The sequence below is a fragment of the Microvirga sp. VF16 genome (genome assembly GCF_016864375.1).
GTDB lineage: Bacteria > Pseudomonadota > Alphaproteobacteria > Rhizobiales > Beijerinckiaceae > Microvirga.
This window is the reverse complement of the sequence record NZ_CP069357.1, coordinates 57,672-512,675: the sequence shown is the minus strand read 5'-3', so window position 1 is coordinate 512,675 and position 455,004 is coordinate 57,672. Positions and strand designations below refer to the sequence as shown.

431 protein-coding genes, 37 pseudogenes and 1 riboswitch (2 of these 469 running past the window's edge) are annotated in these 455,004 nt (G+C 60.9%); of the genes and pseudogenes, 187 read left to right on the top strand and 281 right to left on the bottom strand.

Annotation, left to right across the window (positions count from 1 at the left end):
* The 9 genes from JO965_RS41605 to JO965_RS41565 form a co-directional block, all read right to left on the bottom strand.
* Positions 1–567: the 5' portion of a phosphatase PAP2 family protein gene (locus JO965_RS41605; RefSeq protein ID WP_203446891.1), read on the bottom strand. Its footprint begins 453 nt before the window's first position; only the first 567 of its 1,020 coding nucleotides appear in the window; it begins with the start codon at positions 565–567; its stop codon lies off the left edge, out of view.
* A 109-nt stretch (positions 568–676) separates the two neighbouring features.
* A complete protein-coding gene (locus JO965_RS41600; protein WP_203446890.1) occupies positions 677–937 on the bottom strand; it encodes a DUF2312 domain-containing protein in 261 nt (86 codons plus the stop codon).
* A gap of 105 nt (positions 938–1,042) precedes the next feature.
* On the bottom strand, positions 1,043–1,315 hold the full coding sequence (locus tag JO965_RS41595; protein WP_203446889.1) for a hypothetical protein: 273 nt from the start codon (positions 1,313–1,315) through the stop codon (positions 1,043–1,045).
* A gap of 163 nt (positions 1,316–1,478) precedes the next feature.
* The gene (locus JO965_RS41590) at positions 1,479–1,784 is read right to left on the bottom strand and encodes a helix-turn-helix transcriptional regulator (protein WP_203446888.1); all 306 of its coding nucleotides are present in this window, start codon (positions 1,782–1,784) and stop codon (positions 1,479–1,481) included.
* Between the two features lie 85 nt (positions 1,785–1,869).
* A complete protein-coding gene (gene repC, locus JO965_RS41585) occupies positions 1,870–3,024 on the bottom strand; it encodes a plasmid replication protein RepC (protein WP_203446887.1) in 1,155 nt (384 codons plus the stop codon).
* A 174-nt stretch (positions 3,025–3,198) separates the two neighbouring features.
* A complete protein-coding gene (locus JO965_RS41580; RefSeq protein WP_203447477.1) occupies positions 3,199–3,411 on the bottom strand; it encodes a hypothetical protein in 213 nt (70 codons plus the stop codon).
* Between the two features lie 329 nt (positions 3,412–3,740).
* Positions 3,741–4,616 (bottom strand): hypothetical protein, encoded by an 876-nt coding sequence (locus tag JO965_RS41575; protein WP_203446886.1) that lies wholly within the window; start codon positions 4,614–4,616, stop codon positions 3,741–3,743.
* Positions 4,617–4,798: 182 nt separating this feature from the next.
* A complete protein-coding gene (locus JO965_RS41570) occupies positions 4,799–5,284 on the bottom strand; it encodes a hypothetical protein (RefSeq protein ID WP_203446885.1) in 486 nt (161 codons plus the stop codon).
* A gap of 8 nt (positions 5,285–5,292) precedes the next feature.
* Positions 5,293–6,480 (bottom strand): site-specific DNA-methyltransferase, encoded by a 1,188-nt coding sequence (locus JO965_RS41565; protein ID WP_203446884.1) that lies wholly within the window; start codon positions 6,478–6,480, stop codon positions 5,293–5,295.
* A 253-nt stretch (positions 6,481–6,733) separates the two neighbouring features.
* Here JO965_RS41565 and JO965_RS41560 point away from each other — a divergent pair, with 253 nt between their 5' ends.
* Positions 6,734–7,315: a hypothetical protein gene (locus JO965_RS41560; protein ID WP_203446883.1), complete on the top strand. Its 582-nt coding sequence runs from the start codon at positions 6,734–6,736 to the stop codon at positions 7,313–7,315.
* 260 nt (positions 7,316–7,575) lie between these two features.
* Here JO965_RS41560 and JO965_RS41555 read toward each other — a convergent pair whose 3' ends face one another.
* The 4 genes from JO965_RS41555 to JO965_RS41540 all read right to left on the bottom strand — a co-directional run bounded on the left by JO965_RS41555 (position 7,576) and on the right by JO965_RS41540 (position 10,804).
* On the bottom strand, positions 7,576–8,472 hold the full coding sequence (locus JO965_RS41555; RefSeq protein WP_203446882.1) for an aminoglycoside phosphotransferase family protein: 897 nt from the start codon (positions 8,470–8,472) through the stop codon (positions 7,576–7,578).
* A gap of 1,017 nt (positions 8,473–9,489) precedes the next feature.
* Positions 9,490–9,978, bottom strand: a complete 489-nt coding sequence (locus tag JO965_RS41550; RefSeq protein ID WP_203446881.1) for an NUDIX hydrolase — start codon at positions 9,976–9,978, stop codon at positions 9,490–9,492.
* A gap of 166 nt (positions 9,979–10,144) precedes the next feature.
* Positions 10,145–10,411: a hypothetical protein gene (locus JO965_RS41545; protein WP_203446880.1), complete on the bottom strand. Its 267-nt coding sequence runs from the start codon at positions 10,409–10,411 to the stop codon at positions 10,145–10,147.
* 51 nt (positions 10,412–10,462) lie between these two features.
* Positions 10,463–10,804 carry a hypothetical protein gene (locus JO965_RS41540; protein WP_203446879.1) on the bottom strand — a complete coding sequence of 114 codons (342 nt, stop codon included), beginning with the start codon at positions 10,802–10,804 and terminating at the stop codon, positions 10,463–10,465.
* 110 nt (positions 10,805–10,914) lie between these two features.
* Between JO965_RS41540 and JO965_RS41535 the strand changes: the two genes are divergently transcribed.
* On the top strand, positions 10,915–11,184 hold the full coding sequence (locus JO965_RS41535) for a hypothetical protein (protein ID WP_203446878.1): 270 nt from the start codon (positions 10,915–10,917) through the stop codon (positions 11,182–11,184).
* A 141-nt stretch (positions 11,185–11,325) separates the two neighbouring features.
* The gene (locus JO965_RS41530; RefSeq protein WP_203446877.1) at positions 11,326–11,598 is read left to right on the top strand and encodes an SWIB/MDM2 domain-containing protein; all 273 of its coding nucleotides are present in this window, start codon (positions 11,326–11,328) and stop codon (positions 11,596–11,598) included.
* Between the two features lie 203 nt (positions 11,599–11,801).
* Here the strand turns inward: JO965_RS41530 and JO965_RS41525 are convergent, their stop codons facing one another.
* From JO965_RS41525 to JO965_RS41515, 3 genes are read right to left on the bottom strand one after another with little or no spacing between them, the layout of a single operon-like run.
* Entirely contained in the window at positions 11,802–12,191 is a 390-nt protein-coding gene (locus JO965_RS41525; RefSeq protein ID WP_203446876.1) for a hypothetical protein, read from the bottom strand.
* A 36-nt stretch (positions 12,192–12,227) separates the two neighbouring features.
* Positions 12,228–12,911 (bottom strand): hypothetical protein, encoded by a 684-nt coding sequence (locus tag JO965_RS41520; RefSeq protein WP_203446875.1) that lies wholly within the window; start codon positions 12,909–12,911, stop codon positions 12,228–12,230.
* Positions 12,912–12,946: 35 nt separating this feature from the next.
* On the bottom strand, positions 12,947–15,829 hold the full coding sequence (locus JO965_RS41515; protein ID WP_203446874.1) for a DEAD/DEAH box helicase: 2,883 nt from the start codon (positions 15,827–15,829) through the stop codon (positions 12,947–12,949).
* A 203-nt stretch (positions 15,830–16,032) separates the two neighbouring features.
* On the opposite strand from JO965_RS41515, the gene JO965_RS41510 reads away from it, so the two are divergent.
* A complete protein-coding gene (locus JO965_RS41510; RefSeq protein WP_203447468.1) occupies positions 16,033–16,719 on the top strand; it encodes an SOS response-associated peptidase in 687 nt (228 codons plus the stop codon).
* Positions 16,720–17,382: 663 nt separating this feature from the next.
* Here JO965_RS41510 and JO965_RS41505 read toward each other — a convergent pair.
* Entirely contained in the window at positions 17,383–18,678 is a 1,296-nt protein-coding gene (locus JO965_RS41505; RefSeq protein WP_203446873.1) for an ISNCY family transposase, read from the bottom strand.
* A gap of 683 nt (positions 18,679–19,361) precedes the next feature.
* On the opposite strand from JO965_RS41505, the gene JO965_RS41500 reads away from it, so the two are divergent.
* On the top strand, positions 19,362–19,856 hold the full coding sequence (locus JO965_RS41500) for a cytochrome c (RefSeq protein ID WP_203446872.1): 495 nt from the start codon (positions 19,362–19,364) through the stop codon (positions 19,854–19,856).
* Between the two features lie 377 nt (positions 19,857–20,233).
* On the opposite strand, the gene JO965_RS41495 is transcribed toward JO965_RS41500, so the two are convergent.
* Both JO965_RS41495 and JO965_RS41490 read right to left on the bottom strand, forming a co-directional pair.
* Positions 20,234–20,452, bottom strand: a complete 219-nt coding sequence (locus JO965_RS41495) for a dodecin (RefSeq protein WP_203446871.1) — start codon at positions 20,450–20,452, stop codon at positions 20,234–20,236.
* Between the two features lie 92 nt (positions 20,453–20,544).
* Positions 20,545–21,330, bottom strand: coding sequence for a Crp/Fnr family transcriptional regulator (locus tag JO965_RS41490; RefSeq protein ID WP_203446870.1), 786 nt, complete (start codon positions 21,328–21,330; stop codon positions 20,545–20,547).
* 764 nt (positions 21,331–22,094) lie between these two features.
* Between JO965_RS41490 and JO965_RS49885 the strand changes: the two genes are divergently transcribed.
* Positions 22,095–22,397 (top strand): LuxR C-terminal-related transcriptional regulator, encoded by a 303-nt coding sequence (locus tag JO965_RS49885; RefSeq protein WP_371827005.1) that lies wholly within the window; start codon positions 22,095–22,097, stop codon positions 22,395–22,397.
* A gap of 92 nt (positions 22,398–22,489) precedes the next feature.
* On the opposite strand, the gene JO965_RS41480 is transcribed toward JO965_RS49885, so the two are convergent.
* The gene (locus JO965_RS41480; protein WP_203446868.1) at positions 22,490–22,804 is read right to left on the bottom strand and encodes a DUF3574 domain-containing protein; all 315 of its coding nucleotides are present in this window, start codon (positions 22,802–22,804) and stop codon (positions 22,490–22,492) included.
* Positions 22,805–22,944: 140 nt separating this feature from the next.
* Complete coding sequence (locus tag JO965_RS41475; RefSeq protein WP_203447467.1) at positions 22,945–23,181, bottom strand: BrnA antitoxin family protein; 237 nt, start codon at positions 23,179–23,181, stop codon at positions 22,945–22,947.
* A 200-nt stretch (positions 23,182–23,381) separates the two neighbouring features.
* Between JO965_RS41475 and JO965_RS41470 the strand changes: the two genes are divergently transcribed.
* Together JO965_RS41470 and JO965_RS49880 are read left to right on the top strand one after the other, a co-directional pair.
* A complete protein-coding gene (locus JO965_RS41470; RefSeq protein WP_203446867.1) occupies positions 23,382–23,588 on the top strand; it encodes a cold-shock protein in 207 nt (68 codons plus the stop codon).
* Between the two features lie 411 nt (positions 23,589–23,999).
* Positions 24,000–24,104 (top strand): annotated as a pseudogene (locus tag JO965_RS49880) (adenylate/guanylate cyclase domain-containing protein); the annotation flags it as partial.
* 109 nt (positions 24,105–24,213) lie between these two features.
* Here the strand turns inward: JO965_RS49880 and JO965_RS41465 are convergent.
* Entirely contained in the window at positions 24,214–24,831 is a 618-nt protein-coding gene (locus JO965_RS41465; RefSeq protein WP_246777225.1) for a TlpA disulfide reductase family protein, read from the bottom strand.
* Positions 24,832–25,533: 702 nt separating this feature from the next.
* Here JO965_RS41465 and JO965_RS41460 point away from each other — a divergent pair.
* The 6 genes and pseudogenes from JO965_RS41460 (at position 25,534) to JO965_RS41435 (ending at position 31,413) form a co-directional block, all read left to right on the top strand.
* Positions 25,534–25,938, top strand: coding sequence for a transposase (locus JO965_RS41460; RefSeq protein ID WP_203446865.1), 405 nt, complete (start codon positions 25,534–25,536; stop codon positions 25,936–25,938).
* Between the two features lie 210 nt (positions 25,939–26,148).
* Entirely contained in the window at positions 26,149–27,393 is a 1,245-nt protein-coding gene (locus tag JO965_RS41455) for a tyrosine-type recombinase/integrase (protein WP_246777224.1), read from the top strand.
* Positions 27,387–28,301: a tyrosine-type recombinase/integrase gene (locus JO965_RS41450; RefSeq protein ID WP_203446864.1), complete on the top strand. Its 915-nt coding sequence runs from the start codon at positions 27,387–27,389 to the stop codon at positions 28,299–28,301. The genes JO965_RS41455 and JO965_RS41450 overlap by 7 nt, the downstream gene beginning before the upstream one ends.
* On the top strand, positions 28,298–29,290 hold the full coding sequence (locus JO965_RS41445; protein WP_203446863.1) for a tyrosine-type recombinase/integrase: 993 nt from the start codon (positions 28,298–28,300) through the stop codon (positions 29,288–29,290). The genes JO965_RS41450 and JO965_RS41445 overlap by 4 nt, the downstream gene beginning before the upstream one ends.
* A 101-nt stretch (positions 29,291–29,391) precedes the next feature.
* A pseudogene (tnpB, locus tag JO965_RS41440) lies at positions 29,392–29,700 on the top strand (IS66 family insertion sequence element accessory protein TnpB); the annotation flags it as partial.
* Between the two features lie 96 nt (positions 29,701–29,796).
* Positions 29,797–31,413, top strand: a complete 1,617-nt coding sequence (locus tag JO965_RS41435; RefSeq protein ID WP_203447466.1) for an IS66 family transposase — start codon at positions 29,797–29,799, stop codon at positions 31,411–31,413.
* A 3-nt stretch (positions 31,414–31,416) separates the two neighbouring features.
* On the opposite strand, the gene JO965_RS41430 is transcribed toward JO965_RS41435, so the two are convergent.
* The 3 genes from JO965_RS41430 to JO965_RS41420 all read right to left on the bottom strand — a co-directional run bounded on the left by JO965_RS41430 (position 31,417) and on the right by JO965_RS41420 (position 33,575).
* Positions 31,417–31,647, bottom strand: coding sequence for a DUF6429 family protein (locus tag JO965_RS41430; RefSeq protein WP_203446862.1), 231 nt, complete (start codon positions 31,645–31,647; stop codon positions 31,417–31,419).
* 173 nt (positions 31,648–31,820) lie between these two features.
* Complete coding sequence (locus JO965_RS41425; RefSeq protein WP_246777222.1) at positions 31,821–32,813, bottom strand: YeiH family protein; 993 nt, start codon at positions 32,811–32,813, stop codon at positions 31,821–31,823.
* Positions 32,814–33,047: 234 nt separating this feature from the next.
* Positions 33,048–33,575, bottom strand: a complete 528-nt coding sequence (locus JO965_RS41420) for a cysteine dioxygenase family protein (RefSeq protein ID WP_246777221.1) — start codon at positions 33,573–33,575, stop codon at positions 33,048–33,050.
* Positions 33,576–33,813: 238 nt separating this feature from the next.
* Between JO965_RS41420 and JO965_RS41415 the strand changes: the two genes are divergently transcribed.
* Positions 33,814–34,302, top strand: coding sequence for an Lrp/AsnC family transcriptional regulator (locus JO965_RS41415; RefSeq protein WP_203446860.1), 489 nt, complete (start codon positions 33,814–33,816; stop codon positions 34,300–34,302).
* Between the two features lie 233 nt (positions 34,303–34,535).
* Here the strand turns inward: JO965_RS41415 and JO965_RS49875 are convergent.
* The 3 genes and pseudogenes from JO965_RS49875 to JO965_RS49865 form a co-directional block, all read right to left on the bottom strand.
* Positions 34,536–34,616: pseudogene (locus JO965_RS49875) on the bottom strand (phosphoribosyl-AMP cyclohydrolase); the annotation flags it as partial.
* Between the two features lie 12 nt (positions 34,617–34,628).
* Positions 34,629–34,805, bottom strand: coding sequence for a hypothetical protein (locus tag JO965_RS49870; RefSeq protein ID WP_371827004.1), 177 nt, complete (start codon positions 34,803–34,805; stop codon positions 34,629–34,631).
* Between the two features lie 518 nt (positions 34,806–35,323).
* Positions 35,324–35,425: a transposase gene (locus JO965_RS49865; protein ID WP_371827014.1), complete on the bottom strand. Its 102-nt coding sequence runs from the start codon at positions 35,423–35,425 to the stop codon at positions 35,324–35,326.
* Here JO965_RS49865 and JO965_RS48705 point away from each other — a divergent pair.
* Positions 35,391–35,817, top strand: a pseudogene (locus tag JO965_RS48705) (transposase); the annotation flags it as partial. The gene JO965_RS49865 and the pseudogene JO965_RS48705 overlap by 35 nt on opposite strands.
* A gap of 1 nt (position 35,818) precedes the next feature.
* On the opposite strand, the gene JO965_RS41390 reads toward JO965_RS48705, so the two are convergent.
* Positions 35,819–36,715, bottom strand: a complete 897-nt coding sequence (locus JO965_RS41390; RefSeq protein WP_203446857.1) for a GH25 family lysozyme — start codon at positions 36,713–36,715, stop codon at positions 35,819–35,821.
* A gap of 875 nt (positions 36,716–37,590) precedes the next feature.
* On the opposite strand from JO965_RS41390, the pseudogene JO965_RS41385 reads away from it, so the two are divergent.
* Positions 37,591–37,910: pseudogene (locus JO965_RS41385) on the top strand (YnfA family protein).
* 21 nt (positions 37,911–37,931) lie between these two features.
* On the opposite strand, the gene JO965_RS41380 reads toward JO965_RS41385, so the two are convergent.
* The 6 genes from JO965_RS41380 to JO965_RS41355 form a co-directional block, all read right to left on the bottom strand.
* Complete coding sequence (locus JO965_RS41380; RefSeq protein ID WP_203446856.1) at positions 37,932–38,348, bottom strand: class I SAM-dependent methyltransferase; 417 nt, start codon at positions 38,346–38,348, stop codon at positions 37,932–37,934.
* Positions 38,349–38,624: 276 nt separating this feature from the next.
* Positions 38,625–40,136 carry an alkaline phosphatase gene (locus tag JO965_RS41375; protein ID WP_203446855.1) on the bottom strand — a complete coding sequence of 504 codons (1,512 nt, stop codon included), beginning with the start codon at positions 40,134–40,136 and terminating at the stop codon, positions 38,625–38,627.
* Positions 40,137–40,682: 546 nt separating this feature from the next.
* Complete coding sequence (locus tag JO965_RS41370) at positions 40,683–42,239, bottom strand: ISL3 family transposase (protein WP_203446854.1); 1,557 nt, start codon at positions 42,237–42,239, stop codon at positions 40,683–40,685.
* Between the two features lie 275 nt (positions 42,240–42,514).
* Entirely contained in the window at positions 42,515–42,772 is a 258-nt protein-coding gene (locus tag JO965_RS41365; RefSeq protein ID WP_246777220.1) for a DUF2934 domain-containing protein, read from the bottom strand.
* 218 nt (positions 42,773–42,990) lie between these two features.
* Positions 42,991–43,302: an integration host factor subunit alpha gene (locus JO965_RS41360; RefSeq protein ID WP_203446853.1), complete on the bottom strand. Its 312-nt coding sequence runs from the start codon at positions 43,300–43,302 to the stop codon at positions 42,991–42,993.
* 287 nt (positions 43,303–43,589) lie between these two features.
* Complete coding sequence (locus JO965_RS41355; RefSeq protein ID WP_203446852.1) at positions 43,590–44,654, bottom strand: PHB depolymerase family esterase; 1,065 nt, start codon at positions 44,652–44,654, stop codon at positions 43,590–43,592.
* Between the two features lie 1,294 nt (positions 44,655–45,948).
* Positions 45,949–46,147: riboswitch (cobalamin riboswitch) on the top strand.
* A gap of 33 nt (positions 46,148–46,180) precedes the next feature.
* On the opposite strand from JO965_RS41355, the gene JO965_RS41345 reads away from it, so the two are divergent.
* Together JO965_RS41345 and JO965_RS41340 are read left to right on the top strand one after the other, a co-directional pair.
* Entirely contained in the window at positions 46,181–46,366 is a 186-nt protein-coding gene (locus tag JO965_RS41345; protein WP_203446850.1) for a CbtB-domain containing protein, read from the top strand.
* 12 nt (positions 46,367–46,378) lie between these two features.
* Positions 46,379–47,077: a CbtA family protein gene (locus JO965_RS41340; RefSeq protein ID WP_203446849.1), complete on the top strand. Its 699-nt coding sequence runs from the start codon at positions 46,379–46,381 to the stop codon at positions 47,075–47,077.
* Between the two features lie 1,677 nt (positions 47,078–48,754).
* On the opposite strand, the gene JO965_RS41335 is transcribed toward JO965_RS41340, so the two are convergent.
* The 4 genes from JO965_RS41335 to JO965_RS41320 form a co-directional block, all read right to left on the bottom strand.
* Complete coding sequence (locus JO965_RS41335; RefSeq protein WP_203446848.1) at positions 48,755–49,516, bottom strand: alkylmercury lyase family protein; 762 nt, start codon at positions 49,514–49,516, stop codon at positions 48,755–48,757.
* Between the two features lie 41 nt (positions 49,517–49,557).
* A complete protein-coding gene (merA, locus tag JO965_RS41330; protein WP_203446847.1) occupies positions 49,558–50,991 on the bottom strand; it encodes a mercury(II) reductase in 1,434 nt (477 codons plus the stop codon).
* Positions 50,992–51,072: 81 nt separating this feature from the next.
* Positions 51,073–51,378, bottom strand: a complete 306-nt coding sequence (gene merP / locus JO965_RS41325; protein WP_203446846.1) for a mercury resistance system periplasmic binding protein MerP — start codon at positions 51,376–51,378, stop codon at positions 51,073–51,075.
* Positions 51,379–51,389: 11 nt separating this feature from the next.
* Complete coding sequence (locus JO965_RS41320) at positions 51,390–51,806, bottom strand: mercuric transporter MerT family protein (RefSeq protein ID WP_203446845.1); 417 nt, start codon at positions 51,804–51,806, stop codon at positions 51,390–51,392.
* A 73-nt stretch (positions 51,807–51,879) separates the two neighbouring features.
* On the opposite strand from JO965_RS41320, the gene JO965_RS41315 reads away from it, so the two are divergent.
* Together JO965_RS41315 and JO965_RS41310 are read left to right on the top strand one after the other, a co-directional pair.
* Complete coding sequence (locus tag JO965_RS41315; RefSeq protein WP_203446844.1) at positions 51,880–52,317, top strand: helix-turn-helix domain-containing protein; 438 nt, start codon at positions 51,880–51,882, stop codon at positions 52,315–52,317.
* A 124-nt stretch (positions 52,318–52,441) separates the two neighbouring features.
* Positions 52,442–52,764: pseudogene (locus tag JO965_RS41310) on the top strand (YnfA family protein).
* Between the two features lie 65 nt (positions 52,765–52,829).
* Here JO965_RS41310 and JO965_RS41305 read toward each other — a convergent pair.
* The 6 genes and pseudogenes from JO965_RS41305 to JO965_RS41280 all read right to left on the bottom strand — a co-directional run.
* Entirely contained in the window at positions 52,830–53,216 is a 387-nt protein-coding gene (locus JO965_RS41305; RefSeq protein ID WP_203446843.1) for an MATE family efflux transporter, read from the bottom strand.
* 19 nt (positions 53,217–53,235) lie between these two features.
* Positions 53,236–53,487, bottom strand: a complete 252-nt coding sequence (locus tag JO965_RS49095) for an MATE family efflux transporter (RefSeq protein ID WP_203446842.1) — start codon at positions 53,485–53,487, stop codon at positions 53,236–53,238.
* 260 nt (positions 53,488–53,747) lie between these two features.
* Positions 53,748–54,845: pseudogene (locus JO965_RS41295) on the bottom strand (TRAP transporter substrate-binding protein).
* Between the two features lie 88 nt (positions 54,846–54,933).
* Positions 54,934–55,242: a hypothetical protein gene (locus tag JO965_RS41290; RefSeq protein WP_203446841.1), complete on the bottom strand. Its 309-nt coding sequence runs from the start codon at positions 55,240–55,242 to the stop codon at positions 54,934–54,936.
* A 350-nt stretch (positions 55,243–55,592) separates the two neighbouring features.
* Positions 55,593–55,980 (bottom strand): annotated as a pseudogene (locus JO965_RS41285) (rhodanese-like domain-containing protein).
* Positions 55,981–56,012: 32 nt separating this feature from the next.
* A pseudogene (locus JO965_RS41280) lies at positions 56,013–56,342 on the bottom strand (MBL fold metallo-hydrolase); the annotation flags it as partial.
* 107 nt (positions 56,343–56,449) lie between these two features.
* On the opposite strand from JO965_RS41280, the gene JO965_RS41275 reads away from it, so the two are divergent.
* Positions 56,450–57,187, top strand: coding sequence for a thioredoxin family protein (locus tag JO965_RS41275; RefSeq protein ID WP_203446840.1), 738 nt, complete (start codon positions 56,450–56,452; stop codon positions 57,185–57,187).
* A 27-nt stretch (positions 57,188–57,214) separates the two neighbouring features.
* Here JO965_RS41275 and JO965_RS41270 read toward each other — a convergent pair whose 3' ends face one another.
* From JO965_RS41270 to JO965_RS41210, 14 genes are all read right to left on the bottom strand, one after another.
* Positions 57,215–57,745: a copper chaperone PCu(A)C gene (locus JO965_RS41270; RefSeq protein ID WP_203446839.1), complete on the bottom strand. Its 531-nt coding sequence runs from the start codon at positions 57,743–57,745 to the stop codon at positions 57,215–57,217.
* A 52-nt stretch (positions 57,746–57,797) separates the two neighbouring features.
* On the bottom strand, positions 57,798–58,274 hold the full coding sequence (locus JO965_RS41265; RefSeq protein ID WP_203446838.1) for a cytochrome c: 477 nt from the start codon (positions 58,272–58,274) through the stop codon (positions 57,798–57,800).
* Positions 58,271–58,798 carry a hypothetical protein gene (locus JO965_RS41260; protein ID WP_203446837.1) on the bottom strand — a complete coding sequence of 176 codons (528 nt, stop codon included), beginning with the start codon at positions 58,796–58,798 and terminating at the stop codon, positions 58,271–58,273. The genes JO965_RS41265 and JO965_RS41260 overlap by 4 nt, the downstream gene beginning before the upstream one ends.
* A 118-nt stretch (positions 58,799–58,916) precedes the next feature.
* Positions 58,917–59,807, bottom strand: coding sequence for a F510_1955 family glycosylhydrolase (locus JO965_RS41255; RefSeq protein WP_203446836.1), 891 nt, complete (start codon positions 59,805–59,807; stop codon positions 58,917–58,919).
* Positions 59,808–59,975: 168 nt separating this feature from the next.
* Positions 59,976–60,194, bottom strand: a complete 219-nt coding sequence (locus JO965_RS41250) for a hypothetical protein (RefSeq protein WP_203446835.1) — start codon at positions 60,192–60,194, stop codon at positions 59,976–59,978.
* A 135-nt stretch (positions 60,195–60,329) separates the two neighbouring features.
* Positions 60,330–60,620, bottom strand: coding sequence for a hypothetical protein (locus tag JO965_RS41245; protein WP_203446798.1), 291 nt, complete (start codon positions 60,618–60,620; stop codon positions 60,330–60,332).
* Positions 60,621–60,686: 66 nt separating this feature from the next.
* A complete protein-coding gene (locus JO965_RS41240; RefSeq protein ID WP_246777215.1) occupies positions 60,687–61,064 on the bottom strand; it encodes a hypothetical protein in 378 nt (125 codons plus the stop codon).
* A 637-nt stretch (positions 61,065–61,701) separates the two neighbouring features.
* Positions 61,702–62,040: a ferredoxin FdxA gene (gene fdxA, locus JO965_RS41235; protein WP_203446834.1), complete on the bottom strand. Its 339-nt coding sequence runs from the start codon at positions 62,038–62,040 to the stop codon at positions 61,702–61,704.
* A 537-nt stretch (positions 62,041–62,577) separates the two neighbouring features.
* On the bottom strand, positions 62,578–63,222 hold the full coding sequence (locus tag JO965_RS41230) for an NrsF family protein (protein ID WP_203446833.1): 645 nt from the start codon (positions 63,220–63,222) through the stop codon (positions 62,578–62,580).
* A complete protein-coding gene (locus JO965_RS41225) occupies positions 63,219–63,776 on the bottom strand; it encodes a sigma-70 family RNA polymerase sigma factor (RefSeq protein WP_203446832.1) in 558 nt (185 codons plus the stop codon). Before JO965_RS41225 ends, JO965_RS41230 begins: the two co-directional genes overlap by 4 nt.
* 166 nt (positions 63,777–63,942) lie before the next feature.
* Positions 63,943–64,077 carry a hypothetical protein gene (locus JO965_RS49090; RefSeq protein WP_256451950.1) on the bottom strand — a complete coding sequence of 45 codons (135 nt, stop codon included), beginning with the start codon at positions 64,075–64,077 and terminating at the stop codon, positions 63,943–63,945.
* A gap of 18 nt (positions 64,078–64,095) precedes the next feature.
* Complete coding sequence (locus JO965_RS41220) at positions 64,096–64,536, bottom strand: DUF411 domain-containing protein (protein WP_203446831.1); 441 nt, start codon at positions 64,534–64,536, stop codon at positions 64,096–64,098.
* Positions 64,537–64,557: 21 nt separating this feature from the next.
* The gene (locus JO965_RS41215) at positions 64,558–65,997 is read right to left on the bottom strand and encodes a multicopper oxidase family protein (RefSeq protein WP_203446830.1); all 1,440 of its coding nucleotides are present in this window, start codon (positions 65,995–65,997) and stop codon (positions 64,558–64,560) included.
* Positions 65,998–66,116: 119 nt separating this feature from the next.
* On the bottom strand, positions 66,117–66,422 hold the full coding sequence (locus JO965_RS41210; RefSeq protein WP_203446829.1) for a hypothetical protein: 306 nt from the start codon (positions 66,420–66,422) through the stop codon (positions 66,117–66,119).
* Between the two features lie 1,145 nt (positions 66,423–67,567).
* Between JO965_RS41210 and JO965_RS41205 the strand changes: the two genes are divergently transcribed.
* A complete protein-coding gene (locus JO965_RS41205; RefSeq protein ID WP_203446828.1) occupies positions 67,568–69,973 on the top strand; it encodes a heavy metal translocating P-type ATPase in 2,406 nt (801 codons plus the stop codon).
* 1,056 nt (positions 69,974–71,029) lie between these two features.
* Positions 71,030–71,680 (top strand): isoprenylcysteine carboxylmethyltransferase family protein, encoded by a 651-nt coding sequence (locus JO965_RS41200; protein WP_203446827.1) that lies wholly within the window; start codon positions 71,030–71,032, stop codon positions 71,678–71,680.
* Between the two features lie 1,070 nt (positions 71,681–72,750).
* On the opposite strand, the gene JO965_RS41195 is transcribed toward JO965_RS41200, so the two are convergent.
* The 11 genes and pseudogenes from JO965_RS41195 to JO965_RS41150 form a co-directional block, all read right to left on the bottom strand.
* Complete coding sequence (locus JO965_RS41195) at positions 72,751–73,026, bottom strand: hypothetical protein (protein ID WP_203446826.1); 276 nt, start codon at positions 73,024–73,026, stop codon at positions 72,751–72,753.
* A gap of 410 nt (positions 73,027–73,436) precedes the next feature.
* On the bottom strand, positions 73,437–74,078 hold the full coding sequence (locus JO965_RS41190; protein ID WP_203446825.1) for an NrsF family protein: 642 nt from the start codon (positions 74,076–74,078) through the stop codon (positions 73,437–73,439).
* Between the two features lie 566 nt (positions 74,079–74,644).
* Complete coding sequence (locus JO965_RS41185; protein WP_203446824.1) at positions 74,645–74,809, bottom strand: hypothetical protein; 165 nt, start codon at positions 74,807–74,809, stop codon at positions 74,645–74,647.
* A gap of 1,034 nt (positions 74,810–75,843) precedes the next feature.
* A pseudogene (locus tag JO965_RS41180) lies at positions 75,844–77,624 on the bottom strand (glycoside hydrolase family 15 protein).
* 33 nt (positions 77,625–77,657) lie between these two features.
* Positions 77,658–78,473 carry a glucose 1-dehydrogenase gene (locus JO965_RS41175; RefSeq protein ID WP_203446823.1) on the bottom strand — a complete coding sequence of 272 codons (816 nt, stop codon included), beginning with the start codon at positions 78,471–78,473 and terminating at the stop codon, positions 77,658–77,660.
* A 300-nt stretch (positions 78,474–78,773) separates the two neighbouring features.
* On the bottom strand, positions 78,774–78,905 hold the full coding sequence (locus JO965_RS49085) for a hypothetical protein (protein WP_256451949.1): 132 nt from the start codon (positions 78,903–78,905) through the stop codon (positions 78,774–78,776).
* A gap of 220 nt (positions 78,906–79,125) precedes the next feature.
* Positions 79,126–79,545: a hypothetical protein gene (locus JO965_RS41170; RefSeq protein WP_203446822.1), complete on the bottom strand. Its 420-nt coding sequence runs from the start codon at positions 79,543–79,545 to the stop codon at positions 79,126–79,128.
* Between the two features lie 260 nt (positions 79,546–79,805).
* Positions 79,806–80,375 carry a hypothetical protein gene (locus JO965_RS41165; RefSeq protein ID WP_203446821.1) on the bottom strand — a complete coding sequence of 190 codons (570 nt, stop codon included), beginning with the start codon at positions 80,373–80,375 and terminating at the stop codon, positions 79,806–79,808.
* Between the two features lie 166 nt (positions 80,376–80,541).
* Positions 80,542–80,967, bottom strand: coding sequence for a CBS domain-containing protein (locus JO965_RS41160; RefSeq protein WP_371827029.1), 426 nt, complete (start codon positions 80,965–80,967; stop codon positions 80,542–80,544).
* A 162-nt stretch (positions 80,968–81,129) separates the two neighbouring features.
* A complete protein-coding gene (locus JO965_RS41155) occupies positions 81,130–81,288 on the bottom strand; it encodes a hypothetical protein (RefSeq protein WP_203446819.1) in 159 nt (52 codons plus the stop codon).
* A gap of 239 nt (positions 81,289–81,527) precedes the next feature.
* Complete coding sequence (locus JO965_RS41150; protein WP_246777219.1) at positions 81,528–84,209, bottom strand: NAD-dependent epimerase/dehydratase family protein; 2,682 nt, start codon at positions 84,207–84,209, stop codon at positions 81,528–81,530.
* A 689-nt stretch (positions 84,210–84,898) separates the two neighbouring features.
* Here JO965_RS41150 and JO965_RS41145 point away from each other — a divergent pair.
* From JO965_RS41145 to JO965_RS41110, 8 genes are all read left to right on the top strand, one after another.
* A complete protein-coding gene (locus JO965_RS41145; protein ID WP_203446818.1) occupies positions 84,899–85,546 on the top strand; it encodes a TlpA disulfide reductase family protein in 648 nt (215 codons plus the stop codon).
* 114 nt (positions 85,547–85,660) lie between these two features.
* The gene (locus tag JO965_RS41140) at positions 85,661–86,047 is read left to right on the top strand and encodes a hypothetical protein (RefSeq protein WP_203446817.1); all 387 of its coding nucleotides are present in this window, start codon (positions 85,661–85,663) and stop codon (positions 86,045–86,047) included.
* Positions 86,048–86,139: 92 nt separating this feature from the next.
* The gene (locus tag JO965_RS41135; RefSeq protein WP_203446816.1) at positions 86,140–86,826 is read left to right on the top strand and encodes an SCO family protein; all 687 of its coding nucleotides are present in this window, start codon (positions 86,140–86,142) and stop codon (positions 86,824–86,826) included.
* A gap of 206 nt (positions 86,827–87,032) precedes the next feature.
* Positions 87,033–87,665 (top strand): cytochrome c oxidase assembly protein, encoded by a 633-nt coding sequence (locus JO965_RS41130; protein WP_203446815.1) that lies wholly within the window; start codon positions 87,033–87,035, stop codon positions 87,663–87,665.
* Positions 87,666–87,767: 102 nt separating this feature from the next.
* Positions 87,768–88,514 carry a DsbA family protein gene (locus JO965_RS41125; RefSeq protein WP_203446814.1) on the top strand — a complete coding sequence of 249 codons (747 nt, stop codon included), beginning with the start codon at positions 87,768–87,770 and terminating at the stop codon, positions 88,512–88,514.
* Positions 88,514–89,248, top strand: coding sequence for a cytochrome c biogenesis CcdA family protein (locus tag JO965_RS41120; RefSeq protein WP_203447462.1), 735 nt, complete (start codon positions 88,514–88,516; stop codon positions 89,246–89,248). The genes JO965_RS41125 and JO965_RS41120 overlap by 1 nt, the downstream gene beginning before the upstream one ends.
* Before the next feature lie 731 nt (positions 89,249–89,979).
* Positions 89,980–90,921, top strand: coding sequence for an NAD(P)/FAD-dependent oxidoreductase (locus tag JO965_RS41115; RefSeq protein ID WP_203446813.1), 942 nt, complete (start codon positions 89,980–89,982; stop codon positions 90,919–90,921).
* 887 nt (positions 90,922–91,808) lie between these two features.
* Positions 91,809–92,267, top strand: coding sequence for an AraC family transcriptional regulator (locus tag JO965_RS41110; protein ID WP_203446812.1), 459 nt, complete (start codon positions 91,809–91,811; stop codon positions 92,265–92,267).
* Here the strand turns inward: JO965_RS41110 and JO965_RS41105 are convergent.
* Positions 92,257–92,631 carry an AraC family transcriptional regulator gene (locus JO965_RS41105; RefSeq protein WP_203446811.1) on the bottom strand — a complete coding sequence of 125 codons (375 nt, stop codon included), beginning with the start codon at positions 92,629–92,631 and terminating at the stop codon, positions 92,257–92,259. The genes JO965_RS41110 and JO965_RS41105 overlap by 11 nt on opposite strands.
* Before the next feature lie 147 nt (positions 92,632–92,778).
* Between JO965_RS41105 and JO965_RS41100 the strand changes: the two genes are divergently transcribed.
* Both JO965_RS41100 and JO965_RS41095 read left to right on the top strand, forming a co-directional pair.
* Positions 92,779–93,588, top strand: coding sequence for a radical SAM protein (locus JO965_RS41100; RefSeq protein WP_203447461.1), 810 nt, complete (start codon positions 92,779–92,781; stop codon positions 93,586–93,588).
* A 360-nt stretch (positions 93,589–93,948) separates the two neighbouring features.
* Positions 93,949–94,200 carry a transposase gene (locus JO965_RS41095; RefSeq protein WP_203446810.1) on the top strand — a complete coding sequence of 84 codons (252 nt, stop codon included), beginning with the start codon at positions 93,949–93,951 and terminating at the stop codon, positions 94,198–94,200.
* A gap of 490 nt (positions 94,201–94,690) precedes the next feature.
* Here the strand turns inward: JO965_RS41095 and JO965_RS41090 are convergent, their stop codons facing one another.
* The 8 genes from JO965_RS41090 to cueR (JO965_RS41055) form a co-directional block, all read right to left on the bottom strand.
* Entirely contained in the window at positions 94,691–95,140 is a 450-nt protein-coding gene (locus JO965_RS41090; protein ID WP_246777217.1) for a copper-binding protein, read from the bottom strand.
* 159 nt (positions 95,141–95,299) lie between these two features.
* Positions 95,300–96,676, bottom strand: a complete 1,377-nt coding sequence (locus JO965_RS41085; RefSeq protein WP_203446809.1) for an adenylate/guanylate cyclase domain-containing protein — start codon at positions 96,674–96,676, stop codon at positions 95,300–95,302.
* A 109-nt stretch (positions 96,677–96,785) separates the two neighbouring features.
* Complete coding sequence (locus tag JO965_RS41080; RefSeq protein ID WP_203446808.1) at positions 96,786–99,977, bottom strand: efflux RND transporter permease subunit; 3,192 nt, start codon at positions 99,975–99,977, stop codon at positions 96,786–96,788.
* Positions 99,974–101,479: an efflux RND transporter periplasmic adaptor subunit gene (locus JO965_RS41075; RefSeq protein WP_203446807.1), complete on the bottom strand. Its 1,506-nt coding sequence runs from the start codon at positions 101,477–101,479 to the stop codon at positions 99,974–99,976. Before JO965_RS41075 ends, JO965_RS41080 begins: the two co-directional genes overlap by 4 nt.
* The gene (locus JO965_RS41070; RefSeq protein ID WP_203446806.1) at positions 101,479–101,982 is read right to left on the bottom strand and encodes a FixH family protein; all 504 of its coding nucleotides are present in this window, start codon (positions 101,980–101,982) and stop codon (positions 101,479–101,481) included. Before JO965_RS41070 ends, JO965_RS41075 begins: the two co-directional genes overlap by 1 nt.
* A gap of 61 nt (positions 101,983–102,043) precedes the next feature.
* On the bottom strand, positions 102,044–102,586 hold the full coding sequence (locus tag JO965_RS41065; protein WP_246777216.1) for a FixH family protein: 543 nt from the start codon (positions 102,584–102,586) through the stop codon (positions 102,044–102,046).
* A 245-nt stretch (positions 102,587–102,831) separates the two neighbouring features.
* Positions 102,832–103,386 (bottom strand): ubiquinol-cytochrome c reductase iron-sulfur subunit, encoded by a 555-nt coding sequence (petA, locus tag JO965_RS41060; protein WP_203446805.1) that lies wholly within the window; start codon positions 103,384–103,386, stop codon positions 102,832–102,834.
* A gap of 846 nt (positions 103,387–104,232) precedes the next feature.
* Complete coding sequence (cueR, locus tag JO965_RS41055; protein ID WP_203446804.1) at positions 104,233–104,643, bottom strand: Cu(I)-responsive transcriptional regulator; 411 nt, start codon at positions 104,641–104,643, stop codon at positions 104,233–104,235.
* Between the two features lie 339 nt (positions 104,644–104,982).
* Between cueR (JO965_RS41055) and JO965_RS41050 the strand changes: the two genes are divergently transcribed.
* Complete coding sequence (locus JO965_RS41050) at positions 104,983–105,396, top strand: SPW repeat protein (RefSeq protein ID WP_371827003.1); 414 nt, start codon at positions 104,983–104,985, stop codon at positions 105,394–105,396.
* A 212-nt stretch (positions 105,397–105,608) separates the two neighbouring features.
* Here the strand turns inward: JO965_RS41050 and JO965_RS41045 are convergent, their stop codons facing one another.
* Positions 105,609–106,070, bottom strand: a complete 462-nt coding sequence (locus tag JO965_RS41045; RefSeq protein ID WP_203446803.1) for a MerR family transcriptional regulator — start codon at positions 106,068–106,070, stop codon at positions 105,609–105,611.
* A gap of 527 nt (positions 106,071–106,597) precedes the next feature.
* Complete coding sequence (locus tag JO965_RS41040; RefSeq protein ID WP_203446802.1) at positions 106,598–107,260, bottom strand: peroxiredoxin; 663 nt, start codon at positions 107,258–107,260, stop codon at positions 106,598–106,600.
* Between the two features lie 779 nt (positions 107,261–108,039).
* Here JO965_RS41040 and JO965_RS41035 point away from each other — a divergent pair.
* Complete coding sequence (locus JO965_RS41035) at positions 108,040–108,822, top strand: Bax inhibitor-1/YccA family protein (RefSeq protein ID WP_203446801.1); 783 nt, start codon at positions 108,040–108,042, stop codon at positions 108,820–108,822.
* Positions 108,823–109,238: 416 nt separating this feature from the next.
* Complete coding sequence (locus tag JO965_RS41030; RefSeq protein ID WP_246777273.1) at positions 109,239–110,441, top strand: family 1 glycosylhydrolase; 1,203 nt, start codon at positions 109,239–109,241, stop codon at positions 110,439–110,441.
* A gap of 194 nt (positions 110,442–110,635) precedes the next feature.
* On the opposite strand, the gene JO965_RS49860 is transcribed toward JO965_RS41030, so the two are convergent.
* Positions 110,636–110,794, bottom strand: coding sequence for a hypothetical protein (locus JO965_RS49860; protein WP_371827002.1), 159 nt, complete (start codon positions 110,792–110,794; stop codon positions 110,636–110,638).
* 76 nt (positions 110,795–110,870) lie between these two features.
* Between JO965_RS49860 and JO965_RS41025 the strand changes: the two are divergent.
* Positions 110,871–111,638, top strand: a pseudogene (locus tag JO965_RS41025) (DDE-type integrase/transposase/recombinase); the annotation flags it as partial.
* A gap of 95 nt (positions 111,639–111,733) precedes the next feature.
* Here JO965_RS41025 and JO965_RS41020 read toward each other — a convergent pair.
* A complete protein-coding gene (locus JO965_RS41020) occupies positions 111,734–112,954 on the bottom strand; it encodes an IS110 family transposase (RefSeq protein WP_203447457.1) in 1,221 nt (406 codons plus the stop codon).
* 276 nt (positions 112,955–113,230) lie between these two features.
* Between JO965_RS41020 and JO965_RS41015 the strand changes: the two are divergent.
* Positions 113,231–113,473: pseudogene (locus JO965_RS41015) on the top strand (integrase core domain-containing protein); the annotation flags it as partial.
* A gap of 383 nt (positions 113,474–113,856) precedes the next feature.
* On the opposite strand, the gene JO965_RS41010 reads toward JO965_RS41015, so the two are convergent.
* The 4 genes from JO965_RS41010 to JO965_RS40995 all read right to left on the bottom strand — a co-directional run bounded on the left by JO965_RS41010 (position 113,857) and on the right by JO965_RS40995 (position 115,331).
* Entirely contained in the window at positions 113,857–114,057 is a 201-nt protein-coding gene (locus JO965_RS41010; RefSeq protein ID WP_203446799.1) for a hypothetical protein, read from the bottom strand.
* Between the two features lie 175 nt (positions 114,058–114,232).
* Entirely contained in the window at positions 114,233–114,523 is a 291-nt protein-coding gene (locus tag JO965_RS41005) for a hypothetical protein (RefSeq protein WP_203446798.1), read from the bottom strand.
* Positions 114,524–114,589: 66 nt separating this feature from the next.
* Positions 114,590–114,967 carry a hypothetical protein gene (locus JO965_RS41000; RefSeq protein WP_246777215.1) on the bottom strand — a complete coding sequence of 126 codons (378 nt, stop codon included), beginning with the start codon at positions 114,965–114,967 and terminating at the stop codon, positions 114,590–114,592.
* 88 nt (positions 114,968–115,055) lie between these two features.
* Entirely contained in the window at positions 115,056–115,331 is a 276-nt protein-coding gene (locus JO965_RS40995; RefSeq protein ID WP_203446797.1) for a hypothetical protein, read from the bottom strand.
* A gap of 2,112 nt (positions 115,332–117,443) precedes the next feature.
* Here JO965_RS40995 and JO965_RS40990 point away from each other — a divergent pair.
* Positions 117,444–118,112: a spondin domain-containing protein gene (locus tag JO965_RS40990; RefSeq protein ID WP_203446796.1), complete on the top strand. Its 669-nt coding sequence runs from the start codon at positions 117,444–117,446 to the stop codon at positions 118,110–118,112.
* Between the two features lie 139 nt (positions 118,113–118,251).
* Here JO965_RS40990 and JO965_RS40985 read toward each other — a convergent pair whose 3' ends face one another.
* The 4 genes from JO965_RS40985 to JO965_RS40970 all read right to left on the bottom strand — a co-directional run bounded on the left by JO965_RS40985 (position 118,252) and on the right by JO965_RS40970 (position 120,596).
* Positions 118,252–118,584: a four-helix bundle copper-binding protein gene (locus JO965_RS40985; protein ID WP_203446795.1), complete on the bottom strand. Its 333-nt coding sequence runs from the start codon at positions 118,582–118,584 to the stop codon at positions 118,252–118,254.
* A 574-nt stretch (positions 118,585–119,158) separates the two neighbouring features.
* Positions 119,159–119,767 carry a class I SAM-dependent methyltransferase gene (locus tag JO965_RS40980; protein ID WP_203446794.1) on the bottom strand — a complete coding sequence of 203 codons (609 nt, stop codon included), beginning with the start codon at positions 119,765–119,767 and terminating at the stop codon, positions 119,159–119,161.
* 174 nt (positions 119,768–119,941) lie between these two features.
* Positions 119,942–120,181 carry a hypothetical protein gene (locus JO965_RS40975; RefSeq protein ID WP_203446793.1) on the bottom strand — a complete coding sequence of 80 codons (240 nt, stop codon included), beginning with the start codon at positions 120,179–120,181 and terminating at the stop codon, positions 119,942–119,944.
* 73 nt (positions 120,182–120,254) lie between these two features.
* Complete coding sequence (locus tag JO965_RS40970) at positions 120,255–120,596, bottom strand: hypothetical protein (RefSeq protein WP_203446792.1); 342 nt, start codon at positions 120,594–120,596, stop codon at positions 120,255–120,257.
* Positions 120,597–121,234: 638 nt separating this feature from the next.
* Between JO965_RS40970 and JO965_RS40965 the strand changes: the two genes are divergently transcribed.
* Complete coding sequence (locus tag JO965_RS40965; protein ID WP_203446791.1) at positions 121,235–121,507, top strand: hypothetical protein; 273 nt, start codon at positions 121,235–121,237, stop codon at positions 121,505–121,507.
* 307 nt (positions 121,508–121,814) lie between these two features.
* On the opposite strand, the gene JO965_RS40960 is transcribed toward JO965_RS40965, so the two are convergent.
* Complete coding sequence (locus tag JO965_RS40960) at positions 121,815–122,603, bottom strand: DsbA family protein (RefSeq protein WP_203446790.1); 789 nt, start codon at positions 122,601–122,603, stop codon at positions 121,815–121,817.
* A 501-nt stretch (positions 122,604–123,104) separates the two neighbouring features.
* Here JO965_RS40960 and JO965_RS40955 point away from each other — a divergent pair.
* On the top strand, positions 123,105–123,626 hold the full coding sequence (locus tag JO965_RS40955) for a hypothetical protein (RefSeq protein WP_203446789.1): 522 nt from the start codon (positions 123,105–123,107) through the stop codon (positions 123,624–123,626).
* Between the two features lie 134 nt (positions 123,627–123,760).
* On the opposite strand, the gene JO965_RS40950 is transcribed toward JO965_RS40955, so the two are convergent.
* The 3 genes from JO965_RS40950 to JO965_RS40940 form a co-directional block, all read right to left on the bottom strand.
* Positions 123,761–124,159: a Fur family transcriptional regulator gene (locus JO965_RS40950; RefSeq protein WP_246777214.1), complete on the bottom strand. Its 399-nt coding sequence runs from the start codon at positions 124,157–124,159 to the stop codon at positions 123,761–123,763.
* 171 nt (positions 124,160–124,330) lie between these two features.
* Positions 124,331–125,551 (bottom strand): ZIP family metal transporter, encoded by a 1,221-nt coding sequence (locus tag JO965_RS40945; RefSeq protein ID WP_246777213.1) that lies wholly within the window; start codon positions 125,549–125,551, stop codon positions 124,331–124,333.
* A complete protein-coding gene (locus JO965_RS40940; RefSeq protein ID WP_203447454.1) occupies positions 125,548–126,669 on the bottom strand; it encodes a multicopper oxidase domain-containing protein in 1,122 nt (373 codons plus the stop codon). Before JO965_RS40940 ends, JO965_RS40945 begins: the two co-directional genes overlap by 4 nt.
* A gap of 410 nt (positions 126,670–127,079) precedes the next feature.
* On the opposite strand from JO965_RS40940, the gene JO965_RS40935 reads away from it, so the two are divergent.
* The 14 genes and pseudogenes from JO965_RS40935 (at position 127,080) to JO965_RS49855 (ending at position 136,903) form a co-directional block, all read left to right on the top strand.
* The gene (locus JO965_RS40935) at positions 127,080–127,481 is read left to right on the top strand and encodes a hypothetical protein (protein WP_203446787.1); all 402 of its coding nucleotides are present in this window, start codon (positions 127,080–127,082) and stop codon (positions 127,479–127,481) included.
* Between the two features lie 202 nt (positions 127,482–127,683).
* A complete protein-coding gene (locus tag JO965_RS40930; protein ID WP_203446786.1) occupies positions 127,684–127,941 on the top strand; it encodes a hypothetical protein in 258 nt (85 codons plus the stop codon).
* A 96-nt stretch (positions 127,942–128,037) separates the two neighbouring features.
* Entirely contained in the window at positions 128,038–129,507 is a 1,470-nt protein-coding gene (locus JO965_RS40925) for a TolC family protein (RefSeq protein WP_246777212.1), read from the top strand.
* A gap of 19 nt (positions 129,508–129,526) precedes the next feature.
* Positions 129,527–130,948, top strand: a complete 1,422-nt coding sequence (locus JO965_RS40920; RefSeq protein ID WP_203446785.1) for a multicopper oxidase family protein — start codon at positions 129,527–129,529, stop codon at positions 130,946–130,948.
* A 30-nt stretch (positions 130,949–130,978) separates the two neighbouring features.
* On the top strand, positions 130,979–131,461 hold the full coding sequence (locus tag JO965_RS40915) for a plastocyanin/azurin family copper-binding protein (RefSeq protein ID WP_203446784.1): 483 nt from the start codon (positions 130,979–130,981) through the stop codon (positions 131,459–131,461).
* A 46-nt stretch (positions 131,462–131,507) separates the two neighbouring features.
* Positions 131,508–131,807: a copper-binding protein gene (locus tag JO965_RS40910; protein WP_203446783.1), complete on the top strand. Its 300-nt coding sequence runs from the start codon at positions 131,508–131,510 to the stop codon at positions 131,805–131,807.
* 80 nt (positions 131,808–131,887) lie between these two features.
* Positions 131,888–132,607, top strand: coding sequence for a copper-binding protein (locus JO965_RS40905; protein ID WP_203446782.1), 720 nt, complete (start codon positions 131,888–131,890; stop codon positions 132,605–132,607).
* Between the two features lie 108 nt (positions 132,608–132,715).
* Positions 132,716–133,258 carry a hypothetical protein gene (locus JO965_RS40900; protein WP_203446781.1) on the top strand — a complete coding sequence of 181 codons (543 nt, stop codon included), beginning with the start codon at positions 132,716–132,718 and terminating at the stop codon, positions 133,256–133,258.
* Between the two features lie 76 nt (positions 133,259–133,334).
* The gene (locus JO965_RS40895; protein ID WP_203446780.1) at positions 133,335–134,600 is read left to right on the top strand and encodes an adenylate/guanylate cyclase domain-containing protein; all 1,266 of its coding nucleotides are present in this window, start codon (positions 133,335–133,337) and stop codon (positions 134,598–134,600) included.
* Positions 134,597–135,034 (top strand): YqaA family protein, encoded by a 438-nt coding sequence (locus JO965_RS40890; protein ID WP_203446779.1) that lies wholly within the window; start codon positions 134,597–134,599, stop codon positions 135,032–135,034. The genes JO965_RS40895 and JO965_RS40890 overlap by 4 nt, the downstream gene beginning before the upstream one ends.
* A 233-nt stretch (positions 135,035–135,267) precedes the next feature.
* Positions 135,268–135,657, top strand: coding sequence for a cytochrome c family protein (locus tag JO965_RS40885; RefSeq protein WP_203446778.1), 390 nt, complete (start codon positions 135,268–135,270; stop codon positions 135,655–135,657).
* Positions 135,658–135,790: 133 nt separating this feature from the next.
* Positions 135,791–136,003, top strand: a complete 213-nt coding sequence (locus JO965_RS40880; protein WP_203446777.1) for a hypothetical protein — start codon at positions 135,791–135,793, stop codon at positions 136,001–136,003.
* A 56-nt stretch (positions 136,004–136,059) separates the two neighbouring features.
* On the top strand, positions 136,060–136,350 hold the full coding sequence (locus tag JO965_RS40875) for a hypothetical protein (protein ID WP_203446776.1): 291 nt from the start codon (positions 136,060–136,062) through the stop codon (positions 136,348–136,350).
* Between the two features lie 278 nt (positions 136,351–136,628).
* Positions 136,629–136,903, top strand: a pseudogene (locus JO965_RS49855) (multicopper oxidase domain-containing protein).
* Between the two features lie 129 nt (positions 136,904–137,032).
* Here the strand turns inward: JO965_RS49855 and JO965_RS40865 are convergent.
* The gene (locus JO965_RS40865) at positions 137,033–138,058 is read right to left on the bottom strand and encodes a class I fructose-bisphosphate aldolase (RefSeq protein WP_203447452.1); all 1,026 of its coding nucleotides are present in this window, start codon (positions 138,056–138,058) and stop codon (positions 137,033–137,035) included.
* Positions 138,059–138,334: 276 nt separating this feature from the next.
* Here JO965_RS40865 and JO965_RS40860 point away from each other — a divergent pair, with 276 nt between their 5' ends.
* Positions 138,335–138,898: a Spy/CpxP family protein refolding chaperone gene (locus tag JO965_RS40860; protein WP_203446774.1), complete on the top strand. Its 564-nt coding sequence runs from the start codon at positions 138,335–138,337 to the stop codon at positions 138,896–138,898.
* 510 nt (positions 138,899–139,408) lie between these two features.
* Here JO965_RS40860 and JO965_RS40855 read toward each other — a convergent pair.
* The 3 genes and pseudogenes from JO965_RS40855 to JO965_RS40845 form a co-directional block, all read right to left on the bottom strand.
* Positions 139,409–140,725, bottom strand: a pseudogene (locus JO965_RS40855) (type II restriction endonuclease).
* A gap of 196 nt (positions 140,726–140,921) precedes the next feature.
* Positions 140,922–141,437: a Cu(I)-responsive transcriptional regulator gene (cueR, locus tag JO965_RS40850; protein WP_203446773.1), complete on the bottom strand. Its 516-nt coding sequence runs from the start codon at positions 141,435–141,437 to the stop codon at positions 140,922–140,924.
* Between the two features lie 12 nt (positions 141,438–141,449).
* Positions 141,450–143,930, bottom strand: a complete 2,481-nt coding sequence (locus JO965_RS40845; protein ID WP_246777272.1) for a heavy metal translocating P-type ATPase — start codon at positions 143,928–143,930, stop codon at positions 141,450–141,452.
* Positions 143,931–144,203: 273 nt separating this feature from the next.
* On the opposite strand from JO965_RS40845, the gene JO965_RS40840 reads away from it, so the two are divergent.
* Positions 144,204–144,476, top strand: coding sequence for a heavy-metal-associated domain-containing protein (locus JO965_RS40840; RefSeq protein WP_203446772.1), 273 nt, complete (start codon positions 144,204–144,206; stop codon positions 144,474–144,476).
* Positions 144,477–144,516: 40 nt separating this feature from the next.
* Here JO965_RS40840 and JO965_RS40835 read toward each other — a convergent pair whose 3' ends face one another.
* From JO965_RS40835 to JO965_RS48690, 6 genes and pseudogenes are all read right to left on the bottom strand, one after another.
* On the bottom strand, positions 144,517–145,017 hold the full coding sequence (locus JO965_RS40835) for a DUF305 domain-containing protein (RefSeq protein ID WP_203446771.1): 501 nt from the start codon (positions 145,015–145,017) through the stop codon (positions 144,517–144,519).
* Positions 145,018–145,199: 182 nt separating this feature from the next.
* The gene (locus JO965_RS40830; protein WP_203446770.1) at positions 145,200–146,675 is read right to left on the bottom strand and encodes a calcium-binding protein; all 1,476 of its coding nucleotides are present in this window, start codon (positions 146,673–146,675) and stop codon (positions 145,200–145,202) included.
* A gap of 94 nt (positions 146,676–146,769) precedes the next feature.
* Entirely contained in the window at positions 146,770–147,102 is a 333-nt protein-coding gene (locus JO965_RS40825) for a four-helix bundle copper-binding protein (RefSeq protein ID WP_203446769.1), read from the bottom strand.
* A gap of 176 nt (positions 147,103–147,278) precedes the next feature.
* A complete protein-coding gene (locus JO965_RS40820; RefSeq protein WP_203447422.1) occupies positions 147,279–147,632 on the bottom strand; it encodes a hypothetical protein in 354 nt (117 codons plus the stop codon).
* A gap of 817 nt (positions 147,633–148,449) precedes the next feature.
* Positions 148,450–148,728, bottom strand: coding sequence for a hypothetical protein (locus JO965_RS40815; protein WP_203447421.1), 279 nt, complete (start codon positions 148,726–148,728; stop codon positions 148,450–148,452).
* Between the two features lie 757 nt (positions 148,729–149,485).
* A pseudogene (locus tag JO965_RS48690) lies at positions 149,486–149,626 on the bottom strand (cytochrome c oxidase subunit II); the annotation flags it as partial.
* A 424-nt stretch (positions 149,627–150,050) separates the two neighbouring features.
* On the opposite strand from JO965_RS48690, the gene JO965_RS40805 reads away from it, so the two are divergent.
* The 14 genes from JO965_RS40805 to JO965_RS40745 all read left to right on the top strand — a co-directional run bounded on the left by JO965_RS40805 (position 150,051) and on the right by JO965_RS40745 (position 159,541).
* Positions 150,051–150,368 carry a hypothetical protein gene (locus tag JO965_RS40805; protein ID WP_203447419.1) on the top strand — a complete coding sequence of 106 codons (318 nt, stop codon included), beginning with the start codon at positions 150,051–150,053 and terminating at the stop codon, positions 150,366–150,368.
* A gap of 10 nt (positions 150,369–150,378) precedes the next feature.
* Positions 150,379–151,335, top strand: a complete 957-nt coding sequence (locus JO965_RS40800) for a cytochrome c biogenesis CcdA family protein (RefSeq protein WP_203447418.1) — start codon at positions 150,379–150,381, stop codon at positions 151,333–151,335.
* The gene (locus JO965_RS40795) at positions 151,295–151,957 is read left to right on the top strand and encodes a peroxiredoxin (protein ID WP_203447417.1); all 663 of its coding nucleotides are present in this window, start codon (positions 151,295–151,297) and stop codon (positions 151,955–151,957) included. Before JO965_RS40800 ends, JO965_RS40795 begins: the two co-directional genes overlap by 41 nt.
* 4 nt (positions 151,958–151,961) lie before the next feature.
* Positions 151,962–152,231, top strand: a complete 270-nt coding sequence (locus tag JO965_RS40790; protein WP_203447416.1) for a glutaredoxin domain-containing protein — start codon at positions 151,962–151,964, stop codon at positions 152,229–152,231.
* A 39-nt stretch (positions 152,232–152,270) separates the two neighbouring features.
* Positions 152,271–152,906 carry a helix-turn-helix domain-containing protein gene (locus JO965_RS40785; protein WP_246777262.1) on the top strand — a complete coding sequence of 212 codons (636 nt, stop codon included), beginning with the start codon at positions 152,271–152,273 and terminating at the stop codon, positions 152,904–152,906.
* A complete protein-coding gene (locus JO965_RS40780) occupies positions 152,839–153,990 on the top strand; it encodes an IS110 family transposase (RefSeq protein ID WP_203445034.1) in 1,152 nt (383 codons plus the stop codon). The genes JO965_RS40785 and JO965_RS40780 overlap by 68 nt, the downstream gene beginning before the upstream one ends.
* Positions 153,991–154,516: 526 nt before the next feature.
* Positions 154,517–155,107, top strand: a complete 591-nt coding sequence (locus JO965_RS40775; RefSeq protein WP_371827028.1) for a transposase — start codon at positions 154,517–154,519, stop codon at positions 155,105–155,107.
* A gap of 12 nt (positions 155,108–155,119) precedes the next feature.
* Positions 155,120–155,755, top strand: coding sequence for an SCO family protein (locus JO965_RS49850; protein ID WP_203447449.1), 636 nt, complete (start codon positions 155,120–155,122; stop codon positions 155,753–155,755).
* 601 nt (positions 155,756–156,356) lie between these two features.
* On the top strand, positions 156,357–157,034 hold the full coding sequence (locus JO965_RS40765; RefSeq protein ID WP_203447415.1) for a cytochrome c oxidase assembly protein: 678 nt from the start codon (positions 156,357–156,359) through the stop codon (positions 157,032–157,034).
* Positions 157,035–157,135: 101 nt separating this feature from the next.
* Complete coding sequence (locus tag JO965_RS49845) at positions 157,136–157,315, top strand: ubiquinol-cytochrome c reductase iron-sulfur subunit N-terminal domain-containing protein (RefSeq protein ID WP_371827027.1); 180 nt, start codon at positions 157,136–157,138, stop codon at positions 157,313–157,315.
* Complete coding sequence (locus JO965_RS49840; RefSeq protein ID WP_371827013.1) at positions 157,294–157,527, top strand: hypothetical protein; 234 nt, start codon at positions 157,294–157,296, stop codon at positions 157,525–157,527. The genes JO965_RS49845 and JO965_RS49840 overlap by 22 nt, the downstream gene beginning before the upstream one ends.
* 15 nt (positions 157,528–157,542) lie before the next feature.
* Positions 157,543–158,208 (top strand): L,D-transpeptidase, encoded by a 666-nt coding sequence (locus JO965_RS40755; RefSeq protein WP_203447414.1) that lies wholly within the window; start codon positions 157,543–157,545, stop codon positions 158,206–158,208.
* Between the two features lie 29 nt (positions 158,209–158,237).
* On the top strand, positions 158,238–158,729 hold the full coding sequence (locus JO965_RS49835; RefSeq protein WP_203447413.1) for a sigma factor-like helix-turn-helix DNA-binding protein: 492 nt from the start codon (positions 158,238–158,240) through the stop codon (positions 158,727–158,729).
* Complete coding sequence (locus tag JO965_RS40745) at positions 158,726–159,541, top strand: anti-sigma factor (RefSeq protein WP_203447412.1); 816 nt, start codon at positions 158,726–158,728, stop codon at positions 159,539–159,541. Before JO965_RS49835 ends, JO965_RS40745 begins: the two co-directional genes overlap by 4 nt.
* A gap of 503 nt (positions 159,542–160,044) precedes the next feature.
* Here JO965_RS40745 and JO965_RS40740 read toward each other — a convergent pair.
* The 4 genes and pseudogenes from JO965_RS40740 to JO965_RS48665 form a co-directional block, all read right to left on the bottom strand.
* Positions 160,045–161,109, bottom strand: a pseudogene (locus JO965_RS40740) (IS5 family transposase); the annotation flags it as partial.
* A 58-nt stretch (positions 161,110–161,167) separates the two neighbouring features.
* On the bottom strand, positions 161,168–162,661 hold the full coding sequence (gene ltrA / locus JO965_RS40735) for a group II intron reverse transcriptase/maturase (protein WP_203444482.1): 1,494 nt from the start codon (positions 162,659–162,661) through the stop codon (positions 161,168–161,170).
* Positions 162,658–163,287 (bottom strand): transposase, encoded by a 630-nt coding sequence (locus JO965_RS49830; protein ID WP_203447410.1) that lies wholly within the window; start codon positions 163,285–163,287, stop codon positions 162,658–162,660. Before JO965_RS49830 ends, ltrA begins: the two co-directional genes overlap by 4 nt.
* A gap of 111 nt (positions 163,288–163,398) precedes the next feature.
* Complete coding sequence (locus JO965_RS48665) at positions 163,399–163,773, bottom strand: hypothetical protein (protein WP_246777260.1); 375 nt, start codon at positions 163,771–163,773, stop codon at positions 163,399–163,401.
* A 201-nt stretch (positions 163,774–163,974) separates the two neighbouring features.
* On the opposite strand from JO965_RS48665, the gene JO965_RS40720 reads away from it, so the two are divergent.
* Together JO965_RS40720 and JO965_RS40715 are read left to right on the top strand one after the other, a co-directional pair.
* Positions 163,975–165,324, top strand: a complete 1,350-nt coding sequence (locus tag JO965_RS40720) for an Nramp family divalent metal transporter (protein WP_203447409.1) — start codon at positions 163,975–163,977, stop codon at positions 165,322–165,324.
* 38 nt (positions 165,325–165,362) lie between these two features.
* Positions 165,363–165,771 (top strand): annotated as a pseudogene (locus JO965_RS40715) (Fur family transcriptional regulator).
* A gap of 321 nt (positions 165,772–166,092) precedes the next feature.
* On the opposite strand, the gene JO965_RS40710 reads toward JO965_RS40715, so the two are convergent.
* The 9 genes and pseudogenes from JO965_RS40710 to metC all read right to left on the bottom strand — a co-directional run bounded on the left by JO965_RS40710 (position 166,093) and on the right by metC (position 174,729).
* Positions 166,093–166,638 (bottom strand): transposase, encoded by a 546-nt coding sequence (locus JO965_RS40710; RefSeq protein WP_203447448.1) that lies wholly within the window; start codon positions 166,636–166,638, stop codon positions 166,093–166,095.
* Between the two features lie 571 nt (positions 166,639–167,209).
* Positions 167,210–168,361, bottom strand: a complete 1,152-nt coding sequence (locus JO965_RS40705) for an IS110 family transposase (RefSeq protein ID WP_203445034.1) — start codon at positions 168,359–168,361, stop codon at positions 167,210–167,212.
* Positions 168,294–168,929 (bottom strand): helix-turn-helix domain-containing protein, encoded by a 636-nt coding sequence (locus JO965_RS40700; RefSeq protein ID WP_246777232.1) that lies wholly within the window; start codon positions 168,927–168,929, stop codon positions 168,294–168,296. The genes JO965_RS40705 and JO965_RS40700 overlap by 68 nt, the downstream gene beginning before the upstream one ends.
* Before the next feature lie 58 nt (positions 168,930–168,987).
* Positions 168,988–169,173: pseudogene (locus JO965_RS40695) on the bottom strand (metal transporter); the annotation flags it as partial.
* A gap of 126 nt (positions 169,174–169,299) precedes the next feature.
* Entirely contained in the window at positions 169,300–170,016 is a 717-nt protein-coding gene (locus JO965_RS40690) for an amino acid ABC transporter ATP-binding protein (RefSeq protein WP_203447446.1), read from the bottom strand.
* Positions 170,017–170,128: 112 nt separating this feature from the next.
* Entirely contained in the window at positions 170,129–171,253 is a 1,125-nt protein-coding gene (locus tag JO965_RS40685) for an amino acid ABC transporter permease (RefSeq protein WP_203447408.1), read from the bottom strand.
* Positions 171,250–172,401, bottom strand: coding sequence for an amino acid ABC transporter permease (locus JO965_RS40680; RefSeq protein ID WP_203447407.1), 1,152 nt, complete (start codon positions 172,399–172,401; stop codon positions 171,250–171,252). Before JO965_RS40680 ends, JO965_RS40685 begins: the two co-directional genes overlap by 4 nt.
* 66 nt (positions 172,402–172,467) lie before the next feature.
* Entirely contained in the window at positions 172,468–173,493 is a 1,026-nt protein-coding gene (locus tag JO965_RS40675; RefSeq protein ID WP_203447406.1) for an amino acid ABC transporter substrate-binding protein, read from the bottom strand.
* Positions 173,494–173,511: 18 nt separating this feature from the next.
* Positions 173,512–174,729 (bottom strand): cystathionine beta-lyase, encoded by a 1,218-nt coding sequence (gene metC, locus JO965_RS40670; RefSeq protein WP_203447405.1) that lies wholly within the window; start codon positions 174,727–174,729, stop codon positions 173,512–173,514.
* Between the two features lie 97 nt (positions 174,730–174,826).
* On the opposite strand from metC, the gene JO965_RS40665 reads away from it, so the two are divergent.
* Positions 174,827–175,720 (top strand): LysR substrate-binding domain-containing protein, encoded by an 894-nt coding sequence (locus tag JO965_RS40665; protein ID WP_203447404.1) that lies wholly within the window; start codon positions 174,827–174,829, stop codon positions 175,718–175,720.
* A 223-nt stretch (positions 175,721–175,943) separates the two neighbouring features.
* Here JO965_RS40665 and JO965_RS49825 read toward each other — a convergent pair whose 3' ends face one another.
* Both JO965_RS49825 and JO965_RS49080 read right to left on the bottom strand, forming a co-directional pair.
* Positions 175,944–176,081 carry a twin-arginine translocation signal domain-containing protein gene (locus JO965_RS49825; protein WP_203447403.1) on the bottom strand — a complete coding sequence of 46 codons (138 nt, stop codon included), beginning with the start codon at positions 176,079–176,081 and terminating at the stop codon, positions 175,944–175,946.
* A 261-nt stretch (positions 176,082–176,342) separates the two neighbouring features.
* A complete protein-coding gene (locus tag JO965_RS49080; RefSeq protein WP_256451955.1) occupies positions 176,343–176,468 on the bottom strand; it encodes a hypothetical protein in 126 nt (41 codons plus the stop codon).
* Position 176,469: 1 nt separating this feature from the next.
* On the opposite strand from JO965_RS49080, the gene JO965_RS40655 reads away from it, so the two are divergent.
* Positions 176,470–176,904 carry a copper chaperone PCu(A)C gene (locus tag JO965_RS40655; RefSeq protein ID WP_203447402.1) on the top strand — a complete coding sequence of 145 codons (435 nt, stop codon included), beginning with the start codon at positions 176,470–176,472 and terminating at the stop codon, positions 176,902–176,904.
* A gap of 184 nt (positions 176,905–177,088) precedes the next feature.
* Here the strand turns inward: JO965_RS40655 and JO965_RS40650 are convergent, their stop codons facing one another.
* The 4 genes from JO965_RS40650 to JO965_RS40635 form a co-directional block, all read right to left on the bottom strand.
* Positions 177,089–177,748 (bottom strand): thioredoxin domain-containing protein, encoded by a 660-nt coding sequence (locus JO965_RS40650; RefSeq protein ID WP_203447401.1) that lies wholly within the window; start codon positions 177,746–177,748, stop codon positions 177,089–177,091.
* Positions 177,741–178,217: a disulfide bond formation protein B gene (locus JO965_RS40645; protein WP_203447400.1), complete on the bottom strand. Its 477-nt coding sequence runs from the start codon at positions 178,215–178,217 to the stop codon at positions 177,741–177,743. Before JO965_RS40645 ends, JO965_RS40650 begins: the two co-directional genes overlap by 8 nt.
* Before the next feature lie 89 nt (positions 178,218–178,306).
* Positions 178,307–178,933 (bottom strand): SCO family protein, encoded by a 627-nt coding sequence (locus tag JO965_RS40640; protein ID WP_203447399.1) that lies wholly within the window; start codon positions 178,931–178,933, stop codon positions 178,307–178,309.
* A 7-nt stretch (positions 178,934–178,940) separates the two neighbouring features.
* Positions 178,941–179,453, bottom strand: coding sequence for a copper chaperone PCu(A)C (locus JO965_RS40635; RefSeq protein ID WP_203447398.1), 513 nt, complete (start codon positions 179,451–179,453; stop codon positions 178,941–178,943).
* Positions 179,454–179,621: 168 nt separating this feature from the next.
* Here JO965_RS40635 and JO965_RS40630 point away from each other — a divergent pair, with 168 nt between their 5' ends.
* Positions 179,622–180,128, top strand: a complete 507-nt coding sequence (locus tag JO965_RS40630; RefSeq protein ID WP_203447397.1) for a hypothetical protein — start codon at positions 179,622–179,624, stop codon at positions 180,126–180,128.
* Positions 180,129–180,251: 123 nt separating this feature from the next.
* The gene (locus tag JO965_RS40625) at positions 180,252–180,914 is read left to right on the top strand and encodes a transglutaminase-like cysteine peptidase (RefSeq protein WP_203447396.1); all 663 of its coding nucleotides are present in this window, start codon (positions 180,252–180,254) and stop codon (positions 180,912–180,914) included.
* Between the two features lie 21 nt (positions 180,915–180,935).
* Here the strand turns inward: JO965_RS40625 and JO965_RS40620 are convergent, their stop codons facing one another.
* Positions 180,936–181,874: a cation diffusion facilitator family transporter gene (locus JO965_RS40620; RefSeq protein WP_203447395.1), complete on the bottom strand. Its 939-nt coding sequence runs from the start codon at positions 181,872–181,874 to the stop codon at positions 180,936–180,938.
* Between the two features lie 654 nt (positions 181,875–182,528).
* On the opposite strand from JO965_RS40620, the gene JO965_RS40615 reads away from it, so the two are divergent.
* Together JO965_RS40615 and JO965_RS40610 are read left to right on the top strand one after the other, a co-directional pair.
* Positions 182,529–183,500, top strand: a complete 972-nt coding sequence (locus JO965_RS40615) for a cytochrome c oxidase assembly protein (protein ID WP_203447394.1) — start codon at positions 182,529–182,531, stop codon at positions 183,498–183,500.
* A gap of 205 nt (positions 183,501–183,705) precedes the next feature.
* Positions 183,706–185,760 (top strand): NAD(+) synthase, encoded by a 2,055-nt coding sequence (locus JO965_RS40610; protein ID WP_203447393.1) that lies wholly within the window; start codon positions 183,706–183,708, stop codon positions 185,758–185,760.
* Positions 185,761–185,953: 193 nt separating this feature from the next.
* Here the strand turns inward: JO965_RS40610 and JO965_RS40605 are convergent, their stop codons facing one another.
* The 7 genes from JO965_RS40605 to JO965_RS40580 form a co-directional block, all read right to left on the bottom strand.
* On the bottom strand, positions 185,954–186,577 hold the full coding sequence (locus JO965_RS40605) for a diguanylate cyclase (protein ID WP_203447392.1): 624 nt from the start codon (positions 186,575–186,577) through the stop codon (positions 185,954–185,956).
* A complete protein-coding gene (locus JO965_RS49820) occupies positions 186,474–186,848 on the bottom strand; it encodes a hypothetical protein (RefSeq protein WP_371827026.1) in 375 nt (124 codons plus the stop codon). Before JO965_RS49820 ends, JO965_RS40605 begins: the two co-directional genes overlap by 104 nt.
* An 839-nt stretch (positions 186,849–187,687) precedes the next feature.
* Positions 187,688–188,863: a murein L,D-transpeptidase family protein gene (locus JO965_RS40600; RefSeq protein WP_203447391.1), complete on the bottom strand. Its 1,176-nt coding sequence runs from the start codon at positions 188,861–188,863 to the stop codon at positions 187,688–187,690.
* Between the two features lie 221 nt (positions 188,864–189,084).
* Positions 189,085–189,813, bottom strand: a complete 729-nt coding sequence (locus tag JO965_RS40595; RefSeq protein ID WP_203447390.1) for a cytochrome c biogenesis CcdA family protein — start codon at positions 189,811–189,813, stop codon at positions 189,085–189,087.
* A 68-nt stretch (positions 189,814–189,881) separates the two neighbouring features.
* Positions 189,882–190,511, bottom strand: a complete 630-nt coding sequence (locus tag JO965_RS40590; RefSeq protein ID WP_203447389.1) for a cation diffusion facilitator family transporter — start codon at positions 190,509–190,511, stop codon at positions 189,882–189,884.
* Positions 190,492–191,769, bottom strand: coding sequence for a cytochrome P450 (locus JO965_RS40585; protein WP_203447388.1), 1,278 nt, complete (start codon positions 191,767–191,769; stop codon positions 190,492–190,494). Before JO965_RS40585 ends, JO965_RS40590 begins: the two co-directional genes overlap by 20 nt.
* A gap of 379 nt (positions 191,770–192,148) precedes the next feature.
* The gene (locus JO965_RS40580) at positions 192,149–192,691 is read right to left on the bottom strand and encodes an MAPEG family protein (protein ID WP_203447387.1); all 543 of its coding nucleotides are present in this window, start codon (positions 192,689–192,691) and stop codon (positions 192,149–192,151) included.
* Between the two features lie 470 nt (positions 192,692–193,161).
* Between JO965_RS40580 and JO965_RS40575 the strand changes: the two genes are divergently transcribed.
* From JO965_RS40575 to JO965_RS40565, 3 genes are all read left to right on the top strand, one after another.
* A complete protein-coding gene (locus tag JO965_RS40575; protein ID WP_203447386.1) occupies positions 193,162–193,485 on the top strand; it encodes a helix-turn-helix transcriptional regulator in 324 nt (107 codons plus the stop codon).
* Between the two features lie 275 nt (positions 193,486–193,760).
* A complete protein-coding gene (locus JO965_RS40570) occupies positions 193,761–194,432 on the top strand; it encodes a class I SAM-dependent methyltransferase (protein WP_203447385.1) in 672 nt (223 codons plus the stop codon).
* Between the two features lie 383 nt (positions 194,433–194,815).
* Positions 194,816–195,541, top strand: coding sequence for a thioredoxin family protein (locus JO965_RS40565; protein ID WP_246777259.1), 726 nt, complete (start codon positions 194,816–194,818; stop codon positions 195,539–195,541).
* Positions 195,542–195,711: 170 nt separating this feature from the next.
* Here the strand turns inward: JO965_RS40565 and JO965_RS40560 are convergent, their stop codons facing one another.
* The 4 genes from JO965_RS40560 to JO965_RS40545 all read right to left on the bottom strand — a co-directional run bounded on the left by JO965_RS40560 (position 195,712) and on the right by JO965_RS40545 (position 198,788).
* A complete protein-coding gene (locus JO965_RS40560; RefSeq protein WP_203447383.1) occupies positions 195,712–196,443 on the bottom strand; it encodes a L,D-transpeptidase in 732 nt (243 codons plus the stop codon).
* A gap of 161 nt (positions 196,444–196,604) precedes the next feature.
* The gene (locus JO965_RS40555; protein ID WP_371827025.1) at positions 196,605–197,093 is read right to left on the bottom strand and encodes an SCO family protein; all 489 of its coding nucleotides are present in this window, start codon (positions 197,091–197,093) and stop codon (positions 196,605–196,607) included.
* Positions 197,094–197,230: 137 nt separating this feature from the next.
* Positions 197,231–197,758, bottom strand: coding sequence for a copper chaperone PCu(A)C (locus JO965_RS40550; protein WP_203447382.1), 528 nt, complete (start codon positions 197,756–197,758; stop codon positions 197,231–197,233).
* A gap of 610 nt (positions 197,759–198,368) precedes the next feature.
* Positions 198,369–198,788: a helix-turn-helix domain-containing protein gene (locus JO965_RS40545; RefSeq protein ID WP_203447381.1), complete on the bottom strand. Its 420-nt coding sequence runs from the start codon at positions 198,786–198,788 to the stop codon at positions 198,369–198,371.
* Positions 198,789–199,501: 713 nt separating this feature from the next.
* Between JO965_RS40545 and JO965_RS40540 the strand changes: the two genes are divergently transcribed.
* Positions 199,502–200,056, top strand: coding sequence for a TlpA disulfide reductase family protein (locus JO965_RS40540; RefSeq protein ID WP_203447380.1), 555 nt, complete (start codon positions 199,502–199,504; stop codon positions 200,054–200,056).
* 34 nt (positions 200,057–200,090) lie between these two features.
* Here JO965_RS40540 and JO965_RS40535 read toward each other — a convergent pair whose 3' ends face one another.
* Positions 200,091–200,750 (bottom strand): transglutaminase-like cysteine peptidase, encoded by a 660-nt coding sequence (locus tag JO965_RS40535; RefSeq protein WP_203447379.1) that lies wholly within the window; start codon positions 200,748–200,750, stop codon positions 200,091–200,093.
* Positions 200,751–201,674: 924 nt separating this feature from the next.
* On the opposite strand from JO965_RS40535, the gene JO965_RS40530 reads away from it, so the two are divergent.
* Together JO965_RS40530 and JO965_RS40525 are read left to right on the top strand one after the other, a co-directional pair.
* Positions 201,675–202,766, top strand: coding sequence for an IS5 family transposase (locus JO965_RS40530; RefSeq protein ID WP_203447378.1), 1,092 nt, complete (start codon positions 201,675–201,677; stop codon positions 202,764–202,766).
* Complete coding sequence (locus JO965_RS40525) at positions 202,766–203,110, top strand: hypothetical protein (RefSeq protein ID WP_203447377.1); 345 nt, start codon at positions 202,766–202,768, stop codon at positions 203,108–203,110. Before JO965_RS40530 ends, JO965_RS40525 begins: the two co-directional genes overlap by 1 nt.
* A 789-nt stretch (positions 203,111–203,899) precedes the next feature.
* Here JO965_RS40525 and JO965_RS40520 read toward each other — a convergent pair.
* From JO965_RS40520 to JO965_RS40510, 3 genes are all read right to left on the bottom strand, one after another.
* Positions 203,900–204,412 carry a YHS domain-containing (seleno)protein gene (locus JO965_RS40520; protein ID WP_203447376.1) on the bottom strand — a complete coding sequence of 171 codons (513 nt, stop codon included), beginning with the start codon at positions 204,410–204,412 and terminating at the stop codon, positions 203,900–203,902.
* A 10-nt stretch (positions 204,413–204,422) separates the two neighbouring features.
* A complete protein-coding gene (locus tag JO965_RS40515; protein ID WP_203447375.1) occupies positions 204,423–204,581 on the bottom strand; it encodes a hypothetical protein in 159 nt (52 codons plus the stop codon).
* Between the two features lie 228 nt (positions 204,582–204,809).
* Positions 204,810–206,639 (bottom strand): M23 family metallopeptidase, encoded by a 1,830-nt coding sequence (locus JO965_RS40510; RefSeq protein ID WP_246777258.1) that lies wholly within the window; start codon positions 206,637–206,639, stop codon positions 204,810–204,812.
* Positions 206,640–207,088: 449 nt separating this feature from the next.
* Here JO965_RS40510 and lnt point away from each other — a divergent pair, with 449 nt between their 5' ends.
* On the top strand, positions 207,089–208,642 hold the full coding sequence (gene lnt / locus JO965_RS40505; RefSeq protein WP_203447374.1) for an apolipoprotein N-acyltransferase: 1,554 nt from the start codon (positions 207,089–207,091) through the stop codon (positions 208,640–208,642).
* Positions 208,643–208,710: 68 nt separating this feature from the next.
* On the opposite strand, the gene JO965_RS40500 is transcribed toward lnt, so the two are convergent.
* The 5 genes from JO965_RS40500 to JO965_RS40480 all read right to left on the bottom strand — a co-directional run bounded on the left by JO965_RS40500 (position 208,711) and on the right by JO965_RS40480 (position 213,961).
* Positions 208,711–209,484, bottom strand: a complete 774-nt coding sequence (locus tag JO965_RS40500; protein ID WP_203447373.1) for a DsbA family protein — start codon at positions 209,482–209,484, stop codon at positions 208,711–208,713.
* 249 nt (positions 209,485–209,733) lie between these two features.
* Positions 209,734–210,237, bottom strand: coding sequence for a signal peptidase II (gene lspA, locus JO965_RS40495; RefSeq protein WP_203447372.1), 504 nt, complete (start codon positions 210,235–210,237; stop codon positions 209,734–209,736).
* A gap of 46 nt (positions 210,238–210,283) precedes the next feature.
* Complete coding sequence (locus JO965_RS40490; RefSeq protein WP_203447371.1) at positions 210,284–211,189, bottom strand: cation diffusion facilitator family transporter; 906 nt, start codon at positions 211,187–211,189, stop codon at positions 210,284–210,286.
* A 13-nt stretch (positions 211,190–211,202) separates the two neighbouring features.
* On the bottom strand, positions 211,203–213,806 hold the full coding sequence (locus JO965_RS40485) for a heavy metal translocating P-type ATPase (protein WP_203447370.1): 2,604 nt from the start codon (positions 213,804–213,806) through the stop codon (positions 211,203–211,205).
* Complete coding sequence (locus tag JO965_RS40480) at positions 213,803–213,961, bottom strand: hypothetical protein (protein ID WP_203447369.1); 159 nt, start codon at positions 213,959–213,961, stop codon at positions 213,803–213,805. The genes JO965_RS40485 and JO965_RS40480 overlap by 4 nt, the downstream gene beginning before the upstream one ends.
* 183 nt (positions 213,962–214,144) lie before the next feature.
* Here JO965_RS40480 and JO965_RS40475 point away from each other — a divergent pair, with 183 nt between their 5' ends.
* From JO965_RS40475 to JO965_RS40445, 7 genes and pseudogenes are all read left to right on the top strand, one after another.
* Entirely contained in the window at positions 214,145–214,780 is a 636-nt protein-coding gene (locus JO965_RS40475; RefSeq protein WP_246777256.1) for a DsbA family protein, read from the top strand.
* A gap of 218 nt (positions 214,781–214,998) precedes the next feature.
* Positions 214,999–215,625 (top strand): isoprenylcysteine carboxylmethyltransferase family protein, encoded by a 627-nt coding sequence (locus tag JO965_RS40470; protein WP_203447368.1) that lies wholly within the window; start codon positions 214,999–215,001, stop codon positions 215,623–215,625.
* A pseudogene (locus JO965_RS49815) lies at positions 215,561–216,411 on the top strand (L,D-transpeptidase). The gene JO965_RS40470 and the pseudogene JO965_RS49815 overlap by 65 nt, the downstream one beginning before the upstream one ends.
* Positions 216,412–216,563: 152 nt before the next feature.
* Positions 216,564–217,418 (top strand): cytochrome c oxidase subunit 3, encoded by an 855-nt coding sequence (locus JO965_RS40460; protein ID WP_203447367.1) that lies wholly within the window; start codon positions 216,564–216,566, stop codon positions 217,416–217,418.
* Positions 217,419–217,686: 268 nt separating this feature from the next.
* Complete coding sequence (locus tag JO965_RS40455) at positions 217,687–218,157, top strand: hypothetical protein (protein ID WP_203447366.1); 471 nt, start codon at positions 217,687–217,689, stop codon at positions 218,155–218,157.
* Positions 218,158–218,327: 170 nt separating this feature from the next.
* Positions 218,328–218,792 (top strand): copper chaperone PCu(A)C, encoded by a 465-nt coding sequence (locus JO965_RS40450; RefSeq protein ID WP_203447365.1) that lies wholly within the window; start codon positions 218,328–218,330, stop codon positions 218,790–218,792.
* A 484-nt stretch (positions 218,793–219,276) separates the two neighbouring features.
* The gene (locus JO965_RS40445) at positions 219,277–220,623 is read left to right on the top strand and encodes an IS5 family transposase (protein WP_203447364.1); all 1,347 of its coding nucleotides are present in this window, start codon (positions 219,277–219,279) and stop codon (positions 220,621–220,623) included.
* Between the two features lie 251 nt (positions 220,624–220,874).
* Here JO965_RS40445 and JO965_RS40440 read toward each other — a convergent pair whose 3' ends face one another.
* Positions 220,875–222,200, bottom strand: coding sequence for an HlyD family type I secretion periplasmic adaptor subunit (locus tag JO965_RS40440; protein WP_203447363.1), 1,326 nt, complete (start codon positions 222,198–222,200; stop codon positions 220,875–220,877).
* Complete coding sequence (locus JO965_RS40435) at positions 222,201–223,976, bottom strand: type I secretion system permease/ATPase (RefSeq protein WP_203447362.1); 1,776 nt, start codon at positions 223,974–223,976, stop codon at positions 222,201–222,203.
* A 741-nt stretch (positions 223,977–224,717) separates the two neighbouring features.
* On the opposite strand from JO965_RS40435, the gene JO965_RS40430 reads away from it, so the two are divergent.
* Positions 224,718–227,180 carry a YfhO family protein gene (locus JO965_RS40430; RefSeq protein WP_246777255.1) on the top strand — a complete coding sequence of 821 codons (2,463 nt, stop codon included), beginning with the start codon at positions 224,718–224,720 and terminating at the stop codon, positions 227,178–227,180.
* Between the two features lie 107 nt (positions 227,181–227,287).
* Here the strand turns inward: JO965_RS40430 and JO965_RS40425 are convergent, their stop codons facing one another.
* On the bottom strand, positions 227,288–227,863 hold the full coding sequence (locus JO965_RS40425) for an IS630 family transposase (RefSeq protein WP_371827024.1): 576 nt from the start codon (positions 227,861–227,863) through the stop codon (positions 227,288–227,290).
* 109 nt (positions 227,864–227,972) lie between these two features.
* Here JO965_RS40425 and JO965_RS40420 point away from each other — a divergent pair.
* The 3 genes and pseudogenes from JO965_RS40420 to JO965_RS40410 form a co-directional block, all read left to right on the top strand.
* Positions 227,973–228,254 (top strand): annotated as a pseudogene (locus tag JO965_RS40420) (IS110 family transposase); the annotation flags it as partial.
* 49 nt (positions 228,255–228,303) lie between these two features.
* A complete protein-coding gene (locus tag JO965_RS40415; RefSeq protein WP_203447360.1) occupies positions 228,304–229,473 on the top strand; it encodes an IS110 family transposase in 1,170 nt (389 codons plus the stop codon).
* Positions 229,474–229,743: 270 nt separating this feature from the next.
* A pseudogene (locus JO965_RS40410) lies at positions 229,744–230,517 on the top strand (IS110 family transposase); the annotation flags it as partial.
* A gap of 221 nt (positions 230,518–230,738) precedes the next feature.
* On the opposite strand, the gene JO965_RS40405 reads toward JO965_RS40410, so the two are convergent.
* A complete protein-coding gene (locus JO965_RS40405; RefSeq protein WP_203447359.1) occupies positions 230,739–231,137 on the bottom strand; it encodes a helix-turn-helix domain-containing protein in 399 nt (132 codons plus the stop codon).
* Between the two features lie 129 nt (positions 231,138–231,266).
* A pseudogene (locus JO965_RS48655) lies at positions 231,267–231,671 on the bottom strand (IS701 family transposase); the annotation flags it as partial.
* 67 nt (positions 231,672–231,738) lie between these two features.
* On the opposite strand from JO965_RS48655, the gene JO965_RS40395 reads away from it, so the two are divergent.
* On the top strand, positions 231,739–232,725 hold the full coding sequence (locus JO965_RS40395) for an IS481 family transposase (protein WP_203447358.1): 987 nt from the start codon (positions 231,739–231,741) through the stop codon (positions 232,723–232,725).
* A gap of 214 nt (positions 232,726–232,939) precedes the next feature.
* On the opposite strand, the gene tatC is transcribed toward JO965_RS40395, so the two are convergent.
* The 9 genes from tatC to JO965_RS40350 all read right to left on the bottom strand — a co-directional run bounded on the left by tatC (position 232,940) and on the right by JO965_RS40350 (position 241,841).
* Positions 232,940–233,737 (bottom strand): twin-arginine translocase subunit TatC, encoded by a 798-nt coding sequence (gene tatC, locus JO965_RS40390; RefSeq protein ID WP_203447357.1) that lies wholly within the window; start codon positions 233,735–233,737, stop codon positions 232,940–232,942.
* A 310-nt stretch (positions 233,738–234,047) separates the two neighbouring features.
* Positions 234,048–235,052, bottom strand: a complete 1,005-nt coding sequence (locus tag JO965_RS40385; protein ID WP_203447356.1) for a cytochrome d ubiquinol oxidase subunit II — start codon at positions 235,050–235,052, stop codon at positions 234,048–234,050.
* Between the two features lie 12 nt (positions 235,053–235,064).
* Positions 235,065–236,438: a cytochrome ubiquinol oxidase subunit I gene (locus tag JO965_RS40380; RefSeq protein WP_203447355.1), complete on the bottom strand. Its 1,374-nt coding sequence runs from the start codon at positions 236,436–236,438 to the stop codon at positions 235,065–235,067.
* Between the two features lie 5 nt (positions 236,439–236,443).
* Complete coding sequence (locus tag JO965_RS40375; protein ID WP_203447354.1) at positions 236,444–237,025, bottom strand: GbsR/MarR family transcriptional regulator; 582 nt, start codon at positions 237,023–237,025, stop codon at positions 236,444–236,446.
* A gap of 315 nt (positions 237,026–237,340) precedes the next feature.
* Positions 237,341–237,952: a DsbE family thiol:disulfide interchange protein gene (locus JO965_RS40370; protein WP_203447353.1), complete on the bottom strand. Its 612-nt coding sequence runs from the start codon at positions 237,950–237,952 to the stop codon at positions 237,341–237,343.
* A 73-nt stretch (positions 237,953–238,025) separates the two neighbouring features.
* The gene (locus JO965_RS40365) at positions 238,026–239,339 is read right to left on the bottom strand and encodes a murein L,D-transpeptidase (RefSeq protein WP_246777254.1); all 1,314 of its coding nucleotides are present in this window, start codon (positions 239,337–239,339) and stop codon (positions 238,026–238,028) included.
* A gap of 466 nt (positions 239,340–239,805) precedes the next feature.
* A complete protein-coding gene (locus tag JO965_RS40360) occupies positions 239,806–240,252 on the bottom strand; it encodes a hypothetical protein (protein ID WP_203447351.1) in 447 nt (148 codons plus the stop codon).
* Between the two features lie 219 nt (positions 240,253–240,471).
* The gene (gene lepB, locus JO965_RS40355) at positions 240,472–241,224 is read right to left on the bottom strand and encodes a signal peptidase I (protein WP_246777253.1); all 753 of its coding nucleotides are present in this window, start codon (positions 241,222–241,224) and stop codon (positions 240,472–240,474) included.
* Positions 241,225–241,427: 203 nt separating this feature from the next.
* Positions 241,428–241,841 carry a zf-TFIIB domain-containing protein gene (locus JO965_RS40350; protein WP_246777252.1) on the bottom strand — a complete coding sequence of 138 codons (414 nt, stop codon included), beginning with the start codon at positions 241,839–241,841 and terminating at the stop codon, positions 241,428–241,430.
* A 1,193-nt stretch (positions 241,842–243,034) separates the two neighbouring features.
* On the opposite strand from JO965_RS40350, the gene petA (JO965_RS40345) reads away from it, so the two are divergent.
* Complete coding sequence (gene petA / locus JO965_RS40345) at positions 243,035–243,583, top strand: ubiquinol-cytochrome c reductase iron-sulfur subunit (protein WP_203447349.1); 549 nt, start codon at positions 243,035–243,037, stop codon at positions 243,581–243,583.
* Positions 243,584–243,604: 21 nt separating this feature from the next.
* Here petA (JO965_RS40345) and JO965_RS40340 read toward each other — a convergent pair.
* Positions 243,605–243,838: pseudogene (locus tag JO965_RS40340) on the bottom strand (integrase core domain-containing protein); the annotation flags it as partial.
* A gap of 261 nt (positions 243,839–244,099) precedes the next feature.
* On the opposite strand from JO965_RS40340, the pseudogene JO965_RS40335 reads away from it, so the two are divergent.
* The 3 genes and pseudogenes from JO965_RS40335 to JO965_RS40325 all read left to right on the top strand — a co-directional run.
* Positions 244,100–244,510: pseudogene (locus tag JO965_RS40335) on the top strand (transposase); the annotation flags it as partial.
* A 431-nt stretch (positions 244,511–244,941) separates the two neighbouring features.
* Positions 244,942–245,487, top strand: a complete 546-nt coding sequence (locus JO965_RS40330) for a cyclopropane-fatty-acyl-phospholipid synthase family protein (RefSeq protein WP_203447348.1) — start codon at positions 244,942–244,944, stop codon at positions 245,485–245,487.
* Between the two features lie 134 nt (positions 245,488–245,621).
* Positions 245,622–245,780, top strand: coding sequence for a hypothetical protein (locus JO965_RS40325; RefSeq protein WP_203447347.1), 159 nt, complete (start codon positions 245,622–245,624; stop codon positions 245,778–245,780).
* Between the two features lie 201 nt (positions 245,781–245,981).
* On the opposite strand, the gene JO965_RS40320 is transcribed toward JO965_RS40325, so the two are convergent.
* The gene (locus JO965_RS40320) at positions 245,982–247,322 is read right to left on the bottom strand and encodes an IS1380 family transposase (RefSeq protein WP_203447346.1); all 1,341 of its coding nucleotides are present in this window, start codon (positions 247,320–247,322) and stop codon (positions 245,982–245,984) included.
* 513 nt (positions 247,323–247,835) lie between these two features.
* On the opposite strand from JO965_RS40320, the gene JO965_RS40315 reads away from it, so the two are divergent.
* Positions 247,836–249,092, top strand: a complete 1,257-nt coding sequence (locus JO965_RS40315) for a murein L,D-transpeptidase (protein ID WP_203447345.1) — start codon at positions 247,836–247,838, stop codon at positions 249,090–249,092.
* 140 nt (positions 249,093–249,232) lie between these two features.
* On the opposite strand, the gene JO965_RS49810 is transcribed toward JO965_RS40315, so the two are convergent.
* Positions 249,233–249,307: a M23 family metallopeptidase gene (locus JO965_RS49810; RefSeq protein WP_371827023.1), complete on the bottom strand. Its 75-nt coding sequence runs from the start codon at positions 249,305–249,307 to the stop codon at positions 249,233–249,235.
* Positions 249,308–250,589: 1,282 nt separating this feature from the next.
* Positions 250,590–252,563, bottom strand: a complete 1,974-nt coding sequence (locus tag JO965_RS40305; RefSeq protein WP_203447344.1) for a heme lyase CcmF/NrfE family subunit — start codon at positions 252,561–252,563, stop codon at positions 250,590–250,592.
* A gap of 1,117 nt (positions 252,564–253,680) precedes the next feature.
* On the opposite strand from JO965_RS40305, the gene JO965_RS40300 reads away from it, so the two are divergent.
* The 4 genes from JO965_RS40300 to JO965_RS40285 all read left to right on the top strand — a co-directional run bounded on the left by JO965_RS40300 (position 253,681) and on the right by JO965_RS40285 (position 258,836).
* A complete protein-coding gene (locus JO965_RS40300) occupies positions 253,681–255,072 on the top strand; it encodes a fused MFS/spermidine synthase (RefSeq protein ID WP_203447343.1) in 1,392 nt (463 codons plus the stop codon).
* A 288-nt stretch (positions 255,073–255,360) separates the two neighbouring features.
* Positions 255,361–255,606 (top strand): BrnA antitoxin family protein, encoded by a 246-nt coding sequence (locus tag JO965_RS40295; protein WP_203447342.1) that lies wholly within the window; start codon positions 255,361–255,363, stop codon positions 255,604–255,606.
* 2,011 nt (positions 255,607–257,617) lie between these two features.
* Positions 257,618–257,890: a hypothetical protein gene (locus JO965_RS40290; protein WP_203447341.1), complete on the top strand. Its 273-nt coding sequence runs from the start codon at positions 257,618–257,620 to the stop codon at positions 257,888–257,890.
* 313 nt (positions 257,891–258,203) lie between these two features.
* Positions 258,204–258,836, top strand: coding sequence for a helix-turn-helix transcriptional regulator (locus JO965_RS40285; RefSeq protein ID WP_203447340.1), 633 nt, complete (start codon positions 258,204–258,206; stop codon positions 258,834–258,836).
* Here the strand turns inward: JO965_RS40285 and JO965_RS40280 are convergent.
* The 3 genes and pseudogenes from JO965_RS40280 to JO965_RS49805 form a co-directional block, all read right to left on the bottom strand.
* Positions 258,776–259,261, bottom strand: coding sequence for a hypothetical protein (locus JO965_RS40280; protein ID WP_203447339.1), 486 nt, complete (start codon positions 259,259–259,261; stop codon positions 258,776–258,778). The two genes, JO965_RS40285 and JO965_RS40280, sit on opposite strands and share 61 nt — an antisense overlap.
* Positions 259,262–259,433: 172 nt before the next feature.
* Entirely contained in the window at positions 259,434–259,841 is a 408-nt protein-coding gene (locus JO965_RS40275) for a hypothetical protein (RefSeq protein ID WP_246777251.1), read from the bottom strand.
* Positions 259,838–261,160: pseudogene (locus JO965_RS49805) on the bottom strand (transposase). Before JO965_RS49805 ends, JO965_RS40275 begins: the two are co-directional and overlap by 4 nt.
* A gap of 121 nt (positions 261,161–261,281) precedes the next feature.
* Between JO965_RS49805 and JO965_RS40265 the strand changes: the two are divergent.
* Positions 261,282–261,872, top strand: a complete 591-nt coding sequence (locus JO965_RS40265; RefSeq protein ID WP_203447338.1) for a cysteine hydrolase family protein — start codon at positions 261,282–261,284, stop codon at positions 261,870–261,872.
* Between the two features lie 204 nt (positions 261,873–262,076).
* On the opposite strand, the gene JO965_RS40260 is transcribed toward JO965_RS40265, so the two are convergent.
* Together JO965_RS40260 and JO965_RS40255 are read right to left on the bottom strand one after the other, a co-directional pair.
* Positions 262,077–263,207 (bottom strand): histidine kinase, encoded by a 1,131-nt coding sequence (locus JO965_RS40260; protein ID WP_203447337.1) that lies wholly within the window; start codon positions 263,205–263,207, stop codon positions 262,077–262,079.
* 488 nt (positions 263,208–263,695) lie between these two features.
* A pseudogene (locus JO965_RS40255) lies at positions 263,696–263,866 on the bottom strand (DUF6766 family protein); the annotation flags it as partial.
* Between the two features lie 778 nt (positions 263,867–264,644).
* Between JO965_RS40255 and JO965_RS40250 the strand changes: the two are divergent.
* Positions 264,645–264,932, top strand: coding sequence for a hypothetical protein (locus tag JO965_RS40250; RefSeq protein ID WP_203447336.1), 288 nt, complete (start codon positions 264,645–264,647; stop codon positions 264,930–264,932).
* Positions 264,933–265,143: 211 nt separating this feature from the next.
* On the opposite strand, the pseudogene JO965_RS40245 reads toward JO965_RS40250, so the two are convergent.
* Together JO965_RS40245 and JO965_RS40240 are read right to left on the bottom strand one after the other, a co-directional pair.
* Positions 265,144–265,524 (bottom strand): annotated as a pseudogene (locus JO965_RS40245) (IS5/IS1182 family transposase); the annotation flags it as partial.
* A gap of 46 nt (positions 265,525–265,570) precedes the next feature.
* Positions 265,571–266,572 (bottom strand): DUF1624 domain-containing protein, encoded by a 1,002-nt coding sequence (locus JO965_RS40240; protein ID WP_203447334.1) that lies wholly within the window; start codon positions 266,570–266,572, stop codon positions 265,571–265,573.
* A 796-nt stretch (positions 266,573–267,368) separates the two neighbouring features.
* Between JO965_RS40240 and JO965_RS40235 the strand changes: the two genes are divergently transcribed.
* Together JO965_RS40235 and JO965_RS40230 are read left to right on the top strand one after the other, a co-directional pair.
* Positions 267,369–267,995 (top strand): DUF2243 domain-containing protein, encoded by a 627-nt coding sequence (locus tag JO965_RS40235; RefSeq protein ID WP_203447333.1) that lies wholly within the window; start codon positions 267,369–267,371, stop codon positions 267,993–267,995.
* 863 nt (positions 267,996–268,858) lie between these two features.
* On the top strand, positions 268,859–269,110 hold the full coding sequence (locus JO965_RS40230) for a hypothetical protein (protein ID WP_203447332.1): 252 nt from the start codon (positions 268,859–268,861) through the stop codon (positions 269,108–269,110).
* A gap of 1,038 nt (positions 269,111–270,148) precedes the next feature.
* Here the strand turns inward: JO965_RS40230 and JO965_RS40225 are convergent.
* Entirely contained in the window at positions 270,149–270,484 is a 336-nt protein-coding gene (locus tag JO965_RS40225) for a CBS domain-containing protein (protein ID WP_203447331.1), read from the bottom strand.
* A gap of 238 nt (positions 270,485–270,722) precedes the next feature.
* Positions 270,723–271,688, bottom strand: a complete 966-nt coding sequence (locus JO965_RS40220; RefSeq protein WP_246777250.1) for a DUF6454 family protein — start codon at positions 271,686–271,688, stop codon at positions 270,723–270,725.
* Positions 271,689–271,911: 223 nt separating this feature from the next.
* Between JO965_RS40220 and JO965_RS40215 the strand changes: the two genes are divergently transcribed.
* Both JO965_RS40215 and JO965_RS40210 read left to right on the top strand, forming a co-directional pair.
* Complete coding sequence (locus JO965_RS40215; RefSeq protein ID WP_203447330.1) at positions 271,912–272,094, top strand: hypothetical protein; 183 nt, start codon at positions 271,912–271,914, stop codon at positions 272,092–272,094.
* A 773-nt stretch (positions 272,095–272,867) separates the two neighbouring features.
* Complete coding sequence (locus tag JO965_RS40210) at positions 272,868–273,239, top strand: transposase (RefSeq protein ID WP_203447329.1); 372 nt, start codon at positions 272,868–272,870, stop codon at positions 273,237–273,239.
* A 150-nt stretch (positions 273,240–273,389) separates the two neighbouring features.
* On the opposite strand, the gene JO965_RS40205 is transcribed toward JO965_RS40210, so the two are convergent.
* Genes JO965_RS40205 through JO965_RS40195 form a run of 3 tightly spaced genes read right to left on the bottom strand, consistent with a single transcriptional unit; the run spans position 273,390 to position 276,531 of the window.
* Positions 273,390–274,382: a tyrosine-type recombinase/integrase gene (locus tag JO965_RS40205; protein ID WP_203446863.1), complete on the bottom strand. Its 993-nt coding sequence runs from the start codon at positions 274,380–274,382 to the stop codon at positions 273,390–273,392.
* Entirely contained in the window at positions 274,379–275,293 is a 915-nt protein-coding gene (locus tag JO965_RS40200) for a tyrosine-type recombinase/integrase (protein ID WP_203446864.1), read from the bottom strand. Before JO965_RS40200 ends, JO965_RS40205 begins: the two co-directional genes overlap by 4 nt.
* Entirely contained in the window at positions 275,287–276,531 is a 1,245-nt protein-coding gene (locus JO965_RS40195) for a tyrosine-type recombinase/integrase (RefSeq protein ID WP_246777224.1), read from the bottom strand. Before JO965_RS40195 ends, JO965_RS40200 begins: the two co-directional genes overlap by 7 nt.
* A 152-nt stretch (positions 276,532–276,683) precedes the next feature.
* On the opposite strand from JO965_RS40195, the gene tnpB (JO965_RS40190) reads away from it, so the two are divergent.
* Both tnpB (JO965_RS40190) and JO965_RS40185 read left to right on the top strand, forming a co-directional pair.
* Positions 276,684–277,001, top strand: coding sequence for an IS66 family insertion sequence element accessory protein TnpB (tnpB, locus tag JO965_RS40190; RefSeq protein WP_203447328.1), 318 nt, complete (start codon positions 276,684–276,686; stop codon positions 276,999–277,001).
* 96 nt (positions 277,002–277,097) lie between these two features.
* Complete coding sequence (locus tag JO965_RS40185) at positions 277,098–278,714, top strand: IS66 family transposase (protein WP_203447437.1); 1,617 nt, start codon at positions 277,098–277,100, stop codon at positions 278,712–278,714.
* A 2-nt stretch (positions 278,715–278,716) separates the two neighbouring features.
* Here the strand turns inward: JO965_RS40185 and JO965_RS40180 are convergent, their stop codons facing one another.
* Positions 278,717–278,947 (bottom strand): DUF6429 family protein, encoded by a 231-nt coding sequence (locus JO965_RS40180; RefSeq protein WP_203447327.1) that lies wholly within the window; start codon positions 278,945–278,947, stop codon positions 278,717–278,719.
* Between the two features lie 51 nt (positions 278,948–278,998).
* Positions 278,999–279,292, bottom strand: a complete 294-nt coding sequence (locus JO965_RS40175; RefSeq protein WP_203447326.1) for a hypothetical protein — start codon at positions 279,290–279,292, stop codon at positions 278,999–279,001.
* A 2,700-nt stretch (positions 279,293–281,992) separates the two neighbouring features.
* Between JO965_RS40175 and JO965_RS40170 the strand changes: the two genes are divergently transcribed.
* Positions 281,993–282,451 (top strand): hypothetical protein, encoded by a 459-nt coding sequence (locus JO965_RS40170; RefSeq protein ID WP_203447325.1) that lies wholly within the window; start codon positions 281,993–281,995, stop codon positions 282,449–282,451.
* Between the two features lie 203 nt (positions 282,452–282,654).
* Here the strand turns inward: JO965_RS40170 and JO965_RS40165 are convergent, their stop codons facing one another.
* Both JO965_RS40165 and JO965_RS40160 read right to left on the bottom strand, forming a co-directional pair.
* A complete protein-coding gene (locus JO965_RS40165; RefSeq protein WP_203447324.1) occupies positions 282,655–283,890 on the bottom strand; it encodes an HlyD family secretion protein in 1,236 nt (411 codons plus the stop codon).
* A 19-nt stretch (positions 283,891–283,909) separates the two neighbouring features.
* Complete coding sequence (locus JO965_RS40160; protein WP_203447323.1) at positions 283,910–284,416, bottom strand: hypothetical protein; 507 nt, start codon at positions 284,414–284,416, stop codon at positions 283,910–283,912.
* 1,015 nt (positions 284,417–285,431) lie between these two features.
* On the opposite strand from JO965_RS40160, the gene JO965_RS40155 reads away from it, so the two are divergent.
* Positions 285,432–286,319, top strand: a complete 888-nt coding sequence (locus JO965_RS40155; protein ID WP_203447322.1) for a hypothetical protein — start codon at positions 285,432–285,434, stop codon at positions 286,317–286,319.
* Positions 286,320–286,732: 413 nt separating this feature from the next.
* Here the strand turns inward: JO965_RS40155 and JO965_RS40150 are convergent, their stop codons facing one another.
* The 6 genes from JO965_RS40150 to JO965_RS40125 form a co-directional block, all read right to left on the bottom strand.
* Positions 286,733–287,143 carry a response regulator transcription factor gene (locus tag JO965_RS40150; protein WP_203447321.1) on the bottom strand — a complete coding sequence of 137 codons (411 nt, stop codon included), beginning with the start codon at positions 287,141–287,143 and terminating at the stop codon, positions 286,733–286,735.
* Positions 287,136–288,554: a sensor histidine kinase gene (locus JO965_RS40145; protein ID WP_203447320.1), complete on the bottom strand. Its 1,419-nt coding sequence runs from the start codon at positions 288,552–288,554 to the stop codon at positions 287,136–287,138. The genes JO965_RS40150 and JO965_RS40145 overlap by 8 nt, the downstream gene beginning before the upstream one ends.
* Positions 288,555–289,199: 645 nt before the next feature.
* Positions 289,200–289,550, bottom strand: a complete 351-nt coding sequence (locus JO965_RS40140; RefSeq protein WP_203447319.1) for a multicopper oxidase domain-containing protein — start codon at positions 289,548–289,550, stop codon at positions 289,200–289,202.
* A gap of 14 nt (positions 289,551–289,564) precedes the next feature.
* A complete protein-coding gene (locus tag JO965_RS40135; protein WP_203447318.1) occupies positions 289,565–290,083 on the bottom strand; it encodes a DUF2938 domain-containing protein in 519 nt (172 codons plus the stop codon).
* Between the two features lie 303 nt (positions 290,084–290,386).
* A complete protein-coding gene (locus JO965_RS40130) occupies positions 290,387–291,082 on the bottom strand; it encodes a Spy/CpxP family protein refolding chaperone (protein WP_203447317.1) in 696 nt (231 codons plus the stop codon).
* A gap of 110 nt (positions 291,083–291,192) precedes the next feature.
* Positions 291,193–291,450 (bottom strand): hypothetical protein, encoded by a 258-nt coding sequence (locus tag JO965_RS40125; RefSeq protein ID WP_203447316.1) that lies wholly within the window; start codon positions 291,448–291,450, stop codon positions 291,193–291,195.
* A 179-nt stretch (positions 291,451–291,629) separates the two neighbouring features.
* Between JO965_RS40125 and JO965_RS40120 the strand changes: the two genes are divergently transcribed.
* From JO965_RS40120 to JO965_RS40035, 17 genes and pseudogenes are all read left to right on the top strand, one after another.
* Positions 291,630–292,349 (top strand): response regulator, encoded by a 720-nt coding sequence (locus tag JO965_RS40120; RefSeq protein ID WP_203447315.1) that lies wholly within the window; start codon positions 291,630–291,632, stop codon positions 292,347–292,349.
* Complete coding sequence (locus tag JO965_RS40115; protein WP_203447314.1) at positions 292,346–293,758, top strand: ATP-binding protein; 1,413 nt, start codon at positions 292,346–292,348, stop codon at positions 293,756–293,758. The genes JO965_RS40120 and JO965_RS40115 overlap by 4 nt, the downstream gene beginning before the upstream one ends.
* 708 nt (positions 293,759–294,466) lie before the next feature.
* Positions 294,467–295,048 (top strand): GbsR/MarR family transcriptional regulator, encoded by a 582-nt coding sequence (locus tag JO965_RS40110; RefSeq protein ID WP_203447313.1) that lies wholly within the window; start codon positions 294,467–294,469, stop codon positions 295,046–295,048.
* A 1-nt stretch (position 295,049) separates the two neighbouring features.
* Positions 295,050–296,474, top strand: a complete 1,425-nt coding sequence (locus JO965_RS40105; RefSeq protein WP_203447312.1) for a cytochrome ubiquinol oxidase subunit I — start codon at positions 295,050–295,052, stop codon at positions 296,472–296,474.
* 3 nt (positions 296,475–296,477) lie between these two features.
* A complete protein-coding gene (gene cydB / locus JO965_RS40100) occupies positions 296,478–297,485 on the top strand; it encodes a cytochrome d ubiquinol oxidase subunit II (protein WP_203447311.1) in 1,008 nt (335 codons plus the stop codon).
* Positions 297,485–297,607, top strand: a complete 123-nt coding sequence (locus JO965_RS40095) for a DUF2474 domain-containing protein (protein ID WP_203447310.1) — start codon at positions 297,485–297,487, stop codon at positions 297,605–297,607. Before cydB ends, JO965_RS40095 begins: the two co-directional genes overlap by 1 nt.
* A 160-nt stretch (positions 297,608–297,767) precedes the next feature.
* Positions 297,768–298,793: pseudogene (locus tag JO965_RS48645) on the top strand (transposase); the annotation flags it as partial.
* A gap of 461 nt (positions 298,794–299,254) precedes the next feature.
* Positions 299,255–299,911 (top strand): TerC family protein, encoded by a 657-nt coding sequence (locus JO965_RS40080; protein WP_203447307.1) that lies wholly within the window; start codon positions 299,255–299,257, stop codon positions 299,909–299,911.
* A 253-nt stretch (positions 299,912–300,164) separates the two neighbouring features.
* Complete coding sequence (locus tag JO965_RS40075; protein WP_203447306.1) at positions 300,165–300,569, top strand: DUF4112 domain-containing protein; 405 nt, start codon at positions 300,165–300,167, stop codon at positions 300,567–300,569.
* 76 nt (positions 300,570–300,645) lie between these two features.
* Complete coding sequence (ftsH, locus tag JO965_RS40070) at positions 300,646–302,574, top strand: ATP-dependent zinc metalloprotease FtsH (protein ID WP_203447305.1); 1,929 nt, start codon at positions 300,646–300,648, stop codon at positions 302,572–302,574.
* A 124-nt stretch (positions 302,575–302,698) separates the two neighbouring features.
* Positions 302,699–303,247 (top strand): sigma-70 family RNA polymerase sigma factor, encoded by a 549-nt coding sequence (locus JO965_RS40065; RefSeq protein WP_203447304.1) that lies wholly within the window; start codon positions 302,699–302,701, stop codon positions 303,245–303,247.
* Positions 303,240–304,001, top strand: a complete 762-nt coding sequence (locus JO965_RS40060; RefSeq protein WP_203447303.1) for an anti-sigma factor — start codon at positions 303,240–303,242, stop codon at positions 303,999–304,001. The genes JO965_RS40065 and JO965_RS40060 overlap by 8 nt, the downstream gene beginning before the upstream one ends.
* Before the next feature lie 21 nt (positions 304,002–304,022).
* Complete coding sequence (locus JO965_RS40055; RefSeq protein ID WP_203447302.1) at positions 304,023–304,739, top strand: Bax inhibitor-1/YccA family protein; 717 nt, start codon at positions 304,023–304,025, stop codon at positions 304,737–304,739.
* Between the two features lie 31 nt (positions 304,740–304,770).
* Entirely contained in the window at positions 304,771–305,331 is a 561-nt protein-coding gene (locus JO965_RS40050) for a DUF2076 domain-containing protein (protein WP_203447301.1), read from the top strand.
* A 253-nt stretch (positions 305,332–305,584) separates the two neighbouring features.
* The gene (locus JO965_RS40045; protein ID WP_203447300.1) at positions 305,585–306,037 is read left to right on the top strand and encodes a 4-aminobutyrate aminotransferase; all 453 of its coding nucleotides are present in this window, start codon (positions 305,585–305,587) and stop codon (positions 306,035–306,037) included.
* A gap of 287 nt (positions 306,038–306,324) precedes the next feature.
* The gene (locus JO965_RS40040; protein WP_203447299.1) at positions 306,325–306,921 is read left to right on the top strand and encodes a plasmid pRiA4b ORF-3 family protein; all 597 of its coding nucleotides are present in this window, start codon (positions 306,325–306,327) and stop codon (positions 306,919–306,921) included.
* Between the two features lie 124 nt (positions 306,922–307,045).
* Positions 307,046–308,241 (top strand): annotated as a pseudogene (locus JO965_RS40035) (ISKra4 family transposase); the annotation flags it as partial.
* Positions 308,242–308,791: 550 nt separating this feature from the next.
* Here the strand turns inward: JO965_RS40035 and JO965_RS40025 are convergent.
* The 10 genes and pseudogenes from JO965_RS40025 to JO965_RS39985 all read right to left on the bottom strand — a co-directional run bounded on the left by JO965_RS40025 (position 308,792) and on the right by JO965_RS39985 (position 319,596).
* Complete coding sequence (locus JO965_RS40025) at positions 308,792–308,935, bottom strand: hypothetical protein (RefSeq protein ID WP_203447296.1); 144 nt, start codon at positions 308,933–308,935, stop codon at positions 308,792–308,794.
* Positions 308,936–308,937: 2 nt separating this feature from the next.
* On the bottom strand, positions 308,938–309,201 hold the full coding sequence (locus JO965_RS40020; protein ID WP_203447295.1) for a hypothetical protein: 264 nt from the start codon (positions 309,199–309,201) through the stop codon (positions 308,938–308,940).
* Between the two features lie 206 nt (positions 309,202–309,407).
* Positions 309,408–309,612 (bottom strand): annotated as a pseudogene (locus tag JO965_RS48640) (NAD(P)/FAD-dependent oxidoreductase); the annotation flags it as partial.
* 73 nt (positions 309,613–309,685) lie between these two features.
* Positions 309,686–312,955 (bottom strand): efflux RND transporter permease subunit, encoded by a 3,270-nt coding sequence (locus JO965_RS40015; protein ID WP_203447294.1) that lies wholly within the window; start codon positions 312,953–312,955, stop codon positions 309,686–309,688.
* Positions 312,956–312,964: 9 nt separating this feature from the next.
* Positions 312,965–314,305 carry an efflux RND transporter periplasmic adaptor subunit gene (locus JO965_RS40010; RefSeq protein WP_371827022.1) on the bottom strand — a complete coding sequence of 447 codons (1,341 nt, stop codon included), beginning with the start codon at positions 314,303–314,305 and terminating at the stop codon, positions 312,965–312,967.
* A 355-nt stretch (positions 314,306–314,660) separates the two neighbouring features.
* A complete protein-coding gene (locus tag JO965_RS40005) occupies positions 314,661–315,083 on the bottom strand; it encodes a cupin domain-containing protein (RefSeq protein ID WP_203447292.1) in 423 nt (140 codons plus the stop codon).
* A 1,061-nt stretch (positions 315,084–316,144) separates the two neighbouring features.
* A complete protein-coding gene (locus tag JO965_RS40000) occupies positions 316,145–316,978 on the bottom strand; it encodes an alpha/beta fold hydrolase (protein ID WP_203447291.1) in 834 nt (277 codons plus the stop codon).
* 378 nt (positions 316,979–317,356) lie between these two features.
* The gene (locus JO965_RS39995; protein ID WP_246777249.1) at positions 317,357–318,139 is read right to left on the bottom strand and encodes a DUF2182 domain-containing protein; all 783 of its coding nucleotides are present in this window, start codon (positions 318,137–318,139) and stop codon (positions 317,357–317,359) included.
* A gap of 25 nt (positions 318,140–318,164) precedes the next feature.
* Positions 318,165–318,797, bottom strand: coding sequence for a DUF1326 domain-containing protein (locus tag JO965_RS39990; RefSeq protein ID WP_203447290.1), 633 nt, complete (start codon positions 318,795–318,797; stop codon positions 318,165–318,167).
* Positions 318,798–319,119: 322 nt separating this feature from the next.
* Positions 319,120–319,596 (bottom strand): transposase, encoded by a 477-nt coding sequence (locus tag JO965_RS39985; protein WP_246777248.1) that lies wholly within the window; start codon positions 319,594–319,596, stop codon positions 319,120–319,122.
* Between the two features lie 24 nt (positions 319,597–319,620).
* On the opposite strand from JO965_RS39985, the gene JO965_RS48635 reads away from it, so the two are divergent.
* On the top strand, positions 319,621–320,214 hold the full coding sequence (locus JO965_RS48635) for a MerR family DNA-binding protein (RefSeq protein WP_246777247.1): 594 nt from the start codon (positions 319,621–319,623) through the stop codon (positions 320,212–320,214).
* Between the two features lie 83 nt (positions 320,215–320,297).
* Here JO965_RS48635 and JO965_RS39975 read toward each other — a convergent pair whose 3' ends face one another.
* The 7 genes from JO965_RS39975 to JO965_RS39945 all read right to left on the bottom strand — a co-directional run bounded on the left by JO965_RS39975 (position 320,298) and on the right by JO965_RS39945 (position 325,728).
* Complete coding sequence (locus JO965_RS39975; protein ID WP_371827012.1) at positions 320,298–320,684, bottom strand: rhodanese-like domain-containing protein; 387 nt, start codon at positions 320,682–320,684, stop codon at positions 320,298–320,300.
* A gap of 15 nt (positions 320,685–320,699) precedes the next feature.
* Positions 320,700–321,608 (bottom strand): MBL fold metallo-hydrolase, encoded by a 909-nt coding sequence (locus tag JO965_RS39970; protein ID WP_203447288.1) that lies wholly within the window; start codon positions 321,606–321,608, stop codon positions 320,700–320,702.
* Between the two features lie 26 nt (positions 321,609–321,634).
* A complete protein-coding gene (locus JO965_RS39965; protein WP_203447287.1) occupies positions 321,635–322,435 on the bottom strand; it encodes a sulfite exporter TauE/SafE family protein in 801 nt (266 codons plus the stop codon).
* Positions 322,425–322,889 (bottom strand): DUF6691 family protein, encoded by a 465-nt coding sequence (locus JO965_RS39960; RefSeq protein WP_203447286.1) that lies wholly within the window; start codon positions 322,887–322,889, stop codon positions 322,425–322,427. Before JO965_RS39960 ends, JO965_RS39965 begins: the two co-directional genes overlap by 11 nt.
* 3 nt (positions 322,890–322,892) lie before the next feature.
* Positions 322,893–323,318, bottom strand: coding sequence for a YeeE/YedE family protein (locus JO965_RS39955; RefSeq protein WP_203447285.1), 426 nt, complete (start codon positions 323,316–323,318; stop codon positions 322,893–322,895).
* Between the two features lie 11 nt (positions 323,319–323,329).
* Positions 323,330–323,650, bottom strand: coding sequence for a helix-turn-helix transcriptional regulator (locus tag JO965_RS39950; protein WP_246777246.1), 321 nt, complete (start codon positions 323,648–323,650; stop codon positions 323,330–323,332).
* 911 nt (positions 323,651–324,561) lie between these two features.
* Positions 324,562–325,728: an IS110 family transposase gene (locus JO965_RS39945; RefSeq protein WP_203447283.1), complete on the bottom strand. Its 1,167-nt coding sequence runs from the start codon at positions 325,726–325,728 to the stop codon at positions 324,562–324,564.
* A gap of 73 nt (positions 325,729–325,801) precedes the next feature.
* Here JO965_RS39945 and JO965_RS39940 point away from each other — a divergent pair.
* Positions 325,802–326,053, top strand: a pseudogene (locus JO965_RS39940) (methyltransferase); the annotation flags it as partial.
* Between the two features lie 123 nt (positions 326,054–326,176).
* A pseudogene (locus tag JO965_RS48630) lies at positions 326,177–326,290 on the top strand (MBL fold metallo-hydrolase); the annotation flags it as partial.
* A 73-nt stretch (positions 326,291–326,363) separates the two neighbouring features.
* On the opposite strand, the gene JO965_RS39935 reads toward JO965_RS48630, so the two are convergent.
* Both JO965_RS39935 and JO965_RS39930 read right to left on the bottom strand, forming a co-directional pair.
* The gene (locus JO965_RS39935; protein WP_203447282.1) at positions 326,364–327,392 is read right to left on the bottom strand and encodes a YeiH family protein; all 1,029 of its coding nucleotides are present in this window, start codon (positions 327,390–327,392) and stop codon (positions 326,364–326,366) included.
* A 196-nt stretch (positions 327,393–327,588) separates the two neighbouring features.
* Positions 327,589–328,116, bottom strand: a complete 528-nt coding sequence (locus JO965_RS39930; protein ID WP_203447281.1) for a cysteine dioxygenase family protein — start codon at positions 328,114–328,116, stop codon at positions 327,589–327,591.
* Between the two features lie 240 nt (positions 328,117–328,356).
* On the opposite strand from JO965_RS39930, the gene JO965_RS39925 reads away from it, so the two are divergent.
* Positions 328,357–328,845 (top strand): Lrp/AsnC family transcriptional regulator, encoded by a 489-nt coding sequence (locus tag JO965_RS39925; protein WP_203447280.1) that lies wholly within the window; start codon positions 328,357–328,359, stop codon positions 328,843–328,845.
* A 343-nt stretch (positions 328,846–329,188) separates the two neighbouring features.
* Here the strand turns inward: JO965_RS39925 and JO965_RS49800 are convergent, their stop codons facing one another.
* The 7 genes and pseudogenes from JO965_RS49800 to JO965_RS39890 all read right to left on the bottom strand — a co-directional run bounded on the left by JO965_RS49800 (position 329,189) and on the right by JO965_RS39890 (position 334,721).
* Positions 329,189–329,359, bottom strand: a complete 171-nt coding sequence (locus tag JO965_RS49800; RefSeq protein WP_371827011.1) for a hypothetical protein — start codon at positions 329,357–329,359, stop codon at positions 329,189–329,191.
* A 12-nt stretch (positions 329,360–329,371) separates the two neighbouring features.
* Entirely contained in the window at positions 329,372–330,175 is an 804-nt protein-coding gene (locus tag JO965_RS49225; RefSeq protein WP_371827021.1) for a pyridoxal-phosphate dependent enzyme, read from the bottom strand.
* 12 nt (positions 330,176–330,187) lie between these two features.
* Positions 330,188–330,560 (bottom strand): annotated as a pseudogene (locus JO965_RS39910) (Rid family detoxifying hydrolase).
* 63 nt (positions 330,561–330,623) lie between these two features.
* The gene (locus JO965_RS39905) at positions 330,624–332,129 is read right to left on the bottom strand and encodes a tripartite tricarboxylate transporter permease (RefSeq protein WP_203447279.1); all 1,506 of its coding nucleotides are present in this window, start codon (positions 332,127–332,129) and stop codon (positions 330,624–330,626) included.
* Positions 332,126–332,596, bottom strand: coding sequence for a tripartite tricarboxylate transporter TctB family protein (locus JO965_RS39900; protein WP_203447278.1), 471 nt, complete (start codon positions 332,594–332,596; stop codon positions 332,126–332,128). The genes JO965_RS39905 and JO965_RS39900 overlap by 4 nt, the downstream gene beginning before the upstream one ends.
* Positions 332,587–333,549, bottom strand: coding sequence for a tripartite tricarboxylate transporter substrate binding protein (locus tag JO965_RS39895; protein WP_246777245.1), 963 nt, complete (start codon positions 333,547–333,549; stop codon positions 332,587–332,589). Before JO965_RS39895 ends, JO965_RS39900 begins: the two co-directional genes overlap by 10 nt.
* 137 nt (positions 333,550–333,686) lie before the next feature.
* Positions 333,687–334,721 (bottom strand): uroporphyrinogen decarboxylase family protein, encoded by a 1,035-nt coding sequence (locus JO965_RS39890; protein WP_371827010.1) that lies wholly within the window; start codon positions 334,719–334,721, stop codon positions 333,687–333,689.
* A gap of 123 nt (positions 334,722–334,844) precedes the next feature.
* Here JO965_RS39890 and JO965_RS39885 point away from each other — a divergent pair, with 123 nt between their 5' ends.
* A complete protein-coding gene (locus JO965_RS39885) occupies positions 334,845–335,765 on the top strand; it encodes a LysR family transcriptional regulator (protein ID WP_203447276.1) in 921 nt (306 codons plus the stop codon).
* Positions 335,766–336,535: 770 nt separating this feature from the next.
* On the opposite strand, the gene JO965_RS39880 is transcribed toward JO965_RS39885, so the two are convergent.
* The 4 genes from JO965_RS39880 to JO965_RS39865 form a co-directional block, all read right to left on the bottom strand.
* On the bottom strand, positions 336,536–337,891 hold the full coding sequence (locus JO965_RS39880; RefSeq protein ID WP_203447220.1) for an IS1380 family transposase: 1,356 nt from the start codon (positions 337,889–337,891) through the stop codon (positions 336,536–336,538).
* Between the two features lie 76 nt (positions 337,892–337,967).
* Positions 337,968–338,912 carry an NAD/NADP octopine/nopaline dehydrogenase family protein gene (locus JO965_RS39875; RefSeq protein WP_203447275.1) on the bottom strand — a complete coding sequence of 315 codons (945 nt, stop codon included), beginning with the start codon at positions 338,910–338,912 and terminating at the stop codon, positions 337,968–337,970.
* A 2-nt stretch (positions 338,913–338,914) separates the two neighbouring features.
* Positions 338,915–340,579, bottom strand: coding sequence for a hydantoinase B/oxoprolinase family protein (locus JO965_RS39870; protein WP_246777244.1), 1,665 nt, complete (start codon positions 340,577–340,579; stop codon positions 338,915–338,917).
* The gene (locus JO965_RS39865) at positions 340,576–342,651 is read right to left on the bottom strand and encodes a hydantoinase/oxoprolinase family protein (protein ID WP_203447274.1); all 2,076 of its coding nucleotides are present in this window, start codon (positions 342,649–342,651) and stop codon (positions 340,576–340,578) included. Before JO965_RS39865 ends, JO965_RS39870 begins: the two co-directional genes overlap by 4 nt.
* A 91-nt stretch (positions 342,652–342,742) precedes the next feature.
* Between JO965_RS39865 and JO965_RS39860 the strand changes: the two genes are divergently transcribed.
* On the top strand, positions 342,743–343,417 hold the full coding sequence (locus tag JO965_RS39860) for a GntR family transcriptional regulator (protein WP_203447273.1): 675 nt from the start codon (positions 342,743–342,745) through the stop codon (positions 343,415–343,417).
* Positions 343,418–343,682: 265 nt separating this feature from the next.
* On the opposite strand, the pseudogene JO965_RS48620 reads toward JO965_RS39860, so the two are convergent.
* Positions 343,683–343,871: pseudogene (locus JO965_RS48620) on the bottom strand (IS110 family transposase); the annotation flags it as partial.
* Here JO965_RS48620 and JO965_RS39855 point away from each other — a divergent pair.
* From JO965_RS39855 to JO965_RS39815, 9 genes are all read left to right on the top strand, one after another.
* Positions 343,809–344,144, top strand: coding sequence for a hypothetical protein (locus JO965_RS39855; protein ID WP_203447272.1), 336 nt, complete (start codon positions 343,809–343,811; stop codon positions 344,142–344,144). The pseudogene JO965_RS48620 and the gene JO965_RS39855 overlap by 63 nt on opposite strands.
* Positions 344,145–344,348: 204 nt before the next feature.
* Complete coding sequence (locus tag JO965_RS39850; RefSeq protein ID WP_203447271.1) at positions 344,349–345,194, top strand: alpha/beta fold hydrolase; 846 nt, start codon at positions 344,349–344,351, stop codon at positions 345,192–345,194.
* A gap of 59 nt (positions 345,195–345,253) precedes the next feature.
* Positions 345,254–346,762, top strand: a complete 1,509-nt coding sequence (locus tag JO965_RS39845) for an ABC transporter substrate-binding protein (protein ID WP_203447270.1) — start codon at positions 345,254–345,256, stop codon at positions 346,760–346,762.
* Between the two features lie 276 nt (positions 346,763–347,038).
* On the top strand, positions 347,039–347,956 hold the full coding sequence (locus JO965_RS39840; RefSeq protein ID WP_203447269.1) for an ABC transporter permease: 918 nt from the start codon (positions 347,039–347,041) through the stop codon (positions 347,954–347,956).
* A gap of 10 nt (positions 347,957–347,966) precedes the next feature.
* Positions 347,967–348,824 (top strand): ABC transporter permease, encoded by an 858-nt coding sequence (locus JO965_RS39835; protein ID WP_203447268.1) that lies wholly within the window; start codon positions 347,967–347,969, stop codon positions 348,822–348,824.
* Positions 348,821–349,834, top strand: coding sequence for an ABC transporter ATP-binding protein (locus JO965_RS39830; protein WP_203447267.1), 1,014 nt, complete (start codon positions 348,821–348,823; stop codon positions 349,832–349,834). The genes JO965_RS39835 and JO965_RS39830 overlap by 4 nt, the downstream gene beginning before the upstream one ends.
* A complete protein-coding gene (locus JO965_RS39825; protein WP_246777243.1) occupies positions 349,827–350,759 on the top strand; it encodes an ABC transporter ATP-binding protein in 933 nt (310 codons plus the stop codon). Before JO965_RS39830 ends, JO965_RS39825 begins: the two co-directional genes overlap by 8 nt.
* A gap of 95 nt (positions 350,760–350,854) precedes the next feature.
* A complete protein-coding gene (locus JO965_RS39820) occupies positions 350,855–351,349 on the top strand; it encodes a CMD domain-containing protein (protein ID WP_203447266.1) in 495 nt (164 codons plus the stop codon).
* Entirely contained in the window at positions 351,346–351,924 is a 579-nt protein-coding gene (locus tag JO965_RS39815) for a peroxidase-related enzyme (protein WP_203447265.1), read from the top strand. Before JO965_RS39820 ends, JO965_RS39815 begins: the two co-directional genes overlap by 4 nt.
* 31 nt (positions 351,925–351,955) lie before the next feature.
* Here the strand turns inward: JO965_RS39815 and JO965_RS39810 are convergent, their stop codons facing one another.
* On the bottom strand, positions 351,956–352,114 hold the full coding sequence (locus JO965_RS39810; RefSeq protein WP_203447264.1) for a hypothetical protein: 159 nt from the start codon (positions 352,112–352,114) through the stop codon (positions 351,956–351,958).
* Positions 352,115–352,217: 103 nt separating this feature from the next.
* The gene (locus JO965_RS39805) at positions 352,218–353,927 is read right to left on the bottom strand and encodes an IS1182 family transposase (protein ID WP_203447263.1); all 1,710 of its coding nucleotides are present in this window, start codon (positions 353,925–353,927) and stop codon (positions 352,218–352,220) included.
* Between the two features lie 1,080 nt (positions 353,928–355,007).
* Between JO965_RS39805 and JO965_RS39800 the strand changes: the two genes are divergently transcribed.
* Entirely contained in the window at positions 355,008–355,496 is a 489-nt protein-coding gene (locus tag JO965_RS39800) for a hypothetical protein (RefSeq protein ID WP_203447262.1), read from the top strand.
* A 73-nt stretch (positions 355,497–355,569) separates the two neighbouring features.
* Here JO965_RS39800 and JO965_RS39795 read toward each other — a convergent pair whose 3' ends face one another.
* The 4 genes from JO965_RS39795 to JO965_RS39780 form a co-directional block, all read right to left on the bottom strand.
* Positions 355,570–356,379 carry a PP2C family serine/threonine-protein phosphatase gene (locus JO965_RS39795; protein ID WP_203447261.1) on the bottom strand — a complete coding sequence of 270 codons (810 nt, stop codon included), beginning with the start codon at positions 356,377–356,379 and terminating at the stop codon, positions 355,570–355,572.
* Complete coding sequence (locus JO965_RS39790; protein WP_203447260.1) at positions 356,372–357,889, bottom strand: hypothetical protein; 1,518 nt, start codon at positions 357,887–357,889, stop codon at positions 356,372–356,374. Before JO965_RS39790 ends, JO965_RS39795 begins: the two co-directional genes overlap by 8 nt.
* Positions 357,886–361,371, bottom strand: coding sequence for a serine/threonine-protein kinase (locus JO965_RS39785; RefSeq protein WP_203447259.1), 3,486 nt, complete (start codon positions 361,369–361,371; stop codon positions 357,886–357,888). The genes JO965_RS39790 and JO965_RS39785 overlap by 4 nt, the downstream gene beginning before the upstream one ends.
* Before the next feature lie 193 nt (positions 361,372–361,564).
* Complete coding sequence (locus JO965_RS39780) at positions 361,565–361,741, bottom strand: helix-turn-helix domain-containing protein (RefSeq protein ID WP_371827009.1); 177 nt, start codon at positions 361,739–361,741, stop codon at positions 361,565–361,567.
* Positions 361,742–361,841: 100 nt separating this feature from the next.
* Here JO965_RS39780 and JO965_RS39775 point away from each other — a divergent pair, with 100 nt between their 5' ends.
* From JO965_RS39775 to JO965_RS39750, 6 genes and pseudogenes are all read left to right on the top strand, one after another.
* Positions 361,842–361,994 (top strand): hypothetical protein, encoded by a 153-nt coding sequence (locus JO965_RS39775; RefSeq protein WP_203447258.1) that lies wholly within the window; start codon positions 361,842–361,844, stop codon positions 361,992–361,994.
* An 11-nt stretch (positions 361,995–362,005) separates the two neighbouring features.
* Positions 362,006–363,403: a recombinase family protein gene (locus JO965_RS39770; RefSeq protein WP_203447257.1), complete on the top strand. Its 1,398-nt coding sequence runs from the start codon at positions 362,006–362,008 to the stop codon at positions 363,401–363,403.
* A gap of 15 nt (positions 363,404–363,418) precedes the next feature.
* Positions 363,419–363,679, top strand: a pseudogene (locus JO965_RS39765) (transposase); the annotation flags it as partial.
* 58 nt (positions 363,680–363,737) lie between these two features.
* A complete protein-coding gene (locus tag JO965_RS39760) occupies positions 363,738–364,898 on the top strand; it encodes an IS30 family transposase (RefSeq protein WP_203447429.1) in 1,161 nt (386 codons plus the stop codon).
* Between the two features lie 87 nt (positions 364,899–364,985).
* A complete protein-coding gene (locus tag JO965_RS39755) occupies positions 364,986–366,041 on the top strand; it encodes an IS110 family transposase (RefSeq protein WP_203447256.1) in 1,056 nt (351 codons plus the stop codon).
* 270 nt (positions 366,042–366,311) lie between these two features.
* Positions 366,312–367,193 (top strand): annotated as a pseudogene (locus JO965_RS39750) (IS3 family transposase); the annotation flags it as partial.
* Positions 367,194–367,474: 281 nt separating this feature from the next.
* Here the strand turns inward: JO965_RS39750 and JO965_RS39745 are convergent.
* Both JO965_RS39745 and JO965_RS39740 read right to left on the bottom strand, forming a co-directional pair.
* Positions 367,475–368,536, bottom strand: coding sequence for an RHE_PE00001 family protein (locus JO965_RS39745; RefSeq protein ID WP_246777242.1), 1,062 nt, complete (start codon positions 368,534–368,536; stop codon positions 367,475–367,477).
* 23 nt (positions 368,537–368,559) lie between these two features.
* Positions 368,560–369,834 carry a hypothetical protein gene (locus JO965_RS39740; RefSeq protein WP_203447255.1) on the bottom strand — a complete coding sequence of 425 codons (1,275 nt, stop codon included), beginning with the start codon at positions 369,832–369,834 and terminating at the stop codon, positions 368,560–368,562.
* A gap of 396 nt (positions 369,835–370,230) precedes the next feature.
* Between JO965_RS39740 and JO965_RS39735 the strand changes: the two genes are divergently transcribed.
* Positions 370,231–370,617, top strand: a complete 387-nt coding sequence (locus JO965_RS39735) for a hypothetical protein (RefSeq protein ID WP_203447254.1) — start codon at positions 370,231–370,233, stop codon at positions 370,615–370,617.
* Between the two features lie 69 nt (positions 370,618–370,686).
* Here JO965_RS39735 and repB read toward each other — a convergent pair whose 3' ends face one another.
* From repB to JO965_RS39720, 3 genes are all read right to left on the bottom strand, one after another.
* The gene (gene repB, locus JO965_RS39730) at positions 370,687–371,820 is read right to left on the bottom strand and encodes a plasmid partitioning protein RepB (RefSeq protein ID WP_203447253.1); all 1,134 of its coding nucleotides are present in this window, start codon (positions 371,818–371,820) and stop codon (positions 370,687–370,689) included.
* The gene (gene repA / locus JO965_RS39725; protein WP_203447252.1) at positions 371,820–373,022 is read right to left on the bottom strand and encodes a plasmid partitioning protein RepA; all 1,203 of its coding nucleotides are present in this window, start codon (positions 373,020–373,022) and stop codon (positions 371,820–371,822) included. Before repA ends, repB begins: the two co-directional genes overlap by 1 nt.
* A 742-nt stretch (positions 373,023–373,764) precedes the next feature.
* A complete protein-coding gene (locus JO965_RS39720; protein ID WP_203447251.1) occupies positions 373,765–374,931 on the bottom strand; it encodes a site-specific integrase in 1,167 nt (388 codons plus the stop codon).
* 167 nt (positions 374,932–375,098) lie between these two features.
* Between JO965_RS39720 and accD the strand changes: the two are divergent.
* Both accD and JO965_RS39710 read left to right on the top strand, forming a co-directional pair.
* Positions 375,099–376,048: pseudogene (gene accD / locus JO965_RS39715) on the top strand (acetyl-CoA carboxylase, carboxyltransferase subunit beta).
* 113 nt (positions 376,049–376,161) lie between these two features.
* Positions 376,162–376,539 (top strand): hypothetical protein, encoded by a 378-nt coding sequence (locus JO965_RS39710; protein WP_203447250.1) that lies wholly within the window; start codon positions 376,162–376,164, stop codon positions 376,537–376,539.
* A gap of 13 nt (positions 376,540–376,552) precedes the next feature.
* Here JO965_RS39710 and JO965_RS39705 read toward each other — a convergent pair whose 3' ends face one another.
* Positions 376,553–377,359 (bottom strand): aminoglycoside phosphotransferase family protein, encoded by an 807-nt coding sequence (locus tag JO965_RS39705; RefSeq protein WP_203447249.1) that lies wholly within the window; start codon positions 377,357–377,359, stop codon positions 376,553–376,555.
* A 114-nt stretch (positions 377,360–377,473) separates the two neighbouring features.
* Between JO965_RS39705 and JO965_RS39700 the strand changes: the two genes are divergently transcribed.
* Entirely contained in the window at positions 377,474–377,857 is a 384-nt protein-coding gene (locus JO965_RS39700) for a hypothetical protein (RefSeq protein WP_203447248.1), read from the top strand.
* Here JO965_RS39700 and JO965_RS39695 read toward each other — a convergent pair.
* On the bottom strand, positions 377,844–378,953 hold the full coding sequence (locus JO965_RS39695; RefSeq protein WP_203447247.1) for a Fic family protein: 1,110 nt from the start codon (positions 378,951–378,953) through the stop codon (positions 377,844–377,846). The genes JO965_RS39700 and JO965_RS39695 overlap by 14 nt on opposite strands.
* A gap of 511 nt (positions 378,954–379,464) precedes the next feature.
* On the opposite strand from JO965_RS39695, the gene JO965_RS39690 reads away from it, so the two are divergent.
* The 6 genes from JO965_RS39690 (at position 379,465) to JO965_RS39665 (ending at position 383,858) form a co-directional block, all read left to right on the top strand.
* On the top strand, positions 379,465–380,607 hold the full coding sequence (locus JO965_RS39690; protein ID WP_246777241.1) for an RHE_PE00001 family protein: 1,143 nt from the start codon (positions 379,465–379,467) through the stop codon (positions 380,605–380,607).
* Positions 380,608–380,656: 49 nt separating this feature from the next.
* Entirely contained in the window at positions 380,657–381,178 is a 522-nt protein-coding gene (locus tag JO965_RS39685; RefSeq protein WP_203447246.1) for a hypothetical protein, read from the top strand.
* Positions 381,179–381,686: 508 nt separating this feature from the next.
* Positions 381,687–382,508: a GAF domain-containing protein gene (locus tag JO965_RS39680; RefSeq protein WP_203447245.1), complete on the top strand. Its 822-nt coding sequence runs from the start codon at positions 381,687–381,689 to the stop codon at positions 382,506–382,508.
* Positions 382,509–383,070: 562 nt separating this feature from the next.
* Positions 383,071–383,256: a hypothetical protein gene (locus JO965_RS39675; protein ID WP_203447244.1), complete on the top strand. Its 186-nt coding sequence runs from the start codon at positions 383,071–383,073 to the stop codon at positions 383,254–383,256.
* Positions 383,257–383,301: 45 nt separating this feature from the next.
* Positions 383,302–383,607 carry an integration host factor subunit alpha gene (locus JO965_RS39670; protein ID WP_203447243.1) on the top strand — a complete coding sequence of 102 codons (306 nt, stop codon included), beginning with the start codon at positions 383,302–383,304 and terminating at the stop codon, positions 383,605–383,607.
* 77 nt (positions 383,608–383,684) lie between these two features.
* A complete protein-coding gene (locus tag JO965_RS39665; protein WP_203447242.1) occupies positions 383,685–383,858 on the top strand; it encodes a hypothetical protein in 174 nt (57 codons plus the stop codon).
* A 1,554-nt stretch (positions 383,859–385,412) separates the two neighbouring features.
* On the opposite strand, the gene JO965_RS39660 is transcribed toward JO965_RS39665, so the two are convergent.
* Positions 385,413–386,438: a helix-turn-helix transcriptional regulator gene (locus JO965_RS39660; protein WP_203447241.1), complete on the bottom strand. Its 1,026-nt coding sequence runs from the start codon at positions 386,436–386,438 to the stop codon at positions 385,413–385,415.
* 751 nt (positions 386,439–387,189) lie between these two features.
* On the opposite strand from JO965_RS39660, the gene JO965_RS39655 reads away from it, so the two are divergent.
* Positions 387,190–387,663 (top strand): sigma factor-like helix-turn-helix DNA-binding protein, encoded by a 474-nt coding sequence (locus JO965_RS39655; RefSeq protein ID WP_203447240.1) that lies wholly within the window; start codon positions 387,190–387,192, stop codon positions 387,661–387,663.
* A gap of 13 nt (positions 387,664–387,676) precedes the next feature.
* Here the strand turns inward: JO965_RS39655 and JO965_RS39650 are convergent, their stop codons facing one another.
* The 4 genes from JO965_RS39650 to JO965_RS39635 all read right to left on the bottom strand — a co-directional run bounded on the left by JO965_RS39650 (position 387,677) and on the right by JO965_RS39635 (position 389,722).
* On the bottom strand, positions 387,677–388,129 hold the full coding sequence (locus JO965_RS39650; RefSeq protein WP_246777240.1) for a restriction endonuclease: 453 nt from the start codon (positions 388,127–388,129) through the stop codon (positions 387,677–387,679).
* 653 nt (positions 388,130–388,782) lie between these two features.
* Positions 388,783–388,953 (bottom strand): hypothetical protein, encoded by a 171-nt coding sequence (locus tag JO965_RS39645; protein ID WP_203447239.1) that lies wholly within the window; start codon positions 388,951–388,953, stop codon positions 388,783–388,785.
* A 160-nt stretch (positions 388,954–389,113) separates the two neighbouring features.
* Entirely contained in the window at positions 389,114–389,419 is a 306-nt protein-coding gene (locus JO965_RS39640; protein WP_203447238.1) for a hypothetical protein, read from the bottom strand.
* A 93-nt stretch (positions 389,420–389,512) separates the two neighbouring features.
* Positions 389,513–389,722 carry a cold-shock protein gene (locus JO965_RS39635; protein ID WP_114946528.1) on the bottom strand — a complete coding sequence of 70 codons (210 nt, stop codon included), beginning with the start codon at positions 389,720–389,722 and terminating at the stop codon, positions 389,513–389,515.
* A gap of 287 nt (positions 389,723–390,009) precedes the next feature.
* Here JO965_RS39635 and JO965_RS39630 point away from each other — a divergent pair, with 287 nt between their 5' ends.
* The gene (locus JO965_RS39630) at positions 390,010–390,810 is read left to right on the top strand and encodes a phosphatidylinositol-specific phospholipase C/glycerophosphodiester phosphodiesterase family protein (RefSeq protein ID WP_203447237.1); all 801 of its coding nucleotides are present in this window, start codon (positions 390,010–390,012) and stop codon (positions 390,808–390,810) included.
* Positions 390,811–391,120: 310 nt separating this feature from the next.
* Here the strand turns inward: JO965_RS39630 and JO965_RS39625 are convergent, their stop codons facing one another.
* Complete coding sequence (locus JO965_RS39625) at positions 391,121–391,612, bottom strand: hypothetical protein (RefSeq protein ID WP_203447236.1); 492 nt, start codon at positions 391,610–391,612, stop codon at positions 391,121–391,123.
* A 212-nt stretch (positions 391,613–391,824) separates the two neighbouring features.
* Here JO965_RS39625 and JO965_RS39620 point away from each other — a divergent pair, with 212 nt between their 5' ends.
* A complete protein-coding gene (locus tag JO965_RS39620; RefSeq protein WP_203447235.1) occupies positions 391,825–392,256 on the top strand; it encodes a response regulator in 432 nt (143 codons plus the stop codon).
* Between the two features lie 17 nt (positions 392,257–392,273).
* Here the strand turns inward: JO965_RS39620 and JO965_RS49795 are convergent, their stop codons facing one another.
* The 8 genes from JO965_RS49795 to JO965_RS39580 form a co-directional block, all read right to left on the bottom strand.
* A complete protein-coding gene (locus JO965_RS49795) occupies positions 392,274–392,444 on the bottom strand; it encodes a LuxR C-terminal-related transcriptional regulator (protein WP_203447234.1) in 171 nt (56 codons plus the stop codon).
* Between the two features lie 244 nt (positions 392,445–392,688).
* Complete coding sequence (locus tag JO965_RS39610; RefSeq protein WP_203447233.1) at positions 392,689–393,504, bottom strand: hypothetical protein; 816 nt, start codon at positions 393,502–393,504, stop codon at positions 392,689–392,691.
* A 14-nt stretch (positions 393,505–393,518) separates the two neighbouring features.
* Positions 393,519–394,322, bottom strand: coding sequence for a hypothetical protein (locus tag JO965_RS39605; RefSeq protein WP_203447232.1), 804 nt, complete (start codon positions 394,320–394,322; stop codon positions 393,519–393,521).
* Positions 394,323–394,356: 34 nt separating this feature from the next.
* Complete coding sequence (locus JO965_RS39600; RefSeq protein ID WP_203447231.1) at positions 394,357–395,451, bottom strand: hypothetical protein; 1,095 nt, start codon at positions 395,449–395,451, stop codon at positions 394,357–394,359.
* Between the two features lie 193 nt (positions 395,452–395,644).
* Positions 395,645–396,286: a hypothetical protein gene (locus JO965_RS39595; protein WP_203447230.1), complete on the bottom strand. Its 642-nt coding sequence runs from the start codon at positions 396,284–396,286 to the stop codon at positions 395,645–395,647.
* 27 nt (positions 396,287–396,313) lie between these two features.
* Positions 396,314–396,598, bottom strand: a complete 285-nt coding sequence (locus tag JO965_RS39590; RefSeq protein ID WP_203447229.1) for a hypothetical protein — start codon at positions 396,596–396,598, stop codon at positions 396,314–396,316.
* A gap of 165 nt (positions 396,599–396,763) precedes the next feature.
* Positions 396,764–396,949, bottom strand: a complete 186-nt coding sequence (locus JO965_RS39585) for a hypothetical protein (protein ID WP_203447228.1) — start codon at positions 396,947–396,949, stop codon at positions 396,764–396,766.
* A gap of 182 nt (positions 396,950–397,131) precedes the next feature.
* Complete coding sequence (locus tag JO965_RS39580) at positions 397,132–397,545, bottom strand: hypothetical protein (RefSeq protein WP_203447227.1); 414 nt, start codon at positions 397,543–397,545, stop codon at positions 397,132–397,134.
* On the opposite strand from JO965_RS39580, the gene JO965_RS39575 reads away from it, so the two are divergent.
* Both JO965_RS39575 and JO965_RS39570 read left to right on the top strand, forming a co-directional pair.
* The gene (locus tag JO965_RS39575) at positions 397,544–398,647 is read left to right on the top strand and encodes an outer membrane protein (RefSeq protein WP_203447226.1); all 1,104 of its coding nucleotides are present in this window, start codon (positions 397,544–397,546) and stop codon (positions 398,645–398,647) included. The genes JO965_RS39580 and JO965_RS39575 overlap by 2 nt on opposite strands.
* Positions 398,648–398,741: 94 nt before the next feature.
* Entirely contained in the window at positions 398,742–400,973 is a 2,232-nt protein-coding gene (locus JO965_RS39570; RefSeq protein WP_203447225.1) for a fused MFS/spermidine synthase, read from the top strand.
* A 98-nt stretch (positions 400,974–401,071) separates the two neighbouring features.
* On the opposite strand, the gene JO965_RS39565 is transcribed toward JO965_RS39570, so the two are convergent.
* Positions 401,072–401,776 carry a hypothetical protein gene (locus JO965_RS39565; protein ID WP_203447224.1) on the bottom strand — a complete coding sequence of 235 codons (705 nt, stop codon included), beginning with the start codon at positions 401,774–401,776 and terminating at the stop codon, positions 401,072–401,074.
* A 286-nt stretch (positions 401,777–402,062) separates the two neighbouring features.
* Between JO965_RS39565 and JO965_RS39560 the strand changes: the two genes are divergently transcribed.
* The 3 genes from JO965_RS39560 (at position 402,063) to JO965_RS39550 (ending at position 405,718) form a co-directional block, all read left to right on the top strand.
* On the top strand, positions 402,063–404,522 hold the full coding sequence (locus JO965_RS39560; protein WP_203447223.1) for a hypothetical protein: 2,460 nt from the start codon (positions 402,063–402,065) through the stop codon (positions 404,520–404,522).
* 70 nt (positions 404,523–404,592) lie between these two features.
* Positions 404,593–405,126, top strand: coding sequence for a hypothetical protein (locus tag JO965_RS39555; RefSeq protein ID WP_203447222.1), 534 nt, complete (start codon positions 404,593–404,595; stop codon positions 405,124–405,126).
* Between the two features lie 91 nt (positions 405,127–405,217).
* Complete coding sequence (locus JO965_RS39550; protein ID WP_203447221.1) at positions 405,218–405,718, top strand: hypothetical protein; 501 nt, start codon at positions 405,218–405,220, stop codon at positions 405,716–405,718.
* A gap of 323 nt (positions 405,719–406,041) precedes the next feature.
* On the opposite strand, the gene JO965_RS39545 is transcribed toward JO965_RS39550, so the two are convergent.
* From JO965_RS39545 to JO965_RS39505, 9 genes are all read right to left on the bottom strand, one after another.
* Positions 406,042–406,587, bottom strand: a complete 546-nt coding sequence (locus tag JO965_RS39545; RefSeq protein WP_203447425.1) for a transposase — start codon at positions 406,585–406,587, stop codon at positions 406,042–406,044.
* A gap of 571 nt (positions 406,588–407,158) precedes the next feature.
* Positions 407,159–408,310, bottom strand: a complete 1,152-nt coding sequence (locus JO965_RS39540; RefSeq protein ID WP_203445034.1) for an IS110 family transposase — start codon at positions 408,308–408,310, stop codon at positions 407,159–407,161.
* Entirely contained in the window at positions 408,243–408,878 is a 636-nt protein-coding gene (locus JO965_RS39535; protein ID WP_246777239.1) for a helix-turn-helix domain-containing protein, read from the bottom strand. Before JO965_RS39535 ends, JO965_RS39540 begins: the two co-directional genes overlap by 68 nt.
* Positions 408,879–409,292: 414 nt before the next feature.
* Positions 409,293–410,648, bottom strand: a complete 1,356-nt coding sequence (locus JO965_RS39530; RefSeq protein WP_203447220.1) for an IS1380 family transposase — start codon at positions 410,646–410,648, stop codon at positions 409,293–409,295.
* A gap of 120 nt (positions 410,649–410,768) precedes the next feature.
* Complete coding sequence (locus JO965_RS39525; RefSeq protein WP_203447219.1) at positions 410,769–411,668, bottom strand: hypothetical protein; 900 nt, start codon at positions 411,666–411,668, stop codon at positions 410,769–410,771.
* A gap of 39 nt (positions 411,669–411,707) precedes the next feature.
* Complete coding sequence (locus tag JO965_RS39520; protein ID WP_203447218.1) at positions 411,708–411,935, bottom strand: hypothetical protein; 228 nt, start codon at positions 411,933–411,935, stop codon at positions 411,708–411,710.
* Complete coding sequence (locus tag JO965_RS39515; protein WP_203447217.1) at positions 411,928–412,563, bottom strand: hypothetical protein; 636 nt, start codon at positions 412,561–412,563, stop codon at positions 411,928–411,930. The genes JO965_RS39520 and JO965_RS39515 overlap by 8 nt, the downstream gene beginning before the upstream one ends.
* 200 nt (positions 412,564–412,763) lie before the next feature.
* The gene (locus JO965_RS39510) at positions 412,764–413,183 is read right to left on the bottom strand and encodes a thermonuclease family protein (RefSeq protein ID WP_246777266.1); all 420 of its coding nucleotides are present in this window, start codon (positions 413,181–413,183) and stop codon (positions 412,764–412,766) included.
* A gap of 409 nt (positions 413,184–413,592) precedes the next feature.
* The gene (locus JO965_RS39505) at positions 413,593–413,823 is read right to left on the bottom strand and encodes a hypothetical protein (protein WP_203447216.1); all 231 of its coding nucleotides are present in this window, start codon (positions 413,821–413,823) and stop codon (positions 413,593–413,595) included.
* Between the two features lie 566 nt (positions 413,824–414,389).
* Here JO965_RS39505 and JO965_RS39500 point away from each other — a divergent pair.
* Positions 414,390–415,424, top strand: a complete 1,035-nt coding sequence (locus JO965_RS39500) for an IS630 family transposase (RefSeq protein WP_203447044.1) — start codon at positions 414,390–414,392, stop codon at positions 415,422–415,424.
* On the opposite strand, the gene JO965_RS49790 is transcribed toward JO965_RS39500, so the two are convergent.
* The 7 genes from JO965_RS49790 to JO965_RS39470 form a co-directional block, all read right to left on the bottom strand.
* Positions 415,412–415,738 (bottom strand): XF1762 family protein, encoded by a 327-nt coding sequence (locus JO965_RS49790; RefSeq protein ID WP_371827008.1) that lies wholly within the window; start codon positions 415,736–415,738, stop codon positions 415,412–415,414. The two genes, JO965_RS39500 and JO965_RS49790, sit on opposite strands and share 13 nt — an antisense overlap.
* Entirely contained in the window at positions 415,704–416,156 is a 453-nt protein-coding gene (locus JO965_RS39495; protein ID WP_203447215.1) for a hypothetical protein, read from the bottom strand. Before JO965_RS39495 ends, JO965_RS49790 begins: the two co-directional genes overlap by 35 nt.
* A 20-nt stretch (positions 416,157–416,176) precedes the next feature.
* Positions 416,177–416,827, bottom strand: coding sequence for a hypothetical protein (locus tag JO965_RS39490; protein WP_203447214.1), 651 nt, complete (start codon positions 416,825–416,827; stop codon positions 416,177–416,179).
* Between the two features lie 174 nt (positions 416,828–417,001).
* Entirely contained in the window at positions 417,002–417,766 is a 765-nt protein-coding gene (locus JO965_RS39485; protein WP_203447213.1) for a hypothetical protein, read from the bottom strand.
* A 222-nt stretch (positions 417,767–417,988) separates the two neighbouring features.
* Positions 417,989–418,180 (bottom strand): hypothetical protein, encoded by a 192-nt coding sequence (locus JO965_RS39480; RefSeq protein ID WP_203447212.1) that lies wholly within the window; start codon positions 418,178–418,180, stop codon positions 417,989–417,991.
* Between the two features lie 387 nt (positions 418,181–418,567).
* Positions 418,568–419,722 (bottom strand): RIP metalloprotease, encoded by a 1,155-nt coding sequence (locus JO965_RS39475; protein ID WP_203447211.1) that lies wholly within the window; start codon positions 419,720–419,722, stop codon positions 418,568–418,570.
* A 120-nt stretch (positions 419,723–419,842) separates the two neighbouring features.
* Complete coding sequence (locus JO965_RS39470; RefSeq protein WP_203447210.1) at positions 419,843–420,130, bottom strand: hypothetical protein; 288 nt, start codon at positions 420,128–420,130, stop codon at positions 419,843–419,845.
* A 123-nt stretch (positions 420,131–420,253) separates the two neighbouring features.
* Here JO965_RS39470 and JO965_RS39465 point away from each other — a divergent pair, with 123 nt between their 5' ends.
* The gene (locus JO965_RS39465) at positions 420,254–421,144 is read left to right on the top strand and encodes a M10 family metallopeptidase C-terminal domain-containing protein (protein WP_203447209.1); all 891 of its coding nucleotides are present in this window, start codon (positions 420,254–420,256) and stop codon (positions 421,142–421,144) included.
* A gap of 143 nt (positions 421,145–421,287) precedes the next feature.
* Here the strand turns inward: JO965_RS39465 and JO965_RS39460 are convergent, their stop codons facing one another.
* From JO965_RS39460 to repC (JO965_RS39395), 14 genes are all read right to left on the bottom strand, one after another.
* Positions 421,288–421,941 carry a hypothetical protein gene (locus JO965_RS39460; RefSeq protein WP_203447208.1) on the bottom strand — a complete coding sequence of 218 codons (654 nt, stop codon included), beginning with the start codon at positions 421,939–421,941 and terminating at the stop codon, positions 421,288–421,290.
* Between the two features lie 1,098 nt (positions 421,942–423,039).
* On the bottom strand, positions 423,040–423,426 hold the full coding sequence (locus tag JO965_RS39455) for a hypothetical protein (RefSeq protein ID WP_203447207.1): 387 nt from the start codon (positions 423,424–423,426) through the stop codon (positions 423,040–423,042).
* Between the two features lie 389 nt (positions 423,427–423,815).
* Entirely contained in the window at positions 423,816–424,229 is a 414-nt protein-coding gene (locus tag JO965_RS39450; RefSeq protein WP_203447206.1) for a hypothetical protein, read from the bottom strand.
* 20 nt (positions 424,230–424,249) lie between these two features.
* On the bottom strand, positions 424,250–424,786 hold the full coding sequence (locus JO965_RS39445; RefSeq protein WP_203447205.1) for a hypothetical protein: 537 nt from the start codon (positions 424,784–424,786) through the stop codon (positions 424,250–424,252).
* A 33-nt stretch (positions 424,787–424,819) separates the two neighbouring features.
* Positions 424,820–425,278, bottom strand: coding sequence for a hypothetical protein (locus JO965_RS39440; RefSeq protein ID WP_203447204.1), 459 nt, complete (start codon positions 425,276–425,278; stop codon positions 424,820–424,822).
* A 105-nt stretch (positions 425,279–425,383) separates the two neighbouring features.
* Positions 425,384–425,578 (bottom strand): hypothetical protein, encoded by a 195-nt coding sequence (locus JO965_RS39435; protein WP_203447203.1) that lies wholly within the window; start codon positions 425,576–425,578, stop codon positions 425,384–425,386.
* Positions 425,579–425,686: 108 nt separating this feature from the next.
* Positions 425,687–426,091 carry a hypothetical protein gene (locus tag JO965_RS39430; RefSeq protein ID WP_203447202.1) on the bottom strand — a complete coding sequence of 135 codons (405 nt, stop codon included), beginning with the start codon at positions 426,089–426,091 and terminating at the stop codon, positions 425,687–425,689.
* Between the two features lie 43 nt (positions 426,092–426,134).
* Positions 426,135–427,454 (bottom strand): site-specific DNA-methyltransferase, encoded by a 1,320-nt coding sequence (locus tag JO965_RS39425; RefSeq protein ID WP_203447201.1) that lies wholly within the window; start codon positions 427,452–427,454, stop codon positions 426,135–426,137.
* 98 nt (positions 427,455–427,552) lie between these two features.
* Positions 427,553–427,972 carry a single-stranded DNA-binding protein gene (gene ssb / locus JO965_RS39420; protein ID WP_203447200.1) on the bottom strand — a complete coding sequence of 140 codons (420 nt, stop codon included), beginning with the start codon at positions 427,970–427,972 and terminating at the stop codon, positions 427,553–427,555.
* 95 nt (positions 427,973–428,067) lie between these two features.
* Positions 428,068–429,009, bottom strand: a complete 942-nt coding sequence (locus tag JO965_RS39415) for a GcrA family cell cycle regulator (RefSeq protein WP_203447199.1) — start codon at positions 429,007–429,009, stop codon at positions 428,068–428,070.
* 411 nt (positions 429,010–429,420) lie between these two features.
* Positions 429,421–431,148 carry an AAA family ATPase gene (locus JO965_RS39410; protein WP_203447198.1) on the bottom strand — a complete coding sequence of 576 codons (1,728 nt, stop codon included), beginning with the start codon at positions 431,146–431,148 and terminating at the stop codon, positions 429,421–429,423.
* A 275-nt stretch (positions 431,149–431,423) separates the two neighbouring features.
* Positions 431,424–432,698, bottom strand: coding sequence for a DUF192 domain-containing protein (locus JO965_RS39405; protein ID WP_203447197.1), 1,275 nt, complete (start codon positions 432,696–432,698; stop codon positions 431,424–431,426).
* 94 nt (positions 432,699–432,792) lie between these two features.
* Positions 432,793–433,548, bottom strand: a complete 756-nt coding sequence (locus tag JO965_RS39400; RefSeq protein ID WP_203447196.1) for a tetratricopeptide repeat protein — start codon at positions 433,546–433,548, stop codon at positions 432,793–432,795.
* Positions 433,549–434,665: 1,117 nt separating this feature from the next.
* A complete protein-coding gene (gene repC / locus JO965_RS39395; protein WP_371827007.1) occupies positions 434,666–435,967 on the bottom strand; it encodes a plasmid replication protein RepC in 1,302 nt (433 codons plus the stop codon).
* 729 nt (positions 435,968–436,696) lie between these two features.
* On the opposite strand from repC (JO965_RS39395), the gene JO965_RS39390 reads away from it, so the two are divergent.
* Positions 436,697–437,617 (top strand): hypothetical protein, encoded by a 921-nt coding sequence (locus JO965_RS39390; protein WP_203447194.1) that lies wholly within the window; start codon positions 436,697–436,699, stop codon positions 437,615–437,617.
* Between the two features lie 68 nt (positions 437,618–437,685).
* On the opposite strand, the gene JO965_RS39385 is transcribed toward JO965_RS39390, so the two are convergent.
* A complete protein-coding gene (locus JO965_RS39385) occupies positions 437,686–437,928 on the bottom strand; it encodes a hypothetical protein (protein WP_203447193.1) in 243 nt (80 codons plus the stop codon).
* Between the two features lie 899 nt (positions 437,929–438,827).
* Here JO965_RS39385 and JO965_RS39380 point away from each other — a divergent pair.
* The 3 genes from JO965_RS39380 (at position 438,828) to JO965_RS39370 (ending at position 443,445) form a co-directional block, all read left to right on the top strand.
* On the top strand, positions 438,828–439,208 hold the full coding sequence (locus tag JO965_RS39380; RefSeq protein ID WP_203447192.1) for a hypothetical protein: 381 nt from the start codon (positions 438,828–438,830) through the stop codon (positions 439,206–439,208).
* Between the two features lie 232 nt (positions 439,209–439,440).
* Positions 439,441–442,338 (top strand): hypothetical protein, encoded by a 2,898-nt coding sequence (locus JO965_RS39375; protein WP_203447191.1) that lies wholly within the window; start codon positions 439,441–439,443, stop codon positions 442,336–442,338.
* A gap of 516 nt (positions 442,339–442,854) precedes the next feature.
* Positions 442,855–443,445, top strand: coding sequence for a hypothetical protein (locus JO965_RS39370; protein ID WP_203447190.1), 591 nt, complete (start codon positions 442,855–442,857; stop codon positions 443,443–443,445).
* A 72-nt stretch (positions 443,446–443,517) separates the two neighbouring features.
* Here the strand turns inward: JO965_RS39370 and JO965_RS39365 are convergent, their stop codons facing one another.
* A complete protein-coding gene (locus tag JO965_RS39365; RefSeq protein WP_203447189.1) occupies positions 443,518–443,820 on the bottom strand; it encodes a hypothetical protein in 303 nt (100 codons plus the stop codon).
* A 172-nt stretch (positions 443,821–443,992) separates the two neighbouring features.
* Between JO965_RS39365 and JO965_RS39360 the strand changes: the two genes are divergently transcribed.
* Genes JO965_RS39360 through JO965_RS39345 form a run of 4 tightly spaced genes read left to right on the top strand, consistent with a single transcriptional unit; the run spans position 443,993 to position 446,277 of the window.
* Entirely contained in the window at positions 443,993–444,409 is a 417-nt protein-coding gene (locus JO965_RS39360; protein ID WP_203447188.1) for a hypothetical protein, read from the top strand.
* Positions 444,406–444,807, top strand: a complete 402-nt coding sequence (locus JO965_RS39355; protein WP_203447187.1) for a hypothetical protein — start codon at positions 444,406–444,408, stop codon at positions 444,805–444,807. The genes JO965_RS39360 and JO965_RS39355 overlap by 4 nt, the downstream gene beginning before the upstream one ends.
* Positions 444,808–444,851: 44 nt before the next feature.
* Complete coding sequence (locus JO965_RS39350; RefSeq protein WP_203447186.1) at positions 444,852–445,727, top strand: hypothetical protein; 876 nt, start codon at positions 444,852–444,854, stop codon at positions 445,725–445,727.
* Entirely contained in the window at positions 445,720–446,277 is a 558-nt protein-coding gene (locus JO965_RS39345) for a hypothetical protein (RefSeq protein WP_203447185.1), read from the top strand. The genes JO965_RS39350 and JO965_RS39345 overlap by 8 nt, the downstream gene beginning before the upstream one ends.
* Positions 446,278–446,300: 23 nt before the next feature.
* On the opposite strand, the gene JO965_RS39340 is transcribed toward JO965_RS39345, so the two are convergent.
* Positions 446,301–447,464, bottom strand: a complete 1,164-nt coding sequence (locus JO965_RS39340; RefSeq protein ID WP_203447184.1) for an Rmf/CrpP family protein — start codon at positions 447,462–447,464, stop codon at positions 446,301–446,303.
* Between the two features lie 643 nt (positions 447,465–448,107).
* On the opposite strand from JO965_RS39340, the gene JO965_RS39335 reads away from it, so the two are divergent.
* On the top strand, positions 448,108–448,848 hold the full coding sequence (locus tag JO965_RS39335) for a hypothetical protein (protein ID WP_203447183.1): 741 nt from the start codon (positions 448,108–448,110) through the stop codon (positions 448,846–448,848).
* A gap of 35 nt (positions 448,849–448,883) precedes the next feature.
* Here JO965_RS39335 and JO965_RS39330 read toward each other — a convergent pair whose 3' ends face one another.
* Positions 448,884–449,651 carry a hypothetical protein gene (locus tag JO965_RS39330; RefSeq protein ID WP_203447182.1) on the bottom strand — a complete coding sequence of 256 codons (768 nt, stop codon included), beginning with the start codon at positions 449,649–449,651 and terminating at the stop codon, positions 448,884–448,886.
* A gap of 901 nt (positions 449,652–450,552) precedes the next feature.
* Complete coding sequence (locus tag JO965_RS39325) at positions 450,553–450,723, bottom strand: hypothetical protein (RefSeq protein WP_203447181.1); 171 nt, start codon at positions 450,721–450,723, stop codon at positions 450,553–450,555.
* A gap of 5 nt (positions 450,724–450,728) precedes the next feature.
* Between JO965_RS39325 and JO965_RS39320 the strand changes: the two genes are divergently transcribed.
* A complete protein-coding gene (locus JO965_RS39320) occupies positions 450,729–450,917 on the top strand; it encodes a hypothetical protein (protein ID WP_203447180.1) in 189 nt (62 codons plus the stop codon).
* Between the two features lie 221 nt (positions 450,918–451,138).
* Here the strand turns inward: JO965_RS39320 and JO965_RS39315 are convergent, their stop codons facing one another.
* Together JO965_RS39315 and JO965_RS39310 are read right to left on the bottom strand one after the other, a co-directional pair.
* Entirely contained in the window at positions 451,139–452,755 is a 1,617-nt protein-coding gene (locus JO965_RS39315) for an AAA family ATPase (protein ID WP_203447179.1), read from the bottom strand.
* Positions 452,755–455,004, bottom strand: partial view of an RNaseH domain-containing protein gene (locus tag JO965_RS39310; RefSeq protein ID WP_203447178.1) — the end only. The gene runs 7,935 nt beyond the window's last position; 2,250 of the gene's 10,185 nt are visible here — the last part of the coding sequence; its start codon lies off the right edge, out of view — the gene reads right to left on this strand; it ends in the stop codon at positions 452,755–452,757. Before JO965_RS39310 ends, JO965_RS39315 begins: the two co-directional genes overlap by 1 nt.

The window sequence follows — 455,004 nt, the reverse complement described above, 5'->3', positions numbered from 1 at the left end:
TAGGGTGAGCAGCACTGCCACCGTTGAGACTGACAACGCATGATACCGACCTAACGCGGCAAGCAGGATGGGGACAGTGACTGACTGGAAGCCCGCCGAGACATAGGCACCGTATCCAACGGCTGTGAGACTAGGATGGTTGTTAGCCCACTCAAGCATACTCATCCAGTCGAAGCCCAACGCGGCGTCTACGTATATATATAGACTGTCGGCAAAGGGTTGGTGCCGAGAGAGATAACTGACGACATGGCCGAGATCTGCGAATGCCAGAGCACTAAACGGCACCAAGGCAACCGTGAAATGCAAGGAAGCCATACGGGGCCGGTGCCGGACCGGGCGGCTGTAGATCATGGCGCCGATGGCAGGGACGAGACCAAGCCCGAGAAGAGCGATCTGAGGTCCGGCGTGGAGTTCCAGCGGAGTTGCGGCCACGACAGCTAGTTTGAAGGCGCCCACTGCGAGGCACAAAAACGCGCAAACCAACATTCCTGGAACGATCTCGTGGGGCTGTCCGCCCTCCCCTACCTTAGAGACAAGATGAGAGGGCGCAATCAATGCGGAAGTCATGGTTTCTCACGATTGCGGCGAGTATTGATGAGCCGAAACTGAAAAGGACGGAGTTGGAGATCACGCCGTCCTATATTCAGGTCCTGCAGCAAAGGACGGCTGACAGTATTTAGCTGCTCATTTCCAAGGCCTGGAGGTAGAGATCAAGGATCGCTTCCTCCTCCATACGCTCGGAATGATCCTTCTTCCTGATGGCGAGGCACTTTTTGATGATTTTTGGGTCCAGGCCATTACCTTTTGCCTCAGCTAGAATGTCTTTGGCACCAGCCTTGAGACCATCGATCTCTTCGTAAACACGCTCCAACCGCTCGATCACGGACTTGAGCATATCGGAGGCTACAGATTCTGTATTGAAAGCGGCGTCGTCCATTTCACGAATCGTCCAGGTTTGTCGTGTTCGATGGACGAATTATAATGCAGAATGTCGCCGAATTAAATCGAATGCCTTGCCGTGCCGGAAATGTGAGGAGCGTCCTTAATGCCGGATCGGTCCGACCATCGGGGTAGAGGGAGGGTGCGGCATCGGCTTTATCGAACCGTTTGCAAACTGCTGCGAAACCAAGATCTGGCTCCAGCGGGTCATCATCTGGACCTGGTCGCGGTTGACGAGATCTGCAAGGGCAAGCCCCTCCGCGAGGCCTCTCAGATAGGCCTCGTTGATCGGGTCCCCTTTCCCGTCAGCAGTTTTCCCGAGGTCACCTACGAGACGAATGATTTTTGCGATCTCATCGCTATTCTTGTCGTTCACGCAGGCACTCTTGGGGCAGGCTTCAAGGCTCGACAGCTTGGGGCAGATCGAGCCTTACCCATCGGCGAAATTCCTTACCGTTCCGTTCTTCTGGTTCCCAACTCCAGGGGTGTCGGAGAAAGCAATTGGATAAGGGTGAACGAAGGCTTGCAGCCGGGAGCGCCTAGGCGGCCGCTCGGCTTTGCTCCATTTCGTCCGACTGCTCCCGATCGCCAATCGGCGCATCGATCTGTTCAGGCAAAGAGTTCATGAGCGTGGCAAAGGCGAGCAGGTTCACCTCCGCGGCAGCGAGCAGCTTGGAGAGCGTTTCTGTCGACGGCCATCGCTCCCGTCGATCGGGGCTCATCCGCTTGGACTTGTTCAGCGAAGTGGAATCCAACCCTGCTTTTAGGGCGAGGCCGGACGTCGATAAGTTGCACCGCTCGGCAAGCAAATCGATGGTGTGCCAAAGGTCTCCATGAGCAAACATCAGTTCTATCCGTACGCAATTATCACCGAATCAACGATGGTTTGCGCGTATAGGGAACGAAACTGGCCTGAAGATTGCGCACGGCTCACATCATTCGCCGTCTCCTCATCGCCAGGAGCTCGACCGCGAGATCGATCTTGCCGGATTTCACCATGCGGACGAGTGCCCGGTAGTACCCTCCAGGGTTCTTGATCCGGCTTTCTCCCCCGTTCTTAGCTACGTCATCCTCGTAAAGCTGCAGGGTATAGATGACCGCTACTGCGGCCCTGATAATGCCAATCTCCGCGGCGGCTTCAGCCCAGGCGCTCTCATGGGCGCCCAAGGAGGCTCGAAGGTAGCGGCCGGCTGCGACGATGTCGGCCAGGTCCCGCACGGGCTGGCCGTAGTCGCCGAGGGTGGGGCAGGCCTCAAGGATCAATTCCGGTGATAGGTGCTGTGAGGTTTGTTCGGTTGAACGAACCGCCTCAGCTTTCTTCGGAAAGCCTTTGTTACAAGCTTCGGTAGGAGATCCGTTGTTGTTATAAGAGTGGCGGCAATCTTTGCCTCCATTGCCAGCATCAAAGAACGCTTTCTCGCAAAGTGCCCTCAGGCCTTTCCACTCGTCGAGAGCATCCAGCGGTATCGCCTTCGAACTGCGCAAAGGCGTCCTGGCTTTCAGGGCTTTGAGACGGTCCTCGAGGTCTGAGCGGTCCAGATCTGAGTAGTGCTCTGCAAGGGCACTCAGGGCCTCCTCGGCGGCACGGCGAGCGATGGTGATCTCGTCGAAGGCGCGCTTCCGGGCTTCGCGAGCCTGCTTCTGCTCGATCAGGCGTTCCGCCCACTCCCCTCGCTTGGCATAGACCGGCGTCAGATCGAAGCCGAACGCGTCGACGACTTCGCCAGCCAAGTCCTTGATGGCAAATCGCTTCCCGTTCGGCGACTCCTTCGGAACGATCAATTGTTGGTCGATCAGAACCCTAAAGGCATACCGGACGGACCGCTCGGACAGGCCGGTGCGGCTCATGAGGTAATCGTTCGACGGCCAGACGAGCAGCCGCTCCCATTCCTGTTCGCCCCAGCAGGCGACGAGCTCGGACAGAACCGACCGGGGTCCATTCCGCAGTTCCAGGGCCTTGGCAGCGTCCCGGGCTGCCGCAGACAGTTCTTTTCGCGTCACCGTACGCCCGGTTTCGAGCGCAAGTTCTCTCGCGGCCAGAGCGGCATGTCTCAGCCGCCGGCCTCCTGACGATGCGAGTTGCATCGTACCCTCCATGTTGAGGGCAAAGCGGGAGCGTCCACCGTAACCGATGCTCTTGACAGTCAGCTTGTCGGGATGGCATAAGGAAGTCGCCAAACATTCCATTACGCCGCCCCTCGCGGGTAGCTCCAAAGGCCCTCGAAGTTCCCGCTTCGTGGGCCTTTTGCTTTGCCTGGGTTACGTCACGACATTACGATCCTTTTGGGCAAACATGGCCTCGAGGGCATGGGTGATGACGGCCTCACGGGACTTGAAGCGACCGCTCTCGACAGCTTGGTCGATCGCAGTGTTCAGAAGCCCAGGAATCCAGACGTTCACTTCCTTGTCTCCCCGTTCCCGGCGAGACTTACGGAAGCGCTGAACTCTCTCGGCTCGTTTAGCGTCAGGCATGGCATCCACCAGTTACACTCGTGCCGTTTCGAGAGATGACCGATTCTGAGTTGGCTGTGGAGTCGCGCGTCAAGAATCCATTCACAATAGATCGATTCAGCGGTGGGAAACTTCTTTGGCTGGAATCATTTAGCCCAAAAGGCGGAGTCAATTCGCATGTAAAGGCCCGGTTCCGGGTGATTCCACGTTACACACTTGATTCGATGTTGCGCAGTATTCGCGCCGAAGTTGGACTCGCGGTCCGGCATTATGATTCGGGAAAGATGCGGGCGGAGTGGTTAAGAACTATTAACGGAACCACCAAGGCTGCCGGATATTTGCTCTAGATTCTAGGCTGCCGTTACCGGATCAGTCTTTGTCGGCCGAGGCAAGCCTTTATCCATCCTCCGACGAATTTCCTGGCGGTTTGAGTGGGACCCGCACGGGAAGACGTAGGCGTGATTGCCGTTGTGGCGCATCCTGCGAAACGGGCCTTCCTGCAGTGCGCGGCGGATGTAGTCAGCTTCCTTCTCACCGGGCGCGATAGCAGGGGCTCCATGGGACCGGAGAAAATCATAGGCATAGGCGGCCCCCCGCTCTCCGTTCCGGAGCTTGGATAGGGCTCGGGGTGACACGATTGAGCCGTCCTGGGTCAGCCAATGGGTTCGCGGCTTCCCACGCCCGAGATAGGCGCTGGAGCCCCCGTACGCCTGATAAATCCTTCCTACATGACCCACATGGATCAGCTCACCCGCAGCGTTCGTCCGGGGAACTGGATCACTGTAGGACAAGCAGAGATCGTAATATGGCCGGCGATCAGGGCGCTGTTTATCCTTTGCGAGCATTCCCAGGGCACGCCGGAGGAGCCAGGTTTCCCCATTCCCACCGACGTGATCCTTCAACACGAAGCGTCCGAGCTCGCAGAACTTAGCATCGCTGGGCGCGCCATAGGCCGCGGCTGCCTTTGGCTGCATTGGTACCGAAAACACGGCCACCCCGACGAGTTCGTCCTGAAAGGGAGCAACACGTTTGAACATGCCATAGGCGGCGACGGCGGCCGGGTAAGAGCCCGAGTAATGGTGCCTGATGACGAAGTCACGAGCGGCAGCATCTCCGATTGGGGCGACGGAGAACTGACTTGGATCGATAGGCTCCTGGGACGGCCGGTAAGATGCGCGGCGGCTATTCCACCGCATCGATATGTCGAAGAGCGAGAGCTGTGTCATTTCCGAAGATTGTTCGAGAGGGGAAGCTTCGAGAGCTGGTCAGAGGCGGCACACCGCGACGGCGGAGGCCGAAAACAGAAAACCCTGCGCAGCGGGGCAACAGCTGCGCAGGGTTCCCGGAGGAAAGGATCGGTTGGGTTGATCCTTGAGACCAGAGGTAGGCGCCGGCACTTAACAAAAGATTATCGCGACGAGGGATCCACAGGCAGGATCTTGAAAGGTGTGATGGCAATGTGAGGGATCGCTGCACTGTACCGGACCTGGCCAGTGATCTTGAGCAACGGGAACCAAGAGATCAGGCCAGCATCCCATTCGGCTTGCGTGTACCCCTGAGCCAGGATGTCGTCGGCCATAGTCTGGGCTTCTTGATCCATGTCCGGAAGGAGAAGCGCCCGGTCTATGATCGAGGAGTCGATTGCAAGGATGATCCAGTCAACGGGCCACTCTTCCCCGCGATTGCATTCGGCGTAGTTGGTGGCAAGCCCGAGCTCGTCAGTCAGGAAGACAATCGGGACGTCCTTGCTTGAGTGCATACAAGGCGATAGGCCGTAGCTTCTGATCTGACCGTGTATGGAAGAATCCCAGACCCCGTGATTGTCCGTGGCTTGGGGATCATACCGGTAGAGCGGCGTAGCGTGGTGCAGGGTGCGCGGGAGATGACCGGTCATAGGACGGTCTATGCCGCAGCGGCGGATGGGAAGCGCATCTGCCCGCCTTTGATGTATTCAAGCATGCACTCGGACGCGACCCATCGCCGATTCAGCGCTTCCGCGACGGCCGCCGTGGTCAACGAACCGCCGAAGGGCTCGAAGACGAGGTCGTTGGGCCGTGTGAGAAACTTGATGAACATCTCGGGGAGTGCTGCTGGGAACCGAGCAGGATGAACCGGCAGTCCGGCGGCCTTGACGCTCCTGATATAGTCGGAGTTGCTTTCCGTGTTTGCGGCGACGATGAGATTGCCCGGAATGGCTCCGCCGTTATCGTTACTGAACGCACCGGCTGCCATCGTGTAACCCGACGGACGATTTGCGGCTTCCTGCCCTCCCCTTTTCAGCATTGCTTTCATGCTGTCGGAATAGGGGACGAGGATCTGGCGGTTATCCGCATAGGGATTGTCTGACGCGGAGAGCCAGAAAACGTTCTCGAGCGATGGTTTTACCCGCACCCGACGTACAGTCACCCACTCCGCCGGCGCCGGGAGCTTCGAAGGAGACTGCCACGAGAATCGCTGGCACAGTTTCAGGCCGAGTTCGTCTTCAAATTTAATGAGCAAGCGTTCCTGGTATAAGGACAGAGTTGGCTCGCCCCGACGCCACGCGTCTCCCAAGTTCAAGACCACTGAGCCGTCTTTGGAGATCTTGGGCATGACGTGCTCCATAAGGCGAAGCATCCACGTGACATATTCCTTCTCGTCGAGGTTCCCGTATTCCTTCTTGCGAAGAAGCGGATAGGGAGGCGATGAAAACAAAAGGCTGATGCTCTCATCGTCGAGTAGACCCACTGCATCCTCACAGTGCCCCCAGAGCGCAGCACCTTTTTCGGTCATGAAGATCGTAACGACGAGCCCAGGAGTTGCCTTGGTGAGCGCCGAATGCCCTTTGTCGGTAAGCGCCCAAAGGCCTGCATTCGCCGGTCGCAAAAGACCTTGGAGTTTTGCTCTCTGTTGGGCCCAACGCACCTCGCGCTCGAACGCATTATACGAGTGTCCGGATATCGAAATTCGAGCCGTACGCTCGTCTGCCGATAGGTCGACCTTCTCGGCCACCAAGTCGTAGATATCGCGTGCCTTGGCTGCCCCTCCCCTTTCCTCGATCGCGTCGAGCAGCGGAAGGATAAGCTGCGATTGGCTGATCTTCTTTTTCATGGGGTTTGACCTCGTCTGATCCACTCCAGACAGGTCACTTCGATAGGTTGAGGCTTAGTCACTTAAACGCCGCGCTGGTTCAGGACAGGTTTGGACAAGCTTGGCGATCTAGATAAGAACTATGTTGGTTCCGTAAGAACTTTATTGTCTATGACCAAACTTTGTTGTCACAGGGCATGAAGAATGGATTTGGAACAACTTCGCAGCGACAGGCATATATTGTCGCAACCCTGAACTTAACCACAATTATTCCTTGCCTATGAAGCTCCGTCGATTCATTTCGGAATCGTTAATTCGGCGTTTGATTCCGAAGGCAAAAACAATAATGAACGCACCATGGTTGGGGCGCGACGATTGCCCAGTCGTTGCGGACGATATTGCGCGGGCTCGCTCAACTTTGCTCTCCGTGAGAGCGAAGATCGACTCAAAAGGGCACAACAAAGTTTATGCATACGGCCAGGCGCTCTGGCATGTGGGACGCCTGATTTCCTGTGCCCACGGGGTGACGGAAGCCGACGCACTCAAAGCGCGTGGCATGACTGCTGACCGGATGGATCTCATCTATCGCGATCTGTTTAGCAGTGCCCGTCGGTGCCGGACGTTCCTTCAAGAGGGAACGCAGGCCTTCGACATGGCGGATAACCTCGCAACCGCCTGTTCGATCCTGAAGAATCTTTATCGGATGCGCTTTCATGAGATGAAAGCGTCTGGATCGCAACAGGTCAAAGCAGGAGACTTGGCAGAGCGTTTCATGACCCTATCGCAGGCTCTCTGTGAACTTGGGATTGCTGTTCCGCCGGCCGATTGGGAAGAGAAGCAGCGCTTGGCCGCTTGATCTGTGGCCGGGCAAGTCCTCCGACTAACCTTCTCGAAAACGCACGATTGGTTCTCAGGCAGAGGTATGGATTCCTGCTCTATGGAGACCAGCATGAGCTTCGATGGCCACGACAGAGCCTTCCCGCGGTGGTTTCCATTTTTCTTTGCGGGATTGGCGATCGCAGGAGGTGTTGTTTACTACGCCCTTACCTGAAGCGTCGGGCGCATATTCTGCGGCTTTGAGGTAGTTCCGACACTCTGTGGCTGGGTAGGTTCCGTTCAGGCCTCAAGATCGTCGAGCAGGCGGGCGAGCGTGTTTCGACCAAGGGCACTCATCCTCGGATTGGTGCGCTCGTAGTACCAGACCAGTCCCATCGCCTGCTGGAACGCCCATGCTGCGCCGCGCTTCCACTCGACTTCGTCCGATCCGAGATGACGCCGTACAATCTCCCTTCGGTCGCGGTCAAGAAGATGCCAGGCCGCCACAAGATCCAACGCCGGATCGGCCGGCCCGAAGCCGCCCGCATCGAGCACACCCACGAGACGCCCGTCGTGCACGAGAAGGTTTGCTGGAATGAGATCCCGATGGCTCATGACGGCCGGCCCGGATGGCGGTAGCTCCCGCAGCCGAGCCCACATGCGGCGCAGGCGAGCAACGTCCAGGAGGCCGTCGCTGTTCCTGAAGCAGACTTCCATCCAGGCATCGTGATTGGGAAGGTTACCACCCCTCCCCTGTCCGGCGAAGCGGCGACCATGAGTGTCCGCTGCTCGCAACGTCGCGATCAGGTCGGCGATGTCGAGGGCAAATGCCGTGGACGTCGCAAGTCCGTTTGGCGTAGCAATCTCGCCTTCTATCCAACTCTGCACCGCCCAAGGCATCGGATAGAACGTGCTGGGTTGACCAAGTCCTAACGGTTGAGGAGTCGCAACCGGAGAATGCTTCGCGAACTCGGTCATAGCTGCCGCTTCCTTGCGAAGCATCTCAGCGCATTCGACCGGATTCATTGCGCGCAATGGGAACCTTGCCGCCACACTTGACCCAATCCTGAAGATAGCATTGACAGTGCCGATTGTGTTGAGCTGCTTAATTCGTTCATGGCGATACTCCGGGAATTGATCAATGATCATCCCGCGAACGGTATTCGCATTCATATGAACCTGATCGTCGTGCATCATGCTGCCCGCGTCTCTGACCAACCTCGCTCCTACAGGAAGGGTACAGGCACGGGATCTGCGCCTGCTTAATCGTCCAGTGTATAGTCTAGTCTCTAACAAAGGATGCCAAAGCCTTTCCACCAAGCAGCTGCAAAGATTGAGCTTATTTTTTGAGTCTGTCTCAACTTCCTGCAGGAATACGCCCTCAGTCCGCCTCAGCTCTGAAAGTACGCGGTTTTTTGCCGTAGAAGGCCATTTACGGAACCCGAGTGGCCTTGTTAGGTAGGACGGTACAATAATGGACCGTTGAACCGGCCACCTCATCTATGTTGCTTCTGAAAGCCGCCTGCTTTGCTGTTCTCGGCGCACTAATATGCTCCGGGATAGCTTTTGTTCTCAGCTTTCCTGGTCTCATCGTCATCGGCGGAATCCTGGAAGGCGTGTTCGGCGTCGACGAAGTGGCTTGGTACGGATTTGTTATAGGTCCCATATTCGCGATTATCGGTTTCCTGGCCGGCGCGTATTATGGGGCCGTGTTCGCGTTGCGGACGAGGGGATACTCCTTGCGCGAGTACGGTCGAACAATCTGGGCTTTCTTGAACAATGTGTAGCTTACACGGTGAAGCCGCAATTTCGCAGAATTCCCTTCATGGAATGAGCAGCTTAGGCCTGCTGGGCTAAGCGGACCGGATCATTAGCACGGTGAGAAACGTCACTGCCAGACATCCCACGAAGGCACTGAAGATCACCATCCTTAGGGTATAGGACCAACTGCCCGAGCTTCTTGCCACCACTCCGGCTGGAAGATCCGAGACTGCCAGTAGGGACTGAACAACCAAAGGGGGGAGTAGCTTTTACCTTCCCTTTGGCAGACGTTTCGAATGATAGCGTCGTCGAGGATGACCTGCACAAGCACCAAGGCTGTTCCGAGGACAAAAAGAATTATTGTTACGCCACTCATGGAAAAGAGTTCTGTGACAGGCCAACTAACCGCAGAGAGTCATATCAGAACATCAACGCAATTTCCGAGAAGACGCTTTACGGAACGCGATTGGATGAGACAGTCCGACCCGCAGGCGCAGGCACCTCAATCCTGCTCAGGATGTCAGGTAGATTGTCCGGCCAGATCGTTTCAGACGTTTGAGCCAATTCCGATATAGACCACCAGCGATGGTCTGCCATGACCTCATGCTCTTCGGATGTCCACCCGTTCCGAGACAGGTCTGTATGCTCAGTCTGAACCACAAAGAACCGTTCGTGCGCCATCACATGTTCGCCGTCTGGTAGCTGCAGGACGAACTCGCGGCTCTCCACTTCAGGCCCCATGGCGTCAACGTGGAGGCCGGTCTCTTCTCTGAGTTCCCGGATGGCCGCCTGCTCAAACGTTTCCCCTTCTTCGAGGCCGCCGCCTGGTGTGGCCCAGTAGGATTGACCTACCAAAGCCCCTCGCTGGTAGGAGAAGCGAAACAACAGCACTCTTCCAGTCGGGTCGAGCACGAGCAGTCGGGCTGAGGGACGGCGGCGCATAGGGTATTCCTCGAATCGAACAGGTCAATCAACCGATTGGCTAGAGTTCATAACACGAGGCTTGATCTCAGTGCGAAAAAGCCCGTCTTAACGGGTGACACAGGCTGATCTGACCTCTGAAGAAGCACTTTGCCGAAGTATGACTATCCTATGCGGATGTCGACATCTAGCGCCTGGATGCTCGGGCATCCATTAGCTGTTGCATGAGCGAGCTCAAATCTTCGGCAGCCATTTCTCCCCGAAGGAAAATGATTCCGCGCTCTATGGTTTTTCCGTTTTCATCTTTCGTGCCGTTGAAGAAGGCATCCCGCTCTGCCTTCGACATCTTCAGGACGGCGCGAGCTTCGCACTCGCGCTGCCATTCCTCAGACCATGTGTTGACCGATTGTCCGGTGATTTCAGCGATTGCGGTGGTTTCGCGGGAATAGGTCATTTGAATAGTCTCGTATGCACCATCGAAACGGGATTGTCTGTAGATGCTGGGTTAGACGTCAGTCGGGCTAACAGCTTTGTCGGGTTTTGGTCGCTTGGGAGGCGCTGAGAGTATCAGTTTCGTGAGGACCTCGTAGACGGATTGTGGGCCGCACTCGTTCTTCCGAGCGGCGCAGTCTTCGAAGAAGCTCACATACTGGTCGCACTGGATTGACCGCTGCTGCTTCGGAGCCTCGGCACACTGAGTGTAGGTTTGCCGCAGGATCGGCGGCGGATCGAACGATTCAAAGACCTCCTGGGCAGGCGTTCGAGTGAGCTTCTCATGGGCAAGAATGAGACCGGCCGGGCCCGCGAGGATGACGATCGCTATAAAGCCGTGATGGATCTTTCGCATCGGCTTACGTCGGACCTTTATGGTTAAGACGGAGTTAACCTATTCCTCGTGAAATGAAACACGTAACCCCATAGCATAGCTAGTGGCGTCGAGCCTAAGGAAGCGAGCAGATGGAAAAGCGCCCCAAGCAAGAGGATGAGCAACCTGAAACCAGTGCTAAACCCAGTACGCCGCAGCTGGATCGACTGGAGAAGCTGGCCAATGCTGCTGCGACCGCCGCCCAGGCGAAGCAATGGCGCTCACGCAAGAACGGCATTGATCAACAGGAGGAGTCATCGGAAGTCCGCAACCTCAGTAACAATGCTGAAGCCAGAGCGCGGGCAGAGGAAGCGATGCGGCAGATGATGGCAAAGCCACAAGGCAAACGACGTGGCTGGTGACGATCAGGCGTTCTAATTGAAACCTTCATTAGACATTTGAATCATCAGAGCGGGATTAAGGAAGTGTTCAGCCCTTGCTGGCCATGGTCCTGCCCCTTTGCCGCTGCAGATGCCTGCGAGGCACAGTTTAGGAGTTTTACAATGACCGTAGCCAAAGCAGCCAAGAAGCCCAATCCCGCCCTGGCGAAGCCGCTGCAGCCGTCGAACGAACTGGCGGCCGTTGTCGGCTCGGCCCCGCTCCCGCGCACCGAAGTGGTGAGCAAGGTCTGGGAGTACATCAAAGCCAACAACCTGCAGAACCCCGCGAACAAGCGGGAGATCTTGGCAGATCCAAAGCTTCAGGCCGTATTCGGCGGCAAGGACAAGGTCAGCATGTTCGAGATGAACAAGCACTTCGCTCAGCACCTCTCCTGAGAAGGCCAAGGCACGGGCCAAGCGTCTGGCCTGTGCACCAAATGTTAAGCTTGACCGTTCGAATATGCAGATACCGGGCGCGTTGCGTATCTGCCCGAACAATCTCCATAGCCCCCAATGCTTGGAGTTGGCCCTGGCTGAGAGCCCTTACCCTCTCGGCTGGGGCTTTTTCGGTCGCGGCGCTTACAGCGTGCCCGGACGGACTATGCGGGAGGTAAAGGGAGTCCGTTCGGTAGTGACACCCAGATGACCGTCTGCGCCTCTGGGGAATGGCGTGAGAGATGGCCCTTGCCGTGTGTGTCCTCCACTAACACGAAGCTCCCCGCCTGAACGTGGCGCACCTCTCCGTCGCTCGTCTCGTATTCCACCGAACCATCCAGCCTGATCGTCAGCACCGGCTCTGGTACCGTATGCCAAGCAACCTCGCGCATGCCCGCTGGGATGTGGGTGATGCGGACGCGGGACGCCGGATAGCTGCCCGTAACGTCGAACGGCACGGCATCGGAATGCACCTGCCTCTTTGTCGTCGGCAGTTCGACTTCGTCGAAATGCGACTCGCCATCCGGGGTGGCATAGATGCGCAGGCACTTCATCGCGGCTGGCTCCTTTTGGTTCACCATTCTTTGCCGTTAGCGAAAGAGATCCGGCCCCCAAACACATTGGCGATGATTGGGAACGCGGTAGCATGCATAACGATGCTTGCCGCCATCCAGGCGCTTATCGATCGAGATCTCAGTCCCAGCGGCAATTCTCTCGCAGGAGCCATTCTTGTAACTGCGCTCAAGGTAATCGACCAGGGCTGCTTTGTCGTTCGCCAGACCCAAGTAGGTCTGTAAGTCTTTCAAATCCTTGCAGACGATGAAGCTGTATTGGCTGGGGAGAGAGCGGTGCCTCCCCGGAGGTTCAGGTTCGTCAGCCGCCACAAGGGCCCAGAGGCCCTTACGTTTCTGTGGCCCATAGTCGTCCCAGGCAGCCGAACATGCACTTGGTCGGGCAGCCGCCACAAACTTGGACATCTCCTGCATTGTGATATCCGTCAGAAGCTTCTTCGTCTCCGGACTCACTACATCCCAGAGCGAGGAACCAGGGTAGACCGCCTTGATCGGATTGTACCGGAGGTTGTACCCGCAGCGCTCTACCGCGAGTCTCAAATAGATGCCAAGTCGAGCCGTTTCGAGCTCACTGGCAGAGAGAGTTCTTTTGGTTTGGGCAGATGCAGCCCCTGCCGTCATCGAAAAGCACAGTAGCGTCAGTGCGATCCGCCTGCGGAAGCGGGCTCCAATCTTGCCATGTGTGCATCTCGTTGCGGCCACTGGATTTTCCATCGCGATTTGAAGCATGTTGGCTGTTACGAAGCCAGGGAGGACAGCTTCTGGGAGCGCAAGTATGCATCCCGGTTCTTCTTGAACGTTGCCGCCTTCTCCAGATCCTTCAGAACTTTCTTCTGCGCCGGCACTTGCCGTTGGGCGTACCGGGCACAAAGCCGTGGCAATGAGAACGGGACCGCTATGTCGGTCCGGTTCTTGCCAATCGCATCCTGAATGAGCTCTACCTGCTCTCCTGCCAGCGGGACTCCACCTTCCTCCCCGAGGAGCAGCAACAGGTTCATCACCGCCGACGGCATCGCCCGGACGAGTTCCTTCCCGGGCTTTGCAGCGGCGATCTCGAGATACTCGGTCCTTGCAAGGGTGATCGTCAGTGTCTGGTCCTTCCCCATGGGACCGTCGGCGAGAGCGGTGAGGTATTCGCGGAAACCCTGTTCCCGTGCCCGGGCCGCATCGTCATGGCGGCCGAACCCTGCCTTCTGGCGGATCCACTGTTCGCTGGGCCCTTTCGGGCCCACTGCGACGATGGAGGACTTAATCAGGCCCTCGGCGAGGCTCGGGCGGAGCTGCTCTTCCTTCTCCGGATTATCAATGATGAAGAAACGGACGTTCGTGTTCGCCACGATCGCCTTGATTTCCGGCAACACGCTCGGGTCGAAAGTCGTGACGGAGAACGCCGTCGGTTTTCCTCCAAATGCATAGGGGAAGAGGTCGGCAAACCGCTGGCGCAGCCGGCAATAGGCGGCGAGGAGATCTCGCCTTTGTGGGGTGAGCTGGTTTGGGCGATCCAGAACAACCGAGCGAAGATCGGGCCGCAGGCTGTGAGTTCCGGTAGCCCGCTCGACCAACCGAACGGCAGCGACGTTGAGTAACCTGGCCAGGAGTCCCGCCTTGTCCTTCAGGAGATCGATGGCGGCTGACATCTGGGTCGCATTGGCTGGAGCCGCGAATTCAGTGAGCCACGGGAAGGCGAGAGGCCGCGCCTGTTGAAGGCTTATGAGGAACTTGCGCTGTTTGTCGGTAGGGCTAGCACTCTCGTAGTCGCCGTCGTGCCGGATGCCAACAAAGGCCACGTACTTTCGGGCGACATCCTGGGTCCTGCAGAGGAAGGCCTGCTGTGCCCCTGTCCGTTCGTCGTGCGTGGCAACCAGCCAGCGAGGGAGATCTGGGGCGGCCTCCTCGTCATAGAGGCCAAATTCCTTGAGATCGCAGAACAGTGCCACACGGCTGGAGAACTTCTTTGTCTCGGAATCGTACCTGCGCATTCCGGTCGCCATAAGACCGGCCGCAAAGGGCTTCGGCACCGGGAGGGTGTCCTCGTCGCCGATCTCCATGGTCGGGTCGAGCGGATCGTCGTACTGCTCACTGTCCCCTTCGCCCATCCGGAGGCGGATCTGACGCTGGCGCTCCTCGATCTGCTCGCGAAGGCTGGGATCCTTGTCGAACCATGCCTCGAACTGCTCCCGGATCGGGGCGGCCAGCCCGCGGACTTGGCGGCGGCAACGCTCCGGATCGTTCCGGCGCATGGCGTCGATATCGCTGAAAATCCGCAGGATCGAGTTGCCAACGTCAACAAAGACCTGATGCGTCTTGCCAGAAGCCTTGTGAGCTCGCTCCCCTCGCCCGCTGATCTGTTTCACCGGGCCGATGGAGCGCTCTTGGCAGGCCAGGATATTGAGGTCCGTCTGGGGAACGTCGGTCCCGACACCCAGAGCATTGACGTTGACCAGGATGTCGAAGCCGCCGGCACGGGCCGCATCCAGGAGATCGTCGCGCTTGATCTTGCGGCCGACCGGCTCGCCCTCCTTCAGCCCCTGCTCGGCGCCGTTGCGCCAGACCCGGATTTCGCCGGCCACGACAAAGGCCACGCGGGGTTTCTCACCTTCCCGTTCGTGACCGGGAGGGAGGATTTCTTGAGCCAGATACCCGGAGAGCTCTTTGGCAAACTCAACGCTGTCGCAGTGGATCATCGCCAGGGTGGCGCTGGCCGCACGCTTGGCCCAGATCCGGGCAACGGCCGCCACAATGAGAGCGGCAATGGCCTTGTCGCCTTCGCTCGCGCCTTCCTTGAAGAAACGGGAGAACGCCTGCTGGGAGGCTTGGTCAACCGATTTGTTCTCCGCCAGAAGCGCGAGGAAGGCGCTTTCAATGAGACGGACGGCGTCGGTACCCAGGTGGGCTTCAAACTCTCCCGTGGCGATGTCGAACCTGGTGGGAACCGTGCGGCCGGTCGCCAGGACCTCGTCATAGGTCGCAACATCGATCAGGTCGTGCTCGATGCTGGCGCCGAAAGCATCCAGCGGGTCTTTGCCGTCGGTCCGGAACGGTGTGGCAGTCAGAACAATGCCGGAGCCGCCGGCATGAGCGACACGGGAGAGGACCTTTGCGAGCTCGTCCGCCGCAGCCTTATGGCCCTCGTCGATGAGGACCACCCCTCCCCTTTTGCCGAAGCGGTCCAATGAGCGCAGGAATTCCTCGTCATCGAGCTTGTTGACGAGGGACATGTTCGTGGCGGGGATCACATCCGCGTCGAGTGAGTTCCGAACCATCGGCCCTTCACCGATGATCTCGTTCTTGGCGACATAGAACGCAGTCTGCGCCCCTCTCACTGCCGAAACGCTCTGGAACTGGGCATAGTTCTGGCGCAGCAGGCTAACGTCGGGATGGAGGACCAGGATGGGCTTGCCTACGTCGACGGCGTCTTCGGCCGCTCCAGCCGCCAGGAGGCTCTTGCCGCTGCCGGTTGGTGCAAGGACCGCGCCCGAGCGTCCACGCCGAATAGCCTCTCGGACCGACGCGGAGATCCTGGCCTGGTAGGGCTCGGCCTGCTTGTCACCAATCCGCCGGGAGAGGTTCATGGCGGTGGATTGGGGCAGAGTTTCAGGAGAATGCGAATGAGGCGGCATCGGTCAACGGATCGAGAAATGAGGGGAATTGCGAACGAGGAGACGGGCCAATCTTGCGCCATGATTCGCAAATCAAAGCGCTGCCTGCCGATTGCGAGGAATATACCCTGATAGGTTGCGCGAAGCATCCAACATTGTCAGGTTTGCGGGTGACACGCTCGTTTGGGATGAAACTCGGAATGCCGAGACGGAGGGTTCCACCCGTGTGCAATCTCTATAGCACCTATGCGACACAGGCCGCGATGCGAAAGGCGTTCGATGTCACGCGAGACAGCGCGGGCAACGTCCCGCCGCTGCCGGCGATCTTCCCGGACCAGATGGCGCCGGTCATCAGAAACCATGAAGGCGAGCGCGAGCTGATCCAGATGCGCTGGGGCTTTCCCCCTCCGCCGAGGGTCGGGAACCATCCGGTGACGAACGTGCGCAATGTGGGCTCGCCGTTCTGGCGTGCTTGGCTGAAGCCGCAGTACCGCGCCATCGTGCCATTGACTTCATTTCCAGAGTACGCCGACACCAAGCCGAGAAAGAAACCCATTTGGTTTGCCCTCAATGAAGAGCGCCCGCTTGCCGCGTTTGCTGGCATCTGGCGGCCATGGACCGGCGTGCGTGGAACGAAGGCTGATCCTGTTGAAGGTGAACACCTGCTCTATTCATTTCTAACATCGGAACCAAATGGCGTGGTGGGACCGATTCATCCAAAGGCCATGCCGGTTATCCTGACCACGCCTGAGGAATACGATATCTGGCTCAACGCACCGACAGAAGAGGCCCTGAAACTTCAGAGGCCGCTTCCCGATGAGATGCTTCAGATTGTTGCAGAGGGTGAAAGGTCAGACAAAGGCAATGGCGCAAGCGATCGCAGTCATAGCAGAGCTACACACTCGCCTTGAGCTATGTTGGAATTTCTGAACTGTTCATAAAATGTAGAGCCATTGCTCTTTCAATGCGCATCTGCGGACACATAGCTCTACCTCTGGGTAGTCGGGCGGTACTAAGTATTCTTCAACCTATCAGGAGTATAACTTCAAACGCTATCAACCCATTTTCCTGGTATAGCAGCAAACTTGGCGGCCGCTGTCAGCAGCGGTCGCTTCTTTTGATTCACAGACGACACGACACCAATGGGAACCGACAGGGGGGTATCCTAAACAGTGCTATGAGCTGGATGAGCTCCGCTAGTTGCTATAGCTCGGACGAAAAGTTAACCCAATTGAACAAATTTTTGGAAGATTCAGGCTTTCCTTACGAATTTAAGAGTGGCGGTGAGGCAAAGGTGCCGATCTCTTTAGGGAGCGTCACGCGCAATCTGATTTCTGCGTTCCACAGGCGGTAAGCCGGGGTCGCATGTCAGAACTCATTAGACAAGTCTCTGTTTGACCCCGTTAGAGACGTCACCAGTATAGTCATTGTTGTATGGCTCCGACGGCATGCTCAGAACCCTGCACAGCTGGTCAGGGTTGCAGGGAAGGGTTCTGAGAATATCCAGTTTAACTCGGGAATGGGACTAAATCTGCTGGGGTTTGTTGCTTCAAGCAGGAAGGCTGCAGCAGGCTTCAGCCGACCTTGAAGATGCTCTTGCCCTGCCCCTGCCGGCGCGGTGCTTTCTGGCTGCGCTTCATGTCGAGTTCCTTCTGCCGCTCGGCGACATAGGCCAGGATCGGCCCGAGCCGCTTGTTCTCGACAATCGCCGCCTGGTCGACCTGGCGCAGCTTGTCGTAAATCCGGTAGGGCAGGGAGATGCCCTTGTGCTTGATCTCAAACCGTCCGTCCGGATAGTCGTAGACCGTGACCCGCTGGCGGGCCAAAGCCCGGGTGATCGCGTTGGGCTCGAGGATGAACATTACCTTGTCGTACTGGAGCGTCAGATTGTAGGTCACCGTGCGCTCCTCCTTCCAGGCGAACACGTCGTCGAGATCGTCATGCTCGTTGAGGGGACGGTGCAGATCCCTGTCGCTGAACGGCGCCTTGGCAAAGCGGCGGTTGTAATCCTCCATGAAGGCCGGCAGGAAGGCATTGGCCGCCTCCATGGTCGAGATACCCTCCAGGCGCATCTCCTTCACCAGCCGGTCCTGCAGGGTGCCGTTGGCACGCTCGACGCGCCCTTTGGCCTGCGGAGCATTGGCGCAGATGATGTCGATGTTGAGCTGATGCAGGGCTCGCCCGAACTGGGTCATGCCATCGCCCTGGGTGGCGCCGACCTTGTTGACCCGGAACGTGGCGTGCTTGTCCGAGTAGAACGCCACCGGCTTGCCGTACTGCTCCAGATAGGTGCGGGTGGCATGGAAATAGTCGAAGGTCGACTCCGTCTCGACGAAGCGCAGGTACATCAGCCGGCTGGTCGCATCGTCGATGAAGACGATCAGGGTGCATTGCGGACCGCGGTCCTCGAACCACCAGTGCTCGGAGCCGTCGATCTGAACGAGCTCACCCACGCATTCCCGGCGATAGCGCGGCTGATGCACGGGCTTGAGCCGCTGGCGCCGATCCTTCCAGATGCCACCGGCGATCATCCAGCGCCGCACCGTCTCAACGCCCAGATGTAGGCCGTGCCGCTCGGAGAGCTTCTCGGCAGCCAGCGTCGGCCCGAAGTCGGCGTAGTTCGCCTTGATCAGCGCCAGAGCCTCGCTGCGCAGGACCGGCGGGTAGGAGCGGTTGCTCGGCTTGCCGCGCTTCTTCGAGATGAGAGCTGCCGGCCCTTGGTCACGATAGCGATTCAGGAGCCTAAAAACCTGCCGGCGTGTGATCCGGAGCAGTTGGGCGGCTTCGCGCACTGAAATCCGGTCTGCCACCACATCGCGTAAAACGTGAACCCGATCGATCTCCGGCCGGCTCATCGTGACCACCGTCATCACTCGACACTCCCCAGAACCAGCCACACAGGGCGAGTGACATTTGTATCGGGGAGAAGGGTGACCTTTCTAACGGTGTTCTACATCGCAACTTCGTCGAACATTTTTTATGGAACCAGCTGCAGGATGTTTCTTCATGTCAACGACGTCATTCACGTACCTCCTGAGGGCGTTTGCCGCCCATCGTGGACGCCGTTAGCTTCAGCCTGTCTACGACGGTTAGAGCGCGCTCATGCATCTCCAGCGCCTTGTTCTGCCCAGCGGCAAAGTCACCTGGACTGCCTATGACGGGAATGCCTTCATCCCTGAGATCCGCAACTTCGTCGTCCACCTCGAAGCGCGTCACTAGGCGCCTCGCACTATCAGCCACTACGCCAGGCACGTGGTCTGACTCGGCAACGATCTCGCGGCCCTCGGCAAGAGCTTCCGCGAGATCACGGCCACGAATCGCGACCGGTTCATCCCAGCCGTCGCCAAGTATGGAACCTGATGCCTCCAGCGGGTTGCGGCCAAAACGATCTTGAGCCCGTAGTTCCGGGCTAGCATTGTCTCCGTCGCTATTCGTTAGGAGTTTTGACAAGAAGTCGAAGGAACTGCTCAGGCCGGTTTACGCCTTCTGCGCACTTCACTCCCAATTGGCATCTGGCACTTTGGCTGGATTCAACCTCAGTCAGAGAAGCTCCATGAGATCATTCATCTCGGCCGCTTTGGCAGCCTGCAGCCTCCTCCTGTCAGTCCCGTCGGCCTTCGCACAGAGCCAAACGCAGCGTGGCGAGTATTTGGTGACCATCATGGATTGCACGGGCTGCCACACTCCCGGCACCTTCCTCGGCAAACCCGACATGCAGCGCTACTTGGGGGGATCGGAGGTCGGCTTCCAGATCCCAGGGCTCGGCATTTTCTACCCACCCAACTTGACACCTGATCCGGAGACGGGGCTCGGCAAGTGGAGCGAGACCGATATCATCAAGGCGGTGCGAATCGGCGTCAGGCCGGACGGTCGGCAGCTTATGCCGATCATGCCGTACCATTCCTACAGCAAGCTCACGGATGCGGACGCCAAGGCTCTTGCCGGCTATCTCAAGAGCCTGAAGCCAGTCAGGAACCAGGTGCCCGGTCCGGTTGGCGCAAACGAGAAGCCCTCAGCGCCTTACCTGGCTGTCATCATGCCCCAGTAGCGTCTGGGAACAGTGCACCCACAATCCGCAACTGGCAGTTCCCGCAAGGACACAGGAGACATCAGACATGCTGGAGGCGGAACTGCAGCGAGTGCGACGACACCACGGCGATCGCGGTTCTGCTAACCGAGTTGGAGAAGTACCTTGCGCGGCCGCTCCCGCCAGAGCCGCCCTTTCAGGTCATGGCGGATGTGACAGCCCTCCACGATCGGGTGTATGACATGGCCCGCAGGGTGGGTAGCATGAAGCGGATGATCCGCGACAGGATCCTGCAGCAGACACTCGCAGCCGACATTTCTCCGCAAGGAACTAAGATTGAAACCCTAAGGTAGCTCCGTATCGCCTTGGGGCGGAATGGGTTCGCTGGCTTCGCCTCGTTAGGGGTATTCGCCCTCCAGCGTGAAGCCTGCCTTGAGCACGACCTGATAATGCTGAACCTCGCCGTTCTCCACCTGCCCGCGGGTTTGCACCACCTCAAACCAGCGCAGGTTGCGCAAGGTCTGGTCGGACTGCTTGATCGCCGTTTGGATCGCATCCTCGATGCTGCTGGGCGATGAGCCCACCAGTTCAACGATCTTGTAGACGTGATCGGACATCACGCTCCCCTCTCCTATCCCAGATCCCAGGTAGCGCACACAACGTCGCCTGCGAGTCCTGCCAGCTCTCAATAGCCGGCATGGCACGACGATCAGGAACAACGACGCGGCCGGCGCAGATCAGTCGCCGGGTTGTTCCGGTAGGTGTAAGGCAGCAGCCGCTCGAAACTGCGGCGCACCGTGCCGTAGCACTCGCAAGAAGCTCTCTCCAGGCCGGTACGATCCATTACGGTGATCACACCCCGGCCTTGCCTGATGAAACCCGCCTCCTGCAGCGCTCGTGCGATGCTGCTGACGGTGGAGCGCTGTACGCCCAGCATGTCGGCCAGGAACTCGTGCGTGAGCGGTACGGTGTCCCGGTCGAGCCGGTCGTGCATGCTCAGGATCCAGCGGCAGCACCGCGCCTCGACACTGTGGACCGCGTTGCAGGCCACATTCTGCAGCACCCGGGCCATCATGGCTTCGGCAAAGTTCAGCACCAGCTGGCGCACCTTTGGGCGGGTGCTGATGATTTCGTGCAGACGCTCCAGCTCAATCTGCGAGGCGGTCCCGTCAGCTTGTACGATGTAGCGCCCAAAGGACTGGCGGGCTGTCATGGAGCTGACGAGGCCCAGCGCCCCTTCCCGGCCATAGACCGCCATCTCGGCCGAGCGGCCATCCTTCAACACGGCCACCAGCGACACCACCGTGTCATGGGGAAAGAAGGCATGGCGCAGGGGATCGCCGGCCTCGTACAGCACCTGATCCTGCCGCAGGCTGACCCCGTGCAGGTGCGGCTCCAGTGTCGCAAAGTCGTCGGAATCTAAAGCCGCCAGGAGCCGGTTGGCCCGGTGATCGACCTTTGGAGCTGGAGCAATGGCCAAGATATGGGGTTTCATGCCTCAAGCTAAGCAGCGGATGGTCCCGAAGAAAAGCTGGAAATCACACGGGAGTTAGCAAAGCTCTGGCTGACGGGCCGCTGCGACCTCTCGGACACGAAGGCCATTGCCACGGCCTGCCTTGCGATGATCGCGCGAAGGCGACATGCCGTCACCTGATGGCTGTGGCGGCTGGTGTGATCTGGCTCCCGAGCCATCTGGAGCCACCGGTCCCCTGATTGAAGGTTTGATCGTGCTGCCTTTAGCCGAGGCGCTCTATTCCAGCACACCGAATGTTTACTCTATCGGCTCAGGATGCTTCCCCCGGGCCTGATGCGAACCATCTCGATCCGGTGCGGCGCTTTACCCTCCGCTCAACGCCCTGGGTGAGGTTTCAGACAGCCCTCAACCAGGGCGTTTCCCTTTCAGGCCTTGAATGGTCAACGTGCGCCACGCTGCAGCGCCCCAATCGTGCCACTTGTCTCTTCCAGCAAATCACCTCACTCTGGCTCCAGCTGTCTATTAACGACAGCTCTTGACGAGCCCCGGGAGCCGGCACGGATGGACTGCCCTCCCGGGCTCCTCGTCGGACCTCCGCGCCCGCCGCAGGATCTGCACGGGGGCAAGTCAGGAACCACCCCTTCATTCCTCCCTGCTCTCCGCTCAGCGCCATTTGCGCTGTCTCGGAAGAGTGAGCCGAGCCGCTGCCTTACCTCCGAAGCACCATGGCCTTTCATCCTGCTCCACAGGCAAAGTGTTACCAAAGGGTTGATCCGTAAGGGGTGATGATGGCCAGGTGCCGTTCAACAATTCAGTATCCCGGCGCAGACGGGCTGCCGTCCGCGGTCAATCTCAACCACTCGCAGACCCGTTCCCTGACGGATCCAGAAACTCAGATCCTTCTTTTGTTGATGGCCGGTAAGGAAAAGGCCGAGATTGCGGCTGGCGTCGGCTCTGACGAAGCTGCTGTGAAAGAGCACGTCAAGGCGATCTTGCGAAAGGCCGTCGGGGCATTGAGCCAAAGCCGTGGTCCGAAGAGACTCATATGCCTCAAACCGGACGCATCCCGTCCCATTGCGGAGCGTTGAGTGCACAGCGAACGGTTGGCTTAGGCGCCTAAAACTTCTTTCTCGACACCCTTAGCAAGCGATATCCGCACAACGGGACCCCAATTTCGTTTCTAGAACCGTGCACAGGTGACGGTACGCTCGCGCAGGACGGCCTCTTGGTCAAAGCGCTGCCTGTATTCGGCAATGATCTCTGAGATCTTACTCCGTGCTGTGGGATCACCGGAGTGAAGCACGGTCACGACTTCCGAGGCCTCCCGCTCGATGTGGCCATTGGCATTCCGCCATTGCCCGGTTGCCCTCACCACCGTCAGGCCATCAGGAAAGCGTGGCGTGATGATCTCATTGAGGAACCGCCGCCACTCGGCCTCGCGAACTGCTTCTCCGCTGGGGCGGTTACGGCCAAAGTAGAGCGTGTCGCGAACCATCGACTGATCCCCTGCCTCGCACGCCCATCCACTTGGATGCCTGGCCATAGAAGACGAGGCGCAGCCTGCTAATCCCAGAGGGAGCAGCGCCAAGATCGTGTGCCACTGAAGACGGCGGGCCTGCTTCAGGAGACCGTCACTCACTTGCCAGCGGCCTTCCTCAGGGCTGCATTGATCCGGTCTTGCCAGCCTGGGCCGTCCTCCTGGAAGAACTCCACCACATCCTGGTCGACGCGCAGGGAGGCGGTCTCCTTCACGCCCGGAATGGAACGAGCCTTCGGCGGCCCTTCGATCGGCTTCGTTGTCGCCTTCCTGAACGCCGCCTCTGCAGCCTTCAGTGGATCGCCTGGGCGGCGCCCACCTAGTGATCTCGACATCATCGTCCTCCCAGTTCGGTCCGGTCCCTGTGATCTGAAATAGCGAGATTTCATAGTGGAGCAACTCAAGGACGGGCGTTCCATTGATGCTTGCCAACCCTTGGTCCCGCAACTAGCCTTCCTCCGCTGGGAACATGGCGGCACAGGCAGAGTGGTAGCAAGACACCATTCGGGCCGATGGAGAGGGAATACAGACGACTATGGCGACGGGTACTGTAAAATGGTTCAACGAGACCAAAGGCTACGGCTTCATTCAGCCGGACAGCGGTGGCAAGGATGTTTTCGTGCACATCAGTGCAGTTGAGCGCGCTGGCCTCAGAGGTCTGAGCGAAGGGCAGAAGGTCACCTACGAGGTCGAGTCCGACCGCAGGACCGGCAAAGAGTCGGCAGTCGATCTGAAGGTTTAGGACGCTTCAAGACACTGTGCGGGTTTCCCGTGGATACGAATGGCCGCTCCTGGTGGAGCGGCCATTTTGTTGTCCCCTGCCCTGTCGAACGCTCCCTCTCTCGCGACCTGATAATTGTCCTTCCGAGCCTAATCAGCGGATAGTTGGTGTCCACCGCCTACCTAGACGACCTGTTAGGTCAAGAGCAGTCCTTCCTGCAGACCTGCAAAACTGATCGCATTGTGCAACATCAGAAGCGGGGAGTGAGACACTCTTACTTTGCGAGATCAGGACATTCTAACTTTGCGGCTACAAGCGAATTTCGTTGAACATTTTTATGAAACCTAACTCAGTATAATGGGGCGCTCAGCAATCCACGGAGTTCCTAAGGATTTTTCCCATCCGTTCCTGTATGTCGTCCCTCTCTCGGCCGGTCGGTCGCATAGTGATCTGACTATGATCGAAACGGTGGTGAATACCGCTGCCCGCGCCCAAGCGGCTGCTGATACAGGTGGAATCCTGGTTACGATGGCTGTTGTATGATTGGCTGGAAGTGATGTGGTCAGAGGCGAAAGCTGAGACTATGACTTGACGGGCTTCGAGGCTTCGGCGCAGCTTTATACAGCGTGACCCCGACTCCTGCCATTCAATGACGGTTCAAGGCTGCCTTCACGAAGGTGACGGCGTCGGGCGAGGCCCATTCCGCTGGCCCCTTCAGCAGGGCGATCTCGCAGCCCGACGCATCGACCACGAAGGTGGTCGGCAGGCCCACCACATGACCGGACTTCTGCAGCACCTGCAGCAGCTTGCCCTCCGGATCCGCGTGATAAGCCAGATTCCTGATGCCGTTCTCCTGCAACCAAGCCTTGGGCTTGTCGCGGTTGCGAGTGTCGACATTGATGGCCACGACCTGGAAATCGGGCCCGCCCAGTTCCGCCTGCAGCCTGTCGAGGGCCGGCATTTCCTCGCGGCAGGGCACACACCAGGTCGCCCAGAGATTGACCAGGATCGTCTTGCCTTTGAAGTCAGACAGACTCATGGGCTGACCCTCGGGGCCGATGAAGGCAATGACCGGCGGCGGTTTCGGGGCGTTGCTCACGCCAACGGCCGCCATCTCGCCCTTGGCGAGCGGCTTCAGGCGCTCGGCCGTCGGCTTCGAGGCGCGGCATTCGGCAGCGCCGGCCGCCATGGGATCGCGCGGTGCAAGGCCGTACCAAGCGACGCCTGCCCCGACGAGAGCAAGAGCGATAAGACCCACGGCCATTGTCCAGGACTTCGATATGTTCGGCATGACCCGTGATTTGACGCTTTTTCAGCGAAGTCTCAACCCCGTATGTGGGAACGCGGCTGTCCGCCTCATCACAAAAGCGTTGAACAGGTAGCCTGTTGCCTTTCCCATCTTGCCTCTCGCGAGAGCATCGAGCCAAACGCGGCTTCCACTATTGGCATCAATCTGCTGCACTGCTTGTGTGATCTGCGTATCGGTTGGAGGAACCGAAGGTTCCCGTCAGAGAAAACCAGGTCCACATTTTTGCGCGATGGCCCTACGTCGGGCCATAGATTGCTGCTTTCCCCCACGTGAAGCCGCGATCGGTTATACCTTGAGCGGGACTCCTTGCCAGAACGATAAAGGTTCGTATCACAGATCCCAAGGGCGGGAAGAGGAGGAGCCGTATCTTAACAGCCTGTCAGCGCCCCGCTCTGTTCCATGTTTTCAATCGTCGCGGACCATGGATGGATCGGCCTCAAGCAAGGTTTACCTCCAACCGCGTTCGCTTTGAATGCCTCCTCCGTAACCTTTTGTAGCGGGTTTCGTTTCTGAACATGGCCACTTCACAGATGACCGCACTTTCTCTTTGCGAGCGAGGTTTGCTTGGTATGCATCCGGTGACTGCCCACTTGTGAGCAACGATCGTTTCAGGCGGGATTGCAGCTCCTGATTGGATCTAGCGATGTTGCAAGATCGATGACCTTCATTGCCGTTGATGTCGTGAACCGGTTGGAACGGCGGCGCCGGTTCACCACGGAGCAGAAGCTTTCTATTCTCTCTGAAGCCTGCCAGCCCGGTGCCAGTCTCTCGGCGGTCGCCCGCAAGCACGGTCTGGTTCCGAGCCAGGTGTTCAAGTGGCGCCGCCTTGCTCAGCTGGGCGTGATCGGCATCCCGGGAGCCTCGGAGCTGCCGTCCCTTGTCGCCTCTGAGATGGTCCAGATGGGCCCCGCGGCGACGGATCCGGCCTCGGCCCCTACTGTGGAGCAGCCGCAGGGCTTGATCGAGATCGTCATGGGCAGGCGCTGTGTCGTGCGCGTTGACCGCGATGTCGATGCCGAGGCGCTGCGGCGGGTCCTGCAGGTCGTGGAGAGCCTGGCATGATCCCGGTGCCCACCGGCGTGCGCGTGTGGCTGGCCACCGGCCACACTGATATGCGCAATTATGTGGAGTGCCAGATTATGCGGAGTCCGCAGCGGGCCGAGCGGCTTCGCCCTTTTTATCCAATAGCTTAGAGTGCTCAAGAGCCTTCCCCACTTGGCATAATTGTTGTCGTCTCTCGACGTTCTTTTTGAGCTCGAGAGGAGAGCACACGTGCCAAAATCGACGGAAGTTCTGCCGGACTGCACGCAACTGATGAACCCAGGTGCCTTGCGGCCGTTCGTGGTGGCGTTCACGGACCGATTGTCGAGTCTGGGGCACACCCGCCTCACAGTGTCAGGCTACGAAGCCTCGGCTCGTCATTTCGGACAATGGCTGCAGAACAGGAAGATCGCCGTCGCTGAGATTGACGACAGTGTCATTCACCGGTTTGCGCAGCATCGATGCCGTTGCCCCGGTATCCGGCAGGCCGCTCGACTGTCAGTCAAATACGTCAACCGCGCTCGCCGGTTCGTTGGCTTCCTGGCGGAATGCGGAGCGGTGACACTGTTGGAACAGGAGCCACCGCGTCCCAACGAAGATGTGATCCTTGCTTTCCAGGCCTGGCTGAGGCGGCATCGCGGAATCTCGGAGCGCACGGTCTGGCGCCACGGGCGTATGGTCATGCGCCTGCTTCCTGCTCTCGGCCCCGATTCCATGCAGTACGATGCTGCTCTTGTCCGACAGGTGATCCTGGACGAGGGAAAGCGAAGTTCGCACGCCTACCTCAAGACCATGACGATGGCACTGCGAGGCTATCTTCGATATCTGGCTGCCCACGGCCTGTGCCGTCCAGGACTTGATCAGGCCATCCCGACAATCCCGCAATGGCGGCTGTCAGCGTTGCCGCGCTACATCCCCAGCGCGGACGTCGAGCGGGTCATTGGGTCGTGCGACGTCACGACGTCGATGGGCATCCGTGACCGCGCGGTGCTTCTGCTGCTGGCCCGTCTCGGCCTGCGCGCCGGCGACATTGCAGGCATGCGCCTCGACGACATCGACTGGCAAGAAGGCACCCTGCGGGTCCGCGGCAAAGGCCGTCGTGAGATCCGGCTTCCACTCCCCCAGGACGCAGGCGACGCGATCATCGCCTATCTCCGAGATGCCCGGCCGCTCGCCGCCTGTGAGCAGATTTTCTTGCGGATAGTTGCACCGTATCGGCCATTGGCGAGCGCGAGCGTCTCGAGCATTGTGAGCCTTGCTCTTGAGAGGGCCGGCATCGATGACCCGCCGTCCCGAGGCACCAATCTGCTTCGGCACTCCGCAGCGACCGGCATGCTGCGCGCCGGCGCCACCCTGGACATGATCGGAACCGTGCTTCGCCACCGATCGATCGACACCACCGCCCATTACGCGAAGGTGGACGTCGATATGCTGCTTCAGATCGCTCAGCCCTGGCCGGGGAGTGTGTCATGCTGAGCCTGAACCTCGCACGCTATGCGGAATTGCAGCAGCATCTGGGCTTCAAGTTCCGCGTCCAGCACTCGTTGCTCAAGAGCTTTGTTGCCTTCGCGGAAGGCAACGGCGACCGGTATGTTCAAACGGCGCGCGTGCTCGAATGGGCGACGCTCGCCCCTTCACCGCAGCAGTGTCGCAATCGCTTGCTGACGGTCCGGCGCTTTGCCCTGGCGCTGTCGGCCGAGAATCGGTGTCATGAGATTCCGCCCGCCGATGCCCTGGGCCGTGGCCTGTTCGAGCGGCGGATCCCGCACATCTATACGGTCGATGAGATCACCGCGCTGATGCGAGCGGCGGCCCGCCTCAAGCCCTCAGGCTCGATCAGGCCGCTGCTGTACGAGACCCTGTTCGGCCTTCTTGCCGCCACCGGCATGCGCGTTTCCGAAGCCCTCGCTCTCCGCCTTGATGACCTGACGGCCGATGGGCTGGTGATCCGGCAAACCAAATTCCAAAAGAGCCGCTTGCTGCCACTCCACGCCACCACGTGGGAAGCCCTGGATCGGTATGTGGCAGCGCGCCAGCGGCTCGGGACCTGGGACGACGCCCTGTTCGTTTCCAATACAGGAACGACGCCGTCCTATCCTACGGTAATTGCCATTTTCCTCCGCCTGGCCCGATCAACCGGCCTGAGAGGGCAGCCCGGTCAGCCGGGACCTCGTATTCACGATCTGCGGCACACCTTCGCCGTCCGCTCTTTGGAGCAATGTCGGCCTGATCGCGACGCCGTTGGCCGCCATATCGTCGCGCTCAGCACCTACCTCGGTCACGCCCATGTCACCGACACCTACTGGTACCTGCAGGCAACGCCGACCCTCATGGGGCAGATTGCATCCGCCGGTGAGGCTTTGCACCAGGGAGCCGCTCCATGACCGCGCTGGCTCCCCATCTCGCCACCTTCCTACAAACCCATCTTCTCCATGAGCGGCGGGCAAGCCCGCACACGTGTGAGGCCTACGCCGACAGCTTTCGACTGCTGCTGTGCTTCGCGGCTGCCCGGTTGAGGACGACGCCGTCCCGCCTCGCGATCGAGCAGCTCGATCCGCCGCTCCTCCTGGCTTTCCTCGAGCACATCGAGGAGGCGCGGGGTAACTCGGCGCGCACCCGCAATGCCCGCCTTGCCGCCATCCACTCGTTCTTCCGTTTCCTCGAGTACCGGGTCCCGTCCTGTCTGGACCAGGCCCGCCGGGTCCGGGCGATCCCGATGAAGAAGGCCGATGAGGCGCTCGTCAGCCATCTCACACGCGCGGAGATGCAGGCTCTGCTTGATGCGCCGAACCCGCGTCAGGTCGCCGGTATCCGGGATCGGGCGATGCTCCACTTGGCCTTCGCCGCGGGCCTGCGCGTCTCCGAACTTGTCAGCCTGCGCCTCGATCAGATCGACCGCCAAATGGTCGCCAGCATCCATGTCATGGGCAAAGGACGCCGCGAGCGTATACTGCCCCTGTGGAAGGAGACAACGGCGGCGCTGAAGGCTTGGCTGGCAGTCCGCCCGGCGAGCGGCGATGCCGAGCTCTTCCTCAATGCCACAGGCCGGGCGATGACCCGATCCGGGTTCGAATATATTCTCGCCAAGCACGTAGCCACCGCGGCGCAGAAGTTGCCCTCCATCGCCGACAAGCGCGTCACTCCGCATGTTTTGCGCCATACCTGCGCCATGCACACCCTGCAAGCGACGCGCGATGTTCGCAAAGTGTCGCTCTGGCTTGGCCACGCCAGTCTGCAGAGCACGGAGATCTATCTGCGAGCCGATCCGACCGAAAAGCTCGAGGCGCTTGCCGCGATGGCGCCGCCGTCGCTCAGGCCGGGTCGCTTCCGCGCGCCCGACAAGCTACTGGCGATGCTGAAGTCGATCGGCTGATCGACGAATTATGTCGAGTGATTGCTACCTGAACACCGCAGCCGGCAAGGGATTGCCGCTGCGGACTCCGCATAATCTGGCACTCCACATAATTACGCTTATGCGGAGCTCCGCATAACCGCAAAGGCTTCGGCGGGTTGTCCCTGCTCGTGCAGGAGACGCTCAAGTGTGATCCGCATTCCGGCAGTCTGTTTGTCTTCCGTGGCCGGCGCGGCGATCTGATCAAGGTCCTCTGGTATGACGGCCAGGGCCTATGCCTGTTCTCAAAGCGCATCGATCGTGGCCGTTTCCTGTGGCCCTCACCGGCAGACGGCACGGTGTCGATTTCCACCGCGCAGTTGGGCTATCTGCTTGAGGGCATCGACTGGCGCAATCCCCAGCAGACCTGGCGTCCGTCTGCCGCCGGATGAGCAACAAAGCCTTGCTACGCAACAGGTTCGTGGCACACTCAAAGCGTGGCAAATCACCCTGATCCGCTTCCCGCCAGTCTGACCGAGGCTCACGCGATGATCCGCGCCGAGCGCGCCGCCCGTCTGGCAGCCGAAGCCCGCGCCGGTGATCTGGAGATCGCTCGGGCTGCGTTGGAGGTGGCCCGGCTCGAAGTCACCCAGGCCCACGCTGCCCGCTATGCCCTGGAGCTGGAGATCGAGCGGCTCAAGCTGCAGATTGCCAAGTTGCGCCGCCAGCACTTCGGCACCTCGTCGGAACGCAGTGCCCGTCTCGAACAATTGCTGCTCGCTCTGGAGGACCTGGAGGAAAGCGCCGCCCACATGGATGCCGACGCCGAGGCGAAGGATGCCGCCGCAGCGCCGGAGGCTCCGCAGTGGACACTCGAGGAGTTGAAGCGGGCCAAGCCTGCCCGCCGGCCCTTGCCCGGGCACCTGCCGCGCCGGCGCATGGTCCTTCCTGGCCCGACCGCCTGTGCCTGCTGTGGCGGCGGCTTGCGCAAGCTCGGGGAAGTCGTGACCGAGACCCTGGAGCGCATCCCGGCGCGCTGGGTCGTGGTGGAGACGGTCCGCGAGAAGTTCTGCTGTGCGGCGTGCGAGACGATCACCGAGACACCGGCGCCGTTCCATGCCATTCCCCGCGGCCGCGCCGGCCCGCATCTTTTGGCCGAGATCACGGTCGGCAAGTTCGGGCTGCATCTGCCGCTGACCCGCCAGAGCGCGGTGTTCGCCCAGGAAGGCGTCGATCTCGATGTCTCGACCCTGTGCGACTGGATGGGTGCCGTCGCGGTTGCAACCCAGCCTTTGAGCGCGCTGATCGCCGAGCATGTGATGAAGGCTGAGCGGCTGCATGCCGATGACACGCCGGTGCCGGTGCTGGCCAAGGGCAATACGAAGACCGGGCGGCTCTGGACGGTGGTGCGCGATGACCGCCCCTTTGCCGGGGCTGATCCGCCGGCGGCCGTGTATTTCTACTCGGCCGATCGCAAGGGTGAGCATCCACAGGGCTTTCTCAAGAGCTACAGCGGCCTTCTGCAGGCGGATGCCTATTCCGGCTTCGGGCAGCTGTATGAGCCAGGCCGCGTGATCGGGGCTGCGACTGAGGCGGCGTGTTGGGCGCATGCGCGGCGCAAGTTCTTCGAGTTGGCCGAGTTGAAGAAGGGGCCGATCGCGGTTGAGGCGGTCAAGCGCATGGATGCGCTGTTTGCAATCGAGCGTGAGATCAACGGCCGACCGCCTGACAAGCGACGCTCTGTCCGTGCGGCTCAGTCCAAGCCCCTCGTCGACGATTTGGAGAGCTGGTTGCGAGCTCAGCGTGGACGGCTGTCGCCCAAGAGCGAGACGGCCAAAGCCATCGACTACATGCTCCGGCGTTGGTCTGCGTTCGCGCTCTTCCTTGAGGATGGGCGGGTCTGCCTGTCGAACAATGCGGCCGAACGGGCAATCCGTGGCATTGCGGTCGGGCGCCGGAATTGGATGTTTGCCGGCTCGGATGTGGGTGGCCATCGGGCGGCAGCGCTGTACACGCTGGTCGAGACCTGCAAGCTCAATGAGGTCGACCCACGGGCCTGGCTGGCTGATGTTCTGGCACGGCTGCCGGAGCATCCGGCCAAACGCCTCGACGAACTCCTGCCCTGGAACTGGAAAGCCCCGCGCCACCAGCAGGCGGCCGCCTGAGGCTCAGGGCTTTCGCGTGAACAGCGCCTTGAAGAGCTCCTCGGCTTTCTGCAAGCCTTCATCGGTGAGCACGACGGACTTGGTCTTGTTGGCCGGATCGCAGATCAGGCCTTTCTGGTAGAGTCGGTTTGTTGCGCTCCAGTCAAAGCTCTTCCAGGCCCGACGCTCATCGTGCAGCGTCAGCCACATCAGGGCGAGAACCGCCTCGTCGATCTTGTCATGATCGATCTCCATGGCGCTACTCTACCACACCGCGGCCGAAGATTCCGTGGTCGTCGCCGGATGCGTACTTTGCTTGCGCGGGTCAGGTATTGAGGTTGTGTCATATTTCGCAGGTTACCCTCCCCAGCCCGTGCCGCTGCTGGCGCTCTCGAGCGAGACTGCAGCAATTTCGTGCTGGCAGGCATTCACGCGATGGCGAGCAGCCGGATCAAGCCTAGACTGAGGCTGAGAAGGATGAGAAGTGACAAACTCACCGCCAGCGTCACTCGTCCGCCGACGCGGCCGATTACGCGCAGGTCCACTCCGAGCCCAAGGGCTGCCATGGATACAACAGTGAGTCCTGTCGCCATAGGCAGCACACTACGCAGGATCACATCCGGAATCGCTCCCATCGAGCGCAAGGCTCCAAGAGCGATGAAGCCGATGATGAACCACGGGACAAGTCTTTTAAGCGACAGAGTGCCTAATCCGGAACGGGTGCCAGCGAAAAGCGAGAGTAGGATGACCACCGGCCCCAGCATGAGCACCCGTACGAGCTTCACCAGAGTACCGAGTTGCGTGCTGACGACACTGATCGGCACTGTGGCCGCAAGCACTTGGGGGACGGCATAGACTGTAAGACCTGCAAGCACACCATACTGTGACGCTGACAAGCCCATCAGAGGGACCAGCAGTGGCAGAGTGAGAACAACGATCACACCGAGGACTGCCGTAAAGGCGATCGACGAAGCGATGTCGTCGCTCTTGGCATTGATGATAGGTGCGACTGCCGCGATGGCAGAGTTTCCGCAGATGGAATTGCCACAGGCTATCAGGACAGCCATACGATTCGGCAACCCAAGGAAGCGACATAATCCGAAGCTCGCGCCGATGGCCAGGAAAACCACGAGAGCAATACCGAGGATGAGCCCGGTACCGGCTTGCATGACGGCTTCGAAGCTGATCGAGGCGCCGAGCAGCATCACCGCGAGTTCAAGCAGGAACTTGGCGGAAAATCCGATGCCGGGCAGCCAGTCGGAGCTGGGCGTCCACAGAGTCCTGAGAATCGTGCCGAGCAGGATCGCGATGACCAGCGCCTCAAGATAGGGGCGCCCGGTCCAGTGCTCTTCCAAGATCTGGAGAGCAATGGCGACGAGCGCGACCAATGTGCAGAGAAGCACTCCTGGTACTAGACGCATGCATCGAATGATCGTCGGAGTGGAAGGGCTCGACATCGCTTTCGTTTTTCTTGATCATCAGGGCTGGGACCCCTGGCCGTCTTGCCTGCCGGCTCATAGAATTCAGGTGGCTGCGCCGCACTGCTCTGGTGCGGTCCGCCCGAGATCTGGCGGCACCTGACTCACTCTGGTCCACAAATTGTAGGCACAGGGACCTTCGATATAAATGGCTCGGTCGTCCTCGTTCGCTCGCTGTCAGAGAGAAGCAAGCCTATATTCACGGAGAATAGACGAGGCGTGCATGTTGTGATCGAACCCATAAATATGGAGTGAGATCGCCTCTTCCCCATGGCTATTGATCATCTGATGAATGTTCGGGCCTGACGGCAACATACAAGCGACATAACCCGGGGATCTGACAGCCCGCTCAGAGACAACGACCCGACCTTCACCGACCGATCGAAACCAGACCTCCTCAAGAGAACCACTGAGCATTCCAAAGCAGCACGAACAATGATGATCATGGATCGTCGTTTGGGAAGATGGACTCCAAACTATCGCATAAACACTCATCTGATCATCATTGAATAACAGCGTCCGCGCGTAGCCTCCGTCTTTTCGCTCCAGCTGCCGGCCAACCAGAAGATCCGGAGTGCCGATGAGCTGTTGAAGAGCATGGCGGGCGGAAGCCAGATACTCGTTAGAAAGGCTGCGGTTCCGTTGCCCAAGTTCATTGAGGATCTCAGCCTCATTTGGACGTGAGGGGCATGGCATCAAACTCATTTCTCAAAGCTCCGCGGAAATTACGAGCAAAACCATAATCCCACAGACGCCTCGCAAAAATTTTTCCAATTTTGCTCCAATCCCTGCGAAGTTAGAAAACTTTTGCGCAGTTATATGGAATTTGCGAAATTCTCTTTCCGCGCATCGCCCGATGTGATTATCTCGGCAGCAGTTCATACTCCGTATGCTTGGAAATCAACGAGACCGTCAGCAATCACTCTCGAAGGCCCGGATAAGGATGGAAAACTCCAGATCAGTAAAACTCGACGCATTTGATCTGAAGATCCTCGAAAGGCTTCAGAAGGACGCTACCCTTCCGCTTGAAGAGTTAGCGGAACACGTCGGAATTTCGTCCTCGCCCTGCTGGAGGCGCATCCGCCGTCTCGAGCAAGCTGGGTTCATCAGCCGGCGGGTGACATTGCTTGATCGAAAAAAACTCAATGTCGGCGTGACTGTTTTTATAGCGGTTCGAACAAATCAACATAGTTCGGAGTGGCTTACAAGCTTCAAGGAGGCAGTAAAAGATATGCCCGAGATTGTTGACTTCTATCGCATGAGCGGAACGATAGATTACCTCCTGAAAGCGTACTTGCCGGACATCGAAAGTTATGATGCGCTCTATCAGAAATTGATATCACGCGTGCAGTTGAGTGATGTCACATCCATGTTTGCTATGGAAGAGATTAAATCAACGACCGAAATACCATTAACCTTCTACAAACCCTGAGAGTATCCTTTGGATTATGGTTCGGGTGTAATGCACACTGTTTCTAGGGATACTGGCAACGGAGACAGCATCCTAATGTCCCGCCATATCGCAGACGTTCACACCGGGGCTACTCCTTTTCGCAGTGCCGGACCCTTGGGACTATTCAGAACCAGCCGATAGAAACAGCTCATCCGGCCAGTGTGGCAACATCCGCGGTCACCGCCGACGTGAACATTCAGCCAAACCATGTCTTAATCACAATCGACAGGCAGTTCGTGCACATACTGGATCTGGCCGCTTATTGCACCGTTGTGCCACAGCTCTTGGCGTGAACGGCTCCGATACTAAGCCTCTCCAGTTACAATTGTTTTGTTCGGTGCATCCCGGTTCATCCAGGCAAGCATGAGCACGACACCAGTTTCAACGTCGGTCGCTATCGTCGGAAGCAGCCCATCTGAATTGAACACAGGCACAAAACTTGAGTCTCCCTCAATTTCCGTTTTACGTTTTGCATCGGACATAGCAGCTCTCACTCTACAACTCGGCTCTTATGATCGTCATTTCTGGATGCCAGCATAGGATCCTGTCGCCGATTGCGAGTCGGTGCAAGATCCAGCGACCTGACGGGTGTGCCGCGGCTCCTGATCGGACGACGATTGATCAAGCCTTTATCCGCGGACTGGTCACCGCATGTCCCAGTGTTCGTCGTGGGCCTTCCTTGCTCTAAGCACGAGGCATGAGCGCGAAAGCTTGCCCGCCTGAGCGTCGAGGGTTTCGCATCGCTCCAGGGTGTTACGGCACGCTGGTCAGGTGGTTATGGTTCCATTGGCTCAATCCCTCCTGTGCAGCTGTGCTGATGCTGGTGTGGGGCGGTTAGCCTGCGTGGTCCGTTGCAGCGGGAGCAACCGGAACCCAGCGCGCAATGTCCCACACGAAGCCGGCCAGCTCGCAGGCGATCGCTGTATTCACCTTCGGGCAAGAGCTCGCCGGCGGTCATGAGACGGCGGAAGCGCGCCGCCTCGCGGGCCGGCAAGCGATACTACCAGTCTGCCTCGATCAGCATGGTCCGGGCATGCCCGTTGCCGCTCTTGGCGATCCCCACCTGTCGCCTGCGGGTGCCGCTTGAGCGTTCGGACGGCACCAAGCCGAGCGAACTCTCGCAGTGGCTGCATGCCGGCCTTGTGCAGGCCGGGTTCGAAGTCGTGCTGCTGGAGACCCGGCACGTGAAGGCGGCGCTCTCGGCCATGATCGTCAAGACGGACCGGCGCGATGCGCAGCATCGCCCAGCTGCTGCGCATGGGCTGGTTCCACCCAGTCCACTGCAAGTCGCCGTCGGCGTAAGACGTGCGGGCACTCGTCATGGCTCGCAAACAGTTGCAGGACAAGATGCGCGATATCGAACTCAGCCTGCGTGGTCTGCTCCGTGGGTTCGACCTGAAGGTCGACGAGGCCAGCAAGAGTCAGTTCGCGGCGCGCGTACACATGCTCACGGCCGGTCATGCGATGCTGGAGAAGATCGCCGAGTCCATGATAGTCAGGTTCCGCCTGCCGAGGCGACCCTCGACCCGGTGTTGCAAGTTGCAGTACCTTGGCCGGTGCGCTGACGGCGCGGGTCGCAGCCGGTGGACAGGAATTGCGCCCAGTCCGCCGAGCTTCCGTAGAAGGCGTTGCGGTCGACATTGCCAGAAATCCCAGGCACACGTCCGGTCGCAGTGTATTGCCACAGGATCCACGGCCTACCCGCGTAGCGCTCTTCGGGCCCAGCGGCGACGCTGCGCAGCCAGTGAGGATAATCCGGCAGTTCGCCTTCCAGAACTTCCTTGTGAAACGTGATATCCGTGTAGATGATCGGTCGCTTGCCGGTGTAGGCCTCCATCTCCCGGAGCATGAGCCTGATCATGCTGAGAGCTTCTTCGCGCGGGACCTTCGTGGGGCAGGTGCGAGAGCTTCCATTCCACTCAACGTCCAGAACCGGCGGAAGGGCATCCGGATCAGCCGGCACGTTCTTCTTGAACCACTCGACCTGCTCGGTTGCGGATCGGCACCAATAGACGAAGTGATACGCCCCGCGCGGGACGCCGGCGGCCCGCGCTTTCTCCCAGTTCTCCATAAAGCGCTCATCGACATGGTCCCCGCCCTCCGTCGCCTTGATGAAGGCGAACTTGGTGCCTGCGGCACGGACTGAGCTCCAATCAATCTTACCCTGCCACTTGGAGACGTCGATGCCCTGAATGGGATGACTTTGCGCACGGGCGACGCCCGGGTGGGGCTTTGCGTCACTTTTGGCCGGGTAGTAGCTCGGCCGCTGGGCGCACGAGGCCACAAGAATTGAGACAATCAGGACAAGGGTGAGCTGCTTTGCACCCCCTACGAGCCTCCCAGGCCGCGACAAGGGGCGAACTTCGATTGCAGAGCGTACGGGCAATAGCATGCATCATGTGATACTCCCCGACTCGTTAAGGAACGTTTGCTTGGCTCTGCTAGGGCAACTTGGATAGCACATTGAGGCCAGTCAGAGGGCTTCATCATGTGGCAAGGTTGGGACCCATATTCATTGTCAGAGGTCGCGCAACCCATTGGGTCATAAGCTCTGCCATCTGGGCTGGTCCCGGAGGACGTCGCAAAGGTCGTTCGAGCTTGGGAGCCTGAGACGCTTAATTTCGTCCAGAATTCTCCTCTGGTCAGATTGGCGATTGATCCAGACACGACATCAGTGGCGAAGAACCGACCATACCTCCGAACGCCACGACTCAATACGCTCGTTGAGGTTGATTGTGCTCTTGTAGCGGTGTCCGAACGCGCCACGTGGCGTCAGAGCCATTGGGTCTTTGTTGATCCCCCTACCGGTTTAGGGTGGGTAACAAGTTCGTCCATGGCGCTGTCGGAGACGTATCGATTGGCAGTAAGCCCGTCTTCTCAAGCTGCTCTGCCTAGCCTCAAGCGAGGTGGTTTCAGCGCCCTTGAATTTGTGGAAGTCGGGATTTGACCTGTCGGACAGTGTTGAATCAAATCGCGTTCTGCACGAGAGAATTGAGTTCGGAATTCGCTATTCTGGCATGGTCGCTTTCAGCTTGGGCGAGGCGGGCGGTCAAGCCCCATAGCCGCTTTGCGGTGCGCCGCAGGCGTAAGGCTTGAGGGCGCGCCGGAGCACCACGCCACCATCCAGGCTGCCAGAGCGCAACTCGCTCTGACACTGTCCGTCAAATCAAGTTCAGGATTTTACATGCCCGCATGGTTGGCAGAATTCTCGACACGCTTTTGATGGGCGCTGTTGGTAATGGCGCCGATCCGCAGCAGGTTCGGAGCATGACGATTCTTGCTTATGCCGGCGCCGCAGTCGCCGAGATCGCAGGCTGTTTTTCGTTCTGGGCGTGGCTGCGCCTGGACAAATCCATCTGGTGGCTTATCCCGGGCGGGGCCTCGCTGGCTCTCTTCGCCTACCTGCTGACACTCGTTGACAGCGATGCGGCGGGACGGGCCTACGCGGCGTACGGCGGCGTGTACATCGCGGCCTCCCTACTCTGGCTCTGGGCTGTCGGGGGTGTCCGTCCTGACCGCTGGGACATCACGGGCGCCCTGGTTGCCTCCTTGGGGCCGCGATCATCCTGCTCGGCCCTCGGCATTGACGTGCAAGGACGGTCCCATCTCTAGCCGTGGCGTCGCTGAAACCGGGTGAACACAAACCGCTGCCGGCCACCAGACGGCGTCTGGTGGTCCTCCTCGAAGGCCTCCAGCAGGTCGAAGTCAGGCCCGAGAAGGGCCGCAATGGCATCCTGGCCAGCCCGCAGGACGGGCAGGCCGCTGCATCGCTCGGGTCCGCTTGGGACGAAGCCTGGGATCAGCACGAAGCCACCGGGCGTCACGGCACGACGGAGCGCTTGCGCATAGGCGGCACGATCCTGCGGCTCCGTCAGGAAGTGCAGGACCGCCCGGTCACGCCACAGATCGACAGCGAGGTCAGGCCGCCGGTCCGCGAGATCGGCCACAATGAAGCGGACCGCATGCCCCCTTGTCGCCGACGGAGCCTTCGTTTTCGCCAGAGCGGCGGCCGAAATGTCGAGCACGGCAATATTGATAAACCCTCCTCAAGAAGGGCACCAGGCAGGTGCGAGGCCCCTGCCCCGACGTCGAGGATGCTTGCGTCCTTCGTAAGATTGCAGGGGCGGATCAGGCGCATCGAGGCCTCGGGCGTCGCCTGAACCAACTGATCGCGTCCTCGGCCTTGGTGGTGAAGATCCTGTCCCAGTGTTCTTGGCATGTGTCGGATACCGCTGCTTCCTTCGGGGCGACCACGGACAGGCAGGGAATGCCGGGGCGGCCGCTCCGCCCCGGCACAGGCCCTACCGGGCGGCCGCGCGCAGACCGGAGCGCTCGCTCAGTTTCGTTGCGTGATCGATCACGTGGTAGATGTAGTTCTGCTCCACCACGCCGGCGAACAGGTGAGCCCAGGGGCCGCCGGCGAAGATCGCCACGTCCTCGCCGCCGTGGGTTTCGCTTTCGAGCGGAACCAGCGACTGCTGCTTGTAGTCGGGCGCCGTCGTGTTGGTCGGCACGGGCCGTGGTTCGCCCTCCTTCACGGCTCCGGGCCCGTTCGCATAGCCCAGGGTTGTGATGGGCTTGCCATCCTTGCCGAGCTTGGGCTTGCCGTCCGGCTCGACAATCGTCTCCAGGATCGGGTTGCCGCGCTTCGGATAGCCGCTGATCGTGAACGTATGGCTGTGGTCGGCGGTCACGACCACTAGGGTCTCGTCGAGGTTCACCTTGCCCAGAGCGGCCTTAATGGCGTTGTCGAACGCCACCATGTCCTCGAGCGAGCGATAGGCATTGCTTTCATGGTGGGCATGGTCGATGCGCCCGCCCTCGACCATCAGGAAGAAGCCGTTCGGGTTCTGGCTCACGATGTCGATGCTCTTCACCGTCATCTCGGCCAGCGACGGCTCACCGCCATTGTCCTTCAAGCGATCCGCTTCGTAGCGCATGTGCGAGCGCTCGAAGAGGCCCATGACATGCGGTGTCGACGTGTCGATCCTGTCGAACTGCTCCTTGTTCCACAGGAACACGCCGCTGTTGGAATAGCGGCCCTGCCATTCCTGCACGAGGTTGCGCCCGTCCTTGCGCGAGCCCTTGCGATCCGGATCCTCGGGATCATTCATGGTCTCCGGCAGGAATCGGTCACGTCCGCCCCCGAAGATCACCTCGAAGCCATCACCATGGGACCAGGCGGCAAGCTGCTGGGCGATGTCCTTGCATCCGGCCGCAATGGCCTCAGGCGTCATGTTGACGTCGCCTTCCCAATCGCGGTGGGGTGTGTGCGCATACATGGCGGCCGGCGTGGCATGGGTGATGCGGGCCGTGGTGACGACGCCGGTGGCCTGCCCGGCCCGCTCGGCCATGGCGGCCAGGCTCAGCACCTCCTTGCCTTTGGATCCGGCGCAGTCGCCGACCTCGACCTCGCTGTTGATCCCGATGATGTCATTGCGCGTCTTGACGCCGGTCACCATCGCCACGGCCGTCGGCGCGGAGTCGGCCACCTGCGCGTCATGGGTGTAGGTCTTGGACAGGGCCGCATAGGGTAGCTTTTCCATGGTCAGCGAGTTCGACTCGCCATCCACGCGACGCTTCTGTCCCTCATAGATGCGGCCGGCCGTGACCGTGGAGATGCCCATGCCGTCGCCGACGAACAGGATCACGTTCTTGGCGCGATTGGTGTTCGGCATCACGCGCAGGCGCTCCTGGAGCGCGGATTGGGCTGCGAGGAAGTAGGCGTCATTGAGTTGAGGCAGGGTATTCTGGGCGTACGCCGCGCTACCTGTGGCGGCCACGAGGGCCGCGACGCTGACAACTCGTCTCATGATGTTTCCTCCCGTGCTGTCCAGTTGCCCGAAAATCCGGGCCGGATGCACACGGGAGTAAGTAGCACTTGTGCCAGGGCCGCCCAGTATCCTGGCCAAGGGCGCCTGATCCTGCACTACGAGCCATCGGCGCCACGGTTTCCTCCCCCGCGCCGGCAGGCACGCTTCAGCCACAGTATTTGCTCATGCTCCCGAACGGCGAAGGATGCCGGGATGGAGAACCGATGGACAATTGTCACCGCAGCCCTCGTGGCCACCACCACCCTTGCTTGGCCGGCCGTTGCGGACCCATTCGACATGTCACCCCGCGATGTCGGCTACGCGGTCAACGACAGGCTCCGATTGGCCGGCCTCGACCTGCGCTTCGAACTCGAAGGGTGCGAGGAGCGCGGGCTGATGGAATGCCGGTTCTTGTCAGCGCGCGCTTTTCTCGTCGCCACGGGTCAGGCGAAGCCACCTTGGACTGCGGCAATCATGATCGCGGCTGTCAATCGGCTTCCAAGTTTGGCTCTGACGCAGTTTTGGTGCAGCAGTCGTCGCGACCTGTCATTCCGCTCCAACCAATCTGGCTTGCAGGAGGTCGAGATGGCCTCTGCCATACATCTGACGCTTCACGAGCTTGAGTTTCGTGATCTGCCCTTCGGTCTGACCGTTCGACCACGGCAGCGTGATCGCCGCACGAACGGCCGCCTCATCCTTGGCAATGCCATTGGCAAACGAGGCCACAAGGCTTTGGTGCGCTCGGGCAATCCATGACGTCAGGTCAGCCTCGCGGCCACGCCGGATCAGGATCTGGAAGTCCGCAACCGCGTCGCGGGCACTTGCGAGAGCTGGCACGCCGCTTTCGATGGCGGCGATGGTCACGGTCTCTGTCTTGGAGAGCATGTCTCGGCCCGTACTCATCAGCCGGGCGATGGTCCTGGCTGACGGCACGCGCTGAAGCTGCTCGCTTTCCAGCCGTTCAGCCCGACGGCGGCGCGTCGACCATCCCCCCACAACGCGCAGTGAACCGCGGAAACCGCTGGCCCGCAGACGCCGCCAGAGCTCGGCACCGTTGCGGCATCCGCCGGTCCAGAGGGCCTCAAGCAGCGGCCAGTATGCCTCGAGACTGCTCTCCCGTTGGCGGAAGACCTCGCTTCGGCAACCCCGCAGGATCTGTCGGACCGTGCCGCGGCTCAGACCCGTTTGTCGGACGATCTGCTTGATCGGGATCCCTTCCGCACTGAGAGCCATGACCGTTGCGTTGGTCTCATCACGGCGTAAATAGCCCTCGTACTGAAGGCGTTCGGCACAGGTGAGAAGGTCCGGGTTGATTGTTGCCGATCCGATGACTTGGCGGATCTGGCGCATCGACTTGCGCACCGCCTCCAGAAAGGCGCGGCTGGCGTTCTCCATCAGATGCCAGCGGTCGGCCACCTGCACCGCATCCGGCAGCGCCTTGGCCGCAGCCTCGCCATAGCCGCCGCCTCTGTCGCGGGCGACGACGGTAATCTCCAGGTGGCTGGCCAGCCATGCCTGTGCGGTGGCCTGCTCTCGGTCCGGAAGAAGTGATGCGATCCGCCGCCGTTCGAGATCGCAGACAAGGGTGCCGTAGCGGTGATTGCGGCGCCAGGCCCAATCATCGATCCCGATCACACTCAGCGGCTCTGACGGAAGGTGGGCATGGCAGCGCACGATCCGCAGAAGCGTATCCTTGCGCACAGGCAGCATCAGCCGCCGGGCGAGACGCGCTGCGGGCCGTCCGCCCAGAGCCAATCCGAGGTGGTGGGCAATGCCCTCGAGTTGGGTGGTGCGCCGGGCATGGCCGGCGATCACATCCGGGGCGAAGCGTTCGGTGAAGATCCGCCGCCCGCACCGGACGGCATCGCAGCGGAAGCGCCGCGCTCGGATGAGGAACTGGACCGGTCGCCCTGCCAGCGGCAGATCTGCCACGCGCCGGGGATAGTGGCTATGCACCCGTGAGGAGAGCGTGCCGCACGACGGGCAGACTCCAGATCGGTGACTGGAATGGACCGTGATGGTCACCTGCTGTGCATCGGCGTGGATCTGATCGACGATCAGGCCGGGCGGGATCAGGGCTGAGGGGCGCAGGCTTCGGTGCATGATGCAGTCTCCTTCCGGAAGACAGCATCAGTTCAGTCCTCAACTGCACCAAAAGTGCCTCAGAGCCAACATTGCGCGCCGAAACACAGACTGAGATCGCCATTGCCGTTCATGCCTTGAACCGCATGCTTGAGCTTGGACGCCCGAAGTCTGTCCGCATCGCCTAAGCTAAGGGCATGGGGTGGGGGCATGGGGTGGGCGGCGTCCATTCTCCAACCGATCCATGCAACACGGTCGGAGTGTTGCGCCATCCCGCGGGATCCTCGCTGCGCCGGCTAGTCGGCAAGCCGCTCATCAGGAATTTCGCCTGTGGCGGCCGAGGTCGCTTCTGTCACGGCAGCTGGCGGAGCATTCTCCACCGTCGCGGCAGAGCGCTCCTGTCCTTGATCCGCCAGTTCCCGCTCCGCCCTGAACCAATGGTCTTCAGGGTTCCCGGTGCGGCCCTCACGCTCCCAGATCTCGTAAGCCCGTTGCCGGATCCTCTCGTCCTGGCGGGTGGCGATGGCTGCAGCAGACAGAGTGTCGTACATCATTGTTTCCCCTTACCTGACGCGCTTCATCAATGATCGAGCTGGGGAGATGTTCATCCCAAAATCACGTCTGTTACAATGAAGCGCAATGTCGTCGAACAAACATTTTGACAAGAAGTCCGGAGCCGATGCCGTGCCGAGATTCTGAAACCGCATTGGCCGCTCGTCGGATCTCGTTCGGGCGAGGCTTAGTTTTGCAGTACCGAGAGGCTCCCGGAAGCTCACTTGTCAGTATCGACGGCTTTGCCGTTCACATGAGCCTTAAGAACGTCCGAGGGCCTGAACGTCACAACCCGGCGCGGTTCAACCGGCACCTCGACTCCTGTCCTGGGATTGCGGCCCATGCGCATGCCTTTGTCGCGAACATCGAAGAGGCCGAAGCTGGAGAGCTTCACGCTCTCACCCACCGCCAGGCAGTCGCGGATCTCTCTGATGACCTGTTCAACCAGCTCGGCCGCTTCTGCCCGCGAGAGGCCAACCTTCTGGTAAACGGCCTCGCTCAGATCCGCTCGCGTCACGTTCTTGCCCGCCATTCCTGCCCCCAGGCTCCGGCCCCCAAAGAAAAAGGCTGCCGGAGACAGCAGCCCGAAGTGAGAGCCCGAAGGCTCTGTTCAGAGAACCGGTCCGATGAAAAACCAGTCAGGCATGGGCGTTATACAAAAGACCAAGTTCACGCAAGAGAATTTCTCGTCGGCGGCCGTGACCTTTCTGAATATTGCGTCACTGTAGGGAGGCAGCTGTCAAAGGAGCGTCAGCATCATTCTGGCGGAGAGTGCCCCCAGCCAGCTCGAGCAAACCAGCAACCGTAAGACGCCGCGCATTACGGTTGCGAATCCAGACCCCAGGAGTGGGCGATGTGAGAGGCGGCGCACACGCCGACGTCTGCAAAGTGCTTGCCCGTTTTGCCGCATGGAGCCGAGGCCGATCCCGGATCAACGGGAACAGCGTGTCCCATGCCTGGGATCTCGAAGGACGCCACCTTCGTCTCGCCGCGAGCATCCTTGTACTCCCGGTGACGATATCGCCCTGATGCCGGCCCTTGCGCGTCGGGAACCTGATCGATGCCATGCGCTGCGGTCCATTGCTCAACCAGTTCGCCCAAGTTCGATGGATGCACCGTGCTGTCATTGCTTCCCTGCCAGACCGACACCCTGGGCCATGAAGCGCGTGCGGCCGGGCCGCCGGCCTCCGCGACCAGGTCCCGCCACTCCTCCGGGCGGCGGTCTGCGGGTGTCAGTGGCGGAAAGGAGGTCCGGTTAATCCCGCAGCGATACGCAGCCCAGACCGCCTCGCCGATTGGGTTATACCACAACAGAAACCAGGACCGCTGGACCATGAGGAACGGGTTCTCGCCCGTGCTGGCGCAGCCATAGGGGAGCCCGGCGAGGATCGCCCCGCCTTTGAAGACGTCCGGGTAGGCCGCCAACATCACCGCCGTCATGGCGCCGCCGGCGGACAGGCCGGTGATGAAGATGCGTTGCGGGTCGATGTTATGCTCGATCTGCATCGCCTCGACCATGGCCATGATTGAGCCCGCTTCGCCCTGACCACGGCGATTGTGCTCCGCCATGAAAAAGTTGAAGCAACGATCACGATTGTTGACCTCCTGCTGCTCCGGGAAGAGAAGCGCAAAGCGAAAGCGCTCTGCCAACCCGGTCCAGCCGCTCTCATCGTCAGAGTCGAGAGCCTTTTGCGTGCAGCCGTGGAGCGCCACCACGAGGGGTGCGCCCTGAGGCAGCCCATCAGGCACATACTTGAACATGACCAGGTTGCCCGGGTTCGGCGCGAAGGTCGTGTCGCGCAGTGTCTCTGCCGCCAAGAGGCGGGACGATGGCGAGCCCAGGCCCATGACCGCAATCGTGAGGAGGGAAGCCAACAAACGCATTGCTCATCTCCGGGGGAGTGGGCCCCACGGCACGGGGAATCAGCGAGCCGGTGGTCATCGGCCAGAACACGCAAAATAGACTGCAGCAGGATTTTCGGACTTTCTAAAGAGGATAACCTCGAACGAAATACCCGGCTTCTATCTGGCTGTGCGCAGGCAAGGGGGGATCGCAACTCGGGTGATGCACGTGCTGGGGCAGGAAAAAGCCCTGTTGGGATCTGCCTGAACGGGGCGAAGTCTGCGGAGGGCGGTTAAGGGACCTATGGGGCAGTGCCTCCGCATCAATACAATGCGCAACGGCTTTGGGCGGTGTCAACCAAGCACCATGACGCTCACGATCACCGCCTCTCGATCAATCTGAGAGATGTGCTAGCCGCAGTAGGGCAGCTAGCCCTTGAGGCGTACTGGATAGCTTTGCTGTGCGGATGGGCGATTTGGCGGCCAAAGCTGAATGGCATAGGAGGACTACGTCCTCTTGATCTTGGTTTTTGCCGTGCCGCTCAAGTCCAACGCCGCTCGCCGTCACCACATTCCGAAGCAACTGCACAGGATGTCGAATTGGGCAGACTACGATGCAGCCCTGCGCGAGCGCGGAAGCCTCACGATCTGGTTCTCTGACAGGGCGAGTGCGGCCTGGTGTGCCGAGCTCCGCACAACACGCGGCAGTCAACCCCACTATTCGTCTCTAGCGGTAAAGACAGCCCTAAGGTCAGCTTCAGATCTGCTCCGGCCATGAACTCCTACATGGACTGGGGCGCCTGACCTGGCATGCCGGATGAGGTGATTATCGCTGGCAGGATCGAAGAGGTCGCGGATCGAATCAAAGCCGTTCGCCAATCGCTTCGCGAGGAAAAGGGGCTGGATCTTGAACATAGACCTCTTGTACCTCTTGGAGCACGAGAGGACGGGCACATGATTGCGCACCTTCCATATTTCATGTCCGAACAGCGATTGCCCCAATGCCTACTGATGACCTGATATGGCGGCAAGATATCGATGCTCTCGTGTTCAGACTCGAAGGACACCAGGGCGGCTGCTTCGTCCATCGGCTGGCATTCCGCTCCTTGGCTAAGGTGGCTTCCCGGGACAGCTGCGAGGCCTATTTTCGGGCGCATGAGGATGCCTTCAAACGGGCGGCCCAAGCGAAGATCCAAAGGGCGGGCGTTCCAAGCCGGCAGAGTTTCCATCTGACAAGCCGTGACATCAGACGAGCTCTAGCGGAGACTGCCGGTCCATCATGAAGACTTGCGGCCATGTCCCTCGCCGTCTTTGCATTTGTGATTTCGTGGAATAGGGTTATAGCTAAGGTGTCGGAGCCCTTTGGGGACAAATAAGGGAATGCGGTGCGGGCTGTCTTTCGCCCAATGCCGCGGCTGCCCCCGCAACTGTAGACGGAGAGTGTTCCTCGCCGCGCCACTGGGATTTCCCGGGAAGGCAAGAGGAAACACGCGGATCCGTGAGCCAGGAGACCTGCCGGCGTCGGAAAACCTTCGAAAGGTCCTCGGGTGGAGGACACAGGATGAACCATGAATACTCAGCAGACTTCGCTCCCGATCCAAACATCGGTTACCGCAGCCTCCCGGCTGGCTCAGATCGGTCTTGCAGCTTTCCTCGGACTTGTCGTCCTCGGGGTCGCCGGCTTCGCGCCTATCGAGGCTATCCACAACGCGTCGCATGATGTGCGCCACTCGCTCGCATTTCCCTGTCACTGAGGGGCAAGCGCGATGGCTCTCTTTCGCAACATCGTCTTCATCGCCGCTCTCGCCGGGCTCGTTGCGGGCCTTGCGATGACCGCCATGCAATATGCCGGCACAGTCCCACTGATCTTGAAGGCCGAAGCCTTCGAAAACGCGGGGCTGGCTCACGAGCATGCCGCACTGCCGAATGCCGCTCATTCGCACGACGAGGGCGAGGGATGGGCTCCGGCGGATGGCTTCGAGCGCTCAGCCTATACCGCTCTCGCCAACGTGGTCACGGCTATCGGCGTCGCACTCTTGCTTGTCGCCGTCTCCGAGATCAAGGGTGGAATGACTGGTTGGCGCCAGGGAGTGTTCTGGGGATTGGCGGGGTTCGCTGTCTTCACCTTGGCGCCCGGCCTCGGCCTTCCGCCTGAATTGCCGGCCATGCCGGCTGCGGAACTGGACAAGCGGCAGATCTGGTGGATCGCGACCGTATCGGCGACAGGCCTCGGCCTTGTCTTGCTGGTGTTCAGGCAATCCTTACCGCTCGCCATTCTGGGCATCGCGCTCATCGTTGCACCACATCTGGTCGGTGCACCGAGGCCCGACAGCTTCGAGAGTCCAGTTCCCGAGGCGTTGGCCCATGACTTTGTTGTGCTGGTTTCCGTGATCAGCCTAGTGTTTTGGGTCGTTCTCGGAGGAACCGCAGGGTTCATCCGCTCACGAGTACAACAGATGATGTGACGAAAGGCGGGCCTACCCTGAAGCAACCGTGCGAGTCCATGATGCTTCGGGTAGGCCTGCCTGCGATGGCCGAGGGACGGCCAGTCCTGCGTTCCTACCAGCACCATTCCGCGCGTTGTTTCTGTGTCGAGCGGGCTCCGCCCCGGAAATGTCGCCGGATGACAATCCCACTCTGTGGAGGTTGAACTCGGCCCGCTGACTGGCAGGCACGAGATGTTCTCAACCTCGGACGAGACAGATGCTTGAATCCGTCAGCACCTCAAGGGCCGGGAGAAACGAAGATCAAAGCAGCCGTTTCAGAGTCGAGGCTGCACTCTCCGGCAGCACGTCAATCCGATGTTCCCCGACGTCTGAGTGGGCAGCCCGGGCAGGTTGGCGCAGCGCATTCGGTTGAGGGGCGGAATGGAAGATGGTCCGACGTTCGGCAGGATGGGGTAAACTGGCATTGAATTCGGCGGCGCGAGCCGCTTCGTGTCTCTCCGTCCCAAGGGCTGCGATGAAGCTCCCGTCGCCGGGCAAACCTGTGATCCTCAGAAGCCCGGCGATCGACCTGCCCGCCGTTGGCGCTTTCGTCGGAATCACCGTGACCGGAAAGACGCATGTGCTCGACCAGGCTGCCATAGGATCGCGCAGACGCCGAGAGCGATGCGGCAACCTTCAATGACTTTTCGCAAGAGAGGTCGATCGACAAGTCCAGACGAATGCACCCCTGTCGGAGGTCCCATGACGCGCGGGCGATGCCCACGGCGGATCGATCGATCCTGGCATCCCGCCCGGCTTTATCACATTGCTGTCGGGGATACGAAGCGCGTAAGGCGGCGGCCGCTGGTGAGAAGAACGGCATGGGCCTAGGGGATGCCGTTCGTCACTAGACGGCTCCGGTCGAGAGCCAACAGGGTGGCGTACTCGCCGCGCATCGCTCACTGGTAGATGCTGGGTTTGTGTCAACTGTGCCATCATGATGACGACGCCTGGCTACGCGATCGGTTGGGAAGGCTCGGCGATCGTGGTTCTCTTCTGATCGGTCTCGATCCGATCCACGGTCAGGCCCGGTGGATCAGAGCTGAGGGGCGCAGACTTCGGCGCCTGATGCTGTTTCCTTGGGGAAAGCAGCCTCAGTTGTAGAATCCTGAACTTGATTTGACGGACAGTGTCGGAGCGAGTTGCACTCTGGCAGCCTGGATGGTGGCGTGGTGCTCCGGCGCGCCCTCAAGCCTTACGCCTGCGGCGCACCGCGAAGCGGCTATGGGGCTGCCTACGCGGCCTTGATCCTCCTCCGGTCCCGCGAAGCGTCCCAGATCCGACGGCAAGCGCGGCCGTGTCCGTAGATTCGGTAAATGCCACAAGCTGGCCGCTCTCAACCCTGAAGCGGTACAGGAAGCGATTGTCGATGGACTGGCCTGTCGCGGCCGCGCGAGTCTTTGTGTGGCCGAAGCAGAATACCCAGCTACCGGCAGCATGAAAGCTGTCCGGCGAGAGGACCTCGAACGTATAGACGAAGCGCCGGGCGGCATTCTTGCCACTGGCTGCTCCGGCATGCGGCAGCCAAGCTGGGGTGGCACGGCAATCCCATGGCAATCGCCGGCAGCAGCCCGTCCGCGTTGAAGACGGGAGCGAAGACGAAGCCTTCCTTAATCCCTGCCCTGGTGGACGGGCCCTGCATGATGCCGCTCCCGGTCAGGCGACCGCCGGCGCGGGCTCGCGGAGGACGGGGCCGAAGATCGCGTGGCCGACTTCCAGTGCCTCGTCCAGGTTCAGACGGGCTCCCATAGGCCGGATCGCCTGGCTGTCGAGCCAGCGTTGCAGATGCGCGTCGGAACAGAAGAACGCGATAGCCGGGCAGCACGAGGAAGCCGCGCTGTCGGCGTAGGCAAAGTCGTACCAGACGCCCGCCCTGGGGTGGGACACGCTCTGCAGCGTGCGGCCCGCGTCCGCTGTCATGACGCGGATCGTCTCGCCGCAGGATCGGCATTGCGAGGTGACCATGACGTCGGTCCCGTACATCGCGGCGACCCCGAGGGCGTCGATGGCGCACAGGGCGTTCAGGGAATGGCCGTTGAGCTCGACCCGGTGCCCGGTCGCCCGCTCCGTGAACGGATAGGCCAGCCAGATGGCGTCCGATCCGGCTTCGAGACCAACGAGGTCCCGCAGTTGCAGTTCGCGCAGGAGCGCGGCGACACGGCTTGCACCCATTCCCGTCGTGGCGGCGATCCCGTTGATGGTGGGAGGCCGCCCCTTGGCTGCGTAGAGATGCAGGACCGTCCGCCAAACAATGTCCTCGCTGGCTTCGAGCGCGTGGGACCACTTGTCGAGCAGACCCGAACGCGCTGCCATACGCCCGCGTAGAGTCTCTCGGGCGGCCGATGTCGTCACGGCCGACCAGTCCGGACGCAATACGCCCGGCCTGATTTCTGCGGCACGCTCTGGTGTGAGGTTCACGGTGATGTTCATAGCTCAATCCTCAATAGAGTTGGCCGATGCTATCCCGCACAGCAGGAGAGCTTCTTGACGTCCTTGTCGAAGGTCTGGGCGGCGAGCTTGAGCCCTTCGACGGTGGTCAGGTAGGGGAAGATCGCCTCCGCAAGGTCATCAATCGTGAGCCCGCCGCGGATCGCCATGGCCGCTGTCTGGATGCTGTCCGCGCCCTCGGGGGCCAGGATGTGCGCCCCGAGCAGCTTACGGGTGCCCCGGTCCGCCACGAGCTTGATCAGGCCCCGCCTGTCGCGGGCGGCCAGCGCCCGCGGCACGTTGTCGAGCGAGAGCACAGAGGTCCGCACGTCATGGCCGGCCGCCCGGGCCTGCGCCTCGGTCAGCCCGACGCTCCCGACCTGCGGATCGGTGAAGACCACCGCCGGCATGGCCGAGTTGTCGTAGCGCAGGCTGTCGCCGTTAAGCGCGTTCTTGGCCGCGAGCTTTGCACCATAAGCCGCCATGTAGACGAACTGGTCCTTGCCCGTCACATCACCGGCCGCGTAGACGCCTGGCTTGGAGGTCCGCATGCGGTCGTCGACGATGATGGCGCCCGTGGCGGTCTGGGCCACGCCCGCCTCCGCCAGTCCGAGGCTCTCCGTGTTGGGCGTGCGGCCCGTCGCGACCAGGATGCGCTCGGCAGTGATCGTCTGCGGACGTCCGTCCCTGACGACGGTGAGCGCGACCCCATCCTCTGTCTTGTGGACGGCATCGTAAGTCAGGCCGCCCACAACCGTGATGCCCTCGTCGGCCAGATAGCCGGCAAGCGCCGCCCCGATCTCCGGCTCCGCCTCCGGCAAGAGGCGGCTGCGGAAGACCAGCGTCACCGCGACCCCGGCCCGGGCGAAGGTTTGGGCGAGTTCGGCCCCGATGTAGCCGCCGCCAACCACGACCATCGAGCGAGGCAGCTCGGTCAGCGCCAGCGCCGCCGTGCTGTCGAGCGGCAACATGTCCGCAAGGCCCGGAATGGCCGGCGGGGCCGGCCGCGTGCCGGTCGCGATGATGATGCGATCCGACAGGAACCGCTTGCCGCCGGCCTCGACGCCCCCGTCGACGAGGCGGGCTTGGCCTTCATGGTAGGCGATGTTGTTGTAGTCCGGCAGGAGGTCGGCGTACTTGGCTTGGCGCAGGCTCGCGACGAGGTCGTCCTTCTGGACCACCAGGGCCCGCCAGTCGGCGACCCGCGCGGTTCCGTCGATCCCGGCGAAGCGCGAGGCCGCGTTGGCGTGGTGCACCGCCTCCGTGGCCCGGATCAGGGTCTTCGAGGGCACGCAGCCGACGTTGACGCAGGTGCCGCCCATCGTGCCGTGGCCGACGAGGGCAATCTGCGCCCCCTGCTCGGCGGCCGTGATGGCAGCCGAGAACCCGGCCGACCCGGCACCGACGACCACCAAATCGTAGCGGTCGTTGCCGTTCTTGGCGCCAGTGGCGCAGCAGTCACTCATGATCTTAGCTTTCGTGTGTTCCCGGCCGGCTGACAGCAGTCGGCACCGGGAAGGTTGATTGATTGGCGACGGCGCGACGGGTCAGGAAGAACCCTTGGCGCCCTTCACCGTCGAGGGATAGCCCGCATTGGTCGTCGCCTGGGTCAGCGCCTCAGGCGTGACCTTTTCGTCGTCGAAGGTGACGGTCGCCGTCGCCATACCGCCATGGTCAATCACCGCGACTTGGCTGACGCCCGGGATGCGGGAGAGCGCCTTTTTCACAGTCGGGACGCAGGTGACGCAGCTCACGTTCTCGACCTCGAGCGTGACGGTCCGTGGCGCGGCCATAGCCCCGCCCGCGAGCAGCAGGCCCGAGGCGATCAGGGCGGTATGAAACAGGATCTTCATTGCAGGTCTCCTCAGAGGCTGATCAACAGTGGGGCGGTGTAGGGGAAGGTGACGGCCGCGAGGACGAGCACGGCGGCCGTCCAGAGGCCGATTTTTGTGATGCGGCTCGATCCCGGCTGGGCGCAGAAGCTTCCGTCCGCGCATGCCACCTTTGGCTGGCGGTAGACGCGCCAGAAGCCAAAGCCCAGGAAGGCCAGCGCCATGGCCACGAAGACCGGCTGGTAGGGCGCCAGCGCGGTCAGGGTGCCGATCCAGGCCCCGCTCACACCAAACCAGAAGAGCGTGAGGGGCAGGATGCAGCAGGACGAGGCCCCGAGCGCGGCCAGAAGGCCTCCAGCCGCCAGCAGACCTTGGCGGTCCCGGGGAGCGCTCTCGCTCTCCGACGGGCTTGCCGCGTCGCTTGGCCCCACGCGGGTCAATTCATGCATCGAACAATCTCCTTTACGCCGATGGGGTGACCGTGCATCCTGTAGTGGCTACAGGAGCAAGGGCTTTTTTTCGATGGACGCGATCACGCATGCGCGAGGTGAGACATTCCCCATCGGCGAGCTGTCACGGCTCACCGGGGTGAACATTGAGACCATCCGCTACTACGAGAGGATCGGGATGCTGCCCGCGCCACCGCGCACGGAAGGCGGCCGCAGGGTCTACGATCAGCACCATACGCGCGTGCTGGCCTTCCTCCGGCGCGGCCGCGAGCTCGGGTTCACGCTGGACGAGATCAAGGCGCTTCTGGCGCTGGGCGGGCCGGAGCGAGCCCCGTGCGGCGAGGTCCGCGAGATTGCCTCGAAGCACCTGGATGACATCCGGGCGAAGATCGCTGACCTCACGAAGCTCGAGCGGCTGCTCGGGCAGACCATCGACAAATGCGACGGCGGCACCGCACCCGAGTGTCCCGTGCTCGACATTCTCTCGCTCGAGCCGCGGCGGGGACCATAGTTCCAGGCATCGGGCGCCCAAGCTGGCCTGAAATCGGGAACGAAGGTCTCCGGCGACTTCATCGAAGTCATGCGGGCGAGAGGCATGACCATCGGCTGCTTGAATCCGTAAGGGCGTTGAGACCATGACCATTCTTGCCTATGTCGGCGCCCCGGTCGCCGAGATCGCGGGCTGTTTCTCCTTCTGGGCGTGGCTGCGCCTGGACAAGTCCATCTGGTGGCTCCTTCCGGGCGGTGCCTCGCTGGCCCTCTTCGCCTACCTGCTGACGCTCGTCGACAGCGACGCGGCGGGACGGGCCTACGCAGCCTATGGCAGCGTGTACATCGTCGTCTCCCTGCTCTGGCTCTGGGCCGTCGAGGGCGTCCGTCCGGATCGCTGGACGTCACGGGCGCCGTGGCCTGCCTGCTTGGAGCCGCCATTATCCTGCTGGGGCCTCGCACCGCGTGAGACTCATTCAATGTAATGGCGATCAATGCGCGCCGAGAGGGCCTGAGCCATCCCTCCACGGCGCTTCAACAGTGAGCCCGATTCTGGTCATGCCTTGGCCGCGGCGGGCGTCGGGCTTGGTCGTATCCTCCACGGGACGCGGCGGTCGCGAGCGCGTTGACGATCCCGAACATGATGGTTCCGGCCGCGACGGTGATGAACAGCGCCGCCAGGCCACCGCCGAAATGGGCAATCACGATCCAGCCAAGGCCGGCACTGATGAGAAGACGCGCGGTTCCGGCGAAGAACGGCACGGTCACGCGCTTGGCGCCCTGGGCCGCGAAGTACAGGATCATGCCAAGCCCTACGCAACCGTAGAACGGCCCGACGCTGCGAAGATAGAGGCTGCCGGCCTCGAGAACCGCGGGATCATTGCTGAAGAGACCGAGCCAGGCACGCGGGAATAGGGCCACGGCCAGCTGACTGCGATCGTCACCGCGCCCGCGAGAACCACACCACGCGCTTGGCGCTGTCTGTGTTCCCTGCGCCCACGTTCACGCCCACCATCGTGACCACGGCCGTGCCAAGCGCGAAGATAAACTGGATCAGGACGTGGTCGAGACGGGACGCGATCCCGTAGCCGGCCAAGGGCATCAACGCCGACCAGGCCGACGGCCCCGTCACGAGGATGACCATCAAGTTGGCTTGCAGGGTGTTCAGCGCCGAGAGGGCGCCGACGCCCATGATCTCCCGAATAAGCTGCTCCTGGAGCGGGACCCGCCTGAGCGTTCCCTGCCGCGCCCGGACGCCATGTAACGCAGGGGCACGATGCTCGCGCCGACGTAGTACAGGGCACGTCAGAGACATCGGATTTCGATTTAATCGTATAAAGAGGGATACGATATTCTTGGAAACTCCGTTACCAAAGCGGTCGTAAAGGATCTATCTGAGTACGCTGTTCTGGGCAAAGCCGCTGGCGTAAATGTGGCTCCTCTTTCAAGCATCTATTTGTCGCCTCGTGCGCGAGCGCGGATCATGAAGCTATCATAGGTATACTCACTCACTTGAAACCAGAGGTATTCTTCATTTCGGAAGGCACGAAGAGCCTCAAGCATTTTCTTGAAAGCGGCATTATTAGCTGAGGTCTCGTCAAAGACTTCATTTGTTGCCTTGTAGAAGGCCTCGAGAAGTTCCTGCGGGAACGGCCGTAATTGCGCGCCAGCACCAACCAGACGACGGAGCGCGGCCGGATTACGCGCGTCATATTTGGCCAGCATGTCGATGTTGGCAGTCATCGCAGCTGATTGCGCGACCGCCTTGTAGTATTTAGAGAGTTCGTTCCACTTCGCCTGATTGAAGAAGAAGTGGAGCATAGCGCCCCCTTCCCAGAAACCGGGATAGTAGCAACCTTTTGGAAGCCGAGCTTCTCGTCATCGTAAGGGCCAACCCACTCGGCCGCATCAATTGTGCCGCGCTCAAGCGCGGGATAAATATCGCCACCTCCAACCTGCTGCGGCACGACGCCAAGCTTTGCCATGATCTGGCCCGCGATGCCGGCAATCCGCATCTTTAGACCCTGCAGGTCTGCGGGCGTTTTGATTTTCCTACGAAACCAGCCGCCCATCTGTGTGCCGGTGTTGCTGCCAGGCAGCGCATAGACATTCTGCGGACAATTCTGCGTGGCAAAGAACTCATTGACGAGATCGATGCCGCTACCGTGATACACCCACGCATTTTGATGGCGTTGCGTTCATGCCAAACGGCGCAGCTGAAATGAGCGAGAAGGTCGGATTCTTTCCAACATAGTAGTAGGCAGCCGAGTGGGCCATTTCGACCGTGCCGGAGCTGACCGCATCAAAAGCCTGGAAGGTGCCGACGATTTCGCCGGCAGCAAAGGGTTGAATCTGGAACTTACCATCTGTTCCTTCAGACACATAACGGGTAAAAAGTTCAGCTGCGCCGAAGATTGTGTCGAGCGACTTCGGAAAACCAAAAGTCAGACGCCATCTGACGTCGGGCATCGACTGAGCGATCGCTGGCGCTGCGAGGGGTGTCGCGGCAAGACCGGTGGCTGCCAAGGAAATGAAATCGCGACGTTTCATGAGTATCCCTCCGTTCTAAGTAGGACAGCTCTGGCCACCTTGGCGCAAGTGTTCAGCGCGGGCGGCAACGATGTGGCAGACACGCTGGCTATTTTAGCCCAGTACTCTTTTCTCTCCAGGGGCGGACGGTAAAATCGCCCTCGGTGTAGGCGATGACGCGAAAGACCGTCGTTGCTCCCTGCGATGGATCTCCAGGAGGGCCGCATACTACTCTCAGAAGAGCGCCTCCGTTCTCAAAGCCGATCGGCTGAAAGTCCTTCACCTCTGGACAGTGATGGCCGTAATCGCGGATATAAATCGCGATCGTATTCCGCAAGCCGAACATGAGATGCATGTCGCTGGCTAAGGCTGGTGTAATGATGGTGAGTAACAAACAAAGCTGCGAGACGAGCCGCATAAGAGCCTCCTCATCGCCCCCTTTCCCTCATATGGCGCAGCAGTGTGGTCCAACTCGGTTGCCCGTTTTGGAGAGGTGAGATCCTGGACACGCAGCACACGAGTTCCGGCTTGCTTTATTCCCGCGAACTCATGAGGAAATGCGATTCACAGTCCCGTTTCCAGGACCAAAGCGCTCGCAGTCCGCCATTCTGACAGCGGTATCGCGTATTTTCCTCCTGATGTGCTTCCGGCCGCCATTGATCCATGATCGGACGATTTCCTTGACGATGAAAACCTCTCCAAGCGCGGTTCCATGTTCAACAACAGTGTCGTAACCAGTCGCGGTGGATTGGCCACCTTGGAGTATTGTTAGTCCATGTTTTGCGTCGGTGCACCTGCCTGCTGAAATGCTGCGAAGCCGCCGGCGACATGCGCTACGTTCTCGATTCCCATCCCCTAGAGACTTCGCGCCAAGCGCCGAGCGATTACCTGAGCCGCAGTAAAGCACGAGCTTCTTCCCGCTCCCTAACTCCGGCTTGTGCGAGGCATTGTTCGGATCGGCCTGGAACTCAAGCAAGCCACGCGGCACATGCACCGCACCCTTGAGCTTACCGGTCTTCTGCAGTTCCTCGCCCTCTCGCACGTCCATGAAGATTACATTGGGATCGCCCACGAGCTTCATGGCCTCGTCACCGGAGAGGGTTTCAAGGTCTCGGCTTGCCTCGGCGACAAGCTCTCTTGCGCTTTTCGTCGTCATAATACTCTCCTTCATTTGTCCCATCGTGCGCCTTAAAGCGCATCGAGCGGGATTCTCAGGTAGCGTTTGCCGTTGTTTCCAGGTTCCGGTAGTCGACCACTCCGGATGTTCACCTGCAGCGAGTGCAGGATCAGCTTGGATATCGGGAGTTCGCGGTCACGATTTTCCCGCAAGGCGATGAATTCCTCTTCCGTCTTTGCCCTTCTGAGGTGGATGTTCTCCGCCCGCTGCTGCGCGACGGTACTTTCCCAGTGGCGCCTACGTCCTCCAGGGCAGTAGTCATGGTCTGTGAATAGGCGCGTTTCGTTCGGCAGCGCCATAATCCGTTGAATGCTGTTCCAGAGCACCCGAGCGGAGCCGGGAGCGTAACTCATACCTGAACGCCCGATCGGGCTGGACTCCCTGGCCACCTGCTTTCATCGAGCGAAAGTGATTTTCCAAAATGACAAGCGGTCTGTTGACTATCTACATGCGACAACATCTGAAATCCTGGCTCGGGCTCCTCCCCGTTGCCTCGATCCTCGGGATCGGGCAGGTCAAGGCATCACCGGAGCCACGTGAGGTCCTCGAGCTCTTTACGAGCCAAGGCTGCTCGGCCTGCTGGCCCGCCAATCAGCTCCTGAGCGAGTTGAGCCAGGATCCCGGCCTCATCGTGTTGAGCCTGCCGGTGAACTATTGGGACTATCTTGGTTGGAAGGACACGCTCGCGGACCCAGCCTTTACCGCGAGGCAGAGGGGTTATGCGCTCGCCCGCCATGGCCGTCAGGTCTACACACCCGAGCTGATCATCAATGGCGTCCTGTCCCGCGTCGGTTCGGCACGCGAGCAAGTCACGAAGGCACTTGATCGGGAGACCACGGGCCTCATCCCGCTCCCCGTCGCCATTCAAGTGACCGAGGAGAATGGCCTGATTGTCGTTGAGGTCGGGCAAGACGCTGGGGAGGCCAGGGCCTGGCTGCTGCCCGTCCGTCGACATGTTCAGGTCGCAATCCATCGCGGCGAGAATGCCGGGCGCATGGAGACATACACGAACGTCGTGCGCGGGTTGTATCCGCTCGGGGCTTGGTCCGGTTCGTCCGTGCGTTTCTGGATGCCCCTGAACACCGTTCAGACGCATGATGCCGACTCGTATGTCGTCCTGCTTCAAGCCGCACAGGACGGAAAGCCGGGCCGCATCCTTGGCGCGACCAAAGGGCCAGGCTTGTAGCACGCGCTCATCAGCGACCCTCTGGCATCACCGCCCTGACGGCTTGTCCTCGATCCAGGCCTCGACAACGACAGCGCCAGCGTTCTTGAACGTCAGGGTCAATTCGAACTTCTCGCCAGCGACAAGAGGCTGACGAACACCGATCAGTTTGATGAAGCGACCGCCCGGGAGCATGTTGAGAACGACCTTTGGTTCCAATGTCGCCTCGTCGACGCGCTTCGCGCCCTCCTCCGCCAACCACAGTTCGGCTCTCTCTGCCACCGGGGTCTCGATCTTAACGAGCACATCCTGGTTCGGACCTTGGTTGAGCAGTGGCCCAAAGACCTTGCCGATTTCACCCACGCGGGCTGGCTGAGCGGAAAGGTGACCTATCATGAGAGTGCCCTTCCGGTAAGAATGAGCTGCCGCCGAAGTGACCGTGGCGACCAAGATCAGAAGGGCCGCAAGAGGTTTCTTCATCAGTGGGGTTCCTTTCACCCAAGAGGCAAAGACAGCGACGATCATCGCGAAGCCCGCGAGACTTGTCGCGTGACGGTGCAGCAGGATTTCGTGCCGCATGGGCGGGGCTCGGCCGGACGTGACGTGTCAATTGCCTTCTTCTCGATAATTCTCAGCGGTCTCGCGGATCGTCCTTGACCGAGCGTCTCACCTCTGCCCTGTTGCGATCGTCCTGATAGCGACGGGCCTCGGCAGGCCAAGTGCTCCTGATGAAGGCGAGCACCGCTTCGATGTCGGCGTCGGAGAGCACGTTCTCGAACGCAGGCATGTCGCTCTCATAACCAGGAACCACTGCAGACAAGCCCTTCTTGGTGATGAGGAACAGTTCGCGATCAGTGTGATGCCAGGTATGGCCGCGGGCATCGTGCGGAGGCGCCGGCATGCGACCGTTCGGTTTCGGCGTCTGCCACTCGGGCTCCCCTTCAAGCTTCGCTCCGTGACATGCGGCGCAGTGGATAGCGTAGACGTCGCGGCCGCGTGCGACTTGCGTCTGCGTTTTAAACCAAGTCAGACCAAGCCAGACGAGGGAGGCCAAAGCTGCGAGACCAAAAATCCCGAACGCGCGCGCTTTCCAGCTCCAAAATTTCATCCCAACAGGCCTGTCTTTGGGAACGCCTGCCGGCGGTTCGTCGGCACGCGCATCAACCCCGCCCAGGCGAATGCAACCAAGGGAATGACAACCCATTGCATGAGTGGCGATAGGCCCACGTGGAAACCTAAAATCGACAAAGTCGGCATGAGATCCGCATACGTCCATGCCGCGCGAACAACAATATTGAGCCAGTCGCTGAATGCCGTGGACACGATGCCGAGAACAATGGTGAGCGTGGCCACGGCGCGGAATCGTTCAAGTGGCCATGCCCCGCTTCCGACCGTCAGCAGCGCAATCATCAGCGGCGAGAGTGCAATCAGGATATCGCCGCCGGCGCAATGGACAGCAGCGACGACGATGATCTCGCGCCACGTCCCGGTCGCCCAAATCGTGTAAAGCGGCATATGGGCGAACTCCCAGGCGAGATTGCCCAGCGCAATTGCGATCAGATACCGGCGCAACGCAGTACGCCACAGGCCAGAGCCGCGCCCTCCTGACGTATTGCCTGGTTCAGTTCCCATCGCTCTCCCTGCCCGAGAGCTCGTGCCCGAGACGTCAATCCGTCTGCGGTCTATGCTATGCGCAGGTTGGGTCGACCCCGATGTTCGCCAGCCTCCCTCGCGAATGCCGGAAGTGAACTCACGAACCGGAAGCCCCAAATGTGGCCCACGTCCGTCCCTGGTCCGTGCTGGTCAGCACGCCGCCACGAGCCGTCGCGGCGAAGAGCCGGTTCGGATTGCCCGGATCGGCGGCGAGATGAAGCAGAACGCTGCCGCCGAAGTTCTCGCTGAGGGTCGTAAAGGCGAGAGCCTCATCCGCCGAGCGGACGAGCCCACGTCCGACGATGAAGGCGTAGACAGATCCGTCTGGCGTCACTTCCACGAGGCTGACAGGCGCACCGCTCAGCACGACCGCCCACGTCTTGCCGGCATCGCGGCTGCTGAGCAGGCCTGCCTCAGTCGCGGCATAGAGCACATCCGCGTTCTTGGCCGACGCCGCAAGGTCGATCAGTTTGTCGGGTGTCGGCCCCACAAGGGTCCACGTCTTGCCTGCGTCTCGGCTCACCTGGAGGCCGCCATAAGCGCCGTAGATTCGCGACGGGTCCGCCGCGCTGACCGTCAGCTGGTGGAAATCGACAGGCCCTTTCACGCCGGGCGAAACCTGCTCCCAGGTCCTTCCCTGATCCGTCGAGGCAATGAAACCCAGATTGCCGCCAGTCGCTGGATGCCCGCTGGCATAGAGGGTCTTCGGGTCACTTGGGTGCGGGTTGAAGCCCATGAAGTCCTGGACCACGGAAATCCGCTCCGCCTGGCCATCCGGCCCGGCGCGGAAGAGGCCGTGATGGGTCGCGATAAGAAGCTTCGCCGGATCCTGCCGATCAACCGCAAGACCATGGATATGCGTGTGACGTGGCAACTCGGAAACCCGCAATGTCTCCGTCGCACCTGGCTGAATCGCGAAGCCGACCGTCAGGGCAGCGAGAGCAGCGGCCCCAAGCCATGCGATTCTTCGTGATGCATTCTTCTTCATTCGTGTCGATCTCCATCAATGGCTCATGGTCTCTGCTATCCGGCCAAACTGCCCAAGCCCAGAATGGCTACCGCCGGATGATGCGGACGGGCCTCCCGATGGTGCGGAGGGACCGGTTGAAGGCGCTTCTACGACCGCTGTTCGTGTGCCGCCACAGACGCACAGGTCTCAATGTACGCGGGTCTCTTCGGTTTGAGCCAGCGGCGCCTCATCGGTCGCGTGCAGGATCGAACGGCAGGCGCGGCGCAGGGCCGCCCCCTCGAACTCAGGATCCAGAGCCTCCAAGGCATAGAAGAGGTGGTCAGCAACATCCAATCTGTTGTCTGCGAGCGCTTGCTCGAAGGCCCGCAGGATTTGTTCCTCCAGGTTACTGAAGCGATGCGGCATTTCAGATCTCCAGGGCCACAACGGCCCGATCGTCCTGTTCTGGCAAGCCTCGCAGATCCACTCGGCCCATGCCCCTGTCACGGGATCTCGCGGCCGCCGCGCTAGGGGAACCGCGGCGGCCGCGCGTCGCGCTCGCTAGCCTCTCTGCCCAGGAGTGGCCGGCGGGGTCTCACGCGACGGAGTGGCGGGCGTCTGGTCGGTCATGGCCTGCATCATGCGGTTGCAGTTTTCCATCATCTGCATCATGGCGCCCATGGTGCCCATCATGGTGCCGCCCATCATGCCCGGGCGGTCCATCGCGCCGGGTGATGGAGCTGTGCCGGGTGTCTGAGGCGCGGCGGCACCGGGCGCCTCCTGCGCCCGCAGGGCCGGCGCCAATGCCAGGCCGGCGCCCAGCGCCAGCAGGGCGAGAGTGGTTGTCTTCATGGTGCTCCTGTTCCTTTCTCCGGGGTGAACTCGGGTGCGGGCGGCTATGGCCAGCGGCTGCGGGGCTCAGGCCGGACCCGGCCCACCGCGCTCGCTCGTGTCCGGCTCGTGCGCCGGAGGTGCGGGGCTGTCCTTCTGGCATCCGGCATCGCCCGGCCGCGAGCAGAGGCTCAGGGCGCACATGGCGGCGCAGGGTGCGAGGGCGAGCAGCAGCGGGGCGATGCCGGCCGCGACCAGCCAGCTCCAGTTCAGGGCTGCGCCGCCGACCAGCGCCAGCGCCGCAAGGATCAGCCAGGTCCGGCGGCCGCCCCAGGCCACCCTGCCACGCGGACGCGGTGCGGCTCGGGCGGCGTCTGCGACGGAAGCGGTGCGTGCGTTCATCATGCGACCTCCATGGGCGTCGTCGATGCGCCCCTGCCAATCAGTTCGGATCCTCCGCCGCATCGGTTACAGCCTCACGCATCTGTGAAGCGATCGCCCGTAGCTCGGCAGGCCTGGACTCCCGCGAGGGGATTTCGCGAGCCTCTCGACAGAATGCCTCGCACTCGCTCGACAGTTCCGCTCTTGCCGCCGTTGATCGCTAAAGCACTGAGGGAGGCGATTTCGCCCATCCGGTCGCCCAATGGAACGACCGCACGGTCATGACTGCCGCAGTGAGTCATAGAAAGGCGCCATTGGCGACTTCCGGCCAGAGTTTGGCAGACTTCATGTGGGGCGTCCTGGACTTGTCCCTTTTCCCATACCTTTGCAGGAGGATGGACTTCTCGCGCTGGCTTCTCGCCCCCATGGCTGTCGCGCAAAGCGGCTCGATGGCAACCTTCGTCAAAGCGCCGCAACTGGATTTTGACAGTGATCGGGGTCCAAGGCAGGGTGGGATGATCAACAGGAGCCACCTTCCCAAGCGGCTCAGCTCGACATCTCGGACGCAAAGGTCACCTCGGTTGATCAGGTTTCGAGACGAAACCCGCCACAGCCACTGTCAACGCTTACCAGCGTCCTCGGCTCGATGCGACGAGGGTTAGACCATTCGCCTGTGTCGTAAGCGCCTTCTGCAACCGCGAAGGTTATCGAGAGTCATCCATCAGTCTCCCCCTCCCGGTGCGCAGGAGAAGTATCGCTCGAACTTCCCCGGGACGCCGTTCCATTCGTCCGCATTGGCGGGCGGATCCTTCTTGATCGTGATGTTGGGCCAGCTCTTGGCCATATCGGCATTGAGCTTCAGCCACTGCTCGAGACCCGGCTCCGCATCGGGCTTGATCGCCTCGGCGGGGCATTCCGGCTCACAGACGCCGCAATCGATGCACTCGTCGGGATGAATGACGAGCATGTTCTCGCCCTCGTAGAAACAGTCGACCGGGCATACCTCCACGCAGTCCATGTATTTGCACTTGATGCAGTTATCAGTGACAACATAGGTCATGGATCACTCCGGCGAGATCGGCCTCAATCGGCACTGGATCGAGGCGGAGGCACACTTGGCAGTCCTGCGGCGCATCGAGCTCGTCTCGCCCCCGAGATTAACGATTCCGTGTCGGAAGCGATGTCCATCCTGCATCCCCTCGGAGGCTTTCCGGCTTTCTGACGCCAGGACGTTGACACGTGCTCCCGGGCTTGCGGAGAGGTCCTCCTGTTTGGAGGCGGATGGAACGGCAGCGAGCCGCATGTCGTGAAACACCCGCAAAGCGCAGTTTGCGCCGAAGCAGTGTAGCTCCTCACCTCGTGTCCAGCGCGGCGGCCGGCCCGCGGCCAGATCGAGGGGAACGACGTCGGCACTGGTGCCATCCACCGTCTCCGAGGTTGGCAAATTGGGACGCCATCCGAGGATTGACCTCGATCATCGTCAGGCGCTCGCTTCGTTCGCCGTGCCCGCGGCAACCAGGGTCCGCTCGCGCGCCGGATTTGCGATATCAGCGGTGTGCCGGTCCGACGCGGGATGACGTGCCCATGCTAGACGGCGTCACCAGCGGAGGAGCCGCGGCCCAAGCATCGCCCCTGCAAGGGTGCACAGAGCGATCGTGCCGCCATACCAGAATGCGATGAACGGCAGCGAGTCGTCGGTGCAGTGGAGTGCGTAGCCCATGGCGCTCACGCCCCCCGCAACCAGACCTGCGAAAGCACCGGTGCGCGCGAGATCGGTCGGAGCCGCCACCCGGCGCACAACCCAGACGATCACGGTGAACGGGAGCACAGCGATAATGGGAATGGACAGGAGGCACTCCAGCCACATGTCGCCGACGATCATCGCCCGCCAATGCGCAGTCGGGGCAGAGGCAAGGCTGATCGCCCCGAGCAGCATGACCGCTGCGAATGGTACTGCCGCGAGTGCAAGCCGTGTCCGCCGCTCGCCGCCGGGGCGGACGAGCTTCGTCAGAAGGGCCAACGCCGTCAGGACGATGCCAACCGTAAAGGCGAGCTTCAGGATCAGGAAGGTCAACGCGCCAGCCTCCTCCAAATCGGGACGGACCCCAAGTATGAAGAGCGCCGTGCACAGAGCCACGGCTGCCCCGGCGGCGACCGCGAGGCCAAGATCGCGCGTGAGCTGCCGACGATCCACTGGCTCGATGTTTGTGCTGAGGAGATCGATCAATTCGTCTGTCTTCATGTGTCCTTCCCGTTGGCGATGGTCGCCGCCAGCGCTTTGAGACCGCGATGCACGTTGATTTTGACGGCGGATTCCGACATGCCGCAGCGGGCTGCCGCCTCGGCCACGCTCAAGCCTTCGAGCTTCACGCAAAGGATCGCCCGGCGCATCTTGTCAGGCAACTGTGACAGCAGCCGGTGCAGGTCGAAAGCACTCTCGGCGCCGACATGGTCGTCTTGCGCCATAACCTCCATTGCGTCGTCGATCGGCACGTCAGTCATCGACGGCCGGGTGTGCCGCAGATGATCGATGAGCTTGTAGCGCGCAATGGCATGGACCCAAGGGGTAAACGGCTCGGCCGGATCGTAGGTATGCCGACGGGTATGGATCGCCATTAGCGCATCCTGCACAAGATCCTCCGCTTCCTCGGCGCTCCGGTCGATGCGCGCCAGCCTGCCCTTGTAATAGGCCCGCAGATGGCGGCTCAGCCGCTGAAGAAGCGTCCGATGGGCGGCCGCATCGCCATTCAGCCCAGCTACCATCAGCGCCCGAAGCTCGGTTTCGTCCGTCATCATGGGACCGTCACCTCCAAGTTCGAGCCAACGGACGATCCGGTTACAGCCTCACGCATTCGTGATCGTAGAAGACGATCTTGGCGGAACGCTTCACCACGCTCCCAGGGAACGATCTCAGGCTCAGGCGGCGGTTCCACAAGGAGGATGAGGACCAGAAGATGGTGTCTCATCGCCCACTCCGGAACACGTATTTGGCGAGCGCCAGGATAGCCAGGACGAGGGTGACCAGAAGCAGGAGTCCAATCAGGCCCATGCCCCACATCATGCCGCCCATGAGATCAGGCATCATGTCATGCATCATGAATCAACTCCAGCGTGATCACTCGACCGCGTAAACCTTGGGCGTTGCGTCACCCGAGATCTCGTACATTGTGAACGGCTCCACCTTCCGGCCAGCCATTCCGGGCGATCCCATCGGCATTCCGGGCAGAGAGATGCCCTTGATTGCAGGGCGTTCGGTGAGAAGCCTGTTCAGCGTCGTGAGGGGCACGTGTCCCTCGACGACGTAGTTACCGACGAGGGTGGTGTGGCAGCCCTCGAGGTCTGCCGGGACGCCGTGCTCCTTCCGGATCAGGGGCAGGTCGTGGGTCATGACGACTTTCACGTCGAACCCGCTCTCACGCAGATACTTGGCATACTCCTCGCAGCAGCTGCACTGTGGGTTCTTGTAGAGCGTGGCTTGCTTGGCGGTCTCGGCTGCGAGTGCCGGACCGGCCAGGGTGAGCGTGAGGGCGGCGATCGCAGTGTTGAGGATGCGCATGTGATATTCTCCTATGCTGGGTTAGGCTGAAGCAACCCGGATGGTTCCCATCATCCCGCCCGCCTGGTGCTCCAGCACATGGCAGTGGAACATCCAGTCGCCAGGATTGTCGGCAGCAAAGCCAATCTCGACCCGCTCCCGAGGGGGAATGAGCACGGTGTCCTGCCATTCGCGGTAGCGCGTCGGTACGCCGTTTCGGCTCAGAACCCGGAAGGTGTGGCCGTGGAGATGCATGGGGTGCCACCAAGCCGTCTCGTTCGCAATCGCGAGGACGTGAGAACTGCCGTGGGCGAGGGTCGCCATCGGCTCATGGACATGGCCGGTGGCGGCGACCCCATTGATGGCCCAGACAAGCCCTTGGCGCAGCATCGAGCGGATGTCCATCAGATCGCCGTGAACCATCGCACCGGTCATCATGCCCATCATGCCGCCGCCGAGGGTCACCTCATGGCGCCGGGCAGACGACAGGTCCGGCTCTCGCACCGGGTTGGCGGGAAGTCTGGGGACTGGAGTCGCCCGGACCTCGCGCAGAGGCTCGCCGGTGTAACTGAGCTCGAGCAGCTGGTATTCGAGGCCTTTGTAGAAGCTGTCGACGACCTTGAATCGGCTGCCCGGCCTTCCCGTCATGTCGAGCACGAGATCGACCCGCATCGCCGGCCCAAGCACGACTTGGCCGCCCGCTGGCTCGTGCGGCTCGACGGGATGCCCGTCCAGCGCCACCACCATCGGCGAGTGGCCCTCAAAGGTCAGGCCGAAGATGCGGGCGTTGGCGGCATTGATAAGCCGCAGCCGGATCCGCTCGCCGGCGCGGACCTCGAAGGCTTCTCGGACGAGCCCGTTGACGGTCACCGTATTCCCGATGCGGCCGGCGTGGCTGACGTCGTGCAGGTTGCCGAAGTCGTCGCTGATCGAGCCATCCTTCAAGAGCCGCCAGTCGCCAAGCATCCAAGTGACATCGCGATCGACCGGGTAGGGCTCATTCTCCTCGACGATGAAGGGGCCATAGAGTCCCCGGCCGGCCTGGGCAAAGCTCCTCTGGTGGGGATGATACCAGAAGGTGCCGGCGTCCAGGCAATCGAACTCATAGGCGAAGGTCTCACCAACGCCGATCGGGGGCTGGGTCAGCTGCGGCACGCCGTCCATCGGGTTTGGCACCCGCACTCCGTGCCAGTGGACCGTGGTCTCCTCGGGGAGCCGGTTTTCAATGAGCACGCGCACGCGCTCGCCTTGCCGGACCCGGATCTCGGGGCCGGGCACCTGGCCATGATAGGCCCAGACCTGCGTCTCCGCACGCGAGGCGCCAACGAGCGGCACCTGCGCCGGAGCGGCGTTGAGGCGGTATTCCTTGAGGGCCGGGACAAGCGCCCGCGCACCGCGCGGCAAGGCCGTGGCAAGGGCCAGTCCGGCGCTGCCAGCCAGGATTGACCGGCGACTGAGCCCCGGCCTAGAATATTGTGACATTATATCGTCCTGAAGTTCGGCAAGATCGGACACAGTCGCGCCGCGACGGCGTCCAAGAGCGGTCGCACACCGGCCTTCGCCGAATGTGCGGCGTCAAGCGCAGCCGCGAACGGCACGCCTCAGTTCAGGATGGCGGGTCTCGGTGGAAAGGGATCTGGCGGGCCGCGAAGGCTTTCGCCGTCGATGGCGGCGTCGGTGTGTGCCAGCGCAACCTCGATGGCTTGAATGTCCAGCGGAACCGGCAGAACGGCGACGAAGCCCGTGCATACGGCGGCTGAGCAGGCGGGCACCGATTTGCCGCTCTCGTCGCAGCCGTTGCATCCGTCAGGCATCGGCGCGTCCAGCGCCGCCGCCGCCATGGTCGCGCTCATGTGTGCGGCCTGCACCCCATGCGCCGCAAACCCCGCCACAAGGGCGAGGGTCAACAGAATTGCGCTCCAGCGACGGATGACATCCGGAATCATGGATCCAAAGATAGCATTGAGCCCGCGCATCCGCAAAGGCGGTGTGGCCGAATGTCGTGCTTGCGGTGGTAGCGAACGCCTCTAGGTGGACGGCCGCCGCGATGTTTGTGGCCCTGCGGGATGGGCAAATCGTGCAGCCGGGCGATATGCTCACTCGGCCATCGTGCAACGGTTTTCATGCCTGCAGTGAAAGACGCGGTATTTTGATACCAGCCAGGATCTGAGAGGCGGTTCTCGGGTGGAGAACCCGACCCTGCATTGCCCCATCGCCCAGCAACCGAGTCAAGCCGTGTATTGAGTGAATCCGGGCTCACCGGCGGCTCACGGGAAAGCAATTCACGTTCCATCGAGAGGTTGTCGGTTGTTGCATCCGGCTGGGCCATCACCCCTAGTTGGTGGTTTTTGCCCCTCGACCGCGCTGGTATCCTGGCGACGAAGGATGAGATCCTGGTCATGCCACGCTCGCCTACGAGTGTCACGTCCGATGCGAAAGCGACTGCCGCCGCGCCGCCGTTAAAACCGTTGAGCGGCCTTTCGGGTCGATCACGTCGCCGTGATGCTTGTAACCGGACCCGTTTTGATCACGAACTCCTAACGAAAACCGCCAGTTACTCTGATGGAAGAGACTCATGCATCTGGTTTCCTCCACCACTTTGGCAGGCGCCAGTCAGCAAGGAGCAGAGACGTGAGCGCGAGCAAGTCGCATCCGACCAATGGCAAATCCAGTCCGTCCGGCCCGGTGGCTCCTCCCGGGCCGTCCACATCCGCCAGCGGCGGCCCCAAGTTGAAAATTGGGCCAGCAAGCCGCCCCGCCGCGTCCGGCTTCTCGTGGGGAATGGGGCTGTGTATGGGGGTCGGGCTGTTGATCCTGGCCCTGGCCGTTGTCCAACTGCTCCGGTGAGAGACGTGGGCCCGCCCACTACGGTCGGTTCGATGGCCGCTGGCTGACGGGTTGCGCGTTGCTGGGCGAGAGCACACGCCCCCGTCGCTCCCGCGAAGCGTTGGTGAGCGATCCGCGGAGCGGGGCGCACTTCGGAATATTCGTGCGGGAACGTTCGCGAGCCGCAACACTTCCCCTGAGGGCTGAAGAGTACGAGGGAATCCCGATGAGGCACGCTGAAAAGGCGGAAAAGAAGGACCACTCGTGCGGTCATGATGCGTCAGCTCATGGGTACGCGAGACCGCCCGGTATGCGCGCGGCCGGGCCTGAAGTGGAGCATCCGGTCAAGGATCCCGTTTGCGGGATGATGGTTGATCCGCACACGACTCCTCACCGTGCCGAGCACGGCGGACGGCCATACTACTTCTGCTCCGCCCGCTGTCGCGAGCAATTCGAGACCGATCCGGCCCGGTATCTCTCGCCCGAGGAAGCCAAGAAGACGGACGAGCCCGTGCCTGAGGGCACCATCTACACCTGCCCCATGCATCCGGAGATCCGGCAGGTCGGCCCGGGCTCCTGCCCAATCTGCGGCATGGGCCTCGAACCCGTTCTGGTGACCGCCGAAGCGGGGCCCAATCCCGAGCTCGTTGACATGAGGCGCCGGTTCTGGATCGGGACGGCGCTGACGGTTCCCGTCGTGATTCTGTCCATGGGCGGGGAACTCACGGGCCTCACCCATGTGATCGGCCAGCATGCGTCGAACTGGCTCCAGCTCCTGCTCGCGACCCCGGTCGTGCTCTGGGCTGGGTGGCCTTTCTTCGAACGCGGCTGGCACTCCCTCACTGCCCGCAGCCTCAACATGTTCACCCTGATCGCACTCGGCGTCGGGGCCGCATGGGCCTACAGCACGGTTGCGACCGTCGCACCAGGGCTCTTCCCCGCGACCTTGCGAGGCCCCGACGGGGCGATCCCGGCCTATTTCGAGGCGGCGGCGGTCATCACCGTCCTTGTTCTGCTCGGTCAGGTTCTTGAACTGCGCGCCCGCGAGCAGACCTCCGGCGCGATCCGGGCCCTGCTCGATCTCGCGCCCAAGACCGCACGACGCATCCGCAACGATGGCTCGGATGAGGAGATTGCACTCGAGACGGTCGCGGTCGACGACCGCCTGCGGGTCCGGCCGGGCGAGAAGGTGCCCGTCGATGGCGAAGTCATCGAGGGACGATGCTCCGTCGACGAGTCGATGGTCACAGGCGAGTCAATGCCAGTTACCAAGGAGCCTGGGGCGAAGGTGATTGCCGGCACCCTGAACCAGACCGGCAGCTTCATCATGCGTGCGGAGAAGGTCGGACGGGACACGATGCTCGCCCGTATCGTGCAGATGGTCGCGGAGGCGCAGCGCTCACGGGCGCCGATCCAGCGGCTCGTCGATCAGGTCTCCGCCTGGTTCGTCCCGGCCGTGATTGTCATCTCCATCCTGGCCTTCCTGAGCTGGTTCTTTGTCGGTCCCGAGCCGCGCCTGTCCTTTGCTCTCATCGCCAGCGTCGCTGTGCTCATCATCGCCTGCCCGTGTGCGCTGGGGCTTGCGACGCCGATGTCGATCATGGTTGGTGTTGGCCGCGGGGCCCAAGCGGGTGTGCTGATCAAGAACGCCGAAGCCCTGGAACGGCTGGAGAAGGTCGACACCCTTGTGGTCGACAAGACCGGCACGCTCACTGAGGGCAAGCCGAAAGTCACGTCCTTGCAGCCGGTTGAGGGGCTCGCCGAGGCGGAGCTCCTGCGCCTCGCTGCGAGCGTCGAACGCGCGAGCGAGCATCCTCTGGCGACGGCCATCGTCGCGGCGGCAACCGAGCGTGCGCTGTCCTTATCGAATCCGACCGAGTTCGATTCGCCGACCGGCAAGGGTGCGCTTGGAACAGTGGATAACCGGCGCGTAGTGCTGGGCACCGCCAAGTTTCTCGCCGCGCACGGTGTGGATGTCGCGTCTCTGTCGCAGACGGCGGACGATTTGAGGCGGGAGGGCGCGACGGTCATTTTCGTCGGGATCGATGGCCGACCGGCCGGTACGATTGCCATTGCCGACCCGATCAAGTCCTCGACGCCAGAGGCGCTCGCCGCTCTCAAAGCAGAAGGCATCCGGGTGGTCATGCTCACCGGCGACAACTGGACGACGGCCAAGGCGGTCGCGGCGAGGCTCGGCATCACCGATGTCGAGGCCGAGGTTCTGCCTGAGGAGAAGAGCGCCGTCGTCAGCCGACATAAGGCTGCCGGCCGCGTGGTCGCTATGGCCGGCGATGGCGTCAACGATGCCCCCGCGCTTGCCGCGGCCGACGTCGGCATTGCCATGGGCACCGGAACCGACGTGGCGATCGAGAGCGCCGGCGTGACGCTGCTCAAGGGCGACCTCAACGGCATCGCCCGAGCCCGACGCCTCTCGGAGGCCACCATGCAGAACATCCGCCAGAATCTGTTCTGGGCCTTTATCTACAATGCTCTTGGTGTTCCGGTCGCGGCGGGCGTGCTCTTCCCGTTCCTTGGGATCCTGCTCTCTCCCATTATCGCTGCCGCAGCAATGGCGCTCTCGTCTTTGAGCGTTGTCGCGAACTCCCTGAGGCTGCGCGTCGTCCGGTTCTGACGCGTTCGGGCAGAGGCGAAACGATGGGCTCCTCCGTGCATGGGTTCCGTCGGTCGCTGTGAGCAGAGACGTGAGGAGATGGCTCAGCATCTGGGGAACACCACTGGCGGCAGTCCATAGACGCAAACAGCCCCTGCCAGCATGGGAAGTCCCGCACCCGAGCGACGGCCCGCCAGCGATCAAGCTGGACGCCCTGAAGCCGTGCCGAATTCGATGCTCGCAGCGATCCTATCCGATCAGGGTGACGGGTACGCCAGATGCCACTGTCTGGACAGCGGACGCAAGCGAGTCGATCAAGGGCCACGCGAGAGCGATTGCGCCGACCGCAGTGGTGACGCCCATCGCAATGCAGGGAAATCGCGCCGCGTGGCTTCGACGATTAGAGCTGGAACCATATCTTCCATGACTTAGCGCCCATGCGTCTGACTCGATGTCATTCCATTCGGGCACTTGTGGCCCGAACCTGCCGGATAACAGCCAAACGTCGTTCCTCGGATCAAAGAACCGTTCGAAGAGAGCAGGAGCCTCCGGAGCCCGAACGGGCATGGCGCATTCGGCCTATATCAGACCGCGATCCACAGGAGGACCCGGACAAGCTACACACTCACGCCGTGACGGTGCCCTTGCGTGCAGCCACAGTCCCTATTGTGCCAACGGATGCTTGCCCCTTCGGGCATGTCTATCAAAAGCGCCAGCTTGGAGCGATCACGCCCGGCTCCGCAGTCCCGCACGCCCTCAAAATCTCCAGGTTGTCTGGGCTCCTGAGTTTCTCCCTCGAGAATGTTCCGCTCTCCCGCCAGAAACCTTCGCGGACGATCCGTGCGGTGAGCTTGGTTCGGAGGGGTGCGGTATCACAGGTCTGTGAGCCTGTAACCAGAGCCGGTCGGCGACCGAACAAGAGAATAGGCGGTCGGCACCAACAGAGATGGTTGGGTTGGCGGGTTGGCAACGGCAGGGACTGTGCCACGGCAGTGTGGCTTCTGCTCTTGCCGCTCCTCAGCACCCAACGACACCGGCCGCAGGATTGCCGGTCAACACCGATGAGGAGAGGCTGTGATGAACACCGTCGCCGAAAGCTGGCAAGGCTACTTTCCTTTGGCAATCATGATGATCGTCATTGCCTCGTGGGGCCTGTATTACTTCCTCGCTCCCGCCAGATGGCGTGAATGGGCTGGTGCAGGATTAGTACAGGCCTTCATTATCGCGCTCTATGCTGAGATGTATGGCTTCCCGCTCACCATCTACTTTCTGACGAGCATTCTCCCAATCGACATTCCGCTGGCCCATCCAAGTGGCCATCTCTGGGCCACCCTCCTCGGATACGGCCCTATCGGTCAAAGTGTCGAGATGGCTCTCGGCTTCATATTCATCATTGCCGGCCTGATCTTCATCGCCAGAGGATGGACGAGGATCTATTATTCCGGTGGCGATCTGCGTACGGATGGCATTTACAGCGTTGTCCGCCATCCCCAGTATACTGGAATTTTTCTGGTCATTTTCGGGCAGCTGATTCACTGGCCGACGATTCCGACGATTGCGCTCTCACCTTTTATCATCTGGGCGTACGTGCATTTGGCGCGCAAGGAAGAAGCGGAGATGGTTGGGCGGTTCGGCAGATCCTACGCGGAATATCAACGCAGGGTACCGATGTTTCTCCCCCATTGGTCCGACGTGCAGCGGGCCATCGCCGCCACAGATAAGCCATGAGGGCACCTCTGAGGGCACCTCTCGAAGCCCAATGTATTTGGCGAGTGCGATCGAGGCGGTGACTGCGACAATCTCCTCCACGTTGCGCATCGGGAAAATCTGAGTTCTGACACAGCGCTCCAAAGCGGTCGGCCGAGATCTGGATCGGTCTTGATAAACCGGCACAGATCACCCGGGTGACGGGTACCGATAAACCGTCTGCGATGCCGATCGAAGACTCTGTAGTGCAACCTATTAAATTGGTGACTGGTGCGTCTCGCCAACCCATTGCGGACCTCAAAGTCTGCGCGACCATCCACTGCCGGCATCGGGAGATGTGGTCCAGCTTTAGGCTGCTGGCCAATGACTACTGAACGAGCGGAGATGAATCCCGTGAGCAATTCCGCTACCCAGACCGAGCTGAGTCACGCCATCCTCCGCTATATCGGGCCCCCAGATACGAGGACGCCGTGGTCTGATCGCCGTTGTCATCTTGTTCGTCGTCTCGGTGCTTGGTTGGGACGGCCGTGAATCGGAGCCGTGGGAATCGCTCCTCTCCTAGCGCTCGCACCTTGTGCTGCAATGTGTGCGCCAGAGCCCGGCATGAACCGCTCATGCAAACCAGAAGGGACAGATGTCACATGATCGGCCGATCGAAGAGCCCATTCTTGCAAGAGGCCGCGATCACGAACAGCTCAGGACACGGCACTGACCAAGGGGCTCGCTGGCCGGTATCGGATCCGGATTCATCAGAAGTCGAGCTTCACGAATGCCGGGAAACCGCCGCGCACAGGCGCCTGAAGCGAGACTTGCCGTTGCGTCGAAGAGCTCAGGGCCGGGGCTCTCAAGCACATGCATGGGCAGGTTCTAACCGGCCACCCCGGAGCCAGCAAATGCAGCAAGGAAGATGCTGAACTTCCGGCGGCCGATTAATCTTGTGCGCGTGTCGCGAGGGGAACCAAGGTGGCGAGCACTGCGGGCCTCCGGCTCAAGAAGAGTTACTCTTGCCGCCGCGTTTATCTCGAGAGTTTTCCACTGGCCCCGAGCCGAAGCCGGGCCGATCCTAGGATCGGCCCGGCCAAGCTCTTCAACTAGGGTCTATTCTGGGGCTGAGCCGGCGGAGCGCTCGGCGTGCCTTGGCTCGGCGGAGTCTGCATCATCTTATTGCAGCTCTCCATCATCTGGCTCATCTGCTGCATCATGTTCATCATATTCATCGTGGGCATTGTGCCGCCTTGCATCATACCCTGCATGCCCTGACCTGAGGATCCGCTCGGGGGCGCAGGCTGCTGGGCCGCCACGCCGGCAACACCGAGCCATGCGGTCGCGGCAAGGCTCGCGGTGAGGATCGTAAAGAGCTTAGCCATGGAAATCTCCTTTCTGGCTTTGGTGGGGACGATCGGCGTCTGACAGAGCCCGTGTGCAATCCCTCATGGGCTGCTCACCAGGACCGTGCTGGGGCAGCGCCCGCAACATCGGCGAGCACCTCACGGATTCGTTCCTGCTGTTGCAGGGCGACTGCGGTCCGTCTCCGTTCGTCTCATAAAGGTGCTGCTCGCGCCAATAGGCATTGTCGCCCAAAACCTCGACAATCATCAGGCCCGGACCAGCGCGCCGGCCAACGATGACCGACGGCTGGCAATTCAATAAACGCAGCATTTATGCTCTCGACCTCCCATCTGTTGCTTTAGGCGGCAGGTTCTGCCGTGCATGGAACGGCCAACAGTCCTCGGCCGCAGAAGGGGCTTGCGTGGGAACAGATCAGAGACGCCACAGCTTACCAGCGCAGCAGGCGCGGCCCGAGCTTGGCTCCAGCGATGGCACATAGTGCGATCCCGCTCCCATACCAGATTGCGACGAACGGCAACAAACCCTCTGTGCTATGCAATGCATACGCTGTGGCACTCACACCTCCGGCGGCAATTCCAATGAGCGCGCCAGTGCGGCGCAGATCCGTTGGGGCAGCTTGGCGTACGGCCCAGATCATAGCTGCGAACGGCACAACTGCCGCCGCAGGGATGGCGAGGAGGCATTCAAGCCAACGTTCTCCCATCATCATTCCATCCCAATACGTGCTGGGTTGCAATAGAAGCCCGACCGTCGCGACGAGCACGAGGACGATGAACGGGACCGAGAGCAGGCTGAGGGGCGTTCCGTTCTCACCCCCCGGGCGAGCAAGCTTGGCCAGGAACGTGGTAGCCAAGGCAACAACAGCGACGGTGAACGTCAGTTTTGCAATTACAACAATGAGAACACTAGGCTCGCTCAGGTCCCAACGGACCCCTATCGCATAGAAGACGAGTGCAGTTGCCGTTACTGAACCAGTGATGACAGCCGCGGCGATGATACGCGGAACCTGCTGAGGGTGGACAGGTTCAAGGTTTGCGCTGAGCCGATTGATCAGGGTTTCCGTTTTCACGGCTTCCTCCTTCAGCCTGCCAACGTCGGCGGGCAGGCAATCGGCAGACCGTTCCTTGTAACGGTCAAGTAATACTGAGCCGAGCCTTGAACCACGCCGCGGCCGACGGGGCCTTCGAAGCGGCCTTGCCGGCGCAATGGCCGATACTGCTCTCTTGATCTCTTAAGTTCGCACGAATAATGCCCAACGTTACATGTTCACGCAATTGTGACAAAGCGAGGGACGGCCTGTTGCTGCCTGCGGCCATCACGGTTTCTCGGTTCCGCGCAGGCCCTATGCGCGTTTGACGTTCGTTTCCATCCAACGCCGGGCGCAGAGTCGATTGTGCTGACATGAGGGGAAGCTGGCGATGATGCCTCGGTATCCTTCCGCTGCTGACACCGATCAAACTCCCTATCCCACCAGGAATGTGATTACATACTCCACCGGCCCTCAATCGAGGTCGATTCGCACCAGGATCACTTGCGACGCCGGCGGCCAGCAGGCTGCGAAATCTGACATGATCGCCGGAGGCAGCTCCCGGCCCGAGTCTCCCTGTCGAAGCCAGACAGCTGTACTGTTCGGGCTCAGATGGTCTTCGTCTGACCTGGTCCACCGCCCTGCCAGCCGGCGGAGGCTGGCGCGGCCCGCTTACTGTCAAGCTTGTGGCAGTAGAAGAGGGTGCCGAGGAGAAGAAGGAAGACGATCACGATCTTCACGAAAAACCGATAGCTGCGGCTGGCTTTGCGCACGATCGACGGCCTAACGCGCCGCCGCCGCATGCCGCGCCGAGAACCCGGAATGACTGCGCTCTGCCGAAACTTCTTCTTACTTGACATGACAATGGAGGGCTACTGGCACAGATGCATGGACTCTCATCCAGGAAGCGAGCCGAAGCCGAACCGTTGGCCTTCGTTTCCACCCATGCTCAGAACAAGAAGGACTGCACTCAAGCACATTGACCGCCGAATTCAACGCATGATGCATTGTTCTCCTCCCCTGCAAACCGGCGGGTGTGCTTGAGGGTTAGTTCGCCAAATTACGCAAGCCAGTTACACCGCGTGCCCGAAATTCTCCTGGACGAGGGCAGCAAAACGAACCGGACTCCACAGACAGCCCATGGGGCATGGAACGGGATGGATGACACGGCCTCGATGGCCCTAAGCACCGAACCAGGATCCACTGGATGAGGACATTTCATCGGTTGTCCCGGGCTTTGGCGGTGCATCCGTTTCGCCAGTACGGGGACCACTACGGGATGGATCCGCCACGGCAGCGCCACTACGCCGGGATGGTCTGTCGGGCAGACAAGACCGCATCGTGTGCAGCCTGCCCGCTCGAGGTGCGCGCGACTGGCTCCCCGGACCCTCTCTCGGCTCTCGCTCTCAGCTCCTGCTTCGGTCTCAGGTCTTCCGCCATCTTCATCGGACACCGGGGTGGCGCGCGACTGTGTTCCCACGCTACCCGCTGTCGCATTGTCATGGATCCCCCGATATCGGCAGTGCGCTCACCATTCTGGCGGCGCTTTTTCGGGCTGGGTCGGTACCGCTTCCGATGCTTGGAAGGAATTTGCGTTCTCAGGAGAATGTGAGGACGGCCACATGTTCAGCGGGGCCATGATTGCCCGCCGTGGCAGGCGGCAGCGCTCAGGTCGGGTCTACCCGAGCGTGGATGCTTCTAGGTCCGGCCACAGGGTATCGGCAGCAACTGGAGGAGGGCTAGCAGTGAACCTAGCCAAACGATCCTCTGCTCAGGCGACAGCCGATGATTGTGCTCTGGAGGCCCGCTAAGCCGCTGGACTTCTGGCGGTAGAGAGGTTTCGTGCCGTGTCAGCAAGAGCCAGGTGACTGAACGCCTGCGGGAAGTTCCCGAGCTGTCGCCGCGCTCGTGCATCGTACTCTTCGGCGAGAAGGCCAACATCGTTGCGAAGGTCAAGCAGGCGTTCGAACATGCGACGCGCCTCGTCGTGCCTGCCTTGCAGGATCAGGTTGTCGACGAACCAGAAGCTGCAAGCCAGAAAAGCCCCTTCGCCAGGCGGTAGCCCGTCTTCGGTCTCTGACGTGTCGTAGCGGAGCACCAGCTGCTCTCGCATCAGACGGTGCTCGACTGCTGCCACGGTGCCGCGAACGCGAGGGTCCGCCGCTGGCAGGAATCCCACGAGCGGAATCATCAGCAGGCTTGCGTCAAGCTGCTTGGAACCATAGGACTGGACAAAGCTGCCAATCTCCGGATCAAACCCGTTCCGGCAAACGTCCTCGTGGATCATCTGTCGAAGCTGACGCCACTGGTCAACCCGCCCTTTCAGTCCGAATGCCTCGACGTTTTTCACGGCCCGGTCCAAGGCAACCCACGCCATGACCTTCGAATGCGTGAAATGGCGCCTGCCGCCCCGCACTTCCCAGATCCCCTCATCGGGCTTGTCCCAGACCATGGCAACATGCTCGATGAGAGATCGCTCCAGAGCCCAGTCCGCATCGCACGGGGCAAGTCCAGCACACCGGGCCTGATAGAGCGCGTCGGCAACCTCGCCATAAACATCGAGCTGGAACTGTCCATGTGCCGCATTGCCGATGCGCACCGGCTGCGATCTCTCAAAGCCGGGCAGCCAGGGCACCTCCCAATCGGTGAGGCGCCGCTCGCCTGCGACGCCATCCATGATCTGCATCTGGTGCGGACTGCCGGCCACGGAACGCAGCAGCCACTCGCGCCAGGCTCTCGCCTCGTCCTGGTATCCAGCATCCATGAGCGACAGAAGCGTGAAGGTGGCATCCCTTAACCAGCAGAACCTGTAGTCCCAGTTGCGTGGTCCCCCAACCTGTTCGGGCAGGGAGGTCGTCGCGGCCGCGACAATGCCGCCCGTGGGAGCGTACGTAAGCGCCTTGAGGGTAATGTGCGAGCGCAAAACTGCGTCACGCCACTCTCCTGTGTTCTGGCAGCGGCTCGACCACTCGCGCCAGAATGCTTCCGTGTCCGCGAGCGCTTTGACGGGATCAATTGGATCAAGCGGCTCCTGGTGAGAAGGTCCGTAAGAGAGAACAAAGCCGACCGTCTCCCCTGCGCCGACCGTGAACTCGCCGACAGTCTTTAGATCTTCGCCGTGGAGAGGAACCTGCGTTCGCAGCACCACCATATCCGGGCCAGCCACAGCACGTAAGCCGACTCCGCTTGGCAGGCGCGTCACCCACGGGACTGTGGTGCCGTAGTCAAATCGGATCACCAGTTCAGTCTGCATAGAGACAAGACCACGCCGACCAATGACAAGTCGGATAAGGTCTGACGCCGCTCCCCGGGGTGGCATGAAGTCGATCAGGGTGACGGCCCCGTCAGCGGTCTCGAAGTCGGTCTCCAGAATGAGGGTACCATCGCGGTAGCGCCGGTCTACACCCGAGGCCGGGTCGGCTGGCGCGACGGTCCAGCGCCCGTGCTCGGGCTCGCCGAGCAGCGCGGCGAAGCAGGCACCTGAGTCGAAGCGCGGCCAGCACAGCCAGTCGATTGAACCCGTACGTCCCACCAGGGCAGCGGTCTGACATCGCCAATCAGGGCATAGTCTTCGATTCGCGACGCCATGCAATGATCTCCAGAAATGTCAGAGTGGAGTTCTCAGCCGTTGTCCCGAAACCCTGGGTAGAGGGTCATCCCACCGTCGATAAAGAGGGTCGTGCCGACGACGTAATCTGCGTTATCTGAGGCCAGCCACACCGCCGCATTGGCGACGTCTTCAGGCTCACCACCCCGCCCGTAAGGGATCAGCTCGAGGAGCCTACGCTCAGCCTCCGGCATTTCCCAGGCCTCCTGGTTGATTGGCGTCCTGATAGCGCCTGGAGCAATCCCATTCACGCGGATGCCATGTTCCGCCGTTTCCTGGGCGAGGCTCTTCATCATCATCATGACCCCGCCCTTGGAGGCGGCGTAGTTCACGTGCCCGGCCCAGGGGATGACCTCGTGGACGGACGACATACAGATGATCTTACCCGCAGCCCGCGACACGGATGGGTCGATCCCCTGGGTAAGGAAGCGCCGCACCGCCTCACGAGCGCAGAGGAACTGGCCTGTGAGGTTGACATCAAGAACCCGGCGCCACTGATCCTGACTCATCTCGGGGAAAGAGGCGTCCTTCTGAATACCGGAGTTTGCTATCAGGATGTCGATCCGGCCGAAGGTCTCGAGAAGTACGGCAAACATCGCCTGGACCTCGACCTCATTCGCCACATCGGCCTTAAGCGCCAAGGCCTCGCCGCCTGAGCTGCGGATCTCGGTCACGATGCGCTCCGCGGCCTCGGGATGCGAGTGGTAGTTCACCCCGACTGCAGCTCCGGCAGCCGCGAAGGCACGAGCGATTCCTTCACCGATGCCAGAACTCCCGCCAGTCACAAGAGCTTTTTGTCCACGCAAGGGGCGGACTGGATCATAAGGCATCGATCTCTCCTCCGAGGGCGTTGGCCGTCGAGTAACGGCCCGGTCACGCCGCAAAAGGCCGAACCAGGGGGCCACGCGCCCTTATAGAGCGTTTGATAATCTGAACTCCTGGCCGGGTAATTTCACTAACGCGCATGGGCAAGCGTTGGGTCACACCCGGCCGAAAGATTCCAAGCCCATCCCGCAAGGAACCTCGATCCGACCGGCTGCGTGCCACTGGATCCAGTATGGCTTCCGCTGCAAGTCGACTTCCGCCTGGGCTCTTACGAGAAGCAACGCAGCACGATGCTGAGTGCAAGTTCACGGCTCGTCCGGTCCTCGCCCGGTCCCATCAGGCAGGTGCTCCCCGCCTGCCGGCTTGTGTTCGACATCGAACCCCGCCAGGAGAATAGCCCCGTTGATCGTGCTGGTATCAAGATGGCTACGCACCATGATCTCTCCACTTCCAAGATTAATGTCTATGGAGGCGGCAGGGTCGAGAGATCTGATCGACTGCTCCAGTGTCTCTGCGCAGCCTGCGCAAGAGCTTGGCGATATCAGGAAGCATCGCATTCTGAGAGACATGCAGCCTGTTCCACTTGCACTCAATGGTAAGTAAGATTGCCAACAGAGTCGACTCTTGGGTTACCCTCGGACCTGCAATGTGCCTCGCTCAAGGATTGTGCATGGCATCGCGCAGCGCAAACAAGTCGCGCTCGATCCGCCTCAAGGCATCCGCTTCAGGTGTCTTCGGGTCCGAGGGGTTCGCTTTTGAGTAACTGACGACCAAGCCGTCGCCGCGCCCATGCAGCCATATTCTCGAGCCGAAGAGATCCACCACTGCGAACTGCCCCCAAGAGATCTCGGAGGTGGCCGGCAAAATGCGGCGCAGCTGATCAGGCGTGATCTCGTGACGGTGTTCAACACCAACCTCAAGAGGAGCGAAGCGGCTTGGCCAGTCACGCGGCTCCCAGTCTCCAGGGAGCACATCAGGGTAGACGGAGAGCCCTGCAATCAGCTCGCCTTGCGAGAAGAGTGCAAAATCGGCTCTCCGAATCATGATAGAGAGTTCCCAGATCACGCGGTCGACCATTGCCTTTGTCTCCGCCATGGCCTTAATGACAAGCTTTACCCGTCGATTTCAGTTCGACCAAGGCATGTAGACACCCCAATGGCCGCTCGGTTTCCAGTTCGAGTATAAGCTTGGAGAGCCTAACCGAGGTCATTGGGACCGCACAGCCTTTCTCGCTCGAGAGCAGTGAATCTGGCCTTTCTGGCATCTGCGATCGTCCAGCATCGTGGTCACTGCCCATGCCGGTTCGGCTGCCACCGCGGAGGTTGGGCGGAACAGCGCTAGTGGTGATGGTCTGCGCCGCCGCCGCACCCATCGGACAGGTCCCAGATTGCGGCGACCTGCGGGCCAGTGAAATCGTGCTCGCGGATCAGGTACTTCGCGAGCCCGCCATAAACCTTCCAGCGCCAACATTGGCAGCAGCATGGCCCGCGCTCGTCCGAGTTCGCCATTGCATAGGCATATGCCTCCTGCTCCGTACCTGTGAGTTCAAGCGGGTAGTATGTCATCAATTTCGAGGCGAGACCGGCCGGGATATCATAGGGATCTGTCGGGATTGCGGATATCCCCCAGTACGCTTTGAGACCTCGGACTTGTTCGATGTAGCGATGCTTGTCCATGGGGCTGCAGCAGGAGCCCTGAAGCATCTGCATGGATGACATCGTGGCGATCGAGGCTTCGAACTCGCGGGAGCAGTTGCTGTTGCCGTTCGCACTGAGGTACGCGAAGCGGCTCGCAAGGACCTCATCTGCCGGTTCGTCCGCCATCGCCTCAGACGTCAGCGGGTTGCCCGACAACACGGCCACTGCGACAAGCAGGCTGAACAGAACTTTCGAGATTTGGGTCACCATTGCTAAAGTCCTCCTGCAGCCGATCCACGCTAGGCCGGTTGGACCACCAGCCCCATCGTATGCGGTGTCGTCATCGGTGATGTGACCATTTAAACCGCGTGTTAGATCACCGCTACGACAGGTGTACTGACGGGGCTAACAGGGCTGCGTGCATCACCTTTCGGCATTAGCAGCACCCCACGCGCGAGGCCTCCGCTGTGGGACGCGAAACGTCACGAACGACCCTGGCAGTCTCGTTCTCTGGCGCGTGCTGGGCGATGTCGGCCTGCGAGACCATCCCGCAGCATGAGCCATTCTCGTCCACCACCGGGACGCGGCGGATCTGGTTTTCCTCGAGTGTCTTGCAACAGTCCTCAAGGCTCGTACCCGGTGTGACGGTTACGACAGGACTCGACATCACCTCGCGCACTGGGGTTTCGGGGGACTTGCCTTCAGCGAGCCCTCGACAGCAAATGTCTCGGTCGGTCACGACCCCGATCGGACGTCCTTGCTCGTCAACCACCGGAAGTTCACCACAATCTTTGTCGGCCATAAGCTTGGCCGCATCCTTCATAGGAGTTTCCGATGCACAGCACGCCGGATTCGCCGTCATGATCTCTTGAGCCTGCATGTTCTGTCCTTTCCTTGTTGTGGACCGCATGCCCCCGTCTGTCGTCGCGTCCCAGCTAAACGCACTCCTGGAATCTTCGCTCTTGGGGATGGATATAACTTGCTAGGTATCAACCGGGTCGAACCCGATCTACAGGCCCTCCAGTCACTCATCGGTCTGCCTGACAAATTCGCGGCTTCGGAATGTTCCCTCGCGCCATGTCCCGTCTATAGTGCCGGAGTTGGCGATCCGCCTGAGGGCCATCATGGCGGCGCTGTTGATGAGGATGACGATCTGACCCCGGCGCTCGATTGTGGCGTTCACGCCATCCCGAACATCGTGGGCCGTGACGCGTCCGGTTTAGCCAACAGGGTATCGCCAACTCTCCGAACTGCCACTTGCTCCCTCGGGGCTGCAGTCGATGAGTGCAATCTTGGCACCGTCGGATCCGAACCGCTCGACAGCATCCCTGCTGATGCCGCAGGTGGACTCGATCACGATGGCTACCGCGTCGCATCGCGTTCTCCCGGAGGCTTCGTGTGTCGGCTGCTCGGCAAGTTCGTTCAAATAACATAGCGATCCCAACCAGCGTAGTGTTCGCGGCTTCGCCTGCCACGCGGGAGGCTTAGGCCAATGAGGGCCAACCCAATCGCGACGCTCGCCAAGGACGCCAGCGTCGAAGCTCCTTCGAGAATCCAGGGTGCCACAACAAGCCAGGCGCCGAACAAAAAGTTGATCAAGCGGAACGGGCGCGCGACCTCGGCAGTCGCAATGATGGCAACGGTGATGGTGAGTGCGCCAACCACATGATCGCTGTTCGCCATTGCACCCGACGTGCCGAAGATGAGCCGGGTCAGCATCAGAAATGCGCCGATCGCGATCGAGGCGCCGAGTGTCCACGGCAGGGTGATCCCGCGCAACGTGTCGGTCCAGAACGCAGCCGGGCTCGCGAGGGCGTCCGACGTGTCCTCCTGGCCGCGGTCAACGGCGCCGCCTTTGAAAAAGGTGCGGATGAGCGGCTTTCCGCGACAGTGCGACCAGTAGAGAAACTGCCCCATCGCGATTACCTCATCGACGGCAAACGGAATCATGATCAACATGGCGAGCGCGGCGATGAGCGCCGGCGTACTCCAGGTGCCAATGATGAGTGGCTGAATGATGATGAAGTAGATGCTGACCACCCCGAGCGGGATCACGAGGATCCCGAAGAAGGTCACCATCCAGGGCATCGTGCGCCAGCGGTCGCGGGTGCCCATGACCGCCATGAGAATTTCAAGCATGTAGCTCACGGCACCGAGTCCCGCATCGGGAATCGGCCAGGCCTTTGAGACGGATGACGTAATGATCTCCTCGGTACCATTCCTTGGGTCGGCGGGGCTGCCTGCGAAGAACGGCTCCCAGGCATAGTCCACATGTCCGAGCTGGTAGGCGGTGAGCATGCGCGCGATGAGCAGGCCGATGAGTCCCATCGCGGCGATCGGCAGCCGTTGCGCCGCGGTCGAGGGGCAGTAGGTCCATCCCGGTGGCACGACCTTTGGATCCATCATGCCTTCCATGCTCATGCCCGGCATCATCGGGACGAGCACCGAGAACGCGATCACCAGCGCGCCGACGAGAAGGTCGTTCTGGTACTGGGCGGCGCTCGGGCTCCACAACAGGAGCGGTGCAAACAGGAGCCAGATCCCGACAAACGTGTTCGCCCACTGCGCGAACCAGGCCGTGCGCTTAGACAGCGAGAGAAAGCCGAACAGGGCGATCAGCAGGCCGCTGACAACGTCGCTGGCCATCAGGATGCCCGCGCGCCACTCGACCGACGGCAGTCCGCGCTCGGCCGTGACCGCCCGCACGGTGGCGCTCACCGTCTCGCTCGTCATGGCGTCATACACGAGAGGACTGGCGGCCAGCCACAAGCCCAAGCTGATATTGGCGAAGTGGGCCCAGCGGGTGCGGCGGGCGTCCTCTTCCATCATGACCATATGATCGTGGCCGCCGGAAGCCGTCATTCCGCCGTGGCCGGCGTGATCGCCTTTTGCCATCGGCGCGTGCCCCATGGCGGCGTGCTCGTGCGGTGTGCGATCCGGCGGCGGACCTGAGCCGTGATCCTTCTCACCCAGCTTCACCCCTCCCGGCGCTGGCCGCTGGCCGTACCAGGCGACGAGCGCCGAGTTAAGTCTGTTGGCCTTGTACCATCCGGTGGGATTGCGCTTAAACGCCGCAACGATCTTCGGGAGTGTCTCCCGCAACGAGTGCGTCGGCTCCCAGCCGAGCAGGCGGCGGGCCCGCGTGATATCGAGCACATAGTGGTCGTTCGACTGCTCGACCATCCAGGGCTTGATGAAGTCGTCGGCACCAAGCACCTCATTCTGAACCCACGCGCCCGCCATGGCGAGAGCTTTTGGGACGCGGATTGTGGTCCAGTCCTCGCCATGCATGGCTTCACCGGTGATATTTTGTACCTCGGCGTAGCCGAGGACCTCCGGTTCGCCGACAAGCAGCGGCAGCTCGGAGGGCAGCTCACGACGGCGATCAATGAGGCGGGCGATCGCATCGGTGAGGTCGTCGAGGTGAACAAACGATTGCCCCGCACAGAGCATGCCGGGGTAGAAGTGGGCAACGAGCCGGTGCTCGTAGATCCGCGCCACCTGCTCGGCAATGAACGGCGAGTGGCCGAGGTCGTCGTAGACGCCGGCAATGCGCAGCATCACGACCGGGATGCGGCCGCGCCGCTCGCGCAGCAGGGCTTCCGTGCGCACCTTCGACTCCGGATAGGCCCAGGTCGGTTCGATGGGTGAGTCTTCGTTGATGGTCTCGTCCGGCCGATCGGTCGGCTTGTGCACCAACATCGTGCTGGCGAAGACGAACTGCTCGACCTCGAATGCCTGGAGCCCGTCGATCAGCCTTCGTGTACCCTCGACAGTGATCTTGTCGTAGAGCGGGTTGGCCTCGCCCGAGATGTCATAGTAGGCGGCCAGATGCACGACCGAGGCGATGCTTCTGCCAAAGCGGCGCCGCACCTCGTCAAGCGCAGCAGCCAGCTTTTCGCCGGAGCTCAAGTCAAGATCGACAGCGTGAGCTGGTGCCGGCGGGTCAGGGGGACCGGCGCGATCAAGACCGACAAGCGTAGAGCGGTCGGACAAGCGCTTGATGACGGCGCTGCCGATAAAGCCGCTGGCCCCCGTGATCAGCACGACCGGCTTGTCTTCAGTGGCCTTTGCTTCTGCAGCCATCAGGGGCTGGGGCGTCATGAGCGGGAACCTCATTTTCGCTCTGGCGGAGAAAGAACTCCTAGTGGCTGAGAAGGTTCGAACTGAGGAGGGACCGAGTCCAAAGCATGATTGAATCGAGGACTTGGTTCCATGGACGCTGGCGTCAAGTTGGGGCTTGAGCGTCCAACACGCGAGCACGGCAAGACCTGCGATCAAAATGCAATTTCTGCCTCTCCTTCCTGGAGCACCGACCATGCCCTTTCGGGTAGTTCGATAGGATGCGCAAACCGGTTACACGGCACGTGTAAAATTCTGGGGCGATGGCGATGGACAGCAGCGAACGTGTTGGACGGCGCTGGCTCTCGCCTCAGCTGCGACTGGCCGAACGCCAAGAGTGCCCGGCAGTTCGCCGGGGCAGCCTCAGTCCGCGTGGCCCAACGAAGATGCAAACAGGAGGTGGCGACGCCCCCGTAGGTGATAGCAGCCACCAGGGCCCTTGGATACAAACAGTCCCGTTGCACCAGCAATGGCCGTCGTCTGCGCGGCTGCCCGCTACCTAAGCACAGTACGATTTAGGCATCGGAGTTCACGATAAGCTTTGACGTATTGATGCCAACCCCACACCAGTCTCCGCCGGGCTCCCTGATCACATTAACGTGAAGATGTAACCAGTCTGCCTTTTTGTCCGAAATTTAGCCAGGAGACCATAAGGTTAGAGACTCTTTCACATGAACCAGCTTGGCTCGACCCGCCTGGATCCGGCGGATCACCACCCTGGCCGTGCCTCGTCAAATCGGCGGGCGCTGGCGGTCGTCACGGCGGCCGTGGCGCTCCTGGTGGCGACAAGCGGGACGGCCATAATCCTTCTCCGACAGGCGCGGCCGGAGCCAGCTGCAGCCATCTCCAGTGCCGACCCCATTCCCCTTAGCGGACCGAAGTCAATCCCGGCACTAACCTTCGTGGACGCTGAGGGAAAACAGCTTGATCTGGGCGCCTTCAGGGGCAAGGTGGTCCTGCTGAATGTCTGGGCAACCTGGTGCGTGCCCTGCCGAGAAGAGATGCCGACCCTCGATCGGCTCCAGGCGGCCCTGGGCGGTCCTGACTTTGAGGTCGTTGCCTTGTCCATCGACCGCAAGGGGCGACCAGCCGTCGAAGATTTCTTCTCCAAGATTGGAGTCAAGAATCTCCGCACCTATCTCGACCAGCCCGGTGCCGCGATGCGGGCGCTTGCGATCGTCGGGGTGCCGACGACCCTCCTGATCGACCGTGAAGGGCGTGAGATCGGGCGGCTGGCCGGGCCGGCGGCATGGGACAGTCCTGCAACAATCGCTCAAATCCGGCGCTACCTCGAGCCTGTATCGAATGCTAGGATCTGAAGAATGCTGGTCAGAACACGGAGGCCCGATGACGAGCATACAAGCGTCAAGGGAGGGCTTTGCGACTGGGATTGCTGGCCCAGTCGGGCTCTCCAACCAACAAAGAAAGAGCGAATGAATACGTCGACACACAGGTCGTCCGTGAGCCGGGACGTCGGCCTCTATCTGCGTCACCAGTTGCGCGGTCCCCGCGCTCGTGTTGCAGCTGCCATCACGTTGGCTGTCCCAGCGCTTTGGCTTGGTTGGCCATGGCTGGTGGCCGTTGGTGTTGCGCCACTGCTCGTCAGCTTCGCGCCTTGCGCGATCATGTGCGCCTTAGGGCTTTGCGTAAGCCATACGTGCAAGAAGGCGGACACCAGCGTGGCGTCTGGTGTGGGGGAAGGCTCATCCACCCGGACTGACATCATTGAGGGCGCTGCGGGCCAGAGCCTCGGCAAGGATCGCGACCAACCTCAGGACCTTCTCGTCGGCTCCGTGGTCTCGACAAGACACCATCATTGATCTCCCAACCGGTTGGCTAGACCGGAACGACCCAGTGCGGACCACCTGCAACCCTGCACCGTAGAACCTGCGAAACAAGAAGAATGTACGTCATGAGACTGCCATCGCTACTCGTCATCTCGGCCTCCCTCGCTCTGATAGCCGTGACACCCGTCCCCACTCTCGCCCACTCGCTCGACAGCCTGCAGAACGAACTTCACAAGAAAGAACTGTATTTCGAGGTGAAGGATCGTCCTGCACCGGACTTTGCCCTCCAGGATGCGAATGGAAAAGCCTATCGCTTGTCTGATCTCCGCGGAAAGGTGGTTGTTCTCCACTTTATTTACGTCGGCTGCACGGATGTATGCCCGCTCCACGCCGAGCTGATCGCCCAAATCCAGGAGATGATCAATTCGACGCCGATGCGCAACCAGGTGCAGTTCCTCAGCATCACCACCGACCCAGAGCGGGACACCCCCGACATTCTCCGGGCCTATGGCGAGTCCCGGGGCCTGAAGCTGGACAACTGGGCTTTCTTAACGACGACCCCGGGAATGGCCGAGGACGCGACGCGCAAGCTCGCAGAGCAGTTTGGGCACAAGTTCACCAAGACAGACGACGGGATGCAGATGCACGGAGTCGTCACGCACGTGATCGACCGGGAGGGGCGCTGGCGCGCGAATTTCCACGGCCTGCGGTTCGAGCGGACGAACCTCGTGACATACATCAACGCTCTCGTGAACGATCATGACAAGCACGATAAACGATCGCTCTGGGAACGCCTCCGCTCGCGGTTCTGACGATCTCCCATGTTTGCTGCCTCTTCCGTCCCCGGCTCCATTGCCGACGGGGCGGTGTCGGCGATGCATCGCACCGCGTCGGCGCAATGTGATCAAGGGCCATAGCTTTGCACGCACCATGAGTCTTGCCCGGAGGCATCTTTTCGTTGCACCAGCCTAATCCGTCATCATCCAGCCATGCCCGGATCGGAACACCAGGAGCAAGAATGTCAGACACGGCTCGAGGCTCTGTCGACCACAGGTCCTCATCGCGTCGCAAAGGGGTGACGGCGGCGTGGCTTGCGGCGGTGGCGGCCAGCATGGTCGGCGTCAGCTTCGCGGCGGTCCCGCTCTATGATCTCTTCTGCAAGGTAACAGGATACGGTGGCACCACGCAGGTGGCCGCTGCCGCGGCAGCCCGATCCGAGCGGAAATTTACGGTGCGATTCGATGCCAACGTTGCTGCCGGCATGGGATGGATCTTCGAGGCTCCGGCGCCGGTCGAAGTCTTCTTGGGCGAGACAGCTCTGGTCGCCTACAAGGCCCGGAACATCACCAATCGCCCGGTGCTCGGCACTGCCACCCACAATGTAGTGCCATTTCAGGCAGGCCCGTACTTCACCAAGGTCGCGTGCTTCTGCTTCACCGAGCAGTTGCTCATGCCGGGCGAGGAGAAGGAATTCCCCGTCTCGTTTTTCGTCGACCCTGCCATCGCGGAAGATCATGAGCAGCGCGGTATTTCATCGATAACGCTCTCTTATACGTTCTTCAACAAAGGGCCGGATGCGCTAAAGAAGTACTTGGCGAACACCACCACAGCGGCCGCACAAGCGGATAGAAATGCGGGTAATCCGCAATGATTGCGGAGGACAACCGAGCCGACATGGCTCCTGAATTCTACGTGTACATACATCATCCCAGCATTTGCTATGCTTAAGGTGAAACTTTGGACCGCCACCTCCGTGGCTCTTTCCGTCATCGCCATGCTCCTCTCCGGGATGGTGGTGCTTATCGCGTCCGGCGTCTTCGACGCGAATTTGCGGGTTCAGCATAACTTCGAGGCGCAGGCCCGCGAGCATCTCCTTCGCAGTCCCGAGGTGATCCTAGAAGCCGTCGAACGCCTTGAGGAGCACCAGAAAGCTAAGGAAGGCGATGAGCTGATAACAGCAATCGCCAAACACCGCGACGAAATTTTCAATGATCCGACCTCCCCTGTCGGAGGCAATCCGAACGGGAATGTCAGCGTGGTCGAGTTGTTTGACTACAACTGCCTCTACTGCCGAAGGGCGGCGTCCGCGCTTGAGCAGGCGCAGGACGCCGATGGAAGGTTACGGGCCGTGTACAAGGAGTTTCCAATCCTAGGACCCCGGTCGGCGTTTGCGGCTCGTGCGGCGTTGGTCTCTCACAAGCAAGGGAAGTATGGTCTCTTTCACAAGGCTATGATGGCTCACTCAAGCGCCGCCGCGGAGAGTACCACGTTTCAGGTCGCGCAAGATGTCGGCCTTGATCTCGATCGTCTTAAGCAGGACATGGATGACCCAAAGATTGCGCAGATGGGCAAGCGTAGTCTCACGCTGGCGGGCGAGTTGCGGATTACAGGAACACCAAGCTGGATCATTGGAGACTGGGTCGCCCCCGGACTGATGGATCTGCCGGCGCTGCGGAAGTTGATCCATGACGCGAGACAACCGCCGAACGGAGCCGAATGATGCTTGAAATCTCGAATATTGGAATCCTGACGGCACTCTTCGCCGGCGTCATGTCCTTTCTTTCCCCCTGCGTTTTGCCGCTCGTTCCAGGGTACATCTCGTATGTGGCCGGGAACACCGTCGCCGATGTCAGGCCGTCCCTGAGTACCCGCCTCTCCACCGTCCTGCTTAGCGCGTGCTTCGTTCTTGGCTTCTCAACGATATTTATCGCGCTGGGCGCCAGTGCGACGGCGATCAGCCGTCTCCTGCTGGCATACCGGTACGAGGCCAACATTGTTGGGGGTGTCATCATTGTCCTGTTCGGCGTGTTCATGACGGGCTTGCTGCGAATTCCGCTCATGGAAAGAGAATTCAGATTTCACGGAGGCCACAGCGGCGGCCGCCCGTTCGGAGCGTATCTTCTGGGCCTCGCCTTCGGATTTGGCTGGACCCCATGCATCGGACCTGTCTTGGGAGCCATCCTGACGGTGAGTGCACTGTCCGCGACAGCCACAAGTGGGATCGCGCTGCTCAGCATCTACTCCCTTGGTCTTGGACTGCCGTTCCTGCTCACGGCCGTGTTCATGGATCGTATGACAAAGCGATTGAAGGCGATGCGGCGGACAGGCCGTATCCTCCAGATCGGCGCCGGCGCGACAATGGCTCTCATGGGAGCCGCGATGATCACCGGGCACATGTCCGCGTTCTCGTTCTGGCTGCTTGAGCAATTTCCGGTCCTGGGGCGGATCGGGTGACCTCTCCGCTCAACATGGTTCGGAAATGCCAGGGCGTCGCGCTCGACTCACCGCCAACCTTCTCGCAATCCTTAAAGCCGATTTCACTTGGATGGAATCAGCTCTCTTCCTGGTTTGCCGCAATTTTGACGGCAAACCGGATCCACTTCGCCGAAAAATGCCTTAGATCAACGGAGATATCGGGCGACTGAGACGAGGCATATTGCCTGACCATGTCACCATCAGAGGCTGTGCCGCTGTAACCGGACCGACAACTTCCGCGAACTTATAAACGCTTTCGATTCAGCGACCGAAGCCGAACCAAGGATCCAGGCAGCGCCACCGACCACGTGAGGGAATCAAACATGCCCTCTGCTTGGCCTCACAGGACCAGCCGATTGCGGCGCTCCGGAATGGCACGCCTGCGCTTCGGTAAAGGACAATGAGGAGATAACCATGTGCCGGTCGCCGCCAAAACAACTCGTCCCGGAGATGCCACCTTAACGGAAAAGACTGCCCTATACTGGTCAAGAAGATATTTGCTCACCGCTGGAAATCAGACATTCGGGCGATGCAAAAATCGACGGAACAGATCGTTGGCAGTCCTATACCGATTGATTGTGACATCTCCGATCGAGGCCCAGCTGGCAGTGCTGAAACATTCGGTGTCAGGGGTGAGCGGTCGTGCTCATCATTGCAGCGTGACTCTGAGATCTTTGCGTCGCCGCGCGCGGCCGTGAAGGAGAAGTCTGGTGAGAGAATCAAAGAGGCCGGTGGAGTTATGGGACGCAATCGTGGTGGGCGGAGGCCCTGCGGGGCTGAACGCCGCCCTCGTGCTGGGGCGGTGCCGCAGGAAGGTCCTGCTCTTCGATGACGGAAAGCCCCGCAACCTCGTGTCGCATGCCTTGCACGGATTTCTCAGCCGCGACGGCATCGCGCCGGCACAGTTACTTGCTCTTGCGAGAGAGCAGCTCGCGCCGTACGAATCAGTCGTTGTCGACCACGCGCGTGTCATCGATGCCGCGCGCACCGACACTGGCTTTTCGGTGCGCACATGCGATGGCCGCAGCTTTAGCGCCCGCAAGCTGCCGCTGGCAGCGGGCGTGGTTGACGCGCTACCGGAACAGCCCGGCTTTCGCGAGCTCTATGGCGTCGGGGTCTTTCACTGTCCCTACTGCGATGGCTGGGAGATGCGCGACCAGCCGCTCGCGATCTACGGCCGGGGTGACGACAAGGGCGGCGGGCTGGCGCTCGAAATGACGCTGTGGAGCCGCGATATCGTCTTGTGCAGTGACGGCCCCTCGGGTCTCAGCGCCGACTATCGCCGGCGCCTTGATTGGCATGGCATCGCAGTGCGAGAGGAACCGATCGTGCGCTTGGAGGTCGGTAGCAACGTTCCCTACAAGGCCTCGTTCGAGATTGTGTTCCAGTCCGGCCCCCGCCTGAGCCGCGCTGCAATCTTTTTCAACACAGGCAGAAGCCAGTCCACCGACCTCGCCGCACGTCTCGGGTGCGACATGTACGACCCCAAAGGCTGCACAGTAGACAATGACCAGCGGGTGACCCATGTGCCGGGCTTGTATGTCGCTGGCGATGCGTCGCGCGACGTCCTGCAGGCCATCGTCGCCGCTGCCGAAGGCGTGGAAGCGGCCATCGGGATAAACAAAGCGCTGCTCCACGAGGACTTGGCCTAATGGCGCGCATTCGCTGCCCAACGGGTCAGATCTCGGCAACAACAGTGCATGAGTGGCCGATGAGATCTGAGGTCGTCCATGATCGCAGAGGCGCGATCAACCTCACTTGGCAGCCCATTCTCCACCCGTTCCAGAAGGCCGCACGGTGCACGCTGCCACGTCCAGGATAGGCCAAGCCCCGTCGCGCCTCCAGCGGCAGAGCTATGTTGTGCTTGGGTGTAACCGAAACGCTCGCTAGTACGAATTCATTGCCGAGGGAAGCCTTGGTTCTGGTGCCACGATGATGGTTGCCCCTCATGCAATCCTGCAGGCGGCCAATTCAGCACTGGCGTAAAGAAGTCGACTGCCATAACGAGAGAGCAAGATGTTAAACGAGAACGAGTGTGCTTCGACACAACGAGAGACCCTTGACCTTGCTTATAGACAGGCGCCTAGCCGGTGGAAGCTCAACCCGAAGCGGCTCACCGTCGCCGCCATTCGGTGGGGCGCGACTCGTATTCCCTTGGCCGTCTTCAAGCGCCTTCCCACTGAACTCGTCATCGACGTAACCAATTCATGTAACCTTCGATGCCCGGTCTGCCCAGTCACGTTCGCCATGACGAGGCCCCGTGGGCTCATGAGCCTAGTGGTTAAATTCTAACACTTGGTACCCGATCCGCGATGCCCTTCTCAAACCTAAAGCGGAAGTTGGGCAAAAAGCAGCTACTTGCCATGAGGCGACCTTCCGAAATTTCGGTTCAGTTTCGCGGAAGGCCGTTTACGGAAACGGCCTTGAGGCCGCATGGCTGACCTAAAGTGGTATTGATTGAGTGCATTGCCCTCTCTTGCAAGTACCGCAGTCTCGGCAGACCATCATCCGGCCAGGGAAACTCGTCCCAGGAGCGTTCATGACGACCCACTCGCTGCTATCCACGCCTACGCCGACGGCTGATCCAGAGCCTGAGGCTCACCCTCTGCTGCTGGCGATCCTGGAGGAGCGGGTCAAGCAAACAAAGGATGGTCCGGGATACGAATGGGCGGCCGACATCCGGCGGTTGCTCTCTCCGTGGTTGACGAGCCATCGCCGTTCGGTCGACGACATGGCTGATCTTCTGGCGATGAGCCGTCGCACCTTAGATCGCCGCCTGAGGAGCCGCGGCATCAAGTACAAGGCACTTGCGAGCGAGATCCGGTTCGAGGTTGCCTGTCGCCTGCTCAAGGACACCGAGCTGTCGCTCAGCCAAGTTGCGGCGGCTCTTGGCTATTCCGAGGCGAGCGCCTTCACCCGCGCCTTCCGGGGCTGGTGCGGCCAAGCGCCGAGCATGTGGCGAGCCGCGCATGCGGCCGACGTCCTGACTACCCTGTAAGCCCGCGATGACTGCTGCGCCAATCTGACGGGGTCTGCCCCGTCCAGCGCCGAAAGGCGCGGGTAAAGGCGCTGTGTTCGGCGTAATTCAGGACCTCAGCAATCTGGCTGAGCGACAAGTCCGACTTGGCGAGCACCATGCAGGCAATCTCGCAGCGAACCTCGTTGGTCACCTGCCGGAACGTGCGGCCCTCGGCTTTCAGGTGCCGGTACAGCGTCCGGCGGGACACCGCGTATAGACTGGCGGCCGTGGCAGCCGAACAGGTATCCTTGATGAGCTCGACGCGGAGCGTGCGCCGCAACTCGTCGGTGAGCGGTTGTTGGCCATGGCGTGGTCGGGGCAAGTCTGCCTTGTGAGACGACATTTCCATCGCATCAGTCTAGCGCGGCTGGAGTGCCGTGCTTGACCACTTGGGACAATCTCTCAACAGTTTGGGACACGGCTTTTCTGCTTTCCACTCAAAGCGCGGGCCCGATCCTAGGTACCAAGCGTTAGAATTTAACCACTAGAGCTGTTCCGCCGGATCATCGACGACTTCAGAACCGAGCTAAGAAAACCCACAATTTATTTTAACTTCTCGGGCGAGCCAACACTGAACAAGGCCCTTCCCGACATGATCGCTTATGCAACCGTGCATGGGCATGATACCTTCGTGAGCACGAACGCGACGAAGTTGAGTGAGGATATGGCGGAGCGCCTGATCCGGGCAGGCTTGGGCCGCATAGCCCTGTGCATGGATGGCTTCTCCAAGGAGGCTCAAGAAGCCTACCGGGTCGGTTCGCAGTTCGCGGCTGTGAAGGCTAACATTGAGCTGTTCTGTGCCGCGAAACAGCGGCTTAGGGCCAAGAACCCGATTACAGTGCTCCAGACGCTCCTAACCTCCTATTCCGAGACGCAGATTGATGAGATCAGGCACTGGGCGATCCAGCACGGTTTCGACCGGATCCGCTTCAAGACTTTTAGCCTCGGCTCACACACTAGCCCCGAAATGCGAGTTGCCCACTCGCACTTCCTGCCGAAAGACCAGTCCTTGCGGCGCCACGAGAACGCCCGCGAGAGCGTCCTCTGCACAAGCCCGCTGTCGCAAACCGTCGTCTTCTGGAGCGGGGATCTCGGGTTGTGTTGCATCGACTATGATCAAGTGGTCCGCCTGCCCAATGTGATGGAACACGGCTTCCTGACGGCGTACCGCTCGGACGAAGCGGCGCGAGCCCGCCGACGCGGATTCGCAAGGCAATTCAAGATCTGCCAGTCATGCTCCTACAGCAATGCCGATAAGCTCGGCTTCATCGTGAGGCTCGATCCTAGCGGAGCAGCCTGATCCCGGGTGCGAATCTTGTACGGCGTCCGGCGAAGCTGGACGCACAGTCCAACCTGAAGCCAGACACTTTCCTCTTCTCATCTCAGGTCATTGGGATGCCGGATTCGGGTGGCGCAGTGGTCAAGCCGACGGCGATGTCGTTACTGGGGAATGCTGCTTTCGCAGGATCTCGCTCGAGAGTTCGATCCGGTAAGCATTGGGGACGAAGCGAACCAAGATCGCGTCGGCCATGATGGGACCGCTGGCCTGCGCGACCATGGCTTGAGTGCGCCGTGGGTGATCGACGGCCCGATCAATTGTCCGACCCTTCACGCGTCCATTGAGGCCTGAGTCGCTCCAACGCTGTCGAAGAGAGACAGGATGATCCTCGACAACTTGCAGGTCCACAAGAGTGCGAAAGCAGTCCGACGTGAGAGGCCGAAAGATGCAGGGCATCTGTCCCTGTCCGCATATTCGCCCGACTTGAATTCGATCGAGCATTCCTTCTCAAAGCACAAGGCGCCCTTGCGCAAAATCGAGGTCAGATCCGGTGAGGCGCTCTCGCGAGCCATCGGCGACCTCTGTGCTCTCTTCGAGCCTCAGGAATATCGCAATTGCTTCAAAGTCGCTTGATATCCCTCAGTTTCATGGTCCGCTGCTCTAGCCTCTAGATCGCTGCGCTCATTCAGTCGGCTGTCCCTCGCTAAGATGCTCGGTGACACACGATGATGCATGGAATCACGAAGAGCGTCAGAGAGGCGAACATCAGGCTGTGCTACCGCGTGTTTTCGCATCATCGCTTGGAGCGTGAAAGCTGCTTCTCGAGCACATGCATGGTGTTGCGCTGTCTGTCCAAGAGAGCCCGTCACTCAATATATTTATGTAACCGATCATCACGTCGAAGGGTACCGTCTCCTCTGGGTTCGGCTAGCGGCCCGGCACAAGTTTGCACGCGAGAGGACGAAGAGACGGCTCAGAAGGCCTGCACCGATGACTGGACGGCCGCTCTGGTCGACCGCTGCAGTACAGGTCCTCTGATATCGGATGCTATGAGGATGCTGGCCTGGACGTGCCGTGGGTTGAAATTGACCGGAGGGGCGTCCGCGCCCCTCCGGTCCACAGCTCACTGCGCCGGGCTGAGTGACTCGACGGTGTAGGTGCCGTCCGCGCCCTTCTTCACGGTAAACCGCACCTTGCTGCCGGTCTTCACCTTTGACAGGTCAATGGACGGCGCGGCTGCCATCTCCATCGACATGGCCGGCCAGTTGAACGCTGGGATCGGCTCATGATCCAGCTTGATCTTGCGCTGGGACTGGGTGACAGAGGCAACCGTGCCGGTGGCCGTTGCGGTCATCGCCTCGGCCTTGCCCCCGCTCATACCCTGCATGTTACCCATGCCGGAGGGAGCGCTCTGGCCAACCTGGGCCTTGGTATTTCCCATTCCGGGCATGTTGCCCATGTTCGATTGGGCTTGGGCCTGTCCGGCGGCGATTACAGCCGGCGCCAGCCCGATCAGCACAGCGCTCATAACGAAAGGTTTGCGAAGAGACATCATTTTGAAGGATCGGAACACGGGTGTTCTCCTGTTGGTTCCAAGGATGGCTTCACGAGACGTGAAGGTGCACGGCACGGGCGAGGAAAGACTCGATGCCGGAACAGCCGGCGCTCGCCCGCGTGGGCGCCGGCCTCGACCAACTGGTCGAGACGAATCGAAGGGGATGGATGACATGCGTCAGAGGGCCTGCGTCCGCGTGCATTGGTTTTCCAGGAATGCCTCACCTTGGAGGTGGGGACCTTCCACGGTCTGCACAGGCGATGGCGCGTCGATCACAACATCGATCGCGACGCTGCCCACCTCGACCCGTCCCTCCCGCCAGCGCATGACTTGGATCGGTTGCCGGCGTCCTCGAAGCGCCTGCTCCGGCAGAAGTGCCCAAGCAGCATCGCCCGTTCGCCCGGCCGCAGCAAGAGCGGCGGCCGATACCAGAAGGCGCATGCCCCTGCCGCCCGCAAGTTCCTCGATCCGATTGGCGGCGTTTACTGTGTCGCCGATCACCGTGAACTCCAGGCTGTGGGACTCCCCGAGGATGCCCGCGCTCACATCGCCATAGTGAATGCCAATGCCGATGTGGACCGGAGCAAGACCGGCATTGGCCCGCTCTTCATTCCACCGATCCACAGCCGCCAGCAGCGCCACGCCGCAGTCGACCGCGTTGCGCGCGTCCCGTTCGTCCGGCTCGGGAACCCCGAATACCGCCATCACACCATCGCCAATGAACTTATCGATGACGCCGCCGTGCTCGGCCACAGGCAGCGAGACCCGGCGGCGATACTCGTTGAGGAAGGCCGCAAGCTCGCTATCCTGAAGGCTCTCCGCCATGGTGGTGAACCCGCGGATGTCGACGAACATCACTGCGGCTTTCTGAGCACGGAGCGGGCGGGCATCGTGGCCGGATTCCGCGAGTTTATCGGCGATCCTCGGACTGAAGAAGCGCGCGAGATTGGTGCGAAGGCGCGCCTCCGTGATCGCCGCGGTCAGCGCACGACGGGTCCGCTGGACCGCGACGAAGAGGATGGTGGCGGTCAGGCCGATGACGGCGAGGCGAGCCATCTCTGTCGCGATCGTCACTGAGTCAAGATGGACGTCCGCGGCCATGTGCGTTGTCCCGGTGGTCGCCCAGAGTACCGCCCAACCCGCGACGAACAGGACGCCGGTGTAAAGGACGAGAAAGGGGCGGTGGCGGACCGCGGCCGTGGCCAGGAACAGGAAGATCAGCAACGCTCCAGGTGCGCCGAGCGAGCCGAAAACCGGGAAACCCTCACTCATCGCGAGTGCGCGGATGCAATGAAGGAGCAGTCCGACGTCGAGGGTCGCAAACAGCCACGGCAGCCATGGGCGAAAGTAACCAGCCCAAGCGGTCGCCAGGCTGACTGCGGCAAGCGAGCCGAGGCCAGCAATCGCGAGCATTGCCATATGATCCTGGTCGAGCGCGCCCGTTGCCCAGAACACGATGGTGATCGCAATCGCCACAAGGACCCGAAGGTAGGCGAGGAGCCTGTCGGCCTCTCGTTCCGCCTGGGCCAGCGCCCTGTTCACGTACGATTTCATGGGCGGCCCGCAGTGATCCGCCGCAGCGTGGCATCACACCTCCTCCCCTCGCGCACGGGGGCGCGAGGGTTTAAGGCGGGCGTAGCGAGAATGAGTCTCATCTCAGCCATTACTCCGCCGCCTGCCAAAGTCCGGAGGCCTGCTCGTCAGCCCGCGAGCGGTCAAGCTCCTCCTCGTCCATGTCCCGGTCGCGCTGGAGCCGGAAGCCCTTGATCAGGGCGTAGATTGCCGGGATGACGATCAGCGTGAGCAGGGTCGACGAGATCATGCCTCCAATCATCGGCACGGCGATGCGCTGCATGATCTCGGAACCGGTGCCGGTGCTCCACAGGATCGGGACCAGGCCGGCCATGATCGCGATGACCGTCATCATCTTGGGCCGCACGCGTTCGACGGCGCCGATCATGATCGACTCGTAGAGATCCGCTCTCGTGAACGGCCGACCCTGCGCAGCCCTCTCGGCCTTCACCTCCTCCATCGCGTGATCGAGATAGATCAGCATGATCACGCCCGTTTCCGCGGCAACGCCTGCGAGCGCGATGAACCCGACCGCGACGGCGACCGACATGTTGAAGCCGAGCCACCACATCAGCCACAGACCGCCGATCAGCGCGAAGGGCAGCGAGAGCATGACGATCAAGGTCTCGGTCAGTCGCTTGAAGTTGAGGTACAGCAGCAGGAAGATGATCATGAGCGTGACCGGCACGACGATCTTCAGCCGTGCTTCGGCGCGCTCCAGATATTCGAACTGCCCGCTCCACTGGACGTAATAGCCGGGTGGGAATTGGACCTCGTTCGCCACCGCCTGTCTCGCCTCGGCGACGTAGCCGCCCAGGTCACGCCCGGTGATGTCGACGAAGATATAGACGGCAAGCTGACCATTCTCGGTGCGGATCGAAGTGGCGCCCCGGTTGAGCTTGACCTCGGCAACTTCGCCGAGCGGCACGGTGCCGCCGCTCGGGAGCGGAACCTGGACCTCGGTCGCGATGGCCTGCGGGTTCGAGCGCAGTTCACGGGGATAGCGGACATTGACGCTATAGCGCTCGCGGCCCTCGACGGTGTTCGTCACCGTTTCGCCTCCAAGCGCGGTCGCGATCACGTCCTGCACGTCGCCCACTGTCAGACCATAGCGCCCAAGCGCCGTCCGGTTGGGCGTGATGTCGAGGTAGTAGCCCCCGATCACCCGCTCGGCGTAGGCGCTCGATGTGCCGGGCACCGCCTTGACCACGGCCTCGACCTGACGCGAGATCTTTTCCATTTCAGCAAGATCCGTCCCGAACACCTTGATGCCGACCGGCGTACGGATGCCGGTCGAGAGCATGTCGATGCGTGCTCGGATCGGCATGGTCCAGGCATTCGAGACACCGGGGAACTGAAGCGCCTGGTCCATCTCCGCCTTGAGGCTGTCGATGGTGACACCAGGCCGCCACTCGGATTTCGGTTTCAGGTTGATGATCGTCTCGAACATCTCCGTCGGGGCAGGGTCGGTCGCTGTCATCGCACGACCGGCTTTACCGTAGACGGATGCAACCTCCGGGAACGTCTTGATGATCCGGTTCTGGGTCTGCACCAACTCGGCTGCCTTGGTGACCGACAGCCCTGGCAAGGTCGTCGGCATGTACATCAACGTGCCTTCATTGAGGCTCGGCATGAACTCGGAGCCGATCTGGCGCGCCGGCCACACGCTCACGCCGAGCGCTATCAATGCGAGAAGGATTGTCAGAACCTTCGCCTTGAGCACCCCCCGGATGATGGGCCGATAGATCCAGATCAGGAAGCGGTTGATCGGGTTCTTGTGCTCCGGGACGATCCGCCCGCGCACAAAGATCACCATCAGGGCCGGCACCAGCGTCACTGACAGCAGCGCCGCCGCGGCCATCGCGAAGGTCTTGGTGAAGGCGAGTGGCCCGAAGAGGCGGCCCTCCTGGCTCTCCAGCGTGAAGATCGGCAGGAAGGAGACCGTGATGATCAGGAGACTGAAGAACAGGGCCGGCCCGACCTCGCTCGCCGCCTTAATCAAAACCTCAACACGAGGCTTGTCGGGCGGTGCCCGCTCGAGATGCTTGTGGGCGTTCTCGATCATGACGATGGCGGCGTCGATCATCGCACCGATGGCAATCGCAATGCCGCCGAGACTCATGATGTTAGAGCCGAGCCCCATGAGCTTCATGGCGCCGAACGCCATCAGGATCCCGACCGGCAGCATCAGGATGGCCACCAGTGCGCTTCTGACATGGAGGAGAAACACGATGCACACCAGGGCGACGATGATGCTCTCCTCGACCAGCGTGCCCTTCAGCGTCTCGATGGCGGCCTCGATTAGTTGCGAGCGGTCATAAACCGGGATGATCTCAGTGCCTTTGGGAAGACTTGAGGCGACCTCGGCCAGCCGCGCCTTGACGTTCTCAATCACGTTGAGCGCGTTCGCCCCGAAGCGCTGCAGGATAATCCCGCTCGCAACCTCACCTTCGCCGTTGAGTTCCGTGATGCCGCGGCGCTCGTCCGGTCCAAGCTCAACCCGGGCGACGTCCCCGAGGCGCACCGGCGTGCCGGCGTCGCTCTTCAGCACGACGCTCTCGATATCCTGGATGTTCTTGAGATAGCCGCGGCCCCGGACCATGAACTCGAACTCGGAGAGTTCGACCGTGCGTCCACCGACATCCGCGTTGCTCATGCGGATTGCCTCACGCACCTTCTGCAACGAGATGCCCTGGGCACGGAGCCGCCGCGGGTCGATGACGACGTTATACTGCTTAACGAAGCCGCCCACACCGGCGACCTCCGCGACTCCTTCCGCCTTGGCGGCGGCGAAGCGGACCTTCCAGTCCTGGATCGAGCGTAACTCGGCCAGGGTCATGTCCTTGGCGATCACGGCGTACTGGTAAACCCAGCCGACGCCGGTCGCATCTGGCCCGAGGCTCGGAGTCACCCCGGTCGGCAGGCGCTGTGTCGCGGCATTGAGGTATTCGAGCACCCGCGAGCGCGCCCAGTACGGATCCGTGCCATCCTCGAAGATGATGTAGACGAACGACACGCCAAAGAACGAGAAGCCGCGCACCACCTTCGACTTCGGCACCGTCAGCATGGCCGTCGTCAAGGGATAGGTAACCTGATCCTCGACGACCTGAGGCGCCTGGCCGGGGTAGTCGGTGTAGACGATGACCTGGACGTCCGAGAGGTCCGGGATGGCATCCAGCGGCAGACTGCGCAACGCATAGAGACCGGCCGCAACAGCAAACACCGTCCCAATCAGGACGAGCATCAGGTTGCGGGCCGACCAGCCGATGATACGGGCGATCATTGGGCCTTCTCCTCGGTCGAGGCCGCCATGCTCTGCAGCGCGGCTTTGAGATTGCTCTCGGCATCAATGAGGAAGTTCGCCGATACGACCACCTGATCCCCCTGCACGACGCCGTCCCGGATTTCGACGAAGCCTGCGCCGCGGTCACCGACCTTGACCTCCCGCGGCTCGAAGCGGCCCTCGCCCTTGTCGATGATCACGACCTGGCGCGTCCCGGTATCGATCAGGGCGCTGTCTGGCACCGCCACAACCGGCTTGTCGGCGCCGGTTGCAACCTCGACATCGGCATACATGTCCGGGAGGAGGAGACCGCTGGGGTTTGCAATCTCAATCCGGACGCGGGCCGTACGGGTTTCCGGGTTTAGCTGCGGATAGATCAAGCCGATCTTGCCCTGGAAAACTTGTCCTGGCAGGCTGCGCAGCCGGATGGTGACGGTCTGGCCCGGCCGAACGGCGCCAAGATCGTGTTCCGGGACATCGGCGAGCACCCACAGCGTGGAGATGTCGGCGATGCGGAACAGGACATCTCCCGGCATGGCCCGCGCCCCCTCGATCGCGTTGCGCTCGAGCACGACGCCTTCCCGCGGTGCAGACCAGGTGATCGTGGTCGGCACCTTGCGGGTGCGCTCGATCTCGGAGATCACCTCGGGCGGCACGTTCAAGTTCTCCAGGCGCCGCCGCGCGCCTTCAAGAACCAGGGGGCGGATCCCAGTCGAGCCCCCCTCGTTGACGACGCTCAGGTACTGGGCGCTTGCGGCCGCGATCTCAGGTGAATAGAGGCGAAAGAGGGATTGGCCCATACGTACCCGGTCACCCGTCGTGACGTTCTCGACCTTCTCGACGAAGCCCTCAGATCGCAGTGAGATGACAGCAATACGCCGCTCGTCGAGCTTGATCGTGCCCGGTACGCGCACTGGACGCGTGACGACACGCCGCTCAACGATCTCCGACCGCACGCCAGTGCGCTGGAGCCGGCCAGGCGAGATTTTTACGGTGGATCCGTCTTCGGCCTCACCCTCGTAGACGGGCAGGTAGTCCATTCCCATCGAGTCCTTCTTCGGCACCGGTGAGGTGTCGGGCAAGCCCATGGGGTTCCGGTAGTAAAGGATGCGCTTGCCCCCTGCGCCGGCAGACCCTTCCGCTGCCGTGTCCTTCGGCTTCTCCTCAAAGCTCACATCCTCGCCGACCGGCACCGGACGATAGTCGCGGCCGTCTTCGGTCTTTTTCGGCGCTGCGGCGTAGAATGGTTTTCCGGTCGGATCGCGGTAGTAAGCGATCGGCCCGGTTGGGGTCGGAGCCGAACCGCCAATCACCGACGCAACTGGGGCCGGGACCCAAGCCGGTAACGGCCAGCCCTCCTGGCCCAGGCGAAAGCCTACCGCGAGGGCGGCGAGTGCCGCTGGCACGAGGATGATCGGGGCGATCCGCTTCACGGCGCTTTTCCTCCGCCGGCCCTGCTGGTCGGCACGATCGAACGCGCGAATAGGGGTGATCTGGTTCATTACGGCACCGCTTTCAGCACAAGCTGGTTCTGAACGGTGCCGGTCTGGCCCTGCACCTTGGCCGCGAGCGACAGCTGCCAACCGCCCTCCATCGCGAGGTTTGTCCTGAAACGGTAGACACCAGGCTCCGTTCCGGGCTGCGGCTCGAGCGGAGCCGTCATGGTCGGCATTCCCTCCGGCGCCATGTCGAGACGGCGCGCAAACACGACCGCATCGGGCACTGGCTTGCCGGTCGGCTTATGGACGAGTTGGACGGCGATGGTGGCGCCATCCCCCTGCTTCACTTGTTCAGAGGTGAGCTTGAACTCGTACTCGCCATTCAGGCTGTCCGAGACAGCGGAGGCGGGCGCAGGATGCGAAGGAAACAGCGTCGACCAGGCCGTGGCGACGGGCGCCGGCACCCAACTCGGCAGCACGGGATTTGCGCGGCCTGCGATATATCCGGTTGCCGCCGCGACACCGAGCACCGCTATCAGCGACACGATGAAAAGGAAGGATCTCATGATTTACCCCCGCTGTGCGCTGGTGTGAGCGCACGGATTGTGGTCTGGGACTGGCCGGCCTTCATTCACTCACCGCTTCCAGATGGAGCCGGTTCTGGATAAAGCCCTTATCGTCTGGCAGCTTGGCGGCAAGCGTGAGCGCCCACCCGCCGGCCATGAAAAGGTCGGTCTCGAACCGGTAGTAGCCCGGAAGCGTATCCGGCAGCAGGTGGACCGGCGCCGTCATGTCAGCCATGCCATCCGGCGCCATATCGAGGCGGTTCATGAAGACGACAGCGTCGGGCAAGGTCTTCCCGGTCCGTTTGTTGACGAGCCGCACTGTGACGGTCGCTCCGCCACCCTGTTTTACCTGCCGCTCGACCAGCTGGAACTCGTAATCATCGGTGTCGCCGACACGGGCTTGAGCCGTAAACCCGAAAAAGGCCGACCGGACCTGCTCGACGAGCTGAACCTCGTAGGCTCGGACGGTGGCATTCGCCTGTGCACCAGCCGCCACTAAACCGGCTGCTAAGAACGCCACCCACCCCCGCCTCAAATTGAACATGTGCAAATCCCCCACATTGCCGGCCACCCCGATGGCCTGCCCTTTCCTGGGAGTTCGCATGATCTCTGCATTCGGTTACATGCTCACGATTACGTGAGCGGAATAATTTTAAAAACCGGAGAAGCATCGCGATAGCGACCTTGTGTGACAGTGGGAGTTACGCCGATGGCTGCTGAGAACGCACCTGACGGCATGGCCGCGCCGCTCGTGACCGAAGCGGACCTCCATCAAGCGATTGAGATCAGCTCCCGTTGGGCTTTCGCGGGTGATCGCCCGGTGTTTTGCGGACCGGCCGGAAATGACCGTTATGCTGTTACGCCAATTCTAACCTTCGTGTCTGAAACGAACACATAGGGTGGAATCGGCAGGTTAAGCGGGGCCGGACCACGGCGCACGCGCCCGGACGTGTCGAACACCGATCCATGGCAGGGACAGAACCAGCCCTCGTAAGGACCTTGATGACCGAGCGGTACGCACCCGAGATGCGTGCAGTAGCCGGAGGTGATCAGCCATTGCGCGTGGCCCTCCTTCACCCGCTCTGAGTCAAGTTGCGGGTCTATGAGCCACGCCAAATTGACATCCTGCGCCAGCGCAATCTCCTTTGGGGAGCGGTGACGCACGAAGATCAGGCGTCCCCGCCAGAACACTTTAACGATCTGCCCCTCCGCTATTGGCGTCAGATCAAGATCGACGGGAGCACCGGATGCGATGGTCTGAGCGTCTGGTCCGAGTGCAAGGATAAAGGGCCACGCGGTCATCATGGCGCCAATGGATGTGGCGGCAACGGTGGACACAAACAAAAAATCTCGCCGCGTCGGTTCGTCGCTAACGGTTACAACATCAGGTCCGCTGCGTGTCATCGTCAGCCTCCACAACAGAGCCACTTGACGAGGAAACTGGAGATTGCACCGATATGAGCTCTTGGGCCTGAAGGGTGCCATCACAAAGCTTCGCAATTACCGTGCGCGACAGACAGCGTCCTGTCGCGAATTCATCCGATTCTTGCTGCTGCACACAAGTTCGGATGGACGTCGAAGCAGGTTACATCTTCACGCTGACGTGAATTGGAGCGGACGAGGTGTGCACCCGCGCCTTTCCAGGCACGCGAGTGCATTTCGATATTCGAGCGCATGGCGTCTTCCGAGATCCTCACAATTGCGGCTTTGCGGCACGTCCAGTCTGCGGGCCGCAGGCCTCCCGCTGGCTTCGTATTGATGTAGCTCTTGCTCGTTGGCCACCCGAAGATCCATGTCGAGATGTTAAGGAGTGTCGACCCGAAGACTTGATGAGCTGCTCGGAATGATTGCGGATTCGAAGATTGATCGGCGCGCGCGGCACGTCAGCGCCGATTTGGAGGCGCGATCAGCTCCATTTGGGTCCCACCGCTTCCATAGCAATCACATGAACCATGCCTCCTAGCCCAGGGCATTGCTGCGGACATACACCCGTAGCGCAGAGGACGCTGATGAGATGTTGGTGGGTTCGTGAGGTTCTCACCGATCTCGGTAGGGGTGAAGACCGGGCTCGCATGTCTGGCCCACACAGAAGCAAGATGCCACCCGGCACAGTCGGTCCGGCTGACAGGATCCTGCTGGGCTGTTTTGAGGTGGTCTTATGGCGGCCTCTGATCAGCGACATCGGTTGCCCGAGCCCCTGCCGGAGCGTCAACTGATCTGCACCTCACTATTGAGACGGGCAAGTTCTTCCTATGAGCCCGGAGATATCCCTGTGGCCTCAGCAATATCGCTCAGAATTGGACAGTCAGGTCGCCCATCAGCATGACAATGACTTGCCAAGTTCCTCAGCACGTCGCGCATGGCAACGAGCTCGTTGATCTTGAGGTCGAGCTCAGACACGTGCCCGAGTGCAATTTGCCTCACCTCAGTGTTGGATCGGTTGCGATCCTGCCAGAGAGCAAGGAGCTGCCTCACTTCCTCGAGAGAAAATTCCAAACTCCGCGCGCGGTTTATGAAGCGGAGGGTATGGACATCCGCCTCCGTGTAGATCCGGTATCCGGCATCGGTACGCTCTGCCCGCCCGATGAGCCCGATCTCCTCGTAATAACGAATGGTTTTTGCTGGTAGACCTGAGGCATGGGCAGCCTGCCCAATGCTCATCAGGTTCTCCTGCCGCCGAGTACGCATTGGAGTGGTGGTCGATTGCTCCGACCTCCGCACCTGAAGGTGAACTACCGTGTCCGACATGACATTCGTTGCCTTTGCCTGGGAGCGTCCTTCGATTTGAGATTGGTTAACTTCCTTGCGCTTGATCCTGCCCAGTTGGAGATCAGGGCTGATGCTTCCACTCGGTCAAACCAAAAAAAGACCACTTCACCAATAAGTTAACGCCGAGCGCAGGTTTTGATTGTGGCTGCGACGGGGTGCCGCACCCTCCCAAGATTACTCCTGGCGTGGAGTTCTTGACCTTCCTGTTGCTGGAAGCCGTAGAATTATCTGATGTGGGAGGCGACCTTCCTTACTTTGGAGGTTGCGATGTATCATTATCACTGGAGAAATGGCGCTGCGCTGGACGTGGCCACCCTAGGAATTGGGGTCATGCTCTTCATTTCTCCCTGGGCGCTGAGATATACCGCAAATACCGCAGCTTCTTGGAATGCCTGGGGTCTTGGCCTTACGATTACCCTCTTGGCTCTGGCGGCCATCATCGCCTTCGAGAGGTGGGAGGAATGGATCAACTTATCTCTCGGCATCTGGGTCGTTTTGGCGCCGTGGGTGCTTGGGTTTTCGGCGGTAACCGCAGCGATGTGGACGCATCTTGTTCTCGGGGCCTTGGTCGTGGCCCTCGCCGATGATGCCCAGCGCTGGTCTGACGATTCAGAGGGGCGGTTCGATCGTCCCCCGCAAGTCTAGCCAGAGCGACCATTATCCCGCCGGGCACCTTAGCAGCCTAGAATGGAGCGGCTGTGCGAGCCACCTTTTGGTGTGCGTGCACGGCTCCGAGAAAGTGCCGTCTGACAACTCCACCCTTGCCGCCTGAGGCCCTTGAGCAGGCAGTTGCGGCCCCCAGGGAAGCTGGACCGGTCCGAGGCTGCTTCGGGCCAGATTGAAGCCTCGCAAACCTCTCAAGCGTGATGCCAATCACGAGGGCCTCTTCTCTGCCCTTGTGCAGTGGCCGTGCCACTGTTGTCTGGGCTACTACCCACGGCCAGAAATGTCGCCGCGTTTTCTGAATCCTCGCTTTCTGCAACCTGCCGCAGAAGGAGGATCAGCGTCTGCAGCGCGGACATTTTTGCTTCGAGGTCCTGAGCATACTTCATCGCACGCGTTTCTCGATCGACTCTGCGCATCCTTCCGCTCAGGAGACGGAGAAGCTCCCTACATCCGACGATCGAAATGCCGACGCTGCGCGCCAGTCGGATCAGACGAAGGGCTCGGATATCAGCGTCGCAGTAGAGCCGGTAACCGTGCGTCGTCCTCGACACTGACCGTAGCAGGCCAATGCGCTCATAGTATCGGATCATCTTCGCCGGGACGCCGGACGCAGTAGCGGCCTCGCCGATTTTGAAATGGGCCTTCTTGAGCATGAGCGCCCTCCTCTGTCTCACTTGTTGAAGGGTTCCCTTGCGGTGACCTGCATGTCGTCGTAGCGGCTGTGTTCGTGGTTCCGGGAACGAAGTCCCGCGGCTGTAGATAGACCCGCTAAACGGCACCGCTTACATTACATCGAGCGCGGACTTGTCTGTCCCAAGTTGGCCTCCAGCCCTGCTCTCCCCTGTCCCTGTCCCGGAAAGGTGACCGTGCTGAACGGGCTTCTTGGGCCCACTCCACCGAACAGCCTAGAGTTCGGATGAGATTGAAAATCCCGCCAACTGACGTCTCGTCGAGTGGCCGCAATGCAGAACATATCAGGAGCCGGGTCGACGACAACGTAGGAGCCCCAGCGCCTCACGCACGGGAGATGGAAAGCAGCCTTGCTGCGTTCATCGTTGGCCGATCCGGGACGCCTGCTTGTCTTGGCTTGGTCCGGCATGTCCGGGAGCTCCCATGTCCATCCCTGGACGCTGCCGGACGCAGCGTCATTATGACGGTGCGTCCGCTGCGGCCTGCGGTTTTAATCCTTCGGCTGCGGCACGATGCGCATATAGGGTTTCGGCGCTGTCCAGCCTTGCGGATATGTCTGTCTGGCCTCATCGTCGGACACAGAGCCGGCGATGATGACGTCCTCGCCCGGCTCCCAGTTGACCGGTGTCGCAACCTTGTGCTTCGCCGTCAGCTGGAGCGAGTCGATGACGCGCAGGACCTCGTCGAAGTTGCGGCCGGTGGTCATCGGGTAGACGAGGATGAGCTTAATCTTCTTGTCTGGCCCGATGACGAACACGTTCCGCACCGTCTGATTGTCGGCCGGGGTGCGGCCCTCCGAGGTGCCGGTCGTGCCGGCTGGCAGCATGCCGTACATCTTTGAGATCTTCAGGTCGGAATCGCCGATCATCGGATAGTTCGGCGCAAAGCCCTGCGTGTCCCTGATGTCGTCGGCCCACCTGGCATGGTTATCGACGGGATCGACGGTGAGCCCGACGATCTTGACATTGCGCTTGTCGAACTCGGGTTTGATCTTGGCCATGTAACCGAGTTCGGTCGTGCACACCGGCGTAAAGTCCTTTGGGTGCGAGAACAGCACGCACCAGGAGTCGCCGATCCAGTCATGGAAGTGGATATGGCCTTCGGTCGTCTCGGCTTCGAAGTCCGGGGCCGCATTGCCGATTTGCAGTGTCATGTCATCCTCCTTGAAATGGATCTACCGATTCCTGCCGCTCGCCAGATCACGATGAACGCCGTGTATTCCGCCTCTGCCCCCAAGATGGCCAACCAAGGGGTAGGCCGGCCGCTGCAATGTTTCGCTCCGGGCGGCTCAAATAACGGCCGCTCTGCCAGCGGCAGCTTTATGCCTCCGGAACTGTGGTCGGCGCATTTTGGTCTGCGGCGCCGGCCGCATGCTTAGAGATGAGTTCGAATGAAGGTGGGAACAAGTTACAGCATAATTTGAGCCTGAGGGCCTTAATTAGGCTGAAACCGTTGGCTCCCGAGGAGCGACCCTGCGTCTGCTGGATGTCTGCTGGCGCATTGCACCACAAGGGGGCAGCTGACGACAGGATCGGCCTCTTGCAAAGCGCCGATCGCCTCCCACCCTGACGCCCAAGCGTATGGCGCGCAGACCAGACGCCGCGAGACGAGGTTCTGGCGGCAGGTGATCTGGCAAGCCTCTCCGCACCGCGAGGGAGCTTCAGGAGGGAGGCGGACGCGCCGGATGCTCCGCCCAACTTGTTCATCTGGAAACGGCTACGCCATCGGCGACGCGGAGGCGGTGGGGGCCAACGTGACGGTTCTGCCGCGAGAGCTGCCCTAGTCACAGGTTTGTGAGCGTGTAACCACATCGCGTATCTCAGCGAACTAAGTGAATATAGGCATCAGCGCCCGAGCTCGACACCCGGGGAGATCACGCCTCGTGGTCGTCGACGCGGGCTGCTGCTCCCAACCTTCGGAAAGAGGACTCCGATGCAACCGTATGAGCAAAACCAAACCGCCTATGGCACCGGCTTGACCCGGACGGAGGCCCAGGTCGACCAGGGCCTGCGCGCCTTCATGCTCGGCGTCTACAACAACATGGTCCTGGGCCTTGCCATCTCGGCCCTGGTCGCACTCGGCGTGAACATGCTGGCCACGACGAGCGATCCGGCTGCTGCCGTCGCCCGTATCGGCAGCATCGGACTGACTCAGTTCGGCGCGACCCTCTACACCACGCCGCTGATGTGGATTGTGGCGCTGCCGCCTCTGGCGTTCATCTTCTTCGTCTCGTTCCGCATGGACCGGATGTCGGCGGCGGCGGCCCGTGGCACCTTCTTCGCCTTCGCGGCGGTGATGGGTGCTTCGCTCTCGACGCTGCTCATCCGTTACACCGGCGCGAGCGTCGTGCAGGTGTTCTTCATCACGGCGGCGTCGTTCGGGGCGCTGTCGCTGTGGGGTTACACCACGAACCGCAGCCTGTCGGGCATGGGCTCGTTCCTGATCATGGGCCTCGTCGGCCTGATCCTGGCCTCGATCGTGAACATCTTCGTCGCGTCGAGCGCGCTGCAGTTCGGCATTTCCGTGATCGGCGTTCTGATCTTCGCCGGCCTCACCGCCTACGATACGCAGAAGCTGAAGGAGATGTACCTGTACGGTAATCTCGACACCGAGGCCGCCGCCAAGGTCTCGGTGTTCGGCGCCCTGACGCTCTACCTGGACTTCATCAACATGTTGCAGTTCCTCCTCGCGCTCGTGGGCACCCGCAACGAGTAAGCGACCGTTTCGCATCGCCCGTGAACAGGCAGCAGCGCAACTGCGGACTGGACAGCTTCATGGCCGCATCAGACCTGACGCCGGAGCGTGATAGTGTCATCATCGTGGCCTCCAGTGGGTTCCTGGGGGCGCTTTCCTCAGCAGCTTGGGCCCAGTCGCGTCCTGCGCGAGTGTAGTTGTTGGCCTGGCACTCATGACCTTGAGCCTGCCTCATGCTTAATGTCGATACAGGCGCTACCCGATCCACGACCTAAACGTCGCGTGAGGCTGCGCGCAGGCTCAAGACCCGATCGTGAGAGCGCATCCCTTTCGCATGCGACTAATCGCTGCCGTTTCGAGAGGTATACATGCTCAACGAGTTCGATCAATCGCTGCTTGCGTCCGTCAGTGGCCGGTCTGGAGGCCCTCACACATTTATGTTCGCGACGGGTATCGAAAACAGCTATCCGACGATTGCCGGACCCGATGCGGGTTCGGTTCGGGTGGACGAAATGGCGAAGACGGGCCATTACGAGCGATGGCGCGACGACTTCACACTGGTGCGTGCGCTTGGCATCGACTACCTGCGATGGGGGCCTCCGTACTACCGGGTTCACGAAGGGCCCGATCGGTATCATTGGTCCTACGCTGACGAGGCGCTCGCCGAGCTTCGGCGCCTCAACATTACTCCTATCGTCGACTTGTGCCACTTCGGCGTCCCGGATTGGATCGGGGATTTTCAGAATTCGGACTGGCCCGAACTGTTCGCGGGCTATGCCGGCGCCTTCGCTGCCCGCTACCCAGAGGTGCGGTTTTACACGCCTGTCAACGAAATTTTCATCACAGCGGTCTTCTCCGGCCAGCTCGGGTGGTGGAACGAGCGCCTGACCTCAGACGAAGGCTTCGTCACTGCGCTCAAACATCTGGCTCGCGCCAATCTGCTGGCCGAGGCGGCAATCCTGAAAGCGCGCGGTCCGCAGGGCACCTACTTTATTCAAAGTGAATCAACCGAGTACTTCCACCCGGAGAAGCCGGCAGCCGATGCACGCGCCGATTTCCATAATCAGAAGCGCTTTCTCTCGCTCGACCTTTGCTACGGCGTCGACGTCCGCGCTTGCATGTACGAGTACCTCCTCGACAATGGCCTAACGCGGGAGGATTATCATTGGTTTATGCGAGCGGGGCGTGCGGTCAAACCGTTCTGTATTATGGGGAATGACTACTATATCACGAACGAACACATGGTTCCGGCCGAGGACGGACCTATCATCGCTTCGGGCGAGCTCTTTGGCTACTACATCATCACCAAGCAGTACTACGACCGCTACCATCTTCCAGTGATGCATACTGAGACCAATCTCGCAGACACCGAGCGGGCACCTGATTGGCTCAGGAAAGAATGGGCTAATATGGTGCGGCTCAGGCAAGATGGCGTGCCAATTATAGGCTTCACCTGGTACAGCCTGATCGACCAGGTTGACTGGGACACCGCCTTGCGAGAAACCAACGGGCGTGTGAACCCGCTTGGACTTTTCGACCTTGATCGCAACATTCGGCCGGTCGGAGATGCCTATCGGCAGTTGGTATCTGAGTGGCGGCACATCCTGCCGGCGGAGAGCCTGTGCCTCGGTGTCGATTAGTCCCGAAAAGGAATCTGAAAGCTGCTACACGGCTGTTCCGAGCCTATTGAGCCTTTATCTGGGCCTGCAACTGATCGTACCGGGTAGGTTCATCGCCTCCCACCTCCTCCCGCCGACCGGCTTGAGCAGGACCCCGCACTCCCTCCGCGCGCAGCCGCTCTCCTCGTCTTTGCGTCAGCAAGGCGCCATGTCGTTCAAGCCAACGGTGCAAGGCGAACCGCCAGTGGCCCGGCGTAGGTTCGCCGCCAGCAAGCGGCATTCCGACAGATGTATCGACGGATCCTGAGTTTGACCTGGACGAACCGTCCGCCAAACGGGACATCATAGGGCCGCCGTCGATGATAGCTGTGCACGACTTCAGACCGCCGCTAGATGTTTGATCCCAGGGTTTGATGGTGCATTGTTGTCCCCTGAATGGAGGGATGCGCTATGGGCCAGGTTCTCCATGGGAGCGCCACAACGACAGAGGCAGTCCGTCGAGCAATACAAAATAGTCAAGCGAGCTTGAGGGCCCTTGCCGGGCGCCACGGCATCAACCCAAAGACCGTCGCCAAATGGAAGAAGCGGGATACCACCGCAGATCGCCCGACGGGACCGAGAGCACCGCATTCAACGGTGCTCTCGGTTGCGGAAGAGGCGATCGTCATCGCCTTCCGCAAGCACACCCTGCTGCCGTTGGACGATTGCCTTTATGCCCTCCAGCCCACCATCCCGCACCTGACGCGCTCCTCCCTGCATCGCTGTCTGCAACGCCATGGCATCAGCCGCTTGCCCGAGGTGACCGGTGACAAGCCTGCCAAGAAGAAGTTCAAGAGCTATCCGATCGGCTACTTCCATATCGACATCGCCGAGGTGCACACGGAAGAAGGCAGGCTCTACCTGTGTGTGGCCATAGATCGCACGTCTAAGTTCGCCTTTGCCCAACTGCATGAGAAAGCCACAAGGCGCGTGGCGGGCGACTTCCTACGGGCGCTGATCTCGGCCGTGCCTTACAAGATCCATACGGTTCTCACCGACAACGGCACCCACTTTACCACGCCTGGCAACACCAGTTCGGCCGCCCCTCTGATCAAAGAGGCGATGGCCCGCGGCGAGATCTTCCGGGCGCATTCGTTCGAGCTCGCCTGTGCGCAGAACGACATCGATCACCGCCTGACCAAACCGCGCCATCCCTGGACGACTGATGTGATCGACAAGAGCTTTTTTGCCGCAACTGGTGTATTCTCCTCTCGCGCACGGGTGACTCTGTGGCAAAGAGCAGGGCTTGAGGTGCAAACCCTGCCGCGCAGCCTTTATTGTCGCTCCTCCTTTAGAGCGCCCGTGCGCACCTTTCCGGATCTCGGGCCACGAGGATTCCAGCCCGCCACAAACCGCGCGTAAGCAGCCTCGGCCTGCTCGACCCAGCGGCGTTCCTGATCACGATGGCTCTTGAGATTGTAGGCGTGGGCTGCTCCTTTCTGGCCGCGGGCGGCCGGGTGTCCCGCCTTGAGTTCGAGCTCACGCATCTTCTTGGCATGCAGCGCCGGGCGCGCCCAGAGATAGCTCTCACCCTTGTGCAGCAAATGCCAGATCAGGACAGCCAGCTTGCGGGCGGTTGCCACCGCCGCCACATGCTGCCCGCGCCGGCTGCTCACCCGCAGGAAGAATGCCCGCAGGGGACCAGGGGCTCGTGCTGCGGCCCAGGCGGCCTCGACCAGCATGCCGCGGGCATGCCCACGTCCCTGCTTGGTGATCCGGCCATGATGGGCTGGCCCAGGACCAGACTGACGCACACTCGGGTTCAGCCCGAGGTAGCTGACCAGCTTCTCGGGGGCCTCGAAGCGCTGGATGTCGCCAATGGCTGCCGTCAGCGCGAGCGCCACCACCATGTCGATCCCGGGAATGGTCATCAGGTGCGCGACGCTCTCGTCAGCCAGAGCGGAGCGCGCGAGATCCCGCTCGATCACCCGGAGATCGTCCGCCAACCGGTCGAATTCCCGCAGATGCCGCTCAATGGCAAAGCGTTCATCGTCCGGCAGGACCTGTTCGGACAGCCAAGCCCGTCCTTTAGGGCCACACAGATCAGCCACGGGACACGCGGGGATCAGATGAGCATGCAGGATTGACTGGATGATGTTCTTGAGCCGGGAGCGCTGACGTACAACCTGGTTGCGCCGCGTGACCTGCCGGCGCAAGGCCTGGGTCGCCTCGTCGGCGATCCAGACCTCGGGCAGGAAGCCACTGGCATAGGGCTGGGCCAGGACACCGGCGTCGATGGTGTCGGTCTTGATCTTGGCATGGGCGATCACCCGCACCTGCATGGGATTGGCAATCACGACACGCTTCACATGCAGGCGGAGCACCGCCACTACGGCGGCCGCGTTGCCGGTTGCTTCGACCACGACCACGTCAGTGCCTGATAGCGAGGCCGCGAAGGCCGTCAGCTGGTCCCGGCGCATGTCGATGCGCCCGATCCGCTTGAGCTTGCCTTCTTGCCAGGCGACCGCCTCGGCGAAGGCGCGGTGGATATCCAGTCCGATGATGCGCATGCCGGCTCCCTCCGAGCTGTGCTCGTCCAAAACGGGAGCTGGCGGGCAACACGACACCTACTGATCCGCGCTCGCAGCGCATCCGGGCAAGTCGCAAGGGGGCGGCCATGTAACGAGCTCGGGCTCTCAGCCCAACGTCTATCGGCGGCCTGCCCGCACCTTCGTGCTCCCGGTGCCCCGCGTCCCAGATGGGCTCACCATAGCACCGCTTTTCGAAGAAAGCAGATGGACGCATAAGGCACCGCAAACATCATGCCGGATAACGGACAGGTTGAGCGCATGAACCGCACGATCAAGGACGCGACCGTCAGGCGCTACTACTACGACACTCACGACCAGCTTCGGCAGCATCTGGCTGACTTCGTGAGCGCCTACAACTTCGCCCGCCGGCTCAAGACTCTGCGCGGGCTCACTCCCTACGAGTACATCTGCAAAACTTGGACAACCGAGCCTCATCGCTTCAGGCTCGATCCGATCCATCAAATGCCGGGACTAAACATCTAGCAGGCCGGACAGCATGCGCTGTCACGCCGTCCTCGGGCGGATATGTTTAGGTCCGAGAATCCCTTACGGCTGATCGCATTGCAATGGCAGGCGGGCATGAGAATGAGCCCGAGCATCCTTCCCTCCGCCGCCTTATCTGCAGCGGCAAAAAGACCCGGAGCGCCTCGCGACCGTACAAAGTGCGCGAGAGCCCCTCAACTCGCAGTCTTGCTTTACGGGATTCTGGTATGAGCGAGGAACTCCTTTTCTCTCAACTCTGCCTCAGTTCTCAGGTTAAACTCGGGGTGGGTCCGCAGTTCGAGCAAACTTCGCCACACGCATCTTTACAACCGCCGCGCAGTAAGCCGGCAGGACTAACGCGGTCAGAGGCGCGACCGCCCTCCTCAGTGCCGGCCCTGAGGAACCGCTTTCGTTCTTTCTAGAATGGAACGGCCCGAGTCCGGTAAGGCTATGCTTTCAAATTCAGGGTCCATCGCTTCCAGAGCTTGGAAGAGATGATCAGCGACATCCAGTCGGTTCTCTGCAACCGCCCGTCGGAAGGCACGGATGATTTGGCGTTCTAGTCCATTGTAGATAAGTCGCATGTCAGATCTCCTGAAACGCGATGGCCCGACCACATTGCCTTCGTAACTCACGGATGCACTGCCTCTTCGAACAATCACTTTGCGTCGCACCGGAATACCGGTCTAGCGGATTGCCAATGGAAGCGGGGTGCGGCCGCCGCGCTAGGGGAACCGCGGCGGCCGCGCGTCGCGCTCGCTAGCCTCTCTGCCCAGGAGTGGCCGGCGGGGTCTCACGCGACGGAGTGGCGGGCGTCTGGTCGGTCATGGCCTGCATCATGCGGTTGCAGTTTTCCATCATCTGCATCATGGCGCCCATGGTGCCCATCATGGTGCCGCCCATCATGCCCGGGCGGTCCATCGCGCCGGGTGATGGAGCTGTGCCGGGTGTCTGAGGCGCGGCGGCACCGGGCGCCTCCTGCGCCCGCAGGGCCGGCGCCAATGCCAGGCCGGCGCCCAGCGCCAGCAGGGCGAGAGTGGTTGTCTTCATGGTGCTCCTGTTCCTTTCTCCGGGGTGAACTCGGGTGCGGGCGGCTATGGCCAGCGGCTGCGGGGCTCAGGCCGGACCCGGCCCACCGCGCTCGCTCGTGTCCGGCTCGTGCGCCGGAGGTGCGGGGCTGTCCTTCTGGCATCCGGCATCGCCCGGCCGCGAGCAGAGGCTCAGGGCGCACATGGCGGCGCAGGGTGCGAGGGCGAGCAGCAGCGGGGCGATGCCGGCCGCGACCAGCCAGCTCCAGTTCAGGGCTGCGCCGCCGACCAGCGCCAGCGCCGCAAGGATCAGCCAGGTCCGGCGGCCGCCCCAGGCCACCCTGCCACGCGGACGCGGTGCGGCTCGGGCGGCGTCTGCGACGGAAGCGGTGCGTGCGTTCATCATGCGACCTCCATGGGCGTCGTCGATGCGCCCCTGCCAATCAGTTCGGATCCTCCGCCGCATCGGTTACAGCCTCACGCATCTGTGAAGCGATCGCCCGAGTGACTGTCAGAGGGCGAGATCCCGTCCAAAAACCCCGCAACATCTTTGGTCATTTGCTATTGCGCTTGATTACAAGGTAGCGGGAGTTGTCAAACGCGGCGGCACCGTTCCTGGCGAGCATCTCCTGCAGGGGTGTCGGCCTGTAGCCTGGGGGAAAGCTGCCCTCCGGGAACCGGGAGGTCAGGTCACGCTCCAAGCCGCTTCGGAGGCCTGCCGGAAAACTAGGCTCGACCGTCGAAGGTCCGCGCGTCGCTCTTGCCGTCTCTGCATGCGCGGCGCCCGCAACTGAGATAGCAGCGATGGCAGCGAGGACCAGCAATTTCATTGTTCATTCTCCTTGTCGTGGGCGGCGCCTGAAACACGCTCCTGACCATGAGTTCGGATAGAATACGGTCCCGGTTACATCCGCATGCGAGGGAACGCGCGGTAGCGCGACGAGCAGAAGCGATAGGGTTGCCGCCATGGCAGGAGCGGTGCGGCATTGTGTGAATCAATCATCGCCCCGCATACAATGCCCTTGACCCAATACTTCGCATCAGGAGGCGCTGGGTGCATTTCGCGGTCATGGATCGCGCCGAGATGGGTGTGAGCGGAGCTGCTGTTATTTCAGCACGATATGATTGTCAGGATTTGGTTTGTCAGACGATGTCGGATCAAATCGCGTTTTGCGCAGCGGAGCCGAGTTCTGAATCTGCCATTCGGGCATCGTCGCTCTCCGCTTGGGCGAGGCAGGGGTCAAGCTCCGCAACCGCTTAGCGGTGCTCCGCAGGTGCAGGACCTGACGGCCTGTGGGAGCACCAAGCCATCCTTCAGGCTGCCAGAATACCACCCGCTCCGACGCTGCCCGTCAAATCGAGCTTGGTATCTTACAAGTTTCCCCGGGAGCCGCCGCGGACTCGGCCGGCGTGCCTGCATCGGGTTCGGTTGTCGTGCATCCCGTTGGAAGTGCGCTGTAACCTCGAAGCACTGCCATACGAACTTATGCTCAGAGGCGATGCGCCGCTCTTCGGGCACAGGCGTAGCCGCCTTATGAGCAGTGTGCTTTTTGGTGAGGGGCCATGGCACGTCGATCTGCGGTTCGGCCGCAGCGTTTTACTATGATTTGGCACAAGGGCAGGCGTCCAAGGTGCCAGATTACATTGGCCAACGCGCTGGCTGGCATACGCGCCTTGCATGCTCTCCCCGAGCCTATATCGGCATGTGTTGCCATGACGGTCACGCAGTCGCTCCCGCGCATGATCGGCGATAGCGCGCCTTCGGACCGCCCCAAGGGTGATCTCAAAGGCAGGATGCCACGGCCGCGCAACCCTGGGCGGCTGAATCAGGCGAATAGACCTTTGATCACTGGCGCCGCCCGCTGCCAACTGATCTATTGCTATCTTCCGGAGCACTGCATTGCCAGACAAGACCGTTAACCGCCGGAGGCGGAAACCAGCCGGCGCTAGCCCTCTGGATAACGAAGTGCCCCGCCCTCTTGCAAGCAAAAGAGAGGGTAACGGCTCGCATTCTGACTTTGCCTCCGGCCGTCACCCTGTTCAAGGTGAGGCACGGAAAGTGACTGCGGCACAATCCTATATCATTTTTGAATCACGGTTCGCTCGCGACCTGTTCTGCGCGGTCCCGAAGAGTAGCCCGATCCCGGACTTCCTCATCGGTGCAGGCTGGAAGTTCCGAGGCACGCTGGGCCGGCCCGGGAGCAGCCGACGTGGCTTCAAAGCAGAGGCGGCACAAGCGGCCGTGCAGCGTGACGGATTCTACTTTTTTGTGATTTCGCCGAGCAAGACTTGAGCGTCACTCAGAACCGACAAATGAGGCTGGTCATGCTGTAAGAACTTGCCAACGAACTGCGCGAACCGTCCGGTGTCAGCAATGCCACATTCATCTTGCTTCAGAGGTCTTGGGAACAGGATCAGACCTGAAGGTTCTCAAAAGCACCGTGTCCGCACTCGGCCGTTCTTTTGATCATTGGTGGCTGCAGTCAGGATAGAGTTCAATGGGCTTCAACGGAGAGTTGCCACCGTGTAGCGCATCAAACGTGGTCCAATCTTCTGCTTGCAGTTGAGCGTGAAGCAGTCCCGTTCCCCATGGCTCTCGCATCCCCTACTCCGACATGCTTCTCTACCCGTTCGATGCGTCCATGATAGGAAAGTGGGTGCACATGAGCGGCCGTCCAGTCAGCTTCGGCGAAGGCGCAGGTTTATGTCGCAATCTCCCGGTTCCACTGACGAGACGATCCCATATTGAGACTAGGCTGGTTCGCAGCGTACGTTGATCGGCAGGTGCTGGTCTCCTACTCGGGCTTAGAAACATTCGCGACGGAGACAAGCGGGTCGCTATGGAATCGCGAGCTATTCGGCATTGGTCCGTAATCCCCTTGACCTTCTAGGCTGTAGACGTCGCGCTGGAGTGTCCAGCGCGCTTGGGCAAGGAGAATGCAATGTTCCGTCATCCCCAGTTCACGCTCGCCATGACTCTTGTCGCGGGGGCCGCCATCACCAGTGCGGCGCATGCCGAAGGTCCGGTCACCTTCGCGGTGTCCATCGAGAGCATCACAAGCAACGAGACGCTCACACTGCCCGACGGCAGACGCACGAGAGCCCCGATCTCCCCCGGCCTCTATGTCGTCTCCAAAGACAAGTTTGTCTTCTTCACGCCGGGGCAGCCGGCAGGCACCGCCTTGGAGTCATTGGCCGAAGACGGCAATCCCACGCCATTGATCGCGGCGCTCAATCACGGCAGATCGTCGCCGATCGCACAGCCGTTCTTGCACAATGAGGACTTCACCATCACGGCGGAGCCTGGCGATCGGCTTCATTTCGCGGTTATGTTCGTGCAGTCCAACGATCTCGTCTATGCACCGCAGGAGGGTGGCATGGACCTGTTCACGGCGGATGGCCAACCGGTCAGCGGTGAACTGACCGCCAGCGTCGCCCTTTGGGATGCTGGGACCGAAGTCAACCAGCCGCCCGGTGTCGGCTCGGATCAAGCGCCGCGACAGGCGGCGCCAAACACTGGCGCCTCCGAGAATGGCGTGCTGCGCCGGATCGACGAGGCCTCCTACCCGCCCGCCGCGAGCGTGATTCGGGTCACCGTCGCACCTGAGTAGAACCGCCATTCATGCCGCGACGACTCCTCTGCAGGCCTGGGCCGGCAGCCTCTGATGGCGGCATCCCGGCGAACCCAGTACAGTTTAGCCGCCGGGATGGGTAACTGCTTCCTGAAGAGGTGCTCGAGGCCGAGGCCTTTCAGGCGGCCATTCGGCGGCAGCTTTCGGCGCAGCGGCGGCAGGCCTCGATACAGTCCTGCATGTCGCCGACCTGCTCGCAGGAGCGGGCGCATTCCTCGCAGATCTCGGCGCATTCGCGGCAGGCATGCTTGTGGTGCGGCGAGTTCATCAGCATGAAGCCGGCCGCGGTCTTGCAGATCTCGGCGCAGGCGATCATGAGCCGGAAGTGGCCGGGTTCGACGTGCTTGCCGCCCTGCTCGAGGCAGTGGGTCATCGCCGTGCCGAAACAGGTCTGGTAGCAGCGCAGGCACTCGTCGATGCAAGCCCGCATCTCAGGCGATAGCTGATGCATGGTGGTCTCCTGAATTCTTGGCGCGCTAGGGACTAGCCCGCACCGGCGCGGCGCCTGACGCGCCGACGGACTGACGCTCGAGGGGCGGAGGCCTTGCACCCATTGATGGCATGAAGGCTCCGCCAGAATCAGGCAGGTTTTGGGGGATGATCGATGCCTGACAGTGCTGCCGATACCGGCATCAGGTCTGGCGACATCGGAACAGGGGCCCTCGGAGCAGTAGGATGAATCCCGCCGGCAACAGACGGGGCCAGGGCCATAGTGCAAGCGGAATGACAACACGATTGCCCAGACACGTGGCCCTTCGACTGCGAGGCATGCTTGTGGTTGGCAGTTACGCACTCTGTTTTGGCCGCATTCGCGGCATAGAGGTCCTGGGTAGAGATTGACCCGCGAACACGGAGACTCGCGTGCAACGGCGCACTCGCGAAGCCAAGGGCCACCAGCGCGATGATCCCGCGGCTTAGCATGAGGCGAATGAAATCGGCCACAGCACCATCCATCAGGGGTCAAAGCCAAAACGGCGGCCTCCGGTACCCGGTTCCGTCGCATGCCTTGGAGTGGGGCTTCAGGTTTAGCGCGCTAGGCCCTCGTACATGAACGTGAAGGGGCGTGGCCCACGAGCATATCCGGTGCGCAGGCCAACAATCCCGAAACCTGCCCCTGTGATGAGATCGGCGATCGGCCGGTTGAGATGACAGCCACCGGCGAGCGGTCTCCAGGCGGGAGTGAGCCAGTCCTGGAAGCGGACCACCCAAGAATCGGGTGCCCGGCCGTGCTCGACAAACAGGAGATCCCCGCCAGGCTTGAGCACCCGTCGCATCTCGGCGAGGGCCGCTGCAGCATCGGGGATGGAGCACATGGTCCAAGTCGTCACGATGGTATCGACACTGCTTCGTTCGAGCGGGATCGCCTCAGCAGACCTTGGCAGGAAGGACACGGCCCTGCCACTCGGTCCGGCGCGGCGCGAGGCTAGAGCTATGAGGGCCCGCGAGGGCTCCAGGCCGATGATCTCCGTCACCCCGGGGCCGTAGAATGGCAGGTTTAGGCCCGATCCGATGCCGACCTCCAGCACCCGGCCGTGCGCCGCCCCGACGATTCGTTGGCGGTAGCCGACGAGATCCTCATTTTTCATCGCATGGTCGAGGAGGCGGGGCAGCACGACGTCGCTGTAGAAGCTCATCCCAGTCCTCCTGCATGCCCCGTTCTGGGCGGAGATTGAGTTTGTCAAACCTCCCGGGCCACCTGGCGGAGGCCCGATGACTGAAGCTCTGTGGGGAGGTTGGCTCTCTGTCCCACATAATCGGGTCCGCTAGGATCTTTGCCATATTCCACCGACGGGATCAGATGCCTCGCCTTACATCTTGCCGAGATATAGACCATACAGAGCTGCGGCGAGGAGCAGAACCCCTGCGAGGAGGCAGAGCGCTCCTCGTCGGGAGCGTAGGAAGGTGGTGAGCGGATCCTCGAGGATGCCGGCACGTCTGAGGCGACCAGCCGCAATCCGGCGCTTGCGCCGGTTGAGCTGTTGGGCTCCTTCGGCTTCGAAGGGAGCGCCCGTCAGCTTTACGGTCGGTCGGACTGGCCTGTTGATCATTGAGGAACCGTCTACAGTAGCACCTGGTTACGCGCGGTGGATCGTTGAGGAGATCCCTTTCGAGTGGAATGGCTCATGCGCATGAGACGGCGGTCTCCTCCATGTAAAGCACTCCTCCCCGCCTCGAAATGGCGAAGTCTCTTTCAAGACCACTGTCAAGCAGGACGGTGACCGCACCGTCATGGACCGAGTAGGTACCGTGGTCGGTCCACAACCCGTCGTAAGCGTAATGCCCATCGTTGGCGAACGCGAAGGTGGCGCCCACCCGCGACGTGCAGACTTTGCCACGGAGAGCGCGCGTAATCTCATCAGCCCGGATTAAGCCGCTTTCTGGCTCAGCCTGAGCCAGCGCAATAGCCGGGGCTAACATCAAGGCCACCGTGCCTATCAATCCAGCAAAACGGGCATATCTCATTGCTTCCTCCCGGAACCCGAGCCCCCGCCTGGACGGTTTGCCGTCTCCTTCCTTCAATGTCGGCTAGCATTCTTCCAAGGTGCCGAACCGCTTAATGACTGCTTGGCACATTATCACAGATTGACCAATCAAGCCTTCAATTCGCGGGAGTGATCAGACACGCCTAGCCTCCTGCGGCTTTGCTCAAGCAATGCTCTGTAGACGGCATGATCGGCCGCCCTGCAGTTCGCTAGGGCCAATGTAACGCCTTGGTAAGAACCAGACGGGGCCCGCAAGCCTAGCCAGGGCGATCATCATCGGCCGGGCACTTCAGCAGCCTGGAAGGAAGCGGCCGCGCCAGGCGTGTCTGCAAAGAACTATTGCTAGTGGTCAAAATCTGACACTTGGTTCCCAGGGCCAACGGGCTAGTGTTGACCCGTTGCGGTTATCCCCCGTCCCGAGCTGCTGCTCCCGATCTTGCTTGAGAAAGGGTCCTTCGGCCGTCGGCTGGTATTTCCCACATGACGACTCTGGCGACGACTCTGAACCGCCCGGCCCGCGTCTGACCGCGGTGGTTTACAGCGCAGCATGAACAGGGCATCGTAGCCTTGGAGCGCGGCTCTCGATCCGGCCGTCGGCATCGTCGCAGGGAGGATGCTATGCCAACGATTATTGGCCATCACAACATCACAAAGGGCACGGAGCACTGGCTCACCTCACCGAAGCGCAAAGAGTTTTTCGGTTCGCTCGGAGTGACCAACATCCGAACGTTCGTAGATCCACAAAATCCGGCTCGGGTGGCTGTGATGATGGACGTGCCGGATTTGGATGCCTTGAAAACGGCGATGCAAAGCAAGGCGGCCAGTGACGCGATGGCCTTCGATGGCGTGGTGCCGGAGTCCCTGGTGATCCTCGTCGAATCGACGGGGTAATCGCCTCGGAAGAGGAGGTTCCAACGACAGCGTTGGCGGGCGCGTTGTTTTGAGGGTCGCGGTGCTCGATTATGGCGCAGAGCCGGCCGATCATCGCGGGAACCAAGTACCAGATTTCGACCACTAGCGCATGACCGGCCTGATGATGATCATTGCGAGATAGTTGGCGGCGCTTCTCGTCGCGGCTGGCGATGGAGCGGACTTGTTTGAGACAGTCCGATCAGAAGTTCAAGGTTATTGCGATCCCGATAAGCCTGACGATCAGAGACCGGACGAACTAAGGTTCCGAGCCCTTTGACGGAGAAGCCTAACATGCGATTTTGCCGCACTGACGTGTGTTTGCAATTGCCTGCCGCAGCGGCTCAAGTCCTACTGCGCCCGCAATGATATCTTCGTTCAGGATGAAGGCGGGCGTTCCCGTAATGCCGAGCTTATCGCCAAGGCCGGTATTCTCCTGAAGCACGGCCGTGACCGCAGCGCTCTGCATGTCCTTCTGCAGCCTCGCCAGGTCAAGCCCGAATTCCTTCGCCACGGCCAGTGCGCGCTCCCCGTTCGCGCGGCCGCGTGTCTCCATGAGCTTATCATGGAATGCCAGGTACTTGTCCGGGGAGAGTTGCTGTTTCGCCGCGACCACCACACGACTCGCCTCGACGGAGTCCGGCCCGAGAATCGGGAACTCCTTGAGCACAACCCGCAGCTTCGGATCGCTTCTGATGAGAGCGTCGACATCGCCCTTTGCCTTCCGGCAGTACGGACAGTTGTAATCAAAGAACTCGACCAGGGTCACATCGCCGGAAGGATTGCCGACCACGTAATCATTTGGCGAGTTGATCAGCTTTTCCCGCTCGGCGCGCAATGCGGTCGTTTGAGCGTTCTTCTGCGCCTCCTGCTGGCGGCGCTCAAGCTCCCCGATCGCTTCCTGCAAGACCTCGGGGTTTTTCAGCAAGTACTCCCTGATGATCGCCTCGATAGCTTGGCGCTGCGGAGCATCGAATTGTACAGGTTGGCTATTTGCAACTGTTGAGCCTAAAGCCAAAACGATCGCGAGAGCAAAGCGAAGGGAGATTCTGGGCTGTTTGCCCCGAGTCTGATCCATGGAACTAGCCTTCCTTAGAAAGGCATAAGAGGCATTACGTCGATATCTCCGACCATAAGCATAGCGGCTTGCAAGGATAATAGGGCGCGGACGCTCTGCCGCCAAAGCACACCGCTTCTGTGGCGGCCCAAGGCAAGTAACTTGCGGTCGCCTTGCGACGTGTGAGGAAGTCGCCGCCTACTGCTTGACACGCGGCCCACTGGCTAAGGGCCGAGTGAAACCGCGTGCAAAAACACCAGTCTCATTCGCTCGATCGATGCATCCGAGCCCTCGTGGAAAATGAGCACGTGGATCAGGTCGCAGTTCGGGTTTCACAACCTTCCCGAGCCGCCCTCACCTGAGCGCCTGGAGCGTGATTGCGGCCGCTGCCAGAGCACCCAAGTCGAACTGGTTTGCACAGCGCAAACCTCGAAAGGACATTCGCCATCTGCTGCGGCGTGCTGGCAGGCACGCTTCAGCCACAGTATTGGCCCATGCTTCCGGACGGCGGAGGGCGCCCGGGTGGACAGCCGACGGAAAATCCTCACCACGGTCCTTATGGCCGCCCTTGCCGGGCCGGCCATCGCAGACCCGTTCTACAGATCGCCCCGCAATGTCGGCATCGTAGTGAACGACAGGCTCCGGTTGGCCGGCCTTGATCTGCGCTTTGAACTCGAATGGTGCGCGGGGCGCGAGCTGATCGAATGCCGTTTCTCGTCAGCGCGCGCGTTCCTCGTCGCCACTGGTCGGGCAATGCCGCCCCGGACAAGGGAAATCATGATCGCAGCGGATCTCTTGGCAGCCGATGCCGCAGGCGATGTTCATGACCGCATCGTCGACGCCACCGCAGCATTGGGGGCAACGATGGAAATCTTCGATGCCGAGCTGCAACCCAATCGGAGATCCAGGTTGCTCTCGGACTTGCCTGGGGCGGCCCTCCGCGATGGGCAGAGCGAGGGCGACGGGATCAAGGCCCACTATTCACTGGCATTCGACCAGGGGGCCGATGGCCTGCTCACGATCACGGTGGTCCCCAAAAGATGAGGCATCACGAGCCTCGAAGCCGCGGCAGGGCCCCACTTCAGTCGAGCGAACGCGACCTTCTCGAAAAGCAGCCATCGTGTCGAGGACCGGGATGCGGCATGGCCTTCGAAATCCCCTGCGGGACGGACGCCCGATCAGGACCGGTCCTCGTCCGAGCGAGGGATGACCGGAACCGGCAGGGCATAGAGTTCCAGGCGATGGCTGACGAGCCGGTAACCGAGCCGTCGCGCGATCTCCGCTTGCAACCTCTCGATCTCGGCATTGCGGAACTCGACCACGTTCCCCGTTTCGAGGTCGATCAGGTGATCATGATGCGTCTTCGACGCCGGCTCGTACCGGGCATGGCCGTCACGGAATTCATGCCGCTCGAGAATGCCCTCCGCTTCCAGGCGCCGGACCGTCCGGTAGACGGTGGCGAGCGCGACATGCGGGCATTGCGCTACCACGCGGCGGTGCAGTTCGAACACGTCGGGATGATCTTCAGCCTCCGAGAGCACGTGGGCGATCAGGCGGCGCTGATCCGTCAGTCTCATCCCCTTCGCCCGACACTGGGCCTCGATGCGGTTCGCCCCCGACAATGCAGCGGGTTCCCGCGAGCCCCCGGCCCTTGCATGTGTCCTCCGGTTGGTCTCGATCCTGTCGCCCGGAGTTCCCGGGCCTGAATGCTTCGTCCTGCGAGCCGTCATCGAACCAGTCCTTGCTTGCTAGACCTTCACCAGGACGGCGGTGGCATACATCAGCGCAACACCGGCCACGAGACCGCCGATGACGCTGACGGGGACCGACGCAGTCTTCCATCGATCGTCCAGGCGGAGGAGATAGACTCCGACTTCCACAATCACCTGAAGGATCGCCCCGGCGCCGACCGCCAGTGCGAGGGCCGCCCACTGCGGGCTGTAGGCCAGGCTGCCGAACCATATGCCCAGGATGGCTGGGGCGCCGGCCAGCAGGGCCAGCCAGACGAAGGCGGACAGCGGCGGCGGCTCCTTCACCAGGGGCGCGGCGATCCCGATGCCTTCGGTGATGTTGTGCAGCGTGAAGCCGAGCACAAGGAAGGTGCCGAGTCCTGCGGCTCCGGCCGTGAAGGCGGCGCCAATCGCGAGGCCCTCACCAAGATTGTGCAGGCCGATCCCGAGCGCGATGTAGGTCGCCAGCGCCAACCCGGTCGGGGCGCCCCGGCGGCGGCCGACGACCCACAGCAGGAGGAAACTGACCGTGGCCGCGAGCACCACCATCACAGGGCCCTGGAAGGCCGTGGCCGCCTCCCCGGCCAGCTCGAGCGCATCCTCGGTCGCATCGACGAGCAGGAACGCGAGCAGACCGATGGTGAGGGCGAGCAGGAAGCCCATGCCCTGGGACCCGACCCCGCGCAGCGCCGGGTAGAACATCAGCCCAAGGGAAACCGGCACGATGCCGACGAAGGCGCCCAGCACGGCCTGCGGCACGAGCTGGCTCGAGTCGGCCTCCGGGGTCCGCACGGCCACCGGAATCTCATGGTCGAAGGTGGTTCCGGTTTTCGTCACGACCCGGATCGCGTGCGCCTCGCCAAGGGTCCATGGAAAGGGAATGTGGATCCAGGCGGTGGCAAGCCTGGGAAGATCGCCCGACGGATCCTGGGTGAAGGTCCAGTAGGCATCATCCACCTGGACCTGCGCGATGGTCACCGGCTCGGACCCGCCGGCCCGCACCAGAAGGTGGATACCGCCGTTGTCAAGGATGCGGCGCTCGAACGTCAGCCGCTCGACCGGCGGCGCGCCGTTGTTGAAGGCGCGCAAGGGATCGGAGACCACGAGCCATGCGGCCGCCATCCCAAGGAGGAATAGGGGCAGAGCAACCCACAGTGCGATGGCGTATCTCGACCGAGCCGTCGCCGTTGTTCTCGCTGGTGGAGCAGCAACCGTGTCAGGACCCGCGATTTCGCTCATGCGGCAGCCTCCACTACATCGAACATGCCCATCCAGCCGAGCTCGGTGAACTCGGACTGGTGAGCGTGGAACATGTACAAGCCGGTCTCGTGCTCCCGGTAGGTGAACTCCAGGATGCCGCGCTGGGCCTGGCACTGCATGACCGTGTCGATGGTGCGCAGCGTCGGCGTCAGGGTTGTACCGTGGTCGTAATAGTCGAAGAAGTTGCCGTGCAGATGCAGCGAGTTGATCGGATCGAACTCGACCACGTTGATGAGGTAGATGCGCACCGGCCTGCCGCGGACCACTGTGATTGGGTGCTTGGCAAAGTGATGCGCCACCGTGTTGACGGCGTAGATCTCGTTCTCGCCGTCGAAGTTGGTGTCGAAGGCGTTCATCACCATGACGAATTCCTGCCAACCCTGGTTCTCGGGCGTGCCGAGGAGGCGTGAACGGGCAACCTCAGCCAGTTCGGGATGACGTGTCGGGTCGGGATCAATGACGAAGGCGCCGTACATGCCCTTGTGGATGTGCCGCTTCAACGGCAGCGAGTGGCAGTGATAGAGGTGGCACCCGAACGGGAAGGCATCGAACTCGTACGTGAACGCCTCGCCAGGACCGATCTCCCCTGCTCCAGGGATCCCGTCCATACGGGCCGAGTGGATGCCGTGGAAGTGCATCGAGTGGCGATGCGAGCCATCGTTTTGAAAGATGATCCGGATGCGGTCGCCCTCTGTGACCCGCATGGTCGGGCCCGGCACCCGGCCATTGTAGGTCCAGGCCGGAAAGAAGATGCCCGGTGCGATCTCGATTTCCTTGTCCTCGCCGGTGATCTCGAAGGTGCGCAGCGTGCGGCCGTCTGGCAGCAATGAGACGATCCCGGTGTCCCAGTCAGTCAGGAGCGCTGTCGGATCGAAGCCGTTGCGGGCGCTGCCGACGTCGCCGACCGTGATCATGTTGCCGTGCGCGCCGTGGGGATTGGTTGAGTTCGTTTCGTAAGGCCGAGCCGCCGCCCCATGGCCGGCATGCGGGCTTTGGCCGGTCGCTGCCACACCCCCGAGCAGGGAGCCGCTGGCCGTGGCGAGGCTGCCCCAGAGAAGGTGGCGGCGGTTGACGGTCTCTCGCAGCCAGTTGCGCATGGCAGCCACTCGCGTTGCTCTTGCAAGGCATTTGCAAGTTAGCGCGTTTCTGGGATTTACTCAAGAACTTAGTTCTGGCTCAGCGCGGATCTCCCGGACCTGAGACATTGATGGCGGGATGCCGGTCAAACGCAAATCCCCCGGGACTGGACCGGTTGTCACTTCCAACCTCCCTGACACAGGCGCCGTTTGTCGCAGGCTAAATTTGGGACAGCTAAACTGGGGGTGTTGACCTTGCCACGGTGGGGAGGGCTACAGGCTTCGTGAACAAAGCAGAGCTGAGGATTTCCATGCTCTCCTACCTCATTCCCTCCCGCTAGACAGGGGCCGACCCTCTGTCTGCCCTCGCCTTGTCGAATCCAGATTTTCGTGACACATATCCGGTTCTGACGAACAGGAGCGCCTTCCCCTTGCGGCTGATGGGCACAATCATCGTGGCACTGCTTGCGCTTACCATGGCGATCCTCCCGATCTCCATGTCGCAGGCGGCTGCGCCGGCCGGGCATGGGCCCGCCACGGCGGTTAACGCCGGGCACGAGCATGCAGCCGTCGATGGGGATCACGAGCACGCGGATGTGCTGGCATCCTGCGACGATACCGCGTTGAGCGGCTTCAGCGACCAAGATGGGGACACGCAGGATTGCACAGGCCTGATCTGCTGTAGCATGGGCGCATGCCATGCCTTTCAGGGCAGTGCACCTCCCAGCCTCTACTCCCCGGCGGCTTCCCAGGCTCCCATGGTGATGGCCGGCGACGAGCAGGTCGGGGGCATCACCGCAGGCGGCCTCGACAGGCCTCCACGAACCGTCTGAGTCAGGCGCGGGCGGCTGACGCCCGCACGAACCGGCGTGCCCGCTCCTGAGAGCCGGCTGCGACCGTCCTGAAGCTCAAACCGGTCATCCTTCGCAGATCGCAATCAGAACGCCGGGCCTGTGGTGAAGGACGGACGTGCCGTCCGCCATCGCATCGTCCCATTCTGACCACGCTGCGGAGGTCCGCCCGGAGACGGACCCCATGATAAAGCTGATTCCCTTGGCTATGCTTGGCCTCAGTCTGGGTGCCTGCGTGGCCACCCAGCCGCCCTCCTACCTTGCGGCTCCTGCCAACTCCACCATCGACACCCGCAGCCCTGGCTATACCGCCGTCACCGCTGGCGTGCGAAGCTACGATGTCGTCGACCCTCTCGATTGGCGCGAGCTCAACCGGCGCGTCGCGCCCGGCGCCAATCCGGAGCGCGACGACTCGAACGATGCTGCCCGGCGCGGGCGGTGATCCATGGGTGAAAACAAGGACATATCAGCCGCTTTGGGGGCGGCGCGGCAACGCACGCGCAAGGAAAGCAATATAATGACTCAAAAAGAGTGCAAGATGGTATCAATGCCACGCCTGGGGCTACTCGGCAGCGTCGCCCTGACCGTGCTCCTTGGCGGCTGCGTCTCCTTTTCGGCAGACGGTGGATTGTCGACAGCACAAACGGTCGCGTACGCTGAACTGAACAAAGACGTCGTCAAGGTCACCAACGAGGCTGAGGCCCTTGGCATTCAGCAGCGGGTTGAGGAGCTGCTGCGCCGCCCGCTCACCCCCGACAGCGCGGTCCAAATTGCGCTGCTGAAAAACCGTGGTCTGCAAGCGGACTTCAACGAGCTCGGGGTCTCGGAAGCCGAGTATATCCAGACGAGCTTGCCTCCGAGCCCCACCGTGTCCCTGTCACGGCTGGGCGGCAGCCTGGAACTTGAGATCGAGCGCCAGATCGTCATCGGCCTGTTCGAACTCGCCACCCTGCCGGCGCGGACGGCCATCGCCGAGCAGCGCTTCCGTGCCGCCCAGTTCCGCACCGCCGAGGCCGTGCTCCGGCTCGCCGCTGAGGCGCGTCGGGAATACTACCGGGCCATTGCCGCCAACCAGCAGGTCGCCTTTATGCAGCAGGCGCTCGGGACGGCGGAGACTGCCTCGGAACTCGCCAAGCAGCTCGGCGAGACCGGCTCGCTCAACAAGCTGGAGCAGGCGCGCGAGCATGCCTTCTACCAGGAACTTGGAGCTCAGCTCGCCCGTGCGCGGATTGAGCAGAAGGTTGCCCGCGAGCGCCTGATCCGGCAGCTCGGCCTGTGGGGTCGGGACATCGACTTCCGCCTGCCGAACTCGCTGCCGGCACTCCCGGCCCGCATCGCCTCGGCCCAGGACATCGAGCGTCGGGCGCTCGAACGGCGTGTCGACCTCCAGGCATTACGGCATGACCTGAATGCGGTCGCGGGGCAGTACGGCCTGACCAACGCCACGCGGTTTGTGACCGATATCGAACTCGCCGGGCTGTCCAGTTACGAACGCACGACATCCGTTTTCTCCGAAGGCGGCGAGACTGTGGTCGAGAGTGAACGGATCAAGCGGCGCGGGCTGGAGGTCGCTTTCACGATCCCGATCTTCGACTTCGGCGCGGTGGGCGTCCGCAACGCCCAGGAGACCTACATGGCCGCCGCCAATCGCCTGGCGGAGCGGGCCGTCAACGTGCGCTCCGAGGCCCGCGAGGCCTACCTGCGCTACCGCGGCAACCATGACCTCGCCCGCCATTACCAGGGCCGCGTCCTGCCGTTGCAGAAGACCATCCAGGATGAAGCACAGCTCCAGTACAGCGGCATGCTCGTCGACGTGAGCCAGCTCATCCTCGACGCCCGCACCCGCATCCTCAGCAACGTCGACGCCATCAACGCCCGCCGCGACTTCTGGATCGCAGCCACCGACCTCAAGGCCGCCCTGATCGGCGGCGGGGTTGGCGGCGGAGAGGGCGGCGGGGAAACCACCACAGCTGCGGCCGGCGGGGGAGCCGGCGGCGGCGGACACTGAAACCCTTGAGGAGAACCCAATGACCGACCTATCGCGCAGGAACTTCCTCGGCGCCGGAGGCCTGGCCCTTGCCGGCGCCTCGATGATCAGCGGACGTACCCAGGCCGCCAGCCTGCCCGAGGCGCCGACCATGACCGAGGCCACGATGCAGCCGCCGCTCTATCCCAAGAGCGGGCCAGACTACCAACCCGTGGTCACCCTCAACGGCTGGACCCTGCCCTGGCGCCAGAACGGCGACTGGAAGGAGTTCCACCTTGTCGCCGAGCCCGTCGTGCGCGAGCTCGCGCCCGGCATGAAGGCGCATTTGTGGGGCTACAACGGCCAGTCGCCGGGACCGACCATCGAGGCGGTCGAGGGCGACAAGGTGCGCATTTTCGTCACCAACAAGCTGCCGGAGAACACCGCAGTGCACTGGCACGGCCAGCTCCTGCCCAACGGCATGGACGGCGTGGGCGGCCTGACCCAGCCGCACATCCCGCCCGGCAAGACCTTCGTGTACGAGTTCATTCTGCGCAAGTCCGGCACCTTCATGTACCACCCGCATTCGGACGAGATGGTGCAGATGGCGATGGGCATGATGGGCTTCTTCGTCGTGCACCCGCGCGATCCGGCCGAGCGCCGCGTCGACCGCGACTTCGTGTTCCTGCTCAACGCCTTCGACATCGAGGCCGGAAGCTACGTGCCGAAGGTCAACACGATGCTCGACTTCAATCTGTGGTGCTGGAACTCGCGCGTGTTCCCGGGGATCGATCACCTCGTTGCACGGCAAGGCGACAAGGTCCGCGTCCGGTTCGGCAACCTGACCATGACGAACCACCCGATCCACATGCACGGCCACGACTTCAAGGTCACCGGCACCGATGGCGGCTGGGTGCCCGAATCCGCGCAATGGCCGGAGGTCTCGGTCGACGTGGCGGTTGGCCAGATGCGCGCGTTCGAGTTCGTCGCTGACGTTCCCGGCGACTGGGCGATCCACTGCCATAAGTCGCACCACACCATGAACGCCATGGGCCACGGCGTGCGCACCTATATCGGCGTCAACATGAAGAAGACCGCGCCCGCAATTCGCAAGGTCGCACCGGGCTACATGCCGATGGGCTCGGCCGGCATGGGCGAGATGGGCTCGATGGAGATGCCACTGCCCGACAACACGCTGCCGATGATGACAGGCTACGGCCAGTTCGGGCCCATCGAGATGGGCGGCATGTTCTCGGTCGTGAAGGTCCGTCCGGGCCTGGCGGCCGACGATTACAAGGATCCGGGTTGGTACAAGCACCCGGAGGGAACCGTCGCCTACGAGTGGACCGGCGAGCAGCTCGCCGAGCCCGCCCGGGCAACCTCGCCCGACAGCGGCGTGAAGGCGACGGAGTTCCGCGCCGTCGATCCCCGCAAGCGCCCCGCTCGCACCGCCCAAAGCGGGGGCGGGCATAACAACCACTGACCAATCGCAGCAACAAGGAGTTCTTAAGCGATGAAATCCACTCTAACTCTGTCCGGTCTTGCAGCCCTCCTTCTTACGACGGGCCTCGCCTTCGCTGGCCCCGGAGCGCCTGGCCACCACGACAAAGAGGCTGCTTACGGCCAGCCTGGCGACCCGAAAAAGGCAGCGCGCGTCGTCCCGATCACCATGAAGGAAACCGACGACGGCAAGATGGTCTACTTTCCCGATAAAGTGGAAGTGCGCCAGGGTGAGCAGATCAAGTTCGTTCTCAAGAACAACGGCAAGGTCGACCACGAGTTTGTCCTCGACACCGTCGAGAGCAACGCGAAGCACAAGATCGAGATGCAGAAAAACCCCGACATGGAGCATGACGACCCGAATGCCCGGCGCCTGGCTGTCAGCAAGGGCGGCGAGATGGTGTGGCAATTCACCAAGCCCGGCACGTTCGAGTTCGCCTGCCTGATTCCCGGCCACTACGAATCCGGCATGCACGGCACCGTCGTCGTCAAGTGACGACGCCCTTTCCAACCACTGACAACATCCGACGAGGAGTTTTCCGATGAGGCGTATCAACTTCACCACGATCGCCCTGACTGCCGCTTTCGCCCTGTCGAGCCAAGCGTTCGCCCAGAGCCTGCCGGTGGTCTCCGGCACGGTCGAGAAGGTCGACACCGCTCAAGGCAAGATCACGCTCGAGCATGGCGCGATCTCGAACCTCAATATGGATGCCATGACCATGGTGTTCCGTGCCCAGGATCCGGCCATGCTCAAGCAAGTCAAGGCCGGCGACAAGGTGCAGTTCACCGCCGACCGGGTGAATGGCCAGATCACCGTCACCTCGATCAAGAAGGGCAAGTAAGGCCCGTGCCGCCCCGCGATCCAACGAGTTCGACACCTCCACTCGCGGGGCGGCCTTTCGCTTTCAGGAGAGAGACCACCATGAAACGCATGACCGCCACCCTCACTGCCGCTGGGGCCCTGCTGGCCATCGTCGCCATCGGTCCCGACCGCCTCGCCCAGGCGCAGCCCGCCAAGGGGGCGCCGGCCGCCTATGAGCGCGTCCGCGAGGTCATGAACGACCGCTTCAAGGATATGAAGCTCGTCGGCGATCCCGACAAGGATTTTGCCTCGTTGCTCATTGCCCATCATGAAGATCTGATCTTCCTCGCCAAGACACAGCTTGAATTCGGGGGCGATCGGCAGCTGCGCCAGCTGGCCCAAAAGATTCTCGACGAGCAGCAGAAGCAGATTTCCGAGCTGAAGGAGTGGCAGGTTCGCAATCGCCAGCCTGACTACCGCGCCCAGCCTGACCAGCCGCCGCACGGCTCCGGGCCGCTGGATCAACGGGGGGCACCGACCGCCCAGGCCAGTCCGGCCCCCGCCGTGCCCGCTCCCGCCGCAGCGCCAGCCCAAGCAGCCCCGGCCGCCAGCCAAGCCCCCATGGTGTCCGGCACGGTCGAGAAGGTCGACACCGCCCAGGGCAAGATCACGCTCGACCATGGCGCGATCCCGAACCTCAACATGGATACGATGACGATGGTGTTCCGTGTCCAGGATCCGGCCCTCCTGAAAGGCGTCAAGGCGGGCGACAAGGTGCAGTTCCAGGCCGACCGCGTGAATGGCCAGCTTTCCGTCATCAGCCTTCGGAAGGCGCGATAGCGGCATCAATTCCGTCCGGCCCCAACCCCGGGTGGACCATCGCCGGCCGCCGCGCTTTCGGACTCACCGTGGCGGCCGGCGATACCCAAGAACAACAAGGAAACCATCATGCTCCCGATGAAGCGGCTCGTTGCCGTTGGAGTGGCTGTGGCCACGATTGCAGCCTATGCCATCCTGCAGCCCTGTCCGGCCAATGCCGAGGACGAAAGCGCCGTCCTGGGCGACTTGGCCATCTCGCAGATCGCCGCCACACCCGCCCGCGCCGGTGAAACGACCGTGATCACCTTTGCGGTCGAGAACGCCGGAACTGACCGCGTCCTCATCACGGGCTTGCAGATGCCGGGGGAGCAGCCGGCGCGGATCATGGGGTCCTTCGGCCAAGGCCACAGCGGCGAAATCGGCACGCTGCCGGTCAGGCCCGGCGCCACCGAGCGCCTGGACGGCAGGAGGATCTGGATCGAGGTGGGCCCTCTCGCGCGGGATCTGGAACCCGACAGCGCCATCCCGGCCGACCTTGTTCTCGGTCCCTACGAGAGCCCACTGACGCTCCACGTCGGACCGGTCGCCACAGGCTCAACAAGGAACACGAATGCAGACGCGAGAATCGCCAACCAGTCTTCGCCGACAACGCATCCCGGCGCCGGATGCTGAAACCGGCCATCCGCTCGGATCCGCCCGCATCAGGAAACGGCCCGCGCCAAGGACCGGCGGGGCTACTGCGGACCGGGTGCGTTCTGATGAACTGCCGGAGTATCTGGAGGCCGATTTCGACCGGCGCGCGCTGGTGCCACGGCTTCTGGTCCTGGCCATCCTCGGGGCTGCCGCGGTTCTCGAATACGGCTACGGCCATCGGGAGGGACACTGGATCGTCCTGGTGATCTACGGCCTGACGACGGTCGTCTTGGCGCTGTCATCGCGCTTCGCCGCCGGACGATCTTGGCTGCCATGGGCCGCAACGCTGACGGACGCCGGGTTGGCGGTCTATGTCATCGCCGATCATCTGCCCCGCGATTCCCATGATCTGTCTCTGGCGACGGATGCGGTCAGCCTGTTTCCGGCCTTTCTTCTTCTCATCCAGACCGGCCTGCGGCTGCGCCGCGATCTGGTGGCGGCGTTTGCCGCGATTGTCACCTTAGGCTGGATCCTGTCGTTCGTTCTGCTGATTGGACCCGCGACGCTGCCGGCTGAAGGACGCCCAAGCCCTCTGAGATCCCGGCAAGCGCTTGCGTTCATCTCGTTCGCCACTGCGGCCGGCTTCGTCTTCTACGCAGTCCATCGAACACGGCTTGCGTGGTCAACCATTTTGCGCGCCGAGTGGGACCGGATGCTGCTGTCACGGTTCCTGCCCGAAGGCGTCGCCGCGGAGGTGGTCAGGGGCGAAGAAGCCACCGAGGTTGCCGAGCGCCATGCGTGTCTGTTGCTGGTGGACATCCGGGGCTTCTCAGGCCTGGCCCGGAGCCGTCCCGGGCGTCAGGTCATCGGTGATCTCATGGCGTTCAGACGCTTCGTGCACGAAGCGGTTTCGCGCCACGGCGGCATCATCGACAAATATCTCGGCGACGGCGTGCTGGCTGTTTTCCTCGACGGGCCCCCGGAGCAGCAAGCCATCCAGGCTTTTGACGCGGCCTGCGAGGTCCTGCCCCCCCTGGATACGTGGAAGAATCATGCGGAGACGCCCTCCGGCATGCACGTCATCGCCACACTGCACTGCGGGTTCGTTCTGGCGGGTGTCTTCGATGATGGCCGGCGCGCCGAATTCACGGTGCTCGGATCCGCCATGAACGCCCTACCGCGCATGGAGCGGCGGTCAAAGGAGGCCAATCTCGGCGTGGTGATGTCGAAGCGATTCCTGCATCTCCTGCCGCCGGTGGTCCGGGCCAGGATTGACGCTCGGCCCGTGGAGCGGCGGCCCGGAGATGAGCAGCTCCCCGACATCCTGTCGGTTCGCTTTCCGGCCGCCGAAGCCGCCATCCCGACGGGAGCCGCCCGTTGAACCATGTCCTGGAGTATGGCGGCCTGTTCGTGGCGGCGTTCCTGTCCGCAACGGTCCTGCCGTTCCAGTCCGAGGTCGTGCTGTTCGGTCTGCTCGTCGCCGAACACTACCAATGGTGGCTTCTCATCCTGGTGGCGAGTGTCGGGAATACCCTGGGCTCGGCCGCGAACTGGCTTCTGGGGCGGCTTCTCGCCCGGTTCGAGGACCGGCCCTGGTTTCCGGTCCGGCGCGAGACGATCAAGCGGGCCGAGGCTTGGTATCACCGCTACGGGCGCTGGTCGCTGCTGCTGAGCTGGCTACCGTTCATCGGCGATCCGCTCACGATTGTCGCCGGCGTGCTGCGCGAGCCACTTCCGATCTTCATCGTCATCGTGGCGGTGGCGAAGACGGCCCGGTATTTCGCCGTGGCCGGGCTGACATTCGGATGGTTCTGAGATGGCCCGTCCCACGGAGCCAAACCGGGCAACCGGCAACTCCCGTGCCTGCGGCATGACCGGAAAGACGGTCAGGTCCTATGCGCAGAGCAAACTTGGGCGGACCGGGACTGGGCCGATGCGGGTGGAGGTCCAGCCACGATTCTCCGCTGCTCCAACCTGTTCTCGGCGGCCTCCGGCGTGCGGTCGTCAAGATGAGATGAGGCCACGCCGTTCACACAAAGGAGAAGTTCATGCGTTCGATTGCTGTCTCGGCCGCCCTGGTCCTCGCCGGGTTCGGCCACGCCCAAGCCCAGGATGCGGCGGCTGGCGAGAAGGTCTTTGCGCAATGCCGGGCCTGCCACCAGATCGGTGAAAACGCCAAGAATGCCGTCGGCCCGGTGCTGAACGGCCTGTTTGGCCGGCACTCGGGGTCGATTGAGGGCTATAACTACTCCGCGGCCAACAAGAATTCCGGCCTGACCTGGGACGAGGCGACCTTTCGGGACTACATCCAGAACCCGCGCGCCAAGATCCCGGGCACCAAGATGGTTTATGCCGGCCTCAAGGACGAGCAGAGGATCAACGACCTTATCGCCTATCTGAAACAGTTTGATGCGAGCGGAAAGAAAGTCACCCCGTAATCTCTGGCTATCAGGCCGACTGCAAGATTTGCATACCGGCCGTGCCCCGGAGCCGCCGAGGGAGCACGACCGGGCATGGTCGACGCACATGGTCTGAGATGCTCGGCCGACACGCCGTGTTTCTGGCGTGGCGGTGAATCACGCCCTTGGAGCACGGGGCCTTGTCCGCGGCGGCGTTGCTGTCGCAACGGTCCTGCCACTCCAGTCCGAGGTCGTGCTTCTCGGGCCCTTTCCGGGGCCTCTGGCCATTGTGGCCGCCGCAAAGGTGGCGCGGTCCTTCGCCGGGCTGGTGTTCAGCCTTGCGTGGTTCCAGGGGCGCGGCGCAACAGCGCTGCCCGAAGCATAGCAGGACCCGGAAGTGGCCGGCTTCCAGCGCGTTAAATCCATCATCGGGAGGCCCTCATGTCACATCGTGCAACCCTGAGGTTTGTTATGGCGGTGCTCGCCTCAAGCGCGTCCGGGGCGATGGCGCACGACTGGTACCCTGTCGCGTGCTGCAGCCAAAGGGACTGCAGGCATCTGGAGGAAGCAAAGGGCGAGACGGTGCTTGAAACGTCGAAGGGCTGGCAGCTGTGGGATGGCCGGATCGTGCCGCGAGGCATGGCAAAGCTGTCACCCGACCCCCTGTTTCATCTATGCGAGCTTTCCGACAAGCGCATCATCTGCTTCTTCGCTCCGCCCGGGGCCTCGTGATGCGCAGGGTCCTGTGGGCGCAAGTTGGCACTCAGGGATCTCCACGTGGCCGGGGATCGGGAAACCGGCATTATCCTCGCCACCGTAGGCTCACGCATCGAGAAGATCGCCGCGACAGGCGAGCGCAAGGGACCTGTCCTCGGATTGGATCTTGAGAAGCAGTTCCGCGCCGCGACACCATTGAGCATCCGTGCAGTTGATTGGATGATCACGGCCGAATTGCAGGGGATCCATAAGGTTATGCCGAGAGCCGATCTAGGTTTGAGGCTCCGGTTCGCGTGCGCGAGGGCGAGCGGGTCGCGACCGCCATGCGCAACGCGAGCCCGATGGCTTACCCGATGCACCTCCACGGTCATCGGTTTCAGGTCATCGGCATCGATGGGGTTCAGGTCGCGGGAGTGGTCCGCGACACAGCCCCCATTCCGCCTGGAAGCACGTTGATGGTTGGGTTCGATACCGATAGCCCAGGGCCTTCATGTTTCACTGCCATCATCTCTACCACATGGCAGCCGGCATGATGGGCTTCGTCACCTACGATGGTGTTTCCAGGTGATGGGCGCATAAGGGGCTTTCTCCAAGGCCCCTCGATCTCACGCGTCTCGCATCGTTCACGCGGTTGCCTTCGGCGAAGGCGGGAACTATCCGCATTGATCGCGCAATCGCCCCATCGATCCGGTCAGGATCAGGTCGCCCTTTCTTCCAGGTCGCTCCTCCACTCACCTTTGGAGGCCAGGCTGTTCATTCTGGCGCGGTGGGTAAAGGCGCGCTGGGCGTCGGCGACGTTGTCCGGCTTGCCGGACCATGCCTTCTGGGGCGCCGCCTGAAGAGCACGCCCGTAGGAGAACGTCAGCTTCCAGGGAACTCCACCGATCCTGTTCATGGCATCAAGATGAGCCGTGGCCTCCTGGTCCGACTGGCCGCCCGAGAGGAAGGCGAAGCCGGGCACCGCGGATGGTACGCAGCGCTTCAGCACCATGAGGGTCTTCTCGGCCACCTCGTCCACGGAAGCCTGCTGCGGCGACATCTTGCCGGCAATGACCATATTAGGCTTCAGCACTATGCCTTCGAGCACGACGCGCTGTTCGTAAAGCTCCTGGAAGACGGTTTTCAGCACGAATTCCGTGACGGTGGCGCAGCGGTCGATGTCGTGTGCGCCATCCATCAGGACCTCCGGCTCGACGATCGGTACCACGTTCTGCTCCTGGCAGAGCGCGGCGTAGCGCGCCAGGACATGAGCGTTGGCCTTCACCGCCGTCCCGCTCGGAATGCCGTCGCCAATGTCGATGACCGAGCGCCACTTCGCGAAGTGGGCGCCGAGGCTATGATACTCTGTGAGGCGCTCACGCAGGCCGTCGAGACCTTCCGTAATGGTCTCTCCGGGACAGAAGGGCAGCGGCTTCGCGCCGAGATCCACCTTGATGCCGGGGATGGCGCCGGCCTGCTCGATCAGCTTTACCAGCGGCGTCCCATCCGCGGCGAGCTGCCGGATCGTCTCGTCATAGAGAATGACGCCGGAGATGTAGTTCTTCATCGCCTCGCTCGAGCGGAAGAGAAGCTCGCGATAGTCGCGCCGGTTGTCTGGGGTCGATTCGACACCAATGGTGTCAAAGCGCTTCTTGATCGTCCCTGAGCTTTCGTCGGCAGCCAGAATGCCCTTGCCGGGCTTCACCATGGCCGCCGCGGTTGTTACCAGTTGGTCGAGATTCATCATCTTTCTCCACTGATGGTCCGTCTTGGGTTGAACCCGATCATAGCGAGAGCCGGATCTTACGCTCGTCCGCGAGGCGCAGCGCTGCCGTTGAGAACATGAGCCTGCGCCACGTCCCTCCACGCCGAAAGTAAGAATGGATTAGTATGCCCTTGAACCGAACAACAGGGGAACCGATCAACTATACTCTCGCCGAATTAAGCGGCCATTCGTACGGTCCACTTCGTGACTAGGATAGGTAATCTGTCGACGATCTTGTGAGCGAAAGGAGCCATCATGAGAAAGCAGATCCTTATTGGGGCTCTCGTGGGTAGCCTCCTTGCAGTTGGTGTATCAGCCACTGCGCAAAGCGGCAGCGGCGGGACGCGAGACGGCATGATGGGCGGCCCCGGCAGGGGCATGATGGGCCGTCTCTCGCCCGACGACATGAGCGCCTTCGTGGACGCCCACATTGCGGCACTCCGGGCCGGGCTGAAGCTGTCCGCTGAGCAGGAGAAGCTGTGGCCTCCCGTCGAGGAGGCGATGCGGAGCCTCGCCCGCCTGCACCTCACGCACATGCAGGGCTTGCGCCAGAGCCGGGGCACGATGGCCGACGACTCGGTCGGCCTGCTTCGCATCATGGCTGATCGGATGAGCCAAGGGGCCGAAGCCGTCCGGGAACTCGCGGATGCGGCGGCGCCGCTCTACGCGACACTCGACGATGCTCAAAAGCGGCGGCTCCAAATGCTCGTCCGCATGCGGCCTCGTGGCATGATGGGTTCTGGCATGATGGGGCTGAGCGGCCGAGGCATGATGCGCGGCTGGTTCGGCGATGATGACGAGGACCAGGACGACCACTGAGGCAACCGAACGCCTGTGTCGGTGGCCGAGTATGGGGGTGGCCTGCTCCGCTCGGTCGGTGCGGCCATCCCCTCACCCACGGTACAGCGCCTGAAAGGCAGTTATCGTGCGACGAAGGCAACGGTCGTGACGCCGTGACTACTGGGGAACACCAGCCGATTTTTCAGGCTCATGGCCTGCCCCTGGCGGGGCCTCAGCTCCGAAGATATTTAACAGCACAGCTGTTCCCAAGATGACCAGGAGCAAGAGCCAAACCAAGCTTATCAGCCCACCCAGCCCATTTCGGTCATGCCCTGCATCATTGAATGATCTCCCTCGCCCCTGGGTGATGCAGTCAGGTAATGTCCGCCGTCTGGTCTCCGACTCCATGCCGCCCCGTCACGGCCGCTGCGGGTCACCCCCTGTCACCCTGTAGGTCCTCACAGCGGCGTCATCCAGTCAGGATGGGCAAGATCCGGCCAGAGGACCTTCGCACGCTAACGAGAAGCGCAACCGATCTGATCTCATCCGTCAATCGGTTCCGGTTCTGGTTAGAACCGGAACTTGCCGCAACGGGCGCGCGATAGCGAGGACACCCTTGAGGCCGCTTCCGAAGCGGGCGATGGCTTCTCGGTGTTCGCGCAGTTCGCTGTAAGGCAGATAGCGTAGATCCAGCTCCCCAACCCGGGAGAAAGCTGGTCGGGCAAACTGCGCCCGGACGTCCGACTCCCGGTCGTCCGGTGCAACAAGAAAGAAGTTGCGCGCTGCGGCATCCTCGATGCCAAGGGCCAGGTCGAGCATACGCACGATGCCGGAATAGATGCTCGCTGTGTGCTCCACTTCGAAGGCCGCGACGATGGCGCCGGTGGACTGGTCGACCCAGAGCACATCGATCAGCCGGATGGCATCCGCTGCGGGGTTGCAGCTCAGGGCGTCAGGAAGCCGCTCAAGGCACCCGTCGGCGAGCCGCCCGGCGCCTACGGGCGGTTTCCGTCATTGGCAGCGACCCACACGCTGTAACCGAGCGCCAGGCCGAGATCCCGGAGCCAGCCCTGGATTTCTGCATGGGTATGGTCAGCCTCGCGGGCTGCCTGCGCCGCCCTGCTTGCGGCGGCGGACTCCGCCCTCACCTGCTCGAGATCCTGGTGCCAGTGCTCCAGCGAGCCGGCGCCGTCCCGGTCCGGAAGCGGATAGCGCCCAGAGCCGACGTCGAACAGGAAGGCCGAGACGGCCCCGAGGTCGTTCGACAACAACGAGCGATGGGCGGCATTCAGCTCCAGGATGCCCTTGTGCATGGCGAGGTACTCGTCCCAGCGCCCGAGCTTGACGGTCGCGCCCGCCAGCGCGTTGTAGTCCTTCACGATTGCCGTGTTGAACGGCGGCGCCATGGTCGGGTGGAGGAAGTACAGCAGGTTCGCCGCCGCTGGGCCGAGCCCCTGATCTTCTTCGCGTCCGGGGCGTGGATGGCGCTCACGATCTGGGCCTCGGCGTTGCAGCAGAGGCAGACATCAAGGAAGTGCCCGAAGGCGATCTGGTTATCGCGGTTCTCGTAGATGTCCGGAATGCGCAGCTTGGGCTTCCACATGAAGGCATGGGCGGCCCCCTTGAACACCTGACGCTGCTCCGCGATCGAGTCCAGCACGGTCTCCAAGGACGAGCCCCGGTAGGCATTGCCGAAGCGGTCGGTGCGGATCTCGTCAATCACCGCCTGAATGCCGCGCCGGATCGAGCGGAAGTTCTTGATCCGCTCCTCCAAAGAAACCACGTGCGGTAGGTTCCGCCGGGATCATCACGCCAATGCCGGATCAGATCGCCCGCCCAAGCCTGCCCTTGCTCCACCACCTGCATATTCTCAAACTCTGGCCCTGTGATATTACAGCGGCACCGAAGTATCGGAGCACCTCGGATCTCCGCACCTCCACCATTATGAACAAAGATCTCCTTGGTGAAGCCCTCAGTCAGTCACAGCAAGGAAGCGGCAGCTTTTACAGCGGAGGTGCTAGCTGAGGACGGGCCAGCGATGAAGCCCGAGGAGGCCCGTTGGTTAAGCCGTCGGTTGCCGCGGACTGGTCCGTCGGCGCTTGCTTGGCTCATGGCCATCCTGACCGACAGCTTGAGGTTTTCGGACACGTCCTGCCTCACCCTTGTTGTCCTTTTGCGCCTTGTCGGGCTCCAGGGTGGCCAAGTCATCAAGGATTGGGCAATTGGGACGCGCATCGCCGTGGCAGTGGCTCGCCAAGTGCCGCAGGGTGCGCGTCATCGCCTGGAGTTCCCCGATCTTGGCCTCAAGATTGTGCACGTGCTGAAGGGCGAACGCCTTTACGTCGGCGCTTGCCCGGCTTTTGTCGCGCCACAGCGCGAGCAGCCCAGCAGTTTCCTCAATGGAGAACCCCAGAGTTCGGGCCCTCTTGATGAAGCGAAGGGCATAGATATCGTGGGAGCCGTAGACCCGATATCCCGCCTCCGTGCGCGCAGGGGCCTCGATCAGCCCAATGCTTTCGTAATAGCGGATCATCTTGGCCGTGACGCCCGAGGCTTCGGCCGCCTGTCCGATGTTCATCACTCCCTCCTGTTATTCTGCTGGTGCGAGCTGGCCCGGCCCTGCTTGCAGCGCTGTCCCGCCCACTGAAAGCGGCGGGCCGAAGCGGCGCAGGCGTAGGGCGTTCATCAGCACGCTCACGCTGGAGAACGCCATGGCAAGGCCGGCGAATATCGGTGACATCAGGATGCCGAAGCTCGGGTAGAGCGCTCCCGCAGCCACCGGGATCAGCACCACGTTATAGCCGAAGGCCCAGAGTAGGTTCTGCTTGATGTTGCGGATGGTCGACTGCGACAGAGCAATCGCGTTTGGCACGTTGCGCAGATCTCCCGACATCAACACCACGTCCGCGCTTTCGATGGCGATGTCCGTGCCGGTGCCGATGGCAAGGCCGACATCCGCCTGCGCCAGCGCCGGTGCGTCGTTGATACCATCGCCGACAAAGGCAACTCGGGCCGATCCGCCGGCCTGGAGCCGCTTCACGACATCAGCCTTGTCGGTGGGCAACACTTCAGCCACAACCTCGTCGATGCCGAGTTGCCGGGCAATGGCCTTGGCCGTGCGGCGGTTGTCACCGGTAATCATGACAACCCGCGTGCCGACGCGATGCAGGGCGTCAATGGCCGCCGGTGTTGTCGCCTTGATCGGGTCGGCGACCGCGATTACCGCGGCGAGCTGGCCATCAATAGCGGCGTAGAGTGGTGTCTTCCCCTCATCCGCAAGGCGGGTGGCAACAGCGGCGAACGCGGCGACATCCAGGCCAATCTGGCGCATCAGGCGGTCGGCCCCGACATCGACCCGACGCCCCTCAACCTCGGCCCGCACGCCGAAGCCGGGCTCGGCCTCGAACGCGCTCGGGGCCGGCAGGTCGAGCCCGCGCCGCCGCGCCGCCGCGACAATGGCTTCGGCGACCGGGTGCTCCGAGCGCGTCTCGACGGCCGCGACCAGACGCAGGACGTCGGCCTCGGCGAAGCCGGGCGCGGCGGCGATGTCGGTGAGTTCGGGGCGGCCCTTGGTCAAGGTGCCGGTCTTGTCGAGGGCGACGATGGTCGCATCCTTGAGCGCCTGGAGCGCCTCGCCACGGCGAAACAACACGCCCATCTCGGCGGCCTTGCCGGTTCCAACCATGATCGACGTCGGAGTGGCCAGTCCCATGGCGCAGGGGCAGGCGATGATGAGCACCGCCACGGCACTAATAAGGGCGTAGGTCAGTGCCGGCGACGGCCCGAAAACGAGCCAGGCCAGAAAGGTCAGCCCTGCCACGCCGATCACTGCCGGCACGAACCAAGTCGTGACCCGGTCCACGAGGGCCTGAATCGGCAGCTTTGAGCCTTGCGCTTCCTCAACTGTGCGGACGATCTGCGCCAAGAGGGTGTCGGCGCCCACCTTGGTGGCGCGGAAACGGAATGCACCGGTCTTGTTGATCGTGCCGCCGACGACCGACGCCCCGAGCGCCTTCTGGGCCGGCACCGGTTCACCGGTGATCATCGACTCGTCCACGTAGGACGCGCCCTCGGTCACCTCGCCGTCGACCGGGACCTTGTCGCCCGGCCGCACGACAACGATGTCGCCCGGCCGCACCGCCTCAATACCGACGTCGACCTCCTGGCCGTCGCGCAGGATCCGGGCGGTCTTGGCCTGTAGGGTCATGAGCCGCCGGATGGCCTCGCTGGTGCTTCCCTTGGCGCGGGCCTCGAACCAGCGCCCCAGCAGGATCAACGTGATAATGACGGCACCGGCCTCGTAATAGCTATAGTCGGTGCCCTCCGGCAGGATCCCGGATGCAAACGTCGAAACCACCGAATAGCCATAGGCGGCAGTCGTTCCGAGCATCACGAGCGAGTTCATGTCAGGGGCACCGCGCAGGAGCGCCGGCCAACCCTTGATGTAGAACCGCAGGCCCGGCCCGAACTGGACGAGGGTCGCCAGGAGGAAGGACAGGATTCCAACCGTATCGTCGCCGATGTTGCCGGCCAGGAAGTGGTGAACGCCCTCAAACAGGTGCGATCCCATCTCGAAGACCAAAAGCGGCAGAGTCGCGATGGCGGCCAGGATCACCGACCGCCGCAGCGAGGAAAGCTCCGCCTCGCGGGCCGCGCGCTCCCGGTCGGCCTGCTCCGCGCCGCTGCGGGCGGGCTCCGCCTCGTAACCGGTTGTCTTGACCGCGGCGATGAGCGCCCCGCTCATGTTGGAGCCACCCAGGGTGCGAACCGAGGCCCGCTCGGTCGCGAGGTTCACAGTGGCGTCGAGCACGCCTGGCACAGTCCTCAGTGCCTTCTCGACTCGTCCGACACATGAGGCGCAGGTCATGCCGGAGATTTGCAGGTCAACGGTGTCCTCAATAGGCTCGTAGCCGACGTTGCGGATTGCCACTGCCAAGGACACGGCATTCGTAACGCCTGGCTTCAGGGCGACCTGGGCACGCTCGGTCGCCAGATTGACGCTGGCGGCATCCACGCCGTCGACGGCACGGATTGCCCTCTCAACCCGCCCCACGCATGAGGCGCAGCTCATGCCTTGGATGGGAATGTCGATGGTCGCTCCTGGGGCGGAGTGCTGCTTCGCAGGTGTTTGATGGGCCACGTTCGTCTCCTCGGAGAACTGTCTGGCAATCCGTATAAACCTTGCCATCATGGGAAGGTCAAGTCATTTATCGGCAACTTTCTGGCTCGCGGGCACCAGCTTCGAGCTCGGTTCCTGCAATGCCGAAGAAAGCCCCTTGACCTTGCCGCCGTGGGAAGGTGCAGACTTCCCAAACCGTCAACACGCAACTGGAGCGATGAGATCATGTGCGGATGTGCAACCCATCAGTCTCAGGGGGCAGCCCATGAGGCGAACCAGGAAGCCGGCACCCTAACGCTGCGGGTCGAGGACATGACCTGTAGCCATTGCGCGGGCACCCTTACGAAGGCCATCGAGGCCAGCCTGCCTGGAACGCAGGTGCAGGCTGACCCGGCAACCAAGCTTGTCTCCGTCCAGGGAGCCGGGGACTTGGCGGCTATCAAAGAGATCGTGGCAGCGGCAGGTTACACCCCGAGCGAAGTGCCGGCCCATATCTGACCTGAAAGGAGGCCCCACGGCTCGCAGGGCCTCCTTGACCTTACTGGTTGCCTTCCTTCTTGGCATTCTTCGACAGCCACTCCTTGAGTTCGGCGATCTCCTGCCCTTGGTCCTTGATCACCTTCTCCGCCATTCTCTTGGCTTCGGCATTGTCTCCCGTCTTGAGGACGACCTGGGCCATATCGATAGCGCTCTGGTGGTGGGGGATCATTCCGCAGATGAACGCAACATCGGCATCCTTCGCCATCATGGCCATCATCATCGGGCCGCGCATCTTCATCATGGCTTGCATGTAGCCCTTCTGGGCCTCGGTCATGTTGGCCATCATGCCCTGCATGGTCTGCGACATGCCTTGCATGTCCATGCCCTGCATCATCTGCCTCTGGCCACCGGCTTGCGCCGCGGTCCGGCACTCCTCGGGTAGGCTCTCCGCCGACATGTTCATCTGGCCAGCTGGTGCGCCGCTCTGGCTTTGCTGTGCGGATACGGGAGAAGCCAAGGCGAGAATGCTGGCGAAGGTGGTGGAAAGCAGATATTTCATCTCAAGTCTCCGATAATGTTTCAAGTTGCGGTGAGCCACCTTGGCCCTGCCGTAGATGTGACGCCGTCATCATGCGGCGTCTCGTGGTGAGGATTGGCCGAATTGCCGGCTTCAGCCACACTGACCAAAGGATACGCCGAGAGGCGCATCCCGCCTCCCCGCCAGTTTGAATAAGGCCTGGCTTAAAGCTCGAAGTAGCCGTCACGCCTCACTGTTGCGACAGTCTCTTCTTGGAAGATCAGTTGCGATCCATCATGGGTGATAGCAGGATCATCAATGACACCACCCACCCTCGCATCATCGGCATTGAACATAAAGTCGTCCTGAGCCATCTGGTTCTTCGACAAGCCGACCAGGAAAATCGACCCTTCCGCGGCAGGATCCCCGTCGGTATTCCAGCTGACCAGCACGCCCGTCTCTCCGTCCCGCGTGGCGTCTTCCACGCTGACCTGGTCAGGGGTGATGTCGCGCAACGCGATGTGATCGAACGCGCCCGGCCCGGCGTCGAAGCCACCGATCACGACATCGTTGCCACTGTCGGGAGAAACGATGAAGGCGTCGGCCCCGTCACCGCCATCGAGGACATCGTCACCCACGCCGCCGTCCAGCATGTCGTGACCAGCGCCGGCCGCGAGGCTGTCGTTGCCTGCATCACCCATGAGGTTGTCGGCCATCGCCCCACCGAAGAGCTGGTCGTTCCCGTCGTCGCCCTTCAGGTGATCCATGCCGTCGCCGGCAACGAGAACATCGTTGCCTCCCCCGCCATGCAGGTCGTCGTCACCGCCTTCGCCGGAGAGCTGGTCGTTGCCCTCTAGACCAGCGAAGTAGTCACGCTGGTCCGTGCCCAGGAACGTATCGTCGCCGCTGCCGCCGAACTTGATGTTGAAGTCATCAAAGCGGAACCATGCGGCCGCGTCACTGTCGGCCCCAAGAGCCGGGGGAGTGAGCGCATCGCCCTCATCCTTGATGAACACCACCGCAGTCACGTGGTCCGCATCGGCGCTGGTCGGCTGGATGACCTTGCGGTCGTCGGCGAACATGAAGTCGTCCTGAGCCAACTCCGTCTTTTGGACCCCTTCGAGCAGGACGGAGCCCTGGCCGTCACTCCAGCTGATCAGAACGCCGCGGTCGGTATCCTCAAAGCGGAGATTTTCGGGCTCAATGGCGCGGACGGCCACGTGATCGAGAATGCCGGGACCGGCATCAAAGTCCTTGATGATGTCATGCCCGCTGTCGGGGGAGATCATGAAGGCATCGCCGCCAGGTCCCCCAACAAGCGTATCGTTCCCGGTGCCGCCCTCCAGGCCACCATGGCCGATGCCCTCGTCGAGGTAGTCGCCGCCACTGCTGCCACGAAGGCCATCGGCGTCAAGACCGCCGATCAGAGCATCACGCCCGTCGCCGCCGTCCAGATGGTCTATTCCAGCTCCGCCCCGGAGATAATCGGCGCCCTTCCCGCCCAGCAGATCATCGTCCATGCCGCGGCCGAACAGGAAATCGCTTCCGCCCCTGCCGAAGGCGAGGTCCTGCCGCCCCGTCCCAGGGTAATAGTCAAGGTGTCCGCCTCCAATGTAGAGCTTGACGTCTCCGAACGTCTCCCGTGTCGTTGCGTGAGAATGCGAGTTCTCAAGAGCTTGATGATTGCGCTTATCCGTCATGGTTCTGATCCTGTTATGCCCGAGATGTAAGGCGATCCGGGCTTAGGAGAGGGTTCCGGCCGGCGGGCCGGGCTCAGGCTCTTCGGACCGCCCGTTACGCCGCCATCCTGCGGCAGCTTTCGGCGCAGCGGCGGCAGGCCTCGACGCAGTCCTGCATGTCGCCGACCTGCTCGCAGGAGCGGGCGCATTCCTCGCAGATCTCGGCGCATTCGCGGCAGGCATGCTTGTGGTGCGGCGAGTTCATCAGCATGAAGCCGGCCGCGGTCTTGCAGATCTCGGCGCAGGCGATCATGAGCCGGAAGTGGCCGGGTTCGACGTGCTTGCCGCCCTGCTCGAGGCAGTGGGTCATCGCCGTGCCGAAACAGGTCTGGTAGCAGCGCAGGCACTCGTCGATGCAAGCCCGCATCTCAGGCGATAGCTGATGCATGGTGGTCTCCATAAGTCAGATAGACGTCCACATGGATCATGGCAGGGCTGCGGGAACGCCGGATCGCTCGCCGAGTCGGTATGGGAAAGATCCTGGCGCACTGGCCTGCCCGACGGGGCGGCCGGTTGAGCGCAGGCCCGCGATCATGCTGCGGGCGCCGGTGGCAGGCGGAAATGTCAGGTGCGCTTGGGCGGGTGGTCGAGACTGGACGGAGTTATCGGCACCGGCATCAGGTCACGGGCGACCGGAAGGGAAGCCGAGAACAGAAAGGTCTGTGCGGGGATGGCGGGGGATGGAGCAGTCGCCATCGTACAGGCGGGATGGCAGTGCCTCTGTCCCGCCGCATGGGCCTTGGCCGAAGCGGAGTGCTGGTGGTCGGCTTGGCTGTGTCTGACCTGCGCGTCGCGAGCCTGCACAGCGGGACCATGGCTGGCCGCCTGGGCCACTCCATGCCACGTCGTGCTCGCGAGGCTGAAGGCAATCATCGCGATCAGGAGGCGGCTGAGCATGAAGCGGAGCAGGTGGGCCACAGCATTATCCGGTCTGGGGTCGAGTTAAAACGGCAGCACCTCCATGCTTGTTCCTATCAGGTTCGGCTTGGGTTGTCCGACAAGCGACACAGACCGGCCGCTTAATCCTGCTCTCGTGGGAAGGTACAGTGAACGTGCAAGCCAGTGCGAGCCGACGTTGAAGCGGCGTAAGTGCTGCAGCACTTACCTAGACCCGTTTTTGATTAGGCGCTCTGGGCCCTTGAGAGAGGTCATGTTGGCTCTGTCGAGCTTGCACTCGCGTCGCCCTTAACTTCAGGCACCCGGGCTCGCGATGAAGCTGGACTGTTGGCAGCCGCAAACATCGCCTGGACATCCTTCTTTGCCGACACATCGGCTTTGAGCGCAGTCGCCGCGCCGCCCGCCGGATTTCATCAGCAATGCGCTCGGCAGCTTCGGAAAGCTTCGGAATGAGAGTAGTAGGTCATCCTCACCGTCGCTCCAGCCTCGGTGAAAGCGCACAATGGTTGCGCCAATGCCGGAACTCCCTCCCGTCACGGGCGCCTTTTGGCTCTGAAGCGGGGGACGGAGAGCGATGTCCATCAGCGATCTCCTCACTCCAGGGATTTGGCGCGCTTCTATATTCAGACCACATACCGGTCCCAGCTGGACCCAAATTGATTGCTCCCGCTCATCCGCCGCTAACTTGCCCCTCATGGTCAACAAGAACAGCGGTGGACTGTCGATTCGTCTTCAGTCATTCAAACCCATTCAGCCGCTTTAGACTCGCGGCACCTCGTTCACCCAGCGCTAGTCAGCCTATGTATACTCATATGGGTCTCTGTCGCCGGGCGGTTCATCAACCGTCGGTTCGATCATCGCTGTTCTTCCGTTCCGACGTGCCGCTGTGGCGGCGGCCCATCAGAAACGGCATCAGCAGACAGGGCAGCAGGAAGAGGAGGAGGATCAACCCCGTTCCGCCGGTTGGCCAGGAACCGCCGCCGGTTTCCGGACCGGCGAACAGAAAGACCACCGCTACGGTCAGGAGCGCCAGAATCATACCCCAGCGTGCCAACATGGAGCGTGACAAGCGCCCACGAACAGGTCGAGAGTGTTTGGTCTGATCGGTGTTGTTCATCTTAGCGCTCCTTTGTTTATACCTGGGTTGAACAACGAGTTACAGCGCACGACACCCAAGCCCGACGCAAACAACAGGCTGGCCTTTGAGGGTCAGGCGCGCCCCGCGTTCGGGCTGGAAAGGCGCACGGCTGCGGGCCCGACCGTCTGAACCCGGCCGAAATGGCTCTCATCGCGGCCCAAACTGGGGCGTGCGACGCTGAGGGGACCCAATGCGTCTGGGAATGGCACTTGCAATGCTGATGATCTGAGACGCTCGACATCGCTCGCGACCGGTGACCTGGAACACATAAAACCCGTTGAAGCGCACGCCAATGCGCGCCGCTTCGATCCTGAACCCCGGCGGCCGCTGCTCTCCAGTGCTCACCTTGCATTCGAACGTCCACCGCTCGGCCGTGAGAAAGCGCGGCACAGAATAGTCCTCTGGGACCGCACAGAAGATGTCTTGCCATAGTTTGTTTCTGAACAGGTTGTAGGCGCACTCAAACCTGACCATCCGAGCGCCCAGCTCGGAAAATCGCGCGTTCATAGCAAGCCTCCCAAGCGCTGCAGTTACTGCTCCATCAAATCGCAGCTGCGGCATTGAGCCTATCCCCTCGCTCATCAATGATCAGGCAGACAGCTGGCTTATCGTGGCGAAGCCGCCGCGGCCCCGCCATCTCCCATTCCAGTTCGTTGCAGTTGGGCATTCGGTTACACGTGCACGGGCTTGTGATTGAGAGGCGCGTCGCTGTGCTGCCGCCTCGCCCGAGAGGCAAATGGTCGATCCCGCACAGCTCCGAGCGCTGGCCGTAAGAGGCACCTTCCCGATCGGCCTTGAACCACATCTGGTTGAGGCGGTCTGGGACGGAGCCGATCTTGAAGCCGAACGAGGGCACGGCCCGGGGATGAATCACGTCCACGTGAAGATGTAACCGGTGCGCCCATCCTACCGAACTGATCCTCAGATGGTGCACTGGGGGCTTTGGCATGGACCCGCAAGGCTCCCCCCAGCTGAATGGAGGTCAGACCGGATCACCGCCGGAGCCCGCTCGCGTCCGGGCGGCGCCGGCGGGTTGCCCCGAGTCTCCCACCTATCGTCAACTCGACACAAAGCGAGCCGCGTTATCAGGCGAAAATTTTACGGAGTCTAGCTTCCGTCGTGAACATAAGGGCCTGAAAGGAGAGAAGATCATGGGCGCTCTCTGCCAATTCGGTAAGACAAATGCGCCATGCTGCGGGAGTACCTCTGCGGCAAGTAAAGCCGTCCGAACGCCCACTGCAGCGTTCAGAGGACCGTATATTTCTTCCGGGACGGATATCGTACTCTGCCTGCGCTATCTGATGCGGGATCGGCGGGTCCTGATCGGCACCGCCGCGGCTATTATCGTCGGGGCCGCGGTGATGAACTGGAACTGGCTTGTGGCCATCGGGGCTGCGCCGCTCATCGTGGCTCTCGCCCTCTGCGCCGCCATGTGCGCGCTCGGCCTATGCACCAACGGCAATGCCACGGATTCCTGCCAGAAGAGTGCAGCGCCTGCGTCGCTGGACGATCATGGGCCGCCCGTGGCAGGCCAAGCAGCGCGGGGATCTGATCCCAACCCCATGGGACGAGCTCGATCGCGCTCCATCGGTAACGTGCCCCTATCATATCGAACTTAGGTGCAATAGCATGGATAGCAGCGTTTTCGTTGGCGGATCGGCGATCGCTGCCTTCGCGGCGGGGATGATCGCTCTGTTTGCACCTTGTTGCATCTCGGTGATGCTGCCTGCCTATTTCGCTAATTCGTTCCGCAATCGAGGTGTGCTGGTTGGCATGACCCTTGTGTTCGCCGCGGGGATTGCCACTATCATCCTGCCGCTCGCCATGGGGGCCTCAGCCCTCCGGCAGCTCTTCGTCACACAGCATAGCTTGGTTTATGTCACGGCCGGTCTGCTAATGCTGGCGATGGGCCTCTACACCCTCGCCGGCGGGCAGATGCACTTGCCGGTGCCGGGCCGGCGAGCGGGCAATCGGTCCGGAGCGCTTAGCGTTTACTCACTGGGCGTCTTCTCCGGCGTAGCGAGCTCCTGCTGCGCGCCAGTCTTGGCAGGCGTGGTCGCGCTCGCTAGCGTCGCTCAGTCCTTCATCGTCGCCCTTGGCCTCGGCGCACTTTACGTGTTCGGGATGGTAGCGCCGCTGTTTCTCATTTCGGTGCTTTGGGATCGTTTCGATTGGCGTTCCAGCTGGCTCTTCCGCCAAAGGCAGTTCACGTGGCGAATTGGATCCGTCCGTCGCACGATTTCAGGGTCCGCAGTGGCAAGCGGGCTCCTTCTGACAGCAATGGGCGCGGGGACCGTTTGGGTAGGCTTAGCCTACGAGGCGATGTCTGCAAGCAGCGGATGGCAGCTGCAAGCAACCATTTTGCTGCAGCAATATGGACGAGCCCTCGCTGACGCGTTCTCGTCGGTGCCAAACTGGGTCGCCGCCACGGTCCTCCTCGGCTCGGCGGTCCTCCTCGGCTGGCGAGCAATCATGCAACTGACGGCTCCACCCATCACCGGAGCATTACATGACAACCAGCAGCAAATCTCATCTCGAGACGACTATGGTGACAGCAAGCAAGTCCGCGAAGTCGAGCACAGCTAAGGCATCGCTGGCGAAGCGTCCGCCTTGGGGGCTGTCGAAGAGGGCATTCGCAATCTCTGCCGTGGCTGTGCTCGCTCTGGCGGCTCTTTACTGGACCAATGCCGGATCGGCTGCCGGGAAGTTCAACTTCCAAGTCGGCCGTCCCGGGCCGGGCGAATTGGCACCGCCAATCCGGCTGGGCTCGCCGACGTTTGGCACATTCAACCTAGCGGATTATCGGGGCAAGACAGTCCTGTTGTATTTCCAGGAGGGCTTGATGTGCCCACCTTGTTGGGAGCAGATCAAGGACATTGAAAGAAATATCAAGCAGTTCCAGGATCTCCACATCGAGCAGATCGTCAGCGTTACCACTGACCCAGCTGAACTCTTGCAAAAGCAGAAAGCCACTTACAAGATTGATACGCCGGTTCTGTCAGATCCGGATCTGGCAGTGTCACGGGCTTACAGCACGAACAAGTATGGCATGATGGGCGGTACGCACAACGGACACTCGTTCATCGTCGTGGGACCAGACGGACGCATTCAGTGGCGTGCCGATTATGGCGGCGCGCCGGACTACACAATGTTTGTTCCAGCCAAGAATCTCCTGGCTGACCTCCGCCGTGGGCTTGGGAAGGAGTGATGCCTTGCCGCCGATCGATGTTCTGATACTGACGCAAGATTATTGCGGATTCTGTGAGGAGGCCCGGGCTGTTTTCCAGCGGCTGACGCGGGAGTTCCCGCTTTCTATCGCGATTTTGGACATCAATTCGCCGGAGGGGCAGGAGCTGGCCGCACGTGGCGGTGTTCTATTCCCGCCCGGTGTCTTCATCGGCGGGGAGCCGTTCTGTTATGGGCGCCCCTCCGAACAAAAAATTCGCCGCGAGATGGAACGCCGGCTAAGTAGGTCGCCATAAGACTTGCAACGCGAGAGCTGCGGGTGTTCCCTGGGGAACATGCAACGACATGATCACTCTCCCGAGACGTGGCTCGACGAGGCGGATCGCAAGCGGCTTGCCGTAGCGCTTGCTGGCGCCCGTGAGGCCCGTGTTTATCGCCGTCTCGAGGCGCTGCTGTTGGTGGCCGAGGGGCATTCCGTCGCCGAGGCGGCCCGCCGCGGCCGCGTCAACCGCTCCAGCGTGCACCGATGGCTGGTGCAGTACCGGGCCGAGCATGAGACCACGGCCCTGATCGACCGGCCGCGCAGCGGGCGTCCGCGCCTGCATCACACCCTCACGCCGCGGCGGCTGGCGGCGGCCCTGGCGCGTGACCCGCGCCGCTGCGGCTACCAGGCCACGAGCTGGACGGTGCCGCTGCTGGCGCACGACCTGGCCGCGAAGGGCCTCGCCGTCAGCCCGCGGACCCTGCGGCGCCGGCTGCACGAGGCAGGCTATCGCTGGAAACGCCCGCGCTACGTCTATGTCGCGCGCGCGCCTCATCTGGCGCAGAAAAAGATCTCATGGGCCAGCGACCGCCGAACTGGTGAAGTAAGGCGGTCACCTCACCTCACCCTGGAGGCCGCTCATGTTCTCCTCTCCCTCAGCCGACGCTTCAGTCTCGGACAGCACCCACACGATCTTTCTGGCGCTTGAACTCAGCCGCCGCTCCTGGCTGGTGGCGCTGCACGCCCCCGATGCCGCGAAGATCGAGCTGCATCGGCTTCCCGCCGGTGATGGACAGGCGGTGCTCGACCTGCTTGCCCGCATCCGGACCCGCGTGGAACGACGCACCGGCGTGAGCCCACATGTATCGTGCTGCTACGAGGCCGGCCGCGACGGGTTCTGGCTGCACCGCCTTCTCGAGGCGCACGGCGTCAGCAGCCATGTCATGGACCCGAGTTCGCTGCAGGTCGACCGCCGGGCCCGGCGGGCCAAGACGGACCGCCTGGATGCCCAGGCTCTGCTGCGGGCGCTGATGGCCTGGTCTCGCGGCGAGCCGAAGGTCTGCTCCATGGTCCGCCCACCGTCACCGGACGAGGAGGATGCGCGTCGCCCGAGTCGCGAGCGCGCCACGCTGCTGCAGGAGCGCATTCGCCTGGTCAACCGGATCAAGGGGCTGTGTGCGACGCAAGGAATCGACGACTACGAGCCGCTGCGGCCGGATCGCCGCCTGCGCCTGGCGCAGCTGATCACGGGAGATGGCCGGCTCTTGCCGCCGCGGCTGTCGGCGGAGATCGCGCGTCAGCTCGATTGGCTTGAACTCGTGCTGCGGCACTTGGCCGAGGTCGAGACGAGGCGCGATGCCGAAGCGGCGGCGGCACGAGCCGCGTCCTCGTCCAAGCTTGGGACCTTGCTGCATCTGAGGGGGATCGGCTCTGAGATTGCAACTGTCCTCGACAAGGAGGTGTTCTACCGATGCTTTGCCAGCCGGCGCCACGTGGCTGCCTATGCCGGGCTGACGCCCAGCCCGTTTGCGAGCGGCCGCCGCTCGCGCGAGCAAGGCATCACCAAGGCGGGCAACGCCCGCGCCCGCAAGGCGCTGATCGAACTCGCCTGGCTGTGGTTGCGCAACCAGCCTGACAGTGCACTGGCGGCTTGGTTCCGCAGCCGTGTGGGGTCGGCCACTGGGCGGGTCAGACGCATTGCAATTGTGGCGCTCGCCCGCAAGCTGCTGATCCTGTTGTGGCGCTATGTCGAAACAGGCGCCCTGCCAGCCGATGTGGCCGTGAAGCCCTGAACCCGCTTGCGCGCTGGCGCGGGAGTGTCAGCGCGTGATGTCTGAGGGGAGTGCGACCGCGTTGTCCCCCCTGGCTGGAACAATGCCGCGAAAAAGAATGGTCGCGCTCACCCCGGAGCCCGTTCCCGACGCATGCGGGATTATGGTCAGGGCTTGGGCCCAACCGGATATAAGGTGATGCGGACGAGCGGTTCGCATGAGCGCCATCGGGCTCAGCCTCGGACGTCACCGCAAACTGTCGAATCCCGACCGTGATTTGACGGACAGTGTCGGAGCGAGTTGCCCTCGGGCAGTCTCCATGATGGCTTGGACCTTCGGCCGGCCCTCAAGCCCTGCGCCTGCGGCGCACCGCGAAGCGGCTGCGGGACTTGACCGCCCGCCTCGCCCAAGCTGAGAGCCGCCATGCCAGAATGGCAGGCTTTGAACTCGGCTTCCTTTGGTTCGACCCTCTCGGCCAGGTCAAATTCTGACTTCGATCCGGCACACCGCCTGCCAGCGCTTGACGTATTGGCCCATATAAGGGGGAATTACCCGACGTCTGAAGGCCGGCTGGCACAGGGGCGATCGGCTGCTGTGCCTCGACTGGACGCTGCTGCGGCTGTTCCCGCCCCTGCGCGCGACTTGGGCGCTCAAGGGTACCCAGGCGGTGGTGCCGATCACCGGCCGCAATGCCAAGCGGGTGCTGTTTGGGGCGATCGACCTGCGCACCGCTCGCCGCGTGGTGCTGATCCGCACCCGCGCCGGTCAGGCCGACGCGCAGGCGTTCCTGCGCACGTTGCGGCGCCGCTATCACGGCGCCGGCTGGCTCTGGCTGCTGAGCGACCGGGCCAGCGCCCATACCGCCCCGCAAACCCTGGCGCTGGCGACCCGGTTGCGCATTCGCTTCGTGTGGCTGCCCCGGCAGGCACCCGAACTAAGCCCGATGGATCAGCTCTGGCGCGAACTCAAGCGGCTGATTGCGGCCAACCGACAGGCCGCGTCCATCGATGCTCTCGCCGCTGATGCCGCGGCCTGGGTTCTGATGCTGACGCCGCAACAGGCGCGTCGCAAGGCTGGCCTGGCATCCAAACACTTCTGGCTCAGAAAGCTGTTGCAGAACTTTTGGCGACCTACTTAGCAGGTCGGGCGGCTGCGCCATGATCGCCTTCGTTTACCGTCGCAGGCGGCTCCGGCGGCGCTCGATCAAGGAGAGCCGGCTTCCGCTTGCAACGACACGTGCCCGCTTCAGAGCGACCTAATCGGAGGGATCCAGCGAGAAGCGAACGGTACGTCGCTCCGCGATGCTGCCCAGTTCGTTTCGATCACGGCCGATCCCAGAAGAGACACACCGGACGTGATGAAGGCGAAGGGGCCGCTACAGGGTTTGGATACGCTGAACTGCATTTTCCTGACAAGCGGGACGACCAAGGAGGTCAAGGCCCAGACGCGTGAACTGGGTGAGGATTGCGGTCTCACATTTACACCCGCGGGCGGTGGTGATTTCATTCATGCGGTCGTTACGTTTGGGATTGATCGGAGCGGCGTGATGCGGGCGCAATTCAATGCATTGAACTTCAATCCCTCCAATCTTTTCGCTTGTATCAAAAGCTTGGTGAGCGGCGATCACGAGGGTGCCGCGCGTCTGCTCCGACCGCGGTCTCTACGGTTCCGCTCATTCGGCACATCCGTCAGCACGGCACAGACATGGGTGGCAAGATCCATACCACCAACAGGCGCTGTCACTCGGGATTACCGAACCGCTTGCGTTGCTCGTCGTCTGAGATAGGCGGAGCGGCCAAGGATACGCTGCGCCTCGTCCACCCACTTATGGAGAAATTCGAATACCAAAAGAAAGCCCAGTGAGCAATTCGATCCAAAAGCTTCAATTAGGCATGTCATCAATATCTCTCTACGACATTAATCGTGGCCGCCATACTCCTGGGAGCACCAGCACATTGGTTTGGTTCGCCGGCTTTGGTCGCGGCCGGGATCGCGCCTCCTGCTGGGTTTGGTGCCATGCGCCATCATATGTGTCCTAGGTTGTGCATGATACTGCGTGCAAAAAACGTCGGACGCCAGCGCAGCGCGCCGCACCGGGGCTGCTGCCTCGCCCGAGATGCCGAGGGCGCAGATGACGTGAATATAGCCATGGCCGCAGGATGCACGCGCTGTGATGAAAGCCCAATCGAAGCCGATGCGCTGTTGGCATCGCGCTGATAGCGCCTGCCTGTTTCCGTCGGCAGGTCGGATCGATGGGCCATATTCACGCTCAGGTCACCCGGCGGGCGGGAGCGGTCGGCATTGCTCACGGCGCCGTGCCCCCATGACATGACCTGGCCGCCGGGCCAGACCGGAGCAGGCGGTATAGCAGCTGTCGAGAATAGACCATGCCGCAGAACACCTCAGCATCTGACCACACTAGCGCACTGTCCTGCCGAAATTGGTGGACGGTAGCTTGGTTTGCGGCCGTTCCCGCCGGCATGGGATGGAACTTCGAGGCGCCAGCGCTGATCGAAATAGCTTTGGGCGAGACCGCCCTGGTCGTCTACAAGGCTCGCCATCAGACCAATCGGCCGGTGCTAGGCACCGCAACCTACAACGTAGTGCCGTTTCAAGCCGGTCAGTACTTCGACAAGATCCAGTGTTTCTGCTTCACCGAGCAGCTGCTCATGCGAGGGGAGGAGAAGGCCTTTCCGGTCTCCTTCTACGTTGACCCTGCCTTGGCGGCGGATCGCGGCCTGAAGGATACCTCCTCGATTACGCTATCCTACTCGTTCTTCGACAAAGGGCCGAGAGCCCTGCAGAGGCGGTTGGCGAGCGGCTCTACGGCAGCAGCCCCAGCGAAGAGGAATGCCGATCGATTGGGGGTGATTACGGGCTGCACGCGCAGACGGTTCCGTTCGCAGTCCAGTCCGACAGGCCGGAAGGCGAATCTAGATTACCGCAAGACATTGTTTCGAGTGGCGGCGTTGAGTTGGCACACCGATCCCGCTTTATCTGAATCGGAGATAGCGAAAGCCCTTGACCTTCCACTTACTGGAAGGCGTAGGTTGATTGTACAGTAGGTGGCAACCTCCTCAGTCGATAGAGGTTGCAGCAAGTATCGCTCGCCTAGGAGGATCTGGGTCACGTGGCAGAAACGCTCGCCGGACCAGATGACGAACCAATGCGGCGCGATTTCCTATTCCTAGCGACGGGAACGATGGGTGCCGTCGGTGGCGCTTTGGCATTCATCTCCTCGCTCGCGCCGATGCCCTGGCCGGCGCGTCCGGCGCGCCGGTTGAACTTGATCTGGCACCGATTGCCGAAGGGCAGATTGTCAAGGTGTTCTGGCGCGGCAGGCTGATCTTCGTTCGTCCTCGCACTGAGAAGGAGATTGAGGATGCCCGGAAAGTCGATCTCAAGGCTCTGATTGATCCGCAACCTGACGACGCACGTGTCAAGGAGGGTAAGGAGCAATGGCTGGTCGTTTTCGGCAACTGCACTTATCTCGGCTGCGTGCCTCTCGGCCACCAAGGGCGCTACGGCGACGTGATCTCGAGCGGTATCTTCGACTGATGACCGAGGTGGGCCATGATTTCCAGACGCGCGTTTCTCGGCGTTGCGGCGGTGTTCTCTTCCGCTCATAGCGCTACGGCCTTTTCCCATCCGCTCCCACAGCACCTCGAGGCTCCGAGGGCAACTGTTGGCTGGTATGTTGGTTGGATGCCGGACGATCCGCACGATATCCCCATCGTGGATCTGAGACGCATCCACCCAGCCTACTGGCGTCAGCTCGTCCGGTACAACGGTTCGGAGCAGCCTGGGACTATCGTGATCAATACCGGCCCTCGCTTTCTCTATTTGACCAGGGAGGACAATACCGCGATTCGCTACGGCATCGGCGTCGGGCGCGAAGGCTTTGCCTGGTCCGGTGTGGCCAGGGTCCAGCGCAAGGCCAAGTGGCCGGGCTGGACGCCGCCCGAGGAGATGCGCAGACGTCAGCCAGAGCTTCCGGCCTTCATGGAAGGCGGACTCGACAATCCGCTCGGCGCCCGGGCTCTCTATCTTTACCAGAATGGGCGAGACACTCTCTACCGCATTCATGGCACGAACGAGCCCTGGAGCATAGGTCGTGCCGTCTCGTCTGGCTGCATCCGCTTGCTAAATGAGGACATCGTCGATCTCTACGATCGGGTTCCGCTTGGCACGATGGTCAAGGTTACGCATCGAGTCCAACCCGTGGGCCCGGCCTCATGAGAACCTCACGCGGTGAACTGGACCCCGCGATGAGCTATGTCGTCACCGCGAACTGCATCAAGTGCAACTACATCGGCTGTGTGGAGGTGTGCCCAGTCGACTGCTTCTATGAGAGCGAGAACGTGCTTGTCATTCATCCTGACGAGTGCATCGATTGCGGCGTCTGCGAGCCCGAATGCCCAGCCGAGGCGATCAGGTCGGATGCGGAGCCGAGCCTCGATCAATGGCCCAAAATCAATGCTCACCAGGGCACGGACGTGTTGAAGAACATCACCATACCCGAAGGACCGCAGGATGGCGCACTCGGCCCTCACGATGTGCACACGGGACTCGACCCGCTGCCCGAAGAGCAGCGTTCGGTTCATCTTCTCATCGGAATAGAGGACCTCTCCTACGACGAGGCTGCCCAGGTGCCCCAGGTTCCAATCAGCACAGTCAGGTTCCGGTTGAGCCGTGTCAGGGAGGAGATGAGACAGTATCTCGAAACGGACCGTGGCTTGGTTCTGAGGAGAGTGAAATGAAGGACAACCGGCGTATCGGTGAGGACGACCTCCATGCTTTGATTGATGGTAGGCTTCCGGTCGAGCGCCGAGCCGCCGTAGGGGTCTATCTGGCCGCGACCCCCCAAGCGGCGGCACGGGTACTCGCCTACCAGAAGCAGCGTGCAGCACTCAGGGATCGCCTGGCGCTCAAGGCTAACGAGCCTGTCCCATCTCGGCTGAGGATTGCTAACATTACGGCTGAACGCCGGCGCCGCAGACGGGAGCGCGTGACGTCCTTTGCGGCGGCACTCGCGCTAATTGCGTTGGGCGGGGTGCTTGGGTGGTTAGTTCATGAGTGGTCAGGCGACCCTACGACAGCTCCCATCGAGACGGTGCGTACGCCGGTGGCCGACGACGCCATCTCAGCGCATCGAACGTTTGCGGTTGAGGTCGCTCACCCGGTAGAAGTCTCAGCATCACAGGAACAGCAGCTCATTCAATGGCTCTCAAAGCGCTTGGGCCCGCCGTTGCAAATCCCGAACCTGAATGATCTGGGTTTTCGGCTGATGGGGGGACGCTTGCTCCCGGCTGGCACAGGGCCAGCCGCACAGTTCATGTTTGAGGACGCTGCAGGCACGCGCGTGACGCTGTATGTTCAGGTCCGGGAGAATGAGGAGACGGCGTTTCGTTCTGCCCGTGACGGCGAGGTCTCGACCTTCTACTGGATCAAGGACGGCTTAGGCTATGCAATCTCTGCTGCGCTGGAGCGAGACCGGCTACTCGCCATCGCTGAAGCTGCCTATCGTCAGCTTGAGAGCGACAATCCAAAGCAAAAGCGAACGACATTGTAACGGATTTGACGGGTCATCCAATCGCGGGCCGGTTTGGAAGCTTTTTCAACAGTTCACCCACTCGGAACCATGATCAGGGTTCGAGGGAACATTGAATAAATCCAGAATCGCTGGTGGCTGGTCCTCCTGCGAGATTTACTCGGCATCAGCGGACTTGCCGTCGTCTTCGTCCTATGGTGGGGCGGCACCAATCTGCTCGCAGAACCGAATGGGTTTCTCCGGCGGTTTTCTCCGACGAGCGCCTTGTTGAGCTGCTCGCAAATTCCGATCTGCCGACGCATCTCTTCGTTAGCCTCAAACGAATTCTCGTCAGCCTTGCGATTGCTTCGTCTATCGGCGTCCCTGTGGGACTCGCGATCGGCAACTCAAATGCACTGGAGGGCGCCACATCAAGGAGTTTTACTTACCTATACTGCCCCTCGCGCATATGCCCGATCGTGCGTTTTCAATAACTTAGGTAGTCGGCCCTGAATAATGCGGCTGCACGAGGCGGGCGCTGGATTTCACGCGACCTGAGAAGGATCCGATTGCGCGGATGAACTGATCAGGGCTGCCATGAGCCAGGCGACAAAAAGCCTGAGCCAGTTCAGGATCAGTCTGAGATTGTGCCCGGCCGCCACGAGGAGCGCATTCATCGCATCCCCGGCCGCTCCGAGCAGGTGACTGCGTCCCAGTCGCCCGTCCGCCTTCATGTGCCCGATCATCGGCTCGATCGCGGATCGGCGTCGCAGTTCCCGCTTGATCGTCGGGGTGAGCCCTCGCCGCTGCCGGGTGATGAACACCCGATCCGTCTTGGCATAATCATGCCCACGATAGCCGCTGTCGACGTAAACGCGTGCGGGCTCCACGTCAGTCATGGCCACGACCTGATCGATTGTCGTGGTGAGCGTATGGCCGTCATACGGATTGCCCTCCAATGCCTTGGAGGCGAGCACGAACCCTTCGCGGTTGGTCACCGCCAGTGCGACCTTGCTGCCGAACTCATACGGCCGATGCGCCTTGCCTTTGGCGATGCACACCACCTCGGGCGCATGCAGGCTGTAGAGTTTGTTCTTGCTCGTGCGCTCCTGCATCAGAAGACGCTCCGTCAGGCCAAGCAGAGGAGCAAACCGACGTGAGAGAACCTCATCCCCGGCGACTTTGCGGGCGATATCGCGGTAGACGCGCCCGAGATAGGTCTTCAGCCGCTTCAGTTCGCGGCGCATGCGCCGCATCTGACGGGCATGGGCATAGCGCCCGACCTGCACGGCCGCGCGTTTGGCCAAACGCGTGTGGGCCTGCCGCAGCTTGAGACCGCACTTCTTGGCCTGCCGCACCAGAGCCAGTACTGCCTTCAGGTACAGCTTCGCGTCGGTCGGATGGGTGATCGCCTTCGGCTGCACCGTGGTGTCGACGCTGATCCGTTCCAAACTGGAGGGCCGCACCGCGCCGCTCTCCAGCCCGGCCTGGATCGTTTCAGCCAGCAGCTTCTCCAGTCCGTCGGGTCCGAGCCGCTTGCGCCAGCGGGTGAGCGAGCTGGGATCACAGGGCAGCTCATGCTGGAAGTACTCGCAGCCACAGAACCATTGTTCGCGGTAGGGATGCCTGTTGCCAGGCACCCCCCGCACAGATCCGAACGTGCCCCATTCAGGCATTCGGCTCCCACCTCGGGTGTGTGCCGGCAAAGCGCTGGTCGGGCCAGGGATGAAGGATATGGGGCATCGGCAGCCATGCGTCGGCAATCTGCATCATCCGTTGCCAGTTCATCCCGTCTTTCTGGCTCCGTCGGCGCAGCGTTTGTCGCCACGCTACAGTCACCCGGTGACGGAACTTCTGTAACGATCGCATGTTGGTGGGCACCGCATGATAGGCGAAATAACCCGTCATCACGGACTTCAGCCACTTCCCTTGCTCGGGAATGGAAGCGTGCATGTGCTTCCGCAGCTGGTCCTTGATCGCGCGCAATCTGTCTCGCATCCGGTCCGCCCTGGTCCGGCGATGGAGCTGAAAGCGCCCCTGCCGTGACCGGCCGCAGATGAACACAAACCCGAGAAACTGGAACGTCTCCGGCTTGCCAAGGCCCCGTCGCTGCCGGCGCTCGCTCGCATAGCGACCGAACTCCAGCAGCCGGGTCTTGTCCCCATGAAGCTCGAGTCCAAACTGCTCGAGCCTTTCACGCATCGCGTCCCGGAATCGCCGCGCGTCGCCTTCGTGCTCGAAGCCGACGATCACATCATCGGCATAGCGCACGATGATGACCTTGCCGTTGGCCTGTCGCCGTCGCCACTGCTCGGCCCAGAGATCGAAGACGTAGTGCAGGTAGACATTGGCGAGCAGAGGCGAGGCCCCTGATCCCTGAGGTGTCCCCATGTCACTCACGCTCCATTCTCCCTCATCCAGAACGCCCGCCGTGAGCCACTTGAGCACCAGGCGGATGATGCGCTCGTCGCCGACCCGATGCCTCAGGAACCGGAGCAACCACATTCGGTCGATCCTGTCGAAGAAACTCCGGATATCGGCGTCGAGAATCCAGTTCACGCGCATGGCATTGATGCCAACCGACAGCGCATCGAGCGCATGGTGCTGACTGCGCCCTGGCCGGAACCCATACGAGAACCCGAGGAAATCCTCCTCGTAGATCGCGTTGAGCACTCTGACCACGGCGCGCTGGACGATCTTATCCTCCAGAGCGGTTACGCCTAGCGGTCGCTGTCGGCCATCCGGCTTCGGAATGAACCGCCGCCGAACCGGCTTCGCCCGGTAGCTGCCACGATGGACCCGGCGATGCAGATCCTGAAGATTGGCCTCCAGGTTTGCCTCGTAGTCCTGCCATGTCAGGCCATCCACCCCGGGCGCAGCCTGACGCTCAAGCGCCTGGAACGCCTCCCGGAGCAGATCAACGGTGACATGGTGCATCAACGCGGTGAACTTCTCCTTCTTCCGCAGCCTTGCGGCCTGCCGGACACGGTCCAGCCCCGGTGACACGCTGGCCCGGCTCTGTGTCCGGTGCGTGCGTGGATGGCCCGTGTTCCCCTCGGTCCTCGCCCTTGGCTCCGCCCCCTCCGCCGCCGGTGTCCCAGCTTTGTTCGGGGACCTCGTTGCTACTATAGCGAGGTCAGACTTCTCCGGTTCGTGCATCATCGGCTTCGGCTCCTCGCCTTCCCGATGCGGGCCGTCGGCTGATACGCACACCGACGGTCAAGCCGGAGATCTCCCGGTTCCCGCGCAAAGAGCGTGCGTGCATGCCAGGGTCTGCGACCACGCCGGATTCCCGCAGCCCTTGCGGTAACGGGCTGTGGGATGTTGCCTTCCACGTACTGGAGCGTGTCGGCATCCGGGATAAGAACCCTATCGTGGCTCAATGGCTGGCCTGCACGTGCCCCTGCCGACGCTTCGACGACAGCCTCGCGGCTGCCTTCGCACGGCTCGGGGTCGATGTGGGTCGCTACTCCTTCATCGCGGTGGACTTGCACCACCTGCTCTTTGCCGGTCTCCCGGCGCTCCCAGTAAGGGTTTTCGATCCAGCGCTGCACCACCGCCTCATCGGAGAGGTTGAAGGTGTGCTGGAGATACGACAGCCCGACCATCAGGCGCGTCGGCTTCGCGGGCCGTCCGAGCGGGCGATAGAAGCGGCCAAACTCGTGATCGAAGCGGTGCCAGTCGATCAGACCGGCGAGCCGGAACAACTCATGGCGGGGATCGAGGATCTGATCGAGACGGCTGCGGTAGAGATCGCCGGAGCTCGGCAGCGTCGGCTTGGGTCCCATGGCAAAACACCAAGTTTAAGCGGGTCAGTCCCCAGATGCTGGCATTCTACAATGCTTCGCGAAGACGAAGAATCCTTCAACCTCAATCAGTTGTGGGTTGTTCAGGGCCGACTAGGTAGGCGAGGTCCGCCGCCAAAATGACCTTTTACTTGCTTGATGTGACAACGCCATCTCGAAGGTGCGCAGCGTGCGGCCGTCTGGCAGCAATGAGACGATCCCGGTGTCCCAGTCAGTCAGGAGCGCTGTCGGATCGAAGCCGTTGCGGGCGCTGCCGACGTCGCCGACCGTGATCATGTTGCCGTGCGCGCCGTGGGGATTGGTTGAGTTCGTTTCGTAAGGCCGAGCCGCCGCCCCATGGCCGGCATGCGGGCTTTGGCCGGTCGCTGCCACACCCCCGAGCAGGGAGCCGCTGGCCGTGGCGAGGCTGCCCCAGAGAAGGTGGCGGCGGTTGACGGTCTCTCGCAGCCAGTTGCGCATGGCAGCCACTCGCGTTGCTCTTGCAAGGCATTTGCAAGTTAGCGCGTTTCTGGGTTCACTCAAGAACTTACCCTTGGTCAGCTCTCGTCTGAGCGATGTTCCGCTTCAGGTTCGATTTCACAACGTGCGGGGGGAGGGCTTCACAACTGTATCAGGCTGTGCCATGGTTCTTGCAAATGGTTTGCAACTGCAAAAATCTCTGAGGAGCCCATGGACGCCCGCACTCCTGATCTCGACCACGGCCTGACAGGCTGGCGCCAGCCTCGGCGCGAGGCCCCCCTCTCAGAAGTCTACCGCACGGTGGCGGTGCCCCGGATCGGCGGCAACCTGCGCAAGCTCGCCGCCTTCGTCGGCCCCGGCTACCTCGTATCAGTGGGCTACATGGACCCCGGCAATTGGGCGACCTCCATCGCCGGCGGCTCGAAGTTCGGCTACACGCTCCTCGTCGTCGCGCTCGTCTCCAACATCATGGCCATCGTGCTGCAGTCGCTCTGCGCGCGCCTTGCCGTCGCGTCAGGCCGCGACCTTGCCCAAGCCTGTCGCGATGCCTTTCCACGAGCCGTCGCCGTGCCGCTCTGGCTGCTCGCTGAGCTGGCCATCATTGCGACTGATCTTGCAGAGGTGATCGGCACCGCCATCGGCCTCAATCTTCTGTTTGGCATCCCGCTGGAGATCGGCGTCCTCATCACGGCGCTCGACGTGTTCCTCATCCTCTATCTCCAGCGGATCGGGTTCCGATACCTGGAGGCCTTCGTGATCGCGCTGCTCGGGGTGATCGCCGTCTGCTTCGGCGTCCAGATCGCGCTGGCGGACCCAGACTGGGGTGCGGTGATCCGCGGCTTCGCTCCTACGACCCAGATCGTGACGAATCCAGAGATGCTCTACCTGGCGCTTGGCATCCTCGGCGCGACCGTGATGCCGCATAACCTCTACCTGCACTCGGCCATCGTTCAAACGCGCTCCTACGGACACTCGTTGCCGGAAAAGCGAGAAGCTCTGAAGTTCGCCACCATCGACTCGACGGTGGCGCTGATGTTCGCGCTGCTGATCAACGCCTCGATCCTGATTCTTGCCGCGGCAGCATTCCACACGACAGGTCGCTCCGAGGTCGCAGAGCTCGGCGAGGCGCATAGTCTCCTCTCCCCGCTCCTGGGAGCGGCCATTGCGCCAACGCTGTTCGGACTCGCCCTCCTATGCTGTGGCCTCAATTCGACCGTCACAGCAACTCTTGCCGGCCAAGCGGTCATGGAAGGCTTTCTCAACATCCGCCTGCCGGCGTGGCTACGCCGACTCGTCACTCGCATAGTGGCCATCGTGCCAGCCGCCGTCGTCACTGTCTGGTACGGCGAGAGCGGCACGGCCCAGCTGCTGATCCTCAGCCAGGTCGTGCTCAGCCTGCAGCTCTCCTTCGCGGTGATTCCGCTCATCATGTTCACTGCCAGCCGGGCCAAGATGGGGGCTCTGGTTGCTCCGGCATGGCTCGTGGCCTTCGCCGCCATTATTGCCGCTGTCATCGTGACCTTGAATGTCAAGCTGCTAGCCGACTTCGTGATCGGCTAGCTGCGGACTTCTCGGGAGTACGCCTACATGCCAATAGAATCGAAACCCAAATCCGCGCCAAAGGCCTGCCGCTCACGGGCCAGCGCAAGCTCATCGCGCAGGTGATCGCGAATGCGCATGACCATCCAGATGTCTCCGAGTTGCACCACCGCGTCATACGGCAGGACGATCGTAACTCCCTCGCAACCGTCTCCCGGGCGATGAAGCGCTTCGAGGAGCTCGGTCTGATCAAGCGCCACGAATTTCGGGACGGGCGGGCACGATACGAGCCGACCGCGAAGCGACCACGACCGCTTGATTGACGTCGATACGGGAGAAGTGATCGAATTTCGCTCCGAGGAGATCGAGCAGCTTCAGGCTGCAATCGCGCAGGAGTTCGGTTACGAGCTCGTAGGGTATCGCCTGGAACTCTACGCTCGCAGAAGGTGCCCACGGAAGAGCTCCTGACCGTCAGGCATCGGCGCGGAACGTTTATTGCCGGACTTGGGCGGCAGCCGAGCGCTCGTGCCGATACCATGGTGTGACCCGCTGCCTGGTTTGCGGGCGCTGCCTTCTGACATGGCATTAAGGCTCAACAGTCAAATTTTCACCAGCACAGCCGTCGTGTACATCAGCGCGAGACCGACAATAATTCCGCTAATGGCGCTGACCGGGATCGAGGATGTCCGCCACCGCTCGTCCGATCGGACGAGATCTGAGCCGACCTCCACGACAACCTGGAGGACGGCGCCCGCTGCAATTGCAAGCGCCAGAGTCGACCATTGCGGGCTAAGTAGGTCGCCAAAAGTTCTGCAACAGCTTTCTGAGCCAGAAGTGTTTGGATGCCAGGCCAGCCTTGCGACGCGCCTGTTGCGGCGTCAGCATCAGAACCCAGGCCGCGGCATCAGCGGCGAGAGCATCGATGGACGCGGCCTGTCGGTTGGCCGCAATCAGCCGCTTGAGTTCGCGCCAGAGCTGATCCATCGGGCTTAGTTCGGGTGCCTGCCGGGGCAGCCACACGAAGCGAATGCGCAACCGGGTCGCCAGCGCCAGGGTTTGCGGGGCGGTATGGGCGCTGGCCCGGTCGCTCAGCAGCCAGAGCCAGCCGGCGCCGTGATAGCGGCGCCGCAACGTGCGCAGGAACGCCTGCGCGTCGGCCTGACCGGCGCGGGTGCGGATCAGCACCACGCGGCGAGCGGTGCGCAGGTCGATCGCCCCAAACAGCACCCGCTTGGCATTGCGGCCGGTGATCGGCACCACCGCCTGGGTACCCTTGAGCGCCCAAGTCGCGCGCAGGGGCGGGAACAGCCGCAGCAGCGTCCAGTCGAGGCACAGCAGCCGATCGCCCCTGTGCCAGCCCGCCTTCAGACGTCGGGTAATCCCCCCTTATATGGGCCAATACGTCAAGCGCTGGCAGGCGGTGTGCCGGATCGAAGTCAGAATTTGACCTGGCCGAGAGGGTCGAACCAAAGGAAGCCGAGTTCAAAGCCTGCCATTCTGGCATGGCGGCTCTCAGCTTGGGCGAGGCGGGCGGTCAAGTCCCGCAGCCGCTTCGCGGTGCGCCGCAGGCGCAGGGCTTGAGGGCCGGCCGAAGGTCCAAGCCATCATGGAGACTGCCCGAGGGCAACTCGCTCCGACACTGTCCGTCAAATCACGGTCGGGATTCGACAGTTTGCGGTGACGTCCGAGGCTGAGCCCGATGGCGCTCATGCGAACCGCTCGTCCGCATCACCTTATATCCGGTTGGGCCCAAGCCCTGACCATAATCCCGCATGCGTCGGGAACGGGCTCCGGGGTGAGCGCGACCATTCTTTTTCGCGGCATTGTTCCAGCCAGGGGGGACAACGCGGTCGCACTCCCCTCAGACATCACGCGCTGACACTCCCGCGCCAGCGCGCAAGCGGGTTCAGGGCTTCACGGCCACATCGGCTGGCAGGGCGCCTGTTTCGACATAGCGCCACAACAGGATCAGCAGCTTGCGGGCGAGCGCCACAATTGCAATGCGTCTGACCCGCCCAGTGGCCGACCCCACACGGCTGCGGAACCAAGCCGCCAGTGCACTGTCAGGCTGGTTGCGCAACCACAGCCAGGCGAGTTCGATCAGCGCCTTGCGGGCGCGGGCGTTGCCCGCCTTGGTGATGCCTTGCTCGCGCGAGCGGCGGCCGCTCGCAAACGGGCTGGGCGTCAGCCCGGCATAGGCAGCCACGTGGCGCCGGCTGGCAAAGCATCGGTAGAACACCTCCTTGTCGAGGACAGTTGCAATCTCAGAGCCGATCCCCCTCAGATGCAGCAAGGTCCCAAGCTTGGACGAGGACGCGGCTCGTGCCGCCGCCGCTTCGGCATCGCGCCTCGTCTCGACCTCGGCCAAGTGCCGCAGCACGAGTTCAAGCCAATCGAGCTGACGCGCGATCTCCGCCGACAGCCGCGGCGGCAAGAGCCGGCCATCTCCCGTGATCAGCTGCGCCAGGCGCAGGCGGCGATCCGGCCGCAGCGGCTCGTAGTCGTCGATTCCTTGCGTCGCACACAGCCCCTTGATCCGGTTGACCAGGCGAATGCGCTCCTGCAGCAGCGTGGCGCGCTCGCGACTCGGGCGACGCGCATCCTCCTCGTCCGGTGACGGTGGGCGGACCATGGAGCAGACCTTCGGCTCGCCGCGAGACCAGGCCATCAGCGCCCGCAGCAGAGCCTGGGCATCCAGGCGGTCCGTCTTGGCCCGCCGGGCCCGGCGGTCGACCTGCAGCGAACTCGGGTCCATGACATGGCTGCTGACGCCGTGCGCCTCGAGAAGGCGGTGCAGCCAGAACCCGTCGCGGCCGGCCTCGTAGCAGCACGATACATGTGGGCTCACGCCGGTGCGTCGTTCCACGCGGGTCCGGATGCGGGCAAGCAGGTCGAGCACCGCCTGTCCATCACCGGCGGGAAGCCGATGCAGCTCGATCTTCGCGGCATCGGGGGCGTGCAGCGCCACCAGCCAGGAGCGGCGGCTGAGTTCAAGCGCCAGAAAGATCGTGTGGGTGCTGTCCGAGACTGAAGCGTCGGCTGAGGGAGAGGAGAACATGAGCGGCCTCCAGGGTGAGGTGAGGTGACCGCCTTACTTCACCAGTTCGGCGGTCGCTGGCCCATGAGATCTTTTTCTGCGCCAGATGAGGCGCGCGCGCGACATAGACGTAGCGCGGGCGTTTCCAGCGATAGCCTGCCTCGTGCAGCCGGCGCCGCAGGGTCCGCGGGCTGACGGCGAGGCCCTTCGCGGCCAGGTCGTGCGCCAGCAGCGGCACCGTCCAGCTCGTGGCCTGGTAGCCGCAGCGGCGCGGGTCACGCGCCAGGGCCGCCGCCAGCCGCCGCGGCGTGAGGGTGTGATGCAGGCGCGGACGCCCGCTGCGCGGCCGGTCGATCAGGGCCGTGGTCTCATGCTCGGCCCGGTACTGCACCAGCCATCGGTGCACGCTGGAGCGGTTGACGCGGCAGCGCTGGGCCGCCTCGGCGACGGAATGCCCCTCGGCCACCAACAGCAGCGCCTCGAGACGGCGATAAACACGGGCCTCACGGGCGCCAGCAAGCGCTACGGCAAGCCGCTTGCGATCCGCCTCGTCGAGCCACGTCTCGGGAGAGTGATCATGTCGTTGCATGTTCCCCAGGGAACACCCGCAGCTCTCGCGTTGCAAGTCTTATGGCGACCTACTTAGAGGCGAGGCTTCCAAGCCACATTCCAACGATGGCCGGAAATCCCGCCAGCAGGGCCAGCCCGACGAAGACAAAGAGCGGCGGACGCTCCTTCACCAACGGGGCGGCGATCCCAACCCCTTCGGTGATATTGCGGAGTGTAAAGCCAAGCACGAGGAACGTGCCAAGTCCCGCCGCGCCAGCCGAGAAAGTGTCAGCTGGTGCGGCGATAACCGCAGCTACCATCATTGCCACGGTCAGCTTGACTTGTCGCTTGCTCTTTGCAATGCCCCTACGGTCGAACTTACTGGGCCGATAAAGCCGGTTGCCACGATGTCAATGCAGGATCTGGGACAGGAAGAGCTTGGTGCGCTCGTGCTGCGGGTTCTTGAAGAACTCGTCGGGCGTGTTCATCTCCACGATCTGCCCGTAATCCATGAAGATCACCCGGTCGGCGACCTGCCGGGCGAAGCCCATTTCGTGGGTGACGCAGAGCATCGTCATGCCCTCGTCTGCAAGACCCACCATGGTGTCGAGCACCTCCTTCACCATCTCGGGATCGAGCGCCGAGGTCGGCTCGTCGAACAGCATGATCTTCGGGCTCATGCAGAGCGAGCGGGCGATCGCCACGCGCTGCTGCTGGCCGCCGGAGAGCTGGCCCGGATACTTGTTCGCCTGCTCCGGGATCTTGACCCGCTTCAGGTAGTGCATGGCGATCTCTTCCGCCTCCTTCTTGGGCATCTTCTTCACCCAGATCGGAGCGAGCGTGCAGTTCTCGAGAATCGTCAGATGCGGAAAGAGGTTGAAATGCTGGAACACCATGCCGACCTCGCGCCGCACCTCGTCGATGCGCTTGAGGTCGTTGGTGAGTTCCGTGCCGTCGACGATGATGCGGCCCTTCTGGTGCTCTTCCAGACGATTGATGCAGCGGATCATCGTGGACTTGCCGGAGCCCGAGGGGCCGCAGATCACGATGCGCTCGCCGCGGCGCACGTTGAGATTGATGTCGCGCAGCACGTGGAACTCGCCGTACCACTTGTGCACGTCGATCATCTGAACGGCGGCTTCGGCCCTGGGGTCGATGGATCGACCCACTGAACCAGCGATCAGTTCAACTGAAACAGGCATTTTGACATCCGATCGTTGGGGTAAGAATCAAATCGCGTCACCGGACCTGTCCTGCCGCGGCACGCCTCTCAAGATAAAGGCTGTAGCGTGAGATGCCGAAGCAGATGACGAAGTAAATCATTGCGATGAAGAGATAGGTCTCTGCAAACGGACTCGGCCAGGATGGGTCAGCCAAGGCCGCCTTTCCTGAACTGAGGAGATCGAACAGGCCGACGACCAGAACCAGTGCCGTGTTCTTTACCATAACAATGACGGTGTTGGTCAGGGGCGGGATGACCTTCTGAATGGCTTGAGGCAGAATGACCTGACGGATCGTATCAACCCAGCTCAGCCCGAGCGCCCGTGCCGCTTCAGCTTGGCCCTCTGGGATCGCCTGCAAGCCGCCCCGTACAACCTCAGCGAGATAAGCGGCCGAGAAGATGGTCAATGCCACACCGGCACGGGCAAGCTTATCAATGGTCAGCCCCTCCGGGAGCATGATCGGCAACATGATTGACGACATGAACAGAAGGCTGACCAGAGGCAACCCACGGATGACCTCGATCAGTCCAACCGACAGGAGCCGTGGCACGGGCAGTGCCGAGCGACGCCCGAGCGCAAGGATGACTCCGAAAGGAAAGCCAATTCCCAGTGCCGAGACTGCGAGAATGAGCGTCACTGGCAGCCCGCCCCAGTATGCGGTCGGAACTAAGGTGAGACCAAGCACCCCGCCTTGCATCAAGACCATGAAGCAGGCCACAGCAATGCACCACAAAAAGACGAGGAAACGATTCCAGTTACGGGGTGGCAAACTGTAGAGAATGACACAAAACAGCATTGTGACCGCAAGGAGCGGGCGCCATTGCTGGTCTGGAGGATAGATGCCGAATATGATCTGCCGGAATTTGGCGCGCAGAAACGCCCAGCAAGCGCCGCTCGCTTCGCGGCAGGCCGATCCATCAGTTGCCGTCCAGACGCTGTCGAGAACACCCCATTGGATCAGGCGCGGCACTGCCGCCAAAAGAATAGCCGCTGTGGCAAGGGTCAGGAGGGTATTCCCGATAGTACCAAACAGAACCTGTGCAATCGGAGGCTTGCGCCGCGCTGGTGGCCTGAGGGCCGGGACCGCGTTGTCTCCCGCGTCTGCGATCGGCTCAAGTGGCAGATTCGAAGCTGTGGTCATCGTGTCACCAGCATCATGCGGCGATTGTACCAGTTCATGAAGGCCGAGACGGATAAGCTGATCGCCAGGTAGACACTCATGAGGATCAGAACGCCTTCAATCGCTTGGCCAGTCTGATTGATCGTTGTTGCCATCACGGAGGCAAAATCAGGGTAACCGACCGCCAAGGCCAGCGTTGTGTTCTTGACGACATTCAGAAACTGACTGGTCATGGGCGGTACTATGATGCGCAGCGCCTGCGGCACGACAACGAGCCAAAGAATGCGTGCCTCGCGCAATCCCAGGGCCCTGCCGCTCTCCCACTGGCCCTTCGGGACGGCGTCGATGCCGCCTCGGACAATCTCCGCAACAAATGCTGCCGTGTAGAGCACAAGTCCGACGACAAGGGCCATGAATTCAGGCGTCAGCGTGGCTCCGCCGGTAAAGTTGAACCCTCGCAAGACAGGCCGGTCCAGGGAGAGACGGATGTCGCTGGCCCAGACAGTCAAGCCAAACAGCAGAACGACCAGACCAAGCAGCCCAGCGCACAGGGCAGGGATTCGACGGGTTGGGCGACCAAGACGTGATTGCCAAGCCAATGCTCCAAGCGCCATGGCACTGCCAAGCAGCAGGACACTTCCGAAGAGCCCGTTGCCGCCCTCCACGATCGGCCATGGGAAGAATAGCCCGCGCAGCGACAGAAACAGGCCGGGCATCGGTTCAAGGGCGGCCCGCGGTGCGGGGAGTCCAATGGTCAATAACGCATACCAAAACAGGAGCTGGACCACGAGCGGGGTGTTTCGCATCGTTTCGACGAAACACGATGCAAGGCCGCGGACGAGCGGATTAAGGGAGCGACGCCCCAAGCCGATGCAGAAGCCGAAAGCCGTTGCGACGACAATCACGATCATCGAGATATAAAGGGTGTTCAGCAACCCGACAGCAAAAGCTTTCAGATAAGGATTTGTCGGATCATAAGCGAGAAAGCCTTCCGCAATGGGAAAGCGCGCCGGCCGACTTAGAAACCCGAAGCCGGTTTGGATACCGCGCCGGACGAGGTTGTCGAGCGTGTTGGCCGTGAGCCATGCCACTGTGGCAAGAAATGCCAGCAGAATGAGAGATTGCCAAAGGTAGGAGCGGAACCGCGCATCAAACCACAGTCGCGACATTGCTTTTATCTCACAGGACAGAGGCAGGAGGGACCGCACGAGGCCCCTCCTGGCGCACCAACAGTGTCAGTTGAAGACAAGAGGGAACATGAGCCCGCCGTCCTTGTGGAGTTTGTTCGGTCCTCGATCCAGCTTAATCGGACTGTTCTTGCCAATATGACGGTCGAAGATCTCGCCATAGTTTCCGAGTTGCTTGATGATGTTGTAAGCCCATTTCTCGTCAAGACCCAGCGCCTGACCATTCCCGGGCTCCATCCCGAGGAAGCGTTGGATCTGCGGGTCGCTCGACTTGAGCATCTCGTCTACGTTGGCTTGCGAAATTCCCATGTCCTCCGCAGCAATCAGGGCCTGAAACGACCATTTGACGATGTCATAGAAACGGTCGTCGCCATGCCGAACCGACGGTGCTAGGCCTTCGAAGTGGCCGCTCGCCGGGAAGATAACGTAATCATCGGGATTCGGGGCCTGGGTTGCCCGCGTGGTTGCCAACGCCGACGCATCGGAGATCAGCGCATCGCAACGCCCGCTAAAAAAAGCCTGCCGGGTGGCTGGAACGTTGTCGAACAGGATCGGCTTAAGATCGAGGTTGTACTTGCGTGACAGATCCGCAAGCGTCACCTCCGTTGTCGATCCGGTTTGCAGGCAGACGGAGGCGCCTTTCATCTGCTTCGTTTCGGTCACGCCCAGTTTCCGAGACAACAGGAAGCCGTCGTACTCATAGTAATTCGGGAAGGAAAAATTGAGACCATTAGCATCGCGGCGCAATGTCCAGGTGGTGGTGCGTGGCAGGACATCGATCTCGCCCGTTTGCAAAGCGGTGAGCCGCTGTGGGCCAGTGAGCGGAACGAATCTCGCTTTATCTTTGTCACCCAGGATGGCAACGGCAACGGCGCGACAGGTGTCCACGTCGAGCCCTTTCCAGACACCCTTCTCGTCGGGCGCGGAAAAGCCAACGTTGCCTTGGCTTGCACCGCAGATAATATAGCCTCGCTGCTTGATCTGCTCGACTGTTTGCTGGGCTTGTGCGGGCAAGCCTACTGTACTCGCCAAGCCGATTGTGAGGAGTGCCGCCATAAATCGTCTATTTGTCATCTTTTGCTTCCCTCTGGATTACTCAGCGCTTGAAACGCCGAGATTCGTGTGAAACCTGCGCTTATTCGTCGGCGTGGCGCCCAGAGCACCGAAGAACCGTTGCAGGTCCTCAATGAGATCCGCTACATTTTCCAGTCCAATTGATAGTCGGATCAGATGTCCTGCCGGTAACCAGGCTAGGTCGTCGCGGCCTGAGCGAGGATTGCTGGGCGCAACAAGGCTGTGCGCACCACCCCAGCTCGCCCCGATCTTAAATAGTCTGAGTTCCTGAAACGCCCGCTCAATGACGTCGGCCGAATGCGGCGCCATCACGATCGAAAACACGCCTGACGATCCCCGAAAGTCACGCGTCCAAACTGCGTGCCCGGGATGGTTGGGCTCAGCGGGATGGAGGATTTGCACAACGTCGTCTTGATCCCGAAGCCATTCGAGAATTTGCAACGACGACTGCTCCGATTGCCTCAACCGCAGTGGTAAAGTCACAAGGCCTCTCATGCATAGGAAGCATTCGTCGGCACCGACGCCGAGGCCGAGGAAGCGGGCGACATCCTTTAGCCGCCGGAACAGTGCCTCTTCCCTGACAGCAATGGAGCCCATGTTGAGATCGGAATGGCCGCTGGCATACTTCGACAGCGACTGCATGGACAAGTCGACGCCATGGGCGAGAGGATTGAACAGGATTGGCGTCGCCCATGTGTTATCGGCGGCGACAAGGATGCCGCGCGCATGGGCTGCGGCACTGATGGCGGGGATGTCCTGAACCTCGAAAGTTACCGATCCGGGGGACTCGACCCAGACAAGCTTGGTGCGGTCGTCGAGCAGGTCACCAACGGAACTGGCAATGGTTGGATCATAGAAGGCGGTGTCAATCCCAAGGGGTGCTAGAAGCCGTTGGGCCATTGTTCGCGCTGGCCCATACATCGAAGAGGGCATGAGGATTCGATCGTCCTTCTGCGCGAAGGCCATACAGACCAGACTGATTGCGGAGAGTCCGGAGGGGGTGATGAGCGCTCGCGTTCCGCCCTCGAGAGCAGCGATCTGTTGTTCCAGGGATCGGCTCGTGGGTGTGCCATAGAGCCCATACGAGTAGCCATCATAGAGGCGCTCATGACGGCTCTCAAAGGCGGCCATGGTCTCGAAGGTGACCGTCGACGCATGGTGCAGGGGGACGGTCAGCGTCTGGAATGGCTCGTCGGCCGTACGGGGTGGGTGAACTAGGGTTGTCTCGGTCCGCATCACAATCAGTCTCCTGGTCAAGCACAGCACCATAGAATGATGCGGTAAGCTATGTTCGGAAGCGACAGACTCTATTCATTTATGATATGACCTCGCCATGAACCTGCACGATATCGAAGTCTTTCACGCCGTCATGATTTCCGGGGGGGCAGGCCGCGCTGCGGAACTGCTCGGGACGTCCCAGCCGACCGTGAGCCGAACGATCGCCAATTTGGAACGAAGTATCGGGTTTTCCCTCTTCGACCGGGTGCGGGGACGCCTGATTCCGACCCGTGACGGCCGCCTGTTTCACGAGGAGGTGCAACGCAACCTGATTGGCCTTGATCGGCTCCAGGCCGCGGCAGCCAGAATCCGAGAGGTTGGCGAAGGATCGCTCAGGATCGCTTCGCTCGCGGCGCTAGGGCAAATCCTGATCCCGCGAGCCGTGACAAGATTCCTTCAACATTTTTCCGAAGCGCGCATTTCGCTGCAGATCAGAACCTCGTCAGTCGTCAAGGATCTCGTCGCATCTGGGCAGGTCGACCTGGGGCTGGCGGCTGACGAGATCGATGTGTCGGGGGTTCAGACCACCGTGTTCGCAACACCGCGGGCTGTTTGCGTCTTTCCTCGCGATCATCCGCTGGCCGGTCGTGACATGATCACGCCAGCCGATTTTGCCCGCTATCCCCTGCTGGCGCTGTCGCCGGAAGATACGGCCAGAAAGGCCATGGATCGAGCCTTGGCGGCCGCCAATGTTGAGCCAAAGATCGTTGTTGAAACGCCCTTTTCCTCAACCGTCGTCACCCTCGCCGGCGAGGGCGCAGGAATCGGCATTGCCAACCCTCTGGCGATCGATCATGCATCGTCCAGTCGAGTCTCAACGGCCCCGTTCGAGCCGGCCATCTATTTCCGGGCTCTTCTTCTCAGACCTCCGGATGCTCCACGATCGCGGCTTGCGGATGCCTTTCTGAGTGCATTGTATGAGACCCGGAATGCCAGCGCGCGTGGATGATGGCCTGCAGTACCATCATGTCTGGTGCAAGTTATGCGCGTCTCCTCGCGGTCGTTGGTGATGCTGATCTGGACCCGGCTGCCCTCCCTGACCCGGAGCACCGATCCGGGCACGCGGCCCTGCGCAACCGAGCCCTCCCCGCCCGCCAGGCTGAAGCCGAGCATGTTGAGGCGCGTGCCGTCAATCATTTCAGCCCGGATATCATTGATGCCCAGATTGAACTTCACGGCGCCTGCGGTACCGGCGTAGGACCCCCGCTGACTTGGCATACGCTTTGTGCCAGTGCGTCCATCGGCGGAAGACCTATGCTGGCCGATGCAATCCCAGCAGCCCCGAATTTGAGGAACTGACGCCGTTCCATAACGAATGCCCCATGGCTAATGTTGAAGCGGTGGGACAACCTAGTCCGGCTGGTTGATCGGGAAATCTGCCATTGGTCCAGGCGCGCTCGGACTTAGGTCCGAGTCAGCCCCCGGATTCGGAGAGAACAATGTCGACGCCGAGCAACCCCTCGCAAGACTTCATTAACCCTGTTGGTTTTTGATCGAGGTGCTTCGCCAACGCAGGTGAAGCCGAAAGGCCTTTAGGAAGTTCTCTCCATTCCTTTGGCGCTACCGGGCACTTAGGACTGTTCAACCGGGCGGTTCTTCGACGCTTTCACATCTCCTATCAGGCCCTTGATGCTGTTTCGGTTCCAGAAATCCCCCGGGCTTCCGGCGGCCGTGTTGATCGCGGCCTGCAGTTTCATTATGGCCGATCCCGCCGTGGCCCTGCAGGATCAGAGCCCGGCCCATTCGCTCGCATTCATCGATGCAGGTGTCGAAACAGTGGCATTCGGGGAGTCGATGGCGTCTGCCCGGTTCCAGATCGTCAATCTTGGAACAGGAGCCGACGATCTCGTCGAAGCGTCCTCCCCGGATTTCGAAACCGTCCGGCTCCATGTGCCACGTAGCGTGCCGTTTGTGCAGAAAAACCGGATCGCTGCTCCCATGATCCATGTATCGCCTTACGGTTTCATCGCGGTCGGCTCACACGGACTTAAAATGCTGTTGATCGATCCAGTCCGGCCTCTTCGTGCAGGGAGCCGGCTGACATTGACGCTCCGCTTCCGGAATGCCGGCGATATCACAGTTAACCTACCGGTTCTCGCCACAGGGCAACGGGTGCAGATCACCGGGGACTGAGCCCCCGGCTCGTGCGTTTCCGATCTGGGGCCAGAGATAGCTGTTGCTGCCGGCAAGAGCGGTTGGGTTGACCCGGCCGATGAGGTCCAGGGCATCGGTTCTCCCTGTGAGATCTGACCCTCCCGCCGGCAGCCCTGCCCGACTGAAATCAATCCCGTGCAGGTTCCCGCCAGTGCCTCGGAGATCAGGTCCCCTTCCGCACCTGCTCGACCTCACTGGCGACCAGATCATAAAGCTGTTGCGGACCGAAGTTGGTCAATGGCTTGCCATTGACAAAGAAGGTTGGCGTCTGCTGCACATTGTTGGCCTTCACATCGGCAACATCCTGCTCCAGCACGCGGTCGATCGCGGGCGAGGAAGCCTCGGCCTGGGCGTGCTGCACATCGAGACCGGCGGCTCCTGCGAAGCTCCAGGCCTTGTTCAGATCAGGAGCGCCATGAGGGGCCCATTCCGGTTGCCGTCCCAACAATGCTTCGAGAACGGGTTCGAACTTTTGTTGCGCACGAGCCGTCTCGAGGATTCGGACTGCAACGTCGGATCCTTCATGGAAGGGCGTGTATCGCAGAACGAGACGGACCTCATTCGGGAAGGCCGCGAGGATCTGCTTGACAATAGGATAGAAGGATCGACATGCCTCACAGGACGGATCGAAGAATTCAACGATTGTCACCTTGGCCTCTGGAGGCCCGATGACCGGCGAATGCGGCCGGACAAGAGTGCTGGCGACGGGAGATGCGGGAGTAGGCTCAGGTTCAGTGCCGAAGCGATCGTAAAGAAAAGCCCCACCGGCAAAGGCGACAACCATGATGAGGGCCGTCAGGGCAACAAGAACACGTTTAGACATTGGATACCTTTCGGCGGGCAGGGAGGAGAAGAACGGCGATAGCCGTAAAGGCCGCCAATGATAAATACGGAAGCGGCAGTCCCAGAATGGTCATGGCGGCACTTGAGCAGGACGGGCCTTGCCCACAGGGCTTGATTGCCTCGGGGATGACACCGGCATAGAGAAGCGAATGGAAGGCTGCCACGAGCCAGCCAATGGCAACAATCGGCAGAGCGTAGCGCCAGATGGCGAGATCTTCGCGGAAGGTTGCCACGGCCAGGATGACAGCGAGCGGGAACATGAAGGCGCGCTGATGCCAGCAGAGATGGCATGGCGTCTGCCCCATGACTTCCCCGATGAACAGAGCCCCGAAGGTTGCGGCGAGCGCAACGATCCAGGCGGCAAACAGGCACGCCCATGCATGACCGTCGGATACCGCGAGTGGAACACGCGCCACGGATATGTCTCGGCTGGTGGTTGTCCGGCTCATGCGACTCATCTCGTCCTTTCAAACCTGTTCAGCAAGGACTGTGCGACCCCGTTGACTGAGGTCTCCAGCTGTGAATTGCCATTCATTTCTTACTCGCGGACGACTCGTTGCAACTTGGCGAGCGCCATTGCTTTGTCCTCGTGATAGTCGATCAGGCTGACGAACTCACCCTTGGCATCCGTGACGATCACCGATGAGGTGTGGTCCATGGTGTAGTTGCCACCCTCGGTCGGCACCTTACGGTAGGAGATGCGGAAGGCCCTGGCCGCGGTTGCTAGCTCCTCTGCCGTCCCGGTCAGTGCGACGATGCGGGGATCGAAGCTTTCGAGATAGGTCTTCAGCAACTCGGGGGTATCCCGCTCCGGATCGACCGTCACGAACACGACATTGAGGCGGTTGGCGTCGGGTCCGAGGTCCTTGAGGTGCTGGCTCATCTCGAACAGCGTCGTCGGGCACACCTCAGGGCAGTGGGTGAAGCCGAAGAAGTAGGCTGTCGGTTTACCCTTGAAGGTGTCCTGGGTCACGCGCTCGCCACGGTGGTTCACCAGCGAGAATGGACCGCCGACAGCCGGCGTACCCGTGGTCGTCACCGCCACAGGCGGGCGCTGGCCGAGCCACTCCGTCCTGAGCCAGCCGACTGCGACCCCCGTCGCGACGAAGATTGCCACGGCCACCAGGGACCACAAGATCCAACGCACGAGCTTGAGAGCGGACATGGTTCCCTCAGTGGTTCTGATGAGCGCTCGCTGCGGCAGGGGCCGCCTGCGCGCCGATCCCACCGACCCGGTACTCGATCCCGACTGTGCCGGCCTTCTCAAACATCAGCGTGCCCTTCACCGTGTCGCCTGGTTTCAGCCCCTGGCGCAGGTTGACGAACATGGCATGCAGACTCCCGCCAGGCTTCAGTTCCTCCGTCCGCCCCGGCGCGATCTCCAGGCCTCCGGCAACGGGTTCCATGCGGGCGATGCCATCAGTCACGGTGGAGCGATGCACCTCAAAGCGTTCGGCGACGACCGTGGAGCCGCCGACCAGACGGTCGGGCTCTGAGCCTGTGTTCGTGATCCGCATGTAGCCTGCGGCCACCTTGGCGCCGCCGGGCGTCGCGCGAGACCAAGGGGCCTCGACGATGATGGTGCCGGTGCGATAGGTCTCAGAGCCCTGGCCCAGTGCGGGTGCCAGGTTGCTGCCGAGCAAGATCACAAGAAGGGCTTGGGTGCCCAAGAGAACTGATTTCATCACATTAACAGTTTGCTGTCGGACGGAAGCGATACTCCGGCCCGGGATATGAGGGACGTGCCTCCTGATGCGGGCGCAGTCAATGCGGTATGCAGTCAGGGTCGTACACTCTTTTGTCATTCGCCCACCGCAGCTCTCGTGTTGTCTGCTGCGGCTCCGGAGAACCCGATGAGAACTGCTGCCGCCCTCTTGATCCTGGTCCTCGCATCACCCGCCCTGGCGAATCCCTTCGACACTCCGCCTGAGCGTTATGATGAGACCGTCAACGTGGCCCTGCAACAGGTCGGCTCCGGCCTGCGCGTCCGGCAGACTGCGTGCGCCGCCGCCCGCTGCCGCTTCGTCGCGCGCCAGGTCGACGTGGAGGTGTCCAGTTCCGCGGCCCGTCCCGCGATGGAGCGGATCACTGTCGCGGCGACCTTCCGTCAGGGTGACGACGCGGCGGCGAAGGGCCTCCTCGAGGACACCCTGACGGTGATCGGGGCCACCATGGTGGCCTACGATCCAGAAATGGACGCGGGTCGGCGCGGTGAGATCCTTCTTGCACTGGGTGAGGCGGCCCTCAGCGTGGGCGAGGCGCACCGGGACAGCACCAACGTGCACTACGCCCTCGTGTTCGATGATGTCAGCGGTCGCCTGGAGATTACCGCTGCGACATTGCGCGCCGGACACGGCTGACGAAACTCCGGAACGAAAGGTGGGTGCGACCTGTTAACCTTTGTTTAACTTTTGCCTTGAGCCCTCCCGACCCCTTGTGTCAGGTTTGATGAACGAAACCTTAACGACACAGCGGTGGGGGCTATGCGGCAACCTCTCTTCGGGCTTCTGAACGTTCGGCCTTTTTCCAGGATCACGCGCGGTTTTGCTGCCCTTGCCTTAACCCTCGCTGCGATCGGAAGCGAAGCTCAGGCGCAAACCGTGGCCGGCCTGCCGGGTGTCACCCAGCCCACGGCTCAGGTTGGCATCGCCAAGCCGATCATGGGCTGGGTCCGCTTCTGCGAACAGAACCCAGCTGAGTGCGCCGTTGACGCTTCCGAACCCGCCACGGTCAATCTCACGCCGAAGGACTGGCAGACCCTCGTCCGGATCAACCAGCAGGTGAACGCCGACATCAAGGCCAAGACCGACAAGGACCACTGGGGCGTCGACGACCGCTGGGACTTCGCTGAGGACGGCTACGGCGACTGCGAGGACTACCAGCTCGTCAAGCGCAAGCGTCTCGTCGAGGCGGGCTTCCCGCGCCGGGCACTGCGGATGACAGTGGTCATCGACGAGGAAGGCGCGGGACACGCAGTCATGATGGTGCGCACCAACCGCGGCGATCTCATCCTCGACAACAAGCGCAATGCGATCCTGCCCTGGCACAAGACGGGCTATGTCTACATCAAGCGCGAGGGCGACGCGGGCGCGACCTGGGCCTCGCTCGGCGGCCAGACCTCGCCGACCATGACGGCAAACCAGTAAACTGTAGCTGGAATATAGACCTCATCGATCCTGGAGCAGTTCGCGGCCGTGATGGACTTGCGATGAGAGCTCGAATTCCAATGTGGCGTGGTCGATGCCGAACCGCTCCTTGAGCCGCGCCTTGATGCGCTCCTTGAGGTCCGTGACGGCGGCGAGATCCCGCTCCGACACGGCCACGTGCACTTCCAGCGCGGTCCTGCCCTCGTCGGGCTGCCACACGTGCAGGTGGTGGACGTCTTCGACGGAGGGGTTCGCCTTCAGCTCCGCCACAAGTCCATCGTAGTCGAAGTCTTTTGGGGCGCTGTCCATCAGGACAGCGATGGCTTCCTTGATCTCCTTATACGCGTGCCAGAAGATGTAGACGGCGATGAGCGCCGTGATCGCGGGATCGATCCAGGTGATGCCCCACACCATAATCGCAATGGCACCCACGATGACGCCGACCGTCGCCAGGGCATCGGCGATCATGTGGAGATAGGTGCTCTTCACGTTCAGGCTGCCCAGTTCCTTGCGCAGCACCCAGGCCGCCGCGAGGTCCTCGACAAGCGCGATCACCCCGACGACCAGCATCGTGGTGCCGGCTACTTCCACCGGATTGATGAGCCGGTTCGCCGCCTCATAGGCGAGATAGATCCCGATCACGAATAAGGTGGTAAGATTGATCAGGGCACCGACTGTTTCGGCGCGGGCATAGCCGAAGGTCCGCCGGCGGTCCGCCTCGCGCTGGGAGATCCGCCACGCGATGTAGGACACGAGCACGGAGGCTGCGTCGGAGAAGTTGTGCGCCGCGTCGGCAAGAAGCGCCAGCGAACCGGAGATCACGCTGCCACCAACCTCAGCGGCGGTGATGCCCAGATTGAGCGCGAGCGCGATCAGCAGGCGACGCCCGCGCTGGGGTGATCGGTCCTCTGAGCCAGTGCCGCCTCCATGAGAGTGGGCATGCCCGTGTGTGTGTCCCATGATGGTCCCTCCATTGTTTCGTGATCCAGGAACCGGGAGAGGCATCGGCCCTCGCCTTCCCGACCTTAAGCCGTGTCAGGAAGCCGCCAGCAAACGCCGGCCGCCGATCAGCCATTTAGGGTGAAAGGACGGCCAAGCACTGGGCGGCCTTATGGATGTCTTGGAGGACGAAAGATACCGCCCGCGGACTGACGGGTCCCGGGCTCATCGGTGAGGTGTGCCAAGTAATGTCCCTGGCCGCACGGCAGAGGCGAGATGAGTGGCTCACGTCCAATGGAGAAGGCACAATGGGCGAGACAGCATCCTTTCTGGGGAGCAGCTGTCGGCTGGCCCTTGTCATGGCCGATAGGCATGCCCATCGACCATCCCACATCCGCTGCATCGATGACCCCAGGAGAATAGCGATAGGCAGCAGCCTGCTGGCCCGCTGGAAGAGCGAAGGCAGCAACGACAATAAGGATGAGACACCGCAAGCGGCGCAGAGTCCATCGCATGACAAAAGCCGACTGAATTCCTTCAGCCGTCAACGGCGGCTAAGCCAGGCTGTTCCAACCCTCTCAGCCTCCCACAATTAGAACGAGTGGCGAGGATCACCGGCGTGAACAAAGCCTGTAGTCTTGCTGTTGTCACTTTGCTGCTTATGGAGAGGGCTTCATGTCCAGGTTCACGGTGAAGATGCACCCCTGCCTGTGTAGTGTCAGCATCTGGCTCCTGATCTCGGCGCGTTCCGGTATGGCAGCAGAAATCGACCTGCCGACGGACCTTCTCACCCTATGCTTGGCGACCCTTCCCGAAACCAAGCCGGAGCAACTTTGGACGTCGTGGAGCTTGTCGCCCGTGGTTGTCCTGCCACTGATCCTTGTCGCTTTCGTTTACCTCCGGGGGCTGTCGGCCATCGACAGCAACGCCCGGCCGACCGTTGTCCAGAGGGCCTTCTTTACGGCCGGCGTCGGGTGCCTGGCTGTGGCGCTGGTGTCCCCGCTGTGCCGGATGGCATCAACCCTCGCCTGGGCGCACATGGTCCAGCATGTCCTGCTTGTCGTAGGGGTGCCATTATTGCTCGTGCTGAGCCGCCCGGGCCGTGCCCTGCTCGCTGGCGTGCCGGCAAATCTTCGCATCAAACTGGAGAGATGGAGGCACGCTTCAGTGGCGGTGCAGCCGCATGTCTATCTCCTTGTCAGCTTTGTGCTCTACGGCTTGAACATCTGGATCTGGCATATTCCGGCGCTCTATCAGGGGGCGTTGCTGAATGTCGGCCTGCATGTGCTGATGTACGCGATGCTTCTCGTCGTGAGTTTAGTGTTCTGGCATTCGATCATCGACACGTACCGGGCTCCAAGTGCGGCGTCCGGATTGGCCACCATGCTTCTGTTTTTCACCTTCCTGCATACGGCATTGCTGGGCCTCCTGCTCGCTCTCTCCCCCCGGATCTGGTATCCTCTGATGGCTCTTCGAGGCGCGTCCTGGGGTCTTCCGCCGCTTGATGATCAGAGGCTTGCCGGGTTGATCATGTGGATCCCGATGGGGGGCATTTACTTCGTGGCGGCCCTCGCCATTATGGCACGCCTCATCGCAGGATCAGGACAGGCGTCCTCGAAGGACACGGCCCCTGCCCGGATACTCTGAGCTCTGCGATGCTTCAGTGAGGCTGAATGGCTGGCAGCAGCCAAACGGCTTCAGCGGCCAATCGGATCAGCTTGGCTGATGTATCGCTTTGCCTCGAGCGCGCTAGCTTGTTGGTATTTCGGGCAGAGTTCCGCAGTTTGCGTCGCGCCGTGAGTGGGGCTTTCTGCCGGCCAGAGCCAACTTTCAGAGGATCCTCAGACCCGAAATGATCTCCTTCTTCTCCCCGTACTGTCATGACTTCGTCCGGATTGCCGCCTGCGTTCCGCGGATGGACGTCGCGAACCCAGGGTTCAACGCCGAGCGGACGCTGGAGCTCTTGCGCCAAGGCCATCAGGAACGCATCGCGCTCATGGTGTTCCCTGAACTGGGGCTGTCGGCGTACTCGATCGACGACCTCTTCCACCAGGACGCTCTGCTCGAGGCGGTCGAGCATGCCATCAGCCGCCTCGTGGCCGACAGTGCCGAGCTGTTTCCAGCCTTCGTCGTCGGAGCCCCCCTTCGATCCAAAGGCCGCCTCTACAACGCTGCGATCGTCATCCATGCCGGACGCATCCTCGGCGTCGTGCCCAAGGCCTACCTGCCGAATTACCGGGAGTTTTATGAGCGACGCTACTTCGCGCCTGGGGCGGAGGTCCGAGGGCAGGAGATCACCGTCGCGGGAGTTCAGGCTCCCCTGGGAATCGACCTCCTGTTCCGGTCGGCGGGAACCTGCCCGTTCACCTTCCATGTCGAGATCTGCGAGGACATGTGGGTGCCCCATCCACCGAGCACGGCGGCGGCCCTCGCCGGGGCCGAGATCCTGCTCAACCTTTCGGCCAGCAACATCACCATCGGCAAGGCCGAGGACCGGCGCCTGCTGTGCGGCTCCCAGTCCATGCGCTGCATTGCGGCCTACGCCTACTCCGCAGCGGGACCTGGGGAATCGACAACGGATCTCGCGTGGGACGGCCATGGCGGCATCTTCGAGGACGGCCTGCGCCTAGCCGAGACCGAACGCTTTCCTGCCAATTCCACCATGGCGGTCGCTGACGTGGACCTCGGTCGCCTGCGCCAGGAACGGATGCGGCGTGTCTCTTTTCGGGATTGCGGCGACGTGTTGAAGGTCACCCCTAGTGACTTCCGGATCATTCCACTCTCCATCGACGCGCCGGAGGAGGAACTCCCGCTGAGGCGTCCGGTCGAGCGCTTTCCTTACGTGCCGGCGGACCCGAGCAAGCTCGCGGAGAACTGCTACGAGGCCTACAACATCCAGGTCCAGGGACTTGCGAAGCGCCTGCAAGCCACACGGACCGAGACGGTGGTCATCGGAGTGTCCGGCGGCCTCGACTCGACGCAGGCGCTGCTCGTGTGCTGTCGCGCCATGGACAAATTGGGCCTGCCGCGGACGAACATCCTGGCCTATACGCTGCCCGGCTTTGCGACCAGCGAGGGCACCAAGGGCAACGCCTGGGCGCTGATGCGGGCGCTCGGCGTCAGCGCATCCGAGATCGACATCCGCCCGGCCGCCCGGCAGATGCTCTCCGACATGGGGCATCCCTTTGCCGAAGGGCAGCCCGTCTACGACGTCACGTTCGAGAACGTGCAGGCGGGCTTGCGGACGGACTACCTGTTCCGGCTCGCCAACCACAACCGCGGCATCGTCGTCGGCACGGGCGACCTGTCCGAGCTGGGGCTGGGCTGGTGCACGTACGGCGTCGGGGACCAGATGTCCCACTACAATGTCAATGCGTCGGTTTCCAAGACGCTGATCCAGCACTTGATCCGGTTCGTCGCCGCGTCCGGTGACGTCGACCCATCCACCGCCGAGATCCTCCACGTGATCCTGGCGACCGAGATCTCACCGGAGCTGGTGCCGCAGGATGGGTCTGGGCAGATCCAGTCGACGGAGGCGATGATCGGTCCCTACGCATTACAGGACTTCAATCTGTACTACCTGACCCGCTATGGGTTCCGCCCCTCGAAGATCGCCTATCTTTCCTGGCATGCCTGGAAGGACGCGCAAGCCGGTACCTGGCCGCCAAACCTTCCGCCAGCGTCACACCGGGCTTACGACCTCGTCGAGATCAAGCGATGGCTGCGGGTCTTTCTGGGTCGGTTCTTCACCAGCCAGTTCAAGCGTACGGCGATGCCCAATGGCCCAAAGATCTCGTCCGGCGGCTCACTGTCGCCTCGAGGCGATTGGCGTGCGCCATCCGATGCAGAGCCGAGCGTTTGGCTGGATGAGCTTGACCGTAACGTCCCAGATATCGAGCCGACATAAGCGCAGAAAGCTTGGCCGAGCCTCAAGCGGTACGGCCTGGGGAGCGCCCCGGCGCGTCTTGGATGGTGAATACTATTGCAACGACTGAACAGCGAGAGCTCGCGCTCAAATCGAGCGCCCTTGAGCATTGATGGAGTTGAGCAGGACGCAACGAACTCACCGTTAACCTGTGCACCTCCCCGCCGATCGTTGCCTAGGCCGCACCCACTCGGGCAACTTTCGCCACGGCAATCCGGTTGCGGCCATCCTGCTTGGCCCGATAGAGGGCCGCATCGGCGAGCGTGATCAGGTCCTCCGGGCCATTGCGGGATCGGTCCAGGCTTGGCACGCGGGTCGCGCTGCCGATGCTGACGGTCAGGGTGCACGAGGGAATGTTGGCTTCGTGCCGCACGCAGAGCGCCTCGACTTTTGCGCGGATGTCCTCGGCCACGGCCGCCGCGCCGGCCTCGTCGAGATCCGGCAGAAGAACCACAAGTTCTTCGCCGCCATAACGTGCCACCAGGTCGCCCGGTCTGCGGGCTGCGCTCGCAAGCGCCTTGGCAATGATGCGCAGGCATTCGTCGCCGGCCTGATGGCCATAGATGTCGTTGTAGGCCTTGAACTGATCCACATCGACGAGAAGCAGGGACACCGGTGACTTCTCCCGCGAGGCCCGGAGCCACTCCGTCTCGAGCTGCTTGTCGAACAGGCGCCGGTTGGCAAGACCCGTCAGGCTATCGGTGACGGCGAGCACGGCGAGCTCCGCCTCCGCCTCCTCCCGTCGCCGCAGTTGCCGTACGAGGCTCAAGCCCAGGGTGACGATCGTGACAACGAGCAAAACCGATGAGGACAATCCGAAACACGAAGAGCCGGTTCCAAACTATCAGTGCCTCGTCTCGCCCGACGGAGGCGAGAACGCCAATGGGAAAGATATGATTGCGTTGAAAGCCGCCAATGCGCGTGACCCCGTCGATGGGCGAGGTGTATTCATGAACTCCAGCGGCCTTGTCAGTCTTAAACCAAGGCTCGTAGGCACCATTGATCCCAAGGGCGCGCTCGGAATACGGGTGGCGCGAGAGGAGTGTGCCGCTCGTGTGAAAGAGAGAGATGGAGCCCTATGATCCAAGGTTGATACGGCCGAAGAAGTTCGCAAAGTAGCGGGCGGAATGCTGATCTGGGCGACACCTCCGAAACTTCCGTCTGGCTTGTTGATCCGGCGCGACAGCGTAATAACCCAATTGCCTCCAAGCGGATCGTGAACGAGCGGACCGAGAAAGACGCCCCGGCGCGTGACGGCGCTATGATACTGAAAAAACGGCTCGTCGCTCACGCTCACCCTGCCGCGGTGGCCCGGCAGGGAACTGCTCCGCAGAACCGCATCCTCACCGTAGATTGTCAGCGACTTGATACGTTGCAGGGATTGGACCCGCTCACCGAGAAAACCATCCAACCGTCTGATGGCCTCCGGCGAAACGCCGCCGGTTTCGACACGGTCCACCACATCCACCAGAAGGGCGTCAGCCACCTCGAAGGAGTCTTGCACATGCTGGGTCAGCGACTTGGCAAGAATCAGCGTTTCACTGCCAATCCTGGCGAACTCCTGCTACCGCTCATGCCAATCGCGCCAGCCCTCCAAGCCAAGGATGATCAGAGCCACCGCGATCACAAAGACGGTGAGCCCCCGTGCCGAGGATCTCGGCCTCATGCGAGTGAATGCAGACATGATGTCTCAAGCCATAACCGCCGTGGCTGGCCCGTGGCTGGCTTGAACTCGCGGATTCCGGCCGGGAACTGGTGCTCGCCCAAGCAGGGGCTTCTGCACGGCAGAGATAAACAAGCGCCATGCTCGCCACGGGGCACAAGGTCGCGGATACTCACGGTCCCGTAGCGGGCCATTGCACGCGTGGCGCGACCCGCCCCAACTTGCGGTCTTAGCCTAGACTGGCGCTTAGCCCCCGAACAAGGAGAGCATGCGTCCAAGAACCGAACGTCCTTCGCCACTGGCCGCTTGGGCTGTTGGCTCAACCGCAGCACTCGCGGCAGGGGATGGAGCAGCCTGTAGCACCGGCCCGCGAGCGCCCACTTGACCATTTGACGGCTTCTGCGAGGCATAGGCGAGTGTGGACGATGTCTCCTGCTTAGGCTTCCCGTTTGCGGCGAGAACAATCTCCTGCGGCCCTGCGGCCAAGGCTTCGGGCCGACTCACGTCACCCAAACGGTTCCGCGCGCTGGCATCGACCGCAAGTGAGCCGCCGTCGCTGGGCGCGTTGTCCGCCAGCACCTGCCGAAACGACTGGTGCTGTCCGCCGTCATCGTACACCAGCTTGATAGGCTGCACGCCCTTGGCCACCAGTTCGGCAACTTCCTGCTCGTCTCTCTGGCGCTTCTGGGCCACCGCCGTGGCGACGGAGGCATCGCTGCCACCAAACGCATATTGCCGGTTGACGACTGAAATGCGCGGCTCTTCCTTGGCGATTTCGAAGTAGTCCGAGCCATCCTTGAGGTTCTTCCAGAAGGCGATGTTCGGATCGAGGCGGTGCTTGGCCAGGTTCTCGGCCGTCATCCGGAACGGATAGGATTGGAACTGGAAGCCGCGCTGGCCGGCGGCAAACGCTTCCCGCCCAAGCGCATACACCTCGGAGATCGCTTCGTCCGTCATGGCGAAGCAGCCGCGCGAGGAGCACGAGCCGTGCACCATCAGGTGCGATCCCGTCCGACCATGGGCGCGGTCAAACTCGTTCGGATATCCGAGGTTGAACGACAGATAGAGCTGCGAGTTCGGGTTCATGGCGGCTGGAGTGACGGTGTAGAAGCCCTCCGGCGCCTGACGATCGCCCTCGCGGACCTTCGGACCGAGCTGGCCCGACCAGCGGCACATGGGATAGGTCTTGAGGAGCGCGTACTTACCGTCGCGGCCGCGCTTCCAGACCTCGATCTCGGATTCCTTCTTGAACGACCGCATCAGGATCGGGTCGTTCTGCGACATCCCCTTGCTGGCCATCAGTGACATGGTCGCGGCCGGGATCGGAGCAAGGTGCTTCGTGGAGCTCGTGGAGACACCGTCAGCCTGGCAGGCGGCGAGCGCGAGCATCAGGCTCGCAGCCAAAGCGATACGCTTCATCATGGGGACCCCGCAATTCTTGATCCGCCCGGACATGGACGCCGGACACTTCCCCGAATTCCTTAAATGCTTAGCGTTAACTCTGTCTTACGGCAAGAACGATGTCTTGATCGCAGGGACGACTTCTGCGGGTGACTGCTACGCTTGAGGCATCCGCAGATGGATCTCATGCCTCGCCTGCCCATCATCCAATCAGCCACCTGGCTCCCGAGGAGCCGTGACGGTTACCCCAAGCGGGAGAGAGCCGGAAATGTCTCGATGAACCAGATCGCGATCAGAGACATTTGCCCGGTTACCATTAGCAGGCCCATGATGGCCATGGTGGATCCGGCGATGAGCCGGAGGGCAATTCCGGTTCGCTTCAGGGAGATGATCCGGCGACTGAAGTGCCCCATCAGAAATGCGGCCATGAGGAATGGGAGTCCCAGTCCGAACGAATACACAGCCAGCAGGAAGGCGCCCTGTCCTGGATTTGCAGCAGCAAGCGCAAGAATTGCAGCAAGGATCGGCCCGATACACGGGGTCCAGCCAAGCGCGAAAGCAATCCCGACAAGATAGGCCGTGCCCGGTCCACCCGCCCGCCTAGGACCGTGCCACCGCAACTCCCGTTCCAGGAACGGCAGACGCACCAGACCCGTCATCAGGATGCCAAGCACGATCAGCAGGGCGCCGGCACCCATGGTCGCTTCCCACTGGAAGCGCAAGAGCAGCCCGCCGAAGGCCGAAACTCCAACACCAAGCGCAACGAAAACCGTCGTGAAGCCCAACACGAAGAGACTGTGGGTTCCCAGATCCGACACCGAGAATTCTTTGCGGGCTTGGTTCACCCCATCGAGCTCACGACCTGCGACAAAGGATAGGTATCCGGGCACGAGAGGCAGGACGCATGGCGAGAGGAATGAGATCGCTCCTGCGGCAAAGGCCGTTGCGAGAGCGATCGGAGAGAGGTCCATCAATTCGGAGATCCTTTGTGGGTTCGTGCCACGAATGCATCTGCATTGCTCCAGGCAGATGGCGACAGTTAGGCCGATGATCGGACGCCAAGGTCGCGACGGGCATCCTTGATAATCTGCCAGGCCGATTGGAGGAACAATCCTGCGATCACGACTGCGACGACAAGGTCGGGCCAAGGGGTCGCGGTCCAGGCGACGAGGCCCGCGGCGACGATCACTGCCACGTTGCCGATGGCATCGTTCCGGCTGAACAGCCATACCGCTCGGACGTTGGCATCCCCTGACCGGTGCGGCAGCAGCACCCAAGCGGACGCGACGTTGACAACCAGCGCGATCACCCCGAACAGGCCCATGATGTCGGCCTCGGGTTGCTGGAGGACGAAGACCCGGTAGGCGGACGTGACAAGGACGCCGATGCCAAGAAGGCCAAGGAAAACACCCTGAAGAAGAGCCGATCTGGCCCGCCAGACCCGGCTCCACCTGATGGCAATTAAGCCGAGCAGCGTGATGGTGCCGTCGCCGAGGAAGTCGAGGGCATCCGCCTTCAGGGCCTGCGACCCGGAGACGAACCCGGCCACGATCTCGGCGAGCCCATAGCCGACATTGAGCACGACGACCGTCCACAGGGCGCGCCGGTATGCCGGGGTGACGTGGGAGTAATCCTGGATCTTGTCGTCGTCATCGTCCTCCCCGCTCATCGTCTGGATCTCCTCTCAGCCGGACGTTGCACATGATGAAGCGGCTTCGCGGCAGTGCCGGAAGCCTGGTGCGGTCGATCCGCAGGTCCTGCTCCGGCACGTCGTACGCCATGCCTCCCGCGAGAAAGCTCAACGCAACCTTCATCAGTTCGATGGTGATCCACTCGCCTGGGCAGCGGTGGGTCACGCGATGCTCGCCGCCGCCCTGGGGGATGAAGTTAAAAGGGCTCTTGTCCCATTGCCTAAATCGCTCTGGCCGGAAGGCCTCTGGCCTGTCCCATGTCCGCGGATCGTGATTGGTGCCGTACAGGTCAAGCATCACGCTCCTGCCGCGCGGAAACCGGTAGCCGTTCCAGTCGAAGTCCTCCCGCACCCGCGCCATCACGGCGGGGAAGAACGGATAGAACCGCCGCACCTCCTGCACGAAAAGGTCCGCAGAGCCGTCCTCGTCCTGTGCAAGCCTCTGCCGGCACTCGGAATGAAGGTGCAGGGCGTGGGCGGCGAACGTCATGAAGACGGAGACGGCCACCGTTGGCCGCAGGAGGTTCAGCACCTCCACGGCGGCCATCCGGGCGGGCAGCAGCGCACCGTTCACATCCCGATGCGTGGCGATGACATGCAGGGGGCTCTGCTTCGGCGGGCTGAGTTGTCCAGCCCGGACCTGTTCGACGATGCCTTCGATCCAACGTTCAGCCCGACGGCGGGCGAGGCGCGACCACAGGTGCCTCGCCCCAACCCCGCCGGCGGCATCGAACAGCGCGACCAGCTCCCTTGTTCGCCGGGCGACCTCCGTCTCCGCAAGCGGAACGCCGCCCCAGGTGCACACGGCACGGGTCAAGATCGGATGGAGTTCAGGGTACAGGACCACCCGACCCATCGAGGCCCACCTGTGGGCTTGGGCACGCCAGTGATCCGCTACGAGGTCGCCCAATCGGCCGATGCTTTCGGGCGTCATCAGCGAGACGAACATTTCTTTGCGGTGCCGATGCTCCTGGTCATCCAGCCCTTGCACCCCGCCCTGACCGAGCAGCGTCTTGCGGATCGGCTCCGGCATGGCCCCGTGGCGGATGAAGCGGCGTGGGTCGTAGAACAGCTTGGCCGCCTCCGGTCCGGTCATGCAGATGGTCTTACGGAGCAGGAGGCGGGCTTGGAACACATCGGACCCGAACCGCCGACGCCGCTCGGACACGAAATCGTAGGGTTCTCGGAGCAAAGCCAAGGTACTGTCAAAACTGTTGTCGCGCGGAATGCGGTGCATAGTCCGTTTCTCCTCTCGCCTCGGGCGATCCAGCAAGATGAGTTCACTGGACCCTCATTGGCCGTCCGAAAGCCTTCCGAGCCACCATCCTGTCTGCGCAGCAGGCTTCGGGCCTGCTGCTCGCGAGCGGTCGTGCCGTCCTGACCTAAAGTTGAACCTAGGATCTCAGCAACAGCGGAATCATGAACGTTTGAATAGCCGTTTGTGCGATCATTTCCAACGGCCGCAGCCCGTTCCGCGTTCCGGCGCTTTTGATCTGCTTCCCTGCGAGAGGTCCACTGGCCTCGTCAGAATCGAAGCGGAGCTTGTTTAGAGAAACGTCATCGCATTACATGGCTATGCCTTCCGCATTGGCCCAAGCAGTACGCAGCTTCGGTCGTCAGCGTCCTGCGAGCATCAAACTGGCCGCGAGGACATAACCCACACCCGTTGGGGCACCGGTCAGGACCATGCCAAATGCGCGGCTGGGCGCACCCTTCACATAATTGAAGGCAAACGCCAATCGACCGACCAAGTACAGGAACACCAGCACAGGAATAAGGATCAACTCGGATCCACGCAGGACGGTGGCAAGTATGAGGTGCGCACCAACGGCGAGCACCGTTTGCTCGAGCGAGTTTTGCAACACAGCTGTACGAACTGCGAGCGCCGGGCTCGGTGGACCGAACGCCGCCCCTCTTCGGTCGACAGGCGAGTTGAAACGTCCTGTGGCCACTGATCGGACGCACGCAGCCAGCCAGATGAATACCGGCAGATCGGCTTTGAGAGCGAAAGCAATCTGTTCGCCGACGGCCATGGTCCGGCCCAAGCCAAAGAGCTCAGGTGGCAACCAAGCAACGCCGCTGCCAACCGCGACGACGCCAACAAGCAGCGCAAGGACGGTCCCGCGAAGTATCCCCCGTTGCTCCTTGTCGAAGGCCATCTTCGTTTCCTCCGCAGATGCCAAATCGGATCAAAGCCAAGGGTGCGAGACCTGTGTCGAATGCCATTACTATCGCAGCATCCGAACCTGAGCTAATCGAGCCGATGATCCTCCCGTCCTATCAGCATGTAGCAGACGGCGGGATTCGGGTGTAAAAGGGCCGCTCTATTGTTACGCTCTTTATAGACCTCGGGAACAAAGACGCCGTCCCAATTGATGCCCTCACGGGCACGATATATGTCGAACCAGACAGCGCCAGTTCAATTCTTCGGGTGGCAATCTAACCACTGGGAACTAGAGATTTGGGAGAGTTAGCATCGGATCCCCATCGGCGAGCGGTCCCGCGGAACTGACGTGAAGCTGCCGACGATCTGCTACTATGAAAAGATGGGCCTGCTCCCCTGTTGGGGGCCAGCCCTGTCGATTTTTGCTAAGAACAAATACCTGCTCAAGGATTCACCAGGAGCATCATGGCACAGGTCGTTCTTGATGAGGAGCGTGCGACGGAGCTTGCCGAAATCTTTCGCCTGCTGGGCGATGCGAACCGTCTCCGTATCGCGGTGGTCTGCCTGGACGAGCCGCTTTGCGTGAGCGATATCGCACAACAGGTTGGCCTGTCAGCTTCGCTCGTCAGCCATCATCTCCGGCTTCTGAGGGCCGCCCGGTTCGTGCGGGCACACAAGGAAGGCAAGCAGGTCTTCTACGTTTCGGCTGACGAGCAAGCGCGCTGTGTGATCAAAGACATGGTCAGCCATGTCAGCGCACATCGGGATGCGACAGATGACGATGACTGACACTACTGCGATCTGCGGCCCAACGGGTGCCTGGCTCAATCATACCGCACAACGCGGTTTTGCAGCACGCCACGGCTCTGTAACGTGTTGCCGCAGATCATTGTGCCGCGGCGGTAAGCGGCTCCGCCCGAGGCGTTCACGACCGCTGTTCAGCATGTCGGCACGGGACAGACCGGTAACAAGGAATAATTCAAACGTCTCTTGAATGTTTTAGCGAGTGCGATGAGCGGCCTCTCCAATTCTCGAGCCGTTCACCGGTAGTCGGGAACCTCACAATGAGTGGCGATCACCCGCCAAACTTCGTCCCGGCAGCTGGCTTCCGCCGACTGACCGCGCTCTATGACCCAGTGCTGTCCGCCATCATGCGCGAGCGCTCCTGGAAGAGCTGGTTGGTCGAGAGGGTCTCACCGCAACCAGGACAGCGCATTCTAGATCTCGGAAGTGGCACTGGAACACTTACCCTCATGCTACAGCAGGCCTGTCCTGGTGCCGAAATCATCGGAGTTGATGCTGACCCTGATGTTATAGCCCGTGCCCGCGCAAAGGCTGTTCAGACGGGGGTCACTCCCGCCTTCCAGCGCAGCCGCATCGATGAGCTTGATCTGGTCCCGGCGTTTGGAGTGGCGAGCTTCGACACGATCGTCTCCAGCCTCGTCTTCCATCACCTCAATCGAGAGGCCAAACGACGGGCTCTTATCAATGTGGTGACGCTCCTACGCCCGGGTGGCATGATGCATGTCGCTGATTGGGGACAGCCTGACACCACGCTCATGCGCCTCCTGTTCTACCCGGTGCAGGCCCTCGACGGTTTCGCAAACACCGCCGATAACCTGAAAGGTCTGCTGCCGCAGTTCATGCGTGAGGCCGGTCTCCAGGAGGTGCACGAAATACGCCGCGTGGCGACCGCGTTCGGCAGCCTTTCGTTTTACGAAGGGGTGCGGCCTTGAAGTGGTGTGCCCCAGCGCTGCTCGGCTCGTGACGTCGCTCTCGGCTGGGTGATCGTCCGCACAACCCCGCAGTTCGCCGCCACCACCGGTGTCGTATCGCCTTAGCATCGTACCGGTGCGCTCCAAAAGATACGATGCACGCTGTGAGACAGCCTCGTTGGGTTGGGGCTCACGAGAGTTGTCGTGGGCCTCTCCTCCGCCGACGGCCCTTCCTTTTTAGGGTCATGCGCTCTCGGTTCAGGATCGGCTCGCTGCTTCTTGACCTCACGCGGCACTCGACCTCCATCTCAGCCTCGGTCCATCGACAAGCAGGGCCTAGGATCGAGAGAACGTGACTTTACGGAGAAAAGCTAGCTGTATTGAGTACGGGTATGAGAGATCGCTTGAAAACCTGGCTGGGGCTTCTTCCCGTACTATCGACCCTTTTGGTTGGCCCAGCTCTGGCATCGCCCGAGCCACGAGCCGTCCTTGAACTTTTCGTCAGCCAAGGCTGCTCGGCTTGCCGGCCTGCCAACCAACTCATGACGGAGTTGAAACAGGATCCAAGCCTTATCGTGCTGAGCTTGCCTGTTAACTATTGGGACTATCTCGGCTGGAAGGATACCCTTGCCGATCCGACCTTCACCTCGAGGCAGCGGGGCTATGCGTCAGCCCGGCGCGATCGGCAGGTTTATACGCCTCAGATGGTCGTCAATGGTGTTCTCGCCTGTGTCGGCTCGGAGAGAAACCAAGTTGCTCGGTTGATCGAAACAGCGACGGCCTCTCACGCGATCCTGCCCGTTGCCATCAAGGTCAGTGAAGAGAATGGCCTGGTCATCGTAGACATCGCCCCCGGCTCCGGCACGGCGGGTGTTTGGTTGCTCCCCATTCGCAAACACAATCAGGTTGCAATCCAGCGGGGCGAGAACGCCGGACGCACGGAAACCTACACCAATGTGGTACGGGGTTTCTATCTGCTTGGATCATGGTCCGGTGCTGCCCTGCGCGTTACGACGCCCCTTGCAGCCGTTCTGACACAAGATGCCGATTCATATGTTGTGTTGCTCCAACGAGCTGACGATGAGAAGCCAGGCCTGATCCTCGGAGCGGCCGGGAGACCAAGCTTATAGGTGTGCGACGACCAAAGCCGACATAGATCGTCGATCGCTGTCCACTGGATGCAGAGGCCTCGCCCCGTGAGGCGGGCACTGTTGTGGCCGTTGCAATCACAGTACCGTTTGTATCGGGTCTGCAGGATTTTGGTGCGCAGGGCTGACCTGACGTCCGATGCTTTCATCCGTCAGGTGGGAGGCGGCTCCGCGGATAGGTTCCGGGCCATTGCAGGTCCGCGGTTCAACACGATGACCGGTGAGCCGACCGGTACGCGGTTGTAAAGGTCGATGATGTCCTGATTGAACAGCCGGATACAGCCACTGGAAACGGCCTGTCCAATCGACCACGGCTCCGTTGTGCCGTGTAAGCGAAATAAGGTGTCTCTGTCGCCCTCATACAGATAAAGCGCCCGCGCGCCGAGCGGGTTTTGCAGGCCACCGGGCATGCCACCGGCCCAGCGCGCATTCCGCTCCGGCTCTCGCTTGATCATGTCAGCCGTTGGCGTCCAGCTCGGCCAGGTTGCTTTCCGGCCAATCCGGGCGCGGCCGCTCCAAGCCAATCCCTCTTTCCCCACGCCGATCCCATACCGGAGGGCTCGCCCATTCTCTCGCACGAGATAGAGATACCGGTTGTCCGTGTCGACAACGATCGTTCCCGGCGCCTCGGAGCCGTTATAGGCCACCTCACGCCGAAGGAACTTCGGGTCAACCTCGGAGATGTCGGTTGCGGGCAGAGAAAACCGCTCGTCAGGACGAGGTCCGTACATCCTCACGTATTCTGGATCGGGCAGCCTGCGGGTCTCCTGAACGGGCGCCTGTTCAACCGAAACACAGCCCGCCAGGACAACTGGGCAGAAAAGCACGAAGAGGTGGAGATTGAGGCGTCGAGCACACGCAAGTGCCGAACGAAGCGCAGGCATTGGATTGGCCTTGTTTGGCGAGAGATTGAAGTATCGTTTTATTCCTAACGCACCGTGAACGGCAAAGGTTCAGATCGCCAGTGGCAGAGGATATAGACGGTTGTCGCGGGAATAACGTCCGGTGGTTGTTTGCTGTTGTGTGCCCGCTCGGGCTCCGACACCTAAGTCGGGCTGCTATTCCCAATCAAAGCCCGCAATTTGCGCAACTTCGCCTCTTTCGGCTCGTGCTTGTCGAGCGATCCAGCAAAGCGCCCTTCGCGATCCATCAGGTATACCGCAGCAGAATGGTCCATCGTATAGCCGCCGAGGTCGTCCGGAACTTTACGATAAAAAACCTTGAATGCTTTGGCCGCAGTATCGACGTCAGCCAGAGACCCTGTGAGTGCGATGATGCGCGGGTCGAAAGCTTGCATATACTCAGCTAAGACCGGTCTCGTATCCCGCTCAGGGTCAACTGTGATAAAAACTGGCGTGATCTTGTCCCCATCGGCACCAAGCTCCTGCAGCAAGCCCGATAAGTCAATCAAGGCTGTCGGGCACACCTCAGGACAATACGTGAAGCCGAAGAACACCGCTGCAGGCCGCCCCTTCAGGCTTTGATTCGTAACAATCTCGCCCTTGTGGCTCTCGAGGCGAAATGCGCCGCCGATCTGGGCCGTTCCCGTTGTGACAGCCAGCGGTGACGATTGCTGCGGCCGCGGAACAAGACCGGATTGAAGGATCCCGAAGGCTGTCAGCCCCAGCAGCGCGGCGATCCACAGAGTGATCTGGAGAAGACGGTGCGTCCTTATTGGGATGGTCCGTTCTGGTGCATGCCCGGTGCCATGGTGTCATGCTGGGCGGCGCCCTCGCCTGCTCCCATGGCCGCCACGTCGAAGACCACCTCGACGGACCCCGCCTTCTCGAACCTCAAGGTGACCGGCACTTTGTCGTTCGGCTTCAGGGGTGCACGTAACCCCTCGAACATAAGATGATATGCTCCGCCAGGTTTGAGCTCAACGGTCTGCCGTGGGCTAACGTCGAGCCCACCTTCGACCGGGCGCATCCGGGCAATCCCATTGTCGATTGACGATGCATGAATGGTGACGCGCTCTGCGAAAGGCGATGCGCCGCCTGTCAGGCGATCGGACTCAGGGCCGGTGTTGGTCACCGTCAGATACCCGCTGCCGGTTTTGGAGCCGCCCGGAGTTGCGCGCGACCAGGGATGATTAATGGTCACCGAGCCCAGATTGTAATCATGTGCGAGCACGGGGCCCGAGGTGAACAGCATGATGGTGGAAGCAGCCACAACGCTGCCGGTCAGCAGGAAACGCATCTATCTCTCCGTGGTGCGAGGCAAGAGCCGACGGTCGAGTGTGTTCTCGACGCTGGTTCAGGGATCAGGCGACGAGATGCGGCGGCCCACGCAAATGAGGGCGCAGGTGCAGCCTTGGCAGAGGGATCTCACGGTGGCGTGACTCAACCGTGGACAGGGCCATCAAGGGGCAGACGAGAGATGAGAGAGGCTGCACACCACCAAGCGTCGGTGCCGATAAACCCTTCGGCATAAGGCGGCCGGAGGCGCACCCTAGCACCGTGTGCGCCGCGTCCGACCGGTGCGTATCGCTGCCGACTCTAGTGGTTCTGGCATCGGCACTGGACCTCACCAAGGACAATTGGTCCTTGGATTGTTGCGTTCCATGATCCTGCCAAGCGACTTGGGCAAAGGCGACCTCACACGCCTGAAGCACAAGCGCAATGACGATGATCTGAAGCAGCAACTCGCCCAGCGAGCGGTTCAGGTATGGGATGCGCAAACGGTTCACAGCAGCGCTATAGTCCTGATGCAACCGGCTCGTATAGCCGAGTCACAGATTTGTGATCGTCAAGGTTGGCACAAACCGCAAGAAACCGGCGAGCCATACCGCGAGCTGGCGGCTGCTTTGTTAGTGCTCGTCATGGCGGCACTGCGCGTGATCAGCCAGGACCTCAATCACCCTACACTCACAGATCCGCCCATGCTGGCATTCTTCGACCATGCGCGCGAGCTCCCGGCGCAAGGCGCTCAGTTGCGCCAGTCGCCGGTCGACCGCCTCAAGGTTTCGGCGGGCGATAGAATCCGCTTGGTGGCAGGGTTGGTTAGGGCGTGCCGACAAGTCCAGGAGTTCCCGGATGTCCTCTACACCAAAGCCGAGCTCGCGCGCATGACGGATGAAGTTGAGTCGGTTCACCTCATCCTGCTGATATCGTCTTTGCTGTCCGTCCGTCCGCGCCGGCTGCGGTAACAGGCCAATCTGCTCGTAGTACCGTACGGTCGGTATCTTTACCTGGGTGCGACGAGACAATTCACCAATTGTCAGATTCATCGAAGGCCTCGTAAATCTATAGTCACTTGAGGGTTCTGGCGCCCCGCAGATAGGGCCAACGTTCAATTTTTACAACCGGGCAGGCAGCACACTGGCCGACCGCCACCATTTCGGGCCGGCACCCTCGGAGCATGACGTCTGCTCTGCCAAATGCGACGACGTGTCCAGCAGATCTCACCTTTTATCGAACATTCGGGCTTGAACCTCTAGCGGCTTGAGGTGCTAGGGCAATGGGTGAATCAGAGCGTAGAACGACAAACGAACCGCCTCATGCGCGTGAGCCAACAAAGCCCGTCACATCTGACCAGCGTTCCGAACGGGTCCGCTGCGGTTTCCATCGTCGGAAGGTTACAGAGACTGAGATCCGCTCTGCCGAACTCTCGTGTTCGGCGGCAAGGAGACTGCTGGCGGGCCCAAAACATCCCGATTACGAGAGTTATCGCCACTGGAAGGAAGCTGCCAAACGGTGATGAAAGACGCGAGGCAGCCGGCCCTGCACGGAAAGACCACGACGTCCTTAGGGGTCTGGTGCGGGATCTTAGGCGTCCGTTGCGTGTCGCTGCGTTCATGCCTATCGCTGCTGGTGGGGTTGTGCACAACAACAATCAGAAGCCAGGGGCGAGAACGACCACGCCAATGCTGTCGGCTCGAGAACTGTGGAGTCAGGCGAACAGTCCCGGTTTACGACGCAGCTTGCTGCTGGAGTGTGCCCCATGAGCGTCCGCGCGCAGGCTAAACTCATCCTCGTGATCATGGCGTTTGTGGCTGGGCTGGTCAGCACGCCCGTGCCGGCAAATGAACTTCCCGAACGCCTTCAGCTCTATGCAAAACCGCGCCCTGTTCCAGCAATCACATTCAAAGGACCGCAAGGCGAAGACCTGACGCTGGCCAGTTTTCGCGGCAAGTTCGTTGTCTTGAATATTTGGGCGACTTGGTGCGTGCCCTGCCGCAAGGAAATGCCAACGCTGGACCGCCTGCAGGGTCTCTTCAACAACGATGATGTTGCAGTGGTGGCGCTCTCCCTGGACCGGCAAGGCAGGGAGGTTGTTGATAAATTCTTTCGTGACATCGGGGTCGAGCACCTTGTGCCCTACGTCGATTCGAGCGGCCAAGCCTTACGTGATCTTGGTCTTGTTGGATTGCCGGGCACTCTTCTCATTGATCGAGACGGCTTGGAGATCGGCCGCCTGCTGGGAGAGGCCGACTGGAGCGGCCAAGCGATGGTCGAGTTTATCAAAGCGAAGGCCAATGCTCCTGTGCAGCCCTAGCCCTCCGGACATCAGCTGCGCGCCGCAACCACCCTCAGCGGTTGGCGGCAGTCGTTGGCGAGGTCATGATGCCTCCGAGAGAAGCCCAGGCAGTGGCATCTGCGCTTTCGACCTTGATGTAAGTATAGCCTGTCTGGGACCAGGGAAGAATGGCGTCTTTCTTGTTGTCGAGAACGAAGTCACCACGATCCGTGCTGACGAGCATCACAGCATGGCCCGCACCCAGCTCATCGATAACAACAGCCATCCGCAGGGCTCGCCGGGGCCATCCCTGCTGCACCAATGTCCTGCGTTTGACGAGTTGGTAATCCTCGCAGTCGCCGTATCCATCCTCAGCAAAATTCCAACGGTCCGCGATTCCCCAATGATCGTCGTCGGTCTTAGCCCGGATGGTTTGATTTACTCGCTTGTTGATGGAGGTGAGTGTGGTCCAGAGCTGCGAGGTAAGAGTGATGGTGCGGGGCTCGGTGAGATCGAGCGTGCATTCGCTTGGCAGGCGGTTGCAGAACTCCGTCCATGCCGCTGTCGGATTTGCTATTCCTTGCGCCTGCAGCGCACTGGTCTGCGACGGTGCGGATGTCTGGGCTACTGCCGTCCCCATGCCGATAGCAGTTACCCCGCTGAGCACTGCAAGAGAGAGCTTCTGCCGGGTGACCCCACGCAATATGTGACGCTGAAAAAAAGCCTGCGACATCGCCCCACCGCCGTTTGATTGTTGCATCAGTCAATGACAAAGCAGAGGGTGCGGCGCAAGATGATAGTTAAACCTGAGTTAACGCGCCGCACCTATTTTGGTTCCGGAGATCACCATGCGACAGAATCAACATCAGAGCCAATCGGATGACCTCATCCGGTTGCGAAAGCGACGCAACGTTGCCCTGGCGCTCGCCCTTTTTCTGTTGGCGGTCATTTTTTACGCAGTCTCGTTCGTCAAAACACGCGAGCAGGAAGAGCAACGTCATCAACAGGATCCCCGAGCGCATACCTCAGAGTCGGCTCAGCCAAGCCCCTCGCCATAAACCGGCGTCCCTCTCGTACCCATGTCTGGTGCCTGTTGACGCATGCTCTTGGGCCAGACTGCGTTGGTCGAGAGGCCTGCTGTTGTGGGATTGGGCTGATCCCGCCAAGAGACCACCGCATGCGGGGACGGATTGAGGAGCGCCTGTCAGGAGCAAATTGACCCCCTATGCCACACGCACGGCAACCGCATCCCCACCCGCAGTGTGACGCCTATGTCCAAGCCTTTGCGCAATGTTGAAATCACGAGCCGGCGGCACTGCCTGCTTCGTTCTCCGCAATCATCGCCCCGCTGTCTCAGCAGAACGACATGACGTGCTTTGGCTGGCTTGCCCCAAGATTCGAGCGGTGACACTTCTGCCTGTTGAAACCTGGCGCGGCAGTTCCCGTCACTGCGGCTAGACGCCTGTTCAAGCGCGTGACACGCCGTCCGAACTCTATGAGCTGTCGTATGCACCACAACGGAAGAGTAGCTTTTGCCTGCGGACTCCTCCCGCAGACGGGGTTTACGAGAATCGCAGGCTTAGCAGGCTGTTGAAAAAGTCCGTAGCGGCGCAGGCTCGCCTGTGATTCATTCGATTCGGGCAGCTGGAGGGAATGAATGCGCGGGCGAGACGAGCAGACGGGGCAACTATTCTCCTATGTCGATCTGGAGGCCCGGGTGCGCGCGGATCATCCATTGCGGGCGATCCGCCAGATCGCCAACACGGCGCTCGCAGTGCTGCAGCGCGAGTTCGCAGTCTTGTACGCCCCTCGCATGGGTCGACCCTCGATCGCGCCCGAGAAGCTGCTGCGGGCCATGCTGCTGCAGGCCTTCTACTCTATCCGTTCCGAGCGCCAGCTGATGGAGCGCCTCGAGTACGATTTGCTGTTTCGCTGGTTTGTTGGGCTCGGCATTGATGATGCAGCCTGGGATCACTCCACCTTCTCCAAGAACCGCGATCGGCTGCTCGACGGCGACATCGCGGCCCAGTTCCTGGCCGCCATACTGGCCCAGCCCAGGGTGAAGAAGCTTCTATCCGCGGACCACTTCTCGGTCGATGGCACTCTGATCGAAGCCTGGGCCTCCATGAAGAGCTTCAAGCCGAAGGACGGCGCGGGTGATCCGCCGGCCGACGGCGGGCGCAACGCGGAGGCAAACTTCCGGGGGGAGAAGCGGTCGAACCAGACCCATGCCTCGACCACCGATCCGGACGCGCGGCTCTACCGCAAGGGAGCCGGCAAGGAGGCGAAGCTGTGCTTCCTCGGCCATGCGCTCATGGAGAACCGCTCCGGCCTGGTGGTCGACGCCTGTCTGACGCGCGCCGATGGCCATGCCGAGCGCGTGGCCGCCCTGGCTTTGATCGAGCCCTACGCCGATCGATCACGGGCGATCACGCTCGGCGCCGACAAGGCTTACGACACACAGGACTTCGTCTATGATCTGCGGGCGATGAAGGTCACGCCGCATGTGGCGCAGAATACGAACGGGCGGCGCTCGGCCATTGATGGCCGCACGACCCGCCATGCCGGCTACGCCGTGAGCCAGCGCATCCGCAAGCGGATTGAAGAGGCCTTCGGCTGGATAAAAACGGTTGCCGGTCAGGCCAAGACCCGCTTCCGGGGTGTGGAGCGGGTGGAGTTGGCCTTCACGTTCGCAGCCGCTGCCTACAATCTGGTGCGCCTGCCCAAGTTGCTGGCGGAGAGCCTCTGATGGCCAAAGTTCCAGCCTTTGCCAAGGCGTTTGCCGGCCGCTGGCGCATCGTCGAGATGGATGTTTGGGACAATGACTTCCTCGATCTTGTCGAAGAGGCGCATCTCACACTGACGGGCGAAGCGGCCGGGGAGATCGCATTCGGCGCGCTCCAAGGCGCCTTGGACGTCCGCTATGGCTCGCGCGATGGCGCGGCATGTGCCGAGTTCTCGTGGGAAGGCTCCGACGACAACGACCCAGCATGCGGGCGTGGATGGGTCGCGCTCGGCAGTGCAGGCCGTCTCGTTGGCCACTTCTACATCCACAATGGCGATGATTCAGGTTTCGTCTGCGAACGCAGCTAACTTTTTCAACGGCCTGTTAGGCTTGAAAGGAGATCGCTGTGGCAATGACCGATCAACATGATCACGACAAGAGTTCCCACACCGGCCGGCTCACGTGCCTCCGCACCGACAAGAGGCTCGGTCATATGCTTAAATGCCATGCTCGCCTTGGTGGGAACGACCGATTCTTAGCGGGTGCTCGTCGAGGGCATCTGGACGGGCATGCGAGTCTGTGATCCTTGGTCGTTGCCATGGCTCCTATGTTCTACCGGATTGTACGAGGCGACAGCAACAAGCACAACGCCAATCGCCAGGCCACACATCATCAGTTCTGTTCTCGTCATAAACTTTGTCATTGCACATCTCCTCGTCTGTGATCGGGCAGAGATCACGTTGAACCCAAAACGCCGGAGCGGGACGGTTACTCCAAACCAGGACCCGGTTGAGGCCCATTCTACTCTGATATGCCGGATCCAGCAGCGGTTTTAATGCCTTCCGCAGCACCTGCAAGTTCGGAATAGATCATGAATGGGATGTCGCCTATGGTTCAAGAGATCTTGGCCATGTGCAAAATGGGCCTGCATGGTTTGTGCTGGCAGGTCCTTCGTTGACACCGAACTTGGCGCTCTGCTCCTCACTGCTGCCCCGAGCGGAGCCGCTGTCGTTCGTGCTAGGCATCGCAATGGCTTTTGCGAGGGGACGCCCTCACGGAGAAGACGAACCTAAATCTTGGATATGCCAACGGTTCCGGCTGCAGTATGCCCAAGTGAAGTCTGAAGCCCTAGACAGGCGGCCTGAGCGAACTGGCGTTCATCGATCGGAATGCAGCGATTGCTTCGGCAGTGGCGTCGATTGGATCGGCAGATGGCCCGTTAAATGAATCCAGTTGTCATCAGCCTGCTTGATATCGGCGATCGGGTCCTTGAACCAGAGACCGTCGAAGAGCTTCGGACAATTGAGATAAAGGCGACCATATACAATCATCCACGCCTGAGGGTCTGCATCGAGTAAGGATCCTTTCCCAACCCCATAAGCGCAATGGCCCCCGTAAGCGGGAGTGTACCGGTCCGGGTTCTGCTCAAACAAGCGTTTGTTCGCGTCGCTTGAGAACAGCCACCGCGCACCAGTGTGCTCCGTCGAGAAGCGGGGTTGCCCCGTTCGCGCTTCTCCGTCGACGAAATAAGCTACGGGGTCATACCCGCGGATCGCGATGCCCTGGCCACCCAGCACATTAACCGGGGCTTCGCTGGTTTGAGCCGCCGTTGATAGAAAACAAAACGCCATCCCAACAAGAGCCCACATCCAGGCCGACGACAACCTCATGCGACCCACCTCAGTGCTCGGCGCAGGTGGCTTTCAAGAGGTAGAAAGTCACACCGCCGGAGAAGACAGCGCCGCCGACTGCCGAGAGAGCGATGACAAGGCCGAACTCGAGCACCTCCCGCAGACCGGCGTTGGAAGCCTGTTCCCAAGCGATGGATGATGACGACACGATCAGGAGGCCGACTCCAGCCCCGGTCACCCACGCCAGGATTCGAGCCCAACGCAGCCTGAGTCTCTGTGGATCCCGATCTTTCAGGGGACGGAGTGGGTAAGGTGTCACGCCAGTGATCCATCTTTGCTAGCTAACGAGAATTCGGCGGCTTGTCCTCGCCGCGCCGTCATCGATCCCCATCCACGGGTAAGGGTGCGTCTCGCTGGTGCCGAGTATATCATCATGCTACGGCGTTGTAGACCCGGTGGAAACCGTTGATTGGCCGGCAAGAGCATCAATTTGCTCCCGCTCCCGCTCGAACTGCATCAGCGCGGCGCCAGTGAGCTCGCTGTCGCGCGGAACCCGGATTTTGAGCGCATCGATAAAGCGCCCGTTGACAAGGATCTCGTAGTGAAGGTGCGGGCCAGTCGAGAGACCTGTGTTGCCGACATACCCGATCACCTGCCCCTGCCGGACCTTCACGCCGGCCGTGATCCCCGTGTTGAACTTTGATTGATGGGAGTACGCGGTCACATAGCCGTTGGCGTGCTCAATCTCGATGCGGCGGCCATAACCACCATCCCATTCGGCCTTGATGACCGTACCATCCCCTGCCGCCAGGATCGGAGTACCCGTCCGATTGGCCCAGTCAATGCCAGTATGCATCTTTGTGTAGCCCAGGATTGGGTGGCGTCGAGCGCCAAAACCCGAGCGGAGTTCACCATCGGCGATCGGTTTGCGCAGCAGAAACTTCCGCAATGAGCGGCCTTGCTCATCCAGATAGCGAACCGAACCGTCCGGGGACGCGAAATGGTACGCCCTTTTGACCTCGCCTCCAATGCTAAGACCGGCGTAAAGAATCTCCGCACGTCCCTGATCGCCCTCCTCTTCAGTCCCATAGAGGATCTCGAGACTGTCTTCGGATGAGACACGGCGCAAAAGATCCACATCGTCCCCGAAGGCCTGGATGAACTGGTCGACGATTTCGCGGGGCAGGTCGTTCTTGGCGGCCGTCTCGTAGAGGCTCTCATAGAGGCGGACGCCGCCGCGGCTGTCATCCTCGGCTTCACCCTCGTCCTCAGAAGCCACCTGCCGGGTCGCCTCGTCGGCGGGCGGTGTCACGGACACGAAAACGCCACGGTCATTGGTGGCGGCAATGCCTTCCATCCCCCTTTCCCCGAAGGCGATGACGCGTACAATCTGTCGAGGGTCGCCGAGACGAGGGCCAGGGGCAATGAGAATCCGCAGGCGCTGGCCTTCCGTGAGGCCCTCGATCTTGATGCGGGCCGCCAGCGCCGACGAGATCGCAGCAATCTGGTCCGGCGTGGCGCCATAGCTGCGCAAAGTTGTCTCGAGAGTTTCCCCCTTCTTGAGCACTACGTCGCGCTCTTCGATCAGAGGAACGATAGCCTTGTCGATCTTCGGAAGCTCAGTCACGTTTTCGGGCACGACCCGCACCTCGATCGTGCTGAAGGGTGCATCGACGACGCGGGCATAGCCCAGCGCATCGCCCAGCGCCGCAGGCTGGCGCAGAGTCCGCGACAGCATCTGCTGGGCGGGGATCGGCACGGAGGGTCGACGCCCTGCCTCATTGAAGACCCGCCGCTCCTCCTCCAGAATCGAAAGCACGTCGTTGTCCGTCAAGGAGGGGGCGCTCGCCTCAATACCAACGGTGGCAAGATCCCGCCTGAGAACGGACACATCGGCATCGGCGATCTCCGGTGCCGGCTCGACCAGGCGCGAGCCACTTTGCTCGGCGAAGAGACGGAGAGGGTTGAAAGGCGGGATCTCGGAGGCATAGGTGCCGGCGGTCAGCGACAGATGAGTTGTTACCCGCGTGAACTGACGCGCCTTGATGACCTCGCGGTTTCCAACGCGAGACGTCATCGGCGCGCGGAACGTCTGCTTCGCAGATCGGACGGCGTCCGACCAATTCAGCTTATCGCTCTTTCGAGCCACGTCCCTCATCTTGTCCTTCGGCCGCTCGACACGCGTGACAATCAGGTTCGCGGGCTTGGCGGGCTCCGGCGCGTTAGTTCCACCGTCCAGGGCGATATAGATAGAGCTACCAATCAAGCCCCCTCCCATCACGGCAAGAAGCAGGCTTGCCCCCAACCATCGCAATATGATGCCTTGCCGCGACGGCTCCCAGATGTCGTCCTCGCCGGCCACGAGCAACGGTTCGTCATTGATTGGACGAGTGTCGATCACAAACCTGGAGCGCGGGCGGTGAGTCGCTCGGTTCAAACCAATTTGCTTCGGGTGCTGGAGGCGCATGTCCGGGACGGGTCTTTTGAGTTGAGCAATCCGCATCGGCAGGGGCTCTGCCGATGCGCAGGGCGACACAGACACGCGTGAGATATGACGCGAAGGCTGCACCACCTATCACTGCGGTGCAGGTGCTGAGGCAACATGTCGGAAGTGTGGCACAAGAGCACGCATGATCGAGATTGCAACAGGAAGCTGTCGTGTTGATCTGATCGTTGGGATAACGCAATGCAGAACCCAATCAAGCTGTGAGTTCAATGCCGATCTTTCGTGAACGTGTCCGGGTCTGGTTCTATCCGCGTAGCCTGACCGTAGTCGGGCTGCAGGTCGCCGTTGGGGGAATGTATGGGCTCGGTTTCGCGCCCCTTTCCTGGTGGCCTGTCGCTCTTGTCGCACTCACATGCCATTTCGTCGTCCTCCGACGGCTTCAGAGTTGGCGCGTGAGCGGTTTCGCTGGGTGGATGTTCGGGTTCGGCTTCTTCATGGTATCCCTGCACTGGGTCAACGAGAGTTTTGCGTTTGCGCCGGCTGGGCTGCGGGGGCTGGGCTGGGTTGCGGTTCTCGGACTGAGCCTCGCGCTTGGCCTCTTCAATGCGCTCTTCTCCGCGCTGGCGCACTGCCGCTTGTGCAAAGGCGTGCCCAGGTCGTTGGAACAGGCTGCTCTGTGGACGGCGGTTGAGTGGCTGCGGGCGTCCGTGTTCACGGGCTTTCCGTGGAATCTCACTGCCTACCTGTGGAGCGACACGCTCCCGATGCTACAATCGACCGCTGTTGTCGGCGTATACGGGCTCGGATTCCTGACAGTTCTGGCGAGCGCCACTTTTGCCGAGCTGCTGGCGACAACGCCGTCGCGGCGTCAGCTCGCGGTCTGCACAGGCATGGTTGCTGTGCTGGCAGGAGTTTATTCGGGCGGCGTTCGTCGTTTGCAGTCATCTGCCCCGGACACGACGCAGTTCCGCGTGCGGATCGTGCAGGCGAACATCCGGCAGGATCGCAAATGGAGCAGTACCGCGCGTGAGCAAATCCTGGCTGCCTACCTTGAAGGAACAGCCGAAGCGGAAGTTGTTCCGCCTGTTGTTGTATGGCCGGAAACGGCCATTCCTTTCCTTCTCGACGAAGATGCTGCCCGGCGGGGGCTTATCGCGAAAGCTCTCCCACCGAAGGGAGTTCTTGTCACCGGCGGGCTTCGCCGGGAGCACCAGGGACAGGCTCAGCGCTTTTTCAACAGCGTGCTAACGGTGGCGTCGGGCGGCGCCGTGGTCGGGCGGTACGACAAGGTTCACCTTGTGCCCTTTGGAGAATTCGTTCCCCTCGCAGCACTCAATCCGTTTCCGCGTCTTACGGCTGGTCTTGCGGACTTGACCGCAGGGACAAGGCACGGTTTGGTCGATCTGGGCAATGGTGTCCTGGCTGCGCCGCTGATCTGCTACGAGGCGATCTTCCCGGGTGACGTGCGCGCACTCGCTGCGGATGCATCGGTGCTGGTGAATGTCACGAACGATGCCTGGTTCGGAACGTCCTGGGGTCCCTACCAGCATCTTGCGATTGCGCGTGTCCGAGCCATCGAGCTCGGCATTCCTTTGATACGAGCAGCGAATACAGGGATCTCAGGTGTCTTCGATCCGTATGGCAGGACTCGCGCCATGATCCCTTTAGGTGTTCGATCATTCGCCGACGTCGACGTTCCCTCTCCTCTTCCCAATCGGACCATTTATGCCCGACTCGGCGACGGCCCCCTCTTCGGACTCATCGGGAGCGGTCTTGTCGTCAGTGGAGCCATTCGCCGCCGGCGACGTGCGTCTCCCTCATAGAGGATTCGGCGAGGCGGTCGCCGGGCGCTGCCGAGCCCACCGGTTCGTCAATGCACTCGTAATCGCGTCTAACACTTTGCTTTGCCGCAACGCCGCACGTTGCTGATCGCCTGCTGAAGCGGGTCCACTCCCACCGCTCCTGCAATCACCTGATCGCCGAGCACAAATCCTGGGGTACCGGTTATGCCGAGTTTCTCGGCAAGCATTCCATTGGCTTCGATGACATCACGACCGCCAGCAGTCTCGATCTCTTTCTCAAGTTGCGCCATGTTGAGGCCCATGTCCTTGGCGACTGCTTTGGCCTTTTCGCCGTCGACCTGTCCCCGAGATTCCATCAGGCGCGTGTGATACTCGAGAAGCCTGTCACTTTTGAGCTGCTGCTTGGCCGCAAGTGCGACGCGGCTTGCTTCCAGCGACGGCGGTCCCAGGACCGGTAATTCCTTGAGCACGACCCGAAGTTTCGGATCGGCCTTGATCAACGCCTTCACGTCGCCCACCGCCTTCTTACAGTACGGGCAATTGTAGTCGAGGAATTCGACAAGCGTGACGTCACCTTGCGGGTTTCCGACGACATAATCGTGAGGGGAGTTGAAGATTGTGTCTTTCTCTGCGCTGAGCACTTCTGCCTGAGAGCGTGCCTGCGCCTCTGTATTGCGCCGCTCGAGCTCGGCCATCATGTCTTGCAGCACTTCAGGATTCTTGAGGAGATATTCCCGCGTGATCTCACCGATGGCTTTGCGCTGATCATCGTTGAACACAGGAGTTTGCGCTGCCACGGGAGAGGCCAGAGTAACGGCGCTATAAAGCGCGGCGGTCAGCATTGAGATGCGGAACGGGATCATTGACGGCTGCCTCCGAGTCTCTGGAACCTGGCGAGTGGGTCGTGCTGCGCGGCGGAAGATCCTCCGGCAGCTGGATTGATGACCGATCGGGCACAAAGCCCGGCTAGGGTGATCGACGTCTGGGGTTTGGACAACTCTGTGGTTAACCATCCGGCTCCCCGCGCAGGGCGGACGCCGGGCTCCTCAAGCACTCGCTGAAGTGAGTGGAAGGCTTGGTTTGTTCTGCCCATGCTCAGTTCCTGGGCCTGTTCATGAAGAAGCCGGCGCGGCCGGGCGGTTGCGTCCAAACAGATCTCCGGCGACGAGCACGACTGCGCCGAGGAAGATAGCAACGTCGGCCATGTTGAAAGTGGGCCAATGCCAGGTCCCAACATAGACGTCGAGGAAGTCTGTCACGGCGCCCTGGCGAATGCGATCAACAGCATTGCCAAGCGCTCCGCCAGAAATGAGTCCTAAAGCGATCGCCTCGCGGCGCGAGCCAGCCCGGGATGCCCAGACCAGAAGGAATCCGACAACCAGCAGGGTCAGGCCGGTCAAGGCCCAAGGGTTGTCTGCAAACACAGTTTTCAGGAGGCCGAAGCTGATCCCCGTGTTGTATCCAAGTGTGAGGTTAAAGAACGGGACAATCGGAATCACCTGGGGCGGCTGCATCACCACCTCAAGGATCAGCCACTTCGTGCCTTGATCGAGCACTGTTGCGGCCGCGACCGCTGCGAGCGCCGACGTCAGGTTGGCAGGAGCAAGGGCTGGCATTAGCGACTTTTCATCCGACGCGAGAGTGAACACATCAGCAGACCTCTTACAAGAAACGGTGCCCGGCGACGGCGTCGGGACAGGGAACGCGCTCGTACTGCAGCGTCACATGCCCGATTTTGAAGCGGTCCCGAAGCATCCTGTTCATCTCCTCGATGAGAACCTCCTGATCCGATGCCCGTGAGGAGGCCACCATATGAGCTGTCAAACAGACCCGACCACCTGTGAGGGACCAGACATGGAGGTCGTGAATATCCGTCACACCGGAGACTTCGATCATGGCAACCCGGATTTTTTCCACATCGAGCCCCGGGGGCACACCCTCCAGCAGCACGTTGAGCGCACTGCTGAACAGCATCCAGGTGCGCGGAAGAACCCACAGGCCGATCGCAATCGCGACGAGGGAGTCAATCCAGACCCAGCCCGTGAACCGAATGATCAAGGCTGCAGCGATGACACCGATCGACCCAATGAGGTCACTCCACACTTCCAGATAAGCGCCCTTGAGATTGAGGCTCTCCTCTTGGCCTTCTGAGAGGATGCGCATGGCCAGGAAGTTCACAACCAGCCCGATCAGTGCAATGACGAGCATGGACGTTGACTGGATTTCCGGCGGGGCACTCAGCCGTCGATAGGCTTCGACAAGGATATAGGCGGCCACACCGAAGAGCAGGAGCGCGTTCAAGGCAGCGGCCAGGGTTTCGAAGCGCTCATAGCCGAAGGTGCGCTGCAGGTCCGCCGGTCGCCGTCCAATGCGGATCGCCGCGATGGCGATCGCAATTCCGAACACGTCAGTGGCCATGTGACTGGCGTCAGAGATGAGCGCGAGACTTCCGGTCAGGACACCGCCGACAACCTCGGCCAGCATAAATCCTGCCGTGGGGACGAGGGCAACCCAGAGCGCCCGCTCGTGGCGCTCCGAGGCTGAGCCGTGGCTATGATGAGCTGACATACCCCAGCCCTGATTAGGCGGTGACCGGCTTGAGCTCGGCGGCCGGCTTCAACCCGCCCGACGAGGATCCACCCGAGTCACGACGGAAGAAGCCCAGAAGCCGCAAAGCATTCGCCGTGACGATCACCGTCGCCCCGGTGTCGGCCAGGATGGCAATCCAAAGGCCTGTGATCCCCAGGACACTGGTCACCAGAAACACAGCCTTGAGGCCTAACGCGATCGCGATGTTCTGGCGAATGTTCGCCATTGTGCCGCGGGAGAGCCGGATGAGCGCCACCACGTCACGAACCCGGTTGCGCAACAGAGCGCCATCCGCTGTCTCAAGGGCAACATCGGTGCCTGACCCCATGGCAACACCGACCGTTGCAGCAGCAAGCGCAGGCGCATCGTTGATGCCGTCACCAACCATCATCACAGGTTGTTCGCTCGACAGAGTCTTGAGCGTCATCACCTTGTCTTCCGGCATGAGCTCGGCCCGATACTCCATGCCCAGCGCGCCTGCGATCGCAGCGCCCGTCCGGGCATTGTCGCCAGTGAGCATCATGGAACGGATGCCAAGCTGCTTTAGTTCCGCCACGGCGACGGCCGCGTCCTCACGCGGCTCATCGCGCAGGGCGAGCACTCCCGTCAGCTGGTCATCAACAACGAGCGCTGTGACGGTTTTGCCTTCACCCTCGAGACGCTCCATATCCGCCACCATACGGGCAGACACCTGCGAGGCCCGCTGCTGCGCAAATCGTGGGGCGCCAAGAAAGATATGTCGATCATCCAACGTACCGACGACCCCCTGCCCCGGGATCGCCTTCACGTCACGGGCCGGGCTGACCGGCAGCCCGCGCGCCTTGGCACGCTCCAGAATCGCAAGAGCGAGGGGATGGTTTGATCCCGTCTCCACCGCAGCGGCGAGCCGCGTGGCCCCGAACTCGCTGCCGTCGTAGGCGATGATATCCGTCACGAACGGACGGCCTGCGGTGAGAGTGCCCGTTTTGTCGAATGCAACAAGGCCCGTCTTCGCGGCCTCTTCGATGACGACACCACCCTTCATCAGCAGGCCCTGCCGGGCGCCGGCAGAGAGCGCCGACGCGATGGATGCGGGAACCGAAATCACGAGAGCGCAGGGGCAGCCGATCAGGAGCAGCGCCAAGGCCCGGTAGGTCCAGGTCCACCAGTCGCCGCCAAGGGCGAGCGGTGGGACCACAGCCACGAGGAGGGCCAGGCCGACGACGGCAGGCATGTAGTAGCGCGAGAAGCGGTCGATGAACCGCTCTGTGGGGGCTCGCGCTTCTTGAGCTTCCTCAACGAGGCGAATGATCCGGGCGATAGTGTTGTCCTGCGCCGCTTTCTCCACACGCACGCGGATGGCCGCCTCGGTGTTGATCGAGCCTGCGAAGACGCTGTCGCCCACGCCTTTGGTCTTCGGTACGGATTCTCCCGTGACCGGCGATTCATCGATCCCTGAGACGCCGGACAGGATTTCCCCATCAGCCGGAATGCGATCTCCAGGCCGCACGAGCACCGTCTGCCCGATTGCGAGCGCTGAGGCCGCAACTTCCCTCGCTGTCCCGTTCTCCTCGAGCATGGCCGTCTTGGGAACCAGGTCGCTGAGTGCGCGAATGCTGGCACGCGCCCGGTTGGCGGCCACCCCTTCGAGCACCTCCCCAACCGCAAACAGGAACACGACGAGAGCAGCCTCCTCGGCTGCGCCGATGACCAATGCACCGGCCGCCGCGATGGTCATGAGCATCTCAATGGTGAAGGGCATGCCGGCCCGGGCAGCCGCAAAAGCCCGTCGTGCCACCGGAAGAACGCCAACGGCAGTGGCCCCGATATAAATCCAGTGACTTGCTGCAGGTACGATGTATTGCGAGAGGAACGCCAAGGCGAGCAGGACGCCCGTCAGGATCACAAGCCGGCCTTTCGCCGTCTGCCACCAGTGCTTGTCTCCCATGCTCTCATGCGCATGGTCATGGCCGTGCGCGCTTAGGGCCGTGGGAGCCGCGCCTGCGCCTGGGCGATGGGCATGGCCATGCCCGTGTTGATGATCGTGATGATGGTCATGAGCATGGCTGTGCCCACCGGAGCAGCTATCCCCACTGCAGCAGCTCGCGGGAGCCTGGCTCGTCGGCTGTGCTGGGACCGGCTTTCGGGCTACCGTGTAGCCCAGGCCAGCAACACGCTTTTCCACCTGCTCGGTCGTGGTGCGTGTCTCGTCAAGCGTTGCCGTGAGTGTCTCCGTCATCGTCGAAATCCGAATGTCAGAGACACCAGGGAGCTTGCCCACAGCGGTTTCGATTTTTGCGGCACAGCTGGCGCAATCCATGCCGCCAACCGTCCAGCTATAGGGTTGGGGTGCCCCGCCGGACGCAGGACCCTGCTGGCGGGTGACTGCGTAGCCCAGTCCGCTGACACGCTTTTCGACCTCGTGCGCCGGCGTAAGCGCTTCATCAAGACGCGCCGACAAGGTCTCCGTCATGGTCGAGGCCCTGATGTCCGAAACGCCTGGCAATCGGCTCACAGCGGTCTCAATCTTGGCCACACAGCTCGCGCAGTCCATGCCCTCCACCTTCCAGGTGAAGGATTTTGCACTCGCCGCCGTCTGCGGTGTCGGTTGGGTCATTCCATTGTCCTCTCGACCGTTTGAACTCGTGATACAACCTCGAGCCACTTGAGGTTCAAGAGGAAAAATCCAAAAAAGTCGGGAATCTCTCCAGCCAGCCTTTCGGCATTGAACAGCCAAGCCAGCGGTGGCCACTCGCCCGGCTCAGCCGTCATCAGGGCCAATCCACGAGGACCGGACGCCGGTTCTTCGCTCCTCAATGACCGTGAGGTTGATCCATTTTGGAGACGCTGCCGGATCAAGGCTGCCCGATCCGAAAAGTCACAGCCGCCTCTTGACCCTCTAGTGGCTTGAGGTCCTAGGCTGCCCGTCTTTGAGTCGGGAAAGGAGGGTCTGTAGTGCTCCGTCGTCATTTCATGGTGGGTAGCCTTGCAACTGGCCTCGTGCTTGCTGGGGGCAGTGCGCTGGCGCAAGAGGTTGTGGATCAGGCCGAGCTTCTCAAGCCCGGCCCTCTGCCGGACAAGATGATCGGCCGCCCCGATGCCCCTGTGACCGTCATCGAGTACGCCTCACTGACCTGTCATCACTGCCAGAACTTTCACAAAACGACGTGGCCGAGTTTCAAGGCAAAATACGTCGATACCGGCAAAGTCCGTTTTATCATCCGGGAGTTTCCGCTCGACCCGTTGGCCACGGCGGGCTTCATGCTCGCCCGCTGCGCCGGCGATGACAAGTGGTATCCGGTCGTCGACATGCTCTATCAGACGGGGGAGGCATGGAACCATGCCGACAAGCCCTATGACGCTCTCGTCCAGGTGATGCGCCAAGCGGGGATGGGGCGAGAGACCGTAGAGGCGTGTCTGCGCGACGAGAAGACCTATAACGGAATCCGAGAGATTGCCGACCGGGCAACGCAGTCGTTCAAGGTCGACTCGACGCCAACCTTCTTCATCAATGGCCGCAAGGAGGTCGGTGCACTGCCTCTCGATCGTTTCGACAAGATTCTCGAACCCCTGCTGGCAGCGAAGCCCTGACCAGGGCCGGCGTCCCACCGGCTTCTCGAACAAGGGCGATTTCAGCCGCAGGTGAGGGTCACATGGGCTGCCGAACTCCCGCAGGAGCTTAAACTGAACCGGAGTGAGAGAATGCAGGTGCCGGACAGAAGCTGCAATCGGGCCCGGGGCGTCGGCCCTCTATCTGTGGCTGGGCTGCAGCCTGATGAGGGCAACCGTTCTGTCGAGACGAGGCGACCATGATTAGGATCGGTGCCTCCCTGCTGGTCTGTCTCTACGTGGCGGGCTTCCTGACCCTGTCCATGCTTGCAGCGCGGATCATGGGACGCTCTGTTTGGCTCTTCGGAGCCGGTGATCCGCGGCAGCGCTGGACCGGATTAGCCTTTCGGGCTGCATTCCTCGGCGCGCTCCTCTGGCCTGGCTACCGGGTGTGGCAAGGCGGGTCCGTCGGACTGTTCCAGTCCGGCCTTCTGTCTCACAGCGGCGTTGTCTCAACCCTGGGCGCTGTGCTGATCGCTGTGGGAGGCAGCTTCGCTCTTGTGTCGCAATACCACATGGGCGCCGCATGGCGGATCGGCGCCGCTGAGGGCCAGCAAGGGCAACTTGTCGTGACGGGGCCGTTCCGCTGGTCGAGGAATCCCGTGTTTGTTGGACAGAGCGGCGTGTTTCTCGGGCTGCTGCTGGTGTTTCCCGATCCAGTTCAATTCGCCGTTACGGCCGTGGCGCTGCTGGCGATCCGGGCGCAGGTTCGCATTGAGGAACGGGTGCTGCGAGCCACGTTCGGGGCAGTCTACGAAGATTATGCCCGTCGGGTGCCGCGCTGGATTGGCGGGGTTTCCTCACACATTGTTCCAAAGCGAGCTTGAGCCTGCAAGCATGACCTTCTCGACCGACAAATGGCATCCGCGTGGCTGGCGCACAAAAATCGGCATCGCGCACACGAGCCTGATCGCCGCCGTCTTCGTCCTGAGCGCACCCGCGCTTGCGACCCAACACCCACAAGATACCGGGATCAACATCACGGTCCCTGACCCCATACCACCTGCAGAGATCCGGCGACGGCCATCTCAGCTGTCACGGATCGTAGTCCCGTTTGTATCCTCGTACGAAGTCGGCACCATTCTGGTGGACACCCGAGGGCGTCGACTTCTTCGTGTGCTGTCTCCGGAACGGGCACTTCAGTACCCCATCGGTGTTGGACGGCAGGGCTTTACATGGACGGGGGAACTTCCTGTGAGCCGAAAGGCCACCTGGCCGGACTGGCGCCCGCCAAAGGAGATGCGTCAGCGCGATCCGCGTCTGCCTGCCTTCCTGCCAGGGGGACCTAAAAACCCTCTGGGGCTCGCGCCATCTACCTGGGCGAGACGCTCTACCGAATTCACGGCACGAATGAGCCTCGAACGATCGGCCGTGCGGTTTCATCCGGGTGCTTCCGCATGTTCAACGCGGATATTATCGACCTTGCTCGCCGAACCCCAGTTGGTGCGCGCGTCGTTGCATTTGACCGGCTGCCCCAGACAAATGCCTCACCAATCCGGAAGCCGACCCCAAGCCCGGCGTTCACTCTTCCGGTTGAACCACCGGAACTGGGAGCCCAGTCCCGCCCGATTTCGGGTACGCGGGAGCCAGATAGCGAGGTTGTGATGCCATGAACCAAGCGATTCAGAGATCGGGCAAGGAGCCGCGGACTGGGGCTGCCGGAGGCGGAGCACCAGCGTGCGCGTTGGACCCAAGGCAGCTGGGGGTTCGCTCCGACGAGCCGTCTTGAAGCGAGTTCACATTCGAGGCACGGAGACGACACGAAATGGCCGATCCGCAGACAAAGAACCACGACTACCACATTCTTGAACCGAGCCCGTGGCCGCTCATCGGCGCGGTCAGTGCCTTCCTGATGGCATCCGGGTTCGTGACCTGGTGGAAGGACATCGCCATCGCCGGGATGCACCTCGGTCCCTTCATTTTCGGCGCCGGCATCATCGGTGTGCTCTACACCATGCTCAGTTGGTGGACCGACGTGGTGCGCGAGGCCAATACCGGCTATCACACCCGCGTGGTTCAGCTTCACCACCGCTACGGCATGATCATGTTCATCGCCTCCGAGGTGATGTTCTTCGCCGCCTGGTTCTGGGCCTATTTCGATGCTGCTCTCTATGCTGGTGACCCGCAGCTCTACTCGCGTGTCGAGGCTCTCGGCGGCGTCTGGCCGCCCAAGGGCATCGCGACCTTCGATCCCTGGCACCTGCCACTCTTGAACACGCTGATCCTGCTCACCTCGGGCACCACGGTTACCTGGGCGCACCACGCGCTGCTGGAGAACGACCGTCAGGGCCTCAAGGCGGGCCTGTGGCTCACGGTGATCCTCGGCATCCTGTTCAGCTTCGTCCAGGCCTACGAGTACAGCCACGCCGCCTTCGGCTTCAAAGGCAACATCTACGGCGCCACCTTCTTCATGGCGACGGGCTTCCATGGCGCACACGTGATCATCGGCACGATCTTCCTGGCCGTCTGCCTGTTGCGCGCCTATCGCGGCGACTTCACGCCCAAGCAGCACCTCGGCTTCGAGTTCGCCGCCTGGTACTGGCACTTCGTCGACGTGGTGTGGCTGTTCCTCTTCGCATCCATCTATCTCTGGGGCTACGGCGGACATGGAGGCGGCTAATGCCGCGTCGCATCCAATTTTTCAAGGAGCGGTGGCGTCCAAGTCACTTTGTGGCACTCGCGGTCGAAGGCGATCCGGATCAAGAGCTCGCTTCTGGAAATGCGGATCTGCTCAGGCCAGGAGATCGCAGGCGATCAGCAGCGCACTGTTCATTCACCTACTTAACGTGCGGACCCTAGCCAATCGTTCCCGCTCTGAAGTGAACGTGAGGCTTAAGGTCGGCATAGTCTGCACGTTCCATCCAGATCCAGCAGTGACGGAGTTGCAAATGAAAATCTCAATCCTTGTCGCCGCAGCATGGGTCACGGTTGTGTCGGGGAGCTACGACCATGCTCTTGCTCAAACTGCCAACAATCCTCCCGTCAGTCAGGGCGGCGATTCACAGGTATACGAATCTCCAGGGGAAAGCAGGATGCCACCTGGCACCCTGCACCAGTCACCCTTGGATGACGAACTGCCGAAGTTGCTACCACGCAGCGACTTGATGAGGGCAGTCGATGCCTACAAAAGGGCTGTTGCTGAACTCAAGAGGAGCCTCGATGTCGAGTTCAGTGGTAATCCGGACGCTGATTTCATGCGGCTGCTGATTGCCCAGTATGAAGGGATGGTCGCCCTGGGATCAGTGATGCTGGATTATGGGAGCGATCCGAAACTGCGGGAGACGGCAGAGTATGCGGTCGATATCGCCACGCAGGAGCTGGCTAACTTAAGAGAGCTACAGACGAAGCCGAAGCCTTAGTTCGCTTGCGGCGTCAACCGACGAAAACTCGGCCGAGTGCGTATTGTTGCTCATCTTTGCGCTTGATGCCGTAGCGTTTCAGACCATGAGTGGCTCCAGCCAGTGCCCGGTAGGACCTTTTCTCACCACTATAGAAACACCCGGTTTCTGTTCATCACCACGGAATGATCATGAACATCTTCAAACAAGGCTTGCTCTTCTCTACTCTTGCCGCGGCGTCTGCAATCTCGATTGAGGCCTCGGCTCAAGGCCAAGAGATCAAAGCAGGCGAAATATCAATCAGTCAGGGTGTCGTGCGCCCAACACGAGGAGGGGAGAAAGTGGGAATTGGTTTCCTCATCGTGCGTAACAACGCAGCCACCGCAGATCGACTCATAGCTATCGAAAGCCCCATAGCGGAGAACGTGGAGGTTCACCGCGCTTCGATTGACAGCGGCGCTGTTCGCCAACATGAACGGGACGGAATTCCTGTCCCCCCAAATGGCGAGGTCTCGCTCCCGTCAGGGGCGGGGCACATCATGTTCGAGGGCATTGAAGCCCCGTTCACGGAAGGTGATACAATCGCGGCGACGCTCGTTTTCGAGACAGCGGGCCGAATACCGGTCACATTCCGGGTAGAGTCAGCACCGAGATAGGCTCGTCCATTGTCGAGTTCCAGGCTGGTTAGCACTTTATAAATTTCGCAACTGACCAAAGTGCGCCGCTTCGAACTCTCACGTGGCCTTCAGGTGCCATTGTCCACCATGAGAAATTTCTCCAAGGTCGTCTAATGTCACGATCGGTCGATAAAGAAGATGGCTGTCGAGTTGACTTCAACGCCATCTTCTACACGGCATTTCACTGCGTCTTCGGCATCAAGTGGCTTCTAATCGTGGAGACATGCCTCGAACTTATCTTTCGAAAAGCTGGCTCGCCACATTGCCTGCTGGAGAACGTCTGGGGCGGCTCAATATATTGGCCCAAATATGTTGTCGCTCGAAAGCTTGTCTGTGATCAGATGATATTTAGTCGGTCCTGCACAACCCACAACTGATTGAGGTTGAAGGATTCTTCGTCTTGGCGAAGCATTGTAGAATGCCAGCATCTGGGAACTGACCCGCTCAAAACCGGTGTTTTGCCATGGGACCCAAGCCGACGATGCCGAGCTCCGGCGATCTCTACCGCAGCCGTCTCGATCAGATCCTGGATCAGCGTCACGAGCTCTGCCGCCTAGCCGGGCTGATCGACTGGGACGGCTTCGACCAAGCGTTTGGCCGCTTCTATCGCCCGCTCGGGAGGCCTGCGAAGCCGACGCGCCTGATGGTGGGTCTGTCCTATCTCCAGCACACCTTCAACCTGTCCGATGAAGCAGTGGTGCAGCGCTGGATCGAGAACCCGTACTGGCAGTGGTTCTGCGGCTGCGAGTACTTCCAGCATGAGTTACCGTGCGATCCCAGCTCGCTGACGCGCTGGCGCAAGCGGCTTGGACCAGACGGGTTGGAGTGGCTCCTGGCCGCCACGATCCAGGCCGGGCTCGACACGGGCGCGGTGCAGCCCTCCAGTTTGGAGCGGATCAGCGTCGATACGACCGTGCAGCCCAAAGCCATCACCCATCCCACCGACGCGAAGCTCTATCTCAAGGCTCTCCTCGCCCTTGTGCGGCAGGCCAAGCGGCATGGCCTCAAGCTCCGTCAGACCCACACCCGCCTGGCCAAACGCGCCAGCGTGCAGGTCGGTCGCTATGCCCATGCCCGGCAGATGCGGCGGATGCGGCGAGAGCTCAAGCGGCTGAAGACCTATCTTGGACGCGTGTACCGCGATGTCGCCAGGAAAGTCGCCGGGGATGCGGGGCTCTCACGCCGGTTTGCTCCTCTGCTCGGTCTGACAGAGCGTCTTCTGACCCAAGAGCGCACGAGCAAGAACAAACTCTATAGTCTGCATGCGCCAGAGGTGGTGTGTATCGCAAAGGGGAAAGCGCATCGGCCGTACGAGTTCGGCTCCAAGGTTGCGGTGGCGGTGACCAACCGGGAAGGCTTCGTACTCGCTTCCAAATCGCTGGAGGGCAACCCTTATGACGGTCACACGCTCAGCGCGACAATGGATCAGGTCGTGGCCCTGACGGGCGTGGAGCCCTCGCGCATTGACGTCGACCAGGGCTATCGCGGGCACGACTATGCGCGCAAGGAGCGCGTGTTCATCGCCCATCAGCGGCGCGGCCTCACACCGACGATCAAACGAGAGCTGAGACGCCGATCCGCGATCGAGCCGATGATCGGGCACATGAAGGCGGACGGGCGCCTTGGCCGCAATCACCTGCTCGGAGTTGCGGGCGACGCCATGAATGCGCTGCTGGTGGCCGCCGGGCACAATCTGCGGCTGATCCTGAACTGGCTCAGGCATTGTGTCGCCTGGCTCATGGCGGTTCTCATGGGTTCATCCGCACAATCGGATACTTCCCGCGTTCTCTGGGACCCAATTGCCGCCTGATCAAACGGCATTGTTCAGGGCCGACTATTTATTCTCTCCGGCGCACCGCGAGCATACATCAAGCCTTTGCTGACGTAGCAAGTGTGAACTCAAGTAGGATCAAGCCTACATCTCCGATCCCGATGTAACGCTTCTTCAGCTCTGGCTAGGTGCCTCTGTGGAAGGTTGCACAATGGGAGCAGGTTAAGGATGCTACGCGACGAGTGTCACCTTGGCTTCCAGTGAGCCAACACGGCATCTTCCACCAAGTCTCATGATTCACGGAAGGCACGGGCGATCTGCTCCTGCATGGGCTTGAAGAAGTACTCGAACGGGGTGCGCTCGTTGACTTCTATAAAAACTTCCGCCTGCATGCCGGCAATCAGTCGCAGTTCGGCAAGGCGCTTGATCTCGTTCGGGGGGAGCTCAACCCTGACAGTGTAGAAGGTGGTGCCGGTCTGCTCATCCTTCGACACGTTCGCCGAGATCCGACTGACCGAGCCGTGCAGATCGGGCGTTGTGCGTTGGTTCGACGCCTGGACCTTCACCGTCGCCTTCTGCCCGAGCTTCACCTGGTCGATCTCGTTCGGGAGCACCTTGGCTTCGAGTTCGAGCTTATCATTCACCGGAACGATGTTCATCACCGGCTCGGCCGGGGAGATCACGCCGCCGATCGTGTGCACGTTCAGCTGATGGACATAGCCGTCGCTGGGTGCACGGATGTCGATGCGCTTCAGCTGATCCTCGGCCGCCACGCGGCGCTCGGTGTATTCCGCGACCTTGCCCTGGATCTCGCGCAGTTCCTGCATCGCCTCGGCGCGCATCTGCTCGTCGATCTGGATGATCTGGAACTGGGTCTCGGCAATGCGGCTCTCCGCCTGGGCGACCGCTGCAATGAGCTGGCCGCGCTGGCCTTCGATGCTCGCGGCATCGCGCTCGAGCGCGTTCAACCGTGTGATCGGAACGAGGTTCTTCTCATAGAGGTCGCGAACACCCTTCAGCTCAGCCACGATCAGCTCGGCCTCGCGGGCCTTCGCTGTCTGCTGAGCTTTCAGGCCCACGATCTCGTCCTGGGACTGGGCGATGCGCTTCTTGAGCTGGTCCTTCTGCGCGTCGCGGGAAGCGGCACGTGCGATGAACAGGGTGCGCTCCGAGGACATGATCTTCGTCACAGCCGGATCATTGAGGCGGCCGGCGAATTCCTCAGGGGTCTTGACCTCGGACGAGCCGTCGCGCTCCGCCTCCAAGCGAGCCTGGCGGCCGAGATATTCGTCGAGCTGCTTGGCCACGACCTGCATGTTGGCGCGGGTCATCGTCTCGTCGAGGCGGACCAGGAGGTCGCCTTGGGAAACGCGGTCGCCTTCCTTGACCTTCAGCTCGCCGACGATGCCGCCGGTCGAGTGCTGGACCTTCTTGACGCTGGTATCGACCACGAACTGACCGCCGGCGACGACAGCGCCGGAGAGGGTCGAGGTGGCCGCCCAGAGGCCGATCGTTCCGCCGAACAGGGTGATCATGGCCACGCCGCCGATGGTCGACTGGCGCAGAATCCGCTGGTGGACGGAGGGTTTCTTTTCGGGAGCTTGAACGACCAACATTTAACCAACCTCTCGCAGGTTCGCAGCCTGAGCTGCCGGCGCCTGCTGCGGCCGCACCGGTGCCGGTGCCGGCGTCGCATTGCGTTTCATGACGGATTGCAGAACCTCGTCGCGCGGTCCCATGGCCTTGATCCGACCCTCTTCCATGATGGCGACCTGATCGACCTGGCCGAGCGCGGCCGGGCGGTGCGTGATGACGACGACGATGCCGCCGCGCTTGCGGACCGACAGGATGGCTTGATTCAGGGCTTCGTCGCCGGCGCCGTCGAGGCTGGCATTCGGCTCGTCGAGCACGACCAGGAACGGATTGCCGTAGAGGGCGCGGGCAAGAGCCACACGCTGGCGCTGACCGCCCGACAGGGAGGCTCCACCCTCGCCGATGCGGGTGTCGTAGCCGTCGGGCAGGTTGAGGACGAGCTCATGCGCACCGGCCGTCTGCGCCGCAGCGATCACGTCCTCCGGCTTGGCATCGGGCTGGAAGCGGGAGATGTTCTCGGCGACGGTGCCTTCGAACAGCTCGACGTCCTGCGGCAGGTAGCCGATATGGCGGCCGAGGGCATCCGACTCCCACTGGTCGAGAGCCGCGCCGTCGAGGCGGATCTCACCGCGCAGGGTCGGCCACACGCCGACGAGGGCACGGGCGAGGGTCGACTTGCCCGAGGCGCTGGGACCGATGAGGCCGAGGCCCTGACCGGCCTGGAGCTGGAGCGAGGCGGCCTGGACGATCGGCAGCTGAACGCCGGGAGCGCCGACATACACTTCTTCTACCGACAGGGCGGCTTTCGGCGCCGGCAGCGGCATGCGCTGGCCCTGGGCCGGCACGATCGACATGATGTGCTGGAGGCGACGATAGGCCTGACGGGAGGCGGTGAAGCCCTTCCAGTGAGCGACCGCGATTTCGATCGGAGCGAGCGCACGGGACATGAGGATCGAGCCGGCGATCATCAGGCCGCCCGACATCTGCCCCTGGATCACGTAATAGGCGCCCAGTCCCAGGATGGCCGACTGCAGCACCATGCGGAAGACCTTGGCGAAGGCGCTGATGCCCGCGGAAGACTCGCTGGCGAGCAGGCCGTCATTGACGTGGCGGACATGCACCTCGTCATAGCGCTTGGCCAGGAAGCCCAGCATGCCGTTCGCGCGGATGGTCTCCGCATTGCGGCGGCTGGTCTCGGCCATGGCATGGCGCTCGGCGCCGCTCTTGGTCACCTCGTAGGAGGGGCCCTTGCTCTTGGCATCCGTGTAGAGGGTCAGGAGAATGATGACTACGCCACCGACCACCGACATGACGCCGATACCGGGATGGATCATGAAGCAGCCGATGAGGAAGATCGGCATGAAGGGCATGTCGAACAGAGCCGTGGGGCCCAGGCTCGAGAGGAAGCTGCGGATCGTATCGAGATCCCGGATCGGCTGCATGCTCTCCGCCTGCTTAGCGCCCTTGAGCGGCATCGTGGCCACCAGGTCAAAGACGCGGTGCGAGAGCAGTTCGTCGAAGCGGGCGCCGATGCGTGCCAGCATCCGGCCGCGCAACATGTCGAGACCGCCGGATAGCGCAAAGGCCGCGAGCGTGATCAGGGAGAGACCGATCAGTGTAGGGATGCTCCGGCTCGACAGCACCCGGTCATAGACCTGGAGCATGTAGATGGAACCCGTGAGAGCCAGGATATTGACCACCGCCGAAAATACGGCAACCCCGGTGAAGGAGGGAAGGCAGGACTTCAGAGCGTCTTGGACCTCTGTGCTTTCTTCCCGATTTCTCGATGCCTGCTTCATATCGTCTTTCCATAGGCCGACCAGTCACCCGGCGCCGTCGTGGTTGTAGAGCCATTGCGCAAGGTTATACCTTATCACAGCGTTTGCCATCTGGCGATGGCGCGATGTCGGGGATGGCCCCACAAGAGTATCTCGTTATAGTTAGCCCGGGCAGGCCAGGTTTCTCAGCACTCTTGTGGGTATTGAGTTGCCCCTAAGGTGGTCGCATTCCGCTACGCCACCTTGCGTAACTCTAGTCTATGAAAATATACCATAAAAACTCATGTCAAATTGAAAGATATCTTGTTCGCATTGTTGGAGAGTAATAGTAATATTAAAGCATCAGGGAAATGCAGCGTCTAAGAAAACTTTTGAGTTAGCTGTCTCTGGACTAGAAATGAGGTTGGAATATGGACGCCACCAAGCTTTCCGAGGATCGGTCAGAGATGTATGGTCAAATTACAGGATCTGCTCTTGCAACCAAATATTTCAGCACGAGCCATTGAGGCCAAATCTGGCCCCGGAGGCCATCCTTGCGTTATGTTGCCGCCTTGCTGTGCTTGAGTGAACATAGGCATCCTAAGAGCAGGCGGCTGGCAAACAAGACATAAATCAGATGTATGAAGGAGCGCGGTCAGACGCCAGATAGAGATCTAGCCCGGGCAAACCTTAGCGTCGTGCTAGGCTTGTAGACCGCGTGCCCTGGCGGTTGAGGACAATCCTGCTCTGTCAGACCCGATGACACAGCGCCGCTTGAGAGCAATGCAGACATCGATTTCCGGACTGGATAGTCCACCGTCCCCGACAGCCTGGCCGCAGCGCCAGGTGCTGATGGCCTTTGCCCTCATCCTAGCCGCCTGGGCTCTGGCCGCTGCCGTATGGCCCCTGACCGGAACCGTTGTTCCCTGGGACTCGAAGAACCAGTTCTACCCGACCCTGCGCTACCTGGGCAGCGCCCTCGCCCACGGCGAACTTCCCCTGTGGAACCCCTACCATTTCGGCGGACACCCCTCGGCGGCAGATCCTCAATCCCTGCTTTTCACGCCCACCATGTTGCTGTTCGGGTGGCTCGTTCCCGAGCCCTCCATGCAGCTCTTCGACGTGGTCGTCTTCGCCCATTTCCTCCCCGGGGCGCTGGCTTTCGTGCCTCTGTTTCGCCGGAGAGGATGGCACCCGGCCGGGGCAGTGGTGGCTGCCCTCATCTTCATGCTCGGTGGCTCCGCTACGGCCCGACTCCAGCACACGGGCATGATCTTCAGCTACGGCTTCTTCCCGCTTGCCTTCTGGCTTCTGGAAGAAGCCCTGGACCGTCGCTCGTATCTTTACGGCCTGCTGTTCGCCATCAGTGCCGCCATGATGGTCATCGGTCGGGATCAGGTCGCCTTCCTCTGCGCCCTGACCCTCATCGCGCTGGTCGTGCAGCGGATCTGGATTGCACCCCGGTCATTCGCCTATCTCAGGTCCCGCCTCGGGCTCCTGGTCGTCATGGGGCTGGTCGGCGGCGCGCTTCTCGCCGTGCCGGTCGTGCTGACGATGCAGTTCCTCGCCACGTCGACCCGCCCCTCCTTCGGCTTCGGAGTGGCTGCCATGGGCTCCCTGCCCCCGGAGAGCCTGGCGACGATCCTGTTCGGCAACGTCTTCGGCTCCCTGCGCTGGACCTACGATTACTGGGGACCGGATTGGCACAGCCTGTCCGAGGGAACCTGGACGGACAGGGCCACCAACTACCTGTTCGTCGGCACGATCCCGGCTCTCCTGCTCCTCTGGCACGGCGTGGCAGGCGGGCGCCTGTTTGCCCTCGAGTTCCGGTTCTTCCTCATCGTCGGCCTGGTCGCCCTGTTCTATGCCCTCGGGCGCTATACGCCCGGCTTTGAGGTCATCTTCGATCATATGCCGGGCGTGAACCTCTACCGCAGGCCCGCCGACGCGACCTTCCTCATCAACATCGCTCTGGCTTTTGCCGCAGGCTACCTTGTCCATCGCTATGCGACGGAAGGGCTGCCGCAATGGAACCGGGCCTCGCTCGGGCGGCTCTGGGCCATCCTGCCCCTCCTGGCTCTGGGCCTCGTGGTCGCAGCGATCGCCAGCGCCCTGGCCTTCGCCATCAAGGGAGGGCATGTGTCGCCCGCCCTGGTCGAAATCGGCGTGAGCCTCGCCGCGGCAGCCCTGGCAATCGTTGTGATCACCAGGGTCAGCGGCATCTCTCGCTGGCGCGAGGCCGTGGCCCTCGTGCTGGTCACCCTGACGGGAGCTGAGCTGATCGGCCGCCACGCAGCGTCCGCTCTCAACGCGGAGCCCGCCGAGCGCTATACGGTCTTCACCAAGCTGCCGCCCGAGCAGCTGCAGGGCCTGCAAATTCTCAAGCGCGAACTGGCAGAGCGCCACGCGAAGGGCGAATATCCCCGCGTCGAGATTCTTGGTCTGAAGGGTGCTTGGCAGAATGCGTCCATGGTTCTCGGGATCGAGGACATCATCGGCTACAATCCCCTGCGTCTCGCCGATTACGAGCGCGCCATCGGCACCGGCGAGAACGCCGAGGATCCCAATCTGCGCCGTTTTCCGACGAGTTTCCGCGGCTACAAGGGCCAGCTCGCGAGCCTGCTCGGGCTCGACTACATCGTGCTCGACCGCCCCGTGGAGAAATTGCCGCGCCATTTCCCGCGCCTGACCGATGCCGAGGTCGTCTATGGCACCGGGCGGATGTGGATCTACCGCCTGAATACCTCCGTCCCGCGCGCCTACGTGGCGCATCATGTAACGCCGGTGGATTCCGAGGCCGTGCTGGGTCTGGAGGAACTGCCGGAGTTCAACCGCGAAACGGAAGCCCTCATCGACGACCAAAGCATGCACTTGCTCAAGGCATCCTACGCGCCGGCGAGCTCCGCCCGCGATAAAGCCAAGGGAGAAGCGCGCATCGTCAGCTATCAGCGGAACTCCGTTGCCATTGATGTCGAAAGCGACAAGCCCGGTGTTCTTGTGCTACACGATATCTTTTACCCCGGCTGGGAGGTGTGGGTCGACGGCGAGCGCCAGCCTGTCCTGCGGGCGAATCTTTTGTTTCGCGGCGTTGAAGTGGCGGCGGGCAAGCGCCGGGTCGAGTTCCGTTTCCGCCCGATGTCGCTCGAGAATCTGGTTGCGGCCACCAGAAGCCTGCTAGGAAGCGAGGAAGAACCAATCAGGACGGCGACTATCCCTCGGCCCACGCATGCAGTCGACGCTAATTGACAACGTGTTCGAAAGCAGTGCATCCCGACCAGGAGCGCTTCGGCATATGCTCTCTTCGTCCTTCGGCAGTCCTCATCGCACCGGCGGGAGCTAAAGCGCTTTTGGGATCAATGTAGGGCATAGCCGGCATGCCTGATCCAGCCTCGAGCATCCTTTGCGGTGATGGTGTCGAGGGCTGGTTTGAGTTCCGCCTCAAGAGCCTCCAGGCTGCGGGCGGCTTTCGCCTTGAGCCGCTCTTTGACCTTGGCCCAGGCCTGCTCGATCGGGTTGAACTCGGGTGAATAGCGCGGCAGGTACAAAAGCCCGATCCCGGCCTGGGCGAGCATCTCCCGCACTTGTGTGGCCCGATGCGGGCGCAGGTTGTCCATCACCAGGATCGCATCCGGCTTCACCTGCCGAAGTTTGGGCACCAGCACCTGCTCGAGATAAGCCAGTAGCACGGAGGTCGAGGTGGACGCCTCGATGCTCATGGTGGCCACCAGGCCTTCCCACGCGAGGGCGCCTAACACCGTCAGCCGCTGCCACGAGCCGAGCGGGATAGAGCCATAGGCGCGTTGCCCTCGCGGCGCTCGCGCATGGGTGCGGGCCATCTTGGTGGTGACGCCGCTTTCATCCAGGAACACCAAGCGTTCCACGGGAAGCTCGCTCATCTGCTGGCGGTAAGCCTCGCGCTCGGCGGCGATCTCGGGCCGCTCCTGCTCGGCCGCCCGAAGCGTCTAATGGCATGGACCGGCCGTGCTCCCGGGTGGAGCATGGGAGGACGGGGCTATCCCGCAGCGAAGGAGCCATGTCATGACACAGCAGCCCCAACCTGAGAGCATTACCACCATCGGCATCGACTTGGGTAAGAACACCTTCCACCTGATCGGCATGGATGCGCGCGGCAGGATCGTGCTGCGCCGGAAGGTCTCGCGCGGGCAGCTGCTGCAATGCGTGGCCAACCTGCCGGTCTGCCTGATCGGCCTGGAGGCCTGTGCCGGGGCTCATCACGTCGGGCGCCAGCTCGCGGCCCTCGGCCATGACGTGCGCCTGCTGCCGGCCCAGTACGTCAAACCGTTTCTCAAGGGCCACAAGAGATACCATGATGGTCACGGCGGCGTCGGTGCTGACTTAGGAGGCGGCCATGGATCAAACTCAGGACTTGGGAGTAGCGGCAGTTCTAGTGGCAATCGAGCTGAGCAAGGCAACGTGGCTCCTGGCGATCCACGAGCCTGTCTCCGGTAAGGTGTCACGGCGGCGTGTCGGCGGGGGTGAAGCAGATACGCTCATCGCTACGATCGAGCAGATCCGGCACAACGCCGAAGCCCGATTGAGGGCTGCCGTCGAGATCGAATGCGTCTTCGAGGCAGGCTACGACGGGTTCTGGTTGCAGCGCCGGCTCGCTCAGAGCGGAATCGCCTGCCGGGTGATGGATCCGGCCAGCCTCAAGGTCGACCGCCGGGCGCGCCGCGTCAAAACCGACCGGGTCGACGCGGAATGCCTCCTGCGGGCGCTCCAGGCCTGGCGTCGTGGTGACCGGCATGCGTGCTCCTTCGTCCGGATCCCGAGCATCGAGGAGGAGGATGCGCGCAGGCCTCATCGTGAGTTGGCGCGACTGGTCAAGGAACGGGTGGCCCACGCCAACCGGATCAAAGGCCTGCTGGCGTTGCATGGCGTCCGAACCTACCAGCCGCTCCGGCGTGACCGACGCGAAGCCCTGGCTGTCGTGCAAACAAGCTGCGGAGGGCCTCTGCCGGCGCGGTGCCGGGCTGAGATCGAACGGGAGTTGTCGCGGCTCGAGCTCGTGCTGCAGCACATTGAGGAGGTTGAGCAGGCCATGGCAGAACCGGCGTTCCTGCCCTCATTGGAGAGCAAGGATGAGCCAGCTCGATCCGAGCCCGCAGCCTCGGATGCTGTAACCATGCTGGAGAAGCTCACCTGCGTTGGCCGCGAGACCGCCGTGGTTCTTGCTCGTGAGGTGCTGTGTCGTGACTTTCGGGATCGCCGCAGCCTCGCAGCCTTCGCAGGACTGACACCGTGTCCGTACAGCAGTGGCCGCCTCCGGCACGAGCAAGGCATCAGCAAGGCGGGGAACGCGATCGTTCGCGCGCGCCTGATCCAGCTGGCATGGCGCTGGGTTCGGTTCCAGTCGACAAGCGATGTCACTGCTTGGTTTTTGGCCCACACGGCCGGCAACAGCAAGCGGAGTCGACGCATCACCATCGTTGCGGTTGCCAGAAAGTTGCTGATCGCGTTGTGGCGTTACGCCACTACCGGCCTCGTGCCAACGGGAGCCCGGATCCGATCCGCATAGGCCTAACCGAGATTGAGAAGATCGTCCCGGAGCGACGGCTCCGTGACGTCCGGGGTGGACGTGTGATCGTGTAATCGTTGGGGCTCAAGACCCGAACCAAAGAGTTGGATCCCGCCCGCCTGCAGCTTGCACGCCGTGCATGAGGCACCTGGGTCGGCTTTGCTGACCGGATACGAGTGGATGGCGCCAAGCGCCTGACCTGATGCAAGCGCGCCCTGGACGTCAAAGACGGCTGAGGATCCGAACATGACTTGACGAAACCATCATACGAACGACTACCGCGATGCCGAGGCCATCGCGGAGGCGGCCCAGCGGCCGACCATGCGTCCCGTGCCCCTGAAGTCAGCCGAGCAACTCGATCTGCAAGCCCTGCATCGGGTGCGCAGCCGCCTGATCGGGCAGCGCACGGCGGTGATCAACCAGATCCGTGGCTTCCTGCTCGAATGCGGCATCCCAGTACGAAAGGGACCCGCTGGCCTGCGAGAAGCCCTGCCTTCGCTTCTTGCCCAGCGCACGGACGTGCTCTCGCCGCGCATGGTCCACCTGATCGAGGATCTGGCAGGAGACTGGCACCGGTTGGATGAGCGCATCGACGCCCTCACCCAGGACATCGCGGCTCTGGCCCGTCAGGATGTGGGCTGCCAAAGGTTGATGGGGATCCCTGGCGTGGGCGTGATCACCGCCAGCGCCATGGTGGCGGCGATTGGCACCGGAGCCGCCTTCGGCAAAGGTCGCGACTTTGCCGCCTGGCTCGGTCTGGTGCCGAAGCAGATCTCGACCGGCGGCCGCACCATCCTGGGTGGTCTCTCCAAGCGCGGCAACCGCTACTTGCGCACGCTCTTCGTCGGGGGTGCGCAAGTTCTCCTGCAGCGACCGCGCCACTGGGGCGGACATGGCTTCGGCCGCTGGTTGGCCGCGGCAGGGACCCGGCTGCACCGGAATGTGCTGGCGGCAGCCTTGGCTAACAAGCTCGCGCGCATCGCCTGGAGCGTGCTGTCCCGCGAGAATGGCTACAATCCGGAGTTTGCCACCCGGATGTCGTGAGGTGCTGCAGCGGCGAGCAGTCCAGAGATAGGGTTCCCACCGAGGTTCGCGAGAAGGATGTGACAGGATGGATGAACGGTTGCCCGGCGCATCGGAAACCTGACGAAAAAAATGGCCCTTGAGGTCTTGGCGTCTAAGTAGGCCCGGTGCGCGCGGATTCCCATGATGGCCCGGAGCTCACGCTCCACCCAGAGGCCGGATAGATTGATGCGAACCGTCACTCACCCAATCTGAAACAACCCTCTTGCGATGCACGGCCGGTCCATAGATTTTTTCGGACGCAGCTTGAGACGCTTGAGCGCCTCACAGATCACCGCCAGACACACCGTCACGCCCGTTCTCTCGGCCAGGCGCTCGCGGTACTCGCGCAGCAGCGCGTCATTGTCCTCGATCACGAGCTGACGCAGCACCTCCAGAGCTGCTGCATCCAGGCGCGAGGGCACACCGCCGCTGTGCGGCTTGGGGCCGCGTCGGCCTTCTTCGCGCTCTTGGCGGCGCCAGTTTGACACGGTGGCGGGATAGACTTGGAAGCGGCGGGCAATCTCAACCTGGCTGCCGTCGCCGCGCTCGCAGGCGACCAGAACACGCTCACGCAAATCGGGAGAATAGGGCTGGGGCATCGCTCGCCTCCTGGGCCATATGCCAATCAACGCACAGCCCACCCGAATGGATTCAAGCCCAGATCAAAAGCGCTTTAGTACTACAGCCGGGCCTTGCGTCGGCGTCGGGTGCGTTTGCGCCAGTGACAGTCACGGGCGCGCTGCTGATGGCGCCGACGCCACGCCGACCAGTGTTCGACGGCCTCGATCGAAGGCGGCCGCTCCCACACCAGATGCCAGAGCAGCCGTCGCACCTCCGGCACGGTGAGCGGCAACAGCCGCGCGGCCTGCACGACGGGGGCTTCTCCCCCCGATGGCGTGCTGGCGCACGACGGTCAGATAGGCATGCGCCAGCATGGATAACGTGATGTGCCGGTGCCAGCCCGTCCATGAGCGCACCTCGTACTCGTCCAATCCGGTCTCGCCCTTGGCTTCCTCAAAACAGCTCTCGATCCGCCAGCGCGAACCCGCAATCCGCACCAGGCTTGCCAGCGACGTCTCCTCCGGCGCGCGGGTGTCTGGTGGCGGAACGTTGTTGGGATCGGGTGCGTTGCGCGATTGAGGAGTATGCTTGGCGCTTTGACGGCCTGCGACGCCGAGCCCCTCACCGCAGGAGGACGTGATGCTGTCCCTTCATCCGCAAGCCCGCACCACCCCAGCCGTTCGCCAGGAGATTGCCCGCTCGACCGAGCCCACCGGCGTGCTGGCCCAGCGCTTCAGCGTGAGCACCGAGACCATCCGCAAATGGCGCAAGCGCGGGGTGCAAGACTGCCAGGACCATAGCAGCCGGCCGCACAAGCTGCCTTGGAAAGCCACCGAGGAAGAGCGGGCGATCGTCTGTACCCTGCGCCAGGCCACCGGCTTTCCGCTCGATGACCTCACCTTTGTGGTCACGCACTTCCTGCCGCATCTCAACCGCGATGCCGTCTACCGCATCCTCAAGGCGGAAGGCCTGGGCCGCCTGCCGCCGGCGCAGCAGCGCAAACGGGAGAGCGGCACCTTCAAGGACTACGATCTCGGCTTCGTGCACATGGACATCAAACACCTGCCGAAGCTGCAGACCGCCAATGGCGAGCGCCGCAAGCGCTTCCTCTATGTGGCCATCGATCGCTGCTCGCGTTGGGTGCACCTGGCCGTAAAGGACGATGAGCTGACAGGCAGCGCGATCGCCTTCCTGAAAGAGGCGATCCGCGCCTTTCCCTTCAAGGTCACGCACGTGCTGACGGACAGAGGATCCTGCTTTACGGCCGATGGCTTTGAGGACGCCTGCCGCCAGCTGAAGGTGCAGCATCGCAAGACCAAGCCCTACACGCCGCAAACCAATGGTCTCGCGGAGCGCTTCAACGGCCGGGTGCAGCGCGAGGTGCTGGGCATCACAATCTACAGCCATCGGGACCTCGAGACGCTGCTCCAGGGCTTCAACCAGGCCTACAATCGAAGACGCCAGCGCGTGCTCACGGGACGATCACCGGACGAGGTCGTGCGAAGCCGACTTGCGGCCGAGCCGAAATTGGCCAACCGGCGCTTCAAGCCGCCCGATCCACACGCGATGTCCCAAGCCCTCCAAGTCGTCGCTCACGCCAAGGAGGTCTCGCATCCAGACAATTAGCTAACCCCATCATTCTGGAAAGGCTCTTGTGCAAACCCTTACAACGTCCCCTTGATGGTTTCTGTGGGTCTACAATTTTGCTCCTCGAATTTAGACGCTACGCCCGTGCATACCTTTTGCATACGGCCGGACGATTTGAGTTCTCGAGATGGAGTACTTCAGGCTCAATTGCTCACACCATGGGTTAAGCATCTGGAAACTCAGAAGAGACAGATCATTCCTCTGCCGCGCGCGCGGCCTCGGCTTCCGCACGCTTCTTCTCGACCATGCGGACGGAGAAGATGGATGCCTCGTAAAGAAGCAAGGTGGGGACCGCAAGGGCGAACTGGCTGATCACGTCCGGCGGCGTCAACACGGCAGCGATCACGAAAACGATCACGACGGCATAGCGGCGCTTGTCCTTCAGGAACTGCGAGTCGATGATCCCGGCGCGGGCGAGCAGGGTCAGGATCACGGGCAGCTGGAAGCAGATGCCGAAGGCGAAGATGAGCGTCATGATCAGCGACAGGTACTCGCTGACCTTGGGCAGGAACTCGATAGCGGGGCTCGAATCCGTCGCCAGTTGCTGCATGCCGACGGAGAATCGCATGAGCAGCGGCATCGCGACGAAATAGACGCAGGCCGCGCCGACGGCGAACAGAACCGGGGTCGCGATCAGGTACGGCACGAAGGCCCGGCGCTCGTTCTTGTAGAGGCCCGGCGCCACGAACTTGTAGACCTGCATGGCGATGATCGGGAAGGCCAGGAAGCCGGCGCCAAAGGCCGCGACCTGGATCTGCGTGAACAGGAATTCCAGGCCGTGGGTATAGACAAGTCGAGCCTTTTCCGCAGAACCGACGGCGAGGACGTAGGGCCAGACGAGCGCGTTGTAGATGTATTTCGCGCCGGCAAAGCAGGCGAAGAACATCAGCACGAAGGCGATCAGCGCCTTGATCAGGCGCGAGCGCAATTCGGTCAGATGCTCGATCAGAGGCGCGCGCGACGCTTCGATATCATCGCCAGAACTTGACATTCATCTCTCTAACTTCCTGACGACAGCTCAAGACGGATCTACGTTTGTTGACAGACAACGGCTGATCTTCGCAAATCATACCGACCCGTATTGAGCCGCCACGAACTCCCCTACTTAGGCCCTCGATAACCAATCATAGGAAAAATACAGTCATGGTGGGCCGTTTTGTCCGCCTTGCCCTCATCATGAGGCGGGTGCTGCCGGACTCCAATGAGGAATTCTCCGGAGGCGTAGAGGATACGGACGTGGTAGGTACAAGTGAGACATAACCATAACCTGCCTGAATTTGAAGATGGCAGGATGCCAGAGGTCAATAATAACGCAGGTCGGTCGCTTCGCCCCAGAAGATCCGATAAGCGAAGGCCGAGTAGGCGACGATGATCGGCAACACGACGAGCGCTCCGACGAACATGATCATGAGTGACTCCGGCGCAGCCGCGGCCTGCCACACAGTCAACTGGTCCGGCACGACATAGGGAAAGAAACTGTAGGCGAGGCCGTGGAAGCCTAACATGAAGATGCCGACAGCACCGGCAAAAGGAAGCCAGCAGAAACGGTCCGAGCGCGTCGGCAGATGCCGCAGGACGAGAGCCAGCGCGAAGAAGAGGCCGGCCGTCACGAGCGGAATGGGAGCGAGCAGGATCAGATTGGGCAAACTGAACCACTTGTCCCAGATGCGCTCGGACACGAGCGGCGTGACGACCGAGACGGCCACCATGCCGATGCCGGACAGGAGAAGGGTGCCGCGGGCCCAAGCCACGGCGCGGCGCTGCAACTCGCCTTCGGTCTTCATGATGAGCCATGAGGCTCCGATGAAGCTGTAGCCGGCGACGAGGCACAGGGCGGTCAGCAACGCGAAGGCCACATGGGCAGGCGTTCGCTCGAACCCGACAATGTAAAGCCCCAGCATGTAGCCCTGCATAAGGGCGGCGAGGGTTGAGCCCGCCATGAAGGCACGGTCCCACCAGGCTTTGTGGCCGACATTGGACTTTGCCCTGAACTCAAAAGCGACGCCGCGCAGGATAAGCCCGAGCAGAAGGCCCGCAACCGGTAGGTAGAGTTGGCCAAGGATCGCGCCGTGAGCCTGCGGGAAGGCCACCAGAAGGAGCCCGACGGCCAGTACGAGCCAGGTTTCGTTGGCATCCCAGAACGGACCGATTGAGGCAATCATCCGATCGCGATGCTTGCCCTCGGCGGTACCGCTGAGGATCCCCACACCGAGATCGTATCCATCGAGCACGACGTAGAGAAGAACGGCGAGCCCCATGAGACTTGCAAAGGCCACCGGCAGCCAAGTGGTGGAGGAAATATCCATGATGCTGATCCCTCAGGTAGCGGCCGCGACGGAATCGCCCGCGACCATTGCCCCCCCGGCGCTGACAGGTTCGGCGGGGTCGCGATCTGCCGGAGCCGCGGACTTGCGCGCAAGATAGAAGATCGTTGCGATGTAGGCTGCCAAAAGCGCCGTGTAGACGAGGAGATACCCGACGAGCGTCGACGCGATCAGTGGCGCCGGCACCGCGGATGCGGCTTCCCTGGCCGTGAGAACACCCGTCACGAGCCAGGGCTGTCGGCCGATCTCGGTCACGTACCAGCCGGCCAGGGTGGCGATCCAGCCGGCGAAGGTCATGGCGACAAGGACATACGCAACGGGCCGCTGTACCTGGCCTTTACGACGCAGCTGCCAGGCGGCGAGCCATGACACAGCAAGCATGAGGAGCCCGATGCCGACCATAATCCGGAAGGCGAAGAACACGGGGGTCACGGGTGGGCGATGCTCGAAATCGTTGAGGCCCTTGATCTCGCCGTTCCAGTCATGGGTGAGATAGAATGAGGCAATATTCGGGATCGCTAGCTCGAAGCGGTTGCTCTGGGTGGCCTCGTCGGGCCACCCGAAGACCACCATGGGAGCGCCGTTCTGGGTCTCCCAAATGCCTTCCATGGCGGCGATCTTGGCGGGCTGGTGTTCCAGCGTGTTGAGGCCATGCATGTCGCCGACGAAGATCTGAACCGGGATCAACGCCGCCGCCAGGAAGACGCCCGTGCGCAGGCCTGCCAAGACATCAGGCGCGCGATCGCGTCGCAGCCAGCGGAAGGCCGAGACCCCCGCCACCAGGAAGGCCGCTGTCAGGCCTGACGCCAGCAGCATGTGGGTGAGGCGGTAGGGCATGGAGGGGTTGAACACGATGGCCCACCAGTCGGTCGCATGGGCCACCCCGTCACGCAGCTCGAACCCTGCGGGAGTCTGCATCCAGGAGTTCAGGACCAGGATCCAAAACGCCGAGATCGTGGTGCCGCCAGCCACCAGGACCGTTGCAGCCGTGTGCACCCGGTTCGAGACCCGGTTCCAGCCGAACAGCATGATGCCGAGGAAAGCAGCCTCCAGGAAGAACGCCGTTAGGATCTCGTACGCCAGCAACGGGCCGGCAATATTGCCGACCGTGTTCATGAAGCCGGGCCAGTTGGTGCCGAACTGGAATGACATGGTGATGCCGGACACCACGCCGAGCGCGAAGCTGAGGGCGAAGATCTTCACCCAGAACTTGTAAGCCTCCATCCAGGCCGCATCGCCCGTGCGGTTGAAGCGCAGCTTGAAGAACAGCAGCACCCAGCCAAGGGCAATCGTGATGGTCGGGAAGAGAATATGAAAGGAGATGTTCGCGGCAAACTGAACGCGCGCGAGGAGAAGGGGATCGCCCATGGTGCCTACTTGTCCTTGCCGTCGTCACGGCGCTTCTTCGATCCTGGAACCACGAAGAGGCGGTCCTTCATCTCCAGGATCTTCTGAACCTTCGAGCCCAGCGTCAGGAGCTGCACGAGGCGCTCCGTGTCGAGGCGCTGCACGTCGGCGTACCAGCCGGTCAAAAGCTCGAAGAGATCATGCATCTCGCGCATGCGCGCCTGGGCATGGCGCTCCTCGACGCTTGCCGGCTCCTGCATGAGGACCTCACGCAGCAGGGTCAGGGTCGGGTCGATCTCACGTTTCTTGCGCTCCTCAACCAAAGTGCGGACGATCTGCCAGATATCATCGGGCGTGGCGTAGTAGTCGCGCCGGTCGCCTGGCTTGTGCTGGAGCCGGACCAGGTTCCAGGCCTGGAGTTCCTTGAGACCCATGCTGACGTTGGAGCGGGAGACGCCGAGCCGCTCGACGATGTCCTCGGCGTTCAGCGGCTCGTTGGAGACGAAGAGCAAGGCGTAGATCTGTCCGACCGTGCGGTTAATACCCCAGCGGGATCCCATCTCTCCGAAGTGGAGGACAAACGTCTGGATCAAGGGTGGGAGGTTCATATTTATTCCGATATTTCAGAAATTTCTGAAAATATAGGTCAGAACGCAGCAAATGTCGAGGGCGACGGATCGGCTGTGCGATAGCATTGCAACAGGCCAGTACGGCCGCTCACGGTTCTCTCGCGGACTGCAGCCCGTAGTTCTGGATCCGCTCATCAGCCCGTGTCGCCTGTCACCAGTCCGGCGCTAGGTTGCCGGGCGTTAGACCGCGTTGAACACGGATGGACGGATTCGCATTTAAATGCTCCCTACTGGGAGTGGAGCACGTCGCAGGCCTTCCGTCTCTAATCATCTGTCGAAAAGCAAGCTGCGCGGCTAGCGAACCGCCCTCACCTTCTGCCTGAACTCCTCGGCCTGCTCTGGCAAGATTGGCCCCACATGTCTGTAGCGGATGACCCCGTCCGAGCCGACCACGAACGTCTCGGGCACACCATAAACGCCCCAATTGATCGCTGTGCGCCCGTCCTGGTCGACCCCCACAGCGGCGTACGGGTTGCCAAGCATTCCGAGAAAGCGACGAGCATTGTCCGGGTTGTCCTTGTAATTGATGCCGGCCACCTTGAGGCCGGATTCCTTCGCCAGTTCCATCAACACCGGATGCTCTTGACGACAGGGGACACACCAGGACGCCCATACGTTCACAACAGTCACGCGTCCTTTCAGGTCTGCGGTGGATAGGCCTGGAACCGGTGTTCCGTCTGCTGTCAGGCCAGGCAAGGGCGCAAGACTGAATTCCGGGACGGGACGTCCGATCAGAGCCGACGGCAGTTTCGAAGGATCGCCGGTTGTGAGCCTAACCAGAAAAATCAGTGCTAGGACTGAGAAGATGAGGATGGGTAAAAGCACGAGAAGACGGCCCCGTAGCTTGCCGGGACGGGCACCAAGATCCTGAGGTGGCTCTTGCGCCGCTCCATGCTGGTCCGTCATCAATGCCCTCGCCTTTCCGATTGGCCCTCACCAAGGTTCGCACCATCCGCCGGATTGGCCAACCATGCCCAGCCTACAGACGCCGCGGCATGATCGACGACGTTGCCGGTACATCGACGCCCTGCCCATCGGGATGCGGATCGATTTTGGCGGGATCCAGCCCATAGATGTCGTCACGGAAGTGGACGGTACCATCTGGCATAGCATACCCCGTCAGATAGACCCAAGCGACCGGAACAGGCTTTCCAAGTCGAATGTCCTGACGGGCTGTTGTGGCGATCGCGGCATCGATGCTGGCCTGAGCCCACTCCCCGTTCGGTCCAGCGGTGCCCCGCAGCAACCATTCGACGAAATCACGGACATTGGCTACACGCACGCATCCGGATGAAAAGAAGCGAGTGTCCTGCGCGAACAGCCGCTTCGATGGCGTATCGTGCATGAACACCGCGTCCTTGTTTGGCATGTCGATCCGGATCTGACCGAGCGAGTTCATTGCCCAGGGATCCTGCCGCAGGGTGTAGTTGACGGCGTTGTTGGTGGTCCAGTCCAGCGTTCGCGGATCAACCTCCTGTCCTTTCGCATCCAGAATCCGGATTTTCATCTTCGCAAGATAGTCCGGATCCTTGCGCACCTGCGGGATGATGTCTTTCTTGATCAAAGAGACCGGGACTGTCCATGTTGGATTGAGGTTGACGGCCGTGACGCGCGTTTCCACCATAGGAGACGGGCGATCAGGCTTACCAACCACCGCCACGTAGCGGCGGGCGACCTGTCCGCTCTCGACCGCCTCAACAGTCGCAGAGGGAATGTTGACGACAACGTAACGTTCTCCGAAAGGAAAGCGAGACCCCATCAGACGCTGGGTTGAGGCAGTCAGCTGGCGGTGACGCGTGAGAGCGGGTACATTTAAGGCTTCCAGTGTCTTGCGGCGAACCGCGCCGGTCTCCGGGAGTCCGTGGCGGGTCTGGAAGCGCTTGACGGCTTTCACGAGTTCAGCGTCAAACGTGCTGCCTGTGACCTGATCGGCCGGAAGATCACCTTCGCGCGCAAGCCGTTGCCGCAGGGTTGCTACAAGGACTCCTTTGTCTCCCATCTTCAATTCAGTGCCCGCCGGCAAGGTCGGCCAGCCCCCTTCCTCAGCGAGGCGCTTATAGATCCCAGCAGCCCGCATTGTGTTGATGAAGGTGTCCTGATCGAAGGTGGGACGGGGATCCTGGGAGATTGTTACTGTAACCGGCGGCGACAGGGGCTTCAACGGAACCTGGGATGGAGCTGAAGTCGGAGTCGTGACAGGAGCCGTGGAATTGCCTGCGGTGTTGCCCGCTTCACCCTTGGGATCAATCTTTGACGTAACGGTTTGCTGCGCTGTCGACTTGGTGGCCGGCATTGGAGACTGTTGCAAGGTAGCGGCTTTTCCGACAGGCCCACTCTTTTCCGGAGCACTGGGTTCCGCGAGTGCTCGGTCCGATGCCATGCAAATGGCCAAAGCAAGTCCAAGGTTGAAACAAGTCCGAATCACATCACCGTTCATGGGCGGAGTATGAGCGAGTATGGTTTACAAATTGCTGATGTTGGCTCGGCAACAGACGGTTCTGGTAAAAGCGCTACCAGGGTGGTCACGCTTTGTTGGACGTAGGGTATACGATACGGCCTTAGGCAACATGGTCTTCCCCGATGGCGTTCCCGCGGCGCTATCAGGCCTGTAGATCCCGGGCGGTGCTGATGACCGCTGGATGGAAAGCGTGGTCCTATTCAGGCTGCGGCAAGACGTCGATCGGACGCGTGTGATGATCCGGCCGTTCCAGCACTACCCTGACCGGCGTATCGCCACTCACTAGATTGCATGCGGCACGCTAATCTCGCTTTTCCGGTCCATGGGTTTTTTGTGTCTCTTCGAGCATCCGCTTCAATTGTTTAGCATAGTCCCAGAGCGGGTCGGCCGTCTCGATCCCGTGCCTGTGCCGAAGAGCAGCAGCAAGTTGCCATGCTTCCAATCCGTGCTCGGCCGCAAGCCCGCTGAACCTGCTGTGGAGGATACCTCGGTCATGCGCAATCATGCCATCGATGATACCCTGGCTTGAACGTAGTTTATTGCGAAACATCAGGCATCGTCCCGTCAGTATCGCGTCAATGGCGCGCCATCCATCGAGATCCTCCGGATAGCGTGGGAGCTCTGGCAGCGTTGTATCCCGTTGAATGAGCTCCGTCTCCGACGGATGCGGCACATGCGCATTGCCGCAGACCACTTCAGCGCACCTGGCAGCATAAGCCTCCAAAAGCACGGCAAGCCGCAGGGCCATGTAGGCTGCAAGCGAGCGCTGGCGACGGCGATCACGAAGGAATAGCAGCAGCCCTCCGACGGCTCCCGTACCAAGGCCAGCCCCAAGAGCGCTCTTCCCGACGGATGCCCAGTCCCAATGCAAGATGATCTGCCACCAACTCATCTACACTCTTCCTGATCTTCAGCTTGGAGTTGGCGACTGAACGTGAGCGCTCAACTGCGCGCCAGCAGCCACAGGTCAGCGGATCCGCTCGAAGAGGCGATTCCAGCGGATCTTCTGCGGCCATTCCCACGGACGCCACAGGGAGGCGCTCTCGTCGATGGAGAAGAAGATGATCTCGGCCCGGCCGACCAGGTTCTCGAACGGCACCTGCCCGACGCTCGCCTCGTCGCGCGAGTCGGTGGAGTTGTCGCGGTTGTCGCCCATCATGAAGAAATGGCCGGGCTGGACCGTGTAGACGTTGGTGTTGTCCCAGTAGCCGCGGTCGCCGTCGCGCTCAATGACGAAGTGGGACACGCCGCCCGGCAGCGTCTCCTTGAATTGAGGCACGGAGATCGTGCGACCGTACAGATCGGTGGTCTTGTAGTCCTCCACCCGTTCGCGCTGCACCGGCTGGCCGTTGACGTGCAGCACACCGCTGATCACCTGGATCTTGTCGCCCGGCAGGCCGATGACGCGTTTAATAAAGTCGGTCGAATTATCTCGTGGCAGCTTGAACACGGCGATCTCGCCGCGCTTCGGCTCGGAGCCGAGGATACGGCCGGAGAAGATGCCCGGGCTGAAGGGGATCGAGTGCTTCGAATAGCCGTAGGAATACTTGGAGACGAACAGGTAGTCGCCGATCAGCAGGGTCGGGATCAGCGATCCTGACGGGATGTTGAAGGGCTGGAAGAGCACCGTACGGACGACGACCGCGATCAGGAGGGCCTGGATGATGACCTTGATGGTCTCCCAGAGGCCGCCTTCTTCATTCTTCGCGCTGCTACCCACGTATTTGCTGCTATTGTTCACACCTGCGGACCTATGTTGACGGCACTACTGGCTCTTCAAATCGTGATGCAACACCTCTCACTCCTGACCTTGTGAGGTCAGGGAGAGACTTTCCCGTACGTACATCGCGAACCTGAACGGCTCTAACGCTAGGAAGAGTCACAATACCGACCCGGCTGTAGCTCAAAACTCCGAGAGCCGCTCTAATCAAAGAGGCGGCCGAGGAAATTGCGGTGGCGACCATGGTGATCATCGTGGTGGTCGTCATGGTGTTCGCTCCTGCGGGGAGCGTAATACCCAGGTCCGTTGGTGGGCGGGTAGCCAGGGTGGGATGGCGGAGCCCCACGAGGGGCACTGACCCGAGGCGATGGAGCTCCAGGCTGGGGCAAGAAGCTTGGCGCAGAGGGATCCCCAACCACCGGACCCGTCAAAGGTCCCTGCTCATACTCTCGCGCACTTCTCTCGAGTATCTTGTCAAGTTCGCCGCGATCAAGCCAGACGCCGCGACACTTCGGACAATATTCGATCTCAATGCCTTGGCGCTCGCTCATTGCCAAATCGGTGCGGCATACTGGACATAACATACCGTGATGCGGCAGCCGTGAACTATTGGTCATCGCAGGGTCCCTATCCTGTTCTGCTTCGAGAGCGAACAGTCTGAAGATAGGAGCTCTAGCCACCTGAGGTTCAAGAGCAGCTGCTGAGAAAAATCGACACAGGTGCCAAGGCAGCGGGCGAAATACTCGGAGTGTTTGACCCGCTTGCCAGGTCGGCAAGTCAAGGTTTAGTTACGGAATCGAACGCGTCAGACTGCTTCGTTCCCTGGGGACATGGAAAAATGTCAGTGTGAGAACGCCCGCCACGAAAGCGAGCAGAATTCCCAAGACTATAAGGTTCTTGCGTCGGCGCGCCCGCAGGAAGGCCTCCGAGGGCGCGGCTCCGGTCCGAAATGGCGCTTCCTGTTGTTGGTTATCATTGGCCAAGGTCTGTGTCGCTCCAGATGTTTCAACGCGTTGGTTCACCAAGAATCCATTTTGGCTTATGATCCGTAGGGTTCTAATTCAACCTATCAACAAATCAACTTCGTCGGGAACAATCTGGTCGGATCGAAGCCGCACACACGAAGTGATGCCGGATTTGTGGCTGCATCCTCGGTCGATCCCTCTGCAACAGGGATGTCTGTCATCAGCAAGAAGCGCGCCCGATGAGCCGGATAGGGGAACTGATCTGGCATTGGGCATCTTAGAGCGGACGGTTTATCGCTAGTGGAAGCGGTACGCGGGCCTCAAGCCGGATCAGGTGCGGGAGCTTAATGAGGTGGTTTAGGTGGCCTGTCCCTGCTGGGCGATCCCGGCGTGATGTTAATTCAGGGTCGGTCGCGGCGCTGGCCCGGAGGCCAGCACCCCCACCTCTGGAGCTGATCTCTGTCACGCCCGTTCGCCTTGTGGCCTTCGATATGGGAGACCTTTGTCCCATCACGGCACCCATGCCATAGCGTCGTGACGGTCTCTTCAGCTGTAACGTGTCCAACATGTGATGTTAATGCAGATTGCGATGGCAAAGGAAGCCATGGCCTAAGATAGACGCTGCCCAGACTTGGCATCTCTCGCCGGAAATAGTCCGCGACCATGCTGCCCTGCGCGATCTAGAGTGGAAAAATACGATTAGGTGTCCGTTGGTATCGACATGAACATACTTTACGGGCGATCCTTCCAATGGAAGCTCTCATAACATAATCGTGACTCTCTTTGCTCTAGCTTCTACGGCATACAGAGGCGGCCTTCATGATTAACAAGTGCTGGAGCTTTAAGTGGCTGAGATCACTCCTCACGTCGTTGAGCCGACACGGCGCGATTTCCTTTACATTGCCACGGGCGCTGCCGCTGCCGTCGGCGGCTCGCTCCTGGTGTGGCCTTTCATCCAGTCTCTCGCGCCGGACGCGGCGACCGTGGCAGCCGGTGCTCCAGTCGACGTTGATCTGGAACCCATTGCCGAAGGGCAGCTCGTGAAGCTTTTCTGGCGCGGCAAGCTAGTCTTCATTCGCCATCGCGCGGCGGAGGAGATCAAGGCCGCCGAGGACGTGAACGTAGCTTCGCTCCGCGACCCTCAGCCCGACTCGGCCCGTGTGAAGGACGGCAAGGCCCAGTGGCTCGTTGTCTATGGCAACTGCACCCACCTCGGCTGCGTACCGCTCAGCCACCAAGGTGAGTATAAAGGCTGGTTCTGCCCCTGCCACGGCTCGGTGTTCGACACGTCCGGCCGTGTCCGTGGTGGCCCGGCTCCGATTAACTTGCCGATCCCGCCCTATGCCTTCGTGTCTGACACGAAGGTCGTAATTGGCCAACAGGAAACAGCGTAACTTGCGCGACGTTGAGGTGTATGGCCCCGAGATATGGCGTGACGGGTTGAGCCTGAACCTTTCGGGCTCCTTCGTCCAGAGGTGCAGACGTACTCGTACGGCGTGAGGCCGTGCAGGGTCTTGAGCCTTTCGGGCATAATTGTAAGCATCCACGAAGAGCAGCAGGTGCACCCTGAGCTGGTCATGCGTGTCGTCGTGGTAGCGCTTGACGATGGCGTCTTTGATCGTCCGGTTCACCCGCTCGACCTGACCATTATCCGGCATGATGATTTCGGTGCCTTATGCGTCCATCTGCATTCTTTAGGAAGCAGTGCTATGGTGAGCCCGTCTGGGACGCGGGGCACCGGGAGCACGAAGGTGCGGGCAGGCCGCCGATAGACGTTAGGCTGAGAGCCCGAGCTCGTTACATGGCCGCCCCCTTGCGACTTGCCCGGATGCGCTGCGAGCGCGGATCGTCAAGTGTCGTGTTGCCCGCCAGCTCCCGTTTTGGACGAGCACAGCTCGGAGGGAGCCGGCATGCGCATCATCGGACTGGAGATCCACCGCGCCTTCGCCGAGGCGGTCGCCTGGCAGGACGGCAAGCTCAAGCGGATTGGGCGCATCGACATGCGCCGGGACCAGCTGACGGCCTTCGCGGCCTCGCTATCAGGCACTGACGTGGTCGTGGTCGAAGCAACCGGCAACGCGGCCGCCGTAGTGGCGGTGCTCCGCCTGCATGTGAAGCGTGTCGTGATTGCCAATCCCATGCAGGTGCGGGTGATCGCCCATGCCAAGATCAAGACCGACACCATCGACGCCGGTGTCCTGGCCCAGCCCTATGCCAGTGGCTTCCTGCCGGAGGTCTGGATCGCCGACGAGGCGACCCAGGCCTTGCGCCGACAGGTCACGCGGCGCAACCAAGTCGTGCGCCAGCGCTCCCGGCTAGAGCCGGATAATTTGTCTTCCTTTGACCGTTCCAGCCCGATGATCCAGACTTTGCGGATATACTCAAGGTGTGCGGCCGGGAAATGCCTTGGTACAGGAGAAGAATTGTAGATTGTCAGGGATCATTGAAGTGGCCTCGAATGAAGAAGGGCAAGAATTACTGCTCATGACGAAAGGATGGATAGCTTCCACTGCCAATGGTCGGATCATTAGCACCATCTAAACTGGTGGCATATGGTAGGACCCAAGCCCAGCTCTCCACCTTGAACAGGGAGCAGTCCGGCTTGATGCTAATGGACCAATAGCTGGAACCACGCGATTCTCGACACTTTTTCAAATGCACTTTTCATGGCAGCCTGCGGAGGGTGACGGTACTAATCCCAGTAAGCTAGGTGCGCCATTTCTGCTGCGGCTTCTGAAGGAGTGTAAATGCAATGAGCGAATTCCCGCGCGCTGCGCCTTCACAATGTCTGTTCGGGCAACACTGGCTCACAGCATTTCTCGATGTTCAACCTGGCGATCGAATTCTGGTGTTTGGGTGCGGTTCCGGGCTGGAGCTGTCTCTCTGCTTAGCCTGCGGCGCAGGCAGAGTTGTTGGCTTTGACTCTTGGTTGGTGAAGCTTGCTATCGCGTACCGCCGTAACCGCGCCGCATTTCTTCTTGGTCGGTTGAATCTGCGTCACGGAGGGCTGGAGGCTCTAAGCGGTGGCATCGAGCCCGTAGATAAGGTGCTCTGCATCAACACAGTCGAACACGTGGAAAATCGGATTGGAGTTCTTCGCAAGCTATCCACCGTTGTCACCGCTGGCGGCCGCATTGTCATTGCAACAGATGCCCGGGCTTCGCTGAGAGGTACCACTGCACTCGGCGAGGATACGCGGCTCGATATGATCGGCACTGGATGGACGGGAACACGTGTGGAGACTCTACCACGCCGGAGAGACTCTTTGGTTTGCACAATTGGCCATCGACGTCGCTGATATGTATTCCAAGATGAGCATGTAGATGAGTGTTCTGCGGTTGATCCCTGCAACCGGGCGGCTATAGCAACGCTCCTCTTGCGCCATCTCTATGGCCGCTTGAGCGTTTGGTCGTTGTATCACACGATGGTCTGATGGATAGTGTCGAGCATCGGCATCAGATCGAGTTGCTAAATGAACTCATTGCGAAGTTGCTTGACGCCGAGCAGCCGCTATTGCTGAAGGGACAGGATGAGCGCTTCCCGACCGGGGAAGACCACCTAGGCCACCAGACGAAAAGAACCCAGCTGTGATCCACAAGGCTGGTCCATCAGGCTGCTAGCCCGCTTAATTCGTGGCGACCCGTTCGAGGTCGGTGGCGTGAGCAATGCCGGGGTATTTGAACGGATTTCGGGCATGCCTTTGCCGCCGCCGATTGTGTTCGGTGGGCGAGGATGGCGGGGTTTGCGGTGGACGGGGGCGAGCTCAGATCAGGGGCATGCGCGCCCCCTCCGTCATGTGACCAGACGCGGTATGCGACCAAGAACGACGCGCAGGATGTCTTGGTAGGGACACGCGCTCGGCATGTGCAGGCGGATCTGGGTCTTCAGTTCAACCACCCGCGCGGCGATCTTGATGAGGCGCAGCCGCAAGGTGTCAAACTGCGCCACCCGCCAGGTTGAGCGCTTCGGCATCATGGCTCGCAGGCCCCACATCAGCCAGTATGCGCCGGCGTGCAGAAACAGCCAGAACTGGTTCGCCGTTGCTCTGGTGCAGGACGTCCGGTCGGCCGCGAGATGCGTCTTCCAGGACTTGATGTGGTTTTCTGCCGATCCACGCCGGCAATAAACATCTTCGTAGAGCACCCTGGCCTTGCCGTCCGTGAGGTTGGTGACAATGAACCGGGTGTCGGCGCCCTGATCCCCGGCCTCGACGCGCGCGATGATGCGCTCGACCCGGCTCCAACTCGCGGCGCCGTCGAGGAACTCCTTGAAGCGCCGCACTTTACCCTCGTGTGGAGCGGCACCGAAGCGGGCCTTCGTGCTCACCTCCAGGGTCTCGACATGGTTGCGCAGGATGGATGTCGGGGCGACACCGAGAATGAAGTCGACGTCGTTCTTCCGGCACCAGTCGATGACGAGCGGGCCGCAATAATGGCTGTCTCCGCGGATCAGGATTCGGGTGTTCGGCCAATTGGCGCGCATCGCCCGAATGAGTCGGCGCAGATGGGCGCGGATCTCGCTCCCCTTTGGTCGCTTCGCAGGCCGCAGCACCGCAGTCACGAACCGGCCGTCGCCGTCGAACACGACGATTGGCTGGAATCCGTATTCGTCATGATGAGCGTTGAAAAGGCGCAGTTGCTGGCCGCCGTGCACGGCGTCGAACGTATCATCGATGTCGAGAACGATCCGCTTCGGGACTAGACTGAAGGACGCGCAGTAGAGGTCGATCATCGCGCGACCCATCCGCAACAGCGAGCGCAAGTCGGGAAGGTTCTCCAGCCGCGAGATGGTCGACTGCGAGGCGAGATCCCGATCCGACGGCAGCATTCCCTGCGCCATCTTGAAGATTGGATCGGACCGCAGGCTTGTGGCGTCGTTGCCGTCCTCATAACCCGCGGCGATCATCATCAGCCGGAACCGGATCATGTCGGCAAGGCTATGGATGACCTGATCCTGAGACCTGGAATCGACAAGGCAGCCGGCAAGCCGCTCTGCCACACCAAGACGCTTCTCGACCTCGCGCAAGGCCAGAACGCCAGCGTCCGACGACAGCAATCCGCCGTCGAACCGAGCAACGATCGGCTTGTTCAAGACGGGTGACAGGCCGGGCAGCGGAAGCGTACGATCGTCCATGGCGGGTGTGTTCTCTCTGAAATGACGCGGATCGGATTAAGCAACCAAATCCTAAGTTATCTCAGAGGCTTGAGCTACACCCGCCAACCCACCGTGAATTTTCCGGGCTAGAGCATTGGATCTAGAAGTGGGCTCCTGCTTTAGCATCCAACAATGCTCCAATTCTTGAAGATAGCATCGTTGGATCCGAACCGAAGGTCCGCATCGAGCGAAAATCCGGGTCCACTTTTCCGCTCGATGCCCCACGGCGGACCGCGTCCGGGAGCTGCCAAGCTCCTCACGCAGAAGTGTATCCTCAAGAACACAGTTCAAAGTTACATAGGCGGTAAAGGCGGTTCTGAGGCCTGAGGAGTGTTGGGCAGGCCGGTTTGCCATAAAACGGCCCCGATGTTCCTCGTTTTCGATACCGTTCTTTAATTCTATCCCGGCACTTATGCTGGGAACTGGGGCAGATGCGGACGCTCGTCCGCCGCTCCCATTATCGCCACTTCTAACCGGGAAGAGCCTGCGCGCATGTTGTCTCGCCGTACCCTCCTGACCGGATCGCTCGCCCTGATCTTCACGCCGGCTACCGTCGCGCTGGCCCAGAGCCAGGCCGAGTGGTCGCAGAACTACGAGGCGGTCTCCCGCACCCGCGTGCAACGGACCTCGACCCCGATGCTGTCCCCGGACGCGCTCGCCGCCACCGAGCAGATGATCGAGTACTACCGCAACATCGCCGCTCGCGGCGGCTGGCAACCGGTCCAGGGCGTCCAGGGTCTGCGCGTGGGCTCGAAAAGCCCGGCCGTCATCGCCCTGCGCCAGCGCCTCATCATCACCGGCGATCTCGATCAATCCGCCGGCGAATCGCCGATCTACGATTCTTACGTCGAGGCCGGCGTGCGCCGCTTCCAGGCCCGTCATGGCATCAGCTCCACGGGCACGGTGACGGCTCCGACGGTCGCTGCCATGAACGTGCCGGCCGATGTCCGCATCCGCCAGCTCGAGATCAACCTGGGCCGCCTACGCACCCTCGTGAGCGGGTTGGGCAACAAGTACGTGGTCGCCAACATCCCCGCTGCTCTCGTCGAGACGGTGGAGGGCGGCATGGTGCACACCCGCCACGCCGCCGGCGTCGGCAAGATCGACCGTCAGTCGCCCATCATCAATGTTAAAATCACGGAAGTGAACTTCAATCCGTTCTGGACGGTTCCAGCTTCGATCATTCGGAAAGATCTGATTCCGAAGATGCAAAAGGAACCCAACTATCTGACCGAGAACAAAATCCGGATTATTAACGGTCAGGGTCAGGAGATTAGACCTGAGCAGGTCAATTGGAACTCAAACGAAGCCACCCGCTATATGTTCAAGCAAGATCCCGGCGGTGAGATCAACTCGATGGGCTTCGTGCGCATTAACATGCCGAACAAGGATGGAGTCTACATGCACGACACGCCCTCCAAGGGCATCTTCGGCGACGATTTCCGCTTCGTGTCGTCCGGCTGCATCCGGGTACAGAACGTGCGCGACTACATCGAGTGGCTCCTGAAGGACACCCCCGGCTGGAGCCGCGAGCAGATCGACGCCACCTTCAAGTCCGGCGACCGCATTGATGCTAGACTCGTGCAGGCGATCAACGTCTACTGGGTCTACATCACGGCCTGGGCGACCCCGGACGGCCTCGTGCAGTTCCGCGACGACATCTACAACAAGGACGGCCTCGGCAACGCCATCCCGGTCGCAAGCCGCACCCCGACCGAGCCGGACCAGGAGATGTTCCTGCAAAACTAGAGGAGAGTTGGCCTGTTGAGCAGTGTCTTGATCTGCTCTCGCTCCTGCTCAAACTGGGCGAGCAAGCTTCCGGAGAGCTCGCTCTCCCGGCCGACCCATATCTTCATTGCATCGATGAAGCGGCCATTGACGAGAACCTCTTAGTGCAGGTGTGGTCCCGTTGAAAGGCCGGTGTTTCCCATATACGCGATCACCTGACCCTGCCGCACCTTCACACCGGCAGCAATGCCATCAATGCCTCTCTCCTAGGACGATGACACGCACAATTTGCGTAGGGTCGCCGAGGCGTGGCTCCGGCCCCATCAGGATGCGGAGTCGCTGTCCCTCGGAATAGGTTGCAACGTTGATGCGGCCGGCCAGTGCGGCTGTGATCGCCGAGATTTCGTCCGGATCGGCTCCATAGGTACGCAGGAACGCTTCCAGGGTTTCTCCTTTGGCGAGCGCAACATCCCGCTCCTCGCCGAGCGAGTGAGGGCTTTCTGCTCGGTCGTCGGCAGATTGGAGAGGTTCTCCGGAACGACCCGAACCTCAATCGTGCTGAAGGGGTCATCCATAAGGCCGGCATAGCCGAGAGCGTTGCCAAGTCCACCTGACTGCCGCAGAGCCCGCGAGAGCATTTGCTGCGCCGGGATCGGAATGGAGGCTCGGTGGGCCCGTCTCGGACAAGAGACGTCGCTCCTCCTCCAGAGCTGCGAGCACATCATCATCATCGGTGAGGGTTGACGCGCTTGCCTCAACAGTCACCGAAGCGAGGTCGCGTCTTACGATCGACACGTCAGCGTCCGCAACCTCAGGTGCTGGTTCAACCAAACTTTCACCGCTCTCCTCAGCGAACTAGCGGGTTGGATTGAAAGGAGGGATACCTGTCACGGAGGTCCCAGTACTCAGCGTCAGGTCGGTCGCCATGCGAACGAACTGACGGACTTTGATCACCTCGCAGTTACCTACGCGTATCGTCATCGGAGCGCCAAAGCTGCTTTTTGCAGATGCTGTCGCCTTCGTGCGACGTTCACTGGTTTGGCACCCTGCGCCACATTACGCATTGTACCCGGAACCCATGGCTTCGCTGGCGCAGGCCTGGTGGTTGATCTGTCGAGGGCGACGTAGATGGAGGCTCCGATCAAGCCTCCGCCCATAAGGCCGATGAGCAGATTAGCTCTGAGCCACCGACGATTAACGCTCCGCCGGGAAAGATCCCAGGAATTGATCTCGCCTCTCTCTTTAGGACCAGTGCTGGCTCGCTCCCCAGAGTTCGGGCAGCGTCAGAAAACCTGCAGAACAAGGCTTAATCTGCTCGAACAGGGTCGTGTCTCTTTGGGAATCGCGCACTCATTCAAGAAGACGGATCAACTGAAAGTCCACATGACCTGAGGCTCTGCAGGTCGTCTGCATAGCCGTCGCTCACGAGAGACACAAGGTAAGAGAGAGGAGTTCAATAGCGCCTCGCAGGTGACGGCGCAACGTGGTCAAATGTGGCGTCAGGGCATGCCGCGGCATCTACTCTGCCGGAGCAGGTACCATCCTCGTCCGCACTGCTGCTCCAATACGAAAGCGCCGATCAGTCAATGATAGGACGCCGCCTACGGCCATAACGATAGCGCCAAGCCAGATGAGCAGGATCAGAGGTTTGTAGTAAAGCCGAATACCGATTGAGCCATCCGCCTGCACGTCCCCTAGACTGATGTAGATTTGGCTGAGCCCGGTTGTGAGAATGCCGGCTTCCGTCGTCGGCATGCTCCGGGCCAAGTAGACGCGCTTCATCGTCTCAACAGTGCCAATAGTCCGATCAGCCTGAAGGACGGTCAGCAATGCCACATCCTCGCGGTAATTAGGGCCCGTCCTCGGCTGGACACTCTCCAGACGCGCCTCATATGACGCTACTCCGACCCGCTCACCCGGACGCATCGTCGCAATAGTCTCAGTGCTCCAAGCGGTCGCGGCGATGCCAATCACAGTGACGCCAACGCCGGCATGAGCGACCACCATGCCCCAGGTGGATCGGGGCAGGCCAGTGGCCTTGCGCAACGTAATGCTGATGCGCTGATTGCGCTTCCAGGACCGTGTCACGATCTCATTGACAGAGCCAAAGATCAGATATGCCCCGATACCGACGCCGAGTGGCGCCGCGACGGGCCCTTCGACGGTCAGGGAAAGAAGGATCAAAGTGGCAAGCAGCGCAAGGCCGAACACCACGAAGAGGCGCTGGGCCGTACCGAGGAAGTCGCCTCGCTTCCACGCCAAGGTTTGACCGAGTGGCACAAGCAACAGAAGCGGAACCATAAGCGGCACGAAGGTCAAATTGAAGAAGGGCGGCCCGACCGAGATCTTCTCGCCCGTAAGGGCCTCCAATGCCAGTGGATAGAGCGTGCCGATGAAGACAGTGGCGCAGGCGGCTGCCAGGAAGAGATTGTTCATCACAAGCGCCCCTTCTCGGGACACTGGCGCGAACAATCCACCCTGTCGCAGGAGTGGGGCACGCCACGCAAACAGAGCAAGAGATCCGCCAATAAAGACAATGAGAATAGCGAGAATAAAGACGCCACGCGCGGGATCAACGGCGAAGGAGTGCACCGAGGTCAGGATGCCGGATCGCACTAGGAACGTGCCGAGCAGGGACAATGAAAACGTCAGGATGGCGAGCAGGATGGTCCACACTTTGAGGGCGTCGCGACGCTCCATCACGACGGTTGAGTGCAGGAGGGCCGTCCCGGCGAGCCAGGGCATGAAGGATGCGTTCTCCACCGGATCCCAGAACCACCATCCACCCCAGCCGAGCTCGTAATAGGCCCAGTACGAGCCCATGGCGATGCCGAGCGTCAGGAAGATCCAAGCCCCGAGAGTCCAGGGGCGGACGACTCGCGCCCAGATCGCATCGATGCGTCCGCCGATCAGGGCTGCCACGGCGAAGGCGAACGAAATCGAGAATCCCACATATCCGAGGTAGAGAAGCGGCGGATGGACCGCGAGGCCGAAATCCTGCAGCAATGGATTAAGGTCCTGCCCCTCAAGAGGAGCTGGGTTCACCCGCGTGAACGGATTTGATACGGTGATCAGGTAAAGCAGAAACGCCAAGGTGATCGAAGCTTGAACCGCAAGTGTGTTGGCCCGCAGCCGGTGCGGTACCGCATCCCTTGCCATCGCCAGAATGGCTCCGAACAGGGTCAGGATTAGAACCCAGAGAAGCATTGATCCTTCATGATTTCCCCATACACCCGAGATTTTGTAGATCATCGGCTTACTGGAGTGAGAGTTTGCGACCACGTTCAGAATCGAGAAGTCGGAGGTGACATAGGCAACCGTTAGTGCGAGAAAAGCGAAGGCAACACAGCCCAGAACAGCCAAGGCTGTCACTGGCGCAACCCCCATCAGAGCAGGATCATTGGCCCGCGCACCCCAGAGAGGTACGATGAGCTGGATCAAAGACAAGCTCAGCGCCAACGCAAGTGCATAATGTCCGGCTTCAATGAGCATCTGTCATCCCCCGCCTATGATCAGGGTTAGGACCATACCCGATCGCTAGTAAATCCGGCTGGATTCAGCAGCCGCACAGTCAATTTTGCTCGATCTTCGTTCTTCAAGCGTACTCGCAGAGAAGAAGATCCGGAAGGTAATTGTTATTCCACTGTCGACAGCCCTCAGTTGAATGCCCCCGCAGCTCCGGCCTCGCAGGCTTTCCATGAACATGACCGCTTATGGCTGGGGCGACATGCATCCCGATGCGTTGAGCGACCGCAGTGATCGGCATCTACGGACTGGGCTTTCTCACGGTTGTCCCTCTGTGCGTACGTGGTCTGTTGGTTCGAGGCGAACTCTTCCCGTCGCCAAACTCTCGCGGGTCTGAGCGTTCGCGGAGATCCTGCTTAGAGGAATTTGGACTCCCAGCACACAGCGCCTGGAATCATAGAGTGGGCGTACCAGCCAATACCGTGCTCGGCTCGTGCAGGCAAACATCCGGCAGGGTCGCAGAACGCGGCAGGTAGGTCTTCCCTTTCTCGGCGGAAGCGAAAGCCGATGCGGTCGCAGAACTCACAGTCGCTGATCCAGAAAACATGCGCCGGCGAGCGCGCCACCTCTCGTCCGTCCGGAAGCCAAACCATCGGGCTGTTGTAGAGCTCGTGGAGGAAGCGCTCAGGGTTGCGCCGAAGTTGCAACAGCTGCTCGCGGCTAACATCCTGGTCCGTGTTGGGGACCAATCTCGCTTGAGACCGTCGGCGCAGAAGGGAGGCCACCCGAGACCCAGGCGGATGAGGGTGATGTCAGTCACGGACCGTTAAAACTGGCATCGCGTTAGGTGAAGAGCAACAGGATTACGCCGTCGCCTGCGTGCCGACTTCCACCACGTGTCCGGTCGGAACCGGGGAGTCACCTTATTCCGGCACATGAACCCTGAGGAAGCCTTGTGCCATGAAGAAGATGCGGTGTGCGGAAGGCCAGCGCCTGAACCGCTGGGTCGTCCATGGACTTCGTCTGTTGGGCAGATCGTGGCCGTACCCTGTATTGTGCACCCGGTGGGAGGACCTTAGTCTGCCCTACGTCCTACATGTGGTTTCGAACCCAGGGACTCCGTTCTCCTATGGCTTCTCCGCTCATGTTTTCTTCCCCGCTGTTACTCGCTGCAATCGCCATCGAGGGCTATGCCGTTCTCGCGGTGGAACTCCTCGCCATCCGTCAGCTCACCCCCTATGTGGGCAACGCGACCGACACGATTGCCATCGTCATTGCCGCGGTCCTGCTCCCCTTAGCTTTCGGCTACGAGGCTGGAGGGCGGGCCAGCTTCGCTCCCGGTGATGAGGCAGGCGTGCGCCGCCAACTCACCCGAAACCTCCTGATTTCCGCTCTCATTCTCAGCTTCGGGCTGTCCCATCCCTTTCTGGCCGCCTTCTTCCAGATCCTCGATAGCCTTGGTCTCACACATCGCCTGGTTCAGGCTGCCGTTCATGCCTCCCTGTTCCTGGTCTACCCAGTCTACCTTCTGGGCCAGACCATCCCGTTGGTCGCGTATTGCTCCACCGGCGCGAGCCTTCCGCGATCCACCGGGCTGATGCTCTTCCTGTCCACGTTCGGGTCGTTCCTGGGCTCCGTCGTGTCGACCCTCGTGTTCATGACCTTTTTCGGGGTCCACATCACAGTCGCCCTCACCCTCGGGCTTCTGGTGGTGCTCGCGGCGCTCATTGGCTGGCAGATGGAAGGCCACAACAGGCTGGTTCTCATAACCGCTGCGCTCGGCCTCTATATCGTTGCCATCAACAGCCCCGCGGCGGTGAGGGCCTATGGCATTGTGAGCAACAATCTCTACAGCGAGGTGCGGATCGTCGCCGATCCGGCGGAGGACAGCCGCCTCTTGGTCATCAACAACAGCCCGTCCTCGAAGATTGCGGCCCATCCGGAGCACCGTTTCGCATATTTGAAGTTCATCGAGAAGGAAGTCCTCAGGAGGCTCGATACGGATCGGCCTCACCGTATCCTCGTGATCGGGGCCGGAGGGTTCACCATCGGCCTGGAGGATCGCTTCCACGCCTACACCTATGTCGACATCGACCCTGCCCTGCAGCAGGTGAGTGAGGAGCATTTCCTGCGCCAACCTCTGTCTCCCAACAAGACCTTCGTGCCGGAATCCGCCCGGGCTTTCCTGCGCCGCAACACCCAGACCTATGATGTTGTTGTGCTTGATGCGTTCACGAACCGGATCAGCCTGCCGCCGGACCTGATCACCCGTGAAGCGTTTGCAGCCGTTCGGCAGGCGGTGGCGCCGGACGGTCAGGTCATCATGAACATCATCACCTCTCCAAGCTTCGCCGACCGGTTCAGCCGCAGCATCGATGCCACGGTCCGCAGCGTATTTCCCTTCGTCTCCCGCCAGGTCCTGCTCGAGACCAGGACCGGCAGTGTTGCGACTGTGCTCTATGTTGCGGGTCGCTCAGAAGGGCAACCGCACGACATCTACACGGATGACCAGAACCGCTCCTTTCTGGACTATTGAACCAGAAAATCATCGATGGAGTGCGGCTATGGTATCATTTGAGAAGGGCATAATATCAGTATGTTTTGCTTGTTCCTGATATCTCCGGAGAGTGAGCCGATGACTCCGTATTTTCGATGGCTTGAGCTGGTCGCTCGCACGGGCATAAATGGCTTTGCGTGCTCGATGTGACGAGATCCTTGCGGAACTTTGTGCGAGTAGCTCATTTGCCTCATCTCCGCAGCATCTAGGATGAGGCCCAAGGACTAGATTACAAGGCTCGTGGCAATCGGAGTGGAAGAGGAATCGATGTCGAGACCACCAGGAGGGCGGCGCCCGAGCGATCCATTTAAGGTTGCTGAGGCAGCCTTCAAGAAAGCCACGACGAAGCCTATTGAGGCGCCGCCGAAGACACCCTCTGTCCCCGGCATGAAGGAGACGGTCACCTTACGCATCGACCGCGACGTGCTCGACTTTTTCCAGGAGGACGGCCCGGGCTGGCAGGACCGTATTAACGCGGCTCTACGCAGGGCGGCCGGCAAGTCCGATGGCTGACGCTTCTCCCCAAGAAGACGGGGGCCCGGAGCACCGTGGCTACCCAGATCCGCCTCAGCAGACCGACCTTAAATGGATTGAGGCGCAGCTTGGTGCTGTTTGGACTCCAGTTGACCTACCGCCTCATCCAGCATGCACCTGGAGCCTATGATCTCCTCCTGAAGGGTGAGGTTATGCGTATTGTCGTGAGGAACGGCTTACGGCATCCTTCTATGTGAACTGCCCAAATGTTGGAGGATATGTCTCAAAATAAGAGGCCAGCTTCGATTACGGAGATCGAACACGACTTCACAATCTTGGAGGGGCTGTGCACCTGGCTCCGCAGCCCCAAAGTCAAGATCAACCGGCAAGAAAGTGACGCCTTCTGAGAGCAGTCTTTTGCCGCATGCTATCCTTGAAACCCGTCCCTCTGTCATGAGTTCAGTTTGCGACCACTGACATAACAGCCGATCAACGGCGATGGAGAGTAGCCTATGGGGGCCGAGGAAAGCCGACGGCGGAGTCGGCTGCCGAATCAAGACACGCCACACCTACCGCGGTACATCATCGAGCATATCGGACAGGTTCTGCGAAATCGCACCCGAGAGGATCTTCTCATACCGGTTCCCAGTGCGATGCTTGGCCTGTTGGGGACGATCGACCAGAGCACGACTTTGACGTCGTCGGAACGGCAGCGGTGAGTCTGAAAGGAGGTCCGACGAGGAGCCTGGGAAGGCAGTACATCCGTGCCTTTCCCAGGGCTCGCCGGCAGCTGTCGTTGCGAGGCAGCTGCCGGCGAGACTGAGCTGATTTGCTGACCAATGCAAGCGGCTCGAGGGAGGCGCGGCAGCTTGGCACACTCCCGCTGCCGGCCACCTGACACAGGTGCCATAACTCAAACGCCCCAGCTGAGGGGCTGTCTTAAACCTCAACCGGGGCGCCTGTGGCCCCAACTGAGAGGGTAGAGCTCTCAGCAATGGCGTGTGCGGTGCCGGTTACAACACCGCAGCCGGACCTTATCGTCGATCGAGTAAAGATACCCTTTCCGCCGAGTAGACAATTCTATCTGATCCTTGACAGTGATGGAGCCGGATACCACCATTCTCGAATTGGAATGCAGCGCCCATCCTCTAGGGTATCGAAACTGACAGTCCGCTAGCGGCATAGATTGGCCGAGCTTAGCCGGTACCCTCGACAAGCGGGCTTCGAAGCTCTTTCTTTGCGACTGTCATGCGCGGCTATTGAGCCAAGCGTAGTGAGCGCTTGTCCCTCCTAGGGTATATAGCTGCGCTGGGCGCTCATAGGCCTCGCTCGCATGCGAATGGCTTGTAGGATATTTGTCGCTACGGCAGCTTTAAGCAGACAAGAAGAGCTGTTACCCCTGCGATCGTGGCGGTCAGGATCAAGCCGCCGTCGACGAGCGCCTCTGAGGTCTTGATGCGATTCAGTAGCTGTGCAAGCACCGCCGGCTCGCTAGTGCCGCTAACATAGATTAGGGTTGAACGTGGCTCACAATGGTAGGAAGTCAACATTCCTGCGATCCGCGCCTCGCTACAAAGGTCAATTTCCTTGAGAGCGGGCAGAACTAATGATGCCACCTGGAAATCTCAAACTCTGGCTTGGGCTGTAAAAGACCTGCCATCTTGGCTACTCCTTCGTCCTTTTGACACGAGCTGCTGCCACTCAATTTCACTCGCCGCCTGCAACCAGAACTGAAACCCGTTTACTTCCTCCCGCACGGCAATAAAAGGCCTGCTGTCGGATGCAAGCGTAGCCGCGCCGCTCTCATACCTGATCAGGCACACAGCCTCGTATTCAACCGCCGAAAGACGGTCTTCACACTGACGTCTGGTGGGGCGCGCAAGGAAGCCGCGAATATAACTGACAAGGCGCTTCAATATGGCCGTGACCAGTCTTTATGGTATAGCCATAGGGAGATTGGGGCCAGGTGAATTCGTGCTGAACAGCGATAGATAATCAGATAGTGATCAGTTTGGATGCAGAAGTGCGGCATTGATGAGGAGCCGACAGGATGGCTCAATCTGAGGAGCTTAAAAGCCTTATTGTCGAAGCGATGCAACAGAAATGCCGCTTCAAGGACATCCTCAAGCGTATCATCAATCAACACCCTGATGCCACGGCGGCCGAGATTGCGATTGCCTTACGTCTTGCGGATCAAGAACGGTGGATGAAGGCAGGACAAGAACGTTCCGATATATCCCCTCTGGAGTCAGGTAACGTGGTGTTCCCTCGTCATTGGAAGACGATCCAACCACAGCATGATGATCTCACAGATGATCCGTAGAATAGGAATAGATCAGCCTATAAGACCGTTTTTTGGGGTGCAATCCGATACTATTCCGTCCCAAGTGCCGCCCCTCTTGGGCGGCTTTTTGAGGCTGCTCGTACCCCTCTGGATTGTAGGTCAGATTGTGCAACGTGTATTGGTGATGCTCATTTTTGGATCAAAGACCACGTTAAGGCCTTCTAGCGCATCGTGCGGAAAATTGGATCCGGTTTTCCGCGCCGAACGATGCGCCAGTTAAGAAAAGGAGCATCGGATCGATCCCAAAAGGGGAGTCACTTTCGGGTCCGATGCTCTAGCGAAGGTTAGTAGCATGTTATCTCACGAGCGCGTTTGGGCTGCTATCGATGCGTTGGCATCACGTCACGGCCTGACCGCATCCGGACTGGCTCTCAAGGCCGGTCTCGACGCGACCAGCTTCAATAAATCAAAGCGTGTGAGCCCGAAGGGCCGGAAGCGTTGGCCTTCCACGGAGTCGATCTCGAAAATCCTGAAAGCCACCGGTACCACCCTGGAGGAGTTCCTGCGTCTCGGCGAGCCTTCCGGCTCCTTGCGCCGTTCCATGATCCCGCTGATCGGCATGGAGGAGGCGGCCTCTGGCAAGGTCTTCAACGAAGAAGGCATGCCAAGCGGAGGTCCCGGCAGGGACGAGATCGAGTTTCCCAATTTCGGGCAGGAGATGGCTTTCGCCCTCGAGGTCACAGGCGATACCCTGGCCCCTCTCTATCGCGACGGCGATATCCTCATCGTCTCGCCGACCGCCAGCACCCGCAAGGGCGACCGGATCGTCGTCTGCACGACCAATGGGGAGATCCTGGCCAAGGAGCTCAAGCGCCGCTCGGCCAAGACTCTGGAGATGACATCCCTAGCCAAGGATCAGGAGGATCAGGTGATCCCGGCGGAAGAGGTCTCCTGGGCAGCCCGGATTATGTGGGCGCGGCAATAGCTCTTAGCGCATCGTGCGGATAAGTGGATCCGGTTTTCCGCACGACGCGCTAACGGCTCAAGATGCCGCCGATCTGGAGTTGTTGCCTTATTTCCAAGCTCACCTTCACCTAACGACTTACGCTTATCCAGCGCGTCCATGGGGCAGTAATGTAGCGGACTGAAAATCCTCGCTCCTTGGAGCGATCTTTCGATCTGCTGCAGCCAAGCTGTGATCTGGTGCAGGCGGTGGTTCAGGATCGTCTCTTTGATCAGAATAAGTTTGCTAAGCTTGAGCGGGTCGACGCTGAGGCGTTCCGCCCACTCCTCCAGAGCCGAGGCGTAGAGCTTCCCGACGAAGCGTGATGGATCATGCCCCCGGTTCTTCAAGGTCGCGAGTTCACTCAGCGCCTGCTTCAACAGCTTGAGGTCTACCAGCTTGAACACCTCTCAAGACCATCCGAAGCCTGCCTTCAGAAGGGCGGGCTGCCAAGAGGCTCAAAAGGTTGATTTCGTGACGTAGGGCAGTGCTGCTCGGGCTCACCCGAGTGAAGCCTGCACAGCATCCGAGATGGCTCCATTCTCGGCCCAAACCGGGTCCAGGTATGTCGTGGGCGGCTCAAGCCGCCACGAGGATCTCGTCGGCGGGTCCGAAGGACTCGTAGTGGATGCGGTTCGAACGAACCCCGGCCAGGGCCAAGCCACTCACGAAGGCGCGCAGGAACGGCCGCGGACCACACAGGTAATAGCCTGCCTCGCCCAGCGGCGTGTTGGCCTGCAACCAATCCACGGTGATCAGACCCTGCTGATCGTAATCTTGGCCCTGACGATCCTCCGGCCTTGGCTCGACATAGAAGGTCGTGGCCCGGATGTTGGAATGGGCCTGAGCCAGGGAGCGGACCCGCTCCTTCATGGCATGGGTCGAGCCGTTCAGCGTGCCGTGCACGTAATGGGTGGATTTGTTCGGGTACCGGGCCGCGATGGTCTGGACTTGCTTCGCTTTAGATACTGCTGGCGAACGCCTCATCCTGCAGTGGGAGCCATCATGAGCTTGGTAAATGCGGATTGACGGGTTTGCGCAAGTGGTGCGCCACCAATCCAAGCACCAATGTGGGCGAGGTTCATGGCAGCCGCCGTCAGCACGTGTTGCAGATGCGTTTTGGCAAGACCGATATAGCGCGAGCGCCGCAGATGCAGGACCCGGACGCCCGCCGAAATCGTTCCCTCGATGCCGGCGCGCTGTCGATACTCCTATGAGAAGGCAAGCTGCTCCTCGCGCTGGCGAGCCGCCTCCAGCATCTCGTGTTCCTCGCGTGGTCGTAGCGTGAGCAGTCGCCGCCCGCTTCGGGTACACTGTGTCTTCAAGGGACAGGGTCGACAATCTGTTGTCGAGAAGCGAACTTTGAGGGCGGTCCGTCTCTGGTGATAATCAGGGCCCCAGCTCTTGCTCTGATGCCCGGCCGGGCAGGTCGCCACTTCCCGATCCCAATCGAGGAGGAAGTCCTGCACCGTGAAGCCTTCTCCTGAACGGGCCTGCCACTGATAATCCTTGGGAGCCGGCCCGAGAAGCGTGATGCCTTTCTTCCGGCTGGCGACAAGCTGGTCAGCCGCAACATAACCGGCATCGGCCAGATGAGTATCGGGCAGCAGGCCCTTGGCTTCGAGCGCTGCATGGATGTCTTCGAGAGCGTCGCGATCAACGACGGGTGCCGGCGTGGTCTCCACATGCGTGATCAAGTGTGGTCCGCCCTCGTCGCATGTCTCGGTCAGATGCACCTTGTAGCCGATCCAGATCGTTGACTGCTTCTTGGCATAGTGCACCTCCGGATCGTAGGGCGAGGCGACCATCAGCAGGGAGGGCGGAAACCCCTCCTGATCCGTCCGCCACCGCACCAGAGGCGGATCCTCAGGTCGCGCGGGTGGAGCTTCGCTGATCAGGCAGAAGTTCTGAAGCCAGACCTGCCGCAGCAACTCAACCGCCGGGATGTGCCGCAGCCATATCGGTGCGCCAGGAGCTATGATAGCAGCAAGCACCTGATGACCATCGCGGCCGACCTGCTCGGCGTGGGCTCGCCGCTTCGCCTCGCCTTGCGGCACTTCATCATCGCCAGCCCGCCGGTCATAGCGCTCCAGCCAGGCAGGATCAGCCTCAGCACGCAGCCACTCGGGCGCTGCGGACGCCAAGGCATTCAGGGCGGCCCGTAGCGTCTCGGTGACACATTCGAGACGGTTGAGGGAGCGGACGGCCCCAAGCACATGGGTGGAGTCGGTGCGCTGCCGGCCCCGGGCACTGAGCAGCTTCAGGTCACGGCACGCGGACTGCTTCCACCTTGTGCCACGCCGCATACGTTGTAGTCAGCAGCGCCAAAACCCCAATTACTTGCTCCGCCGTCAAACCTCTGGCTCAAGCAGGGAACCGGGCCCATGTGGGGCCGTTGGCCTGCATCGACACCTTCCGTAGATTGACATGACGCCCCTCGGTCCCGGCACGCTTCACCTGTGCATTGATATGCAGCACCTCTTCTCTGTTGATGGGCCATGGCCGACGCCGTGGATGGAACGCGTCCTGCCCACCGTTGCCCAGATTGCTGAACGTGCTCCGGACCGCACCGTCTTCACGCGTTTCATCCCGCCCGAACGGCCTGAGGACATGCCAGGTACTTGGCGCCGTTATTACGAGCACTGGCGCGAGACGACCCGCGAGCACCTCGACCCTCGGCTTCTGGAGCTCATGCCGCCATTACAACGGCTCGTACCTCCTGCCACAGTTTTGGAAAAGCCAGTCTATTCGGCCTTTGCCGGCCACAAGCTGCGCGATCTCGTGAGAGAGCGAGGCATTGACACTCTCCTGATCACCGGCTCTGAGACTGACATGTGCGTTCTCGCCACCGTGCTTGGCGCTGTCGATCTGGGGCTACGTGTTTTGATTGTAACAGACGGCGTTTGCAGCTCGTCCGACCAAGGTCATGATGACCTTTTGACACTCTACTCAACGCGCTACAGCTATCAGATTGAAACCGTCAGCAGCGAGATCGTGTTGGCCCAATGGCCATCATAAGCACTCTGTTCATCCGTCCATCCATCTCGGGGGCACATGATGAATTCTGAGAAGTCGATTTGAGGCACATCAGAATCCCCTGCCCTCTAAGAAGGCGCGGCGTTGCCGACTTGAACAGACATTCGCGTTGCTTCTGAGAAGTGCCAACTCCCGACATTGATCGCCGTGACAGCAGCCTTCAAGAGATCGCTGGGCACCAATCTTTCAGTTTGGAGACGCAGAAGGATCCTGATCAGTCGTGATCCGCTCACTTAACCCGAGTGGCAGAGTGGCCACGACCATCGTTCCTCGGGCGTCACTCAAGAGCCGCAGGCAGCCGCCGAACCGCAGCAGGCGAGCGCGCATGCCGGTGACGCCGACCCCGAGCAGCGCACCATCCTCAGCTGCCTTCCGGACGCCGCGGGACAGCCCGCAGCCATCATCGAGAATCCGCAGTTTCATGGTAGTTGCCCCAAACCGCAGGTCGATCATCACCCGCGAAGCGGCCGCATGCCGGTAGGCATTGGTCAGGGCTTCCTGGATGACCCGAAGAAGTGAGCGCTGGATATCAAAGGGAAGGTTTTTGGTCGTTTCCGGCATGCATACGGATGTTTCCAGGCCCGTCCGGCGTGCGAAACCTGCCGCAAAATCCCGCACGGTTCCGGCAAGGCCGCCGTGCTCCAAGCCTGGCGGGTGCAGCAGATAGGTGAAGGTACGGAGTTCCCTGGCGGCCTCCTCTACCGAGTCTGCAGCCTCGTCGAGCACCTTTTGGCCCTCGCCGGGGATGAGATACTGTTGCAGCCGCATGAGGTGGAGCCCGGCTGCGACGAGGTGCTGAGCCGTCGAGTCGTGCAGCTCCTCGGCGATCCTTTGCCGCTCCTCGTCCTGGAGATTCAGGAGACGCCCGGAGAGTTCGTCCAGGGCCGCCGTGGCGGCACGACGCTCCGTGACGTCGGTGAAGAACACACTCAGGCCTTCCGCCGAGGGGCTGACCTGGAGATCGAGCCAGCGGCCGGGCCGGAGGCCGGACATCACCTCGCGCCGGATCCGGCGGCGCTCCTGCATACCCTCCCGGATGACAAGGCTGCACTCGGCATAAGGATTGCACAGGTCCCAGAGGCATGCGCCCACGACCTGGTCCGGATTGGATCCAACCCAGTCTACCGCCGCCTCGTTGAGATCGGTGATGCGATACGCCGGGTTCAGCGTGAAATAGCAATCGCTGACACTGGCCAGAACAGATCTGAGCCGCTCACTCGCACCGTCGACGTCTCCTGGAGCAGCTTTCGTGCTGCCGCGCAGGCCACGCCACAGCCATTTTTCTAATGCGTTCCGCGACCAGGACAAGTCACCCATGGCTCAGCTCCAGGACGAATGAACAACTGGATGACGGGATTTCCGCAGCGCGTCGTCGGGCAAGCGCGGCGAGGCGATCCGTATCTGCCGGCTCGACAGTGTAACATGGATTAATATGAGCCGGGTTGGCGCGGTCGCTGGCGGGCGTGTTCGTGCCCGCTCAAAGGGCTGATCAAACATTGGTGGGCTAGGTCAAATTATGCCTTCCTCAGGCTGCGAAGGTCCCGCGCGGTAGGACCCGGATGCTACCAGTTCTCACCAAACAAGGGGAACATCAGCCTAGCGTTGGATGCCCTAACCCACGGCGCTGTTGGTGGCTGTTCTTTGTCACTCCTCGCCGGAGTTTTGACCCGTCAGCAGGTCCGCATTCTGCCTGCGATGGAAAGCACCGTACTATCGTCCGGGCGGCAAAGCTGGCGCCAGCGAGGAATGCTCCTTGCAGAATGGGGCAGCCCAGCAGATGGGGCTAGCATCACGACCCGCCAGTGCTAAGTGGTGGCGTGGGGAGCGGCTACTGGCTTCGACCCTGGCGATCCCCTCTCCCGAAGGTAGACGCCCAGCACCAGCAGTATTGCAATCGACAGGAACTCGCTCTGCCAGTTCTGGAAGCTCTCATACCAGAACTCGGGATCGACCATTGTCTGCGCTGGCTGCCCATGCCACGGGCGCGCGAAGGTATGTGTCCAAATCCTGTTCGGCGGACGAACTTTTGCTGGCCGCAAGAAGCACGGCTATCGGAGGGACTTACGTATCACAAAGTTTTGCAAGCGGGTTCGTCAAAGTACTGCGAGACCCTTCCACGCGTAAGATCGCCATACCGGCTCTGAAGCTGAGCGCTCGCGAAGATCAGATCGCCCGTCTTCTGCTTGACGGCAGAACCTTTCGCTTCAGAGCAAGTGGCTCCCACAGCAGCGATCAGAGATACGTGACCGGTGCTGGATCGTATCACTCATGACGTTCCTTCCCCACGGCAGGATCAATTAGCTAAGCCACCTAGGGATTTTCTCGGTGGCCCCCTATGCCATTCCGCTTCGGCCGCCAAATCACCGTTCGTGCAGCAAAGTGCAGTCAGGCCTCCATTATCTCGGATTGCTCCTGGGACTTTGAGCATGATGTCGCAGTAGTGCCCTTGGCCTTCTTTGTTCCTTGCCTGAACCTGGGATTGCCTTCATGTCTGAGACTTCGGTCGATGGGCTGATTCCCAAACAATAAGTTACGCAAATGTGCAAATGGATGTCGGGGCGTCACGACGGTGATGTAGTCGAGAGAGATCTCGCGCGGGCAAAGTCACTGCTCATTCGGCTTCGCGCTAAAATAGACAAAGGGGGCTATAGGAAGGCTCAGGCCTATGGACGTGCATTGGTGCATGTTGCGAACCTTCTATCCGGATATCTCGGTGTCCCTGCGGGCGATGCATTGCTCGCACGCGGGATGAGGTTGGACGATCTCAATGATACCTTCGGAGATCTCCAACGCAGTGCGGCGCGTTGCCAAACTTTCCTGAATGAGACGGCGCCGGCAGGTGAGATCGCCGACAGTTTGGCAACGGCCTGTTCCATTCTGGCGGATCTCTACCGTATGCGTTTCCATGCGTTGAAAGCTTCCCAGCCTCAGAGGGCTGAAGCCGCAGATCTCGCTAAGAGACTGTCTCATGTGATTGAAGCCCTTATTTATTCAGACAGGCCGATGAAACAGGCTCGTAAGGATAGCCGGCCGGCGGCATAATGAAATCTGTGCGCGGATGGCCTCGACACAGGCACTTTGGATGATTCAATGGCATTGATAGCTGCTGCTGGAGCATCCATGGCACGCTGTTAGATTGGTCAGGAGCCCTTCACGATTGTCTCAGACCCATGTCTCAGCACTCGCCCCTAGACCGTTTGTCGGAGCTGATTAACTAATTCGGCGTCCGTGAAGAATGGTTTGATGGCTCCAGTCAGGCGGGTTGGTGTGATGGGTCACGGCCAACCCACATCAGGATCAGGACACGCATCAGTGCTGCCAGCCACCGCCGCAGGAGCGAGAAGTGGTACCCGACCACCGCCCGGGCGGCATTGATGCGGTCGTCGTCCCGGCACCTCAGATGGTTGCAGCCCATGCGGTGTTCGGCTTTCAGGTGCCCGATCACAGGTTTGATCGCCGCTCGCCGCTTCATCTCGCGCCTCAGGGCGGCTGGCGTCTGGCGCACCTGACCGGAGATCCAGACCTGGAACCGGTTCGGGTGATTGTGCCCGCGATAGCCTCTGTCGACATGGGGGACCTCAACTCCGATCGTCACCGCCACATCAGCCATCACTGCCGCGAGCGTATGGCCGTCAATTGCGTGGGGCGTTTGCTTTTACATCCATGGGCCGAGATTACCGTTAGTCTGGGGCGGCGCCAGGAGGTGGGTGCTGGGCAGCGCCAAAGCAAACTCTGACGGTCTGGTTGATCCGTCTCTGCTGGTCGGGTGTGAGTTGCGGGCGCTCGATAAGGCTCCAAAGCCCAGCCTTCTTGAGCTCGCGGGCCGAGCACTCACAAGACGTCCGGCACGCGACCTCACTCTCCGCGTTGCGTGCGCAACTGGCCTGGCATGCCTGGAGGAACGATGCATCCAGATTGGCAGCTCTTGGGGGCCATACCCATGCGATGGGATAAAGAATTCCGAGCAGGATTGGTTGGTGAACGAGGTAGATCACAAGGCTCTGCCGCCCGGCCCTGGTGAGCAACCGGACGAGACCGCCCTGTGGTTGCCAGGACAGCTTTTCAATCATCCCGAATGTCAGCAGGGCTCGGCCGATCACAATCCCCAGAACCACTAGTCCGAACCAGGGAAAGAGGGGCTCGAAATCATTGGACGGCGGCACATCGGTGCCAAGACCGATCCAGGCGAGCCAGCGCTCGTTGAAGGCCGGCGAGCGGAAGTGCCCTGGAAGCGCGAAAACTGACCCCGCAACGATCAGGAGCATCCAGGTCGGGACGAGAAGGAAAGGCAATGCCAAGATGCTGAACAATGCGATGGCATGAAGAATGCCGAAGTAGATGAAGGTTTGGGGAAAGGTCAGAAGCGTTGTGGCCGTTATCGCCACGGCAGCGCCGGTGAGAATGCCGATGCGCCTCCAAAACGCAGGCCATCGGATGCCTTGGTGGTGGGCGAGGACAAGGCTGACACCTGCGAGGCCAACGAAGCTTCCGGCCAGCACACGGGCGAAGACGCTCCACGCGAGATCCCGGCCGACATCGATACTGATGAACCCCAGAAAGGCGAGGTCCCACGCGAGATGGTAGATGGCGACACCGATGATCGCGAGGCCGCGGATCAGGTCGATGAGGATGAGGCGCTGACTGATCTTTTGCTTAGGTTGAGGATTCTCAGTCAGGCGCACGCCAAATTCCCGCTCAGCACATATGCTTCTATTCCCTTAACGGGTGCGGACGGCCCGCCGCAAGGCAGTAGTGTGGTGAAGGTTCTAAATCGCCTGAGCGGGAGCCATCCATCCTATCGTCATCGCGAACTACTCTTGCTCTGATCCCATGTGGGAATTGCCAGTCCCTGCACCAAGCCACGGTGCCGACCGGTAGTCAGTTGTTTGCTAGGCAGGTGAAGCGCGTGCTCCGGCGGGCCTAACGCATTTCATGCTCAGTTACCGATCCCGCGAGATAGCAATGCGTTGTCAGAGATCGGCCGTGGCAGCATCTCAAGCCAGGCGTTCCGCAGGGGTGACATGAGACATGAACGAGAGTTTCTCGCCAGTGATTTTTCTGTACGGCATGGCCCTGGTCGGGGCCGTGGGCAAGGCGTTCACGCTGCTGATCTGGGGGACCCTGGCGAGGCCGCGGCCACCTCTACGGCAAGAGGTGATTGAAGCTTGGCGCCGGCGGAGGACACACACTCGAACAGCGACTGACAAACGCCGAACTCCGCCTCCGAGCGACTGACGCCTTCGCAGGGCCCTCGGTGTTCGGTTCGAAGCTATGAAGGAGTATGAGCTCCTGCACCGCAGCCCCATCCCAAGTGAGCAGCCCTATCCCAAGTGAGTGGTATTACGCTTTCAAATGATCCTTTGAAACATTTGGCCGGGGTCATGGGTTTAGGTTCCATGGAGCCGTCCCCGGGGCAGACTGATCCGCCATGCCTTCTCGGGCTTTGTGGACTGACCTGATTTCTGCCGAGGCTAAACAGTGACACGTGTCGAAACCAGTGGCCGTCATCGGTGGTCGGGCTACCTTCTGGGCTTCGCGTTCGGCGGCTTCTTCGATGGGATTCTCCTTCACCAGATCCTCCAGTGGCATCACCTCCTGAGTACCATCAACTCGGAAGACATTCGATTTCAGGTGGCAGCCGATGGCTACTTCCATGCCCTGATGTATGTCATCGCTGCCATTGGCCTCTGGATGCTCTGGGCATCGAGGACCGAGCCGGATCGCCCCTCAGGCCGGCTGCTGTTCGCCACTATCCTGATCGGGTTCGGCGTGTGGCACGTGGTCGACAGCGTCCTGTCGCATTGGCTGCTCGGCATCCATCGCATCCGCGTGGACAGCGGCAGCCCGCTCTTCTGGGACCTGCTGTGGTTCGGCTTATTCGGAATCCTGCCTTCAGCCATAGGCTGGATGATAGGGCGGACAGGCGACGATGATGGAATGCAGATGTCCCGCTCTCCGGCCGTTGCGCGGTCGCTCGTAGCGCTGTTCGTCATCGGAGTGGGAGCTCAGGCCCTGCGGCCGCTGCAGGGATTCGAGATCCTTCCTGCGACCTCGGATGAAATCTGGACCGATCGTCCGACTGGAGGCTGCCGACGGCCTCGATGACGGCTGATGTCGTATCGGACCGTGCCGCAGCCGTCTCGACGGGGATGGCGGTAGACTTCCCGGAGCGGGGAGCGGAAGCGGTGGCCTGAGGAGCCTGCCCAGTTCCGAGCCGTTCCGCCACGAACTACCTGGCTCCGGCCACGTACCGGCCGTCGAGCATGAATGCGTCTGCGGCCCCGAGTGCAATCAGCACAGCGCATGCCTTGGTCGACGTCTTCATGGATACTCCGGGATTGTTCGGGGAAATGGCTAAGGTGTTCTCTATAGGATTGCCCACACGGGTAGTTCGTTCAAATGAACATTCCGTAATCCTGCCTGCCCGAAACAGGGGCGACTTCGTTGCAGCAACTTATTTGGGCGCGGAAGGTAGCCCCAGGTCTCACAGCTGGCGGCTGCGCCGAATGTACAGGTGAGCCCTGCGGGCTGGCTAGAGAGCGTGGATAAAAATGGGCCTGTGCACAACCCGCAACCTAAAGGCCTCTGCTGCTTACGCGCGGTCGTGGAGTGTCGAACCTACTCTGAAAGCGACACTCCCGCGGACGAGCCTTGGGCGAGCAGCCCCCTTCTCCATTAATCGTTCTGCCCTGAATGGTGGCTGAGGCACCGAGATTCAAGCCGTATCCAGCCATCTGGTGGTTCTCTGGGGACGGCTTAGACCCAGATTCTTGGGTACGGCTCAGCTACCGGACCATTGGGCAGGTGGAGCAAGGCTCATTGATCGCCGAAGCGCTGGCTCCATGAAGAAGATTCAGGATTTTAGGGCTGGCGATCCGGGTTAGGAACGAGGCCTTGCCACCCTCGTTGACTTGCACGTTCAATCAGTGGTTCGAGGTGGCTTATGACCAAGCTCAGGCGTTTGTCAGTTGCGATTGCAGGATGCATTCTCGCTAGTAGTTTCGCCGGAGGAGTCTCCGCGCAGCCTCGAATGGATCGAGACTGGGATCAAGGTCGAGACTGGCAAGATCGGGATCGTTCTCCGGACGGTGATCGAGACTGGCGCGACAGAGATTGGAGAAATCGGGATCGAGACTGGGACCGTGACCGCCGTTGGCGTGGCCGTGACTGCTATTACGAAACGCGTCGCCAACGGGACCGCTTCGGCGACGTCGTTGTAAGGCGCTACCGCGTTTGCGAAGACTAACCCATCAGGATCGGTGGTAGAAGCTCTACCACCGATCCTCACTGATTACTGGGGCATTGGAGGTGTGGTCGGCGCCGTTGCTGTTGGGCGAGGCTGCGACTGCAACCGATCGAACATCCGCAGGGCCGCATCGACGCAGGCTTGGGTGGACTCCTCACCACCGCAGACAACCCGCAGCTGCGTGTCGCCACTACGCAGGAAGAAGCGGCTGCCACGCCCTAAACGATCGTCGTCATCGTCGCGCATAGCACGTCCACGCCGCTCTCGGCGATCGTCATCGTTGTCTCTGTCCCATCCGCCACGGCTATCATGCCATCTCCCACGCCGATCATCATCATCGTCGTCTCTCGACATGCTCTGGCTCCAGGCTGAAGTACCGATGAGAGCCAGTCCGGCTGCGAGTATGAGGGCTTTTCGCATGTTGACCTCCGTTAGAGCGACGCCATTGCGAATGCGCGCGAACATTCCTTGGGGCGGCGTCTACGACCGTGGATAAGGGCGCTCGGGAGAACCGAGGGGTGGAGCGGAGGTTCCAACACGATGATCTCCGTGACCTCGCAACGGCCGGGCTATCGGCGGGGATAGAGTGCGGGCAAAAGGGCATCGTCGAGATGCCGTGACGCTTTGGTCATTCACGAGCCACTGGAAACAGCGTTTCCCCTATGACGTTGATCATGGTAGGCGCGTGGGTGAGAGGACTGTTTCAAAGAAGCCAGTCAACATCCGGTGCAGATACTTCGTGTCAGCCTGTTCATCCGGCGTTGGCGGGCCTGCGCGACTGCATCGGCCTTCTTTCGTTCTGCATCCGCCAATGCCGCTCTCTCTTCGTTGGTCACAGTCTTTGACGAGGATGCCTCCGGGGTGCCCGTTTGTGGTGGCAGTTTCGTGTCCTGTGCAGCCACTACCTACGGGCCGACGAGAAAGCTGAACATGACAGCGGCTGCCACAGTGCGCATGGGCGGCCCTTTCCTGAGCCATTCCCACTCAACAGGTAGGGCAAAGGCCGATCACCTCAACACGAGCAAGTGTTCGGTGAGGCCGCCGTGGACCATAAAGCCCACACGAGGTCGGCCATGTTGCGGGTAACATCATCGGTGTCGTCGTCCTCGTAGCAGTACTTGATATCATCGGTCATTACCTCGCGGATGGAGGATGTCTCCGGGCCCTTGCCCTGGGCCACTGCGCGTATAGCGATGTCCCGATCAGTGATCATGGCGACCAGGCGGTCACCCTCACGCACCGGCATGACGCCTGCATCCAGCTCTGCCATCAGCCGGGCAGCATCCCGGATGGCCTGGCTCGGCTCGATCAGCCGCACATCCCGTGTCATAACTTCGCTGACTTCCATGAGCTCCTCCTCTTGGGTGCCCCCGTCAGTCTCGTGTTCATCATCATTCGTCCCTCATTGGAGGAGAACTCGCGGGACACCTCCAGCGTCGGCGCTGTGCGGGAGGCGCCGGCGAGAGGTTCGACTTCCTCCTGCGAGGGCAACGCCACGTCTGGATCGCTGTTCGGCCATGAGCCTTCAGGCAAGGTAGGCAACCAAGCTCCTGCCGGGCCAGGTCACGCTGCTTGGCGACGGCGGGCTATTTCACCTCGGTTTCGTAGATGTAGAGCACGGACTTGTTGTCTTCGGGCATGAAGTAGCCGCGAATACCGGCGTCGCTCGCTTCCAGCCAAACCGGATTATGGGTCATGTCAAAGCCGGAGGCCGTCCACAGCAGCACCGGGGTCTGAAACAGTGGCCGCCCATCCGTGAGACTAACCAGATCGAGACCGCCGAGCCGAAACAGGGGAGTATCGGACGTGACCCGCATTTCGGTCACGCCCGAGCACAGCATGCGGTGAATGCCGGCATATTTGCAGTCCTGATAGTCGAGGTAGTGCGACGTGTTCAACTTCCTTAGACTCTCGGGCGTTTCGTTAGCATTCGTGGGCTTTCCGTTCGCGTCGAGCGGCCAACGGTAGAACCGGCGCGAACCCCAGCTTACCCCGTGTAGGGAATTGTCGTCCGTGTCGTGGACAACGCCGCCCACGTGGTCCGCGAAACGGAACATCTCTTCGGCTTTCATGGTCTCCGGATCGACCTGGCAGACGATGGAGCGGCTGTTCGGCCTGTACTCCGCCACAGGAACCCAGATGTAGCGGCCGTCATAGTCGATCCCGCCCGGGTGATAGATCGACCCCTCGCCGAGAGTCATCTCGGACACGAGATTTCCCTTCAGGTCGATCTTAAACAGATGCCCGACACCGGCACCCGTATCCCGGTCATAGCCATCCATCGGCTGCGGGAAGCGCTTGGTTGGCTCCTTGATCTCGACCGAGGACACGAAGAACGTATCGCCGATCCTCACCATGCCTTGGGGATGAAAGGTCGGGAAGTCGATCGGGATCGCTTCGACAGGCTTCCACTGCGTGCTACGCGACAGCTTCGTCACCCGCTCCGCGAGAACATTGCGATCAGACTCGGCGGCCATAGCGGCAGGTGCCATCCCGACAAGGCACAGGACCGCCAGGTCGACGATCCGATGGCGAATGGAACAACGGCGCATTGTAGATCCTCCCAAATCCGTGATCCGCTTCTGACGAGCGGATGCAGTCATCATACTGTCGAGGTTGTCCTGTCAGCAACGCACGCGGTCCGCCGGCAACTCTCCCGTCTAACGAGGGCGAGGAAGCATGGAAAAGGGCGCCCCTGCTCCCGTAGGCTTGTACAGGCATTGTTCAGGCAACGCAGGCTAAAACACCTGCATCTTCTGATGAACGAGGATCTCCATGCTGATCTGGACCGCTCTTGCTGCGGCCCTGCTGTCGGGCCTGACGCTTGGATTGTTTACGAACGGTGCGCCCGAATGGGCCACGCAGACCTCCGAGCTGGTCACAGTCGTGGCTGTTTTCGTTCTGGTCTGCCTTGTCGAGACTGGCGGGTCGCGGTCCGACAAGGCAAGCGCGCCGTAGGACTGATGCCTCATCTTAATCAAGGCCGCCTGATTGCCCCACCGCTGCGAGCGCCCTCTGCTGTGGGCTGTGATGGACAGGCAACGGCCTGCCGGGCTCCGGCATAGCAGCAGAAGGGAGGGCTGGCTTCGGGTGAGCCGCCGGGCGCAGGCTTGGAGGCAAAGATGGTACGGCCTGGAAGATCTCCCAGGCCTGGCTCGGTTTTTCCCGAGGTTACAAACATGCCAACCTGGATCCATCCCTGCCGCACGAATTGCGCGAATTCGAACCTGTCGCGGGAGCCGGGCATATCAACGTGGCCAAAGCCACCTTCACGTCGGGCCGCTGTTTCAGGATCTCGAACGCCTCATTGGCATTCTCGGCCTCCAGGGCTCAGAAGTCCGCCTGCCGCAGGATGTCCACCTGTGGCAGGCAGACCAGCAGTTCATCCTTGATCAGGAGAACTATAGGCCGGTTCAGGATTTCGCAGCAGGGTTTCATGTGTGCAACGCCGGGCCCCTGGGAAGTTGGCTTCGCCCCTTCCGGGAAATATGGTGTTCATGGCGGGGACCACGGTTGAGAGGGGGCTGGCAGTTGGTCCATTTCATCTTGTGCGAACGCGATCAGCGGCTTTGCCTCCGGGTTCAGGAGCGCGACCAGCCGTCCGCCCGGGAACCGTAGCAACTCGTCGTTATGGGCGCGGGTTGGTAAGCACTCGGTGTGCGCCCTCTTGTGAGAGCGCAGTTTGCGCGTGACGTTCTGACCTTAAGGCTAGCTTTAAGGTCAGTAGATCAATGAAGATCGAAGTTCTCGGCACAGAGCGTCGGCGGCGCTGGAGCCTCCAGGACAAACTCCAGATCGTTGACGAGACGATGCAGCCGGGCGTGACAGTGACCGAAGTGGCCCGCCGTCATGGGCTCGCACCCAGTGTCGTCTTCACCTGGCGCCGGCTCGCCCGTGAAGGACGGCTCGGCGACGCTGGTCCCGCCTTCATGCCGGTCGAGATCGCGCCCGTGCCGGTGCAGACCACGCCTGCGGGATCCTCACCGCGGCGCACTGGCTTGATCGAGATCGTTTTGAGGCACGGGCGCCGTATTCGCGTGGACCGCGAGGTCGATGCCGAGGCGCTGCGGCGGGTGCTGCAGGTGATGGAGAGCCTGGCATGATCCCGGTGCCGACCGGCGTGCGCGTGTGGCTGGCCACCGGGCACACTGATATGAGGAATTATGTGGAGTGCCAGATTATGCGGAGTCCGCAGCGGCAATCCCTTGCCGGCTGCGGTGTTCAGGTAGCAATCACTCGACATAATTCGTCGATCAGCCGATCGACTTCAGCATCGCCAGTAGCTTGTCGGGCGCGCGGAAGCGACCCGGCCTGAGCGACGGCGGCGCCATCGCGGCAAGCGCCTCGAGCTTTTCGGTCGGATCGGCTCGCAGATAGATCTCCGTGCTCTGCAGACTGGCGTGGCCAAGCCAGAGCGACACTTTGCGAACATCGCGCGTCGCTTGCAGGGTGTGCATGGCGCAGGTATGGCGCAAAACATGCGGAGTGACGCGCTTGTCGGCGATGGAGGGCAACTTCTGCGCCGCGGTGGCTACGTGCTTGGCGAGAATATATTCGAACCCGGATCGGGTCATCGCCCGGCCTGTGGCATTGAGGAAGAGCTCGGCATCGCCGCTCGCCGGGCGGACTGCCAGCCAAGCCTTCAGCGCCGCCGTTGTCTCCTTCCACAGGGGCAGTATACGCTCGCGGCGTCCTTTGCCCATGACATGGATGCTGGCGACCATTTGGCGGTCGATCTGATCGAGGCGCAGGCTGACAAGTTCGGAGACGCGCAGGCCCGCGGCGAAGGCCAAGTGGAGCATCGCCCGATCCCGGATACCGGCGACCTGACGCGGGTTCGGCGCATCAAGCAGAGCCTGCATCTCCGCGCGTGTGAGATGGCTGACGAGCGCCTCATCGGCCTTCTTCATCGGGATCGCCCGGACCCGGCGGGCCTGGTCCAGACAGGACGGGACCCGGTACTCGAGGAAACGGAAGAACGAGTGGATGGCGGCAAGGCGGGCATTGCGGGTGCGCGCCGAGTTACCCCGCGCCTCCTCGATGTGCTCGAGGAAAGCCAGGAGGAGCGGCGGATCGAGCTGCTCGATCGCGAGGCGGGACGGCGTCGTCCTCAACCGGGCAGCCGCGAAGCACAGCAGCAGTCGAAAGCTGTCGGCGTAGGCCTCACACGTGTGCGGGCTTGCCCGCCGCTCATGGAGAAGATGGGTTTGTAGGAAGGTGGCGAGATGGGGAGCCAGCGCGGTCATGGAGCGGCTCCCTGGTGCAAAGCCTCACCGGCGGATGCAATCTGCCCCATGAGGGTCGGCGTTGCCTGCAGGTACCAGTAGGTGTCGGTGACATGGGCGTGACCGAGGTAGGTGCTGAGCGCGACGATATGGCGGCCAACGGCGTCGCGATCAGGCCGACATTGCTCCAAAGAGCGGACGGCGAAGGTGTGCCGCAGATCGTGAATACGAGGTCCCGGCTGACCGGGCTGCCCTCTCAGGCCGGTTGATCGGGCCAGGCGGAGGAAAATGGCAATTACCGTAGGATAGGACGGCGTCGTTCCTGTATTGGAAACGAACAGGGCGTCGTCCCAGGTCCCGAGCCGCTGGCGCGCTGCCACATACCGATCCAGGGCTTCCCACGTGGTGGCGTGGAGTGGCAGCAAGCGGCTCTTTTGGAATTTGGTTTGCCGGATCACCAGCCCATCGGCCGTCAGGTCATCAAGGCGGAGAGCGAGGGCTTCGGAAACGCGCATGCCGGTGGCGGCAAGAAGGCCGAACAGGGTCTCGTACAGCAGCGGCCTGATCGAGCCTGAGGGCTTGAGGCGGGCCGCCGCTCGCATCAGCGCGGTGATCTCATCGACCGTATAGATGTGCGGGATCCGCCGCTCGAACAGGCCACGGCCCAGGGCATCGGCGGGCGGAATCTCATGACACCGATTCTCGGCCGACAGCGCCAGGGCAAAGCGCCGGACCGTCAGCAAGCGATTGCGACACTGCTGCGGTGAAGGGGCGAGCGTCGCCCATTCGAGCACGCGCGCCGTTTGAACATACCGGTCGCCGTTGCCTTCCGCGAAGGCAACAAAGCTCTTGAGCAACGAGTGCTGGACGCGGAACTTGAAGCCCAGATGCTGCTGCAATTCCGCATAGCGTGCGAGGTTCAGGCTCAGCATGACACACTCCCCGGCCAGGGCTGAGCGATCTGAAGCAGCATATCGACGTCCACCTTCGCGTAATGGGCGGTGGTGTCGATCGATCGGTGGCGAAGCACGGTTCCGATCATGTCCAGGGTGGCGCCGGCGCGCAGCATGCCGGTCGCTGCGGAGTGCCGAAGCAGATTGGTGCCTCGGGACGGCGGGTCATCGATGCCGGCCCTCTCAAGAGCAAGGCTCACAATGCTCGAGACGCTCGCGCTCGCCAATGGCCGATACGGTGCAACTATCCGCAAGAAAATCTGCTCACAGGCGGCGAGCGGCCGGGCATCTCGGAGATAGGCGATGATCGCGTCGCCTGCGTCCTGGGGGAGTGGAAGCCGGATCTCACGACGGCCTTTGCCGCGGACCCGCAGGGTGCCTTCTTGCCAGTCGATGTCGTCGAGGCGCATGCCTGCAATGTCGCCGGCGCGCAGGCCGAGACGGGCCAGCAGCAGAAGCACCGCGCGGTCACGGATGCCCATCGACGTCGTGACGTCGCACGACCCAATGACCCGCTCGACGTCCGCGCTGGGGATGTAGCGCGGCAACGCTGACAGCCGCCATTGCGGGATTGTCGGGATGGCCTGATCAAGTCCTGGACGGCACAGGCCGTGGGCAGCCAGATATCGAAGATAGCCTCGCAGTGCCATCGTCATGGTCTTGAGGTAGGCGTGCGAACTTCGCTTTCCCTCGTCCAGGATCACCTGTCGGACAAGAGCAGCATCGTACTGCATGGAATCGGGGCCGAGAGCAGGAAGCAGGCGCATGACCATACGCCCGTGGCGCCAGACCGTGCGCTCCGAGATTCCGCGATGCCGCCTCAGCCAGGCCTGGAAAGCAAGGATCACATCTTCGTTGGGACGCGGTGGCTCCTGTTCCAACAGTGTCACCGCTCCGCATTCCGCCAGGAAGCCAACGAACCGGCGAGCGCGGTTGACGTATTTGACTGACAGTCGAGCGGCCTGCCGGATACCGGGGCAACGGCATCGATGCTGCGCAAACCGGTGAATGACACTGTCGTCAATCTCAGCGACGGCGATCTTCCTGTTCTGCAGCCATTGTCCGAAATGACGAGCCGAGGCTTCGTAGCCTGACACTGTGAGGCGGGTGTGCCCCAGACTCGACAATCGGTCCGTGAACGCCACCACGAACGGCCGCAAGGCACCTGGGTTCATCAGTTGCGTGCAGTCCGGCAGAACTTCCGTCGATTTTGGCACGTGTGCTCTCCTCTCGAGCTCAAAAAGAACGTCGAGAGACGACAACAATTATGCCAAGTGGGGAAGGCTCTTGAGCACTCTAAGCTATTGGATAAAAAGGGCGAAGCCGCTCGGCCCGCTGCGGACTCCGCATAATCTGGCACTCCACATAATTGCGCTTATGCGGAGCTCCGCATAAGCGTAAGGGCTTCGGCGGCCTCTCCCTGCTGGTGCAGGAGACGCTCAAACGTGATCCGCATTCGGGCAATCTGTTTGTCTTCCGGGGACGCAGAGGCGATCTGATCAAGGTCCTCTGGTACGACGGCCAGGGCCTATGTTTGTTCTCGAAGCGCATTGATCGGGGTCGTTTTCTGTGGCCGTCGCCGGTCGACGGCACGGTGTCGATTTCCACCGCGCAGTTGGGTTATCTCTTGGAGGGCATCGACTGGCGCAATCCCCAGCAAACCTGGCGCCCGATCGCGGCCGGATGAGCATCAAAGCCTTGCAAATCAACGCTTCCGTGGCAGACTCAGAGCGTGGCAAATCACCCTGATCCGCTTCCCGCCAGTCTGGCTGACGCTCACGCGATGATCCGCGCCGAGCGGGCAGCCCGCCTGGCGGCCGAAGCCCGCGCGGGTGATCTGGAGATCGCTCGGGCTGCATTGGAGACGGCCCGGCTCGAAGTCACCCAGGCCCACGCCGCCCGCTATGCCCTGGAGCTGGAGATCGAGCGGCTCAAGCTGCAGATCGCCAAGTTGCGCCGCCAGCACTTCGGCGCCTCGTCGGAACGCAGTGCCCGTCTCGAACAACTGATGCTCGCTTTGGAGGACCTGGAAGAGAGCGCCGCTCACATGGATGCCGAGGCCGAGGCGAAGGATGCCGCGGCGCCGCCGGAGGCGCCCCGGTGGACGGTGGAGGAGTTGGAACGGACCAAGCCCGCCCGCAGGCCCTTGCCCGGTCACCTGTCGCGCCGGCGCGTTGTCCTTCCTGGTCCCACCGCCTGCGCCTGCTGCGGTGGCAGCTTGCGCAAGCTCGGAGAGGTGGTGAGCGAGACCCTGGAGCGCATCCCGGCGCGTTGGGTCGTGCTGCAAACCGTGCGCGAGAAGTTCAGCTGTGCGGCGTGCGAGACGATCACCGAGACGCCGGCGCCGTTCCATGCCATTCCGCGCGGCCGCGCCGGCCCGCATCTTCTGGCCGAGATCACGGTCGGCAAGTTCGGCCTGCATCTGCCGCTGACGCGCCAGAGCGCGGTGTTCGCTCAGGAAGGCGTCGATCTGGATGTCTCGACCCTGTGCGACTGGATGGGCGCTGTTGCGGTCGCAGCCCAGCCCTTGAGCGCGCTGATCGCCGACCACGTAATGACGGCTGAGCGGCTGCACGCCGACGACACGCCCGTGCCGGTACTGGCCAAGGGCAAGACGAAGACCGGCCGGCTCTGGACCGTGGTGCGTGACGACCGCCCCTTTGCCGGCGCCGATCCGCCGGCGGCCGTGTATTTCTACTCGCCCGATCGCAAGGGTGAGCATCCGCAATCGTTCCTGACGAGCTATAGCGGCCTTCTGCAGGCGGATGCCTATTCCGGTTTCGGGCAGCTGTATGAACCAGGCCGCGTGATCGGGGCTGTGACCGAGGCAGCGTGTTGGGCGCACGCCCGGCGCAAATTCTTTGAACTGGCCGAGTTGCGGAAGGGGCCCATCGCGATCGAGGCGGTGAAGCGCATCGATGCGCTGTTTGCCATCGAGCGTGAGATCATCGGCCGACCACCGGATGAGCGACGCACCATTCGAGCCGCTCAATCCAAGCCCCTGGTCGATGATCTGGAGAGCTGGTTGCGGGTGCAGCGTGGACGGTTGTCACCCAAGAGTGAGACGGCCAAAGCCATCGACTACATGCTGCGGCGCTGGTCGTCGTTCGCGCTCTTCCTCGAGGACGGCCGGGTCTGCCTGTCGAATAACGCAGCCGAGCGGGCGATCCGCGGCATTGCAGTTGGGCGCCGGAACTGGACCTTCGCGGGCTCGGATGTGGGTGGCCATCGGGCCGCGGCGCTGTATACGCTGATCGAGACCTGCAAGCTCAATGAGGTCGACCCGCGCGCTTGGCTGGCCGACGTTCTGGCGCGACTGCCGGAGCATCCGGCCAAACGCCTCGCCGAGCTTCTGCCCTGGAACTGGAAGCCCTTGCGAGATCAGCAGGCCGCGGCCTGATCTCAGGGCTTTTGCGTAAACAGCTCCTTGAACAGCTCTTCGGCTTTCTGAAGCCCCTCATCGGTGAGCACGACGGACTTGGTCTTGTTGACGGGGTCGCAGATGAAGCCCTTCTCATAGAGTCGGTTCATTGTCGCCCAGTCGAAGCCCTTCCAGGCCCGGCACCCATCGTGCAGCGTCAACCACAGCAGGGCGAGAACCGCCTCGTCGATCTTGTCGTGGTCAATCTCCATGCGGCCACTCTACCACGCCGCAGTCGAAATTCCGCGGTCCTCGGCGGACGCTTACGCGGGTTGCGCCGATGAGGTCGCTGCGGGCCACCAGCAGCCGATCCTCCAACCGCTAGAACTCCCGCAGGCGGTTCGACAGGGCGTGTCGCCCGTGAGTTTGGAATAGTGCTTGATGGTCGCGTATAACCGGTCCAAATCAACCGAGAGCCGCTGCTGCGCCTTCTCATAGTGGCGGAAGCGCCCCGGCTCGGCGAGGAACCCATCCGCTTTCCGAATGGCGACCACCTCGTCGTGGGCCGCCATGACCTCATCGAGCACCTCGCGCTCGGCTGGCGCCTTCGTGTGCACTGAGCGCTGGACCAAGACAAACGGGACAAATGCATTTGGATCCACAGCGCGCCGCATCCGTTGCTACGTTCCGCACTATGGTGATCACCACCTCAAGGCTCCCGCAACAACCCGGCACATGCACTCGTCGGCAAGATGCAGTTGGTGTACTTCGGGCTAGACTTCAGAGTCGAGCGTCGAACAGTTTCATAGTTTCGTGGCGGCCCGCGCCCGCGTGGGAGGGTATCTACTCTACCATCCGCCGCTAGCGAAAACGGCGCGAACGGACCGCGAGATTGATTAAGGCAGCAAGACAATGGCAGCGTGTGTAGATCGATTGCGGAGAGCCGATTCATGCACTCATATAGAATAGGATAGTCCGCGCTCGGATCCCAATAACGTGACTATGCGCTCAGATGCTCTAAAGCTGTTAGAGTTTGCTGGTGGATACGACGCAAGGAAGGACCGCACTCTTGCGGCCCTTCAACTTGGTTACAGATCTTGCACAAAGCAAAGGTGTGGACCTACCGTCGAGCAACGTTTTACTTTTTACCGGATTTATCACGATGCCCATGTGGGTCAAGGTCACCCGGCTTATGACCCGGGTGATCATGATGCGGTCCTGGCTTCTCGGTCACGGACTTGTCGCGATGCCCATGCCGGTCGAGGTCACCTGGGGTATGGCCAGGATGATCATGGTGCGGACCAGGTTTTTCCTTAACCATCTATAACGCTCCTAAATAGTTACTAGTCTCAAAGAGAACGCAAGCCATGGTGGCAGGTTCCGGCGGAGTGGTTTTGCTAGTGATTATGGTTTACACGGAGTCCGGTGTGCGAGAGTCAGAATAAGTTAAAGTTCTAAGCGAGCCACGACTTGGGGCGCTCCCTCACAACGGTCGAGAGAGCGTGGCCCAGCTTTCCGCTTTGATCCGACGCATCATAGATCTGAGAAATTGAGTTCATCTCTACGCTTCCCTCAGAACCGTCCGACCACTCGGTTGGTCTCGTGGTTGAGGTGGAAAGACTCAAATGACCGAAGCGATAATTGCACACGTTACGCTATGGTGTCAGATCTGAATAAAACTAGCTCATGGAATCGCGGGATCTACTGATGATGCCTCTCTTCAAGCACGTGTATCTTCACGAATGTGAGAGCTTAGATGATGACAGCGCGGTCTAGGAGCGTGAGACCGCGCACAATTCGAGGGACCTTACCCGTTTCGTCCAATTACCTAATCATAACTTCACGTCGGGGTTTTCAATCCAGCCCAAGGACGGCATAAAATGTGGGGCGCTCTAGCTTGGTCTCAACAGCTCATTCATGCAGTGGGCCTTCTCTTAGAAAATGCCTTGACAGAACGTTCAACCAACGAATGACAGCGAAGCTACAGACTTCCTCTCAGCACAGAGTTCTGCATCAACGCAATTCGCATAGAGAAGAGAAGATGGTATCGGGCTTAGCAGAGACCGACCTCTTCCGCCGAGGTGGACCATATCTCTTCAACAGCGTGGTTCGACGACTTCAACTGTGGCTTAGAGGGAATTATGCAATCACCTCCCGAGCGAGTCCCCCGCGATTGCATGCCGCGCCTCGGGCAGCAGTCTTTCCAGAAGGCTCTGATTTGGCTGGTGTGCTCGGCCACACATCGGCTTTAGCTCAGGAGCTTTACTTAAGGTCAATTAGGATTGTTGGTGGGAGAAGTGCGTGCCCCATTCAGCTTTGCTAATCCTCGGCGGCTGAAGCCAGCTTGTTTCGGAGCTGGCAGACTGATGCCGTGCACGACATGCGTGGCCTGAGCCGAGATACCGAGCAAAGCACGCCGCCGCTTTCGATCTGCACGCCTACCGCAATTGGACGAACGCAAGAAATTGTCGAACTCCGGGAGGTTCGTCACGATGACCCGTCACGTCCTGTGCTCTCACCCTTCTTCAACACTCATCCTCCTTTCGGCAGTTGCCGTCATGCCATTGCTCGCGAGCGAGACGGCTCATGCTTGCTCGCTCGGCAGTCACGACAGCCCGAGAGTACGGCTGCTCCGTGCCCTGCAACTCAAGGAGCTACATGCCTCCGGCCATGGGGCGAACGTGGCGCAGTTGCAGTTCCGATCCTCCTGTCAGATCCCGATTCAGGTCAGCGAAGCGCACGGGGTTGGGCTCCTATAGCCGCGACCTGCCGCGGGGCGCCGCCGCCCCGACCAGAGAAGCCGTACCACCGCACGGAGAGGACTTTGGAAAGCTCTCTTGGTCGATCGTCAGCGCGACGAGCACGCAAGCGGAAGCCCAAGACGGATCGCATGCTCGCGCTGATCGAAGGCGTACTCGGATTCCAGTAGCTTGGGTCGCTGCAGGGGATGCCGAATCATTCTGGCGCAATTCATCTTATATCCATACGGTCGAGGCCTCCGAGCGTCCCGATAAGGCGTCATCCCATGCGGCACGTCTCAAAGCCTTGATGCCCGGCGCTGGACATCTCGTCCACATACCGAGCCACATTTGGTATCACCTTGGCCGTTGGCGCGAGAGTCTCAACGCCAACGTGCGTGCCGTGGCGGCAGACGAGGCGATGGGCCACGGCGGCGCAAGCTTGCTCTACTCCGAAGGCTACTATGCGCATAACGTCCATTTCGTGATGGTGTCGGCCATGATGGGCGGCGATGGCCACACAGCCGTGGACGGGGTGCAAAAACTTGGGAGCATTATCCTGACCAGACGAAGCGCGAGGTGCCTTGGACACAGCCGATCGCGGCTGCACCTTACTATGCCCAAGCGGTCATCACGACGTCCGAGATCGCCGCCCCGCCCGAGGCTGGTGTTCCGCGAGCCGATGTGTTGGCCATCTCCACCCGCGTAATCGAGGCACGCATGGCACAGCAGGCCGGCGCTTACGCCAGATCAACCGCCCTGTTCGTCGAGGCTGCGAAAATCCAGGACCGCCTGCTCTATAGGGAGTCACCATTCTCGCACTATCCGCGACACCAATCGCTGGGCGCGGCGCTGCTGGCACAGGACATGCCGCAGGAGGCAGAAGCGGCCTTCCGCAGGGCGCTCCAACGCTCGCACAGTAACAGGTGGGCGGAGCTGCTGAGTGCCGCCGAGGCACGCGCGGATGTCGGCAATGACCGAGGAGGCACGCGCACTCCTGAACAAAAACTGGTTCGGCGAGGAAATGCCGGGGCTTGAGCAGCTTTGACGCTGAACATAAGCCATGTACCGTTCTGGGCTGTATTCGCGTTTGTCGAAGTCTCTGTGAGAGGACTCAACAAGGCGGTCATGTCGTCTTGATCGCCGGCAGCAGACGGCCTCCACCTCACCGGAGAACAGCTCCTGCTCGGGGGAGATCAGCTCGACATGGATTTTACCTACAGCATTCGTCCGCAGCCTTTTCAGTGTCCGCCGAGCACGAGAGTTTGGATGGGATACAGCAGCGCCTGGATCCGCAGGAGCATGGCGCTCACGAGCGCCATGGTGTCCACCGCGTGGAGGGCGAAACGTCTGACCGTGCCGATGTCGTTCGAGGCGAGCCGGTCATAGTTGCTGGTGTAGGCATTAACAACGCAGCTGCTGCCGGGTGTTACCCCGTCGAGGCCACCTTCGTATAGGGGCTCAAGATAGACCAGGATGGTCCCTGGCCGCACCACCTGCTGAGGATCAATCAATTGTTCGCCGCTGCGGATCTGGCCGGCAGCGATGAAGTCCTGCGTCCCCGTCACCACCATCGGGATGATTGTCCAGGGCTTCGATGCGCAGGGGGCCTCGGCGACCATGCCAGCCTTCATCACCTGAGCCTCGATTTGCCCAAATCCGGCTTGCAGGCGTCCTCGCCCGGCACCCTCCGGGATCAGAACCCCGGCCGGGCGCATGAGCGGATTGACGACGTCGCCCACCCGCAGCGTGAATTGTTCCACCCGCCCGTCTACACCGGCCCGAACGACGGTCTTCCCGAGGTCCACCTCGGCTTGGGCCGGTTCGGCTTCGGCGCTGGCCTTCTGCGCTGGAAGGAGAGTCGAGATTTGCGTCTCGGCCTGCGCCTTGGCGGCAACGGCGGCGTCAATGCCGCCCTGGCGTCCTTCGACGGCAACCTGGAGTTTCTCGATGTCCCTCGTGGAAACGGCACCTGGGTTGCGGCGGTAGATCTCCTGCTTGGTCTCCAGCTCGTCCATCGCCTGCTGATGGGCGCTTCGGGCCTCCTGGATCTTGCCTTCAGCTGCCGCGACATCGGTCCGCGCCGCCACCAGCTCCGCCTCGACCTCGGCAATCCTGCGGCGGGTGGTCTCCACCGCTGCCTCCTGGCTGGAGCTGTCAAGCCGGAAGATTAGTGCGCCTTGTTTGACCGAACCGCTCAAGCCGTCAACGTAGATTTCGGCAACGCGTCCATTGGTTTCGGGCAGGATCGGGATCGTCCGGAAGAACGTCGTGGCATTCGTGGTCGAGGGGTGATTGTAGAAGATCAGCGTGATCAGCCCGACCGTGAGCATCAGGCAGGCGATGATGTCCCATCGCAGCTCGAACCACACCGAGTAGAGGGTGATCTCCTTGCCGATGCGCTTGCCCTGGACATAGCGGCGGTAGAGATAGTCCGGCAGGATTGTCAACAGGGAGCAGAGAAGAAGCTCAAGCATCGATCAGCTCCCTGTGTTGTCAGCCCTCTGTGTTGATCGGCGAGATCTGGGGTTTAGACCGAGACGGCATCTGGATGGGAGTGATGGTCTTCGGCACAGCGACTGCGCTTTCCCCTGCTGCTTCGTCGTGCGCGACAGCGGGAGCGCTTTCATCCGGAACATCGTTGCCGCCCTGGCCCGGCGGGATACTGGCGATCCTCTCTAGGGACCCGGCAATCCGGCGTAGTGGATTTCCAAAGTCGGGAATGTCGATCAATGCGAGCAGCAGGCCAGCCACCCAGAAGATCTGTATGTGCGTAAAGAGGGCCAGCAAGCCCAGCACTGCCACGATCTCGAACTGCAACTTATGGGACTTGTGTGCCATGCGCTCGGGCAGCGTGTGTAGGCGCAGAAACAGGAGGCCGACCGCTAGTACGGCGAGCACCAGGAACACCGCCATTCCCACCATGAAGGCGTCCGTCTCGCCGGGCGCAGCGATGAAGGGCGGTAGATGAGGAGGGGCCGCCGGGTGGAGTGATGCGGTCATATGGTCTCGTCCGTTGAGTGTAGGCCAGTGTCTGCAAGTACCTGGCCCATTGGTCCCCGGACCGTTGGCGGACGGAGTATGGCCCGTCTCTGCCTCCGCGGCTTGATCATTTGAGCCGTCTGTTTAACAGTTTGGGACTGCCTACAGGATATGAGCAGGAGCATCGTCTGGCTTGGCTGTGAACGTGGGGGTACCTTGCGTTCCTGTCCCCAAGTCGCGGCTGACCAGCGGACCTGATGATTATCATACCTTTGTCGGTTACGAACGGGGATCGATGGATACCCGTCAGGGCATCACAGAATCCTCTAGAGATCCTACGTTGGAGCGCTTCGCGGAAAGGTGAGCGCGGGTGCTGGGGTGGACAGAAAAAGCCCAATGTGAAGGCTCTGCGGGCTACACATAATTTCCATTGAAGCTGATGTGCTCCCAACCGAGCAGTGGGATATGGGCCAGCAGTTCATCTGGCAGGTGTTCGAAGCGATAAGCCACTCTGGTATTCCTCTCATGCCCTGTTGTCAGCTGACATCGTGGAATGAGAATATCGGGCTTACGGCAGCTTTGGACATCAATAATCAGACAAACGGACCGTTTGGTTTCTCACTTTAGATGTCAATTCTAATGCGGTGCGCTCTATGCTGTCGCCAATCCCGCCGCCACAATCCGAGACCAATGTTGGACGGCGGCCGTCTCAAAAGAAATGTACAAAGCCATCCAGTTTCTCAATTCAAATGCATATTCTCAAATGAGATGCTCAACGCTAAGTGTCTGAAAACGTTCACGACGACGTCTCACACCAAAATGTCAACGGACAATTGACCCCAAGCCCGCGCTGGGCGCTTTCCCCGGCCGATCGACGCCGCCTACCGGATTGTGCCCGTGTTTCGCAGCGCCCCTGCCCAGTCGGACGACCCGCTCGAGGCCGCAATCCGCCTGCCCGCGACGACGCCACCGGCGCAAGTGCCGCGCCTCGTGGCGGCCGGACTTGCGCTCTTACCCTATCGGCGCGATCCGGTCTATGCGGCCACCGAGGAGCGCCGCAAGGCGGTCTGGCTTGAGTTCGACCGGCCCCCGGACGACCCCCTCGACCGCTACTGCGCGCGTGCTCGCCTCCGCACCTGATCCGGTGCTGACCGACATCACCGAGGGGCTGCCCGATCCGGGCGACCTGCCCCTGCCCATCGACCCCGAGCCGATCCGCCGCGTGGTGCCCGGACAGGGCGACGACCGCGCCAGGCAGCAGGCCATGCAGCCCCTCCTGCCGACCACCAGCCCGGTCCATTTCCTCCTGCCCCTACCACCCGGAATCGGGCCCGAAGACCCGGCGCTCTTCGGCTTCTTTGCGTATGAGTTCCGCCTGGGGCGTTTCGGGACTTGGAACACGGCGCAGGGCTTCGCCGTGCGAGCACTGCGGGTGGCGGGGCTTCAGCACACGCCGCCGCCGCTCGCCTGTGGGGTCAGCCGCAGCAAGGGTCGCCTGACAGTGAGCGCAGCCTTCGCCGACCCGGTGCGGGACGGCCGCTCCCTGCGCCCCTCGCCGCCCGTGACCGAGCTCTGGGCGCTCCTTTACGCGCAGGTGCACCAAGCCGACGACGCCGACCGGCGCAACATCCTCCTGTCCACCCGCCGGCTTGAGCCGCCCAAGCGCGGGCGCGTTCCCAAGGGCCGCGGCCCGTTGGCGGCGGTCGACCTGGCCCGGACCGGGGCGGACGGCCGCACCGACTGGTCGAGCGCCGAGATCACCACGAGCCTCGAACTCCTGACCCTTGGCCACGCGCCGCTCTCGTGCCTCGTGGTCGAGACGCTGCCTGGCGAGGCGCCTTACTCCGATCCGGTCAGCCGAAACCTTGGCTATGAGCGGTTCCTGCGGACCTCGCCGCTCACCGCTGTACCCGCGATTTGCTAGATGAAGCCGTCCATAGACCTGGCCATCCCGGATGAAGAGAGGGGTGAGAGCGCTGCCCGCCCCCTGCCCGAGCGGACCACACTCGTGGCAAGGACGCCAGGATTGGGCCATCGAACGGCAGGCTTGAAGCTTTTGATCTGGCCACAGCGCCTTGCGAGTGTTGATGGCACCACCTTGATGCCCGATACCAGGTTGGGTGGCGCACCTTTCCCCATCAATGACCGGGGTAGCTCAGGGCCAAGCTCTCCACGCGGAGCATGAGGAAGTATGGGGAGGCTTATACGGCGCGGTGGATAGAGGTTTGTAGCAGAGCAAACAGCGATTGGCGGCCGGGACCGCCTCCATTACACATCTCAGCTTGCCGATTGACCGCCCGACGAAACCTCATGCTGCCTGATCCAGCGTCTCACAGATCACAGCAAGCGCGGCGCGAGGTCAGGCGCAATGAAGGATCCACCGGCCTTCACGCTTGTCACGGCCATAATGAGATCTCGAGCATCGATCCCTTTGAGGATATAGCCCACAGCGCCAGCCTCACGTGCCCGCAACACGTCGTCGTCATCGCCCGAGACCGTCAGCATTACGACACGAGTGGGGATTGGAAGGCCATGGATCGCACGCGCTGCTTCTATTCCATTGCCTGGCATCGATATGTCGAGCAAGATGAGATCGGGTGCATGGACTTTCGCAAGCTCGATCGCTTCCTCCGCCGAGGCGCCCTCCCCGACGATCTCGATCATGGGATCAAGTGCGAGTGCGCGGACAAGTCCAGCCCGTAAGAGCGCGTGATCATCCACCACTACAATACGGGTCTTCTCAACCATCCTGGCTTTCCTCCGCGATAGCAACGGTCATCTCAACTCTGGTTCCCCCGCCTGTCCGCTGGCTCACACAGAAGACGCCGCCCAGACTCTCGACTCTTTCCCTTAAACCGATAAGTCCCAGGCCGAAGTCCAGACCGGCCACGCCGCTGGTGCCCGTTCCTCCATCATCCTGCACGGCTAGGTGTAGAGCAGAGCCATCGAGCGTGCATGTTACCGCCTGACCATTGCCGCCTGCATGGCGGAAGGCATTGTTGAGACCTTCCTGGAGAAACCGGTACGCGCAAATCTTGATCGCATCCGTGGGGGCGCCTGAAATCTCACCGCAATGAACGTCAACTTTCGTGCCAGTCCGCCGCTCGTGGTCGGAGACCACTCGTCCGATGATATCTGGGAGCGGCAAACCCTCTATCTCGGGCAGCATCAGTCCTTTTGACACGGTCCGGATGTCACGAAGAGCCTCCAAGAGCATGGAGCTCAGGGATTCCAGCTCCTTCTCCCGTTCCGCGGGTGCTTGGGCGCGTCTGACATGCTCCACCGATAGAGCTGCCAAACCAATGAACTGTGCAGGACCATCATGTAAGTCCGCACCAATTCTCCGCAAATAATCCTCGGTCAACTCGGCGACCCGGCCAGAGGCACGCCGAGCACGATCCCTGAGGATGCGATTGTGTCGGTTCGTTTGTTCAATTTCTACCAATCGTTCTTGAAGCTGTCGTCTCTGGAGCAGGATAAGCTGATTGCCCCGGTAGACGATACCGAACAGGCCCATCATGATGAGCGCGGTCGCACCTCCGACTACCAGCCAGCTTTTGAGACGCAGCCACCAAAGCTCGTGCTCGAGCGATGCGGTGCTCTCATGGATCTCGGCAACGGCAATGACACGGCCTGAACGATCCTCGCGAAGGGGAATGTAGATTTCAAGATATTTGCCGCTGATATTCCGGATCAGATTTGAACGCTCGAGACCGTCGGCATATTGTGCAGAAACCTTTCCTTCCAGAGCTCTTACAAGTCCTTCAGGCGGAGTAAACCTCTGACCGACCAAACTTGGTGTCGTTGAATAAGCTATGAGTCCACTGGCTTTCCAGATCTCCAAGTACGGGAATCGCTCCTTGAATTGGTCTTCGCCCAAGAGCTGATCCAACTCGGCCGTTTGCTTGGCAGGCAAGACTTCCTCTGTCACCAGGTCTTGAGTCAGCGGCTCTAGAATGCTGTCGAGAAGAAGAGCCGTTGCAGAGGCAGTATTCTCGATCGTTGCCTTCGATACCATCTCGGCGATGAACAAGCCGGCGGTCATCATCGCCACAAGCATAATAGCGCTACCAGTCAGCGCGAACTGGCGGGTCAGGCTCGCAGGAGGCCGACTTAGGCTTCGGTCGCGCATCCTTATCGGCGATACCCACTCTGACATCGTTGTCCCAAATGTGGCCCCAGAAAGCGTGAGGGTACACAGGGGTAAGTTTTCCTGCAATCGACCTAGGTCGGATACTCGTCTGGACGAAAATCCAGACGAGTATCCGACCACGAACCCGAAAGTGCAGAGTAAGATGGGTCAACCTCCATGTAACAGTTTAAGATCTCTGTCTGTCCAATGCTTTAGCACCGTCATGTCGATTAGTCAGAACCGTCTAGTATAGTTGACTATCGACTGCTTGAACTGCGAAATACCCCTGTCGAGTTACTCCTTCCGATTGTGCTAAGCCGTTCGTGAAATGGGCTCGATCCCGGCACTTATCTAAGTTCCTTTGGCGCGTACTCTAAGCTCGAGATTGGCCAATCAGGCAGTATGCCAGAGCGCGTCAGTCAAGTATCGCTGAGGTGCCTGTAAGGGTTAGCGTTTGTGACAATGCCAGGGAAGGAAGCGCAAGGATCTGTAGAGCAACAAGTGAGAGGGTCTTTTCCGAAAGGCTGCGATTGCGCCCGATTAGCGGTAGTGCAATGGGCGCCAAGACAGCCAGCAGCATTATTGCCCTATATTTCCTAATGCTCTCCTCATTGGGCGTTGATGACCGCAACATTCTTGTCGATCCTTCGACGGGCTCTCTGTCGGACAACATCAGCGATCGAGCTCCCCGGGGATGAGCAGGCCATTCCAGTGGATGCTGGTCTCCTCACCGAGAGAGTTCGTGACGGCGATCTCCACGTCGCCGCGGTGGACGCGTAGCGTCGGGCCAAGATAGCTCCCATTGTAGCCAAGCGTCCGGCTCTCCTGCTCTGGGAAGAAAGAGGTGTGGCTGGCTTGCGCCTTGAGCGGGATCGACTGGCTCTGGCTGCGGGCATCGATCAGCTCCGGAATCCGCAATTCCCGCGGCTCGGCAGCCGCCCCACGCCACGCGGATGAGATAGCAAAGGCGGTACCTCCAACCAAAGCGGCACCTGCTAAGAAAGGGCGATGCGTGAGCATCATGGATCGTGCCTTCCTCAGAAGGTGAACTGACCGAAGCCAGCGCTGGCCGCGATCACCAGCGCGGTCACATACATACCGAGGCCGAAGACGGAGTGCCCGAGCAGACTTTTCAGACGGGTCACGTTCGGCTTCGGTGTCCTGGCCCCCGCGATGCCCGAGCCCGTGCCGGGCATCATGATGAAGTACGGAGCGCCGAGAAGAGCCAGCGCCAGGATCATTGGGGGAAGGAGCGTAGGCTGTCGCAGCCATTCGACGCCCCAAAGCCCTACAAGAAGCAACCCATACCCTATGCCGATGACGTAATGCACGATCCAGCCGATCGCGTGCTCTCCTGAAACAGGCGCGGCTCTGCCGATGTTTTCATGAACGAAGTGGCCTCTCGGCATGTGGCTGACCCAACGGCCCACCATCCCCCAGTTGGTCGCCGGCACGTCGAAGACACGCTGCATGAAGGCCGCCCACAGATCCAGAATGACCGTGCCGCCGATACCGATGATCGCTCCCGTTCGGACGATCCCTATTTCCTCAATCATAAATTCATCCACTTGCAAAAAAGGTGTTCCATGGCGCTTCAAATCTCCACCGTTATCGGCGGAAAATCGCGCCCTGTGCTGAAGCAGCCTTCACCGATCAAACCAGATGTACGCGCCATCCGGACCAACTTGGGCGTGCAGGTCCGTGCCATCCTGAGGCCGCCGAGTGCGCCGACGACGAGGTCCGGAGCACCTCAACCATGCTGGCCAGGTTGGCTCTTTAGGGGACGCCCTCGCAGAAGTCGCCGCCGCAACCCAATTGGTGGTTCCAAATCCGGTCAGCGCCCTATCCGGGTCGGAGTGTCAGCGGTTCTCCTGGCTGTCGGCATTGTCGCCATCGTCAAAGCCGGATCCACTGGGCATCATGGAGCCTCCGGAACCCATCACTCCCTGGACCATCATCCCTGGCCCCATCATGCCGCGGCCACCCATGCGGACGAGCACTCGCAGCCGACGCTTCTGACTCTCGTCGAGGGTCGCATAGAGCGGTGACGCCGCGTCCGCGAGCTTGCGCATCGCGTCCGCTCCCTGGCTCATCCGGTCGGCCATCGTGCGGAGCAGGCCGACCGGATCGCCCGCCATCATCCCCCGGGTCTGGCGCATGGCCTGCATATGGCTGAGGTGAAGGGTGGCGAGGTTGCGGATCGCGGTTTCGACGGGAGGCCACAGCTTCTCCTGGTCGGCTGACAGCTTCAGACCGGTATGGATTGCCGCGATGTGAGCGTCGATGAGGGCGCTCGAGTCCTCAGACGAGAACCGGCCCATCATGCCCCGCCCCCCCGTCATTCCTCCGCTCATCATGCCGCCTGGCATGCCATGGCCCATGGGCCTTTCCGTCCGGGGCTGGTCAGGCGCGGTCTGAGGCTGCACCGGGGCAGCGGTCTGGGCCTGCACCGCGGTCGTATCGCCCTGATGGTGCTGCCCGTGGTCGGCGGGCGCCTGGGCCAGAACGGGTCCGGCGAGGGTGATCAGGGTGGCGGCGAGAATGGACGTTCTCATGACAGGCTCTCCTTGTTGGACCCGACCCCTGAGTTCGGGAAAGAATGGGTCCGCTTTCCGTTTCAGATGCGATGTGGCTGATTTGGCCCAAAGCCAAGAGAATGCTCGTGTCAGCTTGGCTTTGCGAGCGACCGGACCAGCAGGACGGTCAAGGTCAGGATGCCCCCGAAGAACAGGATCATCGCAATCGGCCCAAGTGCCATCAGCCACCCCATCTCGGACCACATGGCTGTCATGGGATGCGGTCCCTGGGAACCGGGGGATGTGAAGGAGGGGTTCGGACCGTAAGTGTGTAACATGGTCATTGTCGCGAGGCTGACGAGCAGTGCGACGGTTGCCCCGGTAGCCAGTTTTGCGTTCTTGGTCATGATCTTCTCCACAAGGCAGCGGTGGTCTCCGCTGTTCGCGACCATCTGCCGTGGAGGATGTCACTTAAGTTTTTCGGAGCAGGGCCCTTTTGTGACAAGATGTGTCCGGCGCGCCCTTGGCCAAAGTTCGTTTCAACTTTTCCCGGCAGGGTCGTCGCTCTTCGATTAAGAGCACCGTCATGCAAAGCAGCCCTCATATCCTGATTGTTGACGACCATCGCGAAATCCGCGAACTGGTTTCGCGTGCCCTGGCCACTGAGGGCTTTCGCATCAGTGTTGCCGCCGATGGGCGAGCGATGCGAAAGATCATGGCTGACGCTCGCATCAACCTGATCATCCTCGACCTGATGCTGCCCGGGGAGGACGGGCTCTCGCTCTGCCGCGCATTGCGCGCTGAATCGAGCATCCCGATCATCATGCTGACCGCGAAGGGAGACGAGATCGATCGGGTCGTCGGCCTCGAGCTGGGTGCGGACGACTACATCGCAAAGCCCTTCGGCAGCCGCGAGCTGATCGCCCGGATCAGAGCTGTCCTGCGTCGCACCCGGAATGATGGAACAGCCGACAAGCCTCAGCGCGCCAAGCGCTATTCATTCGACCGTTGGCAGCTCGACACCGGCGCGAGAGAACTCCTGCGCGGGGACGGCGTCACGGTGCCTCTGAGCACGGGCGAGTTCGACCTTTTGATGGCGTTGATCGAGCGCCCCCAGCGCGTACTCAGCCGTGATCAGCTCCTGGATCTGGCCCGGGGACGGGCTGCCGGCTCCTTCGACCGGAGCATCGATACCCAGGTGAGCCGCCTGCGCAAGAAACTGGAAGAGGATCCCAACGAACCGAAGATCATCAAGACGGTGTGGGGCGGCGGCTATATGTTCGCCCCTGAGGTGACCCCTGAATGATGCGCCTGATTCCTCGGAGCCTGTTCGGCCAGACCTTGTTCGTGCTCCTGGCCGGACTCATTGCCTCCCATCTGGTGGGCTCATGGATATACAGCGCCGACCGCGGACAGATCGTGCGTGCGGTCGGTGGCCTTGTGATCGCTCAACGCATCACGAACCTGACGCGGCTGGTGCGAGACGCGCCCAGCGAATGGCGGGCCCGCATCGTCATGGCCTCGAGCGAGGAGACGTTTAACCTGGCGCTGTCGGCGGAGCCGCCCCGGGCAGCACTGACCGACGAGGATGCGCCGGCCGCCGAGGCCTTGAAGCAGCTTCTCATCGAACGGTTGTCCCTGGACGGGGCTGCCGAGCCGCTGGTCTCGGCATCGCAACCTCGAGGCATGATGTTCGGCATGGCTCAGCGGATGATGGACCGGAACCCAATGATGCACGGGTTGGGCGGCTTGGGACCGTTCGCGGGATTTCGCGAGTTGCAGGTCGCCATTCCGTTGCAGGATGGACAGTGGCTCACCTTTGCAACGGTCCTGCCAGAAAGCGGCGCCGCCTTCTCGCTGCGCTTCCTTGTGTCGATGGGGATCATGGCGGTGATCACCATTCTGGTGGCGATCTGGGTCGTGCGCCGGGTCACGGCGCCGCTGACGGCCCTGTCGAAGGCCGCTCGCAGGCTCGGTGAGGACTTGAATGCTCCGCCGATGCCGGAGGTCGGAACAGTCGAGACCCGGCAGGCCGCGCGGGCCTTCAACGCCATGCAGTCGCGTGTGCGCGGGATGATCGACGATCGCACGAAGATGCTGGCTGCCATCTCTCATGATTTCCGCACGCCGCTGACGCTCTTGAGGCTACGGGCGGAGAATGTCGAAGATCCAGTCGAACGTGAGAAGATGCTGTCGACCATAGCGGATCTGGACTCTATGGTCGCCGCGACGCTCGAATTCGCGAGTGGCAGTGCGAGGCAGGCACCACGTCGGCCCACCGATCTCACCGCCCTGGTCACAAGTATCACGGACGATCTTGCCGATGGCGGCCTCCCGGTGAGCATGGATGCCGCTCAACCCGTCATCTACGCATGCGATCCAGCGACGCTCAAACGGGCACTGACCAACTTGATCGACAATGCGGTGAAATATGGTGGCAGCGCGACGGTTGCGATCCACGAGACGCCGAGAGGGATCGAAATCACCATTGATGACACAGGTCCCGGAATTCCTGAGGAGGAACTCACGCACGTTTTCGAGCCGCTCTATCGAATTGAGAGTTCGCGAAGTCGGGAAACTGGAGGAATAGGATTGGGCCTTGCGATTGCCCTGTCCATCATTCGTGCCCACGCGGGTCGAGTTATTCTGTCGAACCGGCCGGAAGGGGGGCTTCGCGCTTTAGTCGCATTTCCGAGGAGTAAGCCTTGCCAATGATATCGTGATCGGGAACTGGACTCTGTTGCAAAGAATGTCGGAAGGTACAGAAGAGGTTCGAGTTGGCTGGTTCAGATCGCGTCGACGCCAAATGCCTATTTGATGAGATGCACTTCTCCCATGACGCTGCCTTCGTATTGCCAGTGGGCCGTCTGCTCATGGGGGAGGATAAGGGTTTGTGGGGCACCCGCGATGAAGCGGCTTCAGGAGATCCGCCCATCGCAACACGTAGTCCGCCCATCAAAGAGGGGCTGCCCTCAAGGGGTTGCATAGCTGACCCCACCCAACCTCATGCTCTCCGTTGGCCAGGAGTCCTCAGGGCTCTCGCGGCGCTTGCTGCGGAGCTCATTTGCTGGCACTCCCGCGCTGGCCGCTTTGGCCGCCGCCACCCGTGCCCTGCCCAGCTTGGCTGCCCCGATGACCTGTCCACTCTGTCCGCGCTTGGCACGCCCTGTCACAAGCCCGGATGTAGGTGCGCATAGTGCTGCTATCTGTTAGAAAACCGGCATTTGCATTCCGCGCAATTACCTGCTCACGTCGACGTCCGGTGCTGACGGCTCTAGACGATCGTTGAAGCCGACACGGCTCTCGGGCCTGATGAACCCTCGCAGGTACCTCATGTCATTCTTCCAGCACGATTGACGCGTGCCTTGACGTCGGTCGATTTCCGCCCGATATTTCAGAAAATTCTGAAATTTCGGAATCATCATGAACCTGCCGCCACTCGTCCAGACCTTCGTGCTGCATTTCGGCGAGATGGGCTCCCGCTGGGGCATCAACCGCACCGTCGGCCAGATCTACGCCCTGCTGTACCTCTCCAAGGAGCCGCTGAACGCTGAGGACATCGTCGAGCGGCTCGGCGTCTCCCGCTCCAATGTGAGCATGGGCCTCAAGGAGTTGCAGGCGTGGAACCTGGTCCGGCTCCAGCACAAGCCCGGTGACCGGCGCGACTACTTCGCCACTCCGGATGACATCTGGCAGATCGTTCGAACGCTCGTCGAGGAACGCAAAAAGCGGGAGATCGACCCGACCATGACGCTCTTGCGCGAAGTACTCATGCAAGAGCCCGCCAGCGTTGAGGAGCGCCATGCGCAGGAACGCATGCGCGAGATGCACGATCTCTTCGAGCTGCTGACAGGCTGGTACGCCGACGTGCAACGCCTCGACACCGAGCGCCTTATCCAGCTCCTGACGCTGGGCTCGAAGGTGCAGAAGATCCTGGAGATGAAGGATCGCCTCTTCGTCGTGCCGGGATCGAAGAAGCGCCGTAACGACGCCAAGGACCAGTAGGATGTTTGACCAGTTCGAAGCGCTTCTCCTGGCGCGGTTCCAGTTTGCCTTCACGGTCTCGTTCCACTTCATCTTCCCGTCGTTCTCGATCGGGCTCGCGAGCTATCTCGCCGTGCTCGAGGGGCTGTGGCTGTGGACCGGGCGTGAGGTCTACCTCAACCTGTTCAAGTACTGGCTCAAGATCTTCGCCCTGGCGTTTGCCATGGGCGTGGTCTCCGGCATTGTCATGTCGTACCAGTTCGGCACCAACTGGGCGGTGTTCTCCGACAAGGCCGGACCGGTCATCGGTCCGCTGATGGCCTATGAGGTCATGACCGCGTTCTTCCTCGAGGCGGGATTCCTCGGCATCATGCTGTTCGGCATGGGCCGGGTCGGGCGGCGGCTGCACTTCGCCGCGACCCTTGCGGTCGCCATCGGCACGTTTATCTCCGCCTTCTGGATCCTGTCCGCCAATAGCTGGATGCAGACCCCGGTCGGCTACGGCATCAACGAGGCCGGGCAGTTCGTGCCCCAGGACTGGTGGGTCATCATCTTCAACCCGTCCTTCCCGTATCGCCTGGTGCATACGGTGTTCGCCGCCTACCTCACCACGGCCCTGGTCGTCGGCGGTGTCGGCGCCTGGCATCTCCTGCGCGAGCGCACCAACAAGGGCGCCCGGGTGATGTTCTCGATGGCGATGGGCATGATCGCCGTCGTCGCCCCGCTCCAGATCTTCGCCGGCGATATGCACGGCCTCAACACGCTGGAGCACCAACCCGCCAAGGTCATGGCGATGGAGGGTCACTTCACAAGCCATCCGGACGGCGCTCCCCTCATCCTGTTCGGCATCCCCGATCAGGAGGCCGGCACGGTGCGTAACGCCATCGAAATCCCGAAAGCCTCCTCGCTCATTCTCAAGCACGACCTGAATGCCCCGCTGAAAGGGCTCGACACCTTCGACCGTGCGAACTGGCCCTACGTGCCCGTGGTGTTCTGGTCCTTCCGCGTCATGGTGGGGCTCGGCTTCGCGATGCTGGGTCTTGGGATGCTCAGCCTGTGGGCGCGTTTCCGCGGCAGGCTTTACGACTGGCGCCCGCTGCACTGGCTGGCGCTGGCTATGGGTCCGGCGGGCTTCGTGGCCGTCATCGCAGGCTGGGTCACGACGGAGGTCGGGCGGCAGCCCTTCACGGTCTACGGCCTGCTCAAGACCGCGGCCTCGGCCTCGCCGCTCGAAGCCCCGGCTGTCGCCGCGTCGCTGCTGACCTTCATCGTGGTCTACTTCATCGTGTTCGGGGCCGGCACCGGGTACATCCTCAAGCTCATGGGCAAGGCCCCGCATCCGGGCGAGACCGGACCCGAGGAAGGCCCCGACCATCCCATCCGCACCGCCGGCATCACCCCGGCGCCGGCCGTCGATCCGGCCCGCACCCTCGGCGCGGAGGCCTGAACCATGATGCCCGTTTTTGATCTTCCCACCCTCTGGGCCTTCATCATCGCGTTCGCGGTCTTCGCCTACGTGGTCATGGACGGCTTCGATCTCGGCATCGGCATCCTGTTCCCGTTTTTCAGTACCGGACCGGAGCGCGACAGCGCCATGAACTCGGTCGCTCCCGTCTGGGACGGCAACGAGACCTGGCTCGTGCTCGGCGGTGGCGGCCTGATGGCGGCCTTTCCGCTCGCCTATGCCATCATCCTGCCGGCTCTTTACGCTCCGATCGTCGCCATGGTGCTGGCGCTGATCTTCCGCGGCGTCGCCTTCGAGTTCCGCTGGCGTGATCCCGGGCATCGCCGCTACTGGGACTTCGCCTTCACGGCGGGATCGATCGTCGCGACGCTGGCGCAGGGTATCACGCTCGGCGCCCTGCTCCAGGGCATCGTGGTGGAAGGACGCTCCTATGCCGGCGGCTGGTGGGATTGGCTCACGCCCTTCAGCCTGCTCGTCGGGTTCAGCCTCGTGATCGGCTACGCTCTGCTTGGCGCGACGTGGCTGGTGATGAAGACCGAGGGTGCCGTCCAGGACCACAGCTTCCGCCTCGCTGGCAGGCTCGCCCTCGGGCTGATCGTTTGCATCGGTCTGGTCAGTGCGGCAACGCCGTTCCTCAGCGGCGCCTACTACGAGCGCTGGTTTGCCTGGCCGCAGGTGCTGTTCACCGCCCAGGTGCCGCTGCTGGTCGGCCTGTGCTCCGGGACGCTGCTGGTCAGCCTGGTTCGTCGCTGGGAGTACTGGCCGTTCCTGCTGACGCTGGCGCTGTTCGCCCTCTGCCTGCTTGGCCTCGGCGTCAGCATGTTCCCGCACGTGGTGCCGAACGCTGTCACCATCCATGAGGCGGCCGCGCCGCACGCGAGTCTTCAGTTCATGCTGGTCGGCGCGAGCGTGCTGATCCCGATCATCCTCGCTTATACCGGCTACTCGTACTGGGTGTTCCGCGGCAAGACGGGACACGAGGGATATCACTGATGGACACCGTGACCGCGCCAAACTCCGCCCTGCGCCGCTGGCTGTGGTTCGTCGGCCTCTGGGCCGCCGGCGTCGGCACGACCGGAGCCGTCAGCCTCGTCATCCGGTTCTGGCTGACTTAACACCCGCGGAGTTCCCAACTGACGCAACATGCTAACGAGCAGTAGAGAACGACGAACGGCTGTCGGATCGACGCTGTCGAATGTCCTTGATCGACGATGTCAGCTCGGCGCTGCCCTCCCCTTGATCCTGTAGTAACTACAGCTCCTAGAAGTGAGTCCACGGCAGTTCCAGCTGTTCCGTCACCTGTTCGAGGCGGTGGTGCAGCGGTGCCTGGACGAGAGACTGGCGGGTGGCGAAGGCTTTGCGGTCGATGCGAGCCTGATCCAGGCTGATGCCAACAAGCAGCGTTCGCTGGCAGGTTCCGACTGGACAGCGCTGGACCACCCTCAGGACGCTCCGCGAGCCGTGCGCGAGTACTTGGCCACGCTGGACGAGGCCGCCTGGGGCGCCGCAACCGAGGTCGAGCCGAGGTTCGTCTTACCCTCGGATCCGGCCGCCCAGTGGATCGGTATGATGCGTGGCCCAGCCTTCTTTGCCTATGCGGACAACTACCTTATCGATCTCAAGTCAGCCGGGATCGTGGATGTGGAAGCCTCTCGTGCTGTGCGTCAGGCCGAAGTCGGGGCTGCCCGCACCATGCTCGAGCGCACGGCTGAGCGCTTCGGCCTCAAGCCGGAGCGGCTGGCCGGCGACAGTGCCTACGGCTCGGCGGAGATGCTGCACTGACTCGTGGAGGAGCAGAAGACCGAACCCCATGTTCCGGTCATAGACAAGTCCACGCGCCAGGACGGCACCTTCTCGCGGGCGGACTTCACCTATGACCCTGAGGCGGACACCTACACCTGTCCTGAGGTCAAGACGCTGACGACCAGCGGCCGAATTGTGAACGAGGGCACGAACAGGCTCTATCTGGGCAGCACCTTTGACTGTGGTCCCTGCCATCTCAAGGAGCGCTGCTGCCCCAACACACCGACCCGCAGGATCACGCGCAGCATCTATGAGAATGCTCGGGAAGTGGCTCGAGCGCTGTCCGGCACGCCGGCGTTCGAGCGGTCGCGTCAGGGCCGCAAGCGCATCGAGATGCTGTTTGCCCATCTCAAGCGGATCCTGAAGATGGGGCGTCTGCGGCTGAGCGGTCCATGCGGCGCTCACGATGAGTTCCTGCTGGCAGCAACAGCCCAGAATCTCAGAAAGCTCGCTAAGCTGGCTCTTCCAACAACGGTTCAGGTGAAGTCTGCGGCCTGATGGAATACCGGCACTCAGCTCATCATCGTCCTGACCTCAGCAAACAAAGCTGGTCGCTGTTCAGGCCATTTGAGTGCCGACTTTTTCAACGAAATCTGCCAGTTTCGGACCTTCCTAGACAAGGCGAAGGAACTGAGCTGCCTTTGGCAGTCCCTTCGCTCTGAGCAGGCTGCAGGGAAAGGTCCGGGCAGCTTCTAGGCCCAAGGTGGCTCATTTCCCCCTTGAGCTCACGTCATCTCGCCTTTACAGGTTGTGCACCAGGCCGGGCCCCTCTGGCAGTTCCGAGGAACTGCGATGTCGGACTGGATGTCCAATCGGGTGCCCGGCTCATGGCGTTCTGCCGACCGTAACTTGCTTCGCAACGCGCTCCACCTTCCGGTGGGGGCTGATGCTGCGTGGTTCATCTTGCGGTCGTTCCAGACGGCATGACGGCTGCCCCTGTTCATGCAACCGGGAGCCACATGAGCGAATTTTTCACCACAGAAGCCCTCTCCGCCCTCCTCCAAGTGATCATGATCGACCTGGTCTTGGCGGGTGACAACGCTATCGTCATCGGCTTGGCCGCCGCCGGCCTGCCTAAGGAGCAGCGGGCGAAAGCCATCCTGATCGGAATCATCGCGGCCACGGTCCTGCGTATCGGGTTTGCCGCCGCGACAACCCAACTCCTGCAGATCGTCGGCCTGCTCCTGGCCGGCGGCATCCTGCTGCTCTGGGTGTGCTGGAAAATGTGGCGTGAGCTGCGCATCAGCCACGCGGAGGAGATCCAGGGCGAGGAAGCTCTGGAGGGACGTGACCTCGACCAGGACGGCAAGATCGCGGGTGCCGCCCCGCGCAAGACCTTCGCGCAGGCGGCCTGGCAAATCGTCATTGCCGACGTGTCGATGTCGCTCGACAACGTGCTGGCGGTGGCCGGCGCCGCCCGCGAGCATCCCAACGTGCTGATCTTCGGACTGATCCTGTCTATCGCTCTCATGGGCGTGGCGGCGAGCTTCATTGCCCGCCTGCTGCAGAAGCACCGCTGGATTGCCTATGTGGGCCTTGCCATCATTCTCTATGTCGCGGTCGAGATGATCTACCGCGGCGCTCTGGAGGTGTGGCCGTTGGTCAACGGCGGGTAACAGCTGACCCAGCGAACAGGATGGCTCGCCTCTGGCTTCAGAAGCGAGCCATTGCAGAGCCGTGCTCTGGTTTGGCGCTGGCGAAAAATCACTGATGCATCAGGGTTCTGGCCTGGTCTTGTAGCCAGGCGTCCCGACCCCTATCTAGCATTTACCGGGGTCCGGGCCCCTCTGGCAATCTTCTCCAAGACTGCGATGTCGGACTCTCTCACCTGAGGAGTATATCAATCTGCTCCGCATCTGGGAGACGACTGTGACGTCTTACTCTTATACCTCCTTCAATGACACCTCCTTCCGGGCGCGCACGACACGAGCGCGACTCGATACTCTCGCGCGGTTCCTCGATAGCGCCATTCGCGTACCGGGAACAAATATACGCTTCGGCGCTGATGCGCTCCTGAACCTAGTTCCGGGCGTTGGAACCCTGACCTCAAAAGGCATGTCGGCTTATCTGATCTGGGAGGCGTACCGTCTCGGCGTGCCGACCTCGATCGTCCTTCGCATGATCGGGAATACCGGTGTCGACTTCGTGATCAGCGCAATCCCCGTCGTCGGCTGGGTCGGCGACGTGTTTTACCGTTCAAACCTTCGCAACATGGCGCTGCTTTGTAATCATCTCGACCGGGTTCATCCTGTGCCGCGCCGTTTCCAGCGCTGACGGCGGCGAGACGCAAACCAGTCCTGCAAATATTTGCCAGGATCAATTCGTTCCTTGTGGTTCAGAAAGCATCAAGATGAACAACCCCAATGCAGCGCCGAACTTCCGCAATTTTGCGATAGCAGCTGCAGTCATGTCCCTGCTGTCGCTGTTCTACTTCCAGAACACGTCAGCACCTCAGCCGGATCAACTCCCCTACTCTGTTTTTGTGACGGCAGTCGATCAGGGCGAGATCCGCTCCGTCACCATCCAGGGGCAGGAGGTCATCGCCGAGCGCTCGACAGGCGGCCGCATCACGACCTATGTCCCGCAAGGTGCCGGCCTCATTGCCCAGCTGCAGCAGAAGGGTGTCGTGATCAAGGCCGAGCCACCGCCGCAGCCGAGCCTGCTCGGCAGTCTGCTGCTGTCGCTGCTGCCGTTTGCCTTGATGATCGGCCTCGTGGTCTGGCTGTCGCGCAACGCCATGAACAAGCAGGGTGGCGGCGGGCTGCTGTCGATCGGCAAGTCGAAGGCGAAGCTCCTGACGGAGGCGCATGGCCGCGTCACCTTCGACGATGTCGCCGGCATCGACGAGGCCAAGGAAGACCTGCAGGAGGTCGTGGAATTCCTACGCGATCCGCAGAAGTTCCAGCGCCTCGGCGGCCGCATTCCGCGCGGCGTGCTGCTGGTCGGCCCTCCCGGCACCGGTAAGACCCTGACCGCCCGCGCGGTGGCGGGCGAAGCCAACGTGCCGTTCTTCACCATCTCGGGTTCCGACTTCGTCGAGATGTTCGTCGGCGTCGGTGCCTCCCGCGTGCGCGACATGTTCGAGCAGGCGAAGAAGAACGCCCCCTGCATCATCTTCATCGACGAGATCGACGCGGTCGGCCGCCATCGCGGCGCCGGCCTCGGCGGTGGTAACGACGAGCGCGAGCAGACCCTCAACCAGCTCTTGGTCGAGATGGACGGCTTCGAGGCCAACGAGGGCGTGATCATCATCGCGGCCACCAACCGTCCCGACGTGCTCGATCCGGCGCTCCTGCGTCCGGGCCGCTTCGACCGCCAGATCGTCGTCCCGAATCCGGACGTCCTGGGCCGCGAGAAGATCCTGCGCGTCCATGTGCGCAAGGTGCCGCTCGCTCCCGATGTGGACCTGAAGGTCATTGCCCGCGGCACCCCTGGCTTCTCGGGCGCCGACCTCATGAACCTCGTCAACGAGGCGGCGCTGCTCGCCGCTCGCCGCGGCAAGCGCATCGTCACGATGAAGGAGTTCGAGGACGCCAAGGACAAGGTGATGATGGGCGCTGAGCGCCGCACCCTGGTCATGACCGACGACGAGAAGCGCCTGACCGCCTATCACGAGGCCGGCCACGCCGTCGTCGCCCTCAACGTCCCGGCGACCGATCCGGTCCACAAGGCGACCATCATCCCGCGCGGCCGCGCGCTCGGCATGGTCATGCAGCTGCCCGAGCGGGACAAACTGTCCATGTCCTACGAGCAGATGACCTCGCGCCTTGCCATCATGATGGGCGGCCGCATCGCCGAGGAGATGATCTTCGGCAAGGACAAGGTCACCTCGGGCGCTCAGTCGGACATCGAGCAGGCGACCCGTCTCGCTCGGATGATGGTGACCAAGTGGGGCTTCTCGCCGGAACTCGGCACGGTGGCCTATGGCGAGAACCAGGACGAGGTCTTCCTCGGCATGTCCATGGGACGCCAGCAGAACATTTCCGAGGCCACCGCCCAGAAGATCGACTCGGAGGTCCGCCGCCTAGTCGAGGACGGGCTCAACGATGCCCGCCGCATCCTGACCGAGAAGGCGCATGAGCTCGAGGCCCTGGCCCGCGGCCTGCTCGAATACGAGACCCTGACCGGCGACGAGATCCGCCATCTGCTCGACGGCCAGCCCCCGGTGCGCGACACCGGCGAGACCATCACCCCCAGCCGCGGCTCCGCCGTGCCCACCGCCGGCCGCGGCCGGCCGCGCGAGAGCGACGGGGGTCTAGTCCCGCAGCCACAGAACTGAACCAGAAAAGGCGGGAGCTGTTTCAGCGCCGCCATTCCTTCTCCGGAACCGGCGTTGAGAGGTATGGGCAAAAAATTCTGACATTCTTCCGGATTAAACCCACGAGCAGCCCCGTACACCTCATATGAATGACGCTAAGCGCGCAGATGTTGTCGCACTACTCAGGCCCTTGCGGCGCTATGCCCGTTCGCTGGCACGGGATGAGGCCCAGGCTGAGGACTTGGTGCAGGACACCCTTGTCCGCGCCTACGAGCGGCGCAATTCGTTTCGCTCAAGCGGCAACCTGCGCGGCTGGCTGATGTCGATCCTGCACAACACTTTCATTGATCACCGACGCCGACACGTTGCGGAATTGCGCCGCCTGGAGCAGGCATCAGCCTTCGTCGACACCGAGGCCCCGCCTGAGCAGGAAAGCCGGATGCGGCTTCAGCAGGTCCAGGCTGCCTTCATGGGTCTGCCGGACGAGCAGCGTGCCGCTTTGCATCTCGTGGCCATCGAGGGCCTGTCCTACCAGGAGGCCGCCAACGCCCTGAAGATCCCGGTTGGCACCCTCATGTCCCGCCTGAGTCGCGCTCGCGCCGCCTTGCGCGACTTTGAGGCGGGAGCCGATCTTACGCAGCCGTCCGAAGCCAGGCGTCCGAGCCTGCGCATCGTCGGAGGATCCGATGTCTGACCCCATCACCGAAGCCGACCTCCTCGCCTATGTGGACGAGCAGCTCGACCCTGCCCGGCGGATCGAGGTCGAGGAGCATCTTGCCCATGATCCGGAGGCCGCCATTCGGATCATGGCCGATCTGAAGGACCGGGACGCCCTTCGGCTGCTCCATGCGGCTCCGCTGCCCCGCCCGGCGGAGTCTCTGCTCGCGGCGGCAACCCGGCTCGAGCGTGCCCTTACCTGGCAGGAGCTGGGTCTGAAGCTCCGTCGCGTCGCCGCCGTGGTGATGCTCATCGGGTTTGGCTGGTTCGCCCATGGGCAGGTTGGCCTGGGCGTCACTGACAGCGAGGCGTCACCCACGCCGCCGGCCTTCGTCGAAGACGCCCTGCACTCGCACGAGACGGCTCTGGTGCGTGCCCGCATGGTCTCGCAACGCGAGACCGCCGCGTACGACCCGGCCGAGATCTTGGCCGAAACCGGAATCCGGCTACCAGCCTTGCCGGAGGGCTGGCAGGTTCGCGATGCCCAAGTTTTCCCGTCCCGCGACGGCCATAGCGTCGAGATCGCCGTCGATGCCGGTGATCTCGGCCAGTTGTCGCTGTTTGCCGCCCATGTGCCGGTCTTCAACGTCATCGACCCCACCATTGCCCGCTTTGACGAAGCGAAGACCGTCTACTGGCAAACGGGCCAACTCGCCTATGCGCTGACGGGCACTGGCAGCGACAAGTCCATCGAACGGGCAGCCCTCCGGCTATCCCGTAAGCTTCAGTAATTTCAATCAGGAGGACTATTGATGAACACTCCCTATGCCTGGCAGACCACCACGGCCCGCGCCAGCGGCGCCGTCTTCGATGAGGGCCTGCGCCAGCACATGCTGCGGGTCTACAACACCATGGGCATCGGCCTTGTCGTGACAGGGCTTGTCGCCTACTTCGTCGCCTCGACCCCGGCCCTCTACGTGCCGATCTTCCAGACGCCACTCAAATGGGTGGTGATGCTGGCTCCTCTGGCCTTCATCTTCTTCTTCTCGTTCCGCATGGACCGGATGACGGCGGCATCCGCACGCACCGCCTTCTTCGCCTTCTCGGCGGTGATGGGGCTGTCGCTCGCCTCCGTGTTCCTGGTCTTCACCGGCGCCAGCATTGCCCGCACCTTCTTCATCACCGCCGCCATGTTCGGCGCGACCAGCCTCTACGGCTACACCACCAAGCGTGATCTCTCGAAGTTCGGCTCGTTCCTGTTCATGGGTCTGATCGGCATCATCATCGCCTCGCTGGTCAACATCGTTCTCGCGTCGAGTGCCCTGCAGTTCGCGATCTCGATCATCGGCGTGCTCGTGTTCACGGGCCTGACCGCCTACGACACGCAGTCGATCAAGGAACAGTACGCGGAGGGCTACGGCCACGAGGCCAACAACAAGATGGCGGTGTTCGGCGCCCTCTCGCTGTATCTGAACTTCATCAATCTCTTCCAGCTGCTCCTCAGCCTCACCGGACAGCGCGAAGAGTAATCTCCGTCCATTGTTGAAAGGATCGATTTTCATGGATCATCAGGACCGTCAGGCCATCGAACAGCTCTTCGGCAAGATTGCCCAGGTTGAGGGCCAAGCCGGAGCTCCGGACGCCCAGGCGGCGGAGTTCATCCGCTCTCAGATCGCGCGGCAGCCGAATGCCCCCTACTACATGGCTCAGACCATTGTGGTGCAGGAGCAGGCGCTGAATGCCGCCCAAGGCCGCATCCAGCAGATGGAGCAGGAGCTTGCCAGCCGTCCTGCAGGCGGGGGCGGTTTTCTGTCCGGCCTTTTCGGTGGCGGACAGTCACGGCCGCAGCCGCAACCCGCTTATCAGCCGCATCAGCCCTATCAGCAGCCGATGCACGGCATGCCGCCCCACATGGCTCCCCGTGGTAGCGGTGGCTTCCTGGCTGGCGCGGCCCAGACTGCCATGGGTGTGGCCGGCGGCGTGCTGCTGGGCAACTTGATTGCCGATGCCTTCTCAGGTGGCGACGAGACCAAAGCCGCCGACGCCGCACAGGCCGAGCCGCAGCAAGCGGCTGCCGAGGATTCTGGCGGCGATGACTTTAGCTTCGAAGAGGACATCTGAGTCAGATCAACGATGGGGCGGCCCTCCCGGGCAGGGGCGGGCCGCCCCATGATCTCATCCCTCCCGATCCGAGCGCCCGTCTTGGAGACCACTCGGATCCCCAGTACCGTGCGCCGCCGCCGGAGGTCCATGCGCTCCTCAGGCATTACGACAAAGACGGAACCCCGGCCCGCCAACGCCGTTGCCCGGTGACCTTACACCGCTTTTCAGCCTCATCATTTCCTGCAGCACGATCCCCGTACGGAGTTTAAGAATGCACCATTTGCAGCCTGCCGCGACCTTCGCCTTTGCCTGCATCCTTGCCCTGTCTGGAACCGCCGTCCTGGCTCAGACCAACAGCGCCTACCGGAGCACGGATGTGGTCGCGGGCAAGTCGCACCGCTTAGGCGTCTACGGCAACGTGCAGAAGGACTGCACATCAGGGCCGCTGCCAACCGTCCGGGTGGTGACCTCACCCAAGCATGGCGAACTGAATGTACGGAGTGGGAAGCTCAAAGCCGGACGGATCTCCCGCTGCCCGAAGCTGGAGGCCACCGCCCAAGGGATCTTCTATAAGCCCAACCCCACCTACAAGGGAGCCGACGAGGTCAGCTACGAGGTCAAGTCGGCCAGTGGCAAGGTGGAGAGCCACATCGTCAGGATCACGGTGAAAGATGCGACGCCCGCAGAGGCCAAGTCCAACCCGGACGCCGACACCGAGATGTGACGCGTGCCCTGGCCCGCTCCTGGCTGCACCATTGACAGCCTGGATGAGGCTCCAAGATTGGTAAGGACTGGCCACGCCTCAGCGCTGAACCAAGAGCCCTTATGACAGACGAGAGTGCGATGTTGACGGAACGTGCCATCCTGGAGAGCATGAGGTTCTGTGGGGCAGTTTGATAAGGGGTTGGCTGTACAAAGTTTCCAGCCAGACAAGGCTGCGGGACACCTCCGTTTGCCAACGCGCACCCCTCCAAAACCGGGCGGCCTGCCCCTTCCACGGCGCCGGAGATTTTGCAGTTCAAGGTCTGGCTGCTTGGCATCAGCCCCATGATCTGGCGGCGGGTTCGGCTGCCAACCAGCATGACGCTGCGGCAGTTGCATGGTGTCGTTCAGGTGGCAATGGGCTGGGAGGGCGTCAACCTATTCCAGTTCATGCTCCGGGCCAGACGGTTCGGCTCCCTGGAGTTGGCGGTCCGATCACCGGATATTCCGCTTTCAGAGCTGCGCCTCCGCTCAAGGAGCCGCTTCCGCTACGAGTACGATCTCAACATTCCATGGGAGCGCGAGGTGCGCCTCGAGAGCCGGCATGAGGCTCTTCATGGGACGACCTATCCACTTTGCCTGGACGGAGATGGATCCTGTCCGCCGGAGGATTGCGGCGGTGTGGCCAGCTTCCTGGCGCAGCGCGAGGCCTGGACCATGCTAGAGGTCAGCGAGGACTTGGCAGCTCTGGCCTCTTTCATCGCTCAACTCGCTCGGAAGCGAAGTACGAGGGCTCCGATGGCTGCCGAGGAGGTCGATGAGATCCGCGAGGTTCTGGGCCGCCTTGAGGTACGTCAAGGGAGGCAGGCAAGCTGTTCTCCCGCAAGGACGTCAACGCTCGGCTAAGGAGCGCCGAGTATCTCGGCCTCATGCATCAACAATGAGGAGACCGTGGCCCATGTGATCTGATAACGGCGTGGCGGCTCTCCCGAAAGCGCACGGAGAGCCCATGTAGCTCATGATCATGCTTCAGATCGTCGAGGCTCAGGTCGGCGCTTGGCTTGAGAAGCACCGGCACTGCGAGATCACTGGTCGGCGGCTCCAAGGCAAGGGCAGCTACCCGATCACCTTCCGGACTCTGTTCGGAGATGTCCAGCTGAAGAGCCCACGCTTCTACGTTCCCAAAGAGCGGCAGACCAACGGTCCAGCGACGATCTCGCCATTGACGCAGTTGCTTCCCGACCACGTTGCGCCAGAGCGCCTGTATCTCGAGACCCGCTGGGCTTCGCTCGTGCCCTATGCAGCAGCCGCCGATCTCCTGGCCGACGTGCTTCCTGTCGGGAGCGGCGTCAACGCAACCACGGTCCGTCAGCACGTCCTACGGACAGCCGAGCGGATAGAGGGCGATCTCGCCGAGCAGCGAGCCTCATTCACCGAGGGCACAGATCCTCGCGATTGGGAGGATCTGCCAATTCCTGATGGACGGATGGTCATCGGCCTGGACGGCGGCTACATCCGCGATTGGCGCGACAGAAAGAAGAATTTCGAGCTCATCGTCGGCCGGTCCATGCCCGAAGAGGGAGAGGCCCGCTACATCGGCTTCGTTCATGGCTATGATCGCAAGCCGCAGCGTCGCGTTATTGATCACCTCCGCCGACAGGGCTTCCAGACCAATCAGGATCTGACCTTTATCACTGACGGCGGGGACGAGGTCCGCGCGCTTGCTGAGCGGATCAGCCCGTGCAGCGAGCACGTCCTCGACTGGTTTCACGTCACCATGCGGATCACGGTCCTGCGCCAGTTTGCCCAAGGTCTGGTGCACCATGGCAAGGAGGCCGGATTGGAGGCGCTCGATAAGTTGCGCTGGATCAAGTAGTTCCTCTGGCATGGCAACATCTACCGAGCCTGCGAGGCAATCGACGATCTGCTTCTCGACCTCGAAGCTCTCGACAGTCGCTACCCTAATCTGCGCAAGTTCAGGACGGCCATGCGCGACTTCCAGATCTATACCACCAGCAATGAAACGAGCCTGATCAACTACGGAGAGCGCTATCGGTCCGGTGAGCGGATCTCCTCAGCCTTTGTCGAGGCGACACTGAATGCCGTCGTCAGCAAGCGCTTTGCCAAGAAGCAGCAGATGAGTGGAGCCGACGCGGCGCGCACCTGCTCCTGCAGACGCGGACCAGGACTCTGGATGGCTCGCTGCGTGCCACATTCGAGCAATAGTATCCTGGCATGATGAACAACAATGTTGGATGCGATGGCCGGGTAGCTGCCTAAGCTAGATGAAGCCATATCGATGCCGGGAGTAATGCAGGGCCGGACTCTCCACGGGGAGCACGAAGAATTTTCGGGAGGCTTATGCTGCGGCTCGGTGGAAAGAGGTTTGTTGCAGAGCGAACAGCGATTGGCGGCCGTGACCGCCTCCATTACACATCTCAGCTTGCCGATTGACCGCCCGACGAAACCTCATGCTGCTCCAGTAAAGCGGCTGATTGCACGAGCCTGGTCCTGCGGCTGTGGCGCCGGAGGACTTTGCACTTCTCAAACCTCACCTCGAGAGCGCCGCCCTGCAGTACGAGGGTGAACCGACCAAGCTCCTTCAGGACCCAGCGCAAGTGGACCGGCACCCACGCTGGGAGGCGCTGTTATGTGATCGTCGCAGGTGGCGTTCCGGTTCGCTCAAGGTCGTGAATTACCGCTTCGTCGGGACCCTTGCTCTCTTGCAACCATGGCGTGTTCAATAATCCAGCATGACGTCCTCCGCACTGAGCCGTCAGAACAGAGGATCGGCCACCAGCAGCGTTGTGACGGTTGCCGCGAGGTTGAGCAGGCCAACCCTCGCGGCAATGTGGTACGACATACCGCGCCGGCGGGGACGTTCGAGGTGGTTCAACAGATGCTGCGTCGCGCGTGTCATGTTTAGTGCCTGGCGCGCCGACGGGCTGGCTCCGACACCGTGTACTCCGTTGTGGGCTGCCGCATATGGTTCTGAGCTTGGCGTAGCGTCTCGAAGGCTTGCTTGTTGGCACGACCTTCAGCAATGGCGCGCTCCCAGCGGCCATCCCGCTGCATAGCCTCAACCTCGCGGTTGACACGGTCGCGATCGATCTTGCTGCCCATTTCCGCCAAGGCCATGCCCGGGAGGAAAAGAAGGGGCAGAGTCAAAAGAAGCTTTCTAAACATTTTACTCTCCATAAGGCCGGTGCACAGCCTGTGTCTGAGGGATGTTGCAATCGGCGAGAACCGATTGAAATTGAGTCATTCTTGCAGCCATCCTGGGCCAGGAAACAGGACCAAGATTGAGCGAACAGATTGCACCATTGGACAGTCGAACGCTTGCTGAGGCTTGGGTTTCTCAGCCCTCCCCAACGTTGGTGCGGGGAGGGCTGTCAGCGTCCGGGAACGATCACATAATCCGGGTTGGCGACGGCAAAGGCCGCCTTGCGATCAGCCGCCGGCAGATAGACCCACGGTGTTGATCTCCCGCTTCTGAGCCTTGCCTTTCGCGTGCGTCAGCCGCACCTGACGGTCCCAGCCCTCGGTGTAGAGAGCACCCCGCCGACCGATATCGAGGCATGCGACGTACCTCGGGCGGAGCCTTTGCCCACCTGGGCCGCATCCTCAACATCAACATCTCAAGGGACTCCTGCATGGCTCGCTGCCATCATCATTCAGCCGCTTCTCGGAACGGAATCGCTATAGCCTTTGACGAGGCAGCCGCCTGATCAGGTGCCTCAGTCAGTGCGTGCTTCGCCTTGGCCGCCTGCCCAGCAAAACGGGCGTAAAGGGCCGGCAGAACGAGGAGGGTCAGCAAGGTCGCACTTATCAGGCCGCCGATGACGACCGTTGCCAAGGGCTTCTGCACCTCCGCCCCTGTTCCAGTTGCGAGCGCCATCGGCACGAAACCCAGCGACGCGACCAGCGCCGTCATCACGACCGGCCGTAGCCGCGTGAGCGCCCCCTCAATGATCGCATCCGTGATGGGACGGCCCTCCGCGACGAGCTGCTTGATGAAGGTGAGCATCACGAGGCCGTTCAGCACCGCCACGCCGGACAGGGCGATAAACCCGACGGCTGCCGAAACGGAGAAGCTCATGTCGCGCAGCCAGAGCGCTGCAACGCCGCCCGTCAGAGCGAGCGGGACCGCGCTGAACACGAGCAGCGCGTCGCGCGGCGAGCCCAGAGCCGAGTAGAGCAGGAGGAAGATCAGGAAAAAGCCGCCGGGCACCACGATCATGAGGCGCTGACTGGCGGCCGCGAGGTTCTCGAACTGTCCCCCCCAGGTGATCCAGGATCCGGCTGGCAGCTTGACCCCGGCGGCCACCTTGGCCTGCGCCTCTGCTACGACCGAGGCTATATCACGCCCCCGCACGTTAGCGGTCACGACAATACGCCGCTTTCCGTTCTCGCGGCTGATCTGGTTCGGGCCTTCTGAGAAGGAGAAACTCGCGACTTGCTTCAGCGGAACCGCGGCGTTCACACGCACTGATAGCGGCACCGGCAGGTTCTTGAGCCCCTCCAGGTCATCGCGAACGGCGTCAGGAAGGCGAACGACGATGTCAAAGCGACGATCGCCTTCGAAGAGGACACCGGCTTCACGGCCACCAATGGCGGCACCAACCACGTCCTGCACCGCGGCGTGGCTCAGGCCAAGGCGGGCGATCTCCGCCTTCTCAATGCGGATGTCCAGAAAGGGCAAGCCTGTGACCTGCTCGACCTTGACGTCTTCGGCGCCTTGAACACCGCGGAGGATACCGGCAATTTGGTTTGCCGCCGGTAGCATCGCGTCGAACTCCTCCCCGAATACCTTGACAGCCAGATCGCCGCGGGTGCCGGCCAAAAGCTCGTTGAACCGCATCTGGATAGGCTGCGTGAACTCGTAGTTGTTGCCCGCGACCGTGCCGACGGCAGCCTGAATTTCTGCAATCAGCTTCTCCTTGGGCAGGTCTGGATCGGGCCACTCCTCGCGGGGTTTGAGAATGATGAAGTTATCGGAGACGTTGACCGGCATTGGGTCGGCGGCAACCTCCGCCGTACCGGTTTTCGAGAAGACGAAGGCCACTTGCGGGAATGTGCTCACCGCTTTCTCGATAGAGAGCTGCAGGTCTTGCGACTGCGATAGCGACGTCGACGGTATCCGCACGGCATGCATCGCAATGTTTTTCTCATCCAGTTGCGGGATGAACTCCTGCCCCAAGCGGTTGAAGAGCACGGTCGCGCCGATGAACAGCAGCAGCGCCGTAGCGATCACTGGCCCCGGCCGGCGGACTACCCCGTCCAGAAACGGCCGGTAGAGCGTCTTGAGAACCCGCACGATGAGATTTTCCTTCTCCTGCACCCGGCCCTTGATGACGATCGAAATCAACGCCGGCACGAAGGTGAGGGATAGGATGAAGGCTGCGACGAGCGCGATGATGACCGTCAGGGCCATCGGTGCGAACATCTTGCCTTCGACTCCCGTGAAGGCGAGGAGCGGTACGTAGACGAGAATGATGATTGCTTGCCCATAGACGGAGGGCTTCACCATCTCCTCCGCTGAACGCCGCACGGTTTGAAGGCGCTCGTCGAGGGTGAGCTGCCTGCCGAGTTCGTGCTGGCGCTCGGCCAAGTGTCGCAGCGAGTTCTCAGCGATGATGACAGCGCCGTCGACGATGAGTCCAAAGTCGAGTGCTCCCAAGCTCATGAGGTTGGCGCTGATCTTTCCCTGAACCATGCCGGTCACCGTCATCAGCATGGCGACCGGAATGACGAGCGCCGTGATGATGGCAGCGCGGATGTTGCCGAGCAGAAGAAAGAGGACCACAACGACAAGCAGTGCGCCCTCAGCCAAATTCTTCGCCACCGTTTTGACGGTGGCGTCAACGAGCAAGGTTCGGTTCAGAACCGTCTTAGCCTCAACACCCGGCGGCAGAGTGCGAGCAATCTCCTTCATCTTCGCGTCGACCGCGGCCGCAACCGTGCGGCTGTTGCCGCCGATCAGCATCAGCGCCGTGCCGAGGACTACCTCCTCGCCGTTCGCGGATGCTGAGCCCGTGCGCAGCTCGCGACCGATCCCGACGCTGGCGATGTCCTTAATCCGAACGGGCACTCCGCCCCGCGTCACCACGACGACGTTGCCAATCTCCTCCATGCTCTCGAGACGACCGGCCGAGCGCACGACGTAGCCCTCACCGTTGCGCTCGAGATAGCCGGCGCCGCGGTTCTGGTTGTTGCTCTCAATCGCTTCGGCCAGATCCTTGAAGGATAATCCAAGTGCGTTGAGCCTCGCGGAGTCAGGCTGAACGTGATACTGCTTCTTATAACCGCCGATCACATCGACCCCGGCCACACCATGCACGGTCTTGAGCTGCGGGCCGATGATCCAGTCTTGCACCGTTCGCAGGTACGAGGCGCGCTCAAAGTTATTGCGCAGCCGCTGTCCCTCAGGGGTGAGATAACTGCCGTCCGACTGCCAGCCAGTCTGACCATCCAGCACCGGCGCGCCTTGGCCTGGCTTGCGGTAGGCAACGGTCCACATGTAAATCTCGCCAAGGCCGGTCGAGATCGGTCCCATGTGAACCTCAGCGCCGGGAGGCAGATTGTTCTTGGTCTCGCTCAGGCGTTCGTTGACCTGTGCTCGCGCGAAGTAGAGATCGGTCGATTCGCTGAAAACGGCCGTGACCTGGGCAAAGCCATTGCGGGAAAGTGAGCGAGTATATTCGAGACCTGGGATGCCGGCGAGCGCCGTCTCGATTGGATAGGTGACCTGCTTCTCGACATCGAACGGTGAGAGCGAGGACACAACCGCATTCACCTGAACCTGGTTGTTTGTGATGTCAGGAACGGCATCGATGGGCAGCTTTGTGAGCGACCAGCCACCAAGGGTGATCGCGAGAAGCGACAGCAGGAGGACGAGCCAGCGTTGCCGGACCGAGAAGTCGATGATGTGGCTGATCATGGCGTGACCTCAGTGACTGTGCTCGGCCTCGGCCTTGCCGAGTTCCGCTTTCAGGACAAACGTGTTGGCCACCGCGACCTGCTCGCCGGGGTCCAACCCAGAGGTGACCTCGACCGACGTGTCGTCGCCCTTACCGAGCACCACCTCCCGCTTCTCGAAACCTGCTTCGGTGCGGACGAAGACGACCTGCTCGCCATTAATGGTCTGGAGTGCTGAGCGGGGAAGCCGTAGGTTGACTGGCTGCTCCTCGACGGTGATGTGGGCTGTCACATAAGAGCCAGGCCGCCAAGTCAGATCCTTGTTGTCGAGGGACGCAATCACGCGGGCTGAGCGCGTATCCTGGTTCAGCAAAGGACTGACGAAGACGATGCGTGCCTCAGCGCTCGGCCCGTCATGGGTCGTGATAATCTGGACGGCTTGTCCCTCTCGAACCTGGGGGAGATCCCCCGTCGGAATGGAGAGCTCGACCCAGACTGACGAAAGATCGGCGATGACATAGACTTCCTTCTCCTGGTCCTCGCCACCGACCGGCGCGCCTAGATCGACCCTGCGCTCAACCACGCGTCCTGCGATCGGGGAGCGCAGCTCATAACGCTGCAATTTGTTCGGGCGCGTCGCGACCTGCGGCCCAAACGAGGCTTGCTTGACGGGTGCAACGGGACTTCCCACCGCAGCAATCTCCTTATCTGAAAGGCCAAGTGCGGTCAGCTTCTGGTGAGCGAGATCGACCCGCAACTGCGCTTCCGCGAAGCTATTGCGAACCTTCAGGTACTGCTGTTCGGCGGAGATCTTCTTGTCCCAGAGGGACTGTTCGCGTTCAAAGAGGGTCGTTTGGAGCTCCAGGTTCACGAGCGCCGACAGCAGTTCGCTCCTGGCCTCGGCGACCTCCCGGCTGTCGAGGACCGCAATCGTCTCACCCTTTGCGACAATATCACCAAGACGCTTGTTCAGTTCTGCGACGGTTCCGACGACTCTTGCCGCGATATGGGCGATCCGGTCAGGATCCGGGATGACCGAACCCGGGACGGTCAGGCGGCGCGCGAGCACCCCCTTGTCGATCGTAGCGACCTCGATCTTTGCCGCAGCGACGCGCTCAGGGGTCATCTGGACGACGCCTTCAGGCCCTTCTTGTCCCCCGGCGCCGTGTTCGTCGCCGTGTTCATGGCCATGCCCGTCACTGTCGGCGGTGGCCGATGACACAGCATCATGTTTGTCTTCAGCCCTGGCCTGAAACGCGGTGCTGACGTTGGCTTTCGCAAGCAGGTCGCGCACCGTCTCGGGGGCCTGTGGCACGAGAGCCGCAAAAGCCAAACCGCTGACCGCAGCAATCAGAACAAAAACGGAGCGCAGCATCAGTCTTTTCCTCTATGATGAACGCAGACCATGCGGGTTCCGCGCTAGGCACCCAAGTGTCACTGGCCGAAACGAGCGCAACGGGTGGTCCGACTGCCTGGAACCAGTGGCAGCCGAAGCGTCGACAAGGATCAGGACTCTCGACGCTTCAGCCAACAGGATCGAAATGGCGCCAGAAACGCATCTGCCCCAAGGTACCTCCAGCGGTCAGCCACGATGAGGGCCGGAGCCGAAGGAAAGTGCTATGGCCTTCTTGCTGTCTCGCAAGAGCGATTATCTAATGTCCAGTCGTTTCAGGCTGTGACGGAAATCACAGATTACGTGCAGCGGCCAGCGTGTGGCGTCGCATCGCTCACTTGACCACCACGAGTGGCTTGTCTTTCTCGACCAAGTACGTAGCGAGCTCCGCCGCATTGCCGCTGCCGACGTTCCTGGCCGCGTGGGGTGTCCCAGCTGGGATGAACAAGGAGTCTCCGGCTTTGAGCGTGACCGGGGGCTTACCCTCGAACTGATACTCCAGCAAGCCTTCGAGGACATAGGCGATCTCCTCACCCGGATGCGTGTGCATGCCGAAGGCCGCCCCCGGGGCGAAATCGACCCGCACCTGGATGACCTCGCGTCCGGGCTGGCCAAGATCGTGCCGCAGGACCTCGGTCCGCCCGAGGCCTGAAGGCCGTGCCACTTGGTTTTCTGGCTGCTGGGCCTGCGCGAGCTGCAGCGCCAATCCGCTTCCGACGAACAGCACCGCTGCCGTAATAAGTCGAGTTGCTTTCATTTGAAAATCCTCCCGCCCTTCGCGTCCATTGAAGATGGCGTTTGTATTGGTGATGTTTCGATCCATCGCTGATTTGTATCTTCATGTGTTCGCACCTTCAGGAGACACAGTGGCGTACCAAGCGAATGACGGAGTGGCGCGGGGTGTATGTCCTCTTTGCGAGCCACATCGCAGCTCAAGCGCGGCAGGTTCACGTTTAGATGTGCTCCCAAGAAATGGCTGCCGCCTCCATCGCCGGGGCCTGGCTCGTGGAGGTCATCGTTCGTGTCGGCGGTGTCAAGGAGCACTCTCCGGATTGCGCTAGCCCGCCTTGGGCCAGCTCCCGGCTGGCAATATGCGCGAACATTAGGGCATCTCGGCGCAAACATTGATCTTCTCCAAAGCCGCGAAATGGGCTGGGTGATCCCGCTCCAGGCACCACCGAGAAGGAACATAAGGTGAGGCGAGGTCAGTGCGAATACACGCTATTCGCCAGTTACTCTTTCTCGGTACGCAAGAAATGAGCCTTAAGATCCGTTAGGTCTTCGGATGAATGCCCTGTTGTGCCCACGACCGGCCGGTGGGCTTGCCCAGTTTGATGAAGTTCCTATCGCCATCCCTAAGTGGAGAGCACGAGGAACTGTGGGGCAGTTTGGTAACAGGCTGGCTGCACAACGTTTCGAGCCAAACGAAACAAAGCTGCTGGACACCTTCATTTGCCAAAGTGCCATCCGGCCTCGAACTCAGACCCTGCCGCGTGCTGGGCCTAAACTTCTGCGGAGCTTTCGGTTTTTGCTCAGACCGGGAGGGTCACGACCGGCGCGGACTGTGATCCCTCTGTTGTTGACGTTTGTTTCGCATCATCAACAGGTTGCGCTCATTCTGACAGGGGTCAATGTTTCCGAGCCGATTTAGGAGAGCATGAGGTTTTGTGTTGGGGCAGCTATGTGGAGCGCCTGAGGGCAGCTGTCATTGATGGGCAGATAACCGTGTTGAGATGGCGGGCTCCTGAAACTGATTCATTATTGGGCGCCCCACAGATCCTTATGCTCCCCTGATCCGGGCAATTTGGCCGTCACAGATCAACGAGAGGCCGTATACCGCGCGAACTCTGTCAGCTCCCGATTGAAGCGGTCGGGCGCCTCCAGAAACGGGAGATGCCCGATGGACTCGTACCATGAGGCAGCGGCCCCGGCGCATGTCCGGAGCACGTGCTCGCTCATGGCTGGAAGCACCACGGTATCGGATCGGCCTTGGCTGATCAGGACCGGGGCCGTCAGCCCGCGTAGAACGTCGTCGTTATTCAAGTCGCGCGTCACCAGGGCCAGACGGACCTTGGGCGGTACAATCATATTCCAGCAAAGAGCCGTCTCGATCTCCTCCTCGGACAGTGGGTGTGCCACGCATGCGTGCACAAAGCTGCGGATCGCCGCGATGTTGGTCGGTAGGTCCTCGGCCGTTGCTCCCGGGACATGGTTGAGGAATCCCGGTCCGATGAGCGTTCCGAACGCCGCCTGGTTGAGCGTGACGGCCCCGGCAACAAAGTTGATGCCAGCGATGGCCGTATCGCCGTGGCTCCGCAGGTAATCACAGATGACATATCCTCCATAAGACCAACCGACCAGGACGGGCCGAGCCAGTTGCAGCTGATCGATGATGCACCAGAGATCATCCGCCCAGAGCTGGGGGCTTGCATAATGTTCAGATTCAAGGGGCGCTTGCGTCATTCCATGTCCGCGACAATCAAAGGCGACGAGGCGAAACTCGTCGGCAAGTGCGCTCTCCCACTGCATTTTCCAGCACAGATGGCTCTGCGACCAGCCGTGGATGAACAGGATCGCTGGTCCGCTCTTCGGGCCCCATTCGCGAACATGCAGGCGTAGTCCGCCACCCCCCGAAACCTCGTGCATCTCCATGGCCTGTCTCCTTCTGACCGGCGGGAGCCGAGATGCTCATCTGTGGCGCTTCCAAGCTCACCACACCAGGTACAGCCGCGCCCAACAGATCGTCTGGTGCTCAAAAATCTACTCCGGTTTCGGAACCTGGTCGACCGATACGCCGGCGAGCGCGGGTTTGACGGTGATGGGCGCCGGCCGCGCCGCGAAATACGCGAAAGCGTGGTGGTCGAAGCGATAGTGTCATCAGGGGAGCATGAGGTTTCCTGTCGGGGCAGTCGATCGGCCGGCTGAGATCTGAAAGGGGACGACCACGGCCGCCAACGCTGTTCGTTCTGACACGAACCTCTTGCCACCGAGCAGCTGCAGACGCCGCCCCACCTTTCCTCATGCTCTCCGTCAGGCTAGCGACAGCAAAGCGGCGCCGCCCCAAGCCGTCAGCACGGCTCCGGCTGCGCGGCCGATCCAGTGCCCCCCCGGCGCCGCCTTCTCGATCAGGACGAAGAGCGCGAGCACCGCAATCCAGAGCAGGTTCATGACGCCGCCGACGAAGAGCAAAAGCATCAGCATCCAGCAGCAACCGAGGCAGAACAGGCCGTGACGGGTCCCCATCGCCACGGCGCCGCGAGAGCCCTCGCGCCAGTCGCCGAGGAGGAAGTCAAGCGGGGAGCGGCACTGCCGCAGGCAGGCCTGCTTGAGCGGGGTCCACTGGTAGAGACCGGCCGCGACGAGCACGAGACCGGCGACCGCGACGCTGGTCGTCGCCATCAGGGGCGACAGCAGCAGCGCCGCGTCCAGCCCCCATTGCAGCGTGGCCGCCAGGAGGCCGAAGACAGCCCACACCACGACATAGCCAAGGGCGAAGAGGCCGGCGGCTGGTGCCGCCGCGCCCTGCTGCCTGCGCCGACGCGCGATCGTGGCGTAGAGCAGGATGACCGGCGCGGCGCTCGGCAGCATCATCGCCGCCATCATCACGATCCACATGGCCACGATCAACGCAAAATAGCCCGGTGACCACGGCATGGGCGCCATCGGCATGGCCATGTCACCCATGGCCTGCATGTCCATGCCGGTGCGCCGGAAAAGATAGAGCCACGACAGCGCGACAACGCCGAGCAGGCCGCCGATCACGATCAAACGGTCGCGGCGCAGTGCCGATGCAAGAACCGATGTCTCTGACACTGGGCGACCTCAACTCAGCGGGCCGTCAGGCGGCAACGCCTTCCGGGGTCTGCACCACATGAGCGAGCGTGCTGTGGCTACCCTTGGTCTCGAAACGGATCGCGCCCGAGCTGCGGATGTTCGAAGAGGCGATCTCGCCCGCCCGATGCTCGAAACCGTCCGGCATCACCACCTGAATGCGATGGTCAGCGCCAGTGACCGGGTTCTTGATCGGCTCGACCTCGGTCTCAAGCACTCCGGGAATGATCGCCCGCGCAATCCTCGCTTCCTGGTCGAAGCGGACCTCGATGGGCGCGAAGATCGGATCGTGCATCTTCGTGACGATCAGGCTGAAGATATGGAAGAGAGTGCCTTCCGCCGAGTTCTGCCCCGACAGGATGCCGAAAAGCGCCTCACGCTGCTCGGGGGTGGCGCGTTCGTCGATGATGGGCTGGGCCTGACCATTCCCCTCGTGCAGCGGCCCCGGGAAATGCACAGTGACGAAGAAGCTCAGCCCGTCGAGCCGGACGTCCCCGAAATGGCCCTTGGTGATGCGCATCCCGAGCAGGCCCTCGCAATAGCCCTGCGTCGGAGGCGCGTTGAAGTCGCAGGGACAGCCATAGGCACAACTGCAGTTCTTGATCCACTCGCCTTCCAGGCGCCAATCGGTGCGTGGCATGGACACCTCCTCCTCTGGACCCTGCGGGGCCGGGCGGGCAGCATCTGCTGTGATGGTGGTCAGTATAGCAAGGACGATGGCTTGTTGCGAGCAGCCAAACTCGGCTACTGGCATTCGGGCGGGCCGGCAAATAGCCTTGCTCAGGACTCACAAGCGCAGCAGGAGGCTCCGTCGCAATTTTTGTTTCCGAGTATCTGCTAATGGCGCTGACGTCTCAGCGGCGGAGGGCGACGTGTTGGTATCGTCATGTCTGGATGGCGCCCGTTTGGCAATATGACTGTTGACGACGTTTGTAATCGGGGTAGTTTGGGGGCCGCGGGCCTCAGGCTGTTTGGCTAACGAGGGTGGCGAGCGGCGGGATCCTCGGCTGATCCCCATGCAGGCCGAGCCGATCCCCGAGATAGTCGAAGAACGACAGCCGGAGCTTGCGGCATGTCTTCGAGAGCCCCAGCATGACATCGCGTGCCATGCGGCCATCCGCACTCATCGTGCCGCCGGAGACCTTCCACTTGATCACGCAGGCACGCAGGTCATTCTCCGACGCATTGGTGTGCAGCGGGATCTCGGGCCGCTTGAGCACCATCAGCAGTTCGCCCTTGCGCCGCGCCAGGCGGGCGAGCAGCGCATCGAGGTCCTTGTAACCCGTGCGCTGGCCAAAGATGCGGTTGAACTGACGCCGGAATGACGCCTCGGCGCCCGGTGAGGGGCTTTGCTTCCACAGCTTCAGACCGCGATAAAAACACCAGATGGTCTTGCGGACCAATTCCACCGCCTTGGCCTGCTTGGGCGAGGCCGGCATCAGCTTCTCGAGGTGCCGCTCGGCATGAACCCAGCACAGGGCGTGGCCCTGGAGCTTCGTCAACCGGGCGATCACGGCGGCCTCGACCGGCTGCCGGCGCAGGTAGTCCAGCGCAGCCTCGTTGACGACGTAGTTCTCGCAGCCCGCCCGCAGCAGCGACAGGAAGTTCAGGCGCGATTTCGACCGGCTGGTGCGGAAGACGCAAAAGCGCTCGCCGCCGATCTGCGTGGTGACACCGTGGCAGCGGGCATGGCGTGCGTCAGTGTCATCAACGGTTCACTGCTGGCCGAGCCGACTCGCACGGAGGGCCAGCAGCGGCGGTACCGTGCCGAGGATGTTCGCAGGCTGAACTTCATTCGTCACGCCCGCGAACTCGGCTTCGAGGTCGAGGCCATCCGGCAACTCCTGGGTCTTGCGAGCGATCCAGGCCGCTCCTGTGGCGAGGTGCACGACATCACCAAGGCCCACCTCGAGGAGGTGAAGGACAAGATCGCCCGGCTCACGGCCTTGCGCGACGAATTGGAGGCGATGGTCACGTACGACCATCGGATGATCTCCGAGTGCCGGATCATCGAGGTGCTGGCCGATCACGGACAGTGTCATCGCGAGCGGCACTGACCTGCGGATGGTGCGGGCTCACGGCCCGCGTTTCCGGACCATGTGCGTGGGCATCGGAACTGGGCAAGGCCGGGAGCAACGGTTCAGCGTCCCTCTTCGACGGGGACACCCGCCTGCCGGAGGGCCGCAAAGCCGCCAGCGACATGTGCCACGTTCCCGATCCCCATGTCCTTCAGTGTTTTCGCCGCCAGGGCCGAGCGATTGCCGGAGGCGCAGTAGAGCACCAGCCGCCTGCCGCCGCCGAGCTCAGCCTTGTGCGACGGGCTGGCCGGATCGGCCTGGAACTCGAGGAAGCCGCGTGGCACATGCACCGCCCCCCGGGCCTTTCCGGTTTTCTCCAGTTCCTCGCCCTCGCGCACGTCCACGAACACCACATCGGGGCTCCCGAGGAGCTTGAGGGACTCCTCCGCCGTCAGCGTCTCGACCGTCCCATTGGCCTCGGCCACCAAGTCCCTTGCCGTCTTCGTCATGATCGCCTCCTTCGGTCACTCGTCCCACGGTGCGCCGTCGAGCGCATCGAGGGGAATCCTCAGATAACGCCTGCCGTTGTCCTCCGGCTCGGGCAGGCGCCCGCCCCGGATGTTCACCTGCAAGGAATGCAGGATCAGCTTCGGCATCGGCAGCTCACGGTCGCGCGCCTCGCGCAAGGCCACGAACTCGTCCTCGGTCCTCGCCTTCACGAGGTGCTTATTCTCGCGCTGCTGCTGCCCGACCGTGCTCTCCCACTGCGGTTCGCGGCCGCCCGGCATGTAGTCGTGCCCCGTGAACAGGCGCGTGTCGTCGGGAAGCGCGATGATCCGCTGGATGCTCCTCCACAGCGCGTGCGCCGAACCGCCCGGGAAGTCGGCGCGGGCCGTGCCGCCGTCCGGCATGAAGATCGTGTCGTGGATGAACGCGGCGTCGCCGAAAACGTAAGCGATGGACGCGAGCGTATGGCCCGGCGTGAACATCACCTCGACATCCAGGTTCCCGATGGTGAAGCGCTCGCCATCGGCGAACAGCCGATCCCATTGCGAGCCATCGGTCCGGAATTCGTCGGGCAGGTTGTAGAGCCCCTTCCAGAGCTTCTGCACGTCGACCACCCTCTCGCCGATGGCGGTGGGCACGCCGGTCCTGTCCCTGAGGTAACCCGCCGCCGAGAAGTGGTCGGCGTGCGGGTGCGTGTCGAGGATCCACTGGAGGGAAAGCCCCTCGCGCTCGACATATGCCAGCAGCCCGTCGGCGGAGTGGGTCGCCGTCGCGCCCGACTTCGGGTCGAAGTCCAGGACAGGGTCGATGATCGCGGCGCGGCGCGTCTCCGGATCGGCGACGACGTACTGGACGCTGTTGGTGCGCCTCTCGAAGAACCCCTTCACGATGGGTCGCCCGCGCAACGGTGGTTTCGTGACGGACATGGATGCTCCTTCCTTGGCTTGCGGACTCAGGCGGTCAATCCGATGAGGCCGCGCGAGACGACGTAGACCCCGACGGCGATGACGAGGCCGGCGAAGACGGTACCGAGCACCTGCCTGCGCGATGCCAACACCTTGCCGAGGACGGCCCCGGCGAATCCGCCGAGCAGGCCGCCGCCGACGAACAGGCCGGCGAGCCGCCAGTCGACCAGGCCCGAGATCGCGTAGCTGGCGGCGGTGGCCGCCCCGAAGGCCGTGACGGCCACGAGGGACGTGCCGATGGCGAAGGTGAGCGGCATGCCCGTGGCGAGCATCAGGCCCGGCACGATCAGGAAGCCGCCGCCGATGCCGAAGAAGCCGGAGAACAGACCCACCCCGAAGCCGATGCCGAGCAACGGTGGCAGGAGCCGCCTTGCCGTCCGGGCGGTCAGGCGGACCGCCGGATCGCCGCCGGAGCCGCGCCGGCGCAGCATGACGATGCCGACGACGATCATCACGAGCCCGAACAGGGCCAGCAGCTTCTGGCCGTCAAGGGCCTTGGCCGCAGCCGCTCCCGCGATGGCGCCGAGAACCCCGGCCGCCGCGAACACGGCGGCGCACCGTCCCTTCACGTTGCCCAGCCGCCAGTGCGTGAGCAGGTTGCCAAGCGCACTGGCCGAGACGGCGACGGCGCCGGTGCCGATCGCCACGTGAGGCGAAGCCACGCCGACGGCATAGACCAGGAGCGGCACGGCGAGGATGGATCCACCACCGCCGACCAAGCCCAGCACCAGGCCGACGACCCCGCCGGAACCCGTGGCCAGGGCACCTGTCAGGAGATCAGGCATCATCGCTCGCTCCCACGGGTTCGCGCCGGAAGGTGGCCCGGGGCCAGTCGGACGGCAGGATCCGGAACAGGGCCATGCCGGCGATCATCGCGACGACGAACACGAGAACCTGCCAAGGGCCGAACGTGATCGCGGTGAACGCCGGGCCAGGGCAGAGGCCGACAAGCCCCCAGCCGATGCCGAACAGGGCCGCGCCGCCGATCAGGCGCGGGTCGAGGTCGCGGCGGGTCGGGATCTCCAGACGCCGGGCCAGGACGGGGGCGCGGCGATGCCCGGCGATGACGGTGCCGAGGGCCGATGCCGTGACGGCGCCGCCCATGACGAGGGCGAGGCTCGGGTCCCAGTCGCCGAAGACGTCGAGGAAGCTGAGCACCTTCGCCGGGTTGACCATCTGCGAGACGATCAGCCCGAGGCCGAAGAGCAGGCCGGACGCGAGCGCGGAAAGGATGGCCGGCATGGCTCAGCTCCCGAGGACGTGACGGGTGAGAAGGACGGTGACGATGGCGGTCGTCATGAAGACGAGGGTGGCGACGATCGAACGCGGCGAGCCGCGGCCGATGCCACAGACCCCGTGCCCGCTGGTGCAGCCAGCCCCCAGGCGGGTGCCGAAGCCGACGAGCAGTCCTGCGGCGGCGAGGAGACCGAGCGGCGCGTCCAGGACGATCGGGGGCAACGCGCCACCGATGGCCCGGTAGGCCAACGGCGCCATGAGCAAGCCGACGAGGAAGGCCGTGCGCCAGCCGATCTCGCCACGGTTCGGGGGCAGCATGCCGGCAAGGATGCCGCTGATGCCGGCGATGCGCCCGTTCAGCACCAGGAGCAGGGCCGCTGATGTGCCGATCAGGAGGCCGCCGACCAGGGCGGAGACCGGGGTGAAGTTTCCCATGACAACCTCCGTCAGGCGGACCTGTCGGTCCCGGCCTGCATGCAATACAGCTCGTAGAGAGTGGAGAAGAGCCGCTCGACGCGCGGATCGGCGATGCGGTACCAGATCGTCTGGCTCTCGCGCCGCGTCGTGACGAGCCCTTCGTCCCGCATCCTGGCGAGGTGCTGCGACAGGGCCGATTGGGACAGACCCACCGCCTCGGCCAGGGCGGTGACGTTTCCCTCGCCCCATTCCACCAACTTGCACAGGATCATCAGGCGCCGCCCGTTGGCGAGCGCGCGCAGCATGTCCGCCACCTCGGTGGCTTGCCGTTCGAATGCTTCGAGATCCATTCCCAATCCAGGCATCGGCAACTCGTTTATTTAGGTCTATCTAATTTAGATAATTCTAATATATATGCAAGAGCCGGACACATAGATTCCGCGCCAGTGCTGGCGCCGTACACATCCCAGGAATTGGGTCAGTCTGGGCACGCGGGTCCGGCCGGAAACACGGCACGGGGCAAAGCGCCGGAGTAGCGCTTGGCTTGTTGGCAGGAACAGCCCCCTGAATATCGGTCTGGTCGCCGTGCTGTGGGTGGTGGAGCGAACGGCTGATCTCGGCTCCTAGGAACACGCACTAGCGCAGAAGGGATGAGCCAGTCCCCATCATCACCCTATTATTGATAGGGAAAACGGGGCACGATCTGAAATCGTCTTATTTTCAAACAGGTTATCATCGTCTGACCTGTCACAGCGTTCAGAACGGGATGTCATCTTGCACTTCAAGTACCTTCCCGTAAACGGGCATAGGCCTCAGAAAATCACCATCGGCTGGCGTCCACTGCCCAGCCTCCTCAGCCAAGGCTAGCTGCCAGCACGCCGCGACGGCAGCTTTGGGGTCCATGTTCTCGTCGCTCTTCCAGAGCGCCTCAATGATGGGGTTGGAACAAGAACTCACATGGGGATGGTAAGGTCAAGGCAGTCTGTTTCAGGTGGGCATGACGACGATCTCCACGGGCAGTGCGGATCCACGGTCTGAGCCTGATGCGTGAACCAGGATCCTGTCCGGCTCAAACTCACATACGGTCGCCGCTCGAGGTGGCTGCACCATGATCCCGCTTGCGGCGGTCGAGGCTCAGGAGGACGGGACCCTTCTGCTCCGCGGCTTTTAAAGCCATATTCTTGTCCGGTCCGCCCACCTGGATCCGCTGGGGCCAGTCAGGTCCCAGGCAGATTATAAGACTTGCTATGACGGCGCGATCTCAGGCGGTCATCGTCGCCCCTTCGATCACCACGCCGGCGGTCGCGTACTTCCAGAACGCCACCAGGAGCTTGCGGGCAAGCGCCGTGATTGCCGTCTTGCGCACACGCCTGCCATGGCGCTCAACCCGCTCATGGAACCAGCGGCTGAGGGCTGAGCCTGGCTGGTGGCGCAACCAGAGCCAGGCCAGCTGGATCATTGTGGTGCGCAGCCGAGGGTTGCCGGCTTTCGACACCCCCTGCTCACGATCAATCGAGCCGCTGCGCCAGGGTGTTGGGGCCAGACCCGCGTAGGCGGCCACCTGCCGGCGATTGGCGAAGGACCGAAACAAGCCCTCTGACCAAAGGATCCCGGCGAACTCCGGTCCGACTCCCTTCAACGCCATCAACAGGACTGCGGGCCTCGGTTGTCCCGCAGCTTCCGGGCTTGCTGGGACGAGCAGGTCGTCCCGCTGCGCCTCCACGGCCTTGAGGTGCTCCAGAACAAGCTCAAGCCGATCGAGTTCGCGACTGATCTGAGCTTTAAGATGCTTCGGCAAGGGGCGGCCATCGCCGGTCGTGAGCTCGTCGAGCTTTGTTCTGCGGTCGCGACGTCCGGGCTCATAATCAGTGATGCCTTGGGCAAACAGCAGTCCCTTGATGCGGTTGATGTGTTGGATCCTCTCAGCTGTGAGGGTCTTGCGCTCACGCGTGACCCGGCGCCGATCCTCCTCGTCAGGTGTCGGAGCCCTAACGATGGCACAGACCTGTGGCTCACCGCGCTTATAGGCCAGCAGGGCCCGCACCAGGGCTTCGCCATCGATCTTGTCGGTCTTGGCCCGCCGGCGCCGGCGTGAGGTGGCAATCGAGGCGGGATCGACCACGTAGCTTTCGATGCCTTCGGCCTCCAGCACGCGATGAATCCAGAACCCATCCAAGCCCGCCTCCTGAACAGTGATGATCGGAAATATTTGGCCGGTGCGAGCCCGTGCCTTCTGGCGGAGATCCGCCAACCGCGCCAGCAATCCGGCAACATCGCCGGCGCGCACGCTGTGCTTGGACATCTTCTCGCCGGCCCCGGGTGAGAGCGAGGTGATCAGCCACACCGAGCGACTGAGTTCCAGTGAGACGAAGATCGCGCCAAGATCGGTGCGGATAGCGGTCTGCGTGGGCCGATGATCGAGTAACATGGGTCGCCTCCAGAGTGGGTGTCCAGCAACCTCACTCTGCCATCAAGCGGGTCGCTATCCACCCGCATAGGATCTGCTCCTGCGCAAGGCCCATGAGGCGCTGCCCAGCGGGGGTGCGCTCATCGTCTACGATGCCATGATTGACAATGGACTCCGCGAGAATGCCTTCGGTCTGCTCATGAGCCTGATCATGCTGATCGAGACCCCGGCCGGCTTCGACTATACCGGTGCGGATTGCCGACGCTGGATGGAGGAGGCCGGCTTTCAGGACGTGCAGATCCAGCCGCTACAGGTTCCCTACTCGGCGGCGATCGGACGGAAGTAGGGCAGCAAAGGATCCGTGGGCAGTCAGTGATCAATCGGCTTCAGGCGTCTGACATCACAGTGTCAAGGCCAGCAGCATCGAAGTGCGTCGCAGCCGGAAAGGCCGACCTGCCCCACTCTTCCTCATGCTCCGCAGGTAAACATCCGTGGCGGGCGACTGCCGAAACCGGAAGACAACGGTAAACGGTATCTCAAAATCCCAATCGATGCGCTCGACGGCGCACCGTGGGATGAGTGACCGAAGGAGACAATCATGACGGAGAAGAGCGCAACGAACCTCGTGGCCGAGGCCAAACAGCTCAGCTAGGAGTTTACACGATGGCGAGCAGACGGATCAAACCTAGGCTGATGCCGAGAAGGACGAGAAGCGACACACTTACCGCCAGCGTCACCCGTCCGCCAACACGGCCGAGCACGCGCAGGTCCACCCCAAGCCCGAGGGCCGCCATGGAAACAACAGTGAGTCCTGTCGCCGTAGGAAGCACGCCGCGCAGAACCACATCTGGAATCGCTCCCACTGAGCGCAGGCCTGCAAGAGCGACGAAGCCGATGATGAACCACGGGACAAGTCGCTTGAACGACAGAGTGGCCAATCCAGAACGGGTGCCGGCGAAAACCGAAAGCAGGATCACCACCGGTCCCAGCATAAGCACTCGCACGAGTTTCACCAGAGTACCAAGTTGCGTGCTGATAACGCTGATCGGCACCGTGGCCGCGAGCACTTGGGGCACGGCATAGACTGTAAGACCGGCAAGCACACCATATTGTGACGCCGACAGGCCTACCAGTGGGACCAGCAGCGGCAGAGTGAGAACGACGATCACGCCAAGAATGGCCGTAAAGGCGATCGAAGAGGTTACATCCTCGCTACTGGCCTTGATGACAGGCGCGACTGCCGCGATGGCTGAGTTCCCGCAGATGGAGTTGCCGCAGGCGATCAGGACCGCCATGCGGTTGGGCAGCCCGAGGAGGCGACACAATCCGAAGCTCGCTCCGATCGCCAGGAAAACCACGAGAGCAATCCCAAGGATGAGCCCGGAGCCCGCCTGCACGACGGCTTCGAAGCTAATCGAGGCGCCCAATAGCATAACCGCGAGTTCAAGCAGAGCCCTGGCGGAGAATTCGATGCCAGGCAGCCAGTGGGAGTTGGGTGTCCAGACGGTTCTGAGGACTGCGCCGAGCAGGATCGCGATGACCAGTGCCTCAAGATAGGGCCGTCCGGTCCAGTGCTCTTCCAAGACCTGGAGACCTATGGCGCCCAGCGCGACAAGTGCGCAGAGGAGCACACCTGGCAGTAGACGCATCCATTGATGTGTCGGTGGATTGAAGAGGCTCGACATCGCTTTCAGGTTTCTTGATCTTCCGTCGCGGAAGGTCCGTGGCTGTCTTGTCTGTCAACTCATGGGATCCAGATGGCTGCGCCGCACTGGTGCGGCCCACGCTCAGGATCTGGCCTTATCTTGCTCGGTGCCATCCTACGGCCAGAAGGAACGAGGGCTTTCGGTGAAGGCAGTGCTATTTCCGATTGTTGTGGCGTCAGAGAGAAGCAAGCCGATACTCGTGGAGGATGGACGAGGCGTGCATCTTGTGATCGAACCCATAGATATGGATCGAGATCGCCTCTTCCCTGCTGTTGTTGATCATCTGGTGGATGTTCGGGCCTGACGGCAACATACAAGCGATATAACCTGGGGTTCGGATGGCCCGCTCAGTGATAACGACCCGACCTTCACCGACGGATCGAAACCATACTTCCTCAAGTGAACCACTGAGCATGCCAAAGCAGCACGAACAGTGATGATCATGAATAGCCGTTTGGGATGATGGACTCCAAACGATCGCATAGACGCTCATCTGATCATCATTGAACAAGAGCGTTCGAGCGTAGCCGCCCTCCTTCCGCTCCAGCCGCCGACCAGCCAGAAGATCACACGTGCCGACGAGCTGTTGAAGAGCATGGCGGGCGGAGGCCAGATATTCGTTCGAAAGGCTGCGGTTTTTTTGTCCAAGCTCACTGAAAATCTCAGCCCCGTCCGAGCGCGAGGTGTGCAACACCAAACTCATTTTCCAAAGCCTCACGGAAATTACGAACAGGATTCATAATCTCACGAACCCGCTGCAAAGCGTTTGCTGATTTTGCCTGGATCACGACGAAATTAGAAACGATTTGCGCGCTGCTGTGTGGCATTAGAAATTTTCTTCCTCCTCAAGTCTCAATATGGTTATGTGTGCGGCGACTCACGTAGAGCATGCTGGCACGTTCGCTCGGCCTCTAGCGGAGATCTCTTGAGGGGACAGGCAAGAATGGACAGTTCAAGATCAGGCAAACTCGACGCATTCGACTTGAGAATTCTGGATAGGCTTCAGAAGGATGCAACACTTCCCCTTGAGGAATTAGCAGAATACGTCGGAATTTCATCCTCGCCCTGTTGGAGACGTATCCGCCGACTTGAGGACGCTGGATTTATCGACCGCCGAGTGGCATTGCTAAATAGAAAAAAGCTAAATGTAGGCGTCACTGTATTTATAGCAGTTCGCACAAATCAGCATACTGCAGAGTGGCTATCGAGTTTTAAGAATGCTGTACAGAATATTCCTGAGATTGTTGACTTCTATCGCATGAGCGGAACAATCGATTATCTCCTGAAAGCTTACCTGCCTGATATTGAAAGCTATGACGCGCTGTATCAAAAATTGATATCGTGCGTCCAGTTAAGTGACGTCACATCCATGTTTGCTATGGAAGAGATTAAGTCAACGACGGAAATACCATTGAATTTCTACAGATCCTAAGGTGGGAAGCATGTTCACCAACTTTGGCTTGTCCCAGTTTGCCAAGGTATCGGAGCGCTGAGCGGGCGGAAGGTCGATGGTCCGCCGACATTCAAGATCAACAACTATCATGCCGCAGCACAGGTGTCGCTTCGGGAATGTCATGTCTGGATGGCGCCCGTTTGGCAATTTGATTGTTGAGGGCATTTGGGCCTAGCGGGTCGGATGCAGATCCTTATGTGGGCGGCTTCCTCCTCGCAAGAGTGTTGGGCAGTACTTTGATCGGATCGCTTGCGCCCATATGTCCGGCCGGCATCATCAACTTAACGGGTTGAGTTAGGTCTGCCCGTCCTGGATCGTCAGATCAGAGACCACCGGCAACGGCTGCCACCTCGTTCCAGGCCAGAAAGGTCTGTGCTCGGGACGTACGATGAGCCGCGGCATTAGTGTTGGCAGGACGACGGAAGAGATTTCCCACCCGGTCGTGAACCGAGAGGAAGCGTTGCGCCTGGCCGGCTGACTTGAAGCGCTTCATGATCCGCTCCCGTCATCGGGTCGGCTGATGGCTGTTCTCGGCACGATTGTTCAGGCCCCGGTGCTGGCGATGCCCGACACCTGGCATAATCTCTCGCCTGGCCGGGCGGTAATTCGCGAGTTTATCCGTGATCATCACGCGCCGTGCCATGCTCTGCTTCTTGAGCAGCTTCCGCAGCAGGCGCTTGGCTGCTTGAGTGTCGCGGCGGCTCTGAACCAGAATGTCAAGCACAAGCCCATCCGGTACCTGCCGGCGTTCGCATTGCATTTGCTCGAAAATGCTCTGGGCGATGTTGTTGTTGCCGCGCCAGTCGGTTGCATGTTCGGCATTGGTGAATTGGTCGAGATAGTAGCCGTCGGTCTCGGTCGCGAGCTTCTGGGCGACAGCATGGATCTCGCCAGCATGATCGACGAAATGGCAACACCCCCCGAAGCGTTCGATGGCTTCGATCGTCTGGTGGCTCGTCGACCGCGGCATGACCGCTATGAAGGGAAGATCGAGGAGATGCGCAAAATATGCTTCCGAGACTGCGGTCGACCCGGACGAGGCTTCGACCGGGGTGGTGCCGGGGCCGATGTGACCGTTGCAAATTCCGTCGAGGAATAACGATCGCGCCAACCTGTGCTTCAAACTACCGGCCGGGTGCATGGTTTCATCCTTCAAATAGATCGAGATGCCCTTCAGGCCCTTGAAAACGGGTTTCACCAGGTGCGCGTCGGCCGAGCGGCGGCCATCACCCTGGAGAAGTTTGAGCGCCCCCGCGCCTAGGAGCGATCCGGCCCAGAAAGCGGCAGAGGCTCGGTCTGGCAATTGCAGAAATCGGTCATGTCATTCGTTTCCGAGTGCAATCACAGATTCAATCTCGATCTGAGCACCTTTCGGCAGACCCGAAACCTCGAATGTGGCACGCGCCGATACCGCGTCGAGAAGAACTCCGCATAGGCGCATTGATTTCGGCGAAGCGACCGAGATCGCGCACCTGAACAGTTGTTTTGACTGTACGCGTCAAGTCGATACCGACCGCCTGCGCAATGGCGGCAATGTTCTTCAGGCACTGGCGCGCTTGCTCGATCGGATCGTCGGATGGAAAGGCGCCGGTGGCCGGGTCGATGGGAAGCTGGCCGGAGACGAAAAGAAGACCGTTGACGGCGATGGCTTGCGAGAATGGTCCAACCGCTTCGGGTGCATTGGGTGTTGAGATAGGCTTCGTGGGACGCTCGAAAGTGGAAAGGTGGTGCGGCGGCCCTGAGGCCGCCGCGAGCGTTCAATTCAATCCCACGGCGGCCCGCTTGCTGTCCTTCCACATGCCCCACAGTGGGGTGGCGAGGATGAACAGCGTCAGTCCTGCGACAATCATCGAGACGGGCGAGGAAATCAGCGCCACGGCATGATCGCCTGAAATCGTGAGGGCAAGCGAGAGCTGACTTTCGGCGATGGGACCGAGGATAACGCCTAGGATAATTGGGGCGCTCGGATACTCCAGTCGCTCCATCACATAAGACACGAGGCCGATCCCCAGCAGAAGGTAGAGATCGAACATCGAGTTGTTCACAGCATAGACACCAACCGTCACGAAAAGCAGGATCATGGGGGCAAGCACAACATGCGGCAGACGCAGAGCCTGACCGAAGATGCGGGTCGCGGCCAGACCACCGACCATGATCAGTATGAATGATGAGAGCAGCATCTGCAGCATGAAGCCGTAGACCACGTCCGGATGATCCGTGAACAGCTGGGGACCTGGACGGAGGCCGTGCACGAGCAGGCCTCCCAGAATGACGGCTGCCACACCCGAGCCCGGGATGCCGAGCGAGAGAGCCGGGATCAACGAGGACGCGTTATCCGCACCGTTGCCGCATTCTGAAGCCGCAACTCCTTCGGGATTACCTTTGCCGAAGCTTTCGGGATCTTTTGAATGGCGCTTAGCATCATTATAGGCAAGGTAGCACGACATTGAGCCACCGGCGCCAGGCAGAATGCCGATGATGATGCCAATGACCGAGGAACGCGCCCAGACCGGAAGGAAACGCTTCCATTCGCGCAACACGGAACCCTGGCGACGCAGATTGAGCAGTTCCCGCGGCATGCCTGTGCGGCTCGCTTCCTCGATCATCCGGACGACAGGCGGAATGGCGAAGAGGGCAGTAAGCAGCACAACGAGATCGAGCCCCTCGGCAAACTCAAGGCGGCCAAAGGTGTAGCGCTCGACGCCCGTCGAAATGTCGGTGCCCATTGTACCGATGATCAGACCGAGTATGGCGGCAATCAGCCCTTTCAGGAAATCGTCGCCGAGAAGCGAGGCAACCGTTGCAAGGCCGAGCAGCGCGATCCAGAAATACTCCGCGGGACCGAAGAGCAGGCTGACCTTCACAAGGATCGGTGCGAGGGTGATCAGTGCGATGGCGGATAAGACCGACCCGATGACGCCGGAGACGACCGCGACCTGGATGGCATAGGCTGCCTTGCCCTGCCGGGTCATCTCGTACCCGTCGAGCAGCGTTGCCACGGATGCGGGCGTCCCCGGAACCCGGAGCAGGATCGCCGGAATGGCACCCCCGTAGCTGCCGCCGTTATACATTCCCGCCATCATTCCAAGCGCGAAGAGCGGATCGAGACCGAAGCTGAGCGGAATAAGCACGGCGATGCCGGTGGTTACGGTCAGGCCAGGCAAGGCGCCAACGATCAGGCCGGCGACTGTGCCCAGCAGGACGGCAAACAGGTTAGCTGGATCGAAGACGTTGGGGAGAGCATTGATTAGGGCTTCGATCATCGCAGGAGCTCCAGGAAGGAATCCAGCACGTCAGCCGGAAGGGGACGAGCAAGAATGACGAAGAACACGAGCACGATGAACGCGAGTGTGCCAAGCGTGACGGGAACCGTGAGGCTGAAGCCACGGTAGCCGAGAAGCAGCGGCAGGCCGAGACCGAGAGCAATGCTCGGCAGAATATATCCGACGACAGCCACCGCCCCCACGTAGGCGATCATCGCCGCGACGGCGAGCAGGAACCGTCCTGGGTGGATAAACAGCCGCGGCTCGTCCGCAGCGGCAGGCCGCCCCAGAGCCCGCAGGATCACGAGCGCTGCGCCGACGGCCAGCATAATGGAGAGCACACGAGGATAGGTGCCGCTGGCGCCGGGAAAATTCCCGGATTCGAAGAAGCACCAACCCGCGACGGCGAGAAGCACCGCTGCGAAGCCGATATCCCCCTGGCGTTGGGAAAGATTCATTAGCGCCATGGCGTCACCTTCCAGGTTTCCGTCAGTTCAGACGTGATGCGGTCGATGAGTGCGCGGTAGGCTTTGGCATCGAGATAGGCCAGCGGAATTTCCGCTTCCTTCGCAGTCCTAACGTATTCCGGATCTTCCATGGCCGCCTTGAGAGCGCTCTGGAGCTTTTCGACTACGGCAGGTGGCGTACCAGCAGGAGCGGCCAGGCCGCGCGAGGTCATGACGACCAGATCGTATCCCTGTTCTTTGAAAGTAGGAGCATCCGGCAAATATTGCGAACGCTCCTGGGCCATGACACCGAGAAGGCGCACGTCGCCGCTGCGGACCAGTGGCAGGGCTTCGGACAGGTTCATCGTAGCGGCCGGAATATGCCCGCCAAGGATTGCCTGGCGAACCGGCGCGGTGGAACCGAAGAAAGCTGGCTTGAAGGCAGAGCCAGCGCTGCGGTTAAGGCTCAGGATACCGATATGCTCGGACGAACCGGCGGCGCCGGACGTGCCGACGACAATGGTGCCCGGGGCAGCCTTGGACGCGTCAACGAGTTCGGTCAGCGTCTTGTAGGGACTGTTCTTGGTGACGACAAGGATGCCCGGATCTAGCACGACGTTGCCGATCGGCTGAAAACTGTCCATCGTATATTTTGCCTTGCCCTCGACAGCGAGTGCGTTGAAGGCAGGCGGATTGATCATGCCAATGGTGTAGCCGTCTGGCTTGCCCTGCGAAAGCGTCGTCCAACCGATCTCACCGCCGGCGCCCGGCTTGTTGATGACGGCAATAGAAGCACCTTCCCCGAGATGCTTTTGCATGAAACGTGCGATCGAGCGCGCCGCCACGTCAGTACCGCCCCCCGGCGCGAAGGCAACGATCATCTCGATCGGCTTTGCCGGATACTCGCTGGCAACTGATGGCGCCACACCCATGGCGGCGATGATGGTGCCGATTAGAAGACTACGTATGTTCATATTGTTCCCTCCCTTCTTGCGACTGGCTTTCCAGTCGGTTCGAAGTCATTTGCCGGTGCGACTATTGTCGATGGTCGCGACCGGCCGGCTCGACAGACGCGACATTTCTATCAATAGGATGTACCTCCCTTAGCCATTCACTGCGCGGCAACTGCTGCGTCGTGCAGAGCCGTCGCAGATCCGCGCGGTAGCCGTTCCTTAACGATGGAGCGGATGGCGTGAAGGGTTTCGGGCTTGAAGCCAGCGCGGATTGTGCAACTTGGCGTGAAAATCAGATCGCTCATGCCATCGGCAGCGATGCGGACGGAGGAAATCTGATTTTCAATAGCCGGAATGTCGTTGGCGGTCACCGAACGGCGGTCAATACCGCCGACGATGCACTTGCGGGAGGAGAGCATGCCGGTAAGAGCTGAGGGCAGCGTTTCCCACGAGTGCCAGTTGATCGCATGGACCGGATAATCGAGCAGTTCGCGGAAGCGAATCTGCTCACCGTGGATATGAAGAATGTTGAAGCGCCCGAAACGCGCGCCGCTCAGCGCCTCGTGATCGTAGGCAGCCACATATTCGCTGAAGTCGTCGTAGGCGAGCAGGTGGCGGCCCGTGTCCTGATGCGCGAAAAAGACGCCGTCCGCGCCCGCCTCAATGGCCGCCGCGGAATATTGCGCGACGGTCTGCGACAGTTTAACCAGCGCGGAATGAATGAGCGCTGCATTCGTCCCTTCGGCAATGTGCTCGTAGATCTTGCCCCGGCTCAGCTTCGCCGCAAGCGTCATCGGACTAAAAACTGTAAAAACCACTGGAACATGAGGCAAAGCAGCACGCACGAGACGAAGAGACTGTAGTTCGCGACCAAGTGCACCGGCATGAATGTTGATTTCCGGCAGCTTGCTCCAGTCTTCGACCGTTTCGAACGGTGTCGAGACGAGCCGCGCAACGCCTCCCTCGGGCACCTCCGAAAAATCGATTTTGACACCATAATCCTCGACCGCGTGCATGCCATTGGGCGCTGTCTTCACGAAATCGAGATCGAATTCCAGCTGCAAGCGGATGGTCGCATTGGCGAGACGCTCCGCGTCAAGATCATCGCGTGGGAAATGGGTCCAAAAGGAAAAGAGCGGCGCACCGTCCGCCCGTGCTCCAAAAACATTCCGGATGGTGCGGCTATAGTCCATGAATGCCTCGGTTCGTCGTTACGATCATGTTTCCGTCACAAATACGCAATCGACGGCTATACAAAAAATACTATATCAAGATACCCTCTATCGCGTCTTGCGATATGAAAGATGGTTTCATTGATGAAGCTCGACCAACTCCGGTATTTTTTGGAAGCAGTTCAATGCGGGAGCATTTCAGCCGCCGCCCGCAAAGTTCACCTGGCGCAACCGGCTTTTTCAACCCACATCAAGGCATTGGAAGACGAGCTTGGCGTGCAGCTTTTCGAACGCAGCACAAAAGGCGTTCGTCTGACGGATGCAGGTGAGCGGCTGTCCAGGGGCGCACAGTCGCTGTTCAGGCATGTCGATCAGGTGCGGGAAGAGACCATCAATGCGGCTAACGAACTGGCGGGTGAAGTCCGGATCGTCCTTGCCTCGTCTGTTGCATCGTTACTCGCCGGAAAGTTGTTCTGGGAAACACGCCAAACCTATCCGCATATCCGTCTCGTCATACTCGATCTGATGCGCGTTGCGAGTGATGATCTAGTGACCTCACGCCAAGTAGATTTTGCCCTGTTACCCAACGTCGCGACGCTAGCGGGTGCAGCAACCGTGCCTGTTATCGCTCAGGACCTGTATATGGTCGGGCGTGTGCCACCCGGAGATACTCATGGAGAAATAGACTTCCGCAATCTCGCGAACTATTCATTGGTTATGGGAGGGCGGAGAAACCAGCTTCGCATTGATCTGGAAAACACAGCGGCACGTGAGGGGCACCGAGTTAGAGTCGCGATTGAGCAGGACTCCCTATCCGTTTTCCGCAGTATCGTTATAAATGGACCAGCCTACACGATCGTCCCTTATTCCGCCTTCGCGACGGAAATCGAAGCTGGACTATTGACCGCAACGCGTATCGTCAATCCATCCATTGAGCGCACGTTATCCTTTGTATGGCATGAGTTCTCCAGTCTTTCATCATCAGCTAGCGCCGTTAGGGATTTACTGCGCCAGATAATAATCAGAGTGGTGGCGGAAGGCCATCTCCGTGGACGTTTGCTTTAGTGTTGTATGGAACTTAAAAAGCAATGTTATGATCCTAGTTGTTAGGATGGTCGAAGGAGAGAGACGGCGCAACGGTCCCTGAGACGGCATCAGGACGACCAGCTTTTCAACAGGTGCCGTGAGCACGTGCTTTTGACTTGGACCTGATCCGCGGACTTCCGTTCGGGCCCGCGGCCTGTGAGCCGCATAAGGCCGCACACAGTCAGCCCTGACCACGCGCTGTCCCAAGCCTGAAGATTTTTCTTGTGTCACCAGGGGCGTCTGTTCATGTTGAGAGACGCCTCGCGCGCTACAGAGGAGCGTGATTTCCTGATGAGGCTCCTCGGCGGAGGAGTAGATTTGTCCCAAGCTGCTAAATTGACGCTGCTAACCGCTTGTAGAAGCTATCGTTTGGCGAGAAAATGTTACCGAAGGTATCGCATATTTTCTTCTATGTCCCACTTCCCGGGCAGCAACCTGACCGCATGGGGAACAACCGCACCCTGCCTACCGCAATCAATCTTGCAGAACGAATTTGAGAAGATCATTCTCGCTGGCGAAATCGCGCCCATAAAGTGCACTGAATATTTGTACCCCCGCCTGATGAAGCGGCATCGGAATACCTTGCCGAGCCCCTAGCCCATCGTATTCACCAGAGTTGGTTGGGATGATTTGATTTGCAGCCCGGGCGTGCCGATCCGCTGCGTTTCTTTCACCGCCGCGAGGTCTGGAACGTGGGGAACGCGTTGGCGGGGACGACGGGTTGATGAGGGCGATGGCTGCCCCCTCGCTCATGGCGAGGCCGTCCGTGGCCTGGATGCGAGAGCCCCCGCAAGACGGCGGAAGAGATCCGCTTCCGGACAGCACGAGGCATAGGCCAGCCGGATGCGACTGGCGCTTTCCTGCACCCGCACGGCGATCTTGAGCAGGCGAAGGCGCAGCGTCGCGAACTCGGCCCGGGCGAGATCGCGCAGAGTTGGGATGGCATCCCGCACCGACAGCATCAGCCAGTAGGCTGCCGTGTGCAGCACCAGCCGGACCTGGTTGGCCACCACTCGCCGACAGGAAGTCCGGTCGGAGGCCAGTTGGGTCTTGTGGAATTTGATCCAGTTCTCCGCTTGGCCTCGGGCACAGTACAGGCTCTCGTAGAGAATCTGCGGGCTTGTTCCGATCAGGTTGGTGACGACAAAGCGGATGTCGAGCCCCAGGCGGGTGGCCTCGATGCGAGCGACCGCGCGACGCTCGCACGACCAACTTCCAGCCCGGTGTTTCGTCTCGGCAAAACCGCGAACGACCTCGCAGTCCTCCAGCGCCCGTTGGGTGCGCACCGCATCGGCCATATCCTGAACTTTGGCCGTGAGCGGCCGGGTGCCGGTCAGCCCGAAGATGTAGCTGAGGCCATTCGCCTCGCAGAAGTCCATGACTTCGGGACGGGCATAGTGACTGTCGCCGCGGATCGTGATCTGCGTGGTCGGCCAGCGCGTGCGGATGCGCCGCACGAGGCGTCGCAGGTAAGCCTGCACCTCACGGCCGGAGGGCGTCTTGCCGGGGCGCAGCACAACCGCAACAGGCCGGCCCGTCTGCGTGTCGTAGACATGGATGGGCAGAAAGCAGCGTTCGTCGTAATGGGCATTGAACAGCGACAGTTGCTGATGCCCGTGCACCACGTCACAGGTGTCGTCGATGTCCAGCACCACGCCATGAGGCGGTGTGGCATAGCTGGCCATCCATTGATCGATCAGAGCATAGGTCAGGCGGATCGCGTCGCGGATCGTCGGTGTATTCTCCAGGCGGGAAAGGGTTGGCTGCGAGGCGAGATCCGCACCCGTCTCGGGCAAGCGCCCGCAGGCGAGCTTGAACGCCGGATCGGAGCGCAGCGGGCCAAAGTCGTTGCAGTCCTCATAACCGCACGCGATGGCAAAGATGCGGGCGCGGATCATGTCCGGGATCGCATGCTTGATCCGCTCCGGATCACGCCGATCCGGGATGACGCGCGCCAGCCGCTCGGCGATCCCAAGCCGGCGCTCGGCCTGCGCCAGGAGCAGGACGCCACCGTCTGATGACAGGCGCCCACCATCGAAAGCGGCGGTGATCTTCTTGCGGCCAACGGCTGGAAACAGGAACGTCGCGGTTGTATCGTCCGTCATGGCGGGTGTGGCAGCCTTGAAGGGAGTACAGGATCGGTGTCAGCAACCAAATCCTACGCTGCTTCAACTGCTTAAGCTACATCCGCCAGCCCTTCCCAGTCGTCTCGTGCATAAGATGGGCTAGCTCAACGAGAGGCACGATCCCGAAAGGAACATCTTCAGTAACGAATCGCGTGCTCAGGGACGTTGGGCCCGGCGGGCCCTGACGCTTCGTATGAACCATCGCTGCCATCTCGGCGATCGAGCACCCCTCATCGAAGCCGAAGCTCAGGCAGTAGTGTTCCTGGACAGTGCGAACTTTCACTCGGTAGGCTTTAGCCAGTTCCAGCCGCTCTTGATCAAGCGCCTCGATGAGCCGTGCGACAGATGGCGTGATGCCGTCGTAGTTTGCCCAATACTCGCCCTTCTCGATCCGCGTGAAATTGCATAGCGCGCTCGCGAGATGGATCGGGGGATTGAGATTGCCGAGGGCAATGGCAAAAATATCCGGGACAAGCCTAAATCTGTCGCCAAACAGCACACGGCACAGATTGAGGCATCTTTCGCCGGCCTCTGCGGGGAGGGCTGCAATCTCCAGCATACTCCGGATACCCCCGATCGCGACGCTTGATGATCCCGTGCGCCGGCCCATCAGGACTGTTGTCGCCCAGGCCAGGACATCCGCCTGGATCCCCCGGGCAGTGAGGTGGCGTTGCAGGTAGACGCCGCTCAAGGACAATTGAGCGCTGACAATGAAGGACTGTCCACCCCGCGCGAACGGGATGACCGCATCCATGACGGAGCGATGCCCATAGCCGGGGACGGCAATAATGACGACTTCCGCGTCCGAAACCAACTCTTCGGGAGATTGGGCCACGCGAATGCGGAAGCTGCCCTCCAAGGTTCCGGATACTGTGAGGTCCTGGTCAACAAGGGAGCGAGCGCTCGCGCCGGATGGCGACCAGACAATAGCCTGGTGGCCGCCCTTCAGGAGAAAGGCGGCATAGCCCAGGGCAACACCGCCGCATCCGACGATACCCACCCTCATAGCTCGAGACCATAAATCTCACGGGCCGCCTTTTCGGAGATACGGTCCTCGCGCAAATCCTTCAGAACAAGCGCGCGATCCCGCTTCTTCGGGTCGCCGTATCCGCCTCCCGATGATGCGACCATGGCGAGCGTCTGACCGGGACCGACACGTCCGACCCGCTTCTTCAGAGGAGCGACGCCGTCCCCTAGTTCGACATTGGTGGTCGTTCCATCAAGCCCACCGAACAAGCCCCAGGGCGGAACAATGGCGTTCGTCCCGCCGGCAGAAACTGTCGCCGTGTGATCGAGCGCTTTCACTTGGCGTCGGATGGTCATGCCACCTCTCCACTGGCCGGGACCGCCTGAATCTCGCACCAGCTCATAGCGTTCAACCATGATTGGATGCTCGAACTCGAGAGCTTCGATCGGGATATTGGCCGTATTGGTGGTATGCACCTGTACGCCATCAAGGCCATCCTTGTCTGCACGAGCCCCCATGCTGCCGCCACACATCTCGTTATAGACGTAGAAGCGGTTCGTGCGGGGGTGAATTCCACTGAAGGTCATCAATCCGCCTCCCGTGCAGGCAGCACAGACCTCGTCCGGGATGGCCTTGGATAGAGCCGCAAAAATCAAGTCTACAAGGCGCTGGGCCGGATCGGTTCGGCTATAGACTGCTGCCGGTGCCACGGCGTTAAACAATGATCCTTCCGGTGCCGAAACATGAATGGGACGATGGAAGCCGGAGTTAGCCGGGATGTCCGGGTCTACGAGTGTCTTGACGGCGAAGTAGACCGTTGCCAGCGTTGCCGTATAGACCATGTTGATCGGGGCGCGTACCTGATCCGGGTTGCCGGACAGGTCGAAGAATATCTCATCCCCGCGCACCTTGATCTTGACCTTCAGCTCCATCACCTCATCAACAAGATTGCTGTCGAAACGGCAGCTATGCTCGTAGATCCCGTCGGGAATCCTGGCGATTCCTGCTCGGGTCTTGCGGTCGGCATAGTTCAGCACTTCCGCCGCGGCGGCCTTCACGACATCCTTGCCGTACTTCGCGCACAGGGCCTGATAGCGTTGAACACCAAGTCGGTTGGCAGCCATCTGAGCTCTGAAGTCGTTGATGCGTTCGCGCGGGACTTGGCAGTTGAGCAGGACCAGATCCATGACATCCTGCTGCAGCACGCCTTTTCGGTAGAGCCGGATCGGCGGGATGCGCAGGCCTTCCTGGAAGATATGTGCGTGGCCGCGATCCACGAAATCCGAATGATGCGCGAGGTTGGTAACCCACGCCACTAGCTCGCCTTCAAAGAAAACCGGTTCCAGAAAGACGATGTCGTTGAGGTGCGTCCCACCGCCCGTATGGGCATCGTTGCCGATGAACACATCGCCCGGCTCGACGGTCGCAAGATCGACATGCTTGAGTACGTAGTCGGCGATGCCGAGGAGCGATCCCAAGTGAATGGGAATGCGCTCCGCCTGGGCAATTGTCCGCCCGTCGGCATCGAAGATCACCGTGGAGCAATCTTGCCGCTCCTTGATGTTCGTGGAGTAGGCGGCCCTGACAATGGCTTTGCCCATCTCCTCGACAATCGTCGAGAGAGCGCTGCCGATCACCTCAACGGTGACTGGGTCGATGGAAGTGCCCGACATGTCGCGAAAGTTCGGGATCTGGTTCATGATTGCCACTCGATCAGGAGATTCAGGTAATGGTCGACGCTTGCCTTCTGGCCCGGAAGGAGAAGGGTTGTTGAGTCCATCTGCTCAATGATGGCGGGTCCGGAAATCGTGTGGTCAGGGCCGAGATGCTCTCGCTGGTAGAGCGGACAATCCGTGAAACGTCCAAGCTCTGGCAGGTAGACGCTTCTCGTTCCCACAATGGCATCCTCCGCCTTGCCGGCTGCCGGCCCGCTGCGCTTGGGATCAGCCTTCGGAACATGTCCAATGGCCTCGACCCGAAGCGTCGTCACCTGAACCGGCTCTTCGGCGGCGATATAGCCATAGAGCTGCTTGTGAGCGTCTTCGAAATTGCTTCTGAGGGAGTCGATGAGCTTCTTTCCGTGCAGTCCCTCCGGCCATTCGACCGTGAGTTCATAGGCTTGGCCGCCATACCGCATGTCGATTGCAAGCCGCAGCGTTCTCGCTTCCCGCGGAATCGCCTCGAGATTGAACCAGGCATCCGCACGCTCACGGAGCTGCGAGAAGCCGGCTTCGATCGTTGATAGAGCCTCCAGGGACAGTGGCGTCATACGCGTCAGCGAAATGTTGGTTCGCAGATCGGCCTGCAGCAGACCGATCGCGCACATAATACCCGGATGCTTCGGAATGAGCACCTTTGGGATCTCAAGCTCCTTGGCCAGACGGCATGCATGAATCGGGCCCGCGCCGCCGAAGGCAAGCATCGTGTAGTCTCGGGGATCGTAGCCGCGCTCGACGGAAATGACCCGAATGGCCTTGGCCATGTTCGCCGTCACGACGCGGATGATGCCCTGTGCCGCCTCAATCGGCTCGATGCCCAGTTGATCCGCAAGCCGCTTGATCGCTCGGCGGGACGCTTCCGCATCGATCGGCATGCGGCCATTGAGCAGATGCGTCTGATTCAGCACGCCGAGCACCACGTTCGCATCCGTAACGGTCGGCTCCTCATTGCCGAGCCCGTAGCAGACCGGCCCGGGAGCAGCTCCAGCACTGCGGGGGCCGACCTTGAGGAGACCGTTGTCCACAGACGCGATCGAACCGCCGCCGGCGCCAACGGTGTGAATGTCGAGCATGGGCACCTTCAGGGGGTAACCATGAACCTCGATGTCGTTCGCCATCTGAGGGCGGCCGCGGTCGATCAGCGAGACGTCGCTCGACGTTCCGCCCATGTCGAATGTGATAAGATTATCAATCCCCGTCGTACGGCCCACTTCCAAGGCCGCTGTGACACCGGCGGCAGGTCCTGACAGCACTGTCCGTACGGGTTGGTTTCGCGCCGTTTCGCACGAGATCACGCCGCCATTGCTTTGCGTGAGACGAGGCTCTGCGGAGATGCCCGCTTCCTCGAGCCTTGGCGACAAGCGGTCGAGATACTGACGCATAATCGGGCCGAGATAGGCATTGACCACCGTCGTCGACATGCGCTCGTACTCGCGGAATTCGGGAGCAATCTCATGCGAGACACTGAGGAATGCGCCCGGAATTTCCTCCAGAACGATGTCACGGATCCGCTTCTCATGGTGCGGTTCCACGAACGAGAAGAGCGTACAGATAGCAATTGCCGTCACGCCTTGCTCTTTCAGCTTTCGCACCGCCGTCCGAACATCGTCCTCATGCAGCGGCGTGGCAACAGTACCGTCAAAGAGTACGCGTTCGCGCACCTCAAGACGCCTGTCACGCGTCGCCAGGATCGGAGGCTTGACGCTTTGAAGAGAGTAAAGCTCCGGGCGCTTCTGCCGTCCAATTTCCAGTACGTCGCGAAAGCCGTCGGTTGTGATGAGGCCGCATTCGGCGCCGCGCCCCTGGATCAGTGCATTGGTGCCAACGGTCGTGCCGTGGCCGAAATAGGCCACTTTGTCAGGATGGCCCGGCTCAGGCATGGCCCGGAGCCCCTGAGTGATGCCGTTCACGATACCTTCTGATGGATCGGCGGGAGTGCTGGACACCTTCCAGACGAAGACCTCCGACTTCTCCTCGTCGAAGATGCAAATATCAGTAAAGGTGCCACCGGAGTCGACACCCACGCGGAAGCGGGATCCAATCTTATTGAGCAAGGAAGCCTCGTCATCTAAAAATCCGATAGTTTCTTAAATTGGCGCCAAAATGCGAGGATGTCAATGGCGCTTATTATGTGTTAGGGGAGATATGTTCCCCATTCAAGGAGTGCTTCACTTGCAGGATGTAGGAGTCGCGAGAGGCGGTGCCCGAGCGGGCGGTTCGCTTGCGGAGATGATTGAGGCCGATATTTACAGCGGTGCCTTGGCGCCCGGGATGTGGCTCAAGCAGATCGACCTTGAAGAGCGTTACGGTTGCACGCGCCTCACGCTCCGCCACGCTTTAGACCAATTGCACTCACGCAAGATCGTCCAAAGAATTCCCAATCGAGGTTACTACGTTCCACCGGTAGATCAGGCTTACGTGAAGAACATTTTCCGAGCCAGAGCCCTTGTCGAAATGTCGATCGTCGACGAATTGGTAGCGAATGTTACGAGCGAGTCGCTTGCGCGGCTCTCTTATCTGGCGAGCGTCTTCGCGGATACGGTAAGAACTGGAACAGTGGTCGAGCAAGACAGCGCCAATCATGACTTCCACCGGGAGTTGCTGAAAGCCTGTCACAACCCAGTGATGGTGGAGATCATCTGGGACCTGCGGACACGTGTGCCCCTTGCAGTCCAGCGTGCCAACAACACTCCTGCTAAGCTTGAGCAAGCCGCACGGGATCACTTTGAGATGATTGAGGCCTTGCGTACCAAGGATGCTGACCGGATGAGAGCTATCACGGAGCGGCACGTTGGCATGAACCAGGGCACTTCTGCATAGCCTTTAAGCTGGCCTTCTGTAATGGGCTGTTGAGTGTCAATCCCCTGAGTGATCGTCACGACCCCCCGCTCATGCTTCTGTCCTTGGTCGGTACTCGGCCGCCACATCGTGCCATCAGAGAGGATCTTGTGACCAATCTCGGTACATGTAGTGGGAAAGCCCTGCCACAAAAGCTGTTGCGGCTTTCCGGCTCCTTCGTCCCGGCGACGGGACCTCAGCAGGACGGGAGCGCTCCCGCTCTGAACTCGTTTCTCAGATCAGGCCGCTATCGCGGCTTCCTTGCCCAGCGGAAGGTCGTGCCATCCACCCAGATGCGATGCAGAACGGTGGCCGATTTGCGCGCCAGCGCCCCTTCCATGGCCTAGCGCTTGAGAACCGAGAACCGCGTGGCATGGCTGAGTATCACGTTGATGGCCTCCTAGAGCGCGGTGCGTACCATCGCATCTCCCACTCGAAGGCGCTGGTCGAGCATCACCATGCGGCGACGCGGGAGGTGCGGTTCAACGGGCAGCTTCATGCCTTGCCCGCTACTGGGGATTTGCGCCGCGCTCCTGTACGCCGGGCGCCGCTAACGGGCCGGCGTCGGGGAGCCGGAGTGCCGCTTTCGCCGCATGAGCTTAATGGCGAAACGATCGCTGCCACCAGTGTGCCGGGTCGCCGCCCGGCAGGAGTGGCCCGCCCCGACACAGTCTACGACCGGCACCCTGCGATTGAGAAAAAGCAGTGAGCCATGATCCGCCTCCCGCCCGAAGGAGCGATTCACAGCTCTATCCCGCTCAGAAGCCCAAGAGCGTAATTTCCGGTCCGCTGCTTAAGCTTAGTAACGAGGTTGAGAACAGAAATTTTCGTTTGAAATTGGCGCCATTTCATGATGTTAATTTGGAGCCATGAGGTTCTTGGGCTTCGAAGGCTTCCAACCTAAGGGACAGATATGCCAACGGTGACGTTGAATGATGCGACTTTCGTCTATGACGACGTTGGCCCGTCCAATGCCGAAGTGATCGTCGCCCTTCATGGAGGACGAGGCATTGGCGACCGGCATGGAGAATTCCGAGCCTACAGGAGCCTCTCCGATAGATACCGTCTATTGGCCTATGACCAGCGCGGCTGTGGCGAGACCAGCCTGACGCCTCCCTATACCTTCGAGCAGTTCGCTGACGATGTCGAGGCCTTCCGGGTCAATCTGTGCGGCGGGAGAAAGATCACTCTCCTCGGCGGGTCCTTCGGTGGCATGATCGCGCTGACCTATGCCGTCAAGTATCCCGAAGGGCTGTCCCGCCTAATCCTGCGTGGCACTGCCGCAAGCCATCATAATGAAGATGATGCCTTCGTGACGTTCAAGGAGCGCTTGCACAAGGCGCCGAGCGCCTCGATCGGTATGCTGGAAAAGCTGTTCTCGGACAAGGTGAAAGATGACACCGAGCTCCGCCTCATCTGGCTTGCACTCCAGCCTCTCTATTACGAGAATTTTGACCCCGATGTTGCGTTGGAGCGTACTCGGACCATGCACATGCATGCCGAGACGCACAATGCACTTTTTGCTGAGCGCGTATACGACGTGCGGGATCAGCTGAAGAACATCAATGTCCCTACCTTAGTGATCTGCGGTGCGAAGGATTGGATTTGCCCACCGAACCACTCGCGCCTTATCGCGGAAAGAATCCCTCACGCTGAGCTTCTGGAGGTGCCGGGCGCAAACCATGCTGTTCATATCGAAGCGAATGAAGTGGTCGTCGCGGCTGTCCGGGAGTTTCTTGCACGCACTAAGCCAGCGTAAGAAACCCAGTGCAGCGGGAAGCCTATAAGGGCTCAGTCAAAACAAGAGAGGGAAACAAAATGATCGTGAAACTTCGCAACACACTTTTGCTGGGTGCGACTGCCATGGCTCTTGCCGTTGGCACTCCAAGCTTTGCCCAAGAGCAAGACACCGTTACAATTGCGCTCAGGGTGGCAGTCAATACGCTTGATCCACACATGACAGCCTCTGTCGGCTCGGATCTCAGCGTGCTGAGCCATATTTATCCGGCGCTGATCCTTCGCGGTCCAGATCTAAAACTTCAGCCTGCGCTTGCTGAGAGCTGGGAAATGACGGATCCGAACACATGGCGGTTCAAACTAAAACCTGGCGCACATTTTGCTAATGGCGAAAAGCTTGATGCAGCTGCGGTGAAGTGGAACCTAGACCGCGTTCGCGCTAAGGCAGTTGGCGCACGCATCGCTGCTTGGTTTGAACTTGTTTCCGAGGTTAACCTCATCGACGATACGACTCTGGAGGTGAAAACGTCGTCGCCCTATCCGGCCTTCGCCGACCAGCTCTCGATGTTCTTCCTGCTACCCCCGAAATGGGCCCAGACCCACAAGCCAGCTAGCGAGACCATGTCGGGCGGACCCTATAAGGTGCAGGAGAACATCCCAGGCGATCGGATCACCTTGGTCGCCAACCCAGACTACTGGGGACCTGCCCCAGAGTTCGAAAAAATTATCTTCAGCACGATTCCAGAATCCGCTGCGCGCACGGCTGCCCTCGAAGCCGGTGAAGTAGATCTGATCACAGGGCTGCCGACGACTGAGATCAAGCGCATCAATGAACGGGGATTGGCACAGGCTGATGCAATCGCCTCAATCCGAATGTTGCTTGGCAAGTTCAACCATCAGAAGGCTCCAATCAACAACCTTAAGCTCCGGCAGGCGATCAATTATGCCGTCGACAAAGAGGGAATTGCTAAGGCCATCTATGACGGCAAGACAACAGCCGCAAATTGCCAGCTCCTGACGCCAGGATATTTCGGGTACAATCCAGATCTGAAGCCATATCCATATGATCCCGAAAAGGCACAGAAGCTGTTGAAAGAGTCCGGCGTCAACCTCAGCCAGCCAATTGAGATTGAAGTCCCTGTCGGCACTTACTTGCAAGGTGAAGAACTCACCCAGGTTATCGCTTCTCAGCTGCAAGAAATTGGCTTGAACGTGAAGATCACTGAGATTGAGTTCGGTGCCTTCATGAACAAACAGCTCAAGGCGCGCGATTTGGCACAGGTCGCAATCCAGGGGCTGGCTTGGCCGACCATCGACGCAGACGGAATGCTGACCATGTTTGCCCCGGGCAATATCTACGACTACTGGAATAATAAGGAGTTCGGCGCCCTTCTCGACAAGGGTCGTGCCTCGACTGATCATAAAGAGCGCACCCGGATCTATGCTGAAGCAACCAAGATGATGTGTGATCAGGCCGGCGCACTGTTTCTGTTTGCGCAACCAGCAACGTATGGAATTTCCAAGCGCATCACCTGGAATGCGCGAGGTGATGATTGGGTTCGCGCCTACGATATGAAGCCGAAGAACTGAGGCAGCTTTCGTCTGAAGAGACGAAATCGATCTAACCTGTCGCGGGAAGCGCCTCTGAGCGGACATCCTCATCTCATCGCGCGTGACTCTGGTCGAAGTGAGATGAAGCCGATCAAGTGGACACCCGCGGCAAGATAGCGGGCGCATAGGAGTATGAGACTTGATCCAGGAAAAGACTGTGAATGGTCTGGCCAAGCTTGAGAGAGCGCTCGCTGAGGACCTATTGCTCCTTGAACTGCATATGACCCGCTATCGCCTGTCGAGGGACGCGCAACCATGACGCGCTATCTCCTATCAAAACTCTTCGAGGCTGCTCTGGCAATTTGGGGCGTGGTGACAATTGTCTTTTTCGTCAGTCGCGTACTTGGAGATCCAGCTGTTCTCCTCCTGCCAATCGGAGCCGTCGAGCAGGACCTGGAGCGACTGCGCGCTGCTCTCGGCCTCGATCGGCCCATTTTAGAGCAGTATGTGATCTCCATGCTCGCGATGTTTCGGGGCGATTTCGGAATCTCGTTCCAGCATACGAGGCCTGCTCTCGACGTGGTGCTGGAGCGGATGCCGGCGACAGGGCTACTGGCGGGAACGGCTCTGGTATTCGGAACACTTATCGGGGCTGCTGCAGGGGCAATTGCGGCACTGCGTCGTGGAACGGTGGCGGAGTTCATTGTGATGACTGCAGCCCTCCTTGGCCAGGCCACTCCGGTGTTCTGGTTAGGCATTATGCTGATCCTACTCTTCGCAGTTGAGCTAGGCTGGCTGCCGACTGGCGGGTATGGAAGCCTCGCGTATCTGATCTTGCCAGGCGTAACCCTTTCCGTCTTCGTGTCCGCCTCAATCGCGCGCCTGCTTCGCTCGTCACTTCTCGATATCATGCGAGAGGATTATGTACGCACTGCGCGTGCAAAAGGACTTCTCCCGAAGACTGTCTTCCTCTGGCACATTGCTCGCAATGCACTCATCCCAGTTGTGACTATGATCGGAATCATTGCCGGTGAGCTTCTCGGGGGATCCGTAGTCATAGAGACCGTCTTTGCATGGCCAGGAGTGGGCCGGGTGATCATGCAGGCAATTCAGGCTCAGGATTTCCCCGTCATCCAAGCTGGCGTGGCGCTTGTCGCCGTGATCTTCGTCGTGGTCAATTTGCTGGTCGATCTGCTTTACGGCGTACTCGACCCACGCATTCGCAGGCACTAGGAGCAGATCCATGAAATCGTTTTTTTCTGCTCTCACACAGAGCCGTGCCGGATTGTTCGGGTTTGCGTTAGTAGTCGCTTTTGTGCTGGCTGCCTTACTCGCCCCTCTCTTCAATCTCCCATCTCCCACACGATCCAACATCCTCGCACGTATGGTGGAGCCGACATGGACCGGGCCTTTCTCGCCTGGGCCACACCCGCTCGGCACTGATGAGCTTGGCCGGGATATTCTCTCACGCATCATCTATGGCAGCCGAGTGACACTGCTGATCGCGTGTTCTGCCGTTCTCCTTGGCGGCGTCGTCGGAGTGCTACTCGGCATTGTTGCTGGCTACTATCGCGGCATTGTCGACCGGGTGCTGATGCGAATCGTCGACATTCAGCTAGCCTTGCCGTTGATGCTGCTGGCTTTGCTGATCGTTGCGGCCCTCGGACCGTCCACTCGCAACCTCATTATTGTCTTGGCACTGACGAGCTGGCTGCGTTATGCGCGAATAATTCGCGGTCAGGTTCTTGCTCTACGTGAGCGCGAGTTCATCCTATCTGCGCAAGCGATCGGTGCTGGCACTTGGCGTATCATGCTGAGGCATCTACTGCCGAATGTCCTAACTCCAGCCCTCGTCGTCGCGACGCTCGAGCTCGCGCGCGTCATCATCATGGATGCGGCTCTGTCGTTCCTCGGTCTTGGCGTTCAGCCGCCCAATCCGAGTTGGGGGCGCATGCTCTCGGATGGGCGCGTCTACATTTCTACTGCCTGGTGGATCGTTACGTTTCCTGGAATCGCCATCTTGCTCACGGTCCTGAGCGTGAACCTTCTTGGTGATTGGCTACGTGACTATTTCGATCCAAAGCTGAGAGTGTCACGATGAAGCCGCTCCTCGAGGTCCGCAACCTAACTGTCGAGTTCAACACGTCGGCTGTCACTGTACACGCTGTCAATGACGTCTCATACACATTGCACGGTGGTGAGACACTCGGGATTGTGGGTGAGTCTGGCTCAGGCAAGAGTGTTCACGCACTCTCGATGGTCGGCCTCATCTCGATGCCTCCCGGGCGGATTGTCCGGGGCGAGGTCTTGTTTAACGGCCGAAACCTGCTGGCGCTCTCCCAACGCGAGCTCTTCGATCTTAGAGGAAGGGAGATTGGATTCATCTTCCAGGATCCCATGACATCGCTGAACCCAGTCCTAACCGTGGAGCGTCAGATCGCCGAGCCGCTACGTCGGCATTTCGGATTATCTGCAAGTAAGGCGCGGCAGCGTGTCATTGAGCTTCTCGACATGGTTGGGATCCCGGATCCTGGCCGCAGGGCGGGCCAATATCCCCACGAGTTCTCAGGCGGCATGCGGCAGCGGGTCATGATTGCCATTGGCATCTCGTGCAATCCCAAGCTCCTGATCGCGGACGAAGCCACGACAGCACTGGATGTAACCGTTCAGGCCCAGATTCTTGATCTCGTGCGCGACCTCAAGAAGAAGATCGGCACAACGGTAATCTGGATTACTCACGACATGGGTGTAGTGGCTGGCCTGGCTGACACGGTGCAGGTTATGTATGGCGGGCGGATCATGGAGCGGGGACCGGTCCGAGCCGTCTTCAAAGATCCCCGGAGTGCCTATACCTGGGGGCTGCTCAGGTCCCTCCCCCATGGCAGCCGGCGGGGCATGAAGCGCCTGTACCAAATACCAGGTAATCCGCCCGATATGACTCGGGAGCCAGTGGGCGATCCCTTCGCGCCGCGCAACCCGTTCGCTACAGATCGCTGCAGGATAGAAACACCGCCGCTCGTCGACGCACCTGGGAGCGTTCCCGGTCACAAGGTGGCGGCTTGGTATGATCTACGACAAGAACTCGCTTCTCTGGAGGATGTCCGTGGTTGAGAAAGCACCTGCTCCCGAGAGGCCCGAGCCAATTGTCGAGGTTAATAACCTCTCCAAGATCTATGGCGGAGAACGCCGTCTGTTTGGCGCACCATCAGCTCTGCTGAAGGCAGTCAACAATATCAGCTTCGATATCGCTGCAGGTGAGACGTTGGGCCTCGTCGGCGAATCAGGTTCAGGGAAGTCTACCACCGGACGCGTGCTGCTTCAGTTGGAAGCGCCAACCAGCGGTGACATCATTTTCAGATCCAAGAACATCACCGGGCTGTCGAAGCGGATGCTACGGCCATACCGCCGCGACATGCAGATCATTTTCCAGGACCCCTATTCCTCCCTCAATCCGCGGATGACGGTAGGCGACTTCGTTGGCGAGCCACTGGATGTGCATGGTGTTTGCACAGGTGGACCGGAAAGGCTGGATAGGGTCGCTGCACTCTTCAGGAAAGTAGGGCTCGATCCCGCCTTCATGAAACGCTACCCACATGAGTTTTCAGGCGGGCAGCGTCAACGTGTGAGCATCGCCCGCGCAATCGCTCTCAATCCCGCGTTTATTGTTGCCGACGAGCCAATTACGGCTCTCGACGTGTCGATCCAGGCACAGATCGTCAATCTGTTTCAGGATCTACAGGACGAGCTTGGCCTTACTTATCTCTTCATCGCGCACGATCTTTCAATGGTTCGTTTTCTCTGCCATCGTGTCGCGGTGATGTTGCGAGGGCGGATCGTAGAGATGGGTCCGTGCGAGGCAATCTTCGAGGATCCGCAGCATCCCTACACCCGGGCACTGCTGTCCTCCATCCCCATTCCTGATCCAGATATTGAAAGCACCCGCCGTCCACTAACATTCGACGTCAGCGCAAACTTGCCGCCGGACGATGCAGTCCTCGAGCCGGTGGGAGACGGGCATCTGGTAATGCGAGGTTGAGGAACTAGCGAGGAATGCTCGGCCGCGCCAGATCATGCTGTCCGAGCACCAGAGGACTGTAAAAGGTAGGTGCAAGCTGCACTGGAAGGAGTGACATGGTCGACCGCATAGACATACTGTCGCGGCTAAACCCCGGTTCTGAACTCCATGGCATCAGGCGTGAGCGCCCAGAATTCGTGGAGGGAGCTGAGCTTTGTCGCAGAGCCGTGCTGACGCCCAATTCAGATTTCGGAATAAGCCACGCAATGCGTGCAGCCTTGGCCGCCCGGATGGCACGCCTGATCGGCCTTGAGGATTTAGCCAAGTCCTATGACGCTCAACGAGAGAGCAGCGACGGTGATGAGATGTTGCGAATAATCGCCTCAGGGAGCGATCTGCCAACGGGTGGGAACTTTTTTACCGCAGCGTTGGTTCGCCATGCGGACCTCGTAACCACAAAGCCACGCGACAGCACACGCTCGGATATCCAGCGGTTGGAGGAGGCTGGGCTGAGCAATTCACAGATCGTCGCCATCTCTGAGCTGATTGCCTTTGTGAACTTTGAAGCAAGAGTCATTGTGGGTCTAAGGGCGCTGGAGGCCGTCACATGAATAACGCCAGTTTCAAAGTAAAGGCGCTCTCGTGGCATCCCTACATTCAACCTTTGGATTTACAATCCGCGAACGAAGAGCAGCTTGCCGCAATGCAAGTCACTCCATCGAACACCAAAGTCTCGCCCTACGTTCGTACCCTCGCGCACGATCCAGAGTCCTATGTGGCCCGAACGAAACTGTTCAACGCAATAATGTATGTAGAAGGTGGACTTAATCGGGCAGAGAGAGAACTAGGAGCGCTGGTGGCGTCGGCGGTGAACAGATGTGTCTATTGTGCGTCTGTTCACGCAAGACGCTATGTCGAGCTTTCGGGCCGCGCTGACGTTGTTGAAGGTATTTACCTCAAAAGCCTTGATGGTCCGTTCGATACCCGCAGCCAAGCGATCGTTGATTTCTGCAAGACGCTTTCTCAAACCCCTTCGATCGTAACACCTGATCAAGTGAGGGCTTTGCTCAACTGCGGTATGTCAAAGTCGGAGATTGTTGATCTTATTCATTCCGCTGCCATTTTCGGCTGGGCCAACCGGCTGATGCATACACTTGGCCATTCTGGGCCAGTCAATAGCAAATAGCTCGTCAAGGCATCGTAAAGCGAAGTTCGGCTCAGTGTAGAGCATAGCCGGCATGCCTGATCCAGCCTCGCGCGTCCTTTGCGGTGATGGTGTCGAGGGCTGGCTTGAGTTCTGCCTCCAGGGCTTCGAGGCTGCGCGCGGCTTTGGCCTTCAGGCGTTCTTTCATCTTGGCCCAGGTGTCGCTGAGCATGTTGGCGTGAGATTCCCGATTTTGGAGCAGCCGTAGGCATCTTGGCGTGAGACTCTGAGGCTTTGGAATCTCAAGTTAACTGCCGATACTGTTGGCGAACCAATCAGCCGGCCAGGGCTGCAAAGCGTGAGGTTCGGGTCGGCGCCAGCGCTTGCCCATCGAGCCAGGCCGTGATGCGCTCGATGTTCAGTGCGGCTGCGGTGGCCACATGCTGCAGGCGTGTCTTCGCCAAGCCGCGGTAGCGCGCCCGGCGCAATCCGAACGCGCGGACGCCCTGGGAGAAGGTGCCTTCGATCCCCTGCCGCAAAGCATACAGGCGCTGCCCGGCCTCAGTTTGCTGGTGCACCCGCGCTGCGACCAAGGCTTCGTGTGCATCTCTGGTGTGGAGCAGAAGCTGCCGGCCCTGCGCTGATCCTGCAACTCGGGTGCAACGTGCACGGGACGCGCAGGTGAGGCAATCGGCGGCGCGGAAGCGAACCTTCACATAGCGGCCGCGAGCAGCGTCCCCATATTCGCCCCAAGACAGGCTCTCCTTGCCATTCGGGCACCGCACACGGCGATTGTCCCAATCCACCACAAAATCCTTGATTTCGAAGGCGCCTTCGGTGCGGTGTTGCCAACTCACGTCCTTCCGGCTTGGCCCAACGAGATCAATCCCGTGCTGTTGGCGGGAGCGAGCGAGGTGGGCCGCACTCATATAGCCTGTATCGACCAGATGTTCGCCCGGCAGCAGCCCCTTGGCTTCAAGCGCCCCGTGAATGGGTCCAAGGCGCATGACGTCGTGAACATTGGCCGGCGTGGAATCGGCATGAATGATCAGGTGGGGATGGTCCTGATCACAGGTCTCGATCAGATGGAGCATATAACCGATCCAATCTCGCCCGTTCCTGGCCCGGAAACGGGCATCCGCATCGTATGGGGAGACGAGGTGATCCTCACTGCCGCGGTTACGTCGTTCAGTCCGTCTCGGCTGCCGATTGTCGGACTTGGGCGGTGAACGGCCCTGGTCCGGATCGGGCGGCGCGCCAGTGGATCCTGGTGAGCGCTCGAACTGCTGCGCCCACACGGTCCGCAAGATCTGGATGGCGTGCAGCCTCCCGAGCCCCGCCGGCGCGTCAGCATGCTTCAACGCCTGCAGCAGGCGAAAGCCGTCTTCACCGATCTGCCGTTGGAGTATCTCCCGCTGCGCCTCAGCCCGCGGCAGACGCGCATTCTCGACACGGCGACCGTAGCGCTCATACCACTCTGGTGGGGCGAACGCCCGCAGCCAGTTTGGATCCGCCGTTGCAACGGCGTTGAGGGCGGCCCGCAGGGTCTCGGCCACGAGTTCAAGCCGGTTGAGCGCGCGCACGGCCGCCAGCACGTGGGTCGAGTCGGTCCGTTGCCGCCCTCGGGCCCGGAGCAACCCGTGGGCCTGCGAGGCCTCGAGGAGGCGCTCCAGCAAGCGAGCCTCGAGGCTGCCGCCGAGGAGCCGATCCCGGAACTCACAGAGCACGCTGTGGTCGAAGCCGGGGTCGTCGAGCGCGAGGCCAAGGAGATACTTCCAGTCAATCCGGGCTCGCACCGCGTCGGCGGCTTGGCGGTCGCTCAGGCCCTCGCGAAACTGCATGAGCGTGACAAGCGCCAGCCTCCAGGGCGGGTAAGCTGGCTGGCCACCGGCTGGGTAGAGATCAGCAAAGTCACTGTCGCAGAACACGGTGCCGAGTTCGTCCCGCAGCGTGAGATAGGGACTGCCCTTGGGGAAAGCGGCCCGGGCAATGCGGACCGTTTTAGCTGGAATGGATAATCTCAAGGATTGCGGGCGAAGGGACATGGGACCAGCTCCAAAATGGCTGACCATTAACGCCTTCCCCAACGCTGGGTCTCCTTCATTCGCCAACAGTATCAACTGCCAATGTAAGACGGCTTCGGGAATTCCCCTACCCTGCTCCATCCCGGCTAACGCGATGCACTGCTTAGCATTGATGCACGATCCAACGCTCTGATTGACTGTGGCCCCGCCAGGCTCACTCGGCTCCAAATCCAGAGAACGTTTGTGCGCCGGAGTCTCAGGTTAAATGCTCAAGGCCAACGAGAATCTCAGGTTAAATGTCCAACCTTTCGTCTCAGAGTACAAGCTAAGTCACTGAAATTATTAGATCGCCTGTCTCACGCCAAAATGCCCAGTGACAATCGGCGTTGCGCCCTCACGAACGTCCCGCTCCAGTTCCGAGGGGAGCATGAGAGCACCCATCTTCTCGCGTCTCTAGATCGAATTGACAGCAATGGGCATTACGCGGAGGGCAATCTTCAGGTTGTCTGCCGTTTCGTGAACAGCTGGAAGAGTGACATGCCGAACGAGGAGTTTCTTGGACTTCTGGCGCTTGTGCGTGGCGGGGCGGAATGATTCCTGAGGCATCGATGTCCCAGAGCAAAGAGGATCTTGAACGGGCTTTCGCCAATCCCAGCATCTCCATGCGGATCATGCGGGGAACCGCTCTTCTGGTTCTCGGATGAGAGGCCGGACCGATCGATCAGGTATTAGCCAGTTGGTCGGCCCAAGATTTTCAGCTCTTTGTTGTGCGAACAGGCAGTGTGACGTCTGAGCTAATAGCATCTTGCCCGTCGAATTAGCACCTGCGGGTTGAAGACGCGCTCAGAGCGCCGGACGACTTGGCGCACCTCTGTAACATCGTGCCAAGCCTCACGCGATCGAGCTAAACTGGAGTCAGCGCAAGAGTTGTTGAATGCTACAAGCGAATGCTCGAATTCGACGTCAGGTAAGCTAGAGTGTCACAAATCTTTGGGGGGTGGCGTTTTGCATGTGGCGTAAAGCACTGATCCCGCCGCTCGTGTCTTCGACCTTCATCTCGATCAAACCCGCGCCCGCCCGCATTCCGCCGGCATCGAGACGATGGAGGACACGCTCTTCATGGAGCTCGACGAGGTCCTGGGCGTCACTGATTCCGAGGACGCAATGGTCGACAAGAACGGGAGCCACCCGCCCCTGGCCGAGCACGTCCGCCAAACCTGCTTCCTCGCTGCGTACGCCATGGACGCAGCGGCGCGCCTGGAGGCTGACCCGGACGCCCTGGAGAGTGGCTTGCACCGTGCGCTCCGAGGACAGACCGGCTCCGCGCTCGCGAAACGGTACGCTAAGACGGCCGCCGCTCCCGGGCAACCCGTTGATCGCGACCAGATGATGAAGGCCGCCATCAAGGACATCTTCAGGGCGGAGATGATCGCCCAGGCCATGGCGGCAGAGCCTACGAATTACCGTCCGATCTACGAACTCATCGGCGACCGTGTCGGCATTAAGCCTGCTGATCGGGAACGGCACCTCAAAGAGCGCGTGCGGGAGATGCAGGATTTCGCGAGGAAAATCCCCGCGATGTTCCAGTAGCTCAATGCTGAAAACCCAAACCTATAAGAAAGCTCCCGATGTGCTCTCTTCTCATTGCCCTCTCGCTCGCTTCTCAGCCTTGCTCAAGACGGGCGAGAATCACTGACACGTTGTCCTCGCCACCAGCACCCAAGGCTTTGGCGACCAAGGCGTCAGCTTTGAGTTCACTAGAGTGCAGAGCCGCGCAGAGAACCTGATCACCAACCATGTCGGTCAGACCATCCGAGCACAAGAGCAATGTCCATCCGTCGGGCAGCACCGGAACCGGTACGATGTGAGGGTAAAGAGAACGTGTTCGATGGATGGATCCGCCAAATGCCTGCGTGATCGCGTGCGTGGCCCGGCGGCCTGTATGATGGTGGGAGCCGACGGAAGCGACTCTCTCCAGCCCTATAGCTACAGCCGCTCGCGGAACATCTTCAACACTGACCTGCCGGAATCCATCTGCGTCATCATATAGGTAAGCCCGGCTATCGCCGACGTTGATAATTGTCAGTGTCCCCTCAGTGATGATCGCCGCAGCAAGCGTACTCCCCATTCCGCGCAGGGATGTGTCTTCAACCATCTGTCCTCTGAGGTCGAAATCGATGTGCTTAAGAAGGTCGACGATGGCATCGCTGTCCCCGGTCGGCAGACGATCGACGCCTCGGACGAGTTGCTCTACCAGGAAGCGACTTGCGATCTCTCCTGCACGGTGACCACCGAGGCCGTCGGCGACCGCGAGGAGGATCCCACGTTGGCTCACGAAGTATTCGGCAGCATGCTCGGCAGCATTACCAAACCCGAACCAGTGCCCTACCGCAATGGCATCCTCGTTAGTGGGTCGAATGTGTCCACGGTGTGTGGCGGCCGAGACCGTAAGCCGATGCCTGAAACTAGTCACGGCTGTGTGCCCCTCTGCGATGGAGCGGATCAGCGTGGTCGAGCCCTGCTAGGCGGGCGATCTCAGCAACAACTTCAGGATGTCTCGTCACAATACCCACGGTGGGAATAAAGCTCAAAGGACGCTCGCGGCCGCTCAGAAACGGGCGGTTTGAGACAACGGCCAAGCTATCGTCTTTAATTAGGAAAAAGAGATCTTCAGGGGCCCGTTGCGCCAAGTTCAGGCGGAGTTTCTGCTGGGCAGTCAGCCAGAGCTCTACACCGGGCTCGAACGATCCGGGTTTTCCCTTGGGATTGGTGCTGAGAGCGACCGATGTCTCGATGCGAACCTCAACACCCTCGTCCAAGCGTTCATTGAGTCCGCGCAAGACAAGGCCATGCGTTACGTCGGGATCGACATCTGTCGAGGTGATAAGAAGCCGTCTTCTGGCAGCATTCAATGCCTCGTTGAACAGGTCCCATTGCTCGTAAGGGGCGAGGGGACGAATGTCGAACTCATCGAGGCGTTCGCGCGCAGCTCGCAACCGCTCGTCCAGCACTGACATATCCTCTCGCTCGGCATCTCGCAGCTTCGGACGTTGGCGAAGGCGTTCAAGTTTGGCACCAAGCTGAGATCGCTCGCGCGAGGCTAATGCAACCTCAAGTCGGCGTCGGCTCACCTCTTCTGGGTCTGCAAGCTTTGCGCACAGATCCGGACCAATGAGGTGGTGCAGCGCGGTCATAGCGTCTGCGTGGGCGGAAGAGCGAACGAGGCCAGGCTTCTTTGCGCCACCGTGGCGAGAGAACTCGATCTCATAATCCTCAGCAAGCTGGTCCCCAAGCACGAAGCCGATCTGCACTTCCTCCGTGGCGCGGTTCCGGAAAACGAGCCCTATTGCGGGCCGGAACAGATTGTCACGACGGACGATTCGTCGGACGGCCAAGACTCCACGAGAAAACTCCTTGCCCGAGAGCCGTCGCACCGCACGACCGATTTCGTTTAATGGAAGCTGGGAGGCATCAGGCGGATCAGCGGGGTATGGCCGGATCTGAATTGCACCCCTCTCTGAAAGCTCTTTCGGGCGGCGGACACTTTCCGCTCCAAGTTTGATGGGGCGACGGCGGGTCCCGTCATAATCGAACACAAGGATCTCGTCCTGAGGGGTTCGCTCGCCCTGGAGCAGACGTTCAAGACCAAGATCTGTTACCTCATATTGATCGCATGAGGCATCACCGTTCTCATCGCCGACAGGCTGTACGACGGCGACGCAGCCGTCATAGGCAAGGAGGTTCAAGGCGTCGAGCACGACTTCGTCGGTGAGGCCAAGCAGGTGAGCGATACCATGCGCCTGTGTCTCACCAATTATGATCGCCCGCAGCACGAACTCGTGGGTAGTGGGCATCTCCTGCTTGGCGAGCGTTACGGCTTCGACTGTGAGTCGAAAGACAGGCAGGCCAACCTCCGCGAAATCGACGAGGTCGAAGCCGTCGCGTACATCAAACAGTCGGGCCGCTTGCGCCGGGGTCATCATAGCAATGGTCCAATGTGACAAGAATCGGGGTGTGCCTCTACCCAGTCAATGACTTGCTTGAACGGATTCTCGCCTTTGGCGGTTCGGCAAAAGTGATGATCTCCTATCAAGATCAGGGCTGACCGCGCACGAGAAAGGGCCACGTTGAGGCGAGGCTTTTCCTTCAAGAAGCCTATCCGGTGCTTTGTATTTGACCGGGTTACTGAATAAATGCACACATCCGCTTGTTTGCCCTGGAAAGCATCAACGCTGTTGCAGGCAATTTTCAGGAGCGGCCAGTCCGACGCATTCCGGTCTGTCATCTTGACCAATCGCTTTACCTGAGCGGTGTACCCGGAGATGATAGCAACGGTTACGTCTTTCCCCTGACGGGCCACCGCCATCTGCAGACGATCAAGCACGCGCTTGGTCCACTCCACTTCTAGGGCGTTGTCGAAGGTCCTGCCAACTGGGTTCTCTTTACGTTCGCGTTGGCGCTTACGTGACGTCGTGAACCAAGTGACTGCGGCTGGTATGTCCGGATGGAGCTTTAGTCCATGTGAGGCGACCGGGCTCTGCAGAGTACCATCATAAAAGCAGTCGCTGACCAGATTACCGATCGGTGTAACCATACGGTGCTGGATTTTCAGCTCGGCACGGCAGTCCTTCGGCAAACCGGATTTCGGGTCCACCATACGGTCTAGGATCGTGGGACGAATCTCATCTTTTTCGTCGTACTCTGCCAGCAGCTGCTCGCCAAACTCTTCATAGAAAGGAGGAAGCTGCTTTGGGTCCCCGACAATGATCCAGCGCTGGCTCCGGGACATAGGGATCAGGATCTCGGTTGCGGTTGCCTTTGAGGCCTCGTCGACGATGCAGAGATCGTATTCGACTTCCTCAATGCCCTTAACGCCAGCGATGCCAACGCACGTTCCGGCAATGATCTTCGCGCCGTTTAGCACTGCGGCGTTGAAATCTCCGGTACGGCCAACACGCAGGAACCAGTTCTCAAGTAGGGAGAGGCGCTGCTGACATTGACGCACCGTGTCATCGCCATTCAGATACACTGCTTGCCACTCCTCGAGTTCAGACACGTCGCTCATGCGTGCGAGGTCCGGTCCCAAGTCAGGGCTGGAGGCGAGATCGGCTCTGACTGCTTTCTCCTGCCGGCGGAGCCGCTTGCGAGTAGCCTTTAAGAGGGCCAACTCATCACTGATCTCGATCGTTGCCTCATCTAGTTCCACGCCCTCATCGGGCGTGGCAGCGCCCTGTTCTAGCCGCTGCTCGGCTTTATCGACCTCGGCCTCTTCCTCAGAGATGCGGCTCTCGATATCGGCTAGCTGGCGAAGAACCAGCACAAGACGCTCAACCTTCATTCCAAGAGCCACGAGCGCGCGATCCACACCACGCTGCTCAGCCCAGATCGCCATGTTCTCCTCGGCGGCCCTTCGGACTTGGTCCGCCCACGCCTCAACCTTCTGTTCCAGCATCAGCGGCTTGGAGACCTCCCCAATCCGAGGATCGTCAGACCGGCCGATCCGAACGACGGCCGCGGCACCGTCGGCCTTGAGTTTCGAGATACGATCGATCGCCTCGTCTAGGGCTGTATGGGTTTGAGAGGAGAGCAGAATCCGCTGCCCCGAATTGGACGCGAGCCATCGGACCGCGATCTCCGAGATGAGGTCGGTTTTGCTCGTCCCTGGCGGACCTTCGATGGCCAGAAATTCGGTTGTTCCGAGAGCCCGCCGTAGAACTGCAAGTTTCTCGCCAGTTAGTCGGGAGCCTTTCACCTGCTCCGGGTCGACGAGCTCCGGAAGCCGCGCACAGGCAGGATCGAGTAAAATCGCCCGAAGGCGAGGGTTGACAATCCGGTCGTAAATAATCGCGTCGAGGGCTGAACTCTGATATCCAAGGGATCGCTCTGCAGCAACAGTATTCAGCAGGAGTTCTCCCCTCCGAGGCAGGAGCTCAGGATCGCCGTTTGTGACCTCCAAGGTCACTTGATCGAGGAGAACTTGAGCCACCCGCCCAAAAACATGGCGCCCCCCAACTCGCACAAATCTATCCTGTCCAATAACGTCACTGGATGGTGCAAGGTCGGCCGTGAAGACGACCTTGCTTCCCTCGATGCGTCGGTTCGTGAAGTGGACCGCATTCGCCCGATTGGTCTCAAGGTGAAGTCGGTCGCGTAGGTACCCCTTCCATGCCCTGAATATACGCTCACTGCTCAGGGCACGGCGTGCCTCATCCCTTTTCTTTTCGTGGTGTTTAACCTGGCTGAGTAATTCCTGAAGGGTCTCTGCCGCTGTCGTTTCGTCGGCAGCGCGGCCGAAAGAGAATGCGAGTGGTACGCGATAGGACTCCTCGCGGATCTTTCCGGCGCGGGCAGCCTCGATCTCGTACGCATTGATGATTTCGAGGCGTCCGCCACTGCGCCCACCGAGTAGTGCCCGGAAACGCCATGTGACGCCAATGATTTCAATCCGGTCAGAGTTCGTAGTGCCGTCAGGTCGACGCTGGAGCGCCAAGGCGTGAGTCTCCACGAGTTCATCGAGGATGAAGCGTTCAACTGCGTCACGTTCTCTAAGGTTCAACAAGTCGCGCAGATAACTCTCCGTGCTATGGGACAAATCGAAATAGCAAGGAATAGCAGTTGCGCCGGCCCGAGAGCGCGCTTCCTCAGCCCGGTCCAGCTCTACTCGCATTATTCCAGCATCGAAAGGGCGCCGCTTGGGATCATCTGATAGGGAGGCCTCGATCAGGGGTCGCACGACCTCAGGGAAAGGGGCTTCCTGGAGCGCAATAGCTAGGTCTTCGTCCCCCTCAAGCTTGCGGCCGACGAGGCAGAAGACTGCCACTGCAGCCAGAGAGAAACAGTCCCGACTCCGAGAGTGCACGCGGTCGTCGGCTTCTTTGGGGGAAAACCCCGGGGTGCGGGCATCTATGAAGGTTTTCCCGGCAGCCGGCATCCAAGCGTCACGATCGTCGAGAACCTTAGAAATTCCGTAGTCCGTAATCTTCGGAACGCACTTATCTGTCACCAAGATGTTTCGGGGGTTTAGGTCGCGGTGAACTAAATTGCGCGTCCTTTGTGCATGCTCGATTGCGCCCAGGAGCGGGCGTCCAAAGTCATTGAGAAACCGATTCCAAGACATCGGCCCATGCTCAAGGACGAAGGCCTCAAGATTGCGGTCGATCCATTCCATGGCGAGGAACCAGCGGCCCTTGTCATCTTGATCCACAGCCAAGAGTTTAATGATGTTGGGGTGCTCGAGACTGCGGAGGGCCTCAACCTCGCGCTGAAAGGATGTTTTCAGGCGCTGTTGGTCACCTGAGGTTTTCATACGCTTGAGAGCGGCGAATTGGCCTGTCTGCAGGTCAACTGCCTTCTGCACCGTGCCCATGCCGCCAGACCGGATCTCGTCAAGCACCATGAAACGACTGCCAAGGACCTTTGGAGCTTGGGAGATAGCATCAGCGCTTGAAATATTGGATGAGGTCATTCGTCGTGTGCCCCTTTTCGCGTGGCAGCACCGCAGCAGGAAGGCTCGCGATGACGTGCGCATCAATCAAATGTCGCTGCCCATTACTGCAGGCCTTCGCTCTCTAGTAGACATCTGAGTCTAAAACGATCGCTCGATAGCACAATGCTGGCATCAAACCTACAAGGTTAACAACTCCAATCCAGAGGAAGCTCTACACAATCCCCCATGCCCGATAGCGTCGCCGGCCGGTCAATTCTCTCGGCAAGGCTCCTCCCAGCTGCACGAGCATCAGGTCCACAGCCTTGGGCGTCACCTTCAGGAGCTTGGCGCCCAAAGGGACGGTGACGTGGTAGACAATGGTGCAAAGTTTGCGATCAGCTTTGTCCATACGATTGCTCGCGAGACCCTGCGCCATCGCTCGACCGGTCCGACGTTGAAGCCTTCAGCCTGATCTGGATGGGCCAGACCGGCGGAGGAAGAGGACCACGATGGCCAAGCTTTGCAAGAGGCGCCGGCCCCTGCGCCTTGAGGTCGGCTTCGAGGTCAGACGGGGCAGTCGGGACGTCTTGGGACGCGCCTACGAGCGCCTCCTGCCTGCGCACCCAGTTCGTGTCATCACGTGCACCGGCACCGTTGTCTAAGGAAGGTTGCCATGAGAACTCAGCACCTGAGAGCCGTTTCGACACCGCAGACCCTGCAGGTTGCCCTTTACGCCCGGGTCTCCTCCGACCAGCAGGCTGAGCGTCACACCATCGACAGCCAACTGGCTGAGTTGACTGCACAAGCGGTGCAGGATGGCCACTGCATCCGGAACGATCTGCGGTTCATCGACAATGGCCACAGCGGCGCCAGCCTGATCCGTCCCGCCCTGGAGCGTCTGCGCGATCTCGTGGCGCTGTCGGCGATCGATCTCGTCTACGTCCAGTCCCCGGATCGTCTCGCCCGCAGCTACGCGCATCAGGTTCTGCTGCTCGAAGAATTTACCCACGCCGGCACCCAGGTGATCTTCCTCAATCGCCCGATCGGGACCACGCCCGAGGACAGTTTGCTGCTGCAGCTGCAGGGCATGTTCGCCGAGTACGAGCGAGCCAAAGTGCTGGAGCGCAGCCGGCGCGGCAAGCGCCATCGCGCCCAAACCGGGGCCGTCAGTGTCCTGACCCGCGCGCCCTTTGGTTACCACTACATCACGCGCGAGGCTGGTGGGGGAGCCGCACGCTACGAGATCGACGAGGAGGCGGCGCGGATTGTCCGCCAGATCTTCACCTGGGTTGGGCACGAACGCCTGACGTTAGCGGCGGTCTGCCGGCGCTTGCGCCACAACGCCATTGCAAGCCCATCAGGTCAGCCCCACTGGAGCCGGACCGTGATCCACACCATGCTGCGCAACCCCGCTTATGCGGGTCAGGCGGTTTATGGTCGCCGCCAGTGCGTGCCATGGCAGCCGCCGCTTCATCCGCCGCGCGGCCACGATGGTTTGCCGCGCAAGCCCTATCGGCAAGTGCCAGCCGCGGCCGAGCGGCACATCAGCATCGCCGTGCCGGCGATCATCGACGAAGACCTCTTTGCGAGTGTCGCCGAGCGGCTGGAGGAGAACCGGAAACGCAATCGCGAGCGGCTTGCGGGCGTTCAGTATCTGCTGCGGGGTCTGCTTGTCTGCCAGAAGTGTGGCTATGGGTTTACCGGGTATCATCCCTATGGACCATGGCGGTACTATCGCTGTTGCGGCACCGACCGCACCCGGTTCCACGGTGAGCGGCGATGCGACGCCCGCTTGGTTGCGGTCGATCGGCTCGATGAGGCGGTCTGGAGCGAGGTCTATCGGCTGCTCGATGACCCGACGCGGGTCATCGAAGAGTATCAGCGCCGCCTGGATGCGATCCAGGCCACCCCGCACCAACTCGAACTCGATGCTCTCGGCCGTCAGTTGGCGAAGGCGCGCCGCGCCATCGAGCGGCTGATCGACAGCTACACGGAGGGATTGATCGAGAAGCCTGAGTTTGAACCGCGCCTCACTGGTCTTGCTTCGGAAAGATGGAGAGCACTCTTATAGCCCAGGAGGATCTCCATGCCCCAGACACGCTTTACGAAAGAGTTTCAGGATGAGGCGGTGCGGCTTGCTCTGACGAGCGGCCGCAGCCGGCGCGCGATTGCCGCGGATCTCGGGGTTGGTCTGTCGACCCTGCGCCACTGGATTGATCGTCGCCGCGAGCGTGAGATCGATGATCCGCCCGAAGAGCGCCAGGAGGATATGGCCGCCGAGCTCAAGCGGCTGCGGCGCGAGAACGAGATCCTGCGCCAGGAGCGGGAGATCCTGAAGAAGGCTACGATGGATTCAACGGGTCAGCGCACCATGATCGATTTCTCGGTGTCTGAAAGGATCCATGATGGCGCGTACGGGGCGGCCGGGCTTATCGGCGGAGCAGAAAAGGGAACTCTGGGCCCGGTGGAAAGCTGGCGAGTCGCTGAGCGACATCGGCCGTGCTCTTGGAAAGCATGCCGGGTCGGTCTTTGGCGTCGTGCTCGCCAAGGGAGGCATTGCTCCACCGCCGAGGACCCGCTCTCGGCTTTCGCTCACGTCAGACGAACGCGAGGAGATATCTCGGGGCCTCGCAGCCGAGTGGTCATTCCATCAGATCGCGAACCGGCTTGGGCGGTCACCCTCGACCATCAGCCGGGAGGTCCGTCGGAATGGAGGCAGAAAGGGGTATCGTGCCACGCGAGCCGATGAGCGTGCGTGGCAACAGAGTTTGCGTCCGAAAGCTTGCCTTTTGGCAATCAACAAGGCTCTTCAGGAGTTGGTAGCGGAGAAGCTTCAGAACCAATGGTCTCCCGAGCAGATCTCAGGATGGCTCAAGGCTGAACATCGCGATGACAGAACGATGCGTGTATCCCACGAGACGATCTACAAGAGCCTGTTCATCCAAGCCCGCGGCGTCCTGCGAAAGGAGCTGACCCGCCATCTGCGGAGCAGACGGAGTATGCGGCGCGGCAAGACAGCGAGCACGGCCGGCCAGCCGAGAGGCCAGATCATCGATGCTGTCTCCATCAGAGATCGCCCTCCCGAGATCGAGGACCGGGCTGTGCCGGGGCATTGGGAAGGCGATCTGCTCACGGGCGGCAAGAACACGCACATTGCCACCCTGGTTGAACGCCAATCCCGGTTTGTCATGCTGGTTCATGTGGAAGGCAAAGACAGCGACAGCGTGGTGAAAGCACTTGTTCGCCAGGTGCAGCAACTTCCTCAGGGATTGATGGCGTCGCTGACGTGGGATCGAGGCATGGAACTGGCCCAGCACAAGCGGTTTAGCGTCGCGACTGACGTGGACGTCTACTTCTGTGATCCGCAGAGCCCCTGGCAACGCGGGAGTAACGAGAACACCAATGGCTTGTTACGCCAGTATCTCCCCAAGGGATCGGACCTGTCCGTCTATAGCCAGAATGATCTCGACGCGATTGCCCTCAGCCTCAATACCCGGCCGAGGAAAACCCTTGGCTTTAGAACCCCTGGCGCTATGCTGGCCGAAGCTGTTGCGCTGATCGATTGAACTCACCACCGCTAATGGCATGGACCGGCCGTGCTCCCGGGTGGAGCATGGGAGGGCGGGATTATCTCGCAGGCAAGGAGCCATGCCATGTCACACCAGACCACGACTGAGGCCGTCGCCACCATCGGAATCGACCTGAGCAAGAACACCTTCCACCTGATCGGCATGGATGCATGCGGCAGGATCGTGCTGCGCCGAAAGGTCTCGCGCGGGCAGCTGCAATCCTGCCTGGCCAACCTGCCGGTCTGTCTGATTGGGATGGAGGCTTGCGCCGGTGCTCATCATGTTGGGCGCCAGCTCGCTGCCCTCGGTCATGACGTGCGCCTGCTGCCGGCCCAGTACGTGAAGCCGTTCCTCAAAGGACACAAGAATGACTACCGCGATGCGGAAGCCATCGCGGAGGCGGTCCAGCGCCCGACCATGCGGCCAGTGCCGCTGAAGTCGGCCGAGCAACTTGATCTGCAAGCCTTGCACCGGGTGCGCCGCCGCCAGATCGGCCAGCGCACCGCCATCATCAACCAGATCCGCGCCTTCCTGCTCGAGTGCGGCCTTCCGGTACGTCAGGGGCTCGCGGGCTTGCGCGAGGCGCTTCCCACCCTTCTGTCTCAACGCACGGACGTGCTCTCGCCGCGCCTGATCCACCTGATCGAGGATCTGTCGGAGGATTGGCGGCAACTGGACGAACGCATCGAGACGCTGACCCGGGACATCACGGCCTTGGCGCGAGAGGACGCGGGCTGCGGGCGGTTGATGGATATCCCGGGTGTCGGGGTGATCACCGCCAGCGCCATGGTGGCGGCGGTCGGCACCGGAGCGGCTTTCGCCAAAGGCCGCGACTTCGCCGCTTGGCTAGGGCTGGTGCCCAAGCAGATCTCGACCGGCAATCGCACCATCCTGGGTGGCCTCTCCAAGCGAGGGAACCGCTACTTGCGCACCCTGTTCGTGGGCGGTGCGCAGGCTATTCTGCAGCACCCACACAACTGGCAGAGATATCGCTTCGGCCATTGGCTGATGACAGCGGCCCCTCGGCTGCATCGAAACGTGCTGGCTGCCGCGTTGGCCAATAAGTTGGCGCGCATCGCCTGGAGCGTGTTGTACCGCGAAAGGGGCTATGATGCGGGGATTGCCACCCAGGTTCCGTAAGACCGCTTTAGCCGCAGGCGTTTCGGCTATCGAGTTCCCACCGAGGTTTGCGGGAAGGATGTGACAGGATGGATGAACGGTCGCCCTGCGCACTGGAAGCCTGAGCGAAAAAATGGCCCAATGAGGTCTCACCGCTAAAAAGGCCCAGTGCGCGCGGATTTCCATGATGGCCCGGAGCAGGCGCTCCACCCAGAGGCCGGATAGATTGATGCAAACCGTCTCTCATCCAATCTGAAGCAGCCCTCTTGCAACGCACGGCCGGTCCATAGATTTTTTCGCCAAGGAGGGAAGTCGATGAAGTTTCAGTTCATCGATGTGGCGAAAGAGAGCTTCCCCGTCACACGTCTATGCCAGGTCCTGGGAGTCAGCCCGAGTGGCTACTTCGCTTGGCGCTCTCGTCCGGCCAGTCCGCGCCAGCGGGAGGATCTGGTTCTGTTGGCCCACATTCGCACGGCCTTCACCCTCTCGAACGAGACCTACGGCAGCCCGCGCATGACCCGCGAGTTGCAGGACGAGGGCCTGACGGTAGGCCGACGCCGCACCGCTCGGCTGATGCGCGAGAATGGCCTCAAGGCCCGCCAGAAGCGGCGCTTCAAACGCACCACCGACAGCCATCATGCCTTCCCGATCACGCCCAACCTGCTCGAGCAGGACTTCTCGGCTGAGCGCCCGAACCAGAAGTGGGCCGCCGATATCTCGTACGTGTGGACGGGTGAAGGCTGGCTGTATCTGGCCGTGGTCCTCGATCTCTTCGCCCGCCGGGTGGTTGGCTGGGCGGTGAGTGACCGGCTGCACAAGGAACTGGCGCTTGAGGCGCTGCGCAAGGCTCTGGCAATTCGAAGGCCTGGGAAGGGACTGATCCATCACGCCGACCGCGGCAGTCAATATTGTTCGATCGAGTATCAGGCTGAGTTGCGAAAGCACGGCATCCGGATCTCGATGTCCGGCAAAGGCAACTGTTATGATAATTCGGTGGTCGAGACCTTCTTCAAGACCTTGAAGTCCGAATTGGTCTGGCGCACGGTGTTCCAGACCAGAGCTGAAGCCAAGGCGGCAATTGCTCGTTATATCGACGGCTTCTACAACCCTGTCCGGCGTCATTCGACACTGGATTATGTCAGTCCGGTTCAGTTCGAAAAGCTGGCCGGATAACTACTAAACCGCTCTCCGCAAAAGCGGAGCAAGACCACACTGAGTTGCGCCGCCGGACGGCCCGGCTGGAAGCCGAAGCCAAGGCCCAACAGGAGGCCGCTGAGCAGATCCGCTCGCTCCAGTTCGTGGTGGGGAAACTCGACCTGTTTGCCGAGATGGTGCATGACCGGCTTGCCAGTGCGGATTGGGCAACGAAGCGCGACATTATCTGTACCCTCGTCAAGCGCATCGAGGTGGCCGATGATGTTGTTCGGGTGGTCTTCCGGATTGATCCCGGTTTCTCAGGCCCACCCGAGGCACGTCGAACTTTGCACCATTGTCCTACGCGTCGTCACCAATGGACGCGACAGGAAGAGATCGACGAGCTCGGGCAGCTTGGAATTGCTGCGGCATTTATCGGCCACCCGGTTCATCAGCTCCCGGGCGAGGATCAATCTCTCCAGATCCTTGTTTGCAATCTCAACACTCTCTTCGAGCACCTGGCAGAAGCCCTGCAGCTTTTCGAGGACCCCTTCCCTGCCCTGAGGCCGGAATTTCGATTTCTTAAACCCGGCCGCGAGCGGCAGGAGGTGACTGGTCAATCCTCGAGCCCGGAGGATCGACGCGGCCATGGTCAATCCGAGCCATGGTTGCCGGGTATAGAGGTTCAGATCGAGCCAGGCATCCCAGGCGACGGCGGCCGCGGCGACTGCCGGCCAATGGGAAACCCGTTTCACCAGATCAAGCCAGGCGTCTTCATTCTCGGCCTCATCCACGTCCGGATCGTAAACCAAGTGCGATCGGCTTTTGGGCAGCGGCGTTTCGCCAGCGAGAACCTTGTCGGTTCGATCAAGGAGCGCATCAATTTCCGCAAAATGCGCCTTCCACGGATCCGCGTCGTTGGCGAAGGCCGGATAGGCCTCATCATCGTCCGGATCGATTTTCTTTTTACCCTTGGCCTTCGGCTCCCCGGCTTTTACCGGCCCAACCCCGCGCAGAGCCGCCAACCCGTCGTAGGAAATCGGCCAAGGCGCCTTCCTGGCCATTGCAGTCCGTCGCGCCCTGAGAGCCGATGCAGCTCTCATGATCTCATGGGTAGGGCTTCGTACGTCCATGCCGGCGTCATGCAGCACTAAGTCGCCGATATCGACCAGGTGTCCATCCAGGATTAGTGCACGTACCGCCTCATTCATGTCGCACCGAGAATGCCAACCAGCGGACAGACCAGCGGCCTCAAGGCGAGCATCAAAATCCTTTACGGCCAGCGCGATCCTCTCCAGGCGGCCAATGACCTTCTCGCAAGGGATCTCGGGGAGTTCATAGCTCTTTGGTTGCTCTTGATCTGAGACTGCGAAATTGAGCATGGGGCGTGGCCTGATCTATAGTTTCACGACAAGAAGTCTTTGCCGAGGGCGCCGGCCGATGCACGGCCAACAATGGTTGAACGGATCCAGATCTCCTTGCCGAGTGCCAGACGGCGAACATGGCCTTTCCTCATGTGCAGGCGAGGTCCGGCTCGATCAGACTCTGCGCCGTCTCTTGTACTCGACGTCCGTTCATTGCCCATGAACTTGACTCGGTGGAAATCAAACAGAGGTGGCTTACCGGACTTTTGTCTAGAGGCAGCCAGCTTGGCTGGCGGGACAACACGCGTCACCTCCGCTCCCGGCCGGTTCAGTAGTGCTAGGTAGGAAAGGACTGGGGCAAGGAATATCGCTGTTACGCGCTTGAGATGTTCCTCATCCTCGAGATCAGTGGGCATTTGATCGGTGAGAAGATCCGGTTCCCAGAGAACCTCCCCATCCTCCACGCGCCAGCGTGCTCCAAAGCCCATTGAGAAGTATCGGTCGCCGGGCGGGTGCGACCGGAAGAAGACAGAGGAAACTTCGCCTCCCAAATCTCTTGCCAGAACCATCATCCGGATCTGCCCGACCGGTGTGCCGTCGTCGCGCTCGGCTCCATCAGCATCAAACTCGAAATAGCAGACAGGATAGGGCAAGTGCCCCATTAACAATGCGTCATTTGAAGAGGGATGGGGCAACTTATTGGCGTCACCAACATCGAAGCGCACTGCGCGCGCAATCTGATCTGCGAGCACAGGATGTACCTGGCCGATTTGGAATTTGTCCTCGGCCGAATAGCCTATGTAACGATAAATTTCGCGCGTTTTGAGAGCGGTTGCCAGCTTATGTGCTTGGCCGACAACTATCTTGCTCTCCTCTGTCTGGGCCTGAGCAAACATAGGATAGAGCTGTGCTGCCTTGGCAATGTCCTCCCGCGTAACACCTAACTCCTCACAGACGGCTGCGAAGGCTTGGCGTGTCCTGCAAGCAAAAAGAGCTGCAGAAGTGGTTGCGGTCATAGCTGAGCGCGTGCGCTCGCGGGCTCTCTGAGGATTTTTGATGTCGACGATGTAGAGTTGGCCGCCCCTTTTGCCGATGTCCCTACCGAGACGATCGACATGTACCGCGAGGTCGCCCGCCGCGGCGAGTGTTCGCTCAGCAACTGGCTTGGACTCTCCCTCCCCGGTCACGGCGACTGCGGCAAATCGTGGCCCGTCTGCCGTGGAGAATGTCAGGAGGATGCCCTCATTAGAAAGGAGATGCCCAATGACTTCAGGTTTCGGTAACTCAGTTAACAAATCCGATTGTTCGGCGTCCATGCCCCTGCCCCTTTATTATCCCGATCAGGCAGGCTTTGACTGGAAGCTCCTTAGGTCTCCCAGACTGCCTTTGGCCAACAGCTAAGTTACTGTTCTAGCTAATTTGGCGCCATTGACAAAGGATTAAAACGACCATTGGCTACGCTGACAGGAGTGCTGTTGGGGTACTTACTTTCCGGCATGTATCTGCTTAGTTGGCTTGGGCCATTAGCGTATGTTTAGGAACAATTCTTGTACCCCTTCGTGGTTGGCCAGTTGCTTCCCCTCTCCGGACCAGAGCCCAGGATTCCACGGCCTCTCGTCTCAGGAATAGGCCAGATCCAGCCCAGGGCGAGCTCTCAGCCATTGGTTACGTTATAGCTCCGGAAGCCTCTAGCCATGCGGAGAAACGATCAATTGAACGCAACATCTAACTATGTACAGAATATCGTCTGTGGACAGCAGTTCTTACAAGCTCGTATCCCCTACTCCGCCTCTGCTGGTATTTGGCGCTCTTGGACCGGCGTGCATGGGACGAAGGCTGATCCTGTTGAAGGTGGAAAGCTGCTCAATTCGTTTTTGACATCGGAGTCGAACGGTGTGGTCGGGCTGATTTATCCCCAAGCGATACCAGTGATCCTGACCATGCCTGAGGGATATGAGGTCTGGCTCAACGCTCCCACAGAGGAAGCCCTCAGACTCCAGAGACCGCTTCCAGATGAGATGCTGCAGATAGTTGCAGAGGGAGCAAAGTCAGATAAGCCAGTTGAGGCAGCAACTGCCGAATACGCACTGGTTTGTTGATGGAGCATCGCCTCAATCTCGCTGTGAGCGATGACCGAAGCGATGCTGGGTCGAAGTAGTGACGAAACCTCACTCTTTGTCTGCGGCCTGAAACTCGTTGTAGAGTTGCTCCAGACGGCTGACGAGGAACTTCCCGAAACGTGGCGAAAGCTTCCGATCAATGACGAGCGAGAATTTCTCGTCGGTTTCGGTGTACTTGGCCAAGCGGGCACCGTCGGGAGCAGTCCAGAGTTCAGGGCGAGCGATTTCGGCTTTGGTTGTAAGCGCCTTGTAGGCTGCCTCAAACTTTGCGTCGCTATCCCGGCCCGAATTTTCGGCCCGCTCGATCGCGTGCCGGGCTTTGTCGATATTGCCCTTCGTGATCAATGCAGCGAAGTCTTCCCACTTCCGTCTTCCGATGCCTGGTGCTGGCCCGATGGCATTGATGATTTCCATCGGAATACTCGATGCGAATTTGACCATCTGCGAGACCCTAGGGCGGTCAACGCAAAGAGCCTGCATGATGACATCGCGACGGAAGCCGCGCTCTTCCAGTTGCAGCGCAAAGCGAGCTTTCTCGATGAAGCTCAGGTTTGTCCGGGCGTTGTTCTCTTGGCCCTGTGCGACAACCAACTGCTCGTCGGTAAGTTCGCGGACAACAGCTCGGACCTTGATGCCGAGTTCGGTTACCGCTCGAAGACGCCTGTGCCCATAGGCAACCTGGTAGCGCCCCTGCTCTGCCGGATGAGGACGAACCAGAATGGGTACGATCTGTCCGTCTGCCTTAATCGCTTGGACAAGCTCCCTGTGGGCCTCTTCCGAGGGAGCCATGCGATCTGGAACGAACGACGCATCGATCATAGAAGGATCAAGGTCGACCACGGCATGACCTGACCGCAGTTGCTTCTCAAGTTCGTCGACACGGTTAACTGCGTTGAGCGTATCTGCCATGACCCTCTGTTGGGAGGTCATAACCGGAGCAACCTGTCGAGGAATCGTTGGAACTTCATTGCCAGATGAGCCGCTTTGCTCTCCGCCGGCGACGGGACTCTTAGCGTGGGGACGGTTGGCGAACGGACGATCCGGCCGCACGGTAATCGGCGTATCGTTGTTCCCGTTAAGCGCCCCTGCAAGGGCTGCTTGTTGGTCCGCTACTGGATTAGGTGCAGGAGCGGACGTTGTTCCAAGGTCTTTAGCGGCAGGATTCAGTACGTTCCGGGCCATTATTGCCTCCCCCAGGCGCGACGGATGTTGGCTTCGATTTCACCATTCACGAGATCAAGCGACTCGAGCGCTCGGTCGTAAGTGCTCTTGGTGAACTTGGTTCGATCCACCTCGTAGAGGGTTTGCTTCGTGAGGCCCGAGTCCGCGATCGCAGTGCTTTTCAGAACTGGGTTTTGCAGAACACGATGCTCGAAGAGCGAACGCATCCACGTGACCATTTGGTTTTGGGGTCCGTCGTTGGGCTCGTGCCGCGTAATAAGGTAACGAAGCCAGTCATAGTCCGGACGCCTATTCCCAAACAGGTTTACAGTGTCGCCAACCATCTTCAGGAACTGAGCCATCGACAGTACGTCGAGCATTTGGGGATGCACAGTTACGAGGAGCGACGTTGCAGCCGATAGTGCTGCCATTGTGAGATACCCAAGGTTGGGCGGGCAATCCATCACGACAACGTCGTACTCAGACTCCACCGGCTGTAATGCCTCGGTGATGCGGAGGAAGAATGTTCGCACTTCCTTGGCGACCGGGGTCGTTGTCTCGAACTCCATGAGTTCCAGATTGCCAGGGATGAAGTGTAGACCGGGAAGATAGGTCGCGCGAATGATCTCCTCGATGGAAGTGCGCTGGCTGTCATAGCGCAGCGCCCCATAGAGGGTCTCGTTTGGCAAGACATCCAGTTCCGGCTGTTGGCCGAACAAGGTTGAGAGGCTTGCTTGCGGATCCAGGTCAATTGCCAGAACACGGTAGCCTCTTAAAGCAAGATACTGAGAAAGATGCGCAGCAGTCGTAGTTTTCGCGCTTCCACCTTTGAAATTAATGACTGAGATTACCTGCAGTTTCTCGCCGGCCGTACGATGGGGGATGTAGCGGCGGTTTGACTGGTTGCTGTCAAGGAATTCGCGAACTGCATTGATCTCTTCAACCGAGAATGTGCGCTTCCCGTTCGGCTGGACTTCAGGAAGGGGCGCCTTTCCGTCAACAGCCAGTTGACGAAGATAGCCTTCGTGGATGCCCAAGAAGCTGGCCGCTTCGGCGGAAGAAAATCGACGGATCGCCTTCTGGGCTACAGGCGGGAAGATGCGCTGCGTGTGCTTCTGAAGCTCGGTCGCTAGCAGTTCGGCATCTAGGGAGATCTGCGCCCGGTTGTTTTCTTCGATGGGCGCGACCACTGGATCGAGAGTAGATTGCTCGAGTGCTGACATTGAGGGCTCCTAGCATTGCCGCTCGGAATTGGCCGAGATCAGCAAATTTTGCGCTGATCGCTAGTTCGCCCGCACTCCGTTAACGGTGAGTTAAAGAGAGCGCCAGAAACCGAAAAAGACGCGCAAATTTTTCAGAATTCGTCATTTTCGCGCTGCATCTAGAGTACAATCCCCTCCCCTGCTGCCCTGTGGCTCGAGGGTATTGCCCGCGGGCAATGGGTCGAGTTTGCTGTGCCGAGTTCGCTGGAGTGTTGCGCAAGTGGTCGCTTGCGGACAAGAATTGCTCAGAGGCGACTGGTGGATTGGTATGGTTAATGAGGCATTGCCCTGCCCTTCCCCGCGTGTTGGCGAGGTACATTGCCCGCGGGCAATAGGTCTAGGCCGTGACAAATCACCAGGTCGTCAGCACTTCAGCGGCTTCGATCGGCATAGAGATTGCCCGCGGGCAATGGGTCTGGATCTTCCTTCAAACGGTCCTGAAACTCGTCTTTCTCCTCGTGTGAGGCGTCACATTGCCCGCGGGCAATGTGTCCGGACTCAAAGCTATCATTGGCCATCGGGCTTCATAGGATCCGAGTCGGAGAGATTTCCCGCGGACGACAGGTCTGGATCGGCTCTCTTAAACCATTCTGGATCGTCCCTCCCCTACCCTTCGAAGTGCTTGATTGCCCGCGGGCAATGGGTCGGGTGAGCTGCGTGGCAAGGCCGCTGCGATTGCCCCAAGGATTGCCCGATCCGACGTTTAAGTGAATATCCGGACAGACTTACTCTGGGCATGTTCCTGCTCATCGTAGTAGCCGGCCGCCTGTTGGACCGACTTATGAGCAGACTGCCTCATAGCGTCTACGAGTGGGATCCCGTCCCGTCCGGCCTGGGTCATAAAGCCAGATCGTAGCCCATGGGAGCTGAAGTCGGCTGGATCAAGTCCGGCCAAGCGGCATCGCTTTTTCAGGATTAGGTTGATCGACTGTGGGGTCAGCGGGGTCGCGCCAATGGAGCCATCTTTCCGCACTTCCGGGAAGACTGGTCCAGTTGTAATCTCGGCGAATTGCATCCACTCATGAAGCGCCAGCGCCGCAGGGCCAGCGGCGAAGACAAAGGCTCCCTGTCCTGCCGTAGTGGTCTTTGTCCGTCCGAGCGCGATGCGAACACAGGGCACTGTTGGAGATGCAGGATCGGCCGGCCGGAGCTTGATCGGTTCAGCGATGCTGATCTGGGAATGCCGTAGGCTTGCGACCTCACTGCGCCGCCGTCCGCCTGCTGCAAATGCAATTAGAAGGATTGCCCGATCGCGTAGGTCTATCGCTTTCGTTCCAGCACAAGTGGCCAAGAGTCGTTTGAGAACGTCGCGGGTGACAGGCTTGCGGCTCTTGCGCTGGGGCTCCCGCCCTGAGGCCTTCATCGCAAGCCGGACGGCCTTTTTGATGCCCGGATCATCGAACGGTCCCTCGACGCCTTTCCACTGGTGCAGGGTGGACCAATTGGACAGGCGCCGGGATACCGTCTTAGGAGCGTGCGGTCCTCTGATCTTGAGGATCTTGCGGTCCCAAAGCTCTTCAATCACGTCGTCGGGCATGCCATGGGTGGGATCGACAGCTTTCTGGTCCGGATCCCAGAGATGATGGGCAATGAACTTCAGGACGAGTTCGCGATCGGCTGACCATGGAAGCGGGCGTCCTGTGGCGGCGTGGGACCAGGCCTCGAGATAAGCGAGATCGGAGGCGAGGGCGCGGAGGGTGTTGGCACCCATGCCCGCATCGGCGAGATGCTTCAGGGTGGCCACATCGGCATCTGTCAGGACCTCGGCATACCGGTCCGCCGAGGACATCGGAAGGACGGACGCCAGTGCGTCAAGGGCACGAGCCCGCTTGTTCTGTGACGCCGGGTTGCCCACCGCGCTTTGCCCCATGTCCTTAAGATCAGACTTCGCCGGACTATGAGCGAGGCATCGTGATTTGTGAACCGCGACCTGCCGCCCTCGGGCGCGAACAGCAGGGGCTGCTCCGGAGCCCGTGTCGTAATGCTGCTACATTTCCGTGGTCTGTGCCGTGCCGCCAGATAGGGAAGGAACGCAGCGTGAGTTGGATCAACGATGTCGTCCCACCGAAGATCAAGACATTCTTCAAGCGGGAGGCGCCAGAGAGCCTCTGGATTAAGTGTCCGGACTCCGGCCAAGTGGTTTTCCAAAAGGACGTCGAGGCCAACCAGTGGGTGATCCCCGGCTCGGACCACCATATGCGCCTGTCGGCCATCCAACGTCTGAAGCTGACCTTCGATCAGGGGCAATGGACCGATATTCCGCTTCCCGAGGTGGAGGTCGATCCACTGAAGTTCCGAGATACCAAGCGCTACACCGACCGCCTGAAAGAGGCCCGGACTAAGACCGGACTACCAGATGCCCTCAAAGTTGGCGTCGGCACGGTGGAGGGCTTGTCGATGACGATTGCGGCCCACGTCCTGATTTCATCGGAGGATCTGTCGGCGTGGCCGCCGGGACGGCCTTCATCACGGGCGCCGAAACGGCCATTGAACGGGCAACGCCTTATGTCGTGTTTACCGCCTCGGGCGGAGCTCGGATGCAGGAGGGTATCCTGTCCCTGATGCAGATGGCTCGAACCACGGTTCTGGTGCAGCGCCTGCGCGAGCGAAAGCTACCCTACATCGTGGTTCTGACCAATCCGACCACAGGCGGTGTCACCGCGTCTTATGCAATGTTGGGCGATGTCCATATCGCCGAGCCAGGAGCCCTGATCGGTTTTGCCGGTCCCCGGGTGATCGAGCAGACCATTCGTGAGCAGTTGCCTGATGGGTTTCAGCGAGCCGAGTTCCTGAAGAACCACGGCATGATCGATATGGTGGTTCACCGCCACGAGCTGCGCCCAACTCTGGCCCGCCTCTGCAGCCTCCTGATGCGGCTTCCGGCGAATGAAGCAGCCTCAGGTGCCCAAGTCCGTCCAAAGACCGGGCCGGACCTCGATCAGGTGAACGCTCCAGCCTCCGAGACAGTCGAGACCCCGTATCCATAGGAGAAAGGGTCATCCTCGCATTGTGCAACCAGAAAGGTCCCCACCGTTTAGATTGAACGGGTAGGCCGAGGCCGCCAGTATGGTTAACGAGGATTGAACAGGCTGGAGGTGGAATGGCGCGAAACCCGGCTCGCGATGCGCGACAGGGGGACCTGTTTGGCGCACCTCCGCCTCTCAAACCGGCTCGTCGAGCCTCTCCGCAACGGGTGGCCAAGGAAGAACTGCCGGCGCCAGAACTTGTGTCATTGGCCAGATCGGGGGAAACGGCGACAAGGCCCGAGATCGACGAGTTGCTCGACAGCCTGCCGGATCAGGAGCTGGCGTACCTTGTGGTCGAGGCGACACGGATTGTGAAGCGCCGGCTCGCCCGAGGGCAGGGGAGGGGGCTTCGGACCAAGGGGTCCGGTCTGGGAAAGTCGCCTCTTGACGATGCCCTCCACCGGATCGCAGGCGAGTTGATGGAATTCGAGGACCCCGGCGAGACGTGGTGAGCTACGTCCAGGGTCAGCTGTTCAGAGCTGCGAGAGCCATCTCCGCCACTTGGAGCTCGATCCCAGGATCCAAGTCATCGCCGAGCTGCCAGGCAGCCGACAATCCCGCCCAGGCGAGAATCCAGAGGAGCAGGCGGCGTGTCTCTAAGGCGGCAGCCTCGCTGACGACCTTGAGGCGCTGGGCGAAGATCTCGGGACGTCTGGCAATCTGCAGATGGGGGAGGCCAAGGTCCGGGTCGCAGAAGAGGATCGTGTATTCGAAGGTCCGCTCGCCGATCACTCGCTTCGGGTCGATGGCAAGCCAGCCCCGCTCCTCGAAATCCAGGATGTTCTCGTGATGCAGGTCCGCATGCAGCGGCGTGATCTCCCGCTGAGAGGCCAGGAGTTCGGCGACGGCTGCGGCGGCGGGGACAAGGATGCCGCCGTGCGCCTGGGCCGTCGGGGCGAGGGGCTCGAACCAGGTTGACAGCGGCACCAGACGGGAAGGGGGCGCTCCCCGCGGGGCATGCAGCTGGCGGGCGACATCGCAGATGATCCGTGTGGCGTCCTCATCCCGGCCCTCGGCAAGGCTCACAAGGGAGCCCGGACCGGTCGCGCGCTCCAGCAGAATTGCCCCCTCCGCATGGGCCAGCACTCGGGCGGCTCCGTCCCCGGCCCACCACTGCATGAGCAGATGGCCGTGCTTTTCCTCGGCATCCTCCGTGACCTTCAGCATCGCCGGCAGCCCATCGTAGACGACGGGAAGGAGCTGGCTTGTGTGGGTCACGATCGGGGATCCGACGGGCGCCAAGCGCCATTTCGTGAGATAGGGCTCAAGCATGGGCGTCGGATAGCACGGCCGGAACCACGGGGCGATGGCAGGATGAGATCAGGGGCTTGGCTGCCCCGGGACTGGGGCAGGTAGCCTCCAAGAGGGGAGGGGCTCAAGCGCCGGATGTCTGGTCTATTGGGCCGCCTGTTCTTCGGCGGGGCGCTCGGCCTGGGCCTGCGCCAGAGCCCGGCGGAACCGGGCGCGGGCCTCGTGCGTCGCCGGCCGCAGCGGGACGAGGAGGGCCACGGTTCGTCCGGCGCTCTGGACGGGGACCGCGCCGGGCAACCCGGGCCACCGTACGATGGAAGCTCCGGAGAGCCGCTTGAGATCGGTGACGCGGAGCGCCTGTGCCATACTCCGCCTTTAAGGGCTCTCCGGATTTCAGTGTGGTCTCGACGGCGCTTCCGCCGAAACGTCAGGGCCAGGAACGCGCCATTGGCGTTGCGCTCGAGGATACGCTCGGATGGCCGTAAGCGCGCAGGCGGGAGTGTGATCAATCCTCGATGACGAGTGAATAGCTGGTGCTGCGGCCACCGCCGGGCTCCTTTTCCAGCAGACCGCGGGTCGAAAGATCACGGATGTCGCGCAGGGCGGTATCCTGCGAACATTTGGCAATTTTGGCCCATTTCGAGGATGTCAGCTTGCCCTCGAATCCGTCCAGAAGACGGTTCAGCATGGTGCGCTGACGGTCGTTGATGCCAGCCGTCGCGAGCTTCTCCCAGAATTGGGCCTTCCGGAGCACTCCAGACAGAGCCAACTCAGCACCGTCAACCGCACGCCCCAGACAGCCGAGAAACCAATGCAGCCACGGCGTGATATCCAGATCGCCCTTCTGAGTGGCTTCAAGCATGTCGTAGTAGGCGTTGCGTTCCTGACGGATTTGCGCGGACATGCTGTAGAAGCGCTGCGGACTCTGCTCCGAGCGGGCCAGGGCCATATCGGCGATGGCACGGGCGATACGCCCGTTGCCGTCATCGAACGGATGAATCGTCACGAACCAGAGATGGGCCACCCCCGCCTTGAGCACCAGATCGGTCTCGCTCGCGCCGTTGAACCAGGCCAGGAACGCCGTCATCTCGGGATGGAGCCGATCCGCTGCCGGGGCTTCATAATGCACCCGCTCGCGGCCGAGCGGTCCTGACACGACCTGCATCGGGCCGCCCCTGTCGTGGCGCCAGCCCGCGACAGTGATCCTGTGCATACCGCTGCGGCCGGTCGGAAACAACGCCGCGTGCCAGTTGAACAGACGCTCCGCGGTGAGCGCTTCGCCGTAGTTCTGCGTCGCGTCGAGCATCATTTCAACGACGCCTTCAACGTCGCGATCCGGTGCCGCGAGGGCACCGATATCGAGGCCGAGCCGCCGGGCAATCGAAGACCGCACATCCTCGCGATTGAGGATCTCACCCTCGATCTCGCTGGACTTCAGAACGTCCTCGGTCAGGGTTTGGAGCATGGCTTCGCTCTGGAGCGGAAAACCGAGCCCCTGCATCCGCCCGATCAGGCGTCCCTGCCGATGCCGCACATCCGCCAGCAGATCGGCCAGTGCCTTGTAGTCCCAGCGAAAGTTCGGCCAGCCCGGCTGCTCATGGATGTACCTTGCCATAATCTCCGCATCTCCTGCGGCGATTATGCGCCGTATTCGCCGCACAGGCAAACATTACCGCCGCATATTATGCGGTGAATGAGGCTCCTATTCACCGCGTGGGTTCGGCTCACCGCCTGACCGCGAACTTTGCTCAACCCGCGATACCCCTCGCGAACCGGGGGTGCCGTCGGGTTCGAGAAGGCTTCCTGATCTGCCGTTTGGGCCCTTTCGGACGCTCGTCCGCCCCATGGACATCCAGAGAGCCCAACGATGGCTGTGCCGGCCTGCGAAACAACGCCCCCGACCCGCAATCTGGCCGCCTGGGAGCGCCTGGCCAAGGGCCGAACTCCCGCCCCAAACGGCTTCCAAACCCGCGAAAACGGCTCAGCTAACGATAAGCGGGGATTATCGCTACCAAAAGCCAAGCTAAGAGCCTCGCATCCCTCAGCGAAGCAAGCGCGACGCTCAGTTCTCTTGCTGCCCCAAAGCGCGGCTGTTACAAGAGCTTAGAACCACGAAGGGGGCAGCCTTGCATCGGGACTGGGACGAGGATCGCCTCGAGCGCGCCGCGCTCGCACTGCCCGAACTGCCGTGGGAGGTGATTGCCGGACGGCTGGAGCAGATCACGATCAGCATTCTCAGGTTTGATGCCCGCCTGGAGGCCTCCGGCCTCGCCGCCGGCTGGCAGTCCCGCTGCGACATGACCGAAGCGGTCCGCGCGCTGATCCTCGACGGCCATCTCGTCGATGTCGGCGATCTGGTGCTGCACGATGCCGGCATGGACGTGCGCCATCCCACCCACGAGCTCACCCGCGCCGCCGCGGCGCTGAAGGCACGGCGCACCGCGATGGCGCGCAAGGCACCGTGGCCGCTCTCGATCGATGGATTGTCAGCCCTGAGAGGGATCGGAGGCGTGGCGGAAGAGACATCGCAGCGGTCGAAGGTGAAGCGGCCCGATCCCGACGATGACGAGGCCTATCCGCCGCATGCAAACGATGCCGATCCCTGGAAGGCGCACTTTGCCGAGATCGACGCGCTTCTGGATCGCACGAGCAAGGTGCTCGCCGGCGAGACCCCTTTGCGCAAGAGCCGCTCGCATCTCGTCTACGATCCGGACAAGGATGAGGCCGAAAATGAGGATGTGTGGCTGGATCTGGTCAAGCGCACCAGCCATTGGCCGGCGGTCGCGGCGGCGGCTGTGGCGTGGAATGCCTGGCTCGATCTGAACCTCTACACCCGGCAGCCATGGCTCGGTCTCACGATGGCCGCTTCCATCCTGCGGGCCCGTGGTCTGACGAACCATCTGCTGCCGCTGGCGGCTGGGTTCAAGCAGTCGAAGTTCCGACCGCAGGGCAGGGAAGGGGCTCGGGAGAAGCTGGAGGGGTTCTGCCAGGTACTGGAGGAGGCGCTTGTCATCGCTACCAAGGACCTCGACCGGCTGATCCTGGCCTGTGAGCTAATGAGCCGGGTCACGGCGAGGACCCGCAGCAACTCGCGGCTGCCAGGGCTGGTCGAGCTGTTCCTATCGCGCCCGCTGGTGACGGTGCCGCTCGCGGCCAAGCTGCTCAAGGTCACGCCCAAGGCGGTCGACCTGATGCTGGCGCAGCTGGGCGGCGCGCTGCCGCGCGAGCTTACCGGGAGGACCCGGTACCGCGCTTGGGGCATAGTTTGATGGGCCGTATATTGTTCTAGAAGAATGATTATTTCGGGAGAGAGATTCTATGACAAAGCGCGCGCTGAATAGACGTGAGTTCTTCGGCGCTGCCGAAGACATGGTTAAACACATCTATGCCGAGCAGGGTTACCTTCATCCTATGGCCCTTGCGTTGGAGAATGGCTCAATTGCGATGATCAGCATTGGAGAGGCGAGGGACGATACTGACTCCGCTGAGCGGCTGGCGACCCAGCTCAAGTTGAAACAATGGCCAGCCTATGCTGTTGCATTCGAAGCGAGCTTGGTTGGCTCGCAGAAGGAAGTAGAAGCCCGGCAGCGTGGCGAGGTGCAGCTAGATCAAGTTGGACCACAAAGAGCGACGTTGGCGGATCTCATTCAAGATGCAGGGCAGGACTTCAGCGAGTTCCCATCGGAGATGGTGTTCCTGTTCATGGCCTCACTGCAGGGGCCACAAAAAGCAGTCGGGTACCCAGTGGTCGAGGTGAATGGACAGCGCCAACTTGGCCCCAAGCAAAAGCTCTCGCAGGAGATGGAATCCCCGTTCCGCAATCTTTATTCCTTCGTCTGAGGGAACAAAGCAGCTTGAACTTGTCAGCAACCAAAGAGTGAGCTTGTCATTGGCTGTTCATCTTCAGTGAGTTAAGCCTGCTTCCCGTTCTCAGGGACGCTTTCATGTTGGTGTGGGGCACAATCGTTGCATTCCTCCTCTCGCTGGGCCGTGGGGCCGTTGCGGGGGATTTCGCCATCCTGGTTCCTGTCCGGAGCTGAGTTCCTAGCAGTGATCAGCCTCTTAGCTCTCGTATGCTTGCTGGAATCCAGCGGCAACAATACCGACCGCTCAAATTCTGCTGCCTGAGCGCCGCGCCTAACATCTGTCACCTTAGCCGTTGCAAGCGTCGGGTGCCGTGCCTGCGGCAATTGATCCCGCAAATTTGATCGGGGGAGAGGCTTCCTATCACGGGCCCGATATGCGAGGCGCTTTATCTCGGCTGACCTAAGCGTTAATTCCTAGGCAGCGATCCATTCCATTTCAAGAATATCATTGCTCAACCTCGCCTAAGAAATCACCGCAACGAATGCATTTCCCGCTGCCTTCCAACGAATCCGAACGACTGGAGAGCCTTCATAAGCTCGCTATCCTCGACACGCCTTCCTCACCGGCCATTGATCGGCTCTGCAGGATCACGCGCCAGGTGTTAGATGTTCCGGCCGTGTATGTGACGCTGATCGACAAGGATCGGCAGTGGATCAAGGCGAGTTGCGGAGCCAATTCAGGTATCGACATTCCACGCGAGCATGTGTTCTGCAATTACACAATCCTGCATGACGAGGTCTTCGTAGTACCGGACGCGCACGCAGATCAGACCTTTGCACCCAATCCGTATGTGGTCGGGGAGCCGCATATCCGGTTCTATGCAGGAGCACCGCTGACCATTAGGCCGGGTATTCGCCTTGGCGCACTTTGCGTTACGGACTGCAAGCCTCGCGATCTTTGTCCTGAGAAGGCTGCGCTTCTTCGCGGGCTGGGCCGGCTGGTCGTGGATGAGCTTTGGTTACATTATCTGGAGCTGACCGGCCAAGCCGTGACACAGGAGGTTCCATCCAGTGAGATGGGCCTGTCTTTTGATTTCGAAACGCCAAAGTATCCTACGAGCGACCAGATCAGGGCTGCTCGGGGACTACTGAACTGGTCCAGCCAAGAGCTGGCTAATGCTGCCGGCGTTTCTTTGGCATCGATCAAACGGATCGAGACCATGGGGGAAACCTCGGTTCGGAAGTGGGTCTTGAGCGCCGTGGTCCAAGCGTTCGAGCAGCAAGGAGTGCGGTTCACCCGTAAACCTGATGGCTTGATGGGGGTCGAGCGGGTTCGTCGGGATGAGCTCAATCCGGTTTCCTGAATAGGCATAAGGCCTCCCCATCCGCCGTTGCCAGGTAGATGAGGAGGCCTCCTAGCCCTGAAGGTCTGCCGACCTTCGGCCGGAAAACTCTGTTCAGGGTGAAGCGTTCCAGCAGCTCTGGATTGGCGAGACTGCGACAGAATGTTCTCACTCTATCCCTTGCGAACTATTATATCAGCCCTTATATCAGGCTTACCCCAGCGGACATTGTTGTGGACTTCGAAGAGCGGCGGGCGTCACCGTCAAGCTTCGATGTGGTCGTGTTAGGACGGATGTAATCCGACAGGGCCTTTTCCTGTGCTAGCCTGACGATGCGAGCGCCCGACTGGTACCCAATCAGCCCAAGCCCGTAGTTGGCGAGGCGAGAGATGCGAAGGCATCCCGCCCGTTTGCCCCGGAGCTTGGGCTTTTCCGTTTTCAGGCTGAGATCGTCCCGGGCGCAGGAACGGTTGAAAGGGTCAGATTCCTGGGGAAAGGCTTGGCCGATTGAGGACAATGCTGCAACCGATCAGCGGAAGCTGCATTCGCCTCCAATAGGTAAGCAGGGGCGCAAGTAAGTGCCATGCAGAATAGCAACAGTGATGATCGGAAGCAGCCGATCCAGAATAGCTTGAGCCTCGGGCAGGAGCAGGTGGCCGTCTTCATAGGTCACTCGCTGCGCAGCCTGTATGGTGAGGTTCTGGCTGCAGATCTGCCTGAGCACCTTGAGGCTCTTGTGCTTGAGCTTGAGGCGAAATATCCCCCGTAGGGCACGCCCTTGGTTAGGGCACCCTTAAGATGGTGGGATGAGCTGATGGCCCGCAGAAACGTGACCCGAGCCGATCTGGCCCAGGCAGTAGCCCAGGCTGTCGGACTGCCCAAGCATGAGGCGATCACCCTATCCGAGCAGGTCCTGACTGAAATCTGCGATACCTTGGAGCGCGGCGAGAACGTGAAGCTCTCCGGGTTCGGGAATTTCACGGTTCGGAACAAAGCCGAGAGAACTGGGCGCAATCCAAAGACCGGGGTCGAGGTGCCAATCGAGCAGCGCCGGGTCGTGACCTTCACGCCATCCGATAAGCTCAAGGACCGTGTGAACGGTGATGCTGTGGGCGCCTGATCTAAGGCGCGGTTAACCCGCCCCTGACATAGGTGACCCGTTCTCAGAAGCTATTTGCGATTCACAGGAGTTTTGACGTGTTTGTTGTGCCTCCGCCGCCGGCCAACGAAGCAGAGCGGCTTGATTTTCTTCTCTCCTGCGGGATCCTCGATACGCCGCAGGACGAGCGCTTCGACCGGCTCACACGCATAGCGTCAAAAGTGTACGGTGCCGATGTCGCGTTATTGCCGTTCTCCTTGGTTGCAAGGTAAGCGGTAAGCTGGCCATGAAGCAATTTATCGCGACCGCTCCTTGGGTTACCGCCATGCCTCCGTGCTCGGAAAAGAAGCCCGCTTTGCACAGGCTTCCAGACTTCTATCAGAGTCTCTTGGTATGATCACATGCAAGCGATAACTCGACAGCCAGTATCCGTATTGGCTGGATAACATTTACAATCGCAGATACTCAGAAGCGGATAGTCGGCTGGACAGCACGTAACCCCAGAACGACATCTCGTGGGACCACAGTTCCCTCGACTGCCGCAGCCTGATTGCGCGAAAGTTGGAGCCGTTGTTAGTAGAAATGCCCCGGCGAATGCTTTCGCAAACAGAACAAGAGCCGAACGCCTTGATGGTCTTACGTTATCATCCGACGCAGAAGAGTTGACACTATCTATTGCCGCACGACTATTTCGAAATGAAAACACAAGCATATGGGAAGCCCAGTTACCTGTCGCCGCCAACAATATGTAGAACAAGACATTCGAGAATGTCGCTCCTGGAACGAAGAATATACTCAACGCGTATAGGAGCCCGCATGCTACTGCGAACAAGAACGATTCGCGCATACATCTGGGGCACTGGCCGATGCGATACAGAAACGCCAAGACAGGAGTGGCTCGGACAGATTTTATTTTCGACATCGGGAACTCCTATGCAGATGAAGAAGAACGCCGTTCAATGTAGCGGACGGCAGTTTTCGTCCACGGCGATAGTTGCCCCAGGACAATTGGTGCGCCCGCCGCCACCACCTCTATAGTTTTGCACTGGTGCCTGATAGACGGGCGCAGAGCGGTAGACCGGAGCCCTTCGTCTAGGCTGGTTGTTCATGATCGCCGCAGCGCCTCCCAGGAACGCTCCTATGAAGGGGTCGAAGTCGGGGTTTTCTGTTTCAGCTTGTTGCTGCCGTTGACGAGCAACGGCAAATGACAAGCCGCCGTTATCGGATATTTCATTTGCCCATACGGAGAGGCCCCGAGTCGCTTTGAGATGGGTTGCGCCGAACAGTCTACAATTTGGATACACTTTCCTACAATTGCTCCAGGCTCTCCCTGCATACCCTTCAGATGACGGTGCGTTGCCATAAGTCCAGAAACAGTTACGTGTTCTTCCATCTGTGCCGGCGACAAATGCGTATGATCTTCCTAGGCTGCGGCGCACATTATTCCAGGGCTTTTGACACGCATCGTACTGGTCTTGGTAATCGTCTGCTTTGATTGTCGGTGGCGAGGACAACATGCCGATAACAAGTACACCAATTCCGAGTAGAGTACGTCTCATGACTGTTCTCCTCTTGGCTACTTCGAGTCCCATCAGGCCTCACAATTTCGATGTCTTGCGCTGACTGTCTTCCTGACGGTGCCCGCCCTTACTCCTGTATGAAATTCCGTCTGAGAGGCGTCAGGGCATTCTGGCGACCTGCAGTCCGCGCACCACCACCGGCCTAATTATGAATGATGGACCGTAGTCGGGTTTGCCGCTCACGTTGCAAGCATCCGTTCATATAAGACTATTGAGTGCTTGGTCCTTGCGCATGACCCAATTGGGCTATTGCGGCGAAAATGGGCGCGCAACTATGCGTGTAAGGAGACCAACCAGCTCGGCCTGGCGGTGGGTGTCCGTTTTCGCGAGGACCGATTTTAATTGGTTACGGGCGGTCTCGTAGGCGATGCCGAGATGCGTTGCAACGGCCTCAATGGATTCACCAGACACAAGATGTCGGGCTAGCTTTGCTTCCGCTGGAGTCAATCCGAACGAGATTTGCAACGTGTTTTCCGGAGGAAGCGGCTGCCTTTCGAGATCAATGATCACGACGACTGCCTGGCAGGGAGCCATCAAATTGGCGGACACTTCTGCAAGTCGAAGTGGATAGGCGAGAAAGGGCCGGCCCTGCGTGCGCGGCATAAGGACCGGAGGTAATAGAGCGGTCGAATCTGGCTGCCAGAGGAGCGCATGCAAAGCGCGGTCGAGAGCAGCGGTAGCCTCGTGATTTGCTGAAACAAGCCGTCGCCCCCTGACTTGAATGTCAGGTCCGAATAGACGAATGGCGGCTTCGTTACTGCGGATGACGCAACTATGTCGATCCAGCAATACGACAGCACGATCACTTACCATGAATGCCGATAGCGCTGCATCAGCTCGTGCAAACCCAAGAGCACGAGCTAATGCAGCCGACGCGGAAAGATGCGATGACAGGACAGCGAGCTTACGCAAGGCTGTGGGAGAGAATGGTCCCTGTGCAATAGAGCGCTGAATGGAGAGGCACCATAAATCATCGCCACTGGCTATTTTCACGCCTGCAAACCATCGCAGCCCATGCGGCGCGAGGAACTCTTGGTAGTAAGGATGTCGCTTAATCTCGTCGTCGGTCGTGAAGTCGAAGTCAGTGCCAACGCCAATTCGCTCCAGTGCTGGCCGGATGCGATCCCGTTCATCTCGCTTGATCCAGCCGTCTCGCACATAGACATCAAGCGAAGGTTCCATCGAGTGACTATGGGGTAACTGGGGGAGTTTTCCCTCCACCGGGAAGAGAATGGCGCCAGCGGCCCCTGTGGCAGAGACGACGTCTTCCATTGCCGCGGTCCAGCGGGTCGAGTCCACGGCGGCCTGAGAGAAGGCTGCCGTTATAAGATCCAGCCGCCCCAACGCACCCATTTCTCTGCCTTTGTCGGTTTGATTGTACTGAGGTTGCAGCGTGGAGAACAGTAGTCCGTTCAGAGTATTTGGCCGATCAGCAAGTGCTCTGATCTGTGGTCACATAGAACGGCAGGGTGGCTTCTCGATTTCACACCAAGTCAGTCACTTGGTTCTTCCGCAGTTGCGAGGCCACAATCATGGGTCGCGCAGTAGTTGAGAGTCGGGGCTGAGTATCAGAAAAGCCAGGGTTTATATCGCCTAGAGGTTGCAGCGCGGGTGGGTGCATAAGCTTAGGACCCGAGCATGACCTTCATTTCTATCCCGGTTCAAAACCGCAGCACCGACGGCGAAGCTTCACACGGGGCGTGAAGAGCGTAATTAAGTAACAAGATATGGCTTCGATATTACTCAGCCACATGCAGTAACATTATTTAGCGGTTATGAGCGGCAGTCAGAAGGCAGTTAGGAGCGTCACGAGGGCCAAAGGAACAAATCAACAACCAAAATGCATAGCCCAGCTTGAAAAACGCGAATCATGGACTTTATTCTGGTTCGGGTCGGCTTAATTCGGCTGGCCAATCCGGATAGCCGTGCGGGGCTGGCGGAACCTGTCATCACCTCTTCGTCGTTCAAAAGTCAGTCTGAACCGGTGTGAGTGCATCGGAGCAGGAGTTCAGGAGTCTCTCTTTTGGCTACGCTGAAGCAATTCGAAGAAGCCCTGCGCGCCCAAGGCATGAACATGGCCTTGGCCATCCTGGAGAAGATGCGCAAGGAGGAGAAAAAGACCCGGTCGGTTGCTCCGGCCCGGAGAGTGTCCGGACGCAAGATGACGCCGGAGCTCGCCCGCAAGATCCTCGAGCTTCATAGCACCACCGACATGACCCAGCAGGAGATCGCCTTCCAGCTGGGGATCAACCAGGGTCGCGTGAACGAGGTGATCAAGCGCGGGAAATGGCTGACAGAAGATCCGCAATCCGAGGAAGCCCAGGCGCGAGACAAGGCGAAAGCTCGGATGAAGCGCATGCAATCGGAAGACACGCCCATCCCGCGCAAGCAGCCCGTTGCAGCAGGCGTGGAAGAGGGGCCCAAGAAGCCGAAGGCGAAGCCGGCCAATTCGGCGCAGCTGTCGATCGACGATTTCCTCAAGGCCTCAGGCGATTGAATGGAATCTTGTATCAGCGGGATCCAGCCCCGCTGGTTACGATCAGTTCAAGGCGCGGCAGATCGCTATGGTGCATCAACAGCACGCCATTCTTGTGCGCGAGCTGGTGGGCTGATTTGGTGAAGACCGAATTGGTAACCACCACCGCATAAGGTGCATCCTGAAAGGCGGCGGCGGCATAAGCCTCCTGAACGGCCTTGTTGCCGACGGTGCCGTTGTAGAACTTGCACTGGATCACAACCCGTCGGTCCTCCTTCTCCGCAATGATGTCGGCACCCTGGTCGCCTGATCCGGGCGTAAGGGCAGCACGCCAGCCGGCCTCTTGCAGGATATCCCGACAATAGAGCTCAAACTCCCTTCCAGTCATCGTATCGTCGAACTCGACGGTTTGCTCGGCCGGCTGGTGCCGATCGATGATCCGGTTATTGCTTCGGCCCTCATTGTCTTGAGGAGCCTCTGGCAGCACCTTCTGGTGAACACGCAGCGGCTCAGGCGGGCAAAATCCTCAGTGGCATGCGCAGACCGGCAAAATCGCCCGCTCGCATCGGGATGCTACATCTGCAACAAACCCGCCTGCTACGCCGCTTGTTCAAGACAAAGAGGGCCGGAGCAATAATTCGGGTCCTGAGGCGGGCAAGGTATCGCTTCGGATCCTTTGCCAGCAGGTGATCGATCTTCCTGCGCTGAAACTCCGGTAGAAGCGTCTTCTTGATGAAGGTGTTGAGATGCTTGTCCCAGGCTTCCTCAGAGACATTCCCATACTCGTCAGGCGAGAGCATATGGGCCCGTTTCGTTGCTAGGGTCCGGACATGCTTCAAGGTCGCCCGGTCCGTCAGATCGTAGATCAGCAGAAGCGAGTGAACCTTGGTCAGGCGTAGGAACAGGAGCAGCGCGAGCCCGATCCAGGCGGCGATCGGCTAGAGATACAAGCCGATGCCGAAGAGGAAGAGCAGCACGGCGCTGAGCGCCTTATGTCTCCAGAGGTAGCGAAACATTCCCTTATCCGGCAGTCGGCGGCGGTTTTCAGTGTGACTGCGAGGGTTTTGGATAACCGACTGGGGTTACTGGCAGCTTCGGATAATCATGCGCCTGCTGAAACTCACAGGAATATTTCGGCTGCTACTGTCTGGTAATCCGGGTCCGGTCGAGGATTTGACCAGCAAACTCCCGCAACTCCTCGGCAGTGCTGCCTTCATCTCGCTGGATGACGAAGAGCCCGGTATGGAGCAAAATCATCAACTCCCGAGCTTGCTGTGCTTCGCCGTCCGCGGCCGGCATGACTTCAGCCATCTTGGCTCTCATGATGGCGGCATCGCGATCCAGGACTTCCATAAGGCGTGTGGTCACTGCGTCTGCTCTCCGAGGCAAGTCCTGAGGGACTTCTCATCTAAGATAATTCGCCCCTGCCGATTGAATAGGGGAGACGGTGGGCAGAGGCAGAAACGCCTGATCATTCGGGCTTGATGCCGAGGGCCACGCAATAGCCGTAGTAAGCATGCTCCCCTGCCTTATGGTAAATCTCTGCGATCTCCATTTTCTTGCGCCGGTCGAGAGCGAAGCGGGATCCGGTCCGCTGCAGGCGCAGATACGCCTTGGGACAGGCATCGAGTTTGACGGTCTCACGCAGACGCGGGAACTCCTCAGTGGACATTTCCTGCGAGTAGCCGTCGCGGCCCATAAACATCACGAAAACCCTCCGGTGCTCGCTGATGAAGCGCTCGTCGCTGAGAAACTCAGGGGGCGATGTCTCTGTCATGGGGATCTCCAGTTTGATAGGCACAACAAAAAAGCCGCTCCAAAATGGAGCGGCTTCTCGTTGAGGCGGAGCAATCCGCAAATGTGAGAGGTCTTAGACCTCCTGCAGGTTGGCCGCAGATTCTTTTCCCGACCGACGGTCCTGCTCGATCTCGTAGGAGATCTTCTGGCCGTCCTTCAGACCGCGGAGGCCTGCGCGCTCCACCGCTGAAATATGAACGAACACGTCCTTGCCGCCATTGTCCGGCTGAATGAAGCCGTAACCCTTGGTTTCGTTAAACCACTTTACCGTCCCAGTCGCCATTCTCGTCTCTAGTCCCTAGTAGTTCCCCTCCGGCGGAACGTCCTGCTCCGCCCTCCGGTGACCGATCCGTCACGCGAAGAAGGCTAGTTGGGCAGGGCAACCGTGGCAACAAAGTGGCGAAAGGGTAGTTAACGGCGGGAACGGGCCATCAGAGTTGCCTCCAGGCGGTCTGGACCTATCTCCGAGATCTGGGTGTGAGCCGGCTAAGGACCATGCCGTCATCAGTATGTCACCGATCCTTGGAAGACCAGCATCCCAGACAAGTAGACGGAACTACTGGAGGAAACATGAAGACCCTGGTCCTGGCGGCTGTCCTTGCCCTTGCGCCGACGATGGTCTCTGCTGCTGACGTAAAGCCCCTTGCTCAAGCCCATGCTCACAATGACTATGAGCATAAGCGGCCACTCCTTGATGCCCTCGACCATGGCTTTACCGGCGTTGAGGCTGACATTTGGCTCGTGAATGGCAAGCTGCTGGTGGCGCACGAGGAGGCCCATATCAAGCCGGAGAGGACCCTGGAGGCGCTATACCTGGACCCCCTTAAGAAGCGCATCTCTGAGAATGGTGGCAGGGTCTATCCCGGAAGTGAGGGATTTACGCTCCTCATCGACATCAAAACTGAGGGTGAGCCGACCTACAAAGCTTTGGCAGAGGTGCTGTCCAAGTATGCGGACATTCTGACGGTTGTTCGGGATGGCAAGGTTCAGGCAGGTGCCGTCACCGCGGTCGTGTCCGGCAACCGCCCGAAAGACTACATGCTTTCGGAAAAGGTTCGCTATGCCGGGTATGATGGCCGCATGCCTGATCTGACCTCCGACATGCCCGCATCCTTCATGCCGCTCCTGAGCGACAACTGGACCAAGGTGTTCACTTGGAAAGGCGAGGGAGAGATGCCCTCGGCCGAGAAGGCCAAATTGCAGGACATTGTGAAGACGGCCCATGGCAAGGGCTGGACCATCCGGTTCTGGGCGACCCCGGACCAGTCAGGTCCACAGCGCGAGGCAATCTGGAAAGAGCTGAAGGCGGCAGGCGTCGACAAGATCAATACGGACGATCTTGCGGGCTTGCAGAGTTTCCTGAGCAAGTAACCCGATAAGCGACTGGGATGCGCGCGTTGTGAGCGTGCATCTCAGTTGGTTCAGGCCCGTGAGTTAAGCAACAGGCTGGATACGGCTTCAAGAATGTCGGTATCCGTCGGCTTCGATGCCGATGAACATCCCATGCCAAGTGCCGCCGAATATGTTGTCAAAGGAGAGGTGGCGGAACCGCTTCCGAAATTCTCGATAAGTTGGGCTTCCGTCGGGTGAGCGTTGGAACAGTTGGTGGATCGACTTCATCTGAGCACGGGTGGGCCGAGCGCGGTTCATGATTTTCCTCTTCTAAGTGGTAGAGGCTGGATCAGTCGGCGAGGATACCAGCGGCCGACAGAACGGCCTTCGCCTGGTCCGTGAAGAGAAAGTCGATCTTCTGCTCTTCCGTCATGATCTCCCATGCGGCGCGGAATAGGTCCTGCAGATCGCCAACTTCATGGTCACCTTCCGAATCCTCGCCGTTAACGAAGGCGGCATGGGTGTAGGTGTCGGCATCCTTCACGTCGGTGAGCGTGAGAGGGCGCTTGGTGTCGTCGCGTTCCGTGAGGACCGGCTCGAAGAACTTCTTGGCCGGGAGCCCATCGCCCTCGTCGAACACGTTGACGATCTTGCCCTCGATGGCGAGGGTCAATGCGATCCCCTGAGATCCCTCGAGGCGCTCAATGCGATCAATGATCGCCACGGCGCCGATCGGGAACGTGAGTTCGTTGTCGTCGGCGTCCAAGCCGCTGGTTTCGACCAGCATCTGAATCACGTCGTCTTTCTTGAACCCGAAGGCGTCGGGCAGTTCCTGGGTCATTTCAGGCGTCCTTGATTGATGTTTCTGGGGTTTTCCCGATTGGGAGTACGCCAAGCAAAAGGGCCATCATCTCTCGATGACAGCCCTCTTGGTCGGCTCGAATTGGCTCGATAACCCTTTGCTTACCATACCGTCCACTCGTCGGTGCGGGAGCCGAACTGATGGGAAGGCGCGTCGTTAACCACGCGGACTAGCTCAGTGAGGTTGCGTACATGACACCGATCCTGTCCCCTTGGAGCCACCCAGCCCCGGCTGAAGCTCGCGTGCAGAAGAGCCTGCGCCAGCGCGTTCTCGTGGTCGAAGATGAGTTGATCATCGGTGAGATTGCGGCTGAAGCCCTGACAGAGGCCGGCTTCGAGGTGTTTACCGCCGCGAGCGCCGAAGAAGCTGAGGTGATTTTGGCCGATGTTTCCGTGGACGTCCTCTTTACCGACATCAATCTCGGCGGCCGGGACGGATTTGACCTGGCGGCATCAGCTTTGACGCTCCAACCCCTACTTTCCGTTGTCTTTACGTCCGGCCGCCCCCGCGCCTGTCACGGAATATGTGCGTCTGCGGGCGTCCCATTTCTGCCAAAGCCTTATCGGCTGCCGGAAATGATCGAGATGATTGAGCGCGTGGTGAAGCGCGATTCTCCCCAGTGAGGCGGAACCGGCTCAGATCATAGGGCCGTCGGCGCGCTCTTCAGACGAGACGCAGTCTTAGCTCTGGCCTTGAGGAGCAAGGCTTTGATGTGCTGCTTGACCTCTGGTTCATTGACAGCAAGCTGGGCGGCGATATCGCTTGTGGGGACCCCTGCGGCAATGAGCCGAAGAACAAGAGCTTCCTGCATCGACACCGCAGGCCGTGACCCTCTTCTGTTCTCATTGGCGGCGGGTTGGGCATCTGGCTCAACCAGGCTTTGCGTTCTCTTTGCCCCCATGTTCTCCCCCTGAGCAGCGGAATATACTCCCAGCCTTTTACGGGATTATAGAGGAACAGACTTTGCCCAGTAGCTCAAACACTTTGCACTTTGGAGCATGGCCCAGTCCCAGAAGGGGTATTCTTTAGCAGGCGAACAACAAAGGAAGATTTTTCTACCCGATCAGGGCCCACTTGCCGCCGATCGGCAGGTTCATCGTGACCTTCTCGTGGGCGTAGAAGAGGGTCTTGGAGTCTTTTTCCACCCAGCCATCGTCGTTGGACCAGAAGTCGCCAGCATCGTTGACGATCGCCCAGGTGGTTTTGTCGGCCAGGGCCTCCTGGTGATCGCTAATCCGTTGGAACTCGACCGGGGCATTCTCCTTGAGCCAGTTCAGGACGCTCTGATGATAGGCGCTACCGCTCTGGGCCTGGCTCCAGACATGAGTCCACGCCGCAGCATCGCCGGTGAAAATCCCTGCGTCGTCGATGCGCTCCAGGCGAGCGGTTTCAGTTTCGAGGCCATTGCATTCCGCAAGCCACCAGCCCTCGCTTTCGGCCTGTGTCAGATCCGGCCGGCTGGCCCAACCCGGGGCATGGGCGGCTGGCGCAGCTGAATCCGATGGTGATGCGGTGGGCTTCACCTCGATCCCTTCAGCAAGGCAGAGCTCTTCCCAATCGCCGTAGTATTCGATGCGGTCATCCTGACCCTCGACCTGCAGGACGAAAGCCTCGTCGTGTTCGTCCTGGGCTGAAACCTGCGACCATCCAGCGGCCCGGGCGGCTGCCTCGTACGCCCTGTCGCTTGGGTTGGATTCCGTGAACAGGGTCCAGTCTTCTTTGAGTGCCTCGTCGCCGGAGCCGTAGGTATAGACGCTAATACCCTCATCCTGACGTTTGATGAGAAGGGTCAGTCCATCGGCTTGGACCGTGACCTGATCGCCGGTCTTCAGCAGATGGGCTTGGGTGTTGAGCGTGATGTCAGTCTGCATGGAGGACCTGTCGTTCAAGCTGCTTGCGAAAGGGTTTCGAAGAAGAAGGGGGCACGGGTTTCCGCATCGTCGCGGGCCTGGCGTGTGACGGCGCACCGGATGTTATGGAGGGCAGGGAAGTAGGATCCTGCTTCCGGCCACCGGCGGCCGTTCGGAGCGATGAGGGCGAAGCCGTGTCCTTTGGCATCGACCTCAACTTCAAAGCCGTCTGGCAGAAGGCCTAGGGTCCCTTCCTTCAGGCGGTCGGGATTTCCATGCTCTGAACATTTCCCGTCGCCCCATTGGCCGTTGCCCTCGATGATCAGGGCGGCATTGTATGGGTCGGTTTTTAGCTTCTGAAGCGCGAGGAGCGCACCAATGGCCGGCTGCGGGCCGTCCTCCCCGGATTCGGGTAGGCGATAAGTCGTAGCCGGGATCGGCAACTTGCCCTTGTGCTGTTTGCGGCGCTCTGTCAGCAGAGCCATGAAGGTTTCTTCTGAAGAGCCTTTCCGACTGGAGCAGCCTGACATAAATCCGGTTTCGCTGATGAACGGCTTGCCCGGGTCGATGGCGTAGAAACACATCCAACGGTCGGGTGTGCAGATGGCCCGGATGCCGTCGATTTCGAGAATCCGCGGGGTCTTGTCCTCGACACCTTCTAGGCGGTCGGTCCACGGTCTGGATTGTTCGTCTCCGGAAGCAGACTCGATCGGCTTCCTGTAGGCGAACACTGCGTCCTTGACTGCTTCCTTCACAGCTTCGGGCATCGTTGGCTGTGGGGAGAACAAGGCATCAAAGTCGAACGCCATCTGGCTGGCGCCGAGGGAGTTTCGGGGCATGAGCTGATCCCTGTCGATGGATAGGGGAAAGGGCCTACGCGGCCGTGACGGCAAACCGAACCGGGCCGTCGGGGATGACCCTGCCGCCCTTGTGCTGAGTGGCGATTTGTTTGGCCTGAAGGCTACACCTCAGTCCTTTCAGGACCAGGCGCGTCCCATCTGGAAGGCGGTCACCGGGCTTTGTCTTTCTCCAGGTGGGATGCTCGCCTGCAACCAATTGAGCTTCGACGGAACGCCTGTAGAGCGTCTCGACGATGGCGCGGAAGCGGCTTTTGTCGATGCCCTTCCCGTAAACGGAGGACCGGCAAATGTTGGCATCCGCAGTTAGATGAGAGGGAACATGGCCGACATCAGCCAGGATCCGCAGCTTCGGCTCAAGAGTCTTTGACGATGCTGCGCCTAGGAAGTGGATGCGGCTGGGCCGTGACTGCCGAATGAAGCTCCGGAGTTCGTCAGGGGTGACCGCCTTCTCATTTGACGGAACCCCGACCACCCATCTGTCGCTATCCAAGATCTCAACAATTCGGGCGTATGCCTGAGCGAGTGTCAGGTCGCCGACTTGGATCGGAATGATCGGGATAGACTGATCCTGGTTGATCTCCTCCAGAATCCAAGAGCGGTACCGCTCCACCAGGGCGATGCTGACCCTCTGATTGCCTACAACATCCGGCATTACGAACAGAGGACGAGGATAGTCAGGATTGTCGGGTGTGGCCGAGCCGTCGATGCCGCTGTCACCATTGAGGAAGTAGGCGATCGTCGCCTTGATGCTCTCATATCGTTGCCAAACTCGGGCGAAGTCCACCGTCGGGCTTCGGGCGAGGAGTCTTTCGGTCTCATCCGAAAAGAGGTCGCAGATTATGGGTTTAGACCGTGAAACCCCTTTGAGGCTGCGTTTGAACTCGCTGAAGGCACCAGAGTCCACGAAGATCTGGGTTTTGTGCAGAATGACGGCCTCGGCGATTGCCTCGATGGCGGTGCTCGACAGCTCTCCTGCTTCAACACCGATCCCACGGCTCTTCAGATTCTTCCAGACGAACGCTCCTGCTTCCAGATCGCCGATCCGGCTCATCCCAGAGGCGAAAATGACGAGCTTCTGCTTCAGAACCTCCAGTAGGGATTCAGGCATGGGAGAAGCCTGATTGTCATTGACGGGCGAGATAAGCGGCGCTGGGTCAGTCCCGAAGATCGGAGACTGAACCGCAGGCGTGCTGACAACAGGATCTGCGATGAAGAGATCGAAGTCGAAGGTAGTCTGCAGAGCGGTAGCAAGGATCCAGGGCATCGTTGGCCTAGTGTGAAGGAGGGAAGGGGCAGGGCCCCTACCAGGAGCCTCGTGTGATCACGCGGCGAGCCGCATCGATCCACTCTTGGTCGCCGTAACCGTGGTAACCGCCAATCACTTGGGCCCCAGCCGGCGCAGTGGCATCCTTTTCGAGAAGGATGATCTGGTCGCCGTAACGATTGAGGAGCCGCTCATCATAGAACACCGAGGCCTCGCCTTGCGTGACGCTCATCCGGTGGCGTTCGATCCTAACCTTTGTAGGGTCAAAATCGGGAAGGGGGCGCTTGGTGTCGTTGATTACCTCAGCCCAGGCCTCTGTCGCCGTGTAGCGGCCGATGATTGCGCCTGAAGCGTCCTGAATCGTATGACGCCCATCGGCGCTGGTCAGGGCATCCCGCTTATGAGACAGCCTGCGGGCGGCAAGGGCCTCGTTCAGGGTTGGCCCACCAATCAACTCTACTTCGAGATCGTCGCCAGCATTCCGGACGCGGAATTTGTAACCTTCATGTGCGAACTCAACCCAAGGATCGGCTTTGGCTCGGGGCTCAGCATCGAACATGGCCTGAGTGGCTTTTGCCCGGACTGTCTCCCGCCCCTGGGGACCGAGACGGTCATGCAGTTTTGCCCGCAACATCAGGAACGGGTTGTCGGATCGACCGGCGATCTGTTCTTGGAACATGGTCTATAACTCCTGGCGTCACGTGGCTCAGTCGATGGAGGAGAGTTGCGAGGTGTCGACGCCAAGGTCATGCAGGCGCGTATCCAGGGATCGCAGCCGGGTCTGGAACCTCCCCCGCAGGGCGTTGAAAATGGCGTGGAGATCATCGCCCGTCTCGATGACAAGCTCACACGTCTGATTGGCCGTGTCAGGCGTGAAGATCTGAACCCGTGAACCGATGGTAAGCGATGCGGCGATCTCATCGTGATGAGCAATGATAGCTCCGCGCTGCGTCAGTGCGTCCGCGGCGGAATGGATAGTTTGGGGCGTCATGGAAACACCTCAGTCGAGAAAGGAGTGGGACGGATCAGTGCTCGAAAACCGGGAGCACGTTCGGATCCGGATCTGCCTCGTTATCGTAGAGAACGTAATCGGCGCCGAGCTCGCGAGCCTTCTTCATCGCCTCGACGATCTCAGCCGGGCACTTCGGATAGGCCTTCAGGTCAGCTTCGTGTGGAGCGTAGACGAGCCAGCCGTGCTGGGTGACGCCACCGGAAATGGAAGGTCGTCAGTCTCAAGCTCGTTCAGATGCTTGATCGTTTCCGGGCGGAGGTGTGCAGTGGATAGATCCAAGAAGGCGCGCAGCGGGTATTCCACCGCCGGTTTGAATACAGCGTCGGTCATAGAGAATTCCTGGGGTTTTGATTTGTCGCTCTCAGCCAATTAGGGCTTTGGAGATGCAGACCTTCGCTGAGGAACGATCAACTCAGCGGAAAAGAGAAGGCGGGGGGTGTTTCCAACTCCCTCGCCTGATAGCCACGCTGGCTACATGGAAGCGTCACCTGATCAGGCGACCGTCGCGAAGCTCAGTAATCCACGAAGTTCTCGTACTTGCCGCTGATCGAAAACGGCACGCCGCAAGGACGGGTTGAGGTTTTGCTCACCGCTACAGTGGCAGGACCTGCCAGGGCGATCTCGATCGGCTGGCCATCGGGGAACGCGCCTTTGAGCCGCTTACCGTCCCGTGCCAGCTGCGCGGTGACTTTGCAGAGGGTCTTGCGCGTAATGAGACCGTCTGGGCTGCGACCCTGCTGCTCCGCCTCGAAAACAACAGTGTACGACTTCCCGCCAGCGACGGGATCGATTTCCAAGCTGCAGGATACATTCTTTGCGCAGACACCGTCATTGCCTCCATACCCGCCTGCGAACGGATCTCTTGCCATAGCAGGCGAGGTAGCGAGGGTCAGGGCGGCCAGAGCGAGGCCGAACTTCAACTTCATGATTCTTCCTTTGATCGTCGTGATGCGAATTAAACCGACTGCAGCGAGCTTATTGAAGACCTCATGCGGATTGTCGAGAGACGGCACACAGCAATCGGTGGACAAGGGATTACTGCTGCGGGCGATTTTGGAGAGGACTCATCCAAGCCGGGTTGGTCGTCAGGGAAGTCGTGCGGTCCTTTACCAAGCCGATGAACTTTCCCGCACTTTAATTCGTATCATGCCTATTTATTGCAGACAGAGCCGGGGTGATCGGATAACAGCGGCCTATCGAACACCAGGAGTTTTGCAAATCATGAACAATCATCTGAAGGGTTTCGCCGCTGCAATCGCGCTTGCTCTTGCCAGCACTTCTTCGATCGCCGCTGATCTTTCTGCGCCGTCGTTTTCGTCGATTCTGCCGTCCGCGGTTCAAAGCCTGAAGCCGGGATTCGTCTGGACCGGTGCATATGTCGGTGGCAACGTGGGCCTGGCTTATGGTGAGAGGCAGGGGCACTTCGGCAGCGACACCGTTGTCTCAGAGCTCGGCGGCTGGGTTCGCCCGAAGGACGATTTCCAGACCTTTATTGGCGGTGCCCAAGCCGGTTACAACTGGCAGACCGGCCTGTTGGTTTTCGGCGTCGAAGGAGACATCAGCTATCTCGACGACGTGAAGGCTCTGAATATGCCCCGCACGGTCGAGGGCGCGACATACACCGCCAACGGAACCGTGACGGTCCTGAACAGCCTTGAGTGGCTGGGCACTGTGCGTGGCCGCGTTGGCGTGGCGGCGGATCGGTTCTTTGTCTATGGAACTGGCGGCTTAGCCTTCGGCGACGTGCAAAACCGTGCCACCGTTGAGGGCACCGTGACCGCGAGAGGCGTCGTGACTCCTCTGGAGCCTATCAGCGGGAACGGCGACGAAACCCGCACCGGCTATACCGTTGGCGCCGGCACTGAGTACGCCATCACGAACAATCTGACGGGCAAGTTCGAGTATCTTTACTACAATCTCGGCACGTCCAAGTACGATGTCGGGGCCGCGGGCGAAGTCGCTGATTACCATGTCCGCAGCGACAACACGGGCAATGTCGTTCGCGCCGGCCTGAACTTCAAATGGTGAGCTGCCGCCATTTCATGATGGTGAAAGGAGGCCGGGCATAGCGCTCGGCCTTTTTCTTAATAAGCACAGTTCCATAGACGCGGATGCCTCGACGATGCTTCCCCTTTTTGCCACCACCATTTTCTTGTCTGCGTTCCTGCTCTTCGGTGTGCAGCCGATGTTCACCAAGATGGTGCTCCCGATTTTGGGTGGTTCGCCGTCGGTCTGGTCGGTCGCTATGGTTTTCTTTCAGGCTCTGCTCTTGGCGGGTTATGCCTATGCAAACCTGCTGGTCACGCGCATGCGCCGGGGCGTCGCCGTCGCGGTCCATGTGGCATTGCTGGCCCTAGCCATGGCAGGACTTCCGATCTCGGTCGTTGCGTTCGGGAGCCCAGAGCCGTCAGGCCCGACAGCGATCTGGCTTTTGGGTGTGTTCGCTTTGTCAGTCGGGCTGCCGTTTCTCGCTTTATCTGCAAATGGCCCGCTGCTCCAGGCGTGGTTCGGCCAGGTCGGAGACAAGCAATCGTCGGATCCATATTTCCTGTATGCCGCCTCAAATGCAGGGTCTTTCCTTGCCCTTCTATCCTATCCGCTCCTGATCGAGCCGTGGCTGCGGCTGGGGGAGCAAAGCCTTCTCTGGGCATCGCTCTACGGCTTATTGGCGACGGGCGTCAGTCTTTGCGCGTTTTTCCTGATCCGCCGGGGGCGAGGTATCAGCGAGACCATCGCCGCGGATGAGATTGAACGGATCGCAGTAGGATGGTCAGACCGTCTGGCATGGATGGCCATTGCCCTGGTGCCGTCTGGTCTGCTGGTTGCAGTCACTGCCCATATCGCGACCGATGTGGCTTCTGCTCCTTTCCTATGGGTCCTCCCCTTAGCGCTGTTCTTGCTGACTTTCATCATGACGTTCCGCGAGAGGTCGTTTGCCTCGTCGGGCAAGTTGAAGGCAATTCAGGTCTGGGGCATCGCGTTTGTTTTTCTGATGCTTCTGAAAGGGGCCGAGACACTGGCTCTAGCAGGGCTCCACCTAGTGGTTTTCTTCGTCAGCGCTCTTATCGCTCATCGAGCTCTTTACGAGCGCCGTCCCTCGGCCCGAAACTTGACCTCGTTCTATGTCTGGATGTCCGCCGGCGGGGTGATGGGCGGGGTGTTCAGTGGCCTTTTGGCGCCAGCCCTGTTCTCCGGAGTTCTCGAGTACCCCATCCTTCTGGTAGCCTCTCTCTTCGTCGGGCGCAAGGTTGCTTGGAGGGACTTCACCTCTAAGGAAGCTTATCCGGGCATCGCTGCAGCTATCCTGCTGGTGGGATGCGGCGTTTTGATCCTTTTGGTCGATCGGCTGAGCGAAACAATCCTATTTATCACAGGGGTGTTGCTGATCATCCTGCTGATCCTCACCTGGCGAAAGGCCGTCGGTACGGTCCTTGTTGGAACTGCCTGCGCCCTTACCGTAACGGTCCTGTCTGATCTGGTGGTCGGGACAACCTCATATCGATCGTTCTTCGGGGTCAACAAGGTCTATGAGTCGCCGGACGGACAGTTCCGGTACATTCGCCATGGCAGCACGATCCATGGGGCTATCAGGCTCCGGACTCCGGACGGCAAGCTGGTAACCGGCCGGCCCGAGCCCCTGACCTATTACGCGTCGGCTGGATCGAACGTCCTTGGGATTGAGGCAGTTCGGCGTGCTCAGGGGGGACGGCTCAATCGGGTTGCGGCGGTCGGGCTGGGGAGTGGCAGCATTGCCTGTTCGATCAAGGCTGGCGAGAATTGGACCTTCTTCGAGATCGATCCAGTGGTAACGGAGATTGCCACCGACCCGTCCCAATTCGCCTTTATGGCGAAATGTGCGCCCAATTCGAGGATCGTCCATGGCGATGCAAGGCTTACGCTGCAGAAAGAGGCAGATCGTTTTGACCTGATCTTTCTGGACGCCTTCTCATCGGATTCGATTCCGGCTCATCTAATCACTGTCGAGGCAATCCGCTCTTATCTGGATCGGATGAGCCCGAATGGGGTCGTCGTGATGCACATTTCCAACCGGCACCTGGACCTGCGAGCAATCGTTGCACGAGCTGCGGCCGAGGCGGGCCTGGTTACCTATGCCGGTGCGACAAAGGCTAGTGGTGAGGCGACCGGGGCGAGTATCACTCTGGCGATCGGCCATAGGGCTGAGGACATGGGAGACATTGCCCAGACGTGGAAACTGATCCGGCCCGATTATGCCCGCTCCCCCTGGACAGATGATTACTCGAACATCATTGAGGGGATCAATGACAAGTGGTTTGGGCCGGCGATGGATGAAGTTTTAATTCAGCCTGGGAGAAGTGTTGAAGCATCCAATTGACGTCGGGAATTGGCGACGCTCGAATGAAAACAGGCGGCGGTGAGCGGCACCGCCGCCTTTCTTTTACTGGATAACCGTCTGAGACTAGATCCGCTCCGCTACGTGGTTTGGGTAATTTCCAAAACCCGCTCGCATGCATCGAGATCGAGCCAGTCATCCCGATCCCGGATGCGGGTTTCCATATCGATCCAGAAGGGTTGACCAGCGCAAGCATGTTTGATGGCTGGGAGCGCACCCGAGAGCGTTTCCGGGCCCAAGCCGCCGGCGAACCCGCAGATTTTGCCATTGAGGGGCGGTAACCATTCGGCGGCTTCGATGCCACGGCCGCCAGATGCATCAAAGAGGACTTGGTGGTTCGGTGCCTTGATCGCGAGTGAAACCCCTTCGTTTGCCCGATGCTCCTGGGTGATGACTGGAATGGCTAGAGATTGGATTGCAGAATCCAGTTCCGAGAGGGAAAACGTCGCTCTTCGAAATGCGAAGTTCAGTTGGATCCGGGAAACGGCTGGATGAGTGGCGAGCCGAAACACCTCTTGATCTTCCCCACTTCCCTCTCCTGAGACCGCCCCTCGAATGAAATCGGGCACTGCCCTCCCGCACAGGTGGATGGCCCATTTGATTGGTCCGGCGGTGAGCAGGGTATGGATCTGCTGGACTGTTGGAAATCTGTTCTGTTGGCCTGAGCGTTCTGGGGAAAACAGAATTGCGAACTCGGCCTGGGGAAAGGTCGTCGAAAGTTGAGCGACCCGTGCGAGATCTGTCTTTCGATCGATGCCTGTGAGGGTGCAGGAAATTAGGTTCATTTGCTTGTCCCTTGTGGCCGTGATGCCTCGCCAGAGCGAACAGGGCATTGGGGTTTTCGCTTTAGTTTTGAGCAAGCTGGAAGAAGGTTCAGAGCCTCAAAGGCTATTGAGCTGAGACGTTTAGGTGTTGCTCGGAAGGGTGCCAAGTTATCACGCGGGTGAAACACCATCCAGGCACGTCGCGGCAGGCCACTATCCTGCCTGAAAGTCCCTATTAAGATTGACCCGGCTATCTTGGTGGACGAAAATTGCAGAGCGAACTTCTAGGACAGGAGGATGATACCTGATGTTTACTGGAGCCAATTCTCCTGCCGTCCTATTGCCTGTTGAAATCAGGCGTACCGCGGGCGCCCCGTCGGCGACCGTGAACGAATTAGAGCGGCGGCTATCAGGATACATTGAAGTCCCTGTCGATGCAGAGGTCGAGTCACTAGACCTAGAAATGGACATCGGCTGCGTTTGGGATCCTGATGAGGTCGGTAGCATCATTGATGCCTACGCAACTTTAGAAAATTCAGAGGAATTGAAAGAACGAACGATCGATATCCTCGAACATGCAAGACGAGACCTCAGGAGCCATGCACTGGTCCGGGCTCAGTCGGCAGGCAAGATCCTGGGATTCGTGGTAATCAAGCGCGGGATCGAGTATATTTCCTCTCGATCAGGGACGCCTGATTGTATCCGGATGGTGCATGATGTTCTGGCCGCGGCTGAGTCCGAAGGCGGAGTGCTGCAAGAGATCATTGGCGCCTGCGGCATTCTCATCCTGAGTGACGTGTTCAATCTTCATCAGGGCGCGGGTGCGATTGGCAATGATCTTCTCGAGAGCATGGGTGAGTTGGAGGAAATTGAGCCAGGGCTAAAGATGCTGAGCACGGAGTCGGTCAGGGTCGAATGCCACGTGAGGGGTAGCGCCGGATCGCAAGACGAAGTTGTCCGCGCCTTTAGTGGGATTATCGAGTCTTACTCCGGCCATCTGGGCGATTTCGAGGACGCCGACGGGACAGCAGGACCGGCCTATGTTGTGGGACCCTTCGTACCAGGCAATTGGTTTGAGGACGACGGTATTGAGCGGGGGCAGGACAGCCATGAAGATCTTCGCAGACGTGAGATCCTGCGTTCAGCGAGTTTGATCGCGTATTCAGATATTCGCAGGCTCAAGTCTGAAGACAATTTTATGCCTCTTCCTGGCCTGCGTATCCCAGAGCTTGTAGCCGAGCATGCGTCACCGGACATCTTGGATGTTGCAAGTTTGGCGCTTGATCCTGAGATTCCGCATCCGGCCACAGTATTTGGCAATGGGGCCGCGGATGTACGCCGCGCGCAAGTCCGGATCAGCCACGTAGGAAATCGGGCGTTCAGCCTTTGCGCCGGTCTAAGGCGGACACTCAGCTTGGCGCTGGATGCGGGATACATGGCGCCGCTTCTGTTAGACATCCAAGTTTGTCATGTTCTGGGAGTGCGCCACACCAGCCTCAATGAACGGCTTGGTGAAGTGATCATGAGCCAGGTGGTTTCTGATCTCCAGTCGTTGGCGAGCAGCCTTACTAGCTTCGATGGGCAAATTCAGATCAGGATCCGGGTTCCTAACTTTGTTCTCCGCTCGGTTCGAAAGGTTGTGACTGGGGATTGGGAAGCAGCCCGCGTCGCCGTGTCGGCGTTCGAGACCAACCATACTGTTCTTGAACCTGTCATTGAGGCGGCTGATCTTTGGCCAGACCAGGGTGAGCCTTACTCCCCCACCATGCTGTTCCAGCCGATGCCAGTGGAGATAGATGTCCAATCCATCGATCTTTATGACTTTATGGAAGGCTACTGCTCAGATGTTCTGGATGGTGGCGAGGTCGCGATCGAGAAGTTAGAGGTCCTCCGGTATAAGAAGGAAGGGCCACAGTGGCTTGACCTCGACGACATCGAGTCTTTCCGCTGTGTTGAGCCATTCCTCTTCCTGCGCGGGTGGGTCAACGGGGTGCCAATTCCGGCCGTCGTGTCCAGCCTAACGCTTCGTGGGGAGGAGATTGAGAACCTTAGTATCGCGGATCTGATCAAAGACTTTGTATATACCCTTGCATCGAGCGAAGATGGCTGGACCAGTGTAGCTCCGATTCCTCAAGCCATTAGTGATCTCACGGCAGCGGCACATAGGTTGTTCAAACGCTCAGAGATTCATGTTGCACCATTGAACTTGGTGGCTTTGAGATCGCAGGACAGCTTCATGATCTTCGGTGACGAGCGCAGCGATGAAGATAAGGAAATCATCGTTCGATGTGCCCATTTGGACGAGTATGGAGCTCTAGGAGCGGACCAAATATTCTTAGGTCCAAAGAGCACTGAGTTTATCGTCGCCGTACATAACGATCTGCGGGTTGGAACAGTCTATGGTGTCGAAAGGGTTCTCGCGCTCTTCCTAACAAGACGAGCCAACGAACTGCTGGAGGTGGCAGGCCCCGAGGCGTCATGCTCGATCCTATACCTTTCAAGGCTTTACGTCCGAGCGGGGCTCGCTCCTGAGGGTACCGACCTGACCGCCCTCGCTTTGTCGGAGGATCTGATACGCGATCTGGAAAAGGGGCTGGAGTATAAGATCGACCGGGGTCTCTTAGGCAGGTTAATCAAGGCCGCAGAAGGAAACTTTGTCCGCTGCCGGGAGGGGGCACCAATCTACATGATCGTCGCCACCATAGCCGATGCCTACGAACGCTTCCTGCACGAACTATCCATCGAGCCAATACCAAATGCTGCGTGAGCATGAAATCCTCTCGTGGTAGAGGGGAACGTACGTCCTGGTGTGAGCCAGGTGGGTAACGGGGCTAATTATGGATCAGACCTATAGGGGCAGGCTCCTCCGGGGAGCCATGCTGCGGGGCACGCCTCAGGTTGGCGTGTTCGTCGGTGTAAAGCGGCTTCACATTGCCGACGGCGAGACTCTTGATGACGCTTTCGCTAAGGCAAGAGCGTTCGTGGATGCGGGTTTTGCGGAGAGCTCAAAGAAGCGAAGGCTTCCAAATGTTGCGACGACAGAGGAGTACGTGAACTATTTTGCGGGCCACCGGCTCAGCGAGCACCATGAGAAGATGCTGAGGGCAAACGCGATCAAGCCGATGACGGCGCACGAACTGGCTGAGGTTGCTGGCTGGGACAGCTACTCAACCGCAAACCGTCAGTACGGTGGGCTAGGTAAAGAGGTTGGCCGGGAACTCGGGTTGACGTTTGAAACCTATCAAAACGGCCGTGAGTTCTTCATGAGCGTCCTTGTGAAGGATCTCGCAGCCACCGATGACGAGTCCGGCCACATTTTTGAGATGCATCCGGAACTCGTGGCAGCCCTGAAGGTCGTCGGCCTGAACTGAACGGTATGAGTGGACCATCGTGTTACGTTGTAAATCGATAGCCGCAGGTGTTCTCGTGGCGGCGACATTCGCATCTGGGGCTACTGGAGCGATGGCGCAAACACAGGCGCGTATGCCGGGTAAGCCTATCGCGAAGCCGTTGCCAGACTGGTGCCAGCACGGCGAGTGCGTGACTCCAACGATCGAGTATTCCGAACCGGTCTTGTTCCACTCGGCTGGGGTGCTTTTCCGTATTGAGGGTGAAACCTGGTCCTACTCAATGCAGAATCCGAAGAAGAAGACCCGGGCGCCAGGGACGAGCAGGGCCTTCGTGTTCTGCTCAAAGCAGGTGCCGGCAGTCATTTCACCCTTTGAGGGAAAGTATCTCGTCGACTTCCTGACCCTGGATGATGAAGGCCGCTACGGTCACGCCAACGAGATTTCGATGGCTCAATACTTTGCCGTGTGTCACGGCCGCATCTTCGATTCCATGATGACAGGGGCCGCCGAGTTTGCGCGGACGTTGGGCTATAAGGTTCAGGATCGGGTTGAGCAGCCAACGATCGATCGGCCCGAGGGAATCCTCCAATTCCTGCCAAAGTCTGCCCGTTAGACGGGTTTGAGAAGGCGGACATAGAAAAAGCCGCAGGCCGGAATGCTCTGCGGCTTTAATGGTCGGCACAGCGGAATCTCTGCCCACGGCGGCCGTTGGATTCAGCAATTGGTCAAGCCGCGTTCCTTCCTACGGCCACCATGGCGGGCGGTTGCTTCGCTTCCGAACCGCATTCCGATCGAAGTGGCCGTGTCAAATCCCTGTTTGGCGTGCTCTCAATATGCATCGCCAAAGCCATCCTAGCGCCGAACAGACAACGTAGACCAAATAGGCTGTGATCAGAGCCGCCGGCCAGAAATAGATTGCGTGTGCAGTGTAGTACCCTAAGTAGGTCGCCAAAAGTTCTGCAACAGCTTTCGGAGCCAGAAGTGTTTGGATGCCATGCCAGCCTTGCGACGCGCCTGTTGCGGCGTCAACCTCAGAACCCAGGCCGCGGCATCGGCGGCGAGGGCATCGATGGACGCCGCCTGTCGGTTGGCCGCAATCAGCCGCTTGAGCTCGCGCCAGAGCTGATCCATCGGGCTCAGTTCGGGCGCCTGCTGGGGCAACCACACGAACCGGATGCGCAACCGCGTGGCCAGCGCTTGGGTCTGCGGGGCAGTGTGGGCGCTCGCCCGGTCGGTTAGCAGCCAGAGCCAGCCGGCGCCGCGGTAGCGGCGCCGCAGCGCGCGCAGGAACGCCTGGGCGTCTGCCTGACCGGCGTGGGAGCGGATCAGCACCACGCGGCGCGCGCTGCGCAGGTCGATCGCCCCGAACAGCACCCGCTTGGCATTGCGGCCGGTGATCGGCACAACCGCCTGCGTGCCCTTGAGCGCCCAGGCCGCCCGTAGCGGCGGAAACAGCCGCAGCAGCGTCCAGTCGAGGCACAGCAGCCGATCGCCCCTGTGCCAGCCCGCCTTCAGCCGCCGGATCAGGCCCCCTTATATGGGCCAATACGTCAAGCGCTGGCAGGCGGTGTGCCGGATCGAAGTCAGAATTTGACCTGGCCGAGAGGGTCGAACCAAAGGAAGCCGAGTTCAAAGCCTGCCATTCTGGCATGGCGGCTCTCAGCTTGGGCGAGGCGGGCGGTCAAGTCCCGCAGCCGCTTCGCGGTGCGCCGCAGGCGCAGGGCTTGAGGGCCGGCCGAAGGTCCAAGCCATCATGGAGACTGCCCGAGGGCAACTCGCTCCGACACTGTCCGTCAAATCACGGTCGGGATTCGACAGTTTGCGGTGACGTCCGAGGCTGAGCCCGATGGCGCTCATGCGAACCGCTCGTCCGCATCACCTTATATCCGGTTGGGCCCAAGCCCTGACCATAATCCCGCATGCGTCGGGAACGGGCTCCGGGGTGAGCGCGACCATTCTTTTTCGCGGCATTGTTCCAGCCAGGGGGGACAACGCGGTCGCACTCCCCTCAGACATCACGCGCTGACACTCCCGCGCCAGCGCGCAAGCGGGTTCAGGGCTTCACGGCCACATCGGCTGGCAGGGCGCCTGTTTCGACATAGCGCCACAACAGGATCAGCAGCTTGCGGGCGAGCGCCACAATTGCAATGCGTCTGACCCGCCCAGTGGCCGACCCCACACGGCTGCGGAACCAAGCCGCCAGTGCACTGTCAGGCTGGTTGCGCAACCACAGCCAGGCGAGTTCGATCAGCGCCTTGCGGGCGCGGGCGTTGCCCGCCTTGGTGATGCCTTGCTCGCGCGAGCGGCGGCCGCTCGCAAACGGGCTGGGCGTCAGCCCGGCATAGGCAGCCACGTGGCGCCGGCTGGCAAAGCATCGGTAGAACACCTCCTTGTCGAGGACAGTTGCAATCTCAGAGCCGATCCCCCTCAGATGCAGCAAGGTCCCAAGCTTGGACGAGGACGCGGCTCGTGCCGCCGCCGCTTCGGCATCGCGCCTCGTCTCGACCTCGGCCAAGTGCCGCAGCACGAGTTCAAGCCAATCGAGCTGACGCGCGATCTCCGCCGACAGCCGCGGCGGCAAGAGCCGGCCATCTCCCGTGATCAGCTGCGCCAGGCGCAGGCGGCGATCCGGCCGCAGCGGCTCGTAGTCGTCGATTCCTTGCGTCGCACACAGCCCCTTGATCCGGTTGACCAGGCGAATGCGCTCCTGCAGCAGCGTGGCGCGCTCGCGACTCGGGCGACGCGCATCCTCCTCGTCCGGTGACGGTGGGCGGACCATGGAGCAGACCTTCGGCTCGCCGCGAGACCAGGCCATCAGCGCCCGCAGCAGAGCCTGGGCATCCAGGCGGTCCGTCTTGGCCCGCCGGGCCCGGCGGTCGACCTGCAGCGAACTCGGGTCCATGACATGGCTGCTGACGCCGTGCGCCTCGAGAAGGCGGTGCAGCCAGAACCCGTCGCGGCCGGCCTCGTAGCAGCACGATACATGTGGGCTCACGCCGGTGCGTCGTTCCACGCGGGTCCGGATGCGGGCAAGCAGGTCGAGCACCGCCTGTCCATCACCGGCGGGAAGCCGATGCAGCTCGATCTTCGCGGCATCGGGGGCGTGCAGCGCCACCAGCCAGGAGCGGCGGCTGAGTTCAAGCGCCAGAAAGATCGTGTGGGTGCTGTCCGAGACTGAAGCGTCGGCTGAGGGAGAGGAGAACATGAGCGGCCTCCAGGGTGAGGTGAGGTGACCGCCTTACTTCACCAGTTCGGCGGTCGCTGGCCCATGAGATCTTTTTCTGCGCCAGATGAGGCGCGCGCGCGACATAGACGTAGCGCGGCCGCTTCCAGCGATAGCCTGCCTCGTGCAGCCGCCGCCGCAGCGTGCGCGGGCTGACGGCGAGGCCCTTCGCGGCCAGGTCGTGCGCCAGCAGCGGCACCGTCCAGCTCGTGGCCTGATAGCCGCAGCGGCGCGGGTCACGCGCCAGGGCCGCGGCTAGTCGCTGTGGCGTGAGCGGGCGATGCAGGCGTGGACGCCCGCTGCGCGGCCGGTCGATCAGTGCCGTGGTCTCATGCTCGGCCCTGTACTGCACCACCCAGCGGTGGACGCTGGAGCGGTTGACGCGGCAGCGGCGGGCTGCCTCAGCCATAGAATGGCCCTCGGCCACCAGCAGCAGCGCCTCGAGACGGCGATACACCCGCGCCTCACGGGCGCCGGCAAGCGCTGCGGCAAGCCGCTTGCGATCCGCCTCATCGAGCCACGTCTCGGGAGAGTGATCATGTCGTTGCATGCTCCCCAGGGAACACCCGCAGCTCCTGCGTTGCAAGTCTTATGGCGATCTACTTAGTCCGCTTGGAATAAGCACAAAACCATACTGGCCCAGAGCCCATGTGAGAGCTACCCCCACGACAGCTACAGGATAGGTGGCCAGGAACAGACCAAGATTGCCTAAGCCATCCGGAGCCGTGTGGGTGAAATCAATCCAAACATAGACGGCGAAGGCCAAATAGGCTGCTGGAGGAAGGTAGATCCATCTCATGGGCATCGCTTAGCCCATCGTATTCACCAGAGTTGGTTGGGATGATTTGATTTGCAGCCCGGGCGTGCCGATCCGCTGCGTTTCTTTCACCGCCGCGAGGTCTGGAACGTGGGGAACGCGTTGGCGGGGACGACGGGTTGATGAGGGCGATGGCTGCCCCCTCGCTCATGGCGAGGCCGTCCGTGGCCTGGATGCGAGAGCCCCCGCAAGACGGCGGAAGAGATCCGCTTCCGGACAGCACGAGGCATAGGCCAGCCGGATGCGACTGGCGCTTTCCTGCACCCGCACGGCGATCTTGAGCAGGCGAAGGCGCAGCGTCGCGAACTCGGCCCGGGCGAGATCGCGCAGAGTTGGGATGGCATCCCGCACCGACAGCATCAGCCAGTAGGCTGCCGTGTGCAGCACCAGCCGGACCTGGTTGGCCACCACTCGCCGACAGGAAGTCCGGTCGGAGGCCAGTTGGGTCTTGTGGAATTTGATCCAGTTCTCCGCTTGGCCTCGGGCACAGTACAGGCTCTCGTAGAGAATCTGCGGGCTTGTTCCGATCAGGTTGGTGACGACAAAGCGGATGTCGAGCCCCAGGCGGGTGGCCTCGATGCGAGCGACCGCGCGACGCTCGCACGACCAACTTCCAGCCCGGTGTTTCGTCTCGGCAAAACCGCGAACGACCTCGCAGTCCTCCAGCGCCCGTTGGGTGCGCACCGCATCGGCCATATCCTGAACTTTGGCCGTGAGCGGCCGGGTGCCGGTCAGCCCGAAGATGTAGCTGAGGCCATTCGCCTCGCAGAAGTCCATGACTTCGGGACGGGCATAGTGACTGTCGCCGCGGATCGTGATCTGCGTGGTCGGCCAGCGCGTGCGGATGCGCCGCACGAGGCGTCGCAGGTAAGCCTGCACCTCACGGCCGGAGGGCGTCTTGCCGGGGCGCAGCACAACCGCAACAGGCCGGCCCGTCTGCGTGTCGTAGACATGGATGGGCAGAAAGCAGCGTTCGTCGTAATGGGCATTGAACAGCGACAGTTGCTGATGCCCGTGCACCACGTCACAGGTGTCGTCGATGTCCAGCACCACGCCATGAGGCGGTGTGGCATAGCTGGCCATCCATTGATCGATCAGAGCATAGGTCAGGCGGATCGCGTCGCGGATCGTCGGTGTATTCTCCAGGCGGGAAAGGGTTGGCTGCGAGGCGAGATCCGCACCCGTCTCGGGCAAGCGCCCGCAGGCGAGCTTGAACGCCGGATCGGAGCGCAGCGGGCCAAAGTCGTTGCAGTCCTCATAACCGCACGCGATGGCAAAGATGCGGGCGCGGATCATGTCCGGGATCGCATGCTTGATCCGCTCCGGATCACGCCGATCCGGGATGACGCGCGCCAGCCGCTCGGCGATCCCAAGCCGGCGCTCGGCCTGCGCCAGGAGCAGGACGCCACCGTCTGATGACAGGCGCCCACCATCGAAAGCGGCGGTGATCTTCTTGCGGCCAACGGCTGGAAACAGGAACGTCGCGGTTGTATCGTCCGTCATGGCGGGTGTGGCAGCCTTGAAGGGAGTACAGGATCGGTGTCAGCAACCAAATCCTACGCTGCTTCAACTGCTTAAGCTACATCCGCCAGCCCTTCCCAGTCGTCTCGTGCATAAGATGGGTTAGTAATCCGGAGGAGCTTCGAACTTGAGGACAGCATGCGGGCTGTTCTTGGTCGCTTCCAGGACCGCACATGAATCCTTGGCTCGACGGGGCGCGGCCCCCTTCATGGTCACCGACCACGCATTGTACGTCCCCGAGACCTGATATGGAGCTGGTTCGCACCCCTTTTTGAAAACGTAGGCGGTCCCGTTGACTGTTCCCCGAGCCTCGAGACCCGGGGCGTTCTTGAACTCGCCACGGAACAGAACGGTGCCTTCCTTTACGGTACCCGCGATCGACTCTTTCGGAGCGGCATATCGTATGATCCCGGTTCCCATGTTGACGTACATCCCCGAGCCGTTGTGGATGTAAAGCTGGTCATTGTCCCAGCCGAGGGTATCTTCGAGTCTCTTCGGCTGCGAGCCTCCAGCTTTCCACGAAGAGGCGATGACCAGCTTCCCCTTCTGGCATTGCTTGTAGATGTGATATTCAGTGGCGTTGTGCCGCCAGACTGGCCAGCAATCCCCGGCGAGGTCCACCGCAAGATCCTGGTACCCGTTGGACCGGTCAGGAAGAGCCTTAATCTCCTGAGCATCGAACCCAAGGTTAGCTATCCACTCGCCTTTACGGTTCCTGATCATCAGGGTCTTGTTCATTCCAAGATGGCTGAAGCATGCCGCGCCGCCATTCTCGTGGCTGGCCGTAATCATGACCTCCTCTACACCGTCGGCGTTCAGGTCCATCGGCGTGACGTCGAGCTCGACGGGACTTCCCATCTCGACGCCGCATTCGATGTAGCGGCCGACAGGCCCGGCTTTTGCAGCCTTGATGGCTGCTTCCCGATCTGTATCGGAGAGTGCCATTGCAGAGGTAGAGGCGAGGAGAAGGACGGCGGTTGCCGATTTGAAAAGAAGCTTCATGACGATAGGCTCGATTGTAGTGGCGGCTGGGATGCTTGCTTATTGCTGCTGCATTTGGAAACAGACTTCTTCTGGCCCGATGTCCCTCTCACCGTGGCGCTTGAAGGTTTGTCCGGCCCATTCCATGTCTTCCCTCATGCAGCGGCCGCCGTCCTGCCAGAAAGCAACCACGAGGCGGCTGTTCAGGCGATAATGCAGGTCGAGGTACATGTTGTCCTCACCGCCGAGTGGGAAGTTGTAGACCTGGCCCGTAGAGACATCAGCCACGTATGCAAATCGGCAGCCTGCGCCGCATCCAATCTCGACTCCCAGGAGCTTTAGCTGCTGAACTCTGGCTGGGCGCGACCTGTTCTTTGGGAGCGGCACTCCAGGACATGGTTGATCCGCTTGGTGGCGTCGCACCGGAGCAGCGCGCCTGGACTTTCTCGATGACTGTCTTCGCGCCTTTAAGCGAGATCCAGTCTCGCTGTCCCCCAGGCTTCTGGTACTGAGCATCCTTTTCGATCTCAGCAATGAGGTCACCTTTGAGAAGATCGAAGAGGGCATGCCTTACGGGTTGCTGAACCGAGAGGTCCCATTCGCCGGTACTAACGTTCTCAACAAGCGATCCTTTGAGGCTCACTTCTTTGCCGGCACGTCGGAGCGTGATTCCTGCAGGACCGCCATCGCCTTGCTTGCCTTCTGGCATCGGCGCGTAATTGGCAAATATGACGTCGATGGAGCCCTTCTGGTTGCAGGCGAGGGTCAAGACGATGTCATCGGTGTCCGGGGTTCCGAGCGCGGCAGAAGTTAAATCTTCTGCAGCTTCCCAGACATGACTCGGGCTAGGCTCACGGATCTCCATCGCCAGTGCGGCTGTCGAGACGGACGAGAGAATAAAGGCGGCTACCGCCACCTTCCCGGAGTTTCTGAAATTCAACACGGTTAATGCCCCAACTATGAATTTCCGCGTTCTTAGGTGCGGTCTCCCTTTGCCGCACCATAACACGATTTATGCAGAGTTAGACCGCAGTCTTTGCCCGCTCCTTCGCTGATTTACGGAGGCAAAAGGATACTCATCCTCTGCGGGCCGCGAGCTGGCATAGGAGTTGAGGTTTACCGTTCCCCACGGCGCCAGTCCCATGGCAAGGTGAAAGATCCCGCCCAGAGGCCACGCCTGGCCTTCCGAGCCGCTTCCTCCTGAGGAATGTAGTCCGTGCCGTATTGACGGTAAGCAAGAGCATAGCCCCGCTCGATCAGCCATCCATTGAGGTCGGTACCATTAACCGAGCATTGGGCCACAACGCGTTGGTACCGGTCGATATCCCTTTGCTGACAGGTGACATTCGAGGCCCCGATCTTGTCGGACAAAGCCAGCGCGGCCTGTTGACCGCACCGGTAGGCTTTCCCGTCAGCACCTTGGCATGTCTGGGCACTCTCCGGGGCATCAACGCCATGGAATCTTATCCGCGATCCCCGAATTTCGATGGTGTCTCCGTCGATCACGCCGGCCCGGCCAGTAATGGATTGAGCCATAAGAGGGGTGACAGACAAAGCGATTGCCGTGAGAGCGATTGAAATTCTGAGCATGTTTGATTTGCGGGGTTGAGCGAACGAGGAGGAATGATAGCGAGATTGCGGATGAGGATCACTATTGTGCGGAGCCTCATCCACGGGGCAGATCAGAAACTAAGTCGATATCCTGAACTGCTCCACGGTTCCAGTATGGCCACAGGAACGACAGACACACTGGCTGCCATCGTCCCAGTCATGACTTTGATCTTCCGCAGCATCGGGATCGGTCCCGTCTGGCGTTTGCCGAACCCAGACCAAAGCGGCGATATCGATCCGGCTGGTGTCCTTTCATCGAGGGCAGGTGAGGGGACTAGGGCTGGCATCATCGGCGGTGAACCGGTTGGACTGCGTCATGGTTCGCGATCCTCCTTCAAGGGGTTGATAGGTTTGTGAGGCGAGACTGCTCGGCCGCGATCGCTTGCTCAATCTGCCTGGCGGCACTGGCGTACCAGCCATAGAGCCAAATGACCTGCGGATGAGTAGGGTCGCCGAATTTCCCGGCCATATAATCGGCATGAATTTCGCGGAATCGCTCGAACTCGCTTTGCAGCACCAAAAGGTAATCCGAAGTTCCGGTTGCTTCCGTCGGGGAGATATTCACTCCGCCGACCTCGATAGTCTCTCCGACCCGGAAGCCCCTCCGTGGGAACCTTCCGATCTGGTAGGTGACAGGGGCCGCGGGTCATGATGGCGCAATCATCCGGTAGCCTTCCCGCCAAATTTCCCAAAGATCGCCGCCGATGAAGTCAACTTGGGATACGCCGTCGTTCCGCAGAACGGGGAACGAGAACGGATTGGCTGAAATCTTTGCTCGGGCAGAGGCCGCCGCACGTCCCATTTCGAAAGCGGCGTTGTCATTGTGAGCTGCTGGAAGAAGCTTGATCCACCGCAGGCGCGGTTCACCGAGATTTCGCATGGGGCGGGAGCGGGACCGGTGCGCCCAAGATTTAGGCTCGATGGGGACGATCGCCCGTTTGACTCCAAGCCCGTGGCGAACGAACCGCGAGTGGTGCTGAATGTCCAATCGCCAGCCAGCTGCTCGAAGTGAGGCTCCAGTCTCGGATATACGGGTATAGGTCGTTAGCCGATAGATTGTGTGACCTCGGAGCTTATTGATCCGGCCCTCATTGTCTTGAAGGAGCCTCAGGTAGCTCCAGCTTGATTGGTATGAAGCACGTGGACATGCGCAAGCTGCCTGCGGCGGCCCAAGAGGAGCGCCGGCGGCAAGTGATTGGGCTGCGGCAGCGCGGGCTGACCTACGGAGCGATCGCGACGCAGGTCGGGCTCTCGCCGACCGGAGTGTTCGACATCTGCAAGCGGTTCGCGGCGGAGGGCGCGAAGGGACTGGTGAACAAGCCGCGCGGGCGCAAGCCGGATGAGCAGCGGCTGCTGGATGCGGCCCAAGAGGCTGAGGTGCGGTGGCTGATCTGCCGGCATACGCCGGACGAGCTGGAACTGCCGTTTGCCTTGTGGAGCCGGGCGGCGGTGCGCGAGGTGATCCGGCAGCGCTGCAGGGTCGTGCTGGCCGTACGGACTGTGGGCAAATACCTGGCGCGCTGGGGTTTCACCGCACAGAAGCCGTTGCGGCGCGCTTACGAACAGAACCCGGCCGCGGTGCGGCGCTGGTTGCGACGGGATTACCCGGCGCTCGTGGCGGCGGCCCGCCGGGTGCGCGGCACCATCTTCTGGGGCGACGAAACCGGTCTGCGCTCGGATGACGTGCGCGGTCGCGGCTACGCGCCGCGGGGCCGGACGCCGGTGGTCCGGGTCTGCCACCGGCGGGCCGGGCTGAGCCTGATCTCTGCGGTGAGCAACCGCGGCGCTCTGCGGTGGATGGTTCTCGATGGGGCGGTGAATGCCGCGGCCTTGATCCGCTTCCTCCAGCGCCTGATCCGGGACGTCCGGCGCAAGGTGTTCTTGATTCTGGATCGGCTGCAGGTGCACCGGGCCGGCCAGATCCGCGACTGGTTGGCCGCGCATAGAACCAAGATCGAGGTCTTCTACCTGCCTGCCTACAGTCCGGAACTGAACCCGGATGAGAGCCTGAACGCCGACCTGAAGCAGGCCGTCACCCGCAAGGCGCCCGTGCGCAGCAAACAGCAGCTCAAGCGGGCGACCGTCAGCCACATGCGCAGGCTGTCCAAATTGCCCGCGCGCGTCAGAAGCTACTTCCGCCATAAACCAGTCCGCTACGCCGCATGATCCAAGATCAAGACAATGAGGGCCGCATCAATAATTGATTGGGCTTGCCGAGCCAAAGCCCCGAGAATCGCAGAGCAGGCGTGGGGCGTACCGTCCGTCGCTGTCCGGCTGACCTCAAGGGTCAGACCATCGTCAAGGATTTGGGAGACAGGGCGGCCTAGAATCCCAACGCCAATTACGTCATGGGATTGCCGATCTCGGATAAGGATCTGCCGCACCGACACGCCGATCTCGGGCGAATGCCGGTGTAGCTGCCTAACCACGGCGTTCGCCGTAGCCTTATCCGTGATTTCGAACTGGAAGCGTTTGGCCAAAGGGAGATGGTAGAGTTGGAGGGATGCGAACGATAGGGAGCGAGGCCAGGTTGGAGAAGTCGGTTGTATTTAGAATCATCGCGACTTTCATGCCGAGCCGCACGTTTTCTTCTTCGTCTTCCGAGTCGAGAATTTCGATCCGGACATCTCCGTCGATGTCCAAGATGAGAACACCGTTGTCGTCAGGATCTGTGCCCACCGGGCGGTCAATGATCCAGTCGCCGCTCTCATGATACTCGTCGATCTCAGTTCCCGAGTTGAGCCGATCGACGATCACATTGGCCAACAGACTGTTTCCCGGCGTTTTCTCCTCTTCTGAGATCGCGATGCGGGATTCGCCCTGGTACCACAAGACATGCATGGTCTCGGTTTCCCACATCGGGCGTCGGACGATGGTCCATTCGGCTGATTGTGTCATAGCGAAAATCTCACTCATATTTACGCAACAATGGCCTCCGCCAACCTGAACAGGTTGACGTGGCGTTTCACGACCTGCGAGGTGGCCTTTTCCCAAGTATCAAAGGACCCGCCATCTTTTACGCCGCCGGCGCGGCCGTCACGGAATCCGGTGTCGCCCGGGCGGAAGTCTACAGCAGCGGCTGCCGATGTACCGAAGGTAAAGCAGAGCATCGCGCTGGACCGGGCGACGTCGCTGTTCCGATTTTTAAAGCCGGGGTTCACGACGAAGCGAGCGCCCCGCTCCTGCGCCACCGCCAAGTCCCGAAGCGTGTCGCGGTTCAACGCGCGGGAGAAGATGTCATGATAGTAGTTCGACGTCTTTCCCGGATTGAACTGGATGTTTGCATCAGGGATGAAGCGGCGACCGTCGAACTCGGCCGGGATGTAGAGCGTGAGGCTTTCGAGCGCGCCCTGCAGAAACGAAGTGACCGCGCAATGATCGGCCCACGCTGCGCCACCGGAAATTCCATGCCGGATGTCGAAGTCGTTTATAGCCCGAAATGTCTCCCGCATCATCAGCTCGTAGAGATACCCGGACATGCGGGAGGCATCATCTTTGCGACCGGCAGTCCCGATCACGGAGAGGGTCGCTTCAAGTGACATACGGCGGCTCGCGAGGCGTCCGATCATGTGATGCTCCTGGGGTTTAGTCCCTGTTTCAGATCACCGGTTCAGATCGAAAGTTGTTCACACGTTGACTACAGTTTCTAAGGCGTATTATCCCCTGTTTACTCCGGGCAATCTATCGCCCCGACAGACTATCAACTGCCTTCTATTGCTGGATTCATTGTGTGGTTAACGACATCACTCTGCCGCGATTAACCGTATCGCCCGCTTCTGCAGCTTTTCCTGCCGCTTTCGCGCTGTAGGGGAGATCCATCCGGGCACAAACCGTTCGGCGAGCACAAAGTCCGTCGCCAACGTGAGGCTTTCCCTGCAGCCCGGCGGAATGAGGAACGTCGGGATGAAGAATGGTTGGGTCTGCACTCGCGGCCACTGGCCCTGGTCATCTCGCGTCCAGACGTACCAGGCGTAGGCCGTCGCCGTAGAGAGTTTCGGATCCCACCCTCCAAGGCACATGGGAAGCCGTTCGGTGAAAACCGCGACAACCGAAGGAGGGGTCTGCGTCCACAGGCTGTTATATCGCCCCTGACTTTCCAGCCATGCGAGGCGGACAAGGAAGGCTACTCCCATCCGGGCGATCCGCATCGCCTGCTCGAGGAATTCGTAGGCATGATCGAAGGGCGGGTTGGTAATCACCCAATCAACCAGCGCCGTATTCGGATCAGCCTTTGTGAAATCGATCTGGGCGTCGAGGTGTGGACCGTAGGGATAGATGTCCGTCGCGAGAGTCATCTGCGAGAATTCAGATAGCGGCGTACTCATATGGCCAAAACCCGCGGCCGGTTCCCAAACAGTTCGAATACGCGACGGAAGCTGAAGCGCCGGCATCACATACTTGAACAGCGCTCTTGTCCCCCACGGTGGCGTCGGGAACAGATCGAGCTTCCTCCATTGATCCGCGTCGGGCAAGGCGTGGTCGGCATCTTGGCCAAGACGGTGGGCCATCACCGCAGTACCACCACGAGGGCTCTTACTCATTCTCGGTGAAAATCCCCGTTGAAAATGGGCTGGGCCGATAGGCCCGGTTGGCTTTTACCAGAGCGATTTTGATTTGAGTTTTATCGTCTGGGATCTGGCTTCTTCCGGCTGCGCGATCGCAATCGGCGTCGTCGCGGGATCGGATCGTTCAGCCGGCCGACCAGGGCCAACAGACCACGGATACGGGCTTCATCGTGGAAGCCTCGACGTATCTCCTGGATCTCCAGGTACAGGCGAACTTTTTGCCGGGAGGGCTCGGTCGGTTAGAAGAATGTCAAGGAGACTGTCTGAGGCCTTCTCGAGCTTTGTAGCGTTAGCATAACCTGATGCAGCGTCTTTCAGGACATCGATGGCTTCAAGAAGGGCCGTGTTGTCGGGCATGGGTGGACCTCCCTTGTCATGGGATCATGGCGAGCAGCTTCTCGGAGGTGGGTTCATGAGGCGGCAGGCGAGCTGCCAGAGGGTAGTAGGCGACGCCGACCTTGCGGCGAGTGCCTGAAAAACGGAGGAGGGCGAGACCGCAATGCCTCAAGCCCTCACTCGATCAGGTTCATTTATGCGGGCTTGGACCAGATGATCTGTTCGATGGAGGCGGGCTCTTTCACCCAGCGAGTGTACTCTTCGAGAGACAATCCAAGGAATTCATGGAGCTCGAGGTCACTGGAACCGGTATGCCATCGTTCGACCCAACGATCGATTTGGCTTGGGTCTGCATCTCCTGATCGACAGGCCCCGACGAATGTTGCGCGAGGATCCATTGGAGGGCTCCTACTTAAAGAACAGGTGAGCGACATCGTTCAAGGTCGCGAAGATCATCAGTGACAGCACGAAGGCCAAGCCGACACCGTAGCTGAACTGTTCGACCTTCTTGTTTGGCCGCTTCCTTGCGATAGCTTCGTAACCAAACATGGCAAGATGCCCACCATCCAGGACCGGAATCGGCAGAAGGTTCATGAAGCCGATCGATACGGACACGAAGCCAATGAGGAGAACGAGCCCCTCGATTCCGTGATCCTCAGCATAGGTGCCTGAGACAGCCGCCAGCCTGACCGGGCCAGAGAGGTTCTCGATTCCATCCTCACCTGTAACCATCCGCTTCAGAGAAACGGCTGTTACCTCGGCCACCCGGTAGGTCATCGTGAAACCATGGAGGACGGCATCGCCAATGCTCATCGGGACATGGAATACGTTGTCTGGGCTTGTGGCAAAGCTGAACCCTACAACGGGATAGGTTTCGGTCTCCGATCGGTTGGCGTTCGGCCTGGTCTTGAGAACGGGCGTAACCGTGAGATCCAGGGTCTCAGAGCCGCGCTGGATGGTCATGATCATCGGAGTGTCGCGGCTCTGTTGGACGGCAGCGATGATGTCCTCTGCGGCCGGCGTGGGCACCCCATTGACCGCAGTGACGATGTCTCCCGCCTTGATGCCAGACCTCTCTGCCGGGGTTCCCGGGTTGATGCTGCCCACTTGGCCATGCAGCGTGGGTGCCCCTTGGATGTATGCGATCGCCCCGAAGGCGAGGATCGCGAGAGCAATGTTTGTGAGTGGACCAGCCGCTATCGTGCTGGCTCGGGCTAAAAGTGAGGCGTGAAAGAAAGTTGCCCGCTTCTCGGAATCGCTCATAGAGGCCACTGCCTCGTGTGACACTTGGCTGGCGGCGTTCTTATCGCCGGCGAACTTCACGTAGCCGCCGAGTGGTACCAGGCAGAGCCGCCATTCTGTCCCTTTCCGGTCGGTTCTTGCCCACAGGAACTTGCCGAACCCGAGCGAAAAGACCTCGGCCTTGATGCCAAATGCCCGCGCAGTGAACAGATGCCCTGCTTCGTGGACGGCAATCACGACGCCGAGCACAAGGATGAAGGCACCAAGCGTCAAAGGCAGTGCCAGCAGGGAGGTAAATACGGAATCGAAAAAGGCGGCCATGATTCGAGAATTCCTATTTCGCGTTTCAGCGTTTTAAAGCGGATCGCGCCGGAATGGCAGCTAAAACCCAGTCGGGTCTTGCCGAATGCCGATGGAAAAGTCGTGATTTGGATCGGACGGTTACAAAAGGCTGAACCGCGCCGCAGCGGTATCACGAACTTTCGGACCGAGGGTCGTGTCCTTACTGGACCGTGAAATCACGAATCCTTTCGCTGCGAGCTGGTCAAGAATTGCGTTGGCTGCGATCTGGTATCCGAGGTCCTCCTCGTCATCTCCTTCGGGCGTTTCTTTAGCGTCGGACGAGGATAAGGAGGGGCCGTTCATCGCCGTAAGAATGCGTGCGAGTGCGACGACAGCATCGGCATGGGGGATGGGCAGGTTTTCGACGGGAGAGGGGCCGCTGCGCATGACGATTTACCTTTTGGGGTTTGATTGTGTGGCCTGCTGCATCAGCCAAATCTGATTGAGAACAAACTGCAGTTCAGCTATCTGGACGGTGGGGCTAATCACAAGCGTGCCTAGGGGCTGAAGATGCTTAATGGAACAAAAGTACAGCTGACTGTTTACCCGCCGGAGCGCGACAACCCGATCACCAAGCCGGCGACTACCAAGATCTCTGCCGGTAAGATCGAATTCAACAACTCGAAACTTTATGAGTTAGACGGCAGTCCTTATAGCGTCGTGCCGGCGCAGTTCGACATCTCCGGCAGCCGGTTCAACTATAAGGTCATTAGCGGGACTTCGTGGTACTTCGCCGACGTTCCGGATAGGGGCGGATTCAACGGGTATGGCCTGAAGTTCGATGCGCTGGGAGGAGGGTCGAACAAATCCCTCTACGCCGCAGACATTGTGGTTTCAGATACCTCCTTAGGTATCACGAGGAAGAGTGTAACGATCACCAAGAACTCGCTATATGTGAATGTTGATGGTCCCACGTATGATCACGGAGACACAATCTCGATTGAGCTTGGGTTCGCGATCAACGGCAACTCGGCTGCGAACCGCCTGAATGGTGGCAATGGCCGGGACAAGATCGCTGGCGGCTCCGGCAATGATACGATTTCCGGGTCTGGTGGGAGCGACCGTCTTTATGGCGGGACCGGAAAGGACGCATTCGTTTTCAAATCCATTACGGACTCCACGGTCGACAGCGGCAGCCGGGACACGATCTTTGATTTTTCCAAGGCTCAGAAGGATCGGATCGACCTGAGAGGGATCGACGCCGACGTCACCACCGCGGGGAACGGAGCCTTCATCTTTATCGGCAGCGTTGCCTTCAGCAACAAGGCTGGAGAGCTGCGGTTCGATAGAGCGGCGTCTGATACCTACATCCATGGAGACGTGGATGGCGACGGCGTAGCCGACTTGTCCATTCATTTGGATGACGCAGTAACCCTCCTGAAGTCCTATTTCATTCTCTAACCATACAATAGGCGACATCCCGCACCTTCAGACATAGGATGCGGGACTTCACGGTATCGGAAAGCAAGAACACCCGCCGTAGGCGGGTGTTTTCGTATGCAAGGAGGCCGAGCTGAAATCGCTTCGTCCTGGCTTGTTCTGTCCTACTGAATGACCTTTGTGACGTTCTGCGGAGGTAAAACTCCTTCGAAGAACTGCGTAAGAACTTCATCCCACTTCTTTAGGAGCATCGTATATTCCGGGCCGATCCCGAAACGGAGGAAAAGTTCAGGGTGATCGATGTTGTTCGTGGTGATGAACATGCCAGAGTTGGCTGCTGCGTGTGCCTTCGCCGTGATCTCCTCCCAGTCCTGTTTCATCTGGCTTGTTAGAGGGTTCGTCGAGAAGGATGACCATGAGTATCCTTCGACGCGCCAAGACCAATCGCGGATATCGTCGGCAGTCAGCTCGAACGTCGTGGGCGTTTTTCCCATCTTCAATTGAAGGATGATCGTCCGGTTTGTAACGTCTACACCGATCCGACCACCAGGGGCCTTGGTGTAATAATCGAGTTTTCGGCCCTCGAGGTGCTCTTGGAAGGGATCGTTGGCCTTCCTTTTATCACGGGCGGTAGATACCTGGATGGCAACGCCAATGCCAAGGACAATTAAAATCCCGACCCAGCCAGCAGCCATGCCGCCGGCGACGAGCATCAGGATCCCCACTATCGGGCGCCAACTGAAGCCGGGGCCGAGTTCATTCACGTGCTTTCTGGCTTGGCTCACTTCAGGCTTGGTACTGCCCCTCAGAATCTTCATGATTTTTGCCCTTTATTGCCCCGTCGTACCGATGGGTTATCGAACCTGTTATTGCGATAACTTTAAATTCTGGTTTTCGTGGAAGGGGATAGGTATTGCTACGGTAGGTCTGGTGGCTGCAAGTCGACCTCAGGAGTAGGCCCGTCGCCTCTCTTCTTCCACGCGCTCCTCCTCTCGGCGCCGTTCGTCCTGGGCGCACTCCAATTCTTCGCGTAGGCGGGCTTCCTCCTGGAGGCGGGTGTTTTCCTGGTTGCGGAGGGCCTCTTCCTGGAGCCGACGCTGTTCCCCACGGAGCCGCTCGGCTTCAGTTCGTTCTGAGGCGATCTGGGTGTTCAGACCTTTCCGAATGATATCGGCCGAACGGTCCTGCACGGCCGGGGCACTGGAGGCAAAAGCGGATCTCTGCTTTGAGGGACCGGACAAGCCATTGAGACCTGCTACGCCCTTTCCAGAAATGGCTCCACCTCCACCGCCGGATGATGATGATCGAGTTCGACGGCGACCGGTTGGCTTTGGTGCGCCTGCTTTCACCTCCGGAGCTTTGGAACGAAGGCGGATTTTTAGAATGCGGAACGAGCCGATACCCATGATGCGAAGGCAAAGCCAGACGATAACGAGTGGGGCAGCGTAGATAAGCAACAGGAGGTGTTTCATGGATTCGCAAAAGCTCTGTCGTTGTCACCACTTTTAATTCGGATTGGGGACGATGGGTAGTAGTAGGATCGAAGGCGTCGAAAAGAAAGGCCGCTCAGAAGAGCGGCCTTTCCTAAGCGGGACATTTGCGGGGCAAGACAATGTCACCAGCATTTCCGATACGGGCAGTTTACAGCTGTCGTTTGATCCGAACGGGTACCAGTTTGGGGGCTTGGCGGGATGCCATTCCAACACTCCAGAGAAAGAGCCCCAAGGATAGGCCTATTAGGCAATATTCGAGAACCATCCGATGATCCGTCTATGAGCGGAAGAACACCAGATAACCGGATCCTGCTGCCATCGAAAGAGCGACAAGAAGTGGGAGCAGTTTGGACATATATTGTCTGCGACCCGGATATTCGGAAGTGTATGGGTGATCTGTAACGAGGAATTCGGCCGCGGGCCTTAGTTCAGCTGGCGTCCAGCCTCTCGCTCCCGATCAACGATCGTCTTCACGTTCCGGGCTAGGTTCACCATCTTGTTCCTTGGGAACGCGAGACCGAGATCCTTGGCAAACTGCGAAATCGAGTTGCATACCCGACCGAGGCCCTCCCGAGCATGGATTTTGGCATAATGGGTAGCTGCCAATCCAAAAGCCTGCTCAATCGTCTTCCCGCTGGCGAGGTGTCGGAGCATGTCGCGTCCAAACGGCGTCCGGGCGGCGACAGCGTTCAGAGCGGATCGGTGGGCGAACTGGGCGGCCTGGAGCGTCTGCTGATTTTGCCGAAGCAAAGCGATCTGGGCGTGAGCCGCTTCCAGATCCTTCGGTTTGGTGATCATAGCTAAATCCATAATCTGCGCTCCTATTGGCGAATTATGGATAACACAATCCGAATTAAACTTCAATGAATCAGCCTGCGCCGTTCCTCGTTGGAGCGTTTAGACCGTGAGCGCCAGATCCTGGGCGCGAGGCTGACTCGTCGTGGTCAGTCCAGCAAAAAAACTGGTTTGTCTCCACTACGAATCCGGCGTCAGTGAGAGCCGTGACAAGCTTCTGGGCTTCAGCGGCCGGGTCCGAGACATCTTCCTTCACCCACGCCTCCCGATGGTGATTGTATGAGAAGCCGTGCTTGCGAACCTTCGATTGTATTTTGTTGCGACGGGTTTCAGAAAACTGGCCCATGTAACCGAAGCGAAATGCGAGGGGGCGCCAGAGTAAGCCGTATGCCTCGTCGCGGAAATTAAGCTGCACGGGCGGGATCGACGTTGTTTTCATTGTGAGCCTCAAAGGAGTGATTTGTGCTGATTGACGATCTCCGCTTCTCATTATCTTTGAGAAGTTTCTCGTTTTCTGGGGTCAGTTTCTCACTATTCGTCGAACTGAGAACGCTTCCTGTATGGCAGGACTTCCTGATGGCTCGCGCGATATGTTTGGCATAGACGGCACAGGCCTTCCAATATGCAGCCATAGGCCCCTTCTTCTTAAGCCACGAAGCCTGGGCTTTGGATTCCGCATCCTTTGAGAGGTTATCAAGAAGGCTCGCCAAAACGAGCTTTGTCTCGTCCGAGAGGCTATAGACTGCCTTGAAGGCAGGGAGCGCCAGGATCGGGTTGCGGACCTCAATCCGGCTGGAGCGGGGAATTGGTGATGTCATCGGCAGTATCCTGCTTTGTCCTAGAACAGGCTCAATTGCATTGGGGCAGGCGGCGCTGGGTTGATCACGCGCATTAGGAGGTCAATCATTTTGGCAGCCTCGTCGCGAGCTCGCGCTGAGAGGCAACTGTTCCCCGATTCGATTTGCCTCTTAAACCAGGTCTTGGCGCTGTTTGCATAGAACCTGATGGCATCATCCTTCTCGTTGAAGGCTACGCGATCCCAGACTCCGGGAGCGCAACCAGCACCGCCGATACTGTTGCGAAAGTCATATCCAGTGAGCCAGTGACCGCGCCCGGTCTGGGCGACTTTGACCTTCGCCTGAGATTGGCCGACTTCGGCCATGACGATCTCTTCATGGTCGATGATCACGCCGGCACGGTTGGTTTCGACCTGGTGCCAGCTAGCAAGGGTGACAGTGGCTGCGTCGTACTCATCACCTCGCAGCCCATAGCCGCCGGCCTTAGTGATTAGGTTGGCTAAGTCGATTTGTGGAACCATTCTTGTCCTGTCCTCCGTATTGGCGGGCTGTGCAGCCGGAGCCGAGGCATCGTTCATGCGACGCTCCATGCTGCTGCGGATTGAGAGGGGCTAGTCCTTCTTCTCGAGCAGGGCGGCGAGGTTCGGATTCTGGCGAACGACCTCTTTTACGATCCGTCCCATGGCCTCCTCGATGATCTCGTCGGAAGTCGCCTTGTGGATCGCCTCCTGCCAGTCGTCATTGGTGTCGGCGAAGTGATCGGGGATGCGCTGCATCGCGGCTTTAAAGAAGCGGTTCTCGGCGTCGACCTGACGATCGGATCCCCAATCGGCGTCGGTCTTGCACTTGGCAGCCTCCGACAGCATCAGGAGCGTATTGTAGTTCGGCGCTGTCCCTGCAGGCGGGGAATAGTTGTCCAGGAAGTCCCTGACCAAGTTCCACTCATCAGCCGAGTAGAGGTCTTCCGTGGTTCCATCGTCGAACTCTCGGCAGACACCAAAACGAAGATTCTCAGGAAGCTCACGATCTTGGGGGTCGGGATAATCCACCCACAAGATCAGATCCCGCATGACGTCGTGGAACCTCGGGCAGGTGTCATTGTGCCAGGAGTAATCCTCGAAAGTCGGTGGGAGCTCGGGAATCCAGTCGGCCTGAAAACGGGGGAACTCCCGCTTTCATTGAGGCTGCTCGTCTGTCTGAGGGGCTTCCGGCGCGGCAAGGATCGCCGCGATGGCCTCCGCCTCCTCAGGAACGAAGTACCCGGAAGACTGGGCGGTGGTCAGGATATCGCGCAAGTTCGCGATTGTAGCCTCCTGGCCGGCGGCGAAGCGCGTCTTTGCGAAAGTGACAAAGGTTCCGATGACGCTCAAGGCCTGACGCGGCGTGGCACTCGAATTGAGCCACCATTCGTTAGTGGGATGATATGCGCCGATCAGACAGGTCGGATCATCCGGGTTGTCGGGGAGGGACGCCCCATCTTAGGCCGTGAGCCAGAAATACCAGCCGTCCTCATAGTGACGAGCATAGGCAAGACATCCGCCCCCAGTATGGTCGACATCCAGCTGAGATTGTTCGGCCAGCGCCTTCATCGGATCTGGTTGGCGCTGGATCGTTTTCTCAATCGCGTCCGAGAAGTGATGGGCAGCAATTTCACGATCCACTCTGGTCGCGGACTCCGCGGCGATCCGCACCATTTCCATGATCTGGGGAATGCGAAGCGGAGTCACCGCTGCGCCAGCCCCACCGTAGTCTGCCGGAAAGATGTCGCGGCGGAACGCATGGGCCTTGGCCTCCGGGCTCTTAGCATAGCGCTCAAGTGCCTCAAGGATCGTCGCGACGTCATTCAGGTCGAACTCGCCGCTAAGCGGGAATTTGGGAAACATAGGCTGCCTTTCTTAAGACAAGCGATGAAGGGTGAGGGCCGCGTCAGGCGGTCGGCACTGCCAGGCCCTTGGGCAGAGGGTGGCGACGAAAGTCGGGGCGCTGATCGAAGCGAAGGGCGGAGGCGCCGAGGTAGGTCAGCGAAGGCTCGGAAGCGATGAAACGCCGGCCGAGATCGAGAGCGACCTTTCCCGTCGTGTTCGATCCGGCCATGGGGTCGTAGACAACCTGACCTGGTTCGGTCGTGAGCAGGATCACCCGCTTCGGGATTGCCTCGGGGAACCGCGCTGGGTGCGGAGGCAATCCAGCTTCTCTGCACCGGCGGCTGAATTGATCGTTGCCTGGAGCTCCCGCGGCGACAATCAGGTTGCCCGGGAGTGGGCCATCACCAGTTGGGGCAAAGGCCCTTTCATTGATGTTGTAGCCGCAGGGCCGCTTGCTCGACGGCCGTTTCTGGGCTCGATTCCAGGCTGCAACTGTCGAGGCCGCATATGGCTCGGCCGGCAGTCGGCGGGTGTCCCAATTTGGGTTGGGGCTCCCGCTGAAGAACAGGAGGTGCTCAAGAGTGTTGCGCGGGCGCACTCGCATCTTAGAGGCCCACTGGATGTTGCCCATCTTGGTGGGGCTGTGCCACACGCTCCTGCCTGCCAGGTGGAGACCGTGATCGTCGATGCAACTGAGCGTCAGCCTTTCGATATAGGGCGAGAGATTGGGTGTCCCGCTCACAAAAGTATCCATGACGTTCAGGCAGATGGTGCCATCGGGAGCCAAAAGGCTCTTCCACGTTCCGATCAAAGACCTCATCCACGAGAGCCATTCGGGAACGGAAAAGCGCCCATACTCGCGAGAGACAGTCGGGTACGGGGGACTGGTAAAAATTAGATTCAGCGAGCCTGGCTCTATCGCCCGTCCTGCATCCTCGGCATGGGCCCAGAGCGCCACCCCGTCATCGAGCGAGTAGATGAGGACAGCGACGCCGCGGCGAACCTTCTTGAGTTTGGCATAGCCGGGATCGGCCAATTCCCAGATTCCACGGTCGCCTTTATGGATCAGGCCGGCCATCACGGCGTTCTGGCGAGCCCATCGGACCGCTTGCGGAAAGACTGAGTATGTCTGGCCATCTCCGCAGGTGCGCTTCTGGGAGCGTAGATCGTCTGGAACATCAAGCCGGTCAGCAAGCCGCTCATAGAGATCGCTCGGCTTGGCGCGTCCGCCATGAGATTCCAGTTCTTCGAGCAAGGGCAATTGCAACAGCCCCTGAAGCGAGGGCCGAGCAGTGAAGGTACGGGCGCGCTCTTCGGTTTGGACGCCTTTTTCGACGCGTCGGGCGCGTGCTCGCGCCGCCGTGGCTTCGGAAGATTTCATGTCAGGTACTCAGTTTGCTCAACTAGATCCCGACATGAAAAAAGCCGGACGGGTGTCGTCCGGCTAAGTTGGCTCCTCGCTTCAGGGAGAATGAAATTCTAGTCTTGCCAGGGATCGTCCTCGTTCCCGCCAAGGCCGTCGCTACTGCCGCCGTTATCGGCCCCGTTGCCGCTCCCATTGCCCATGAGGATTAGGTCGCCGCCGAATCGTTGAAGCACAAGATCCGTCACCTGCTTTTCAACGCCCTTGCTATCTGTGAAGGTGCGATACTGGATCTTGAGCCCCATGAGCTGGATCGGATCGCCCTTCTTGACGTACTTCTCGACGGTTTCGATCAGGTTCGGATTGTAGATGACGACATTGTGCCACTCGGTCTTGGACTTCTTCTCGCCGTTCTGAGTCCACGTGTCATTCGTTGCGACGCGCAGGTTGGCCACCCTCTCACCACTGCCGAGCGTGCGGATCTCGGGATCTCGACCTACATTGCCGAGGATCTGGGTTTGATTGATCGACTTCATCTTATGGTCTTTCCTAGGTTTCGACCGGAGGGTCGGAGTGAGGGACTTTTGGGGATTGCTTTAGGCGTTGACCAACTTCCGTTGGCTTTGAGGTTTCAGCGGAAAATGATCCCGTTTCTCATTGAAAAAGCAGACATCTTGTGCTTGGGAGGCTTGTCTGCAGCGGCGACCTTCTCAGGCTTCTCATACGCGATGGAAGCGCAATGCCCGCAGTATGGTTTGCCGTTCATCGCAGGCTCGCTGCAGTAGAGCATGGAGACGCCGGTGCCGCTGACGGGATAGCGGCAATGCCGGTCGCGAAGATCGAAGATCGTGAGGCACTTCGAGAGGTCACGTTCTGGCTTGGTCGCGGCGACGGGTGCGGCCTCCTCCAGCATGGGGGCTGGTTCGGGCGCGGCGACCACAACGGCCGGGATGCTGATAATCTCGGCGATGGGTGCTGTGGCGGGAGCTGTCTCAGTAACGACAGGCTGGATCACTTCTGCCACTTCGGCAGTCGTCTTGGCCTTCTCGGCTCGCTTCTTGTAGCGCCGGATAAAGTCTGCGCCTGACGTATTCAGCTTGGTGTCGGTAGTTGCAGCGGCCTCAAACAGTGGCAGGGTAAGGAGAGCTTTGTCCAATGGCTTCCGGGCACTTGCCTTGCGGACGATCCGTGTCCCTTCAACAGGGTGGACGTCACGGGTATCGGGCAGGGCGAGAATGACCTGCACGTCGGACTGACCACGCTTCAGAATGCGCTTTCCGATCATGCGCTGCTTGGGAACGTGATTGCGTGATGGACGCTTCTGGCCGACCTGCCAGCCACGGCGCCAGCAAATCCCGAGGATCTGGGAACGGGTGACGGGAACTTCGGCTGTCGAGATTTCAGCCGCAATGGCTTCGGCTGTGAGCTTGCGAGCGACGAGCTGCTTTATTCTCTCAACGGTTTCGTCGTTCCAGATACCATTGACCTTAATCTGGTTAGCTGGGGCGCCGGATGATTGAGAGGCGATGACCGCGGAGAAGCCGCTGGTCTTGTGAAGAGCCGTTGGTTGCAACGTTTTCATCATATCGACCTTGGTTACGCAAACGTCCGCTTTCGCATTCCATCGCTTAGGACGGGCGTCTGTGTCGTACATCGATGATCATGAACTGCGCGCGGGGCGAGGCCTGATCCTGGTGAAGCCTGCGAGCTTGTTATTTATTAGTCTCACAGGAGAAGCCCGGCCTTTGACTCCCATTCCGTCATAGAATGGTAAGCTTGCCAAAACCGCCGGATCATCTAGCGGCTTGCCGTAGCTCCAATGTGGCCGAATTATGCCGTCTGGGCCTCGAACCGTCAAGGCAGAAACGAATTAGTAAGGGGTCGCCCGAATTAGAAAGCAGCTCCAGAAAACATGATTCGAGCCGATCCGAGCGGGGGCGTCGCCAATGGGCCGCACCCGCCTAGCAGGAAAATATGTTCTAGTTCAATGATGTACGAAGCCCATCCGGAGGCCTTTGGCCTTCTTGTGGGAAAGCTCCTCCTGCAAGGCTGCGACAAACCAGCCCGGGTCCTCCTTAATTCGGAGAACCGAAGCTTTCTGCAAAACCACGTCAAAATCACCAGGGGTGAGATTTGTGAGCTGGAGGAGGTCGGCCGGAGCTGGCATGTTGAAGAAGCGGGTGAAGGCCTTCGCTGCTAGTTCTGGGGTAAGAGCCTCGAATTCGAGCTTGAACACAAAACGGCGCAGGATGGCAGGGTCGATGTCCCGCTTGTGATTGGTCGAGCAGAAGACCGGAAGGTCATGGCTGTCCAGGTGGGTCAGGAAAGCATTTGTCAGGGTCTTCTGGTAGTCGTGGGTCGCGGTCTCGCGATCAGAGAACATCGTTTCAACTTCGTCCATGATGATTGCGAAGTTGTGCTTCCGGGCATCGGCGAACATCTTGTCGACGGCTTTCTCGGACTCCGAGAGCCAGCGGCTCGTTAAATCCGAGTAGCGATAGACCTTCGACTGATAGCCCATTTGGTGGGCGACATAGCGGCCGAAGGCGCTCTTGCCCGTGCCAGCCACGCCGTCGATCAGGACCGGCATGCGCCCGCGGGGCGCAGTGGTCATCTTTTCGATCAGATCCGGCAAGTCCTGCTCGCAGACGTACAGGGACATATCGAGGTCTGCGATTGCGATCGCGGGCGTCACCGAGGCCGAGGATCTGGCGATGACCTCCAGAGCGGATTGAGCCGATCCTGTCATCACCGTCGAGTAGACGGCCTGGCGCCGCTGGGCTGGGGTGAGGTCAAGCCTTGCGATGGCGGCGATGTCGGTTTGCGGCAGTTCCTGACCTGGGAGGGTTTGGGCAACGGCTTTGATCTCGGCAATGCGCTCCTCGTAGGAGGGCTGGGGCGGCTGATAGGCGAGGGTGAGCCGGTTTGCGATCGTCGCAATCAGCGGGATCTGAGAACGGGCAGGACCAATGATCGGGGTTTTGCCGTGGCTGATGATCGATCCAAGCATCAGGTGCGCGAGGTTCGGCCCTATGTCGTATCCCTTGATGACTTCGGGATCATCGGGGCTGACCATGGGCTCGTTCGACGGTGAGGCTTCGAAGAGCGTCGGATAGGTCGGGACGAGGATCGCAGCGGGAAGGTCCGCATAGACTGCGGCGAGAACGGCGATGTCCATGATGACGTCGCGGGTTTCCCGATAGTGGCGCTGGATCTTCAGCGGGAGCATGCCGTGAGATGACAGGACATGCTCGATCCGTGCTGCCGCATAGTCGAGATCCTCGCCTGGATGGTACGTCGAAACAAAGCCAGGAATGGACGATGGGGCGAGCCGTCGAAGGGCATAATACCGGAGGAGGGCAGATGCGAGCTTGTCTTGCGTGGCCGTCGCAGGGTTGGTGTGAGGTGTCGCGGCATTTTCGAGCGCGATCGACAGAGAATGGAGGTTGTGCTGAAGGCTGATCGCTCCGTCCTCAATCGTGAGGATCTTCAGCATGGCACACGGCAGGGACGCGAGCTCGCCTGCCAGAACATTGGCGTCGGTCGCCCAATTGGCGGCATCGATGGAGTTCTGCAGAAAGGCCAGGCCTGAAATAAGAATGCTCTGTGCTTCCGCGCCGTCAGCAGAAGTCGGACGGAACAATGAAGCCTTGCGGTCTTCCGTGGTGAAGGCGGAGAGCACCTCGGCGAATGCCGGATAGCGACGGTCCATCAAAATCGTCAAGACCGGCCACTGAAGAGACGGCTTCCCATCGCTGACAACAAGAGAAAGCCGCTCGATCGCTTTCAGATCGGCGGCGAAGAGGTGATCGGTTAAAACTCGGCTCGACCATTCTCGGTGCAGTGCGACGGCATTCTTCTTGTTTGCCGCCTGCTTCGGCATTACACGCGATAACATTGCGAGAAGATAGAGAGCAAAATTCATAATGACCCTTGGCCTGTGGCGGGCTTCTTTTGGGGATTGAGAGGGGTAGGCTGCGGATTAGGTCAGCGTCGACCTAAATCCGCCTGAGCCTGGGTCTGAGGTTTCACAGGAATGCGAACAGGCGAGTTATTCACCTTTGCATCCTGGGCGAAATACTCCGGTGGGATGCCATTCTCGAAGATCGCGATCCGGCAGTCAGGGGTAAGTGCGAGACGTTCGATCTCATTGCCTCGAAGCGCGATGATGCCGTCGGCCTTCGCCACCTGAACGGGGAGTTGCTGGCGAGGTTGAACATTCTTGAGCATGCCGGCGATGCTGCCGTTTCGCCGGAACGAGATGAGATCCACCGCGAAGTTGAGATCCCGTGTCATGAAGTCGAAGGTCGTCTCAGCGCTCAGGATCGTGGCAAATCCCGTCGACGGAGCCATAGAGGCGCGATGCGAGAGTCCAACGGCGGCCCGGACGGGCGAGCTGGCGAACTCTACGGCAACGGGATGCATGGCCGTTGGGCAGACGAAGGCGGCAGCCCGGATGACGTTGTTCGTGAAGCATCCATCCGTGGACGGCTGCTGCGCGCACATCGAGCTGTCGCGGGTCTGCTCGGCAGGCGATTCTGATGTCAGCGAGACCCGTGAGATCAGGTCATTCTGAACCCGTGTCACGATCTTCTTGGCGCTGGGCACGGCCTCGAGGATCTTGGTCGGGCTTCCAGCGGTCAGAACCAGGGCCGCGGCTGTCGCCACCGTTCCGATCAGAACAAGGGAGCCACGGCGCTTCTTTGGCGGCTGGTTCTTATTCATCAGACGCTGCCGCAGCGCCTCCTCTTCGTTCACCGAGATCCCTGTCCCCCAATCATGATCGTAGGAGACATTGACCTCGGAGGCCGCGGCGCGGCTCCACGGCCAGCGACGCGATTTACGGGCCTCTGGAGCATGGTATGGGCCAGGAAGGGTGTTGCCTGGGACGGAAGCGAGGGTGGGAGTAGCTTCGACGGAAACCGGGTCGGGAAGAGGGCCAAAGGATTCGAGATAGGGATCGTGTACGTCGATCACAGGATTATCCGGATCGATGGGTCCTGCAGAGCCAGCTTCGGCAGATGCCTCATCCTCGGCGGGTTCGGCATTGGCCACGGATCCGATCACGTCGCCGGCATTGTCATCTGCTGCGAAAGGCTCGACCTTCTGCCCAGCCTCTCCCAACGGCGTGCCGGTGAAGCCTCCGGCCAGAACCACGAAATCGTTTGTCTGGGTGTCGTCCGTCCCCGGCTCCGGGATTGGATCTTCCGCTGTCGGTTGGAGCTGGCCGCCGACGAGAAGAATGAAGGAATCGTCGACCATATCGGGCCCTCCCGGGTTCGACGGCTGCGGCTGGTCGGCATCTTTAGGGGCGGCGCCAGACTTCGAGGGCCAAAAGCGTGTCAGGTTCATGATCTTATGCCCGCTTTGCAGCCTTGCCCTCAGAACGGGCATTCGGGGAACCCAGGCTCTTGAGATAGGCAATATGCGAGTCGATCTCAGCGGCCGCGACGTCCGATTTCAGGAGGTCCCGGGCCTCGGCTTCTTTGCCAGTCATCACGAGGACGACAGCGAGGTTCTGGCGGACCTTCTGGTCAGCACCAGGCGCAACGGAGGCTTTGCGGAGATACTGTTCGGCAGAGGCCATGTCGCCGGTCACAGCATAGGAGAGACCCATGTTGGTCAGGACCATTGGATCCTCCGGCTGGATCTTCAGTGCAGCGGTGTAAAGGGAGCGGGCGCGATTGTGGTCGCCGGACTGATCCGCGATCACGCCTTGAGCCGAAAGTACCCGCCAGTCGGGGTTATCCGGCGTATGAGCTCGATCCAGAACATTCGAGGCGAGTTGGGTTTTGCCAACGGCGATCAGCGACTTGCCGTAGGCCGCGATCACCCCTTTGTCGTTCGGGAAGCGGAGAGCCGTCTGCTGGAGAACGGCAGCCGCTTCGTCATTCCGATCGAGGGAGTTGAGAGCCTTTGCATAGGCCAGAGCAGCCGCCGGGTTGTCCGGCTGGGAACGGTAAGCCTCTCCCAGACGCTCAGCTTCAGAGCGGATCTGGCCCTGAGAAGGCGGGCCCGAAAGACCGAGGCTTCCGGTGGTTGTGGTGCATGCGGAGGCCAAAAGCCCAGCGGCCGAAATCAGCGCAGCACGGAGGATGAGGCTGTGTCTCATATCAATGTCCCGGTTAAAACGACGATTCGTGTTTTTCTATTTCGCCACTTTTCGCATTTTCGCGTGCGAAGGGAAACGGGTTCAAAGCGTTCCGCACGCTAATTCGCAGCCTCAATCGGCGGCAATGCGAGCTGGTCGGGCAAGAAGTGGAAGTCGACCCGAGCATCGGAGGCACAATCTGGGTCAGGCCCAGACGCCAAAAGTTCAACCAGGCCATCGATTTGATCCAGCCGGATCGGGGATTGGAGCATCAGGAGCGATGAGCCGGTTAAGCATGTTTGGGAAAACTCGACCGGAGTTGTTGTGATGAGCGCTTCCGGGTGATCCTGGCTTAGACCGACTGCGGTCCATTGCGCTGCTGCTCCGTCGAGAGAAGCAAAGAGTGGAATGGCACCCGCTGCGTTCTGAACAGCGACTAGATATGTGAGCATGATTCGAGAATGTCCTGATGGTGATTCTTGTTGTCGGACCGGTAAATCGTGGGCTTGAATGGCCGCCGTGACCTGATCTCAACGCTTTAGGCGAAATATTTTTCTGTCAGGTTGTTTGTTGTTAAACGCCGCTGAACACTTTCGTCAGCGAGTAGTCGCTGGATGAACTTGCAAGCCAAATCGATGAAGGGCGACGTTCTGAGCGTGTTTATACATCTTCAAAACTAGCCCATTCCGTTTCGCATACCCCGCATTTTATTTCGGAGTGCACCAGGCGCCGGGCACCCTAAGATTTGAACTCTCTGGCGCGAGGTTTGAAAAATCCAGCCGGCAAGTGGAGTAACGTTTCCGTCTACTTGCGGCTCGATTATGAGACAGTATGTGTGAAGGCAATTCTGAAACGCTTTGCAACTGATCCCGGCAGGGGATTAGATACTGTCCCGTCGTAAGAAGTATACCGTGAACTCAATCTTGTGACCTCGGAAGTGTTTGCGCTGACCCGCTACGATTGACCGCCGTTCAATGTATTGTCCTGACTTCCGCCTGCAATTGATGGACGTTGCGCTCTCCCGATCTCGATGGCATGTTCATGGGGAACCCGGCAATGTCGCCTCTTCCTGGTGAGCCAACATTGTCGAAGCGGGTCTACGCCCGTCTGACTGGGCGGAACTGACAGCCGTTGATTTTCATCCGGCATGTCGTTCCGCCTCTTTTTTACCGAACAGCGGGAACACAAGCGAAGGCCTCGGATCGTGCGTCCGGCTTGCTGCCATTCTCGCGATGATCTCCCGCATGCCCGGCTGGTGCGAGGCTGACTTGCTAACGATGCTGTGGAGATAGCCGCCGGGGTTCGAGATCCGCCCATCCTCATGACCCTGCAGAATGACCAGAAGGCTCAAGGAAGCCTCAATCGGACCCAGGGACCGCTGGGCTTCATCCCATAGCTTTCCTGAAATACCGAGGAGTCCTCTGAGCTGGTGAATGCTTGATGCCAGCTTCTGAACCGATGAGAAGGCGTCAGGATAATATTGGGAGAGGGCGGGGCAGGCTTGCTGCACCTGATTCAGGTCCAAGGATATGTCTTTGGTACGCTCCTGCTGGATCTCTGACCTTGGGGCGGAGGGCGCAGCCTTGATGCCATTCACATCTCCGGCAGCCCTTTGATTCAAAGAGTCATCTTTTTTATGAATCAGATTAGGATTCTGGGTGAATCCTTTGTCGCCTGCGGACGATGAATCTTCGACCAATTCGGTTGCATCGAGATGCTGGCTCCAAGCGGACTCAGCCGAAACTTCGAGTGTGATAAGTGACGACAGGAGCGTGTGCAGGTCAGTCAGCGAGGCCTTCACCGTTCGGGTAGGGCGGCTCAGCGCCATGCCGTACTGCTCTCCAAGACGAGCGAAGGTTGTAGAGAGCTCGATCCAAGGACCGGCGATTTGGCTGTCCTGGCCGCCGGCGATCAGGCGGATGACCTTGATCCGGGTTTCAGAAATGAGTTGAGCGAGCTTCTTTCGCTCCGCGAGTTCAGCCTGATGAGTTTCGGCCAGTTCAAGAAACTCCTCCCGACGGATCATCAGGGGAGTGAGGTTGATGCCGCAGGCCTGAACGATGCGATTATTGACACGCGTACCGAAGCGTTTGCGGGTCGCGCTGTCGCTGTGGGTGATCAACCCCATTTGGACCAGGCGCCGGAGGTGTACCTGAATGCTGCGAACATCGACCCCGACACGATCGGCGAGGGCGGCATTGGATGGCCATACCACGGGGCCGATCTTGCGATCCTCCCAGTCAATCGGATGTGAGAGATCACAAAGGACGCTGAGGAGCCGCCACGTGGTCGGGCGGAGTTTAAGGGCCGGAGCTGCCTTCTTGAGGGCGTAGAGCACCGCCGACTTGGTAGTTGGCTTTTCGTTAACGAACTTTTCTTTCACGGCCCGTTCGACACGGGCGTGCGCAGCCGACATCGGCCGCAATCCTTGCGGATTCATGGTCTTGACCCCGATTGTTTTTGGACAAGCGAGACCGATCGCCGAAACGACGTTTCCAGTTGACAGGGATGTCGGGGGGGTCTAAGAACAACGACGCCAATCACGTTCTTAGTCCGGTCCCGTTGGGTTCAGTCCTTCCGATACCGGCCTCTTCAAAACCCCTGCCGCGCCAACGGCGGGGTTTTTGATTCTTAGGCCTTCTTCAAGCCGTTCATGTCCTCATGTGTTGGATCGATCCGAGAAAATGCCGCCAAGCATTTCGGGCCGACTTTTAGATGTGAATACTGGCCCAGGACTCTTGCTCCAGACGCGCCAACGCCTAAATTCCGAATCTGATGGGCCAAGTGGATTCACACCGGCAAGGTGGGTTGAGTCAAGGGCAACCGAATTAAAACGCGGATTGCCAGAAATAGAGTTAAAAGGCCCACCCCTCGAATGCGGTCTTCCCGGATAGGCTGTTTTGAAATTCCGATTGCGATTCGGGGTAGTTGACAGCGTGGCAGCTTGCCATTTCCGAATTCTTGTGCTTCGTAAACTCGTTCTCAAATCAAAATTCGGATTTTCGAAATGGGAACAAGGGGAACGAGAAAGCGGCAAACTTGCGAGCTTCGGAAATTGCCAGCGAGCGCGCAACTTTAGATCGCTCCGTAACTTGTACTGGACCGGGCTTTGTTAATCCAACCCGGCCAGTGGCGGTTCTGGGTTTGAATGTGGTATTTGGGGGAACGGATGACCCGTAGGTCGTTTTCGGAAGACGATTTCTCTGAAAGCAAAACGCTTCAGAATGTGAGCGCAAACCTTCAGACCATCAAGAAGTTGATGGGGTGGGGAACCACGGAGATGTCGAAGCAGATCGGCATCAGCGACCGGCATCTCGATAGCTTGCTTCGGATGACCTCGAATGTGACCGTTCTGGTCCTTGAGAAGATCGCCGAGGGTCTAGGAATTCCTTTCCAGCGCCTGACAGGAACTCGGATCATCGTCAGAGGCCACGTTTCTGGCGCCAACTTCCTTGAGGAGCTCCAGCAGGAGTCCTGGCAGATTAGCAGCGAGGACATTGACGCCCCGGTGGCTCGGTCGTCCCGTGAGGCTCCTTCGCGCAAGGCGAAGAAGGAAACGAAAGCACCGGAAGAGCCGGCACTGCCTCCTGGAATGGAGGGGATCTTCCAGCGCCTTATCGATGTTCAGGAGCGGCTCACAAAGGATCAGAGCCGGACTGACGCCAAGGTCGATAAGCTGGCCGAGCAGATGCAGGACCTGGCCAGCGCGGTCAGAGGTCAGGCACCGTCGGCGGCTGCCGCCAAGAGTAAGGCCGCCGGTTCGGGACGCGGTGCAAAGGGATCGCGTAAAGGACGGACGGGTTCGGAGGAGACCTCGTCCAAGTCAGGCAAGGGCGGACGGGGTGCGGCAGCCCGTTCCAGCGCTGGCGCGACGGTCTCAAGTGGGCGTACCGCGGGTCCAGACGGAGACCTGTTCGACCGGAGCGCTCCTGAGGCTCCCAAGCGCCGTGGCCGACCGCCTAAAGCCGAAGGCGCAAGCCGGACGACCCGCGAGGCAGCCTTAAAGTCCCGAGGGCATGAGAGCGTCAAGAAGGCCAGCCCTTCCAAAGAGGAAGGGCGCAAGAAGCGCCCCTACAACCGGAAGAAATAAAAAAAGCCCGCTCGGAAGAGCGGGCTTTCTCGTATCGGCTGGGAGAGACGGGAAGCCGGCTCTCCTGGTTAGAACACCATCGTGAAGACGTAGGCGATTGCGGCCAGAGCAGCGAGGAACGCCCCGATCTTGACGACGGTCCAGCCGAGGACGAGCGCCATCTTGACGGCGCCGAGCGCCAGCAGGACGCCGAGGGCGCCAAAGACGCCTTCGTTATAGACCCACATGATCATCGCATGAGCGATCACGATGAAGGCGACAGTGGGGGCCAGGGCCTTGAGCTCGACCCGGAGAGCTTCCTTGAAAGTCATGGCAGGATCCGTTTCTTATTCTTTTTATTGGATCCAGCGCGGGGATGTCTAGGCTAGCGTCTAGTCCGTGCTGGTTCTTATCATTGTTCTTGGCACGGCCGCTTTTGCCGCCGTTCTTTTTGGGGTTTCAGAAGACCCCTTATTCACCTTCAAAGTCAAAGCTTCAAAAAGTGTCTCCCTGACCGGAACCGGTCAGGGGCAGCGTTCACCAGGGCATGCCGAAATAGAGATCCTGCTGCCCTGCTCTCCTATCGTTGTCAGCGCGTGGGGTCTCGGAGTTCGGGGACGAAGGACGAGGGACCACGACGTGGGGGATTGTTCCTAGCGCTCTCACGAGCGCCTCAATGAGACTGATCTTATCTCTTGTGAGATCTCCCGATCCGGACACCGGAACGACCGCGCTGATGGAACGCCCCAGAATCGTGTCTCCGTCCCATACGCTCTGGGGCGCCGCCTGGACTCGAATTGGAGATTCGGGATCAGGGAGGGAGACTGGGGTGAGACCGTTCCTGACCGACAGCCGGTCGGTATCAATGACCGCTCCAAGTATGGAATGGGCCGATCCGAGATCATTGAGCCCCCTGACCTCGATGACGTCGCTAAGGGCAGCGGGATGTCGGCAGCGGTCAGCTTCGGCAGCATGCAGCGCTCGACACAGGGGAACTCCGTACTCCTTTAATATATGGCGCAGTTGAACCTGCGGGTCCGGCTCGACGAGACGGAAGGGAATCGTGACCTCCGCATGACCGACCCTGGGGGTGTGGAACATACATATTAAGATAGCAAACCGAATTAGGCGACGGTATTTTAGCTACGTAACTCGGCCTGGCCGTTCTCGAATCATAATTTGGGAGCCGGATTGGCCCGAAGCCCGCGCACGCAACGTTTCCGAGGTTTCCATGGACAACGATCTGATATCCACCAACAAGCCTAATACTACCGACCAGTCATCGGGTTCAAAAGGCCTGTTGAGCTCAATCAAGGGGAGTTTGTCCGACGTTGGCAAGCGGGCGGTCGATGGCGCAGTGGACCTCGTGACACCCGAGGGTCTGAACGCATTCTCCGGTCGCATGCATCTCCACGGGGCCGACGGTACGGCACCAGCCAGCCTCAAGGATGTTGACAGCGTTCTCTCAAAGGCAGGCTCAAAGGGACTCGACGCCCTCATGGGGCCGAACTTCGAGAAGCAAGCTCTGCGGGGTGCGGAGGAGGTGTTCTCGCGCATGGCCCATGGCCGTGACCGTACTCGCGTCCGGGACGGTCATGACATCAGTGGCTAATCCTGCGGACAACCGGTTTACCGCGGGTCCATTTTGGGCGGTCTCGGCCATGCGAACAGCCCTAGGGCGGCTCCCCGGTTATGGGCGGCTGAGCCGATTGTATCGGGGCATCGCGATCACAGCGGCCGGGGCGGTCCCGATCTGTCTGTTGCTGGGTACAGGTTGGGGCCTGCTGGGGGGCTTGGTCCTGGCTTTGATTGTCGACCATAGTCTTTGGCTTGGAAGAAACTTTGTGGCCTGGACCACAATCTGGTTTCTCGTCTGGTCGTTTTCGGTTCAAGCCGGATCATACTTTCTACCACTCCACAGCGAGTTCTGGCTGGTTCTGGTCGCGGTCTGGAAAGCCGATGGGAATGTCCTAAGGGAAGTTGGAGTCCCACTCCTTGCTTCCCCGATCGCGTGGTTTGTCCTTGGCTTTCCCGGATCGAAGGGCCTCGACACGCTCTTCAAACATATTCAGCGGGATCTGGTTGAGCTCCCACTGCTCGTGGCTTCCGCCACGGTTTTCACGTTCAGCTGGTCGGCGCCGCAAACTCCGGGTGCCGTCCTGATCGGCTCCACAATTTTCGCAGGGATCATCGGCATGGTTATGAACTTTCTCAGGCGCGGACTGCTCAAGAGCGCGGCGGCAATAGACAATAAGATTGAGGCGTTGGAGACGAGGCAAAGCGGGACGCAGGTTCGCGAGATTAACGTCCTGGCCCTCGGACAATCCGGCCGCCCTAAGCGGTTCGTGTTCGATGATGAGGAGCCTGAAGCGGCGGCCCCACCTGTAGCTCCGGCCTCCTATCCCGCACCGGGAGCACGGGCCCTCGCCGGAGTTGCCGTTTCGCAGGCTTCTGCCCTGGAGGAACCTATCGAACTTACTCCTGACGCTAGCCTTTGGGACGAGGACGGCGGCGATGAAGCGGAGGTTGAGGCACACGGGCAGGGCGAGGACGAAGAGCAGGGGGCCGACGCCGCCGAGGTCTCTCAGGATCTGGTTTTCGATGACTCGCTTTTCGCGAGCGATAATGGACTTGGATCTGAAGCAGGTCCACTTGGAGATGAGGTTTCAAGCGAAATGAGCTTGGGTGCGGAAGAGACTGTGGACGGGGACGCTCGCCGGATTGCGTTCATGGACGCCCGCAAGCTGGTCGATGCCTATCACCTGTTGTCCGAGCAAGCGGCGATCAGCGACGATCCAGTCTCAGTCCGGGAGGCGGTCGGCACGCTGGCCGACATGATTACCAACACGACCCAGCTCTCGCGGGACTGTCTGATGGAAATCGATCATCCTGAAGTGATCGATGGCTGGATCCTCTCTGCAACATTGGACGAGGATGCGGATATTGAACGTGAGATCTACGACCACTTCATGAGCCCCGCGGCGGAGCCGACGGATGAGTTCGCGACGCCGGTCTTAGATAGTGTCGAAGAGGTTTTCACTCAGCCCGTGGTTAATGTCGGCGGACCACCGGAATGGGAAATGGGCACAGCGATCGTAATTGAGGCCCAGGGGGTCGAGGAGCCGCAACCCCAGGAGGCGGCTGTGGGGCCAGTTCTCACTGTGGTCCCGACCGAGGAGGTCGACGTGCCGGTGAAGGAGTCTGAGAAGCCGAGCATCCCGACGCCTTTGCTCGATGGTGACCTCACTGAGGACGAGAAAAGTCTCTTGGAGTCCATCTTGGAGGATCAAGACCTCCTGGAAAATGGCTTGCGGGCCATCGCAGCCTATGACTTCCGACCGAAATCCCTCAGCCTTCTCAGCGGCCGGGTTGGGGCACTCCTGCGGGCCCGTTGGAGCGAGGTGGTAGGGGATTCGCGCCTGCAGCGGGTTTTCATGACCGTCCTCGAACGTGTCGATGACGAGCTATACGAGAGGGTCGGGGTCCGCCGCAGCATCTGTTCCGTACGCTTCACCACGTCTCTCGTCCAGGAAGAGACGGAAACGTTCATGATGGATGTCGAGGCGAAGCTTAATGCTGGGATCGATACGAAAGATGATTACGACTTCCTTCTTGGATGCAGGGACCGGCTTGAAAGCCTGACCGAGGCGTTCGGTGAGGTCGTGCCGAGCCTGAGCGAACTCGCTCAACGATTCCGGAAGGACCTGGAGGCGTCTGGGCGGGTATACGCCGAACCCTTGACCCCGGTGGTGACCGAGCTGACCGGTGTGCACGCGATCGACCCGGGCTCGATCAAGAGGGGAATGGGGCATGTCCTGGCCTCGAGCTTGGATCAGAACGACCGTGATCTCCTCGACGGCTTCATCGCTGTCGCCAAATCGGTGAAGACGCTGGAGCAGAGGGTGATGATGGAATCCCTGCGCCGGCAGACGGACGTGTCGACCCATCCCCTGTACGACTCTGTGATGGCGCTCAAGCAGGAGGCTTTGGCCAGAGCGAAGTCGCTGCAGGACCGCGTCACGCTCTCGGGAGGAGGAGAGACGCGGCTCAAGAACATGCTGCTTTCAGGTGGGGAGGATGCAGCGGAGGTTTTTGCCAATATCCTCCGTTCTGCGCAGGAGGTGGAGAACTACCGGATCGACGGAAAATCGAAGAGTGCCCTGCTCGCGAGCTTGGAATCCCAGATGGAAGCTCTCAACCGGCTTAATGAGGAACATGCGGTCGAGAAGCGGGAACTGCGGAAGCAGGCAGATGCGAACCTGACAAGCGACAGCATCGAGGCTCATATCAGCCTACTGGCTGAGGTGTTCTCGCAGAAGAAGAATGCGGGTAACCACAAGATGGTCACCGACGCTGAGACGGTCCTGACCCGACCGAAAACCGGCCCGGCTCAGGCGATCTACCGCACCAAGGATATCACCTATGCATTCTGCTTCATCTACGGGCAGAACCGCAACGACTGGTATATCAAGGATGCCGAGATGCTGCTCTGCAGGTCGAACTCTATGGCGATCTCACTCAAACAGGCGCGAACCCAGGTCGGTAGCCTTGCAGAGGTGCAGACTGAGAAGGTCCGGATGCGCTTCATCATGGTTCACGGGAACGTGGAGGCGGGGATGGGCATCGCCTTCTCCGCAAAGCAAGCACTTGAACAACCGGATCTGCTTATGAAACCGAGTGAGCTCGATCGCGGCTTGGAAAAGGTCTCGGGGGATGAGCAGGAGGTAAGGCCAGCCGCGTAACGGGCGGTGATCAGAGAAGAGGGGTGCAACAATGCTGTGCGATCCGGTCAGCCCGGCCGACCGTTTCCCCTGTTGCATCCCTCACTGCGGCCGAACGGTCGCTAAGACAGTTGCTCACGAACAAGGTTGGGGTGAGTGGATCTGCGGCGTCCACTGGAAAATGGTTCGACCTACTTATCGGCGTGTCCACGGGCGCATCCTGCGTCGCGGCCGCCGAGGGCTGCCAGTACCTCGCGTGAGGGCCAATCGCATATGGGCTCTTGTTAAGCGGGCGGCGGTGGAACGCGCCGCTGGTCTGAGCTGATGACCACCGGCCGCTGATAGTCCCGCAATAAAAATCTGCAATCTGCATTAAATTGCTGTTTTCCGAATTGTGCTTCGGAAAACTTATGCTAGGATTCCTTTGCTCGTCACTGACGAGTGCACTTGTACGCCTGGTGTGGAGGTTCGTCCGCTGGGTGCGTCCTGTGCAACCTACCGAGCCCAATGCTCGGTCAAAGCCAAAGGTGTCCAGCAATGGCTGACAACCAGAACACGGAAGTGAAGAAGCCCACCGTCTCGGAGATCCTCGAAGGTGCGACCTCGCATGCTGCGTTGATGTCCGATCGTAGCCCCGAAGGCCTTGAGGGCCGGAAGGCGGCTGCGAAGGTGATCAGTGACAAGCTCGACTACCAGCGGGACTTTAAGGGTGCCCCTGGGGTTAAGAGCCTCGCTGGTTTCCAGACTGTGGTGACCAAGGACGGCGATCTGAAGCTGCATTACGCGAAGAGCGAGGTCGAGATGGCCAAGACGATCGCGGCCAAACAGCAGCTTCCGGAGGGGCAGAAGCCGACCTCCAAGGTCCGCTTCCTTGCATTCAACATGAATGCAGCGGTCAATCGCACTGCGAACACGACAGGTAAGGACGCTCTCCACGAGAAGGATGGCGGCGTTATCTACTTCGACACCAAGGTCCTGCAGGAGAACGTCAAGGTTCTCTCCAAGGCCTCGCAGCGTGATGCCATGTCCTCGGCTCTGCAGGATGCGATCGACTCGAGCCGCCTGAAGTTTGCTGAAATGCAGGCTTTGCGGGGTCGCGCGCAGCAGCAGCAAGGCATGGCCGCCTAAAAAGGCTTCTCTTCCCGGCAATAGGAGGCGTCCAGAGAGATCTGGCGCCTCCTTTCTTATTTGTAGCCTTGTTCAGCGCAGGCGGTCTGGTCCTGTCAGGATCAATGCCGCGCCGAAGATAGGGTCACCCGAAGAGATCCCCCGAGCTGCATAAGCAGCATCACGGATGGCGATTGCTGACGAGTTCAAGGGCAGCTTCTTACGAGCGTGCTCCTCGTCCACGATCATCTGGGCGGGCTCGCCCTCGTACTGATCAACGCCGCTAACAATCTCAATGCCGCTGGAGTTCAAGGCAGAGCAGGCTTCATCAAGATCCCGGGGAGCAGCGGCCAGGGCGGTCTTCTCACCGTCGGCGCTGATAATGAAGCAAGGCATAATCGGATGGCTCCTATAGGGTTGCTGTCTATGAATTAGACCAGAGTGGATGGTTTAGCAATTTACGAGCTGCAGTTCTTTTTTACCGCTTTAAAGGGCGGTAACACGGGATAGACTGCAGGACGTTTCACGAATCGTAATTGTCCAGGATTCGAGAATTTGGAGAACATGGATGTTGATGACGCCAGAGACGATGGAGGCGTTGGAGGTAAGACGCAGCCGTCTGGTGGAAATGTTCGCAGGATGCCTGAGGCGACCTGACGTTCACCGGGTTTATGCGACGCCACTTTCGCGCCGGCAGAAGACGTCAGAGCTTCCGAAGCATTTTGCACTCGGCGGACTGCCCGACGCCGCCGTCGAAGGTGGATTAACGAGTGACTTCATGGCTCTCGCCCATGTCGCCTCTTCGGATGCCGTAGAGCCGGACGATATCCGCTTCCGGCGGCTTTGGAAGGTTGTCCGGGAGAGTGCCCATGAGGCAGCCCTGGCTCTGCGCCAACGGCTTCATGTCGAGAGAATGAAGCGTCTCGGCAGCACACGTATCAGGGCGCCGGCTCAGGCCCAGCAAGCGAGCGGAGGTCCACAATGACGGCTCAGGCTCTGGAGTCTGGCGGGATGCCTGATCCTGTCGGGCCGCTGCTCAGGCGGGAGTTCGCTCCCTATAGTGTGACAGACCGGGTCGAGATCCAGACGAGGGTAGATGGCCGGTTCACCATCATTCTCTTCGGCGATTATGTGCCGGAGGAGTCGCTGCTGGGAGGACGGTTAATTCTGTCCCCCTCTCCAAGCAGAATGCGGATCTTCGTTCGGCACTATATGGACGAAAACTATGACGAGGGCACCGTGCTGATCGCTGAGTGCCCTGAACCGAAACCGGAGCTTCTTGAGGTTTGTAGGGCGCACGAGTTCCTCGATGTGCTGATCTACAATCAGACACAGAACCCTCTCGAGTTCCAGAACCTGTTGGCATGGGTCGACGAAGATTAGCGATCCCATCCCGAGACGATGCAAACATTCACGAAAGGCTAGCTATGGATACCCTTGCTTTTACAACCGGTCAGAAACCTTCCTTCATTGTCGGAACCCGTACGGGCGGACAGGGCAAGACCCTCATCTCGCAGGTCATTCAGTACATCTTCCAGGGGCGTGGGCAGCCGTTGCGGGTGATGGCTGCGGATACGGCCGGGGATGAGGGCAGCGCCACGAAATCGAAGCTCGCCCGCTTCCTGGAAGGCGAAGAGAGCGTGGAAGAGCTCGGCATCGGTGTGTCGTTGACGTCAATCCGCTCTGATGAAAGCGCGGGCCTCCAGTACTGGGAGCGGCTGGGCCAGGCACTTGAGCAGGGCAATGTTCTGGTTGATGTCGGCGCAAACGTTTTGCCGTCGATTTGGAATTGGGCCTTGGAGATTGATGCCGGCCGCGTATTCGAGACGGCGCCCCCGATCTGGCTGATCATCCCCGTCACTGCTCAAGCACAGAGCCTGGTGGATGCCGCGGATCTGATCCGCCTCGCGGAGGCGAACCGCAAGTTCCTGCCGATTGCCCGCTACGTGGTGGTATTCAATGAGAACGAAGGCAAGTTTGATAGCCTGTCGGAAACATCTGAGTACCGCGATCTGATGAAGTTCGTGACCGACCATAACGTGACGGTCGTGAAACTCGGGCGCTGCAAGAGTTCGGTGTGGCAGAAGATCCAAGGCAACTGCATTTCGCTTAAGGCTATGAAGGAACTCGACTTCCGCGATTATACGACGAAGTTCGGGATCAGCTCTTTCATGGCATCGGCCGCCGAGAAAGACTTTTCGGGCTGGCTCACTGAGACCGTGAGCGCATTCCGTGAGGCGAAGCTGGTGCCCGATGATCTGGCAGTTGCCAAAACTGTAGACGAATACAGTCTGAATGGCTGATCACCTGATGGACCCGGTGAACGATTTCTACGAGAGCCATGATCGGGATTATCGGGAAGCCCTGGTCCGTCACGAGCAGATGTGCAGGGAGCGGGAACGCTCTCTGCTTCATCTCCTAGAGCAGGCGGTTCTTGATGGCGGCAGCGGCCAAGTCGTTGCTGTCATCGATGGATTGCCAGAAGAGGATCGGGAACTGATCGTTGAGCGTTTTCCCGATCTTCTCTCTAGGCTGATGGCGACAGCCAATCGGACGCCGGCGGGATCTGGTGTCGATCTCGGAGCGGCTTTTCGGGCGATTGAACTCATCCGACAGGCAAAACAGGAGATTGAAGCTCCGCCGCCCTCAGACCCTCTCGGTGTATCGATCAGCCTTCCTGATCTTGTGGCACTGGCCAGTAAGGGAAGGCTTACAAGCGCCAGGGGCTTGATCGCGGCCCGCGATCGGGCAGAAGCCGAAAAGCGCGGGATTTGGGCTCTCTTCAGCCTGGTTGTCCGACGACAGGCGTGGTTTTGGTGGATGCGGTTAAAAAAAGGAGCCGGGGCCTGTTAGGCTCCGGCTCTTGGCATTAGGGCTCAGTGAACCTCGGCACCACGACGCAGGAAGGGTGGGATGTCCAGGTTGTCCGCGCTGACGATGGTGACCTGATCGGCCATTTCGGCATGATCACCGAACGGACCATCGTCATCGAAGATGCTTTCATCCGGCTGGTCAGAATGCGCGAATTGGCTGGCAGTAAGGCTAGATGCCGTCTCGAGAACGATGACGGAAGCGTCCTGGGCCAGGTTCAGGTCGGCTTCAGGAGAACTCATCTGCTGGAGCTGCTGGTCTACGGTTTCTTCGTAACCGTTCTCCCAGCTCTGACGCAGCGGCCCTGGAGCATAGGGGCACGTGCTCTTGGGTTCATTGGCAAGGGCTGCCTGAGCGCCCTCGTCCCGAGCCTTCGTCAGGAAGATCCCGTCAGGCGAGAAGGTTACGATGTCGTCGTCCTGTTGGACCGAGCCATCGGAGATAGGGGCAGATGCCTGGGTGCTGGGAGCATCGATCGCTTCCGATCTTGCAGCGGTAACCGTCTCTTCCTGAGAGGAGCCGGCCTGCTCCTGCAGGTCCGTCCCGCCTTCGGCCGCAGCCTCAATGCTGTTCGGAGCGTCGATCGCCGTGGGATTAAGAGCGGCCGGCGTCTCGCCAGGAACAGCAGGAGAAACCACTGGTTCTTCAGCGGGCTCACCCTCTTTGTCCTTGGCGCCAGCATCATAGCCCTGCGAGTACGCCGTCTGCGCCGAGGGGCGCTTGTAAAGGTTGATGTCCTTCACCTGGCCGGTGATCCCGTCGTCATAGCCTTTCTGATAGGCCGAGCGGGAGCGGGGGACGTCATCCCCATAGGGATTGTTGGGTGCGGGCGTCGACGAGACCGGAGCGAGGGAAGCGGCTTCGCTGAGAGGCGCTGCGGGCTGGACGGAAGGGGTGACCACCGTGAGGTCGATGTCCCCTCCGACGAGACCGAGTTCGACGAGGGCGCCGACGCGCTTCTGGATCATGTCATCGAAGGCAGGACGCGGAAGGTTCGTTTCACCCGTCACTGAAACAGCGAGGTCGTCGTAGTTGGTCTGAGCAACCATCAGGGCGGAGCGAGCGGCTTCGACTTCCAACTGCAGCCTGTCCAGCGTCCGCTGAGCAAGAATGACAGCGATGTGAGACTGTTCGCCCTGGGAGACAAGAGCCAGGATTTTGTCGTTCATGTTGTGCTCTCTAGTTTTGGGGATTGAGAAATCTCGTAATGTGCACATCGACTCGGGATGTGGATTTCTTGTGTGGGCAGAATTTCAGTTTGGGTGCCCAGGAATGAAACTATTGGGGTTTGGAGTGCTCCCCGTGCAGGCAAAGATCCTGCAGACCATCACTCTCTGAGCTTACGCCTCATTCGCCTTTGCCTTCCCTGGGGCTGCGGTAGCGAAAGGCCGAATGGGAGCCTTGTTTCCGAATTAAGATTCCACAAACCTGAATTAGATAATATGTATCGGAAGTAATCTAACTCCCAGGTGTCGGTGATGAGTGAAAAGCCGCCTCAAGATAGGCGACCGGACCCAGCCTTTGCGCTGCTTATCGGCGCTGTCTCCGGGGGACTGGGAACTGGCGGCTATCATATATTAAGCGGTGTTCGCCGTTCGCGGGTGGATGCGATCACAGGGACAGTCGAGTCGGATCTCGCTTTGGGCGTCGGCGTAGGGATAGCGTTTGTTGGAGTGTATCTCCTGGCGAGGTCTTCCGCCGGCCGGAAGCGGTAGGCTATCTCCGCGGAAGTTGAGCCCTAGGCGATCGAATACCTGTTATGATGAAATCCGAGCCTAAGGAGCCAGGGGCGGAGTTCGGATGTCGTGGGTGTTGATCATTGTGGCGGCGGTCATTCTTGAAACGACCCCTGGATATGGGCAAACCGGCTCGCTGAAGCAGGAGGGGCGTGTCCGCTACAAGCCCGGTTGGGTTGAAGCGACCTGCGAGCTAGAGAAGCTCGATTTTCTCGAAGCTGAAAAGCGCAAGGAAGCACGCCGAGCGTTCTTCGATCGGCCTTACCCTAAGGAGATCGAGAACTATGTCCCTGGGGTTTTCGAATATGCCGAGCACATTCTGACCGGGATCCCCTGCTATGCGACCCCAACGGTCGAGATCCGATTGCCAGAGCGTTTCCGTTGCCGCTTGGATCGGGTGATTTTCCGCGATCCCGAGAAGGGGGAAGAGCTAAAAGCCACCGGCGGGAGCTACAACTTTCACTTCGTCTATCTCGATCCGACCGATGAGACGGTCGAAGATCGGCCCCGTGCTTTGAGAAAAGGACCTCCAAGCGTCATCGGCCAGGTCTTAGTCAGAGGGCAGTTGGCCGGGAAGACCTATACAGTTACCCGCGAGTGGATGAATGGAAGCCCGGCAGAGGCAACCGGGTCTCGGGAGACTCAAGAAGCCAATCCGGACGATGCGGTATTGCCGGCAGACAGTCTGCCGTTCGTGACGAGTTCGAACGCATCGATGTTCGTGTTTGACCTAAAGAACGACTCGCCGATTGTGAAGGAACTCACGGGCGGGCCGCTTAAAGAGTACCAGTTCATTCCGCATAGCTGTCAGGGATAAGGCAGGCCGCTCGGCTATAACGCCAGTGGTCTGCATCAACACCCAGAGGCGGATCGGATCCTCTCTATCCGGATGCCGTCTGAGGTTTGGATAAGGCTCACCGTTGCCTCGCCATTGCACGGCTTTCGCCCACTTCGGTAGCGGTACCGGACCTTTACCTGCATTGGACCCGCTTCATCGGCCGACAGCAGCTTGAGTGGCTCGTCGAGGGCGCCGTAGAACTTGGTCAGGGCTTGAGCTGTGAATGGGCCACTCGCCTGCTTCTCTGCAATCACTCGAGCCGACGCTGCTCGGCCATCCCCACGCTCGAGTGCTCCATAGAATTCGCTCACCAGGGCAACAGCCGTTGCCGATCCGGGTGTCGTCGGCTCAGAGGCCGGGGATCCCCGGCTCTCCGGTGGTGTCCATGCAGCAAGCATCTCAGCGGCAATCGCTGGGTATAGCGCGGCATCGTTGCCAGAAAGTCGGACCTTCAGGAGGCGGACGGAAGGCTCGACAGCAGGATCGCCGATGAGGAATACGAGGCCACGAGTGGCGAGTGGCGGGACCGGCTCCTCGCCGTCCGTGCCGAGCCCGTTCTGTCCGGCTGGGGTTCTATAGCTCACCACATCCTGGGCCAGGTGGCGGATTTGGTCCGATGGCCAGGGTGCAAAGACATAGGCGTTCGCATCATCGATGCCTTCGTCCCGGACGCCTTCAGCAAATGAGAGGGCCTGCGGGAATACTCGGGCGATGACCCGTGCGACGGCAAACCGTCCTGAGGTCCCGCCTTCCGAGAACCGGCGGACGATCTGCGGTCCCATCCAGGGGTCGTCGAAGTTCGCAGGTGCCTCGGGAGGGGTGACATATAAAACGTCTCCGTCACTCCCTGACACGGCTCTGCAGGACCAACCCCTTGGGCCGAGAACGCCGCCGCGGCCTGATGGATTGGCTGTGTAATAGGCGAGTCTCTGAGCAGTTCCGCCGGGGATGAGGAGCCTTGCCGTTTTTGGAAGGGAATGCGGCTCACGCAAGCCCATCTGTCCGTCCTGGGGGCACCCTATGAGGGGAACTTCAGCACTGGTTAAAGACGCGGTGGTCTGGGTGTCAGGAAGAGTTTGCTGGAACGCCTCAACCAATTCCATGGCAGTTTCGCCGGCACCTGCTGTGGATGCGAAAAGGGAGGCGGCGGCAATGGTGGATGCAAGTCGGATCGATAATCTCACGGAACGCTCTTCAGCCTGGAGGCGATAAGGGACACGCTAGTTGAGATCGGGCTCGTCGCCAATGCAGGGCGAGGGGTCGAGTGGCTTATTCGCGAGAACCAGGTTCACCCCCGATCAGCTATTGGGAAGTCTGAAGCTCAGACCGGGTAGACCCTAGTGTAATCGACCTGACACATCGCTTAGGTCGCATCTTATGGGTTCATGGTCTCAACTTATGTGTGACGCGATGTTCAGGAAACTAAATGTCTGACTCAAGTTCGGCCCATTCTCCTGTGGGCGTGCCCTCAAAAGTTTGACCTTTGTTTCAAAAAAGACTGACTCTTCTGGATCCTTTTTACAGAAAAGCTCGACTCAAAGGGTGTGGTACCCGAGGTAAGCGGACCTTCCGATAGATCGGCTCTTGGGCTCGTTCTGACCCAAACCAGCCCTTGCGATCTCACGTTGGCCTACCGGCGGCCCAGAGTTTACCCGCCAGTAGAAACAGGCCATGCTGCGGTTCCTAGGAGAGCTTTGCGGGGCGTCCATGCATCGCCGTCACCTTGCGCATATCCTCGCGCTCGGGATCGGCCTTGACCTCGTCGCGGGCGCGGCGCAGGCGACGGAGGGCGGCGCCAGTCTCTTCATCCCAGGCGCCCATGGTCCCGGAGCCAGCATCGTCACTGGTGGACACCGCCGGTGAGGCTGGGCTCGCCGAAGTCCTTCGACCTCATCACCGATCCGAAGGAAGAGTACCCGGCAACGGGAATGCGGAACACTTGGCACGCGGAGCCCGCCTTGAGGATAGTGAGTGAGTTCGAGAAGAGCCTGAAGCAGCACCCGCCAATTGCACCCGGCACGCCCGATCCTTACACGCCGCCCACGTGAGAAACCCAGAACCCTCGCGTCGGAGGCTCGCATGAGCCCGAGCCGGAGAGAAACCATCATGCGGCTGGCGGGCACGGCCTCCACCGCTCTCGGCGTGCTCGCCGCAGGTGGAACGCTGGCCGCCCAAGGCCGTGCGACCCAGCCCAACATCGTGGGATCAGTTTTCGTCCTGGGCGGATCGCAGTCGATTTCGAGCCATTCAGACAGGGGGAGTCTTGGCATCAAGCTGCGCGGTGGTCGATTACGTCCACGTTCGGTCGATTATCACCGGCCAGAATGTTCGGCAGCTCCTGGATGAAGATCTCGCTGTGCCCTTCGATCAGCCCTTCCTTCTTCAGGCGCCAGTCTCCGGTCGCGAGCTTTTCCGGTAGGGGGCGGTCCACGACCTCGTAGACGATCTGGATGTCGGATGGGATCTTGTCCACGATCGCCAGGCGGTCGTTGCGCTTCAGATTGGTGGCATCGAGCACGACGGTTTCGCCGTCCGCCAGTCGACGGATGACCCGGCGTTCGACCTCCTTGAACACGTCTGTCTGGTCACTGGTCTCGAGAGAGCCGTACTTCTCGATCCGGATGTCGTCGCTCGATACGATGCTGTCCTGGGAGTACCTGCGCTTCGCCAGCGTGGACTTGCCGGCACCGCTCGGGCCGACCATCAGGACAAGCTTCTGCCCGCAACGCGGCCAGTCCCATCCACGGGCCTCGCTCCTGTTCGAGCGGATCTCGTCCCACCTGTCCGAGAGCTGGGTGAGATGGTCTGCCGGCACGACGTTGTGGTGAGCCACCTTGTTGCGCGCCGCGGTCGCCATCTTCAGGAACTTCACGTGCTTGACGGGGATACGTCCGTCCAGGAGGTAGTAGATGTGGCTCACCTCGAAGTCCCGCAGGTCGTGGATCAGCTTTGGGCCCTTCCTCGTCTCCACCGTGTACGGCAGGAGCGGGGAGAGGATATGCCCGTATCGGTCCACGAAGAAGTCAATCACCTCTCCGACGAACTGCGTGACGACCTGCGAATGGGCCAGCCACAGGCGCCGCTTCAGGGTGGCCTGGTCCCCGGTCGCGAGGCACGACATCGAATGGATGAAGGGCGATCCGTCCCACTCGTCGATCAGGCCGCTGCTCCAGCAAGCATGCCTCTCGATGGCGGGGAGTTCGGCCATGACCGCCAGCGGATCGGCAAGCTCCTCGGGTTCCTTTGCCGCAAGGGTGACAGCGAGGTCGCGGTCCCAGCCTGCCAGGCGCACGACGGTTTCGGCGGCCACACGCTCCATCAGGCTCTCTGCCCCAATGTGCCGCATGAGATGGGAGACGTAGACCCGTGTGTCGGTCGGGGAGACGTAGCCGCGCCACTGCATCTCGTCCCTGCCGAACAGGAACTGCACGTCCGACCTCGGGACGTCGACGGGCAGGAAGACGATGAGGCGGGGGGCCAGGGATCGATCGGCATCCTGCGATGCGGCCGAGAAGCTCCGGAGGAATGTGGACCACCGCCCCCATGCATCGCGGTCGAGTCCATCGATCACGAACGAGACGGCTGCCAGATCCGGCAGGTTCACGAACGCGGACACCGAATGGATGCTCGTGTCCCTGATCCCGCCCGCGCGAGCAAGCCCGTGCGGGATGGAGCGGTCGAACGCCCGGTCCCGCGCATTGATCGGGATGACCCGGCCGCCGCCGCGGTCACGAGTCGCTTCCATGACGGCATCCACGAACCCGCCGGGCCGGAACTGCGGCACGGTCACGCCGAGGACGCCCTTGGAGGACGACAGCATGCGGGACGCGACGTTCTCCAGGAATCGGGAAGGGCCCGAGAGGCTCCAGAAGGGGTCGGCCACCATCACGCGGCCTCCCGGATCTCGGTGCCCAACAGGCGACGTGCCAGCGGGACGAAGGAGTAGGTCATCCTGGCATCGTCATCGGGCTGGTGGCCGGCCATGAGCTCGAAGGCCCCTATGTAGATGCCGTAGGCGAGGATGGCCTCGGCGGAGGTCCAGTCGCCCGCGGCGGCCTTCACCTCCGAGAAGTCCAGCGCGGTGCCGATGTCCGCCAGGGTGAAGGTCGTCCCCGTGTACCTGGTGATCAGGCGGCACACGTCGCCGAACGATCCGTCGAGACCGAAGCGGGACAGGGTATCCGGCACCGTCATGACCTCGGTCGCGAGACGATCGATCCGGCCGGGGATCTTGTCGCTGCGCCCGCTGTGGAAGACGAACGACATCGGCGAGTTCCAACCGCCGCAGGCATCGATCATCCGGTCCCTGGCCGCGCGGTCGAGGGCAGGGCTGTGCTGGACGATCTCGCTGTCGAGGAAGGCCGCGCTCCACGGCTCCAGCGGGATGACCTTGATCCCGGTCGGGCGCGCGAAGCGGGGATCGGTCACAACGCGCTCGGCGTGCCGGGGCCTGCCCACGAAGACGACCTTGGCGAGCTTCTCGACCACCGACCGGGCCCGCAGGGTCTCTGCGACCCAATCCGGTCCCCAGTCGGATCGGGAATCCACCACGATCACTACCTGCGTCTGGCGCTGCCCGCCCGATGCCCTGATCTTGGTCAAGCGCTCCGAGAGATCCTGCTTGTTCGGGAATGTCTGGGCGACCACCTCGAACCGTTCGGCATCCGAGAAGGAACCCGGCGCGCTTCGCAGCGACAGGGACACGAGGTCAATGTCGGCGGCCATGGTGCCGAACACCAGCTTCACCGGTGTCTGGTCGGTGATGATGTCGCGCTCCTGCCCGAAGGTGAGCGGCGAAGGCGTTGCCGTCTCAAGGCTGTAGCCCTTGGCTGGTTCGAGGATACGGCGGGCCGACTTGGGATCGAACTCGCCGTGAGGCTCGCGGTCGCTGAACTCCACGAGGATGTCGTCGACCTCGTCGCGGTTGCCGAGCAGGCGGGTGACGGCGGTCGAGCGCAGCGTCCAGCGGTTGCCGGCCGTACGACGCAGGATGCCAAGCCCTTCCATCTCGTCCACGAGGTCCTCGAAGAGCGAGAAGCGGTTCGGGTCGACGAAGCCCCGCGGCCAGAAGGCGACGGCGGCATTCCGGATCTCGCGGACCGTCACGCCCTCGTCGATGATGCCCTCCGCCTCGTGCCCGAGGACGAGATGGGCGACCACGTAGGCGAGGAGCTCGTAGCGCTGGTCGATGCGCAGCGTCATTACGAACTTGTCCCGCACCTCCTCGCTTGTCTGGCGGCGCTCCAGCACCTCCGACACGAGGCCGCGGCTGATGACCCGGACGTGATTGCTGCCGCGCTTCATCTCCTCGTGGACGATCTCGAGCAGGTGCTTGGCATAGGTCTGGACCAGCACCGGGTAGTAGTTGGCGTGGCTCAGGATGCGCCAGATGTCCTCGCGCCTCTCGAACTTCATGCCGAGAGCCGCGAACGGACGCACCACCAGATCCTCCGCGTCCTTCAGCTCGGCACCCATCAATGGACCGATGCGCTGCGGATCGGACGAGATCTGCTTGATCGGGTCGTTGCCGGTCTGGACCAGACGGGTGACGTTGTGCAGGCCCGAGAGGATGAACTTGAACCGCCGTCCGGTCCCGGTCATTAGCTTCTGGAGGGCCAGGAACTCGGTGTATTCCTGCGCCGCGTCCGCCTTAACGAAGGTGTCTGCCTCGTCGATGAGCAGGAGGATGCGGCGGCGGGGATCGCCGTCGATCCAGCGCTGGATCTCCTCGATCACGCGCTTGGGTTCCATCGATCCGTGCTTCTGGAAGATCGTCGGCAGGGCCTTGGCGATCTCCTCCCAGATGCGACGGGTCAACTGCTGCCCATGGCCGATGCCCTGGGCATCCACAAAGCCGACGAGGATGCCGTTCGCGGGATCGTTCCTCGTCCCTTGGAGGTGCTTGAGGAGGGCGGTCTTGCCGAGGCGGCGGCCGCCGTACACCACGCAGCTTCCGTGGGTGTCGAACAGACTCGCGATCTCGTTGCGGCGGCCGACGAACATTTCGACGGGCACCGAGTCACGGCCCCAGTCGCGGTAGGGCTCGGCATAGCTGTAGGGCTGTCCGAGCTCGACCGGCGTCAGCGCACGCATCTCGGGCTCGCCGAGCGCGTACAGGAGGCTCGCGGAATCCAC

What these genes read in the sequence shown, in the direction of transcription:
- JO965_RS41600 (WP_203446890.1), bottom strand. Translation starts at nt 937, where the DNA reads ATGGACGACGCCGCTTTCAATACAGAATCTGTAGCCTCCGATATGCTC.
- JO965_RS41590 (WP_203446888.1), bottom strand. Translation starts at nt 1,784, where the DNA reads ATGTTTGCTCATGGAGACCTTTGGCACACCATCGATTTGCTTGCCGAG.
- repC (WP_203446887.1), bottom strand. Translation starts at nt 3,024, where the DNA reads ATGCAACTCGCATCGTCAGGAGGCCGGCGGCTGAGACATGCCGCTCTG.
- JO965_RS41580 (WP_203447477.1), bottom strand. Translation starts at nt 3,411, where the DNA reads ATGCCTGACGCTAAACGAGCCGAGAGAGTTCAGCGCTTCCGTAAGTCT.
- JO965_RS41575 (WP_203446886.1), bottom strand. Translation starts at nt 4,616, where the DNA reads ATGACACAGCTCTCGCTCTTCGACATATCGATGCGGTGGAATAGCCGC.
- JO965_RS41570 (WP_203446885.1), bottom strand. Translation starts at nt 5,284, where the DNA reads ATGACCGGTCATCTCCCGCGCACCCTGCACCACGCTACGCCGCTCTAC.
- JO965_RS41565 (WP_203446884.1), bottom strand. Translation starts at nt 6,480, where the DNA reads ATGAAAAAGAAGATCAGCCAATCGCAGCTTATCCTTCCGCTGCTCGAC.
- JO965_RS41555 (WP_203446882.1), bottom strand. Translation starts at nt 8,472, where the DNA reads ATGATGCACGACGATCAGGTTCATATGAATGCGAATACCGTTCGCGGG.
- JO965_RS41550 (WP_203446881.1), bottom strand. Translation starts at nt 9,978, where the DNA reads ATGCGCCGCCGTCCCTCAGCCCGACTGCTCGTGCTCGACCCGACTGGA.
- JO965_RS41545 (WP_203446880.1), bottom strand. Translation starts at nt 10,411, where the DNA reads ATGACCTATTCCCGCGAAACCACCGCAATCGCTGAAATCACCGGACAA.
- JO965_RS41540 (WP_203446879.1), bottom strand. Translation starts at nt 10,804, where the DNA reads ATGCGAAAGATCCATCACGGCTTTATAGCGATCGTCATCCTCGCGGGC.
- JO965_RS41535 (WP_203446878.1), top strand. Translation starts at nt 10,915, where the DNA reads ATGGAAAAGCGCCCCAAGCAAGAGGATGAGCAACCTGAAACCAGTGCT.
- JO965_RS41530 (WP_203446877.1), top strand. Translation starts at nt 11,326, where the DNA reads ATGACCGTAGCCAAAGCAGCCAAGAAGCCCAATCCCGCCCTGGCGAAG.
- JO965_RS41525 (WP_203446876.1), bottom strand. Translation starts at nt 12,191, where the DNA reads ATGAAGTGCCTGCGCATCTATGCCACCCCGGATGGCGAGTCGCATTTC.
- JO965_RS41515 (WP_203446874.1), bottom strand. Translation starts at nt 15,829, where the DNA reads ATGCCGCCTCATTCGCATTCTCCTGAAACTCTGCCCCAATCCACCGCC.
- JO965_RS41505 (WP_203446873.1), bottom strand. Translation starts at nt 18,678, where the DNA reads ATGACGGTGGTCACGATGAGCCGGCCGGAGATCGATCGGGTTCACGTT.
- JO965_RS41500 (WP_203446872.1), top strand. Translation starts at nt 19,362, where the DNA reads ATGAGATCATTCATCTCGGCCGCTTTGGCAGCCTGCAGCCTCCTCCTG.
- JO965_RS41495 (WP_203446871.1), bottom strand. Translation starts at nt 20,452, where the DNA reads ATGTCCGATCACGTCTACAAGATCGTTGAACTGGTGGGCTCATCGCCC.
- JO965_RS41490 (WP_203446870.1), bottom strand. Translation starts at nt 21,330, where the DNA reads ATGAAACCCCATATCTTGGCCATTGCTCCAGCTCCAAAGGTCGATCAC.
- JO965_RS49885 (WP_371827005.1), top strand. Translation starts at nt 22,095, where the DNA reads ATGATGGCCAGGTGCCGTTCAACAATTCAGTATCCCGGCGCAGACGGG.
- JO965_RS41480 (WP_203446868.1), bottom strand. Translation starts at nt 22,804, where the DNA reads ATGGTTCGCGACACGCTCTACTTTGGCCGTAACCGCCCCAGCGGAGAA.
- JO965_RS41475 (WP_203447467.1), bottom strand. Translation starts at nt 23,181, where the DNA reads ATGTCGAGATCACTAGGTGGGCGCCGCCCAGGCGATCCACTGAAGGCT.
- JO965_RS41470 (WP_203446867.1), top strand. Translation starts at nt 23,382, where the DNA reads ATGGCGACGGGTACTGTAAAATGGTTCAACGAGACCAAAGGCTACGGC.
- JO965_RS41465 (WP_246777225.1), bottom strand. Translation starts at nt 24,831, where the DNA reads ATGGCCGTGGGTCTTATCGCTCTTGCTCTCGTCGGGGCAGGCGTCGCT.
- JO965_RS41460 (WP_203446865.1), top strand. Translation starts at nt 25,534, where the DNA reads ATGACCTTCATTGCCGTTGATGTCGTGAACCGGTTGGAACGGCGGCGC.
- JO965_RS41450 (WP_203446864.1), top strand. Translation starts at nt 27,387, where the DNA reads ATGCTGAGCCTGAACCTCGCACGCTATGCGGAATTGCAGCAGCATCTG.
- JO965_RS41445 (WP_203446863.1), top strand. Translation starts at nt 28,298, where the DNA reads ATGACCGCGCTGGCTCCCCATCTCGCCACCTTCCTACAAACCCATCTT.
- JO965_RS41435 (WP_203447466.1), top strand. Translation starts at nt 29,797, where the DNA reads ATGATCCGCGCCGAGCGCGCCGCCCGTCTGGCAGCCGAAGCCCGCGCC.
- JO965_RS41430 (WP_203446862.1), bottom strand. Translation starts at nt 31,647, where the DNA reads ATGGAGATCGATCATGACAAGATCGACGAGGCGGTTCTCGCCCTGATG.
- JO965_RS41425 (WP_246777222.1), bottom strand. Translation starts at nt 32,813, where the DNA reads ATGCGTCTAGTACCAGGAGTGCTTCTCTGCACATTGGTCGCGCTCGTC.
- JO965_RS41420 (WP_246777221.1), bottom strand. Translation starts at nt 33,575, where the DNA reads ATGAGTTTGATGCCATGCCCCTCACGTCCAAATGAGGCTGAGATCCTC.
- JO965_RS41415 (WP_203446860.1), top strand. Translation starts at nt 33,814, where the DNA reads ATGGAAAACTCCAGATCAGTAAAACTCGACGCATTTGATCTGAAGATC.
- JO965_RS49870 (WP_371827004.1), bottom strand. Translation starts at nt 34,805, where the DNA reads ATGTCCGATGCAAAACGTAAAACGGAAATTGAGGGAGACTCAAGTTTT.
- JO965_RS41390 (WP_203446857.1), bottom strand. Translation starts at nt 36,715, where the DNA reads ATGCTATTGCCCGTACGCTCTGCAATCGAAGTTCGCCCCTTGTCGCGG.
- JO965_RS41375 (WP_203446855.1), bottom strand. Translation starts at nt 40,136, where the DNA reads ATGAGACGAGTTGTCAGCGTCGCGGCCCTCGTGGCCGCCACAGGTAGC.
- JO965_RS41370 (WP_203446854.1), bottom strand. Translation starts at nt 42,239, where the DNA reads ATGCACCGAAGCCTGCGCCCCTCAGCCCTGATCCCGCCCGGCCTGATC.
- JO965_RS41365 (WP_246777220.1), bottom strand. Translation starts at nt 42,772, where the DNA reads ATGATGTACGACACTCTGTCTGCTGCAGCCATCGCCACCCGCCAGGAC.
- JO965_RS41360 (WP_203446853.1), bottom strand. Translation starts at nt 43,302, where the DNA reads ATGGCGGGCAAGAACGTGACGCGAGCGGATCTGAGCGAGGCCGTTTAC.
- JO965_RS41355 (WP_203446852.1), bottom strand. Translation starts at nt 44,654, where the DNA reads ATGCGTTTGTTGGCTTCCCTCCTCACGATTGCGGTCATGGGCCTGGGC.
- JO965_RS41345 (WP_203446850.1), top strand. Translation starts at nt 46,181, where the DNA reads ATGAATACTCAGCAGACTTCGCTCCCGATCCAAACATCGGTTACCGCA.
- JO965_RS41340 (WP_203446849.1), top strand. Translation starts at nt 46,379, where the DNA reads ATGGCTCTCTTTCGCAACATCGTCTTCATCGCCGCTCTCGCCGGGCTC.
- merA (WP_203446847.1), bottom strand. Translation starts at nt 50,991, where the DNA reads ATGAGTGACTGCTGCGCCACTGGCGCCAAGAACGGCAACGACCGCTAC.
- merP (WP_203446846.1), bottom strand. Translation starts at nt 51,378, where the DNA reads ATGAAGATCCTGTTTCATACCGCCCTGATCGCCTCGGGCCTGCTGCTC.
- JO965_RS41320 (WP_203446845.1), bottom strand. Translation starts at nt 51,806, where the DNA reads ATGCATGAATTGACCCGCGTGGGGCCAAGCGACGCGGCAAGCCCGTCG.
- JO965_RS41315 (WP_203446844.1), top strand. Translation starts at nt 51,880, where the DNA reads ATGGACGCGATCACGCATGCGCGAGGTGAGACATTCCCCATCGGCGAG.
- JO965_RS49095 (WP_203446842.1), bottom strand. Translation starts at nt 53,487, where the DNA reads ATGGGCGTCGGCGCCCTCTCGGCGCTGAACACCCTGCAAGCCAACTTG.
- JO965_RS41290 (WP_203446841.1), bottom strand. Translation starts at nt 55,242, where the DNA reads ATGCGGCTCGTCTCGCAGCTTTGTTTGTTACTCACCATCATTACACCA.
- JO965_RS41275 (WP_203446840.1), top strand. Translation starts at nt 56,450, where the DNA reads ATGCGACAACATCTGAAATCCTGGCTCGGGCTCCTCCCCGTTGCCTCG.
- JO965_RS41270 (WP_203446839.1), bottom strand. Translation starts at nt 57,745, where the DNA reads ATGCGGCACGAAATCCTGCTGCACCGTCACGCGACAAGTCTCGCGGGC.
- JO965_RS41265 (WP_203446838.1), bottom strand. Translation starts at nt 58,274, where the DNA reads ATGAAATTTTGGAGCTGGAAAGCGCGCGCGTTCGGGATTTTTGGTCTC.
- JO965_RS41260 (WP_203446837.1), bottom strand. Translation starts at nt 58,798, where the DNA reads ATGGGAACTGAACCAGGCAATACGTCAGGAGGGCGCGGCTCTGGCCTG.
- JO965_RS41255 (WP_203446836.1), bottom strand. Translation starts at nt 59,807, where the DNA reads ATGAAGAAGAATGCATCACGAAGAATCGCATGGCTTGGGGCCGCTGCT.
- JO965_RS41250 (WP_203446835.1), bottom strand. Translation starts at nt 60,194, where the DNA reads ATGCCGCATCGCTTCAGTAACCTGGAGGAACAAATCCTGCGGGCCTTC.
- JO965_RS41245 (WP_203446798.1), bottom strand. Translation starts at nt 60,620, where the DNA reads ATGAAGACAACCACTCTCGCCCTGCTGGCGCTGGGCGCCGGCCTGGCA.
- JO965_RS41240 (WP_246777215.1), bottom strand. Translation starts at nt 61,064, where the DNA reads ATGCGGCGGAGGATCCGAACTGATTGGCAGGGGCGCATCGACGACGCC.
- fdxA (WP_203446834.1), bottom strand. Translation starts at nt 62,040, where the DNA reads ATGACCTATGTTGTCACTGATAACTGCATCAAGTGCAAATACATGGAC.
- JO965_RS41230 (WP_203446833.1), bottom strand. Translation starts at nt 63,222, where the DNA reads ATGAAGACAGACGAATTGATCGATCTCCTCAGCACAAACATCGAGCCA.
- JO965_RS41225 (WP_203446832.1), bottom strand. Translation starts at nt 63,776, where the DNA reads ATGATGACGGACGAAACCGAGCTTCGGGCGCTGATGGTAGCTGGGCTG.
- JO965_RS49090 (WP_256451950.1), bottom strand. Translation starts at nt 64,077, where the DNA reads ATGATGCATGACATGATGCCTGATCTCATGGGCGGCATGATGTGGGGC.
- JO965_RS41220 (WP_203446831.1), bottom strand. Translation starts at nt 64,536, where the DNA reads ATGCGCATCCTCAACACTGCGATCGCCGCCCTCACGCTCACCCTGGCC.
- JO965_RS41215 (WP_203446830.1), bottom strand. Translation starts at nt 65,997, where the DNA reads ATGTCACAATATTCTAGGCCGGGGCTCAGTCGCCGGTCAATCCTGGCT.
- JO965_RS41205 (WP_203446828.1), top strand. Translation starts at nt 67,568, where the DNA reads ATGAGGCACGCTGAAAAGGCGGAAAAGAAGGACCACTCGTGCGGTCAT.
- JO965_RS41200 (WP_203446827.1), top strand. Translation starts at nt 71,030, where the DNA reads ATGAACACCGTCGCCGAAAGCTGGCAAGGCTACTTTCCTTTGGCAATC.
- JO965_RS41195 (WP_203446826.1), bottom strand. Translation starts at nt 73,026, where the DNA reads ATGGCTAAGCTCTTTACGATCCTCACCGCGAGCCTTGCCGCGACCGCA.
- JO965_RS41175 (WP_203446823.1), bottom strand. Translation starts at nt 78,473, where the DNA reads ATGCCTTATGATCCAGTCCGCCCCTTGCGTGGACAAAAAGCTCTTGTG.
- JO965_RS49085 (WP_256451949.1), bottom strand. Translation starts at nt 78,905, where the DNA reads ATGGTGCGTAGCCATCTTGATACCAGCACGATCAACGGGGCTATTCTC.
- JO965_RS41170 (WP_203446822.1), bottom strand. Translation starts at nt 79,545, where the DNA reads ATGGTCGACCGCGTGATCTGGGAACTCTCTATCATGATTCGGAGAGCC.
- JO965_RS41165 (WP_203446821.1), bottom strand. Translation starts at nt 80,375, where the DNA reads ATGGTGACCCAAATCTCGAAAGTTCTGTTCAGCCTGCTTGTCGCAGTG.
- JO965_RS41160 (WP_371827029.1), bottom strand. Translation starts at nt 80,967, where the DNA reads ATGACGGCGAATCCGGCGTGCTGTGCATCGGAAACTCCTATGAAGGAT.
- JO965_RS41150 (WP_246777219.1), bottom strand. Translation starts at nt 84,209, where the DNA reads ATGACGCCCCAGCCCCTGATGGCTGCAGAAGCAAAGGCCACTGAAGAC.
- JO965_RS41145 (WP_203446818.1), top strand. Translation starts at nt 84,899, where the DNA reads ATGAACCAGCTTGGCTCGACCCGCCTGGATCCGGCGGATCACCACCCT.
- JO965_RS41140 (WP_203446817.1), top strand. Translation starts at nt 85,661, where the DNA reads ATGAATACGTCGACACACAGGTCGTCCGTGAGCCGGGACGTCGGCCTC.
- JO965_RS41135 (WP_203446816.1), top strand. Translation starts at nt 86,140, where the DNA reads ATGAGACTGCCATCGCTACTCGTCATCTCGGCCTCCCTCGCTCTGATA.
- JO965_RS41130 (WP_203446815.1), top strand. Translation starts at nt 87,033, where the DNA reads ATGTCAGACACGGCTCGAGGCTCTGTCGACCACAGGTCCTCATCGCGT.
- JO965_RS41120 (WP_203447462.1), top strand. Translation starts at nt 88,514, where the DNA reads ATGCTTGAAATCTCGAATATTGGAATCCTGACGGCACTCTTCGCCGGC.
- JO965_RS41110 (WP_203446812.1), top strand. Translation starts at nt 91,809, where the DNA reads ATGACGACCCACTCGCTGCTATCCACGCCTACGCCGACGGCTGATCCA.
- JO965_RS41105 (WP_203446811.1), bottom strand. Translation starts at nt 92,631, where the DNA reads ATGTCGTCTCACAAGGCAGACTTGCCCCGACCACGCCATGGCCAACAA.
- JO965_RS41095 (WP_203446810.1), top strand. Translation starts at nt 93,949, where the DNA reads ATGATCCTCGACAACTTGCAGGTCCACAAGAGTGCGAAAGCAGTCCGA.
- JO965_RS41085 (WP_203446809.1), bottom strand. Translation starts at nt 96,676, where the DNA reads ATGAAATCGTACGTGAACAGGGCGCTGGCCCAGGCGGAACGAGAGGCC.
- JO965_RS41080 (WP_203446808.1), bottom strand. Translation starts at nt 99,977, where the DNA reads ATGATCGCCCGTATCATCGGCTGGTCGGCCCGCAACCTGATGCTCGTC.
- JO965_RS41075 (WP_203446807.1), bottom strand. Translation starts at nt 101,479, where the DNA reads ATGAACCAGATCACCCCTATTCGCGCGTTCGATCGTGCCGACCAGCAG.
- JO965_RS41070 (WP_203446806.1), bottom strand. Translation starts at nt 101,982, where the DNA reads ATGAGATCCTTCCTTTTCATCGTGTCGCTGATAGCGGTGCTCGGTGTC.
- JO965_RS41065 (WP_246777216.1), bottom strand. Translation starts at nt 102,586, where the DNA reads ATGCGAACTCCCAGGAAAGGGCAGGCCATCGGGGTGGCCGGCAATGTG.
- petA (WP_203446805.1), bottom strand. Translation starts at nt 103,386, where the DNA reads ATGACACGCAGCGGACCTGATGTTGTAACCGTTAGCGACGAACCGACG.
- cueR (WP_203446804.1), bottom strand. Translation starts at nt 104,643, where the DNA reads ATGAGCATTGGGCAGGCTGCCCATGCCTCAGGTCTACCAGCAAAAACC.
- JO965_RS41050 (WP_371827003.1), top strand. Translation starts at nt 104,983, where the DNA reads ATGTGGGAGGCGACCTTCCTTACTTTGGAGGTTGCGATGTATCATTAT.
- JO965_RS41045 (WP_203446803.1), bottom strand. Translation starts at nt 106,070, where the DNA reads ATGCTCAAGAAGGCCCATTTCAAAATCGGCGAGGCCGCTACTGCGTCC.
- JO965_RS41040 (WP_203446802.1), bottom strand. Translation starts at nt 107,260, where the DNA reads ATGACACTGCAAATCGGCAATGCGGCCCCGGACTTCGAAGCCGAGACG.
- JO965_RS41035 (WP_203446801.1), top strand. Translation starts at nt 108,040, where the DNA reads ATGCAACCGTATGAGCAAAACCAAACCGCCTATGGCACCGGCTTGACC.
- JO965_RS41030 (WP_246777273.1), top strand. Translation starts at nt 109,239, where the DNA reads ATGTTCGCGACGGGTATCGAAAACAGCTATCCGACGATTGCCGGACCC.
- JO965_RS41010 (WP_203446799.1), bottom strand. Translation starts at nt 114,057, where the DNA reads ATGCGACTTATCTACAATGGACTAGAACGCCAAATCATCCGTGCCTTC.
- JO965_RS41005 (WP_203446798.1), bottom strand. Translation starts at nt 114,523, where the DNA reads ATGAAGACAACCACTCTCGCCCTGCTGGCGCTGGGCGCCGGCCTGGCA.
- JO965_RS41000 (WP_246777215.1), bottom strand. Translation starts at nt 114,967, where the DNA reads ATGCGGCGGAGGATCCGAACTGATTGGCAGGGGCGCATCGACGACGCC.
- JO965_RS40995 (WP_203446797.1), bottom strand. Translation starts at nt 115,331, where the DNA reads ATGAAATTGCTGGTCCTCGCTGCCATCGCTGCTATCTCAGTTGCGGGC.
- JO965_RS40990 (WP_203446796.1), top strand. Translation starts at nt 117,444, where the DNA reads ATGTTCCGTCATCCCCAGTTCACGCTCGCCATGACTCTTGTCGCGGGG.
- JO965_RS40985 (WP_203446795.1), bottom strand. Translation starts at nt 118,584, where the DNA reads ATGCATCAGCTATCGCCTGAGATGCGGGCTTGCATCGACGAGTGCCTG.
- JO965_RS40980 (WP_203446794.1), bottom strand. Translation starts at nt 119,767, where the DNA reads ATGAGCTTCTACAGCGACGTCGTGCTGCCCCGCCTCCTCGACCATGCG.
- JO965_RS40975 (WP_203446793.1), bottom strand. Translation starts at nt 120,181, where the DNA reads ATGATCAACAGGCCAGTCCGACCGACCGTAAAGCTGACGGGCGCTCCC.
- JO965_RS40970 (WP_203446792.1), bottom strand. Translation starts at nt 120,596, where the DNA reads ATGAGATATGCCCGTTTTGCTGGATTGATAGGCACGGTGGCCTTGATG.
- JO965_RS40965 (WP_203446791.1), top strand. Translation starts at nt 121,235, where the DNA reads ATGCCAACGATTATTGGCCATCACAACATCACAAAGGGCACGGAGCAC.
- JO965_RS40960 (WP_203446790.1), bottom strand. Translation starts at nt 122,603, where the DNA reads ATGGATCAGACTCGGGGCAAACAGCCCAGAATCTCCCTTCGCTTTGCT.
- JO965_RS40950 (WP_246777214.1), bottom strand. Translation starts at nt 124,159, where the DNA reads ATGAGACTGACGGATCAGCGCCGCCTGATCGCCCACGTGCTCTCGGAG.
- JO965_RS40945 (WP_246777213.1), bottom strand. Translation starts at nt 125,551, where the DNA reads ATGAGCGAAATCGCGGGTCCTGACACGGTTGCTGCTCCACCAGCGAGA.
- JO965_RS40940 (WP_203447454.1), bottom strand. Translation starts at nt 126,669, where the DNA reads ATGCGCAACTGGCTGCGAGAGACCGTCAACCGCCGCCACCTTCTCTGG.
- JO965_RS40930 (WP_203446786.1), top strand. Translation starts at nt 127,684, where the DNA reads ATGATAAAGCTGATTCCCTTGGCTATGCTTGGCCTCAGTCTGGGTGCC.
- JO965_RS40925 (WP_246777212.1), top strand. Translation starts at nt 128,038, where the DNA reads ATGGTATCAATGCCACGCCTGGGGCTACTCGGCAGCGTCGCCCTGACC.
- JO965_RS40920 (WP_203446785.1), top strand. Translation starts at nt 129,527, where the DNA reads ATGACCGACCTATCGCGCAGGAACTTCCTCGGCGCCGGAGGCCTGGCC.
- JO965_RS40915 (WP_203446784.1), top strand. Translation starts at nt 130,979, where the DNA reads ATGAAATCCACTCTAACTCTGTCCGGTCTTGCAGCCCTCCTTCTTACG.
- JO965_RS40910 (WP_203446783.1), top strand. Translation starts at nt 131,508, where the DNA reads ATGAGGCGTATCAACTTCACCACGATCGCCCTGACTGCCGCTTTCGCC.
- JO965_RS40905 (WP_203446782.1), top strand. Translation starts at nt 131,888, where the DNA reads ATGAAACGCATGACCGCCACCCTCACTGCCGCTGGGGCCCTGCTGGCC.
- JO965_RS40900 (WP_203446781.1), top strand. Translation starts at nt 132,716, where the DNA reads ATGCTCCCGATGAAGCGGCTCGTTGCCGTTGGAGTGGCTGTGGCCACG.
- JO965_RS40885 (WP_203446778.1), top strand. Translation starts at nt 135,268, where the DNA reads ATGCGTTCGATTGCTGTCTCGGCCGCCCTGGTCCTCGCCGGGTTCGGC.
- JO965_RS40875 (WP_203446776.1), top strand. Translation starts at nt 136,060, where the DNA reads ATGTCACATCGTGCAACCCTGAGGTTTGTTATGGCGGTGCTCGCCTCA.
- JO965_RS40865 (WP_203447452.1), bottom strand. Translation starts at nt 138,058, where the DNA reads ATGAATCTCGACCAACTGGTAACAACCGCGGCGGCCATGGTGAAGCCC.
- JO965_RS40860 (WP_203446774.1), top strand. Translation starts at nt 138,335, where the DNA reads ATGAGAAAGCAGATCCTTATTGGGGCTCTCGTGGGTAGCCTCCTTGCA.
- cueR (WP_203446773.1), bottom strand. Translation starts at nt 141,437, where the DNA reads ATGAACATCGGACAGGCGGCCGAAGCCTCGGGCGTCACGGCCAAGATG.
- JO965_RS40845 (WP_246777272.1), bottom strand. Translation starts at nt 143,930, where the DNA reads ATGAGCTGCGCCTCATGCGTGGGGCGGGTTGAGAGGGCAATCCGTGCC.
- JO965_RS40840 (WP_203446772.1), top strand. Translation starts at nt 144,204, where the DNA reads ATGTGCGGATGTGCAACCCATCAGTCTCAGGGGGCAGCCCATGAGGCG.
- JO965_RS40835 (WP_203446771.1), bottom strand. Translation starts at nt 145,017, where the DNA reads ATGAAATATCTGCTTTCCACCACCTTCGCCAGCATTCTCGCCTTGGCT.
- JO965_RS40830 (WP_203446770.1), bottom strand. Translation starts at nt 146,675, where the DNA reads ATGACGGATAAGCGCAATCATCAAGCTCTTGAGAACTCGCATTCTCAC.
- JO965_RS40825 (WP_203446769.1), bottom strand. Translation starts at nt 147,102, where the DNA reads ATGCATCAGCTATCGCCTGAGATGCGGGCTTGCATCGACGAGTGCCTG.
- JO965_RS40815 (WP_203447421.1), bottom strand. Translation starts at nt 148,728, where the DNA reads ATGAACAACACCGATCAGACCAAACACTCTCGACCTGTTCGTGGGCGC.
- JO965_RS40805 (WP_203447419.1), top strand. Translation starts at nt 150,051, where the DNA reads ATGCGGGATCGGCGGGTCCTGATCGGCACCGCCGCGGCTATTATCGTC.
- JO965_RS40800 (WP_203447418.1), top strand. Translation starts at nt 150,379, where the DNA reads ATGGATAGCAGCGTTTTCGTTGGCGGATCGGCGATCGCTGCCTTCGCG.
- JO965_RS40795 (WP_203447417.1), top strand. Translation starts at nt 151,295, where the DNA reads ATGGTGACAGCAAGCAAGTCCGCGAAGTCGAGCACAGCTAAGGCATCG.
- JO965_RS40785 (WP_246777262.1), top strand. Translation starts at nt 152,271, where the DNA reads ATGCAACGACATGATCACTCTCCCGAGACGTGGCTCGACGAGGCGGAT.
- JO965_RS40780 (WP_203445034.1), top strand. Translation starts at nt 152,839, where the DNA reads ATGTTCTCCTCTCCCTCAGCCGACGCTTCAGTCTCGGACAGCACCCAC.
- JO965_RS40765 (WP_203447415.1), top strand. Translation starts at nt 156,357, where the DNA reads ATGCCGCAGAACACCTCAGCATCTGACCACACTAGCGCACTGTCCTGC.
- JO965_RS49845 (WP_371827027.1), top strand. Translation starts at nt 157,136, where the DNA reads ATGCGGCGCGATTTCCTATTCCTAGCGACGGGAACGATGGGTGCCGTC.
- JO965_RS40755 (WP_203447414.1), top strand. Translation starts at nt 157,543, where the DNA reads ATGATTTCCAGACGCGCGTTTCTCGGCGTTGCGGCGGTGTTCTCTTCC.
- JO965_RS49835 (WP_203447413.1), top strand. Translation starts at nt 158,238, where the DNA reads ATGAGCTATGTCGTCACCGCGAACTGCATCAAGTGCAACTACATCGGC.
- JO965_RS40745 (WP_203447412.1), top strand. Translation starts at nt 158,726, where the DNA reads ATGAAGGACAACCGGCGTATCGGTGAGGACGACCTCCATGCTTTGATT.
- ltrA (WP_203444482.1), bottom strand. Translation starts at nt 162,661, where the DNA reads ATGATGCACGAACCGGAGAAGTCTGACCTCGCTATAGTAGCAACGAGG.
- JO965_RS49830 (WP_203447410.1), bottom strand. Translation starts at nt 163,287, where the DNA reads ATGGGACCCAAGCCGACGCTGCCGAGCTCCGGCGATCTCTACCGCAGC.
- JO965_RS40720 (WP_203447409.1), top strand. Translation starts at nt 163,975, where the DNA reads ATGGACGCCCGCACTCCTGATCTCGACCACGGCCTGACAGGCTGGCGC.
- JO965_RS40705 (WP_203445034.1), bottom strand. Translation starts at nt 168,361, where the DNA reads ATGTTCTCCTCTCCCTCAGCCGACGCTTCAGTCTCGGACAGCACCCAC.
- JO965_RS40700 (WP_246777232.1), bottom strand. Translation starts at nt 168,929, where the DNA reads ATGCAACGACATGATCACTCTCCCGAGACGTGGCTCGACGAGGCGGAT.
- JO965_RS40690 (WP_203447446.1), bottom strand. Translation starts at nt 170,016, where the DNA reads ATGATCGACGTGCACAAGTGGTACGGCGAGTTCCACGTGCTGCGCGAC.
- JO965_RS40685 (WP_203447408.1), bottom strand. Translation starts at nt 171,253, where the DNA reads ATGACCACAGCTTCGAATCTGCCACTTGAGCCGATCGCAGACGCGGGA.
- JO965_RS40680 (WP_203447407.1), bottom strand. Translation starts at nt 172,401, where the DNA reads ATGTCGCGACTGTGGTTTGATGCGCGGTTCCGCTCCTACCTTTGGCAA.
- JO965_RS40675 (WP_203447406.1), bottom strand. Translation starts at nt 173,493, where the DNA reads ATGACAAATAGACGATTTATGGCGGCACTCCTCACAATCGGCTTGGCG.
- metC (WP_203447405.1), bottom strand. Translation starts at nt 174,729, where the DNA reads ATGCGGACCGAGACAACCCTAGTTCACCCACCCCGTACGGCCGACGAG.
- JO965_RS40665 (WP_203447404.1), top strand. Translation starts at nt 174,827, where the DNA reads ATGAACCTGCACGATATCGAAGTCTTTCACGCCGTCATGATTTCCGGG.
- JO965_RS49825 (WP_203447403.1), bottom strand. Translation starts at nt 176,081, where the DNA reads ATGGAACGGCGTCAGTTCCTCAAATTCGGGGCTGCTGGGATTGCATCG.
- JO965_RS49080 (WP_256451955.1), bottom strand. Translation starts at nt 176,468, where the DNA reads ATGAAACTGCAGGCCGCGATCAACACGGCCGCCGGAAGCCCGGGGGAT.
- JO965_RS40655 (WP_203447402.1), top strand. Translation starts at nt 176,470, where the DNA reads ATGGCCGATCCCGCCGTGGCCCTGCAGGATCAGAGCCCGGCCCATTCG.
- JO965_RS40650 (WP_203447401.1), bottom strand. Translation starts at nt 177,748, where the DNA reads ATGTCTAAACGTGTTCTTGTTGCCCTGACGGCCCTCATCATGGTTGTC.
- JO965_RS40645 (WP_203447400.1), bottom strand. Translation starts at nt 178,217, where the DNA reads ATGAGCCGGACAACCACCAGCCGAGACATATCCGTGGCGCGTGTTCCA.
- JO965_RS40640 (WP_203447399.1), bottom strand. Translation starts at nt 178,933, where the DNA reads ATGTCCGCTCTCAAGCTCGTGCGTTGGATCTTGTGGTCCCTGGTGGCC.
- JO965_RS40635 (WP_203447398.1), bottom strand. Translation starts at nt 179,453, where the DNA reads ATGAAATCAGTTCTCTTGGGCACCCAAGCCCTTCTTGTGATCTTGCTC.
- JO965_RS40630 (WP_203447397.1), top strand. Translation starts at nt 179,622, where the DNA reads ATGAGAACTGCTGCCGCCCTCTTGATCCTGGTCCTCGCATCACCCGCC.
- JO965_RS40625 (WP_203447396.1), top strand. Translation starts at nt 180,252, where the DNA reads ATGCGGCAACCTCTCTTCGGGCTTCTGAACGTTCGGCCTTTTTCCAGG.
- JO965_RS40620 (WP_203447395.1), bottom strand. Translation starts at nt 181,874, where the DNA reads ATGGGACACACACACGGGCATGCCCACTCTCATGGAGGCGGCACTGGC.
- JO965_RS40615 (WP_203447394.1), top strand. Translation starts at nt 182,529, where the DNA reads ATGTCCAGGTTCACGGTGAAGATGCACCCCTGCCTGTGTAGTGTCAGC.
- JO965_RS40610 (WP_203447393.1), top strand. Translation starts at nt 183,706, where the DNA reads ATGATCTCCTTCTTCTCCCCGTACTGTCATGACTTCGTCCGGATTGCC.
- JO965_RS40600 (WP_203447391.1), bottom strand. Translation starts at nt 188,863, where the DNA reads ATGATGAAGCGTATCGCTTTGGCTGCGAGCCTGATGCTCGCGCTCGCC.
- JO965_RS40595 (WP_203447390.1), bottom strand. Translation starts at nt 189,813, where the DNA reads ATGGACCTCTCTCCGATCGCTCTCGCAACGGCCTTTGCCGCAGGAGCG.
- JO965_RS40590 (WP_203447389.1), bottom strand. Translation starts at nt 190,511, where the DNA reads ATGAGCGGGGAGGACGATGACGACGACAAGATCCAGGATTACTCCCAC.
- JO965_RS40585 (WP_203447388.1), bottom strand. Translation starts at nt 191,769, where the DNA reads ATGCACCGCATTCCGCGCGACAACAGTTTTGACAGTACCTTGGCTTTG.
- JO965_RS40580 (WP_203447387.1), bottom strand. Translation starts at nt 192,691, where the DNA reads ATGGCCTTCGACAAGGAGCAACGGGGGATACTTCGCGGGACCGTCCTT.
- JO965_RS40575 (WP_203447386.1), top strand. Translation starts at nt 193,162, where the DNA reads ATGGCACAGGTCGTTCTTGATGAGGAGCGTGCGACGGAGCTTGCCGAA.
- JO965_RS40570 (WP_203447385.1), top strand. Translation starts at nt 193,761, where the DNA reads ATGAGTGGCGATCACCCGCCAAACTTCGTCCCGGCAGCTGGCTTCCGC.
- JO965_RS40560 (WP_203447383.1), bottom strand. Translation starts at nt 196,443, where the DNA reads ATGCCTGCGCTTCGTTCGGCACTTGCGTGTGCTCGACGCCTCAATCTC.
- JO965_RS40550 (WP_203447382.1), bottom strand. Translation starts at nt 197,758, where the DNA reads ATGCGTTTCCTGCTGACCGGCAGCGTTGTGGCTGCTTCCACCATCATG.
- JO965_RS40545 (WP_203447381.1), bottom strand. Translation starts at nt 198,788, where the DNA reads ATGAATCTGACAATTGGTGAATTGTCTCGTCGCACCCAGGTAAAGATA.
- JO965_RS40540 (WP_203447380.1), top strand. Translation starts at nt 199,502, where the DNA reads ATGAGCGTCCGCGCGCAGGCTAAACTCATCCTCGTGATCATGGCGTTT.
- JO965_RS40535 (WP_203447379.1), bottom strand. Translation starts at nt 200,750, where the DNA reads ATGTCGCAGGCTTTTTTTCAGCGTCACATATTGCGTGGGGTCACCCGG.
- JO965_RS40530 (WP_203447378.1), top strand. Translation starts at nt 201,675, where the DNA reads ATGCGCGGGCGAGACGAGCAGACGGGGCAACTATTCTCCTATGTCGAT.
- JO965_RS40525 (WP_203447377.1), top strand. Translation starts at nt 202,766, where the DNA reads ATGGCCAAAGTTCCAGCCTTTGCCAAGGCGTTTGCCGGCCGCTGGCGC.
- JO965_RS40520 (WP_203447376.1), bottom strand. Translation starts at nt 204,412, where the DNA reads ATGAGGTTGTCGTCGGCCTGGATGTGGGCTCTTGTTGGGATGGCGTTT.
- lnt (WP_203447374.1), top strand. Translation starts at nt 207,089, where the DNA reads ATGCCGATCTTTCGTGAACGTGTCCGGGTCTGGTTCTATCCGCGTAGC.
- JO965_RS40500 (WP_203447373.1), bottom strand. Translation starts at nt 209,484, where the DNA reads ATGATCCCGTTCCGCATCTCAATGCTGACCGCCGCGCTTTATAGCGCC.
- lspA (WP_203447372.1), bottom strand. Translation starts at nt 210,237, where the DNA reads ATGCCAGCCCTTGCTCCTGCCAACCTGACGTCGGCGCTCGCAGCGGTC.
- JO965_RS40490 (WP_203447371.1), bottom strand. Translation starts at nt 211,189, where the DNA reads ATGTCAGCTCATCATAGCCACGGCTCAGCCTCGGAGCGCCACGAGCGG.
- JO965_RS40485 (WP_203447370.1), bottom strand. Translation starts at nt 213,806, where the DNA reads ATGACCCAACCGACACCGCAGACGGCGGCGAGTGCAAAATCCTTCACC.
- JO965_RS40480 (WP_203447369.1), bottom strand. Translation starts at nt 213,961, where the DNA reads ATGACGGCTGAGCCGGGCGAGTGGCCACCGCTGGCTTGGCTGTTCAAT.
- JO965_RS40470 (WP_203447368.1), top strand. Translation starts at nt 214,999, where the DNA reads ATGATTAGGATCGGTGCCTCCCTGCTGGTCTGTCTCTACGTGGCGGGC.
- JO965_RS40460 (WP_203447367.1), top strand. Translation starts at nt 216,564, where the DNA reads ATGGCCGATCCGCAGACAAAGAACCACGACTACCACATTCTTGAACCG.
- JO965_RS40455 (WP_203447366.1), top strand. Translation starts at nt 217,687, where the DNA reads ATGAAAATCTCAATCCTTGTCGCCGCAGCATGGGTCACGGTTGTGTCG.
- JO965_RS40450 (WP_203447365.1), top strand. Translation starts at nt 218,328, where the DNA reads ATGAACATCTTCAAACAAGGCTTGCTCTTCTCTACTCTTGCCGCGGCG.
- JO965_RS40445 (WP_203447364.1), top strand. Translation starts at nt 219,277, where the DNA reads ATGGGACCCAAGCCGACGATGCCGAGCTCCGGCGATCTCTACCGCAGC.
- JO965_RS40440 (WP_203447363.1), bottom strand. Translation starts at nt 222,200, where the DNA reads ATGTTGGTCGTTCAAGCTCCCGAAAAGAAACCCTCCGTCCACCAGCGG.
- JO965_RS40435 (WP_203447362.1), bottom strand. Translation starts at nt 223,976, where the DNA reads ATGAAGCAGGCATCGAGAAATCGGGAAGAAAGCACAGAGGTCCAAGAC.
- JO965_RS40430 (WP_246777255.1), top strand. Translation starts at nt 224,718, where the DNA reads ATGCAGACATCGATTTCCGGACTGGATAGTCCACCGTCCCCGACAGCC.
- JO965_RS40415 (WP_203447360.1), top strand. Translation starts at nt 228,304, where the DNA reads ATGGATCAAACTCAGGACTTGGGAGTAGCGGCAGTTCTAGTGGCAATC.
- JO965_RS40405 (WP_203447359.1), bottom strand. Translation starts at nt 231,137, where the DNA reads ATGCCCCAGCCCTATTCTCCCGATTTGCGTGAGCGTGTTCTGGTCGCC.
- JO965_RS40395 (WP_203447358.1), top strand. Translation starts at nt 231,739, where the DNA reads ATGCTGTCCCTTCATCCGCAAGCCCGCACCACCCCAGCCGTTCGCCAG.
- tatC (WP_203447357.1), bottom strand. Translation starts at nt 233,737, where the DNA reads ATGTCAAGTTCTGGCGATGATATCGAAGCGTCGCGCGCGCCTCTGATC.
- JO965_RS40385 (WP_203447356.1), bottom strand. Translation starts at nt 235,052, where the DNA reads ATGGATATTTCCTCCACCACTTGGCTGCCGGTGGCCTTTGCAAGTCTC.
- JO965_RS40380 (WP_203447355.1), bottom strand. Translation starts at nt 236,438, where the DNA reads ATGGGCGATCCCCTTCTCCTCGCGCGCGTTCAGTTTGCCGCGAACATC.
- JO965_RS40375 (WP_203447354.1), bottom strand. Translation starts at nt 237,025, where the DNA reads ATGAACCTCCCACCCTTGATCCAGACGTTTGTCCTCCACTTCGGAGAG.
- JO965_RS40370 (WP_203447353.1), bottom strand. Translation starts at nt 237,952, where the DNA reads ATGACGGACCAGCATGGAGCGGCGCAAGAGCCACCTCAGGATCTTGGT.
- JO965_RS40365 (WP_246777254.1), bottom strand. Translation starts at nt 239,339, where the DNA reads ATGCCGGCCACCAAGTCGACAGCGCAGCAAACCGTTACGTCAAAGATT.
- JO965_RS40360 (WP_203447351.1), bottom strand. Translation starts at nt 240,252, where the DNA reads ATGGCCCTGCGGCTTGCCGTGCTTTTGGAGGCTTATGCTGCCAGGTGC.
- JO965_RS40350 (WP_246777252.1), bottom strand. Translation starts at nt 241,841, where the DNA reads ATGACCAATAGTTCACGGCTGCCGCATCACGGTATGTTATGTCCAGTA.
- JO965_RS40330 (WP_203447348.1), top strand. Translation starts at nt 244,942, where the DNA reads ATGAGCGAATTCCCGCGCGCTGCGCCTTCACAATGTCTGTTCGGGCAA.
- JO965_RS40325 (WP_203447347.1), top strand. Translation starts at nt 245,622, where the DNA reads ATGGATAGTGTCGAGCATCGGCATCAGATCGAGTTGCTAAATGAACTC.
- JO965_RS40320 (WP_203447346.1), bottom strand. Translation starts at nt 247,322, where the DNA reads ATGGACGATCGTACGCTTCCGCTGCCCGGCCTGTCACCCGTCTTGAAC.
- JO965_RS40315 (WP_203447345.1), top strand. Translation starts at nt 247,836, where the DNA reads ATGTTGTCTCGCCGTACCCTCCTGACCGGATCGCTCGCCCTGATCTTC.
- JO965_RS40305 (WP_203447344.1), bottom strand. Translation starts at nt 252,563, where the DNA reads ATGCTCATTGAAGCCGGACATTATGCACTTGCGTTGGCGCTGAGCTTG.
- JO965_RS40300 (WP_203447343.1), top strand. Translation starts at nt 253,681, where the DNA reads ATGTTTTCTTCCCCGCTGTTACTCGCTGCAATCGCCATCGAGGGCTAT.
- JO965_RS40295 (WP_203447342.1), top strand. Translation starts at nt 255,361, where the DNA reads ATGTCGAGACCACCAGGAGGGCGGCGCCCGAGCGATCCATTTAAGGTT.
- JO965_RS40290 (WP_203447341.1), top strand. Translation starts at nt 257,618, where the DNA reads ATGGCTCAATCTGAGGAGCTTAAAAGCCTTATTGTCGAAGCGATGCAA.
- JO965_RS40285 (WP_203447340.1), top strand. Translation starts at nt 258,204, where the DNA reads ATGTTATCTCACGAGCGCGTTTGGGCTGCTATCGATGCGTTGGCATCA.
- JO965_RS40275 (WP_246777251.1), bottom strand. Translation starts at nt 259,841, where the DNA reads ATGAGGCGTTCGCCAGCAGTATCTAAAGCGAAGCAAGTCCAGACCATC.
- JO965_RS40265 (WP_203447338.1), top strand. Translation starts at nt 261,282, where the DNA reads ATGACGCCCCTCGGTCCCGGCACGCTTCACCTGTGCATTGATATGCAG.
- JO965_RS40260 (WP_203447337.1), bottom strand. Translation starts at nt 263,207, where the DNA reads ATGGGTGACTTGTCCTGGTCGCGGAACGCATTAGAAAAATGGCTGTGG.
- JO965_RS40225 (WP_203447331.1), bottom strand. Translation starts at nt 270,484, where the DNA reads ATGGAAGTCAGCGAAGTTATGACACGGGATGTGCGGCTGATCGAGCCG.
- JO965_RS40220 (WP_246777250.1), bottom strand. Translation starts at nt 271,688, where the DNA reads ATGCGCCGTTGTTCCATTCGCCATCGGATCGTCGACCTGGCGGTCCTG.
- JO965_RS40215 (WP_203447330.1), top strand. Translation starts at nt 271,912, where the DNA reads ATGCTGATCTGGACCGCTCTTGCTGCGGCCCTGCTGTCGGGCCTGACG.
- JO965_RS40210 (WP_203447329.1), top strand. Translation starts at nt 272,868, where the DNA reads ATGAAGATCGAAGTTCTCGGCACAGAGCGTCGGCGGCGCTGGAGCCTC.
- JO965_RS40205 (WP_203446863.1), bottom strand. Translation starts at nt 274,382, where the DNA reads ATGACCGCGCTGGCTCCCCATCTCGCCACCTTCCTACAAACCCATCTT.
- JO965_RS40200 (WP_203446864.1), bottom strand. Translation starts at nt 275,293, where the DNA reads ATGCTGAGCCTGAACCTCGCACGCTATGCGGAATTGCAGCAGCATCTG.
- JO965_RS40185 (WP_203447437.1), top strand. Translation starts at nt 277,098, where the DNA reads ATGATCCGCGCCGAGCGGGCAGCCCGCCTGGCGGCCGAAGCCCGCGCG.
- JO965_RS40180 (WP_203447327.1), bottom strand. Translation starts at nt 278,947, where the DNA reads ATGGAGATTGACCACGACAAGATCGACGAGGCGGTTCTCGCCCTGCTG.
- JO965_RS40165 (WP_203447324.1), bottom strand. Translation starts at nt 283,890, where the DNA reads ATGCTTGAGCTTCTTCTCTGCTCCCTGTTGACAATCCTGCCGGACTAT.
- JO965_RS40160 (WP_203447323.1), bottom strand. Translation starts at nt 284,416, where the DNA reads ATGACCGCATCACTCCACCCGGCGGCCCCTCCTCATCTACCGCCCTTC.
- JO965_RS40155 (WP_203447322.1), top strand. Translation starts at nt 285,432, where the DNA reads ATGCGGCCACCGAGGAGCGCCGCAAGGCGGTCTGGCTTGAGTTCGACC.
- JO965_RS40150 (WP_203447321.1), bottom strand. Translation starts at nt 287,143, where the DNA reads ATGGTTGAGAAGACCCGTATTGTAGTGGTGGATGATCACGCGCTCTTA.
- JO965_RS40145 (WP_203447320.1), bottom strand. Translation starts at nt 288,554, where the DNA reads ATGTCAGAGTGGGTATCGCCGATAAGGATGCGCGACCGAAGCCTAAGT.
- JO965_RS40140 (WP_203447319.1), bottom strand. Translation starts at nt 289,550, where the DNA reads ATGATGCTCACGCATCGCCCTTTCTTAGCAGGTGCCGCTTTGGTTGGA.
- JO965_RS40135 (WP_203447318.1), bottom strand. Translation starts at nt 290,083, where the DNA reads ATGATTGAGGAAATAGGGATCGTCCGAACGGGAGCGATCATCGGTATC.
- JO965_RS40130 (WP_203447317.1), bottom strand. Translation starts at nt 291,082, where the DNA reads ATGAGAACGTCCATTCTCGCCGCCACCCTGATCACCCTCGCCGGACCC.
- JO965_RS40125 (WP_203447316.1), bottom strand. Translation starts at nt 291,450, where the DNA reads ATGACCAAGAACGCAAAACTGGCTACCGGGGCAACCGTCGCACTGCTC.
- JO965_RS40120 (WP_203447315.1), top strand. Translation starts at nt 291,630, where the DNA reads ATGCAAAGCAGCCCTCATATCCTGATTGTTGACGACCATCGCGAAATC.
- JO965_RS40115 (WP_203447314.1), top strand. Translation starts at nt 292,346, where the DNA reads ATGATGCGCCTGATTCCTCGGAGCCTGTTCGGCCAGACCTTGTTCGTG.
- JO965_RS40110 (WP_203447313.1), top strand. Translation starts at nt 294,467, where the DNA reads ATGAACCTGCCGCCACTCGTCCAGACCTTCGTGCTGCATTTCGGCGAG.
- JO965_RS40105 (WP_203447312.1), top strand. Translation starts at nt 295,050, where the DNA reads ATGTTTGACCAGTTCGAAGCGCTTCTCCTGGCGCGGTTCCAGTTTGCC.
- cydB (WP_203447311.1), top strand. Translation starts at nt 296,478, where the DNA reads ATGATGCCCGTTTTTGATCTTCCCACCCTCTGGGCCTTCATCATCGCG.
- JO965_RS40095 (WP_203447310.1), top strand. Translation starts at nt 297,485, where the DNA reads ATGGACACCGTGACCGCGCCAAACTCCGCCCTGCGCCGCTGGCTGTGG.
- JO965_RS40080 (WP_203447307.1), top strand. Translation starts at nt 299,255, where the DNA reads ATGAGCGAATTTTTCACCACAGAAGCCCTCTCCGCCCTCCTCCAAGTG.
- ftsH (WP_203447305.1), top strand. Translation starts at nt 300,646, where the DNA reads ATGAACAACCCCAATGCAGCGCCGAACTTCCGCAATTTTGCGATAGCA.
- JO965_RS40065 (WP_203447304.1), top strand. Translation starts at nt 302,699, where the DNA reads ATGAATGACGCTAAGCGCGCAGATGTTGTCGCACTACTCAGGCCCTTG.
- JO965_RS40060 (WP_203447303.1), top strand. Translation starts at nt 303,240, where the DNA reads ATGTCTGACCCCATCACCGAAGCCGACCTCCTCGCCTATGTGGACGAG.
- JO965_RS40055 (WP_203447302.1), top strand. Translation starts at nt 304,023, where the DNA reads ATGAACACTCCCTATGCCTGGCAGACCACCACGGCCCGCGCCAGCGGC.
- JO965_RS40050 (WP_203447301.1), top strand. Translation starts at nt 304,771, where the DNA reads ATGGATCATCAGGACCGTCAGGCCATCGAACAGCTCTTCGGCAAGATT.
- JO965_RS40045 (WP_203447300.1), top strand. Translation starts at nt 305,585, where the DNA reads ATGCACCATTTGCAGCCTGCCGCGACCTTCGCCTTTGCCTGCATCCTT.
- JO965_RS40025 (WP_203447296.1), bottom strand. Translation starts at nt 308,935, where the DNA reads ATGACACGCGCGACGCAGCATCTGTTGAACCACCTCGAACGTCCCCGC.
- JO965_RS40020 (WP_203447295.1), bottom strand. Translation starts at nt 309,201, where the DNA reads ATGTTTAGAAAGCTTCTTTTGACTCTGCCCCTTCTTTTCCTCCCGGGC.
- JO965_RS40015 (WP_203447294.1), bottom strand. Translation starts at nt 312,955, where the DNA reads ATGATCAGCCACATCATCGACTTCTCGGTCCGGCAACGCTGGCTCGTC.
- JO965_RS40005 (WP_203447292.1), bottom strand. Translation starts at nt 315,083, where the DNA reads ATGAAAGCAACTCGACTTATTACGGCAGCGGTGCTGTTCGTCGGAAGC.
- JO965_RS40000 (WP_203447291.1), bottom strand. Translation starts at nt 316,978, where the DNA reads ATGGAGATGCACGAGGTTTCGGGGGGTGGCGGACTACGCCTGCATGTT.
- JO965_RS39990 (WP_203447290.1), bottom strand. Translation starts at nt 318,797, where the DNA reads ATGCCACGCACCGATTGGCGCCTGGAAGGCGAGTGGATCAAGAACTGC.
- JO965_RS39985 (WP_246777248.1), bottom strand. Translation starts at nt 319,596, where the DNA reads ATGCCGGCCTCGCCCAAGCAGGCCAAGGCGGTGGAATTGGTCCGCAAG.
- JO965_RS48635 (WP_246777247.1), top strand. Translation starts at nt 319,621, where the DNA reads ATGAACCCAGCACAGGGCGTGGCCCTGGAGCTTCGTCAACCGGGCGAT.
- JO965_RS39975 (WP_371827012.1), bottom strand. Translation starts at nt 320,684, where the DNA reads ATGACGAAGACGGCAAGGGACTTGGTGGCCGAGGCCAATGGGACGGTC.
- JO965_RS39970 (WP_203447288.1), bottom strand. Translation starts at nt 321,608, where the DNA reads ATGTCCGTCACGAAACCACCGTTGCGCGGGCGACCCATCGTGAAGGGG.
- JO965_RS39965 (WP_203447287.1), bottom strand. Translation starts at nt 322,435, where the DNA reads ATGATGCCTGATCTCCTGACAGGTGCCCTGGCCACGGGTTCCGGCGGG.
- JO965_RS39960 (WP_203447286.1), bottom strand. Translation starts at nt 322,889, where the DNA reads ATGCCGGCCATCCTTTCCGCGCTCGCGTCCGGCCTGCTCTTCGGCCTC.
- JO965_RS39955 (WP_203447285.1), bottom strand. Translation starts at nt 323,318, where the DNA reads ATGGGAAACTTCACCCCGGTCTCCGCCCTGGTCGGCGGCCTCCTGATC.
- JO965_RS39950 (WP_246777246.1), bottom strand. Translation starts at nt 323,650, where the DNA reads ATGGATCTCGAAGCATTCGAACGGCAAGCCACCGAGGTGGCGGACATG.
- JO965_RS39945 (WP_203447283.1), bottom strand. Translation starts at nt 325,728, where the DNA reads ATGTTACTCGATCATCGGCCCACGCAGACCGCTATCCGCACCGATCTT.
- JO965_RS39935 (WP_203447282.1), bottom strand. Translation starts at nt 327,392, where the DNA reads ATGTCGAGCCTCTTCAATCCACCGACACATCAATGGATGCGTCTACTG.
- JO965_RS39930 (WP_203447281.1), bottom strand. Translation starts at nt 328,116, where the DNA reads ATGAGTTTGGTGTTGCACACCTCGCGCTCGGACGGGGCTGAGATTTTC.
- JO965_RS39925 (WP_203447280.1), top strand. Translation starts at nt 328,357, where the DNA reads ATGGACAGTTCAAGATCAGGCAAACTCGACGCATTCGACTTGAGAATT.
- JO965_RS49800 (WP_371827011.1), bottom strand. Translation starts at nt 329,359, where the DNA reads ATGAAGCGCTTCAAGTCAGCCGGCCAGGCGCAACGCTTCCTCTCGGTT.
- JO965_RS39905 (WP_203447279.1), bottom strand. Translation starts at nt 332,129, where the DNA reads ATGATCGAAGCCCTAATCAATGCTCTCCCCAACGTCTTCGATCCAGCT.
- JO965_RS39900 (WP_203447278.1), bottom strand. Translation starts at nt 332,596, where the DNA reads ATGGCGCTAATGAATCTTTCCCAACGCCAGGGGGATATCGGCTTCGCA.
- JO965_RS39895 (WP_246777245.1), bottom strand. Translation starts at nt 333,549, where the DNA reads ATGAACATACGTAGTCTTCTAATCGGCACCATCATCGCCGCCATGGGT.
- JO965_RS39890 (WP_371827010.1), bottom strand. Translation starts at nt 334,721, where the DNA reads ATGGACTATAGCCGCACCATCCGGAATGTTTTTGGAGCACGGGCGGAC.
- JO965_RS39885 (WP_203447276.1), top strand. Translation starts at nt 334,845, where the DNA reads ATGAAGCTCGACCAACTCCGGTATTTTTTGGAAGCAGTTCAATGCGGG.
- JO965_RS39880 (WP_203447220.1), bottom strand. Translation starts at nt 337,891, where the DNA reads ATGACGGACGATACAACCGCGACGTTCCTGTTTCCAGCCGTTGGCCGC.
- JO965_RS39870 (WP_246777244.1), bottom strand. Translation starts at nt 340,579, where the DNA reads ATGAACCAGATCCCGAACTTTCGCGACATGTCGGGCACTTCCATCGAC.
- JO965_RS39860 (WP_203447273.1), top strand. Translation starts at nt 342,743, where the DNA reads ATGTTCCCCATTCAAGGAGTGCTTCACTTGCAGGATGTAGGAGTCGCG.
- JO965_RS39855 (WP_203447272.1), top strand. Translation starts at nt 343,809, where the DNA reads ATGGCTGAGTATCACGTTGATGGCCTCCTAGAGCGCGGTGCGTACCAT.
- JO965_RS39850 (WP_203447271.1), top strand. Translation starts at nt 344,349, where the DNA reads ATGCCAACGGTGACGTTGAATGATGCGACTTTCGTCTATGACGACGTT.
- JO965_RS39845 (WP_203447270.1), top strand. Translation starts at nt 345,254, where the DNA reads ATGATCGTGAAACTTCGCAACACACTTTTGCTGGGTGCGACTGCCATG.
- JO965_RS39840 (WP_203447269.1), top strand. Translation starts at nt 347,039, where the DNA reads ATGACGCGCTATCTCCTATCAAAACTCTTCGAGGCTGCTCTGGCAATT.
- JO965_RS39835 (WP_203447268.1), top strand. Translation starts at nt 347,967, where the DNA reads ATGAAATCGTTTTTTTCTGCTCTCACACAGAGCCGTGCCGGATTGTTC.
- JO965_RS39830 (WP_203447267.1), top strand. Translation starts at nt 348,821, where the DNA reads ATGAAGCCGCTCCTCGAGGTCCGCAACCTAACTGTCGAGTTCAACACG.
- JO965_RS39820 (WP_203447266.1), top strand. Translation starts at nt 350,855, where the DNA reads ATGGTCGACCGCATAGACATACTGTCGCGGCTAAACCCCGGTTCTGAA.
- JO965_RS39815 (WP_203447265.1), top strand. Translation starts at nt 351,346, where the DNA reads ATGAATAACGCCAGTTTCAAAGTAAAGGCGCTCTCGTGGCATCCCTAC.
- JO965_RS39810 (WP_203447264.1), bottom strand. Translation starts at nt 352,114, where the DNA reads ATGCTCAGCGACACCTGGGCCAAGATGAAAGAACGCCTGAAGGCCAAA.
- JO965_RS39805 (WP_203447263.1), bottom strand. Translation starts at nt 353,927, where the DNA reads ATGTCCCTTCGCCCGCAATCCTTGAGATTATCCATTCCAGCTAAAACG.
- JO965_RS39800 (WP_203447262.1), top strand. Translation starts at nt 355,008, where the DNA reads ATGGAGGACACGCTCTTCATGGAGCTCGACGAGGTCCTGGGCGTCACT.
- JO965_RS39790 (WP_203447260.1), bottom strand. Translation starts at nt 357,889, where the DNA reads ATGATGACCCCGGCGCAAGCGGCCCGACTGTTTGATGTACGCGACGGC.
- JO965_RS39785 (WP_203447259.1), bottom strand. Translation starts at nt 361,371, where the DNA reads ATGACCTCATCCAATATTTCAAGCGCTGATGCTATCTCCCAAGCTCCA.
- JO965_RS39780 (WP_371827009.1), bottom strand. Translation starts at nt 361,741, where the DNA reads ATGGACAAAGCTGATCGCAAACTTTGCACCATTGTCTACCACGTCACC.
- JO965_RS39775 (WP_203447258.1), top strand. Translation starts at nt 361,842, where the DNA reads ATGGCCAAGCTTTGCAAGAGGCGCCGGCCCCTGCGCCTTGAGGTCGGC.
- JO965_RS39770 (WP_203447257.1), top strand. Translation starts at nt 362,006, where the DNA reads ATGAGAACTCAGCACCTGAGAGCCGTTTCGACACCGCAGACCCTGCAG.
- JO965_RS39760 (WP_203447429.1), top strand. Translation starts at nt 363,738, where the DNA reads ATGGCGCGTACGGGGCGGCCGGGCTTATCGGCGGAGCAGAAAAGGGAA.
- JO965_RS39755 (WP_203447256.1), top strand. Translation starts at nt 364,986, where the DNA reads ATGTCACACCAGACCACGACTGAGGCCGTCGCCACCATCGGAATCGAC.
- JO965_RS39745 (WP_246777242.1), bottom strand. Translation starts at nt 368,536, where the DNA reads ATGCTCAATTTCGCAGTCTCAGATCAAGAGCAACCAAAGAGCTATGAA.
- JO965_RS39740 (WP_203447255.1), bottom strand. Translation starts at nt 369,834, where the DNA reads ATGGACGCCGAACAATCGGATTTGTTAACTGAGTTACCGAAACCTGAA.
- repB (WP_203447253.1), bottom strand. Translation starts at nt 371,820, where the DNA reads ATGGCCCGGAACGTACTGAATCCTGCCGCTAAAGACCTTGGAACAACG.
- repA (WP_203447252.1), bottom strand. Translation starts at nt 373,022, where the DNA reads ATGTCAGCACTCGAGCAATCTACTCTCGATCCAGTGGTCGCGCCCATC.
- JO965_RS39720 (WP_203447251.1), bottom strand. Translation starts at nt 374,931, where the DNA reads ATGGGGCAAAGCGCGGTGGGCAACCCGGCGTCACAGAACAAGCGGGCT.
- JO965_RS39710 (WP_203447250.1), top strand. Translation starts at nt 376,162, where the DNA reads ATGGCGCGAAACCCGGCTCGCGATGCGCGACAGGGGGACCTGTTTGGC.
- JO965_RS39705 (WP_203447249.1), bottom strand. Translation starts at nt 377,359, where the DNA reads ATGCTTGAGCCCTATCTCACGAAATGGCGCTTGGCGCCCGTCGGATCC.
- JO965_RS39700 (WP_203447248.1), top strand. Translation starts at nt 377,474, where the DNA reads ATGTCTGGTCTATTGGGCCGCCTGTTCTTCGGCGGGGCGCTCGGCCTG.
- JO965_RS39695 (WP_203447247.1), bottom strand. Translation starts at nt 378,953, where the DNA reads ATGGCAAGGTACATCCATGAGCAGCCGGGCTGGCCGAACTTTCGCTGG.
- JO965_RS39685 (WP_203447246.1), top strand. Translation starts at nt 380,657, where the DNA reads ATGACAAAGCGCGCGCTGAATAGACGTGAGTTCTTCGGCGCTGCCGAA.
- JO965_RS39680 (WP_203447245.1), top strand. Translation starts at nt 381,687, where the DNA reads ATGCATTTCCCGCTGCCTTCCAACGAATCCGAACGACTGGAGAGCCTT.
- JO965_RS39675 (WP_203447244.1), top strand. Translation starts at nt 383,071, where the DNA reads ATGCAGAATAGCAACAGTGATGATCGGAAGCAGCCGATCCAGAATAGC.
- JO965_RS39670 (WP_203447243.1), top strand. Translation starts at nt 383,302, where the DNA reads ATGGCCCGCAGAAACGTGACCCGAGCCGATCTGGCCCAGGCAGTAGCC.
- JO965_RS39660 (WP_203447241.1), bottom strand. Translation starts at nt 386,438, where the DNA reads ATGGAAGACGTCGTCTCTGCCACAGGGGCCGCTGGCGCCATTCTCTTC.
- JO965_RS39645 (WP_203447239.1), bottom strand. Translation starts at nt 388,953, where the DNA reads ATGGCTGAAGTCATGCCGGCCGCGGACGGCGAAGCACAGCAAGCTCGG.
- JO965_RS39640 (WP_203447238.1), bottom strand. Translation starts at nt 389,419, where the DNA reads ATGACAGAGACATCGCCCCCTGAGTTTCTCAGCGACGAGCGCTTCATC.
- JO965_RS39635 (WP_114946528.1), bottom strand. Translation starts at nt 389,722, where the DNA reads ATGGCGACTGGGACGGTAAAGTGGTTTAACGAAACCAAGGGTTACGGC.
- JO965_RS39630 (WP_203447237.1), top strand. Translation starts at nt 390,010, where the DNA reads ATGAAGACCCTGGTCCTGGCGGCTGTCCTTGCCCTTGCGCCGACGATG.
- JO965_RS39625 (WP_203447236.1), bottom strand. Translation starts at nt 391,612, where the DNA reads ATGACCCAGGAACTGCCCGACGCCTTCGGGTTCAAGAAAGACGACGTG.
- JO965_RS39620 (WP_203447235.1), top strand. Translation starts at nt 391,825, where the DNA reads ATGACACCGATCCTGTCCCCTTGGAGCCACCCAGCCCCGGCTGAAGCT.
- JO965_RS49795 (WP_203447234.1), bottom strand. Translation starts at nt 392,444, where the DNA reads ATGCAGGAAGCTCTTGTTCTTCGGCTCATTGCCGCAGGGGTCCCCACA.
- JO965_RS39610 (WP_203447233.1), bottom strand. Translation starts at nt 393,504, where the DNA reads ATGCAGACTGACATCACGCTCAACACCCAAGCCCATCTGCTGAAGACC.
- JO965_RS39605 (WP_203447232.1), bottom strand. Translation starts at nt 394,322, where the DNA reads ATGCCCCGAAACTCCCTCGGCGCCAGCCAGATGGCGTTCGACTTTGAT.
- JO965_RS39600 (WP_203447231.1), bottom strand. Translation starts at nt 395,451, where the DNA reads ATGCCTGAATCCCTACTGGAGGTTCTGAAGCAGAAGCTCGTCATTTTC.
- JO965_RS39595 (WP_203447230.1), bottom strand. Translation starts at nt 396,286, where the DNA reads ATGTTCCAAGAACAGATCGCCGGTCGATCCGACAACCCGTTCCTGATG.
- JO965_RS39590 (WP_203447229.1), bottom strand. Translation starts at nt 396,598, where the DNA reads ATGACGCCCCAAACTATCCATTCCGCCGCGGACGCACTGACGCAGCGC.
- JO965_RS39585 (WP_203447228.1), bottom strand. Translation starts at nt 396,949, where the DNA reads ATGACCGACGCTGTATTCAAACCGGCGGTGGAATACCCGCTGCGCGCC.
- JO965_RS39575 (WP_203447226.1), top strand. Translation starts at nt 397,544, where the DNA reads ATGATTCTTCCTTTGATCGTCGTGATGCGAATTAAACCGACTGCAGCG.
- JO965_RS39580 (WP_203447227.1), bottom strand. Translation starts at nt 397,545, where the DNA reads ATGAAGTTGAAGTTCGGCCTCGCTCTGGCCGCCCTGACCCTCGCTACC.
- JO965_RS39570 (WP_203447225.1), top strand. Translation starts at nt 398,742, where the DNA reads ATGCTTCCCCTTTTTGCCACCACCATTTTCTTGTCTGCGTTCCTGCTC.
- JO965_RS39565 (WP_203447224.1), bottom strand. Translation starts at nt 401,776, where the DNA reads ATGAACCTAATTTCCTGCACCCTCACAGGCATCGATCGAAAGACAGAT.
- JO965_RS39560 (WP_203447223.1), top strand. Translation starts at nt 402,063, where the DNA reads ATGTTTACTGGAGCCAATTCTCCTGCCGTCCTATTGCCTGTTGAAATC.
- JO965_RS39555 (WP_203447222.1), top strand. Translation starts at nt 404,593, where the DNA reads ATGGATCAGACCTATAGGGGCAGGCTCCTCCGGGGAGCCATGCTGCGG.
- JO965_RS39550 (WP_203447221.1), top strand. Translation starts at nt 405,218, where the DNA reads ATGGCGCAAACACAGGCGCGTATGCCGGGTAAGCCTATCGCGAAGCCG.
- JO965_RS39540 (WP_203445034.1), bottom strand. Translation starts at nt 408,310, where the DNA reads ATGTTCTCCTCTCCCTCAGCCGACGCTTCAGTCTCGGACAGCACCCAC.
- JO965_RS39535 (WP_246777239.1), bottom strand. Translation starts at nt 408,878, where the DNA reads ATGCAACGACATGATCACTCTCCCGAGACGTGGCTCGATGAGGCGGAT.
- JO965_RS39530 (WP_203447220.1), bottom strand. Translation starts at nt 410,648, where the DNA reads ATGACGGACGATACAACCGCGACGTTCCTGTTTCCAGCCGTTGGCCGC.
- JO965_RS39525 (WP_203447219.1), bottom strand. Translation starts at nt 411,668, where the DNA reads ATGAAGCTTCTTTTCAAATCGGCAACCGCCGTCCTTCTCCTCGCCTCT.
- JO965_RS39510 (WP_246777266.1), bottom strand. Translation starts at nt 413,183, where the DNA reads ATGGCTCAATCCATTACTGGCCGGGCCGGCGTGATCGACGGAGACACC.
- JO965_RS39500 (WP_203447044.1), top strand. Translation starts at nt 414,390, where the DNA reads ATGAAGCACGTGGACATGCGCAAGCTGCCTGCGGCGGCCCAAGAGGAG.
- JO965_RS39495 (WP_203447215.1), bottom strand. Translation starts at nt 416,156, where the DNA reads ATGACACAATCAGCCGAATGGACCATCGTCCGACGCCCGATGTGGGAA.
- JO965_RS39490 (WP_203447214.1), bottom strand. Translation starts at nt 416,827, where the DNA reads ATGATCGGACGCCTCGCGAGCCGCCGTATGTCACTTGAAGCGACCCTC.
- JO965_RS39485 (WP_203447213.1), bottom strand. Translation starts at nt 417,766, where the DNA reads ATGGCCCACCGTCTTGGCCAAGATGCCGACCACGCCTTGCCCGACGCG.
- JO965_RS39480 (WP_203447212.1), bottom strand. Translation starts at nt 418,180, where the DNA reads ATGCCCGACAACACGGCCCTTCTTGAAGCCATCGATGTCCTGAAAGAC.
- JO965_RS39475 (WP_203447211.1), bottom strand. Translation starts at nt 419,722, where the DNA reads ATGGCCGCCTTTTTCGATTCCGTATTTACCTCCCTGCTGGCACTGCCT.
- JO965_RS39470 (WP_203447210.1), bottom strand. Translation starts at nt 420,130, where the DNA reads ATGCGCAGCGGCCCCTCTCCCGTCGAAAACCTGCCCATCCCCCATGCC.
- JO965_RS39465 (WP_203447209.1), top strand. Translation starts at nt 420,254, where the DNA reads ATGCTTAATGGAACAAAAGTACAGCTGACTGTTTACCCGCCGGAGCGC.
- JO965_RS39460 (WP_203447208.1), bottom strand. Translation starts at nt 421,941, where the DNA reads ATGAAGATTCTGAGGGGCAGTACCAAGCCTGAAGTGAGCCAAGCCAGA.
- JO965_RS39455 (WP_203447207.1), bottom strand. Translation starts at nt 423,426, where the DNA reads ATGGATTTAGCTATGATCACCAAACCGAAGGATCTGGAAGCGGCTCAC.
- JO965_RS39450 (WP_203447206.1), bottom strand. Translation starts at nt 424,229, where the DNA reads ATGACATCACCAATTCCCCGCTCCAGCCGGATTGAGGTCCGCAACCCG.
- JO965_RS39445 (WP_203447205.1), bottom strand. Translation starts at nt 424,786, where the DNA reads ATGAACGATGCCTCGGCTCCGGCTGCACAGCCCGCCAATACGGAGGAC.
- JO965_RS39440 (WP_203447204.1), bottom strand. Translation starts at nt 425,278, where the DNA reads ATGCGGGATCTGATCTTGTGGGTGGATTATCCCGACCCCCAAGATCGT.
- JO965_RS39430 (WP_203447202.1), bottom strand. Translation starts at nt 426,091, where the DNA reads ATGTTTCCCAAATTCCCGCTTAGCGGCGAGTTCGACCTGAATGACGTC.
- JO965_RS39425 (WP_203447201.1), bottom strand. Translation starts at nt 427,454, where the DNA reads ATGAAATCTTCCGAAGCCACGGCGGCGCGAGCACGCGCCCGACGCGTC.
- ssb (WP_203447200.1), bottom strand. Translation starts at nt 427,972, where the DNA reads ATGAAGTCGATCAATCAAACCCAGATCCTCGGCAATGTAGGTCGAGAT.
- JO965_RS39410 (WP_203447198.1), bottom strand. Translation starts at nt 431,148, where the DNA reads ATGGACCGTCGCTATCCGGCATTCGCCGAGGTGCTCTCCGCCTTCACC.
- JO965_RS39405 (WP_203447197.1), bottom strand. Translation starts at nt 432,698, where the DNA reads ATGGTCGACGATTCCTTCATTCTTCTCGTCGGCGGCCAGCTCCAACCG.
- JO965_RS39400 (WP_203447196.1), bottom strand. Translation starts at nt 433,548, where the DNA reads ATGAGACACAGCCTCATCCTCCGTGCTGCGCTGATTTCGGCCGCTGGG.
- repC (WP_371827007.1), bottom strand. Translation starts at nt 435,967, where the DNA reads ATGAATCCGCAAGGATTGCGGCCGATGTCGGCTGCGCACGCCCGTGTC.
- JO965_RS39390 (WP_203447194.1), top strand. Translation starts at nt 436,697, where the DNA reads ATGACCCGTAGGTCGTTTTCGGAAGACGATTTCTCTGAAAGCAAAACG.
- JO965_RS39385 (WP_203447193.1), bottom strand. Translation starts at nt 437,928, where the DNA reads ATGACTTTCAAGGAAGCTCTCCGGGTCGAGCTCAAGGCCCTGGCCCCC.
- JO965_RS39380 (WP_203447192.1), top strand. Translation starts at nt 438,828, where the DNA reads ATGGACAACGATCTGATATCCACCAACAAGCCTAATACTACCGACCAG.
- JO965_RS39370 (WP_203447190.1), top strand. Translation starts at nt 442,855, where the DNA reads ATGGCTGACAACCAGAACACGGAAGTGAAGAAGCCCACCGTCTCGGAG.
- JO965_RS39365 (WP_203447189.1), bottom strand. Translation starts at nt 443,820, where the DNA reads ATGCCTTGCTTCATTATCAGCGCCGACGGTGAGAAGACCGCCCTGGCC.
- JO965_RS39360 (WP_203447188.1), top strand. Translation starts at nt 443,993, where the DNA reads ATGTTGATGACGCCAGAGACGATGGAGGCGTTGGAGGTAAGACGCAGC.
- JO965_RS39355 (WP_203447187.1), top strand. Translation starts at nt 444,406, where the DNA reads ATGACGGCTCAGGCTCTGGAGTCTGGCGGGATGCCTGATCCTGTCGGG.
- JO965_RS39350 (WP_203447186.1), top strand. Translation starts at nt 444,852, where the DNA reads ATGGATACCCTTGCTTTTACAACCGGTCAGAAACCTTCCTTCATTGTC.
- JO965_RS39345 (WP_203447185.1), top strand. Translation starts at nt 445,720, where the DNA reads ATGGCTGATCACCTGATGGACCCGGTGAACGATTTCTACGAGAGCCAT.
- JO965_RS39340 (WP_203447184.1), bottom strand. Translation starts at nt 447,464, where the DNA reads ATGAACGACAAAATCCTGGCTCTTGTCTCCCAGGGCGAACAGTCTCAC.
- JO965_RS39330 (WP_203447182.1), bottom strand. Translation starts at nt 449,651, where the DNA reads ATGGGACCGCAGATCGTCCGCCGGTTCTCGGAAGGCGGGACCTCAGGA.
- JO965_RS39315 (WP_203447179.1), bottom strand. Translation starts at nt 452,755, where the DNA reads ATGGTGGCCGACCCCTTCTGGAGCCTCTCGGGCCCTTCCCGATTCCTG.